Origin of the sequence: Agrobacterium sp. V1 (assembly GCF_030518355.1) — a bacterium.
Taxonomy (GTDB): Bacteria; Pseudomonadota; Alphaproteobacteria; order Rhizobiales; family Rhizobiaceae; genus Agrobacterium; species Agrobacterium cucumeris.
The window spans coordinates 56743-518115 of record NZ_JAULSF010000001.1 but is presented as its reverse complement, the minus strand read 5'-3'; the positions used below and the strand labels follow the sequence as shown (position 1 = coordinate 518115).

Genomic DNA, 461373 nt, shown 5'->3' with positions numbered 1-461373 from the left:
AGGCACGCTCGTTACGCTTTTAATTCGGACATGACTTTTGTGAAATCCAGGGTGATTTTAAGGGTCATGCATCAGCCGCAGGAGAAATTGGTCGATGTTGCAGGACGGACAGCTCTATATCGGGACCAGCCGCAATCCGGATGACAGCCTGAACAAGGGCGAATATCTGGAACTGAAATTCGGCAACCGCCATGGCCTCATCACCGGCGCGACGGGAACGGGCAAGACCGTGACGTTGCAGGTTCTCGCCGAAGGCTATTCCAAGGCCGGCGTTCCGGTGTTCTGTGCCGATATCAAGGGTGACCTTTCCGGCATCGCGGCCGAGGGCGAGGCGAAAGACTGGGTGCAGAAACGCGCCGAGCAGATCGGCTTTACCGATTTCTCCTATGGCAAGTCGCCGGTCATCTTCTGGGATCTCTACGGTGAAAAAGGCCATCGCGTACGCGCCACCATCGCCGAGATGGGACCGCTGCTGCTTGCCCGGCTGATGGACGCATCGGAAGCGCAGGAAGGCGTGCTTAACATCGCCTTCAAGATCGCCGATCAGGGTGGGCTGCCGCTGCTCGATCTGAAAGACCTGCAATCGCTCTTGAACTATATGGGCGAAAACGCATCGGCGCTTTCCAGCCAGTTCGGCCTGATTTCCAAGGCCTCGGTCGGCTCGCTGCAACGCGGGCTGCTGGTTCTCGAACAGCAGGGTGCCGCCAATTTCTTCGGTGAGCCGGCGCTGAAGATTGCCGACATCATGCGCGTCGGCGCGGATGGACGCGGCACGGTTTCGGTTCTTGCTGCTGACCGGCTGATGATGAACCCGCGCCTTTACGCCACCTTCCTGCTCTGGATGCTTTCGGAACTGTTTGAAGAACTGCCTGAAGTGGGCGATCCGGAAAAGCCGCGCCTGGTGTTCTTCTTCGATGAAGCACATCTGCTGTTCAACGATGCGCCGAAGGTGCTGGTCGAGCGCGTGGAACAGGTGGTGCGCCTCATCCGCTCCAAAGGCGTGGGCGTTTATTTCGTGACGCAGAACCCGCTCGACGTGCCGGAAACCGTTCTTGCCCAGCTCGGCAACCGCGTGCAGCATGCGCTGCGCGCCTATACGCCGCGCGAGCAGAAGGCTGTGCGCACCGCCGCCGACACCTTCCGCCAGAACCCGGCCTTCAACACCGCCGACACCATCACCACGCTCGGCACGGGTGAAGCGTTGATTTCCACCCTGCATGACAAGGGCGCGCCTTCCATCGTCGAACGCACCCTCGTGCGGCCGCCCTCCGGCCGCGTCGGGCCGCTCACCGATGCGGAGCGGAAGTCGCTGATTGATCTCAGCCCCGTCGCCGGCCAATATGACAAGGATATCGACCGGGAATCCGCCTTCGAAATCCTCGCCGCCCGCGCCCAGAAGGCGGCGGAAGCCGAAGCCGCCAAGCGCGCGGAAGAGGAAAATGCCGCCAACCAGTCCGACAACGCTTCCGGACGCTGGCGCCTGCCCGGCTTCGGCGACGAGGAGCCCGCACCGGCCTCCACCGGCTCGCGAAATGGCGGCACGCGCAAGACCGGCTATCAGCGCGAAACGGTGATCGAGGCGGCGATGAAAAGTGCCGCCCGCTCGGTGGCGACCTCGGTGGGACGGGCGATCGTGCGCGGGATTTTGGGTAGTTTGAAGCGGTAAATATGGGTTGAAGCACCTATGGGGCCGGGCGCGTGCTGCTTGTTTCTTCTCCCCGCCGGGGAGAAGTCCCGCGGCAGCGGGATGAGGGGGCAAACTCTCCGCATATCGCTAGCGTAGCCCCCTCATCCGACCCTTCGGGCCACCTTCTCCCCGGCGGGGAGAAGAAATATGCCGCACCGTGGCGCCATCCTGTAACGGCCGCACCTGCGCAAAACCCATTGCCTCCCGTCACCAGCGCTGCTAATCATCAAACCGTTCAACTCGTATCAAGAAAGGAGGCTTCGCATGGATATTTCCTGCTTCTGGCGTTACCGCCAGATCCGCCACCTTTCTGCCCTGCAGATGCGTTTGCAGGGCTGACCGGAACTTCCAAGACTCTGGTTTGCCCAAAAGGCCGCGCGGAACGCAGCTCGTCTGCCATTACGCATGTTTTCATGACGGATCATCGCGACCGAACAACCCTGCCCGCATGTGGCAGCCAGCTTCGTCGTTGATCCGTTTCGCCAGAGATACATCATGACCCTTATCACGCTTCGAAACCTCGGAATCATTCTGGGCAAGCCGCTCTTTTCCGGTCTCAGCCTCACCATCCATGCGGGAGACCGCATCGGCATCGTCGCTGCGAATGGCTGCGGCAAATCCACCCTGCTCAATTGCCTTGCCGGCGAACTGGATGCCAGCAGCGGCGATATCACCCGGTTGCGCGGGTTGACGCAGTCCATCGTCCACCAGCATCTGCCCCCGGCCCTTCTCAAACAGACAATGCGGGATGCGGTATTATCCGCCCTGCCGGCGGATGTGATCGACAGCGACAGCTGGCGGGCCGACATCATCCTCGACGAGATGGCCGTGCCGGAAAGTTATCGCCATCGGCAGCTGCAGGCGCTGAGCGGTGGCTGGCAGCGGCTTACCATGCTGGCGCGGGCGTGGATCACCGAGCCGGACCTGTTGCTGCTCGATGAGCCGACCAACCATCTCGACCTTGAAAAAATCAAGGTGCTGGAGGGTTTTCTTCAACAATTGCCACGCGATACCGCGGTGGTCATCGTCAGCCACGACCGCGCCTTTCTCGATAATGTCACCAAAACCACGCTGTTCCTGCGGCCGGAAAATTCCTCGCTCTTCCGGTTGCCCTATGGCCATGCGCGAAGGGCGCTGGACGAGGAGGATGCCGCCGATGAACGGCGTTTCGAGCGTGACATGAAGACCGTGCAGCAGTTGCGCCGGCAGGCGGCGAAGCTCAACAATATCGGCATCAACTCGGGCAGCGATCTTCTAACCATCAAGACCAAGCAATTGCGCGAGCGCGCCGAGAAGCTGGAGGAAAAAGCCCGGCCCGCCCATCAGGATCGATCTGCCGGAAAGATCCAGCTTGCCAATCGCGGCACACACGCCAAGGTACTGGTGACGCTGGAGGATATTCCTGTCTCGACACCGGATGGCACCCTGCTGTTCCGCACCGGCCAGCAATTCATCCGCCAGGGCGACCGCATCGTCATTCTCGGCCATAATGGCGTCGGCAAGACGCGGCTGGTTTCACTTCTAAAGACGGCAATAAGGGCTGACGAGCCGGTGGCGGAGGGCATCAAGGCCACCCCCTCGCTGGTGGCTGGATATGTCGACCAGTCGCTCGCCGAAATCGATGATGCCAGCACGCCGCTGACACTCATCACACACCGGTTCGACATAGGTGACCAGCGCGCGCACGGGTTGCTGGCCGGTGCAGGCATCGACATGGAAATGCAGAAACGTCGCATCGCGACGCTTTCCGGCGGGCAGAAGGCACGGCTTGCCATGCTGGCGCTGCGCCTGACCGAGCCGAATTTCTATCTGCTGGACGAGCCGACCAACCATCTCGACATTGAGGGACAGGAAGCGCTGGAGGCGGAAATCACCGGCCGTCAGGCCAGTTGCGTGCTGGTCTCGCACGACCGGAGTTTCGTGCGGGCGGTTGGAACACGGTTCTGGATGATCGACAAACGCCGGCTGGTGGAAGTCGACGATGCGGAAGCATTTTTCGCCTCGGCATGACTGTTCTCAAAACGAAGGCCCCTCCCGCCAATGCAGCGGCGGGAGGGGCATGCATCATTATTTCTTCTGCGACAGAAGTGAGAAGAAAGCGCCCTGCGGGTCCTCACAATTGACGATCCAGCTTTCGCCGGGAACCTCCATCGGACCGTTGACGACCTTGCCGCCGCCGGTGCTAACACGGGTGATGGCATCATCAATGCCGTCGACATTGAAGTAATAACCCCAATAACAGCCGGGCGCCTGCGGCATACGCTTCATCATGCCGCCGATGGCCTTGCCGTGCTCAGCGAAGATGCGATACGGCCCCATTTCGCCCATGTCGAAATCATGGTCCTTGGTCCAGCCGAAGACCTCGCCATAAAAGGCGGTCGCGCCATCCACATCGCCCGTCATCAGCTCATGCCAGCCGACATGGCCGGGCAGGCTTTGCGCGTCTTCGGGAAAACCGCCGCTTTCCATCGGCAGTGGCGTCATGATGCATAGAACCGCACCATAGGGGTCTGTCACCACCGCAAACCGACCGATTTCAGGAATATCCTGCGGCTGACGCATGACGGAGCCGCCCTTTTCCTCGAACTGCCTGGCCGAGGCATCAACATCGTCAACGGCGACATAAGCGGTCCAGTTCGGCGGAATGCCCTGCCCCTTGAGTTCCTCGGTCAGTTCCATGACGCCGCCCATGCCTTTGCCATTGGCTTCCAGTACCAGATAGGGCATTTCCGGCGAACCGAAATCCTTGGTCTGCCAGCCAACGACATGGCCATAAAAGCGGGCGGCCGCCTCCATGTCAGGCGTCATCAGTTCAACCCAGATGAATTTTCCATGTGTATCGGACATCTTCGTCTCCTCAGGAGGTTTGGGCGTCTATATTTGGGATCGCCCGCCGCAGGACGCGGCGGCGCTTGTCGTTGCGGCAAGTTCCGGCAGGGCCTTACCCCTTGCGGCGGAACTCCGATGTCATGAAGGTCTTGAACGTGCCATCCGGCTGGCGGACGCTGCCGGAAAAGCTGCGATGATTGTCGTCATGCAGCACCAGCACATCGTGATAGGTATCGATGCGGCCGGAACCGTCAAAGGCGGGGCCTTCGGCTTCCAGCGTCAGGGTTTTGCCGTCATCTTCCAGCCAGCCCTTGTAGACCCAGAGATGGGTCATCATCGAGCCTACCCAGGTGCCGACGAAATTGCCCTTTGCCGGGTCAAAACCGACCGTTATCACTGCTGTCATCTGGTCGCCGTCGGGCATCCTGCCGGTGCCCTCGCCGATGATCCACAGTCCGCCGATGGAGCGCACGGTTTCGGTGAAACGCTGGTTCGGATCATCAGGATCATATCCCTCATGGCCGGCAACCATCACCCAGTCGCCGACCAACCTCGACAGGAATTCATGTTCCTTCTGCGGCTTTACGCTTTCCATTTCCATTGTTGTCTCCTCCTCGTCTGTCCGTTTCAGTGGCAGCAGGCTGCCGCTTTCGGCGCGTCCTCATACTGATCGTGCCGGCGCACCCAATCCATTACGCCGTCTTCATTACGGCCTTTTGGCACCAGATCGAGCAGCATCAGCGTGCCGAGCGCCTGCTCCATGCCGCGGGCATAGGCCGAGTAGGTGTGATAAATCTTGCCATCTTCGCCCTTGGCGAAAATGCTGACGCCGTGCAGATCCTTCAGATCGCCCATCGGTTCGATTTCACGGTAATTATAGGTGATGGCCCCGCCCTTGATATCCTCATCACGGAAGGAAGCCTGATAATCATAGTTGAAATCGCTGTCCGCTGCGGAGACCCACGGGAACTTCCAGCCCATGCGGTTTCTATAGGCTTCGATCTTTTCAAGCGGCGCGCGGGAAACCGCGACGAAACCCGCATCGCCATGTTTCAGATGGATCATCGCGCCATCGACATGGTCGGCGAAAAAGGAACAGCCGGTGCAGCCCTCCTCCCAGTCTGGTGCCAGCATGAAGTGATAAACGATGAGCTGGCTGCAATCGCCGAACAATTCCTTCAGCGATTTCGGGCCGGAAGGCGCATCGAAAATATAGTCTTTCGTCACCTCTTCCCAGGGCAATGCGCGCCGCGCCTCGTTCAGCCGATCACGGGCGCGGGTCAGTTCCTTTTCCTTCACCAGCAGATCGCGGCGGGCCGCAAGCCACTCTTCATTCGAAACAACAGGATGAGACATGATCTTTCCTCCTTGGATCCGTCTTTCACCACGGCACCACTCCGCTCCTCCGGAGGGCGCCGCCTATTTCTGCATTGAAAGTCATTTAAACCATCAGCGGAGCATCAAGTTCCGCTTGACTAATTAGGTTGATATCAACATATTTATCGCATGTCAAACGCCAGCGTGATTCCTTTTTCGACAACTCTTTTCGTGCGGGACGCCTGTCTCTGCCTGCATGCGCAACGCGCTGCACGGGCTTTGGCACGGCTGTTCGACAATGCGCTGAAGCCTGTTGGCATCAATAACGGCCAGTTCTCCCTGCTGATGTCGCTCAACCGGCCGGAGCCGCCGCCGATGGGGCCGGTCGCCCATCTTCTGGCCATGGACCGCACGACGCTGACGGCGGCGCTGAAGCCGCTGGAGCGGCGCGGGCTGGTCAGCATCGAACAGGACCCGAAAGACAGGCGCGGCAAACGGCTGCGACTGACGACGGATGGCATGGCAGTGCTGGCGGCAGCCTTTCCCATCTGGGAACAGACCCATGCGGAAATCGAAGCGAGGATTGGCAGCGGTGACCCCGACCGGCTGCGCCGCGATCTTATCGATCTAGGCTGACCGCACGACGGCATGACGCCACTTTTATCGGCCAGAATGTCATCGCGCCGTCGTGCTGGAAAACCAGACTAAGGACCCGACGACCCGGAAAATACAATCGAGGAGGAAAGATCATGCGTGCAATCGTTTTTGTAAAAGCCACCAAGAGCAGCGAAGATGGCGTCATGCCCACGACTGAACTCATGGAGGCAATGGGAAAATTCAACGAGGAACTGGTCAATGCCGGCATCATGCAATCCGGTGACGGGCTGCACCCCTCCTCCAAGGGCAAGAGGGTTGTGTTTGATGGCGACAGCCGCACCGTGGTTGATGGCCCCTTCCCGCACACCAACGAGCTGGTTGCCGGCTTCTGGCTGTGGAATGTCAAGGACATGGATGAGGCGGTCGCCTGGGTGAAGCGCTGCCCCAACCCGATGCTGGAGCGCAGCGAAATCGAAATCCGTCCGCTGTTCGAAATGGAAGACTTTGGCGATGTCGTAACGCCGGAAATCGCTGCGCATGTGGAAGAGCTGCGCGCCCGTGTGGGCAAGCAGTAGCGGGGCTCAGGCTTACCGCTGGGCCTGAACGCTGCCGCTTGTTTCTTCTCCCCGCCGGGGAGAAGTCCGCGGCAGCGGGATGAGGGGGCAAGCTCTCCGTAAATCTCTACCGTTGCCCCCTCATCCGGCCCTTCGGGCCACCTTCTCCCCGCCTAGGAGAGGAAAACGGAGCGCCACCTCAGCCCAGCAGGCCGGCCAGACGCGGGTCATTGGCAAAATCCGACGCCAAAAACCCCGTGCGGCGCATCGGGAATTCGCACAGGGCCTGCACCCCGGTTTTAGACAGGTGAATGCGCCAGCTCATCCGCTCTACCGGCGTTTTGGCCGCAAAGGCCTTTGGCGACAAAATTGCGATGTTGAGGCCACCTGCGGGATCGCGCACCGAGCGATAAAGGATGGCTTCAACCTCTGCCTCGCGCGCCTGCTCTGCCAATGCCTGGCACGGCTCGTAATTCGTGAGATCGGTCCACAGCGCCTCGTTACGGCTCAGCTCCGGTTTCGTCAGATCAAGTGCGGCATCGGTGGCGACGCTGGCGGCGAAGGCGGAATATTCGGCGGGATTGGCGGGCAGCGGTGTGCCCGGCGATTCGGCATAAAACAGCAGCCGGTAAAAGGCCATTTCGGCAAGCGCCGTCTCCACCCTGGCGGCGGCGTAATAAACACCCTCGGTGAAACCCGCCCGGCGAAAACGCGAGCCATAGGGATAAGCGGCGCCATAACGGAAAGGCGTGGCGAGAAGATAATCAAGACCGGCGCATTCGGGCGGAAACGGCCGCTTGCTCGTCTCGAGAATATCTTCCAGCAGCGATTGCTCCTCCACCGTATCCACCAGCTTCATGGTGGAAACCTGATGCTGTGCTTCCACCAGCCGCCAGTACTTTCCCGATGTGGCGCGTTTTTCAGACAGGAGCGCGTCGGGCGTCCAGATAGGAGAGGACATCGATCAATCCGGTAATGGTGGTCAGCTTTTCAGCAGGTACGGCGTTCAGCGCAACATTGTGATTGCGCAGCCAGTTTTTCGCAACGGCCTCATCACCGCCGGCAATCGCGTCCAGTGAGCGGAAAACCCGGATCAGCAGCACCGCCAGCTCGAACGATTTGGCGCCCGGCTCCAGCAGGAAATCCAGTCTTTTCATGCGCGAGACGGTGGGGGCGGAAACGCCGAGAATATCCGCCATGCGGGCGGCATTCAGGCCCAGCCGCTCGGCAGCGGCGATAACGGCCTTGGTGACGACCCTGCCCTGCGCTGCAGGATCCATGGCAGTCTTGGCGTGAATATTCATGGCACACATCCTTTCCTTGGAAAGAATATAGCATATTTATTTCTACAAACAAGAAGGCCGGGAATGAACCCCGGCCCTGCTTTTCATGACTGCAATATCAGGCCACAGAAACCGGTACTTCCGTGGAGGTGCGCATGGCGTGGCTATAAGGGCAAACAATATGAGCGGCAGCAACCAGTTCCTCTGCCTTTTCGCGCTCCAGGCCGGGAATGTTGACCTTCAGCGACACTTCGATGCCAAAGCCCGTGCCATCTTCGCGCGGGCCGATGCCGACGGTTGCCGTCACAGTGGTGTCTTCAGGGATCTTTACCTTCTGCTTGCCGGCGACCGCCTTCAGCGCGCCGAGGAAGCAGGCGGAATAACCGGCGGCGAAAAGCTGCTCCGGGTTGGTGCCGCGGGCACCGTCACCGCCCAGTTCCTTCGGAACGGTCAGCGTGACGTCGAGAACGCCGTCTTCCGACTTGGCGTTACCTGCACGGCCACCGGTGGCGGATGCTTTGGTCGTGTAGAGAATAGGCATGGCATTTACTCCCTTCGGGTTGGTGTTGAGTGGTTTATAGCGAACAATTAAATTGTGCGCAATATGATTTTGCACGTTGAATGAAATTTTGTTTTTTGCGATAGTTTTCACGAAATTTCGCCGCACATCCATGTGGCAGGAACCGAAAGCGGGGGCCGATTGTTCCCTCCCCGGTTTTATTTTGGAGCAGGACTATGGGCGCAGAGGGCAACGACACGAAGATGGAAAGCCTGTTGAGGCTGGACCAGCAGATATGCTTTGCCCTTTATGGCGCAGCGCACGCTTTCACACGTGCCTATAAACCGCTGCTTGACCCGATCGGACTGACCTATCCGCAATATCTGGTCATGATGGCGCTGTGGGAAAAACAGACCTCCACGGTCAAGGCGCTTGGCGAAATGCTGGGGCTGGATTCCGGCACGCTGTCACCGCTGCTGAAAAGGCTCGAACATGCGGGCCTGATCACCCGCAAGCGCGGCACGGTGGATGAGCGGCAGGTGCTGGTGGCCTTAACGCCAAAAGGCGCCGACCTCAAAAAAGAGGGCGTGAAGATCATGGCGGCCATCGGCGGCGCCACCGGCTGCGGGCTGGAGGAGCTGGCACAGCTGCGGGATCGGGTGAACGCGTTGAAGGACGGTCTTTCGAAGTCTTAATACCCCTCAAAATCTGGGGTGTCGAAAGTATTTATTTACCAATTCCCGATAAAGTTGTATTTATATTTTATGCAGCTAAAATGACTTTTAGCAGCGTTTCCAGCCTCAAAAGCCGGTGAAGGCCTTTTGCGGCAGATTTCAAAAGGCATAGCTATGACTTTGATCTCTGCAAATTCAATGGCGCTGACCATTCTCAATCAAACTTTTTCGGTCCCCCAAATATCAGGCAACGACGCCGCGACCCCGATCCTCGGAATGGTAGCCGGAGGTCAGCAAAAAACTGCGCAAGCCATCGAAACGATTTTGACGCTCGCTTCGCAGGCTACCAAAGCAAAGCTGGAAACCGCCGCAAAAAAAGAGACCGTCTCCGCCGCCATTCCGCAAGCGACGATGAGCGCCATGAACGCCGCGGCCACGAATATGATGTCGTCCTATTACGTCAATCCGATCGAGCGCACCGCGGAAAACGCGGAGTTCATCGTAACCAACCTGATCACAAGAGCTGCGCGGGCAAGCCCCCGTTATGTACCTGAAATTATTGTGCCGCCGCGTGACGAATATAATGCGCAGTATGCTGAATGGGGCGCAAAACGCATCGCGAATGGTGAAGACGAAGCTCTGGTTAACAAGCAAGTCGAATATTTCACCAGCGATCGCGCCTATCAGGCCCGGCTGGATTTAGCTGCCCTGAGAACAGCGAACAACGGCTATTACAGCGAAGCATCACGCAGCGATATGTATTATAGCGAGAAAGCTCTAAAAGAATTTTTCGGCTCTGCCATAGCCCTCAAATTTGGGGAAAACGGACAAGTATCCGTAACTCCAGGTATTATTTACTATAATAACGGGCAGAAAATGGTTGATTATAAAGAAAACGGTGAGCTGGAAATATTTGATGAAAATGGAATTATGACAAAAAATTATAGAAAATCAGAACTTCAACCTTACTAGCGTGCTTGCTGCAACAAGTGTGAGCTGTATGTTCTCAGTCTACATGTTCGACGTTTATTCCAAACACAAAACCGATGCTACTTCTGCAGCATTTGATAAAAATTCAGTCAGGCTCCGCCGCCGGTGACGGAGGAGCCTGGTAGTTTATGCGTACACGCCAAACTCGAACATCGAATTGTTCAACGAGGCTGATGAAACCCCGTTCAAAATAACTTCGACATCGGCGACAGTTATACTCGCATATCCGGCAGAGTTATCGATAATCGTCAAGTCGCTGAAGTCATCGGCGATTGCGTTATGAAAACGTAACTTGTCGATCCCGACTTCAAAGTCTTCAACCAAAGTCACGGCAGCTTGCGTCACAAATTGGAAAGTGTCCGCGCCCACACCGCCCCAAAGAATGTCTCTACCCGCTCCCCCATCAAGAAGATCATCATTATCTCCACCAAATAGCTCATCGTTTCCAGACCCACCGCGCACCTGGTCATTTCCGGCTTCACCAAACAACTTGTCTGAGCCGTCTCCGCCGTTAAGCTGGTCGCTTCCGGGTCCGCCGTAAAGATTGTCATCGCCCGCATCACCGGACAGATTGTCGTTACCGCCCTGACCATCCAGATAGTCATTGCCGGTGCCGCCGAACAGCCAGTCATTGCCAGCGGCATTCAATTGCGCCGGCCAAGGATTTACCTCCGTGGTATCGCCGTACAACACGTCGTCTCCGGCGTTGCCAAAAAGCAAGTCATCACCGCCATCGCCTTCAACTCGTTCCGCAAGCTGACTCCCGACGAATATATTGGTGTTCTCACGGCCATAGATCGTCACGCCGGGCGAAATGTATGTCACGCTCGAAAAATCCGCCATTCCAGCGAAATAAACTGGTTTTACCGGCCAGTAATTAGAGGCGTTAAAGTCGATGCGCTCGACACTATCCAAACCGTTGTGGTCAATCATCACAGCAGTCCAAGAATAGTAGTACTTCGGAGCGACGTAAATCGTGTCCTCACCCGCTCCACCGATAAACTTTTCCCAACCATTTCGAATGCCGCCCAGAGTGCCGGTCTCGCTGCCGCCAAGCTGAAATACGTCGTTTCTCGCTACGCCATAGCGATCACCGTAAAAGATTTCGTAGGGACGTGTACCTACCTGCCAACTATTTGAGAGATAAAGAGTCATGCCATTCACTCCCCGATTAACGACAGAGATATTAGAATGATTGCAATACAGGAAATTCATTTCCGTAAATAATCATGAACAACCCGTGTTTATTATAATAAAAAACCAACAAGAGTCACGTTATTTATAAATATACTATAGAACTGATTATCAACACTAAAAACAATATTGATATATTAGAAATAAATAATGGCCACAACACGCTTCGTGTTGCAGCCATTATTCGTCAATTCATTTACCGGATGCCTTATTAAAGCGTCCAGTTAGACCTACTGCCAAACCACCACACGTGCCTTCTGCGGCACGCGGTCGTAGAGGTCTATGACGTCCTGGTTCATCAAGCGCACACAGCCGGAAGAGACGGCCTTGCCGATGGAGTTCCATTCCGGCGAGCCGTGCAGGCGGTAGAGCGTGTCCTTGCCGTTCTGGAAGATATAAAGAGCGCGAGCGCCGAGCGGGTTCTTCAGGCCCGGCGGCATGCCGCCATTCTTGGACGAATATTTGGTGAGTTCCGGCTGGCGGGCGACCATTTCGTCCGGTGGGGTCCATTTCGGCCATTTCTGACGCCACTGGATGACGCCTTCGCCCGACCAGGCGAAACCATCGCGGCCGATGCCGACGCCGTAACGCATGGCGCTGCCGCCCTGCTCCACAACATAGAGGAAGCGCGAGCGCGTATCGACAACGACGGTGCCGGGGCGTTCGCCGGTCGGGTCGACGACCCGCTGGCGGTAATAACGCCGGTCGATTTTCTGATAGGGTACGGCGGGAATGACGTAACCGCCATCTTCAACCGAGCCGTACATGACGGCCAGTTCCGCATCGCTGACGCCGGGCGAGAACATCTGGCGGAAATCGCTGCCGATGGCGCTCGCCTGCTGGCGGATGGCGTCTCCCGTGCCGGATGAAGCGCAGCCCGCCAGAAGCGAAGCGGAGGAGATGCCGATAAGGGAAAGAAAGGTGCGTCTGGAAAGATCTGTGTCGGTGCTTGTCATAAGGCCGGTTTGTCCCACATTTCGAACGGCTATATCGCCGTTGTACGTCATTTGTTCCGTATCATGCGTATTGCGAAAATAGTTAACCGACCGCTAAAAGCCAGTCACAAGGCGCCGGTGGATTGGAGCCCGCATCTCTTTCTTTTAGAACGTGGTCAGATAACCACAATCTGCGCCCCTTTGGGCACACGCTCGTAAAGATCAATGACATCCTGATTGAGCATGCGCACGCAGCCGGAGGACGTCGCCTTGCCGACGGACTGCCAGTCCGGCGTGCCGTGCACGCGGTAAAGCGTGTCCTTGCCGTCCTTGAAAATATAAAGCGCACGCGCGCCGAGCGGATTGTTGAGACCCGGGGTCATGCCGCCATTGGCCGCCGAGATGGAGGTAAGCTCCGGCTGGCGCTTGACCATTTCGTCCGGCGGCGTCCAGCGCGGCCATTTCGCCTTCCACTGGATCTTGCCGCGGCCCGACCACGCATAACCATCGCGCCCGAGGCCGACGCCGTAACGGATCGCCTTGCCGCCCGGCTGCACCAGATAAAGGAAATGCTGCTTGGTATCGACGATGATGGTGCCGGGCGCTTCCGCCGTCTGATAGCTTACTTCCTGCCGCAGATAACGCGGGTCTATGCGACCATAGGGAATAGCCGGCAGCGAACGGTCCTCGTCGCGGATCGGGCCATACATGACCCGATGCAGCGGATTAGAAACCGGCAGGCCATAGGTCACCATGCGATCCGGGGCGAGCGGTGCGGCCTGACCCTGCACCTGCGGCGCGCTCAGGCCCTGCCCGCGCACCGGCGGGCCGTATTCCTGATGGAAGCGGGTTCTGAACAGATCCGGCGGACGCGTTGAAAGCTGGCCCGGCTGCGGCGGCAGTTCCGGCTGGCGGTTCGAGCTGACGGAATTGAAGTTGAAGACCGGCGCCGTTTCCCGCACGAAGACATCCGGATCCATCCGGGTGGTATCCGTCACGAAAAGGCAGCCGCTGAGGAGCGGCAGAGCCACAAGACCCGCCAGAGAGGCCGCCCGGCGGCAGTGTTTCATAAAGAGTGCTGTCATCTGAACCGCTTCATGGAATCCAATATGGCTGCATGATGAACCGCGCGGCTGGCGCGAAGCTGGTGTGCGCTTTTCAAAAAAAATCGGAAAATCGCATTTTTGCCCTTGAACCTCTAGTTGCTAGAGGTGCCAGATTGGCTGTCGACTGGAATTCAGGAGCGAAAACCATGAATATTTCGACACGCGGCAATCTGAACGGGGAATCGGGAGACCTGACCTTCACGGTCGGCGGCATGGATTGCGGCAGCTGTGCGGCGAAGATCGAAACCGCGCTCTCCCGCCTGCCCGGCGTTGCCGACGTCAAGGTGTCCGTTGCACGCGAAAGGTTGAACCTGTCGCTGGCGGAAGACAAGACATCGGTCGCAAAGATCGAGGATACGCTGCGCAAGCTCGGTTTCAAGCCCGCTTTGCTGCCGCAGGAGAAGGCTCCGCGCGAAAAGATCGCAGCGGAACCTCACGACCATGAACATGACCACGACCATTCATCGTGCGGAGGTCACCACCCTGCGGAAGCCGCCCCCAGCGTTGAGCAGAACAATGCCCTGACCTTTTCGGTCGGCGGCATGGATTGCGGCAGCTGCGCTGCGAAGATCGAAACCGCGCTCTCCCGCCTGCCCGGCGTGGCCGACGTCAAGGTATCGGTTGCGCGAGAAAAACTGAACCTTTCGCTTGTCGAAAACACGACCCCGACCGCAAAAATCGAGGATACGCTGCGCAAGCTCGGCTTCAAACCCGCCTTGCTGGCGCAAGACAAATCGGCGCGGGGCAAGGTGGAAAATGACGGGCACGACCACGGGTCCTGCAACGGGGATCATGATCATTCAGGCCACGATCACTCTGGCCATGACCACTCGGGCCATGACCATTCCGGGCACGATCATGCGGACCATGACCACGCCAATTGCGGCGGCCACGACCATGATCACGCCGGGCATTCGCATGCAAAGGCACAGCCCGCGACAGTCACGCCAAGCGCCGAGGTGGGACACGCCCATGGTGCGGATGAAAAGGGTGCATGGTGGCGCACGGCCAAGGCCCGAAACACCTTCACCGGCACCATTCTGGTCGCGGCCGCCTATGCGGCGGAAGTCACCTTTCCTGCCTGGGGCGGTTATGCCTTCATCATCGCCACGCTGGTGACGCTGTTTCCGATTGCGCGCAATGCCTTCAACGCCGCCCGTTTCGGCGCGGTCTTCACCATCGAGATGCTGATGACCATTGCCGCCATCGGCGCGATCTTCATCGGTGAAGCGGAAGAAGCCGCCATCGTCGTGCTGCTCTTCTCGATCGGCGAACTGCTTGAAGGCTTTGCGGCCGCACGCGCCCGTTCCGGCATCAAGGCGCTTGGTTCATTGCTGCCGAAAACGGCGCTGGTCGAGGAAAACGGTGCGCTCCGTCAGGTCGCTGCCGATCAGGTCCGCATCGGCCAGGTGGTCGTGGCCCGTCCCGGTGACCGCATCGCCGCTGATGGCATAGTAATGGAGGGAGAATCGAGCGTCGATGAATCGCCGATGACCGGCGAGAGCATCCCGGTTGCCAAGGAAAAAGGCGCCCGCGTCTTTGCCGGTTCGATCAACCATGACGGTTCGCTGCGCATCCGTGTTGACCGCGCGCCGGAAGACAACACCATTGCCCGTATCATCACGCTTGTCGAGGAAGCCCAGGATGCGCGCGCGCCGACGGAGCGCTTCATCCAGAATTTCTCGCGTTATTACATGCCGCTGATCGTGGCGATTTCGGCTCTGACCATCGTCGTGCCGCCGCTTGCCGGTCTCGGTGACTGGGATACCTGGATTTACCGTGGTCTCGCTTTGCTGCTGATCGGTTGCCCCTGCGCGCTGGTCATCTCCGTTCCCGCGGCAATAGCCTCCAGCCTTTCGGCTGCGGCCCGCCACGGCATGCTGGTGAAGGGCGGCGCCGTCATCGAAATGCTGGCGCGCACCGAAACCGTCGCCTTCGACAAAACGGGCACGCTGACGCTCGGCGAACCTGTGGTGACCGACGTGGTGGCGCTTGACGGCAACGAGGCAGGGCTGATCGCCGAAGCCGCCACCATCGAGCATGAATCGAGCCATCCGCTTGCCAGAGCCATCGTCAACCACGCCGAAAAGGCCGGTGTGAAGCCGCTGCCCGGTTCCGACATCAAGGCGATTTCCGGTCGCGGCATGCAGGGCACCGTTGGCGGAAAACGCCTGTTCATCGGCGCACCGCGCTTTGCAACCGAAGTCGGCACCCTCTCGAAGGAGCTGGCCGACCGCATCACGGCACTTGAAAGCGAAGGCAAGACGGTGGCCGTGGTCATGGCCGGCGGTGCGGCGAGCGGTCTCTTCGCCATGCGCGACGAACCGCGCAAGGATGCGGCCGAAGGCATCAAGGCGCTGAAGGAGATGGGCATTTCCTCTCTGATGCTGTCGGGCGACAATGCCCGCACGGCGCGTGCCATCGGCAACAAGCTGGGTCTTGAAGCACGCGGCGAACTGCTGCCGCAGAACAAGGTCGAGGAAATCCGCAAACTCGCCGCAAAGAAGACCGTGGTGATGGTGGGTGACGGCATCAACGATGCACCGGCGCTTGCCGCCGCCAGCGTCGGCGTCGCCATCGGCTCCGGCACGGACGTGGCAATGGAAGCGGCGGATGCGGCGCTGATGCGCAACAATGTCGGCGATGCCGCCCGCCTCATCGGCCTCTCACGCGCCACCATGAGCAACATCCGCCAGAACGTGGCGATCTCGCTTGGCCTGAAGGCTGTGTTTCTGGTCACGACCGTCACCGGCCTTTCCGGCCTGTGGCTCGCCGTCTTTGCCGATACAGGTGCCACGGTGCTGGTGACCGCCAATGCCATGCGGCTGCTCGGTTATTTCAATCGCAGCAAAGCCTGACCACAGCCAAGTTCAAACCGGCCGAGCCTCCTCATTCGGGCTCGGCCGGTCCAACTTTCAGCATATTGACAAACTAATTGCGTACAATAAATACGGCGTACCGCCGTTCCCACGCGCGTGATAGTCGATTCCACACGCAGGAGCGCTGAACTTGTCAAAGCATGGCTATAACCGCATTGCTTATCGTGCGATCAAGATCGGCGGAAATATCGTCAAGGTTATCTTTTCCATCGATTTGTTTCTCCGGCCGGGCAGAAGAAAAACACTTCCCGATCATCGGCCTGCGCGACGCCAGCCAAAATCGGAAAAAGCCATTCCGCGCATCATCTGGCAGACGAATTACTCCAACCGCGTCACAACGCCGATCTATGCGAATTTCCTGTTCAATCGCTTGCTGACCCCGGAATTCGAATATCGTTACCATGATGACGAGGCGTGCCAGGCCTATATCGACCGCCACTTTCCCGGACGTTACGCCGATGCCTTCCGCCGGTTGCAAGTCGGCGCCGCAAAGGCGGATTTCTGGCGTATTCTGGTCCTTTTGCAGGACGGCGGCATCTATCTTGATATCGATTCCAATTTCGCGGCGCGCCCGGAAGATGCGATCAGCTCAGACGAAGAAGCCGTTTTCATCGCCATGAAAGACGGCGAAGTGACGAATTACTTCATGGCCTCCAGACCGGGTCATCCTGTGCTTAGACTAATTGCCGATCGTATTGCCCAGAATATCGAAGAAGGCACCCTCGTCAGCGTCTATGACATGACCGGCCCGACGGTGGTGCATGCCGTGGTCAAGGAACTCGGAGTGCCTGTTCGCAATTACCGGGAAATGTGTACCCAAGGGCAATTCACCAACAAGCGTGCCCAATATGCCGATAAAAAAGATGGCGCATGGTGGAAAGAGCAGGCCAAGACGTCGATCGTCAAAAATCAGGGCGCACTGCCCCCGGCGGCAGAATAACGCGTTTTAGGCGAAGCCGTTAAAAAAGCGGATGCTTTCCACCACTGCGCCCGGAACCACGCCATTGTGGGTGCCGGGCAGCAGTTTTTTGTCCACCTTGAACCCGGACATCAGGGCACGATCCACGAACAGCTGGTGATCGGCATCGAAAGGCCGCTCCTCTTCGCCGCGCAGCAACAGGGCCGGACATTTGAGGCTGGGGCCGAAACAGACCGAGGAGCGCATGATGAATTCACGCTCGTCGGTTTCGTCGAAACAGATCTCGTCCGAATACCGGTTGAAATATCGCCATGAATTGACGCCCGCCGACATGGGGGCCGCCGCACGGAATTTGCGGCTCATGGCGGCGAGCAATGTCAACGTGCCGCCATTGGAATGGCCGGCGATGAAAAAGCGCTTTTTGTCTATGCCGGGCAGGTTTTCCAGATAGGTGGCTGCCGCCAGCGCATCCGCCGTTTCGTTGTAAAAACCGGAATAATTGCCACTCTGGCCGTTCTCGCCGCGGAAAGACGGCAGCAGCACGACAAAACCAGCCTCCCAATAGGGCTTCATCAGTGCCCAGTGGCCGTCTCCCGTGGCATTGCCGCCGTGCAGGAAAAGCACTGCCGGCTTTGGTGTTTTGGACGGCTGATAGTGGGAGAGCCAGGCGACAAGCTCGATGGAACCATCCGGCCCGCCGGGATAGGTGACGCGTTCCGCGCCGGGCGGCGTGCCAAGCGCCGAGGATTTTTCCGGCGCGGCCATCTTTCGCAGCAAGCGAGTGTGAAAATGTTGACGGGCCTCCGCGTAATCCTGCCGTTCCAGCGGCAGAACCTCGGGGGCGACAATGCCGGCTTTCGCACCCTGCGGCAGAAGCGCTGCCACCGACAGGCCCATGGCGCCGGCAAGCAGGCCGCGCCGCGTCAGGCCCTGGCATATCACGCCGCTCTCTTCCTGTCCGAAGGCTGAGGAAAGAAAGCGTTTATCGGCCATGGGTGCACTCTGAGGACGGGGATGGAGGTACTAGCAGTTCAGCACTGCGGCGGGAGACTGTCCAATCACGGATTCGCGAATGACAACAATGTATTCGCAGCCATCGTGGCAATTTCTGGACGGTGCAATGTTTCCTGCCTGATAACCGGCTCCCTCTCCGTCATACCGGCCTCGAGCCGGTATCCACCCAGCCCAAGTCCTTGGGCGTAAAAACCCCTCTCGCCGCGCCGACCCGCGGCTGCTGGCAACTGTATTAATGCATGTTGTTTTAAGCTGCTTCGAATGTGGTTTTATCCCTGAGAATGGCATTTGCAATGACGAGCAGTTTGCGGGCGATGGCGATGATCATGACCTTGAACGGTTTGCCTTTGGCCTGCATGGCTTGAACCATGCGGGCGAAGGGCGACTTTAGCCGGTAGGCCACCAGCGCCGCCATATAGAGGGCATCGCGCACGCGCTTTCGTCCGGCGCGGATATGGCGCTGGCCGCGATGAATGCCGCTATCGGCATTGAAGGGGGCAAGGCCTGCAAGCGCCGCCATGCTGCCTGGCGAACTATCGCCCAGTTCCGGCATGTGGGCCATCAGGGTGAACGCCGTGATCTGGCCGATGCCGGGGATCGAGCGAAGTCTGGTGCTTTGCTCGTTCAGCGTCACATTTGTCCGTACAAGCAACTGGCACTGTTGTTCGATCGCGGCGATTTCCGTATCGAGCCAGCCGAGGTGGCGCGCGATGCTGTCGCGCTCCGACGGATCGGCCGTATGAAGGCGCGCACGTTCCTGCTGGCGCATGGCAACAAGCTGATCACGCCTTGTATGCAGGCTTTCCAGCTGCTGACGGACCGGGTCGGGTGGTGTCGTAACGGGTGGTGAAAGTGTTTCGCCCATGCGCGCCAAAAGTCGCGCATCGATGGTATCGGTTTTGGCAAGCTGGCCGGTGGCTCTTGCAAAGTCGCGGGCCCTGGCCGGATTGACCCGACAATAGGGCCGCCGCCACCTTTCGAGCGCCGAGCACAACAGCCGGTCATAACGTCCGGTCGCCTCCAGAACGACCTGCGCCTCGCGTCCATCAAGGGTGGCAAGCCATTCATCGATGGCGGTGCCGGTATTGGCGATGCGGACGGCTTTTTGTGTTGCGGCATCGAAAAGATCCAGATGTGCCTTTGAGACGTCGCATCCGATGTAAACAGGGTGTACCATGGCAAGCCTCATCCTGTGCTACGAGGTCCGCGCTCACGGCCTCCATCAACTGTTCAGGTTGGGATTATCAGAGCGGGCGGAGGTCCAAAAGCCAGCAGGCGGTCTCTAACGACCAGGATTCCGACGGCCTTCCGCCCGCACTCTACATAGCACAAATCCAATACACAGGATTCCGGCTCGGGGCCGGAATGACGGAACTAGAGGCAGGGCGAGCTACAGTAAATGTCGAGACTGGCGCGGACCATCACACCGATCCCTCGACACCGTCAATCATCGCCACCAGCGTCGAAAGCCGGTCCGCCTCGGCCGGCAGCTTGTCGGCTCTCAGCCGCGCAATGCGCGGAAATCGCATGGCGACGCCGGATTTGTGGCGGGTGGAGCGATTGATGCCCTCGAAGGCCACTTCCAGCACGAAGCCGAAATCCGGCGTGGCCCGCACCGCCCGCACCGGGCCGAAGCGCTCGACGGTATTGTCGCGCACGAATTTATCCAGCACTTCGAGTTCCGCATCGGTGAAACCGAAATAGGCCTTGCCCACGGGGACAAGCTGTTCACCACCCTCGCCTTCCGCCCACACACCAAAAGTGAAATCGGAATAATAGCTCGACCTTTTGCCGTGGCCGCGCTGCGCATACATCATGACGGCATCGATATTATAGGGATCGCGCTTCCATTTGAACCATGGCCCTTTGGCGCGGCCGGCCTGATAGGCGCTGTCGCGGCGCTTGATCATCACGCCTTCGATCACCGGATCGGGCGGCGCGGCGCGCAGCGTGTCGAGTTCCGGCCATGTGGAGAAGCCGATCAGCGGCGACAGGTCGAAACGGTCATGCGGGGCGTGCTCGATGATATCGGACAACCGCCCCCGACGTTCCAGATAGGTTTTTGCACGGATGTCGTTCTCGCCATCGAACAGCAGGTCGTAAGCGCGTATGAAGGCGGGGTAGTCGTCCATCATCTTTGCCGTCACCGTCTTGCGGTTCAGCCGCTGCTGCAGGTCGGAAAAAGTGCGCGTGAGATTGTTGGAGCGCACTGTCCCGCCGATCAGCAATTCACCATCCATCACGCCTTCGAAATCAAGCGCATCGAGCACATCGGGGAATGCCCCGGAAATATCGTCGCCGGAGCGCGAGTAAAGCTTTCGCGTCTCCCCGGCGCGGGATAGTTGCACGCGAATACCGTCCCATTTCCATTCGGCGGCATAATCGGCCGGGTCCAGCCCATCGAGGTCGCCTTCGGCCACCGGCGTCGCCAGCATGACCGAATGGAAGATGGCGGGCGTGGCCAGTACCGGCCGGTCGGACTTGCCCTCCAGCCATGCAAAAAGTGTGGTGTAGGGCGGCGTCAGACCGTGCCAGAGGGTTTCGATTTCGGTGATGTCCTTGCCCGCAAAATCCGCCAGCGCCTGCCGCGCCAGCCGGGCCGAAACGCCGATGCGCAGGCTGCCGGTGGCGAGTTTGAGGAAGGCGAAACGCGAGGAGGTATCGAGCCGGTCCAGCAGATCGCGCACCGCGCCGCGCACTTCGGTGCGCCCAAGCGAATTCATCAGCGTCACGACGTCGCCGAGACGCGGGTCCTGCGCCTCGGAATCATCAGCACCGCCGATATTGCCCCAGACCAGCGAAATGGTCTCGGCGAGATCGCCGACATAATCATAGGAATAACGAAACAGCACCTCGTCCATGCGCTCCAGCACCAGCTCGCGCAGCATGGCGGGCTTGACGCTTTTGAGGTCCAGCGTGCCGGCAATCGCCGCCAGACCGTAACCCCGGTCGGGATCGGGCGTATCGCGGAAATAATCGGTGAGAAGCTTCAGCTTGCCGTTGCGCGACGGAGTGAGGACGAGGCGGTCGAGAAGGGTGGCGAAGGCTTTCATCTCAATCCCCCTCGTCTTCGTAACCGACAAGATGCAGCGGCTTTGCGGCAATGCCCTGCAATTGACACCAGCGCACCAGCGCCTCTTCGCGGCCATGGGTGACCCAGACGGCCTGCGGGCCGATTTCCTTGATCGTCTCCAGCAGTTCCGGCCAGTCGCAATGGTCTGATATGACCAGAGGCAGTTCCACGCCGCCCTGCTTGGCGCGTTGCCGCACCATCATCCAGCCGGAGGCGAAGGCGATCAGCGGCTCGTTGAAGCGCCGCGCCCAGCGTTCCTGAAAGGCCGAGGGCGGGCCGACGACGATCGCGCCCTTGAAGGCGGCTGGATTGCTTTTTTCCAGCGTCGCGGGCCTGAGATCGCCGAGATCGATGCCCTGCGAGACGTAATAATCGCAAAGCCGCGCCAGCGCGCCGTGGATGTAGATCGGCTCGGCATAACCATTATCGCGCAATAGCCGGATGACACGTTGCGCCTTGCCGAGCGAATAGGCGCCGACCAGATGGGTGCGTTCGGGAAATTGTTTGATGGAGGTGAGCAGCTTGCCGATTTCCACGCGCGGCAGCGGATGGTGAAACACCGGCAGACCGAAGGTGGCCTCGGTGATGAAGACATCGCAGGGCACCGTCTCGAACGGCGCGCAGGTGGGATCGATGCCGCGCTTGTAATCCCCCGATGCAACGATGCGCATGCCGTTCATCTCGACGGAGATTTGCGCCGAGCCCAGCACATGGCCAGCCGGATGGAACCCGACGGTGACGCCGTTCACCTCCACCCTCTCGCCGAATGCCACCGCCTGCTCGCTGCCACAGAAATCCTCGCCATAACGAATGCGCATGATATCGAGCGTCTGGCGCGTGGCCAGCACCGCGCCATGGCCGGCACGGGCGTGATCCGAATGGCCATGCGTGATGAGCGCCCGCGCCACGGGACGCACGGGATCGATATAAAAATCGCCCGCCGGGCAATAAAGGCCCTTGGGCGTGGAGTTCAGGAGCTGTTCCGGCTTCATATTCATTGAGATAGGGCCGCCCGCGCGAATGTAAAGTGCTGCGAGCATAACGCGGAACGGGCGTTAAATTTCCCGCAGGGGTGTTTTTGTTTTGTAAGCATCTCCCGTCATTCCGGCCTTGAGCCGGAATCCAGCAGCCGCGCGTCTGCGCGGCGGGAAGAGCTCTCTCAGCCCAAGGACTTGGGCTGACTGGATACCGGCACAAGGCCGGTATGACGGAGGAGAGGTTTCAGCACAAAACCAGCGTTCACAACTGCCTGCCGACCTGCCTACTCCCCCGCTGCTTCAGCCGGCTTCGCCTCAACCGCGGCTGGCAGGCGCACCGGTTTCAACATCAGCGCCGCCGCAAGGCCGATGGCAGCGGTTGCGGCGGCCGCGAAGAATAGCGGCGTAAAGGCGTCCGAGTAAAGCGAGGCGACTGCGGCCTGTGAGGCCGCGGGCAGTTCGGCGAGCATTTTCGGCGTCAGTTCCTCTATTCTGCCGACGCCGGGAATATCCACCGCCACGCCCTTGAGGCTGGAGGTGACAATCGCGCCATAGACCGAGATGGCGATGGCGGCGCCGCCCATGCGGGTCAGCGTCACCGCGCCACTCGCCGCACCGATATCCGCCTTAGGCGCGGAGTTCTGCACACCGATGATCGGCGCCTGCTGGCCGAGACCGACTGCAAAGCCTTGTGCCAACATAAGGACCGCAATCACCCAAAGCGGCGTTCCGGCATGCATCTGCGTGAACAGCAGCATGGCGATGACGTTGATGGTGAGCCCCGCCACCGAGAACGGCTTGTAGACGCCGGTAATCGAAATCAGCCGGCCGGCCGATAGCGAGCCCATGACGATGCCGCCGGTGACGGCGATGAAGAACAGGCCGGCATGGGAGGGGGAAAGGCCGGTCGTGGTCTGCAGGAACAGGGCGTAATAATTGACCATGCCGATGCCGATGCCACCGCTGGTCAGCGACACGATCATCAAGAGCGGAAAGGTCGAATCCTTGAACAGCCTGAGCGGTACGACGGGTTCCGGCGCACGGCGCTCCACCTGCACCCAGAGGAAGGCGGCGATGACGGCGAAGGCGATGATGCCGAGGCTCGGGGCGGCGATCAGCGAGCCGAACAATTCGCTGCTATCGGCCCAGAACACCACGCTGGCAATGGTGGCCGCCAGCAGAACCGCGCCGAGATAGTCGATCTTCGGCTGGCGCGCCGGACGACGATAAGGCAACATCAGCGCCAGGCCCGCAATGACAATGATGCCGAGCGGCAGGTTGATGAGGAAGATCGACCGCCAGCCGAACAGGTCGCTCATCGTGCCGCCGAGGATCGGGCCTACACTGCCCGACGCCATGATGGTGAGGCTGGAATAGCTCTGGTAACGGGCGCGTTCGCGCGGTTCGAACAGATCCGCATTGACGGAGAAGATCGACACCATGATGCCGCCGCCGCCAAGCCCCTGCAACACACGGGCAGCAATCAGGCTATCCATCGACCAGGCCAGACCGCAGGCGAGCGAGCCCAGCGTGAAGATGACCACCGCCGCGATCATCACATATTTGCGCCCGAACAGATCGCCGAGCTTGCCATAAACAGGCATGACCGCGCTGGTTGCCAGAAGATAGGCCGAACCGATCCAGCCGAAGCGTTCCAGCGCGCCGAACTCACCGACGATGGTGGGCAGTGCTGTCGATACGATCTGGTTGTCGAGGGTGGCCATGAACATGGCCAGCATCAGAAACAGGAAAACGATGAGCCTGCGCCGATGATCCGACACAAGCGGCGCCACGGGGGCTGCGGACATATCCATGAAAAATCTCGTTGAGTTCCGGCATATTTGCTGCGACAATTTGTGTGCTATCAGCATATATATGTCAATGGCAAGTTTTTGACATCCATGCTATTCGCGCTAAATGTGATCGCGAACGCGCAAGAAAAGGAACGACCGAGAGTGGCGAGCGAGGAAAACTGGAACGAGGATCTGCCCGAGGACATCAAGCGGATAGGCAATACGATGACGCGCATGCGCATCATGATCGGTCGCCGCATCATCGGCCGCATGGCGCTTGCCAAGCTCGCTCCGGGTCTCGAACTCTCGCATATCGACGTCCTGGATATTCTGCGGCGCGCCGAAGGTGATGTCACCGTGGGTGCGATTGCCGAGGGCATGCGCATTGATCCCTCACGCGGTAGCCGCGTGGTGGCGGACATGGTGGGGCGCGGCCTGCTGAAACGCGGCGTCTCGCAGGAAGACGGCCGCCGCAGCATCGTCGAGATCACGCCGCTCGGCACCAGCCTGCTGCAGGAAATGCGCCGCACCAAGATGAGCGTCATCGAAGATGTGATGGATGGCTGGCCGGCCGACGATGTGGAGACTTTCGCCCGCCTGTTCGAGCGGTTCATCGACCGTTTCGAATACCGGCTATCGCCGGATACGGACTTCCTGACGGATCAGAAAAAATCATAGTTGCCCCTGATATCTGCAACTTCACTTTAAAGCGGCGAGACCGTAACGTGCCGCCATCGAACAGGTTCAAGGGTTAATTTCGATGTTGACGATTTACGGTGTCTACCGGTCCCGCGCCACGCGCACGCTGTGGCTTGCGGGTGAACTGGGCATAGAATTCAAGCACGTGCCCGTGATACAGGCCCGCCGTCTTGCCGATCCGCTCGCCACTGACGCGCCGCTCAACACGCTGTCTCCAGCATTTCTCGCCGTCAACCCGATGGGCACCATTCCCTGCATCGAGGATGATGGCATGGTGCTTTATGAATCCATGGCCATCAATCTCTATCTGGTGCGCAAATATGGCGGGCCGCTCGCCCCGGTCGATCTGAAGGAAGATGCGGCGATGCTGCAATGGTCTTTCTTTGCCGCAACCGAAATCGAAACCAATTCGCTGAAAATTTCCTCCGCCATCGCCGAAGGCCTGTCGGAGAGCGACAGCGGCAAAGCGGTGATCGATGTTGCCGCACGGCTGCTGAAGCGCCCGTTCCGGGTGCTGGAGCAGCATCTTGTCCAACATGACTATCTGGTGGGGGATCGTTTCACCGTCGCCGATCTCAATGCGGCGGAAATCGTTCGTTATGCGCAGGGTCACCAGCCGCTATTTGATGCCCATCCGGCGGTGAAAGCCTGGCTCACCCGCTGCCAGGCGCGCACGGCCTTCAAGACCATGTGGGATACGCGCGCGGCCGAGGCGGCTTGAGCGCGTAAGCGCTGATTGGATGACCACTCCCACTTTCGTCATACCGGCCTTGAGCCGGTATCCAGCCGGCGCGCGAGCGCGCGTCGGATAGAGTCCTTTCAGCCCAAGGACTTGGGCTGGCTGGATTCCGGCTCAAGGCCGGAATGACGGGAGGCGCGATCTGCTCAACCCCTCTCGCTCGCCAGCGCCCGCTGCACCGCCGGGCGGTCGTTCATGCGGCGGAAGTGGTCGTGCACTTTCGGGAAACGGGCAATATCCACACCATCGCTTTCCAGCCAGCCGGACATGACGAAAAGATAGGGATCAGCCACCGAATAGGCCGTGCCCAGGACCCAGGGGCCATGCAAGAGGCCGTGCTCGATCAGTTCGAAGCACTCGCCCATGGTCTGCGGCACCTTCGCCTTCATATCCGCCAGCGAACTATCGTCGCTCGCCCAGCGGCTGCCGCGCCGGCCATGGGCGTGGGCGACATGCACGGTGGAGGAAATGAAAGCGTTGAAGGACTGCATGACGGCGAATTCGAAGGGATCGTCAAGCGGTGCGAGCTTCTTTTCCGGCGCCATCTGGGCAATGAAGGCGAGGATGGCGGGCGTCTCGGTCAGCACGCCGCTTGCGGTGGCGAGCGCCGGCACGCGGCCTTTCGGATTGATCTTCAGAAATGTCTCGGAGCGCTGTTCGCCCTCTGCGAAATTGACGCGGTGGGCCGTGTAAGGCAGGCCGGATTCCTCAAGCACGATATGGCTGGCGCGGGAGCAGGAACCGGGGGAGAAAAACAGGGTAAACATGGATATGCGACCTCCAGGACAATGAAGGCGCCCACTTCCTCTTGCTGCGGACGCCGGGCCTTGCCGGCGGCCGGGGTTCGGCCGTCACGCGCAGGGCAAGCCATCATCGTGCCGGCAACCGGCGGCGTCAAAGGTTTTATCGTGTTTTTTTAACGCCGGATTTTACAGCCCGACGACTCTGATATCACCGACATGGATGCCGTTCCAGTTGCGCATCTGCCGGTTGGCCATGCCTGTCAGAGCCTGCTGCTCGGCGCTGCCCTCATCAAAATAGCGGGCTAGCAATGCCGAGACCATGGCTTCGGCCGCGCGCGTCGTGCCGTCCTCGCATTTCACCGCCATGGCAATGCCCTTTTCCGGCAGGGCCGCCACGAAGACACCTTCTGCGCCGGTCTTGGCGAAAATCTTGCCCGGTGCGATCTGCATCAGCCTGGTGCAGGCGCGGCCGCTGCCTGCCACGTAAAAGGGTTCCGCCATGCAGGCCTCGATGAGACGACGCGAGGCTTTGGCGCGGCCCTCTTCCAGCCCCCTGCCCGTCGCCATCCTGGCGAAACCATGCGCCAGCCCCGTAAGCGGCACCGCATAGGTGGGGATGGAGCAACCATCGACGCCGCAATTATCATGGCCGAGCGCCGCGCCCGTCAGGCTTGCCATCGTGGCGCGGATTTGCCTCTGCAGTGGGTGATCATAACCGACATAGCCCTTGGGATCGGTATCCGTGTGGCAGCAGGCGCAGATGAAGCCGGAGTGTTTGCCGGAGCAATTATTGTGTAGCGCCGTCGGTTTTTCCAGCGTGCGGGCCTGATGGATGATGGTTTTCTGGTCGGATGACCAGTGCGCACCGCATTCCAGCGTATCGACATCCCTGCCGGCCTTCGCAAGCATGGCGGCGGCAAGTTCCACATGCGCGTCCTCGCCGGAATGGGAGGAGCAGGCAAGCGCCAGTTCACGATCGCCGAAACCATAGGCATCCGCAGCCCCGCTTTCCACCAGCGGCAGCGCCTGCATGGCCTTGCAGGCGGAACGCGGGAAGATGCCGCGCTCTACATCACCTGCGGAAAACACAACGCCGCCATCGCCATCCACCACCACGACAAGACCCTGATGGCGGCTTTCGACAAGGCTGCCCCTGGTGACTTCGACGGTAACGGAATTGTTCATGTTCGCAGCCTCAAAAAGTTCTGATTTTATGCCGTTGATACCGCAATTGATTTTTCGATGCACGGGGCTATCAGTGAAATTTGCAAAACGTCTGCTGCTGGCGATTGCCATTATCTATCTGCTTCCCGCTCTGGCATCCGCCGGGCTGTGGGCCATGCGGGAACATCCGCAGGGCTGGCGCGATGCCCGCTGGTCCTCCTCCGGCACGCTTCCGCAAGCCGCAGCCGACAAGCAGGCTGCGGTTTACGTGTTTTCCGCCATGACCGGCGGCTTCAAGGGTTCCGTCGCCAGCCATGCCTGGATCGTGCTGAAAAAGCCGGGTGCGACGGCCTATGATCGCTACGACAAGGTAGGTTGGGGAACACCCATTCGCCGCAATGGCTATGCGGCCGATGCCTATTGGTATTCCAACACGCCGCGCCAGGTGGTGGCCATTCACGGCGCGGCAGCGGAAAAGCTGATCCCCAGGATCGAACAGGCGATTGCCGATTACCCTTATGCCAAGCCGGGCGGCTACCGCATCTATCCCGGCCCGAACTCCAACACCTTCGTTGCCCATGTGCTGCGCAGCGTGCCGGAACTCGGCGTCGTTCTGCCACCCGATGCGGTGGGGCGTGACTACCTGCCGAACGGCGCGTTCTATCACATTGCCGACGACTGGAAGGATGCGAGCGTGTCACTCGGTGGGTTGTTTGGCGTTTCGGCGGGTGCGCGCAGCGGTTTCGAGATCAATTTTCTGGGTCTGGTCGCCGGGGTCGATTTCAGCAGGCCGGGGGTGAAGATACCGGGGTTGGGTTACTTTGGGGTGGCGGGGCCGGAGGCCTGAAATAGCGGGCTTTACGGCACCTCTGCCGAGTTTGAAATTGACTCCACCTCATAACTGAGACATCCTTCGCATCGCAATTGCAACGCATGGAGATGCGACATGAAAACGGCAACATTGCCTTCGCTGCGCGTAACGGCGGATTTTCGCGAGGCGGCGGAAAGCGTGCTGAAGGACGGCGAGACGCTCTCCTCCTTCGTTGAAGATTCCGTACGCAGGCAGGTGGAGATCCGCAAATCACAGGCGGAGTTTATCGCACGCGGTTTGGCATCGCTCGAAGAATCCAAACGCACGGGGATCTTTTATTCCGCCGAAGAGGTCCATGCGGAACTGCGGGCAATGCTCGCAGCCAAGAAAGCTGAGCGTGGCCAGTGAGTTTCAATCTCCGGTATACGATTGCAGCCAGAGCAGACATAACCCGGCTATATAATTTTCTACTGGAAATGGATTTTTCAACGGCAGAAAAAGCCGTGGACCGAATTATTTCGACGATTGAGGGACTGAGCGAGTTTCCTTTCGCAACGCGCAAGGCGCCTGGGGAAAACGCACTCTTACGGGAACTGATCGTTCCGTTCGGATCCTCCGGGTACATCGTCCTCATTCAAATCGAAGATGCGGAAACGGTGTCCATCCTCGCGATCCGCCACCAGCGCGAGGACGATTACCATTGATCCTCACCGGTCGCTGACGGCCGCACGCGGGTTCGCCCACGGTTCCTGATTGGAACGCGGCAACGGGGTTTTGCCGAGAATATGATCGGCGGCCTTTTCGCCGGTCATGATCGACGGGCCGTTAAGGTTGCCATAGGTCACATGCGGGAAGATCGAACTGTCGGCGACACGCAGGCCCTCCACGCCGATGACCCGGCATTCGGGATCAACGACAGCCATCGCATCGTCCCTGTCGCCCATCCGGCAGGTGCCGCAGGGGTGATAGGCGCTTTCCAGATGCTCCCGCAAAAAGGCGTCGATCTCATCGTCGCTCGCCACTTTTTCACCCGGCTGGATTTCCGGTCCGCGAAAATCGTCGAAAGCTTTCTGGCTGAAGATTTCGCGGGTCAGACGCACGCAATGGCGGAATTTTTCCCAGTCTTCCGGGTGGCTCATATAGTTGAAACGAATGACCGGATCATCCTTCGGATCGGCTGAGCGCAGCGTGACATTGCCGCGTGATTTCGACAGGTTGTAGCCGACATGCACCTGAAAACCATGGCTTTTCGCCGCCGCCTTCCCGTCATAGGAAATGGCGACTGGCAGGAAATGATACTGGATATCAGGCTGCTTCAGGCCCGGTGCGGAGCGCAGGAAGGCGCAGGCCTCGAACTGGTTGGAGGCGCCAAGCCCACCTTTCGACAAAAGCCATTGCGCGCCGGCCACGCCCTGCCAGAACCATGGCAGCCAGGAATATAGCGAGACCGGTTTGGTGGAGACCTGCTGGAAATAGAACTCCATATGATCCTGGAGGTTTGCGCCGACACCCGGACGATCCGCCTTCACCTCGATGCCCATGTCCTTCAGATGCGCAGCGGGGCCGATGCCCGACAGCATCAGCAGTTTCGGCGAATTGAATGAGGATGCGGACACGATGACTTCGCGATTGGCCTTGATGGTTTCGACCACGCCCTTGCGCTCGATCTCCACACCTACGGCGCGGCCATTGTCGATGACGATCTTGCGGGCGAAACCGCCAACCAGCGTAACATTGCCGCGCTTCAGCGCCGGCCGAAGATAGGCATTGGCGGCGGACCAGCGACGGCCGTTGTGGATGGTCTGCTCCATCAGGCCGAAACCTTCCTGCTTGGAGCCGTTATAGTCGTCGGTCAGCTCGAAGCCGGCCTGCGCGCCGGCCTGAATGAAGGCGTGGAACAGCGGATTATTCACCGGGCCGCGCTGCACATGCAGCGGCCCATCCGTGCCGCGCCAGCCTTCTTCGCCGCCATGGCTGTGTTCCATGCGCTTGAAGTAAGGCAGCACATCCGCATAGGCCCATCCCTGCGCGCCGAGTTCTTCCCAGCGGTTGAAATCCTCGGCATGGCCGCGCACGTAGACGAGACCGTTGATGGAGGACGAGCCGCCGATGACCTTGCCGCGGGGTGCGGTGATGCGGCGGTTGTTGAGATTGGGTTCGGGTTCGGAGTGGTAACCCCAATTGTAGCGTTTCATGCTCATCGGCCAGGCGAGTGCGGCCGGCATCTGGATGAAGGGGCCGAAATCCGACCCCCCGGCCTCGATGACGATGACGGAATAACGACCGTCCTCCGACAGGCGGTAGGCGATGGCGGAACCTGCGGAGCCGGAGCCGACGATGATGTAATCTGCTTGCATTACCGTTTCTTTCCCAAGGGTTCCGGTTTTGGGTGGGGCTTACCCCCCTCTGCCCTGCCGGGCATCTCCTCCACAAGGAGGGAGATCGGCAAGACGCGCGTTTGTCACTTCAATCTCAAACGTGGAGATGGGCGGGACCTCGCCGCAGATCGATCTCCCCCCTTGTGGAGGAGATGCCCGGAAGGGCAGAGGGGGTAAGCCCCACCCGCCAACCGTCAATAAGGCGCGTCCACCTTCCCCGTGCTCACATAAACCGTCTTCAACTCGCTATAATGCTCGAGTGCAGCCGCTGAATTCTCCCGCCCGAAGCCGGATTGTTTCGAGCCGCCGAAGGGGATTTCCACCGGGCAAAGATTATAGGTGTTGATCCAAAGCGTGCCCGCCTCGAGCGCATCGACCACGCGATGGGCGCGGGCGAGATCGGCGGTGAAGACGCCGCCGGCCAGCCCGAATTCGGTGGCGTTGGCCCGGGTGAGAACCTCATCCTCGTTATCGAAATCCAGCACACACATGACCGGCCCGAAGATTTCCTCGCGGGCGATGGTCATGTTGTCGGTCACGTCGGCAAAAACGGTCGGCTGCACATAGGCACCCTCGCCCGAGACATTGTTGGGAATGCCGCCGCCGGTCACCAGCGTCGCGCCTTCCGCCTTGCCCTTTTCGATATAGGCGAGAACCTTCTCCTGCTGGGCCTTGGAAACCAGCGGGCCGAGATGGGTGGCATAATCGAGCGGATCACCGAGGATCATTGCCTCGGTGCGGCGCTTCAGATTTTCGAGGAAACGGTCCTTGGCCTTTTTCTGCACGAAGACGCGCGTGCCGTTGGAGCAGACCTGGCCGGAGGAATAAAAATTGCCGAGCATGGCCCCGCCGACAGCGCTTTCGATATCGGCGTCGTCAAAGACGATCAGCGGTGACTTGCCGCCGAGTTCCATGGTCACGTGCTTGAGGTGCCCGGCGGCGGCGGCGGCCACCTTGCGGCCGGTCGGCACCGAGCCGGTGAGCGAGACCTTGGCGACATCGGGGTGATTGACCAATAGCGGACCGGTATCACGATCGCCCTGAATGACGTTGAACAGGCCCTTGGGCAGACCGGCCTCGATCAGGATTTCGGCGATCTTCAATGCGCCGAGCGGGGTGTTTTCCGAAGGCTTGAAGACCATGGCGTTGCCGGCGACCAGCGCGGGCGCCGCCTTCCAGCAGGCGATCTGCTGCGGATAGTTCCATGCGCCGATGCCGACGCAGACGCCGAGCGGCACGCGCTTGGTATAGGCGAAATCGCCGCCGAGCGGGATGTAATCGCCGTTCAGCGCGGAAGGCGCGATGCCGCCGAAAAATTCGAAGGCATCCGCGCCGGACGTCGGGTCGGCGACAATGGTTTCCTGGATCGGCTTGCCGGTATCGAGTGTCTCCAGCGTCGAAAGCGCATCGTTGCGTTCACGCATGATATCGGCGGCACGCTTGAGGATACGGCCACGGGCCATGGGGCTCATTGCCGCCCATTCCTTCTGGGCGCGTTTGGCGGACGCAATGGCGCGCTCGACAATCGCCGGGGTTGCCGCATGCAGCCTTGCGATAACCTCGCCGGTGGCCGGAAAGATGCTCTCGATCACTGTGCCGGCAGTGTCTTCGACATAGGCGCCGTCGATGAAATGCGAGGCTTTGGGCTGCGCCTTGAGCGGCGTCGCGATGGTCATGTCGAAGTCTCCTTAAAGAACGCGGATGGACGGCTTGGGGCGCTGTCCATCTGGATAGGGTTTGAGCTGCATGTCGAAATAATCCTCGACAAGCGCTGGCGCGGAGGCGATGCCAAGCGGGGCCGAACGCAGGCTGTGCCTGATATAAAGCCCGTCGATCAGGGCCGCTGCCCCCTCGGCGATCCGCGCCGCGTCATCGGGCGGGCAAAGCCGGGAGAGGCTTGCCATGAGGTTGGAGCGCAGGCGGCGGGAATAAATCACCAGCAGCCGCCGGGTTTCCTCCGAACGCTGTGCCTCGACATAAAAGGCAAGCCATGCCGCCACCGTTTCCGGCGTGAACTGGTCGCTCTGGAAGGAGACGTGGACGATGGCGCTCAGCCTCTCGCGCGGGCCGGAAGCGCGGGTCAGGGCCGCCACGGCATCGCGCCTGAGGTCGCGCAGCAGGCTGCGGATGGTTTCCAGAAGAAGAAGCTGCTTGCTGCCGAAATAATGATGCGCAAGGGCCGCCGACACGCCCGCTTCCCGGGCAATGTCAGACATCGTCACATTCAGCGAACCATGGTGGCCGATGGTGCGCAATGCCGCATCCACAAGCGCCTTGCGGCGCAGAGGCTCCATTCCGATCTTGGGCATAGTCGTCTCCTTGACGGATGGCAAATTATTCTTGATTGATCGATCAATCAATAAAAAATGCGCCATTTTATGTCGCGGATTTGCGATGGATCATATTTTCCGCCGCCTTGTTCCGATAATCTCATAAATACCGAGCAACCTGATGAACCTTGCGCTGCGGCGCGGCTCGCTTTCCCTCCTCACAGGGGAAAAACTAAACCGTGATATACTGCGAATTGGGAATGAAACGCGTTTCGTGCTAATATGGGAAGTGATACAAATTTCGCTGGAAGCGGCGCCAGACGAAAAACGATAAAAACGCCCGCCATAGACCACGACGGTACCCGGTCCGCAAATTGGACATCAAGGGCTCGATCGCAGCGTTTAAAGAAGGGAGTGATATCATGCCAATGGTAACAGTATCGATTTCCCCGGAACAGGCAGCAAGAATGCGTGAAGCCGTGAATTGCGGCGCTTACGCATCCGGCAGCGAGGTCGTCAGGGCCGCGCTGCGGCTATGGGCGGCCTCTGCCCAACACAATAACGAAACAAGGCCTTCCGCCCCGGTTGAAGCGGACCGGGAACGCATGAATGTTGCGGAACTTTACGCCGCTCATACCGGGCATGCACGCCGGGCCTGAGGCCTTGCCCGGCAACCCCTTATATTGAGGGGGTCGTGACAAAACGTTCATCAAAGCTTCACAGTCGTGAAAGCTTTTGTTGACCTGTCATCTGCAATTGTTCGCCGTAAAAGAAACGGCCCCGTGTGGCGGATTTTCACGCCATGCAATAACCGGGGGCCGGCCAATTGCGGAGAACGAAATGCAGGCCGTCACGATGGAGAATGATGTCATAAGGCGATTTGCCTCCGGGCATATGTTTCCCATGGCAAAGCTTGTGCTCGAAACCGCGTTTCAGCCGATTGTCGAGGCGACGACGGGCACGATCTTCGGTTATGAATCGCTGATGCGCGGCCATGACCGGCTTGGCTTTTCCAATCCGCTGGCGCTACTCGACCAGGCTGCTGCCGATGGCGAACTGAAGGCTTTCGAGCAGATGCTGGCAAGCCGGGCGCTGGCAAAGTTCTCCACCCTGCCCGACTTTTCCTCCACCACGCTGTTCCTCAATCTCGATGTGCGGCTGATCCCGCATGGCGATGCCATTCTCGACAAGCTGGTCGGCCATCTGGCGCGGGCAGGCATTCCGGCCTCCTCCATCTGTTTTGAGCTCTCCGAACGTTTCGACAATACCAGCGTGCCGGAATTTACGGCGCTGATTGCCCGCATGCGCAAGGAAGGCTTCAAGCTGGCGATCGATGATTTCGGCGCCGGTCACGGCGAGATGAAGCTTTTATGCGACTATCCGCTGGACTACCTGAAGATCGACCGGCACTTCATCAGTGGCGTCGATCATCTTCCGCGCAAGCAGCACCTCGTGCGCAACATCGTCAACATCGCCCATGTTCTCGGTGTGCGGGTGATTGCCGAAGGCATAGAAACGGAAGCAGAGTTCCTGACCTGCCGCGAATTCGGCGTCGATCTGGTGCAGGGCTGGCTGATCGCCAGGCCGACGGTCTTCACCAGTGAGTTGCCGGAGAGCTTTCCGCACCTCAACCGCATGGGTGTGGCGCGGCGCAGCAGCCAGTCGCTGGACGAAATATTGATCCGCCGGGAAATCGAGCGTCTTCCCACCGTCTATGAGCATGACAGCGTCGACAATGTCTTCGAGCTGTTTCGGAGAAACCCGCAGCAGGCATTTTTCCCGGTTCTCAACGCCAATGGCGAACCGCGCGGCGTCATCAACGAATATCACCTGAAGGAATATATCTACCGGCCTTTCGGCCGTGACCTGCTCAAGAACAAGATCTATGAGCGCACGATTTCCCATTTCGTCGATCCCGCGCCGATCGTCGGCCTTGATGCGGATGCCGACCAGTTGATGAACATGTTCGCCAGCATGGGCGGCAGCGCCTGCATCATCCTGACCGAGAACATGCGTTATGCCGGCATCGTCTCGGCGGCCTCGCTCATCAAGGTCATCAATGAAAAACAGCTGAAGATGGCGCAGGATCAGAACCCGCTGACCGCGCTGCCCGGCAACCGCGCCATTGGTGGCTTCATTGCCGACAGCTGCGGCGACGGCGACGAGACGCGGTTCTTCTGCTATTGCGACTTCGACAATTTCAAACCCTTCAACGATAAATACGGCTTCAACGCCGGCGATCACGCCATCACCCTGTTTTCAGCACTGATGCGCCGCTACTTTTTCGCCGGCGACTGCTTTCTCGGCCATATTGGCGGCGACGATTTCTTCGTTGGCGTGCGTGACTGGACGGTGGAAGAGCTGACGGAAATCCTCGAACGTCTGCTCAGCGATTTTCACGACGACGTGGCGGAACTCTATTCGCCCGAGGACCGCGAGGCCGGCCACATGGTCGGGCTCGACCGTCGCGGCAATGAGCGGGATTTCGCCCTGCTGCGCTGCTCGATCGGGGTCCTCACCCTGCCGAAAGGGTTGATCATCGCCAATCCCGAGCGTATCGGCAGCGAAATCGCCAGCGTGAAAACCGCCGCCAAGGAAAGCGAAGGCGGGCTGGTTATCCGGGTGTTCGGCGAGACAAATTGAGAAATAGACACTGGGCGTGGGATGCGTTCGCCTCTGTGCGCGCCGCTCCCCCCCCTCTGTCCTGCCGGACATCTCCCCCTCAAGGGGGGAGATCGACAAGCGGCAAGGCCTCGGCCATCTCAACGTTTGAGAATGAAGTGACGTTAGTGCTTCCTGCTGATCTCCCCCCTTGAGGGGGAGATGTCCGGCAGGACAGAGGGGGGTGGCGGCACACTCCAAGCCCGTATACTCCGAAAACGTGCAGCACGTCCCAGCGTCAAAGAGCCGCCTTCCCTAAAGAACGCATCCGGCCTACATTTTACGGTAACGCCAATCCTCAGGGAGTTGCCCTCGCCCATGTCCGATCCCACGACCCTGCCCGAAACAATGCGCTTCATCGACCTTCCCTCCCATGGCGGCCCGGAGGTTATGCGGCTTTCGCAGATGGCTTTGCCGAAACCGGCCAAAGGCGAAATTCTGGTCAAGGTCGAGGCGGCGGGCGTCAACCGCCCCGATGTCGCGCAGAGACAGGGCATCTATCCGCCGCCCAAAGATGCAAGCCCGATCCTTGGCCTGGAAATTGCCGGAGAAGTGGTTGCGCTCGGCGAAGGTGTGACCGAATTCAAGCCGGGCGATAAAATCTGCGCGCTCGCCAATGGCGGCGGCTATGCGGAATATTGCACCGTGCCGGCCGGGCAGGCCCTGCCCTTTCCCAAGGGATACGATGCCATCAAAGCCGCGGCACTGCCGGAAACATTCTTTACGGTCTGGGCCAATCTCTTCCAGATGGCGGGCCTCACCGAAGGCGAAAGCGTGCTGATCCACGGCGGCACCAGCGGCATCGGCACAACGGCCATCCAGCTTGCCAAAGCCTTTGGTGCTGAGGTCTATGCGACGGCCGGATCCGCGGAAAAATGCGACGCCTGCGTCAAGCTTGGCGCCAGACGGGCGATCAATTACCGCGAAGAGGATTTCGCCGCCGTCATCAAGGCCGAGACCGGCGGCAAGGGTGTGGATGTGGTTCTCGACATGATCGGTGCGGCCTATTTCGAAAAGAACATCGCCGCACTCGCCAGGGACGGCTGCCTCTCCATCATCGCCTTTCTGGGTGGCACGACGGCCGAGAAAGTCGATTTGCGCCCCATCATGGTCAAACGCCTCACCGTCACCGGCTCCACCATGCGGCCACGCACCGCCGACGAAAAACGCGCGATCCGCGACGACCTCACCGAACTTGTCTGGCCGCTCGTCGAAAGCGGCAAGGTCGCGCCGGTCATCAACCGGGTCTTTGCGCTGGATGAGGTCGTGGAAGCGCACCGGCTGATGGAAAGCAGCAATCATATGGGCAAGATCGTGATGCGAGTGTCTTGAACCACATGTGTTGTTTTCATTGACAACAAGCCTTCATGTTGTCATGAATAACAACATGAAGGCTGTTTTGCTCCAAAAGACGCGTAAAGTGATCGATGAAACGGCCTTCTTTGAGGTTGTCCTGTGGCATTTGCCTGAGCCTGTTCCCGGAAGTCTCCATCCGTTCAAATATCGGCTCGCGCTGGTGATCAAAGGGAAATGTGTTTTGCGTTATGACAATGAACGCGGCAAAGGCGATCATCGTCATATGGATGGACGTGAAGACGTAATCACATTCACCTCGCTTGAAGCCCTGTTCGACGCTTTTGAAGCGGATATGGAAAGGATCTTGTCATGACAGCGCTTACTGTCCGTCTCAGCACGATCAAGGACATAAAGAGCCGCTTTGTTACCGCCGGAAATCTGGCGATGTCTGGAAAGCCGATGGAGGCGAAACCATCAGTCGAATTTTCCAGTTACGAGGATTTGCACCGCATTCTCGCGCCATTGCGCCTTGCCATCGTTAAGGCTCTCGCCGGACAGGGACCGCTTTCCATCCGGGAGGTTGCCCGTCGGGTCGGGCGGGACGTGCAGGCCGTTCATCGCGATGTGACGTCGCTCCTCCATGCCGGCATTATCGACCGGAACGAGACCGGCGTGGAGTTTCCCTATGACAGCATCCACTTCGAATTCGACGTGAAGGCTGCAGATGCGGCATAACTGTCCGGCGGCAGATTAAAGCAACACCTCTTGCATTACTCACGAATCGTACTACCTTCTAGTTATGTTCAACGTATCGGAAGGAGGTGATCCAATGTCTAGTGAGATTTCGGTCTCTGGTGCAGGCAATGGAAAGGGTGTGTTTTCGACGGGGCAACCCTCGTTGTAAACCTCTTCTGCCTTCGGAACGTTGAGAAACAGTCCCGGGTCTGTAAACAGGACCAAACTCATGGAAGGGTCGCTTAGGCGGCCCTTTTCCGTTTCTGCATTTGTGGGGCCGGTACGTGTGCCTGGCTCACCTCCGTGTAGCTTCTCCCCCCTATCTGTGTGCATCCCCTCCCTCATCTCTGTGCTTGTCACAGAGATCCAGCCAGACCAAGTCTTTGGGCTGGAGGAGTCTTTTTCGTCGCGCAGACGCGCGTCGGCTGGATTCCTGTGACAAGCACAGGAATGAGGGTGTGGGTAATTTGGCGCTATAAATTCGGCGTCTTGTGTTGCTGGTTACATCTTTCCCGTCATGCCGGTCCCCGGACCAAGCCCGAAGATGACCCGGCATCCAGCTGGCGCGCATCTGCGCGGCGGGGAGATCCCTTTCAGCCCAAGGACTTGGGCTGGCTGGATACCGGCTCGAGGCCGGTATGACGGGGAACTGAGGGCGACTGCAGAACCAACGCCGCCAATCGAGCCGCTTCTGCCTACTTCTTCCCAAAAACCTTCCACCGCGTCGGACGGAAGCGCAGTTCCGCGCCAACGGCAACGGCGGCGTTGAGCGGCACCTCGATTTCGAGGTGATAGGGCTCGTGGCCGTTATTGGCGATGTCGATTTCGGCGATACGGGTGCCGGCAAGGCGGCGACAGGTGGTGACCTTGCCGTAAAGCGCGTCCTTCTCATCCGTCAACACCACATCTTCCGGCCGGAAGAACAGCTCGCCCTCGCCCGTGCCGCTCTCATCGATGCCGATGCTTTCGCCCTGGAACAGCACATGGCCATCGCGGATCGTCACCGGCAGGCTGGAGGATTCGCCGATGAAGGAGAAGACGAAGGGGGAGTTGGGTGTATCATAGACATCATCGGCCGTGCCGACCTGTTCGATCTTACCCTGGCTCATGACGACGACGCGGTCGGCCAGTTCCAGTGCTTCTTCCTGATCGTGGGTGACGAAAACGGTGGTGTGGCCGGTGCGATCGTGGAATTCGCGCAGCCAGCGGCGCAGCTCCTTGCGCACCTTGGCATCGAGCGCGCCGAAGGGTTCATCGAGAAGCAGGACCTTCGGCTCGATGGCGACAGCGCGGGCGAGCGCCACGCGCTGGCGTTGGCCGCCGGAAAGCTGGGTTGGATAGCGCTTTTCAAGACCGGAGAGATGCACCATGTCGAGAAGTTCGGATACGCGTTTGCGGATCTCGGCTTTCGGCGGGCGGTTGGCGGAGGGGCGCACCTTGAGGCCGAAGGCGATATTGTCGGCCACCGTCATATGGCGGAACAGCGCATAGTGCTGGAACACGAAACCGACATTGCGCTCCTGCACCGTGCGGTGCGACGCATCCTCATCACCGAAGAAGATTTGACCCTGCGTCGGCTGTTCGAGGCCGGCGATCAGACGCAGCAACGTCGTCTTGCCGGAACCGGAAGGACCGAGCAGCGCGATCAGCTCACCGGAACGAATGTCGAGCGACACGTCGTTCAGCGCCGGAAACCGATCGAACTGCTTGGTGATGCCGGAAACTTTCACTTCCATGAAGATGCCTTTCAATGCTTGCCGGCTGCGTTGCCCGCGCCAAAGCGTATTTCGAGAATGGTTTTGAGAACGAGCGTCACCAGTGCCAGACCGGCAAGCAGCGTCGCCACAGCGAAGGCCGCGCCGATATTGTACTCATTATAGAGTATCTCCACGTGCAGCGGCATGGTGTTGGTCTCACCGCGAATATGGCCTGACACGACGGAAACGGCGCCGAACTCGCCCATGGCGCGGGCGTTGCAGAGCAGCACGCCGTAAAGCAGGCCCCATTTGATATTCGGCAGCGTGACATACCAGAAGGTCTGCCAGCCGGAAGCGCCAAGCGAAATCGCCGCCTCCTCATCGCCGTTGCCCTGATCCTGCATCAGCGGGATCAACTCACGCGCGACGAAGGGAAAGGTGACGAAGATGGTGGCGAGCACGATGCCCGGCACCGCAAACAGGATTTCGATGCCGTAACTCTTGAGCCATGGGCCAAGCACGCTGTGGGCGGAAAACAGGATGACATAGACCAGACCTGAAATAACCGGAGAGATCGAAAATGGCAGGTCGATCAGCGTGATCAGGAACGCCTTGCCCTTGAATTCGAACTTGGCGATCGCCCAGGCGGCGGCAACCCCGAAGACCACGTTGAGCGGCACCGAAATGGCGGCGACAAGCAGTGTGAGGCGAATGGCCGACAGCGCATCAGGCTCGACGATGGCTTCCCAGAAGGCGTCCCCACCTTTGCGGAAGGCTTCGAAGAACACCGAGACAAGCGGCAGCACGAGGAAGGCCGCAAGGAACAGGAAGGCCACGGCCATCAGCGCCAGCCGGGCCGGAAGGCTTTCGCTGGCGGGATCACGGAACGGCCGGGGCGAGGTGCGGGAAGCGGTCTCAGACATAACCGTACCTCTTGCGGCTCCAGGCCTGAATGAGATTGATGAGGAACAGCATGGCAAACGAGATGATCAGCATGATGGTGGCGATGCCGGTCGCGGCCGCATAGTTGAACTCCTCCAGCCTGATGACGATGAGGAGCGGGGCGATTTCCGAGACGTAAGGAATATTGCCGGCGATGAAGATGACCGAGCCATATTCGCCGACGCCGCGCGCGAAGGCGAGCGCAAAACCGGTGAGGATGGCGGGCGTGAGGCTTGGCAGCAGAACGCGGGTGATGGTCTGGAAACGGTTGGCGCCGAGCGTTGCCGCCACCTCCTCCACCTGCCGGTCGATCTCTTCCATGACCGGCTGCACCGTGCGCACCACAAAGGGCAGGCCGATGAAGATCAGCGCGATGACGATGCCGGTCGGCGTGAACGCGATCTTGATACCGAAGGGTTCGAACAGCGAGCCGACCCAGCCGCGATTGGCATAAAGCGTGGTGAGCGCAATACCGGCCACCGCCGTCGGAAGGGCAAAGGGCAGATCGACGATGGCATCCACGAAGCGGCGACCGGGGAAACGATACCGTGTCAGCACCCAGGCGACGATGACGCCGAAAACAGCGTTGACCAGCGCGGCGATGAAGGCGGTGCCGAAGCTGACGCGCAGCGCATTCAGCGTGCGGCTATCGGTGGCAATCGCGATAAAATCTGCAAAACCAAGTTTCGCCGTGGACCAGACAAGGCCGCCGAGCGGAATAAGAATGATGAGAAACAGATAGGTGACGGTGTAACCAAACGTCAGACCGAAGCCGGGTATGACGCTCGACTGCCGCCATTTCCACCTGTTTCCGGATGTATTATTGCTCATCAAGGCTCCGGATAATCTTTGTTTTTGTACATTTCCAGGAGAGGAAACCGGGGTCCACTTTTCCTGGAAATGCCCTCTGGGAGCCGGCGTTCCCCGGCGTTTATTATAAAGTATCGACCGGCACGGCGTCCGGTCGATCAGGCTCTTATTGTCTTGTCCCTGCGGACGGGTGATCGCGTTTCACCCCATCATCCGCTTACTTTGCGGGCTTGTAAATCTGGTCGAAGATGCCGCCATCGCCGAAATGTTCCGGCTGCGCCTTGGCCCAACCACCGAAGATCGGATCATCGATGGTGACGAGCTTGATGTCAGGCAGCTGCTTCAGCAGGTCCTTGGAGACCACGGCGGGGTTGGACGGACGGTAGAAGTGCTTGGCCGCAATATTCTGTCCTTCGTCGGAATAGAGATATTGCAGATAGGCTTCCGCCGCCTTGCGGGTGCCCTTGGCGTCGACATTGGCGTCAACCACGGCAACCGGCGGTTCGGCAAGGATCGAGATCGGCGGCACGACGATATCGAAGGCATCAGCGCCGAATTCCTGACCGGCGAGATAGGCCTCGTTTTCCCAGGCCAGCAGCACGTCGCCGATCTGGCGCTGCGCAAAGGTTACCGTGGAGCCGCGGGCGCCGGTATCGAGAACCGGAGCGCGCTTGTAGAGATCGCCGACATAGGCCTTGATCTTCTCCTGATCGCCCTTGAATTCTTCATTGGCCCAGGCCCAGGCAGCAAGATAATTCCAGCGTGCGCCGCCCGAAGTCTTGGGGTTCGGCGTGACGATCTGGATATCGCCCTTCACCAGATCACCCCAATTATGGATGCCCTTGGGGTTACCCTTGCGCACCAGGAAAACGATGGTCGAGGTGTAAGGCGAGGAATTATGCGGCAGGCGGGTGCGCCAGTCCTTGTTGATCTTGCCGGAATTTTGGACAATGGCGTCGATGTCGCTCTGCAGCGCCAGCGTCACCACATCCGCCTCCAGACCGTCGATGACCGAGCGCGCCTGCTTGCCGGAGCCGCCATGCGACTGCTGGATGGTGACATCCTCACCGGTATCGGCCTTCCACTTCTTGGCGAAGGCCTCGTTGAAATCCTTGTAGAGCTCACGGGTCGGATCGTAGGACACGTTGAGCAGCTTGGTCTGCGCGGCGGCCGAGCCAGCGCCGCCAAGTGCCAGTGAAAGGCCAAGCGCGACAACGCTCAAACCGGACAGAAGCTTGGACATCGGTATTCCCTCCTGATTGCGATGGCTTAACTCTACCGGTTGAGTAGAGTTGGTCAATGAGGCCGAATACGATCGAAAAAGTGTTTCCCGAGAGCGTTTTCCCGGGCAACAAATACAGCGCAGCATAAGCGAAAGGCGCAACAAGCGTCGTGTAAAACTTTGCTGAATGCAAAACCGTTTCACATTTTTGCCGATTTTTTGCCGCGATGGCGAAAAATATTATGGGGTTTTAGACGATTTTTTCGTTTGGGGGACGCAGGAGGGCGACAGCTAAGGGCTCTGCCGCCTGTTTCGTTGTTTGAGCATCCACCACTGCGAAACTCGTGTCACAAGTTGCAGGACCATGTGCCGACAGGCTGGTATCCCTCTCCCCCGGTCATCCTCGGGCTTGACCCGAGGATCCACAACCCAGCCTGACCATGGATCCTCGGGTCAAGCCAGAGGATGACGGTGGAGTTCGTGGGTGGAGGTCGCGGATGGTGTGGTGCTAGGCCGTCAAAAGCTCGGGCACGTCCACCCCCGCCACCGCATCGGCGATGGTGGTGTTGAAAAGGATGTTGCGCGTCGCGTCGGCCACGCGGGCAAAGACGTGGCGGATTTCGCACTGCTTTTCGCCATCGCAATCCTCGCAGCGGCGATAGGCGGTCTGCGACAGGCAAGGCAAGGGGGCAAGCGGCCCGTCGATGAGGCGCAGCACCTCGCCGAAGGTGATGTCTGCGGCCGGGCGCGCCAGAAGATAACCGCCCTGTTTGCCACGCCGGCTTTCGACGAGACGTTCCTTCTTCATTTCGAGAAGGATCTGTTCCAGAAACTTTTTCGGGATGGCCTGTTCACGGGCAATGTCGGAAATCTGCACAGGACAGGCGCCGTCGGCCTTAGCCAGCGAAAGGAGCGCCCTCAGCGCATATTTTGCCTTCTGCGAAATCATTGTAAAACCAGTAGACCACAAGCCCGGAAACCCGGCAATTCCGGCTTAGCGTAGAAGTTGTCACAATTCAAATCCAAGCTGCGAAGAAGGTGAACGGGTATCTTTTGCTCATACCCTGCACACGTGAGGCATTTTTGCTCTGAAGTGCAGCGCACAAAGACTGTCATTTCTGTTCGCAGGGCCGAATTTCCACAATAATCGGCCATGGAAATCCCGGACGTGACAATGACGATCAATTCAGCAAATGCCTTAGCCGATACCGCCTCCCTCGATGTCACGCTTGCCGGGCTCGATCTTGCGGGTCGGCTTTCGTTTATCGCCGGTCTTGGCGGGCGCGCCGTCTTCACCACCAGCCTCGGCATCGAGGATCAGGTCATCACGGCTGCCATCGGCATACATCGCCTGCCGATCGATGTCGTGACGCTGGAGACCGGCCGGCTGTTCAAGGAAACCGTCGATCTCATCGATGAAACCGAAGAGCGTTTCGGCATCGAAATCCGCCGCTTCCGCCCGGAGCAGGACGATATCGACGCCTATGCCGAAAAATACGGCCTGAACGGTTTTTACGAAAGCGTCGAAGCCCGCCACGCCTGCTGTCATGTCAGAAAGCTGATCCCGCTCGGCAAGGCGCTTGATGGCGCCGCCTTCTGGATCACGGGTCTTCGTCGCGGCCAGTCCGGCAATCGCGCCACGACGCCGTTCGCCGAATTTGATGCAGATCGCAATCTCATCAAGATCAATCCTTTGGCGGACTGGGATATCGACCTTATCCGGGCGCATGTCGCCAAGGAAAACATCCCCGTAAACCCGTTGCATCAGCGCGGTTATCCCTCCATCGGCTGTGAGCCGTGTACGCGCGCCATCAAGCCCGGCGAGCCTGAGCGCGCCGGACGATGGTGGTGGGAAAACGACGAGAAGCGCGAATGCGGTCTTCACGTCGCCGGTGCGGAGCAGACATCCGCCATTTCCGCCATCCCGCAACGATAATCATTCAGTACATCTCCCGGAGTTCACAATGTCCAACGCAGTCCACGAGACGGACAGCAAGAATACTGTCGCATCCAAGCCGCCGCTCGATCCCCATCTGAAGGCGCTTGAAAACGAAGCTATTCATATTTTCCGCGAAGTCGCCGCCGAATTCGATAACCCTGTGATGCTCTATTCCATCGGCAAGGATTCGTCCGTGCTGCTGCATCTCGCGCGCAAGGCGTTTTTCCCGGGTCGCATTCCCTTCCCGCTGCTGCACGTCAATACCGGCTGGAAGTTCAAGGAAATGATCGAATTCCGCGACAATATCGTCAAGGAATATGATCTTGACCTGATCTCCCACACCAATCCGCGCGGTGCGGCGGAGAACGTCACGCCTTTCTCGCATGGATCGGCGCTTTACACCGACATCATGAAGACCGAAGCGCTGCGTCAGGCGCTGGATGCCGGCCAGTTCGATGCCGCCTTCGGCGGCGCACGGCGCGACGAAGAGGCGAGCCGCGCCAAGGAGCGCATCTACTCCTTCCGCACGCCCGATCATAAATGGGACCCGCGCAACCAGCGCCCGGAACTGTGGAACATCTATAACGGCATGGTTCGCAAGGGCGAAAGCGTGCGTGCCTTCCCGCTGTCCAACTGGACCGAAGTCGATATCTGGCGTTACATCGAGGCGGAAAACATTCCGCTGGTGCCGCTCTATTACGCCGCCGAGCGCCCCTATATCGAGCGTGACGGCATGATGATCCTTGCCGAAGACGAGCGGCTGGAACTGCTGCCCGGCGAAGAGATCAAGCACGGCTCGATCCGCTTCCGCACGCTCGGCTGCTTCCCGCTGACCGGCGCCATCCGTTCCGAGGCGGCGACGCTTCAGGACGTGATCGCCGAGCTGGAAATCGCCACCGTTTCCGAACGGCAGGGCCGCGCGATTGACCGCGACCAGTCCGGCTCGATGGAGAAAAAGAAGCGCGAGGGGTATTTCTGATGAGTGCCGCCGCCATCAATCCCCCCTCTTCCGCCACCATTCTGCCGTTTGCCGAACATTCGAAGGCAACACGCGATACGCGTCCGCTGCGCCTCATCACCTGCGGCAGCGTGGATGACGGCAAATCGACCCTGATCGGCCGTCTTCTCTGGGACACCAAGGCCGTCAAGGAAGACCAGGCCGCCACCCTGCACCGCGACAGCGGCAAGCAGAACGATCTCGGCCTGCCCGATTTCGCACTGCTGCTGGATGGTTTGCAGGCCGAGCGCGAACAGGGCATCACCATCGATGTTGCCTATCGTTATTTCGCCACCGACCGCCGCGCCTTCATCGTCGCCGACACCCCCGGCCATGAGCAATATACCCGCAATATGGCGACCGGCGCTTCGACAGCCGATCTCGCCGTGCTGCTCGTCGACGCACGCACCGGCATTCTCGAACAGACCCGCCGTCACGCCACCATCGCGGCGCTGATGGGCATCCGGCAATTCGTGCTGGCGATCAACAAGATCGACCTGACGAATTACGACAAGGCCGGTTTCGAACTGATCGCCCACGAATTCCGCGAATTCGCCTCCAATCTCGGCATCAAGCAGATCACCGCCATTCCGATGTCGGCGCTGAAGGGCGAAAATGTCGTGCTATCAGGCAAGGCCTCCATGCCATGGTATGAAGGCCCGACGCTGGTGGAAACGCTGGAGCTTGCCACCGTGCGCTCCGCGCAGTCCGGCGGCTTCCGCCTGCCCGTACAGCGCGTCTCGCGGCCGGGCGAGAGCTTCCGCGGTTATCAGGGTACGGTTGCCGGCGGTTCGGTGAAACCGGGCGACAGCGTCGTGGTTTTGCCCTCTGGCATGGTCGCCAATGTCAAGCAGATCGTCACTTTCGATCTGGTACGCAACGCTGCCGTCGCCGGTGATGCCGTCACCCTCGTGCTTGACCGTCAGGTGGACGTATCGCGCGGCGACATGATCGTTTCCATCGAGGCGCAGCCGCAGACGGGCCTTGCCTTCGATGCGCAGATCGTGGCCTTGCAGCCCGGCGGCATCGAGGCCGGCAAGCGCTACTGGCTGAAAAGCGGCAGCCGCCGCCAGCGCGTCAGCGTGCAGCCAATCAGCCAGCTGAACCTGAAGGAAGGCGAATGGCAGGCGCATGAGACCTCGCTGCCGATGAACGCCATCGGCAAGGTGCGGCTCTCCTTCGACGAGACGGCGATTTTCGATGCCTATGAACAGAACCGGGCGACCGGCTCCTTCATCCTGATCGACCCCGACACCAACAACACGGTTGCAGGCGGCATGATCGCCGGTAAACGCAGCGTTGGTGCGACGGAAGAAAAGGGCGACCGGGTCATTCTCTCGCTGCCCGCCGATCTTGCGGAAAAGCTGCTGGCAAGCGAATTGCTGGCCAGACACCGTGACGAGATCGACATTCGCCGCACCGATGTGGCCGCGGCCTCAAGGCTGATCAGCGATCTGGACTGAGAAAGTTTCCGATGCAAACAAAAAAGGCGACCGCAGTGCGGTCGCCTTTTTCGTTGCGTGCCGTTGGTGTGAGGCGCCGCTTAAAACACGAACATATAAAGCAGAATGATCACGAAGATCGGAACGCCCATAGCCCACAATGCAATACCCTTCAGCATATTATCCTCCATCGTTGTTGTGAATGGATAACGGCTGAAGTGCTTTTGCGTTCCCTTCGGCTGAGCCGACATTGGCTTCCTCGCAGTTGATAACGTCAAAAGCATCAGGTTTGCGAAGGCGGGAAAAATCGAGAAGATGGCTCGCCATGGTACCCCGCCAAATCGGCGCTGGAGCCTGCGCCGTCACCCATCGCGTAGCGACAACCCTATCCTCAGGAAATCCCGTGGAACCGCGTTCAGGCCCGGTTAATGGCCGACACGTCACTCTCTCAACCATGGAACTACGTACTCCAGCACGCGTTGGGGTCCGTTATTGGGAGATGAAGATCATGAAAATTTTGACTGCAGCGATCTGTCTGGTTTCGGTTGGCATCCTGAGCGGCTGTGTTGACGACAGAGGATACCGGAGCGGCGGATATTATACGACTGGCGTGTATTACCGCACCTATGACCGCGATCGCCACTACCGCGACTATGATCGTCGCGACTGGCGCGACCGGAGGGATTGGCGTGATCGTCGCGAATGGCGTGGTGACCACCGCTACCGCTAATGGTCGACTGGATTAGTCCTACTGCCTCTTACCGGCGTCCGGCCGTTGTTTACCTTTCTCATCCTCGCAATGACGAGAATGAGAAACGCTCGTGCAATTGCTAATTGAGGGCACAAGCGGGCGTCGGTACCGAGCAGTCGGCGACTGAACATCAAACGGCCGGGGTCTCAAGCGTCGGTCCGACACGAGACTTTGCATCAGGGATTTTCAGGAAATATCGGGATCGAACCCCCGACCTCCACGTCCGGAACGATGAAGGCTTTGGGAAAACCCAAGATTTCTGGGGTAGGCGCACTCTATTTGTTCTCGCCTGTTCCGCTTCTATCCAAGCGGTCCGCAAATCAGAGATCGAGCAAAGATTGAAATGCTCGTCATACGAGGCTAAGGCTATGAAGCTGCTGTTCGGAAGCTTTGAGGGGGAAGATGTTTGACGGGCGAAAACAATAAGAACAAGGCGATCCGCGCGCTCGTTGAGAGCTGTCTGCGGCGCGTCCCATTCGCTCGATCCGCGTATTCTCGGCTGGATTTGATGCGGGATGAGATCGAGGGTCTTAAAAACTCGGTAGACGATGCCTTCAGGCAAGGCGCAGCCTCAGTGGCGTTACCGCCCGTCCAACCAAGCATGCTTGATGACCAGCGCCGCTTGGTGCCGACGCCGTCCATCATCCTCGATGTTGGCGCTCACCACGGGCATTCTACGATCGAATATCTCGATGCTTTCCCATCTGCCCGCATTTTTGCTTTTGAACCAGACGAAGCCAACAATCGTCAGGCGGCAGAACTATTGCGCCCTTATGGCGATCGTGTCCGCTTGTCACGCTTGGGGCTAGCCGAGCATGCCGGCAAAGCCTCGCTTCACATTAACTCGCATGACGGCACGCATTCTCTACTGCCGATTGGCGACCTGTCGTATTGGCATGGTCAAGCGAGTGAAGTTGAGCAAGTTGACATCGAAACCGCCACTCTGGACAGCCTGGCGGCAAGCAAGGGGTGGGATCGTATTGACATTCTCAAGATGGACATTCAGGGGGCTGAATTGGCCGCCCTGAAAGGTGGGGCAGCCTTGCTGGCTGCCGGAGCTATCGATTTGCTCTGCCTTGAGGTCGAGTTCGAGCACCTTTATGAAGGCCAACCGCTCTTCTGGGACATCGCGACCTACCTCAACTCACTCGGCTATCGCCTGTACCGCGTCTATGATTGGCAATACGGATTGAAGCGATCGAACGAACTGTGCTGGGCCGATGCGATCTTTATCAGCCCTCGCTTGCTGCGCGTTTCGAATGGCGTAGACGGCTGAACTAGTGGGCGACCTGCTGCGTCGATTTCTCGGCCTGCGTCCTGAATAGCGTCTGATCTGAACACCTCGCAGCCAGGTACCGACCGGAGCGCGGAAGTCGTTCGTCTGAAGCGACGATTGACTATATCGTTATCGTCTATGCCGAGGAGAGCGCCCAGAAAACGGCCCGGACGAAAGAGACATGGCCATGCTTGGGCGTGTGAATGAACTCTTTAGGAAATGACAGTCATAGTCCATAACGAGCGCAAGACACCGTTTAATGTCCCGCCTCGCCTTCTCCGCTTCCTGCGCTACTGGCACACCGCCGATACGGCGAAGGACTAGGAAGGGCGCGAAGTCACTCTCCACTATGTCGTGAACTATGCCGCATAGAAGATCGTCAAGCCGCATAAAGCTTTCTGGACGATTCGCGCTGAGGTTTGGACGACATGACGCCGCATGTGTTGCGCCATACGGGGCAACCTGGCTTGCTCAAGCAGGTGTTGAAATCGAACAGGCAACCGCATCTTTGGGGATGACTTCAGAAGAGTTCGATTGGATCTATTCGCACGCCAGCCCTGATTTTCAGACTCAAGCAGCGAACGCTTTCTAAGCGGTCCGTTAGGATGAGATAGAAATTCCTAAACTTTCGGGAAATTTTGAAAAAATTTCGGGATCTTTGTTTAAGCTGGTCGGAGTGAGAGGATTCGAACCTCCGACCCCCACGTCCCGAACGTGGTGCGCTACCAGACTGCGCTACACTCCGTGACCAGCGGCGCTTCTATAGACCAGCCTCCGGCATTCGACAAGCGGCTTATTGCATTTTTTATGACAAGTTTCCTCCCCGCAGTGAGGCAGCCTCGCCAACCGCTTGCGACAAGGGGCGCAGGGCTGAAAAACGTTACAAAAAAGCAATTGTGGCAGGAAATTTTCGTCAAGCCGCTTACCTCCCCTGCCCGCCGCCGCCAAATCTGCTAGGGGAACGGAATGACCGGCGGGATGCCGGACACGGCACAAAGGACATTTCACCATGCTATTTCGCAGCGTAACGCTCGCAGGGCTCGCCATTGCGCTCTCCGCCTGCACGACATCGGAAGGCTCCGTGCCTTCCTTCACCCAGAAGAGCCCCGTGGAAACACGCTGGGTCGGTCAGTCGGCAGGCATTTTCTTCGCAAAATTTGGCCCGCCGCTGAGCGACACGGAATCGGGCAGCTCCACCGTCTATAACTGGCGCGGCGGTTACAAGAAGGCCACAATTCCGGCGAAGTTCGAAGAAGGCAAGGACGGCAAGAAGGGTCGCCAGATTTCGCCCGCCCGCACCGCCTCGCTCTCCTGCACGGTGCAGCTGGTCGTTTCCAGCAATTATACGATCACCTCGGTGCGCACGGTCTCCGACCGCCCCGGCGTCAACGGCCCCAGCTACTGCGCGGAATTCCTCGCCGCAAACTAAGATTTCGGCCCGAAACCGAACGAACGAGGCCCGCCCGCAACGGCGGGCCTTTTCACTTTTTCGGGATTATTGTCATTTTCCTGAAAAAACTTTTGCCTAAAATCACGTGGCTCGTTCCATTGCGCCCCACAGGCACTGGATTGTGGGCCGTTTCGCGATATTTGGCCCAGAGACCGCTTTCAACCGTTTGAAAGACCTGTCTGATCTTCGCATCCATAAAACTGACAATCCGCAAGACCGTAAAAAATGCCGTTGCGACCATATGTCCCGACCAGCCACCTGCAAAAGTGCTTGAACTGGAGTGAAAGAGTCCGGGTTGTGCCGCTTTGCGCTTTGCTATAACGGGGCGGTCGGGAGGAATGTTTTTAACACAAAACAAGAATCAGGTATGGCCGTGACTCCCATCAATCAAGACAAATCCCAGCTCACTGATCTCTCCCAGGACACTTCCCTTTCCCACGCTTTTCCAATGAACCGTCGACAGGTTCTGGGTGGCGCGCTTGCCGGGATTGCCGCAGCCGCACTGCCCTCCTCTCCGCTTCTCGCCAACACGACCGCCAAGAAGGTCGATGTGCTGTTGATCGGCGGCGGCATCATGAGCGCGACGCTCGGTGTGTGGCTGCGCGAACTGGAGCCCACCTGGTCGATGCAGATGCTGGAGCGGCTGGATGGCGTGGCTCTTGAAAGTTCAAACGGCTGGAACAATGCCGGCACCGGCCATTCCGCACTGGCGGAACTCAACTACACGCCGGAAGACGACAACGGCAACATCAAGATCACCCAGGCGATCAACATCAACGAGTCCTTCCAGATCTCCCGGCAGTTCTGGGCCTGGCAGGTGCGCAACGGCGTCTTGAAGAACCCGCGCTCCTTCATCAACCACACGCCGCATATGAGCTTCGTCTGGGGCGATGAGAACATCGCCTATCTGGAAAAGCGCTATCAGGCGCTCAAGGCCAGCCCGCTGTTCGCCGGTATGGAATATTCCAGCGACCCCGAGCAGATCAAGAAGTGGGTGCCGCTGATGATGGAAGGCCGCGATCCCTCCCAGAAGATCGGCGCGACCTGGTCGCCGCTCGGCACCGACATGGAATTCGGCGAAATCACCCGCCAGTTCGTGTCGCATCTGCAGGGTGACCAGAATTTCGACCTGCAGGTCAATAGCGAAGTCTCCGATATTCAGCGCAATGCCGATGGCAGCTGGCGCGTGACCTATGCCAACACCAAGACCGATGCCGAACAGGTGGTGGATGCGAAATTCGTGTTCATCGGCGCCGGCGGCGGCGCGCTGCATCTGCTGCAGATGTCCGGCATTCCGGAAGCCGATGATTATGCCGGCTTCCCGGTGGGCGGCTCGTTCCTCATCAATGAAAACCCCGATGTGACGATGCAGCATCTGGCCAAGGCCTATGGCAAGGCCTCGGTCGGCTCGCCGCCCATGTCGGTGCCGCATCTCGACACCCGCGTGCTGGGTGGCAAGCGCGTCATCCTGTTCGGACCTTTCGCCACCTTCTCTACCAAGTTCCTGAAGGAAGGCTCCTATTTCGATCTCGTCTCCTCCGTCACGACCAGCAACGCCTGGCCGATGGTGCGGGTGGGCATCGATGAATATCCGCTGGTGGAATATCTCGCCGGCCAGCTGATGATGTCGGATGACGACCGTTTTGCCGCGCTGAAGGAATACTTCCCGAATGCCAAGCAGGGCGAATGGCGCCTGTGGCAGGCGGGCCAGCGCGTGCAGATCATCAAGCGCGACGAAGAAAAGGGCGGCGTGCTGCGGCTCGGCACCGAAGTCGTCTCCGCACAGGACGGCAGCATCGCCGGCCTGCTCGGCGCTTCGCCGGGTGCATCGACCGCAGCGCCGATCATGCTCAGCGTCCTGGAAAAGGTGTTCAAGGACAAGGTGGCAACGCCGGAATGGCAGGCCAAGATCCGCCAGATCGTGCCGAGCTACGGCACCAAGCTCAATGACGATCCGGAAAAGGTATGTGAGGAATGGGCTTACACCGCCGAGCACCTGCAACTGCCGGCCCCACCGCAGATCGACCTTGATGCGCTGAAGGGCGCCGGCGCGGCGCCTGCGGGTGAGCCGGTGAAGAAGGTGCCGGATATCGCGCTGTAAGGCATCGTCGCGAGATTTAAGATTGGACGCCGCGTGTCTCTGGATGCGCGGCGTTTTTTGTTGAAAGACAACTATCTCCACACACGAAGTCATCCTCGGGCCTGACCCGAGGATGACGGAGGATAGGATTTCAGGCTCCCCGGCATCTAGTACCATCGAGCGAGTCGATACTGAAATATCTGGTGCCCAAAGCAATTTGGTAGTAATAATTCCTACCAGATCAACGGAGATGACGCATGGCCAACGTTGAAAAGATCAGTGTCTCGATGACACCCCAGCACGTCGAAATCTTGCGTGATGCCGTGGAAAGCGGCGCTTATGCCAGCAGCAGCGAAGTCATACGTGAAGCGATGCGAGACTGGTCTGCAAAATGGCTCCAACGACGCGACGACATCGCCAAGCTGCGCGCGTTGTGGGCTGAGGGCAAAGCCAGCGGCAGTTCAACCGAAGTGGATTTTGACGAGGCGCTGAATGAAGCGCGTGCAGAACTGGCTTCGCTGAAAAATCGTGACCATTAAGCTTGTCTGGACACCCCGCGCACGCAGCGATGTGAAGAAAATCTATCTCGATATTGGCAAATCACAGCCTCTTGCCGCAGAACGATACTTCGCTCGGTTTCGCGCCAAGGCGGAGAGTCTGGTCGACCATCCCCATCTTGGCGAACGCCATCCGGAAATTTTTCCGTCTGCCCGTATGCTCGTCGAAGCACCTTATGTCATTCTCTACGAAACCGTGCCGGATACCGATGACGGCGAAATATATTTTGTGGAAATCATTCGCGTGATCGATGGTCGCCGGGACCTGCGAACATTCTTCTGACTTTGGAATGGATGGCTGGGGCGCCAGGATTCGAACCTGGGAATGCCGGTACCAAAAACCGGTGCCTTACCGCTTGGCGACGCCCCAACAGGGCAGCGAAAGAAAAACGCCGCTGCCTGAACCGCGCCTGATTAGCAAAGCCGGACCGGCGCGGCAATGACCCGGCGACCAATTTTTTCACAAAATCCAAGCTTTTTGGATGCCGTGCCGCAGACGGCATGATAGGGCTTGGCGATTGTGCGGCGGGCGCCGTCTGCACTGGCGGCATGGCATTCATTCAGGAGGTCTTGATGGCGGACCCGGCATTCGATCTCGATTTCAAGCCGGCCTATGGCGAGGCGGTTCCTGTCGCCCCGCTGGTCCAGCGCCTCACCGTCAACAATCCTTCCGCCTTCACCTTCCATGGCACCAATTCCTATATCGTCGGCAACCGCTCCGTCGCCGTCATCGATCCCGGCCCGGAGGATGAGGCGCATTTTCAGGCGCTGATGACGGCGCTTGACGGCCGTGAGGTGACCCATATCTTCGTCAGCCACACCCATCGCGATCACTCACCGCTTGCCCGGGGGCTGAAGCAGGTGACCGGCGCGCTGACGGTGGCGGAAGGTCCGCACCGCGCCGCCCGGCCGCTCTATGCGGGTGAAACCAACCCATTTGCCGAAAGCTCCGATACGGCTTTCGTGCCCGATATCGCGCTTGGCGACGGGCAGAGCCTTTCCGGCGATGGCTGGACATTGACCGCGCTGCATACGCCGGGCCACACCGCCAATCACGCCGCCTTTGCGCTTGATGGCAGCGGCATCGTCTTTTCCGCCGATCATGTGATGGCCTGGGCCACCACCATCGTTGCACCGCCGGATGGGGCGATGAGCGATTACATGACCTCGCTGGAGCGGCTGCTTACCCGCGACGACCGGCTGTTCCTGCCCGGCCATGGCGGGCCGGTCACCGACCCCGCCGCCTTCATGCGGGGCTTACGCGCCCACCGCCGCATGCGGGAAAAGGCGGTTCTGAAGCGTATCCGGGACGGGGACAGGCTGATCGCCGACATGGTGAAGGTGATCTATGCCAGCACCGACAAGCGCCTGCACGGGGCAGCCGCACTTTCCGTGCTGGCGCATATCGAAGACCTGATCGAAAAGGGCGAGGTGCGGACGGATGGTACGCCTTCGCTCTTGGGTGAGTATTTTCCGGCCTGACGGGGGGGCTTTCGAGGATCGTTTAGCCTCATCTCTTGCCGCGTCTTTCGCCGTGGGCGAGCGGGTACTGCTTGTTTCTTCTCCCCGAGGGGGAGAAGGTCGCGGCAGCGGGATGAGGGGGCGAGGGTAGAGGGATTCGGCAACGTTGCCCCCTCATCCGACCCTTCGGGCCACCTTCTCCCCGGCGGGGAGAAGAAAGAGGTGGCGACCTCTCGTCCTCCATCAAGACGACGCGTAGCGTCAACTACACCTCAATTGTCGTTCAACCCCTGCATTTCCGCATCCAGCGCATCAAGATAGGCCTCGGCGATAGCAGCCCCCATGCCGAGATCATGCGGGGCATAACGCGAGGCGACGCGGATATCGACGATGGTGGTTTCCGCCTCTTCCCTGAGGCGGATGAGGATATCAAAACGCAGGCCCCAGATGCGGGTGCGCGTTTCGCCCTGCATCAACACCACGCCGCTGCCATTAAAGAAGGTGGGCTGCGGCGCCTCGGCCGGCCGGGCCGTGGGCACCGGCACGATGGAGGGCAGGTCTTCCACCGGGCCTTCTTCAGCCGGGGGCGTCTTGTCCTGTTCTGGAATGCCGGTGGAGGGCGCTTCTTCCGCGCCGATGACGCCTCTTGTGTGGCTGATGCGGATATTCTGGGCAGCGGCCATCTTCTTGGCGGCGGCATAGATGCGGTCGATCGCGCCTTCATAACGGCGGCCGGCGAGGCTGGCATAGGCAATCGCCTGCGCGTCCCGGTCTTCCTTTGCCACCATGGCGGGCCTTGCCAGCCATTGCTGGTTCGCCACCGGCGTCACCAGCCATTCCGGCACGTCGGTCAGGTCGGTCGAGATGTCGTAAATCTTCGGCTGCTGCCAATAAAGATATGCGCCGTAACCGACCACACCGAGCGGCAGGGCCGACAGGAGAAGAGCGGCAAGCGCCGAAAGTCCGCCGCGCGCGCCCTTTGTCCACAGTCGCTCAAGGCCGATCAGCGCCAGAAGCACCGCCGCCAACGCGATGCCGGCGGCAATTATCAGCAACCCCACGAGGTCAGGCGTCGTCAGTGGTCCAAACCGGTGGACACAGGCGGCAATCAGAAATAGCGCCAGCGCCGCCAGACCGAGATAGCGGGAAAGATAGGCTGCAACCGAAAAAGGCCGGACGAAACGCACAGTCATGGAAGCGGATATCCGTAAGATCGCATTGGCGTAAAAGCGTTGCACCCGAAATCTGGCAAGGGAATCACCTGCATATGATGTCATAGACCGGATTTGCGGCGAGGAAAACAAAGGAGGGAGCCGATCTGCGGGTAAAGCGTGCTCACAACCTCCGAAGACCTCTCTTCCATCATGCCGGACATGATCCACTGCTGTCGGGTTAAATTTCCGGGCAGGTCGCTGTCGCCTTAAAGTCGATGATGAAGGGTGAACATTCACTCGACGTCATCCTCGGCCTTGTGCCGAGGGTCTAACCACGTTGAATAAAATCAATACGTTGGCAGATCCTCGGGACAGGCCCGAGGATGACGTCGGCGCAATTGGCATGACTTTCCTTCCCATCGGACGACGCTGCTCTTCTTTGGTGTCCGGTTAAGGCAAAAATCCGGAAAGCCTATTCGAATGAGAGTCTTGTGCCTCATCCAGAAACTTAAACCGGACAGCAGTGGACGTGGCCCGGGTGCGCAACGCTCCTGCCGAATGCAGACGCTCCCCCGGCCTCCGGCATCGCTCCGGTAGACTAAGCGGCCACAGCAACAGGAAACGGGAATATTTTTCCGCATTGTCGCCGCTTAAGAGAATAATTCCCCGACAATGCAACAAATACGCAAGCTCATCCCTTAATTGCTGAGGAAATCGGCGTATCCTCAGCGACCTCCCTCGAGAATGCGTGTAAAAAGTGCAACATTCTCGTTTTCTTGCACAATAAAGAGACATGTCATGTCACAGGCAACGACGTCCGCCGGCCCCTCCGGGCCTAAACCCTTTTATCGCAATTTCGGCTTTCAGGTTCTGATCGCCATGGTCATCGGCCTGCTGCTCGGGCTCGTTGCGCGCAACATCGGTCCCGATGCCGCCGGCAGCCCGAACGGGCTTTCCGTGACGCTGCAGACCATCGGCAGCATTTTCGTGCAGCTCCTGCGCGCTTTGGTACCGCCGCTGATCTTCACGGCCATCGTCGCCTCCATCGCCAATCTCAAGAACCTTTCCAATGCGGCAAAGCTCGTCTGGCAGACGCTTTTGTGGTTCGCCATCACGGCGCTCATCGCCGTGGTCATCGGCATCGTGCTCGGCCTTGTTATTCAGCCGGGTGTCAACACGGCGATTGCCAATACGGCAGCGGCAGCCCCCTCCTCCACCGGCTCCTGGCTGGACTTCCTCAAGGGTCTCGTTCCCGCCAACGTCTTCGGCCTTGAAGCGTCTACCAAAATCAATAACGGTTCCGGCAGCACCTCGCTGAACTTCAACGTTCTGCAGCTGCTGGTAGTGTCGATTGCCTTTGGTGTTGCAGCGCTGAAAGCCGGCAAGGCGGCAGAGCCGTTCCTTGCCTTCAACCAGTCGCTGCTTGCCATCGTGCGTAAGATCCTCTGGTGGGTCATCCGCCTCACCCCCATCGGCACCATCGGCCTGCTCGGCCGTGCGGTTGACCAATACGGCTGGACGACGCTTTCGCAGCTCGGCTGGTATGCGGCGGCCGTCTATATTGGTCTCGCGCTGGTGCTCTTCGTGGTCTATCCGGCGCTGCTGATCGCCCATGGCCTGAAGCCGTCACGTTTCTTTGCAGGCGCATGGCCGGCCATCCAGCTCGCTTTCGTTTCGCGCTCGTCCATCGGCACGCTGCCCGTCACCGAAACCGTGACGGAAAAGAGCCTCGGCGTGCCGCGCGAATATGCCGCCTTCTCCGTGCCGCTCGGCGCCACCACCAAGATGGACGGCTGCGCCGCCATCTATCCGGCGATTTCGGCGATCTTCATCGCGCAGTTCTTCCAGGTGCCGCTCGGCATTCAGGAATATGTGCTGATCGTCTTCGTTTCGGTGCTGGGTTCGGCTGCAACAGCGGGTCTCACAGGCGCGGTGGTGATGCTGACGCTGACGCTCTCCACGCTTGGGCTGCCACTCGAAGGCGTGGGCCTGCTGCTCGCCATCGACCCGATCCTCGACATGGGCCGCACGGCGGTCAACGTTGCCGGTCAGGCGCTGGTGCCGACCATCGTCGCCAAGCGCGAAGGCATTCTCGATGAGGCCGTCTATAACAATGCCAAGGATATCGACGCACTCGACGACCGGGAAGTGGCGCCGGCCTGATCACGATAATCGTGGGGCGTTTCCGGTGAAAAGGAAACGCCCCACGTGTGCCACTTCCGTTGCTCCATAAGAGTTTGGGATTGACGGCGATGGTTTCGTCGATAGCAATATCGGCACAGACAACAATGCATCTTTCGGCGGGACCTGTGCATGGCGAAACGCAACTGGATTTATGTCGCCCTGCTCGCCTTCCTCTCCCTCGGCCTCTTGATCGACGCCGCCATCTGGCCCGCCGGACCTCCAAGTTCCTTTACCGCAAACGATCTCGTCCAGATGATCGGCATCATCACGCTGTTTGCCTGGTGGCAGATAGAAGATGCCGAAAAGCGGGACATCCGGCGCAGTTCTGCCGCCAAAGTCGCAACCATTCTGCTCGCGCCTGTTGGCCTTGCCATCTATCTTTATCAGACCCGCCGGTGGACACGCGCCACGCTTGGCCTCATCGCCTTCATGGGTGGCATCTTTCTCGCCGCCATCCTCACGCTGTTATTGAGTGACTGGCTCATTCTGCAGGGCTTTTTCCCTCCCTCTTTTCTTCGCGGCCTTTAAACGAAACCAGAGCATTTTGTTTTGCGATCGACGGAGGCGACCAGATCCGCATCTTCTGCCCGCCGTACCTCATTTTCCACCGAGACGGGGTTTTCCCGGCGCAAAAACGGACTTATCAATGGTGGTGACAACAGTCCGCACCGCGCCGGTAAAATCTGCTAAATTCGGCTGGACTGGAACACGCTTTGAGAATGCTTCGAATGTCTGGCAGTTCCGGCAAACATGACCCAGCTCTTACCATTCGCCGCATTCTCAAGGTCAATCACGCCGGTGAATTTGGCGCCATTCGCATCTACGGAGCGCAGATATGGATAGCTCGCTGGTTGTTTCCGGACATCGTGCCCGCTCTGCAGGAAATGCGGGAGGACGAGATTGATCATTGCCGCCTGTTCCGGGAGGCCATGCCAGACAGAAACGCAAAACCTTGTCGCATAATGTCGTTCTGGAGCCTTGGAGGTCTCGTTCTCGGCTTTCTCACCGCACTCGGCGGACGCAACATGGTCTGGATTTGCACCGAAGCCGTTGAGAGCACCGTTCACCGCCATCTGGAAGATCAATTGGCCTTCCTGCAAGCAAGAGATCCCGCGCTTCACCGGCTTATCGCTTCAATTCAGGAACAGGAATTGGCCCATCTGCAGGAAGCCGAGAAAAACCAGACGACACGCGGTTTGGGCCACAAGCTTCTGCTGCCGATTATCGGCTTTCTCACCGATCTGATGATCTGGCTCTCGACATGGGGGGACTCAAGCTGGATGCGCGCGGAAATGGCGAGGTCCGAACACTCTGGACGCTGAGCGCGGTCTGGATGCCGGCCAGGGGCCGGCATGACAGTGCAGAGGGTTCTCGTTGCAAACGCAACTTTCCGCACCAATGCGGCTTTTCCCCATATGAAAACAGGCGTATCAATCGCGGCAATAAGTGCCGTACGGCTGTCATGTTCAAGGGAGAAACAAGATGCGTGTTTCCATCGTCCTCGGTTCGCTTGCCACTATTCTGGCGCTTACCGCCTGCCAGACGCTGACGCCGGAAGAGCGGCGGGCGCGGGACGAGGCGACTTGCCGGGGTTATGGTTTCCGCCCCGGCACCGACCCGATGGCGGGTTGCCTTCTCGATCTGGAAATGGATCGCCGCGCCGATAACCGTGCATGGCAGGCGCAGATGAACCGCGACATGTTCTACAGGCCGGTCGTGGTCGAGCGTCAGATCATCGTCCGACAGAACCCCTGACGGGAATGAAGGCGACATTGCTTGCCACCTGCCCCTCCTTCGCCCGCGCAGCAAGCGTTGCCTGCGCGGCGGCAAGGCGGGCAATCGGCACGCGGAAGGGCGAGCAGGACACGTAATCGAGATCAGCATCCTCGCAGAAATGGATCGAGGCCGGATCGCCGCCATGTTCGCCGCAAATGCCGAGCTTCAGTTCCGGTCGTGTCTGGCGGCCGCGTTCGGCGGCGATGCGGATCAACTCCCCCACACCATCAAAATCGAGCGAGATGAACGGGTCACGCTCGATGATGCCCTTGCGCTGATAGGTGTTGATGAAGCGCGCCGCGTCATCGCGGGAAATGCCGAAGGTCGTCTGCGTCAAATCGTTGGTGCCGAAGGAGAAAAATTCCGCGGCTTCGGCGATGACATGGGCGCGCAGTGCAGCGCGCGGCAGTTCGATCATGGTGCCGGTCAGATATTCGATCTCCATGCCGGTTTCCTGCGCCACCGCGGCGGCGACACGATCGATGACCTCGGTGACATAATCCAGCTCAGAGCGCAGGCCGACCAGCGGCACCATGATCTCAGGCACAACGGGCGCGCCGGTGATGCGCGCTGCCTCAACGGCGGCTTCGAAAATGGCGCGGGCCTGCATTTCGGCGATCTCGGGGTAAGAAATGGCGAGACGGCAGCCGCGATGGCCGAGCATGGGGTTAAATTCATGCAGCGCATCCAGCCGCTGGCGGAACACGGTCTGCGGCATGCCCATGGCGGCCGCCACCTCGACGATTTCGCCATCGGTCTTCGGCAGGAATTCGTGCAGCGGCGGATCGAGCAGGCGGATCGTCACCGGCAGGCCATGCATGATCTGGAACAGTTCGGTGAAATCCGAACGCTGCATCGGCAGAAGCTCGTCAAGCGCTGCCCGCCTGCCCCTTTCGCTTTCGGCGAGGATCATTTCGCGCATCACATGGATACGGTCGCCCTCAAAGAACATGTGTTCGGTGCGGCAGAGGCCAATACCTTCGGCACCGAAGGCACGGGCGGCGCGGGCGTCGGCCGGGGTGTCGGCATTGGTCCGCACCGTCATGCGGCGCAGATTGTCGGCCCAGATCATCAGCTTGCCGAAATCGCCAGACAGTTCCGGCTGCGTCATCGGCACTTCGCCCTTCAGCACCCGGCCGGAAGAGCCATCGATCGTGATGATATCGCCGCGCTTGAGCATACAGCCGACGCCGATCAGTACCTTGTTGCGCATATCGACGCGCATGGAACCGGCACCGGTGACGCAGGGGATGCCCATGCCGCGCGCCACCACGGCGGCGTGGCTGGTCATGCCACCACGCGTCGTCAGAATGCCTTCGGCGGCGTGCATGCCGTGAATATCTTCCGGGCTGGTTTCGATGCGCACCAGAATGACCCGGCGGCCTTCGGCTTCCGCTGCAACCGCCTCTTCCGAGGTGAAGACGATCTCACCCGTAGCAGCTCCCGGAGAGGCCGGCAGGCCGGAGCCGATGACGGGGCGGGAAATGCCCGGATCAATCGTCGGGTGCAACAGCTGGTCGAGCGATGAGGGCTCGATGCGGCAGACCGCCTCCTCCTGCGAAATCGTGCCTGCTTCCACCATATCGACGGCAATCTTCATGGCGGCGCGGGTGGTGCGTTTGCCGGAACGGGTCTGCAACATCCAGAGCTTGCCGCGCTCGATGGTGAATTCCAGATCCTGCATGTCGCGATAATGGTTTTCCAGCCGCTTGCAGATGGCCAGGAACTCACTGAACGCCTCCGGCATCAGCTTTTCCATGGACGGCTTGTCGGAACCCGATGCCAGCCGCGCGGCCTCGGTGATCGACTGCGGCGTGCGGATGCCCGCCACCACGTCTTCCCCCTGCGCATTGACGAGGAATTCGCCGTAAAGCTCCGCTTCGCCGGTGGAAGGATTGCGGGTGAAGGCGACGCCGGTTGCTGAAGACGAACCGAGATTGCCGAAGACCATGGCCTGAACGTTGACCGCCGTACCCCAGTCACCCGGAATATTGTGCAGATGCCGGTAGGTCACGGCGCGGTGGTTGGTCCAGCTGGCGAAAACAGCACCGATGGCGCCCCAGAGCTGCACGTGACAGTCCTGTGGGAAGGCTTCGCCCAGCTCGTCCTCGATCAGCTTCTTGTAAAGCGAAACGACGTGCTGCCATTCGACCGCCGACATGTCGGTATCGTATTCATGGCCGAGCCGGCCCTTTTCATCCTCGAGAATTTCCTCGAACAGTTCGTGATCGAGGCCCATGACGACATCGGCATACATCTGGATGAAGCGGCGGTAGCTGTCCCAGGCAAAACGGGCGTCGCCGGCATCGTGGCCCAGCGCCTCGACGGTGCGATCATTGAGACCGAGATTAAGCACGGTGTCCATCATGCCCGGCATGGAGGCGCGCGCGCCGGAGCGGACGGAAAGAAGCAGCGGCGACTGGCTGCCGCCGAAGGTCTTGCCGGTCACGGTTTCCATGCCGTGCAGGCCGGCCATGACCTGCAGCTTCAATTCCTCGGGAAGATCGCGGCCGTTCTTGTGATAAAGGGCGCAGGCATCGGTAATGATGGTAAGGCCAGGGGGAACGGGTAGGCCGAGACTTGCCATTTCGGCAAGGTTCGCGCCCTTGCCGCCCAATATTGCAACGTCACCTGCCCTGCCTTCGGCAGCACCATTGCCGAAGGTATAAACCCATTTTTTCATTCCACGCTCTCCACCCAGAAGCGTTGTCATTTTTCTATCATCTACAGCATTGCCAGCATGTTGGGAACGCCGCAACGTGCAGTTTACATCGCAGTGCAGCATAATTGCGGCAAATTGCGCGCCAGAATTGCCGCAAACACAAAATAACAGCAGGACTGACGCATTCGTGTAGTGCGCAGAAACGGAGTGTTCCCTAAGCCATTATCATCGCCGACAAAGAGATTATTCATGCAATTTACTCGCCGCCACACGTTGAAATTTGCCGGAATTTCTTGCGCCGCCACGGCGCTGGCCGGTGCGCTCAAGGCCGAGGGCAGCCCGCCCGCCGTAAATGCCGCCACCGCCCTGCCCTTTGCCCTAACGACACCCATACATATCGGCCAGGCCGCACTTCGGGTGCGCGATCTTGATCCGATGATCGATTATTACCGTTCGGTGCTTGGCATGAACGAGGTGGGACGCACGGCAAGAGGCGTGACGCTCGGCGTCGGAAGTGTGCCGCTGCTCGATCTCGTCCACAAACCGGCGGCAGATTTCGAAAGCCCCACTTCCGCCGGCCTGTTCCACATCGCCTATCTGATGCCCACCCGCGATGATCTCGCCCGCTGGCTGGTGCATGCGGCGCTCCGGCAGGTGCCGCTATCGGGTTTCGCCGATCATAATGTCAGCGAAGCGGTCTATCTCAACGATCCCGAAGGCAACGGCATCGAGGTTTACAGCGACCGCCCGAAAGACGCATGGGTCTGGAGCGGCCGGGTGGTGAAAATGGGCACCGAACCGCTGGATGTCGATAATCTCGTGGCGCTGACCGACACCAAAACCGACCATTACGAGGTTGCCCCGGCCGGAATGCGCATCGGCCATATTCACCTGCGGGTCGGAGAAATCGCCGCCGCCCGTGGCTTTTATGAGCAGGCCGTCGGCCTGCAACCGACGCAGGATGCGCGTTCGGACGCATCGTTCCTCTCCTCCGGCGGGTATCATCATCATCTGGCGGTGAATACGTGGAACAGCCGTGGCGCGAAGGAACGCAACGCCACCGAAACCGGCCTCGACTGGTTTTCCCTCACCGTCAGAAATCCCGACGATCTTGAGGCGCAGAAGACCCGGCTGCGGGCCGCCGCTTATGTGCTGGTGGAGATGGAGAACAATGTCGTGGAGGCAATCGACCCATGGGGCACGCGGCTGCGGCTGGTGCCGGGGTGAGTGGTCGTGGGTCTCCGTATCATGCGCGGAGCACACTGCGCGATTGAAGGTTACGGCGGGTTAAGCGTTTAGAGGGCTTCGCAGCATCATCTCCTTCCGACATTCCGGCCTTGAAACGCTACTGTCCGGTTTAAATCTCGAGCATTGGGACAGGAATGACGTATGGCCGTCGTCCTATAAATGGCAAACCTCGCCAAACACTCCGACGTCATCCTCGGGCCTGTCCCGAGGAGCTGCAACGGATTGATTTTTTTGACGTGTTTGGATCCTTGGGACAAGCCCAAGGATGACGTCGAGAAAATGCGCAACGTTCACCGCTAGCTTCCAAGCCATATAAGGTATCCATAAATTTAAACGGGACGGCAGTAGCCTTGCGCAGGAATCCAGCCGACGCGGGTCTGCGCGTCGGGAAGGACTCTTTTCAGCCCAAGGACTTGGGCTGGCTGGATACCGGCTGAAGGCCTGAATGACGGAGGAGGTTTGCGCCCCGGAAACGATTACCAGCCATGCAGCCACATCGCCCTCTGAACCCGGAAAAGAAAGCCTTGCGAGGCCACGGCAGCGGCCTCGCAAGGCATTCCATCCGGTACAGGAAACCGGATGGTGGGGTCTGGTGAGAGCCCTTGGTTGTTTCGAAAACATAGCAAAATGTCGCGTGATGTCGCTCACCCGAATGGGTGATACGGCCAGATAAATTCACATTGAGCAAAAGTCCGGGCTGATCCCGAACAAGCCGCCTCAGACGGCTTCGCGCAGCTGTTCGGCGGTCTGCAAATCCACCGATACAAGCTGCGACACACCCTGTTCGGCCATGGTGACACCGAACAGGCGGTTCATGCGCGCCATGGTGATGGGATTGTGGGTGATGATGACGAAGCGGGTCTCCGTAGAGGCCACCATCTCGTCCATCAGGTTGCAGTAGCGCTCGACATTGTGGTCGTCGAGCGGGGCATCCACCTCGTCCAGCACGCAGATCGGCGCGGGATTGGTGAGGAAGACGGCAAAGATCAGCGCCATGGCTGTCAGCGCCTGCTCGCCGCCGGAAAGCAATGTCATGGTCTGTGGTTTCTTGCCCGGCGGACGGGCGAGAATTTCCAGTCCCGCCTCCAGCGGATCGTCGGATTCGATCAGCTGCAGCTCGGCCGTGCCACCGCCGAACAGATGGGTAAACAGTCGCTGGAACTGCGAATTGACCACATCAAAGGCGGCGATCAGCCGCTCACGGCCCTCGCGGTTGAGGTTCTGGATGCCGGCCCGCAGCTTGCGCACGGCATCGATGATATCGTCGCGCTCCTTGATGAGCGCCTCGAGCTTGGCGGAAAGCTCGGCCTGCTCTTCCTCGGCACGCAGATTGACCGCGCCAAGCCTTTCGCGTTCGATCTTCAGCCGGTCGAGATCACGCTCGACGTCGCGAATATCGGGCTTCGGCTGGTCCGGGCCAAGGCCGGTCAGGCGCAGGGCCATATGCGGCTCGGTATTCAGTGTTTCGCGGATGCGATGTTCCGCCTCCTGCCGCTTTTCGCGGGCGGAAACCAGACGTTCTTCGGCACGGCCGCGTTTTTCGCGGGCTTCGGCCAGTTCGGAAAGCGCCGTTGCGGCCACCCGGTCTGCGGCACGCTGCAGGTTTTCCGCCTCGGCCAGCCGGTCTGCGGCCTCGCGGCGGGCGTCCTCGGTCTTCTGCAATTCATTGAGGAGGTTGCGGCGTTTCTCGTCGAACTCCTCCGGCGCTATGTCAAGCTCGGCGATTTCCTCGCGCGCCTCTTCCTCACGTTCGCGCAGCGTGGCGATGTGATCGGCCGCACTTGCCGCCCGTGACTGCCAGGTGGAACGCTCCTGCCCGATTGCCTGTATTCTGCGCTGGCGGCTTTCCGCCTCGCGGCTCACGCCCTCGTGGCGGGCGCGGGCTTCCGCCAGAAGGCCGCGGTCAGTCGCGACTTCGAGCTGGCTTTCGCGCAGCTTGAGATCGAGCACGGAAAGATCCGGCGCGTCTTCCATTTCGATGCGGGCGTTTTCCTCCTGAACGGCGATCTCGTCGATCTGCGCGCCGATCTGGTTCAGCGCTTCGGAAACGATATCCCGGCGGCGCAAAAGATCGCCCGAGGCCCGTTCGGCTGATGTCAGCGCCTCGCGTGCCTCGGCAAGCTGACGGGTCGCGAGCCGGCTCCGGTCGCGCACGTCCGAAAGCTGCAATTCGCTGCTTCTGATGGCCTCGGTTTTCACGGCAAGCTGGTCTTCGGCCTCTTCCAGAATGGAGCGGGCCTCATCCAGTTCGGTTTCGATTTCGGCGAGGCGATTCTTCTGCGACAGGCGAAGTGCTGCAGCACCCGGGGCATCGGCGCTGGCGATGTGGCCGTCCCAGCGGAACAGGGCGCCCTCGCGCGTTACCAGCCGCTGGCCGGCTTTGAGCGAAGGCAACAGGCGCCGGGCTTCCGATACGTCTGCAACGACGCCGATTTGTGCAAGGGCACGTCTAAGCGCATCAGGCGCCTTGGCGTAATCCAGAAGCGGTTTTGCACCCTGCGGCAGGGCGGGATCACCAGCACCGTCGCCATTGCCACCCCAATATGCAGGTGCTGCGGCATCGAGCGGGCTTTCGAGGTCATCGCCAAGCGCCGCACCAAGGGCGGCCTCATAACCGCGTTCCACCGTCATTTCTTCCGCCACCGGCGTGAAACTGCCATTGGCAGCGGCACTGGAGGCGAGGATTTTGGTGATGGTGCGCGCTTCGGTATCCAGCGCGTTCAGCCGATTCTTCGCCGTTTCCAGCGGCCCGCGCGCCAGCGCTTCGGCCGAACGTGCCTCGGCAACGGCGGCCTCGGCCTCCTCCGCCACGATCAACGCGTCTTCGACTGCGATCTCAGCTGCCTCGACCGCTTCACGCCGTTCTGCGGGGTCGGGAAGGCCGGAGAGTTTTTCGTCGATGGCCTCGATCTCGGCCGTTGCTTCCTGCGATTGCCGTTCGAGCCTTAGCTTGCGGTCTGAAAGATCGCGGATCGCCCGCTCCAGCTGCTGACGGCCGGCAGCGGCCTCGGCGCGCTCGGCGGTGATGGCGGTGAAGATGGCTTCGCTTTCCGCCAGCTTGACGGCGGCGGCTTCGAAGGCTTCGCGCATTTCGTCGGCATGGCGCCCGGAATCGGACAGGATTTCGAGGAGTTCGGCCTCTTCCTCATCCAGCCGCGCGAGTATCTGGGCATTGTCGGATACAAGCCGTTCCTCGCGGACAATATCCTCGCCAAGCTGCGACAGACGGCGCGCCAGCTCGTCGCGGCGGCGCAGCAGGCGGTTCGCCTCATCATCCAGCTGGGTGCGGGCGATTTGCAGGCGTTGCAGGGCGGCGGCAACGCGGGCCTCGTCCTCGCGCAGTTCCGGCAGTTTCAGGCTGGCGATGCCCTGCTGCTTGGCCGCTTCCATCTGCCCCTGCGCCTTTTCGGCGACGATGTTGGTCGCCTGATTGAGCGCGCTTTCCGCCTCGCCTTCGGCTTCCTTCGCCTCCACCCAACGGATGTGCAGAAGGGTCGCCTCGCGGGCGCGGATATCGGCGGACAGCATCTTGAAACGGTTCGCCTGCCGCGCCTGGCGTTTCAGGCTTTCGATCTGGCTTTCCAGCTGGGCGGTCACATCTTCCAGCCGCTCCAGATTGGTCTCGGCGGCGCGCAGACGAAGCTCGGCCTCATGGCGGCGGGAATGCAGGCCGGAAATGCCGGCCGCCTCTTCCAGCAGCTGGCGGCGGGCTTGCGGCTTGGCGTTGATGAGTTCGCCGATACGGCCCTGCCCCACCATGGAGGGCGAGCGCGCGCCGGTGGAGGCGTCGGCAAATAGCAGCTGCACATCCTTGGCGCGGGCTTCCTTGCCGTTGATGCGGTAGACCGAGCCGTTTTCGCGCTCGATACGCCGCGTCACCTGAATTTCATCGGCATCGTTGAAGGCGGCGGGCGCGGTGCGGTCGGAATTGTCGAGATAGAGGCCAACTTCGGCGGTGTTGCGCGCCGGGCGATTGCCGGAACCGGAGAAGATCACGTCATCCATGCCGGAGGCGCGCATGTTCTTGTAGGAGTTTTCGCCCATCACCCAGCGAAGCGCTTCCACCAGATTGGACTTGCCGCAGCCATTCGGGCCGACGACACCGGTGAGCCCCGGCTCGATGATGAATTCGGAAGGTTCAACGAAGGATTTGAAACCGACAACGCGCAGCTTGTTGAACTTCATGCCGTCATGCTCCGGCCGCAAGACAGGCAATAAAAAACGGGCGAACGGAAGTATCCGCCGCCCGTTTCTTTCAGGGTTCGGCGATCAGAGCAGCTTGTCGATGACAGCCGACATGTTTTCAACCGACATGTCTCCCGCGTATTTCTTGCCGTTGATGATGAAAGTCGGCGTGGAGTTGATGCCGAATTCCGTCGCACCGCGTTGCATGGTTGCGTTCACATCATCCAGAAGTTTCTGGTTCGTCAAGCAGGCCTCGAAAGACTCCTGTGAGAAACCGGCCATTTTCGACAATTGCAGCAGGGCGGCGCGCGCATCCTGGGCTACAGCCCAGCTCTGCTGTTGCTTGAACAGCATGGAAACGAAGGGGAAATACTGGCCTTCAGGGGCGCAGCGCGCCAGCATGAAGGCGGCAGCAGCGCGCGGATCGAACGGGAATTCGCGCAGCACGAAATAGACCTTGCCGGTATCAATGTATTTTTTCTTGATCTCTTCGAAGGTCTTGTTGTGGAAGTTGGCGCAGTGCGGGCAGGTCATCGACATGTATTCGACGATCTTGACGGGTGCGTTGGCATCACCGAGCGCTGCTTCCGGCAGCGGGCCGGGCTTCATCACCGCAGCCATATCCACGTCGCCGGTGGATTCAGGCAATTCCTGCGCCTCGGCAATACCGGGCGTGAAGGCAAACGGCAGGGCCGCAGCAACGGCAGCAAGGGCAACACCGCCGAGAAGGCCGCGACGGGAAATGGTCAGTTCGGGAAAATGCATGAAAGCACCTGTTGGTAATAGACTCTATTGTCTGTTGATTCCGATATAGCGACGGCCTGTTCATCACAAGCGGGGTTTTGAACTCTTCTTGTCAAAGAATTGTGACCAGTCAAGGACAGCGCCTTTCATCAAATCGTCCTGCGCGGCGGCTTTTTCTGCAACACCGCCGTGCCAAGCCGCTCCACCGCCTTGCGCAGCGCCTCGCTCTCGATGCCTTGCATCATGTCATCGAGACGTTTTGCCGCATCGCCACGCAGCGGCGGCGGTTTTCTTTTGCGGGCAATGGTTTGCGAAACCGGCTTCTGCACGATCCGGATCTGGCGCACCGCCGGAAAGCCGAAAAAACCGTTGATGCGGGCGATGAGTTCGCCCTGTGCATGGGTAAGGAACAAGGCGCGCGCGCCTTCGCAGGCGATGGTCAGCACGCCGGGCTGGTAACCGCCGCGATCCGGCCCCTCGTCGCGGCGCGGCCAAGTGATTTTTTCCGGCCGGGTGCAATCGGCAAAGTCGTCGCCGGCGATCTCGTCCCAGGAGCCGAGCAACGCCGTGTTGATGCCCGCCCGCTTCGACAGCACGGGATCCATGATGCCGTTGGCGACTTCGGCGATCTGTACGACGCCCTTGCGGAACGAATCTGCAGGTTTCTTCATGCTCTCCTCGACAGAGGCAAACGACCTCAAGCGGTCGCGCCGTCGTCACCTTCTTCGCCGCGCAACAGCGCACGGAATCGTCGCCAGTCCCGGCGGGCGCCCAAGCGTATCATTCCCGCCACCCAACATCCAAAGAGGAAATAGCCCGCAGCCAAAATCTTCAGATGAAGGATGCCCGGCTTATCCGAGATAAAAGCAATCACCAACATGCAGGCCAGAACGACGAACAGATATATCCACAGGCCATGGCAAAAAATCGCCCAGAAACCCGATTCAAAAATCCGAAAGCGGCGTGACGGTTTTTCCCGCGTCATTTCCAGCTCACGAATGTGCCGGATTACCCGCGCCGTTACCAGGGCGACCCCGTTCTGCGTGCCAAAGCACAGCCGACCGATGCGGTTCAGCAGGCTGATGATCAGGCACAATGCGAGAAGAGCTCCGACAATATGAAGGAGCGGTTGAGGTATGTTTTCCAGCAGCGCGTTCGGCATGGGTTGGTCCTCCTGAAACAGATGGTGGGTCTCGATGTCATGGCGTTCACCGCCGGATGCGGTTTTCCGCCTCGCCACGACAGGCTGCTGTTGCAGATTGCCGCGCCGTCTCTATGTTCAGCGGCGATGAACACATATGCGCGACAACAAATATCACATCCGACGGCGGAACAACTTCTGGCATGGTACGACCGGCACCATCGCGAGCTGCCGTGGCGCACGTCTCCGGCCATGGCGGCACAGGGAAAACGCGCCGATCCCTATCACGTCTGGCTGTCGGAGGTGATGCTGCAGCAGACGACGGTGCAGGCGGTAAAGCCTTATTTCCTGAAGTTTCTCGCCGCCTGGCCAACCGTCAGCGATCTGGCGGCAGCACCGGTCGAAGATGTCATGGCGGCCTGGGCGGGGCTTGGTTATTACGCCCGCGCCCGCAACCTCAAGAAATGCGCGGAAGCCGTGGCGCGCGACCATGGCGGGGTTTTTCCGGACAGCGAGGCGGGCCTGAAAGAGCTGCCCGGCATCGGCGATTATACTGCCGCCGCCGTGGCGGCCATCGCGTTCAACCGGCAGGCGGCAGTGATGGACGGCAATGTGGAGCGCGTCATTTCCCGGCTCTTTGTCATAGACGCTCCCCTGCCCGGTTCCAAACCGGCCATGAAAGCGAAGGTGGCCGAGCTGACGCCCGTTGATCGGCCCGGTGATTTCGCCCAGGCGATGATGGATCTCGGCGCGACGATCTGCACGCCGAAACGGCCGGCCTGCGCACTCTGTCCGTTCAATGGCGCCTGTCTGGCGCTTGCGCGTGACGAGCCGGAGCGTTTTCCGGTGAAGGCGGCGAAGAAGGCCAAACCCGTGCGGCTCGGCGCGGCCTTCGTGGCGGTGAATCCGAGCGGCGAAATCCTGCTGCGGCGGCGCATCGAAAGCGGGCTTCTCGGCGGCATGACCGAGGTGCCGACAACGGCATGGACCGCCCGTGTGGATGGCGGCACGGAGGCGAGCCACGCGCCCTTTGCCGCCGGCTGGCAGGCGGCGGGCGTCATCGTGCATGTCTTCACCCATTTCGAACTGCGGCTCACCGTCTATCGCGCGCAGGTGCCGGATAGCTTCAAAACCGGCCCGGATGACGGATGGTGGGAGCCGGTTACAAATCTTGACGTGCAGGCGCTGCCAACGGTGATGAAAAAAGTCATCATCCAAGCTATTCCATCCGCGTATCGGCCCGAAAATCGAAATTGATTTTCGACAGGGACGATGCAACTCAAAGATTTAGAGCGTTTGAAAGACGCGCTGATGTTCGATGAAAGCAGGAAGTTTCGATGACCAAGATTGAGCATATCGTATTCGACATCGGCAAGGTGCTGATCCATTACGATCCGCATATTCCCTATAGTCGCCTCATTCCCGATGCCGACGAGCGCAAATGGTTCTTCGAGAATGTCTGCACCCATGACTGGAACCTCGAACAGGATCGCGGTCGCCGCTGGGAGGATGCCGAAGCGCTGTTGCTGGAGCAATTTCCCGAGCGGGAAGAGCATATTCGCGCCTTCCGCAAGTTCTGGCACGAAATGGTCTCGCATTCCTATGACGAGAGCGTCGCGATCATGGTTGGCCTGATCGACAGCGGCCACGACGTCACGATGCTGACCAACTTCGCTTCCGACACCTTTCGTGAAGCGCAGAAGATGTTCCCCTTCCTCACCCTGCCGCGCGGCGTGACGGTCTCCGGCGATGTGAAGCTCCTGAAGCCTGACGTGGCGATCTACGATCTGCACGCAAAGGAATTCGGCCTCAACCCCGCGGCCAGCATCTTCATCGACGATACGCTGGCGAATGTGGAGGGCGCAAAGCAGGCCGGCTGGCAGGCGGTGCACTTCACCGGCGCGGAAAAGCTGCGGCAGGATCTGCGGGATTATGGGGTGGATGTCTGAAAATGACAGAACGGGCAGCTCCGATGGAGTTGCCCGTTCCTTGAGATTTCACCGGAAAACCGGGGTTCAGCCCTGTGCGAAGGGCACGGCGACATAGGTCTGCGAATCGCCGCGCTGGATGAGCAGCAGAACGGATTTGCGACCCGCCTTGCCCGCCTGCGCAATGGCCGCCTTGGCATCACCCGCCGATTTCACCGCCGTCTGATTGACTGAAACGATCACGTCGCCTGCCTGCAAACCAGCCTCGGCGGCGGGTTTGGAGGGTGTCACGCTTTCGACGATCGTGCCCTTTTCATTCTGCGGGAGATTGAGGGCTTCACGGATCGCCGGGGTGATATCCGCCAGTCCGATACCGATCATTGGCAGGGCTTGCGATGAGGCATCGCCCTTCTGCTGGCCATTGTCAGGGGATGCCTGTGCGCTCTGGCCATCATTGCCACCCACGGTGAGAAGCAGGTCGCGGGTCTCGCCCTGACGCCAGACCGTGACGTGTTCCTTCTGGCCCGGCGACAGATCTGCGACCATGCGCGACAGATCGCGCGGGGACTTGATCGTCTGTCCGCCGAGCGCGGTAATCACGTCGCCGGTCCTGATGCCGGCGCGGCCTGCGGGTGTGCTCGTTTCCACCTTGGCGACCAGCGCGCCTTCCGGCGTGGCAAGGCCGATGGCGTTGGCCACGTCAGGGGTCACCGGCTGTATCTGAACGCCAATGAAGCCGTGGTGGATCGACCCATCCTTCATGAGGCGGACGACGACATTCTGCGCCTGATCGGAGGGGATGGCGAAACCGACACCGACGCTGCCGCCATTCGGCGAATAGATCGCCGTGTTGATGCCGACGACCTTGCCTTCGACATCGACCAGCGGACCACCGGAATTGCCGTGATTGATCGGCGCGTCGATCTGGATGAAATCGTCATAGGGTCCGCTGTGCAGGTCACGCCCGCGGGCCGAGACGATACCGGCCGTGACCGTGGTACCGATGCCGAACGGATTGCCGATCGCCAATATCTGATCGCCGGCCTTCAGCCTGTCGGAATCTCCCCAGGAAATCACTGCCAGAGGCTTGGAAGCGGTGATCTTGAGGACGGCCAGATCCGATTTCGGATCGGCGCCGACAAGCGTGGCGGGAAGCTCCGTGCCGTCATCCAGCGTCACCTTGATGGAAGTGGCATTGTCGATGACGTGATTATTGGTGACGATATAGCCGTCCGGCGAGATGATGAAGCCGGAACCCAGTGCTTCCGCGGTCTGGGATTGGCGCTGCTGCGGCTGCTGTTGCGGCAGGGGAATGCCCTGCTCGCCGAAGAACTGCCGAAACTGCTGGTCAAACGGCGTGGTGTCATCGGTCGCCTGTTCCTGCGTTTTCATTTCGGTGGTGACGGTCACCACCGCCGGCTTGTCGGCGGCAACGATCCCGGCGAAGGAACCGCCCGACGTCACCGGGCCGGGAACGGCCGATAATCCGGCCTGGGCAAAAGCGGGTGTGTTATGCAGAAAGACGGGCAGCACAAGCGGTGCGGCGACAAAGGCTGCGCCAAGCAAAGCTGCGATACGATATCTGCGAAGAATGCCGGACATGACGTTTCTCCTTTGTGAGGACATGCGCAGCCGAAACCGCGCCGTCGCTATACGATGCCCTTTCGGCAACCAGATTCCGGCTGCGCATAAGATGGGCTATGCCAAATCCTCGTGCATCCCGATGGGGACGCACGGTGCCTTGTGTTACATGTCTCTAGAAAATCGGCAGGTTTTCCCTACCGGGCCCTGGAGTGAGGGAGGGCGGGTCTCACCGGCGCGCCCTCCTGATGCTTTGCTTTCCGAGGGGAAGCCCGATCCTCGGAAACGAGGATCGAAACGTCCCGGTCAGCTCATGCGCACGATATTCCGATCAAGTTGCCGGACTTCACCTTGAAGCGTGGCGAATGTCTTGAAAGGGATGCCGCCGCGATGCATGTCGGCTGCTCTCAAGGCCTGCGTGCTGATGCCCGCGGCCTCTTTTTCCAGCCTGTTGAAAGAGCTGGCCGTCAGCTTGCCCTGCTGACGTTCGAGATCGATCCGGTGATCGGCGACGCGCACTTCATTCAGAACGCGGGCCAGATGATGTGGTCCCTGATAGCTGTAGCTCATCGGAGGGGCATTATAATAGCCGGTGGCAAGGTCACTCCAGTCGACATAGTTGTCGGACTTGAAGAAACCCCGATCACGGTCACCAGGGAAACCGCCACCCCGGTCGCCGTCATGGAAACCGTGGCCCCCGTCACTGTGCTCCCCACCATGACCGCCACCGTGACCACCGTGCTCGGCCGCGAACGCGCCGCCCGAGGCAACCGCCAGAATGAAGGATGCTATTGTGACTGTTTTTAAAAGCGAGCGCATGGCACGCCTCCTTGTTCATCGCAGGCAATGGCCCGCGAATCCGGCTGTCTCGCATCGTCGCGTCGCGATCGTTTTTGGTCGCCGGCGACACTCAGCCTGGAAGAATATGTACTCCCCGCCATGTGTAGCGTCACGTTAATCTTCCGTAACGCGCCGGACATCTATTGTTAAGACTTGGTCACCAGAGCACATCCTGACTAAACGGAATCAAGGGCGTGCTTTATTGCCCTGTTCTCATGATTTTTTTGACGTAGAGCCGTTACTTGGGGGCGCCGGAAAGCCTGGGGAACCCCAAAAAGAAAATTGGCGCAGGCGGAAATGGCGGTCTCCGGCCTGCGCCAGTCCTGCCGCAAGCGGCATGGGACAGCAGTGTTTTCGTGATCTGTCCGAACCGGATTTCCACAACCACTGCTTTGACCCAGACAGTATGGGCCGTCTCTTGCGCGAAACTTGTCTGGCTAAAGTTTTATATTCGAAAATACCAACGCCCGACACCAGGGTGCCGGGCGTTGGTCGTTCTCCATCCGGGACTGAAGGTACTAAACCGGACAGAGACGTATTCTGACAAGGGCGGGCGGTGGATCGTCCGTCTTCAGCCTTTCGGGCTTTCGACTATTCGGCCTTTGCCATTTCACTGCGAATGATGGTTCTGAGATCATCGATCGGCTTCAGTTCGTCGCCGTCCTCGAAATGCCAGAACGTCCATCCGTTGCATGCGTCGAGACCCTGCACCTTCGCGCCGAGGCGGTGAATGGAGCCGGCAGTCCCGCCGGATGCCAGGGTACCATCCGCACGAATAATGGCGCTATAACGGCGTCTTGCATCCGTCAGAACCTGGCCGGGGCGGACGAGGCCGCTTTCGACCAGCGTGTTGAAGGCAACGCGCGGTTCGGCTTTCTTGCCCGTCATGACGGTCAGTTCCGCCTTGCCGAGCGGCTCGACGGCGGCGATGCGGGCGGATGCCGCGTCGATATAATCCTGTTCGCGCTCGATGCCGACGAAGTGGCGGCCGAGACGTTTTGCGACAGCACCTGTGGTACCGGAGCCGAAGAACGGGTCGAGCACGATGTCACCCGGCTTGGTGGACGCCATGATGATGCGCGCCAGCAGGGCTTCCGGCTTCTGGGTGGGATGTACCTTCTTGCCGTCCTCGCCCTTCAGCCGCTCATGGCCGCTGCAGATCGGGAACAGCCAGTCGGAGCGCATCTGCACATCGTCGTTGGAGGCCTTCAGGGCATCGTAATTGAAGGTGTAGCTTTTGGCTTTCGGATCACGGCTTGCCCAGATCATGGTCTCATGGGCGTTCTGGAAACGGCGGCCCTTGAAATTGGGCATGGGGTTGGTCTTGCGCCAGACGATATCGTTGAGGATCCAGAAATCGAGGTTCTGGAGCATGGCGCCGACGCGGAAGATATTGTGGTAGGAGCCGATGACCCAGATGGTGCCGTTCGGTTTCAGCACGCGGCGGCAGGCGAGCAGCCAGGCGCGGGTGAAGGCGTCATAGGCATCGAAGGAGGCGAACTGGTCCCATTCGTCATCGACGGCATCAACCAGCGACTGATCGGGCCGGTGAAGCGTGCCGCCAAGCTGGAGATTATAGGGCGGGTCGGCGAAAATCGCATCCACCGACTGGCTCGGGAGGGCATCCAAGGCAGCGACACAATCACCTTTGATGATGCTGTCTTTCCAGGCGTCACTCTCGCCCGCACGATCAAAACCGGCACGCCGAAAATCGGCCAGCGGAAAAACTGCTGCCATTGGTACTCGCTCCATACGCTTACTCTCTACTGATGCTTATGGTTACCGAAGATGGTTATCAAAGCCTGAACAAGTCACGGAAAACGCAAAATAAATGGCTGTAGCGGCCGCGATGTGGGATTTGCGGCGACCGGCGGGGAACCCGAAGCGGCACAAAAACGTTGTGCACAACGGGTTAGTCTGTCGCGCAGATCGACGCGACAGGAAGACGGCAATGGCAAGGGGTGATCCGCAATGGGGTCGATGATGAAAATGGCTTCTTTTTCCGTAAATGTCGCATGTGCTGCGCTTGTCGTTGCGGCGCTGCCGTCACCATTGCGGGCGCAGGCGCCCTCGGCGCAATTTAACGTGGTGACGGATGCGGTGCTGTTTGATGGCGGTCCCTCGCTTGGCAACAGCAACAAGGTGCGTTGGGATTTCTACAAGACCGACCGGGCTGGAGCGCGAACCGATGAGAATGCCGGCGGCTCCTATGACGCCACCTTCGAGGCAAAACTGCCGGCCGGCAAATATGTCGGTGTCGCAGCGCTGGGCAATGTGACCCGCGAAATTGCCTTCGAGGTGAAGGATGGCAGCGTCGCAAGGCCGAAGGTGAATTTCGATGCGGCGGAACTGACTGTCGTGCCGAAACGCAGCCCGGATGGCGATGTAGAAACTCAGGCGAAAACCGAAATCACCAAGGGCGATTTCAAGGACAGCGTCTATGGCCAGAATGCCGTCTTCGTGCCGGCTGGCGAGATTGTTCTCACCGGCAGCATCGGTCCGGCGCGGGTGCAGGAAACACTTGCCGTCAAGGCGGGCGAAACGATCAGCCACGACCTTGTCATCCCGAGCGGCGTGGTGATTGCCAAGGCGGTTTATGCCCAAGGCGGCAAGGCGGTTGAAACCGACGACATTCGTTTCGAGGCGATGTCAGCCAAGGAAACCCTTGATGGCACGCGCCAGACCATCAACGGCATTTACGGCACGGGCAAGATGATGGAAATGCCGGCAGGCGATTTCGTCATGCGGGCGCGTCTGGGCAAGGTGACAGTGGAACAACCTTTCACGGTGACCGCCGGAAAACGCTCGGAAATCACCCTTGATCTCGATGCCGGCGTTCTTGCCATCACCGCCCCCGGTGCGGAACGGATCGATATCGTCGAGACAACCAAGGATCTGCAGGGCACGCAGAAGGAAATTTCCGGTCGCTACGGCACACAGCATCAGGAAACGCTGCATCCCGGCGATTATTCGGTGAAGGTGAGCTACGACAAGAAGTCCGGGCGCGACCCGAAGGAGATCAAGGCAACGGTGAAGGCGGCAGAGCGGACCGAGACGAATGTGCCGGAGTAGCCCTCTCACCTCCCCGCCCCCTCACTCCTGTGCCTGTCACAGGAATAAGGAAAGAGAAGGCGTCACAATTTCCGGCCATCCGACCCATATTTGGGACTGAGCATCGGATGCTTCGAGAAACGCGCCGCATCCTTCGGCACTGTCTGCAACGGCTCCCCTATCTTCACCCCGGCAAAGCCTGATGCTGCGATACGGTCGCAAAGCCTTATCCACTGGCAACCACGACAGGCCTGCCGGATGTCTCCGGCGGCGAAGGCGAGACGCATTCTTGCAAGAAAGTCCGGCGTTGCCCGCAGCCGTTTTCCCGGGGCAAGCGTCTCGTTCAAGAGCGTCGACACTGAAGCCCGGGCCGTCTCGTCCCGCTGCACCACGCCTTCGTTAAAACAGTGCGCATGGCTTTCGCAGAGGAGGCCGGTGCAGATATCATCCGGTCCATCCACCAGCTCGATATCCTCTTCGCCCGCATTCAGCCGGGCGGCGACACGGTCGTAATTTTCGACGAAGCCGGAAGTGTAGCCCTTGCCGACATAGGTCAGCATACACAGAAGATGGTGGGGGCGGAGCCGGACAGCCAAGCGCCGCCGCCTATCCGACAATCGCGAAGGCGTCGCGCACCGAGCCGGACGAGGTGCGGATCGCCTTGCGGCCGATCCATTGCACATGTCCGTCGAGAATGCGTACCGCCTCTTCCGCGCGGCCGCCGCGCAGCGCGTCGATGATTGCGCGGTGGTCAGTATCGGTGCGGCGCTCCCAGCCGGCCCGCCAGGCGGAAAACAGGAAACGGGCGCTTGCGGCATGCAGGCCGTCGATCGCCTCCATCAGGCGCGGCATGTTGCAGGGTGCCGTGATGAGGCGATGGAAGCGGCGATTGGCCTCTTCCCAGTGCTGCACGTCAACGGCGCTGTCACCTTCCAGCGTCGCCGCCTCGGCCTGATCGAGAATGGCTGACGTCATGTTGGGAATGGCGTGGCGCAGCGCCAGAACCTCAAGGGCGGCGCGCATTTCCGCCACTTCGCGCACATCGTCAAGGCCGAAATCCGCCACCCGGACACCCCGGCGCGGAATGCTGGCGGCCAGCCCCTGCGCTTCCAGCCGGCGAAACGCTTCGCGAACCGGCACGTGCGACGCGCCGAATTCGGCGGCGATGTGATCCTGCCGCAGCCGTTCGCCCGGCGACAGTTCACCGCGGACGATGCGGTCGGCGAGCGTCCGGCTGATGCGTGCGGCAATGGTGTCTTCAGGTGCGGTTTTTACTGGCTTGGGCATAATATCCCATAACGCATATGCCGCGCGACTGTGTAGCGGTTTTTGCAGGCGGGAAAAAGCAATGGCGAATATTCTAGATCCCTTAGCCGCTTATGCGTTCCCCGTGTCCGGCACAGGCAAGCTATGAGCCCGGCGGGACCGACCCTTGCGGGTGAGCCGGTTGAGCTTGACGCGGACATGGTCTAAAAGCCCGGCATCACTTTTTCCAGGCACATTCGATACAGGGAGCGCCCATGAGCGGCTTCGACCTCATTATTTTCGACTGCGACGGCGTTCTGGTCGATTCCGAAATCATCGCGGCGCAGGTGGAATCCCGCCTTCTGACCGAGGCCGGTTATCCGATCTCCGTCGAAGAAATGGGCGAGCGCTTTGCCGGCATGACCTGGAAGAACATTCTTCTGCAGGTGGAAAGCGAAGCCAGCATTCCGCTCTCCGCGTCGCTGCTCGACAAGTCGGAAAAGCTGCTCGACATGCGGCTGGAACGCGACGTGAAGATCATCGAGGGTGTTAAATTCGCGCTGTCGCGCCTGACGACACCGCGCTGCATCTGCTCGAACTCTTCCAGCCACCGCCTCGACATGATGCTGACGAAAGTCGGCCTGAAGCCCTATTTCGCGCCGCATATCTATTCTGCCAAGGACCTCGGCGCCGACCGCGTGAAGCCGAAGCCCGACATCTTCCTGCATGGTGCCACCCAGTTCGGCGTCTCGCCCGATCGCGCGGTCGTCATCGAGGATTCCGTACACGGCATCCATGGCGCGAAGGCCGCAGGCATGCGCGTCATCGGCTTTACCGGCGCATCCCACACCTATCCGAGCCACGCCGACCGGCTGACCGATGCGGGCGCCGAAACGGTGATTTCGCGCATGCAGGATCTACCGGCCGTGATTGCGGCAATGGCGGAGTGGGAAGGCGCCTTTTGAGTTTGGAGGAGAGCCCCCACCTTCAAGTCATCCTCGCCCTTGAGGCGAAGATCCAAAAACCGCGCGAAGGTGGAGCCTCGGGACAGGCCCGAGGATGACGTTGCGAATGTTGGGCGGTCTGTAAGCAATAAAAAACCGGAGCCTGCAAAAGCAGCCTCCGGTTTTTTTCATCCAGCTCGTCAAATCACCGGCGCCTGGTCTTTGCCTTGGCGCTCTCGCCGCCGAAGCCGATATAGACGTTGACCGACTTCGGTGCGCCGCCCGGTCCATTGGGAATGGCGACGTGGTCATTGTTGAAGATGAACTGCGTGCCGGCGGCGCCTGCCGGGACATCGATGGCGAAATTGGTTGTTTCGCCGTAGATTTCGCCGTCACCGTCCTTCACCGTCACGCGGATCGGAACTGTGACGCGGCCGGGCTTGGCCAAGGGGCCGGGAACGAGACGGCCCTGGGCCAGCACGTTCACGGTCAGCGTCGTTTCGTTTGCGGTGCAGGAGCGCGTCGTATCTGACAGCGAGACCTGATAGGCAAGCTTCTGCGGATCATCCTTGGCGCCGCCGGCATAAACGCGGTGGACGGCGCTGGCGTCGAGAACCGTGACCGTCGGGCAGTTGGCCTGCACCACGGGGGCAACGGCATTGGCCTGCGCCGCCGGAGGGTTGACGGCAAGCGAGTCCGCTGGATTGGAGGAATTGCACCCTGCAACGACGGCCAGAAGCGACATCGCGGCGGACAAACGCAAGAAATTCCCTGACACTCTTCTAATTCCCTCTCCATTGTCCCGGAACCGAACCGGAGACGCTGTTTATTGACCTTTCACGCAGGTTGGCGATGGTCTATAGCAGCGACGCCGGAAAAAATCGATTGGCATGTTCGGTTTTGCTTGAATTTTCAAAAAAGCCCTTCATTACCTCGCCAATCGCCTCATTTCCGTGAGACGCTGCTGGAAAAGATGCCGAAGATCGGCGACGGACATACCGGTTAAGGACAAGGCCGGTTAAGGACAGGGGACTATCTCGTGAAATATGTATCGACCCGGGGTGCGGCCCCTTCGCTTGGTTTCTGCGACGCGCTTCTGGCGGGCCTTGGCCGTGACGGCGGGCTTTACGTGCCGCGTGAGTGGCCTTCCATGACAAAGAAGGAAATCCGCAACCTGCGCGGTAAATCCTATCAGGACGTCGCATTCGAGGTTCTCTATCGCTTCACCGGCGGCGAAATTCCGGCCGACAAGTTCAGGGCGATGATCGACGACGCCTATTCGACGTTCCGCCATCCGGCCGTCGTGCCGCTGACGCAGACCGGCCCGAACACTTTCGTGCTGGAGCTTTTCCACGGCACCACGCTCGCCTTCAAGGACGTGGCGATGCAGCTTCTCGCCCGCCTGATGGACTATACGCTGACTGAGCGCGGCGAACGCGCCACCATCGTCGGCGCAACCTCGGGCGATACCGGAGGTGCTGCTATCGACGCCTTTGCCGGGCGCGAGCGCACCGACATCTTCATCCTTTTCCCGAACGGCAAGGTGTCCCCGGTGCAGCAGCGCCAGATGACGACCTCCACCGCTTCCAACGTGCATGCGCTGGCGATCAACGGCAATTTCGACGATTGCCAGACGCTGGTCAAAGAAATGTTCAACGACGTGAAGTTCCGCGACGGCGTGAAGCTTTCCGGCGTCAACTCCATCAACTGGGCGCGCATCATGGCGCAGGTGGTCTATTATTTCACCGCGTCGCTGTCGCTCGGCGGCCCTGACCGGAAGGTGTCGTTCACCGTTCCGACCGGCAATTTCGGCGATATCTTTGCGGGTTACGTCGCCAAGAAGATGGGCCTGCCGATCGACAAGCTGGTCATCGCCACCAATGACAACGACATTCTGGCGCGCACCCTGAAGACCGGCCGTTACGAGATGCGCGGCGTCAAGCCCACCACCTCGCCTTCGATGGACATCCAGATCTCGTCCAACTTCGAACGCCTGCTGTTTGAAGCCTATGACCGCGATTCCGCGGCGGTGAAGGCATCGATGGACGGTCTGAAGCAGTCCGGCGCGTTTGAAATTCCGCCGAAGGCACTGAAATTCATCAAGAAGGACTTCCGCGCCGGCCGCGCCACCGAAAAGCAGGTGGCGGCAACCATCCGCGAGACGCTTGAGAAAACCGGATACCTGATCGACCCGCATACGGCGACCGGTGTTTTCGTGGCGGAAAAGCACGAAAAAGCAGGAAGCCCGATGGTGGTTCTGTCTACCGCCCACCCGGCTAAATTCCCGGCCGCTGTAAAATCCGCTTGCGCAATCGACCCGGCGCTTCCAGTATGGCTAGCTGACATTATGAACCGGGAGGAGCGTTTCGACATTCTGGACGCAGAGCTGAAAGCCGTGGAAACCTTCATCGGCCAACATGCACGCGCCGGCAAATAGAGACGCGGAAAGACGTTGAGTATGAGAGTTAATGTGACCCGGCTTTCGTCCGGGTTGACCGTTGTGACGGAAAGAATGCCGCATCTCGAAAGCGTTGCTCTTGGGGTGTGGATCAAATCCGGGTCCCGCAACGAGACGACTGCCGAACACGGCATCGCCCATCTACTCGAGCATATGGCGTTCAAGGGCACGGCGCGGCGCACCGCCCGGCAGATCGCCGAAGAGATCGAAAATGTCGGCGGCGAAGTCAACGCCGCGACATCGACGGAAACCACCTCCTACTACGCCCGCGTCCTCAAGGACCATGTTCCGCTCGCCGTCGATATCCTTGCCGACATCCTGACGGAATCGCTCTTCGACGAAGAGGAACTGGAGCGGGAGAAAAACGTCATCCTCCAGGAGATCGGCGCTGCGACCGATACGCCCGACGACGTGATCTTCGACAATTTCTCCGGTGTCGCCTATCGCGACCAGACGATCGGTCGGCCGATCCTCGGCACGCCGGACACCGTGCAATCCTTCACGACAGGCCAGATCAGGCATTATCTCGCCCGCAATTACACGACGGATCGCATCTTCGTCGTCGCGGCCGGTGCTGTCGATCATGAGAGCTTCGTCAAGCAGGTGGAAGAACGTTTCGCCTCACTGCCGCAGCTGCCCATTGCCACGCCGGTTATGGAAAAAGCGATCTATACCGGTGGCGAAATCCGCGAAACCCGCGACCTCATGGACGCGCAGGTACTGCTGGGCTTCGAGGGCAAGGCCTATCACGCCCGCGATTTTTATTGCTCGCAGATCCTTGCCAATATTCTCGGCGGCGGCATGTCCTCCCGCCTGTTCCAGGAAGTGCGCGAATATCGCGGCCTCTGCTATTCCGTCTATGCGTTCCATTGGGGCTTTTCCGATACTGGCATCTTCGGCGTGCATGCGGCGACAGGCGCCAACGACCTGCCGGAACTGGTGCCCGTCATACTCGATGAGCTGCGCAAATCGTCGCAGACCATCCATCAGGAAGAAATTGACCGTGCCCGGGCGCAGATCCGTGCGCAATTGCTGATGGGTCAGGAAAGCCCGGCCGCCCGTGCCGGCCAGATGGCCCGGCAGATGATGCTTTACGGCCGTCCCATTCCCAATGAGGAGATGATGGAGCGCCTCGGCGACATCACGCGTGAGCGCCTGACCGATCTTGCGGGACGGCTGTTTTTCGATACAGTTCCAACATTGTCCGCAATTGGCCCGCTTGAACATCTGCCGCCTCTTTCAGACATCACTGCCGCGCTTTCTGCGCAGCAGCCTGCAAGGATAAAGGCGAACGGCTGAGACATGGCGGTTTCTTCCGCACAGGGATGGTGAATGCTGCGTTTTCTTTCCCGACATAACGACACGCCTGAACTGCGCAGCGCCGACCATCTTCTCAGACTGCCGCGCTACAGCGATTTCAAGCAATGGCATGTGCTGCGCTCCGAAAGCCGGCAGTTTCTTCAGCCCTGGGAACCCACCTGGCGCCCTGATGAACTGACCGAAGGCTCGTTTCGGATGCGCGTGGTACGCAACGGACAGGAGTTTTCCTCCGGCACCGCCGTCTCTTTCTTGCTGTTCGAAAAAGAGACCCTGCTCGTCGGCGGCATCACCATTGGTTATATCCGCCGGGGTGCCGCGCAGAGCTGCATGATCGGCTATTGGACGGGCGAACGGCACGCGGCACGAGGCCATATGTCTGCCGCATTAAAATTGGTAATACCATACATCTTCAACGGACTTCAGTTGCACCGTATCGAGGCAGCCTGTATTCCGGAAAACTTCAAAAGCATCCGGCTTCTCGAAAATGCCGGTTTCCAGCGGGAAGGCCTCTTGCGGGAATATCTGAAAATCAATGGCCAATGGCGGGATCATATGATGTTTTCCCTTCTTGCCGACAAGCAAAGCTCCGGCGGAACGAAGTACGATACATGACCTACATTCACCATGAGCCATGCCTCACGAAACGTCTGGCGGCAATCGCGCTGGCCGTGCCGTTTTTCCTGCTGTTTCTGCTTTTCTCCTCCTATTCCTACGCCTTCGAGCCGGTGAAAATTTCCCGTGACGACACGGCGCTTGATCTGACTGCCACAACCGATATCTATGCCAATCAGGGCGAAGCCTTTCAGGTCTCGACCGCGCCCGGCCCCGACGGCATCCGCCGCCGTATCGAGGTGCGCGCCAGTTCCACCGACCACCAGGGCGACTGGGCGGTTTTCGCACTCGCCAACGTGTCAGAAGAGCAGCTGGAGCGCGTCATCGTCGCCCCGCATTTCCGCCTCGTGAATTCCAAGCTGTTCTGGCCCGATCTAGGCTCACAGCGCATCATGGCGATCACGCCGAGTGAGGGCTTTGCGCTTGACCGGCAGCCGAGTCCTGACGCCGACGTGTTCCGCATCACACTCAATCCCGGCTCCGTCATCACCTTCGTTGCCGAGCTTTCCACGCCGCAGCTGCCGCAGCTTTACCTCTGGGAACCGGAAGCCTACAAGGACACGATCAACGCCTTTACGCTCTATCGCGGCATCGTGCTTGGCATTGCTGGCCTGCTCGCCGTGCTGCTCACCATCCTGTTCGTGGTCAAGGGAACCTCCGTTCTGCCGGCCTCGGCCGCGCTCGCATGGGCGGTGCTCGCCTATATATGCGTCGATTTCGGCTTCCTCGAAAAGCTCATCACCGTCACCTCAAGCGATCAGCGAATATGGAGGGCGGGCGCGGAAGTGGCGCTCGCCTCCAGCTTCGTGGTCTTCCTCTTCACCTATCTCAATCTCAACCGATGGCATGCGCATCTGGGTTATGCGACCTTTGCCTGGGTGGTGGGTCTGGCGCTGCTGTTTGGCGTTGCCATTTACGATCCCTCGGTCGCATCAGGCATTGCCCGCGTATCTTTCGCGCTGACGGCGACCGCCGGCATCGCGCTCATCATCTATCTCGGTTTCAACAAATATGACCGGGCCATCTTGCTGGTTCCCTCCTGGGCGCTGATCCTCGTCTGGCTGTTCGGCAGCTGGCTGACGGTGACGGGACAGCTGGACAACGACATCGTGCAGCCGGCGCTCGGCGGCGGGCTGGTGCTGATCGTGCTTCTGATCGGCTTTACCGTCATCCAGCACGCCTTTGCCGGCAGCGCCTATCAACAAGGTCTGTTTTCCGATCTCGAACGGCAATCGCTGGCGCTGACGGGTAGCGGCGACACCGTGTGGGACTGGGATGTGACGCGCGACCGCATCGTCACCACGCCTGACATTTCCAACCGGTTGGGGCTGGAGCCCGGCACCATGCATGGTGCCGCGCGCAACTGGTTGCCGCGCCTGCATCCTGATGACCGCGACCGGTTCAAGGCGACGCTCGACGTGCTGCTCGACCATCGCAAGGGCCGCCTCAACCACGAATTCCGCATTCGTGCCGAAGACGGGCATTTCCACTGGCTGCAAATCCGCGCCCGCCCGGTTCTCGGCTCCAACGGCGAAATCATCCGCTGCGTCGGCACCATCACCGATATTACCGAGCAGAAAAATTCGGTCGAGCGGCTGTTGCAGGATGCGATGAACGACAATCTGACCGGGCTTCCGAACCGGCAGGTCTTCCTTGACCGCCTGCAATCGATCCTCAATCTCTCGCCCGATAGCGAGGGCGTACGCCCGACGGTGATGGCGATCGATATCGACCGTTACAAGCTGGTCAACGATACGCTGGGCATCGCCGCCGGCGACAATATTCTCATCGCGCTGACGCGGCGTCTGCGCCGGCTGCTGAAACCGCAGGATACGCTGGCGCGTCTTGGTGGTGATGAATTCGGCCTTATCCTGACCTCGGAGCGCGATCCGCAGCGTGTCGCCGATTTCGCCGATGCGGTGAACAAGGCGATCATGGTGCCGATCAATTTCGCCAACCGCGAAATCATCCTCACCGCCTCCATCGGTCTCGTCTCTTGGATCGACCAGCAGGAAAGTGCGGCCGGTCTGCTCAGCGATGCGGAGCTGGCCATGTACCGCGCCAAGCGCGCCGGCGGCAACCGCGTCGAGCCTTTCCGCCCCGCCTTCCGCACGTCAGGCACCGACCGGTTGCAGATGGAAAGCGACCTTCGCCGCGCCATCGAGCGCAAGGAGCTGTCGCTCGCCTATCAGCCGATCGTCAAGCTTGATGACGGTGAGCTGGCCGGCTTTGAAGCCCTGATGCGCTGGGAACACCCCAAGCGCGGCAATATTCCGCCAAGCGAATTCATCCCCATCGCGGAAGCCTCCGGCCTGATCGAGCCGCTCGGCATGTTTGCGCTGGAACGGGCGGCGACCGACCTGATGGACTGGCAACATGCCATCGAGAAGATGCCGATCTTCATCTCCGTCAATATTTCCAGCGCGCAATTGCTGAACAACGAATTGTATAACGACGTGCGCGGCATGCTGACCCGCACGCGCTGCAATCCGCAGCAGCTGAAGCTGGAACTGACGGAATCCGTCGTCATGGAAAACCCGGAACAGGCGCGGCTTGTGCTTTCCAAGCTGAAGGAAACTGGCCTGAGCCTCGCCATGGACGATTTCGGCACGGGTTATTCGTCACTCGCCTATCTGACCCGTTTCCCCTTCGACACGATCAAGCTCGACAAGGCGTTGGTTGCCAATACCAGCGACAAACGCAATGTGCTCCTGCGCTCCGTCATCGCCATGGCTCGGGCGCTCGACATGCAGGTGGTTGCGGAAGGCATCGAAACGCCAGAAGATGCGGCCGAGCTTTCCCGCATGAACTGCCACTTCGGCCAGAGTTTCCTGTTCGGCACCCCGGTCTCGGGCGATGCGGCGCTGAAGCTGCTGCGGGAGCGGTTCCAGCCGACGAAGCGGGCTTCGTAAGGGGCCGACCTGAGGTAATGAAGGCTGATGCCCCGCCACCTCCGTCATTCCGGCCTTGAGCCGGAATCCAGCCAGCGGGCGTCTGTCCGGCGGGAAGGACTCTTTTCAGCCCAAGGACTTGGGCTGGCTGGATACCGGCTCAAGGCCGGTATGACGGGAGAAGGAAACGATGCTTCCCCTGACCAGGACTCTCCGCCTCCAGGCATTCACTGCACTGCCGAATTCTGCCCTGCCATCGGCGCTCCATCCGCCGCCACCTTCCCATGCAGCAGGTCGTGAATGAACTCCATTTTCGCCACCACCGGCGGTGTCAGCACGAAGGGGTAGAGGTCGGCCTCCCCCATGCTGCGCTGGATGGAATTGATGGCGACACTGAGGGGGATCCATGCCTTGACCAGCTGTGCGGCGCTGCGGGCGTTGTAAGGATCAAACGTCACCTCGGCCGCCATTTCCTCATGTCCATCAGGATCGATTGCGACGCCGAAGGCGCGGGCGGTCTCGAGCGTATCGACGATATGCAGGTAATGGGCGAAACATTCGGCAAAATCTTCCCAGGGGTGGACTGAGGCGTAAGAGCTTATGAAGCTTTCCTGCCAGTCGGGACGCGGTCCCCCATCGTAATTGCGTTGCAGCGCCGCGCCATAATCCTCGCGGTCATCGCCGAACACTGCGCGGCAGGCCTCCAGCCGGTTTGCATCACGCACCAGCTTGTTCCAGATGAAATGCCCGACCTCGTGGCGGAAATGGCCAAGCAGGGTGCGATACGGCTCATTCATGTTGGCGCGCACCTGCTCGCGCGTCACATCGTCGGCTTCCGCCGCGCGGATTGCGATCAGGCCTTCATCATGCCCGGTCATCGCCGGAATAACCGAACCATCGGGCGCCACCTCATCGACCAGAAAGTCGAAGACAAGTCCGCCGGCCGGATCAACATCACGGTTGGGATGTGGCAGGCCGAGCCGCAGGATCGAATAAAACAGGTGCCGCTGCGCCTGGCTGATGCGGCGCCATTGTTCGATCCCCTGCTCCGTCGCAATGTCGGGCACCAGACGATTATGGCTGCAGGCTGGGCAGAAGGCGCTGTCGCTTTCCGCCGGTACCGACCAGTTGCAGATGTCATTCACTTCATTGGCGCAGAAACGTACCTGTTTTTGCGGCTCCGCGACGATCTGCCAGTTCGGTTCGCCGGCCGGCGCCAGCGCTTCCATGGAAAGGCGCTCCGGCACGAAGGCAAGGCGATGGCCGCAGGAAACGCAGAAACGATTGTCGAAATGGACCGGCTGGCCGCAGGATGCGCAGGAGAAAAGTCTCATTGATGAAACCCTTGCGATGGATCAGTTGAACGAAGGAAAACATACGATGTCAGCATGAACGGCGTAACAAACCCGTCGTTCCCGCGCCCCATACGACAAGAGCGCATGTGCGGTAACACATGCGCTCCAAGCGCCGCTTCGTCTGAGAGGCGGAAGATCGTCAGGCGGTATTACATCCGGTCAACTGCGCCCTTGACGGCATCCTTGGCCTTGCCGACGCTCTTCTGTACCTTGCCCTTGGTTTCCTGGGCGGCACCCTTGGCGCGCAGCTCGTTATTGCCGGTGGCTTCGCCGACGCTCTTCTTGACCTTGCCAGCAACTTCGTTTGCCGTACCGGAAATCTTGTCTGATGTGCTACCCATCTTACTGCTCCCTAGTTGAGCCGTACTGTCTGTCCGGCTTTCCGGGTGAGTAACGTGAGGGGGCAGGATTTGGTTCCCACCTATAATGATAAGTGGGCGGCAGAAAATATACGCTCGCCAAATTCCGGCGTTCCTGGTTTACGCGTGGCCGGCATCGGTGGAGAGCATGCGGGCATCAACGCCCATCAGGGCCAGCGCCCGCTCATATTTATTGTCCAGCCCGCGGTCGAAAATCAGATCTTCCGCCGCCGGGCAGTTCAGCCAGCCATTATTGGCGATCTCGTTTTCCAGCTGCCCTGGCCCCCAGCCGGCGTAACCGAGCAGCATGGTGGCCTTTTGCGGGCCGCGGCCGTTGGATATGGCACGGACGATATCCAGCGTCGCCGTCAGCGAAATATCGTCGCTGACCGGAATACTGGATTCGCTCAAATAATCATCGGAATGCAGCACGAAACCGCGGCCGGATTCGACCGGACCGCCGCACTGGATCGGAAATTCGCGGGTACGGTTGGGCAGCATGATGGCGTCGTTGCTGTCCACCAGTTTCAGATGCAGCAGAATGTCCGTAAACGTGATCTGCTGCGGCCGGTTGATGATGAAGCCCATGGCGCCGGCATCCGAATGGGCACAGATATAGATCACCGCACGGGCAAAATTACCGTCGTCCAGCCCCGGCATCGCCATGAGGAACTGACCGTCGAGAAAGCCACGTTCGCGTTTGTCCATCAGGGTTGAAAAGCTCACCGGCGCCTCCAGCAGACCGAATTCCGTGATTGAACGGAAAACGGCGTTCGCACTTCGACAAGGGACAGGATGCGGCATAGCGTGCCATCAATCAACCGAAAATGATGAACCCCACGAATTCGTAACTGGTCGGCCGGGCAATGTTGGGTTAGACGGGAAGCATGAGCGCCAGGACATTCTTCCGATTTTCACATCTTCGTTTCGCGGCCCTGTTTGCCGCTCTCCTCGGCGGCGCGCAAGCCGCCCGGGCCGAAATTACCGATTGGGCCAGGAGCGAAGGCGGCCAGATGCGCGTGGCAAGCCTTGCCATGGATGCGGACGGCGTGGTGCGAGGCGTTTTGCAGATCGAGCCGAAGGACGGCTGGATAACCTATTGGCGCGAGCCGGGCGAAGCCGGCATACCGCCGCAAATCACGCTTGATCCGGCAAGCGGTGTTACGCTCACCACCATGGCCTATCCCGTTCCCAAGCTCATCGAAAATGGCGACATTACCGATATCGGCTACGACCATGCCGTCAGCCTGCCTTTTCAGCTGAAAGCCACCGACCCGGCGGCCAGCGGAAAGATCGACCTCACCGCCTTTATCGGCGTGTGCCAGAATATCTGCATTCCCTTCGAGGCGACATTCTCGATCGACCGCGGTAATGCGGGTGACGACGACGGCGAGGAACGGCGTCTGCTGGAGGAAGCCCGCGAAACGCTGCCCGAAGCCGCCTCCGACGATTTCAAGGTCATCGATTTCCACATCACGCCCGACAAGACCATGCTCGGCGTGCAGCTGCAATTGCCGGAAAACGCGCCGAAGGAGACGGAAATCTTCATCGCCGGCCCCTCTGGCTTTGCCTATTACGAGCCGCAGAACATGGTGCGCGACAAGCGCAAGCTGTCCTTCTACATGAATATAAAGGGCCTGCCGAAAACCTATCAGGTGCCCGGCAACAGCTGGCCCATTCTGGTCAAATCCGGCGATCGGGCGATGGAGACGATGCTGAATTTTCCGAAACCCTGAGCGCTTCTTGTGTTGTCCCCGAACCGGTGGCTCAACTCTGGAATTTACCTCGAAAACCGCATGACAGATTTCATTTTCGTGCTCTGGAGCACGTCTGAACGGAGTTGTCCGGACGTGCTCTATTTCTTTGTTTTATTGCATTATCCGGACGTAAAACCGCTACGCACTTTTACTGGAAATGCTCTATAGTCGCGCCAACCGAACGACCACAGGAGCATGGACATGACCATCAAGATCGGCGAAAAACTGCCTTCCGCAACCTTCAAGGAAAAGACGGCCGACGGCCCGGTGGAAACCACGACGGACGCGCTTTTCAGCGGCAAGAAGGTCGTTCTTTTCGCCGTACCCGGCGCTTTCACCCCCACCTGCTCGCTGAACCACCTGCCGGGCTACCTCGAAAACCGCGACGCCATTCTCGCCAAGGGCGTGGATGACATTGCCGTGATCGCCGTCAATGACTGGCACGTCATGGGCGCATGGGCGCAATCCTCCGGCGGCCAGGGCAAGATCCACTTCCTCGCCGACTGGGACGCGGCCTTCACCAAGGCGCTCGGCCTCGATGCCGACCTTTCCGGCGGCGGGCTCGGCGTGCGCTCCAAGCGTTATTCGATGCTGGTTGAAGACGGCGTGGTGAAGTCGCTCAACGTGGAAGAAAATCCCGGTCAGGCGACGGTTTCCGCTGCTGCGGCGATGATCGAGCAGCTTTGACGTTAAGAAGATGGCCTCTTGGCCCAAGATAAGGCGTCATCCTCGGGCTTGACCCGAGGATCCACCAGCTCAACAGGGGGTTATGGATCCTCGGGTCAAGCCCGAGGATGACGTCGCGAGTGGAGCGACCAGACATTGAAGAGCGGCCCCGCCGCCCTCTCAAACATTCATATCAAACACCAGAAGACCGGCCAGACCGCCATCGGTGAGCGACACCAGGCGCTCGCCCACTTCCACATGCTGCGGATGGGCGAGATAGTCGTCGCGGGCCTCGGGGCTTTCCAGCGTCACGATGAAGCCGTCGACAAAACCGCCGTTCAGGCCTTCGGGCGAGACATTCTGGCCGTATTTCACATCGATGATGCCGGGTATCACGTCTTTCAGGGCAGCAATCGCCTCGAATATCGCGTGTTTTTCAGAGGATGCCGTCGCAGCCTTGAAGCGTAGAAATACACAATGCAGGATCATCCGGATTCCTCTCCTCCGCTGGACGCAATGCAGGCGCCCTTGACGACAAGATAAGTCGGGTTTCGGTTTTCACAACCCCGATAAATGCGGCCCGGGTCAAATCGCCCCTGACCCAGCCAAGCGGCAATAAAGCAGGCTTGCATTACCGGCGTTTGAAGGGCTCCATGCCCTTGCGCGCCAATTCGTCGGCGCGCTCGTTTTCGGGGTGGCCGGCATGGCCCTTCACCCAGTGCAGGGTAACCTTGTGACGCTCCTGTGCCGCCTCAAGCGCCTGCCATAGCTCGACATTCTTGACCGGCTTGTTATCGGCTGTTTTCCAGCCCTTCTTTTTCCAGCCGAAAATCCACTTGGTAATACCGTCTTTGACATAGGCGCTGTCGGTATAAAGGTCGACCTCGCAGGGGCTTTTCAGCGCGTTGAGTGCCGAAATCGCCGCCAGCAGTTCCATCCGGTTATTGGTGGTCTCGGCCTCGCCGCCGGACAGTTCCTTCTCCACCTCGCCATAACGCAGCACGGCGCCCCAGCCACCCGGACCGGGATTACCGGAGCAGGCGCCATCGGTGAAAATATCGACATGTTTCATTCGCCGGCCAGCCCATATTCGGCGACATTGGCGATCGAGCGGTGGAACCGCAGCTTGCGCAGATATTCCAGCGGGTCTTTCTTCACCACCAGCGCGCCTTCCGGCGTCGTCAGCCAGTCGTAAAGCCGTGTCAGGAAGAAGCGCAGCGCCGAACCGCGCGCCAGCAGCGGCAGCGCTTCCAGTTCCGCCTCGCTCATCGGCCGCACCGACTGGTAACCTTCCAACAGCGCCTTGCCCTTGGTGACGTTATAGGCGCCATCCTTTTCGAAGCACCAGGCATTGAGGCAGATCGACACGTCATAGGCGAGCAGGTCGTTGCAGGCGAAATAGAAGTCAATCAGGCCGGACAGTTCGTCGCCAAGGAAAAACACATTGTCCTGAAACAGATCCGCATGGATGACGCCGGCCGGCAGGTCCTTCGGCCAATGGGCGGCGAGATAATCGAGCTCAGGGCGAATCTCGTCCCTCAAACCCTTCTCCACCTCATCGGCGCGGTCTTCCGACTTGTCCCACAGCACCTTCCAGCCTTCAACGGACAGTGCGTTGGGGCGCGTGATTTCGAACCCCTCACCCGCCAGATGCATAGCCGCCAGCGCCTTTCCGACTTCGCGGCAATGTCTGGCCTCCGGCTTTCGCAGCCACATGCCCTCTAGGAAGGAAATCAGCGCCGCCGGTCGGCCCGACAATTCCCCCAGCAATTCGCCATCCCTGCGCGGCAGGGGCAAGGGGCAGGACAGGCCCTTGGCGGCCAGATGCTGCATGAGGCCGAGGAAAAACGGCAGATCGTTTTTTTCCACCCGCTTCTCATAAAGCGTCAGGATCAGCGGTTCCTTGGTGGTGTGCAGCAGGAAATTGGAGTTTTCGACGCCTTCTGCAATGCCCTTGTAAGACGTGAGGCTGCCGGTGTCGTACTGCGTGAGGAAATTCCTCAGATCATCTTCGGTGATATCAGTATAAACTGCCAATTTAAAATCTCTTGATGAAGGATGGAATGAGAATCCCGGGGTGTGGAAATAACGGATGCAAGGTGAGAAGCGCTCACCTCGCCATCACCCTGTTCTAGGCACCGGCGGCGGTCTTCGGCGGCAGCGCATTGCTGGCATTACCGTTGACGAACGCCATGTCATCCGTCGTCAGCTCGATGCTGCGCAGCTCGCGGTTGACGAGGAAATGTTCCGTTTCCTCAACCGTCACGGCAAGATCGAGCGTGGTGTCGAACCGTGCCTTGAAGGCCTCGATGATTTCATCGACGATAACTTCAGGCGCGGATGCGCCAGCCGAAAGACCAACGGTGCGGATATCGCCGATTGCATCCCAGTCGATTTCCGCCGCCCGCTGCACCAGCACGGAGTGCTTTGCCCCGGCCCGCAGCGCCACTTCCACCAGTCGCTTGGAATTGGAGGAATTGGGTGCGCCGACAACGATGAACAGGTCGCAGCCGGGTGCTGCCTGTTTCACCGCATCCTGGCGGTTGGTGGTTGCGTAACAGATGCTGTCGGCGGCAGGCGCCTGAATGGCGGGGAACCGTTCCTGCAGACGGGCAATGACGCCGGCGGTATCATCGACCGACAGCGTCGTCTGGGTGACGAAACCGAGATTTTCACGGTCCACCGGTTCATATGTGCCAGCGTCTTCCACCGTTTCGACCAGTGAGACGGTTCCTTCGGGAAGCTGGCCCATGGTGCCGATGACTTCAGGGTGACCGGCATGGCCGATCAGCACCACATGGCGGCCAAGGCGCTGATGGCGCATGGCCTGCTTGTGAACCTTGGAGACCAGCGGGCATGTGGCATCGAGATAAAACAGGTTGCGCGCCTGCGCATCCTCAGGCACGGATTTCGGCACGCCATGGGCGGAAAAAACCACCGGCTGCTCGCGATGTTCGGCAGGGATTTCATGCAGTTCCTCGACGAAAACCGCGCCCTTGGCTTCCAGCCCTTCCACCACATAGCGATTGTGCACGATTTCGTGGCGGACATAGACCGGCGCACCATAGGCCTTCAGCGCCAGCACGACGATCTGGATCGCCCTGTCCACGCCCGCGCAAAAGCCGCGCGGTCCGCACAGCCTTATCGTCAAAGGGGGTTTGGAAACGGCGATGTTCATTCGTGCTCCTTGGCCTGCTTCTTGGCGTGCTCCATGCCTTGCCCGATAGCCTGCCCCTTGCCGGGCGGGGCGCACATTATTCGTCGCGCGCCTTATGGTTCCGGAAATAGGCAAAACCAACGACGATGACAAGGGCCAGCGCCAAGCCATACCACGTTATCGCATATTGCAGGTGATTATTGGGCAAATCTATCAGCGTCACGCCGCCCTGCGGCCAGCCGCCGGGATTTTGCGCATTGTCGGCATCCACGAAGAGGTGGACCAGCCGGTTGGAGGGAATATCGACGCTCGAGGCCATCACCGCCAGATCCTTCCAGTAGAAGATATTCTTGGCGATATCGTTATTCGGCAGCAGGGAGGAGGGTTTTGCGACCAGGGGCGCGCGTGCCAGTCCTGTTATTACCACCTCGCCGGTTACCTGTCCTTCCGCCCGTTTGGCCTGTTCCTTCATCTCGAAGGGCACGAAGCCGCGATTGACGAAAAGGATGCGGCCATCGGCAAGCGTCAGCGGCGTATAGATGTAATAACCTGTCCGGCCCTGATGGGTGGCGAAGAAATGGCGCTCGCGGCCGTGATCGAACGTGCCTGAGAGCCTGACCTTGCGATATTCGATATCGCCGCCGCTTTTCGCCATTGCCTCGATATCGGCAAGCGGAACCGGGCTCGCGCTCAGCCGCTCCTCGATATCGGCCATAAGCGCTTCTTTCCAGTAAAGCCGTTTCACCTGCCACGTACCGAGCCCGAGAAGGATGGCAAGCGCCAGCAGCACCAGCGGCGCGGCGAACCAGACCCGTCTGTCCGCCGCCTTCATGTGGGAAACCTCATTCACGATCAAGCCTGCCTTCGCTTGCATTGTTGCGGTATTGCAGCGCAATCATGATGCCCTTGAGCTTGCGCAGCAGCACGAGCGAAACAATCACCGTAAACGGCAACCAGAGCATGACATGCACCCAGACGGGTGGCGCAAAACGCTGGTCGAACCACAGCGCCAGCCCGACAACCAGAAAACCGACGATCAACATGACGAAGACCGCCGGACCATCACCCGCGTCAGCGAAACCATAATCCAGCCCGCAGGCGCTGCAGGCCGGTTTCGGCGTCAGGAAACCGTCGAACAGCCGGCCGTTACCACAACGCGGGCAGCAGCCTTTCAAGCCCACCTTGATGGGATCAACAGGCGCAAAATTACCGTTTGATGGTTCAGACATGATGACCTCCCGCGAAGTTGCCTAACCCCTCGCCCGTCCGCCTCGGGCTTGACCCGAGGACCCACAATTTCAGCGGGCTATGGATCCTCGGGTCAAGCCCGAGAATGACGTCCAATCTCCTGGAAGCTTGCCTCAGAACCCGGGCACTTGTTTGTTGCGAGCCGGCGCCGCGACTTTCTTCTCCCCGCCGGGGAGAAGGTGGCCCGAAGGGTCGGATGAGGGGGCGAGCTATCGGTCTATCTTCACCCTTGCCCCCTCATCCCGTTGCCGCGGACTTCTCCCCGGCGGGGAGAAGAGATGTGCGGTACCCGCTCGATTCAGAAGCAACGTGGTAGACGATCCGACGTCGTTTAACCGTGGACCGGCGCGCCCCAGCCACCCCAGATGTAGATGGCGAAGAACAGGAACAGCCAGACGACGTCAACGAAGTGCCAGTACCAGGCAGCCGCTTCGAAGCCGAAGTGCTGCTTGGGCGTGAAACCGCCGGCAATGGCGCGGAACAGGCAGACCAGAAGGAAGATCGTGCCGACGAAGACGTGGAAACCGTGGAAACCGGTGGCCATGAAGAAGGTCGCGCCATAGATCGAATTCTTGAAATCGAACGGGGCGTGAATGTATTCGTAAACCTGCACGGTGGAGAACAACACGCCGAGCGCCACGGTGAGCGCGAGGCCGCTGATCAGGCCCTTGCGGTCATTGTGCAGCAGCGCATGGTGCGCCCAGGTGACGCAGGTGCCCGACAGAAGCAGAATGACGGTGTTGTAGAGCGGCAGGTGCCAGGGATCGATGACTTCGATGCCCTTGGGCGGCCATTGACCGCCGGTATATTCAAGACGGGACGCCTGAATGGCCTCATGCGGGAAGAGGCTGGCATCAAAATAGGCCCAGAACCACGCCACGAAGAACATCACTTCCGAAGCGATGAACATGATCATGCCGTAACGCAGATGCAGCGACACGACGCGGGTATGGCTGCCCTCATTGGCTTCCTTGATCGTATCCGCCCACCACGCATACATGGTGTAAAGCACGATGACGAGACCGATATAGAAAAGCCAGGGGTTGGCGAGTTCCGCACCGAACAGCTTGAACGAGCCGCCCGACAGGTAACGCATGTAACAGACGCCGCCGAAGGTCAGGATGAAAGCGCCGATCGAGGCCAGAAGCGGCCAGGGGCTTGGGTCTATGATGTGGTAGTCGTGGTTCTTCTGATGCGTGTCTGCCATTGCGACAATCCCCTGGTATCTCTTCCCTGATCCGGCCTCAAGAAGGCCAGATCTCCTCTCACAATTTGCTTTCGCCAGATTCAGTCTTTACCGGCAAGGACGCAACCGGTTTTTCGGTTTTGGCCGGATAAAACGTATAGGACAGCGTCAAAGTATGAATGCTCTTGGTTTCGCGCGCCGTGGCGATGTCGGGATCGACAAAGAAAACCACCGGCATTTCCAGTGTTTCGCCCGGCTGCAGCGTCGTTTCGGTAAAGCAGAAACACTCCACCTTGTTGAAATAGGCGCCCGCCTCCATCGGCGTGACGTTGAAGACCGCCGTTCCCGTGGTCGCCACGGGCGAGCGGTTGGTGGCCTTGAAGGTGACCTGCACCGTTTCGCCGATCTTCGGCTTGACCATCCTGTCGACCGGCTGGAAATCCCAGTTGAGGCCGTTCGACGTGTTGGCATCAAAGGTGACGTTGATGGTCTTGTCGAGGATGACGTCCGAATATTGCTCGACGCGCTGGGTCGTGCCGTTATAACCGGTGACGCGGCAAAACAGGGTGTAGAGCGGCACGGCAGCATAGGCCATGCCGATCATGGCGCAGAAAAATACGAGACAGAGCACCAGGATGGAGCGATTGCTCACCCGTTGCCTGCCGGTTCCCACCGTCTGCGTTTCCATATTCGCCATGTCCTCCTCCTCTCCCCTCGATCAGCCCTTAATGCGAGCCGATCTTGATGATGGTGATGATGTAGAACAGCACCACCAGACCGGCGAGCAGGACGCCGAGCGCGATGTTGCGTCCACGCCTCGACTTTTTCTGCGCCGCGCTCAGTTCCACCGTTTCCATCACAGAACTCCCGAAATCACGGCCTTCAGGGCCGGAGCGAAATGATCGGCCAGAAGGCCCGAAAAGATGGCGAAGAGGTAAAGCACCGAATAGGCGAACATCTTCTTGGCGGGCAGCATCTTCTCGTCACCCTCGGGCATGCGCCGGACATCGAGCGAACAATAAACGAAGATAGCGCTCAGCACCGCGGCGAAAATGCCGTAACCGGCGCTTGCCAGACCCGTGAAATACGGCGCGACGGCAGCGGCCGCTGTCAGCACGGCGTAAACGATCATCTGGTTCTTGGTGGAGCGCTCGCCCGCCACATTCGGCATCATCGGAATGCCGACGGAGCCGTAATCACGCATCTTGAACAGCGCCAGCGCCCAGAAATGCGCAGGCGTCCACAAAAAGATGATGAGGAACAGGATGACGCTATCAAGCGAAACGCCGCCGGTGACGCAGGCCCAGCCGAGCATGGGCGGGAAAGCGCCGGCAGCACCACCTATGACGATATTCTGCGGCGTCGAGCGCTTCAGCCACATCGTATAAACGACGGCGTAAAAGAAGATGGTGAAGGCAAGCAGGCCGGCGGAGAACCAGTTGACTGCAAGGCCGAGGATGACCACCGAAAAGGCTGACAGCGTCAGCCCGAAGGCCAGGGCCTCACGCGGCGCGATGCGGCCCGAAGGGATCGGCCGTTTTGCGGTGCGGCTCATCACGGCATCGATATCGGCATCGTACCACATGTTCAGCGCGCCGGATGCGCCGGCGCCGACGGCGATACAGAGAATGGCGATCAGCCCAAGCACCGGGTTGATTTCACCCGGCGCCAGCACGAGGCCCGCAAAGGCCGTGAAGACGACCAGCGACATGACACGCGGTTTCAGCAATTCGAAATAATCGCGCGCGCCGGCTTCCGAGAGTTCGGAGCTTTCAACACCCAGCATGTCGCGATTGTCGATAACGGTCATTTCTTGTCCTGTTTTCCTTCAGATGCCACTTGCCGCGACATCCCTTGCACCCGCCCGAAAACGAAGGTGATTTCCGGCATGCGCGATGCGTCAATTCATTGGGTCCGAACGTTTCGGCATGGGCGGCATCGGCCAAAACCGGTACCATTCGCCCGGCCTGTCGCCGCGCCCACCCCGCCATTCGTCTGCGCCTGCTCATTCATAAAGGCCAAACTTGGCATTTATCACATCCGGGCATGTATCATGTCGGACGTCAGGCTTCGCTTGGACAAAATGTCACGCGGCAGTGGACCCACCCGCCTTTGGAAACGGCACGGACGCAACCACGCCGTCCCCTTTTTCAGCAACCGGAATGCGCGAGCAGCGCCCGCGCCTTCCGGTCCGGCATTCAGCGAATGCGCGGAAGCTGTTCCCACTGGTGGTAAGGCGGCGGCGAAGACAGCTGCCATTCGAGTGTCGTTGCACCCTCACCCCATGGATTGTTGCCGGCGATCCGCTTCTTGGCGAAGGCTTCCCAGACGCCGAAGAGGAAGATGCCCACGGCAACGGCCGAGATATAGGAACCGTAAGACGACACCAGATTCCAGCCGGCATAGGCATCGGGATAATCGATGTAGCGGCGTGGCATGCCGGCGAGACCGAGGAAGTGCTGCGGGAAGAAGATCAGGTTCACGCCGACGAACATGACCCAGAAATGCAGCTTGCCGATGAACTCGCTATACATGTAGCCGGTGATCTTCGGGAACCAGTAATACCAGCCGGCGAAGATCGCGAAGACCGCGCCGAGCGACAGAACGTAGTGGAAGTGGGCCACGACGTAATAGGTGTCATGCAGCGAGCGGTCGAGACCGGCATTGGCGAGCTGCACACCGGTGACGCCACCGACCGTGAAGAGGAAGATGAAGCCGATCGCCCAGATCATCGGGGTCGAGAAGGTCAACGAACCGCCCCACATGGTCGCGATCCACGAGAAGATCTTGATACCTGTCGGCACCGCGATGACCATGGTTGCGAACACGAAATAACGCTGCGCTTCGAGCGACAGGCCGACCGTATACATATGGTGCGCCCAGACGATGAAGCCGACCGCGCCAATGGCGACCATGGCATAGGCCATGCCGAGATAACCGAAGACCGGCTTCTTGGAGAAGGTGGAAATGATGTGGCTGATGATGCCGAAACCGGGCAGGATCAGGATGTACACTTCCGGATGGCCGAAGAACCAGAACAGGTGCTGGTAGAGGATCGGATCACCGCCGCCTTCCGGCGAGAAGAATGCCGTGCCGAAGTTACGGTCGGTCAGAAGCATGGTGATGCCACCCGCCAGAACCGGCAACGACAGCAGCAGCAGGAATGCGGTGACGAGAACCGACCAGGCAAACAGCGGCATCTTGTGCAGCGTCATGCCCGGGGCGCGCATGTTGAGAATGGTGGTGATGAAGTTGATGGCGCCAAGGATCGAAGACGCGCCGGCAACGTGCAGCGAGAAGATCGCCAGATCCACCGCCGGTCCCGGCATGCCGCTGGTCGATAGCGGCGGATACATGGTCCAACCGCCGCCCACACCATAAGCACCCGCCGGGCCCTCAACGAAGAGCGACAGGAGCAGCAGGATGAAGGCCGGAACGATCAGCCAGAAGGAAATATTGTTGAGGCGCGGGAAAGCCATGTCAGGAGCGCCGATCATGATCGGGATCATCCAGTTGGCAAAACCGCCGATCATCGCCGGCATGACCATGAAGAAGATCATGATGAGCGCGTGCGCCGTGGTGAACACGTTGAACATGTGCTTGCCGCCGTCGATGGCGGCATCGCCCTCGAAGCCGTAAACCATGGACGCCAGACCGTGGAAGATCTGGATGCCAGGCTCCTGCAGCTCCATGCGCATGACAACCGAAAGGCCGCCGCCGATGATGCCCGCCATGATGGCGAAGATCAGATACAGCGTGCCAATGTCCTTGTGGTTGGTGGACAGGAACCAGCGGGCGAAAAAGCCCGGCTTATGGGAATGATCATGCGAATGATCGTCATGCGCATGCGCATCGTGTTCGGATTGACCATGCGAGTGATGATCGTCGTGTGCGGAAGGTCCAGCCATTGTCGTCACTCCAGTCGTCAGTTGGTTTCGTTGGTGGCAACGTCAACCGTGCGCGGAGCGCCGTCGACAGAGGCCATCAGCGCCCGGTTCGCGCCGTTCAGATCTGAAGCGGCGGCGGCGTGCCAGGCATTGTACTGCTGTTCGGAAACCACCCGAATGGCGATGGGCATGAAGGCGTGGTCCTTGCCGCAAAGCTCGGAACACTGACCGTAATAAAGGCCTTCCTTCTCCGGCTTGAACCATGTTTCGTTGAGACGACCCGGAACGGCATCGATCTTGACGCCGAAAGCGGGCATGGCGAAGGCGTGGATGACATCGGTCGGAGCCGCCGTCACCAGAAGGCGAACGGTCTTTCCGACCGGAACGACCATTTCATTGTCTACCGCAAGAAGACGCGGATAGCGGGCCTTGTCCTCCTTGCCCGCAGCAGCGCGATCCTGCTCTTTCAGCAGATAGCTGTCGAAGGAGAGCGGCTCTGCACCCTCAGCGGCGGCATATTCATAGCTCCACAGCCATTGCGTGGCGGTCGCCTTCAGCGTCAGATCCGGGTTTTCCGGCTGGGTCAGCTGCGCGTTCAGAAGATTGAACGAAGGGAAAGCAAGGAACAGGAGAATGAGCACCGGCGCCAGCGTCCAGACAACCTCGATCGCCGTATTATGGCTGGTCTTGGAAGCCACCGGATTTTTCGCGGCGCGGAATTTCAGGGCAACGATGATGAGCAGCACAAGAACGAAAAGCGTAACCGGAACAATGAACCAAAGCGTATATTGTTCGAACCAGCGTATTTCGTGCATGATCGGCGTGGCGGCCTCCTGCATGCCCATTTGCCAATGCACCGGCTGATCGGCGTGGGCGCCGACAGCCGTGAGCAGACAGGTCATCCCCGCCAATGCTGCGTAAATCCTATTCCTCACGGTACCCTCTCCCTCACGCGTCTGATCTAGATCAATCACAGACGCAGAATCCATGCTAATGGTACTAACTTCAAACCACAGTTTGTCCTCTGCCGCAATATGCGTCGGGACACGGATGTCAGCCAATTTTGCCATTGGTCAATTGGCGGTCGACTTTCCCGCACTCCGCACCACGATGGATAGGCCGCGACCGCTTTCAAACAGTCAGAATGCGGCACAGGCCCTTCTTTCAGAGGGTTTTGCAGCCTGCCAGCCCAGGCCGGAGGTGGGGTGGCGGGCGGAGAAATTACGCACATGAACAAAGCGGAAAGGTCCTATTTCCGCCCAACTCCGCTGGAATTGAGGTTCCAAGGCTTTTTTTTCCGGATTATGGCGTCAAAATAGCCGCACTGATTCGAATCCCAGAGGTATCCATGCGTCTTTCCCCGCTCGCGCGCACTTTTCTTGCCGCCGCCGGTCTTGCCATCATCGCCCCCGCCGCTGCGGCGCTGGCGCAACAGCAGCCGCCCGGCACGCCGAAGTCGACGCATGGCGCATGGTCTGTCATCTGCGACAAGCCGGCCGGCGCGTCGGAAGAGCAATGCGCCCTGATGCAGAACGTCATTGCCGACGACCGCCCGGAAGTGGGGCTTTCGGTGGTGGTGCTGAAGACCGCCGACCGCAAGTCGCGCATCCTGCGTATCCTCGCGCCGCTTGGCGTTCTGCTGAAGGATGGCATGGAGCTCTATATCGACAATAATAATATCGGCCGCGCCTATTTCACCCGCTGCTTCTCCGAAGGCTGCTATGTGGAAGTGGATATTGACGACGAGTTGCTGAAGGTTCTGCGCGCTGGCAAGGCCGCCGTTTTTGCGCTGCGTGAATCCGTCGATCAGGACCGTGTCGGCATTCCGATCGAGCTGACCGGCTTTGCCGAAGGCTACGACGCACTGCCGTAACGTCTCGTCGTCAACGGGCAGCCTTGCGTCTGCCCGCTCCAGTGCCTAAATCGGTCATTGAACGATAATGACTGGAGCCTCCCATGACCGACGATCTTGTAAAACTCTTCGATTGCGATGAAACGCAATTGCGCAAGCTCGTCGCAGAGGCGCTCGTCGGCGCTGACGATGGCGAGCTGTTCATCGAACATGCCCAGGCCGAATCATTGACCTTCGACAATGGCCGGCTCAAGGGCGGCTCCTTCAACACCGATCAGGGTTTTGGCCTGCGCGCCGTTGCCGGCGAGACGGTGGGTTACGCCCATGCCGGCGAGCTTTCCGAAAGCGCGCTGAAGCGCGCTTCGGATGCGGTGGGCGCCGTCACCCGCGGTTATTCCGGCTCCTATGCCGCCGCACCCCAGCGCACCAACAAGAAGCTCTATGGCGACGAAAACCCGATCGGCAGCCCGAGCTTTGAGGAAAAGGTGAAGCTCCTCACCGATATCGATGCCTATCTGCGTGATAAGGACGAAAACGTCCGGCAGGTGACGGCGACGATTTCCGCAAGCTGGCAGGTGGTGGATATTCTGCGCGCCGATGGGCATCGCGTCAGCGATATCCGCCCGATGACCCGCATTAATATTTCCGTCGTTGCCGGCGAAGGCGACCGGCAGGAAAGCGGCTCCTATGGCATTGGCGGTCGCGTTGGCTTCGGCGACTTCATTACAACGGAAAGCTGGCAGCGTGGCGCGGATGAAGCGCTGCGCCAGGCGCTCGTCAACCTCACCGCCATCGATGCACCGGCCGGCACCATGGATGTGGTGCTCGGCTCCGGCTGGCCGGGCGTGATGCTGCATGAGGCCGTCGGTCACGGTCTGGAAGGCGATTTCAACCGCAAGAAGACCTCGGCCTTTGCCGGCCTGATGGGCGAGATGGTGGCCGCCCCCGGCGTCACCGTCGTGGATGACGGCACCATCGACAGCCGTCGCGGTTCGCTCACCATCGACGACGAAGGCACGCCATCCGCTTATAATGTGCTGATCGAGAATGGCCGGCTGGTGGGCTATATGCAGGACCGCCAGAATGCCCGGCTGATGGGCGCAAAGGCCACCGGCAACGGCCGCCGACAGGGTTATTCGCATGTGCCGATGCCGCGCATGACCAATACCTACATGTTATCAGGCGACAAGACGCCGGAAGAAATCATCGCCTCGGTCAAGAAGGGCATCTATGCCGTTTCCTTCGGTGGCGGACAGGTGGATATTACATCGGGCAAATTCGTGTTCGGCTGCACCGAGGCTTACCTCATCGAGAACGGCAGGATCGGCGCGCCGGTGAAGGGCGCCATGCTGATCGGTAACGGACCTGATGCGATGAAGCGCGTCTCGATGATCGGCAATGATTCCAAACTCGATACGGGCATCGGCAATTGCGGCAAGGCCGGGCAGTGGGTGCCGGTCGGCGTTGGCCAACCGCATCTGCGCATGGACCAGATCACCGTTGGCGGTACGAAGGCGTAAGGAATTCGGAGTTTGGATCGCTGCGGTCTGTCCCAAATTCCGTCATACCGGCCCTGAGCCGGTATCCAGCCGACGCGCGTCTGCGCGGCGAGAAGAGTCTTGTCCGCCCCAGGACTTGGGCTGGCCGGATGCCGGATTCAGTCCGGCATGACGGCAGAGAGAGTTGCGGTCACGCGAAATGTTGAGCCTGCCGCAGCAATCCCAGCCCATAACCTTGCACATGGCTGCCATGATGAGGTTTCCTCTGGCACCTCACCGAGAAGACGATAAGATCACCCTCACGGCAGGCCCTCCTCCCACCGCCGGGCCTGCGCGGCACAAGGAGACCATGACCATCATACGCAATGCCCTCGTCCCGGAACTTGCCGTCACCGACTGGCTGAAAAGCCGCGCCTTTTATTGCGACCTGATCGGTTTTCATGTGGTTTATGAGCGGCCCGAAGAGGGCTTCGCCTATCTTGCGCTCGATGAGGCACAGGTGATGATCGACCAGATCGGTGCGACCCGGACCTTCGTGGCTGATAATGCCGGGCTGGAATTTCCGTTGGGCCGCGGCATGAACCTGCAGCTCGCCGTTCCTTCCCTGCAACCCATTCTGACGCGACTGGAGCGGTCTTCGATCGACCTCGTCCTGGCACCGGAAGAGAAGTGGTACAGGCGCGGCACGGTCGAGGTCGGCAATCGGCAATTCATCGTCGCCGATCCGGACGGTTATCTCATCCGCCCGTTCGAGAGCCTGGGCGAACGCCCCTTCCGGTTCGGTTGAGCCCATGTTGCCCTTTCGCCCGCATGCGGTTGTTTTCGACATGGACGGATTGCTGATTGAAAGCGAGGTGCTTTATCGCGATTCATTTCTGGCGGCTTCGGAGGAAGGCGGCCATGGAATGCAGGTCGAGACCTATCAGAAGGTCTGTGGCAGTCCCTGGGATGTCATCACCGGCACCATCTTTGCCGACTACGGCGCGGATTTTCCCATGGATGCTTTTCGCGACGCGTGGCTGCGGCATCTCGGTGTGATGATGGCGGAGGGTGTGGCGCTGAAACCCGGCGTCGCCGAAATCCTCGATCTTCTCGACCGGCTGGATATCCGCCGCGCCATCGCGACATCTTCGCAGCACACATCGGTTACACGCCATCTCGGCCCTTACGATCTTCTCAGGCGCTTCGACACCATCGTGGCACGCGGCGATTATACCGAACCGAAACCCGCACCCATGCCCTATCTCACCGCCGCAAAGCGCCTCGGCCTCGAGCCGGGCCGCTGCCTTGCGCTGGAAGATTCCTATTCCGGCGTCCGCTCCGCCTCTTCGGCCGGCATGATGACAATCATGGTGCCGGACGTGGCGCCGCCGACCGAGGAAATGCGAGAAAAGTGCGTTGCCGTCATGGGCGATCTCCATGCGGTGGCAGACATGCTGCGAGACGCACGGCTTTTACGGATCTGAAAAGTGGGCCATGGTGTGAATGCGCGTCACACGCCTTTCGCCATTTAGACTTATAGCGGAGGTCGTAACGGCCGGAACGCCGATATTGGTCAGGCGCCTCCGTCGGCGCATCCCTAACCGGAGTGGTCATGCTGCTTGTCGCCGTGTCGCTCGCGACGCTTATATTGCTCGCTCTCTCCGCGTTTCAGATCACCCTCGCCGCCGGTGCGCCTTTCGGCCGTTTAGCCTGGGGCGGCGCAAGCCGTGTGCTGCCGGTCAGGCAAAGAATTGCAAGTGTCGCTTCTCTTGCGATCTATGGCCTTATGGCGTCTTTTCCGCTGCAAAAGGCAGGCTTCGCAACGATCTGGCCGGCAAGCTGGATCGAACCCGGTATCTGGATCATCGCCTGCTATCTTGCGGTGAGCATTGGATTGAACGCAATGTCGAAGAGCCGCGCAGAACGGCTGGTCATGACCCCGGTAGCCGCCGTTCTTGCGATCCTGTTCTTTATCGTCTCGCTGTCATAAAAACACCAGACCAAAGGCACGATGCCGCAACGATCGGGCCTTCTCAGCGGATCGTCAGCTCCCGGGCCTGAAACGCCATTTTCGCTCGATCGCTCCTTCAATATCGAGACCGTTATAATGGGCCAGCAACAGCACATGGCCGAGGAGATCAGCGGTTTCGTCGGCCAGATCCCGCTTCATCTCCTCTTTGCTCCTGCCCTTGATGCGCCCGCGCCCCGTCAGCCGGTTCCAGGCCTGCGTGACTTCGCCAACCTCTTCCTGAAGCTTCAGCATGTACCAGTCCGGATCGCGGAATATTCCGTTTTCGGCGGCATATTTTTGCGAGGCCTCTTCAAACCGACGCATCGTGTCAGCAAACATTTGTTCATCCTTTGTTCGTGAGTTACAACTCTAACCACGATTCTCCGGCCGCGTCGATCCGAAAGGATGTTTCGCGACCCTGAACGGAAATCTCCGCGACAGATGCCCGCCGTCGCGATAGGAACAGTCATTCGAAACAGTGCCGTCACCCATGCCTTATCTCGATTTTTTCTCGTCCCTCATCACCGCCCATAGCCCGTCGCTGCTGGCCATGTTTGCGGGTGCGGCATTTCTCGCCGGTCTCGCCCGCGGCTTTTCCGGCTTCGGCGCAGCACTCATCTTCATTCCGCTGGCAAGCGCGATCGTCGGACCGCGCATCGCGTCAGCGGTTCTGCTAGTGGTGGACGGCGTGTTGACGCTTGGCATGATACCGCCAGCGTTTCGCATGGCGGACCGGCGTGAGGTTTTCACCATGGCGGCAGGCGCACTTGTTGGCGTGCCGCTTGGAACCCTGCTGCTTTCCCATGGCGATCCGTTGACCCTGCGCTGGATCATTTCCACCGTGGTCGTTGTGCTTCTGTTATTTCTGCTGTCCGGCTGGCGGTATAGCGGGCGGCCGAAGACGCCTCTGACACTCTTTACCGGGTTTCTGGCCGGGCTGTTTTCGGGTGCGGCGCAACTGGGTGGGCCGCCCGTGGTTGCCTATTGGCTTGGCGGGGCGCTCAAAAGCGCCTTCGTGCGCGCCAATGTCATTCTTTATTTCGCGGTTTCGACCGTGATTTCCACGGCAAGCTATTTTTTCGGTGGTCTTTTCACCGCCGATGTCTTCGTTTTTTTCCTGCTGGCCCTGCCGTTTTACGGGGCGGGTCTTTATGCCGGCGCGCGCCTGCACGGATTTGCCGATGAGGCCGCATTCAGACGCATCTGCTACGGCCTGATCGCCATTTCCGCCGTCATCGGCCTGCCGCTGTTCGATTCGCTGTTGAAATAGGCAGGCCGCACCGGCCTGCCCCCGCCGCCGTCAAGGATACATACGAACCTTAGACCACGGCGCATCCGGCGTCTCGCGGCGGAATTCGACGCGGTCATGCAGGCGGAATTTGCGGTCGTGCCAGAATTCGATGCTGACCGGGCGAATGCGAAAACCGGACCAGTGGGCCGGGCGCGGAATATCGCCGATGGCATATTTGGCGGTATATTCGGCCACCGCCTTTTCCAGCGCGAAACGGCCTTCCAGCGGTCGCGACTGCTTGGACGCCCAGGCGCCGATGCGGCTGCCGCGCGGGCGGGAAGCGTAATAGGCATCCGCCTCCGCATCCGTGACGATCTCCACCTCGCCGCGCAGACGCACCTGTCGTCTCAGGCTTTTCCAGTGGAAACACATGGCCGCTTTTTTCTGGCCAAGGATCTCGCGGCCCTTCTGGCTTTCGAAGTTCGTATAGAAAACGAAGCCGCGATCATCGACGTCTTTCAACAGCACCATGCGCACATTCGGCAGGCCATTTTCATCGACGGTTGCGAGCGCTACCGCGTTCGGATCGTTGATTTCGGAAGCCGTCGCATCCTTCAGCCATTCGGCAAAAAGGGTGAAAGGTTCATTTTCTTCCGTGAAGTCACTGGATGTTAACCCCGTTTCCGACATATTGACTAAAATGCTCCCGAGCTGATTTGGACCCCAGAGATGATTTCTGGCGAAAGATGGTGACCGTCATAGCAAAGTCGAACAGTCGAACAAAGGGCCTCCTTTCGTCGATCGCGGAAGTTTCCGCCGTCGTGTCCATGCTCGTGGTGCTGAGCGGTTGTGTCAGCCTCGATCTGTTCGGCGGCGACAAGGTCGACCGCTCGCTCTCCACGGCCTCCGTTCCCAACCAGCAAAATAATGGCCAGCAGACCGATGATGCGACCATCCGCAACGCGGTGACATCGGCCGATCTTGCCAAACTTGCCGACCAGCCGCTGCCCTGGGCCAATGCCTCAACCGGCAGCGCCGGCGTCGTGACCGCCATTCACGAAGACAAATCCAGCGGTTTCGTCTGCCGCGATTTCAGGACGACGCGCCACTCCTTCGAAGGTGTGGCCGCTTATTCCGGACAGGCCTGCCTGTCGGAAACCGGCGAGTGGTTGATGACCCGCTTCGAGCAGAAATAATCTATTTACCTTGGCGCATGGAATAAGCCCGGCCACCCCGCGCCGCGCTTCCTGCGTAAAGGAGTGATTAGCAACTTATTGCAACAGTCGACGTTGATTAAACCGAGGGCGTGTACGTGAATGATCGCGGCATCCCTTTTCGGAGGGGTTAGTTTCAGGATTGCGCCATGAACGGCGGCAGACTGAGCCAACGTAACTGGTGTTTCGCATGCGCGATCCATATTCGATCCTCGGCGTGAAACGTGACGCCCGCCATGAGGAAATCAAGGCTGCCTGGCGCACGAAGGCGAAAACCGTCCATCCGGACGCCAATCGCGACGATCCCGATGCTTCGGCGCGATTCGCCGAAGTCGGGCAGGCTTATGACCTTTTAAAAGACCCCAAGAAGCGCGATCTTTACGATCAGGCCCGCCAGGCGGCCGAGAAGAAGAAGCGCGGCGAAACCATCATGCAGCAGCGTGAAGCGGCGCGCGAGGCTGCCGAACGCGCCAAGGCGGCTGAGAAGCTGATGGAGGAACTGGCCCGCGCCGATGTCCGCAACCGGGCGCAAACCGGCCAGAAAACCGACGGGAAACCTGAGACGGCCGAGGATATCGTCGAGCGTATTTTCGGGGCCGATGCACAGAACGACCCCAAGGTGCAACAGGCGGCGGAAGCGGCCAAGGCTGCGGCCAGCGGCACAAAAAGCGACATTCCGGGGACGGGTGAAACGGCACAACCGGCCGCTGCTGACGACAAATCCACGCCCGCCTCGCTTGCCGGCAATCTCTTCAGCGCCCTCGTGCGCCGGTTCCGCACGCCGCAGCCGGTTGCGGAAAAGGCACCTGATATTACGGCCGAAGCCACCATCACGGTTGCCGATCTTCTGGAGCGCAAATGGGTTACCATCGGGCTTGCCGAAGAGCGGGAAGCCCGCTTCCAGCTGGAACCCGGCATGACCGACGGCCATGTGGTGAGGTTAAAGGGACAGGGGCTGAAACTTCCCGGCATGGCGCGCGGCGATCTTGCCGTGACGTTGCTTGCCGCACGCGACGACGCCTTTTCCATTCGCGGATTCGATATTCACACGACTTTGCCGATCTCGCTCGGTGATGCGGTTCTGGGCTGCGAAACGAAAGTCCGCACTCCGCTTGGCGAAGAAAATATCAGCATTCCGGCCTGGTCCGGCTCGGACCGCGTGCTGCGGCTTGCCGGCAAGGGCCTTGCCGATGGCAAGGGTGAATATGGCGATCTCGTCATCGAATTGCGCATTGTCCTGCTCGAAAAGCCGGATGAAAAGGTGACCGACCTCATGCGCCACATGCGCGAAGGCCTCTATTTGTGAAAGTTTTGCGAATAGCCGGGACAACGCACCCTTTGTTACGTTCCCTAACAGTTGATGATCTTTGGCAATCTTGAACCGGATTGCAGCCTATGCCATAGGCAGGATCAATCGAAAGTATCAGGGAGCATAAAATGGCTCAGGCATCCGGCCTCATGGCTGGCAAACGCGGCCTCATCATGGGCGTCGCCAATAATCGTTCAATCGCTTGGGGCATTGCAAAGGCCTGCGCGGATGCAGGTGCGGAACTCGCACTCACATGGCAGGGTGACGCGCTGAAGAAGCGTGTCGAGCCGCTCGCACAGGAACTTGGCGCCTTCATGGCTGGCCACTGTGACGTGACGGACCTCGGGACGATCGATGACGTTTTTGCGTCTCTGGAAAAGCACTGGGGCAAGATCGACTTCGTCGTGCACGCCATTGCGTTTTCCGACAAGGACGAGCTGACGGGTCGTTACCTCGACACCAGCCGCGACAATTTCAACCGCACCATGGATATTTCCGTGTTTTCGCTGGCCGCTGTCGCCAAGCGTGCGGAGCCCATCATGAATGATGGCGGCTCGATCATCACGCTCACCTATTACGGTGCCGAGAAGGTGATGCCGAACTACAACGTCATGGGCGTGGCCAAGGCCGCTCTTGAGGCCAGCGTGCGTTATCTAGCCGTTGACCTCGGCAATCGCGGCATCCGCGTCAACGCCGTTTCCGCCGGCCCGATCAAGACGCTTGCCGCTTCCGGCATCGGCGACTTCCGTTATATTCTCAAGTGGAACGAATATAATGCGCCGTTGAAGCGCACCGTTTCCATCGAGGAAGTCGGCAAATCGGCGCTCTACCTGCTGTCCGATCTTTCGACCGCCGTGACCGGTGAAATCCACCATGTCGATTCCGGTTATCACACCATCGGCATGAAGGCGGTGGATGCGCCTGACATTTCGGTGGTGAAGGACTAACCATCAGGAATGCTTGAAACAGGGGTATCGCCTTGCTCGTCTATGTGATCCGGCACGGACAAACGGACTGGAATGCGATACGCCGGCTTCAGGGCCAGAAAGACATTCCGCTCAATGATTTCGGCCGCCAGCAGGCGGTCGGCAATGGCAGGCTGCTCGCCCATTTGCTCGGCGAGCAGGCCACGGATTTCGACTATGTGGCAAGCCCGCTTGGGCGCACGCGCGAAACCATGGAACTGATGCGCGGCGCGATGGGTCTCGATCCCCTTGCCTACCGCACCGACGACCGCCTGATCGAAGTTTCCTTCGGCGACTGGGAGGGGCAGACCCTGCCGGAACTCAAAAAAGAGTTTCCTGACCGGGTGAAGGCGCGCAAGGCCAACAAGTGGGATTTCATTCCCCCCGGCCAGGACGCCGAAAGCTACGAAATCCTCTCCTGGCGCATCGGCGCATGGCTCTCCTCCGTGGACAGGCCGACAGTCTGCGTCTGCCACGGCGGCGTCATCCGCTCAATCTTCCGGCTGGTGTCCGGCATGGACAAGGATGAGGCGTCACGCACGCAAATCCCGCAGGACCGGATTTTGAAGGTCGAGATCGACGGGAACAGTGCGGAGTGGGTGTCGTGAGGGAGCACCGGGAATAGCCCTCGGCGGCGTCTTTGAGACGCTTGTATATTCGCAGGACGGTGCCGCATATTTCTTCTCCCCGCCGGGGAGAAGATGGCCCGAAGGGTCAGATGAGAGAGCTTGCCCCCTCATCCCGCTGCCGCGGACTTCTCCCCGGCGGGGAGAAGAAACAAGGTGCAAACGCTCATTTCACAACGGCGGTTTTAGGATGATGATGCGTAAACCCGGGCCGCCTTACTCAACGACCTGAAGATCGTCGACCACGCGTTTCCCATCCACTTCCGTGTAGAAAACCACGACCTTCACGCCCGCCTTCAAACCTTCGAAGTTGAACTCTTCCGGCACGCGGTAGGTCTTGCCGTCGTTGAGCGTAATGCTCAGCCCGTTCGCATCGATCTTGCTGATCGTGCCTTCCACGTCAACGCTCTGGGCGAAGCTGTTGATCGGCATCAGCAGGTTGGCGGTGGCCAGAAGGGCGGCAATCATCATACGCATCGATCTAGCTTTCGTGGATTTGCGTGAAAACCTTACATGCATGAAGAATTGCCTTTCGAATGTGGCGGAAATTGCCCGCAACCATGACATTTTCGGCCCAATTGATGAACGGATTTGGGATCGTGTTCAAGCCGTTAGTGATTTTTACACCGCATTTCGCGGCAATATTGGAAAACTGCGGATAAACGTGGAAAACGGCGGCGCATTTACATTTCCGTCATCTCGAAAAACCGCGCTCGCCGGCCCGAATCGCCACCCACTCTCAAACCGGCGCCTGTCGGCGGGAGGGGGAAGACGCCTGTCGATGTCGTGTTCGGCACTTATCCTGCCGCAGCGAAAGAAAGGCTTTTGCCTTGTCGGGATTTACACTAAGACAAATCCGCTTGTTTTAAACGGCGCTACCCGCAGGCGCCCTGTTTTCCGGTTTTGAGAACTATGTCGCATAACAGCTTCGGTCATCTTTTTCGCGTTACCACCTGGGGAGAAAGCCATGGGCCGGCACTTGGCTGCGTGGTGGATGGCTGCCCGCCCGGCCTGCGCTTTACCCTTGCCGAAGTGCAGCACTGGATGGACAAGCGCAAACCCGGCCAGAGCCGTTTCGTCACCCAGCGGCGCGAGGACGACATCGTCAAGGTTCTCTCCGGCGTGATGCTGGATGAGGACGGTGAGACGATGATAACGACGGGCACGCCGATTTCCATGCTGATCGAAAACACCGATCAGCGTTCGAAGGATTATGGCGAGATCGCCAAACGGTTCCGCCCGGGCCATGCGGATTTCACCTATGACCTGAAATACGGTATTCGTGATTATCGCGGCGGCGGGCGTTCTTCCGCGCGCGAGACGGCGGCGCGTGTCGCCGCCGGTGCGATCGCCCGCAAGGTGGTGCCAAGCCTCAATGTGCGCGGCGCGCTGGTGCAGATCGGCAAGCACAAGATCAACCGCGATAACTGGGATTGGAATCAGGTCGACCAGAACCCGTTCTTCTGCCCGGACGCTGCGATGGTGCCTGTCTGGGAAGAGTATCTGGACAGCATTCGCAAGGCAGGCTCCTCGATTGGCGCGGTCGTGGAAGTGGTGGCGGAAGGGGTTCCGGCCGGCATCGGCGCGCCCATTTATGCCAAGCTCGATCAGGATATCACCTCCAGCCTGATGTCGATCAACGCCGTCAAGGGCGTGGAGATCGGCGAAGGTTTCGCCTCGGCCGAGCTTTCCGGTGAAGAAAACGCCGACCAGATGCGCATGGGCAATGACGGCAAGCCGATTTTCCTGTCCAACCATGCCGGCGGTATTCTGGGCGGTATTGCGACCGGTGAGCCTGTCATCGCCCGCTTCGCCATCAAGCCGACCTCCTCCATTCTGACGGAGCGCCTGTCGATCGATACCGACGGCAACAATGTCGATGTGCGCACCAAGGGCCGCCACGACCCCTGCGTCGGCATTCGCGCCGTGCCGATTGGTGAGGCGATGGTGGCCTGCACCGTTGCCGACCATTATCTGAGGGACCGCGGCCAGACCGGCCGGCTTTAGCGGACCGAAAAGTGTGAAGCGGTTTTCGGACAATCCGCTAAAGAAACAAAAAGAGCAACGAACCGTTGCTCTGAAGTGAGGGGATATCGCCATGGCCTATGACCAGAAACGCGTTGTCGACGCCATCCGCGCTTTCGAAGCCGGTGAAATCGTCGTTGTGACCGACGATGACGACCGCGAGAACGAAGGCGATCTGATCATTTCGGCGGTTCACTGCACACCGGAAAAAATGGCGCTGATCGTGCGCCACACGTCAGGTATCGTCTGCGCGCCCATGCCACGCGAGGAGGCCAAGCGGCTGAACCTCAACGCCATGGTGGCGGAAAATGACAGCGCCCATACGACGGCCTTCACCGTCAGCGTTGATTTCAAACACGGCACAACGACGGGCATTTCCGCCGATGACCGCACGCTGACGGTGCGCAATCTCGCCAATCCCAATGTCGGCGCATCCGATTTCACCCGGCCGGGCCATATCTTCCCGCTGATTTCCCGTGAGGGCGGCGTGTTGATGCGCTCCGGCCATACCGAAGCGGCGGTCGATCTCTGCCGTCTCGCCGGCCTGCCGCCCATCGGCGTCATCAGCGAACTGGTGAATGACGATGGCAGCGTGATGCGCGGTCCGCAGGTGCTGGATTTCGCCGACAAACACGGCATGAAACACGTTTCGGTCGCCGATCTCATCGCCTATCGCCAGCGCAAGGAAACGCTGGTGGAAATGGAATCCTCCTTCACCATCGAGACGCCCTTCGGGCCGGCCAAGGCGCAGACCTATTCCCTGCCCTGGGATCCGATGCAGCACATGGCGGTGATTTTCGGCGATATCCGCGATGGCATTGACATTCCCGTTCGCCTGCACCCCGAAAACGTCGCCGACGACGTGTTCGGGGACCGCCAGCCGGTGCGGCATTATATGCAGAAGATCGCCGAGGAAGGACGCGGCGTCATCGTCTATCTGCGCGAAGGCTCCGTCGGTGTCGGCCAGGTGGCCGGACGCCGCAAGGCGCGTGACCCGGACGAAGCGCATGCCCAGGCCCGTTCGCGCGAAAACGAATGGCTGGAAATCGGTCTCGGCGCGCAGATTCTCAAGGATCTCGGCATCAGCTCCATCAAGCTGCTGACCACCCGCGAACGTCATTATGTCGGGCTTGAAGGCTTCGGCATCCAGATTTCGGCGACGGATATCTGCTGATTTTGGGGTTTGCCTTGGTTTTCCAGGGCAATTGTGAAGCGAGTGGGTGCCCCTTGTTTCTTCTCCCCGAGGGGGGGAGAAGTCCGCGGCAGCGGGATGAGGGGGCGCCCTTGCCGGATTTCGGAGAGCTTGCCCCCTCATCCGACCCTTCGGGCCACCTTCTCCCCGGCGGGGAGAAGAAACACGCGGCGACGCCGGGCTACCTCAGCTGCGAAGATGGCGTCGCGTGGTGGGATGTCACTCTCACAGTGTCCAGAGCGAAAAACTTCAGCTTTCCTCCCGCCAGCCCTCCAGATAATTCACGCTCTCCACCCCCGTAAATTTCGCGAGCCGCGCCAGTTCGGCGTCGAGCTTCTCCAGCCTACCCGCCGAGGCACGCACGCCCGTTTCCAGCCACAGGCGCCGAACATCCAGCGTGCTGCGCTTGCGATCCGCCTTCATGTCGATGCGACCGATCACGCGGTCGCCCTCCAGAAGCGGGAAGACATAATAGCCATATTGCCTTTTCGGCTCCGGCACGAAGACCTCGATGCGATAATAGAAGCCGAACAGCCGCTCCGTGCGGTTGCGATCACGCAACAGCGGATCGAACGGACTGAGGACGCGGACGCGGGATGAGGGTTCCGGCACGTCGGTCAGGTCGGCGGTGAAACCTGCAAAGGCATAGGACGGGCGGGCAGTGTCGCCGTCACTTGCAAGAAGCGAGACCTCGCAGAGTTCATCGCGATGGCTTTTGACCCAGTCCCTCGCCTCCTGCGGGGTGACGAGATCGAAAAAGGCGGCGATTTCGCCGTGGGTGGCGAAACCCAGCCGTTTCAGCGCTTCGCGGCAGGCCCAGTCGACAAATTCGACGTGTTCCACCTCGGTTTCGTGATGCTCGCCGGGAATGACCCGTTCGGCGAGGTCATAGACCTTCTGGAAATTCACCCGGCCGGCAATCGCCAGCTTGCCGGTGTGCCAGAGATATTCGAGCGCGGTCTTGGACGGATGCCAGTTCCACCAGCCGCCGGACTGGTGCCCCTCTTCCTTCAACTCCCGCGCCAGAACCGGGCCGGTTGCCGCAATGCGCTCCAGCGTTTCGCCGAAAGCGGCGTCGAAACCCTCGCCGTGCCATTTGCGCCAGCGCTCCTGGATGATCGGCTCGCGGCGGCGGAAACGATGCTTCCAATAGGGATAAAATTCCGTCGGCACGATGGAAGCGTCATGTGTCCAGTGCTCGAACAGCGCCCGGTCCTTTTCCAAAAGCGTGGTCAGATGATCACGCCTGTAGGTCTGGTTGCGGGAGAAGATAATCTGATGGTGGGCGCGCTCCACCGTGCCGATGCTGTCCACCTGCACAAAACCGATATCGGTTATCAGCTGCAGCAGGTCGCTCTTGGAAAGCGCCTTGCCGGGCGGCGAGGAAAGCCCTTGCCGCGCCAGAAAAATTCGTCTTGCCGCTTCGTTTGAAACCTTGATCACCATGGAGCAGAAGGTATGACGGCTTTTTCAGGATTGCAATGTTCTTTTTTTGTTCCTTGTTTCACTTCTGTTGATGACGGGGTATAGAACCGGAAAACGAGCGCGAGGATGTAAGCTTGGAAATCCGTTTCGACGCCGCCGGTGTCGCTTTCGAGGGCCGGCAGGCCCTGCAGCCGCTGTCTCTGACATTGACGGAGCGGCGTATCGGCGTGATCGGCCTTAATGGTTCCGGCAAGACCACCTTTGCGCGGCTGATCAACGGGCTGAACAAGCCGAGCGAGGGCAAGGTTGCGGTAAACGGTCTCGACACCGTGACGGACGCCAAGGCGGTGCTGCAGACGGTTGGCTTCATCTTCCAGAATCCGCAGAACCAGATCATCCTGCCGATCGTGCGCGACGATGTCGCCTTCGGGCTGAAACGGCTCGGTCTCGGCAAGGCGGAAACCGAAGCCCGGATGAAGGCCGTGCTTGCCCGGCTTGGCATTTCCCATCTTGAGGAGAGACGCGCGCATGAGCTTTCCGGCGGGGAGCTGCAGCTTGCGGCGCTGGCCGCGCTTCTGGTTACCGAACCGCACATCCTTATTCTCGATGAACCGACCAACCAGCTTGATCTCAAAAACCGGGCTGTCGTGGAAAAGACCATGGCGACGCTGTCGCAATCGCTCATCGTCATTACCCATGATCTGCCGCTGCTTGAAGGCTTCGACCGTGTGCTGGTTTTCCACGGCGGCGCGCTGATTGCGGACGCCGCGCCTGAAGAGGCAAGGGCGCAATATCTCGCGGCGGTGGCGCAATGAAATCGCTGCACGTTGAAGGCACGGGCTGGCTCTACCGCGTCTCGCCGCGCCTCAAGCTCCTGACGCTGATGGGCTTCAGCATCGCACTGTTCCTTACCCGCGATCTGTTGTTGCTGGGATGCGCCGTGGTTCTCGCCGCCGCTATCCTGCGCGAGACGCGGCTGCCCTTGCGGGAGATCGGCCTGCGGCTGCGGCCGGTGATGCTGACCATTTTCCTCGTCGCGGCCTTCAGCTATCTTTTGCTCCCGGCCCATGATGCGACAGTCAATCTTTTGCGGCTGACGGCGCTGGCGCTGCTTGCCACCGCCGTCACAATCACCGTCAGCATCTCGCAGTTCATGGATGAGATCACGCTTGCCGCCGCCCCTCTCGAAAGGCTCGGGCTGGTCAAGGCTGCCGATATCGGGCTTGCGGTCGGGCTCGTCGTGCGTTTCGTGCCTGAGATCGTCAACCGGTATCATGCGGTGCGTGACGCACACCGGGCGCGCGGTCTGCCCGTGCGCATGGCCACCATCATCGTGCCACTCGTCATTATGACGTTGAAGGATGCCGATGCCATTGCCGACGCCATTGACGCGCGCGGTTTCAGAGGCCAAAGCTTGGCGCCAGATAACCATCCGGAGTTTTGAGCGCCATGACGACCCGCGACCTTGTGCTGATTTCGCTGTTTTCCGCCATCATCATCGCACTTGGGCTTCTGCCGCCGATCACGCTCGGTTTCGTTCCCGTGCCGATCACCGCGCAGTCGCTCGGCGTCATGCTGGCCGGCGTCGTGCTGGGCGCGAAGCGCGGCACGCTCGCGGTTCTGCTGACGATCCTGATTGCCGCCATCGGCCTGCCGGTCCTGTCGGGCGGACGCGGAGGTCTTTCCATCTTCACCACGCCGACGACGGGCTTCCTGATCGGCTGGATCGCAGCTGTCTTCATCACCGGCACGCTCTCGGAAAAACTCGTCAATCGCAGCCAGTCCGCTCTGGCGCAGGGCATCGGTTTCTTCGTCGCCAGCCTCATCGGCGGCGTGGTGGTGCTTTATGCTTTCGGCATCACCTATCTGGCGCTGGTCGTCGGGCTTGGTTTCGAAAAGGCCTTCATGGGTTCGCTCGCCTTCATTCCCGGCGATGCGCTGAAGGCCGTTCTTGCCGCACTGGCCGGCCGTGCCGTGATGGCCGGTTATCCGCTTCTGCCGCAGCGCGCCTGAACAGACTTTCTTCGGGAGGAAAAGCATGGCGACGCGTTTATACGAACACCCGATCTTCCTGGAGCACATCACGCCTCCCGGCCACCCCGAGCGGCCAGACCGCCTGCGGTCGCTGAACATCGCGCTCGAACATCCGAATTTCGAGCGGCTGGAACGGAAGGAAGCGCCGCAGGCCAATGAGGATGCGGTGCTGCTGGCGCATCCGGAAGAGCATCTGCTTGCCGTCATGCGGCAGATCCCGCAAGAGGATGGCGAGATCAACCGCATCGAGGCGGATACCTATGCCTCGCCGAAAAGCCTGCAGGCGGCGCTGACCGGCATCGGTGCGGCGATGGCTGCGGTGGATGACGTGTTTACCGGCGCTGCCGACAATGTCTTCGTCGCCGCCCGCCCGCCCGGCCACCATGCGGAAACCGCCAAGGCAATGGGTTTCTGTCTTTTCAACAATGTGGCCATCGCTGCCCGCCATGCTCAGAAAAAACATGGGGCAGAGCGTGTCGCCATCATCGACTGGGACGTGCATCACGGCAACGGCACGCAGGATATCTTCTGGAACGACACATCAGTGCTGTTCTGTTCCACCCACCAGATGCCGCTTTACCCGTGGAGCGGCGATAAAAACGAAACCGGCGCGAAGAACAATATCGTCAACGCGCCGCTTTCGCCCAACACCGGCAGCGACCATTTTCGCGAGGCGTTCAAATCCCGCGTGCTGCCGGCGATTGCCGATTTTTCGCCTGATCTCATCCTCATCTCCGCCGGTTTCGACGCGCATCACCGCGATCCGCTGGCACAGATCAATCTGGTGGGAGAGGATTTCGACTGGGCCACGGGCCGGCTTCTGGAGATGGCCGACAAATACGCCTCGAACCGGGTCGTCAGCCTGCTTGAAGGTGGTTATGATCTGGAAGGGCTGGCGGAATCGGCAGCCATGCATATTTTGAGAATGATGAAGGGTTGAACATGACGGAAAATGCCAACACAGCCGATGTCAGCGGTTATTCCTTCGAAAAGGCCGTCGCCGAGCTGGAAAGCATTGTCGCACGCCTGGAACGCGGAGACGTGGCGCTGGACGAATCAATCGCCATCTATGAGCGCGGCGAAGCCCTGAAGAAACACTGCGAGACGCTGTTGAACGCTGCCGAAAAACGAATCGAAAAAATCCGTCTCGATCGTGCGGGCAAGCCGCAGGGTGTGGAACCGCTCGATGGGGAATGACTGCGTTTAGCGGGAGCGTTTGGACGTGATTCGATAAGGTAGCCACCTCCCGATTCAAACACTCGACGTCATCCTCGGGCTGGTCCCGAGGATCGGCAATGCATTGATTTTCTTGACGTGTTTAGATCCTCGGGACAAGCCCGAGGATGACGGAGGAGAGGTTTGAAAACTTTCCCCGGCCGTAAGGTGTTCTCACAATGTCGTGTTAACTAGGATCGTTGACGCTGCGTTCGATATCGCGATGCTCCCCTCCCGCTCGGTTGTGCTAAACTCCCGCCAGACGATACGAGGAGCTTGCGATGTCCTTCTTTCCCGGCAACGATCCCGTCGCGGGTGATGCTTTTGCCTGCGATGCCATCGAGAACCTGATCATTCCCCGCACCAGCGATATTGGCGGCTTTGCCGTGCGCCGCGCCCTGCCGACCCGGCAACGGCGGCTTGTGGGGCCGTTCATCTTTTTCGATCGCATGGGCCCGGCGATCCTGAAGGCGGGCGAGGCGCTCGACGTCAAGCCGCATCCGCATATTGGGCTCTCCACCGTTACCTATCTGTTCGACGGCGAAATCAAGCACCGGGACAGTCTCGGCACCGAACTCGTCATTCGCCCCGGCGACATCAACCTGATGACGGCCGGGCGTGGCATCGTGCATTCGGAACGCACGCCGGAAAACCTGCGGGGCCATCCGCTTTCCATGTCCGGCCTGCAGACCTGGCTTGCCCTGCCAGACAACATGGAAGAAATCGCCCCCGCCTTTGCCCACACGGCGAAGGAAGACATGCCGTTGATCGACCTCAAGGGCGCGACCGGCCGGGTGGTAATCGGCGAATTCGAAGGCCTCACCTCCCCGGTTTCGGCCTTTACAGATACGCTTTATGTCGATCTTTCGCTGGAGCCGGGGGTAAAATTCCCCTTCTCCGCCGATCATGAGGAGCGGGCGATCTATATTCTGTCCGGTTCGCTGGATGTTGCCGGTGATATCTTCGCCGCCGACCAGCTGCTCGTCTTCCGGCCCGGCGACGACATCACGCTGCAGGCCGGCAGCAATGGCTGTCACATCATGATCTTTGGCGGGGCGGCGCTGAATGAGCGCCGTTACATCTGGTGGAACTTCGTTTCGTCATCAAAAGAACGCATAGAGCAGGCCAAACAGGAGTGGAGAACCGGACGCTTCGACATCGTTCCCGGCGACGAAGAAGAGTTTGTCCCTTTGCCGGAAGGTTGAAATTCTATAGAAGTGTACGACATGCAGGGCTGCACCGTCGGCTTTCGACATGAAAGACGCTCTGGCACGCCCTGCTGACGACAAGAAAAGGCCGAACGATTGACCGGAATGCCACAGACACCATTGCTCGACCGGGTGAATTTTCCCTCCGATCTCAAGGAGATCGATGATCGCGACCTGCCGGAACTGGCACGGGAACTGCGCGACGAGATGATTGACGCCGTGTCGAAGACCGGTGGCCATCTGGGTGCCGGCCTCGGCGTGGTGGAACTGACGATTGCCATCCACAAGGTGTTCAACACGCCCGAGGACCGGCTGATCTTCGATGTCGGCCATCAATGTTATCCGCACAAGATCCTGACCGGCCGGCGTGATCGCATCCGCACGCTGCGACAGGAAGACGGGCTTTCCGGTTTCACCCGCCGGGCCGAAAGCGAATATGATGATTTCGGCGCCGGCCATTCTTCCACCTCCATTTCCGCCGGTCTCGGCATGGCGGTGGCGGCGGGGCTTGATGGCAGCGACCGCAAGGTCGTAGCCATCATCGGCGACGGCTCGATGTCGGCGGGCATGGCGTTTGAGGCACTGAACAATGCCGGCGCGCTCGATGCGCGGCTGATCGTCATCCTCAACGACAACGATATGTCGATTGCGCCGCCGACGGGCGCGATGAGCGCTTATCTGGCACGTCTCGCCTCCGGCCGCACCTATATGGGCTTCCGCGATTTCGGCAAGAAACTGACGGCCTATCTCGGCAAGACCATCGACCGCGCCATTACCCGCGCCGTGACCCATGCGCGCGGTTATGTGACCGGCGGCACGCTGTTCGAAGAGCTAGGTTTCTATCACATCGGCCCGATCGACGGTCATTCCTTCGATCACCTCCTGCCGGTGCTGCGCAATGTGCGCGACAACCAGAAAGGCCCCGTCCTCATCCATGTGGTGACGCAGAAGGGCAAGGGTTACGCGCCAGCGGAAGCCGCAGCCGACAAATATCACGGCGTCAACAAGTTCGACGTCATCACCGGCGCGCAGGCGAAAGCCAAGCCGAATGCGCCGAGCTATACCAGCGTCTTTGCCGAAGCCCTGATCCAGGAAGCGACGCTCGACGAAAAGATCATCGGCGTCACCGCCGCCATGCCCAACGGCACGGGCCTCGACAAGATGGCCGAGCTTTTCCCGTCCCGCACCTTCGATGTCGGCATTGCCGAGCAGCATGCCGTTACCTTTGCGGCGGGGCTTGCGGCTGATGGTTACAAGCCGTTCTGCGCGCTTTATTCCACCTTCCTGCAACGCGGTTACGACCAGCTGGTGCATGATGTGGCCATCCAGAGCCTGCCGGTGCGTTTCCCCATCGACCGCGCCGGTTTCGTCGGTGCTGACGGGCCGACCCATGCCGGTTCGTTCGACACGACTTTCCTCGCCACCCTGCCCGGCATGGTGGTGATGGCGGCCTCGGATGAGGCGGAGCTGAAACATATGGTGCGCACGGCGGCAGCCTATGATGAAGGCCCGATTTCCTTCCGTTACCCGCGCGGTGAAGGCGTGGGTGTCGAGATGCCCGCACGTGGTGAGATTCTCCAGATAGGCAAGGGTCGTATCATCAAGGAAGGCACCAAGGTTGCGCTGCTTTCCTTCGGCACGCGGCTGGCGGAATGCCTGGCGGCGGCCGAAGACCTTGAAGCGGCTGGCCTTTCCACCACGGTTGCCGATGCGCGCTTTGCCAAGCCGCTCGATCTCGACCTTATCCGCCAGCTGGCCAGCCATCACGAGGTTCTGGTGACGATCGAAGAAGGCTCCGTCGGCGGTTTCGGCGCGCATGTGCTGCATTTCATGGCCAGCGCCGGCCTGCTCGACCATGGCCCGAAAGTCCGGACGCTGACCCTGCCCGACCAGTGGGTGGAGCAGGCCAAGCCCGAAACCATGTATGCCAATGCCGGCCTTGACCGGGCCGGCATCGTTTCCACGGTGTTTAATGCACTCGGCCAGCGTCAGGCCGGCGTCGGTTTCGCCGGCTGACGAGATTGCCGGGACAGGAGGCCGGACCATCCCGCCTCTTTCTCAGGATGCCGCGCCATCGAGAAAACCGACGACATTTTCGATCCGTCCCTCGGCATTCAGGCTGACGACATCGGTTCCGCCAGCGACATCATCCCCATCAGGCGAAATGAGACGCCATGAGAAACGGGTGAAGTTGCCGTGTCCGTCAGGGGTGCCGGCAAGAACGAAACGATATCCCGGAAATTTCTGCCGCGCCGCCTCGATCATCGCGGCAATCCCCTGCTGGCCTTCGCCCTGCATCAGCGGATCGACGTAGCGCGTATTTTCTGCCCATGCCTGCACGACGAGATGCCTGCGGCGTTCATTGTCCTCTTCGTTCCACGCTGCGAGATAGGTCTGGGCGATTGTGAGATGTTGCGTCATGATTGCGCTCCTTCTGGTTGACGGCCCAAACATGCCGGCGGTCGGGAAGCGGAACAATTACCTCGGAGGTAATCGCATTGCCGATATGTTCTGCTAGGCTGCGAGGCATGACACATCATCGAGAACATGTCGGCCAGGTGCTGAAGGAATGGCGTGCCCGCCGCAGGTTGAGCCAGCTCGATCTGGCGATAGAGGCGGACATATCCGCGCGGCATCTGAGCTTTGTGGAAAGCGGGCGTTCATCCCCCAGCCGCGAGATACTCGCGAAACTGGCGGAGCAGCTTTCCATGCCCGCCCGCGCCGCCAACCGGCTGATGCTGGCGGCGGGTTATGCGCCTGTTCATTCCGAACGCTCGCTGGATGCGCCCGACATGGCGGCGGCCCGGCAGGCCGTCGAAACCGTGGTCCAGGGCCATATGCCCTTCCCCGCCCTTGCCGTCGACCGGCACTGGAACGTCGTTCTCGCCAATGAGGCGATCACGTCGCTTCTGGCCGGTGTTTCCGAAGAACTGCTTCGCCCGCCGCTCAACGCCCTGAGGCTTAGCCTGCACCCGCAGGGTTTGAGTTCGCGCATCGTCAACCTCGCCGAATGGCGGCATCACCTGCTGGAGCGCCTGCGCCGTCAGGTCGAGGAAACGGGAGACGAGATGCTTTGCCACTTGCATGCGGAGCTTTCGGCCTATCCCGCGCCGAAGGCCTCACCCCATGCCGCCGGGGCCGATCCACTGGCCATACCGCTGCAACTGCGCGATCCGGTCTCGGGCGCCGTTTTGAGCTTCATCTCCACCACCACGGTTTTCGGAACCGCAACCGATGTCACGCTGTCCGAACTGGTGCTGGAATGTTTCTACCCCGCCGATGCGGCAACCCGCGCCGCCCTGATGCCAGGCGCAAAGGAGTAAGACCCGTGCACACCACCTATCTCATCGGCTTCCAGGTCCGCGACGGCCAGCGCGAGCGCTTTCTTGAATTGCTGAATGCGCTTCTCGACGCCATGCGGCACGAAAAGACCTTCGTGAATGCCACCCTGCATCGAGACGGTGAAAACGACAACCGCTTCCTGCTGCATGAGACCTGGAGCGACCATCAGGACGTCATCGATGTCCAGATTCATCGCCCCTATCGTCAGGCGTGGCATGATGCCCTGCCCGAGCTTCTGGAAGCCCCACGGGATATTTCCGTCTGGCATCCCATGCGGGCCGATCACGCTGCATAAAGAGGGGAACAGACAGGCCCCGCACAGACGGCGCGGGGTCAGAAGTCCGGTTAAGACCTCCTTATGGTCCCAATCCATCGCAGCGAGCGTTTATTTCCGGAACGCCTGAGTTTTCAAGACAATATCCGCGGTTCGCTCAATTTGAACCACGCCTTGGCAATCTTTCCGTTTTCAACTTCATAGATGCAGACAACGTCGATCTCTCCCCTGCCTTCGGGGAAGTTCCGCGTAACCGTTTCGTGGTCGATGACGACATTCCCGACGGTAATGCGTGTCAGCAATTTTCCATGCAGATCAGGCTCCTTGAAGCGCTCGATGTGGCGCACCCTGATCTCTGCAGCACTTCCTGCCAGAAGCGTCGCCGGAAAGGCGTAATACTGACAATCATCCGCCCACCAGCCCATGAATGCATCAATGTCGCGGGCGTTATAGGCCTCGAGCTGCTTTTGCACCGGCAGTTCAATTTCACTCTTCAAAACGTACCTCTTCAGAAAATCATTGTGGCGACATGGATTTTTAAATGAGCGAATGTCCCGCATCCGCCAGCAGACCGCGTGTTTTTTCGAGATCGTGCGATTTCACTAGCAGGTGGTCTCCATCAAACGTCGAAACCACAAATATTCCAATACCGTTGGTCGACAAAGGCGCGATGACGGACAGGACGATGCCCGTCTCATCAAATGCAAATGGCCCCTGAAACTTGAAACACGACCAGCCCGCATCGACCCGCACATCCTGCGGTATGCGATCTTCCCGGCAAACGATGGAAAGTTCGTCATCGGTTCGGCTGATGCTGACAAACCCACCGCCGTCGGCCCACGCCGGAATGGGATCAGACGCCTGAAGCCGCGCCACCCCGTATGAGCCATCCAAAACCTGCAATTTAACGCGCGGTGCCATGTGGATATTACCTTTCCTGAAAATCGCTCAAAGCCTGATGGCCGTTTCCTCTTTCGCCGTCTTGATGACGACCATGGTGAAGAAGCGTGCAACATTGTGCTGGTCCCGGAACAGCCTGTCGCACAGGGCATCGAATTCCTCCATGTCGCGCAGGCGCAGCATCAGCACGACATCGCTTGCGCCTGTCACGGCATAGGCATGCGACACGGCCTCCTCGGCAATGGCAATATCCAGAAAGCGGCGCATATGCTGCTCGCCGTGCAGTTTCAGCTCCACCGTCACCAGCGCCTTGATCACGCGCCCGGCCTTTGCGGGGTTGAGGATCGCGACGATACGGTCGATCACCCCCGATTTGCGCAGCCGTTGCAGGCGGCGCAGACAGCTGGAAGGAGACAGCCCCACCTCATCGGCCATATCCACATTGGTACGCGATGCATCGCCCTGCAAAAGGTTCAGAAGTTTCCGGTCGATCCGATCCATGCCATCAGCATATCTCTTGCGGATGGATTTGCAATAAAATTGCATGAAGTTGCAATCTTTGACCACAAATGCGAATGGGTTCGGCCTAGAGGATGAGGACAACCTTCGAGGAGCCTCACATGCCCATTTTCGTCACCATCTGGCAGAAAACCCGGGAAACGCTTGATATCTACTGGGTGCTGGTGCGGATCACCGTTCCGATTGCCATCCTCACCGAGCTGTTGTCGAGGATGGGTGCGATCGAGGCGGTGGCGCCGGCCTTCGCGCCTGTCATGAACCTCGTCGGGCTGCCGCCGGAGCTTGGTCTCGCCTGGCTGACAGCGATGCTGGTCGGCATCTGGGGCGCCGTGCCGCTTATCTTCACACTCGTTCCCGCCTCCTCGCTCAGTGGCGCGGATATCACGGTCTTTTCGGCGCTTATCCTCTTCGCGCACGGCCTGCCCATCGAGCAGAAGATCATTGAAAAAGCAGGACCCGGCATGCTCGTCACAACGGCGCTGCGCATCGGCGGCGGATTGATTTATGCCCTTCTCCTGCATCAGGTTCTGGAAGCAACGGGGTGGTTGTCTGGGCCGGTGAACCCTGCCTGGATTGCCATGAGCGCCACGCCGGAATGGGCGGTCTATCTCCTGGGTCTCGGTAAAACCATGATCTGGATGTTCGTCATCCTTCTCGTGCTGTCCCTCGGCCTCGAAATCCTCAGGCTGACCGGGCTTCTGGCACTGATGATGAAGGCGCTTTCGCCCCTTTTGCGGCTTGCCGGCATTCGCGGCGAGGCCGAACATCTCACCGCCATCGGCTTGTTTCTGGGAATTTCCTACGGCGCGGGTTTCCTGATCCGCGAGGCGCAATCGGGAGCGATCTCGCCACGTCAGGTGTTTCTGTCCTGCGTGTTCATGGGTTTTGCCCATAGCGTGATCGAAGACACCCTTGTGGTAATGTCGCTGGGGGCCGATGTTTATGGCGTTCTGGTCGGACGGCTGATTTTCGCCATTGCCGCAACTGCCGTCATCGCCGCACTGCTTCACCGCCTGTCGGATGAAATGTTTTTTGCGCGGATGTTCCGGCTTCGGAGCACGTGAGCGGCGCTACCCATCTGAAAAAGCTGATGCAAAAAGGGGGCCTCGCGGCCCCCGATTTTTTTGCATCCAATCCGGAAAATCCGGTTCAGAACTCGGTCCAGTCCTGATCTTTCGCAGCCGGTGCTTCCGCAGCACCACCGAAGGCGCGGGCGAGGCTCTGGCCAAGCGCCCGGGCCGGCGAAGCCACCGGTCTTGCGGTTGCGGAGGCCGATTTTACCGGAGCCTTGCGGACCGGTGCGGCAGGTGCCGGCTGGAAGGCGGGCTTGGCCGAAGACTGGCGCGGTGCAGAATATCCACCGGCACTCGCAACGGCAGCACGTGCGCCGCCCACCCGGAACTGGCCAAGCAGGCTGTTCAGCGCTTCCGCTTCGCGGGCAAGCGAATGGCTGGCGGCGGTCTGCTGCTCCACCATGGCGGCATTCTGCTGCGTGCCCTGATCCATGGTGTTTACGGCCGTGTTGATTTCCTGCAGGCCGGTCGCCTGTTCGCGTGACGCGACGACGATGGCACTGACATGGGCGTTGATCTCTTCGACTTCCGAAACGATGAGTTCCAGCGCCTTGCCGGTCTCGTCGACGAGGCTCACGCCATTTTCCACCTGCCGGCTGGAAGCGCTGATCAGCGTCTTGATTTCCTTGGCGGCGTTGGCGGAACGCTGGGCGAGTTCGCGGACTTCCTGCGCGACAACCGCAAATCCCTTGCCGGCATCACCGGCGCGAGCGGCCTCCACGCCGGCATTCAGCGCCAGCAGGTTGGTCTGGAAGGCTATATCGTCGATGACACCGATGATGTTGCCGATTTCACCCGAGGACTTTTCGATCTCGCGCATGGCGGCAACCGCCTTGCGGACCACGGTGCCTGATTTTTCCGCACCGGTGCGCGCACGCTGGACCAGATTGCCGGCATCTTCCGCGCCGCGGGCACTGTCACGCACCGTGGTGGTGACTTCTTCCAGTGCAGCGGCGGTTTCTTCGATGGAGGCAGCCTGCTGTTCGGTGCGGCGCGACAGGTCGTCGGCGGCTGACAGCATTTCCGAAGCGCCGGCATTGATTGCGGCAGCGTTCTCGCCAACCGTGCGCAGGGCCTGCTGGAGTTTTTCGACGGCGCTGTTGAAATTCACACGAACCGGATCAATGGCGGGCGCAAAAGGCGTTTCAATGCGATAGGAAAGATCGCCATCCGCGAGAGCGGCAAGGCCCTTGCCAAGCTCGGCGCTGGCAAAAGCGCTGGCGGCCTCGTCCTTCGCCCGTTCTTCCTCGTTGCGGCGGCGTTCAGTCTCCGTCGCGGAACGCATGCGATCGGTCTCACCGGCGAGGCGGGATTTTTCCAGCCCGGCTTCCTTGAAGACCAGAACGGCCTTCGCCATCTTGCCGACTTCGTCTCCACGATCCGTGGCCGGAACTTCCGTGTCCAGATTGCCATCGGCAAGCCGGCTCATTGCCGCAGTCATGCCGACGATCGGCGTGACGATCGAGCGTGACAGCGCCCAGATGAGGGCAACGGCCAGAAGACCGGCAACGGCACCGCCACCCAGAAGCGCATATTTCAGGTTCAGCGCCGCTGCCTGCTGTTCAGCGGCATAGGCCGTGGACAGGCCGTTCAGCTGTTCCTTGATCTTGGCGGCGGCGGCGCGGAAGCCGTCGAGCTGGCCCTTGGCCTGATTGCGGCCGATCTCGATGATTTCGGAAATCGGCGCTTCCGTCGTCTTGCGGGCAGCGATCTGCGGTTCCGCCAGTTCCTTGAAGAAGACGGTGGCGGATTTTTGCATGTCGTCGATGGAGTTGAGGATATCCGGCTGGCCGGCGGCAAGCGCGCGGGCTTCGTCAAGCTTCTTCAGCATCAGGTCGCGCTGGGCGAAAACATCATTATAGGTGCTGTCGCTGCGAAACAGCAGGAAGCCGCGCTGGTTGACGGCCTGCTCCAGCATGGCGGCCGTCGCGCCGTCCACCGCCTGGATGATATCCTTGGTCCGGTTGTTGTCGATTGTGACACGCTCGCTCCCCAGCGTCTGCCAGAATACGACCGCGGAGGCGAGCAGGCACACGCTCATCAAGGCACAGAAGGTGGCTATGAGCTTCAGGTTGATAGGGAGATTTTTCAGCGACATCGCAAACTCTCTCGGCGACCCGATGCCTCGGAGCAAGCGTCTGCGCTGCAACGGTCGCAATTTTGTGGATAGGAGGAGATGCCGTCATGGCAGGTTCCGGTGGCCGCACGGGCCTTGGGCACAAAGTGCAATACAAGCCTTTATATTGGATTAATCGAACATTCTGACTTTGCGGTGCAACACAAACATGGCCGGGGGCAGCGGCATTCGGGGCCGTTTCCGTGATAAATCGCTTGCATCGGCGGGGTTTGGCGGTCATTGAACGGGACCATGTCCAAAACATCTGAAAATGAACGGCTTGACCAGCTTCTTGTGTCGCTCGGCCACTTTGCCAGCCGCTCGCGTGCGCGCGACGCGGTTTCGCGCGGCACCGTGAGCGTGAACGGCAAAATCGTCACCAAACCGAGCCAGACCGTCGCTGCAAACGTCAAGATCACGATTACCGATCCGGCGCAGGCTTACGTCTCCCGCGCTGCCCTCAAACTTGCGGCCGCGCTCGATCATTTCAAGCTCGATCCGAAGGGCCTTGAGTGTCTCGATGTCGGCGCATCCACCGGCGGTTTCACCGAGGTTCTGCTTCATCGCGGCGCGAAACATGTCGTCGCCATCGATGTCGGCCACGGGCAGATCCATCCAAGGATCGAGAACGATCCGCGCGTCACCAGTCTGGAAGGGCTGAATGCGCGGTTCCTCACCACTGATGATATCGATGACCGGCCCATCGGCTTCATCGTTTCCGACGTCTCCTTCATTTCGCTGAAGCTTGCGCTTGCCCCGGCACTTGAGCTTGCGGAGCCGGGTGCTCTGGCTATCCTGCTGGTCAAGCCACAATTCGAAGCGGGGCGTGATGCCATCAGCAAGGCCGGGCTTCTGAAGGAGCCGGAAACCGCGCCCGCAGTTGCTGCCGAGCTGGAGCGCTGGCTCGTCGAAGACATGGGCTGGAAAAGCCTCGGGCTTATTCCTTCGCCGATTTCCGGCGGCGACGGCAATATCGAATTTCTTCTCGGAGGCGAAAAGCCATGAGCACCCAGACCGTGACCATCAAGAGCCTTGGTGCACAGGGCGACGGTATCGCGCACTGTCCCGACGGCCCGGTCTATGTGCCCTTCGCCCTGCCCGGCGAGACGGTGGCCATCGCCAAGGTGAAGGACCACGGCACGGTCATGTCGATTGCGGAAGCTTCGGCGGACCGCCGTGAACCCGTCTGTCGTCACTTCGGCCCTGAAGGCGTCAACGGCACCTGCGGCGGCTGTTCGCTGCAACATCTGGCCGACCAGCCCTACCACGCCTTCAAGCGGGAGCTGGTGGTTTCGGCACTGAAATCGAAGGGCCTGACACCTGATGTGGATGATCTCGTCATCTGTCGCCCCGGTGAGCGCCGCCGCGCGGTGTTTGCCGCCCGCAGGACGGAGAAGGGTCTGCTGCTGGGTTTCAGCCAGGCGAGCAGCCACCACATCGTCGCCATCGAGGAATGTCCCGTCACCTCGCCCGGCATCGTCTCACGCCTCGATGCCATCCGCGCCATCGGGCTTTCGATGACGGCGAATGCCGAGCCGTTCCGCATGACCGTTCTTGAAACGCTTTCCGGTCTGGATATTTCCGTCGAGGGTATCAAGTCTGTCAACGACAAGCAGCGGCGGACGCTGACGGAAACGGTGCTTGCCATGCGCGGCATCGCGCGTGTCTCGCTGTCGGGTGAAATCCTGATCGAACCGCAAAAGCCGATCATCGAGTTCGGCGGCGTGCCGGTCTCACCGCCCGCCGGCGGTTTCACGCAGGCGACGAAACAGGCCGAAGACGCCATGGCGGAACTGGTGCTTGCCCATATCGGCAAATCCAAGCGTATTGCCGATCTCTTCTGCGGTTCCGGTACATTTGCGCTCAGACTGGCGCGCATCGGCAAGGTGCATGCGGTGGAAGCCGAAGACAAGGCGCTGAAGGCATTGGATTTCGCCGCCCGCAACACGCAGGGCCTGAAACCGATCAGCGTCGAAAAACGCGATCTTTTCCGCCGGCCATTGATGACCAGCGAATTGAAGAACTACGACGCGGTCGTGTTCGATCCGCCACGCGCCGGGGCGGAAGTCCAGTGCAAGGAACTGGCCCGCAGCACGGTGAAGAAAATCGTTGCTGTCAGCTGCAATCCACTGACGCTGGCGCGCGATCTGGCGCTACTGGTCGAGGGCGGCTATCGCGTTACCCGCGTCACACCTGTTGACCAGTTCCTCTGGTCGCCGCATGTGGAAGCGGTGGCGGTGCTGGAGAAATAATCAGGAATAATCACCAGGCGGTATCGACGGTGCCGTTGCCGACCACGCCCGAGCAGCGGCAGGCACCGCCAACCCGACCCTGCTCGATCGGGCAGATATACGGGCGGCGGCGATTGGCGCTTTCCGGCGGGGTGATGACGCAGACGAAGCGCGCGCGGCGCTGGTGACTGCGGCTGTTGCTGGAATTGTAGTCCGGGCTGTCGTCATCGCTTGACTGCGCCAGAATGATGTTGCTGCCCGAAACCGGCAAGCGTGTGATCGCTGCTGCCTCTGCAACGGTTGCGGCGGAAAGAAAGACGGACAGGGCGAAAACCAGGTGGCGCATGCGGGTGCCTTCGGACGGAGAGTTGGTGCGATCCGTTTTCCGGACCGATTTGATGGACCATACATAATCCGCATTCACAAGCACAGCGGCTTCCAGCGCCTAACGATGCCGCTCGTGTTTCTTCTCCCCGCCGGGGAGAAGGTGGCCCGAAGGGTCGGATGAGGGCGAAACGTTGCCGGATTTCGGGGAGCTTGCCCCCTCATCCCGCTGCTGTGGACTTCTCCCCGGCGGGGAGAAGAAACAAGTGGCGCGCTCCCAGACGGTGAGCAACCGTCCCTAGTCCCCCGAAACGACTAGCGGCGCATGAATGCCTCGAAGGCGGCGCGGGCTTCGGCACTCTGCAGCTGCGCGATGAAATGGCGGCCTTCCTCTTCGATGCGGGCGAGAATATCGGCCGGGTTGCCGCGAACCAGATCGCGGGCGATCTTCAGCGCCTGCTGCGGTTTGGCCGCAAGCCGGGTGGCAAGCGCCAGCGTTTCGCTCTCCACATGCTCGGGGGCGACGACTTTCCAGATCAGGCCAGCCTGCACTGCCTGCTCAGCCGAGAATCCCTCACCCATGGCAAGCAGTGCAAAGGCGCGCTGATGACCGACAAGCTTCGGCACGAGCAGGCTGGAGGCCGCTTCCGGCACCAGTGCCAGATCCACGAACGGGGTCTTGAACAGGCTGCGTGTGGAGGCGACCGTCAGGTCGCAATGCAGGTTCAGTGTCGTGCCGATGCCGATGGCAAGCCCGTCCACACCGGATACCAGCGGTTTGTCGAAGGCGACGAGTGCTTTGAGAAGCTCGAGTGCGGCGAGCTTGCCTTTCCCGCCCGACATGGCGAAGGCAAGGAAATCGGCCATGTCGTTGCCGGCGGAGAAGCAGCCTTCCGTGCCGAGAAAGGCAACGACGCGAATCTCCGGGTCGTCATTGGCGGCCTGCAGCGCCTGTGCCATACGCAGATACATCGCATCGGTGATGGCGTTTTTCTTTTCCGGCCGGTTGAAGCGGATGGTCAGAACGTCAGGCGCATGACCGACCCGCTCGACAAGAATATGATCGTCCGACATCTGAACCTCCTCAGGCCAATACGGTGCGGGCTGCGGCAAGGCTTGCCGCGCCTGATATAACGCGATCCTTCAGCGCAGCCGTTTCCGCCAGCAGGTTTTCCGCCGCAAAACGGCAAAGTGCGGCGCGATGTGCGCCCCTGCCATCATCGACGGAGGCCAATGCGCCCTTGGCGAGATAGGCGCCTGTCAGCGCCAGACCGAAGAGACGTTGATAGGGTGTCGCGCCGGCGAGTGCGGTTTCGGTTTCCCCGGCCTTGATGCGATCCAGCAGCCAGTCGGTTGTCGTTTCCAGATCGTTGAGGCTGGCGTCGAGATAACCGGCGGTCTCGCCCAGATCATCACGGTTCGAAGCGGTAGTCCGGGCAGCGATCTCGCGCAATTCGCCGATGAAACCGCGCACCTGCGCGCCATCGGAAAGCGGCAGCTTGCGCAGCACCAGATCGATGGCCTGTATGCCGTTGGTGCCTTCGTAGATCGGAGCGATGCGGGCATCCCGCAGGTAACGTGCCGCGCCCGTCTCTTCGATGAAGCCCATGCCGCCATGTACCTGAATGCCCATGGAGGCAACATCCACACCGGCATCGGTGGAGAAGGACTTGGCGATCGGCGTCAAAAGGGCAGCGCGCTCCTGCCAGTGAGAGCGCTGCCGGGCGTCTTCGCTGGCATGCGCCATGTCGATGGCATGGGCGCAGCTGAAGGAAATCGCCCGCGACCCTTGCGTCAGCGCCTTCATCGTCAAAAGCGTTCTGGCGATATCAGGGTGTTCGATGATCGGGCTCATGCCGGAGCCCTGCCAGCCGGGCGCCTTGCCCTGCGTGCGTTCTTTTGCGTATTCGATAGCCTTCTGGGTCGCCGCTTCGCAGATCGCCACGCCCTGCATGCCGACGGCGAGGCGGGCGTTGTTCATCATGGTGAACATGCAGGCGAGGCCCTTGTTCTCCTCGCCGATCAGCCAACCCAGAGCGCCTTTTTCTTCACCAAACCTGCCGTCGCCGAAGATCATCGTGCAGGTGGGCGAGCCGTGAATGCCGAGCTTGTGTTCCAGCGAATGGCAGAAAAGGTCGTTGCGGCTGCCCGGCGCGCCGTTTTCATCGGGCAGGAATTTCGGGACGAGGAATAGCGAAATGCCACGCGTTCCGGCCGGCGCATCCGGCAGGCGAGCAAGAACGAGGTGGATGATATTATCAGCCGCGTCGTGTTCACCCCAGGTGATGAAAATCTTCTGCCCGAAGATGCGGTAGGTGCCGTCCCCATTGCGCTCCGCCCGGCTCTTCAACACGCCAAGGTCCGATCCCGCATGCGGTTCGGTCAGGTTCATCGTGCCGGTCCATTCGCCGGAAACGAGCTTGGGAAGATAGGTGCGTTTCAGATCATTGCTGCCGTGGGTGACGATGGCTTCCACCGCGCCCATGGTCAGCGTTGGCGCCAGTGCGAACGCCATGGAGCCGGAGTTCCACATTTCGAGGGCTGCAACATTCAGCATATGCGGCAGGTTCTGACCGCCGAATTCCTCAGGCGCCGTCAGGCTGTTCCAGCCGGCTTCCGCCCAGCGGCGGTAAAGATCGGCCCAGCCATCCGGCGTCGTGACCTTGCCGTCGGCAAGCTTCGCGCCCTGGCGGTCGCCAATATCGGCGAGCGGGGCGACCTGTTCCGTGGCGAAACGGCCGGCTTCCTGCAGAATGGCATCCACCAGATCTTCACCGAGATCACCCAGCACACCCTTTGCCAGCGCGTCTTCAAGACCCGCTACATGTTTGAGTGTGAAGGCGATATCATCCACCGGCGCGCTATACATGCTGCCTCCTCCCGAAGCTTTTGTATCCTGCTACTGCCTTCGGGCTAAATGATTTTTACGTAAACGTCAATTTGAAAATTCCCGCCATTTCAGCGGGATTGTTATAAAACTGTCATATGAATTTGCTCAGCATGCGCTGAAAGGCGCCGTGCCACCACTGCCGCTCCCGCACCAGAACGACAGACGCCTTCCCTCCTCCCATCCAGCCGGTCAGGACTGCCACGATGGATCTCATAACGCCCAATATTCCCGGCCTCGTCTGGGCCTATCAGTTCCACCCCGGCACAGCCCCGTGCCGGCGGCTGGCGGCCGATGCGCGCTTTCACGAGGTGGCCGAGTGCGAAGGTTTCTTCTGGCTGCATCTCAATCTCGCCGACCAGCGCGTAGCGGCTTTTCTCGAAACCATCGACGGTCTCGACCCGGCGGCGCGGGCAAGCCTCACCACCCATGAGACGCACCCTTCCATCGTGGTCGACGAAAAATCGCTCTATGGCACGCTGGTCGATTTCCAGCGGGAATTCGACAAGGAAACACGGGATTTCGGCTGGCTGCATTTTGCGGTGAGCGACCGTTTCATCATCACCACGCGCCTGCAGCCGCTGCATTCGGTGGACCGGCTAAAAGCGGCGGTCGACAAGAATTCCAACCGCTATCTCACGCCATCGCATGTGTTCGAGGGGCTGGTGGCGGAATTCCAGCGCTCGCTCATCAATCTGGTGATGGAGACGACGGAAGAACTGAACGCCATCGAAGATCTGGTCTATGACAGCGAAAACCGTGACGAGCGGCGGCGGCTTGCGCCACTGCGCCGCACGGTGGTTCGCCTGCACCGGCATCTGCGCACCGTTCTCACCCTGATGCGACGCGCTTCGGCCGTTGATGAGGACGAGATGCCTGACGGTTTCGAAGATGTCGCCTCACGCCTGATGGGTCGCCTCGAAGCGGTGGATCACGACGTCTATGCCCTGCAGGAACGCGCAAGGCTGCTGCACGAAGAAATCGATTCCAAACTTTCGTCGGAAACCAACCGGCACCTTTACATATTGTCGCTGATGACAGCCTTCCTGCTGCCGCCATCGCTGGTGACAGGCTTTTTCGGCATGAATACTGATGAGCTGCCGTTCACAGTCGGCACCGGCGGCACGTTGTCGGCCGGCGTCTTTATCGTGATTTCGGTCGTGCTTGCCTGGTTCGTGCTCAAACGGGCACGGATCTTGTAATAAAAAAGCCGCCCGGTGATGACCGGACGGCTCTGTCAATTTCAGCCTGGCATTCTATCAGCTGTAAGGCGAATAGCAGGGCTGGCGCGGGCCATGGTAAGGCTGGAACGTGTTGCTATAGGCATCGTAGGAACGATAACGGCCATAGCACCAGTTTACGTGCGCCTGGCTCATGCCGCCACGGCGGACCGGGCGATATTCGCGATAGACCGGGCGCGGACGATATTCCGGCACCGGACGGTAGACTTCACGCGGCTGCGACAGGGCGCCGCCGATGATTGCACCCGTCGCAAAGGCTGCGAGCGGGAACCAGTAACCGTCATGGTGACGATAGCCCGGGCGATAATCGCGATAACCGCGATGGCCGCCATACCAGCCGCGACGTTCGCCGCCCCAGCCACGACCGTCACGATCGCGCCAATATTGGACATTGACGATATTGCCGGCGTCGTTGCCTGCCTCGACACTTTTCGGTGCCATCGGCAACGGCATTGCCGCTTCTGCGGGAACCATCGCTCCTGCAATCACGATCGCAGAAAGACCGACAGCCAAGATATTCTTCATATAGTTTCTCATCTGACTTCCTCCATTCACGACGGTCAACAGGCCGCTCTACGTGAATAATAGCAGTTTTTTCTTCTCACTCGGCCAGTTTTCAGTCTGGCTTAAACATTTCAGGTTGCAGGCTAGGCGGTTTCGCCTGAACCCAGCATTAACGACCCAATCACGCTTCGTTTACCCAATCCGGCGGCCCGGAAAACAAAAGCCCGGATGAAAATCCGGGCTTTCGAAAATCCTGTCAGCGGCTGTAAGGCGATACGCATATGCGGCGCGGACCGCTGTTCGGCTGATAGGTGTTGTCGTAAGCGCGATACGAACGCCAGCGGTTCTGGCACCAGGAGACATGGCTGCCGCCATAGGCCGGGCGCGGCTGCTGCACGGCACCGCCAATGATCGCACCGGCCGCAAAGGCTGCCAGCGGGAACCAGTAGCCATTATGGTATCGGTAGCCCGGACGGCGATCACGATAACCGCGGTGACCGTTATAATAACCGTCGCGCGGCGGGCGCGGGCGATACATACGGTCGCCGTGCCTGCGGTCATAACGACGGTCATACCTGCGGTCCCATTCACGATACTGAACCGGCACGACATTGTCAGTCGAAACCACCGGCTTCGGCATCGGAACAGGCACCTGGAACGCCTGCGACGGCGTAAAGCTTGTGAGGAACACGATCATCGCCGTTGCGACGCTCGTTGTCCGGAAATTCATCATGATCTTCCTCCGTTTGCTTCAGCGCGTTGGACCGCGCCTCTTCACCCACGCGCTCTTGTCGGAGATAAGGGTAAGCCCCCGTTTCTACACCCGAAAAGAATTCGATGACGTGCAAACGAGTTTAGGGAGATTTGGTTCCATGACAACCATCCGGAGAAGATGGCAAGGACGACGCGTCCGCCAGATCGCCCTGGCTTTTCCGCGACGCGCCAGAACGACCTAGCTATTTGTTTTACGAAGGCCTTTTTCCCCGGAACCAACGGCACTTCCGGGGAACGCCTTCGTCAGGCTTCCACCTTCACATCGGTCAACGGCCGCGAACAGCAGGCGAGAATATAACCCTCCTCAATCTCGTCATCGAGAATGCCGCCATTGTGGTTCATCTCCACCTCGCCGGACAGCTTCAGCACCCGGCAGGTGCCGCAGATACCCGATTCGCATGCGGCCCCGATGCGCACACCGGCAGCACGCGCCGTCATCAGTACCGTCTGGCCGGGCTGGCAGGCCATCTCTTTTCCGGACAGCGTAAAGCCCACCATCGACAGCGCTTCGCCATCCACATCGGTGAGAACGCTCTCGCCGACCGTGACCGGGGCGGCGGGCGAAAAGCTTTCCTGATGGTAACGGCTCATGTCGAAGCCGGACGCATCGAGCATGGAGCGGACGGCGGCCATGAACGGCTCCGGCCCGCAGCAGAAGACGGTGCGCTCCATGAAGTCATGCGCGAGCAGCGCGATCTTGGCCTTGTCGACCATGCCTTTGAGCCCCGACCACAGATCGGTGCGACCGCATTTCTCGACAATAAAGCCGAGAGACAGGTTTGGCATGAAGCGGGCGAGATATTCCAGCTCGTGGCGGAAGACGATATCGGACGGCGAGCGCGAGCAGTTGATGAAGGCGATATCGCTTTGCGGCGCACGGTCGCTCATGTCGCGCACCATCGACATCATCGGCGTGACGCCGGATCCTGCCGAGATGAACAGATATTTGTCACCGGGGTGCCGCACATAGGAGAAATCGCCGAGCGGTCCGAGCGCCCGGATTTTCATGCCGGGCTTCAGATTGTCGAACATCCAGCGCGTGCCGATGCTGTTGGCCTGCGCCTTTACCGTGACCGAAAGCGCATAGGGCCGTGACGGGCTGGAGGACAGTGTATAGGTGCGATAGAGCGGCTCCTTGCCCACCGGCAGTTCCAGCGTGACGAACTGGCCCGGCAGATACCGGAACCAGTTCTGGTCTTCGGAGCGGAACAGGAACGTCATCACATCCTGCGTTTCGGGTGTCACCGAAATGCACTCCAGCAGCTGGAGCTTGTCGCTCCACGGCTTCATCTCGTCTATGTGCTTGTAGGTCACAACCATATTCATCTTCGCATCACGCTACTGCCGAAAGCCGGGCCTTGTCGCCGGAAAGCCGGTCGATCATGAAATCGGAATACCAGTTGACGAACTGCATCACACCGCCCTCGTCTTCCATGGAATAGGGGCCGGGCTGGTACGCAGGCGACCGGATGCCGAAGGCGTTTTCCTCGACGATGCGGCGGTCCTGATCGTTGGTTTCGTTCCAGACGTGGGTCAGGTCTTCCAGATCGTAATCCACGCCTTCCACTGCATCCTTGTGCACCAGCCATTTGGTGGTGACCATGGTCTCATTGGCATTGAGCGGCAGCACCCGGAAGGAAATGGCGTGGTCGCCAAGGAAGTGGTTCCAGGTCGTCGGATAATGGAACAGCAGCAAAGCGCCGATATGGCTGATGCTGACATCTTCGGACAGCGGCCGGCGCACGGCGCGCTTGCCCGACATGGTGTAGCTTTCCGCTTCGCCGATCAGCGGCATGCGGGCGACGCGGAACTGGCCCTGCGGATCGATCTTGAAACGGCTTGGCAGGCCGGCGGCCTCGCAGCGCGCCCAGTGGCCGCCGATGTCGGGGTCGCTGGCACCGCCATCCGTTCCCGTCACGCTCGGGTTTTCAGGATAGGTGCGGCAGAGTTCCGGGTGGTTGGCGGCGCAGTGGTAGCACTCGCGGTTGTTTTCCCAGACGAGTTTCCAGTTGCCCTTTTCGATGATGGTGCTTTCATGCGCGACCTTGGCTTCCCAGATGCGGTGCGGGGCCATATAGCTCTCGACTTCGGCCCGCATGGGCGCAAAATCCGCCGGCTGGTCGGCAAGGCAGATGAAGACGTAACCGGCAACGGTCTCGCAGGCGACCGGCTTCAGGCCGAATTCCGCCTTGTCGAACTCCTCGCCCATATGACGCGCGAACAAAAGCTTGCCGTCGAGATCGTAGGTCCACTGGTGATAGGGACAGACGAGACGAGCGGACTGGCCCTTGTGGGCAGAGCAGACGCGGGAGCCGCGATGGCGACAGGAATTGTGAAGGGCGCGGATCTCGCCGTCGCGTCCACGGACGATGACGACGGAATAGGAGCCGACCTGCACGGTGAAATAATTGCCGGATTTGGGCACTTCGCAATCATGGCCGACAAACAGCCAGTCGCGATACCAGATGGTTTCCATATCCAGCTTGAAATAATCCTGGTCCGTGTAGAAGGGCTGTTCCAGGCTGAAGCCTTCGCGGCGGTTCTTCAGCTGGCGCAATACGGTATCACGCAATTCCATGGCCAAATCCTCGATCAAACCGCCCTGCCCGGCACCATTTACCGGGCTGCGGAAGCATGATCACATCTAAACACCGGCGGTCATTTGCAGCAGCACAGACAGCGACATCGGCTTCCGCATTGGCGACAAATTGCGACATCCGCAAATGCCTGTCACAGCCCATTCCGCTGCGAAATCCGGCAGCTACTCGGTGAGAAAAACCACGTCGCAATATGACGCATGATACAGCGCGATTGCCTGTCCACCCGTCAGAAAACAGGGGGTGCGACGCAACGGAGTATTAACGCGAACTAAATTATCTTGCCGCATCGACAGCAACGAGGGCGTTCCTGGTGGAGAAGGCGACACGCATACGTTATTTCGATGCGGCCAGACATTCGATCATGCCGATACGGTCGAAGACCGCGCATTCGGATTTCCTGCGCACCGGCCGGATCAGCCGTTATGAAGAACGCTGGTTGCCGAGGGAGCGTGTCTATTACAGCCACGAGGAGGTGGCGGCGATGACCGGGCGCAAGCTGGAAGCCGCCGCCGATGCCACCCATAACCGCCTCAACACCTTTCACCAGTCCATCCGTTTTCCCAAGATGGTCTCCCACCATCTGCTCAACGACCGGCCACATCTCGGCTATTGTCATGTCACGGCAGCGAAAACCAGCTTCGACGCGGAACGCCACGTGCTCTGGTCCTTCTATTTCGCGAATTTTTTCGCCGAGCTGAGCGGTGCCGAAAACTTCTTCGAAAATATCGATGCGCGTTATTCGCGGATGTATTTTGCCGTCGCCATCAATGCGCTTCCCGATAAGGAATTCGCCGTCGATACCTCCTTCCATCGCGGTGGCCTGCTGTTCCAGACCCATGATCCACGCGTGGCGCTGAAAAATGTGCTGCTGCTCGGCGCGCGCTCGGAAGAGATGCGCAGGATCATCAAGGCGATATAAACGATAGCGCTTTCCATCCCGGCCAGAAATACGCTATTGAGCGCGCTGAAAGGCAGCATCATGGCGCGTCATATCAACATCGAAAACGAGCGGGAAACCGCGTTGCAGGCAGCCGTGGCGGAGCTTGCGGACGGCCAGCCCATCGCCCTGCCGACGGAAACCGTCTATGGCCTTGCCGCCGACGCCACCAATCCGGCGGCCATCACCCGCATTTACCAGACGAAAGGCCGGCCGCAGTTCAATCCGTTGATCTGCCATATGGCCGACATTGCCATGGCGGAGCGTTATGCGGTCTTCGACCCCATTTCGCTGAAGCTTGCGCAGGCCTTCTGGCCCGGCCCGCTGACGCTGGTTCTGCCGCTGAAACCGGACAGCGGCATTCATTCGCTGGCGACGGCCGGGCTTGATACGGTCGGCATCCGGGTGCCGCAGGGTTTTGCCGGCGACCTGATCCGCCGGTTCGACAGGCCGCTGGCCGCCCCCAGCGCCAATAGTTCCGGCAAGATCAGCCCGACAAGTGCCGCCCATGTGGAGGCCGATCTCGGCCAGAAGATCAATCTCATTCTTGATGGCGGGGCCGCCTCGGTCGGCGTCGAATCCACCATCGTCAAGGTGGAAGAGGATGGCCGCGTGCGGCTGCTTCGCCCCGGCGGCATCGTTACCGAGAACATCGAGCATGTTACCGGCCTGCGGCTGGAGCGGCCCGAAAAGGCCTCCGCTGCCATTGAAGCACCCGGAATGCTGGCGTCGCATTATGCGCCCGGTGCATCCGTGCGCCTCGACGCCACATCTGTTTTACCGGGCGAGGCGCTGATCCGTTTCGGCAGCGTCGCTACTAAAGGTGAGGAAGCGGCCCGCGCCGTTTTCGATCTCAGCCCCGCCGGCGATCTTGCCGAGGCCGCCGCCAATCTGTTCGATTATCTGAAAGCCGCCGATGCGACCGGCGCAAAGACCATCGCCATCACCGCCATTCCCACGCATGGTCTCGGAGAGGCGATCAACGACCGCCTTTCCCGCGCCGCCGCGCCGAGAGGCTGACGCCACTTAAACCCCTTTCGCCCATGTTTCAAACGACAGCGAGACGCCGCCCATGACGACCACCGCCATTCCCTCCTCCGACATCCTCGACCGCTTCACCGCCATTGTCGGTGATAAAAATGCGGTGCGCGACCCGGCGGAAATGGCGCTTCGTCTGGTGGAAAATCGCGGGCTTTATCGCGGCGCCTCGCCGCTGCTCATCAAGCCCGGTTCGGTCGAAGAGGTTGCCGCCATCCTGAAGCTCGCCAGCGAGACCGGCACCCCCATCGTGCCGCAGACCGGCAATACCGGGCTTGTCGGCGGCCAGACGCCCCGGGCGGAAGGCACCGACATCATCCTGTCGCTGGAGCGCATGAACCGCATCCGCGATATTGATCCGGTCGCCAATGTCATCGTCGCCGATGCCGGCTGCATTCTCGATGACATCCATAAGGCAGCGGAGACGGTGGAACGGATGTTCCCGCTGTCGCTCGGCTCACAAGGTTCCTGCCGCATCGGCGGCAATCTCGCCACCAATGCCGGCGGCACGGCGGTGCTTGCCTATGGCAATATGCGTCAGCTCTGCCTCGGGCTTGAAGTCGTCCTGCCGACCGGTGAGATCTGGAACGGGCTGCGCCGGCTGAAAAAAGACAATACGGGTTACGACCTGCGCGACCTCTTCATCGGTTCGGAAGGCACGCTCGGCATCATCACCGGCGCGGTGCTGAAGCTGTTCCCGAAGCCGCTCGGTCATCAGGTGGCGTTTGCCGGGCTCGGTTCCACCGAAGACGCATTGAAGCTGTTCGAAATGGCCTCGAACCTCTGCGGCACGGCGCTGACCGGCTTCGAACTGATGCCGCGCATCGGCGTCGAATTCACCACCAGACATATTCCCGGCGTGCGCGACCCGCTGCAGACGCCGCATGACTGGTACGCGCTCATCGACATCTCCACCTCCGATTCGGCGGAGACAGCCGAGACGATGATGCAATCGCTGCTGGAGCGCGGTTTTGAGGCCGGGCTGGTTGCGGATGCGGTGATTGCCGCGTCAGAAGCCCAGCGGCAGGCGCTGTGGCACATGCGCGAAAGCATGTCGGATGCGCAGAAGCCGGAAGGTGGCTCGATCAAGCATGATGTTTCCGTGCCGGTGTCGAAAATACCGGAATTCATGGCGACGGCGGAAAAGGCCGTGATTGCCGCTATTCCCGGCGCCCGCGTCTGCGCCTTCGGCCATCTTGGCGATGGCAACATCCATTACAATATTTCCCAGCCGGTGGGTGCCGACAAAGCCGAATTCCTCGGCCGCTGGCGGGACATGAACGAGATCGTCCACAGTATCGTTCTGTCGCGCGGCGGCTCCATTTCCGCCGAACATGGCATTGGCCAGCTGAAACGCGACGAGTTGGCCGCCATTCGGCCCGGTATCGAAATGGACCTGATGCGCCGTATCAAGCACGCATTCGACCCCGCCGGCATCATGAACCCCGGCAAGGTGCTTGCCGCCGGCTAAACGGGAGCGAGCATCATTCTCGAGCTTAGTTCGAAGGTCGCGTGGTCCAGGCGGGAACCAGTTCCGCATTCAGGCGGCGCGGCTTTTGCGCATGGACGAACTGCGTCAGGCCCATGCCGGATTTCGCAATCGCCACCGCATGTTTCTTCGGCATCAGATAGCCATGTTCCAGTGGCGGCGGACGACGCATGATTCGGCTGAAGAATGGACGCTTGTGGTAACGGGAGGGCGAAAACCGCGCCGGCTCCGCACATACCGTCACATATTCCAGTATTTCCTCAATCCAGCCGCTTTGCGGCCGCGCACCCGGCTCCACCAGCAATATCCACTGTCCACGCGCAGAACGCATGACATCTTCAATGTCCCATTGCCCATAAAAGCGGCAGCCGGCGGCATCGGCGACACGCGACGATCCATCGCGCGAGCCGTGATCAAGGATCACCACATCGCTTACAAGCCCTTCCACGGCACCGGTTACAAGCGCAGACAAGGTATGCGCCAGCTCCGGTTCCTGATCCCGGCATTCCATCATGACTGTCAACATATGCATAGCTCTAACGCATCGCACAATAAATTGCCACTATTCCCATCGTGGTAAAATCCGCCATTCCCGGTGCGAATCGGCACCCCCGCCCCGCGACGAAATCACTCCCCCAACCTTTCCCTGCCGGGATGTGGACAAATATCGGTTCTGCATTTTTGTTCTTGTATTGTTCTCATTTTTGCGTTAGGAATTTAATCATCGAAGAGGGGAAGAAAGCCTGTTCGAACGGAAACGGTTTAGGGTGTTTGGCGGGCCTTCAGGCGCGCGGCGCCCGGGAGCATCCAGATGAGAAACCATACGCTTTCGGGGCAGGCTGCCTTCCAGCCGAGCCATATGCCAGATATTGCCAATGCGCTGGCCGATTCATCGGGCCTGCGGATCGAGATCGACCGTCGTCGTGGCCGTGGCGCCGGGATCAATCCGGATGGCCGCTTCGAGGCCCTGCAGCGCGAGGTTTTCGACGATGGCTGGCAGACACTCGAAGACATGCCGGAATTCCGCACCGAGGTGCAGGTGGAAAAGCCGCGCAGCATCATCACCCGTAACGAATCGCCCGATATCCCGTTCGACCGCTCCATCAACCCCTATCGCGGCTGCGAACATGGCTGCATCTATTGTTTCGCAAGGCCTACGCACAGCTATATGGGTCTTTCGGCCGGGCTGGATTTCGAATCGAAACTGTTTGCCAAGCCGGATGCGGCAAAGCTTCTGGAAAGAGAACTGGCAAAACCGGGTTACAAGCCGCGGGTGATCGCCATCGGCACCAACACCGATCCTTATCAGCCAATCGAGCGTGAATGGCGCATCATGCGGCAGATACTGGAAGTGCTGGCCAAGGCCGACCATCCCGTCGCCATCGTCACCAAATCGGCGCTGATCAAGCGGGATATCGACATTCTGGCCCCCATGGCCAAAAAGGGTCTCGCCAAGGTCGGCATTTCCGTGACGACGCTGGACCGCAAGCTCTCGCGCAACATGGAGCCACGCGCCGCCACCCCGGAAAAGCGGCTGGAAGCGGTCAAGGCGCTGACGGAAGCGGGCATTCCGGTTGCCGTGATGATGGCACCTGTCATTCCGGCACTCAACGATCATGAGATCGAACGGATTCTGGAAGCCGGCAAGGCCGCCGGTGCGAGCGAAGCATCTTACGTGTTGCTGCGCCTGCCGCTGGAGGTGAGCCCGCTCTTCCGCGACTGGCTGCTGCGCAACTATCCGGACCGCTATCGTCACGTCATGTCGCTGGTGCGCTCCATGCGCGACGGCAAGGATTATGATGCGGAGTTCGGGAAACGCATGAAGGGCGCCGGCCCTTACGCCTGGCAGATCGGCAGGCGTTTCGAAATGGCAACGAAACGGCTTGGCCTCATCCGCCGCGGCATTCATCTGCGCGATGATCTCTTCGTGCCGCCGGGCGGCGCAGGGGTGCAATTGTCGCTGCTTTAAAAAACCGACGCTGAAAACATCCTGCCTGATCGAAGCGCCACACAGCGGGTGCGACGATATCAGGCAGAACACGACAAGGAGCGCTGGCCTCTTCCCTTCGGGCGGCCACGCTCCCCAAGAAATGCCCGGCGGGTTTTCCCTGGCCAGCCGGACATTGCCCCCCGGAACCGCCGCCTCGCGTGCGATCGTTTTTCCTCCGCCGCCCCGTTGGAGGATCAAAGGTCATGATGACCTGAAGGGCATAGTGAGCCACGCCCCCTCGACCCGGCTCACCCTGCCTGTCATCGCCCGCCTCCGGGGGCTTGCAGGAGATCGGGTGTGTGTGCAAGTTTCGCCGCATGAAACGCCGCGCACCACCCGATTCTCCTGTCCTCTTCGATCTCGCCGATACCGGCCCGGATTTTTCCTTCGAACTTGAAGCAAAAAAGAAGGGGCTCTGGCCCGTGGCGGGTACGGATGAGGCAGGCCGCGGGCCGCTCGCCGGCCCGGTGGTCGCGGCAGCCGTTATTCTCGATCCGGACAATATTCCTGAGGGTATGGACGATTCCAAGAAGCTGACGAAGCTGAAACGGGAAAGCCTCTTCATCCAGATCATGGAAACATCGATCGTATCGGTCGCCTCCTCCGGCCCCGGCCTGATCGACAGCATGAATATCCTGCGCGCCAGCCTCGACGCCATGCGCCGCGCCGTACTCGGCCTCGAAACCTCCCCCGCCCTCGTGCTGGCCGACGGCCGCGACAGGCCGCCGGGCATTGCCTGCGAGGCCAAAGCCGTCATCAAGGGTGATTCCCGCTCCCTCTCCATCGCCGCCGCCTCAATCATCGCCAAGGTGACCCGCGACCGGATGATGGAGCGCGCCGGTCTGGTGCATTCGTCCTATGGCTTTGAGGGCCATGCCGGCTACGGCACACCGGCCCATCTGCGCGCTATCGAAAGCCATGGCCCCTGCCCGCTGCACAGGATGAGTTTCAGGCCGCTAAAGCGGGATTGATCGTGGCGCGACGGACGCAACTCGTGATTCAGATAAATTTGTTCGATCAGCACCTTCGCAATGCAAAATACATCGACACGGATAAAATCTGGAAGCGGGTGCAAGTCAGGACGCCACTTTGTCTGAAACAGAGAGCGGCCAGTCTTTTCAGCATGGCGTGCTGGCGTCAGCCTCAGAACAGACGATCGGAAAATCGATCGATCTCCCACTTGGTGAGAAAATTAACCTGCCTCGGAATCCATTCGACAGAGTTGCTTCCCCATTCGTGGGTTCGGCTTGCGTGTTCACCCATAAGCCATAGGTGACGAACCGTCACAAACCTCAGCGCCGCTTCGAAGTCGTCAGGCGATATCGGCCGAATTGCCCGATACCCGTCCACGAAGGCGTGCCAGACGGTAATCTGTTCCCGGCCAAAGGAGATTTGAGCCCAGAGGAAGACAGCGAGATCATAAGCGAGATACCCCGGACCTCCATCATCAAAGTCGAAGAATACAGCTTCACCAGCCTCATTGATACGCGAATTGAAACCGTGACAATCTCCATGACAATATGTCCAAGTCAGATCACCGGCCGCCTCGATCGCCGTTGCTGCGCGCTTGGCGATGTCTTGAAGATCAACGAGAACCTGCGCATCATCCACAATTCCGCTGTCGCGTATTCGTGCGAGAGGCCGATGCAACAAATGTTCGAGATCAAGCCGATATAACGTTTCGCCAATGGAAAATGTCTCTGCGGCGTTGTGCACAAGAGCAAGGGTCTTTCCATTAGCCCGGGCATCGCCAGCATCAGCGGCATGCACTTCACGCCCACCAAGCGCGTCAAAAAGCACGCCCTCGCGCGCACCTTCCAGCGCCTGGCCTCGGACGAAGAAAGCGCCGTCACGTGTCGGAACTGGCCCGGCAACTGGAACTCCTGATTTCGAGAGATGGGACAGAAATGCAGTTTCGCTTTTGACGTCGGCTGCGCCACGGGAACGACGGTGGGAAAGCCGAAACACATAACGCTCGCTGTCGTTCACGGTGACGAGATAAACGTCGTTAAATCCACGCTGAAGCAGCTTACAGGATACAGGTTGCTTTAGTTCGTAGTGCCGATTGATAAAATCTTCGATCGCTTCACTCTGTGGGGTAGAATACAGCGGATAAAAGTCGATCATTTGGCTATGTCCTGCGGAGCTTCATGAGGCTGTCTCAGCATCGCGACCTAGTCGCTTGCTCCGTAGAATAGGGAAATCTGCTGCTGCGGCAATAATCGTTGCCGGTGAACGCGGACGCGCCATCGAATATTTAGGGTCCAGAAAGCCAAACCCCAAAGTTTGCCAATACCCGTCCCTTTAACCTGCCCCCTGCAAGCTGACCGTTTGTATGGGTGGCCTACTAAAGGAACAGCATTTCGACAGGCCTGCCGGTGCCATATTTCTAACCAATCCCTGGGGCCCAGACGAAAAAACCCCTCACGGCTCGCGCCGGAGGGGTTTTGAACAATACCGAGATAAATCTCAGTTCAGCTTCGACTTCACTTCGCCGATCGTGGCGGTGAAAAGCTTGGCCTTTGCGGCAGCCGTGGTCTTTTCGGCCAGCAGCTTCTCGGAAGCGGCAATGGCGATGTCAACGGCAGCGGCGCGGACGGCGCCGATGGCGTCTTCTTCGGCCTGCTTGATCTTCTGTTCCGACAGAGCCGTGCGGCGGGCGACGAATTCTTCCGTCTTCTGCTTGGCTTCTTCCGTCAGGGCAGCGGCTTCGCGTTCAGCGGCGGCAACGATGCCGGCGGCTTCTGCTTCGGCTTCCTTGCGCTTGCGCTGATATTCGGCCAGCAGGTGCTGGGCCTCTTCACGCAGGCGCTTGGCTTCGGCCAGCTCGTCCTGAATGTTCTGGGCGCGTTCGTCCAGAGACTTGGAGAGCATGCCCGGAACCTTGAGATAGGCGATCAGGACAAAGAAAAGGACGAGACCGACAAGAGCGAAAAATGATGCATCAAATGCCATGTCAGGCTCCCTTCACGCTAGAAGCGGCGGCGATGGCGGCCTTGACGTCGGCGTCCTTGACCTTGGCGCCAACCAGCTGGTCGACGATCGCGGTCACGGTTTCCTCGGCAATGGCGCCGACATCGGCGAAAGCCTGGTCCCGGATGCCCGCAATGCGCTTTTCGGCGGCGGCGAGCTTTTCAGCAAGTCCTGCCTCGATGGCGGCGCGGTCGGCGTCAGCCTTGGCCTTGGCGGCGTCACGTGCCGCAGAGCCGATCGAGCTTGCCTTGGCGCGGGCTGCCGCGAGTTCTTTTTCATAGGTTTCGACGGCTGCGTCAGCTTCGGTTTTCAGCCGTGCCGCTTCGTCGAGATCCTGTGCGATGCGTCCGTGACGGTTTTCGAGAATGCCGCCGACGCGCGGAACGATGACCTTCTGCATCAGCAGATAGAAAAGGCCGAACGTGATCGCCAGCCAAAGGACCTGCGATGCATAAGTAGACTGGTCGAACGGCGGGAAAACGCCGGAAGCACCGTGTTCGGCACCATGCGCTACACCGGTTTCCGTGTGCGTGGCTTCCGGTTGCGGCTGGCCAACGGCCGGAGTTTCCGTATGCGTTTCACCTACGGTCGGTGCTGACTGGGCATAAGCCTCGGTCACGAACATGCTCACCTCCAGGGGGACTGCAAATGCGAAGGATCACGGCACGCCATTCGCGGGCCGTGATCCAGACCTGATGCCGTTATCAGACAGCGAACAGGAGAAGGAGAGCAACGAGCAGCGAGAAGATGCCCAGAGCTTCCGTAACGGCGAAGCCGAATACCAGACGGCCGAACTGGCTGTCGGCAGCAGAGGGGTTGCGCAGTGCGCCGGACAGGTAATCACCGAAGATACGGCCGAGTGCGAGGGACGTACCAGCCATGCCGAGGCATGCGAGACCTGCGCCGATGTACTTTGCTGCTTCCGCTTCCATGTGAGACTCCTTGAGATATTGGTTGTTGCGGCTATTCTTGACGCCCGTTTCCGGGGCCAGCGACTTTACTTCTCAGTGACCACCATGCACGGCGTCGTTCAGGTACATGCAAGTCAGTACCGCGAACACATAAGCCTGCAGGAAGGCAACGAGAAATTCGAGAGCGGTCATTGCGACCGTCATGATGAGAGGCAGAACGGCGCCACCGATGCCGAGCGCGCCGAGCGCACCCATGGAGGCGACGAAGCCTGCGAAAACCTTGAGCGTGATGTGGCCGGCCAGCATGTTCGCAAAGAGACGAACGGAAAGGCTGATCGGACGCGACAGGAACGAGATCATTTCAATCGACGCCACAAGCGGCAAAAGCGCCTTGGGCACGCCCGAGGGGGCAAAGATGCCGAAGAAATGCAGACCGTGCTTGTAGAAACCGTAAACGACGACCGTGCCGATGACGAGGCAGGCAAGCGCGAAGGTGACGATGATCTGGCTGGTGACCGTGAAGAAATACGGGAACATGCCGAGAAGGTTTGCCGTCAGCACGAACATGAACAGCGAAAAGACGAAGGGGAAGAATACCATGCCTTTTTTGCCGGCGCCTTCGCGCAGCATGGAGGCGATGAACTCATAGGACATTTCAGCAACGGACTGCATGCGGGTCGGGATCAGACCGCGGTTCGACGTTGCGAAATAAAGGAAACCGGAAGCGGCGGCCACGGTCGCAACCATGAAAAGCGACGCATTGGTGAAGGAAAAATCGACGCCGCCAATTTCGATCGGAATGATCGGCTGCACCAAGAACTGATGGGTCGGATCGTTTGCCACCGGCTGCCCTCTTTACCTGTCGCCGCGCTTGGCGGCATCTCAACTGCAAGAAAAAACAGCTTAAACGCCGTCTTTTCCACCCTCGTCTCGCCTGCCCGCCTTCTCCAGCAACGGCGGCTTGGCCACCGCACCCGTCGAGCGCAACACATTCAATACGCCTGCGCAGAAACCAAGAAGGAGAAGAACGATCATCCCCCACGGCGTCGTGCCGGCAAAATAGTCCAGAAGATAACCCAGCATAGCGCCGACCACGATGGCCGAAATGAACTCCGATGAGAGCTTGACCGCCATCGCAAAACCTTTCCGGTTTTCCGCAGCGTTGGTCTCCGCCCTCACTTCCGCCTCATCCTCCGCTTTCACCTTTGCCAACTCATCAGCAAGGCGTTTGCGACGCTCGTCCAGACTATCGTCACGGTTGCCAGTCATCTTAAAATCCCACCCATTTTCTCCGTTCCAGCCATGCCAGAACCCTTTGGAGTTGTAAACGGTGACGGATTAAGCCTGTTCCAGCCCGCTCTGAAGTCGCGCGCAACATAGTTTTAGGGGCTTCTCTAGTCAAGGCACTGAGGCAGCTTGTTTCAGCACAAATTAATCATTGAAAAACAATAGCTTGATGCCAAATCACCGTTTGGCGGCGATGTTTCGCGAGGGAATCGGCATTTTTGACACGCAAAATGCGACGAATTGGCGGTGGTATCAGCTCCAGCCGCCACCATAGGTACGGTAAAACACGTGCAGACCGATGCGGCCAACCTTCTTCATGGACTTGCCCCAGGCGGGGCGAACATAAACGGCGTGATAATGCGTAGCGGAACCCACCTCGTTCAGCCAGATCTTGCCGGCGGTGGTGGCCATGGCCACTTCGCGCGCCATTTTCCAATGGCGTTCGGAATTCACGCGGTCCTTGATATTGTCGCAGGCAAAGGAAAACTGGCAGCGGTTGCGCCAGTCCTTATTCTGATAGACCACGCCGCAGATGGTTTTCGGATAGGCCGGGTTACGCACGCGGTTGAGGATGACCTGCGCCACCGCTGCCTGTCCCTTGACCGATTCTCCGCGCGCTTCGAAATAGATGCCGGATGCCAGGCACTGCTGTTCGGCTGCGGAAAAAACCTCGGCCGGCAGCGGGGTCGCCGCCCAGGCATGGTCTTCCGGGCTGATCTGCGGCACAAAGCGGCCAGCTTCCGGTTTTTTGAGAATGGCGTCGAAGGGCGATTCGCGGGCAAAGTCAGGCGCGGCCGGCGCGTAGGCCGTGGCGAGAATATCCGGGGTACGGTTGGTGATGAGTTCCGCCAACATCGGCGACACACTCTTGTCCACCTTCTTTTCATCGCGGCGGAAATAGAAGGAGGCGAGTTCAACATCCTTGCCGCGCTTCGGCTTCACGAAAGCCGTGCGGTCCTTGCGCTTCAGCGGCTCTATATCCAGCATGCTGGTGCGTTGAAGGACGGAGCCGGCGGTGAAAGCCTTTGGCGGCTGCATGATTTCGGTGGCGACGATGCGGCCCTTCTTGGCGGCGCGATTGACACGCTCGCTGTCCGGCGTCGTGGCCTCGCCCTTCTTGTTGGTGACGAAGGCGACCTTGCTGCCATTCGGCAGGGTCATGCCGCTGCCATGCAGCGCCGCCTCGCCTGCCGCATCATTAAAAGTGAGCGAGGCATTGTGCACCGACCCCGCCGGAGAGGCCGTCAGCACCATGCGCCATTGTTCGCCGCCATTGTCCAACCCGGCCAAGAGCGAGGCCAGATCCGCACGCGCGGCGAGAGAAGGAAAGACGAGCCAGGCGGCAAGGCCGAAGACGACGGGTGAGGCCCATCTGGAGGTCCATGCCTGAAGGGACGCGGAGGACCGACGACGCATTACACTTTTCGAACGCAAAACCAGCACTCCGAACACCGACAACCATATTTGCTACAGGTGTTGAAGAATCTCTTATTAACCTTGATGCTTGGTTAACGCGGCGAGCGGACGTGGCTTCACGTTAATGTGTGCGCGCCTTCTAATGCGCATGGCGTGGAGTCGAGTTCGCATGTGCCGATCATAAATGTCCCGCAGGCCATCTCCACATCCGTCGTTCCGGCCTCGAGCCGGAATCCGGCCGAAGCGCGCCGGCGCGGTGTAAAGACCCCTTTTCAGCCCAAGGAGTTGGGCTGGCTGGATACCGGCTCAAGGCCGGTATGACGGAAAGAAGGAGGCCGCTCAGCTAACTGAAGGCATGCCCGCGTCATCACACGACGACGTGAGAACCCAGTTCCACCACACGGTTGGCCGGAAGGCGAAAATAATCCGACGGGTCGGCGGCAGTTTCGGCAAGGGCGATGAACAGGCGGTTCTGCCAGCCCGGCATGCCGGACTTCGGATCCGGCACCAGCTTGCGGCGGCCAAGGTAAAATGAGGTCGACATGATGTCGAACTTGTAGCCGGTGCGTCTCAGATAACCCAGCGCCTGGGTGACGTTCTGGGTTTCCATGAAGCCGAAATGCAGTTCCACCACCGCGAAACGATCACTGAGTTTCGTCAGCGTGTACCTGTTCTCCGGTCGAACGCGGGGCTGGTCTTCAGTGCGGATCGTCAGGATGACGTTCTTGTCATGCAGGACGTGGTTATGCTTGAGATTGTGCAGCAATGCCGCCGGGGCGGCTTCCGGATCGCCGGTCAGGAAAATCGCGGTGCCGGGCACGCGCACCGGCGCATGGGCGCTTTCCTTTTCCACCGAGGCGACGAAAGCCTTCAGCGGCACGTCGCTGCGGCGGGTCTTGGCAAAGAGAATCTTCGAACCGCGCTGCCAGGTGGTCATGATAATGGTGAAGGCGATCGCCAGCATCACCGGCACGTAGCCGCCATCATGAATCTTGAGCAGGTTCGCGCCGAGGAACACCAGTTCCAGCAGCAGCAGCGGTGCCAGCACGGCAAGGGCCAGCCAGACCGACCATTGCCAGCGCTTGCGCACGAATTCGAAGAACATCAGGCTGGTGACGACCATCGCGCCGGTGACGGAAATACCATAGGCGGTGGCCAGCGCATCGGAACTCTTGAAGGTGAGCACCAGCGCGACGACGCCGAACAGCAGGATGGTGTTGACGGCCGGCAGATAGATCTGCCCGGTATTGGTTTCAGACGTGAAGAGGATCTCCATGCGCGGCAGGTAGCCGAGATGGATGGCCTGACGCACCAGCGAAAACGCGCCTGTGATGACCGCCTGACTGGCGATAATGGTGGCGGCGGTGGCCAGAATGACGGCCGGCAGGATCGCCCATTGCGGGAACATAAGATAAAACGGATTGGACATCGCCGCCGGGTCTTTGAGCACCAGCGCCCCCTGGCCTAGATAATTCAACGTCAAAGCCGGGAAAACCAGACAAAACCATGCCCACTGGATGGGGCGGCGGCCGAAATGGCCAAGATCGGCATAAAGCGCTTCGGCACCGGTGATCGTCAGGAAGACCGCGCCGAGCACGACGATGCCGTAAAAGCCTTCATTGGCCAGAAACTCCACCGCATGCCACGGGTTGAAAGCAAAAAGAATGCCGAAATCATCGGCGATATGAATGAGGCCGGCGAGACCCATGACGAGGAACCAGACCGCCGTGATCGGCCCGAAGAATTTCGCCACCGTTCCCGTGCCGTGCGACTGGATGGCGAAGAGGCCGATAAGAATGCAGACGGAAATCGGAATAATAAAGTCATCCATGGCCGGCGTGACGAGCTTCAGACCTTCCACCGCTGAGAGCACCGACAGCGCCGGCGTGATCATCGCATCGCCCAGGAACAGGGCGGCACCGATGAGGCCGAGCACGATGAGAACGCCGCGATGGGTGCCTGCCGTCTTCATCAGCAGCGCCAGCAGCGACAGCGTGCCACCTTCGCCGTCATTGTCGGCGCGCAGCAGCAGCGTGATATATTTGAACGTCACGATGATCGTCAGGGCCCAGATCATCAGCGAGGTCAGGCCGATGACCTCTTCCCGCGTCACGCCATCATAGGCGATCGGCCGCAGGGCTTCGCGGAAGGCGTAAAGCGGGCTGGTGCCGATATCGCCATAAACGACACCGATCGAACCAAGGATCGCGGCGTAAAGCCCCTTGTTCTGATGTTTGTCATCCGCGTCCGGTTTCTCGGCAACGTCCTTATCGACGATTTGAGACATGATGATCCTGGCTCCTTAGAGCCAGCCCTTCCAACGAAAAAAGAGAAACGGAATGATTGCGGACATCAGCATGATGACGAGCGCGAGTGGATAACCAAATGTCCAGTTCAACTCCGGCATGAGCTGAAAGTTCATTCCATAAACCGAGGCCACCAGCGTTGGCGGCAGGAACACCACCGAAGCGATGGAGAAAATCTTGATGATGCCGTTCTGCTCGATATTGATGATGCCGAGAGAGGCATCCAGCAGAAACGTCAGATTGCCGGAAACGAAGGCGGCATGTTCGTTCAGCGACTGGATATCGCGGCCGATCGACTTGCCCTGTTCCCGCGCTTCCTTATCCCCGCGCGCCTGATCGCTGGTGGAGAGGAAGGTCTGCAGCCGCGCCAGCGATGCGAGGCTGACGCGGACCTTGGAGATCAGCCGGTGATAGGCGGCGATGTTGGTAAGACGGTCTTCGAGATAACGCGGCGCCTTGCGTTTGGAACGTGCCTGGCTGCCGAGTATGTCGGCGGCGAGATTGTCGATGCCGGTGACCGAATTTTCGAGAATTTCCGCCGTGCGGTCGACGATGGTTTCCAAGAGCTTCAGAAGCAGGGCCGTGCCGCTGCGCATTTCGTGCGGCACGCGGGTGATGGCGGCGATGAAGAGGTGGAAGGATTTCGGCTCGGCATAACGGATCGTCACGAGACGTTTGCCGGCAAGAATGAAAGCGACATCCGTGAGGCGCGGATCGTCCGAATCCGCCTTCCACACCAGAGAGGCGGTCATGAAGACATTGCCGTCTTCCATATACAGGCGGCTGGAGGGTTCGATATCCTTCAGATCCTCACGGGTGGGCAGATCGAGCCCCAGCAGTTTTTCCACATGCTGCTCTTCCGCCCTGTCGGGATTGACAATGTCGATCCAGACGATGTCGTCGGGAATCTGTCCGGAGCCGTCGTCTGGCGACAGGCTGATCGCCTCGCAATTGGCGCGGTAGGCTTTTATCAATCCGCTTCTCCGGTCCACATCGCAAGCTTCAGCCGCAATGCTGCTTAACATATCCTGTTTGCGGTCGGCAAACCTTTGGACAACACTTCAGGGCACGCCGGAACGAGCGGGATTTTATATCTCGCCAGCCCGATGGACCAAGAGCCAAACGGCGCAGGCGTATGCGCCCAAAGCGAGATGCAATCAAGCAATATTTTTTCTCGACAGCATTGCAGGCGAAGCATTTCTCGGTGTTCACATCCAGAAAACTTGCCTGATACTGACGATTAATCTTCTGTTTTAAAAAGACTATTCAATACCGAGAAACGCTTTTTCGGTTTATGCCGAAAGCCGTTGCGTTATTCGAAAACGATCTTCGGCGCGGCTTTTCTCTCACCCGCACCGATGCGCGCCCAGACTTTTTCGGCGATATCGCGATAGATCGCGGCCTGCGGACCATCCGGCTCGGCGACGACAACAGGCGTGCCGGCATCCGACATTTCACGGATGGAGATGGTGAGCGGCACTTCGCCGAGGAACGGCACGCCGATCCGCTCGGCTTCGGCCTTCGCGCCGCCATGGCCGAAAATATCGTAGCGCGCGCCGGTATCCGGGGCGATGAAGTAGCTCATGTTCTCGATGACGCCGAGCAGCGGCACTTCCACCTTGCGGAACATGGTGATGCCCTTGCGCGCATCGATCAGCGCCAGATCCTGCGGCGTGGAGACGATGACGGCGCCGGCAAGCGGCACCTGCTGGGCGATGGTCAGCTGTGCGTCGCCCGTGCCGGGCGGCATGTCCAGCACCAGCACGTCGAGTTCGCCCCAGGCAACTTCGCGCAGCATCTGCATCAGGGCGGACTGCACCATCGGTCCACGCCAGATCATCGCCGCTTCCTCATCCACCAGGAAGCCCATGGACATGACCTTCAGCCCGTAATTTTCCATGGGAAGGATGATGCGGTCTTCCTGCTGCTGCGGGCGGCCGGAAATCTTCAGGAGTTTGGGAATAGAAGGACCGTAAATATCGGCATCGAGCATACCGACCTTGAGGCCAAGCGCCTGCAGACCAAGCGCCAGATTGACTGATGTCGTGGACTTGCCGACCCCGCCCTTGCCAGAGGCGACGGCGATGATGGCGCCGACACCCGGCACGCCCACCTTGGAGGAGCGCGGCTGCGCAGCCGGGCGGCCGGTTGCAGCGGCGGGGCGCGGCGGCTGTTGCTGCTGGCCGGGCTTGCGATCCGCCGTCAGCGCGACCACGGCGCCGACAATGCCCGGAACGCCCCTCGCCGCCTTTTCAGCGGCAAGCCGCAACGGCTCCATCTCCTGCGCCTTGTCGGAGGGAACGGTAATCGAAAAATAGGCTTTCGCATCGGCGATGAAGATTTCCGAGACCATGCCGAGCGCCACGATGCTTTTGCCGCTGCCGGGATAGATGACGGCTTCCAGAGCCTTTTCCACCTGGTTCTTGCTGACGTCTGCCATTGTCTTACTCCGTATACGTGGTCCGGCTGGATATGGGCACTCTTCCGCGCCATCCATAGACAAGCGGGAGCGCTTCGCCAATGCCAAAGCGCAAACAGGAGAGATTAGCGACGATTAACCGCTGCCATTTCAGATTTCGTCGTCCATATCGAGCGTTTCAGGATCAAAGACCCGGCCGTCGAAAAAACAGTCCGGGCCGAGGACGAGGCCCGTGCGCGACGCGCCGACATGCACCTGCTCCCTGAGCGTGCCTTCGAGTTTCAGGTTGGCGCCCGGCACCGGCACGAAAAGCGGCTTCATCGCCTTGCGGAAAATATCCGGCCGATAGGCGTTGCGCGCGGCCTCCACCACGGCCGCGTCGAACCGACATTCTGCGGGAACCTCGCCCCAACGCAACATCTGGCTGAAGAACCACAACGCCTGGCTCTGCCACGGAAAATTTGCGGCTTTGGCGCTGGTCACGAAAAACTCCTGAAAACGCCGCATGTCCCTCTGCGAAGTGGAAATATAGCCCGTCAGCGCCGGCAGCAGGAACTCGCCGTTCTCGTCCATATAATGAGGGGCGGCGAGGATACCCGTCAGTTCCTCGATATTGGCGGAATTGGCGCACCATTCGCCGGCGCGGTAGAGCGCTCGCAGCAGCCCTTCCAGCAGGGTGGCGTTTTCCTCAGTCCACTGCCGCTTCCCGGCCAGTATCTTTTCCGGCGCATTTTGCCAGATCAGCGCCCCGGTCGTAACAATCCGCCCGGCGCCGCCCAGCACCACGGCGCTGCCCGCCGGTTCGGCGGTACAGAGCGCATCGACCTTGCCGTTTTCCAGCAGGCCGGGCATGGCTTTCGGCAGGGCTTCGACGATTTCCATGTCCCGGCCGAGCAGCACACCGCAGCTTCCAAGCAGATAACGCAACATATAAAACGGTGTGGACACGATATCCTCGACCGCAAAGACCGGCGGGTTTTTACCTGCAGCACGGCGTGCCGCGCAGACGCGGGCCATGGCCCGCCCGAAGGCCGCAGGGTCCGGAAGCTTCAAACCTTCACGGTAAAGCTCGTCGTAAAATTCGTGCGAAACGGTGGTTGCCGATCCGCCGAGGGAAAGTGTGAAAACGCCGATAATATCGGCCGGCAGCTCATCAAGGCCGACTGCGGAACCGACCGGCACCGGAGCGGGCAGATGGGCTATGTGAACCTCATCCTCGGCAAGCGCGGTCAAGACACCGCGTGCGGATTGTTTTCGGACGAGTTGCAGTTCTATGCCTTCATCGGCAGCAAAGCCTTTTTCGGCAGCGACTATCAGCACGGCGCAATCGACAGTCGGAGAAAATCCCGCTTTTACCTTATGCCGCTCCGGCAAACGATTTCTCCTTTCCGGTGATTCGAAAGAAGGATCGCCCAGGAAAGGGTTTATCACAATGATAAAATTACGATTTCGCTATTTTATCAAACCAACCCGCAGCGCCTTGGCGACGGCCTGGGTGCGGTTGACCGTATCGAGTTTTTTCGTCGCGCGGTTGAGGTAATGATTGATCGTATGTTCCGACAACATCATGATTTCAGCGATTTCGGCGCTGGTTTTTCCGGCCGCCGTCCAGTTCAGACAGTCGATCTCGCGCTCGCTCAATGTTTCGGGAACCCTGAGATCAAGACGACGGATTTCCGATAGCCGGGCAAAGACATGGCTGGAAATGTAAAACAGTTCCGCCAGCCGGCTTGCCGGCAAGATCGTCTTGTTGCCGGAGAAAGACACCGCGCCCCGGGTTGTGGTGATATCGTGAACGGGAAACCATACGGAGTTGATCATCTCAAACCGCTCGAACAGGCCGATCACGTTCTTTTTGGCGATCGGTTCGTTACCTCCATCCAGAAAATCCATGGCAACGGAAAAGGGTACCGTCGATTTTTTAAGCTGTGCCATCACCTTGCTGTTCTGAAGCATGCCCTCTTCGTCGTAACGCTGCAGAAGCTCGGCCGGCCAGCTGGTGATGATGGTATATTGCGACAGCTCGCTCGCCAGTTCGGATGACAGGTCAAGCACCATGAAGGCCCTGAACTCCCAGGCCTCCGTCAACCGTTTCAAGAACCGGAATATGTCGAATTGCGTGTTCAGGCCGGCGATCTCGCGAACGCAATCAACACCAATCGCCTGAACGGCGGCCGTCTCTGTTTTCTGCATGAAAGCTGTTCTTCGAGAATGAGAAATACCGCCGCAAAGGCCACCTTTGCCCGGAAATTGCCGGGGATGTTACTCACCAAAATGATTCATGCAAACAAAAGTTGAAAACTTAATTCAGAATAGTCGAAAATAAGATTTAACTCGCGCAATTTGACGCCAGACCCGTCTACCAGGTCGCGAAATTCGACGCAGCAGCGCCCGCTTTTTTCCTCAACCATCGGCAACCGGCGATAACCGGCAGGCAAGCTCCGCTGAAATTTTATCAGCGGTTTCGCGCACCAGCGGCGCCCATTTGTAAAGCTGTTCCACATTCACGCGATAGGCGGGACCGGTGACGGAAATCGCCGCGAGGAAATTGCGTCCCGGCGCATGGACCGGCGCGGCGGCGCAATGAATGCCGATCTCGTGTTCCTGAAGGTCGAAACCGTAACCTTGCACGCGGATGGCCGACACATCCGTTATGAGCGCCTCCGGCGCTACGATCGTGTTTTCCGTGAAGCGGTGGAACTCCAGCCCGGCGGCGAGGTTTGCCAGCGCATCAGCAGACAGCAGGGACAGCGCCGCCTTGCCAACGCCCGTGCAATAGGCCGGCGAGGTCTTGCCGACCTGCGAATGCATGCGCAGGGTATGTCTGCCCTCGATCTTGTCGAGATAGGTGACCTGCCCGCCATTCAGAACGGCGAGATGCACGGATTCCTGCGTCACCTCCTGCAACGCCGCCAGATGCGGCGCGGCGACGCTGCGCAGATCATTGCCGCTCCAGGCTTTGGCCGCAAATTGCAACAATCTCAGGCCGACAGCATAGGTCTGGTCGTTGGCATGGTCGATCAGGCCTTCGGCGAGAAGATGGGCGAGCTGGCGGTGGACCGTGCCGCGCGGCTGGCCACTTGCCTCTACCACATCGGTAAAACGCATCGGTTTTTCCGCAAAGGCGATAAGCTCCAGAAGCGAGACGGCCTTTCCAAGTGTGCCGGTCTCGCTTTCCGTTTTTCGGGCGTGACCGGGAACGGGCTCATGCTGTTGAGCATTGGGGGCTTTATTATCGGGCATGGCAACATCCACCGTCATCTGCCTTGACATAAGTGTGACGCCAAGAGAATAATTCCATTTAGTAAAATCTAGTTCCATATATTGGAACAATCAAGCCCTCATGGATGAGACGATGTCGATGACGCAAGCCCAATTTCCCGACCTCAAGGATGCGGGCGTGCTCATTACCGGCGGCGGCTCCGGCATTGGGGCATCGCTGGTGGAAGCCTTCGCGATGCAGGGGGCGAAGGTCGCCTTCATCGACATCGCCGAGGAGCCCAGCGCCGCACTTGTCCAGCGGCTCGCAGGGGTGGCTCCCCATCCGGTGCATTTTTTCAAGACCGACTTGAGCGACATTCCCGCAATCGGGCGGACGGTGGATGCGGCAGCCTCCGCTACCGGCGGCATCAAGGTGCTGGTCAACAATGCCGCCTGGGATGACCGCCACGACATCGACACGGTGACGGAAGCCTATTGGGATGCCAATCAGGCCGTCAATCTCAAACAGATGTTCTTCACCGTTCAGGCCGCGCTGCCCTATCTCAGACAGGCGAAGAACGCATCCATCGTCAATTTTTCATCCATCTCATTTCTGCTGAACATGGGTGAACTACCCTCCTATGCGGCGGCCAAGGCAGGCATTATCGGACTGACGAAGAGCCTTGCCGGCAGGCTGGGGCCTGACAATATCCGCGTCAACACGCTCCTGCCCGGCATGATCGTCACGGAGCGGCAGAAAGACCTGTGGCTGACCGACGACGGCATCGCCGCAACCACGGCGCGGCAATGTCTCAAGCGCACGCTCGTCGCCGCCGATCTGGTCGGGCCGAGCCTGTTTCTCGCATCCTCAGCATCAAGCGCCATCACGGCGCAATCCATCATCGTAGACGGAGGCCTTCTATAATGTCCGAACCCGCTTTTATCGCCGTCGACTGGGGCACGACCAGTTTCCGGCTCTGGCTTCTGAGCCGTTCTGGCGCTGTTCTGGCTGAGCGCAGAAGCGCGGAAGGCATGACGACCGCCATGCGTACCGGCTTTGCCGAGGTGCTGCAATCGCATCTCGATGCCATCGGCGCACCTGACAATCTACCGGTTCTGGTCTGCGGCATGGCGGGGGCTCGGCAAGGCTGGGTCGAGGCCGGTTACATCGACGTGCCGGCGTCGCTTTCAGCGGTTCTTGACGGCGCGGTCCGCGTGCCGGGTCAGGCGCGGGATGTCCGCATTCTGCCGGGGTTGGCGCAGCGGGATAAAAATGCACCCGACGTGATGCGTGGTGAAGAAACGCAGTTGCTCGGCGCACTCGCCTCCACTGATGCCGGTGAAAAGCTGGTCTGCATGCCGGGCACCCATTCCAAATGGGTGACGGTCAAAGGCGGCGACGTGACCGGCTTTGCCACCTTCATGACCGGCGAACTGTTCGAAGTCATCTCCAGGCAGACGATCCTTTCGCATGCGGTGGCCGAAGCTGATGCCTTCACCGGTGAACACGAGACCTTCAGGGCTGCCGTGCGCGACATCTACGCCAATCCGCAGCTCGCCACCAACCGGCTGTTTACCCTGCGCTCCGGGCAATTGCTGCATGGCCTCACCGCGACCGATGCCAAGGCCAAGCTTTCCGGCATCATGATCGGGCTGGAAATTGCCGGCGCGCATTCCAATGCGCGGCGGGACACGCCTGTCGTGCTGATCGGCTCCGGCGCGCTCGGTGCGCTTTACGAAGGCGCCTTCACGGCCCTCGATATCCAATATACGGTCATCGATGCAGACGAGGCCGTGCGGCGCGGATTGCTGGCCGCCGCCAATACCATCTGGTCATAAAAGAAAGACCCACCATGCGTATCCCCTTCCCTGCCATGAAATATCCGCTAGTCGCCATCCTGCGCGGTCTGAAACCCGAGGAAACCGAGGGCGTCGTCGGCGCACTGATCGAGACCGGCTTCCGCGCCATCGAAATTCCGCTCAATTCGCCCGATCCGTTCCGCTCGATCGAAATCGCCGCGAAGATGGCGCCTGCCGATTGCCTGATCGGCGCCGGCACGGTGCTGAGCGTAGAAGACGTGGAGGCACTGGATGCCGCCGGCGGCAAGCTGATGGTCAGCCCCAATGCCGATGCCGAAGTGATCATCGCCGCACGCGTCAAGGGCATGGTGACGATGCCCGGCGTTCTCACGCCCACCGAAGCGCTGGTTGCCGCAAAGGCCGGTGCGACGGGGCTGAAATTCTTTCCCGCCAGCATCATCGGACCGGCCGGCATCAATGCTATCAGGACGATCCTGCCGAAGGACCTCATCATTGCCGCCGTCGGTGGCGTCTCGGACAGGAATTTCGCCGAATATACTTCGGCCGGCATTACCGCTTTCGGGCTTGGGACCAGCCTCTACAAGCCGGGCATGACGGCGGCCGAGGTGCGCGAGCGCGCTACCGTCACGCTATCGGCCTATGACGCAGCCATCGGAGGATAAGAGCTTGGCAACTGTTTTTCCCTTTGCCGGACATGTGCTTGACGAAACGCCGATGATGCTTGGCGAAGGCCCGACCTTCGACCCTGCGACAGGCACCGCCTGGTGGTTCAACATCGTCGAGCGCGAGTTGCACGAGCTGCATTTCGCTTCCGGCCGCAAGACGGTGTACGCTCTGCCCTTCATGGGCAGCGCGCTGGCCAAGGTCAGCGAACATAAACAGTTGATCGCCTCCGATGACGGGCTTTTCCTGCGCGATACGGCAACCGGCGTGCTGACATTGCATGCGGAACTGGAAAAGGACCTGCCCGGCAACCGTTCCAATGACGGGCGCATGCACCCCTGCGGCGCGCTCTGGATCGGCACCATGGGCCGGAAGGCGGAGACAGGCGCCGGCAGCATCTATCACGTCGCCCGGGGAACCGTGACTAAGCTGTTTGCCGAAGTCAGCATCCCCAACTCGATCTGCTTTTCACCCGATGGCGCGACGGGATATTACGTCGATACCAAGGTGAACAGGCTGATGCGGGTGCCGCTCGACGCTGAGACCGGCCTTCCCACTGGCAGGGCCGAGGTGTTCATCGATTCCGCCGGCGTCGAAGGTGGTATTGACGGGTCGGTCTGCGATGCCGAAGGGCATATCTGGAATGCTCGCTGGGGCATCGGGGCGGTCGATCGCTACGATACGGACGGCAATCACCTCGCCCGATATGAAGTACCTGCGGGCCAGACGACCTGCCCGGCCTTCATCGGCCCCGACGCATCGCGCCTTCTCGTCACCTCCGCACGGGAAAATCTGGACGCGGACGCCCTTGCCGCCAATCCGCAGCATGGCCTGACCTTCGATCTCGGTATCGACGTCAAGGGCAGGTTCGAGCCGCTTTACCGGTTGTGAAGCGAGGTACATGCCGCTCTCTCCTCATTCCTGTGCCTGTCACAGGAATGAGGGTTGTGGGGAAACGTCACCGCCAGACCGCATCGCTTCAGGGAATATCCGACAGGATTTCGCGATAATTTTCGTGCAGATATCGCTGGGTCGCGGCGGCATCGGCGGGGCGGCCGTAGAAATAACCCTGCCCCATGGCGCAGCCAAGCGCGCGCAGCTTTTCCTCTTCCACCTGCTCCTCGATGCCTTCGGCCACCACTTCAAGATCAAGTCCGTCACACATGGCGACGATGGCCTTGATGATGTGTTCCGAAGGGCGGTCGCTGCTGATGCGCGAGACGAAGGCGCGGTCGATCTTGACCTTGTCGAAGGTGAAATCGCGCAGGCGGCCGAGGCTCGACTGCCCGGTGCCGAAATCATCGAGCGAAATGCGAACACCGGCACTCTGCAATTCGCTGATGATGCGCTGCGCGGTATCGGCGGACGTCATGACGGCCGTTTCGGTGATTTCAAGCTCCAGCCGGTGCGGGTCGAGGCCGACACGGGCCAGAATGGAGAGAATATTGTCCGCCGTACTCGGGTCCATCAATTGCGCGGAAGACAGGTTGAAGGACAAAAACAGCTCACGCGGCCAGAACAGGGCGGCTTCCGCCGCCTTTCGCAGCAGGGCTTCCGACAGCGCGTCGATGAAACCCCGTTCTTCGGCGAGCGGCACGAAGACGGCCGGCGAAACAAAGCCGAGATCGGGATCGTTCCAGCGGGCCAGCGCCTCGAAGCCGATGACCTTCGCCTCTTCCAGCCGGACGATGGGCTGGAAATGCACATCGATCGCATCGGTGATGATGGCGTTTCGCAAGGCCTGCTCCAGCTGGGTGGCGCGCTTCATTTCCTGCGCGATCTCGCGCGAATAGACCGTTATCTGACCACGTCCGCGCCGCTTGGAGCGATAAAGCGCCGTCTCGGCGCTTTTCAGCAGATCCTCGAAGTCATCGCCGGCAAAGGGATAGATGGCAAAACCGAAAGAGGAGGAAAGCCGGACGTTACGATCGCCGAGATCGTAAGGGGCCGAGAGCACGTCCTTGATCATGTTGCCGATGCGCTCCGCACCGGTGCGCTCAAACACCAGCGGCAGCACGAAGGCGAATTCGTCGCCATCATGGCGCGTCACGACCGCGCCATCGGGAATGCAGGCCTTCAGCCGGTGCGCCACCTGACACAGGATTTCATCGCCCGCCTGAACACCGAAAAGATCGTTGATGGGTTTGAAACCGTCTATATTGGCGATGCCGACGGTGAACGGCGCGGGGTCGCTGGAGCGTTCGCTTGCCAGCATACGGATCTTGTCCCGCAGACGGTAACGGTTGCCGAGCCCCGTCAGAGGGTCGCTGTAAGCCATGGCCTGCAGCTCGTTCTGGCTGACCTGCAACGATTGCGGTTCTGCCCGTTTCATTCCTGCATCTCGTTAATCCTGTGTGAACGCGCTCACAATGCAGGGCAAGTATTAAAAAAACCATAGAGCCGCGAACCAAAAATGCGGCGGCATTTTCGGAAAGTCTACCGCTCGGGAAAAACGGCCCATTTGTTGGGCTTTCAGGCCTGCAGCCGCACCGCATCCGTGCCAAAAAGACGCAGGAAAACTGCCTCGACCATGTCAGGGCTGACGGGTTTCAGCAGCATGTCGTTCATTCCGGACGCCATGCATTTGTCGAGATCGCCCTCGAAGGCGTGGGTAATGACCCCGACGATGGGAATGTTCTCGTCCCCGGCCAGTTCCCGCATGCGGCGGGCAACCTCGAAACCGTCGATATCGGCGAGTGTCGTGTCGAGCAGGACGACGGAGGGCGCCTGCTGCGCAAAAAGCTGCAAGGCTTCCTCACCCGAGGTGGCAAGCCGCCACGAAAGCCCAAGGCCTTCGAGTATCTGCGAAAAGACGATCTGGTTGACCCGGTTGTCCTCAACGAGAAGTATCTCGCCGACGCCGCCCGTCTTGAGGACCCTGGGCAGGTCCTCGGTCATGATTTCCCAGTCTTCCTCCGTCGATTTCTCGCCAGGAGACGATCTGAGACCAACGGCGACGTAATGCAGCAGCGATGCATCGATTTCCTCTTCCTCGATGGTGACGACCGGCAGGTCATGCGCAGCAGCGATATCGAGACATGCGACGCTCATCTGGGAATCGACGACGACGACATCGATTCCAACGCCGGCGGAGATGGCGATATCGATGAATGCCTGCTGCTCTTCCTCGCTCGTCACCGCCGCATGATCCATGCCGCCCGCGGTCAACCGGCGGCCGGCGGCTTCGGCGAAACGCACGCTTTCGGAGACGACCAGCACCGCCTTGCTTTTCAGCAGGTCTTTGGCCGGCGCGTCATCCTCGTCCTTTCCATAGGTGGAGGCGACGAAGGCGACATGTTCGAGCGAGGGGATAATGGGCCTGCCGCTTGCATCGACGGTGGCAAGTGCGGTGACATCCTCCATCGTCGTCACCAGAAAATGCCGGCCCGGGCGGCCCACACGCTGTTTGCGGGTAATCGTCAGCACTTCCTCGCCGTTTATGCGTCTCACTCTTTCGGGAATGAGGCTCGGCGTGCCGCTGTCCATTACCGCCCGGTCAGCCGCATCGATCTGCGCTGCGACCTTGCGTGAATGCAGATCGAAAACCGTCTTGCCGAGAATGCTCTCCGCACTGGTTTCAACCATGGTGCAGGCGGATTTGTTCACGGCCGCATAGGCCATGTTGCGGTCCTTGACCAAAACGGGGAATGGCAGATTGTCGAGGATGTCCTCGATCAGCTGCACCCGTTCAAGGTCGATGCGCCACTGTTCTTCCCTTTTCTTCTGTTCGGAAATATCGGCGACGACGCTGATGCCAAGCCCGGAAGGCAGGCGGTTCATGACGAAACGCAGAAAGCGCTCCCCCTTCAGCCGTTCGGTCTTTTCCGACCTTTCCTTCCAGTGCAGCGCCAGCCGCTCGCCGATCCATTCGTCCCGCCCGAGCTGGCGCGCATTGGCGGCGAGGTTTTCCGTCTCCAGCAGATAACAATCGTAAAGCGCGCTCAGATAGTCGCGCAGCCGCGCACCGGGACCGACAACGGCCTCTTCCAGCGGGAAAAAATTCAAGAGTTTCCGGCTTGCGAAAATAATGTGATCGTTACGGTCGTAAACGACGATCGCCGCGCCAAGCGCGTCGCAAAGGGCATCAAGCATCACCGTATGAACGCCCGCGCCAGAGGACGCCAAATCACTCAACTGCAAACTCCCGCCTGTTAATGGGTCAGGCTTATGTTTCTATTGGAATCGTTCTGGGCAGATGCCGGGATGAAACGACAAATTCCGATAAAGAGACATCAGGGTTCGCCACTTGAAGCAGTCTTGAGGAGAAGATGACGTTCACCCAAAGTCGACGTCACACACCACCCGGAAAGGGGGGCCTCTTGCCTGCGGTCATTTCAAGCCGCCCCACCATAATCAAGGCCGATTAAAAGCGGATTAACGCTTACCCAGATGTTGACGGAAATGATCAAATGCGCGGAAGTCCACAAAACATGTGCAAATTGCCGCAATTGGCGTTTTTTGCTTTCGAAGCCATGGCGAATCCGCGAAAATGACGATCATGGCCATCAAGCAGCTTTCAGAAACCCTCATCAACCAGATCGCCGCCGGCGAGGTCATCGAAAGACCGTCCAGCGCCACGAAGGAACTGGTGGAAAATGCAATCGATGCCGGCGCGACCCGGATCGAGATCGCCACGGCGGGCGGTGGCAAGGGGCTGGTGCGCATTACCGATAACGGCTCCGGCATGTCACCCACCGATCTGGAGCTTGCGGTGAGGCGCCATTGCACCTCGAAAATATCCACGACGCTGGATGATATTCGCACGCTTGGATTCCGCGGCGAGGCGCTGCCCTCCATCGGCTCGGTCGCCAAGCTTTCGATCACCAGCCGTCAACAGGGCGCGGAACAGGGTTCGGTGATTTCGGTTACCGGCGGCAAAGTTTCGGAGGTGCGGCCCGCCGCCTCGAATGCCGGCACTATCGTCGAGGTGCGCGACCTGTTCTTTGCCACACCCGCGCGGCTGAAATTCCTGAAGACGGAACGGGCGGAGGCGGCCGCCATTACCGAGGTCGTCAAGCGGATGGCGATCGCCTTTCCGTATATCCGCTTCGTATTATCAGGCACCGACCGCTCGACGCTCGAAATCCCCTCGACCGGCGATGACCATCTCGCCCGCATGGCGCAGATTCTCGGTGCAGACTTCAAGGACAACGCCATCGAGATCGATGCCGGACGCGAGGATGTGACGCTGACCGGTTTCGCTGGGGTGCCGACCTTCAACCGCGGCAACTCGGCGCATCAATATGTCTTCGTCAACGGCCGCCCGGTGCAGGACAAGCTGCTTTTATCCGCCATTCGCGGTGCCTATGCCGAAACCGTGCCGCATGGGCGATATCCGGTTGCGGTGCTGTCCATCACGCTCGACCCCGCTTTTGTCGATGTGAATGTGCATCCGGCGAAATCCGACGTACGTTTCCGCGATCCCGGCCTCATTCGCGGGCTGATCGTCGGCGCGATCCGCCAGGCGCTGACGCGTGACGGTGACAGGGCAGCGACGACGGGCGCGAGCCAGATGATGAACGCCTTTCGTCCCGGCTACAGCCCGTCCGGCCTGCGGCCCTCGCCTTCCATGCCGGCTTCCGCGCCATGGTCTGCCGCCACATCCCCGTCGAGGCCGCTCGCCGTTTCCGGAAACATGCAATTTGCAGAAGCGGTGCAATCGCGCTTTTCCGACATCACCATGCCGACGGCGCGGTCCGAACCGCGTGAGACCTATGAGCCTTCCGCAAGCCCTACACCGGAGCCGGTACTGTATCCGCTTGGAGCGGCACGGGCGCAGCTGCACGAGAACTACATCATCGCGCAGACGGAAAATGGCCTCGTCATTGTCGACCAACATGCCGCACATGAACGGCTGGTATTCGAGGAAATGCGCAATGCCCTGCATTCCCGGCGTCCGCCGTCGCAGGTGCTGCTAATCCCTGAAATCATCGATCTGCCCGAGGAAGACTGCGACCGGCTGATGGATCATGCGGCCGGGTTCGACGCGCTGGGGCTTGTCATCGAGCGGTTCGGGCCGGGCGCTGTTGCGGTTCGGGAAACGCCGGCCATGCTGGGCGAGGTCAATGTGCAGGGGCTGGTGCGCCAGCTTGCAGACGAGATTGCCGAATGGGACGCCGCCTCCACGCTTGCCAACAAGCTGGAATATGTCGCGGCCACCATGGCCTGCCACGGTTCCGTGCGCTCCGGCCGGCGCATGCGGCCGGAGGAAATGAACGCGCTTCTGCGGCAGATGGAAAACACTCCGGGTTCGGGACAGTGCAATCACGGCCGCCCGACCTATATCGAACTGAAACTTTCCGATATAGAACGGCTCTTCGGCCGAAGCTGACGTGTTCACCCAGCCGCAAGCGGCCGGGGCTGGCCTTGTGCCGCGCCGAACGATATAAATCTAGGACATTGGAGCATCCGGATTGTTCAGGAAAACGCTACGCCGTTTCGGACTGGGTGCGCTGACAGGACAGAGCAGGAGACGAAAACGGATGAACAGATTTGAAGGAGGCGGCAACCGTCTCGCCGTCATCGAATATCTCGACGGAGACTTCCGGATCGTGCAAACCGGCTCACATGTCGTCTGTGCCATCACCGCCCAGACCATTCCGCTCGACGAATTGCGCTACTGGAGCGTGGCGCGGCAGGAGGCCTATGTGGACGCGGCCGCTTCGCTCGCGGCTGAGCAGAAGGCTGGCAATCTGCCGGCATGAGCCGGAAACGGCGTACTGACGCGTTTCCATGTTAAGCGGCTTTCTCAGCAGCAGTTGCAGAGACGACTGACACCCTCACTCGACGTCATCCTCGGCCTTGTGCCGAGGATCTGCTAATGTCTCATAAGTCGATAGGTTGCAGATGCTCGGGACAGGCCCGAGCATGACGGAGGAGAGGTTTCCGGACCTTGCCGACAACCTCTAAAATGACGACCGCGCATTTTCCCGCAGCAGGCGGGCGCGGCAATGCTGGATCGCGGCATCGATGATCGTTGAGGCCGCATTGGGGTCGTCGAACACCATGTCGATCTCGATAACCTGGCTGTTCCACAGCAGTTCCTCTGCCCGACCGTGATGCCCATTGAGACGCACGGCATCCTTGGCCGTCGTCACCAGCTGCAAATTCTCCTTGCCCGCATCCTGCAGGAGATCCGCCACCTCGTCGTCGCTGAAATGATGATGGTCCGGGAAGGAGCGCTGCTGCACGATGTCGCCGCCAAGCGCCTCGACGGTGCGATAAAACTTGGCCGGATCGGCGATGCCGGCATAGGCCAGCACGCGCTTTCCCCTGAAATCCTGCGGCTCCTGCGGCGTAATCGCCGCAACGAAGACGGGTTTGGCAGCCTTTGCCGCCTGCCTTATCAGTGGATCGGCCGCATGGCCGTTGCCCACCTTTAAAAGGCCGGTCATCTGCCGCATCTGTTCGACAAGCGGCGCACGCACCGGGCCGCCTGGCACAAGATGGCCATTGCCGATGCCACGCATCGTATCAATGACAACAAGCGCATAGTCCAGCGTCAGGCGGGCGCTCTGGAAACCATCATCCATGATGATGAGATCGACACCCTCTTTCACCAGCCGGTGAGCCCCTTCCACGCGTCGGCGCGAAATCACCGTCACCGCCTCGCGCGCCAGAAGCAGCGGCTCATCGCCGACATCGGCGGAGCGATGGTGCTGCGGATCAACAAGGGTGGTGACATCAAGCGTGCCGCCATAACCGCGGCTGAGGAAACCGGGTTTGAGGCCTTTAGCGGTAGCAGCCCGGGCGATTGCCATCGCTGTCGGTGTCTTGCCCGCTCCGCCTACAGTGAAATTGCCGATGCAGATCACTGGAACGGACACGCTTGCCCGCTTTGCCGTCCGCATCCGCCGTCCGGCGATCTTGCCGTAGAGAAGCGAGAAAGGCGACAGGAGCCATGCCTGCCAGCCCGCTTTCTGCCACCAGAATGGCGGCGCTTCAGAAACCATCTATGCCCGCTCCCGGCCGCGTCGCCCACGGCATTCGTTCGGATGTTATACGTCAGGGGTTGTTTGCCAGAAAAAACCGTAAATTGCAAAAAAGCTCTCCGTCATTCCGGCCTCAAGCCGGAATCCATCCGGCGCGCGTCTGCGCGGCGGGAAGAGTCTTTTTTCAGCCCAAGGACTTGGGCTGTCTGGATTCCCGCTCGAGGCCGGAATGACGGAAGAGATGGGGGGCCTTCTTAAACAACCCGTTCCGGCAGCAGCGCCTCAAGCCCGGTAATGTCATCAAAGCAATAATGCGCATCCGCACCGAGGCTTTCGCGTGAACCGGTTCCCGTCAGAACGGCGATGCGCAGGCCCGCCCCCGCATTTTTCGCCATATGCAGATCGTGGTTATTGTCGCCGACAACAGCCACACGTTCCGGCGGAAATCCGATCGCCTCGCAGAAACCGAGAACCATGCCGGGCTGCGGCTTGGTGCCGTAACCGCTGTCATAACCCGCGACGAAATCGACATCGCTCTCGAAACCGAAGCGGATGGCCGTCTGGCGGATGGAATTTTCATTGTCGCTGGAGGCGATGCCGAGCTTGTAGCCGCGTGCCTTCAGCCTTGCGAAAAACGCCTTGAGATCGGTGACGGGCACGGATTTATCGGCGGCCTCGGTGAAAAGCCGGTCGAGGCGCTGCGTCAGTTCGACAACATCGCAGGGCGAGCCGGCGGCGACCAGACCGGCGGCGATTTCCGCCGTGTTGCCGGCGGCGAGCAGGCTGTCCGGCACCACGTGGCCGGTGATCGGGTCCATGCCGCAAGCGATGAGAAGCCGGTCGGCAAGTGCCGCGTCGCCCTTGGCAGCGATCGCCGCAAGTTCGCGGTTCACCGGTCCCCAGCTGGCGTCATAACCTAAAAGGGTTCCGTCCTTGTCGAAAAGCACAGCGGCGATCGACGGCGTCGCATCAACTTCGATATCCGCTACCATGAACCGATGGCACTCCGCGGTTGCAGCTTGGCCGAAACGGTAAGCGGGTTGATATAGGGTTCCAGCGCCTTGACGGTGGAGGACAGCGCGCCGCGCATATCCTGAATGACCCGGTTGCCGGCATCGATCATCTTGTAACGCTCATTGTCGTTGACCAGCAGATAATGCACCGCCTTGGCCAGCATCTCCACATCACGGATGATACGACCGCCGCCGGCGCGGATGAGCTTCTGATAGGCCTCGCGGAAATTCTGCACATGCGCGCCCGACAATACGGCGCAGCCGAGCATGGCCGGCTCCAGCGGGTTTTGCCCGCCTTCCGCCGTGAGCGACCGGCCGACAAAGGCAAGCTCGGTCAGCCGCAGGTAAAGCCCCATTTCGCCGATGGAATCGCCAAGGAAAATATCGGTTTCCGGCGTGATCACGTCGTTGCGGCTACGGCGCGCCACCGTCAGTCCCATGCCCTTCAGCATGGCTTCCACATCATCGCCACGCTCGGGATGGCGCGGCACGATGATGGTCAACTGGCCGTTACGCGACTTGATCGCCGCATGCACGGTGGCGGCGGCCTTTTCTTCGCCGTCGAAGGTGGAGATCGCCGCCCAGGTCTTGCGATTGCCGACCTGCTTGCGATAGGTCTCCAGCAGCGCCTCGTCACAGGGCGGCGGGTCGGTATCACCCTTGAGATTACCCGATATCACCACCGGCCAGGAGCCGAGATCGCGGAAGCGTTCGGCATCCAGATCAGATTGCGCAACCACCAGCGCCAGCTTGGAAAACAGCGATTCCGCAATATCGTGACGGTTTTTCCAGCGGTCGAAGGAACGGTCGGACAGACGGGCATTGACCCGGATCTGCGGAATATGCCGGCGCTCAAGCTCCATCATCGTCACCGGCCAGATTTCCGATTCGGCTGTTATGGCAGCATCCGGCGCCCAATACGTGAGGAAGCGGTTGACCGCGATCTTGATGTCGAGCGGCACATATTGGTGGATCACATCGTCGCCAAGCCGCGTACGGGTCAGTTCGGCCGAGGTAACGGTGCCGGTGGTCAGCAGCACGAAAATATCGCGTTTGCGGATTTCGCGGATCAGCGGAATGAGGGCAAGTGTTTCGCCCACGCTTGCGGCATGGAACCAGACGAGCGGCCCACGCGGGCGCTCGGCGCTGGCATAACCGAAACGTTCGAAGCGGCGGCGCTTGTCTTCCTTGCCCTTCGCAGCCCGATAGGAAAGATAGGGTCGGGCAAAAGGATAGGCGGCGATACCGGCAATCCGGTAACCCGAAAGAGCGAAACGTGCGATACGGCTGCTCATGACATTCTGCCCTTGATCATTCCGCGCAAAGCCTGCCCCTGTTCTTGTTGTTGTCGCCGCCTACTTCTTCTTAAATTGCGTCATTTTTTATCATCGGAAACGAAAGCGCGATCACATTTTCTCGTGCCGGAGCTACCGGCCTGCGTTGAACGGCAGGAATCACGGAAAAGCTCGCCTTCACCCAATAGTATTACAACGCAAGGGCAAAAGGACTCAATTTTTGTCGTCGGGATTGAGAAGACGGTGCATATGCACGATAAAATAACGCATATGGGCATTATCGACCGTCATCTGCGCCTTGGACTTCCATGCCGTAAGGGCAGAAGCATAGTCCGGGTAGATGCCGACGATATCGAGCGCATTCAAATCCCGGAACTGAACATCCTGAAGGTTTTCAAGTTCGCCGCCGAAGACGAGGTGCAGCAGCTGTTTCGGTTTGCCGGATTCCGTCATGTCTTTATCTCTTTCTTAAACGCTGAGAGAGGCCCTCATCTGCGGGATTTCCGGGCAAACGTCAACCGTCGGAAACGTGTGAAAACGCTTTCAAAAGTGCGGGCAGCGCATAATCTGCTGCGGCGCACAATGCGGGGTGGTTCACCTCCCGGCGATTATACATCAGAGGTTTTCCATCGAGGCCGACAAGCTGCCCGCCTGCCCTTTCCAGAATGAGGTCGGCAGCCGCCAGATCCCACTCGTGGGAATTGGCCTTGACCAGCGTCCCGTCGATACGGCCATCCGCCACCATGGCCAGCCGGTAGGCGAGCGAAGGCACATGCGGAATGCGCTTGACGCCGGCGCGCACCTCCTCCGGCAGATAAGCGATCACATCTTCGGGCGCCGCCAGATGGAAGATGCCGGCATTTCCGCGCGCGACGGAAATGGCCTGGCCGTTCTTCAGCGCCTCGCCGCCTTCAATCGCCGTGAATTCCTCGGCAAGCGCCGGGGCAACAAGGACCGCAACGACCGGCCGCCCCTCATGCACCACCGCAACACTGACACACCAGGTATCCCGGCCGCCAATGAAGGCGCGTGTCCCGTCGATCGGATCAACGACGAAAACGGTGGAGCGGGACAGCCTGTCGGCATCGTCATCCGTCTCTTCCGAAAGCCAGCCATAATCCGGCCGGGCGGAACGCAGGATGGTTTCGAGAATTTCGTTGGCGGCGTAATCGGCCGCGCTGACCGGCGAAAGCCCGCCATTCTTCCACCAGACCTCGGGGTCCTTGCGGAAGAAACCGAGAGCCGTCTCGCCCGCCTTGCGCGCGGCTTCAAGCACCAGCCGCAAATCGGAGGCCCAGCGGGCCTCAGCCATATCGTTCATTTTGCCGTCTTTTCCGCGCGCCTCAAACGGCGCGCCTGTTTTTCTCTTCGCACTTGCACATAAAGTGCCGGCGAAAACAACCCGCAGGCTGGGTTACTTGCCTGCGATCGTCATGCCTTCTATCGCCAGCGTCGATGCGGCGACGCCATATTTGCGGTCGATATCATTGGCCGGCGTGACCCGCATGAACATGTCCTTCAGGTTCGAGGCGATCGTCACCTCGGAAACCGCAAAGGTCTTTTCGCCGTTCTCGATCCAGAAACCGCTCGCGCCGCAGCTATATTCGCCCGTTATCATGTTGGCGCCGTGGCCAATCAGTTCGGTGACGTAAAAGCCTGACCCGACCTGTTTCAGCAAATCCTCCGGCGAAATATCGCCCGGTTCCAGCGCCAGATTGGTGGAGGCCGGCGAGACAGAGGTGCCGCCGCGCACGCCGCGGCCGTTGGTTTCAAGGCCAAGTTCCCGCGCCGCCGAGGTGGACAGGAACCAGTGTTTCAGCACGCCGTCCTCGATCATCGTCATCTTCTCGCCCCTCACTCCTTCGCCATCGAAGGGACGCGAGGATGGGCCGCGAACGATCTGCGGATCGTCGGTCAGATAAAGACCCTTTTTCAGAACCTGCTGGCCCATCTTGTCGCGCAGGAAGCTGGTCTTGCGGGCAACCGAGGCGCCGTTGATCGCACCGGCGATGGCGCCGACGAAACCGCGGGCGATGCGGGGATCGAACACCACCGTGATGTTGCTGCCGGTATCGACCTGACGCGGGCCGACGCGCCGCACGACTTTTTCACCGGCACGACGGCCGATTTCTTCGGCTGCATCCAGATCGGCATAATAAAGGCGGCTGTCGAAATCGTAGTCGCGCTCCATCTTCGTGCCTTCGCCGGCGATGACGCTGACGGAGCGGCTGAAACGGCTGCCCATATAGCTGCCGGAAAAACCGTGCGATGTGGCGAGCACGAGGCCGCCCATGCCGCTTGATGCGCCAGCGCCGGAGGAATTGCTGACACCCTTGACGGCAAGTGCTGCCTCTTCCGAAGCAAGAGCCGCCTCGCGCAGCTGATCGGACGACACCTCGGTGGCGTCAAAAAGTTCGAGATCGTCATAGGAGGTCGCCAGCCGTTCCTTGTCCGCAAGGCAGGCAAAGGGGTCTTCCGGCGAGACCTTGGCCATCGCCACCGCCCGCTCGGCCAGCGTCTTCAGATCAAAGCCCGGATTGGCCGAAACGCTCGCCACGCGGCGGCCGACAAAGACGCGCAGGGAAAAATCGTCGCTTTCGGACGATTCGGTGCTTTCCACCTTGCCAAGCCGCACACCGACCGATTGCGAGCGGGAGCGCACGACAACAGCATCCGCCTCATCCGCGCCGGCGGCACGGGCAAGATCGACAAGTTCGCTGGCGCGATCGAGAAGTTTGGAAGAATCTATTTCTGAGGACATGAGTTGGCCTTTCATTCCTGTTCCATTTATTGTGCCAGCAACCCCGCATCAAGGGCGAAACGCCGCTTTCTCCATCGGCAAGGCTCTGTCGCCACCATATTCGAAAGTCCGCCCGCATGACCGAGCACGACGCTCTCTTTTCCGAACCCTTGCTGCTTCTGGCCGGAGCGGTCATCGCGGCCTCGATTTTCCGCAAACTCGGGCTTGGCACCGTGCTCGGTTATCTGGTGGCCGGCATCGTCATCGGGCCGTTCCTGCATCTGGTCACGGATGCGAAGGACATCTTCAATGTCTCGGAACTGGGCGTGGTTTTCCTGCTGTTCATCATCGGTCTGGAACTGAAGCCATCGCGTATCTGGCAGATGCGCCGCGATATTTTAGGCCTCGGGCTGGCGCAGGTGCTGGTGACGGGCAGCGTGCTGGCGGCGATTGCCTGGTGGGCGGGGCTGATCGATGCGCGCGGCAGCCTTGTCGCCGGTTTCGGCCTTGCGCTTTCCTCCACCGCTTTTGCGCTGCAAATCCTCGAAGACGACGGCGACATGAACACGCGGCACGGCAACCGCTCGTTTTCGATCCTGCTGTTTCAGGATCTCGCCATCGTGCCGCTTCTTGCCCTCGTCACCATTCTTTCCAACCGGCCGGATGTCGCGTCGGATTCGATGGTTTACGATCTCGTCGCCTCGGTCGTTGCGGTGGCCGGAATGGTGCTGGCGGGGCGCTTCCTGCTGACCCCGATGTTCCAGATCATCGCCCGCACGGGTGCGCGCGAAGTGATGATCGCGGCGGCCCTTTTCGTCGTCATCGGCGCTGCCGCCATCATGGAGGCTGTCGGGCTTTCCATGGGCATGGGGGCGCTGCTGGCGGGACTGATGCTGTCGGAATCCTCCTACCGGCATGAGCTGGAAGCCGATATCGAGCCGTTTCGCGGGCTGTTGCTGGCGCTGTTCTTCATGGCTGTCGGCATGTCGCTGCATGTCAACATCGTCTATGAGCATATTGTTCTCATCCTGATCGCCGTACCGGCAATGATGGCGGTCAAGGCGGCGGTGATCTACAGCCTTTGCCGCATTGCCGGCTCTTCGTGTTATGCATCGAGCCGCATCGCACTGCTTTTAGCGCAGGGCGGCGAATTCGGTTTCGTGCTCTTCACCACGGCCGCCGCTTCCGGACTGTTTCCACAGGCGACTGCCTCGATCCTTGTCGCCGTCGTCACGCTTTCCATGGCGCTGACGCCGCTTCTGGCGGTGATATCGCGCCGATTGACGGCGGAGGATGCCGCCGAAGACACGCTGGACGAAGATTTCGACGGGGCTGGCGCGGATGTGCTGATGATCGGCTTTTCACGCTTCGGCCAGATCGCCTCGCAGATCCTTCTCGCCGGCGGGCGTGACGTGACGGTCATCGACAGTTCCGCCGATCGCGTGCGTCAGGCCGCACGTTTCGGTTTCCGCATCTTTTTCGGCGACGGCACCCGCAAGGATGTGCTGATCGCCGCCGGCATCGAACGGGCCGATCTGGTGGCGGTCTGCACCCACAAGAAGGAAGTGACCGACCGCATCATCGACATGATCCAGTCGGAATTTCCAAGCGTGCGCATCTATGCCCGCTCGTATGATCGCGTGCACTCCCTCGATCTCCGAAAAAAGGGCGTGGAATATGAACTGCGCGAGACGCTGGAATCCGGCCTGCTATTCGGGCGGCGTATTCTGGAGGGGCTGGACATGGACGGCGAGCGGGCGCTGGCGATCTCCGACGATATTCGCGAACGTGACGAGGAGCGGCTGCAGCTTCAAGCCGTTGAAGGCCTCGCTGCCGGCCGGCAGATGCTGCACAACAAGCCGGTGCGCGAGGTGAAACCGGAGCCGCTGATGAAGCCGAAAAACAAGGCGGAGAAACGCGAGGAGGAAGAAGAGGATATGGAGGACAGCGAGACGGAAGTGTCGTTGTGATTTCCGCTTCAAGCCAGTGACGGGGAGCGCGCCGCTTGTTTCTTCTCCCGCCGGGGAGAAGTCCGCGGCAGCGGGATGAGGGGGCAAGGATCGAGCTATCCGGAGAGCTGGCCCCCTCATCCGACTCTTCGGGCCACCTTCTCCCCGGCGGGGAGAAGAAATACGTGGCACCCGCTCGCTCCCGAAAACTCAGGGGGTAGCGCTCAGGCCTCCACGCCCTGCCCGCGATGAAACAGCTCCACCTGCATTTCAATCTGCCGTTTCAGATCGTCCTTGATGCTGGCGGAGGCGTTCAGCACCTCCTCGGACTTCAGGAAATCCAGCACGCCGAAGCGGTGCACCGGCGGACGCAGGAAGATATGGGGCGGGCGTAATCTGAGTTTCAGGGCAATCGCTGCCTGCATCATCAGCTGGCTGGCGCCGAACAGGCTGTCCAGACGGTTCGGCATGGTGGTGCCGTCTCCTTCCGGGCCGCCAACCACATCGACGCCGATGACGATATCGGCCTTATCCAGCAGATGTTCGTAAGGAACGGGATTAAAAATACCGCCATCGATCATGATGCGGCCATCGATACGCACCGGCATGAACAGCGCCGGAATGGCAGCGGACGCCGCCAGCGCCTGGATGATCTCGCCGCTTTCCACCACCACTTCGGTCTGGGCGTAATAATCCGTCGTGATCACCTTCAATGGTATGGCAAGTTCCGAAAAATCCTTCGGCAGGGCCTGCGGCATCAGGGCGTGCAGGATAAGTTCGAGATTGAACTGCCCGAGGCGAAAACCATCAACCGCATGGCGCATCGATGCGGGCCCAAGGCTCCAGAGCCGGTTTGCCACCGAGCCCTTCCGCCCCATGAGTTCCAGCGTGTATTCGCGGATTTCCCGGCCGCTCATGCCGGCCGCCATGCCCGCGCCGATGATGGAGCCGATGGAGGAGCCGGACAACGCCACCGGCCGGATGCCGAGTTCGTCGAAGGCCTCGACGACATTGATGTGGCAGATGCCACGCGCGCCACCACCGCCAAGCGCCAGTCCGAATGTCGGCTCATGGCCACCCGCGCCGTCGCCTTCGAGGACATCCTCCCCGGCACGCAAGATCGTGACACTCTCGTTTACACCCTGGTCCATGCGAATACCCAAATTCTTTTCGCAGAAAAAATCCTGCCTATTGCGCAAACAAGACAAGACCGTGGCGTGACGGGAAGGCCTTCCCGTCAGGGTTCGTAGCGGTAGAAATGCATTTTCGTGTCGCCGAAGATACGGCTTTCGAGCAATTTGAACGCCGCATCGACGGTTACTGCAACATCGCCGCGCTCTTCCAGAATGGCGAGCGCGCCGGGTGTCAGCCAGCCGCCGGCGTGGGCTGCGGCAAAAGCCTTTTCGCCATGGCCCTGCCCATAGGGCGGATCGGCGAAGAGCAGATCGAAGGGCTCGATATTGTTGACGCCGCCCAGCTTGGTGGCGTCACGCCGCAGGATGCGGGCGCGGCCGTGCAGTCCCAGCGCATCGATGTTCTCCCAGAGCAGCCCCCTGCCCTCGACGCCATTTTCGACGAAAAGCGCCACACGACAGCCGCGCGACAGGGCTTCCAGCCCAACCGCCCCGGTTCCAGCGAAAACATCCAGAACGCGCGTACCGTCAAGACTTTCCGGATAGGCATGGCTCAGAATGTTGAAGAGGCTTTCCCGCGTCCTGTCGATGGTCGGACGAATGGAATTTGTTTTCGGCGCGGCCAGATTCCGGCCGCGGAACTCACCGCCTACGATCCGCATTACGTGTCATTCCCCTGCCACCAGAAGGTTTGCCACCCGGGCCTTTGCCACCCGGCTTGCCGCCGCCGGGGCCGTTACCACCGGGGCCTTTACCTTTACCCGAAAAACCCGAACGTTCGCCACGCTCGCCCGATTTGCCAAAGGACGGCTTGCCCGATGCGGGCCTGCCGCCCGGCTTTCCGCCACGCGGCTTGTCGCCGAAAGGCCGCTCGCCGCGTGGACGATCGCTGCCGGAACGATCCCCCTCTTCGCGCGGCTTGTCACGGAACGGACGTTCACTGAATGGCTTTTCACCACGCGCAGTACGATCGCCAAAACTCTTCTCGCCACGCGGACGGTCGCTGCGTGGGCGATCACCATCTTCGCGGGGCCGGTCGCGGAACGGACGGTCACCGAAGGGCTTGTCGCCGCGCGCGGGACGATCACCGAAGCTCTTTGCGCCGCTGCGGGCAGGACGCTCGCCACGCGGGCGGTCGCCATCTTCGCGGGGACGATCCCGGAAAGGCCGGTCGCCGGATGGTTTACCACCAAAGGGTTTGCCGCCGCGTCCACCGCGATCGCCAAAGCTCTTTTCACCGCGTGCCGGGCGTTCGCCGCGGCCGTGGCCACGATCATCCTCGCGGGTGGGTTCGGAGCGGATCCATTCACCCTCGTCATCGGCATGGCGCACGACGCTGCGGCGCGCCTCTTCCTGGGCGGACGGCTTCTTGAACAGGTTCTCGGCTTCGGCACGGGCGGACGACTTGCGCTCCTTGCCGTCACGCGTTGGCCTTGCGCCGGGCGCCATCCAGACATTGGCCGTCCGGTTCGTGCCCGCCGGCTGGCGGGGGCTGCGGCGTTCTTCGCCATCATCCTCGTTGCGGCCCTTGCCACCGAATTTCCCGGCAGGTTTTGCGCCGAACTTGCCCGCAGGCTTGTCGCCACGCTTGGTGTCCAGACGTCCGAGCGCCTTTTCGCGGCGGTCTTCCGGCTTTCCGGCTGCCTTGTCGAAACGCGGCCTGCCTTCCGGCACATCGCTCTTTGCCCATTCGGACTTGGCGCGTTTGGCCGGAGCTTCGTCCTCGTCATCGACGGATGTATTGTAGATCGGCGCGTCGAAATTGGCGCCGGCCTCTTCGATCAGGCGCGGGCCGAGCTGATCGCGCAGCATGCGGCCGCGCACTTCCAGCACCTTGCCCTCGGGCAGATCGCCAAGCTGGAACGGACCATAGGAGATACGGATCAGGCGGTTGACCTCGAGACCAAGCGCGCCGAGCACGTTCTTGATTTCGCGGTTCTTGCCTTCGCGCAGACCCATGGTGATCCAGACATTGTGGCCCTGGGTACGGTCGAGCGTCGCGTCGATCGCGCCATAAAGCACACCGTCGACGGCGATGCCGTCCTTCAGCTTGTCGAGTGCGGCCTGATCGACCTCACCATGGGCGCGCACGCGGTAACGGCGCAGCCAGCCGGTGGTCGGCAACTCCAGCACCCGGGAAAGGCCGCCGTCATTGGTCAGCAGCAACAGGCCTTCGGTGTTGATATCGAGACGGCCAATGGAGAGCACGCGCGGCAATTCACCCGGCAGATTGTCGAAAACGGTCGGGCGACCTTCCGGGTCGGAGTTGGTCGTCACCAGGCCGGCGGGCTTGTGGTAAAGCCACAGGCGCGTGCGCTCGGCACCGCGAATCGGCATGCCGTCCACTTCGATCTTGTCCGAAAGCGTGGCGTTGACCACGGGGCTATCCAGCTTGACGCCGTTCAGCGACACGCGGCCTTCCATGATCATGCGCTCGACATCGCGGCGCGAAGCGACGCCAGCGCGCGCCATGATCTTGGAAATACGCTCGGGCTTGGTGCCGAGGACGGCTTCCTGCGCCGGCGCAGCCTTGGCTTCCACCGGTTTCTTTTCGCGCTCTGCAGCGGGTTTGCCGGGGCCTTTCGGCTTGTTGTCGCGGCTAAATGTCTTGCCGCCGTCACGCTTCGGCTTGTCTTTAAAAGTCATTTGCTGTTTGCCTGTTGTTTGGGCTGTCCTATCAGGTCCAAGCACAAGGGTTAAGAGGAAATTGAAACGCAATGGCCGAAAGGACGCATTTCATGGAACTGGCGCTTTCGGAAGCCCGTGCCGCGGCTGAGCGGCAGGAGGTTCCGATCGGCGCCGTGCTGGTTCTGGACGGCCGGGTCATTGCCAGTTCCGGCAATCGCACCCGTGAATTGAACGATGTGACGGCGCACGCCGAAATCGCCGTGATCCGCATGGCATGCGAGGCGCTGGGACAGGAACGCCTGCCCGGTGCCGATCTCTACGTAACGCTGGAGCCCTGCACCATGTGCGCGGCGGCGATCTCATTTGCTCGCATTCGCCGTCTCTATTACGGCGCGCAGGACCCGAAGGGCGGCGCGGTGGAGAGTGGCGTGCGCTTCTTCAGCCAGCCGACATGCCACCATGCGCCGGATGTTTATTCGGGACTGGCGGAAAGCGAAAGCGCTGACATTCTGCGGCAGTTCTTTCGCGACAAACGCCTTGAGGATTGAGCGCGAGCGGGAAAGACAAAACTCCCCGCCAGCCATCAGCCGTTCTTTACTGGCCAGTTTTTACTGGCCAGCTCTTACTGGAAAGGGTTCCACCAGCTCTTGCCGGTGTTTGCCACGGCCGCTTCTTTCTTGCGGCGCTTTTCCTTCTTCTGTTCCGGCTCGCCAAGATCGGTCAGCTGATCCTGCGGAACACTGCGATATTCAGCCGGCGGATCGGTGAGGAACCGGCGCTGGGCGTTGACGACAGAGCCGCCCTGGGCATCGGCCTTGGCCTTGCGGAAGGCTTCCCACTTCTGGCTTTCGGTCATCTGACCGGCCGTGCCGTTGCCGGCAAGCAGTGGCGAGCGGTAATGCGGGTTGTTCTTGTTGGCATCCGCTTCGTCGCGCAGGCGTTCGCGGGTTTCTTCCGGCGATTCGACCCATTGCGGATTGGATTCGCGGTTGGCCATGTTCTGCTGCGGCGAGGCCAGCTGTTCGGCACGGGACTGGGCCGGAACGACGAGGCCGGGGCGCGGGCTGTATTTAAGGTTGCGCTTTTCCTGGTCGTTGCCGGTGATCGAGGTCGCGTTGCCGAGATCGTCGACAAGCTGTTCCGCCGCCGTCTTGCCTGTACCGTAGGTCGGGCTGGTGCAGGCGCCGAGCAACACGCCTATAGCGATGATGCCAACAACCGTGCGAAACATGCCCAAACCCTGCGCATTACCCTGCATCATATTCATTGAACCCTTCCAGCCGTCCGTCCCACTTTGCCAGACATCGTCTTTCGGCAGGCAGCAGCCCGCATTGCCGTGCAAATCCGGCCATTTTCAGGCAGGTGTACCGGATGAAGAGGCAAAGCGCAATTCATCCGGTTATTTTCCTCGCACACCGGCCCGAAACCGAAATCGGTTTCGAAAGAACGATGCGCAGCTTGAAATCATGCCAGGGCGGCAAGCTCGCGCAGCGCCGCCGCATCGCGGGCCGATACGTCAGGATATTGCGGATCGGAGCCGACATCGGTGGTGATGCGCCAGGAGCGGGCGCATTTTGCACCTTCCGCCAGCTTCTGTTCGACCACGACCTTCGCCACTTCCGGCAAACGGAAGCCATCGGCCGGGCCTTCATCGCCCACCACCGAGATGGCCGAGGTGATGCAGATTTCGGCGAAATCCTGCCCCTTCAGCGCCGCCAGAAGATCGGCATCGGCGATGTGCACGACGGGAGCAGCCTCGAGCGAGGAACCGATGCGCTTTTCACGGCGCTCGACTTCCAGGGCGCCGGTCACAACCGTGCGAACCTTACGGATCTTGTCCCACTTGGCTTCAAGAGCATCGTTCTTCCATTCCGCCGGGATTGCCGGGAACTGGACGAGATGCACCGATTCCGCATCCGGATAGCGCGACAGCCACGCTTCTTCCGTCGTGAAAGGCAGCATGGGTGCCAGCCAGGACACAAGGCAGTCGAACAGCTTGGCGATGACGGACAGCGAGGCCCGGCGCTTCAGCGACGACGGCGCGTCGCAATAAAGCGTGTCCTTGCGGATGTCGAAATAGAAGGCCGAAAGCTCGACATTCGAGAAATCGACCAATGCGCGGGCGATCTTCTTGAATTCGAAACCGTCATAACCTTCGCGCACGACCTTATCCAGATCGGACAGGCGGTGCAGCACCAGCTTTTCCAACTCCGGCAGATTGTCATAGGCGACCTCCTCGCCCTCATAATGGGCGAGCGTGCCGAGCATCCAGCGGATGGTGTTGCGCAGCTTGCGGTAGGCATCGACATTGGTCTGGATGATGGCCTTGCCGAGGCGCTGATCATCCCAGTAGTCCGTTGTCATGACCCACAGGCGCAGGATATCGGCGCCGGCGTCCTTCATGACTTCCTGCGGCGAGACCACGTTGCCCTTGGACTTCGACATCTTCTCGCCCTTCTCATCCATGGTGAAACCATGGGTGACAACGGCGTTGTAAGGCGCACGGCCGCGTGTCGCGCAGCTTTCCAGCAGCGACGAATGGAACCAGCCGCGATGCTGGTCGGAGCCTTCGAGATAGACGTCCGCCGGCCACTTCATGTCCGGGCGGTCTTCCAGCGTGAAGGTGTGGGTGCAGCCGCTATCGAACCACACGTCGAGGATATCCATGACCTGCAGCCACTTGTCGTGGTCGTGGTCATTACCGAGGAACCGTTGCTTGGCGCCTTCAGCGAACCAGGCGTCAGCGCCCTCGGCCTCGAAGGCCTCGAGGATGCGGGCGTTGACGGCTTCATCGACCAGAACTTCACCCTTTTCGTCGGCGAAAACGGCGATCGGCACGCCCCAGCTGCGCTGGCGCGACAGAACCCAGTCGGGACGACCTTCGATCATGGCGCGCAGGCGGTTCTGACCGGAGGCCGGAACGAAACGCGTCTGGTCGATGGCGTCAAGCGAACGCGAACGCAGCGTCGTGCCGTCGCCCAGTTCCTTGTCCATATAAACGAACCATTGCGGCGTGTTGCGGAAGATGACCGGCTTCTTGGAGCGCCAGCTATGCGGATAGCTGTGCTTCAGGCGGCCACGGGCAAACAGGTTATTGGCAGCGATCAGCGCCTTGATGACACGATCGTTGGCATCGCCCTTCTTGCCGTTATCATCCATGACGCGGGCAGCACCGCCCTCGGCGGACGGGCCGAAACCGGGAGCGTCTTCGGTGTAGAAACCGTCATCGCCAACCGGGAACGGGATGGCCGACGAAACGCCACGCGCTTCCAGCTCGCGCTGATGCGCGGTCCAGACATCAAAGTCCTCACGGCCATGGCTTGGCGCGGTGTGAACGAAGCCCGTACCGGCATCATCGGTGACGTGATCGCCATCGAGAAGCGGAACCGGGAAATCGTAGCCGAGCGACGCCAAAGGATGGGCACAGGTGATGGCGGCCAGTTCTTCGGTTTTGACATCGCGAACAAGCTTGAAGGTCAGCTTCGCCTTGGCCGCTGCCTCATCGGCAAGCTTCTTGGCGAAGATCAGCTTTTCACCCGGCTGCGGGCCAAAATCGTTCTGCGCGCTTTCGACTTCGAACAGGCCGTATTCGACCCGCGAAGAAAACGCGATGGCGCGGTTGCCGGGGATGGTCCACGGCGTCGTTGTCCAGATGACGACGGAGACGTCGGAAAGACCGGGAACCGCATCCTTGACCGGGAATTTCACCCAGATCATGTCGCTCTCGACATCCGCATATTCGACTTCGGCTTCCGCCAGCGCCGTGCGTTCGACCACCGACCACATGATCGGCTTCGAGCCACGATAGAGCTGGCCGGTGCGGGCGATTTTCAGCAACTCGCCGGCGATGCGCGCTTCGGCGTGGAAGTTCATCGTCGTATAGGGGTTTTCGAAGTCGCCCTCGATGCCGAGACGCTTGAACTCTTCCGACTGAACCTTGATCCAGCCGGCCGCAAACTCACGGCACTCCTTGCGGAATTCGTTGACCGGAACCTCGTCCTTGTTCTTGCCCTTGGCGCGATAGGCTTCCTCGATCTTCCATTCGATCGGCAGGCCGTGGCAATCCCAGCCCGGCACGTAATTGGCGTCGTAACCGCGCATCTGGAACGAGCGGGTGATGACGTCTTTCAGGATCTTGTTCAGCGCGTGGCCGATGTGGATGTTGCCGTTGGCATAGGGCGGGCCGTCATGCAGCACGAATTTTTCGCGGCCGGCGGCGGAGGCGCGCAGGCGCTTGTAAAGGCCCATCTCCTGCCAGCGCTTCACCGTTTCCGGTTCTTTTTGCGGCAGGCCGGCGCGCATCGGAAAATCCGTCTGCGGCAGATAGAGGGTGGCGGAATAGTCGAGTTTTTCTGCGGTGTCGCTCATAATCGTACCGTTGTTGCGCGCCGTGTCGGTCGCGCCGTCTCAATTCAAAACAGGGCAAATACGGAAAGCGCCATGACAAATGTCATGACAAGCGCCAAAATCCCGGACCTTCCGGCTCGTCAGAGCGGGCGGAAAGCCGGGCCAATAATTCGGCCAATCTGAGTTTTAAACATCAACCGGTATTGGGACATGGCGGATTGTTTATGCGGTTTTCCAGTAAAAAGGAAGAGAAAAGCGACAGCAATCGGGGCCGGAATTAAGGGTCCGTCGACCCTTTCAGCTCAAAAGGCGATCTTGGCGTCCAGTTCGCTCAACGGCCGCACGCCTGACAGCATTGCCCTTGCCTCTTCCTCGTCGCGCCTGATCTGCGCCACCAGCGGTTCGAGACCGTCAAATTTCAGCTCGTCGCGCAGATGGCCGAAGAAGGATACCGAACAGACTTCGCGGTAGAGATCTCCCGAAAAATCGAAGACGAATGTTTCAAGCAGGGCGGCGCCGTTTTCCGTGACGGTCGGGCGGTAACCGAAGCTTGCGACGCCATCACGGATCGAACCATCGGGACGGCGGAACCGCACGGCATAGATGCCCGCCTTCAGTTCCGTCTCCGGTGCCAGCGCCATGTTGGCGGTGGGATAACCCAGCGTGCGGCCGAGCTTCTTGCCGTCTATCACTTCACTTTCAACGGTGAAACGATAGCCGAGCAGCCCGGCAGCGCCCGCCACATCGCCCTCGCACAGAAGCGAGCGGATACGGCTGGAGGAGACGACATCGGCACCTTCGTCGCGGAAGGCGTCCACCAGCGTCACGTCGAAATCGTGGCGCTTGCCGGCGGCCATCAGGAATGCCGGACCACCTTCGCGGCCCTTGCCGAAATGGAAATCGAAACCGGTGACGACGGCGCTGGCGCCCAGCCAGTCGACCAGAATGGATTGAACGAATTCTTCTGCCGAACGCTGCGAAAATTCCCGGTCGAACGGATATTCGATGACGGAGCGGAAGCCGATGGCCTCGAGAATGCGCGCCTTCAAAGGCGCGGGCGTGAGGCGGAAGACGGGCGTATCAGGACGGAAGACGGAACGGGGATGCGGTTCAAAGGTCAGAACCAGCGCGGGCACGCCACGGGCTTCTGCAAGTTCCAGTGCCCGGTCCAGCACGGCGCGATGACCACGATGCACGCCGTCGAAATTGCCGATCGCGATGACGCCGCCGCGAAGATTGTCCGGCAGCGGCTCCTTTTTTTCATTGCGATGAAAGACGGTCATGGCATTCGATCCATTGTTTTCGCCAGCTTAGGCCAGATGTTTCTCAGGCAAGGCGGGGCATCCACCACCCGGGAGCGGCGCCCTGCCCCTTGAGATAGGCATTCAGCAGCGCCTCGTCCGTCTGGCCGTTCAGCGTATATTCGGCGGCGTGAATTCCGCCGCTGATATAAAGAAGGTTGAGACCGCTCGCAATCGCGCCCTTCACATCTGTCGGCATGCCGTCACCGATAGCGAGCACGCGATCCTTGGCGAAGGTGCCGCGAACTTCCCTGGCCGCCGCAAGGCAGGCTTCATAGATCGGCGTGTGCGGCTTGCCGGCAATGCGGACTTCGCCGCCGAGCTGTTCATAATAGGCGGCCATGGCGCCGGCGCAGGGAATGATGCGCTCGCCGCGCTCCACCACCAGATCGGGATTGGCGCAGATCATCGGGGCTTTACGGGCGATGAAGCCCTTCAGCATTTCGGTATAATCCTCGGGCGTTTCCGTCTCGTCATCGAAGAAACCGGTGCAGACAACGGATTGCGCCTCCGCCTCACCCACCCGTTCGACATCGAGGCCTTCCAGCAAGGGCATGTCCCGCTCCGGGCCAAGCAGGAAGACTTTTTTCGGGCCTTCCGCAATCAGCCCGCGGGTGACATCGCCTGAGGTGATGATGCGGTCATAGGCTTCATCCGGCACGCCGAGCACGCGCAGCTGGGCGATAACGCCGGGAGCCGGGCGCGGGGAATTGGTGATGAGAACCACCGTCTTTCCGGCCTTGCGCGCGTCCTGAAGCGCAACTGCGGCATCCGGGAACGCGTTGACGCCATTGTGCAGCACGCCCCATACATCCGAGAGAATAACGTCGAACCCATCAGTGATTTCGCCGAGGGTGAGAATGCGATGGGCCATGAGAATGCTTTCCGGATGCGAGAAAAGGGTGTGCGTGACATGGCAAAGCAGGACGCCGATGGCAAGGAAAAAAGCGGTGTCGAGCCTGCCTGCAATCCACCCGCCACCGTGCGGACATAAAACCCAGCTAGGCCCGAAACAATGAGGCGTTGCCAAAAGGGTTGGTTTTCACCCGCCGGTCAGCGCCTGGGAAATTTCTGTCATGGAACGCTGATAACCATAAGCCATGAAATTTTTCCGACGGGCCGTTCTTGACTCAGGCAGAAGGCCTCCTTATCTCGGCTTCGCTGGCACTCAAACAAGAAGAGTGCTAACACCCATCACGCGAGCCTCTGAAGGTTCGTGAAGTCATTTGATCGAGGGATTAGGCAATGACAAGCACCAATTTCCGCCCGCTTCACGATCGCGTCGTCGTTCGTCGCGTTGAATCCGAAGCCAAGACCAAGGGCGGCATCATCATTCCCGATACCGCCAAGGAAAAGCCGCAGGAAGGCGAAATCGTCGCCGTCGGTTCCGGCGCACGCGATGAGTCCGGCAAGGTCGTCGCTCTCGACGTCAAGGCTGGCGACCGCGTTCTGTTCGGCAAGTGGTCGGGCACCGAAGTCAAGCTCAACGGCGAAGACCTTCTGATCATGAAGGAAGCCGACATCATGGGCATCATCGGCTGATCTGGCCGAACCCGTCCTTCCTTAAATTTCAAGCCGGACCCGTTCCGGCCATTCGAAACCAGGAGTTTTGAACATGGCAGCCAAAGAAGTAAAATTCGGCCGCACAGCGCGCGAAAAGATGCTCAAGGGCGTCGACGTTCTTGCTGATGCAGTGAAGGTAACCCTCGGCCCGAAGGGTCGTAACGTCGTTATCGACAAGTCCTTCGGCGCTCCGCGCATCACCAAGGACGGCGTTTCCGTCGCCAAGGAAATCGAACTGGAAGACAAGTTCGAGAACATGGGCGCACAGCTCGTTCGCGAAGTCGCTTCCAAGACCAACGACATCGCCGGTGACGGCACCACCACCGCAACCGTTCTGGCCCAGGCCATCGTTCGCGAAGGTGCAAAGGCAGTTGCTGCCGGCATGAACCCGATGGACCTGAAGCGCGGCATCGATCTCGCCGTTGCTGAAGTCGTCAAGGACCTTCAGGCCAAGGCCAAGAAGATCAACACCTCGGAAGAAGTTGCACAGGTCGGCACGATCTCTGCAAACGGCGAACGTCAGATCGGTCTCGACATTGCTGAAGCAATGCAGAAGGTTGGCAACGAAGGCGTCATCACCGTCGAAGAAGCCAAGACCGCTGAAACCGAACTCGAAGTCGTCGAAGGCATGCAGTTCGACCGCGGCTACCTGTCGCCCTACTTCGTGACCAACCCGGAAAAGATGGTTGCGGACCTCGAAGACGCCTACATCCTCCTGCACGAAAAGAAGCTCTCGAACCTTCAGGCCATGCTGCCGGTTCTCGAAGCTGTCGTTCAGACCGGCAAGCCGCTCGTCATCATCGCTGAAGACGTCGAAGGCGAAGCTCTTGCAACGCTCGTCGTCAACAAGCTGCGTGGCGGCCTCAAGATCGCTGCCGTCAAGGCTCCGGGCTTCGGCGACCGCCGCAAGGCCATGCTGGAAGACATCGCCATCCTGACCGGTGGTACCGTCATTTCCGAAGACCTCGGCATCAAGCTCGAAAACGTTACCCTCGACATGCTCGGCAAGTCGAAGAAGGTTTCGATCTCCAAGGAAAACACCACGATCGTTGACGGCGCCGGCCAGAAGTCCGACATCGAAGGTCGTGTTGCCCAGATCAAGGCCCAGATCGAAGAAACCACTTCCGACTACGACCGCGAGAAGCTGCAGGAACGTCTTGCCAAGCTCGCTGGCGGCGTTGCCGTTATCCGCGTTGGCGGTTCGACGGAAGTCGAAGTCAAGGAAAAGAAGGACCGCATCGACGACGCTCTCAACGCGACGCGCGCTGCCGTTCAGGAAGGCATCGTACCGGGCGGCGGCGTTGCCCTGCTGCGTTCTTCCACGAAGATCTCCGCCAAGGGCGAGAACGACGACCAGGAAGCCGGCATCAACATCGTGCGCAAGGCTCTGCAGGCTCTGGTTCGCCAGATCGCAGAAAACGCAGGTGACGAAGCTTCCATCGTTGTTGGCAAGATCCTTGACAAGAACGAAGACAACTACGGCTACAACGCCCAGACCGGCGAATATGGCGACCTGATCCAGCTCGGCATTGTCGACCCGGTCAAGGTTGTTCGCACGGCTCTGCAGAACGCAGCTTCGGTTGCTTCCCTGCTGATCACCACCGAAGCCATGATCGCTGAACTTCCGAAGAAGGAAGCTGCGATGCCGGCAATGCCGGGCGGCGGCATGGGCGGCATGGACTTCTAATCAGTCCTGTCACTGAAATTAAGAAAGGGCGGTCTTCGGATCGCCCTTTTTCGTTGCCGCCAATGCCTTTTAGAAAGCCCGGCGTCGCGAGCGCACCGGACGGGCGGCATGGACTTCTAATCAGTCCTGTCACTGGAATGAGGAAAGGGCGGTCTTCGGATCGCCCTTTTTCGTTGCCGCCCATGCTTTTAGAAAGCCCGGTGTCGAAAGCGCACCGGCCGGGCGGCATGGACTTCCAATCAGTCCTGTCACTGGAATGAGGAAAGGGCGGTCTTCGGATCGCCCTTTTTCGTTGCCGCCCATGCTTTTAGAAAGCCCGGTGTCGAAAGCGCACCGGCCGGGCGGCATGGACTTCCAATCAGTCCTGTCACCGGAATGAGGAAAGGGCGGCCTTCGGATCGCTCTCTTCCCTTAAAATTTCATAGGAAAGACTGTCATGCGGGATGGTATATATTCTCGCGCGGGATGTCCGGCACTGGCTAAAAATATTGTCTCTTTTTGAGACAGCGGCTAATTTAGCCGAATTATTTTCCATGGCCCATGCAATAATCGGACATCAAGAAAGGCGAATCACCATCGCCGACAGGCGGAATTTCCGCTTCATCAAGCCTATAAGTGCGACGATTAGTTGTCTTTTTTCATATATTTCGCGATTACGATGAAGGAATACATAATATTTTTGATTTTCTCACTAAGCGGTTGTTGTAGGTGGAAGAAAATAAACTATAAGTCACCCCCCATAAGGGTGCCGCGACTGGATGCAAGCATTGAAGGGGTTTCAATGCCTGGCAAAACGTCCGACTGCGGATGGCGGTGAAAATTCGACCTGGCGGCGAAGCTTGGAAACAGCGGCGCCGGCACGATGTTCATGCGGGGGCGCGATTTGTTCGAAATATCAAGACGCAACGATGCTCTGCCTATGGCCGCGGCGACCATGCCCGATCCGCGAACCCTGTCGCATTTCTTCATTTCAGAAGAATGGAACAGTGATCTTTCGAGCGGCGTCCTCCGGCTTGGTGAACACGCGTCTTTCATGCACGGCCTGCCGCCGGGCGAATGCGGTCTGCTCAGTCTGATCCGCTGTTATGATCGCGGCGACCATGCCCGTGTGCTGGAGCTTTTCGAGCAGGCTTCCACCGCAGCCTCACGTTTCTGTTTTTCGACCGGCGTCTCCATCCTGCCCACAATGCGGCAGCCGGTCATCTGCATGGGCGAATCCTCCGGTTTCGAAGAGGGTCAGCAGGGCCGGATTTCCGGGCTGTTCCTGTTTCCGCGTTTCGAAGATATTCGCTTCGCCGCCTAAACAGTAACATCACGCGACCGAGCTTCGTTCACAAAATGAAGACAATTTGTCTCCTATTGTTCATCTTTATGGGCGGATGAATTTCGGCCATTGATATTTCCAGACATTGCCTTGCAGCTCACCGGCGAAACGCCGATCATCTACCGGAGATATCCATGACCAGCAGCCAGAACGTTCTCGTTCTCATCGCCCGCATTCTGCTTTCCTTCATCTTCATCTATTCCGGCTTCGGCAAACTCACCGACGCCTCCAGCACCGCCGGCATGATTGCCGGTGCAGGCCTGCCCGCCGCCGCAATACTAGCCTATCTCGCAGGTCTCTTCGAACTCCTGGCCGGCCTTGCCATCCTCGCCGGCTTCCAGACGAAGATCGCCGCCTGGGCGCTTGCCGCCTTCTGCGTCTTCACCGGCCTGGTGTTCCACAGCGGCACCGTTGCCGTTCCCGGCTGGCCTGACCCGGCTCTCGGCTGGATCAATGCACTGAACGGCATCATGCTGATGAAGAACATCACCCTTGCCGGTGCTTACATCCTGCTCGCCGCCTTCGGCCCGGGCGCCTATTCCGTCGACGCCAAGCGCGGCGCGGCTTTGGCCCACGCCTGAGCCAATTAAAACAACCAACAAAAAAGCCGCCGGAGCGATCCGGCGGCTTTTTTTATTTTCAATCTCAAAGTGCCGCTTTTATGCGCGAGGCAATCTCGTGAACCGCCGCATCATTCTCATGCTCCGGTTTACGGGCGCGGACGAAACAGGCTTCCGAGCGAACGATGATGCCGTCCGAGAGGATTTTCAGGTGGTTGGCCTTGAGCGTCGAGCCGGTGGAGGTGATATCGACAATGATATCCGCCTGGCCTGCAGCCGGGGCGCCTTCGGTGGCGCCAAGACTTTCGACGATGCGGTAAAGCTGGATGCCATGCTGGCGCGAAAAGAACTGCTGCGTCAGCCGCCAGTATTTGGTGGCGATCGCCAGTCTCCGGCCATGCCGGGCGCGGAACTCAGACGCCACATCGCCAAGATCGGCCATGCTGTCCACATCCAGCCAGATTTCCGGCACCGCGACCACGACGTCGGCATGGCCGAAACCGAGGCGGGCACAGAATTCCACCTGCGCATCGGCGTTGGTCAGCCCCTCGCGCACAAGGTCCTCACCTGTGACACCGAAATCCACCGTGCCGGCGCCGATTTCGCGGGCGATTTCCGAGGCCGACAGGTAGGCGATCTCGATATCATCGCGTCCTTCGATGCGGCCGCGATAGGAGCGGTCATTGCCGACAGGCGCGACTTTCAGCCCGGCGCGTTCCAGAACGGCAGAGGCATTTTCTTTCATCCGGCCCTTGGAGGGTAATGCGATGGTGATCATGGCTTATCGCTCCCGCGCACCGCTTCGATGCGATCCAGCCAGAGCGAAAAGCCCACGGCCGGGATTTTTTCCTGCGCGCCCAGCAGGGTCAGCAACCGGTCGAAACGGCCACCACCGGCCAGCACGCTGTCGCCGCCCGCTTCCACCACCTCGAAGACAAGACCGGTGTAATAATCGAGTGGACGACCGAAGGCCGCGCCATAGGTGACGGTTTGGAGATCAACGCCGGCATTGGCGAGCGCCGCGACACGTTTGTCGAAAGCGGAGAGCGCGCCGTCGAGCTTCAGCTTCGCCTTTGCGGCAAAATCGCCAAGGACCTTCGAGGCCTGCGGCAAGGGTGCCTGCAGGGCCAGAAACTGTTTTAGCAGCTCGAAACTCTCATCCGGCAGGCGCGTGGCCGCGAGCGCCAGCTTCTCCCGCAGACGGCGGGCGATTTCCTGCGGCGAGCGGCTGGCATTGGTGGAATAACCCGTCTCCTGCATCACGGTATCGAGATAATCGACCAGCACGGCCTCGTCACCCGTCGCCAGCAGGCCGGCGACGCGGGCGTCAAGCCCCGTCATGGGCTTTGGATGCACGAGGCTTTCCAGCAGCGCGTCCAGCTGCGCCATGTCGCCAAAGGCCTGCACCAGCCGCTTCTGCCAGCCGAGCGGCAGACCGAGGGCAGCAACCACCGCCTCGAATACCTGCTGGTCGCCCAGCGTGACGGCGAGCGAGCGGCCCGGCAGAAGGCGCTGCAGAATGCCTGTCGCATCGATTACGGCACGGGCATCGGCGGCGGCGATATCGGTATCGCCGAGATCCTCGATACCGGCCTGATAAAATTCGTTGGCGCTCTCACGACGCTGGCGGAAGACTTCACCGAGATAGGAGTAACGCTTCGGCGTGCCGGTCGCCGTCTCGATATGGCGAAGGCAGACCGGAATGGTGAATTCGGGGCGCAGGCACAGGCTTGTCCCCGTTTCGCTCTCCGTCATGAAGATACGGCGGCGCAGATCCTCGCCGGCCATATCCAGAAACGGTTCGGCGGGCTGGATGACCGGCGTGTTCACACGGCTTGTGCGGCGCGCGGCGAATTCTTCCAGTAGCTCTCCGGAAAATTCCGGCATGTCGATCAGGGGCATGGGACATTTCCTGTCGAAACCGTGGGACACCCCCCTCTGCCCTGCCGGGCATCTCCCCCACAAGGAGGGAGATCGGCAAGGGGCGATACCACCACTTCAATTACAGACACCGAGATGGGCGAGACCCTGCCGCGCATCGATCTCCCCCCTTGTGGGGGAGATGCCCGGCAGGGCAGAGGGGGGTAAGCGGCTGGCTCCACGTTACTTGCCTTGCGCCCGCAGCACATCCTCAGCCTGCGCGGCCAGAATCTCGCGGACCTTCGCCACCAGTTCGGCCTCCGGCACGCTGACCTGCGCCACACGCGCCTCGCGCCAGCTGGCATTGTCCTCGATCTCGCCGGACAGACGCTTGCCTTCGATCAAATCCTTGATCTGCACCACGCCTTCGGCGCGCTCGTCACCGCCCTGGATGATGGCGATGGGGGAGCCGAGGCGATCGGCATATTTCAGCTGGTTGCCGAATTTCTTCCAGTTGCCCTGGTACATTTCGGCGCGGATGCCTTCAGCGCGCAACGCCTGGGTGAAGCGCTGGTAACGGCCCATGCTTTCTACATCGCCATCCATGACGGTGATGAGAACCGGAGCAAGCGGCTTGACCTGACCGAGCTTGCCAAGGTTCTTGAGCGCCGTCATCAGGCGCGAGACGCCGATGGAGAAGCCGGTCGCCGGAACCGGCTGGCCCATGAAGCGCGAAACGAGGCCATCATAACGACCGCCGCCGCCGACCGAGCCGAACATGACCTTTTCGCCCTTTTCATTGGTGACATCGAAGGTCAGTTCGGCCTCATAGACCGGGCCGGTGTAATATTCGAGACCACGCACGACGGAGGGGTCGATCTTGATGCGCGTCGCATCGTAACCGGCACTGGTGACCAGGGCGCCAATGATGTTCAGCTCATCAACGCCTTCCTCGCCTTTCGAGGTGCCCGCGACCAGTTTCGCCAGATCATCGGCGCTTGCCGTATAATCCTTGATGCCGACGAAAAACAGCACCTTTTCGATCTGCTCGTCGCCAAGACCCGCACCCTTGGTAAAATCGCCGGACTCGTCCTTGCGGCCAGGGCCGAGCAGCAGCTTCACGCCCTCAGGGCCGAACTTGTCGAGCTTGTCGATGGCGCGCAGCACGTTGAGGCGACGGCCGGCATTGTCTTCGCCGCCGAGACCGATGGCTTCCATGACGCCATCGAGCACCTTGCGGTTGTTGACGCGAATGACATAGTCACCACGCGCAATGCCCAGTGCTTCCAGCGTATCGGACATCATCATGCACATTTCGGCATCCGCCTGCACGCCGGCGGCGCCCACCGTATCGGCATCGAACTGCATGAACTGCCGGAAGCGGCCGGGGCCGGGCTTTTCATTGCGGAAGACGTAACCGGCGCGATAGGTGCGGTATGGCAGCTGGATTTCGTTGAAGTTTTCCGCGACATGACGGGCGAGCGGCGCGGTCAGATCGTAGCGCAGGCTCATCCACTGGTCGTCATCATCCTGCAGGGAAAACACGCCTTCATTCGGACGGTCGCTGTCCGGCAGGAACTTGCCGAGCGCATCGGTATATTCGAACTGCGGGGTTTCGATCGGATCGAACCCGTAAAGCTCGTATACCCTGCGGATCTTGTCGATCATTTCATTGGTGGCATGGATATCGGCAGCCGAGCGGTCCACGAAGCCACGCGGCAGGCGGGCTTTCAGTTTCTGAGGCTTTTTTGCTTTTTCGCTCATGATGCCGATCCGATATTTTCCTGAAATTATGCCGGTGTATTAGAGGATGAAGCCCGGTGCGGCAAGCCGCAAAGGCTTTGGTTTTACTGGCAGCGCAGGGTAAGCGATGCTATATGGGATGCATGTATCCCATTTTGGTCGAAAAGGACGCAAGCAATGAGCAAACAGACGGCCATTCGCCTCCCCGATGAGACCTATGAGCGGCTGAAAGCGCTTTCGGAGCGCACCGGCCGCACCTCCGCCTATTATATCCGCGAGGCGATCGAGAAGCATATCGAGGATATGGAAGATCTTTATCTCGCCGAAGAGGCGACGCGGCGCATCCAGCGCGGTGAATCAAAGGTAATAAGCGCCGAGGAATTCTGGCGTGATCTGGACAATTGAATACGATGTTCTTGTCCAAAAAGAGATGCGGAAAATCGATCCGCAGACCCGTCAGCGTATCCGCGCTTTCCTTCAAGAGAGAGTAGCGGCGCTTGACAATCCCCGGCAGACAGGTGCTGCCCTGCAAGGCTCCGAACTCGGCAATTATTGGCGTTACCGGGTAGGCGATTATCGCATCATCTGCGATATACAGGACCACAAGCTCGTCGTGCTGGTGGTCGAAATCGGTCATCGCCGTGAAATCTACCGTTAGGCATCCATGATCCTCGAAGCCCTGCAATATGCCGCCACCCGCGCGGTTACGCCGAAAGAATTCCGGCCGCATATCCGCTACTCCGTCAATCTGTGGGCACGCGCCAACCGCTGCGCGAGGGCATGGGCGGAGCATGAGGACAACAGCCGGCAATTCGTGCTGCAATCCGCCCGAAAGCTGCGGCAAAAGCGGACGGCAGTGGTGCTGGGATCCGGCCTGCTGCGCGATGTGCCCTATGGCGCGCTGGTGGCGATGTTCGATACCGTCGTTCTGATTGATCTAGTGCATCTCGCCAGCGTGCAGGCAAAACTGCGCCTCAATGCCAAAAAGAACGTCCGTATCGCCAACCGCGATCTTTCCGGTTTTGACGACGTTCTCGCTGGCCGACAGGCGGAACCTCTCGATTTCCTGCGGCGGGTGCCCTATCTCGATCTCGTCGTTTCAGCCAATCTCCTGTCGCAGATCGGCACCGGCGCGCACCACCGGCTGGAGCGGGAGAAGATCACGAATGCGCGGGATGATCTGCTGGCGAAACTCATTCAGACGCATCTCGATGCGCTGGCCGGGCTGCCCTGCAAGGCCTGCCTGGTAACGGACACATCCTTCGATGTCATCGGCAGGGATGGCAGCCTGCGGCAGCACGAGGATTTGCTGCATGGCATCGAGATTCCCTCACCCGCCGCCGCGTGGGAATGGCCGCTTGCCCCGTTCGGCGAGGAAAGCAGGGACTACCGCATCATGCATCACGTCATCGCGCGTGAACTCACCTGACCGTCATGCTTATTCCACAATTTTCGCGGTAAATTCGCACCATGCGCCTGATGATCCGCACTTTGATGTTCCTTGCCTGCCTGCTTTACGGTGCAATGCCGGCGCAGATGGCGATGAGTATGCCGGTGGGCGCGGGCATGGCCGTTTCGTCGCAACCCGCGATGAGCGATGACAATGGCCATTCAAACCATGCCGGAAATCAGGACATCAATGCCGAGACCCATGGGCAGGACATATCCAAAGCCCATAAATCCAGCATGGGCGATTGCTGCCCACATGGCGATGACGCTACGCATCCCGGATCCTGCGCTGCCTGCCTGATCGTGGTTCCGCAAACCATCTTCGCCGATGCCGGCCGGATGATCTTCGACTACCCCAAGCCGCAGCGTGGCATTCTCTTTAATGGCAAGGCTTTCGCGCCACTGCTGCCGCCTCCCCGCACCTGACACCAGATTTTTCCAGTCAATCCATCGAAAAAGCCGTCAGACACAGGAAGGATAATCCATGTCTATCAAGACCATCTCCCTCGCCGCCGGTTTCGCGGTCGTCTTCGCCATGCCCGTTTTCGCACAGGAAGCGGGCGGCCATGCCGGGCACAGCATGTCCAAGGCTGCCGCAAGCGAAACCGATTCCACCAAGGCTTTCATGGAAGCCAGCAAGAAGATGCATGGCGATATGGCCATCGATTACAGCGGCGATGCCGATGTCGATTTCGTGCGCGGCATGATCCCGCATCATCAGGGCGCGATCGATATGGCCAAGGTCCAGCTCGAATATGGCAAGGACCCGGAAATCCGCAAGCTGGCCGAAGAGGTGATCAAGGCGCAGGAAGGCGAAATCGCCATGATGAAGGCCTGGTTGAAATCCAAGGGCAAGTGATTGCTGCAATCGAACGGAGCGCCAGCTGCGGCGCTCCGCTTTTTCTTCTCCCCGGCGGGGAGAAGGTGGCCCGAAGGGTCGGATGAGGGGGCAACGTTGCCGAATAAATCTACCCTTGCCCCCTCACCCCGCTGCCTCGGACTTCTCCCCGGCGGGGAGAAGAAACAAGCGGCAGCCTTCCTATCCAACGACTACGTGTGAACGCCGCCCGGCCCGGCTGCGACACTCCATTACAACCCCGCAAGACCGGCCTTGTAGTCCTCCGATGCCGCCCGGCTGAGGCGCTCCAGCTCCATGGCCGCCCGGCTGGTGTGGCGTTCCTTGTGGCGCAAAAGGGCAAAGTTGCGGGCGGGCAGATCGATGCCCGAACGGACCAGCAAACCCTGCCGCAAAAACAGTGACGCGACCGAGGCGGAAACTGCCGTCGCGGCCCCGCCGGAGCGCGCCGCCATCACCACCGCCTCGTTGGACGGCAGTTCCAGCATGACGGAAAGCTCGCCGGGATCGACGCCCATCTGCCGCACCGCCGCCTCAAAGGCGGAGCGGGTGCCGGAGCCCTGCTCACGCAACACCCATGAGGTTCCGTAAAGCATATCGAGTGCCGTGAGATAACGGCCATCAGCAAAGGGATGGGCCGAACCGGTGACGACCAGCAGCTTGTCGGACACGACGGGCTGCACCATCAATGCCGGCTCGTCGATCCTGCCTTCGATGAAACCGACCTCTGCCAGACCATCCAGCACCGCCTGCGTGACCGTCTTGGTATTGCCGATATCGAGCCGAACGGTCACGCCGGGATAGAGCTTCTTGAATTGCATCAGGATCGGCGGCAGCCAGTAGCTTGCAATGGTCTGGCTGGCGCAGACGGTGATTTCGCCACGCGTCAGGCCGCCCATTTCGGAGAGAATCAATTCCGCATTGCGCACACGCGCCAGCGTCGCCTTTGCTTCGCCCAGAAACACCCGGCCGCTTTCGGTCAGTTCGATGTTGCGGCCAACGCGATGAAACAGCTCGACATTATAAAAGGCCTCGAGATTCTTGATGGCGGAACTGACGGCGGAAGCTGTCAGGCCGATGGCTTCGGCGGCCCTTGTCAGATGTTCGCGTTCGGCGACGGCGATAAAGATGCGGAGTTGTTCGAAGGTCATGGCTTTTCATTCGATTTTATCGAATAATATATGCCATATTATTTGATAGAATAAAACAGGCGGCTACGGCATTGTCTGGCCATGGCACAGCATCGCACCCTCACCCATCCCTTTCAGTTTTCCCTACGTTGGTTCACCCCGCTTCTGCCGGGCATCCTGCTCTGCGCCGCCGTCAGCTGCGCCGCCATTCTGGCCGAGCGTTTTCAGGTGCGGCTGGCCGGCCATGCATGGCTTGGCGATCTGGTGCTGGCCATTCTGATCGGGACGCTTCTGCGGTCGCTGGTGTCGCTGCCGGCGGTCGCTTCTGCCGGCATCAAATTCAGTGCCAAGACCCTGCTCGAAATCGCCGTGGCGCTTCTCGGTGCATCCCTCAGCCTTGCCATCCTCAAGGGTGCCGGCGGGCTACTGATCGGCGGCATCGCGCTGATCGTCGCGCTGTCGCTGATCGTCAGCTATGCCGCCGGGCGAATGCTGGGCCTGCCGCCCAAACTCGCAACGCTGATCGCCTGCGGTAATTCCATCTGCGGCAATTCCGCCATCGCTGCCGCCGCGCCTGCCATTGGTGCGAAGCCGGAAGATGTCGCCGCGTCGATTGCCTTCACTGCGGTTCTCGGCGTCGCCGCCGTGCTTTTGATGCCGTTCCTGCCGCAGCTCCTCGGCCTCGATGCCACCCAATATGGCATCTTCGCTGGTCTTACTGTTTATGCCGTGCCGCAGGTTCTGGCCGCCACCGCACCGCTTGGAGCCGTGGCCGTACAAACCGGCACCATCGTCAAGCTCATCCGCGTGCTGATGCTGGGGCCTGTCATCGCCACGCTTTCCGTCATCCATGGCCAGTCCGGCAAGGGACGCCTGCAGCTGCAGCAGATGGTTCCGTGGTTCATCATCGGCTTTGTGCTGATGATCATGGCCCGCTCATTCGGTCTCATCCCCGAAGTTCTGCTTTCCCCCGTCGCCTCGCTCTCCAACATCCTCACCATCATGTCGATGGCGGCGCTGGGTCTTTCGGTCGATATTCGCAGCCTTCGCCATGCCGGTGGCAAGGTCATTCTCGCCGCCAGCCTGTCGCTGGTGCTGCTGGGTGTTCTGAGTTTCGGCCTGATCGTGCTGACACAGGCGGCCTGAGGGTGCGCCGTTATGTCCCGGTGCTGACAGTCAACGTGTAATGCGCACCGAGGCCACGGCGCGGCGATCCCAGAATAAGGGTCGGGCGGATCAACCATTCGGTATCCGCCTTCGGCGTCAGCGTCGCGATCTTGCCGCCGGAATCGCTGAAGAAGATCGCATCCTCCTCCGGCGTCGAAAAATCGAAGACCGCCATCAGGACGAATTCACTGGAAGCGGCAAGCTCGATCTTCACCGTCTGCCCGGCCTTCACTTTCAGGCGATAGACATCGCCACGCCCACGCCGGGTCCAGCCATCCAGCGTCAGCGGTCCGGCCGGCGGCAGGGCGACTTCTTTCAGCCTTTCACCGTCATCGAGCCAGATGCCATCGACATTGCGGCTTTCCGCAAAAGACGGATGCGGCACGGCGGCCACAGTCATGGTGAAAGCCAGAAGAAGGGACGTTGCCTTCATGGACGTATGAACTCCCGCCGCAGGGCCTCGATCGGCTGGCGGCAATGGCAGCCTTCGATATGGTCGTTGACCATACCCATGGCCTGCATGAATGCATAGACGGTCGTCGGGCCGACGAAGGTCCAGCCCCGCTTCTTCAAATCCCTGGAAAGGCGGATAGAGGCGGCGCTGGTGGGGTTGGCCCTTAACGTCGCATAGTCCAGCCTTTGCGGCCTTTCTGCGGCGGCGGGTTCGAAACCCCAGAAATATCGGGCAAGCGAGCCGAATTCGTCCCGCAATTCCAGAGCGCGGCGGGCATTGTTGATAGTGGAAACGATCTTGCCGCGATGGCGGATGATGGCCTTGTCCGCAACGCAGCGCTCAATATCGGTTTCGCCGAACTCCGCCACTGTTTCGAATTCGAAATTGGCGAAGGCAAGCCGGAAAGCTTCCCGCTTGCGCAGAACCGTCAGCCAGGAAAGCCCGGACTGGAAACCTTCCAGACAGATTTTCTCGAACAGCCGGCGATCGTCAGTGACGGGATAACCCCATTCCTCATCGTGATATCGGCTGTAATCCTCCAGCCCCTGCTGCCAGAAACACCGCACCCGGCCATCCGGGCCGGTTTCAAGTCCCGCTTCGCTCATTCCGCAACAACCCTTTTCCGCTCCCGCCCGTGACCGTTGGAAGCTGCGCACTTACCACTCATTCACCACGTTTCAAAACCGGGCGCTAACCTTAAATCCAGCTTTCCCTAATCAAGGGCTTTTTAATGAACAGCCATTTACGATTCGCTGGCGTCGAGGTGCGAACGTGTCCGGCAATGCGGGACAATATTCCCCGCCATTTCCATTGTTGCGGCATACCGCAGAGAGAGTCCACCCGATGACGATGAAGTCCGTTTTTCTGGCGCTGAGCCTCGTTTCCACCCTCGCCGTGCCGGCCGCCATGGCCAATGAGCGTTACCGCGAGCGCCCGCCGATCGTCGTCAGCCCGGACCTTTCCGCACCATGGGTCACGCAGCTGGGTGGCCGCGGCAATGTGCGGCCGGTGGTTTATCCACGCGCGCCTGCCGCACGCCAGCCATTCTTCCAGCAGCGCCAGGTCGCCATGCCGCAGCGCCCCAGCTCCGGCGTCACATCGCAGCGCCCGGCGCGGGTGCAGAATGCCGCCGTGCGACCCAATGCACCGGTGCGTACGCAGATCGCGCCGCAGTTCCTGCCGCAGATCGTCGCCTACCAGACCAATGAAAAACCCGGTACCATCGTCATCGATACACCGAACCGCTTCCTCTATCTCGTGCTCGCCGACGGCAAGGCGCGGCGTTATGGCGTCGGCGTTGGCAAACCCGGCTTCGAATGGGCCGGAACCCACAAGGTGACCCGCAAGGCAGAATGGCCGAGCTGGACCCCGCCGAAGGAAATGATCACCCGCGAGGCGGCGAAGGGACATTACCTGCCAGCCTTCATGGAAGGTGGCCCGGCCAACCCGATGGGCGCACGCGCCATGTATCTCGGCTCCACGCTTTACCGCATTCACGGCACCAACCAGCCCTGGACGATCGGAAGCAACAACTCCTCCGGCTGCATCCGCATGCGCAATGAGGATGTCACCGATCTTTATGAGCGCGTAAACGTCGGAACGCGGGTCATTGTGATATGACGGCAACGGTTGTGCCATTCCGGTCGCTCCATGGCCGGCGTGGCCGCCTATCCGCTTGAATTGCCGCCTTTGCGCGGTACAATCCGGCACAATTCAATCGAACGAAGCATTCGACGAGACTTGGCGGGGGACGCCAGGCGCCGGACCTCTCTAAGGGGATGATGGAACGGCCTTAAAACGGGTGGTCAACTGACCGCCCGTTTTTCGTTTCTGTCATTCAAATGTTATCAAAAAACGGTTTGGTGGATTTCTGATATCAATCTGGATTCTCTCCATGCCGCGCCACACTTCTTTTGTCTGCGCCCTGCTCCTCAGCGGCGTTTCCTTCTCTGCCGCACTCGCAGGCGAATTCGAAATTTCCGGTTATGGCGGCTGGCAAAGCGCCCCGCACAGCGATGTGACGGTTTCCGACGGACCGGATTTCCGGGCCGGATGGGAAGGCAAGTCGTTTTCCAGCCCGCCCTATTGGGGCGTGCGCGGCACCTACTGGTTCGAAGAGGGCCGGCTCAACAACTTCGGTATCTCGCTCGATTTCACCCATGACAAGGTTTATGCCGACGACCAGGCGCTTGCCCGCTCCGGCTGGTCGCATTTCGAATTCACCGACGGCCTGAACCTTTTGACGCTCAACGCGCTCTATCGCTTTCCGCTGGAATCCCTGCCGATCACCCCTTATGTGGGCGCCGGCGTCGGCATCAACGTGCCGCATGTGGAAGTGAACCGTCCGTCGGGCAAGACCTTCGAATACCAGTTTGGCGGCGCCACCCTGCAGGCGCAGGCCGGCCTCAGCTACCGCATCACCGACAACTGGTCGACCTTCGTGGAATATAAGGGCACCTATTCCTTTATCGACGTCGATATCGACAATGGCGCGTCGCTGAAGACCGATATCATCACCAATGCGGTGAATTTCGGCGTGGCGTATAAGTTCTAGCTCTCTTCCCTCATTCCTGTGCTTGTCACAGGAATCCAGCCGACGCGCGTCTGCGCAGCGGGAAAGCCTTTTCAGCCCAAGGACTTGGGCCGGCTGGATCCCTGTGACAAGCACAGGGATGAGGGAGAACAAAGAAAACTCACGATCCAATCTTTGCGGCACACGTTATGGCGCTCTGGATCACTGCCCTATGAGCGCACCACGTTCTAAACCGAAAGCCGCGCCGGCTTCGGCCCGCCATAGGCCCAGTCCAGCAGCTCAACCGTGTGCAGGATCGGCATATCAGTGCCGGTTCCGATCTGCGTGATGCAGCCAATATTGCCGGTGGCGATGACATCCGCGCGGGTGGCCTCGATATTCTTCACCTTGCGCGCCTTGAGCTTGGCGGAAATTTCCGGCTGCAGGATATTGTAGGTTCCGGCCGAGCCGCAGCAGAGGTGCCCCTCCGCCGGATCGCGAACGGTAAAACCCGCCGCCTTCAGCAGCTGTTTCGGCGCAAGCGTGATCTTCTGGCCATGCTGCATGGAGCAGGCGGAATGATAGGCAACCGTCAGGCCCTGGCTTTGCCGTTGTGGCAGGTCGAGGGTGGCGAGATATTCAGTGATGTCCTTTGCAAGCGCCGAGACCCGCGCGGCTTTGTCCGCATAGGCCGGATCGAGCCGCAGCATATGGCCGTAATCCTTGATGGTGGTGCCGCAGCCGGAAGCCGTGATGATGACGGCGTCGAGGCCGCCGCTCTCCATCTCCCGCGTCCAGGCATCGACATTACGCCGGGCTGAAGCGAGTGCTTCTTCCTCCCGGCCCATGTGATGCACCAGCGAACCGCAGCAGCCCTCGCCCCTCGGCACCACGACCTCGATGCCGAGCCGCGCAAGCAGGCGCAGCGTCGCCTCGTTGATGCCAGGGTCGAGCACCGGCTGGGCGCAGCCGGTGAGAATGGCGACACGCCCGCGCTTTTCGCCTTCGGCCGGCCGTTCACCCGGACGGGCGGCAGCGGAGGCGGAAGGCACGGCGGCAGGCGCGAGAGCCAGCATGGATTGCAGCGGTTTCAGCGCCGGAACCCTGGCAAGCAGGCCTGAGAAGGGCCGCGCCAGCCGGGCCAGATGCAGGGCCAGCCGGAAACGCGTGGGATGGGGCAGGACCGCAACCAGAAGATTGCGGAACAGCCGATCCATGAAGGGGCGCTTATAGGTCTGTTCGATATGGGCGCGGGCATGATCGACCAGATGCATGTAATCCACGCCGGAGGGACAGGTGGTGGTGCAGGCAAGACAGGAGAGGCAGCGGTCGATATGGGTGACGACCTCGCGGTCGGCCGGACGGCTGTTTTCCAGCATGTCCTTGATGAGGTAGATGCGGCCGCGCGGGCTGTCCAGCTCATTGCCAAGCGTGACATAGGTGGGACAGGTGGCGGTGCAGAAACCGCAATGCACACATTTGCGCAGGATTTTTTCGGATTCCGCCACATGCGGATCGGCCAGCTGTTGCGGCGTGAAGGATGTTTGCATGGTTCAGACCGCCCTTATATCGCTCCGGCCATCTTGCCGGGATTGAAGATACCCGCCGGATCGAGCTTTTCCCTGATCCGTGCCGACAGGATGGCTTCTGCCGCCGGGCGCGGCTCGAATGCCGCGACCGTGGCGCGCACGGCATCGCTCGCCCTTACCAGCGTTGCATGACCGCCGCCGAGCGCCCGGATGGCGCCGCGCAGCAAATCCGCCTCGGGGTCGGCCTCCATCTGCATCCAGACAAGGCCGCCCTGCCAGTCGTAAAAGGCATCGATGCCCGCTTCCATGCGCAGCGCCGCGACAAGCCGATGGCCCGCGGCGGGTGGGACGGAGACTTTCCAGAGCGGCTTAGCGCCCTGCCCGGCATAGGGCGCGACATCACGCACCTGTCGCCATAAAAGGCAGCTCTCTTCTTTCTCCAGCAGTGCCCATGGCCCGACCCGGTCCATGACCGACAAAAGCTTGCGGACGCGCGCTTCCACTGATGCCGCAAGCCCCTCCAGCCGCAGGATGGTTGCGGGACCATCCGGCAATCCGCCATCGATAAAACGGGAGCGAACACTTTCCGGCAGATGCGCCGCACCTGATACCTCGACGCTCATTGCCATCGCCGCCGCCATGATGCGTGTCGCCGCCTCGTCATCGAGACCGGACACGACCACGGTTTTTTCAGCCGGCGGTTTCGGCAACACGCGGAAGGTCACCTCGGTTAGGAAACCGAGCGTGCCGAAAGACCCGGCCAGAAACTTGGAGAGGTCGAGCCCGGTGACATTCTTCATCACCCGGCCGCCTGCCTTGATGATCTCTCCGCCGCCATTGACGAAACGGATGCCGAGCAGGCTGTCGCGGGCCGCACCCGCCACATAACGGCGGGGGCCGGAAACATTGGCGGCAAAAACGCCACCGATGGTCGGCTCGCCCGCAGTTCCCATGATCGGCCGATGGTCCATCGGCTCGAAGGCCATCATCTGGCGGTTTTCAGCAAGCGCGGCTTCGACGGTGGCAAGCGGGGTGCCGGCCTTTACGGTCATGACCATTTCGGCGGGAACGTAAGAGACGATGCCGTTCATGGCGCGGGAAGAGAGCGCATCACTTGCCGCGACTGCGTTGCCGAAACCGGAACGGGTGTTGCCGCCGATGATTTTCAGCGGGGTTTTTCGGGTTGCGTGGTCGCGGATGATATCGGCGGCCTGTGTTTCTGAGTATGGGGTCAGCATAGAGTCGAGGCCTTTGAGCAAGAGATACCCCCCTCTGCCCTGCCGGGCATCTCCCCCTCAAGGGGGGAGATCGGCAAGCGGCCACCTCTCGATCAATTCTCGAACGCTGCGATTGGAACGATCCGCAAGCGTCTTGCCGATCTCCCCCCTTGAGGGGGAGATGCCCGGCAGGGCAGAGGGGGGTGAGCCACACCCGCAAACATCACAAAATCCACACCCATCATCCCCTCCCCTCCAGCGGAAACACCTTCGACGGGTTCATCAACCACCCCTCGTCAAAAGCCGCCCTCACCGCCATCTGTTGGGCAAGATCGGCCTCACCATACTGGTGGCGCATCAAATCGCGTTTTTCGATGCCCACACCATGCTCGCCGGTCAAACAGCCGCCGGCATCGACGCAGAGCTTCAATATCTCATTGCCCGCCTCCTCGGCGCGGGCGGCATCATCAGGGTCGTTGGCGTTGAACAGGATCAGCGGGTGCATGTTGCCATCGCCGGCATGGAAGACATTGGCGACGCGCAGGCCGAGCCGGTCGGTAATCTCGCTCGTCTTTTTCAGCACGTGGGAAAGTTGAGAAAGCGGCACCGTGCCATCCATGCAGATATAATCCGCGATACGGCCCGTCGCGCCGAAGGCGGATTTGCGGCCTTTCCAGATCGCCGCCGCCTCCATGGCCGACTGGCACTCCTTCACGGTCTTTACGCCGTGTTTTCTGGCGATGGTGACGATATCGGCCAGCATGGCGTCCATTTCCGCCTCGGAGCCCTCGACCTCGACAATCAAAAGCGCACCAACATCCAGCGGATACCCCGCCTTGGCAAAGGCCTCGCAGATCTCGATGGCCGGCTTGTCCATGAATTCGATGGCGACTGGAATGATCCCCGCACCGATGATATCGGCAACGCAGGAGCCGGCCTCCTCAGATGTCTCGAAGCCGAACAGCACCGGTCGCGCGCCTTCCGGCTTGGCGATCAACCGCACCGTTGCTTCCGTCACAATACCAAGCTGGCCCTCCGAGCCACAGACGAGGGCGAGCAGATCGTAACCGGCGGCGTCGAGGTGCTTGCCGCCCAGTTCCAGCACCGTGCCATCCACCAGCACCATTTTCACGCCGAGCAGATTGTTGGTGGTGACGCCGTATTTCAGGCAATGCGCGCCGCCGGAATTCATGCCGATATTGCCGCCGATGGTGCAGGCAAGCTGCGAGCTTGGGTCCGGCGCATAAAAGAAACCTTCCACGCCGGCCGCATCCGAGATGGAAAGATTGGTGACGCCCGCCTGCACCCGGGCGGTGCGATTGTAAAAATCGAGATCGAGGATCGAGGCCATTTTCGAAAGACCGATCACCACCGCATCCTCCTGCGGGATAGCGCCGCCAGACAGCGAGGTGCCGGCGCCGCGCGGCACGACCGGAATGCCGTAGCGGTGACAATATTTCATCACTGCCGCTACCTGCTCCGTCGTCTTCGGCAGTGCGACCGCGAGCGGCAGACGGCGGTAGGAAACGAAGGCATCGGTTTCGAAAGGCACGAGTTCGCGAGGCTCGTGCACAAGGCAGTCTTCCGGCAAGACATCCTTCAGGTCGGATATGATGCGGTCACGGTTTGCGACGACCTTCGCACGCGGCTCCAGAAACTTGATCGGCTGCGTCACCGCCCTCTCCTCCATGCATGTCCTGCCAACTGGTATTCTTTCTTTACCACTTTGAAACGGCGCAATCAAATGTTATGGATTTTTTCCATTCTGGAAACAATTGAGGGCAACTGTGACAAATCTGGGTGATCTGGAAGTCTTCGCAAGCGTTGTCGCCTCCGGCAGCATGTCGCTTGCCGCCAAGGAGCTTGGCTATTCGCCGGCCGTCATTTCCAAGCGCATCAAGCGACTGGAAGAGAAGCTCGGCGCGCGGCTTTTCCAGCGCACCACGCGGCAAATTTCGCTGACCGAGGCCGGACAGGGATTTTACGAGCGGGTACTTGCGGTGCTGGAAGGGCTTGAAGAGGCCGAGGATTTCGTGTCCGGCCGGGCCAACACCGTCAACGGCACGCTGAAAATCTCCGCCCCGACCTCCTTCGGGCGCATGCATATCGCGCCGCATCTGAAGACGTTCATGCAGCGGCATCCGGACCTCTCGGTCAATCTGGTGCTCAGCGACGAATTTATCGACATCATCGAGGGTGGCTACGACCTGGCGATCCGTATCGCCGACCTCAATTCGTCGAGCCTCGTGGCGCGCAGGCTGGCGCCGGTGCGCCGGGTGCTCTGCGCCTCGGCAGATTATGTGGCCGCGCACGGCATGCCTGCAACAATCGAGGATTTGAAGAAGCACCGCTGCCTGCCGGCACATAATAATGATGTATGGCGACTGGAAGGACCGGGCGGCGCGCTCAGTATTCGCCCGGAAGGCATGCTGGTCACCAATTCCAGCGAAGTGATCCGCGAGGCGGTGATTTCAGGACTTGGCATTGCACTGCGTTCCACCTGGGATATCGGCCATGAATTGCGCGCCGGCAAACTGGTACAGGTTCTCCCTGGCTATGAAGGGTCGCGCAACGTCACGCTTTCGGCGGTTTATCCAAGCCGGCAGTTTCTGCCAGCGAAGGTACGGTTGTTCATCGATTATCTGGCCGGGCTTTATGGGCCTTCACCCTATTGGGAGCAGGCTGAAGCGCCGAAGCTGATTTAAACAGGCGGGCACCGCGATGCCGCTGGCGCGGACAAGGCCGGCTCGCTCGGAACTGGACAGAATATTTGACCAGTGCAATGCTTGGCTGATAATTTGCCCAATATCAAAATCAGGGGCGGGATTTCGCCGGAGACTTCTGCGATGGATGAAACGCTTTTTGCGCGCATCGAGCACAGCCGCACATCGCAGGAGGTGATCCTACGCTTCGAGGAACTGATCCTCGACGGCATATTGCGGGATGGCGACCGCCTGCCCGGCGAGCGTGAACTGGCGCAAAAGCTGGACGTCTCGCGGCCGATCCTTCGGGAAGCACTGAAGGAGCTTGAAACCCGTGGCCTTCTCGTCAGCAGACATGGCGGCGGCACGTTCGTCGCGGATATTGTCGGCCCGGTGTTTTCCGACCCCCTGAGTGCGCTGATCACCCGCCACAGCCGGGCAACGCGGGATTTTCTCGAATATCGCCGTTATATCGAAGGCATGACCGCCGAACTTGCTGCGCAACGGGCGACAGAGCCGGACAGGCGCAACCTGACGGCTATCGTCGACAGGATGCGGGAAGCCCATGAGGCCGGCCGCTTCGACGACGAGCTTTCCGGCGATGTGGAATTTCACAACGCCATTGGCGAGGCGGCGCATAATATCGTGCTGATGCACACGTTGCGGTCATGTTACCGGCTTTTGAGCGATGACATCTTTTATAATCGCCATCTCATCTTCACCGTCGCGGGCGCCCATGACGAGGTGCTGAGACAGCATATCGCCATCCATGACGCCATCGCGAGCGGCGATCCGGCGGCGGCAAGGGCTGCGGCAGAAGCTCATATCGACTTCATCGTGGAGACGACATCCAGGGCGCATCAGGCGCGTGAATGGGACCGGATTTCCCGTTTGAGGCAGCAGCAGCGCAGCGTCTGAAAACGCTATCCGGCGAAATACAGCACCTATTTTATTCAGGTTTTTATGGAACCTTTTGTGCTCTTTGGTCTTTTTATCGGGTTAATTGGAAAAATTTACCAAGATGGGACCCATGACAACCACGAGCGAAACTGAACGCTATCCGCGGATAGCTCTCATATCGACGCATGGCTATGTCGCCGCGCACCCGCCACTGGGCGCTGCCGACACCGGTGGACAGGTGGTTTATGTGCTTGAGCTTGCACGCAAACTCGGCCAGCTCGGTTATACTGTCGATCTTTATACCCGCCGCTTCGAAGACCAGCCGGAATTCGACGAGGTTGACGAGCGTGTCCGCGTGGTGCGCATTCCCTGTGGCGGGCGCGATTTCATTCCCAAGGAATATCTGCATCGCCACCTGATGGAATGGTGCGAAAACGCACTGCGTTTCATCAAGAAAAACGACCTCAATTACTCCTTCATCAACAGCCATTACTGGGATGCGGGCGTGGCCGGGCAGCGACTGTCCGAAGCGCTGAAAATTCCGCATCTTCACACACCGCATTCGCTCGGCATCTGGAAAAAACGCCAGATGGAGACCGACTATCCGGAAAAGGCCGATACGTTCGAACTGGAATTCAATTTCAAGGAACGTATCCAGCACGAGCTGATCATCTATCGCAGCTGCGACATGGTGATCGCCACGACGCCGGTGCAGCTTGACGTGCTGATTGAAGATTACGGGCAAAAGCGCAAACACATCCACATGATCCCGCCGGGTTATGACGACAACCGCTTCTTCCCGGTTTCGGATGCGACGCGGCAGATGATCCGCCAGCGTTTCGGTTTCGAGGGCAAGGTGGTGCTGGCGCTGGGGCGGCTGGCCACCAACAAGGGTTACGACCTCTTGATCGACGGCTTTTCCGTCCTTGCCGAGCGCGAACCGGAAGCCCGCCTGCATCTGGCCGTCGGCGGCGAGAACATGGACGAACAGGAAACCACCATACTTAACCAGCTGAAGGACCGCGTTAAAGCGCTTGGACTGGAAGACAAGGTGGCGTTTTCCGGATACGTCGCGGATGAGGACCTGCCGGATATCTACCGCGCCGCCGATCTTTTCGTGCTTTCCAGCCGTTACGAACCTTTCGGCATGACGGCGATCGAAGCGATGGCCAGCGGCACGCCGACCGTCGTTACCATCCATGGCGGGCTGTTCCGGGCTGTGAGCTATGGCCGCCATGCGTTGTTTGCCGATCCTTTCGACAAGGAAGACCTCGGCATAACCATGATGAAACCCTTCAAGCACGAGCGTCTCTACGGGCGACTTTCGCGCATGGGCGCGCACAAGGCGCGCAGCCTGTTCACCTGGACGGGCATTGCCCAGCAATTGCTGGCGCTTGTTGAAGGCAGGATGATGCCGGTTCTCGAAGAGGCGGACTGGGCCGAACCGTGGAATGACGGCGATTGAGACCGCTTCGCCTTTTTTCCACCGATCTCGACGGAACCGTTGTCGGCAACAACGATGCCACGCGCCGGTTCCGCGATTTCTGGCAATCATTGCCGGACGAGCATCGTCCGGTTCTGGTCTTTAACAGCGGCAGGCTGGTCGATGACCAGCTTGCGCTGTTGGAAGAGGTGCCGCTGCCGCGGCCCGATTATATCATCGGCGGTGTTGGAACCATGCTGCATGCCAAGGAGCGCAGCGAACTGGAAAGCGCCTACAGGCACTCACTCGGCACCGGCTTCGATCCGAAGCGGATTGCCGATGTCATGGGCCGCATATCCGATGTGACGATGCAGGAAGAGCAATATCAGCATGGCCTCAAATCCAGCTGGTTCCTGCATGATGCCGATGAGAAGGCGCTTGCTGATATTGAAAACGCGCTGCTGGCAGCGGATATCGATGCCCGCATCGTTTATTCCAGCGGTCGCGACCTCGACATATTGCCAAAGGCCGCCGACAAGGGTGCCGCACTGGCGTGGTTATGTGGACAACTGCATATCGGTCTCGACGAATCGGTCGTTGCGGGCGATACTGGCAATGATCGAGCGATGTTCGATTTAAATGACGTTCGCGGTGTGATCGTTGGCAATGCCTTGCCGGAACTTGTTTCCCTGGCAAACCGCAATAGCCGGTTTTACCTCTCGGGCGCGACTGAAGCGGATGGTGTGATGGAAGGTCTCCGACATTGGGGACTGGATGCGGGCCAGCGCAATTCCGGCCGTAACCGTTGAGCGGTTTGCGTTCCGAATGACCTGAAGCAGACAGATACGGAATTCCGCAATCGGCTGTTGAACCGGCAACCCCGGCAAGCTTCCGTTCGCCTCCATCTGTGCCCCTTAATCTTCATCAGCATGAAGACAATAGTGGGTTATGGATGAAGGGGGATTGGCGGAACATACAGTGTATCTATATTAGCAATTATCACTACCCGGCAAACAAGGATTTATACGGATTGAAGATTTTGAATCGATTGGCGACAGACGTTGGCTTGATGTTGCGCAGACCGCCGCGACAGCAATATGCGGCGCTGTGCTATCGATTGTCCAAAAAACATCCGGAGCCGGAAGTTCTGCTGTTGACCAGCAGGGATACCGGACGATGGGTCATTCCCAAAGGCTGGCCGATGGGCGGCAAGAAGGCCCACGCGGTGGCCGAACAGGAAGCCTATGAGGAAGCCGGTGTCAAAGGCACGGTGGAGAAGGCCCCCTTCGGCTTTTATGAATATGAGAAAAAACTGAACAGCGGCGTCAACGTGCCGTGCAGGGTTCAGGTGCATCTGCTCGAAGTCTCGGAAATGCAGGAGAGCTTTCCCGAAAGAGACTCCAGAAAGCTGGAATGGGTCACTCCGCAGGAAGCGAACAGGCGGGTTAATGAGCCGGAACTGAAGGCGCTGATGCTCGCTTTCGACAAGCGGATGGCGCATTCGAAATAGCGCCGACGCCCGAAGCGTGGCAATGTGCAGTTTGTTTTTCCAACATGGCTTTTATCGTCTTTCATTTTGGAAAGATGTGCGAGATGTAACAGTCTTTCTGTAAAATTGCCTTCAACCTGCGACATTGCCGGACGAGAGGGAATGTTGGCAAACGAGGTCTGAATTGGCAATAAAGCCACCATCGAACATGAAACCGACGCTCGACAAGGATCTCGACAAGATCACCCGTGTCGAAGAGGCGACGCTGCACGTCACGCAGCAGCTTGCCGGCCTTGGCGCGGGGTTCATGTTCGTTGTCCTGGCGGCGATATTTGCCGGTGCCTTCGTCACAGGCACCGACGGCTCTGTCATCATCATCGCCGCCGTCGCCATTGGCGCCTATATGGCGATCAATATCGGCGCGAACGACGTAACGAACAATGTCGGCCCGGCGGTTGGCGCCAAGGCCCTGCCGCTTGCCGCAGCACTCATCATTGCCGCCATCTGCGAGATCGCCGGTGCCCTCATCACCGGCGGCAATGTGGTTGAAACCATTTCCAGCGGGATCATCAACGTCCAGACCATTCCCGACAGGACCGCATTTTCCTGGGCGATGCTGTCGGCACTTCTCGCCGCCGGCCTTCTCGTCAATCTCTCCACCTGGACCAAAGCGCCGATTTCCACCACCCATACGGTGGTTGGCGGCGTTGCGGGTGCGGGCATGGCCGCCTATGGCATTGGTGCAGTCGACTGGCTGTCGCTCGGCAGCATTGCCTTCGCATGGGTGCTGGCACCCTTCATCAGTGCCGCCATCGCCATCCTCATCCTTGCCTTCATCAAGGAATGCATCATCTACCGCGAGGACAAGATCGAAGCCGCGCGGCTGTGGGTGCCTGTTCTTATCGGCCTGATGGCCGGGGTTTTTGCCGCCTATCTCATCTGGGTGGGGCTGCGGCAGCTCATGCATGTGTCATTGGGCCATGCCAGCCTCATCGGGCTCGTGACCGGCCTCGTTGCCTGGCGTCTCTGCGTGCCGATCATCCGCAAACAATCGCAAGGGCTGGAGAACCGCAACCAGTCGCTGCGAACGCTGTTCCAATGGCCGCTCGTGCTCGCCGCCGGATTGATGTCCTTCGCGCACGGGGCAAACGACGTGTCCAACGCCATCGGCCCGGTGGTGGCCATCGTTCGGGCATTGCACAACGAAGCGGTAGAGACGTCCGCCCGCGCACCGCTCTGGGTGATGCTGGTCGGCGCATTTGGCCTTTCTTTCGGTATTCTGCTTTATGGCCCGCGCCTCATCCGCTTGGTCGGTGAGCAGATCACCAAGCTTAACCCCATGCGCGCCTTTTGTGTTTCCGTGGCCACCGCGCTCACCGTTCTTGTCGCCTCACGCTTCGGCCTGCCGGTCAGCACCACCCATACGGCAATCGGCGCGGTATTCGGCGTCGGTTTCTTCCGTGAATGGTACACACAGTCATCGCGCCGGCGGCAGGAACTCGTCAATGCGGGCACCGGGGATATCCGCCGGACCGCACGGTTTGCCGACAATCCTTCCGAGGTGCGCCGCCGCTACCTTGTCCGTCGTTCCCACTTCATGACGATCATCGCTGCCTGGCTGGTCACCGTTCCCGCAAGCGCCACCCTTGCGGCGCTGCTCTACTGGCTGATGTCTTTCCTCTTTCTGTGAAACCGAAACCAAATCCCATGCGCGCAAATTTCCGGATGCAACGTCTGTTTATCGAAGCCCCGCTTGCTGCGGACGTGGCACTGGAGGCGACAGGCGAACAGTTCAATTATCTCGCCAATGTGCTGCGCATGACGGATAGCGCGGAAATTCTGCTGTTCAACGGTCGCGACGGCGAGTGGAAGGCGAAGCTGTCCTTTCCAAGCCGCAAGAAGATCGTTCTCGTCCCCCTGGAACAGACGCGGCCACAGCCGGACGCGTCGGATCTGCATTATCTCTTTGCGCCGCTGAAGGTCGGGCGCATGGATTATCTGGTGCAGAAGGCTGTTGAGATGGGTGCCGGCCTGTTGCAGCCGGTGATGACGCAGCATGTTCAGGGGAAAATCCACAACACCGAGAAACTGCGCGCCAACGCTGTCGAGGCCGCCGAACAATGCGGCATTCTGTCTCTGCCTGATGTCGCCGAGCCGGTGAAGCTGAAGGACATGCTGGAGAACTGGCCGCAGGACCGGCGCATCATCTATTGCGACGAAGGCGATGCGGGGCAAAACCCGCTACCGGTTCTGCAATCCATCAAGGAACGTAAAATTGCCCTGCTGGTTGGCCCGGAAGGCGGGTTTTCCGAGGAAGAACGGGAACTTCTGCGCAGTCTTGCCTTCGTTACCCCCATTCCGCTCGGGCCGCGTATCCTGAGGGCCGATACGGCCGCCGTCGCAGCATTGGCGGTCATTCAGGCGACCATCGGCGACTGGAACTGAGGTGGAATATTACGCTTGATGCATCTTTAAAAGAAATTCATTTGCCTCCGGATGCGATCCGGCTCTATCTGCCAATCATATGCCTCGCCGCAACAGAGACGTCATAACAAGGTAAGCCATGGCACGCGACACGACCGACCAGACCCCCCTCTCCTCCATCACGGAGCTTACAGACTATCTGGCGGGCGGTAACAAAGCCGAAACCGATTTCCGCATCGGCACCGAGCACGAGAAATTTGCATTCTTCCGTGAGGACAACAGCCCCGTTCCCTATTTCGGTGAGGCCAGCATTTCCGCCCTTCTGAAGGGCATGCAGGCCAAGCTCGGCTGGGAGCCGATCATGGATGGTGAGAACATCATCGGGCTTGGCGAACAGCACGGCATGGGGGCCATCTCCATCGAGCCGGGCGGCCAGTTCGAACTATCGGGCGCACCTCTCGAAAACCTGCACCAGACCTGCAAGGAATCCAACCAGCATCTGGCGACCCTTCGCGAAGTGGCCGAGCCGATGGGCATCCGTTTCCTCGGCATCGGCGGCAGCCCGCTGTGGAGCTATGACGAAACACCGCATATGCCCAAATCACGCTATGCGATCATGACGCGTTATATGCCGAAGGTCGGGACCAAGGGTCTCGACATGATGTATCGCACCTGTACGATCCAGGTGAACCTCGACTTTTCCTCCGAAGCGGATATGCGCCAGAAGATGCGCGTTTCCATGAAGCTGCAATCGCTGGCAACCGCACTGTTTGCCTCCTCGCCCTTTACCGAAGGCAAGCCGAACGGCCTTCTCTCTTGGCGCGGCGATATCTGGCGCGACACCGACAATCAGCGTTCCGGCGTGCTGCCCTTTACCTTCAACGACGATTTCGGCTTCAAGGACTATGTCGAATGGGCGCTTGATGTGCCGATGTATTTCATCGTGCGCGACAGCAAATATCATGATTGCACCCATGTTACCTTCCGTCAGTTCATGAACGGTGCGCTGAAGGGCGAAATCGCCGATTGGCAGCCGACCATGGGTGACTGGACAAACCATCTCTCCACCCTCTTCCCGGATGTGCGCCTGAAGCGTTTCCTCGAAATGCGCGGCGCCGATGGCGGCCCTTGGAGGCGCATCTGCGCCCTGCCGGCTTTCTGGGTTGGCCTTCTTTATAATCAGGAAGCGCTTGACGCTGCCGATGCGCTGACCGCCGGCTGGAGCTTCGACGAGGTGATTGCACTTCGCGACGCCGTGCCGGTCAAGGGCCTTTCCGCCGAGATCGCCGGCAAGCCGCTGCTGGGTATCGCCCGCGAGGTTGTCGATATTTCCCGCACCGGCCTTAAAAACCGTAACAGGCTGAATGGCGAAGGCCAGGACGAGACCGTGTTCCTTTCGTCGCTGGACGAGGTGCTGGCCAAGAAGACCACGCTCGCCGAAGACCTGCTGGCGCTCTATAACGGACGCTGGGGCGGCTCCGTGCTGCCGGTGTTCGAGGAATATCAGTATTAAGATATCCCGGCGAACCCCATTGTGGGGTCAGGGAGCCGCGTAAAAGCAGGCAAAGCGCAGCCACAAAAAAGCCCGGCGCGGCCTAGGGGCCTGACACCGGGCAAAGGCAGGGCTATTGGCAAATCACCCTGCGGGGAAAACTCTTCGGTTCGAAGCAGTTCTAGCCGCTGGAGGCCCGCTGGAACTGCGCAAACTTGGTTTACGGCGTCTTGAACCGTGTCACTGCCCGCTTGCGTGCGGCGCGGGTCAGATGAGCGGTCGGATCTTCGAACAGGCCGGTATTAAGCGCGTCCCGCACGTCCGAATGCGCCAGACCGATATCGGCGAGAAGGCGGTCGTCAAGCTCGGTCAGCCCATTGGCGACGATACGATTGTAAATGCGCTGCAAAAACGTTTTCACGGCCGAAGCACCACCGAAGACGATGCGACGCAGGGTGTCGCTCTGCCTTGTGGTTGCAAATTCCAGTTCCATTCTCCGTTCTGCCGTGCGCATGACACTTATCCTTCCGTAACGGCACGATGCGGCACCGCCCCCGACGCACCACGCGCGAGAAGCTGCCTTGGGTTGGGGCCTGACGTTTCGCCGGCCCGTGGTTGAGATTGATTTGCTTGAAGTCAAAATGTCGCAAGACTATTGATCAGTCCAACGAATGTTTCTAATGTAAGACATCAATCATTCTGATGGATGACCATCCATGTCCGCACCTCTCGATATAGATCAGCTGCACACCTTCATCGCCATCGTCGATACGGGCAGCTTCACCAAAGCCGCCGACCGCGTTTTCAAGACACAATCCGCCGTCTCCATGCAGATGCGGCGGCTTGAGGAGCGGATCGGCAAACAGCTTTTCGCCAAGGACGGGCGTGGCAACCGCCTGACGGCGGAAGGCGAAAAATTGATGAATTACGCCCGTCGTATCATCCGCCTCAACAACGAGGCGATCGCCGCCTTTGACGACAACCGGCTCGAAGGTACATTGCGCATCGGCACGCCTGATGACTATGCCGACCGTTATATGCCCGAAATCATCGGCCGTTTCGCCAAGACCCATCCGAATGTCGAGCTTTACATCGTCTGCGAACCTTCGGTCAGCCTTGCCGAAAAAATGGCGCGCGGCGAGCTGGATATTGCGCTGGTCACCCACAATCCCCGCGCCCGCTCTTCGGATGTGGTGCGCACCGAACCGCTCTGCTGGGTCGCTTCCGCCAACCATCCGCTGAAGGATGACGCGCCGGTGCCGCTTGCCGTCGGCCGGCGCGACTGCCACTGGCGGCAGCTTGCCTGTTCGGCGCTTGATGCCGACGGGCGGGATTATCAGGTTCTGTTCACCAGCTGGTCTTCCACGGTGGTGGCCGCCGCCGTGCTGGCCGGCATGGCCGTCTCGGTGCTGCCGGAATCGGCGTTGCGCACCGGCATGAAGGTTCTGACCGCCGCCGACGGTTTCCCACCGCTACCGCCGGTGCAGATCGGCCTGATGAAACGGCCGGGCCTCTCCCCCTCGCTGGTGAATGCGATTACCGACCACATCACCGCCTGCCTCGACAATATCTCGCCGATGAACGTCGCCGACGAGATGGACAGTGACGTGAAGACCTATCCGAAGATGCCGCGCCTGCGCGCCGGGCACATGCTGCCGGGGTGGTGAACGCATAATACAAATACGAAGGCCGGGGTAAGTTCCGGCCTTTCTGTTGCGCGTTTGCGTGATCCCCTTACCGCGCCCGCAGGGACGCGACCGCCAGCAGCGTTTCGCCGCTGATACCCGCCGAGCCGCTGCCATTAAACAGCATCATGATCGGATCCATGGTATTCTGTGCGTTATCGTACATGATGGTGAAACGGGCGACGAGTTTCTTGACCTTTTCCGGGTCCTGAAAATCCTCGATGTCGAAATATTTCTTCATCATCGACACCTGCGTATCGACCGGGGCGTTGCCGAGTTCATCGGGAATACCAAAGGTGGTGTTGATGAAATTCTGGATCGCAGTGTCGGCGAGGATGGAGTAATAGGACGTCGTTCCCGCCGCCATGCGCTTGAAATAGAGCGCCAGGCGCACGCCGGCATTCTCTTCACCCGCCTGCGTTTCCAGCGTCTGGGTCAGGTAATTGTCCAGCGTCTCGTAAAGGCCACGCCGCGTCTGGATCAAGCTGCGGTCTTCGCGAAGGATATTACCGTCCGTATCGAAGTTGAAGGCGGTGACGAGACGGCGGAAGACCGGATCCATCTCCTTGTTGACGTAGCTTTCGCTGTCATCCAGCTTGGACGAGAATATCTTTCCCAACTGCTCCTTCGTCACGGTTTTCGGATCGATGCCCAGTGATTCCATCGCAAATTTCGTCAGGCGATCATTGGCCAGAAAGTCCTTCAGCGTCTTGACCTTCTGCATCTCGGCGGTGAAATATGCCGCCTCTTTCTTGGCCGCTTCCTTGTCCTTCTCCGTGCCGAAAGCCGACTTCTTCTTGATATAGTCAGCCGACATGGTCTGCATTTCGATTTCCGACTGGGCCAGAACGGGAGACCCCAAACTTCCGTCGGACTTGAAGTTGAAAAGCTCCGCCAGCTTGACGTAGCGCTCGTCCTTCAGCGTATAGACGTAGCTCTTCTTGTCCTGCAGGTCGCTGGTAAGGACCTTGCGGATATCGGAAACATTCACCTTGGCCGGATCGAGACCGACCGACTTCAGCGCGTAGTTATAGACCGCGCTGCTGTCGAGAAAGTCCTTGACGGATGTGACGCTTTTTATGTCGCTCTTGAACAGTTTGAGCGCATTCGCGTCGGCCGCGTCATCCTTGTCGTTATAATGGGTCATATAGCCGTTGGTGGTGGTCGCGGTCTGCAACGTCGTCTGGGGCGTCGTGCCGGCGGCAAGCGTTCCGTCCGCCTGGAAGTTGAACGCATTTCTCATGGCGATGTAGCGTTTGTCGTTCTTGCCGAAGGTCGCGATGTAGTTGTTCGGGTCGCTCAGATCGCTGGTCAGAATATTCTCGATCGTCGCCTTGACGATGGTCACATCGTTCAGATCGAAAGCAACCTTTATATAGTTGAGAAGGCGTGCATCCGAGGTCAGTTCGGCCACCGTCTTGATAGAGCCGATCTTCGATTCGAAATAATCCCTGTGCAGGGTGGCGACCGTCGGCGTCACGCGCGGCGCGCTAGCGATATAGGCATCCGTCATCACTTTGACGTTGTCGGCCTTCTGCGCTCCGCCGGCGGCCACGGTGCCGTCGTTCTTGAACTCGAAGGCGGCCGCAAGCTGCGCCATCTTGTTATATTGCGTGACGGTGTTCGACAGCTTCGTCTGCTCCGCCGTGATTGCGGCGAGTTTCGCTTGCCACTCGCTCTTCGGTGGCAACACGGCTTCAAGCTGCGTCAGCTGATCCTGCCTCGTCACCTTTTCCGCCTCGAGCGCCGTGCGCTGCTCGGTGGTCAGATCTGTCCCCGCAAGCGAGGTGTCGATGGCGGTGATGCGGGCCGTGACCTGCCCGTGCAGTTCGATATTGCCTTTCATCGCCAGCTTTTCGACCGCGTCATTATAGGCGGCACCGAATTTCTGGTTGAGATAGCTATCGGGATCGGCGATGTCACTCGTCATCAATCCGCGGATATGGGCATAGGTAAAGGTCTTCTCGTCGATGCTGAAGACCTGGAAAATATAGGCGCGGGCCCTGTCATTCTGCAGCAGCTGATCCACATTGGTGACAGAGCCGATGATCGCCTTGTAATAACGCGTTTCTTCCGAAAGGCTGTTATCGAGATCAGATATCGACGTACCGTAAAGCCCGATCATCTTGTCGAGCTGGGCCTCCGTCTGGACGGTCTTCGTCGACGCCGTGAAGTTGAAGGCTGCGGCGAATTCGCGGTAGCGCTCATCGGTCAGCTTGTTGGCAAAGCTGTTCTGGTCGTTCAGGTCGCTTTCCAGAACCTTCTTCATGAAGGCCTTGGCGTAGGTCATCTCACCGAGACCGAAGGCATCCATGGCGTAGGAATAGAGCTGATAATTATTCAGGAACTCGTCAACGCTTTTCACATTGCCGATGTTTTCCTTGTAATATTTCGTCTGCCGCTCGATGAGACCCTGCTGCGCCACGCGCGAGATGCTCGTCTTCATATCGCGGTTGATGAGGTCGTAGCTGAGATACGTCGATACCATCTGAATGTCCTCTGGAACATCGCGCATCCCTTCGGGAGCATCGAGGTTCCGGTTTTTAAATCCACCCATCACGCCCCATCCGGACGCACGGCAAGCCTTGGCAGGACTATGCATGACGCTGCTTGCCCGGAGCTTGAAAGAGCACATTTTCAGGGATGATAAAAACCGCATTGTCTCAATCGGCTTTACGCAAACGAAACCATGCCACAGTGGGTTTTGCTAACCATTTGGGAATGCAAAGTTTTCTTAACCGCGATTTTTAAGCAGTCTCGAACATGCGGCGGATAATCTCCTGACATCAGAGGACGAAAAGTCCCGATGAGAAGACCGGAAACCGGCTCTCAGGTAAAACAAGGGTAGATTAAACATGACCAAGACCGTTCTGAAGCCCGACTGGGCCGTTGCCACACTCAGACTCGACCCGGCACGTTTTCCGCAACAGGTCACCTATGGAAAAGGTAACGGCACGACCGACGTCGCCGTGACGCTCGATGAACGGGGCGCCGTTCTGAGAAAGGTTCTGTCCTCTTCCGGCCTGCCTTTGTCTTTCGCCCTGCCAGCCCGCGCCTTCAAGGGCGTTGCCGCCCGCGCCATCGACCATGGCGACGGCCAGGTAACCGTGACGCTGGAACTTCACCATGATGATCCGGATCTCTGCGTTCCGCTGCTGGTCGCCCATGATCTCTGCGATATCGCCGCCGACTGGCGCAGCTGGTCTGAAGCCTACCGCATTCCCATGCTGATGGTGGAAGCCGATGGCGTTGCCCGCCCGCTGGAAGAACATCTCGGCAAGGTGCGCACCCAGAATACCCGCCCGCGCCGCCGCCATTCCTATTTCGCCGATCGCCGCCCGCGCTTCCTCGTTCGTCGCTCCACCGGCTCGCTCGGCATGAGCATGAAGATCGAGGGCAAGGAAATCATCGCCCGCAGCTGATAACCTTCAGCAAGACAATCAAAAGCCCGGCGCGCAACAATGCGGCCGGGCTTTTTTCGTATCTTTATTCCGGTGGTTCACACCAGCAGAAGCGGCAGGATGAGGCCGGCAAAAATCATCACGCCGACACGGTTGTTGGATTTGAACAATACGAGGCATTGCTCGACGTCGTCGATATCCAGCACCCAGACCTGGCGGAACAACATGATGGCCGCAGCGGCAAGGCCGCTATAGGCAATGACGTTAACGCCCGCGCCCCAGAAGGACAGGGCGATCATGGCAAGGGCTGTGCCATAAAGAAAAACCAGCCAGCGATGTGTGTTTTCTCCAAACAGCAGGGCGGTCGAACCGATGCCGACTGCCGTGTCGTCTTCCTTGTCCTGATGGGCGTAGATTGTATCATAACCGATCGTCCAGGCGATGGAGCCGACATAAAGCAGGACAGCCGGCCAGGCGATCGATCCGAACTGCCCGGCCCAGCCCATCAGCGCGCCCCACGAAAAGGCAAGGCCGAGGAAAAATTGCGGCCAGTTGGTGAAGCGCTTGGCAAAAGGATAGATCGCCACGAAGATCAGCGAGAAGATGCCTGTCGCGATTGCAAAGCTGTTGAACTGCAAGAGCACCAGAAATCCGGCAAGCGCCTGCAACACGATGAAGACCTTGGCCTGCAGCCGGGTCACGCGGCCCGATGGCAGCGGCCGGGAACGGGTGCGCGCCACGGCCATGTCGATCTTGTGGTCGGCCAGATCATTATAGGTGCAACCGGCACCGCGCATCGCCACCGATCCGATGAAAAACAGCACCAGGTGCCAGATCAGCGTGCCCCAGGAAAAGCCGCCGCTCACCGTCGCAGCATTGGCCGCAAGGGCGGCGGACCAGAAACACGGCCACATCAGCAATTGCCAGCCGATGGGGCGATCCCATCTTGCGAGCTGCGCATAGGGCCAGAGGGACCTCGGCAAAATCCGATAGACCCAGTTATTGGATGGCGCGTCGGAAACGCGGCCTGATAAATCGCTGTGGTGAACCATGGGATGGTTCTACAGCATTGGCGGGAAAATCGGAACGGTTTTCAAAGTGCAAAGATGCGCGGTTTTTGGTGATTTGCCCTCGGGCGACCGGCAAAGCGCCTCACCTCTCCACTGTCATCCTCGGGCTTGACCCGAGGATCCACCACCCGTTGAAATCAATGGATCCTCGGGTCACGCCCGAGGATGACACCGATTATTTGGATAGAAAAAACCCGCAGCAGAATGCTGCGGGTTTTCAATCTCCAAACAACGCGTTCATCTACCTCAGGGCAGCGAGAAATTGAATTTATAGCTTGCCTGAACGCCGATGATGAACTGGTTTTTCGAACCGCGCTCGCGCACCAGCGAGCTGTCGGCGGCGTCGCCCGTCAGGCGGCGATATTCCCCAAACGAACCGACTTCGGCGTTCTCGGTAACCTTCCAGGTGATGGCGGCGCCGATGCCGGCGGAATGAAGGCCACCGCCCGGGCTATAGGGCGAAGGCGCGCCGGCAGCTGTCTGCGCCGCGCTGACGCCGTAATAGCGCTCGTTATATTTGCTACTCACCCATGTGGCGCGCGGGCCGGCGGAAATCTGGATGCCAGGGGCGATATCGGTGAAGGCATCAACGGCAACATCACCGACCACGCCGCTGTGGCTGCGGATGCCCTGACGGACTTCACCACGAACGCGCAGCCAGTCGGTCGGATAGGCTTCGGCGAAACCGCCAAGCTCGCCACCGCGCTTGATGCGGGTCATGCCTTTCAGATCGGAAGAGTCGCCTTCGTCACGCGGAGAAACCAGCTTGCCGGCAAGACCCATGCTGATCGGACCATTGTCCAGAAGCGAGATCGAGGCGCTGTCGTTGCGGGAGGTGAAGCGCGCGCCCTGCCCCTGACGTCCGAGTGAAATGATCGGCGAGAAGCCGAATTCATTCTTGTTATCGCCCTGATATTTCGGCGCAGTGAAACCCGCACCGCCGAGCTTCAGATACCAGTCGCCGGAAAACCAGCCTTCGGCATGGGCGTTGCCCACAGCAAAAAGCGACAGGACACAGGCGGCGACTGCCGCTGATGGCTTGAACATGAAAAGAACCCCAGAAACGCAATACAGACAGGTGCCCGTAGAATTAGAGGGATTGTCTTTCCATTCCATTAACCAGCGCAGGAAGAAAACTGGCGACTACCTCTTCCGTTATTCCGACCCTGAGCCGGAATCCAGCCGACACGCGTCGGCGCGGCGGGAAGACACTTTTCAGCCCAAGGACTTCCCCTAGCTGGATGCCGGATCGGGTCCGGCATGACGGTGGAGAATGCCCAAGCCCTAGAACGTTACCTTCTCCAACGGTGGACGGGTCTTTTCAAACTCCAGCAGCTTCGCCTCATTGCGGGCGATGTAATCGCGATTATGCGGCACGGCATCGCGATCCTTGGCGAGCTGGATCTGGAAAATATGGAAATTTTCATGGGTGAAGGCCATTTCCGACCCCGCAAGATAAAATTCCCACATGCGGAAGAAGCGCTCGTCGTAAAGTGCGATCGCCTCGGCCTTGCGCGCCACGAAACGTTCTCGCCAGTGCCGCAGAGTATGGGCATAATGCATGGGCAGAATTTCGATATCCTTCACCAGCAGCCCCGACTTCTGGATCGCCGGCAGCACCTCGGCAAGCGAAGGTATATAGCCGCCGGGGAAAATATATTTTTCGATGAAGGGGTTGGTCGCCAGTGCCGGATAGGGCTGACCTATGGAGTGCAGTACCATCACGCCCTTGTCATCGAGCACCTCCGCCACCTTGTCGAAATAATCGCGATAATGCGTCGGCCCGACATGTTCGAACATGCCGACGGAGACGATGCGATCATATTTCTTCGAGGCGGGCAGATAACGGTAATCCTGCAATTCGAAGCGGACATTGCCGGCGATACCGCGTTTTGCCGCCCGGTCGCGGGAAACACGCAGCTGCTCTTCGCTGAGCGTGATGCCCGTCACATCGGCACCGGCGCTTTCGGCGACATACATCGCCATGCCGCCCCAGCCGGAACCGATCTCCAGCACGCTCTGGCCCGGTTCGGTCATCAGCTTGGCAGCGATATGCCGTTTTTTGGCAACCTGCGCCTCATAGAGGCTGATACCGGGCGGGTTGAAATAAGCGCAGGAATATTGCCAGTCCTCATCAAGGAAGAGGTCAAACAGCTTGGCGCTGAGATCATAATGATGGGCGACGTTGCTCTTGTTGTGATTGACCGGCAGATGCATCTTGATGCGGGCGGCGATGATGCGCGCCATGCCGCGCCAGACCATGCCGAAGGACAAGGCTTCGCTCAGCGTATTGCCTTTGACCAGCGCCAGAAAGTCGTAAATATCGCCCTCGGCGATGGTCATACGGCCTTCCATATAAATTTCGGCGAGTTTCAATGCAGGATCGGCAGCGATCTCCTGCATGGCGGCTTCGTCGGTGAAATTCAGAACCACCCGTTTTCCAGTGCCGTCGCCAAATGTGCGGCTACCCTGCGGGCTGTGGACGGCAAGATCACCGATCTTGATTATCTTTTCGAGAAGAACATGCAGAGACGACGCCATGGCACCCCCAATTGCTAAGTCTCACTTATCAATTTTGCTGACCGTATTCCTTTCGGCACAAGTTTCAAGATAGTCTTATTTCAAAAAAATTGAACGATTTCATCAAATAAAAAGCCCCACCGGGGTATCCGGCAGGGCTTTTCGGTAAAAAATCATTTCAACCCTAGGTCAGCGTCGCTTCATTGCCTCAGCCAGGGCGGCGGCAAGAGCACCACCGGATTGCGACCCCTCGTTGCGATCTTTCGGCTTGGATGTCGCGTGGCGCATGGCGCTGGCATTGCCCTTCTCACGCATCGGCTGAGGCGCTGCCTCACCGCCATCCTTGCGCATGGTGAGACCGATGCGCTTGCGTTTCACATCCACTTCAACGACTCGGACCTTAACGACATCGCCCGCCTTGACGACCTCATGCGGGTCTTTCACGAAACGGTCGGCAAGCTGCGAGACATGCACCAGCCCATCCTGATGCACGCCGATATCCACGAACGCACCGAACGCAGCAACGTTGGTGACGGTGCCTTCCAGCAACATGCCCGGCTTCAGATCGGTGATCTCGTCCACACCGTCTGCAAAGGTCGCGGTCTTGAAGCTCGGGCGCGGGTCGCGGCCGGGTTTTTCCAGCTCGGCGATGATGTCCTTGACGGTCGGCAGGCCGAACTGTTCATCGATGAAGCGCTTCGGGTCGAGACCCTTCAGCGTGGCGCTGTCGCCCATCAACGTGCGCAGATCGCGGCCGCAGGCGGCAACGATCTTCTTCGCCACACCATAGGCTTCCGGGTGAACCGAAGACGCATCCAGCGGCTCCTTGCCGTTCGGAATACGCAGGAAGCCGGCGCATTGTTCGAAAGTGCGCTGGCCAAGCCGCGGTACCTTCAGCAAATCCTTGCGGCTTGAAAAGGGGCCTGTCTGATCGCGATGGGCGACGATGGCGTCGGCAATCGAACTGCCAAGACCGGACACACGCGCCAGAAGCGGCGACGAGGCCGTATTGAGATCAACGCCGACGGCGTTCACCGCATCTTCCACGACGGCATCAAGCGAGCGGCTGAGGCGGCCCTGATCGACATCGTGCTGATATTGGCCAACACCGATGGATTTCGGCTCGATCTTCACCAGTTCCGCCAGCGGATCCTGAAGGCGGCGCGCAATGGAGACGGCCCCGCGGATGGAAACATCAAGATTGGGGAATTCCGCCGCCGCCCGTTCCGAAGCGGAATAGACCGATGCACCCGCTTCCGAAACGATGACCTTGGTGGGTTTTGTGCCGGAAGCCGAAGCGGGCATCTGCGCCAGAAGATCCGCCACCAGCTTTTCCGTCTCGCGGCTGCCGGTGCCATTGCCGATGGCAATCAGCTCGACATTGTGCTTGCGGATGAGCATAGCGAGTTCCGCCTGCGTGCCGCGCACATCGTTCTTCGGCGGGAAAGGATAGACCGTCGTGGTCTCCAGGAGCTTGCCGGTGCCATCCACCACGGCCACCTTGACGCCGGTGCGGATGCCGGGATCGAGACCCATGGTGGCGCGGGAACCCGCCGGTGCAGCCAGCAGCAGGTCTTTCAGATTGCGGGCGAAAACATTGATCGCCTCTTCTTCGGCCCGCTCACGCACTTCACGCATGAGATCGAGCGACAGCGACATGGAGAGCTTCACGCGCCAGGTCCAGCCCGCCACTTCCATCAGCCACTGATCGGCAGGGCCGGCATTGCGGATATCGAAGGCGGCAGCGACGGTGCGCTGAGCCGGCTTGACCGGCGACGGATCATCAGCATCGACATCGATCGTCAGTGTCAGCACTTCCTCGTTCCAGCCGCGCAGCATGGCGAGCGCACGGTGGCCCGGCACGGTTGCCCAGCGTTCGAAATGATCGAAATAGTCGGAGAACTTCTCGCCGGTCGCCTGCTTGCCATCCACCACCTTGGCGCGGAAAATGGCGTTCTGGCGCATATAGTCGCGCAGCCGACCGAGGAGATCGGCGTTTTCCGTCATGGTTTCCGCGACGATGTCGCGCGCGCCTTCAAGCGCTGCCTTCACATCGGCTACCTCGCCCTTGATATAGGCCTCCGCAAGCTTTGCCGGGTCGCTGGCGCGGTTATCCCAGATGGCTTGCGCCAGCGGACCGAGACCCCGTTCGCGAGCGATTTCTGCGCGGGTGCGGCGCTTCGGCTTATAGGGCAGATAAAGGTCTTCCAGTTCCGCCTTGGTGCCCGCCTGCATGATCTTGACCATCAGCGCGTCGGTCATCTTGCCCTGACCGTTGATGGTCTCGACGATGGAGGCGCGGCGCGCATTCAGTTCGCGCAGATAGACAAGGCGTTCCGCCAGCGTTCGAAGCTGGGTGTCATCAAGGCCGCCGGTCACCTCCTTGCGGTAACGGGCGATGAAGGGAACGGTCGCGCCCTCGTCCAGCAGGCCCACCGCCGCCTTCACCTGATCGGGGCGGGCGTTGATTTCGGAGGCTATGAGCGTGGCGAGGCGGGCATTATCTGCGGTCATGAGGTTCTCTGATGTGGCGTCTGGAGCGGCGAACATAATGTCTGATTGTGGCGTGACAACAAGAGGCATCTACGATTCCACAGGAAAGGCTGGCTTCAGGGGAAAGACAGGCGATTCTTCGTAGTGACTGCGGCGTCTCGAAAAGCGATTTCTGCGGCAGAACGGCACCATCCGCACACCGTCACCCCGGACTTGACCCGGGGTCCAGTGCGACCAAGTCGTTGATCGCAAAAGACTCCCTTCACGGCGCAGACGCGCCGTGGCTGGATACCGGATCAAGTCCGGCATGACGCAGGAGGGATTTGCAGCCTCTATTCGCAGGCTCAATGCGCGACAATCGCCATATATTCGTCTTGACCTTTCGCCCCCCTGCCCTTAACGCCCCTGACACAAGGTTACTGGCGAATTTGCAGGGGTGTTGACCATGAAAGTTCTGTTGATCGGTTCCGGCGGACGCGAACATGCGCTGGCGTGGAAAATCGCCCAGTCTCCCCTGCTCGATGCGCTTTATGCCGCCCCCGGCAATCCCGGCATTGCCGACCACGCGACGCTGGTGGCGCTGAACGTAGAAGACCACGCCGCCGTCATCGCCTTTGCAAAGGAAAAGGCGATCGACTTCGTCGTTATCGGCCCGGAAGCACCGCTGGTGGCGGGTCTCGCGGATGACCTGCGTGCCGCCGGCATCGCCACTTTCGGACCTTCGAAGGCCGCTGCCCAGCTTGAGGGCTCGAAGGGCTTCACCAAGGATCTCTGCGCCCGTTACGATATTCCGACCGGCGCTTACCAGCGTTTCAAATCCGCCGAACCGGCCAGGAACTATGTTCGTGAACAGGGTGCGCCGATCGTCATCAAGGCGGACGGGCTTGCCGCCGGCAAGGGCGTGACCGTGGCGATGACGGAAGCGGAAGCGCTTGCCGCCATCGACGAATGTTTCGATGGCGCTTTCGGCACGGCCGGCGCCGAAGTGGTGGTGGAAGCCTTCCTCGATGGTGAGGAAGCGAGCTTCTTCTGCCTTTCGGACGGCAAGACGGCGCTGGCGCTTGCAACCGCGCAGGATCACAAACGCGTCGGCGATGGCGATACCGGCCCGAATACCGGCGGCATGGGCGCCTATTCCCCCGCCCCCGTCATGACGCCTGCCATGGTGGAGCGCACCATGAAGGAGATCATCGAGCCGACGATTTCAGGCATGGCCAAGGACGGCAATCCCTTCTCGGGCGTGTTCTTCGCCGGCCTGATGATCACCGCCAAAGGCCCGGAACTGATCGAATATAATGTGCGCTTCGGCGATCCCGAATGCCAGGTGCTGATGATGCGCCTCAAGAGCGACCTTCTGCCGATCCTCTACGCCACCGCCACCGGCACATTGGACAAGGTGCAGGCGGAATGGCGCGATGATGCGGCGCTGACTGTCGTTCTGGCTTCCAAAGGTTATCCCGGCGCTTACGACAAGAACACGCCGATTGCCCATGTTCCCGAGGCCAGCGCGGAGGCGAAGGTCTTCCATGCCGGAACGGCACTGAAGGACGGCAAACTCGTCGCAACCGGCGGACGTGTGCTGAACGTCACCGCTTTTGGAAAAGACGTGACGGAGGCGCAGGCACGCGCCTATGCACTCACGGACAGGGTCGAATGGGAAAACGGCTTCTGCCGCCGCGATATCGGCTGGCAGGCCGTGGCCCGGGAAAAGGCCTGATACTTGCAGCAAACGGTGATGGAGCGAATATTTCGTTCAATTTTTACCAAGTTTGCTGACCCGATGGAAACGAAAGACCAGTAATATTTGCCCGAATATTGAATGACGCGCCGTGCCTGAGCCACGGGTTTTGCGGTTATTTCGGGGGTTTTTCGATGCGTCGTCTTCTTTTGACAGCCATTATCGCGCTGACCAGCGGGTCGGCCATGGCGTCTTCCATCGAATATATCAATGGCGTGCATACCAGCAATGGCAGCTTCATTCGCCGTGACTGCACGGACTGTGAACCGGTTAAAGACAAGACCACAGCGCAGGGTTATGCCATTCCTTCGATCGAGCCGGGCACGCAACACACCGAAATGCGCGAAGTCGATGGCAAACGCACACTCATCCGCACCGAGGCATGGCTCGGCGGTGCGCCGGTCACCTTCGTCAGCACCAATCCCGCATGGATGCCGGAAACCTCCAGCTCCGCAATCGCAACCTATGACGATGCCGAACCCGTGGCGCATCCTCAAGAAACGGTTTCGACACCTGCCGGTATCGACGTGACGACGACGACCGCCGGCGTCAAGGAAATCTCTACCGATAATGCCGCAGCTCCAGCCAGCGCTTCGGTGGTCGCCGCACCCGAATTCCCGGATTTCAAATTGCGTGGCAACTGACGGCAGCACTAGGCGCACCTTCCTGACAAACGTCAAATAATCGCGTCATTGCTGTATTTATCGTAAGTCTCGGCAACCATTCGGGGAATAATATATTTTCCGGCCGTTATTCTGTCAGCCAAGCTGATAAAGCTTTCGCTAATTAAATATTTATTCAAATTTTTGGTCGCTAAGTGACTTCATGGTGCAATGCAGCACAATATGAGGCCTGGGGCGGACGCTCGCTTTTCAGGTCCATCACCGCGCATCAGGCGCCCTTTCCATTTCCGAAACTTCGGCAGCTCGCGGCCTTTCAAGGCCGCGACGCAAAACGTTTGTGAGCGCCCATGAAGAATCTCTCCATCTCCCGTCAACTGATCGTGCTCGTGGTGGCCCTTATGGCCGCTTTCTCCGTAGCGACCTTTTACCAGCTGAAATCCGCCACCGATGCGATCTATGAGGAACGCTACGGCATGCTGCGGACGCAGGTGCAATCGGCCATTTCCATTCTGCAATCCTTCCATGACAAGGAAACGGCCGGAACGCTGTCGCGGGAAGAAGCCATGAAACAGGCTTACGCCACCGTCAGCGCCATGCGGTTCACCCCTGATGGCTATCTGTTCGGTTACGACTATGACGTGACGATGAAGTTTCATCCCGATGCCAAGCGGGTTGGCGAAAACTACAAGGGCAAACCAGACAGCAAGGGCTTCGCTTATCGTGACGAGCTGGTGCGGCTTGGCCGCAACGGCGGCGGCCAGACGAGTTTTTATGGCCCGAAGCCCGGCATGGAAGGCAATGACTACGCCAAAAGTTCCTATGCGCTTGCATTCGAACCCTGGCAGGTGGTGGTCGCGACCGGCGTCTATATCGATGATCTGAATGCGCAGGTTCGCGGCGAGGTGATGAAGGCGCTGTCCATCGGTGCCGCCATCTTCGTGCTGGCGCTTGCCGCCGCCTTCTATGTCATCCGTGGCATTTCGAAACCGCTCGGCGATATTCACCGTGCGCTTGGTGAAGTGGCCAATGAAAACGTCTCGCTCACCATTCCTCACACCGGTCTCACCAACGAAGTGGGCATGATGGCCAAGGCCACCGCTTCGCTGCAGGACAAGGTGCGCGAGCGCCACGCCATGCAGCGCCGGCAGGAAGAACAGCAGAACCAGCTCGACACCGAGCGCCAGAACAATCTCGACATGCAGCGCGACGAAGCCGCATTGCAGGCCCGCGTCGTCACCACCATCGGCGAGGCGCTAGAGAAGCTGGCGGGCGGCGATCTGACCGTGCGTTGCGGCGATCTCGGCAACCGTTATGCGGCGCTGCGCGACAATTTCAACGAGGCCCTGACCCATCTCGACGCCGCCATGGCCAAGGTGAACTCCAAGAGCATCGATATTGGCGGTTCCAAGGAGGAAATCCGCAAGGCCTCCAACGAGCTTTCGCAGCGCACCGAACGGCAGGCCGCGAACCTCGAAGAAACCTCCGCGGCGCTGGACGAATTGACCGTTGCAGTGCGCCAGACGGCCGAAGGCGCTGCCGACGCCGCCAAACGCGTCACCACGGTCAGCTCGGAGACCATGCGCAGCGACCGGGTGGTGGAAGAGGCGATATCAGCGATGAGCGGCATCGAACAATCTTCCGACCAGATTTCGAACATCATCGGCGTGATCGACGACATTGCTTTCCAGACCAACCTTCTGGCGCTGAATGCCGGCGTGGAGGCAGCACGTGCCGGTGAGGCTGGCAAGGGCTTTGCCGTGGTGGCGCAGGAAGTGCGCGAACTGGCGCAGAAATCCGCCGCCGCTGCCAAGGAAATCAAGGACCAGATCGCCCGTTCTTCTGCCCAGGTGGAAAACGGCGTGCGTCTTGTCGGAGAGGCCGGCGATGCGCTGAAACGCATTTCGGACCAGATCAAATCCGCAAACGAGATCGTCAGCAAGATCGCCCATTCGGCCGCCGAACAGGACACGACATTGCGCTCGATCTCCTCATCCCTCAACCAGCTCGACGTCGCCACCCAGCACAATGCCGCCATGGCGGAAGAAACCACGGCTTCGGCCGAAGCGCTGGCCGTGGACACCGAAGAACTGCTGAACCTCATCCGCGGCTTCCGCGTCTCCTCCGGCCACCAGCTTCACGGCATGGCAGAGCAGATGCGTATGGCAGGGTGACCCCGAACGGTCTCATGCGATTGAAACAAAAATGCCGGGCACAGACCCGGCATTTTTATATGCTCTCCAAAACGTTCCCTACATATTCGGCGTCATCCCCGGGCTCGACCCGAGGACCCATGGCCAGATTGCATTGTGGATCCTTGCCTAAAGGTCGAGGATGACGGCAGAGAGTATTTGCGACGTCGGGAAGCAGGCGATGCCGTAGTTGCAGCGACTCATTTCAGCGGGTCAGGGCATCGAGGCGATCGATATCAGCAGGTGAAAATACGGCAATACCGGCTTTTTCGAGCAGCGCCGCCGTCACGCCGTTGCCCGGATGTTTGAGGCCGGAAAACGAACCGTCGTAGATCGCAAGCGATCCGCAGGACGGGCTGCCGTCGATCAAAAGCGCGTGGGTGCAGCCATTGGCCTTGGCGAAGGCCAGCGCCTTTTCCGCGCCGGCGATAAATTGCGCCGTGACATCGCCGCCGGTGACTTCCAGCACGCGGGCGCGGCCTTCCAGCACATCGAGACCGGACGCACCCCTCTCGATTTCTGCCGGTGGACGCGGCACGGACATGCCACCCGCCATTTCCGGACAGATCGTCACCAGCCTGCCCTCACTTCGCCAGCGCTCTATTGCGGGGTGGGACAGGGGTTTGCCCTGGCCGTCATAGCGGACGGGCTGGCCGAGGAGGCAGGCACTGATGAGGATTTTGGGAGGCGTTTGGGTCAATCGAATATCATCCTGCACGAGCGGAGGCCTAAGTTACCCCCCTCTGCCCTGCCGGGCATCTCCCCCACAAGGGGGGAGATCGAATCGTGGCAACCTCTCGACCACTTGCAACGTCGCGAATTTTATGGGGAGAGCTCTTCTTGCCGATCTCCCCCCTTGTGGGGGAGATGTCCGGCAGGACAGAGGGGGGTAAACCGCAGACGCTAACTCAGCAGCCACCCCGAAATCCCCTCACCCCGTGATCTTCGAGAAATCCGCAACCGTACCGGTTGCCTCGCGGATGGCCTTCAGCAGCGCCAGACGGTTGGCGCGGATGGCCGCATCCTCGTCATTGACGAGCACATCTTCGAAGAACTTGTCGACCGGCGCACGAAGCGTCGAAAGCGCCTGCATGGCCGAGCGGAAATCCTCACCTTCGACAGCCTTCGCGGCATCGGCAGAGGCAGACTTGATCGCCGCGTAAAGCGCCTTTTCGGCGTCGAGCTTCAGCAGCTCTTCAGAGACGCCATCGGCAACCACGGTGCCCTTCTTTTCCTCGGCGGCCAGAAGCTGGGTGGCGCGCTTGGCGCCCGCCAGCAGGTTACGGCCATCCTCGCCGGTGATGAAGGCGGTAAGCGCCTCGACACGGCGGGCGATCAACAGGAGATCATCGGATGCCGGCGTCAGGACGGCGTCGATCAGATCGTAACGGGCACCGAGGTCGCGGAGATAGACTTTCAGGCGATCATGGAAGAAGGCCAGAAGATCAGCCTCCACTTCGAACATGACGTCATCCGGATTTTTCGCGAAAGTCACGTTTTCCGTAACGTGCTTTAGCCATGGTTCGAAAATGTCCGCTATTGGCAGCCGAACATTCCGCTCCAGAATAATCCGCACCACGCCCAAAGCCGCACGGCGCAGAGCGAAGGGGTCCTTGGAACCGGTGGGCTTTTCATCGATGGCCCAGAAACCCACGAGGGTATCGAGTTTGTCGGCCAGCGCGACCGTGATCGCCACCTTGTCGGCCGGCAGGCGATCCGAAGGGCCTTGCGGCTTGTAGTGGTCTTCGATGGCCGCGGCTACACTTTCGTTTTCGCCTTGCAGCGCCGCATATTTGCGGCCCATCAGGCCCTGAAGCTCAGGGAATTCGCCGACGGCTTCGGTGCGCAGGTCAGCCTTGGCCAGCACGACGGCGCGGTCCACCAGCGCTTCATCGGCACCAACGACGGGGGCCAGCGCCTTCGCCAGTTCACGGATGCGAGTAACGCGTTCGCCCTGAGAACCGAGCTTGGCATGGAACGTCACGTTCAGCGCATCGAGCTTCGCCATACGCTGGTCGAGCGGCTTCTTAAGATCGAGGCCGAATTTCGCGGCCGAATCCTTCAAGGTGTCGAGATCGGGCAGATCGCCCTGGTCACGGTTCCAGAAATGGCGGGCGTCCGACAGGCGGGCGCGCACGACCTTGCCATTGCCGTGGATGATTTCCTTGCCGCCATCGCTCGCCTCGATATTCGAGATCAGGATGAAGCGGTTGGAAAGGCCTTCTTCCGCACCCTGATTGCGGGTGACGAAACACTTCTGGTTGGTCTTGATGGTGAGGCGGATGATTTCCGCCGGGATCTGCAGGTAATCCTCTTCGAAAGTGCCCATCAGCACCTGCGGCCATTCGACAAGGCCGGAGACTTCTTCCAGCAGGCCCTCGTCTTCCACCAGATCGAGACCATTGGCGAAAGCCAGATCCTTGGCGTCATGCAGGATGATATCCTTACGGCGCTCGGCGTCGAGAATGACCTTCGCCTTTTCAAGGCTCGAGACATAGTCCTCGAAACGGCGCACGGTGATCGGGCCAGGCGCATGGAAACGATGGCCATAGGTGACGTTGCCGGCGACGATGCCGTCAATCACGAAAGGAATGACCTGCGTCTCGTCATGCTCGGGGCCGAACAGGCAGACGATGGATTGCAGCGGGCGCACCCAGCGAAGGCTTTCGGAGCCCTTGCCTTCGATGCCGGCATAGCTGGAACCCTTCGGCATGGAGGCCGGGCCGGAGCGCATGGATTTCGGCCAGGGGAAGGAGCGGATGATGCCGGGCATCACCTCGGCAATGATCTCTTCTGCCGGGCGGCCGGGCTTGTTGATGATGGCGACGTAGAAATCGCCCTTCTTCGGGTCGGAAACGACCTGGGCTTCCGAGATATCATTGAGGCCGGCGCCGCGCAAAAAGCCTTCGATGGCCTTTTCATTGGCGTCGGTGCGCGGGCCCTTCTTTTCTTCGCGCACATCGGCGGAGCGGGCGTTGAGACCGCGAATATCCAGCGTCAGGCGGCGCGGCGTCCAATATTCGCGCGCGCCCTCATAGGTCAGCCCTCTCTCCACCAAGGCATCGGTGACGAGTTTCTTCAGATCGCCCGCCGCCTTGCGCTGCATGCGGGCGGGGATTTCCTCGGAGCGAAGTTCAAGCAGAAGATCGGGCATGGGATAAGGACTTTAATCTGTTGCAAAAGAGTGTCGCGGACTTAGCAAGACCAGCGGCAAAAGTCACCAGCTATCGGTTAAATTACCGCCAGCGCGCATCACCAGCCGCCGCCACCACCGCCGCCGCCGCCGGAGCCCGAAAAACCGCCGCCGCCGCCACCGCCCGAAAAGCTGGAATTGGACGAACTGACGGGTTGTGGGATGGTGGAGGCGATGGTGCTTGCCATGGAGGTGGAAAAGCCGCCGATCCTGTCGCCGAAGCTGCCGTAATTGCTGCCCAAATACCAGCCGGGTGCATAACTTGCCACTGCGGCACCGGCGGCGGCTGTCGCGAGCCAGGTCTCGAAGGTGCGGCTCCAGGGCTTTTCGACGCCCAGCGCCACGGCATAGGGCAGCAGCGTCTCGAAATGTTGCGGCGACATGGCGGGAGCGCTCGCCATGTTCATCCGGTCTTTTTCCGCCAGCGTGAGATAGGTTCTAAGCCCTTCGATGCCGTCCATCAACTTGCGGCCGAGCGGCGTCGGCGCGCCCATCAGAAACAGGAACAGCGCATTGGTGAGCACGATGCCACCAATCGCCGCCAGCGCCAGCGACTTGGTATCATGCGTGACATCCAGCAGGATTTGCGTGGCAATACCGCCAATGGCTGAAAAGGCGACGAAACCGGCAAAGGCCAGCATGACGATGCCGCCGATGCGCTTGCGCAGTGGCGCGCCACGCGAAAACTGCCGGCCGATACCGATCGACAGGATGCTGAAGAAGAAAGAGAAAAAGCCGAACACCAGTATGGCGGCAATGGCGCTTTCATCAAGATCGCCAAACACCAGCGTCGCGATGATGATGGCGATGCTGAGGAAGATACCGAAAACGATATAACCGGCATTGCTGCGGTAATATTTGCCGCGATGTTCCTTTTCTATCGCCGCACGGAACTGCGTGCCGACCTTCTCGACTTCCGCCCCATGGGCCTTGTCGATGGTCAACACCTTGCCCGCACCGCCGATGGCGGAGAGCAGCGTCTTCTGCCCGGTCGGCAGATCCGCGGCGGTTGCCTTTTCCGTGCGGCGGATGACGATGGAATTCTTCAGATCTTCCAGAACGACATAGCCTTTGACCGCGAGATCAAGAGCCGAGGCGGAGAGCGCCGTCCAGCCCGCGCCGGAAAAACCGCGGTTATCGACATAATTGACCAAAGCGGGGGAAAGCCCCTCCGGTGCATCCCAGCGCGGCACCACCACGCCCTTTGCGGGATCACGGCCCACCGCGAACCACGCCCGCAGATAATAAAGCAGCACGACAAAAAGCCCGCCGCCCGAAAGCAGGATGGCCAGATTATCACGTAGCCACCAGCCCGCCTCCTGCGAGGTATCGGGTGCTGCAATTGCGCCCTTCGGCAGCTTGACGGCAATCGTCATGCCCTCGCCCACCGTAAACGGGCGGGTGGAGGCGAAGAACACCTCGTTGCCTTCGCTGAGGATGCGGGCGTCCTTGCCTTTTGCACCGAGTGGTCCGGTAAAGACGTTGGTGTCTGTCGCCTTAACGCCCTCAGGCAAAACCACGGTCGCGGAAATCTCGCCCATCGGGAACTGCCAGCCATTGCCGGTGACGTTCCAGGTCAGCTCGTCATAATCGCTGAAATAACGGATTTGCCGGGCGGTTGTGTAGGTGATCTGGAAGATATGCTCGCCGGTCGGCAGAAAACGGTCGGCGCTGCCGGTATAGATGCGGATGCCGCCATCGATAGTTTCGGTGCGCCAGTTTTCCGGCGCCCCATCGCGCTCCACAGAAACGACGTTGAAATCCACCTTGGTGCGGCGGTTATTCGCATCCAGCGCATAAAGCGGGAAATCGCGGAAGATGCCGCGCTTGATGTTCTGCCCTTCGGCGCGCGCGGTGATGGTTTCCGTCACCGCCAGCTTGCCATCCGCCGCCACCTCGACGACGGAATGGTAGGAGCGGATGAATTCTTCCGCTAGGGCCGGAAAGGCCGCGCCCAGGAAGACGAACAGCGCGAGAAGTCTTGCGGCGATGGTCTTCACGGGGCGGTCCTTCCTCAATACATTCAGTGCTGCGGTTCGGCAGCGCTTTCCTTTTCCGTGTACTCGACGCCGAGCGAGGCGAGCTCTTTCCAGTAAGCCGGATAGGTCTTGCCCACGCAGGCAGGGTTCTGGATGGCGATGCCGCCGATCTTCAGCGCCGCCAGCGCAAAACTCATGGCGATGCGGTGATCGGCGAAAGTATCGATGGAGGCATTCACCGTCTGGCCCGCCAGCGCCGGATCGGAATGCACGATCAGGTCGTCGCCTTCCTCATGCGCCAGACCGTTACGGATTTCGTTGAGCCCGAGCGAGACGGCGCGGATGCGGTCGCATTCCTTGACGCGCAGGTTGGCGATGCCGACGAAGCGCACCGGTGTTTCGTTGAAGGCAGCGAGGACCGCGATGGTCGGAATGGCGTCCTGCATCTGCGAGCCGTCGATTTCGGCGGGCAGGTGCGGAAACTTGGCCATGACGTCGTAGGCTTTGGCATCCGGCTGAGTGAATTTATCGGCGGGCGTGCCGATGTCGATCGCGCCGCCGGTCAACAGTTCCGCACCCCAGAGATAGGTGGCGGCGGAAGCATCCGGCTCGATGTGGAAATCGGTTGCCATGTAACCCGTCGGATGCACGCGCCAGATGGCGTTGCTGACCCGCTCCACCTTGGCGCCGAAGGCTTCCATGGCCGAGGTGGTGAGATCGATATAGCCCTTCGCGCCGATTTCCTCACCCTTGAGGATGATATCGACCGGCTTGTCGCCGCAGGCGGCGGCCATCAGAAGCGCTGACACATATTGGCTGGAGAGGTTGGCATCGATGGTGACGCTGCCTTTCGGGAACCCCGTGCCCTTGCCGCAGACAGTGACGGGCGGGCAGCCGGTCGGCGCTTCCGCTTCGACACCGAGGGAGCGCAGCGCCTCCACCAGCGGCATGATCGGACGTTTGCGCATGTGCTCGTCACCATCGATGATGACGGCACCATCCACAAGTGCGGCAGCGGCGGTGAGGAAGCGCGTGGCGGTACCGGCATTGCCAAGGAAAAGCGGCTTTTCCGGCTGTTGCAAAACGCCCGTGCCTTCGACCACGAAGGTGGTGGCATCAGGCTCGGTTACCTTGACGCCCATCTCACGCAGGGCTTCGGCCATATAAAGCGTGTCGTCGCTTTTCAGTGCGCCGGTCAACCGACTTTTGCCCTTGGCAAGACCAGCCAGGAGAAGCGCACGATTGGTGATGGACTTGGAGCCGGGCGGCTCGACCTTGCCGGAAAGCGGGTGGTCGGGCGGGGTAATGGTCAGTTCGATCATGATCGTCGTCTTGTCAAAGAATGCGGCACGGAGCCGGATTATCGGAATTTGAGCGGGAGGTTTTTAAACCGTCAGAGGAACGGCGTCCTCAGAATTTCACCGTCGGCACGGCGCGGTCGGCTGGATTGTCGATCTCGAAATAAGGTGCCTTGGAAAACCCGAACTGGCCGGCGACCAGATTGGACGGGAAGCTCTCCACCTTGACGTTGAGATCGCGCGCCGCACCATTGTAATAACGGCGCGACATCTGGAGCTCGCCTTCGATGGTTTCAAGCGAGCGCTGCAATTCCAGAAAATTCGTATTGGCCTTGAGGTCGGGATAGGCTTCGGCGAGTGCAAAGAGTTTACCGAGCGCCTGCGACAGCAGCCCTTCCGCCTGTGCACGACCCTCGACATCGCCCGCCGGCACGGCCTGCGCGCGGTTGCGCATGGCGATCACCTCCTCGAAGGTGGTTTTTTCATGCGCGGCATAACCTTTTACGGTCTCGATGAGGTTGGGAATGAGATCGGCGCGGCGTTTCAGCTGCACGTCGATGCCCGACCACGCCTCTTCCTTCATCTGCCGCGCCTTGACGAGGCCGTTATAGATGAAGACGACATAAAGCGCGATTGCCGCGATGATTGCCAGCGTGATGAACATTCCCGACCCCTCCTCAAGAGGCGCGGACGCCATGAGCGGCGTCCGCACGTTAGACTGTTGTCCGCCTTAGATAGATCGTCAGGCGGCCCTGTTCCAGTTCAGCCCGCCCGCATCCGTCAGCAGGAAGGCTTCGCCACAAGCTTTCGCCAGCGTGCGTACGCGCAGAATATAGCTCTGGCGTTCGGTAACCGAGATCACGCCACGCGCATCTAGAAGGTTGAAGACGTGGCTTGCCTTGATGCACTGGTCATAGGCCGGGAAAACGCATTTGTGCAGGCGCTGGTTGTCGTTGTCACCGGGCGCACCGGCGGCGAGAAGCGCCTGGCATTCCTTTTCGGCGTCGATGAAATGGCGATGCAGCATGGCCGTATCGGCAAATTCGAAGTTGTGGCGGGAATATTCCTGCTCGGCCTGCAGGAAGACGTCGCCATAAGAAATCTTCTCTTCGCCCTCGCGGCCGTTGAAATTCAGGTCGTAGACATTGTCGACGCCCTGAACATACATGGCCAGACGCTCCAGACCGTAGGTCAGTTCGCCGGCGACCGGCGAGCATTCAATGCCGCAAACCTGCTGGAAGTAAGTGAACTGCGACACTTCCATGCCGTCGCACCAGCATTCCCAGCCAAGACCCCAGGCGCCGAGCGTCGGGCTTTCCCAGTCGTCCTCAACGAAGCGCACATCGTGCAGCAAGGGATCGAGGCCGATCGCCTTCAGCGAACCGAGATAGAGTTCCTGCAGGTTCGAAGGGTTGGGCTTCAGAATGACCTGATACTGGTAATAATGCTGCAAACGGTTGGGGTTTTCACCGTAACGGCCGTCGGAAGGACGACGTGATGGCTGCACATAAGCGGCCTTCCACGGCTTCGGGCCGAGTGCGCGCAGCGTCGTTGCCGGATGAAACGTACCCGCGCCCACTTCCATATCGTAAGGCTGCAACACCGCGCAGCCCTTGTCGGCCCAGTAATTATGCAGCGTCAGGATCAGCGCCTGAAAGGAACGCTTCGGGTTCATATGGTCTGGAATATCGGTCATTGCAGTCATCGCGGCGTTAGGAGGACAAGTAAGCACTGACTTACTTCGGATGCGGACTGGTGCCACGGCATGGCCTGAGGGTCAAGGTTTTATGCGAAACGGCGACCCGCAGCAGTGGGGGATCAGCCCGCCGCCGCCGCCCGTGAACTTGCGATGCCGCGATCTGCGAACTTTCTGAAAAGCCTGATGACCGGCTTTTCAAACAGAATATGCGCCGCAATAGACACAGCCAGCGCAACAACAACGATCACGATGCTCGCCGCAAAACCCGGTGCTATGACCTTCAGGACGATCGAAATAACCAGCCCGTGCAGGAGATAAAGCGCATAGGAGGCGTCGCCGACAATTTCGAAAGGCTTCAGCCACGCTTCAGGCCAGCCACCGGCTCTTTCGATCCAGACACAACCCGCGACGAGCAGGAAGGCAGGCAAGCCCCAGCTCACGATACGCAAAAGTCCAAATTGCTCACCGATACCCGCCGCGAAAGCAAACCCGACTAAAGACAGGGCGAGAGCAGCGATGCCACTGCGCATGCTCGCAAAGGCAATCCGAGACAGGATAAGCCCCGCGAGGAATTCCAGCAGCAGGGGCGATGCCCAAATCTGCATGAATGGCGATTGCCAGTCCGCCAGCTGCCCCACGGCCACCATTGCCGACAGGATGACGACGGTTACGGCGATCGGCGCGCGCAATGCAAGACCCAGCGCGAATACAAGATAGAAGAATATCTCCATATTCAGCGTCCAGCCCACCAGCACCAGCGGCGTCACCTGGCCCGCAGCGTTGACATAGGGGACGAAGAGCAGTGATTTCCAGAGATGTTCCATCGTGAAAGTGAAGGTGGAAAACACCCCGGCCAGTGCGCCAAGGCACATGACGAATGTGATGGCCCAGTAAAGTGGCACGATACGGAAGAGACGATGGCGCAGGAACTTGCCGGGTGGCGACTTGTCAGCGACCAGCCCCATGACAAATCCGGATATGACGAAGAAAACATCCACTCCGGCTGCGCCGATCGTGAAAGGCGTGCCGGCAATGTGGAAAAACATGACTGCCAGCGCTGCGACTGCTCGCAAAAACTGAATGGAATGAACTTTCTGCAAAAAATACCCCGTCCAGCAAGCTCGTGCGCGGCTTCAGCCAGCTTTGGGCGAAGCGCTGCAGATCGATCTCAAATATCGGGGACCAGTAGTTGCATAAATCCGGCAAAAATACTTGCAGAAATTGGGGTATATCTGAACAAGCTGCTTTTTGGGTTAACTTGTGACTTAAGCCCCGATGCCGGCGAAACGCCTCGCTTCGCGCCCGCGGTTACGCATCATCCTCGCGCTTGACGCGATATTCGCCCGTCTCGGGGTCCTTGATCAGCGTGCCGATGGCGCCGGTCTCGCGTTCCTTTTCGCGCTGTTTCGATTTTGCGGACAGCTTTTGCGCGTCGCGCACAAAGCGGCGGTAAAGGATGATGGATCCCACCACCAGAAGGATGATTGTAATCAGCTGCGCCATAAGGCCCTATTCCCGCGATATCAAAGACCGAAACGCGACCACAATGCCTTTTCTTCGGCAACCTCCGCAAGTCCCGAGACTGCGCCTGCCGCGAGCCTTTCGCCATTCAGGCCGAGTGCCGCATTCACGCCCGGCACCTTTTTGCCGAACAGGGTGCGCCCGCCGCTGATGAGCTGAAGCTTGATCTTTTCGCCGTAACGGCGGCGCAACACCTCACGCATGTCGCCCAGCCCGTCGATCAGGCCGATATCGAGGCCACGCATGCCGGTCCAGAACAGGCCGGAGAAGATCGTCTCATCGTCGATCAGTTTCGCGCCGCGGCGCATCTTCACCATATCGATGAAAACATTGTGGATTTCGACCTGAAGCGACTTCAGGTAGTCGATATCTCCTTCCTTTTCCGGCTGGAAGGGATCGAGGATGACCTTGTTTTCGCCGGCCGTGTAGACGCGACGCTCCACGCCGATCTTCCGCAGCATTTCCGGAAAACCAAAACCGCCGGAGACGACGCCGATCGAGCCGACGATGGAGGTGGGGTCGGCAATGATCTCATCACCGGCAAGCGCGATCATGTAGCCACCGGAGGCCGCCACATCCTCCACGAAGATCAGGACTTTCTTGTCGTTTTCCTCGGCCAGCTGGCGGATGCGATTATAGATCATCCGCGCCTGCACCGGCGAGCCGCCGGGAGAGTTGAGTGAAATGGCGACGGCCGGCGCGTCCTTGATGGCGAAGGCCTTTTCAAGCAGTGGCGCATAGGAGGCTAGATTAAGTGCGGGACGAAACTGGCTGCCGCCCGCCATGATCGCGCCATGCATGCGCACGACAGGGATGACGAGTTCTTTTTTGCGAAAGCGTTTCGGTATCAGATACTTCAAAAAACCCACAACTCAATCCTCGCAGCATTTGCCTGTTCGTCAGGCATGTATGTATCGCCCGGGAAAACACAATGGTGCGGCCGGCGGAACGACGATATTTATAAGCCGGCTCTGATTGCCTTTACATTACGGCGATAGGCGATGCGGCCATTGTTCAGGTCGTCCACGAAGGGGGTAAAGGCGTGGCTGTCGGCCTCGTGCATGATGAGCGGCGAGCGGAATGACAGCCTCGCCCGCGAGCCTTTGATGGCCGTAACCAGCATGCGCACCGCGTCCTCGCCAGGACGTGGATGGATGAGGGTAATCTCCATGCCGCCGAAGCGGCTGCCGCAGGCGGCAATGATGTCCGCCACCGATTGCGGCCGTGCAATCAGCGACAGCTGCCCGCCCGAAACCATGATCGCCCCTGCGGTTCTGATCCAGTCCTCGAACAGGCCCTCCGTCATGGCATGGGCTTCGGCCTTCAGAGCATCCGGCGTGCGACGGTCACCCGCATCATTATAGGGCGGGTTCATGATGACGTGGTGAAAATAGTCATCGGGCAATCCTGCCTCGACGCGCGCTTTCGCCCGCAGGGTCACGTCGGCCTCGCGCACGCTTACCCGAGCGGAAAAAGCAGCGTTTTCCGGTAGCAACAGGCTGCGGCGGGCAAAATCCGCCATTTCCGGCGAGCGTTCGTAAAGCGTTACCTCGGCCGTCTCCAGCCGGGCGGCAACCGCAAAACCCGCCGCACCTGCACCCGCACCGAGATCGGCTATCCGGCAGGGGCGGTCATCCGCCACCAGCGAAGCCAGAAGCATGGCGTCCATGCCGGCGCGGTGCCCCCTGCCCTTCGGCTGAAGGATGTGAAACCGGCCCCGGTGAAAGGCGTCAATCGTTTCGGAAATATCGTCGCCCACGTCGCCTTAAGCCTCTTCGCCCCGTAACTCGTCCCCCAGCCCGGCATCGATGAGGATGCGTCGGCCCTCATCGGCACGATCCTCTTCCACAAGGAACCTTCGGGGCAAAAGACCGAGCGAACCTTCCAGAATGCTCATCGCCTGATCGGCAACAAGGCAGTGGATGCCGGCGTCCTTCATCAGGCTTTCAGCGAAGGAGAGCAGCACGGCATCGTTGGTACGGATCAGTTCACGCATGGATAAGCCCTAAATTCCCATCTTTTTGAATGGCTAGCGGCAATTCGCCCCTTGCCGCGCAAGGCGCCAGTTTTTATTGTCGAATTCAAATTCGAACAGGAGTCCTGTCCCTTGGGCGTCGTCATACCGCTTGAAGAAAGCAAAAACAAACTCGCATCCGTCAAGCCGCTTGTCGACCTGACCCGCCCCGACATGGAACGGGTGAACCAGCTTATCCTCTCCAAGGCGGGTTCCGATGTCCAGATGATACCCGAGGTGGCCAACCATCTGATCTCGTCCGGCGGCAAGCGCCTGCGGCCGATGCTGACGCTCGCTTCGGCCTCGATGTTCGGTTACGAGGGCGACCACCACATCAAGCTCGCCACCAGCGTGGAATTCATGCACACGGCGACGCTTTTGCATGACGATGTGGTGGATGAAAGCGATCTGCGCCGCGGCAAATCCACCGCCCGCACCATCTGGGGCAACCAGGCAAGCGTTCTCGTCGGCGACTTCCTGCTCGGCCAGGCCTTCCGCATGATGGTGGATGTCGGCTCGCTCGATGCCCTTGATGTGCTGTCCACGGCCGCTTCGGTCATCGCCGAGGGCGAGGTGCTGCAGCTTTCGGTCGCCAAGAACATGGAAACCACCGAAGACGATTATCTGCAGGTGATTCGCGCCAAGACGGCGGCCCTGTTTGCGGCTGCGGCGGAAGTCGGCCCGATTGTCGCCAAGACCGACAAGGCAACCCGCAGCGCGCTCAAATCCTACGGCATGAATCTCGGCCTCGCCTTCCAGCTCGTCGATGACGTCCTCGATTATGGCGGCAAGTCCGCCGATCTCGGCAAGAATACCGGCGACGATTTCCGCGAAGGCAAGATTACGCTGCCGGTCGTCCTTTCCTATCGTCGCGGCACGCAGGACGAGCGCGCCTTCTGGCGAAACGCCATCGAAAAGGGCGAAAGCAGCGATGAAAACCTCGAAAAGGCGCTGGGCCTGATCACCAAATATAATGGTCTTGGCGACACGATCGGACGCGCCACACATTACGGCACCATTGCCCGCGATGCGCTGGCGCCGCTGCCACAGAGCCCGTGGAAAAATGCGCTTCTGGAAGTGATCGACTTCTGCATCGAGCGTCTGAACTGAGGCTAAAGGCCCACGCAAACGGCGGATGGACAGGACCGTCCGCCCGATGTTTCGGGTCGGATTTTTCGCAAGGCGCGATTGTGGCCGGGCCATAATTTCTTGCGGGGTTGCTTCAAAAAAGCCATTCTATCGTGACCAAACAATGGAAACTGATTTTTCCGTGCATTCGCACAAAGGCAAAGGTTCCCTCATGCGGCGTAAACCAGCACTCCGTCTTCTCTGCAGCGCGGCTCTTGCCGCTGCTCTCGCAATCGGCGCGGGCGCAAGCCCCGGCCTTGCGGAGACAAAGGCGAAAACGGAAGAGAAGGCCGTTACGTTCGATCCGGCCAAGGTGAACACCTTCTCCGGCGCTTTCCTTGCCGGGCGCAATGCCGATGTCGATCAGGACTATCCCACCGCGATTTCGCTCTACAAGAAGGCCCTGGAATTCGATCCGGCCAATTCGGAAATCCGCCAGCGGCTGATGATCGCCGAACTTCTGAGCGGCAACTTCGAGGCTGGCGCCAAGATCGCCGATTCGATGAAGGACGATACGTCCGTCGAGCGGGTGACGACCATCGTGCGTGGCCTTGACGCCATCAAGGACAAGGAATTCACCAAGGCCGAGAAAATCCTGAAATATACCGGCCCGAACGATCTTGACCGCATGGTCAACACGCTTTTGACCGCATGGGCGCGTGCCGGTTCCGGCAAGCCGAAGGAAGCTTTGGCGCTTGTCAACAACATGAAGGGCCCGGGCTGGATTTCGATCTTCCAGAAATACAATGCGGCGGCCATCGCCCTTGTCAGCGGCAATATCGATGCGGCCCGGAAAAGCCTCAACGAAGCGGTGACCGATCGCGAAGGCGGCGCAACGGCGTCCGATACCTATATGCGCGCGGTGATGGCGCTGGCACGCCTCGAGGCTTCCGCCGGCAACAGGCAGAAGGCGCTGGACGCGATTGCGGTCGGCGACACTTTCGCGCCGAATTACGCGCCGCTGAAAGCGCTTCGCGAAGCAATCGAAAAGGGTGAGAAGCCGGAACAGCAGATCACCAATGCGGTGGAAGGCGCCGCCAGCGTCATGTTCTCGATTGCCGGGGCATTGAACCGTGAAGGCGCCGAGGAAATCGTCACGCTTTATCTGCAGACGTCACGCGCGCTCGATCAGAAAAGCCCCGATACGCTTATTCTTCTCGGCGGGCTTGCTGAAGCCATGAAGCAGCCTGAACGCGCCATCGTGTTTTACCGCGATGTGCCGAAGGATTCGCCGATGTATCGCATCTCCGAGCTGCAGCTCGGACTAACGCTGGCGCAGACCGGCAAGGTGGATGAGGCGCGCCAGCACCTCAAATCCCTGCTCGAATCCGACCCGAAGGACGTTCGCTCCTACCTCGCTTATGGCAGCGTGCTTTCGGACGCCAAGGACTACAAGGCCATGGCCGAAAACTACGACAAGGCCATCGAGGTGATCGGCGCCGTGCCGCAGAAATCCGACTGGTCGGTGTTCTTCCAGCGCGGTATCGCCTATGAGCGCCTGAAGGAATGGGACAAGGCCGAACCGAATTTCAAGCGGGCGCTGGAGTTGAACCCGGAACAGCCGCAGGTGCTGAACTATCTCGGTTATTCCTGGGTGGATAAGGGCATCAATCTCGACGAAGGCATGAAGATGATCAGCCGCGCCGTCGAGCTTCGCCCGAATGACGGTTATATCGTCGATTCGCTTGGCTGGGCGCATTATCGTCTCGGCGCTTTTGATGACGCGGTGACCGAACTGGAGCGGGCAATCGAACTCAAGGCCGGCGATCCGACCATCAACGACCATCTTGGCGACGCCTATTGGCGCGTGGGCCGCAAGATCGAAGCGGTCTACCAGTGGAACCGTGCGTTGATCGGCGACAGCGATGACGTGGACAAGGCCAAGGTGAAGGAAAAGATCGCCAACGGCCTGCCGCCTCTCGAAAAGGATGCCGAAAATACCGCCAAGAAGGACGTCGCGCCGCAACCACCGGCTCCTCCGGCACCGGCTCCTGTGCCTGCCCCGGACAAGAAATCCTGATGCCGCATGCGTGTGCATGAGGTTTCCGGGGCGGCCGAGACCATCGAGGCGGCCCCGGCAAAAATCAATCTGGCACTGCATGTGACCGGCCAGCGGGCGGATGGTTATCATCTGCTCGAAACGCTGGTGACATTTACCCAGGCCGGCGACACCATTCTCATTCGTGACGCCGATACCGACACCCTCTCGATCTCCGGCCCTTTTGGCGATCTCCTGCGCACGGACGATCGCGGCGACAATCTCGTCACCCGCGCCCGGGACAGGCTGCGTGATGCGCTTGCGGCCACGGGTCAGCCAGGCCGTCCGGTTGCCATTCACCTCGAGAAGAACCTTCCGGTCGCCTCCGGCATCGGCGGCGGTTCGGCGGATGCGGCGGCGACGTTGCGGGCGTTGTTGCGACACTGGCAGGTTACGATTGAGCCGGAAAGGCTGGCATCGCTCGCGCTCACACTCGGCGCGGATGTTCCCATGTGCCTTGAAAGCCAGCCCCTCATCGCACGCGGCATTGGCGAGGAGATCGAACCGGTCTCCGATCTGCCCTGCCTGTTTCTGGTTCTCGCCAATCCGCTGAAAGCCGTCGCGACACCGGATATATTCCGACGCCTGCAAAACAAAACCAATCCCCGCCTGCCGGCACATGCGACAATTGGCTGGGTGGATTTTCTGGCGCAAAGCCGCAACGATCTGCAACCGCCCGCGCAGACATTGCTGCCGGAGATCGGCGAGATCATCGGCATGCTGTCACAGGAAGGTGCCGCGCTTGTCCGCATGTCCGGTTCGGGTGCGACCTGCTTTGGGATTTTCCATTCCTTCGATGCCGCCCGCAAGGCGGAAACATCGCTTAGGAAGAAACGCCCCGGCTGGTATTTTCAGGCGACTCGAACCATTTGAGGATTAGGTCATGGCAGGCGAAAGACCCTTCATTCCCCTTGGCATTGCGGTTTTGACCGTGTCGGATAGCCGCACGCTGGAAAATGACAAATCCGGCGACACGCTCGTTGCAAGGCTTGAGGAAGCGGGACACCGCCTCGCCGCCCGCGCCATCGTGCCGGATGACCGGCAAGCCATTTTCAACACGGTGCGGGACTGGACGCTTGCCACCGGCGTAGACGTGGTGATCACCACCGGCGGCACCGGCTTTACCGGCCGCGACGTGACGCCCGAGGCGCTGGAACCGCTGTTCGAAAAGCGCATGGACGGTTTTTCCGCGCTTTTCCATCGCATTTCCTATGACAAGATCGGCACCGCCACCATCCAGTCACGCGCGACCGGCGGCGTGGCGAACGCCACCTTTATTTTCGTGCTGCCCGGCTCGCCGGGTGCCTGCAAGGATGCCTGGGACGGCATTCTGAAAGCCCAGCTCGATTATCGCCACCTGCCCTGCAATTTCGTGGAAATCATGCCGAGGCTGGATGAACATTTGAAGCGTGGGGGTGGTGGGGTTTAGAGCATCCCCTGAGATTGGACCAAAGGTGCGTGGGGCTTCACTCCCCCTCTGCCCTGCCGGGCATCTCCCCCTCAAGGGGGGAGATCGACTCGCGGCTAGGTCTAGACAATCTCAACGTTGAGAGTGAAGTGGCGGTAGCCCCTCCTGCCGATCTCCCCCCTTGAGGGGGAGATGCCCGGCAGGGCAGAGGGGGGTAAAGCCCCACGCGCCCTTGACGATGACCAACATCCTGCGCCTTCAAACCGGCGCCGCCAAAAACCAATCACGCCAGATATTTCTTGAAAAATTCCACCGTCCGCCCCCAGGCGAGGTCAGCCGCCGCCTTATCATATCGCGCCGAGGACGTATCGTTGTTGAAGGCATGGTTGACGCCGTCATAGACGAAAATCTCAAAGGTCTTGCCGTTTTCCTCCAGTGCCTTCTTATAGGCATCGATGCCGGCATTGATACGTTCATCGAGACCCGCATATTGCAAAAGCAAGGGCGCCTTGATGGCTGGCACGTCGGCCGCCGGGGCCTGCTGGCCGTAATAGGCGACGCCGGCATTGAGGCCGGCCGATTTGGTGGCGAGACGGTTGACCAGCCCGCCGCCCCAGCAGAAGCCGACCGCGCCGACCTTGCCGTTGGCCCCCTGCCTTGCCGCAAGCCAGACCCGGCCCGCTTCGGCATTGGCGACGGTCGCGTCCATATCCAGGCCGCTGAACATCTGCCGCGCCTTCTCCTCATCCGAGGGCGTGCCGCCCTGCGGCGAGAGGAAATCGACGGCCAGCGCCCGGAAACCGGCAAGCGCTACACGCCTTGCTACATCGCGGATATGGTCGTTGAGGCCCCGGTTCTCGTGGATGACGATGACGGAGCCGATCGGCCCCGATACCGATTTCGGCGTGACGAGATAACCCTTCATCTCACCACCGGGAGCGGGATAGGTCACGTCCTCCGCGACGATCCCCGCATCGTCAGGCGCGACGATGGCGGCGTGGGCGCTGTTGGCTGAAAGGAGCGGTGCTATGGCCGCCGCAGCCGCGCCCGAGCCGGCGAGCAAGGTGAGCTTTTCCATGAATTTGCGGCGGTCGAGGCTGAGATGGGTGTATTCATCGTAAGCGTCGATCATGGCCTGCGTAATCTTGGGCTTGTCCATCGCCTGTCCTCCTTGAACGCGGATGTGACGGGCAGGATAACGCAGATCGTCCTGCGGGGAACGCAGCGGGCGGCGGCGGCGCCACACTTTTGCGTGAGCGCCGCAGGCCCTGTCATTTGCCTCAGGCGGCGAGGTCCACGACGATACGGCCGTCGATCTTGCCCTCTTCCATGCGATGGAAGATATCGTTGATATTTTCCAGCTTGTCCCAGGAGAAGTGGGCGGCCACCTTGCCTTCACCGGCGAAGGTCAGCGCCTCCTCCAGATCCTGGCGTGTGCCGACGATGGAGCCACGCACCGTGATGCGCTTCAGCACCGTGTCAAACACCGGAATGGAGATGAAGCCCGGCGGCAGGCCGACAAGCGCCATGGTGCCCTTGGAGCGCAGGAAGCCATAAGCCTGCTCCATGGCCTTCGGCGAAACCGCCGTCACCAGCGCGCCATGGACACCACCGGTTGCCTTCTGCACCTGCTCCACCGCGTCAGGCGCACGGCCGTTGACGGTGACATCGGCTCCGAGTTTTTTCGCAAGCGCCAGCTTGTCATCGAAAATATCAGCGGCAACGACATGCATGCCCATTGCCTTGGCATATTGCACGGCCATGTGACCAAGGCCGCCAATGCCTGAAATGACCACCCATTCACCGGGCCTGACTTCGGTTTCCTTCAGACCCTTATAGACAGTGACGCCGGCGCAAAGCACGGGTGCGGCCGGGCCAAAATCGAGATTATCCGGCAGGCGGCCGACAAATTTCGGATCGGCAAGGCCATATTCGGCAAAGCTGCCATTGACGGAATAACCGGAATTCTTCTGGCTCGGGCACAAGGTTTCCCAGCCGGTGCGGCAGGGGATGCAGCAGCCGCAGGCGGTGTAGAGCCAGGGCGTGCCAGCGCGGTCACCTTCCTTGATGCCGGTGACGCCAGCGCCGATTTTTGCGACATAACCGGCACCCTCATGGCCGGGAATGAAGGGCGGGTTGGGTTTGACCGGCCAATCACCCGTTGCGGCGTGCAGATCGGTGTGGCAAACGCCCGTCGCCTTGTAGTTGATGAGAATCTCACCGGGGCCGGGATCCGGTATCGCCACTTCCTCGATGGTCAGCGGTTTCCCAAACGCGCGGACGACGGCTGCCTTCATTGTTTTTGCCATGACATACTCCTCAATCTCTGCTCGCCTGAAATCCTCGACGGCGGGCAGAGATTAGCGGGGATGGGGCGTCATGGAATTGACCCATCGCAAATCGGCTTATTTTGGAGGCGTCGACTGTCTCACTTATGGAGCAACCTGACGATGCTGTTTCACTCCAGAGCCAACCAGATGGCGAGCCAGCCCCACAGGCAGACCACAAGCGCAAAGCCGATGCCGAACAATGCGCCGCGCTGACGCAGGCGGTTGCTGGTGACATGAACATAGGAATGGGCGTAACGCGAAAGCACGAACAGCCAGGCCAGCACGATGGTGACGATATTGTCCGCATCGGTGATGTAAAGCAGCAGGCAGGCGATGTGGAACAGGACAGGCAGTTCGAACTGGTTGGCGATGTTGCGGTTCACCAGATAGCTCTCGCGCGCCTCTTCGCCCCGGTCGCGCAGCTTGATCGCCGATTCGCGATCCTTGAAGGTGTATTTGTTGCGCCGAACGATCAGCAGTCCGTAGAGCCAGAAAACGAGAAAGACATGGGCGATCATCGGCCAGAACATTGCGGTCGTTGGTGACATGCTTTCTCTCCCAATCGTGAAAACGCTCCCCGATCCGGCTGGAATCGGGGAGCGCCAAATACTCAGTCTATCTTTTTACGGATTCGGTTCGAAAGATCAAACCGCGCCGGGATAGTTCGGGCTTTCGCGGGTGATCGTCACGTCATGGGCGTGGCTTTCACGTAAGCCGGCGCTGGAGATACGCACGAAGGTGGCGCGCTCCTGGAATTCCTTGATGTTGCTGCCGCCGACATAACCCATGGCGGCCTTCAGGCCACCGGCCAGCTGGTGCAGAACGCCGGAGACCGGCCCCTTGTAGGGCACCTGACCTTCGATGCCTTCAGGCACGAGCTTCAGCGTATCGCGCACTTCCGCCTGGAAATAACGGTCAGCCGAACCGCGGGCCATGGCGCCAACGGAGCCCATGCCGCGATAGGCCTTGAAGGAACGGCCCTGATAGAGGAACACTTCGCCCGGGCTTTCATCCGTGCCGGCGAGCAGCGAGCCGATCATGACGGCGGACGCGCCGGCGGCGATGGCCTTGGCCAGATCGCCCGAGAACTTGATGCCGCCATCGGCGATGACGGGAATATCAGCGGCATTGGCCGCTTCAACCGAAGCCATGACGGCCGCCAGCTGCGGCACGCCGACACCGGCGACGATGCGCGTCGTGCAGATAGAACCGGGGCCGATACCGACCTTGACGGCGTCCGCGCCGGCATCGATCAGCGCCTTGGTGCCATCGGCGGTCGCGACATTACCGGCGATGATGCGAACCGAGTTCGACATCTTCTTGACCTGCGAGACGGCATCCAGCACGCGCTGCGAATGGCCATGTGCTGTGTCAACGACCAGAAGGTCGACACCGGCATCGATGAGGCGCTCGGCGCGCTCGATGGCATCGGCACCAACGCTGATGGCGGCGGCGGCGCGAAGGCGGCCCTGCGCATCCTTGGTGGCGTTGGGGTTCAGCTGCGACTTCTCGATATCCTTGACGGTGATGAGGCCGACGCAATTGCCCTTGGGGTCTACAACCAGCAGCTTTTCGATGCGGTGCTTGTGCAGGAGCCGGCGCGCTTCCTGCTGGTCGACGCTGCTTTCCTTGACCGTGACCAGATTTTCGCGGGTCATCAGCTCATAGATTTTCTGCTGCGGATCAGAGGCAAACCGCACGTCGCGGTTGGTCAGAATGCCGACGAGGCGGCCGTTCTTGTGGCCGCCGGCACCGCCGTTTTCAACCACCGGAATGCCGGAAATGCCGTGCGCCTTCATCAAGGCCTGTGCTTCGGCAAGCGTCGCATCCGGGCCGATCGTGACCGGGTTGACGACCATGCCGCTTTCGAACTTCTTCACCTGCCGGACTTCTTCGGCCTGTTCAATGGGGGTCAGGTTGCGATGGATGACGCCGATGCCGCCGGCCTGCGCCATGGCGATGGCGAGACGGCCTTCGGTGACCGTATCCATGGCGGAAGACAGGATCGGCAGGTTGAGATCGATATCACGGGCGATGCGGGTGGCGATATTCGTCTGCCCCGGCATGACTTCGGAATGCCCGGGCTGCAGCAACACATCGTCAAATGTGAGAGCGTCCAAACCAGTGGGTGTTTGAATGATGCGTGCCATGACCAAATTCCTTCATACTGAAAATGCGTGGCCGTTCCGGAACGAAAAGTTCACCCCGGCGCCCTGCAAGGATTGCTTGGAAGTTGGCGAGGGCTGGTAACACGTTCATGACAGGAAGGGAATAGAAAAAACCCGGAATGGACTTCCGGGCTTTCTCTGTTGCTGCATTGCAGCAGATATTAAAGCGCGTCTTGTGGATCCCTGCTCCACAAGACGCGATTTAACTGCTTGTTTTTATGCATGTCGTTATCGCAAAACCGCTTAACACTTTTGCGCGACATGCATTAGATGTCGAACTGGTAGGATTTCGGCACGAAACGATAACCCGTATCCAGCTTTTCCGCATAACCGACGGACGGGAAAGGCATGTGATAGCCGAGGAAAGGCAACCGGTCAGTGGCGATCATGTCATAGACCTTCTTGCGGGTTGCGGCGGCCGCTGCCTTGTCCATGTCGAACTTCACCTCCCAGTCCGGCCTTTGCAGCGACAGGACGAAGTGGTTGGCGGTATCGGCCGTCAGGATCAGCGGCCTGCCTTCCGATTCGATACGGAAGATCATGTGCCCCGGCGAATGGCCGAAGGCCGCAATGCCGGTGATGCCGGACACCACATTGTCGCCGTCACCGATGAAGGTTGTTTTTTCCGCCAGCGGCTTGACGTTGGCGATAACGCCCTTGTGCCCACCCTCGGCAGGTGTTCCGACCCGCTTCTCATCCGTCCAGAAATCATATTCCGCCTGGCCGACCACGTAACGCGCCTTTGAAAAGGCCGGTGCGCCCTTTTCCATCAGCCCGCCGATGTGGTCGCCATGCATGTGGGTCAGCACCACCACGGTCACATCTTCAGGCGTGTAACCGGCCGCCGCCATGCCTTCGATCAGGCGGCCATTGCCGGCGCCACGGCCGGCCTCGCCGAAGCCGGTGTCGAACAACACAAGGTCTGAGCCGGTATTGACGAGAACCGGCGAGAAGGAATTGACGAATTGTTCCTTCGGCAGAAAATTGTCTTCCAGCAATTTGCCGACCGTCTCCGCCGACTGGTCGGTGCCGAAGGTCTCTCCCGGATTGGGTGCGGCGCGCGCGCCGTCCTTCACGACGAGCACCTCGAAATTGCCGAGCTTGAAGCGGTTGGTTTCCGGCGGCATGGCGTGTTTTATCTCCATGGAGGTCTGTGGCTGGTTGGTCTGGGCCGTTGCGGTGCGCGCCATCAACAGCGGCGCGCCGAGGACGGTTGCGCCGGCCGCACCGATGAGGCCGCGTCTGCTCATGCTCAAGGATTGGGTCATCATCTTGTCTCCGATTTCGCCAACTGGCCGTTATCACCAACTGAACTCACCCAACGGACAATAGAGCGAGAAAGTTTCAAGAAAACCGGCCTCACGCAGGTTTGATCGGAGCGTTAGAAATAGACAATTAACATGTTGGCAAGCGGCCCCATCAGGCGTAGGAGGAACAAGCGACACCTTTGTCGCAGCGGAAAGCCGCAGGCAGCCCCATGAACCGCATCATCCCCCTCATCCTGGCAGTCGCTCTCTTTATGGAGCAGATGGACTCCACCGTCATCGCCACCTCGCTTCCGGCGATTGCGAAAGATCTCAATGTCGGACCGATCACGCTCAAGCTGGCGCTGACGGCCTATATGGTGGCGCTGGCGATCTTCATTCCCATCAGCGGCTGGATGGCCGACAAATACGGCGCGAAGAAAATCTTCCGTTTCGCCATCGGCGTTTTTGTCGTCGGGTCAATCTGTTGCGCGGTTTCGTCTTCGGTGTTCGAATTCGTCGTCTCGCGGTTCCTGCAGGGCATGGGCGGGGCGATGATGACGCCTGTCGGGCGCCTCGTGCTGCTGCGCACGACCAAGCGTAGTGAACTCGTTTCCGCCATGGCATTGCTGACGATACCGGGGCTTGTCGGGCCGCTCACCGGCCCACCGATTGGCGGCTTCATCACCACCTATTTTTCATGGCACTGGATTTTCCTGATCAACGTCCCGATCGGCATTATCGGCATCTGGCTCTCGACCATCTTCCTGCCGGAAATCGAGACCACCAACCCGCCGCCGATGGACGGCAAGGGGTTCGTGCTGTCAGGCATCGCCGCTTCGGGCGTGGTGTTCGGCGTGTCGGTGGTCAGCCTTCCGGCCCTGCCGCCGAGCATCGGTATCGCCTCGACGATAATCGGTTTCATCTGCGGATTTCTTTACATGCGCCACGCCGCGCGCCATCCCGCCCCAATTCTGGATTTCCGCATTTTTCAGAATGCGACGTTCCGGGCGGCTTCCGTCGGCGGCACAATCTTCCGTATTTCAACGGGCGCCATTCCCTTCCTGATGCCGCTGATGTTGCAGATCGGCTTCGGACTCAATCCGTTCCAGTCGGGCATGATCACCTTTGCCGGCGCGATTGGCGCGATCACCACGAAATTCATGGCCAAGCGGGTGTTTGCGGCAACCGGGTTCAAGTCAACGCTGATCGGGGCCGGCATTGTCGGCGCCTGCACGACGCTTGCCAACAGCTTCTTCACGCCTGATACGCCCTACCCGCTGATCATGATCTTTCTGGTCACCGCAGGATTTGCCCGGTCGTTCTTCTTCACCGGATCGAACGCGCTCAGCTATTCCGATATCGAGGACAGTCAGGCCAGCCAGGCAACCTCGATGGCCTCGGTGCTGCAACAGATCAGCCTGGCGCTGGGCGTGGCTTTCGCCGCCTCCATTCTGGAAGTCAGCAGCATGATGTCCGGCACGCATCTGCAACTTGCCGATTTCCACATCGCCTTCACCATCGTGGCGCTGGTATCGCTGTTCGCCGTCGTGCCGATCATCCGCATGGACGCACAGGCAGGCGCGGCCGTCTCCGGCCACCGCGGCAAGGTTTCGCAACCGGCGGAGTGATCAGTCTTCGGCAGCCTCTTGCGCGTCCGCATCGACAGCGGGCTCGTTCTTGCGGCCCTTGAAGTGCTTGGCAAGCAGGAACATCTCGACCGATTCCGAGCGTGACGACGCCGGCTTGATGTGCAGGACCTGCTTGAAGTTCTTCTTCAGCATATCCAGCAGCGCCTTTTCGGTGCCGCCCTGGAAGGTCTTGGCCAGGAAATGGCCGCCTTCCGCCAACACCTGAACAGCAAAATCGGCTGCGACTTCGCACAGATGCATGGTGCGGATGTGGTCGGTCTTCTGGTGGCCCGTGGTTGGCGCCGCCATATCCGACAGGACAAGATCGGGCGTGCCGCCGACGGCTTCCATCAGCTGGTCCGGTGCGGTCGGGTCGAGGAAGTCGAGCTGCAGTATCTTGACGCCGGGGATCGGATCGATTTCGAGGAAATCGATGGCGGCGACGCGAATATCGTCCTCAGTCGAATCCGTCACCTTGGAGGCGATCTGCGACCAGCTTCCGGGTGCGGCGCCAAGGTCGATGATGCGGGTCGCACCTTTCAGAATCTGATGCTTGTCGTTGATTTCCAAAAGCTTGAAGGCGGCGCGGGCGCGATAACCTTCCAGCTTCGCACGCTGCACATAGGGGTCATTGATATGACGCTCCAGCCAGCGGCGCGACGAGGCCTTGAGCTTGGTCTTCTTGACCTTCTGGCCGATCTTCCGGCCGGTACGATTGGTGCTTGTCGGCGCCTTGCTCATGTCAAACCTTCCGTTCTGTCCTGCCGTACCATCTGCATGCGCCTTATGCGGTTACGCCGCCATGCGCCGTCATCCGCCATCATATCCGTCAAAAGCCCTTCGCGCAGGCCACGATCTGCCACCCGCATGCGGCGTGACGGCCAGCGGCGGCGAATGGCCTCAAGAATGGCGCAACCCGCCAGAACCAGATCGGCCCTGTCAGGACCGATGCAGGCATTGGCGGCGCGGCCGGCGAAATCCCATGCGAGCAACTTATCCTGCATTGCGGTCACCTCGGCGTCGGACAGCCAGAGGCCATCCACCTTGCGGCGATCATAGCGCGGCAGATCGAGATGGACACCCGCAAGCGTCGTCACCGTGCCGGATGTTCCGATCAGGTGGAAATCCTCGTGATGCAAATGCGGCGCCAGTGGCGGGCAATGGAACGCGTCCAGCAGCCCTTCAACTTCCCGCACCATGGCGGCAAAGACATCGGGCGTCACATCCCGGCCACCGTGGCGTTCCGAGAGCGTGACTACGCCGACCGGCAGCGAGGTCCAGTGGGTGATGTGGTTGGCAAGCCGGTTCGAGCGGTTTTCACCGACCTTGATGACGGCGATTTCCGAAGATCCGCCGCCGATATCGAACAGCACAACGGAGCGTGCTTCCCGCCCGACAAGCGATGCGCAGCCAGAAACCGCAAGCCGGGCTTCCGTCTCGCGGCTGATGATTTCAAGTTTCAGCCCCGTTTCCCGCGTAACACGCGCCAAAAACTCCTCGCCATTGGCGGCGGCACGGCAGGCTTCGGTGGCGATCAGCCGCATGCGCCTTATCGGGCGGCCGGAGAGTTTCGCCGAGCAGACCTTCAGAGCCTCGACGGCGCGATCCATCGCGTCGTCTGAAAGCCGGCCGCTGGACACCAGCCCCTCGCCCAGCCGGACGATACGCGAAAAGGCATCAACGACCCGGAACTGGCCGGGACGTGTGGGCTGCGCGATAAGCAGGCGGCAATTATTGGTGCCGAGATCGAGCGCCGCATACATATCCGCCGGCGTGTCCTGGCCGTGCTCGTGCTGGCGACCCGCCTGACGTGCGGAATCCAGTTGCTGGCGGTGCGGCTCCTGTGAAGCCCCGTTAACGCGACCGTTCTGCTTGCCGACATGTCGCGGTGCCTGGGAAGGAACCAGCGGGCGGCCCTGCGGATCACGACCACGCGGATCGCGATGAGCCCGCTTGCGGTTGCGCGATTTGCGAACACCGCCGGGCGGTGCTGAGGATGGATTTGTGGCGTCCGTTACAATTGGAGCCTGCGCCTGCTCACCAGATGCAGGCACACTCTGCTGGGAGGACGTGCCTTTGCCGCGAGAACGCCGCCGGCGCTTTCTCTTGCGCGGTTCGGCATCCGGCTCGAGAGCCGACACGTAGGGAGAACCGGCCGGAACATCCGCGGCAACATCATGCGACAGCACAGCGGCGTCACGGGGCTTCCCGTCACGCTTGTGTTTCTTGCCACGACGGGATCGCTTCGCTTTCCCTTTGTTCGCCACCGATGCCCCTTGGTCCGACGGCTTTGGGCCGTTTCCGGGGTCGATCACTGTCTTGTCCATTTCGCCGCGCACAAGCGAAGACGCTATGCTGCTGGCTTTCATAAGGTTTCGTTGGGCAGACAATACCAGCGCAAGAGATTTTAGCCAAATGGTTTTTCCCGAACCGAAAACGGCAAGGGTTCACATGCGACAAAAAAGGCGGGCGCGACGGCCACAATCGCTGTGATTATTTTCGGCTACTTTTAAAACCGGGATATCAGACTGGGAGAAAAATTACTCCCATCTCCCGGTAAGTCCTTGTAGCATTTGAACTTATCGGGAGAAGGGAATGGTACGGTTGAGTGGGGTCGAACCACCGACCTCAGGTGCCACAAACCTGCGCTCTAACCAACTGAGCTACAACCGCACATGAAACGCCGAAGCGGCGTCACGGGGGGTGACATAAAAGGTGTTTCCCCCATTTGCAAGTGCCTCAGTGAATTTTGCGAAAAAAGGCATCGAAAGGCAAGCGCTTTCATTGCACCGAGACTGATAACGGGCGAAGGCGAGGCCTGTTCATGTTAACTCTGTTTGGCGATTCATCCGCCGGATGGTGGACCCCGCCGGCCTGTGAAGTTATTTAAAATTCTGTTAACGTGGTGCCATAGCGGGTTTACCTTTCAGCTTCATGAGGAGGCTGAAAAGCCCGTAAGGTCCGGTAGTGCCAGAATAGGTTTCGACATGCCCGCCGTCCAGTATCCCTTTATCGATATAGCAGTGCATGAACGGGTGCGTGAAGGTTTCGGGCGCGGCGAGGCGATGGCTTTGTTTTCGCTCGACCTTCAGAGCGCCCTTTGGGCCAACGGCCGGGGTGCGGCTTTGTTCGGCACGCCGATGGTTTACGATTTTCTGGAACAGGGCCCGAAGCGGCAGGATGTGACCTTCCGGCAGCTGGCGGCAACGGCGGCGCGGCTTTCCCGGGCGGGCGACAGCCTGCCGTTTACCATTCGCATCAATGCCGGTTTCCGCAGCATTGCGGTGACCGCCAGGGCGGAAATCATTGAAGCAGAACCGGGCCAGCCCGCAATACTGTTTTCCGCCCTTACCGATCAGACTGCACCTGACACGGCGGAATGCGCCCGGCGCATGATCGAAGGTTTTGACGACCCCGATATTCATATGGCGGTTCTGAATGGCGAAAACGAGATTATCGCTGCTTCGCCGCGCTTCTCGTCACTGGGTATTACGCCGCATACGGCAAGGACGCTGGTGCGCATGGCCGCGGGCCAGTCCGGCCATCTCGTCAAACGTCCCGTGCCAACAGGCAAGGGTTATCTGCCGGCGGCTACCGGCCAGATCACGGCGTCGCCCGAACTCAACCTGATGTTCGTGGTCGAGACCGCGCTCGGTACGCTCGATCCTGTCAATGGCTTTGCTGAAGACAAGCCGCAGGAAACCCCGGCTGCCGTTCAGCCCGATTTGCCAGTTGCGGAGGCCGCACCTGTTGTCGCAGCAGCAGCCTCCTTTGATTCCGTGCTGGATGCCGTTGCCGGTATCGAGGATGTGGAGGAGGTGCCGGAACTGCCTGCCGATGGCGAAGACGAGATTGTGGCGGAACAGGAACTGGACGCCCTTCCCTTGCCGGTAGAAGAGCAGGCCGAGGCCCCGCTGGAAATCCCTGTCGAAGACGCCGATGCCGCCGCGCATGAGGCCATGACCGACGATATTGCCGATCTCTTCGAACTCGATGCGGATGAGGCAGAGGCGCAGGTAATCGACCGTGCCGCCGGTCACGACCATGCTGAAGAGACATTGGCAGACGCTGAAAGCGTACCAGCGGAAGAGATCACCGAAACCATGACTGCGCAGGACGCTGCGCCGGCGGCAGAGGAGATTCCGGCGGAAACGGACGCCGTAGAAGCAGCACCGGCTTTTGTGTTTAATGCCGGCGCGCGCGCCTCCCGTTTCGTCTGGAAAATCGATGCGGAAGGACGCTTCAGCTCGATTTCGCATGAATTCGCAGAAGCTGTCGGCGCCAAGGCGGCGGCTGTCGAAGGCATGGGCTTTGCCGATGTGGCCGCACTTTTTAACCTTGATCCGGATGGCAAGATTCGCGAACTACTCGGTCGTCGCGACACATGGTCGGGCAAGACGATCTATTGGCCGGTGGAAGGCACCTCCCTGATGGTGCCGATCGACCTCGCCGCCCTGCCCACCTATACGCGCTCGCGCGAATTCGACGGTTTCCGTGGTTTCGGCATCGTGCGGCTTGCCGACGCCGCGCAAGATCCACATGCCACCGGCCTGACCTTCCTGGAAGGGGAAGAGGTTTTTCCGACCGAGACTTCGCCACAACCGGATGCCGAGGATGAAAGCCACGAATTGCTGGCGTTTATCGATGAGGATGACGTTGCCGAAGACGAAGCCGTTTCCGCCGGTGACGATGAGACCCCGGTCGAATCTGACGACACCACTGGCGAGGTGACGAACGAAGATCAGCGTCACGATGACAGCCCGGCGGAATTCGAAGCGCCGGCGCCGGCACCCGCTTCGGACACGGAGCCTTCCTATTCCGACAAGGTCGTTCATCTGGAAGAGCGCCGCTCACGCTCCCGCGAGGGTCTGACCGCAGGCGAACAGGCCGCCTTCCGGGAAATCGGCCGGACACTTGCGCCCATCGACTCGCTTGCGGACGAGAGCCGCAAAGCGGACGAAGAGGTGCATTCCGCCGAGCCGGTTCCACAGGATAGCCGCGAAGATATCACGCCGGAAATCCCGGTGGACGAAACGCAGAACCTTCAAGAGGCTGCCAAGGCAACCGAAATGGCGGAAGAGGACGACCTTTTCGCTGACTATGTTCGCGGTGAGCGGCCGGCTGCTGCCCCCACGCCGGCGACTGAAATAGACACCGGCGAAAAGGAAGACACCGCAACTGACCTGCAGCCGACGGCGGATATTGCCGCTGCGATGGTCAGCCCTCCCCCTCGCCCCGCCGGCGTACTGACGGCCGAGACGCTGGATCAGATGCCGGTGGCGCTTCTTGTCCATGCCGGCGACAGGCTGATCCACGCCAACCCGGATTTCCTGCGGCTGACGGGCTACACCTCGCTTGAGGAGCTTCAGGACGTGGGCGGACTGGAAGCGCTGCTGCAGCGGCAGGAGCTGGACGAGATGCCTGACAATGAGGGTGGCATGGTCGTGGTCAGTGCCGAAAACGACATCATTCCGGTCAAGGCGCGGTTACAGTCCATCCGCTGGGAAGAAACCAAGGCACTGATGCTGTCGCTGGTTCCGCTGGAGGAAAAACAGACGCCTGTTGCAGCGGCCAACGAAAATACGGCAGCGACAGCGGGTGCAGAAGCCGGCAGCGTTTCCGTGCTGCAGGGCGAGGTCGAGGAACTGCATTCCATTCTGGAAACCGCTACCGACGGCGTGGTGTTGCTGGGAGACAGCGGTGAAATCCGCTCGCTCAACCGTTCCGCCAGCGCGCTGTTCAACTATGACAATGGCGAAATCGCCGGAAAACCCTTCGTCACCCTGTTTGCGCATGAGAGCCAGCGCGCCGTGCTGGATTATCTCTCCGGCCTCGCCAATAACGGTGTGGCCAGCGTGTTGAATGATGGCCGCGAGGTGATCGGCCGCGAAGCATCCGGCGGGTTCCTGCCGCTGTTCATGACCATCGGGCGGCTTAAATCCTCGCATGGCTATTGCGCCGTCATTCGCGACATCACCCAGTGGAAGCGCACGGAAGAGGAACTCCGCAACGCCAAGCGCGCGGCGGAAACCGCCAATGCCCACAAAACCGATTTTCTGGCCCGCGTCAGCCATGAAATACGCACACCGCTCAACGCCATTATCGGTTTTGCCGACATGATGGCGACCGAACGGTTCGGGCCGATCGGCCATCCGCGTTATGCGGAATATTCCAATGATATCGGCCGTTCCGGCCGGCATGTGCTCGATATCGTCAATGATCTGCTCGACATTTCCAAGATCGAAGCCGGGCAGATGGATGTGGATTTCATCGCCGTGCCGCTGAACGAGACGGTGGCCGAAGCGGTCTCGCTGGTGCAGCCGCAGGCCAACAATCAGCGTGTCATCATCCGCACCGCACTGTCGCAATCCGTGCCGCAGATCGTTGCCGACCTGCGCTCGATCAAGCAGATCGTGCTGAACATCCTGTCCAACGCCATCCGCTTCACGCCCTCCGGCGGCCAGATCGTGGTGTCTACGGCCTATGAGGCGAATGGCAGCGTCTCGCTGCGCATCCGCGACACCGGCATCGGCATGACGCGGGCGGAGCTGGAACAGGCCATGAAGCCATTCCGGCAGGTGGCATCATCCAGCAAGCGCGTGCGTGGCGACGGCACCGGGCTTGGCCTGCCACTGACGAAGGCGATGGTGGATGCTAACCGCGCAAATTTCTCCATCACCTCGACGCCGAATGAAGGCACGCTGGTGGAAATCACCTTTCCGTCGCAACGGGTTCTTGCCAACTGAGGTCATGCGGGCGTAGCAATGCGAAAGCCACCGGCGTAATGATCGCCGATCAAGGCTTTCGCAAGACAGGCCCGCATGCCCATGACGGTTTCCCTTCCAGCCACAAGACGTGTTTCGATACTGCCTGTCGCGGCGGTCATCGTCGCGGCCATTGCCGCCATGCCCATTCTGGCGATCTTCTGGCTGGCGCTCACCGGCAGCACGGAAGGATGGCAGCATCTTCTCGCCAATGTTCTGCCGCGTGCGGGGTTTCGCACGTTCATGTTGCTGGGGATGACGGCCGCGACGACGGCGTTTTTCGGCATTGCCTGCGCCTGGCTCGTCACGACATTCGAATTTCCGCTGCGGCGTCTGTTGTCTGCAGCACTCGTGCTGCCGCTCGCCATTCCCTCCTATCTTGCCGCCTATGCCTTCGGCGAGTTCCTCGATTTCACCGGCCCGGTGCAGAGCGCAATTCGCGCCGCCTTCGACTATCACAGCATCCGCGATTACTGGTTTCCTGACATACGCTCGCTTGGCGGCGCGGTGATCGTCCTGAGTTCGGTGCTTTACCCCTATGTCTATCTTTCGGCCCGCGCCGCCTTTTCCATGCAAGGCCGGTTTGCGGCGGAAGCGGCCCGCACGCTTGGCGCAAAGCCGCTCAGCGTGTTCTTTTCCGTGCAGTTGCCGATGGCGCGACCGGCGATTGCCATCGGGCTTTCGCTCGTCTTGATGGAGACGCTGAACGATATCGGTGCAGTCGAATATCTCGGTGTCCAGACGCTGACCTTCACCATTTACGAGACCTGGCTCAATCGCGGCAATCTTGCCAATGCGACGCAGATCGCCGCAGTCATCCTCATCATCGTTGGCGCGCTGATCTTCATCGAACGCAATGCGCGTGAGAAACAGCGTTTCGGTGCACCGAAAGCGACGAGCATGGCGCAGCGCCACCGGCTGAAGATGTTGACCGGCTGGCGGCGCTGGTGTGCGAGCCTGTTCTGTTTCCTGCCGGTGGCAAGCGGGTTTTTCATTCCCGTCATCGTGCTCGGCGGTTACGCGGCCAAGCGGCTGGATGCGCTGTTTGCGCCGAAACTTCTGAAAGCGCTGGGCCACAGTCTCGAGGTCTCCCTCTCCGCCGCTTTCGTCACCCTGATCGCGGCTTTCATCTTTTCCTACGCCATTCGAACCGAGCGCTCGCGCACCTCGAAAGTCGTCGCCCGCCTCGGTTCCATGGGATATGGCGTGCCGGGAACGGTGCTTGCCATCGGCGTGCTTATTCCGCTCGCCGGCCTCGACAATGGCGTCGACGGGTTCATTCGGTCGCATTTCGGGTTTTCAAGCGGGTTGCTGCTTTCCGGCACCGCCTTCGCCATCATCTATGCCCATAGCGTGCGCTTCATGACCATGGCGGAAGGCACGCTCGATGCCGGTTTCCAGAAGCTCTCGCCGCATATCGACATGGCCTCGCGAACGCTTGGGCGCAATCGTTTACAAACGCTGTTCAAGGTGCTGCTGCCGAACATGCGGCCGGCGGCTCTGACTGCTTTTCTGCTCGTGCTGATCGAATCCATGAAGGAACTGCCGGCGACCATCCTGCTCAGGCCTTTCGGTTTCAACACGCTTGCCACACTAGTCTATGAGGATGCATCCCGCTCCAGGGTGCAGGATGCCGCCGTGCCGGCGATCATCATCATCATCGCCGGGCTTATTCCCGTGCTTCTCGTCTCGAAATCCATGAATCATCCGGAAAACAGCTGAGCCGCGCCTGGTATCTCGGCAAAAAGAAAGGCGGCCTTTCGGCCGCCTGTATTAGTTGTGCTTTTTTTAACGAGAGAAAGGGGGACAACCTCGCCATATGGAAATTATCAATCCCGGCCGTCAGAAATTTGACAGCCCTGCGTTAGGTTTACTTTCCGCCAACTCCTATTAACAAGCGGTTAAAACCAAAATCGAGCAATTACCGACGATAATTCCTATTTTGAGACCGTAAAGTCCCAAAACTAAATTATAGGTTTCTAATTTTATTGCGATTTCAACAGTAACGTGAGGAAATCGAAGCAGAGCCGATAATCAGTTGCGGGCGGCAGCGTGCTCGTCCCGCATCCGCTGCAGTTCGGTGCGTTTGGACGTGATGGAGGTGACGATGACGCCGATCGTCACAAGGCCGATGAGGATCGTGCAGATGGCATTGATTTCCGGCGTCACACCGAGACGCACCTGCGAGTAAATCTTGATCGGCAGCGTGGTTGCGCCGGGGCCTGTGGCGAAGCTGGCGATCACCAGATCGTCGAGCGACAGCGTGAACGCCAGCATCCAGCCGGCGATGACGGCGGGGAAGATCAACGGCAGGGTGATGCGGAAGAAAGTCTTCACCGGCGGGCAGCCAAGATCAAGTGCGGCTTCCTCAAGACTGCGGTCGAAGGTGAGCAGGCGTGACTGCACGACGATTGCCACATAACACATGGTGAAGGTGGTGTGGGCGATGACCACCGTCCAGAAACCACGATCCACCCCGACAGCCACGAACAAAAGCAGCAGCGACAGGCCGGTAATGACTTCAGGCATGACGAGCGGCGCGTAGATCATGCCGGAAAACAGCACGCGCCCCGGGAAGCGGGCAAAACGGGTAAGCGACAGGGCCGCCAGTGTTCCGAGGATGGTGCCGATGGTGGCGCTTAAGATACCGACACGCAGCGTCACCCAGGCGGCATCCATCAGCCCCTGGTTCGACCACATGGACCTGTACCATTGCAGCGAGAAGCCGCCCCAGACCGTCACCAGTTTGGAGGCGTTGAAGGAATAAACGATCAGGATGATGATCGGGATATAAAGAAAGGCAAAACCGAGGGTGAGGACGGTGATGTCGAATTTTCCGCGCTTCATGGCCTCACCCCACCTTCTTCTGCTGGTTCTGGAAGATGGCAATCGGCACCACCAGCAACAGCAGGAGCAACACGGCCACCGCCGATGCCAAGGGCCAGTCGCGGTTGCCGAAGAATTCCGTCCACAACGTCTTGCCGATCATCAATGTCTGCGCGCCGCCGAGCAGATCGGGAATGACGAATTCGCCTGTTATCGGGATGAAGCAGATCATCGACCCGGCAACCACGCCCGGCAGCGACAGCGGGAAAGTGATCTTCCAGAAGGCCTTCCATGGCGGGCAGCCAAGATCGGCCGCCGCTTCAAGAAGCGTGTTGTCCAGTTTTTCCAGCGCCGAATAAAGCGGCAGCACCATGAAGGGCAGATAGGAATAAACGATGCCGATGAAGATCGCCGTCTCGGTGCGGAAGATGTTGACCTGCTGGTCAGGCCCCAGAAGACCGATCGACTGGAACAGTACCGTCAGCAGGCCCTCCGGCTTCAGAATGCCGATCCAGGCGTAAACGCGGATCAGGAACGAGGTCCAGAACGGCAGGATTACCAGCATCACCAGTGTCGGCCGCACGGCTGAAGGCGCGCGCGCCATGGCCAGCGCCATGGGATAACCGATCAACAGCAGAAGGCAGGTGGAGATGAAGGCGATGCGCAGCGACGACAGATAGGCGTCGATGTAGAGCGGGTCTTCCGTCAGGAACAGGTAATTTTCGAAATCAAGCTGCGAGAAGAACGCGCCGAGCTTCGAAAAGCCTTCGAAGACCGGCGTGTAGGGCGGCATGGATATGGCCGTATCCGACAGCGAAATCTTGAAGATGATGAAAAACGGCGCTGCGAAGAACAGCAGCAGCCAGAAATAGGGAACCGCAACGACCAGCCAGCGCCAGGGGCTTTGCCGGTTCTCGGGAGTGGTGATCGCCATGAAAGCCTCCCTCAGCGCGTCAGGACAAGACCTGAATCCGATTTCCAGTTCAACCACACCATGTCGCCGAAGGTGATCGGGCGATCAACGAGACGGGACACATTCGCCTGCGCCGCACGGAGGACACGGCCATCGGCGAGCTTGACGATGAAGACCGAAAAGTCACCGAGATAACCAATATCCCAGACCTCGCCATAGGCGGAATTGACGGAGCTGTCGGCCGGCTCATCCAGCGAGATGCGAACCTTTTCCGGGCGGATGGCATAAGCCACCTGACTGCCGGTTGCCGCCGCGCATTCCTGCTCCACCGCCACTTTCAGCCCGTCGCAATCGAGCGTCACCAGACCCGGTTTGCCGATATCGGAGGCATTGGCAACGACATTGGCGTCGAAAATATTGATGTCGCCGATGAAGTCAGCCACGTAACGGCTGTTCGGCGCCTCGTAAATCTCGGCAGGCGTCGCCACCTGCACGACGATGCCCTTGTCCATGACGGCGATGCGGTCCGACACCGTCATCGCCTCTTCCTGATCGTGGGTAACGATCAGGAAGGTGAGGCCGAGATTGGTCTGGATGTCCATCAGCTCGAATTGGGTTTCCTCGCGCAGCTTCTTGTCGAGCGCGCCGAGCGGTTCATCGAGCAACAGCACCTTCGGGCGCTTGGCGAGCGAACGGGCGAGCGCCACGCGCTGCCGCTGGCCACCGGAAAGCTGGCTCGGCTTGCGTTTGGCGAATTCCGTGAGTTTGACGAGCCGCAGCATTTCCTCGACGCGGGAAGAGATTTCCGCTTTCGGCAAGCCGTCCTGTTCGAGACCGAAGGCGATGTTCTTTTCCACCGACATATGCGGGAAAAGCGCATAGGACTGGAACATCATATTGGTGGGACGCTTATAGGGCGGGACGCCGGAAATATCCTTGCCCTGCAACAGGATGCGGCCCTCGGTCGGCTCTTCGAAACCGGCCAGCATGCGCATCAGTGTGGTCTTGCCGCAGCCAGAGGGACCAAGCAGTGAGAAGAACTCGCGCTCGTAAATGTCGAGCGTCAGGTTATTGACGGCGACAAAATCGCCGAAACGCTTGGTGACATTTTCAAAACGGATGAAGGGAACCGCATCGGGGTTGTCCCACGGGCTGAATTTGCGTTTGACCGGCCCCAGAGTTTTCGCCATTCACCCTACCCTCAAATCCCGTTGGTCTTTCGATCGATGCTTCGGGGCGGGCAGCGCCGGCAGGTAAGGTGACCTGCCGGCAAAGCTATCAGAGAAACAGGCCCGCCGGCCGTTCCTCAACCAGCGGACGGAAATGTCAGCTGCCGGTCTTTATCTGCGTCCAGACGCGGTTCAGCACACGCTGTTCCTTCGGTCCGTAAGGCGAGATGGTGAAGAGCTTCTTCATCGTCTCGGCATCGGGATAGACCGCAGGATTTTTCGAAACCGACTCATCCATCAGCGCCTGCGAGGCGAGATTGCCATTGGCGTATTGAACGTAGTTCGACGCCTTGGCGATGACTTCCGGCCGCATCAGATAGTTGATGAAGGCATGCGCTTCCTCGACATTCTTGGCATCCGCCGGGATGGCAAGGTTGTCGAACCACATATAGGTGCCTTCCTTCGGGATGACGTAATTCACCTCAACGCCGTTCTTGGCTTCTTCCGCGCGGCTTTTCGCCTGCAGGATATCGCCCGACCAGCCGATGGTGATGCAGCTGTCGCCATTCGCGAGTTCATCGATATAGGCGGAGGAATTAAACGTCTTCACATAGGGGCGGATCTTCGAGTAGACCTCGCCGCCCGCTTCCAGATCGGCCGTTTCCTTGCTGTCCGGGTTCTTGCCGAGATAATTCATGGCAATGGCGAAGGTTTCATCCGACGCATCGAGAATATTGATGCCGCAGGATTTCAGCTTTTCGGCATTTTCCGGCTTGAAGAGAACATCCCAGCTATCAACAGGCACATCGCCGAGAGCAGCCTTCACCTTGGCGACGTTATAACCGATGCCGGTGGTGCCCCACATGTAGTTCACGGCATATTCGTTGCCGGGGTCGTATTTCGCCAGGCGCTCGGAGACCTCAGGCCACATGTTCTTCAGATTCGGCAACTTGGACTTGTCGAGCTTCTGGAACACGCCGGCATTGATCTGACGGGCGAGGAAGGGGCCGGTTGGCACCACGACGTCATAACCGGAGCTGCCGGCCAGAAGCTTGGTTTCCACAAGCTCGTTGCTGTCGAACACGTCATAGACAACCTTGATACCGGTTTCCTTGGTGAAATCGGCAAGCACTGATTCGTCGATATAATCCGACCAGTTATAGACGTGGACGACCTTCTCCTGGGCCATTGCCGAGCCTGCTGCAACGAGCGCGGTGGTGAGAGCCAAGGTCAGGCGGAGAGAACGGTTTTTCATGATGTCTCCTGTTAACGCATCCTCACGGTGGGAGCGTGATCCCCTTTTTTTGGAGAGACTAGAAAGGAAAACAAAAGGGAGCAAGCGGGAAATGTGCAGCACAGCATTTTCAACCGAATGTTTTCCAGTCACAAAAAAGCGAATGGAAACACCTACTGGAAGTCGAAAACACTGAGACCGGTGACCATTTCATCCAGCCCCAGGGGCCGCGTCAGCGGCGCTTCGGCCCGCGACAGACAACCCTGCCTTTCGCACAGCCGGCAGGAGGGACCGACGGCGACAGGCGCAGCACCCGAGGCGGCGGGACCATAGACCGTCTCTCCCGCCTGAGCGAGATCGCAGCCGACCAGCACGGCCGTGCGCCTTACCCTTTCGCCAAAACCCGCCTGCGGGCCTTCGAGTGTGCGCGAAACAGTGAGAAAGGCGTCACCATCAGGCATTTCCACCGCTTCCACCAGCACCTGCCCCGGCTGGGCGAAGGCTGCATGGATATTGAGCCGTGGACAGAGCCCACCGAAACGCGCCCTTGGAAAACCGCCGGCGCCTGCGAGGCGGAACCTGTTGCCGGCATTGTCTATCTCCATCAGGAAAAACGGAATTGCCGCAGCCGTCGGTCGTTGCAGGCTGACGAGGCGGTTGGCAGCCTGTTCAAACGACACATTGAAGCGCGATCGCAAAACCTCAAGGTCATATTTTGCGCGCTGGGCGGCGGCAAGGAATGCACCATAGGGCATCATCAGCGCATGGGCGGCATAACGCGCCAGTTCAAAACGGGCGATGCGCCGCGCTTCCTCGCCCTTCAGGCCAAGCGCCTCCAATTCCGCACCGATCTCTTCGCGAAGCGCCAGAAGACAGGTCTCCATAGCCATTTCCCTCAGCTGATCCGGCTGCGACAGGCGCTCGGATAAAAACAGCCGCATGGAATGGCGATCATAACGCCGCCGCAGATTGGGCATGGCATGGACCGGCAGGGTTCTGACGACGATGCCGTGGTTTTTCTGGAGCCACGCGCGCAGACCGGAGGCGAGATCATCGCCTGATGACAATTGTTTATGGAGTTCTTCCGCCGACGCATCGATGGTGTGGAAATAGGCCGGCCGGTTTTCAAAGACGTGCCGTACTTCATCGATCGGCAGGCGGGTGGAGGAAAGCGCCGTCTCATGCCCCTCGCGCGCTAGGAGATCGGAGAGGTCGGAAAGGCGTTGCGCCTGCTCCCGATAGGCCCGGTAGAGCTTGAGGACACCGCTTGCCGCATTGGGCGCGGCATCGGCGACTTCGATCAGTTCCTGCGGCGACGGCACCTCGCCCGCAAGCAGCGGATCGGCAAAGACCTCGCGCAGCTGTCCAGCGGAACCGGCGCTTTCGCCTTGCAGGTCATCCAGATCGACCTTGTAGACCGAGGCGAGCTTCAGCAGCAGTTGCACCGTTAGCGGCCGCTGGTTGCGCTCGATGAGATTGAGATAGGAGGGCGAGATCGCCAGCGCCTCGGCCATGGCCGTCTGCGTCAGCGCGAGACCGTTGCGAATGCGGCGCACGCGCGGGCCCGCAAAAATCTTGTTTTCCGACACAGCGTCGCCCCTCCATCCACGTCAACTCATACAAGCCTGTTACAAAATCGTCGACTTAAGGTCTTTTACAAAATTTACAATTTTACAGCTCTTCCCTGTCATGCATCCTACAGGATAACCTCTTTCAAGTCACTGTTTTTATGTTTGTTCTGGCGCTCAAATCTCGAAAAATGTAAATGTAGTCACATCGAACGGCGCTTCATGAAATCGAAAGAGAGCCGTTTCCGAAACTGCATTTGTCATGGGAGAGAGAAGTATGACGGATTTTTACAAGCTTGTTCCGGGTGCACCGCAGGGGCGTTTTGACGGCATTGAGCGCACCTACACCGCCGCCGACGTGGAGCGGCTGCGCGGCTCCGTCGAAATCCGCCATTCGCTGGCCGAAATGGGCGCGAACCGGCTGTGGAAGCTGATCAACGAGGAGAATTTCGTCAACGCGCTCGGCGCGCTCTCCGGCAACCAGGCCATGCAGATGGTTCGTGCCGGGCTGAAGGCGATCTACCTCTCCGGCTGGCAGGTTGCGGCGGATGCCAACACGGCGTCGGCCATGTATCCGGACCAGTCGCTTTATCCCGCCAATGCCGCACCGGAGCTTGCAAAGCGCATCAACCGCACTTTGCAGCGCGCCGACCAGATCGAGACGGCGGAAGGCAAGGGCCTTTCGGTCGATACCTGGTTTGCGCCGATCGTTGCCGATGCGGAGGCCGGTTTCGGTGGCCCGCTCAACGCCTTCGAGATCATGAAGGCCTTTATTGAAGCGGGTGCGGCGGGTGTTCATTATGAAGACCAGCTGGCATCGGAAAAGAAATGCGGCCATCTCGGTGGCAAGGTTCTGATCCCGACGGCGGCGCATATTCGCAACCTGACGGCGGCGCGGCTTGCGGCTGACGTCATGGGCGTACCGACGCTGGTCATCGCCCGCACGGATGCGGAAGCCGCCAAACTTCTGACCTCCGATATCGACGAGCGCGATCAGCCCTTCGTGGATTACGATGCCGGCCGCACTGTTGAGGGCTTCTATCAGGTCAAGAACGGTCTTGAACCCTGCATCGCCCGTGCGGTGGCCTATGCGCCCTATTGCGACCTGATCTGGTGCGAGACATCCAAGCCGGATCTCGAGCAGGCGCGCAGGTTTGCGGAAGGCGTGCACAAGGTGCATCCCGGCAAGAAGCTCGCTTACAATTGCTCGCCGTCGTTCAACTGGAAAAAGAACCTCGACGACGCGACGATTGCCAAGTTCCAGCGGGAACTGGGAGCGATGGGCTACAAGTTCCAGTTCATCACCCTTGCCGGTTTCCACCAGCTGAATTTCGGCATGTTCGAACTGGCGCGCGGTTACAAGGACCGGCAGATGGCGGCCTATTCCGAGCTTCAGGAAGCGGAATTCGCAGCCGAGGCCAATGGTTACACCGCCACCAAACATCAGCGTGAAGTCGGCACCGGCTATTTCGACGCCGTGTCGCTGGCCATTTCCGGCGGCACGTCTTCGACCACCGCCATGAAGGAATCCACCGAGCACGACCAGTTCCGCCCGGCGGCCGAATAAACAGGCAAAACGGCCCTTTCCGATTTCGGGAAGGGCTTGCAAACCGGATCAAGAACCCCGACCAATAAAGAGAGGAGAAATGCCATGAATGCCCACAACCCCATCAAGACCCACGTCAAGGAACGCGCCGAGGAGCAGTCCTCCGCCATGACGCAGGATCAGCAGGCCGCCATCCGCATGCTGGCCAATGATCTGCACCGCCTTAACCAGGCTGTCATGAAAGCCGTTGAGGCCGGTGTTTCCGTCGAGCTGGTCCGCTCGGCCCGCCACCATGGCGGCGGCGGCAACTGGGGCGATCTGCTGATCCCGGTCATCGTCGCGCAGGGCGCTGCGGCCTGAAACGGCCCCAACCCTTTACGCCGGACGGCTCTTGCGCCCGGCATATAAATCGGAATGCCCCTTGATCAGACGGGTCATCCGGTCCGCCACCGTCCGTATATCGCGGCGGTGGCGATCGTCATTGTTCATGACGATCCACTGATTATGGCGGAGAGGTTCGATCTCGCCGCCCTCGCGTGTGAGCCGTGCATCCGCATCGCCCACGAAACAGGGGAGAACGGCGACGCCTGCCCCTGATAGCACCAGATCAAGAAGCGCGGTTGGCCGGTTCACCGTTACCACGATATCACCACTACGGTTTTCGTGCGGCCAGCGCAGATAGGCGGAAATGGCATTTTCGTCCGTCACTGCCAATAAGCGGTCGGCAACCGATGCAGTTGCGTTGCGCAATCTGTAGGGCGCATAGGCCACCTCCCCCGTCTTGATGGCGGCAAGGTTCTTTTCCTGCGGCTCGAAAGCGCGGATACCGATGTCGTTTTCGCGATGGGCTAGGGACGCCCTCTGTTCCGCAATGAAGAGATCGATGCGAAAATCATCGCGATCTGTACAGATGGCGGAGAAGTTCCCGGTCAGCAGCCAGGCGTTCCAGGTGCCGACGGCAATACGCACGACGGAAGAGGCCGATGACGCCTTCTGCCATCCCTCAATATCCTTCGCTGCATGCTCCATCGCCTGAAGCCGGTCGAACAATGCGCGACCATCCGCCGTCAGGGCATATCCCGTCTGGCTGCGCTGGAACAGGGCCTTGCCAATGCGCTCCTCCAGCTCGACCATGCGCCGCCCGACGGTTGCCGGGCTCAAACCCGTCAGCGCAGCGGCGCCCGTCAGACCGCCGCTGCGTGACACATCAAGGAAAAGCTGATAGGAATCCCAGGTGACGTTTTTCATTGGTGAAAAACGTAGCGCATTTTCTTGCGCAGATAAATCAAAAAACGGCGCGCATCATGGCCCTCCGCATTACGAGGAGAGTGACATGCACGCGATTTTTGCAGCCCGGGCCATCATCGAAAACCAGCAGCCGCGCACGCGGCGCGAGGCCATTCAGCAGGAAGAGAAATTTTATGTCGATATGGCGCACGCATCGCGCCCATCGCGGCTTGTCAGCGCGCTTATCGGCTTGATGAAGGCGAAGGGCCGCAGATCAGTAAAAGAGGGCAATCAGGGTCGCGATAGCGCCGGCGGCGATGACGGTCAGTCGAAGAGCCAGCTGCCGGCTCTCGCTTTCGGCGCGGGCGATGGCAATTGCGCGAGGGCGGCGATGTGCGGATCTGTTCATGCGCGGGCTCCTGACGAAAAACTCAACCGACCCATGCCCTGTTAAGAGCCTCCAGCATGACTTCATGTGCAGCGGGATCATCGAGCGATCCGCTTTGCTGGCATTTGGTCAGGATGACTCCGCGCCCGTTAACAGATTATTAAAAGAGCGAGGAAGGGCCACAACTTTACGAACTGAAATTGAGTTGGCGAACAGGTCACATCCGCACTCCGTCACCCCGGACGAGTTCCGGGGTCCAGCGCGATCAAGTCCTTGATCGCGAAAGACTCTTCACGTCGCAGACGCGCCGTGGCTGGATGCCGGATCAAGTCCGGCATGGCGAAGGAGAGAGGTCCGAATTTTTCCACGGCCAGAGACGATCACGCGAATTCGCCTGCCGCCTGCCCGGATGCCCAGGCCCACTGGAAATTATAACCGCCGAGCCAGCCGGTCACATCAACACATTCGCCGATGAAATAGAGGCCGGCGACCGATTTCGCTGCCATGCTGCGGGAATCGAGGCCGGTCGTGTCCACACCGCCGAGCGTGACTTCCGCCGTGCGATAACCTTCCGAACCGGCAGGCTTGATCTGCCAGTCCTGCACCTGTGCGGCCAGCTTTGTAAGAGCCTTTTCGGACATATCGGCGAGATTGCCGGTCAGGCCGGATTGTTCGACCACGTGCTGGGCGAGCCGCTTCGGCAGGATTTCTGCAAGAGCAGTTTGCGCGGACTGACGGCCGTTCTTCTGTTTAGCCTCTTTCAGCAACGCAACAATATCGCGCCCCGGCTCCAGTTTCAGACGGATGACATCACCCTCCCGCCAATAGGAGGAAATCTGCAGGATCGAGGGACCACTCAAACCGCGATGGGTGAACAGCAGTGCTTCGTTGAAAACCGTCTTGCCGTGCGAAATTTCAGCTGGAACGGCGACACCGGCAAGCGGGCTCAGCCTTTCAAGCGCTGCGGGATCGAGCGTCAGCGGCACCAGGCCGGGACGCGTTTCGATGAGTTTGAGGCCGAATTGTTCGGCGATCTGATAGGCAAAACCCGTCGCGCCCATTTTCGGGATAGACTTGCCGCCTGTCGCCACGACAAGGCTTTCGGCCTCAATGACGCCGCCAGACGTGGTCACACGGAAACGCCCGCCATCATGGGCGACGGTCGAGACGGCAGTTTCGAGCCGCAGCTTCGCATTCACCGCCTGCATTTCGCCAAGCAGCATGCGGATGATGTCCTTGGCGCTATCGTCGCAAAACAGCTGGCCGAGCGTCTTTTCATGCCAGGCGATGCGGTGTTTTTCCACCAGCGCAATGAAATCGCGCGGCGTATAACGGGCGAGCGCGGATTTGGCGAAATGCGGGTTGGCGGAGAGATAATTCTTCGGCCCGGCATGGATATTGGTGAAATTGCAGCGACCGCCGCCGGAGATGCGGATTTTCTCCCCCGGCGCCCTGGCATGGTCAATAATGATGACGGAACGGCCGCGCTGGCCGGCGCGGATGGCGCACATCATGCCAGCGGCGCCCGCCCCCAAAATCAGCACGTCACATTTCTCTGTCATCATTCCATCCGATCCGTTTCCTTTCCTCTTTTCGAAGTGCCGCCCATTGTCAATGGCGCTTTCCCCCTCGCCAATTGCCAAACTACGGTTATGATGGCGCCAGTCGAAACACAGACCCGGTGATACATGCCCCCGAAGAAAACCATGCTCCGCCCGAAGAAACAGGCAACCATGGCAAAGACACCTCCCCTCGACCTTTCCTCAACCCGTGGCGTTTCCTCCTGGCGCGAAGCCGCGCAATGGCTGCGGGCGCGCGGTATCGAGGATATCGAATGCATCACGCCCGATCTTGCCGGCGTTGCACGCGGCAAGATGATGCCGACGGCGAAATTCACGGGTGACACATCGCTCGCCCTGCCATCCGCGCTCTATCGCCATACGATATCAGGCGAATACCCTGACGAGACGGCGAATTTCCGTTACGAGCCGCGCGACAGCGACCTGAAGCTGGTGCCTGATCTTTCCACCCTGTCCGTCGTGCCGTGGGAAAGCGACCCGACCGCGCAGGTGATCTGCGATGTGGTGGATGCCGAGGGCAATTTCGTTCCCTACACGCCGCGCAACGTTTTGAAGAACGTGCTTTCGCTCTATACCGAAAAAGGCTGGAAGCCGGTCGTTGCGCCGGAAATCGAATTTTATCTCGTCGCCATGAACGACGACCCGGACTATCCGCTGCATCCGCCGAAGGGGCGCTCCGGCCGGTCGATTGTCGGCGGGCAGAGCTATTCGATTGCCGGCATCAACGAGTTCGACGAACTGATCGACGACATCTATCACTTCTCGGAAAAACAGGGTCTCGAGATCGACACGCTGATCCATGAGGAAGGCCCGGCGCAGCTGGAAATCAACCTGCGCCATGGCGACCCGATCCAGCTCGCCGACCAGGTGTTTCTGTTCAAGCGCACCATCCGCGAGGCGGCACTGAAACACGGCATCTACGCCACCTTCATGGCCAAGCCGATGCAGGGCCAGCCCGGTTCGGCCATGCATATCCACCAGTCGGTCGTGGAGATCGACAGCGGCCGCAATATTTTCTCGAACAAGGATGGCGGCCCCTCCAAGGAGTTCTTCTCCTTCGTGGGCGGCATGCAGCGTTATGTGCCGAATGCACTGGTTATGCTCGCGCCCTACGTGAATTCCTATCGTCGCCTGACGCCAGACATGGCCTGCCCGGTCAACAATGCCTGGGGTTACGACAACCGCACGACCGCCTTCCGGGTGCCGATTTCCAGCCCGCAGGCGCGCCGTGTCGAAAACCGACTGCCGAGTTCCGACGCCAATCCTTATCTCGCGCTTGCCGCGTCACTCGGCTGCGGCTGGCTTGGCATCGTCAACAATATCGAGCCGACCGAACCGACCGCCGAGACGGCCAATGAAGGCTCCATCGACCTGCCGCGTGGCCTGCTTGAAGCCGTGGCGCTGCTGGAAGGCGAAGAGCAGTTCGACCGGGTGTTCGGCCATGAATTTGTCGGCCTCTATGCCGGCCTGAAACGCGGGGAATTCGAGACCTTCATGCAGGTCATCAGCCCCTGGGAGCGGGAATTCCTGCTTCTCAACGTGTGAGGGGTTGTTAAAGCATGACATGGCAAAGCCCGATTGCGCCCGGAATTTCCTGGTATCAGGCAACCGTCGGTGAGCGGCCGGACTATCCCGCTCTCGACGGATCGAAAGAAGTGGACGTCGCGATTATCGGCGGCGGCTACACCGGTCTTCAGGCCGCCTGTAACCTCGCCGAAAATGGCGTCTCCGTCGCCCTCATCGAAGCGCATCGGTTCGGCGATGGCGCGTCCGGCCGCAATGGCGGCCAGTTCGGCACCGGCCAGCGCTCGTTTCCCGACGAGATGGAACATGAGATCGGCTTTGAGCAATCCAAGCTGCTGTTCGATATTGCCGAGGATGCCAAGAACTACGTGCGCAGCTTCGCCGTCAATCGCGGCATCGACATGGAATATCTGCCGGGGCAGCTTTATGTGGCGCACAAGGCCGCTTACGAGGACGACTATCGCAAAAGCGTCGATGCGATGAACAATCGCTACGGCTATCCGCATATTTCCTACATGGAACGGGGCGAAGCGCGCAAACGTGTCGGCTCCACCCATTATTTCGGCGGCACGCGCGATACCGGCACCGGCCATATCCATCCGTTGAAGCTACTGGTCGGGCTGGCAAGGGCGGCGAAAGCTGCGGGTGCCGCCATCCATGAAATGACGCCGGCGAAATCCATCCGCCAGTCCGGCGGCAAGACGATCATCGAAACGCCCTTCGGCAATCTGACGGCGACAAAGGTGCTGATCGCGACCAATGCCTATATCGGCAATCTGGAGCCGGTAACGGCCGCCCATATCATGCCGATCCGCTCCTTCATTGGCGCGACGGCACCGCTCGATGCGTTTCCCGACATCATCCCAGGCCGGGAAGCCGTGGCGGATTCGCGTTTCGTGGTGCGCTATTTCCGCAAGACGGCCGACAACCGTCTGCTGTTCGGCGGACGTGAGGCCTATACGGCCGATACGCCGCGCGACATTTCCACTCATATTCGCCGGCAAATAGCGGAAATCTATCCCGCGCTGAAGAATATCGACATCACCCATTCCTGGGGCGGCTCCGTCGGCATCACCCTGCCGCGACAGGTGTTCGTGCGCGAAGTCATGCCCGGCGTCACCTCCATCGGCGGTTATTCCGGCCATGGGGTGATGCTGTCGAATTATTGCGGCAAACTCTATGCCGATCTCGTACTCGGCAGACAGGACATGCTGGCACCCTTTGCACGCCTGAAGGTGCCCTCCTTCCCCGGCGGAGCGTCACTGCGCGCGCCGCTGCTTTTCCTGGCGCTTTCCTGGTATGCGTTGCGAGACAGGTTTTAGGATAATGTTTACAGCCGTTTACCGAAACAGGACGGGCGAAAAAAGCCAAAATTCATAATTTCACATAACTGAGTCTGGCATTTTTAAATCGATTAGATTATTGATGCCCCAACCCTTGAAGATCGAGAGAATCGATATGAGCAGTCAGATCATTCCTGTTGAACCTTTTGATTGTGTCGTTTTCGGCGGCACGGGCGATCTTGCCGAGCGCAAGCTTCTGCCGGCCCTTTATCACCGGCAGGTCGAAGGCCAGTTCACGGAGCCGACCCGCATCATCGGTGCGTCGCGTTCGGTCATGAGCCATGAGGAATATCGCAAATTCGCGCAGGACGCGCTGAAGGAGCACCTGAAGGCCGGCGAATATGACGACGCGCAGGTCACGCTGTTCCTCAACCGGCTTTTCTACGTGCCTGTTGATGCCAAGGGCAGCAATGGCTGGGACGTGCTGAAGAAGCTGCTCGATGAGGGCAAGGATCGCATACGCGCCTTTTATCTGGCCGTCGCGCCGGGTATTTTCGGCGACATTGCCGACAAGATCCGCGAGCACAAGCTGATCACCCGCTCGACCCGCATCGTCGTTGAAAAGCCGATCGGCCGCGATCTCGCTTCCGCGCAGGAACTGAACGACACCATCGGCCACGTCTTCAAGGAAGAGCAGATCTTCCGCATCGACCACTATCTCGGCAAGGAGACGGTGCAGAACCTGATGGCGTTGCGTTTCGCCAATGCGCTTTACGAGCCGCTGTGGAACTCCGCCCATATCGACCACGTGCAGATCACCGTTGCCGAAGCCGTCGGCCTTGAAGGCCGCGCCGGTTATTACGACAAGGCTGGCGCGCTGCGCGATATGGTGCAGAACCATATCCTCCAGCTGCTTTGCCTCGTGGCCATGGAGCCGCCCGCATCCATGAATGCGGAAGCCGTGCGTGACGAAAAGCTCAAGGTTCTGCGCTCCCTGAAGCCAATCAACACCAGCAATGTCGAAAAGCAGACGGTTCGCGGCCAGTACCGTGCCGGTGCTTCCGCCGGTGGCCCGGTGAAGGGCTATCTGGAAGAGCTGGAAGGCGGCGTTTCCAACACCGAAACCTTCGTCGCCATCAAGGCCGAAATCGCCAACTGGCGCTGGGCCGGTGTTCCTTTCTACATCCGCACCGGCAAGCGCCTTGCGACCCGCGTTTCGGAAATCGTCGTCACCTTCAAGCAGATCCCGCATTCGATCTTCGACGATGCGGCCGGCAAGATCGAGGCCAACAAGCTGGTCATCCGCCTGCAGCCGGATGAAGGCGTCAAGCAGTCGCTCCTGATCAAGGACCCTGGCCCGGGCGGCATGCGCCTGCGCCAGGTGTCGCTGGACATGAGCTTTGCCGAAGCCTTCAACGTGCGCAGCCCCGATGCCTATGAGCGGCTGTTGATGGACACCATCCGCTCCAACCAGACGCTGTTCATGCGCCGCGACGAAGTCGAGGCCGCGTGGGACTGGATCGACCCCATTCTCAAGAGCTGGGAAGAACTGGCGCAGGGCGTGCAGGGTTATACGGCCGGCACCTGGGGTCCGAGCGGTTCGATTGCGCTTATCGAGCGTGACGGTCGCACCTGGCACGATGGAGATTGAGGATGACGGAGATGAGTGAGACATTGCATGTCTTCGACAGCGCCGCTGACCTCGCCTCTGCACTGGCAACAGAAGTTGCCAGCCGCCTTTCGGCCGCAACGCAGGAGCGCGGCACAGCGAGCATCGCCGTTTCCGGTGGCTCGACGCCGAAACTGTTCTTCCAGGCGCTTTCCAAACACGATCTCGACTGGCCCAATATCAGCGTGACGCTGGTGGACGAACGTTTCGTGCCGCCGGAAAGCGACCGTTCGAACCATCGCCTCGTCGCCGAGAACCTGTTGCAGGACAAGGCGAAGGCGGCCTATTTCGTGCCGCTTTTCCAGTCGGCGGCCTCGCCGGAGGATGCGGCGACGCTCGCAACCGTCAAGACCGAAGCGATCTGCGATCCTTTCGATGTGGTCATTCTGGGTATGGGAACGGATGGCCATACGGCATCGTTCTTCCCCGGTGGAGACAATCTCTACGAAGCGCTGGACCTTGATGAGCCACGCGGCGTCTTGACCATGGCGGCGGAGAATGCGGGAGAGGAGCGGTTGACCTTCAATTTCTCCAGCCTGCATGATGCCGATTTTCTGGTGCTGCACATTGAAGGTGCGGCCAAGAAGGCGACGCTTGAAAAAGCTCAGTCAGGTGAGGATGAGGACGAAATGCCTGTTCGTGCCGTGCTGAACCGGGCAGAAACGCTCGTGGATATATACTGGGCGCCGTAAGCCGAAAGTACCGCCGCACACGCGGCCCGGCGACAAGCGCCCCGAAGACATGAAGACAGAAACACGACAACCGGCCGTTCACCTCCCGGAACGCCGGTTGCCGACCAACGAACAGGATGAACGCCCATGTCCGCCGATTCCCGCATTCAGGCCATCACCGCCCGTATCGTCGAACGTTCCAAGCCTTACCGCGAGACCTATCTCGAGCGGTTGCGGCTGCAGGTCTCAAAAGGCGTTCATCGTTCCGTGCTTTCCTGCGGCAACCTTGCGCACGGGTTTGCGGTCTGTTCCCCCGCCGACAAGGACATCCTTGCCGGCGACCGGGTTCCAAACCTCGGCATCATCACCGCCTATAACGACATGCTGTCGGCGCACCAGCCCTATGAGACCTTCCCGGCGATCATTCGCGATGCGGCCAAGGAGGCCGGTGGCATCGCCCAGGTTGCGGGCGCGGTTCCGGCCATGTGTGATGGCGTGACGCAAGGGCAGCCCGGCATGGAGCTTTCGCTGTTTTCCCGCGATGCCATCGCCATGGCTGCCGGCATCGGCCTGTCGCACAACATGTTCGACGCCGCCGTCTATCTCGGCGTCTGCGACAAGATCGTGCCCGGCCTCGTGATCGCGGCACTGGCCTTCGGCCATCTGCCGGCCGTCTTCGTTCCCGCCGGGCCCATGACATCAGGCCTGCCGAATGACGAGAAGTCACGCATCCGCCAGCTTTATGCCGAAGGCAAGGTCGGCCGCGCCGAGCTTCTGGAGGCGGAATCGAAATCCTATCACGGTCCCGGCACCTGCACCTTCTACGGCACGGCGAACTCCAACCAGATGCTGATGGAAATCATGGGCTTCCATATGCCCGGTTCCTCCTTCATCAATCCCGGCACACCGCTGCGCGATGCGCTGACGCGTGAAGCTGCCAAGCGCGCTTTGGCAATCACTGCGCAGGGCAATGAATTCACACCGGCGGGCGAGATGATCGATGAACGGTCGGTCGTCAACGGCGTTGTCGGCCTGCATGCAACGGGTGGTTCCACCAACCACACCATGCATCTGATCGCCATGGCGCGCGCCGCCGGCATCATCCTCACCTGGCAGGATATTTCCGATCTTTCCGACATCGTGCCGCTGCTCGCCCGCGTTTATCCCAACGGGCTTGCCGATGTGAACCATTTCCACGCCGCCGGCGGCATGGGTTTCCTCATCAAGCAGCTCCTGAAGCAGGGCTTTGTGCATGACGATGTGCGCACCGTCTTCGGACAGGGTCTTGCAGCCTATACAGTGGATGCCAAACTCGATGAAAAGGGCGCGGTAACCCGTGAGCCCTCCCCCGAGCAGAGCCATGATCCGAAGGTGCTTTCCAGTATCGAAACGCCGTTCCAGCCGACTGGCGGCCTGAAGATGCTGACGGGCAATCTCGGCAAATCGGTCATCAAGATTTCCGCCGTCAAGCCGGAACGCCACATCATCGAAGCGCCCGCTATCGTTTTCGACGACCAGCAGGCACTTCAGGATGCCTTCAAGGACGGCAAGCTCAACCGCGACTTCATCGCCGTCGTCCGCTTCCAGGGGCCGAAGGCCAATGGCATGCCGGAACTGCACCGCCTGACGCCGCCGCTCGGCGTGTTGCAGGATCGCGGCTTCAAGGTGGCGCTGGTGACGGATGGGCGCATGTCCGGTGCATCCGGCAAGGTGCCGGCCGCCATTCACGTCACGCCGGAAGCTTCCGATTGTGGCCCGATCTCGCTCATCCGCGATGGCGACATCATCCGTCTCGATGCCATTTCCGGAACGCTGGAAGTGCTGGTGTCCGCCGCTGAACTAGCGAAACGCGAACCGGCACGCGCCGATCTTTCCGGCAATGAATGGGGCATGGGCCGCGAACTTTTCGCCCCCTTCCGCCGCAATGCCGGCCCGGCCGATCAGGGCGCGAGCGTGCTCTTCCATTGATCTTTTGAAAGGCGAAGGTCGATACGGCTTTCGCCTTTCAACCCTGCTTTGCGGTATCGTTCGACTGTACTTTCTCGCACCTGATAATCCGGCGCAGAAACAGCTTTATTTCCCAATTCGTAAAAGTCACACTTGTCATGCGGCTGTGATGATCGCCCTATAGGGCCTTCTCCAGCAACCGTGGGACGACGGTGCAGTTTCGGATGATGGGGCCAGGACATGACGATTTTCTCAAGCAAACGCCGCGATGTGCTGAAGCTTATGGCTGGCACAGCCGTGCTGCCGTTGATTGCGTTAGCCACGCCAGCGATGGCGCAGGATGTCGCGCTGCGTGCGATCGTGATCTCCGACCTGCATTCGGCTTATGAACGCATCGGCCAGCTTCTCGCGGCCATAGAAACGCGCGTCGTTGCCGACAAGACGCCGCATATCATTCTGCTGAATGGCGACCTGTTCGAACTCGGCAATGCGGTGGCCACACGTTCGGCCGGCGAAATCGAGTGGACGTTCCTCGCTGCACTCGCCAAGCTCGCCCCCACCGTCATCAATATCGGCAATCATGAGCCCGATATCGACAATGATCTTGCCAATTTCGTCAGTCGCGCCCAGGCGCTCGGCATCACCGTTCTGTCCAACATTATCGATAAGCGCAACGGAAAGCCCTATGCGCCTGATAGCGCCGAGGTGAGCGTCGGCGGGCGGCAGATCATCGTCACGGGTCTTGCCACCAATGCAATCAACACCTATCCGAAGGCGACGCGCGAGATGCTCGACATCCCGCAGCCCGTCGAATGGGCGAAGGCCAATCTGCCCGGCATCGTTAAGTCGGGCGCTATCAACATCGTCTTGAGCCATGCCGGCGTCGTTGCCGACCGCGACATCCTGCCCCTGCTGCCGGATGGCACGCTGCTGGTCGGCGGTCACGATCACCTGAACTTCGTGCACGAGCAGGGTGCCACGCGTTATCTCCATACCGGTTCATGGTGCACCTCCATGACGGTGGCAACGATCTCCGCCCCCGGCAAGGCTCCGGCCATTGAAACGATCGCGATCGATAGCGACGCCCCCGCCTCCCCGGCCCTCAAGAGCCTGATCGAGCAGACGCTCGAAAAGCACCTGACGGCAGAAGAACGGGCGGTTATCGGTAAATCCGCCAAGGCCATGACTGTCGATGAGGCCGGACGCCATGTGGCGCAGCTTATCGCCGCGAAAACCGGCGCGGATGTCGGTTTCATCGGCCACACGTCACTCGGCGCCGGTCTGCCGCAGGGCGATATTCGCCGCTATGATTTCAACGCCTCGCTGCGTTTCGACGGCAAGCTGATGGTGACGGAAGTGGATGGCGAAGCGCTTGCTGAAATCCTTGAACGATGCAACCAGGACGGCGACATTCCGCTTGCTGCGCGCACCGGCGATTATCTCTACGCCATGCCGGAAAAACTGGAAACGAAACAACGTTACAAGCTGGTCTGCAACGACTGGTCGGCCACCAACCAGAAATCCTATTTCGGCCGCAGCGATCTTGCCTTCACGGAGGTGCCTGAAGTGAAGCTGAAGCAGACGGTTGTGGACGGGCTTTCTTAAGTCCCTTCGGCAGATTTGGATATTTCAGAAAGACCGGATATCGAGCTTCCGGTCCCTGTGTGCCGGGTGCGTGCTGAACACGAAGATGCGGTCCAGTTCCTTCTGCGTCAACATGCGCAGGAAGCGGACGTGGATGGTGTTGTTGGCGTTGACGCGCAACATCACGCAGCCGATCTTGGTGATGCGGGCGTCGGGAATATCGAGATAGAACTGGTTGGGCAGGTTATATTTCGTCAGCAGTGCCAGCACCGCTTCGGTCTGGGAGATGCGGATGACGTCACAGCGCCGCGCCGCCATGTGCATGACGGCCTTTTCGGTATATTCGATGCGTGCCGCATTCATGGTATCTTCCATGCGAAACCGGCTTTCGCGGTCATACATGAAGGATTCTTCCTTGCTCAGGTAATGGTTCCTGATGACACCCGCACTGCTCTGCACGCCCGGACTCCCATGCTTTCTTAACAGATCGAGACTAGGCCATAGTCTTTAACAATTCATATCAGACTTGCCTCAAACAGACCGGAAGCGGGACATTTCCGATGTTTTTCCACAGGGGCAAAAACGCACGAAAAGCCCCGGAACGGTAAAGGTTCCGGGGCGTGTTTTACGATATTGCCGGCGATTATGGACGGTAGGTCTTGCCGTCAGCATCGAAGAGATGGAGCTTTTCCTGCGGTGCTGCAAACCGCAGGGTTTCGCCCCTGGAGACGGAAAGGATGCCCGGGATCTTGACGATGATCGGCTCCTGCCCCTTCGGAGCCTCGAGATAAAGCAGCGTCACTTCGCCCAGAGCCTCGACGATCGAGACTTTGCCTTCGAAAAGATAGTCGTCGCCGGTGACGACGCTGAGGTCTTCCGGCCTCACACCAAAGCTCGCAGCCTTGCCCTGCTCGGTGGCCGGGGTCGGAACATTGACGGCCAATGTTTTGCCGCTGGCCAGTTCGATCGACGTCCGTTCGCCGGTTCCGGCGATCTTCGCCGAGATGATGTTCATGGCGGGCGAGCCGATGAACTTCGCCACGAAAAGATTGGCCGGCCTTTCGTAAAGTTCGAGCGGCGGGCCGACCTGCTCCACACGACCCGCATTCAACACGACGATGCGGTCTGCCAGCGTCATCGCCTCCACCTGATCGTGGGTGACATAGATCATCGTCGTATCGGCCATCTGCTCGTTGAGCTTGGCGATCTCAATACGGGTGGCGACACGCAGGGCAGCGTCAAGGTTCGACAGCGGTTCATCGAACAGGAAGACCTTGGGATTGCGGCAGATGGCACGACCGATGGCGACGCGCTGGCGCTGGCCGCCGGAGAGCGCCTTGGGCAGACGCTCCAGATATTGCGTCAGCTGCAGGATTTCGGCAGCGGCACGAACGCGCCGGTCGATCTCCTGCTTGTTTTCCTTCGCGATCTTCATGCCAAAGGCCATGTTGTCATAGACGGTCATATGCGGATAAAGCGCATAGGACTGGAACACCATGGCGATGCCCCGGCGCGAGGGCGGGATTTCATTGACGAGCTGGCCATCAATGAACATCTCGCCGCCGGTGATCTCCTCCAGACCGGCGATCATCCGCAGAAGCGTCGATTTTCCGCAGCCGGACGGGCCGACGAAAACGATGAATTCGCCCTGCTCGATCTGCAGATCGATGCCGTGCAGGACCTTCACCTGCCCGTATGATTTGCGGATATCCTTGAGAACGAGACTTGTCATGGGTGGTCCTCCCTATTCTGTCAGGCGTAACGGGCGAAGAATGCGCCCCATGCCGGAAGTTCTACGCTTCTGCCTTCAAGGCCGCTTGCAAAGCCATGACCTTCGAGAACCTCCCAGTTCCCTTCCGGCAGCGTGGCTTTTGCCGGCGTTGCGGACAAGTTGAAGAGGCAAAGCACGGTTTCGTTGCCCAGCTTGCGGGTATAGCTCAGCACCTCACCCTGCACCGGCTGGAATTCGATACCACCCTTTGCGAAGGCCGGGTGCTGCCTGCGGAAAGCGAGGAAGCGGCGGTAATGTTCCAGCACCGAAGCTTCATTGCCCTGCTGGGCGCTGACGGCGCGCTGCTTGTGCTCGGCCGGAATGGGCAGCCATGTCTTGTCGGCTGTCGAGAAACCGGCCTGTGCGTGGCCGGCATCCCACACCATCGGCGTGCGGCAACCGTCGCGGCCCTTGAATTCCGGCCAGAACTGGATGCCGTATGGATCCTGCAAATCCTCGAAGGCGATATCGGCCTCGGTGAGGCCGAGTTCTTCGCCCTCATAGATGCAGACGGAGCCGCGCTGCGTCATCAGCAGCGCCGAAAGAACCTTGGCGAAAGCGTCCTTATCCTCGACATGCTCGCCCCAGCGGCTGACATGGCGCACGACATCGTGGTTGGAGAAAGCCCAGCAGGCCCAGCCTTCCGGTGCGGCTCTCGCAAAATCCGCCTGCACATCGGCGACGCGCTGCGGGGTCAGCGCATCGGGTGCGAGGAATTCGAAGGCGTAACACATCTGCATCTTGTCATCGCCGGAAGTATATTCACCGACGATTTCGAGGCCGCGCTGACTGTCGCCCACTTCGCCAACGGCGGCGATGTCTGGAAACTCGTCCAGCACGGCGCGGAAGCGCTTCAGGAAGGCGATGTTTTCTGGGCGGTTCTTGTCGTAGAGATGTTCCTGGAAGTTATAGGGATTGACCGCAGGTGCCGTGGAGGCATTGCGGCGCTCCGGCGCCAGCGCCGGGTTATCGCGCAGCTCAAGGTCGTGGAAATAGAAATTTATGGTGTCGAGGCGGAAACCGTCGACGCCGCGCTTCAGCCAGAAACGGGTGATGTTTAACAGCTCTTCCTGCACTTCAGGGTTATGCAGGTTGAGGTCCGGCTGCGAGGTCAGGAAGTTGTGCATGTAATATTGCATGCGCGTCGGGTCCCACTGCCAGCCCGGACCGCCGAAGATCGACAGCCAATTGTTGGGCGGCGTGCCATCCGGCTTGCCATCCGACCAGACATACCAATCGGATTTCGCATTGTTGCGGCTGGCGCGGCTTTCCACGAACCATGGGTGCTGGTCAGACGTGTGCGACATGACGAGATCGATCATGACGCGGATGCCAAGCCGGTGGGCTTCGGCAATCAGCCCGTCGAAATCGGCAAGCGTGCCGAACATCGGATCGACATCGACATAATTCGAGACGTCGTAACCGAAATCCTTCATCGGCGAGGTGAAGAAGGGCGAAATCCAGATCGCATCGGCACCGAGGCCGGCAATATGCGCCAGCCGGTCGGTTATGCCCTTGAGGTCGCCGATGCCGTCGCCATTGGAGTCCTGATAGGAGCGCGGATAGATCTGATAGATAACAGCGCCGCGCCACCAGTCCTTGTTGGGCGTCAAAGCGGAAGTCACCGAAGCGGTCATGGAAGTGTCCTGTCTGGTATGGGCGTTCATGGAATGTCAGCCTCCCTTGACGGAGCCTGCAAGCAGGCCACGCACGAGATAACGTTGAAGAGCAAAGAAGACGCAAAGCGGCACGATGATGGTGACAAAGGCCGAGGCGGTGAGGATTTCCCAGTTGCCGCCGCGCGAGCCGAGCAACGCGTTGAGCGCACCGGTCAATACCAGTTCGTCCTTCTGCGTGCCAAGGAACACCATGGCGACGAGCAGGTCGTTCCAGGTCCACAGGAACTGGAAGATGGCGAAGGAGGCAAGCGCCGGGAAGGAGAGCGGCAGGATGATCTTGACGAAGATTTCAAAATCGCTGGCACCATCCACGCGGGCGCTTTCGATGATCTCTTTCGGCAGGCCGGAAATATAGTTGCGCAGCAGATAGATGGCGAGCGGCAGGCCGAAGGCAGTGTGCGCCAGCCAGATGCCGGCATAGGTCTTGGACGGCACGCCAAAGATGGTGCCGATTTCATTATAGAGCCGCAGCAGCGGGATCAGCGACATCTGCAACGGCACGACGATGAGGCCCACCACCATGGCAATCAGCAGATTGCGGCCGGAAAAGCTCATCCATGACAGCGCATAGGCGGCGAAGGCCGCAATGAGGATGGGGATGACGGTTGCCGGCACGGCGACGGTGAGTGAGTTGACGAAGGACTGGCCGATGCCTTCCGAGGTCAGAACCGTGCGGTAATTGTCGAGCGTGAAGACGGGCGGCGTCGCGACGGAAATATAGACGCGCTTGCCGCGCGCGCCCTCGAAGCTCGAAGCCTTGCTATATTCGTAAGTGCCGTCCGTATTGACGAGCAGGGTTTCGCCATCGCCGATATCGGCCGGTTCGCCGGCGTTGAATGCTCTCGGCTCCTGAACGCGCACGCCGAAGGCGGAGACTTTTCCGCCCGCGCCGTTTTCGAAGACATTGCCTGATATCACATAGCGGCTGCCGTCCTGCTTCTGCACGGAAGCATCGGCGAGGCGCACTGCCGAGGTCTGTTCGGAGCTGGAGAAGGCCGTCCACCAGCCTGACACGGTAATCTGGTCCTTGTCGCGCAGCGAGCTGACGAGAATGCCGAGCGTGGGTAAGAGCCAGAGAAGCACGACGACGAGAACACTGGCATGGACGATGAGGCGCGGCAGGCCGACGCGGCGCAGGCGTTTGACGATATTCATCTCAGCGGCCCTCCATCTCGCGGTTTGCCTGGCGGATGTTCCAGACCATGATCGGGGTGACGGCCGCCATGATGATGAGCGCGATAACAGCACTTCGGCCGCTGTCGCCGCCACCGCGGAACATCCAGTCAAACATGAGGTTGGCGAGAACCATGGTATTCCACTGGCCATTGGTCATGGTCAGCACGATATCGAAGACCTTGAGCACGAGAATAGTGATCGTCGTCCAGACGACGGCGATGGTGCCCCAGATTTGCGGCACCATGATCTTCCAGAAAATCTGCCAGCCATTGGCGCCGTCTATGACAGCCGCCTCGATGGTTTCTTCCGGAATGCCGCGCAAAGCCGCCGACAGGATGACCATGGCGAAACCGGTCTGGATCCAGATGAGGATGACCATCAGGAAGAAATTGTTCCAGAAGGGCATGGAAATCCAAACCTCCGGGCTACCGCCGAAAAACTCGACGATGGCGTTCAAGAGGCCGATCTGCACCTGACCTTCGGCGCGATACTCATAGATGAACTTCCAAATGACCGATGCGCCGACGAAGGAGATCGCCATCGGCATGAAGACGATGGATTTGGCGATGTTGCCCCACCAGATGCGGTCGGTCATGACGGCAATGACGAGGCCGAAGAAGGTGCAGGCGGCCGGCACGACGGCAAGCCAGAGGATATTGTTGAAGATCGACTGGCGGAAACCGGCATCGAAAAACGCCCAGCGATAATTGGCGAGGCCGACGAATTCGCTGCCTGTGCGATCATAAAAGGACAGGATCAGCGTGGCGATGACGGGATAGACCAGGTAGACCAGCAGCAGGATCAGCGCCGGGCCGATGAACAGCCAGGGCCGGACGGCGGCGCGGCGGTTTAGATTGCGGGATGCGTGAATGACATCTCCCGAGCGGACGGGAAAAATCACCTGCAGCGCCTTGTCGGATAGCCAGTAATAGGCAGCGCAGGCAAAAACGCCCGCTACCATGACGCCGATGGCAGACACGAGTTGTTGAGCCATGTTCCCTCCCTGATCCTCTCCGCGCCGCGCTGATTTATACGGTCGTCTGGGCAGTTCTACTTGGTAAAGGCCCGGCAGCGTGCCGCCGGGCCTGATCCGATTGTTACTTCAGGCCGTCCCAGGCCTTCTGGATATCGGCGGCGACCTGATCGGCGGACTTGCCACCGACGAAATCGATCATGCCGGTCCAGAACGCGCCGGCACCGATCTTGCCGGGCATCAGGTCGGAACCATCGAAGCCGAAGCTTGTCGCGGTCGTGAGGATTTCCCCCTGGCGCTTCATCTGCTCATTGGCATAGGTGTCGACATTCACACCCTTATACGGCGTCAGGAAGCTGGACTGCGCCATCCATACTTCGTGGGCGATCGGGGTCTTCAGGAATTCGACGAATGCCTTGGCCGCCGGTGCTTCCTTGGTGACCGTGACGAGCGTGCCGGCGCCGAGAACCGGCTTGCCGAGGTCAGGTTTGGACGCGTAAGTCGGCATGTAGAAGAAATCCGCATCCGTTCCGACCTTGGTGCCTTCAGGGAAGAAGGACGGAATGAACGACGCCTGATGGTGCAGGTAGCATTTCGGCGGAATGTCGAAGAGACCCTTGGGGCTGTCGCGGAAGTCGGTGGAGGCCACGGCCGCAACGCCGCCGCTGACATATTTTTCGTTCTTGGCGAATTTGCCGAACTCGTTGATCGCCTCGACCACCGCCGGATCGGTGAACTTCACCTCGTTGGTCGTCCACTTCTGGTAAACGTCGAGCGGCTGCGTGCGCAGCATCAGGTCTTCCACCCAGTCGGTTGCCGGCCAGCCGGTCGCACCGCCAGAGCCGAGGCCGATGCACCAGGGCGTGCCGCCATCGGCTACGATCTGGTCCGTCAGCTTGAACAGGTCTTCCATGCTCTCGGGCACTTTATAACCCGCTTCCTCGAAGTTCTCAGGCACATACCAGACGAGCGACTTCACATCGGCCTTGAAGGGGAACGCAAAGTAAGCCTTGTTGCCGTCCTTGCCTTTGTAGCTGCCGAGATCGACCCAGGACTGGCCTGCGCCGTAATTTTCCTTGACCCAATTGGCGGTCTCGTCACCGAGCGGCACCAGAAAACCCTTGGCCGCGAGATCGGCCAGAAGGCCGGGCTGCGGCAGGATGGCGATATTGGGCGGCGAACCCGCCTGCGTATCGATGACGATCTGCTGCTCGTAATTTTCCGACGAGGAATAACGGACGTTCACGCCGGTCGCGTCAGCGAAATAGGCAAGCACCGACTGAAACAGCGCCTCGTCCTCACCGCGCCAGGGCCCGAAAATCGTCAGCGTCTGGCCTTTCAGGTCGGCATGGGCCGCCTTAAAGTCCTCGTAGCTTTTCCAGTTGAACTTGGCATCCTGGCCGGGCGCGAATTTCAGGTCAGCGGCAAAGGCCGCACCCGACAGCAGCACCATTGAGGCCGCCGTCGCCAAAAGAGTCTTCCGCATGTGATTTACCTCCCATCACATAAAAGGCTCAAAGCGTCCTCTCTCAATCAAAGCGCTTTGGCTGCCTATTCATCTCATTGTCATCAAGATGGAGTCAAGAGGCTGTTTCCGAGGAAACGTTGCCGCACCGCGTGAATAGTCATATTTATTTAGGAAGGCGGCTATCGTTTTCGATTGAGAAAAGCAGAGGAGGCTGGTAAAAATCTAAAGCGCTTTGGGAATATGAGGAGAGGCTTTGCCGGTTCCTGAAGCGCGTGCATGGAGGAAATTCAAGACATGAACCTGAAACAGTTGTCGCAACTGCTGGGCATTTCGCAGACCACCATCAGCAGGGCGCTCAACGGCTACCCGGAGGTGAGCGCGGAGACGCGCCGCCGCGTCATGGAGGCCGCCGAGAAGACGGGATATCGCCCGAACGCGGCGGCGCAGCGGCTGGCAACCGGCAAGGTCGGCTCCATCGGGCTCGTCATGCCGATTGGCGAGCACCACCGTTCCGATGTGCATTTCGGCGAATTCTTAAGTGGTCTCGGCGAAGAAGCCTCACGCAGCGGTTTTCACCTCGTCATCATGCCGACGGAACCGGAGAAAGAACGTGAAGCCCTGCGTGGGCTCGCCGCAAGCGGCAGCGTTGATGGCATCTATCTCGCCTATATGAAAAAGAACGATGCGCGCATTGCCATGATGCAGTCGCTCTCCCTGCCCTTCCTCGTGCATGGCAGATCTGTCGGCGTGGAGGAGACTTATCCCTATCTCGATGTGGACAATGAGGGCGCGTTTCGTGATGCGACCCAGCTTCTCCTCCAGCTCGGCCATAAACGCATCGGGCTTTTGAACGGCCCGGAGGGCTACGACTTTACCTATCGGCGCTGTCTCGGGGTGGAGACGGCACTGGATGCAAGCGGCCTCGCCCTGCACCCGGCCAATAAACGGCACAGCAGCATGACGGACGAGGAGGGTTATCTCGGCATGGAGGCGCTGCTGTCTCAACCGGAAAAGCCGACCGCCATTCTCTGCGCCAGTACCGCGCTTGCGCTGGGCGCGATCCGCTCGATGAACCAGCGGGGGTTAAAACCCGGCAAGGACATTTCGCTGATCGCCCATGACGACGTGCTGCCGCTGCTGAAGCCGGACAATTTTTCCGTGCCGCTGACGACCACACGCTCATCGCTGCGGGCCGCTGGCGTGCGCGTCGGCCAACGCCTGATCAACCGGATCAAGTTCGAGCAGATGGAGCCCCATCAGGAGCTCTGGAAGGCGGAGCTTGTGGTACGCGCTTCGACGGGACCGGCTCCAAAGGAGTGAACCACGCAAACAGCGAACGACAAGACAGACTCAACATTCGCTGCGTCCTTGAGGCCCACCATTTCCCGTCATATCGGCCCTGAGCCGGTATCCAGCCAGCCCAAGTCCTTGGACTGAAACAACTCTCTCCGCCGTGCAGAGGCGCGTCGACTGGATTCCGACTTAAGGCCGGAATGACGGAAGTGAGGGTACGGCGGCTCAAATTCTGCGCCGCGTAACACGAAGCCTAACTGCGCGCGAGAGGCCGTCAGAACGTCGGCGCGGTCTTGCCCAGCGAACGATAGGCGGCGATGACGGTATTCGCCATCAGCATGGCAATCGTCATCGGGCCGACACCGCCGGGCACCGGCGAGATGGCAGCGGCCACGGCGCTTGCCTCGTCAAAGGCGACATCACCGACCAGCTTCGACTTGCCTTCGCCCTTTTCGGGAGCAGGAATACGGTTGATGCCGACATCGATGACGGTTGCGCCCGGCTTCACCCAGTCGCCCTTCACCATCGCCGCGCGGCCAACGGCCGCCACGAGAATATCGGCCGTCTTGCAGACGGTGGCGAGATCCTTGGTGCGCGAATGCGCCATGGTCACCGTGGCATTGGCATTCAGCAGAAGCTGGCCCATCGGCTTGCCGAACAGGTTGGAACGGCCAATGACCACGGCATTGAGGCCGGAAAGGTCGTCGCCGTGAATGCTGCGCACCAGAAGCATGGCGCCGGCAGGCGTGCAGGAAATAAGCCCGGTGGCGAGATCGCCCGTCGCCAGCTTGCCGGCGTTCAACACGCTGAGGCCATCCACATCCTTCTCGGGCAGAATAGACTGGATGATCTCATCGGAATTGAAATGCTTCGGCAGCGGAAGCTGCACCAGAATGCCGTGAATGGAGGCGTCGGCGTTCAGTTCGCCAACCAGCTTCAGAAGCTCACCTTGCGTCGTCTCTTCCGGCAGCGTGTGCTGAATGGAGTTGAAGCCGCATTGCTTGGCCATCTTGCTCTTGGAGTTCACGTAGGCATGGCTGGCCGGATCATTACCGACGATGACGACTGCGAGACCGGGCTTCACGCCCCGTTCCGCCTCGAGCGCTTCTGCCGATATGCGGACCGCCTCCGTTACCGAAGCCGCCTTCGCCTTCCCGTCAATCACAACTGCCATGCGTCTTGCTCCTGCTGGATTACGTTGGCCCCGTATGGTGCCCCCTTTGCAGGAATGCAAGCAAAAATACAGCCTCGTCAGGCAGTTTTACGGTAGTCGTCCTGATGATCGGCGTAATCGGCGAGACGCTCCTTCAGATGCGCCAGCTCGCGTCTCAATTCCGCCAATTCCTCGGCTTCGGCCTGTTCATGATCGAAGTGCCCTGCAAGGGCCTCACTGAGCAATGGCGGAAGTTCAGGCGACATTTGAGTGGCGCTTCTGACCGTTCGGTTACCCATCAGCACCTGCCGCACGCGCTCGTCCAGCGGCATATCATCGGCATCATTTGCAGCCTCGCCATAATAGTCAGCGAAGGCGTCTTCAGGCTGGACATGATCTTCCGCAGCAAGGTCTTCAAGATCGTCGAAAACCGCCGGCTCGATTTGCTCGAATTCGGAAAATTGCAGCGATTGCTCCGGCCCGTCCATGGAAACGGGAAGTTGCGCTTCATTTTCGACGACCAGCGCGTCCTCCTGCTCCTCGTCATGGCGCCGATAGCTCAGGAGATAAAGGCCGCCCAGCAGACCAATCAGTCCGCCGCCACCTGCCATCATCGCCGCCTGCGTCAGATCACGCGACAGTTCGCCCGGTCCGGCCTTCTTTGCAAGGCGGGTCTCGATGGCGGGCGTAGTGGAGGAGGACAGATCGCGGCGCTCGCTCGCTTCCAGATAGGCATTTCTCGCCGTCTCAAGCTCAGCCTGCAATCGCGAAAGCTCACCGGGGGCGACGCCCAGAGCCTCTAAGCGGTCAAGGTGGTTCTTACGCTCGCCATTCGCGGTCGCAATCTCCTGGGCGATGCGCTTTTCATCCACCCGCAAACCTTCAACCAGTTGGCGCAATGCGGGAGCTGCCAGCGCCTGTACGGCATCCACCGCATTCTGGGCGGCGATGCGGCGCGGGTGTTTCGGGCCATAATCAACCGAGACACTGGCAAGCGCCATGCTGGCGGTCGCGTGTTTCTGCCTGATATCCTCAAGCGCTGCGAAAGCCACGCCGGACGGCAAGGGCTTCGACAAAATGTCATTCGGCTTGAGGGCGGAGGCCACAGCCAAATCCGCCTGAAGCGACTGCTGGTGCTGCGTGCTGCCCGCAAGGCTGTCGTTTACGTCACGCAACTGCTGCTCGAGATCGTGCACATCAGAGAGAACGGCATCGCCATGGCGCATCTGGAAACCGTTCAATGCCGCTTCCGCTTCGTCCAGTCTTTTGCGCGCTCGCTCCGTCTCACGCATGGCGGGCGTCATGGTGCCGGCCTTGCCATCCGCCATGACCCGCATCGAGAGATAATCGGTCAGCCGCATCGCGCTTTCCGGCGTCGCGGCCTTTGCGGTCACGATCAGCGTATTTTCATCCGGCGTCAGTTCCAGCCGGATCGCCTCACCCACTGCGCCATTCAATGCTTCTCGCGGTGAAAGCGGACGTGTGTCCGCGCCTGTCAAAAGATCAACGAGCAGGCCAAGCTCACCCTGATTACGAACGCCCACCATATCGGAGGGTTTCAGCTTCAGATCGCCGCTGACCCGGTCAAGCCCGGCGGGAGATAACAGGGTACGTCGTGCCATCGCCAGAAAACGGGCGGCATCGGGCGCGTCATAGGACGTCTGGGTGATCTCGATCCGGGCCTGCGACACATATCCGCGAAAACCGGAATCGATCAGCAGCAACGGAAGAGCCGCGCCGGTAACGGTGGCGGCAGCGACGCAACCAGCCGTCAGAAGCCGCAGACAATGCCTGCGCCATTGCGACGGGGGCACGGCAAAATCGTCCTCGTCGGGACGGGTCGCCATCATGTCCGGACTGTTATCAACCATCTGAAGCCGTCTGCCACCCTCGGTGCCGCCCGCAACGGGCGACTGTCAAAACCTTACGAGAGGTTAAAGGATCGTGGCAAACAAATGGTTAACGCGGGCTCCGCGAACCCGTCTCAGCTTTGCCGAGTGCAATGTGCCAGGGTTCGGCGCAGAGGCTGTAAAGCCAGCTCATATGCAGCTTGCGGAAGATTTCAGGCATGCCCGCCACTTCGGACGACAAGACCTTGAACAATGAACCGACCGCGATTGCGACGCGCACATCCTGACGGCTGACGGTTCGGTGCAACCATTTTTCCTGATTTTCACCGCTCATGCCGGCAAGCAGAACATCGACCTTAACCCCCGAGGCATCCCGACCCAGCATCACGAAATCATGCCACGGCGCGTGGGCACGCAGCTTTGCCAGCACTTCACTGAGCTGCGCCGCATCATCGCCGGCAACACCGATCCGTTTCGGCACCGCCATATAGGTCAGAAGCGCCATGACGAAAGCGACGTCGTCGATCGCAGCGGACAGAGGTTTGCCATTTTCCACACGGGCGGCGGCATTCATCGCCTTGCCCTGTGGCAGAAGCAGGCAACTTTCCAGAATCTCGCGGTAAGCGATATCCTTGAGAGACAGCTTGGCTTTATCTATGGTGAGGAAGGAGAGCATCGTGTGCCCTTCGCAAGCCGAAGCCCGGCCGCTGACCAGTTCCAGCGCCCCATTCCAATCGAGATCACAGACACGCAGCCCGTGGATATTCCGTTGCGATCCCGGCCGCGCAAAACCTGCCGCGAAATTCATTGCCAACCCCCGAATGCCAAATCCATCTCCACCGATCCGGCGCATGGTGGCGGGACGGCGGCTCATGGATTTGTTTATACAGGTGCAGGTTGAAGTTATGCTGAAAGCAATCGCTCGAATATTCGGGCGCGTGACAAGGAACGGTTAACCAGACCAGAAAACCGCCCGTCGGCGGACGCGTGAGCCGCGCCCTGCGACGTCAGTGGCTGGGCGCGGCAGCCGCTTCTTTTCCAGCCTCGGCCTTCTCGCCCTCGACGATCTTGACCGAACGGGGCGTGCCATTGCCATTCTGCTCGCGAATATCTGCCTTCGACAGATAATCCAGCTGCTCGATCAGCACATCCTCGACCACCTCGTCATCGAGCCTCTTGTTCAGCCCCTCGCGGATGCGCTGCTTGAAAGCCTCGGGATCGAAGGTGGAAATATTGGCGATGTTGACCATGGAGGAGCCCGCCAGAAGCGTGAACAATTCGTCGGTCATCAGCTGCGTGGCCGGCAATTCGATCTTCGCCATCTTGTCCTTGTCGACACGCAGCGAAATACGGCTGAGGAAATAGCCGTTCACCCCGCCATCATTGATGACGGGAATGGTGATGCTTTCACCCTTGACCAATTGCAGATTGGTCTTTTTCTCGCCCGCCTCATCTCCCGGCGCCGTCGCCATCTGGACGGAGAAATACACCGCGCCGAGCGTGACGGCGCAAACCCAGACGCCGGTGAGAAGAAGCTTCAACATCAGGAGGCGGCACCGTACATGAACTGTTCCTGCGAATAGGTGCCGTCCGTATCGGCTTCCTGGATGGCGTTCTTGAGCAGGTCCGCAACAGCGCGAACCGCGTTCAGATGCGCCTCGACGCGGCTGGCATTGGTCGCGAGCTTGGACTTGATGCCCTTCACCTGCTCCAGATAACCACCGGCGATGTCTTCGCGCGGTGTATCGCGAAACAGCATGGTGAGTTCATACAGGCAACGGCTTTTATGGGCGTTGGAAACCTTGAAGTCGAATTGCGGATCCTTACCGATATTATCGTTCTCATTGTCGATGATCATCTCAAGGCGGCCGAGAACGGATTGGATACGGTGGTCGTTCGACATAAGGTCCATGCTTGTCTCCTCGTTAAGGTTTTTCATTCTCAAGCCTCGTCCGTTTTATCATTGGAAACGCCGAGGACCTGCCGCTCGAACTCCGCCACCATCCGAATTGCAGCATTATGGTCTTTTTCATTCATCGATACGTCGGTGATGCCTTTGCTTTCGGCTTTTCTCAACGCATCCTTGTAGGCCTGTTCGGCAATGCCGACGCCGCCATTTCTGGAGATCGTGTCGGCAAACTGTTCCGCCATCATGCTCTTCCAGATTTCGCCGGCATTACCCTTGCCATACACTTCCTCGCTGTCTTTCGGCAGCATGTTGGCAACGAAGGTCTGGAGAACCGAGGCTTCATATTTCCGGTAAGTCTCAGGAATCTCCGTGCGCGCGGAGCGAATATTGGTGTCGCCAAGGCCCGCCTTCGAAGAGGCGCCATCCAGCATATCAACGGCGGCGCCAAAGCCCTTGCCCGCATCTGCAAGGCTGGTTGCGGCAAAAGCCGCCTTGTTCGCTTTGAGTTTTTCCTGGGCGATCTGTACTTCCTGGGGGTCCGCAGCGCGCACCACATCCATCACCAGATCACTTATAACCGATATCGCCACGTCCCGATCTCCCGAGCTGACGAACGTGCGGTATGAAAACCGACGCGTCCGTTCAATCAAGAAACATCGCCGGAGACGTCTTTCGAACGCCCGCGATGCAACAATGGAACGGACTATGGATCGCCAACCTTGCTGGAGGCTGGTGTCCGGGATGCGTTTGTCATTTCAAGCAGATCATAGATTGCATTGTCGTCGGCTTCGCGGTCCTCGAGATCGCGGGCAATGTGCATTCTGTCCTCAAGCCGGTCTGCCTTGGTCTTTTCCTTCAGCACCTTGTTTTCCTGCAATTGCTGCACGCCGGCAAGCTGGCGGTCCTTGACGACAAGGCGGCCGTAACGATCCGAATAATGTCTGGAAAATGTCTGATGTACCGGCTCCATGGAACTCATGGCCTCCAGCACGTTATCCATGGATTGCGCCACTTCGGTACGCACGCGGGTGGTATCGGCAAGCTCCACCTCGGCCATTTTTTCCATGTGGCGCTGGACCGTTACCAGACGCTTGAGTTTTGCCGAGCGCTTGTCCGAAGCCATGGCTTTCTCCAGATCAAAAACCGATGAAGACCGGGCCGAAACCGTCCACGAACTGACGGATGAGGGCCGCGACCGACAAATAAAGCATGAAAAGACCGCCCGCCAGAACGAAAGGCGTCGAGATGAAGTAAACCGGAATCTGTGGCGCCAGCTTGTTGATGAGACCGACCGCAACGTTGAACATCAGGCCGTAGATCACGAAAGGGCTGGCAAGCCGCAGCATGATGGAGAACGATGCCCTGAGCGTATCGGTGAGCGTGATCAGCATCTTCTGGCCGCTGATAAGCGCCCCGACCGGCGTGGCGGTATAGGAATCAACCAGCGCTTTCAGGACGATATGGTGGAAATCCAGCATGAACAGCACCAGCAGGCCGCCGAAGGTGATGAAGTTGGATATCTGGTTTTCCTGCACCTCTTCGATGACATCCGCACCGCCTGGGGCGCTGAGACCGATGGAGGCGCCGATGAGCGCACCCGTGAACTGGAAACCGAGCGTATAAAACCGCGCGATCAGGCCATACATCGCACCGATGACGACCTCGGTGAAGATGAGGCCGACGACCGTGGCCTGGCTTGCGCCGGAGACTTTCGGATAGATCGTATCCCACAGCACCGGCAGAAGCGCCATGGACACCGCAACGCACAGCAGCATGCGGATTTGTGGTGATATGCGGGAGCTGGAAAAGCCCGGCATGGTCATGAAACAGGCGCCGATACGGCAAATGGCAAGGAACAATGCGATAATTGTCCCTTGCGGGTCGGTTATCATGAAATGGCGCCCAGGATCTTGATCTCCAGCCCCTTGGCCAGTTCCACATGTGAAAGAACCGGCAGGGTCGCAAAGAGTCGCTCGATAATCATGCGCACATAGGACCGCGTTTCCGGCGAGGTTACAAGGACAAAGGGCAGTCCGCGATCCATGAATTCACGGATAACTTTCGAAGCCTGCTCCGAAAACTCCTCAAGATGGCGCGGATCGATATCGAATTCGACGATTTCGCCCTTCTGGTCGCGCTTCAGCGCCTGATGGAAGACCATGTCCCACTTGTTGCCGAGGCGCAGAACACGCAGCACGCCATTGTCGGCGAGATCGCCGCAGAGCTGCTGCGACATACGCACCCGCACATGTTCGACGATCTGTTCCGTCTTGCGCACATGTGGTGCAAGTTCGGCAACGGCTTCCAGAATGAGATGCAGGTTGCGGATCGACACGCGTTCGGCGAGCAGCAGTTTCAGAACCGCCTGCAGACCGGAATAGGACATATGCGACGAGCAGATTTCGTCGGCCAGCTTCTTGTATTCCGGATCGAGCCTGTCGATCAGGATCTTGACGTCCTTGTAGGACAGAAGCTGCGGCAGGTTGTTGCGGATGACTTCGCTCAGATGCGTCAGCACGACAGAGACATTGTCGATCGGATGGAAACCTTCGCGTTTCAAATCTTCGGTAAAGGTCTCGAGGATCGAGACAGCCGGCATGCCGAAGGCGGGTTCACGGATTTCGTCGCCGGGAATGCTCGGCTTGCGTCCTGCCCCGGTCACCACGAGAACATCGCCGACACGCAGATTGCTCGACGCGATGGTCGTGCCGTGGACGCGGATCTGGTAAGCCTTTTCCGGGATCATGATGTCGTCGGAGACCTTGATCTCCGGCACGACAAAACCGTATTGGGTCGCAAATTTCTTGCGCATCTTGCCGACGCGGAAGGCCAGTTCCTGATGCGCGCCGAGAAGGCGGGTGGAAACCTGCTTGCCGAGCGCCAGTTCGATCTCGGCGGTTTTCAGCACCTGCTTGACCGAATCCTTTTCCGCTTCGGTGGTCTGGAGGACCTTGTTCGCCTCCTCCTGACGGCGGAGCGCGTTTTCTGCTTCGGCCTGGCGCGGAATATACCAGCTGCCGAAGGCCATGATGCCGCCGAGGAAGATGAAGGGCAGGAAGGGAAGACCCGGGATAATCGCCAGCAGTCCCATCAGCATGGCCGAGACCATCAAAGCGCGGGGATAGCCGCTGAGCTGATTGACGACGGCCTGATCCGTGGAGCCGGCGGTACCGCCGCGCGACACCAGAAGGCCGGCCGCCAGCGAGACGATAAGGGCCGGGATCTGCGAGACGATACCATCACCGACCGAAAGCTTGACGAAAACATCCGCCGCTTCGCCGATCGGCATGCCGTGGCGGAAGTAACCGATGATGATGCCGCCGAAAATATTGATCGCGGTGATGATGAGGCCGGCGATCGCATCGCCGCGGACGAATTTCGAGGCACCGTCCATCGAGCCGAAGAAGGAGCTTTCCTCTTCCAGTTCGCGGCGACGGCGCTGCGCTTCCTTTTCATCGATGATGCCGGCGGACAAATCCGCGTCGATCGACATCTGCTTGCCGGGAATGGCATCCAGCGTGAAGCGGGCGCCAACTTCGGCGATACGCGTCGCGCCCTTGGTGATGACGATGAAGTTGACGGTGATCAGGATCAGAAAGACGATCAGACCAATGACGAAGTCGCCCGACATGACAAGGCTGGAAAAGCCGGCAATCACGCCACCCGCCGCCGTCGGCCCCTCGTTACCATGCGAAAGAATGACACGCGTCGTCGCAATGTTCAGCGACAGGCGGATCATGGTCGCGATCAGCAACACGGTTGGGAAAGACGAGAAATCCAGCGGCCGCTGAATCCACAGTGCCACCATCAGGATGAGGACGGAGAGCGCAATGGAAAAGGCCAGCCCGATATCCACCAGCATGACCGGAATGGGCAGGAACAGAACGCAAAGGATCGCAATGATGCCCAATGCGAAACCGATATCCCGCATGCTCGGACTTACCTTGGGCAAGGAGATGACTGGTGGTTGCGCCATAAAATCGTCCTGTCTCTTCATGAGAAGGGCGACGGAAAAGCCGCCGCACGGTTCGCGGCACCGGCTTTTCGAAATTGCGCGCGCAATTCGGTCCGATGCTTCAGCCTATCACTAGTCGCTGAAGCTTGCGCGAGGGTGGCATCCGCAGCGCGCGGATATCAGAAGCCGGACTGGACGCGCGAAAAGACGAGATTGGAAAAAAGGGCGATCTGCGCACCCACAAAGGGGGCGGCAATGCCAAGCACGAGCATGATCGTGACGATTTTGGGAACAAATGTCAGCGTCATTTCCTGAACCTGGGTCAGGGCCTGTATGAAGGCAATGGCGACACCGACGATCATGGCGGCCAGAACGGCCGGACCGGCCGCGACGAGAACAGTCCAGACTGCTGCCTGCATGATATCAAGCGCATCGGCCTCGTTCATCGTCGCATCCTTTATTCAGAAGGGCGGCATCATACCGCCCCTACATTATCACGAATCGGCAGGCTTATCCGAATCGGTACCACCTTCAGGTTTAGTCTCGATCGGGCCGTTCGAGAAGCTCACACCGGCCTGCAGCAGCACTTTGTCACCAGCTTCGGTAATGGCGACAACGCCGTCCGAATAGACCTCGACTTCCTTCACCACACCGGTGACCTTGTCGTCGGCGCTCTTGACCGTCTTGCCGACCAGATCGGAAGCGCGCGTTAGGGCTTCGGCCTGCAGCATGCTCTTCAGATGGGTGTTGGTCTTGATCGTCTGTTCAACCTGCGAGAAGCTTGCCAGCTGCGACATCTGCTGACCGGCATCCATCGGGCTGGTCGGATCCTGGTTCTTCATCTGGGCGATGAGGAGCTTCAGAAAGCTGTCGTAGTTCAGCGAAGCTGCGTTCTTGTCATTGCTGCTCGCCCCGGCATTGGCCCAGGGGTTAGAGGCTGCCGAGTTGACTGCATCTACCGCCATGGTGCGATCTCCTTGCGAATCTGTTCGATCGTTGCGGGGGTCATTTCCTGATTGTTGAGGATTTTTTCCTCGGTCGGATAAAGACCGCGAATGGCCTTCAGCGCCTCAAAAGCCTTGCCCGAGGCAACCAGCCCGTCGATCCGCTTGAGTTCCGCCAATATCTCATCATGCTGGAAGCAGTTCAGCAGCATGCTCACGGACTTGCGGAACATGTTCGTAGACTGTTCACGCCCTTCCGGGTTGATGAGGATCATCTGCGCGATGAAATAAAGCTGCCTCAGCGGCGTTGTCGCCTGCTCCGGCTGCAGCACGTGGTTTTCAAGCAGGAACGTGACATCGTTCAGGAATTCGAGCGCCACTTTGCGATCCACCCGCAAGACCGCGCCGTTGATGAAAATCTTTTCGCCTGATTTCAGCGAGATTCGAAGTGTACTTTTCATTTCAGTCCATCCCTGATGATGGTTGTCACGTCAATTATGCCCTGGAAATTCGTCGACTGACGTTTCCGGATCAGTTCGCACTCTTTCAAAATCCAGATCGCGATCGAGATCAGATTGGCCCTCAGCTCCATAGCCAGTTGGTTGTCCGGCTGCTTGAGGTCCTCAATGAAGCGGATCCAGACCCGCCGAGTGTAAAAAAGTGCTTCGATCGTATGGCGCTGGGAAGACGAATCCTTCGCTTCCACAAGCAGTTCGATCGATTTTGTCAACGCCTGTCGCTCGCGATCCTTCGCGTCTGCGACACCATCCTCCATGATTTCGGCGTAGGAAAACTGGTACATTCATGTATCCTTTATCTGCCGCCACCCCTGTTCATCAGAGGTAGTTCACCAGACTCATTTTTTGCAGACGCGACGTCAGGCTGTAGGCGATTTCGATCTGCTGCTGCAGCAGGTCGAGACGGGTCTTCGCTTCGTAGGTATCGATACCTTCGATATCCAGCAGATGCGTCTCGATGATCTTCTTCTGCGCCGCCAAAGAGTCGTTCGACTTCTTGACGCGTTCCTGAGAGAGACCGAGACCGCTGGCCTGCTGGTTCAAACCGTCGATTGCGGTACCGATTGTCGTAACCGCGCGGGTGGCGACAGCTTCACGGACATCGCTCGGAACCTTGTCATCGAGGAAGGTCATCGCCGTCATTGCCGTCATCGCGAAATAACGCATGCCCTGCGAATTGCTGTTGGTCGATGTCTCGATCACTTCGTTCTGGCTGATCCGGCTCGTCATGTTGGTGTCGCTGGCCTTGGAGCCGAACGTCGTCCAGAAATCAACGTTCTGACCGGTGGCAAGACTGCTATGCGGCGGATTGGTGACCGTCGTGGTGCCGTTGAATACGCCTTCCATATGGGTCATGAAGGCATTGACCTGATCCTTGGACAGGTTGGCGATGCTTCCGACCGGCGGCGTCTGCGTCGCCATGAAATGGTTCAGCTCATCATTATAAGCGGTCTTCAGCGTCGAACCATCGGCGAAATAGTCATCGACCGGCTTCACATCCGTATTCGTACCGGAAAACAGATATTCGCCATCAACGGCAGTGTTCGCGAAGCTGGTGAAATTGTTGAGCGCATTGGTGATTTTCTGGTTGACGGTGGCAAGCGTGGGCTGCGCGCTGCTGGTATTCGGCACCAGAACGCCGAGGATCTCCTGGGCGGCCTTTGCCATGCCGTCCAATGCGGTCTGCGACGATTCAAGACGTTGCGTCGCAAAGGAATTGACCGTGACAAGCGACGAAATTCGCTCCACATCCCGATTGAGATCGAGGCTGCGGGCCGTGTTGGCGCCGAGCGTGACGCCGAGATCCGCATGCTTGCCCGTTGTCAGTTCGGTATTGAGCTTGGTCATCTCAAGCTGGGCCTTGAGGATGGTGCTGCGCATGCTGTTCTGCATCGCCAGCGATGAAATGAATGACGTTTTCATCTTTTACCTCACCATGTCCATCAAGGACTTGAGCATTTCATCGACGGTGGTCACCAGCTTGGTGGCTGCCTTGTAAGACTGCTCGATATCCATGAGCAGCGACAGCTCCTCATCCAGGCTCACCGCCGTGTTGTTCGAATAGGAGGCGGCGGAGCGCTCATAGAGCGCGCTTTTCGCTTCGTTCGCCGAAGTCGCACCGGATCGTTCCTGTTCGAGCCAACCCATCGAGTTGGTGCCGTATTTCAAGATGCTGGTATTCGTATCGATACGTGTCGACGCGGCAAAATTCATGGGCGCGTCGAATGCGGTCACATAGCTGTCGATCAGGGCGGAAAAGCCAGTGCCGCCCGTAGCTGTGGTATTGACAATATAAGCGGTACCGTTGATGCCGCCGTCGCGCAACAATTCCGGGTTTCCACCTTTCGAAATAATTAACGCGGAGTTGACGTTGATGCTGGCAGCAAGTCCCGGAACGATAACGCCAGCGGGAGGAATTTCGCTTGTGGCCGTTGCTCCCGCCCATGTGAAGAGGCCAGGTTTCGCCGTCAGGGGCGTCGCGGGCGGTGCCGGCTGCGTGATCGGCTTTTCCGCAAACATGGAGATCAGGCCACGGGCGATTTCGTCGAGCTGGCTTTGCATGGTCGGCGCCAGATCGTCGCGGACCTGCATCAGACCCTGCAGTGATCCTTCTGCTGTCGTGTTGCTGCCATTGCCGGCCTTGAGCGCCACGCCGTCCACATAGATCGCATTGCCAGTGGTCGTCGCATCGTAGCCCGGCTGCGCCTTGAAGGTGACCTTGCGCGGCACCACCTCGAAGAGGGTCGCGCCTTCCGTCGTGTAAAGCGCCACATCGTTGTTTGGACGATTGACGACATTGATGCCGATGATGGACGAAATGTCCTTCAACAGGGTCTCGCGCTGATCAAGGGCGTCGCTCGGATCACCGCCGATCGCCGTCTGCGCCTTGACCTCGTTATTGGCTTCCTCGAATTTTGCGAGCAGGCCGTTCAGCTTGTCGACCTGAAGGGAGATTTCCTTGTCGGCACGCAGACGCATCGCCTGCAATTCGGAAGACGCCTTGTTCAGGGAACTGGCGACATCCGCAGCCGAGGTCACAGCCGTTGCCGCAAGGGCAGCATTGCTCGGCTTGGCGGCGTAACCGCTCAGGCTCTTCAGCAATTCCTTCATGTAGGTGGACGGCGAACTTTCATAATTGTTGCCGCCGAAAATGCTCTTCATCTCCTCAAGGCCGGTCAGAACGGTGTTCTGACCGGTGGCCAGCGAGGCGCTGGAGATCGTCTGCCTGAGAAGACTTTCATTCTGGGCACGGCCATTGGAGACGATACTCGCTCCGGCCATGGTCGTGCCGAGAATGGCGGTTCGCTTGACGTAATTCGCATTGCCGACATTGGCAATATTTTTCGAAGTAACGTCTGTCTGCTTACCTGTATTATTGAAAATCGACTGCGCAGTATTCATTGCTGACGTGAGCGACATTCATCTGTCCTCGTAGGAATTACTATCTCTTCAGATTGATCAGGACATCCATCAAATCCGATCCAGTCTGGAAGACCTTCGAATTCGCGGTATAGATACGCTGGGATTCAATCATGTCGGTGAGTTCACTGGCGATATCGACGTTTGAGCCTTCCAGTGCACCCTTCTGGATGTAACCGAAGCTGCCCGTCTGCGCGAAACCGATGGTAACGACGCCCGACTCGTTGCTGGGCAGATAGACGTTGCCGTTCTGCGGGCTGAGGTTGTCGACGCTCGGCACGGTTGCCAGCGCCAGCTGGTAGATGTTGCGGCGGCCACCATCCTGGTAAACCGCGGTCACCACACCGTCCTTGCCGATTTCGACATCCTTGATCTGGCTCGGACCATTACCGTTCAGGATCGCGGTGCCGGGCGTGAACTTCGAGGAGAACTGCGTCATTTCGGACAGATCGATCTTGATCGACTGCGCTACGCCGCTGACCTGGTCGTCGATGGTGATGGATGTCGGAGATGCAGGGGTTCCGGTTTTCAGCTTGTTGGTCGCCGGATCGAAGACCAGCGTTACCTTCTCCTGCACCAGATTTGCAGCCGGTGTTGCCGTATACGGGAAACCGCCATTCGTCGACTGATCCTGACGATAGACCGACACTTCCCATTGCGGATTGCCGGACGTGTCATTGTCGATGCGCGTATAATAGAAATCGTAAAGGACTTTGGCACCACCGCTGTCGAATGCCGTCAGCGATGTCTTTGCGCCGATCTTTGCGGTTGCGACGTTGTCACTGGGGCGCGAACCCGTCGGTACGATTGCTTCGTCACGATTAAGGTTGGCCGGGAAGCTACCCTGCGTCGAGGGCGACGCCGTCAGACCGAAGTTGTTGACGTTGATGGCCTCAAGACCGGTAAAGCCGTTAACGACGGCAGCCGGCGGGTTGGAGCCGTAGGGGTAACCCATCAGCTGGAAGCCCGCTGCGTTTTCCAGATAACCTTCGGCATTCTTCACGAAGGAACCGGCGCGTGTGAGGTAAGGCGTGCCTGCACCATCCTGAACCACGAAGAACCCGTTGCCCTGGATGGCAAGATCGGTGCTCGAGGTGGTGTAGGAGAGGTTGCCCTGCTCCGAAATGCTATAGCGTACGTTGGACTGCACGCCGCCGGAGGCATAGCTGCCCGACGAAGAGGGCAGAACGAGCGAGGAGAACGACGTCGATGCGCGCTTGTAGCCGGTGGTGCTTGCGTTGGCGATGTTGTCGCCCACGGTGCCCAGCTTGTTCGCCTGCGCATTCATGCCGGACACACCGGTTCGCATAGTGCCGAAAATACTCATTCAAAAACCCTCGTGGTCATCTTTCAGGGAGAAGGTAAAGCGTTTGGCTTGCGTGAAGCTGTCTGAAATACCGCGTTTGAAAAAGACCACGCGGGTCAATGAAGATCATTGCCAATCAATGCTGTAGCCGAGGAACCGCTTGGAATCGACCGGGTCGTAGCCGAGCTTCTTGCGCAGTTTCTTGCGCAGCTTGCTGATGTGGCTTTCGACGACATTCTCTTCGACGTCGTCATCGAAGATGCCGTAGATGGCATTGAAAATCTGCGTCTTGGAGACGCGGCGTCCGCGATTGGCGATCAAATATTCCAGGATGCGGCGCTCGCGGCGCGGCAAGGGAAATACTTCACCACCGACTTCCGGATCACGGCCATCGGAGAAAACCCGGATAGGTCCGGCATCGGTGAAGTTGGAGATGACCTGCAGCCGGCGACGGATCGCCGCCGCACGCGCCAGGATTTCACGGGGGTGAACCGGTTTGCGCACGACATCGTCGACGCCGCTGTCGAACAGTGCCAGCGTCGATTCCAGCGAGGGCTGGTCGCTGACCGCGATAACCGGCGCCGTCGTGCGATCCCTGATCGCCTTCGGCAAAGAGAAGCTCCGGTCGCCCTGGCCGATCAAAAAGGCCTCCACGGCCGCAAGATCGCTTTCCGCCGCCGTCGAGACCCATTCCCCGAATTCAACCGGATCGAACCCGGTTGAGGGGATGCCCTCACGCCCAAATAGAGATGTATAGCCGTCTTTAACGAGCTCGCGCTCATCAACCACTACGATCATTCGTCCGCCTCCGAATCAGTGTGGTGTTTTCCAATGAGGCATTGATAAGAATCGGGGGATTCAGCGACAACTGTAGGAAATCATCGATAGTTATTAATAATTGATTAACTATTTTGTGCCGATTTGATCTATATATAGTGGTTGTTAACCATATATGGCACAAAATTTTTGTGTAAAAATTTTAAAAATCCGAAAAAACCGCTTGCAACGCCTTTTTTTGATCAATCTATCGCCACATTTCAAATTACGAGTCCTACGACCCTTAAAGACAATTTCAGGTTGTTATCCGTCGCAGAAATTTTTCGCGTTGGCAGTCCATTTTCCGTAACCGGTCGCCACCAGATTGGCGATGACCCGACAGACATATTTCTTCTGCGCGGGGTCATTGTTCGGACCGGCATGGTAACGGGCAACCGCCATGGTCCAGGTTTCATGCCTGTTATGGAGGTTGCGCAGGAACATGGCGGCATATTCGACATTGCGGCGCGGATCGAACATTTCGCGCGCGGACGTGAAGTTTTCGCCGTGAAAATAGTGGTTTATCTGCATACATCCGAGGTCGATCAGCTTGGCGCCATTGCGCTTCGCCGTCTCGAAAGTGGTCAATGCCTCCTCCGTGGATGCGGCAAATACCGGTTTTCCTTCAATATTCATGGCATTGGGGTCAAGCCGCCCCTTACGGCCCGTCTCGGTCAGGCCAACGGAATAGAGAATTCCCTCCGGCACGCCATATTTGCGGGCGGCGGACTGGATTTCCCTTTCACAGACACCTGATGTTGCCGAAGCCGAGGCTTTTTCAGAGGTAGACGCCATTGTCAGCAGAAGAACGGCCAGAGCCGAGAGCGCCATCCATGCCTTCATTATGCACCCCCAAATTATCACCATTGCCTTGCCGGCCATCGCGTGCGCCGGACTCGTCACGGTTGCGGCCCGCAGCTGCCTGCTGGCCCTGCTGCTGCGCCTGCTGATTTTGCTGATTATTGCCTTGTGTGCCCGTTTGGTCACTCTTGTCGGAAGAAGAGATGCTGATGGTGATGTTATCGACCGTCAGACCCTGCGCTTTCAGGCCATCAAGAATGCTCTTGCTGTCTTCCTGAAGCTTTTTATAGGCCGCAACGCTCTCCACCGTCATGTGAACGGCGAGCTCGTCACCGGCCAGACGCAGTGACATCGTCACCGATCCAAGCTCGATCGGCGTCATATGCAGCTTCAGCGTATGGACAACCTTGCCTGTGCTGCTCTGGGCAGCGGCGTTGGAAAACGACGAGCCGGGCTGCATGGCGCTGACCCATTCCGGATCATTGGCGATGAGACCGGTCAGTGCCGATGCGTTGGTCGATGGCGCCAGGCCGATAAACCGCCGTGAATCGAGCACCGTTATGGTATCGGCCGCCTTGCCGGTGCTCTCCCGGGCATCAAATTCAACGCGGCCTTCACGCTGAACCGTGCTCATATCGAGTGCACGGGACGTCCCGGAGCGCGCGGAGGCGAAGCGGAATGCCGAAGCACCGTTTTCACTATCCGAGCCGGATTCGGCCTCATTGCCAGCAAGCTCGGCTCGTGTCGGCATGTCCTTGGGCGAAGGCTCCGTCTTGCCACGGACAGTCTCGGTCCTGTCGGACTTGACCGGATCGGCCTTGCCGGCGATCGCCTGCGCGATTTCCTCAAGCGGTGTCTTGGCTGTTGCGATATCGCCGACACTGGTCGCGATCTTATTCAAATCCGCCAGTTTCGGATCAATGGCATCCGCCGTCGTTTCCGTATCCTTGTCGGCGTCGTCCTTGAGCTTCTTGCCGGTCTTGCCGTTTTCGACCGATGTGCGCGCCGGTTTCCCCGCGTTCTGAAGTTCGCCTGCCATCTCATGGCTGCGGCCTTCTGCGGAATGGTCGTTGCCGATTACATTCAGGAAGGTCGCAGGCCGCTTGACCGGCGTCTTTGTTTCCTCTTCGCCACCTTCTGGCTGCGCGTGCTGCTCCTCAGCCGAACCTGCTTCCTGCTGATGGCGGGAATGCGGTGCCTGCGTTGGGCGCTCATCGCGAACGGTGGACAGCACCTCGCCGAAACTTCCGCCCTTGGCATCGTCCCTGACAGCGGCGCTGCCGGCACGCGGATCATTATACGGCGCATTCACTATCGCGTTGATGGTTCCGTCGATCATGGTGCCCCCTCGCCTTTCTTCAACAGGCTGTCGATTTCATCAAGCTTGCTGCGGCCGCTCGTTACGAGTTGCCGCACATCCTCGCCCTCATCGTCAGCCTTGTGGGTTTCAACCCGCCATATGCTCTTTTCGCCAGTGCCAGCTGCCCCATTCGAGGATGGGTTCTGTCTGGCATCCTGCTGGGTAATCGCAGCGCCGACCTCGGCGCCGGGCTGCCCCGGCTGCAACGAGGGTGGGCGAACCACTTGCTCGGCGATCGCCCTTGCTGCATCCCGCAGCGCCCTGTCGCGATCCGAAAGCTGCCCTTCGGGGATCTGCACGATTGTCTCAATCGCACTCACCACATCGGGCGTGCCGATGTTGGAAAGGCTTTCATAAAGATTTGCCTGCGCTTCCGGCTGGTCCGGCAGGGCGGGAGACAGAGCTTTCGCCTTCAGCGCCGCCATGCGTGCCAGCCCGTCCTTGCCGCTGATTGCCGCCACACGGGAGAGACGCAGATAGGCTTCCTTCTGCCTCTCCGTGTCCATCATGGCGAATGTTTCCTGTATCGCTTCCTCGCTGATGGAATCCGCCCGCTTGACCACCAGCGAGACCAGAAGATCTGCAAACTGGCTGGCATAGGGGGAATGCAGGAAGCGCCGCGCGTAACGCTGCGCATAATCAACACCGCGCGCCGCATCACCGTCTTCAACCGCAATCGCCAGAGAGCGGCGAAGAGCGGCCTCCTCGACGATGGTGCCTGGCGCTTCGAGCCGGGCTATGTCGTAAAAACCGAGGGCCGCCAGCGGATCACGCGGGATCGTCACATTACCGCCGATCAGTGCCAAATAGGCGCCGATCCGGGTGCCGCGATATTCGGGCACCATGGCTGCAATGCTCTGCGCCACCAGCGTTCCCTTGCCCGAGAGGTATTTGCGCAGGATATCGGCGACGCGACTGTCGAAATTGCCGTCCACATCGCGCGCGACCAGCAATTCCAGCGTCGCCGGATTACCGCCGCTCATGGCATAGACAAGCGCCGCATCGACATTACGCGGGTCCTTGAAGATCGCCGACGGTGCACTTTTAAGCCGCTCATCGATCGTCTGGAGCAGGAAGCGCTGCATTTCCGTTGCCGAATGGTCGCCCATGGCAACCGAATCCTGCACGAATTGCAGGGAGCGCAACATGGCATAGGGCATGAGGCTGTCTTGCGATTGCGAGAATGCCTTGATCGGCTCGGCACCAAGGCCGCAAAGCGTCGCCGCGAGAAAAAGCCAGCGTTTCGAGGAATTCGTCACACTCACCCCCGATCAGCCTCAAGCAGGATTTCGATACGGCGGTTGGCATCCGCCAGAGGGTCTGCCGGCACCTGCAATCTGCGATCCGCAAAGCCCGAAACCTGCTTCACCCGCTCTTCCGACAGGCCGCCACGCACCAGCATGTAATAGGCGCTGTGCGCGCGATCCATGGAGAGCCGCCAGTTGTCATTGGCTTCACCCTTGAACTGCCGTCCGTCGGTGTGGCCGCGGATCACCACGCTGCCGCCACGCTCCTGAAGCAACTTGCCGATCTTTTCCATGGCCAGAACCATTTCACCCCGGGGTACGGCCGACCCGACGTTGAACATCGGCGTCTCCGACTGGTCGGAAATGGTCAGCAGCAACCCGCCTTCGGCCGGCGTCACCACCAGGCCTTCAGAGAGCCTGCCGGTAATGCCTGAAATCTGCTTTTCAATTTCTTCGCGCAGCGTGTCGGCCTTTTGCCATTCGGCGTCAGTGGGTTGCTTCTCATCCGCGGCTTGCTTCTCATCCGGCTGAGATTTTACGAGCGCGGCCTGCTCGGTAGCGTCCGGGCGCTGCTGCGGCACAACGGCGGCAATTTCCATCGGCTTGCCGTCTTGCGAATGATCAGCGGGCTTTTGAGACGCTGCAGCTGACACCGCTTCGGCATCCTTGTCCGCATCCTGCTGCTTCTCCGCCGTCTGCTGCGGCTCCGTCGGGTTCTGCTGCTGGTCGGCGCGGGTGATCTTCACCTGCTGGGTCCAGAAATCGGGATCGAAGGGATCACGATAGGCTTCACCACCGCTTGCGCCCGTCGCCGGGCCGGAATCGGCAGCACCGCCTTCGCCCTTGGCGCTGACATTGGCCTGCTGCCCAACCTGCTGGGCGATTTCCGCCAATACCGAATAAGGGTTCTCGAAGAAGTCGGCTTCCGAGAAATTCGACTGTTCGCCAGTCTGGGACGTCAGGTCCTCACCCGTCGCCGCGGCAGAGCCCTGGGTTACCTTTTCCGCCTTGATATTCGACTGGTCCTTTTTCTGGACACCCTCTTCCTTGTCCACGGGCTTTTCCAGCCCCTTGGACGAGGGTTTTTCATCGGACAGTTTGATCGGATTGAAATAGCTGGCGACCGAGGCCTTGGTCTCCTCATTGGCGGCATTGACCAGCCACATGACGAGGAAGAACGCCATCATCGCCGTCATGAAGTCGGCATAGGCGATTTTCCACGCGCCGCCATGGGCGCCATCGTGGCCACCCTTGTGGCGTTTGACGATGATGATCTCGTTTTTGCCGTGGTGGTGATTTTCGCCTTCACTCATTTCATCACCTTGCGAAGACTGGACGCCCAGGCCGACATGCGGGTCACGAACACGCTTTCACCCAGTTCGACGGAAAGGTCGATGTCCGTGGTCTCGGTAAATTTCATCGTTTCTTCTTCGAAGCCCGGTTGGGCCTTCAAATGTTCGAACAAATCTCTGGGACCTTTGACAACAATCGTGACAGCCTCGCCATCCGGCATGGAAGCGCGCACCACATCCGCCAGCGCCGAAACCGCCTTGAGCGACAGCTCTTCCGTCAAAACGGAGGCAAGAATACCGGCCGTCTGTTCGCTGAGATTGGAAGCGATCGCATCGATGCCCTCACGCAGACCACGGGACAGGAAAACCGCGATCTCCTCGAGATAGACGGAACGCAGGGCCTCCAGTTCGGCCGCATGGGAAGCCACTAAAGCATCCCGCTCGGCCTGCATCTTCTCAGTGATTTCGCGGGTCGCCTCGTCGCGGCCACGGGCATAGGCAGCCTGTTTTTCGCTTTCGACATCGACGGTCTCGAATTCATCGAAACCGGCCGCGACATCGCCGAAACCGGACATGCCCTCGGCATCCGCCAGTGGATCGCCAAACGCCAGCCCGGCGGGCTGGCTGTCACCGAAATCCTTGAGATATCTTGCAATGGAGGCGCTCATGTACGCCCCCGGCAAAACTGGCCAGAGAGGCGAGACATGTTTCCTTGCCTGCGATTTAAGCCGTTTGGCGGCACCACCGTCATCCTTGCTACCCTGTCCGTCTCTTCCATTACTCCGGCCGGATCACGCCATGCGATCCAGCCGATATTGCCCCGACGTTAGGTGTTCAAACTTGTGCGAGGATGAAGGCGGCCTGTTCCGGAAGCCCGCGCCTTGTCTCCGCACCTGCCCACGCCGGGCCAAACCCGTTACTTGAAGAGCTGGAGGATATTTTCCGCGTTGGCATTGGCGATCGAAAGCGACTGGATACCGAGCTGCTGCTGCGTCTGCAGCGCCTTCAGCCTAGTCGATTCCTCGTTCATATCCGCATCGACGAGGCGCCCAATACCCTTGTCGATCACGTCCATCAGGCTCGAAACGAAGTTTTCCTGCATATCGATGCGGCTCTGCAGCGAACCAAGGCTGGATGCCGCGCTGGTCATCGCTTCAAGCTGTCCGTCGACAAAGGACATCATCGCGTCCAGCACATCGGCTTCGGTATATTGCTCTCCGGTCATCGTTCCCATTTTCTGGGCGAGGTCGGTCAGCTTGTTGATGTCGAGCGTCGATACCGAGATGCCGAGTTTACGGGTGTCGGGATCGACTGCCGAGGAAATGTCGTAGTACCAGTTGGTGTTCGGCGATGTCGTCGTTGCGACCGGAGTGGTGCTGTCGGTGGTTGGCGCAGCGGCACTTGCCGGATCCGTAGAGGTAAGTTTTACCCAGACGTCGTCACCGATCTTCAAATATCCCTGGGTACTGCCAGCATTCGTATAAATGCCCGTTGACTTGAGACTGAAGCCGGCCAAAGCAGCGACTTCGCTATCCTTCAACGTAGCAACCACATAATTCTTGTCGGTCACTGTAGGAAGTGCGGGTAACGCGGGTGTGTCCGTCGTGCGCATCGTCACCGACGTTTCGTTCTTGCGGAGGAAGCGGGCCTCGGTGTCGAGAATGCCGAATTTTCCGCCGCTCAGATCGAACAACACCGTGCTCGAATCAAGCGAATAATCGACCGTCGTTACGCCCACCGCGCCAGCAGCGGTGCGGGTAAACGAGGCAACGATCTTCTTGATGGTCGGCTCTTCGGCCGCCGGCGTCTTGCCATCGCCGATTTTCGCCTGGAGCCAGTTTTCACCGGAGAACGACGCCGATTCGGAAATGCTTTTCAGCTGATCCTGAAGCTGCTTGATTTCTTCCTGGATCTTCGTTCGGTTGCTGCCCACACCATAGGCGGCGACGAGCTTCGCCTTCAGCGACTTGACCGTTTCGATGGCGCTTTCAACGGCCTCGAAGGCGGTATCGACCTTGGCGGCTCCCAGACCCAGCGCATCCTGAACGGCCGAAAGCGCCGTGTTGTCCGAGCGCATGGTCGTGGAGATAGACCAATAGGCCGCGTTATCCGCCGCAGTCTCGACACGGTAACCGGAAGAGACACGCGCCTGCGTTGTCTCGAGGCTCTTGTCGATCATGCGCAAGGTTTGCAGCGCGGCCATTGCCGCCGCATTGGTCATAATGCTGGTCATGGGTTCCACCCAATTCAAAATGTCAGAAGAAATCCGGCGCAGCGCCGAAAACGAGCAGGAGCATCATGCGCATCGGCGATGGTTGAAATGAGCCACCGCGACCTGCCGTTCGTTAACAAATCGTTAATTCGATAGGTACCAAACAACAACGCTGATTTGCAAGGCGTTCCTCGCTTCCCCAGTCGGTTTTGCGCAAAGCGGCAGGCTTCAGGCAAGGTCGGGCGAAAAAGCGATCAAACAAAACCTTTGCGACCGCCATTTCGGCAGTCGCAAAGGATAATCATCCGGTGGTGATATTCAGGCCGCTTCGCCCTGGCGGGTCGCAACGAATCGGGCCGCCATCAGGCTTCTGCGCAGGAACTCGGTATTCTCATCCGGGTTTTCCGACGGGTTCTGAAACGAAACATGATTGATCTCGACCGCCGCATGTTCATTGGCGAGGATCAATTGTGCGTAGACCGTGGCACCCTTCGGTTTGATTTCGAGATCGAGAACGATCTCGGGGGCGCCTTCCCATTCGAGCTTGTATTCGCCGCCCGCACCAAAATTGATCGTGCCGGGATGATAATAAAGCTCAGCGGCGGAAGAGACGAGGTCGGCGATGCTGCCATAGCACTCGAATCGGAGCAGCGAAATCAGGTCTGCCGGGTCTAGCAATCGTAATTCGGTAGCGATCGGGTTGATCGCCTCTGCGACGATCATTTCCCGCTGTTCAGAATAGGCGGATTTTTTCATTGGTTTTATTGAACCCGTATTTTCGATGACTTCATGGCGTAAACCCGATGAACGAGCTCAGCCACAGCCTTATAAAAGGCTGGTGGAATCACACTATCGATCGAGACTTGCGCAAACATGGAGCGTGCGAGCGGTGGGTCTTCAAAAACTGGGATATTGTTTGCTTCCGCAATCTCGCGGATTTTCAATGCGATAAGGTCCTGGCCCTTGGCAACAACGACAGGTGCATCACCTTCTTCGCGCACGTAACGCAGCGCCACCGCAAAGTGTGTCGGATTGGCGATGACGAGTGTTGCGCGCGGCACATTGTTGATCATGCGGCGGCGGGCGCGATCGCGGGCGATCGAACGCTGGCGGGATTTGACCACGGGGTCACCCTGCGATTGCTTGTATTCTTCCTTTACCTCGTGCTTCGTCATCTTCAGCTGGCTGAACCAGTGGTGGCGCGTCCACAAGAGATCGACGGCGGCAAGCAGTGCGGTCGAAAGCAAGATCACGATCATCATTTTTTTGACGATCTCGACGACCCTGACGAAAATCACCTGCGGATCGGAAAACATCAGGTCGATGAGACTGTAGAAATCGCCGCGCAGCGACATGAACATGATGATCGAGACGATCAATATCTTGAACAGCGACTTGCCGAATTCGACGAAGCCCTGCTTGCTGTAAATGCGCGTGAACCCCTTTGCCGGCGAGATGCGCGACCATTGCGGACGCACCCTCTCAAGCACTGGCGATGGCAGGTTCTGGAGAAACGACGAGGCAAGGCCGAAGACGATGAACATGATCATGGCCGGCATGAGCAGATAGGCCATGGACGTGCCGAGGAAATAAAGCAGCGACAGGGCATCAGGCCGGGTGCTCAAGTCCCATTGTTCGGGCTGACCGAACAGGTCTTTCAGCGTGACGCCAAGCCGGCCGGCGCCATCGGGCAAAAAGAAGACCAGATAACAGTAAAAGGCGAGCGACGAGGCAAAGATCGGCACTTCCCGAGAGAAGGGAAGATTGCCCTTCTCAGCCGCATCGCGGAGCTTTTTCTCCGTCGGGGCTTCTGTTTTACTGTCCTTGTCCTCATCGTCTGCCAAGGCACGTTCCCGGGGTCAAAAAAAGGCCCGCCGATCCCGGCAGGCCGTCATCCCGAAACTAACGCCCGAGACCGGCCATCGCAATGGCCGGTTCTGTCCAAAGCGCGGGTTATCAACCGGCTTCCGCTCAAGCGGCGGCCGATTGTTCTTCCGCGCCGGCTTCCTTCAGCTGGATCTGGCCGGAATTGGCCAGACGGATCGCCTCCTGGGCGACCGCGCGGCGGGCAATCGCCACTTCGCGGGTGTTGACCGAGGCCTGCGGTACGGCGAGATCCGATTCGATCATGCGGCGCTGGCGCGGGCTGATGCTGGACAGCACACATTCCTTGATTTCCATCGTGGCGCCACGCAGCGCCATGGTCAGAACGTCGGCCGAAACATCGTTGAGCAGCATGACGCGGCTGCGCTGCGGCATGAACATGAGGTCGTCGAAGAGGAAGATCTTCGGCTTGACCTTGTTTGCGGCTTCCTTGCTGAGCGTCTCGAGCGAGCTGAGCAGCGTATCGACCTGCGGCTTTTCCAGCTCGTTCATCAGATCGGCAACCTTCGTGGAGCCGCCCGCATTGCGTTCCGCCTCGATCTCATTGATCAGATTGATCACACGCTTCTCGATGATCTGGGCAGCCGTCGGGCTCACTTCCTTCATGTTCACCGTGCGGTTCATGATATCGGCGCGCTGCTCTTCGGGAATGGTCAGGAGAACCTTGGCACCGAAGGACGAGGGCAGCATGGAGAGGATATAGGCGATGGTCTGGGGATGCTCGCGCAGCAGGAACTTGCCGACGAATTCCGGCTCCGCTTCCTGCAGGCGATCCCAGATCGAGGCTTCATAGGCCTGGAAGGCGGCACGGCGGCCAAGCAGGCTGTCCACCTCTTCAGGGGTCAGTCCTTCTTCGAGAATGCTTTCAATTGCCTTGGCATTGTCCATGAGACCCGTTCCTTCGGTGAACAGGTCTTCGAACTCCGCCACGATCTGCGCGAGTTCATCCGGAGGAATGACGCGCAGGGTCTGGGCCGAGGAAATGATCATCTGCAATTCGTGCTGCGTGAAAAACTTCAGCAGCTTGCCGGCGACGCCCTTGCCCATGGCAAGCAGCACCGCGGCCGCCTTGTCGGCCTGAGACAACGGCTTGCCCGCAAGGGGGTTACCGAAATCCTCGAAGTCCATCATGGTCTTTCCTCTCCGTCCCCACAGGGATCAGGCTTTTCTGGTACTCATTACTTCAATCAATTTTACGCCGAAGCGCGTATCGTCGTCTTCAAGTACCGTTATCTCACCGCGCGCAATACGGCGGCCATTCACCATGATCTCGACCGGCTCGCCAATCTTGCGGTCAAGCGCAATCGTCGCACCCTCTTCAAGGCTCATCAGCCCCGAAACCAGCATACGGCTGGTGCCGAGAACGATCTGGACATCGATCGGGATGTCCATGATCAGTTCCATGTTTTCGGACAATCCGCTGCCAAGCGGCGCCTTCACACCCGCGACCTGCGGGGCGGCAGCAAAATCATCCATTCCAAAATCGGCCGCTCCGCCACCGAAGGCGGAAAGGTCGGTGTCCGTGGAAGCATCATCCGTGCTTCCGAAATCGCCGAAGTCGCCAAAATCGGACAGCGAACCTTCTGCATCCGTCTTGAGGACGCCACGCAGATCGCCGATAGCCTGGTCGAGGTCGCCGGCATCTTCCAGCGACTGCAGCTCCGCATCATCGGTCACAGGTGTTTTCTTCGTAGCCATGCGCTGATTATTCCCTTTGAAACTTGCGTCAGCCTGCCCAGAGCCCCCGAAAGGGCGGGCAGGATTTAACCCATCAGATGTCGCAAAATCTCGTCGTCCGTGCTGACATTGTTCTTCACCCGAACCATGTAGCGCTCACCGGACTTGCCGAATTCGCAATTATAGAGCTTGGAGCCGTTGGCGCTGACCTCGACGCCGATATCGTCCTGCTTCAGGTCCTGAAACGGAATGACATCGCCGGCCACCAGTTTGGAAATCGTCCGCAAGGTCAGCGTTTCGAGCTTGATGCGCGCCTCGAGCGTTACCTGCGATCTCTTCACCTGCTGCGAGATCATCTCCATCCATTCCTCCTGCTTCTTCAGCGCCTGGGCCGAAGCCTTGGGTGCGACGATGGAGGTCTTGAGCAGTGGCCGCTGCGGCACGATGAGAGAAAACTCCGACGAAACCTTGCCGATATCGATCTTCATGCGGATGGTGACGCCGTAAAGGCCGGCAATCATCTCGTCGAAGGCGCTTTTTCCATTGGCACTGAACGGCGGGTCGATTGTCGCCTCGAAACCGCCCGGCGCGTTCACGCCCGAACGCAGTACGCCCGCGATGCGGCCGAGAACCATGGCCGCAAGGTCAAGCTCGATATGCGACAGGTTGCGCTCGTCAGGTTCGCCGATGGTGTCGGGTGCCGCACCCAGCATGCGTTCCATGAGCGCGATGACAAAGCCGTTGCCGACCGCCATCATGAAATTGGGGCACCAGTTGCGCAGCGAACAATCGGCAACAGAGACATTCTGCCCGACATTGGCGATGAGATCCGTCATCAGCCCCGATTCGGAACCGATATATTCGACGTCGATCGCGATGCCGGTCTCGCTGTGAAAGATATCGGGCAGGAATTCGCTGTAGAGATGACCGATATCGGAGCCGATCCTGGCGATCGTCTTGCGGTCGGAAAGTCCTCCCGTCAGCTTCGCAAGCAGGGCGGTGTCGATGGCGGGGGCTCTTTGCGCTGCAGCTTTTGCCATGGTCATGCCGCCTTGTTTTCGCCGCCGGGATTCATCATCTCCTGCTCGACGGCGTCGATGGACGGCCGCTCGTAGTTGGAGATGGTCTTGCGGCCATATTCAAGCGCGACCTGCGGCACCGAGCCGTTCATGTAGGCGATCAGCGTCTGCTTGACGATGATATAGAGGCGGTGCTGCTTGGAGCGGACGATCTTGACCTGCGATGCGAGCGGGTTGCAGATCGAATAGGACAGGATGATGCCGAGCATGGTGCCGACGAGTGCGGCGCCGATGAGGCCACCCAGCACTTCGGGCGATTCGTTGATCTTGCCCATGGCCTTGATGACGCCGAGAACCGCCGCGACGATACCGATGGCGGGGAAAGAATCGCCCATCGTGGTGATCGCGTGGTATGGCTTCAGCTTGTCGTAGAGGATGGTTTCGATTTCTTCATCCATCAACGCCTCGATTTCGTGGCTGCGGGCATTGCCGATGATGATGAGACGAACGTAGTCGCAGATGAACGAGGTCAGTTCCTTGTTCTTCAGAACCGAGGGCGCCGACTGGAAGATCGAGGATTCTTCCGGATTGTCGATATGCGCTTCGATCTCGTTGCGCGATTTCGTGCGCAGGTCGCGCATCAGCGAATAAAGCACGCCCAGCACGTCGAGATAGTTGCGCTCCTTCGGGACCGAGTGTTTGAAGGCCTCGCCGAGCGCCTTGCCCGAATCTTTCACGACCTTCATCGGGTTCGCCATGATGAAGCCGCCAAGCCCCGCTCCGCCGATAATCAACAGTTCGAACGGCTGAATGAGGACGTCCAGATGGCCGCCCATCGCCATGTAGCCGCCGATGATGCAGCCGAAGGTGATTATAAGTCCAATTACAATATTCATTGATCGACCACGCCCGAACAGTGTTCCATGCCGCCATCTCTAGAAAATGTGGCTTGCGTGAACCTGTCCGCTACGCCTCTTTCATGCTCCTCCGGCAACCAGTTTCGCACAAGCAAGCTACGGCAATATGCCGGCAAAGGCGGACGTGCGCCTTGAGATCGGGATCAAACGAGAGCGGCGGTTCAGTGACTTCCACCTACACCAGCTACAGACTGATCAGTCAGGACATCGGCAAGTCGCTTGAGCGCGTGTCGAAGCAGCCTGACGTGGCGCGCGAAACCGAATATTACCGGGCAAAAATCGGCGATGTGAAATCCATCGACGACTTCATGGCCGATACACGCCTTTATAATTACGCGCTGAAAGCCCACGGCCTTGAGGACATGGCCTATGCGAAAGCCTTCATCCGCAAGGTGCTGACGGAAGGCACCTCGGACAAGAATGCCTTCGCCAACAAGCTTTCCGACAATCGTTATGCGGATCTGGCGAAATCGCTGAATTTTGCCGAGCTGGGAAAAGCTGCGACCACGACCGAGGCGGCACAATCGGGCACCATCGAGAAATATGCCCGCCAGACGCTGGAGCAGACAGCCGGCGATGACAATAACGGCGTCCGGCTTGCCCTTTATTTCGAGCGCAAGGCGCCGACGATCAAATCAGGCATGGATTTCCTCGCCGATGACGCGCTCGCGCAGGTGTTCCGCACAGCCTTCAACCTGCCTGACGAATTTGCCGCTGCAAGTGTCGAGAAACAGGCCGCTCTCATCGAAAAATCCATCAAGATCAAGGATCTGCAGGATCCTGAAAAGGTCGGCAAGCTGCTGGAGCGTTTCACCATCATGTGGGAAATGCAAAACCCCTCAACGACCTACGACCCCCTGGCCGTCTTCGGCTCCTCCAGCGGCTACGGCATTTCCCCGGACCTGCTGATTTCCATCAACTCCCTGAAACTCGGAGGCAAATGATATGCAATCCGGACTATATGTCGCCCTGTCCTCGCAGATCGCGCTGGAGCGCCGTCTCACCACCATTTCCGATAATATGGCGAATGTGAACACGGTCGGCTTCCGCGGCTCCGAAGTGAAATTCGACGAAATGGTCGCCAAGAACCACAATGACATGAATGCCAAGGTGGCCTTCGTTTCACAGGGCAACGACTATCTCTCCACCCGCCAGGGCGCTTTCGAGCAGACCGGCAATTCCTTCGACTTCGCCATCAAGGGCGATGCCTGGTTCTCGATGGAAACGCCTGATGGCCAGATTCTCAGCCGCGACGGCCGTTTCACCATGCGCCCGGACGGCGCGCTGATCTCGTCGAACGGTTATCCCGTCCTTGACGCCGGCGGCGGTCCCATCCAGCTCAACCCGAATGGCGGACCGATCACCGTAGGCCTCGACGGTGCCATCAGACAGAACGAGAATATCGTCGCCACGCTCGGCATCTTCAGGGCGGATTTCTCGCAAGGTTTCCTGCGGCATCCCAATAGCGGCGTGAAGCCCGTGGCCCAGCCGACACCGGTCGTCAACGATCACGAGGTCGGCGTCGTTCAGGGCTATCTCGAACAGTCGAACGTCAACGGCATTTCCCAGATGACGCAGCTCATTCAGGTCAACCGGGCCTTTGAGAGCATTTCCTCGCTGATGCGCGATACCGAATCCACCTTCGGCGAAGGCATCAAGACGCTTGGCGGCGCGCGTTAAGGAACTGAGCAATGACAATGCCGGAAACCATGCTCTCGGCTGAGGCTATTTCACCGAAGCTTGCCCAGCTGGCGAGCCTCGCCGGGCACTATGCCGATCCGGAGTTTTCGGTGGCGCCGGGCGGCCATGTCCGCACCATCGCCGCCGGACACTATACGGTTTCCGGTCTGTCGCGGCATGTGAGGCTCGGCGAGTTCGTCGCCCATCGCAGCACGACCGGCATCCATCTCGGCGAAGTCGTGCGCGTGGAGCCGGATATCTGCTATGTCTGCCCCATCGAACCCGGTGAACCGATCGGCATCCACGACACCGTCATCCGCAAGGGCGCTTTCCGCGTCGCGCCTGACGACAGCTGGTGCGGGCGCACCATCAATGCACTTGGCGAACCTATCGACGGTCAGGGGCCGCTTTCCTCCGGTACAGAGCGCCGGTCGATCTCCAACAACGCGCCACCATCCATGACGCGCAAGCGTGTGGAGACGCCTTTCAAGACCGGCGTGCGGGCAATCGATATTTTCTCTCCCTTGTGCCTCGGCCAGCGCCTCGGCATTTTCGCCGGTTCGGGCGTCGGCAAATCCACGCTGCTGTCGATGCTCGCCAAGGCCGACGCTTTCGACAAGGTAGTGATTGCGCTGGTCGGCGAACGCGGACGCGAAGTGCGCGAATTCATCGAAGACACGATGGGCGAGAATATGAGCAAGTCCATCGCTGTGGTTGCGACGAGCGATGAAAGCCCGATGCTGCGCAAGATGGCGCCGCTTTCCGCCGTCACCATTGCCGAGCACTTCCGCGACAAGGGCGACAACGTCCTTCTCATCATCGACAGCGTCACCCGTTTTGCCCATGCGATCCGCGAAGTGGCGGTTGCCTCCGGCGAGCCGCCGGTGGCGCGCGGTTATCCGGCCTCTGTCTTTACCGAACTGCCGCGCCTTCTGGAACGGGCGGGACCGGGTGCCGAAGGCACCGGCACCATCACCGCCATCGTCTCCATTCTGGTCGATGGCGACAACCACAACGATCCGATCGCCGATTCGACCCGCGGTATTCTCGACGGCCATATCGTGCTGGATCGTAGCCTTGCCGAAGAAGGCCGTTATCCGCCGATCAATCCGCTCGCCTCGATCTCGCGTCTTGCCAAGAAGGCATGGACGCCGGATCAGGAAAAACTGGTCTCGCGCCTGAAGGCGCTGGTGCATCGCTTCGAGGAAACGCGGGATCTGCGGCTCATCGGCGGTTACCGGCCCGGCACCGATCCCGATCTCGACATGGCGGTAAAGCAGGTGCCGATCATCTACGAAACGCTGAAACAGCTTCCGAACGAACCGGCGGCGCAGGACGCCTATGCTGATCTCGCGACGGCGCTGCGGGGCGGAGTGCAGAACAATCAGCCGCAGGTAAACCCAAGAATGAGAGGCTGACGCCGTGAAAAAGAAAAAGATCGACAATGGCGACGTCGAGGATGCACGGCCGCAGCCGCCTTTCTTCACGCTCGACCGCATTCTGGCCTGGACGGGAATTGGGCTTGCCGCAGCGGCCGCCTTTTTCCCTTGGTATGTGTTCTTCAATGAAGACAAGTTTGGGATAAAGGTGGCGGGCGGTGACCGCACACGCGACCTGCCCCACACCGGCCCCCGCGAAGTCTTCAGCGTTTCGCCGATGGCCATGACCAACCGCAACAAGGAAGACATGCCGCCACCGGCCGAACTGCCTGACATGCTGACGACGGCGACAGTCAACGCCAGCGGCAAGGAAAAGCAGAACGATCTCGCCGCCCGAGTGGAAGATCAGCCCTTCCCCGGCCAGACGTCGTTCCGCCTGCTGCATGTTTCCAACGGTCGGGCGCTGATCGAGGATGGATCGGGCATGTATATGGTGCGGGTCGGCTCGACATTGCCCGACAATGCGCTTCTGACCAAGATCGAGCAACGCGGCGGCGAATGGCAGATCGAAACATCCGCGGGTAAAACATATCGTCCTGAAAAATAGACGAATTTTCTTTCCTGAAAAAAGGCGCGCCGCCTCTGCGGACGCGCCTTTTTTGTTTCACGGATGACCGTTCTGCCGCCGTTCGACGCCTTCGCCCCTCCCCGCAAGTCTGACGCAAGATTAGCCCCTTAGGTTCGGGCCATACGAGATGGAGAAGTCTATGCAACCGATTCAACTGTTCGATCTGGCATCCCGCCAAGCGGAATGGCTGAGCGTGAGGCAGGAAGTCGTGGCGACCAACATCGCTAACGCCAACACCCCCAAGTTCCACGCCAAGGATGTCAGCCCTTTCGAAGCGGTCATGCAGGCCACCAGCCAGCAGGTCGGCATGGCAAAGACCCATCCCGCCCATTTTGGCGCGAGCAACCTCAGCGAAAATATCGCCGTGCGTGACAACCCGGTCAATAACGAGATCGGCATGCAGGAATCCGGCAATTCGGTCGCGCTTGCGGAAGAAATGACCAAGACCGGCGAGATCAAGCGGCAGTACGACCTGAACGCCAATCTCGTCAAATCCTTCCATCGCATGATGCTGATGACGGTTAAGAGGTAAACCATGGATCCCTTGAGTGCGGCGAGCAAGATCGCGGGCAGCGGCCTGGAAGTGCAGTCCACCCGACTGCGCGTCGTGTCCGAAAACATCGCCAACGCCAGATCGACCGGCGACACCCCCGGCGCCGACCCATATCGCCGCAAGACCGTTACCTTCGGTTCCGAGCTCGACCGCGTCAGCGGCGTGGAGCGCGTGACGGTGAAGAAGCTCGGCGTCGACCGTGGTGACTTCGTCAACGAATACGATCCCGGCAACCCGGCCGCCGACACCAACGGCATGGTGAAGATGCCGAACGTCAACATCCTGATTGAAATGGCCGACATGCGCGAAGCAAACCGCAGCTATGACGCCAACCTTCAGGTCATCCGCCAGACACGCGACCTCGTCGCCTCCACCATCGACCTTCTGAAGGCATCGCAATGATCGACGGCATCAAGCAACTCAGTTCCCTTTCGCTCACGCGCGGCGCAAGCGACATCTCCTCGCTGACGGAAAGCGTTTTCGGCAGCCAGCAGACGACGCCCGCCCAGCAGACGGGCGCAAGCTTCGCGAGCGTTCTCGGCAACGTATCGCTGGATGCGATGAACAACCTGAAGAAGGCGGAAGTCGCTTCCTTCGAAGGCATTCAGGGCAAGGCGAACACGCGTGAAGTGGTCGATGCCGTGCTTTCGGCCGAGCAATCGCTGCAGACCGCCATCGCGCTGCGCGACAAGATCGTGTCGGCCTATCTCGACATTACCAAGATGCAGATCTAGCCCAGCGGGAATATTGATATGAGAGCTCTTGCAATCGCCGCCACCGGTATGGACGCCCAGCAGACCAATCTGGAAGTCATCGCCAACAACATCGCCAACATCAACACCACCGGCTACAAGCGCGCGCGTGCGGAGTTCACCGATCTGCTCTACCAGACCGAGCGCATGCAGGGCGTGCCGAACCGCGCCAACCAGGCGATCGTGCCGGAAGGTGCCAATATCGGTCTCGGCGTACAGACGTCCGCCGTCCGCAACATTCACACCCAGGGCAACCTGATCGAGACCGGCAACAAACTCGACGTGGCGATCATCGGCCAGGGCTGGTTCCAGATCGAAGCGGCTGACGGTTCGACGCTCTACAGCCGCGCCGGCGCCTTCAACAAGAACGCCGACGGCAATCTGGTGACGGTCGATGGTTATAATGTCATTCCCAACATCAACATCCCGACCGACGCGCAGGACATCACCGTTACCCGCACGGGTCAGGTGACGGCCCGTATCGGCAATGCCGCTGACTTCACCGAACTTGGCCAGCTGACCATCGCCAACTTCGCCAACGAAGCCGGCCTGAAGCCGCTCGGCGACAACCTTTTTGCCCAGACACCGGCTTCCGGCGACGCGGTCATCGGCGTGCCTGACGATCCGAGCTACGGCTACATCAAGCAATCCTATCTTGAAGGCTCGAACGTCGACGCCGTCAAGGAAATCACCGACCTGATCACGGCGCAGCGCGCCTATGAGATGAATTCCAAGGTCATCACCACCGCTGACGAAATGGCATCGATTGTCAGCAAGAACCTGAAGTAAGAACGGAAAGGCAGGCGGACATGAGGTTTGGCCGAAAAAATAACAGCTGCAGAACGGCGCTCGTCCGTATGTGCCTGGCGTCTGCCTTTTCACTGGTTGCCATGGCGCCGGCTTTCGCCCAGGCGCCGATGGCGTTGGTTCCCACCCGCACCATCTATCCGGGCGAGGCGATTACGCCCGAGCAGGTGAAACCGGTGGAAGTGACCAATCCCAACATTTCCTCAGGTTACGCGACCGATATCAGCGAAGTGGAGGGCATGATCTCCAAGCAGACCTTGCTTCCCGGCCGCACCATTCCGGTTGCGGCATTGCGCGAACCATCGCTGGTGGTGCGCGGCACCAGCGTCAAGCTCGTTTTCACCATCGGCAACATGACGCTGATGGCGTCGGGAACGCCGATGACCGACGGCTCACTGGGTGAAGTGGTGCGGGTGCGCAACATCGATTCCGGCGTGATGGTCAGCGGCACGGTCATGAAGGACGGAACCATTCAGGTGATGGCGAAATGAGATTGCTTCGTATCCTGGCCGCGGCCATTCTGTTTTCGGCCCAGCCGTTCCTTCCCGTACCCGCAGCCCATGCCGATACATCCCGCATCAAGGATATCGCATCGCTGCAGGCCGGACGCGACAACCAGCTGATCGGATACGGTCTCGTCGTCGGCGTGCAGGGCACGGGCGACAGCCTGCGCTCCTCGCCATTCACCGAACAATCCATGCGCGCGATGCTGCAGAACCTCGGCATCACCACGCAGGGCGGCCAGTCGAATGCCAAGAACATCGCCGCGGTGATGGTGACGGCCAATCTGCCGCCGTTTGCCAGCCCCGGCAGCCGTGTCGACGTAACGGTCAGCTCGCTCGGCGACGCCTCTTCGCTGCGCGGCGGCACGCTGATCATGACCTCGCTTTCCGGCGCGGACGGGCAGATCTATGCGGTTGCCCAGGGCGCGCTGATCGTCAACGGCTTTTCGGCGCAGGGCGATGCCGCGACGCTGACGCAGGGCGTGACCACATCCGCACGCGTGCCAAACGGCGCGATCATCGAGCGTGAATTGCCGTCCAAATTCAAGGATTCGGTCAATCTGGTCCTTCAGCTGCGCAATCCCGATTTTTCGACTGCGGTGCGTGTTGCGGACGTTGTCAACGCCTTTGCCCGCGCCCGTTACGGCGATGGTATCGCCGAGCCGCGCGATTCGCAGGAAATCGCAGTGCAGAAACCCCGCACCGCTGACCTCACCCGGCTGATGGCGGAAATCGAGAACCTGACCGTGGAGACGGATACGCCCGCCAAGGTCGTGATCAACGAACGCACCGGCACGATCGTCATCGGCGCGGATGTGCGCATCTCCCGCGTTGCCGTCAGTTATGGAACTCTGACCGTGCAGGTGACGGAATCACCGCAGGTCATCCAGCCGGCGCCCTTCTCGCGTGGCCAGACCGCCGTGCAGCCGCAGACGGACATCATGGCGCTGCAGGAAGGCAGCAAGGTCGCCATCGTCGAAGGTCCCGACCTTCGCACGCTGGTTGCCGGTCTCAACAGCATCGGGCTCAAGGCGGATGGCATCATATCCATCCTGCAAGGCATCAAATCCGCCGGTGCCCTTCAGGCGGAGCTTGTGCTGCAATGATGGAACTTCTTAAAAACCAAGCCCTGCCGAATGGTCTTGTCCGGTTCGCAGCCGTTGCCTCCCTGCTTTTCCTGCTGCCGGCCGCCGGCGCCGAAAGCCAGCAGAATGTGGTGTCGGAACTGAGCACGCAGGATGAAATCCAGAAATTCTGCACCAACATTGCCGATGCGGCCCGCGACCAGCGTTACCTGATGCAGAAGCAGGAGCTTGAAAAGCTCCAGGCCGACGTCAACGAGCGCATCTCGGTGCTGGAAGACCGCAAGGCGGAATATGAGGACTGGCTGGCGCGCCGCGAACATTTCCTCGCCCAGGCGAAAGCCAATCTCGTCGATGTCTACAAGACGATGAAGCCCGATGCCGCCGCACCCCAGCTCGAAAAGATGCATGTGGAGATTGCGGCCGCCATCATCATGCAGCTGCCGCCGCGCCAGTCCGGCCTCATCCTCAGCGAGATGGATGCGCAGAAAGCCGCCACTGTCGCCGGCATCATGTCGCAGGCAACCGACAAAAACACTTCGAAGGATCCTTCATGAGCACGCGTCGTCTTCCGGCCCTCCTCCTGCCGCTCGCTCTCCTGGCAGGCTGCCAGAACAACCAGACCCTGAAGGAAATCGGCAACGCACCCGCGATGAGCCCGATCGGCAGCGGTCTGCAATTCAGCCAGACGCCGCAGATGGGCATGTATCCCAAGCAGCCGAAACATATGGCGAGCGGCTATTCGCTGTGGAGCGACAGCCAGGGCGCCTTGTTCAAGGATCTGCGCGCGTTGAATATCGGCGACATCCTGACCGTCAACATCCAGATCAACGACAAGGCCGATTTCGACAACGAAACCGAGCGCAACCGCACCAATTCCAGCGGTCTGAACTGGAAGGCCAAGGCGGAAATCTTCGGCTGGACGCCGGAGGCGGACTCCAACATCAAATACGGATCGGACACCGACACCCAGGCCAAGGGCAAGACCAAGCGTTCCGAAAAGCTGACGCTGATGGTGGCCGCCGTGGTGACCGGCATTCTGGAAAACGGCAACCTCATTATCAGCGGTTCGCAGGAAGTGCGCGTCAACCATGAAATCCGCATCCTCAATGTCGGCGGTATCGTCAGGCCGCAGGATGTCGATGCGCAGAACATGATTTCCTATGAGCGTATCGCCGAGGCCCGCATCTCCTACGGCGGTCGTGGCCGCCTGACGGAAGTGCAGCAGCCCCCGGTCGGTCAGCAGGTCGTCGACCTGTTCTCGCCGCTCTGACGCCGGTTTGCGGGAACGGGACTGACCATGGAAAACGAACAGGCTGAGAGCAAGAAAAAGTCCTCCCCGGTGGTCATGACCATCGCCGGGGTTGTGATCCTGACGCTGCTCGGTGCGGGCGGTGGCTGGCTGGTGGGCGGCATGATCGCCCCGAAAATCGCCGGCGCGGAAGCCGCAGCGCACGCACCGGCCGCTTCGGGTGAAAAGGGCAAGGCCGCCGAGGGCATCGAGAAAATCTCGGCCGAAGCGAACGGCATCGTCCAGCTCGAACCCATCACCACCAACCTCGCCTACCCTTCGACCAACTGGGTGCGGCTGGAAGTGGCGCTGATGTTCAAGGGGCCGGTGGAAGTTGGGCTGGCGGAGGATATCCACCAGGATATCATGGCCTATGTGCGCACCGTTTCCCTTCAGCAGCTGGAAGGGCCGCGCGGCTTTCAATATCTTAAGGATGACATTCAGGAACGAGTTGACCTGCGCTCGCAAGGGCGCGTATCCAAGGTCATGTTCCGGACCTTTGTCATCGAATGATTCGATTTCTTGTAACCATCGCCGTCCTCCTCGCCTTGCCGGGCCTTGCCAACGCCCAGCAATTTCCGTCCGATCTGTTCAATACACAGATAGACGGATCCGTTGCGGCATGGATCATCCGCACCTTCGGCCTTCTGACGGTTCTCTCCGTCGCGCCGGGCATCCTGATCATGGTCACGAGCTTTCCGCGCTTCGTGATCGCCTTTTCGATCCTGCGCTCCGGCATGGGACTGGCCTCTACCCCGTCCAACATGATCCTTCTGTCGATGGCGATGTTCATGACCTTCTACGTCATGTCGCCCACCTTCGACAAAGCCTGGACGGACGGCGTGCAGCCGCTTTTGCAGAACCAGATCAACGAGCAGCAGGCCATAGGACGCATCGCCGAGCCCTTCCGCACCTTCATGAACGCCAATACGCGTGACAAGGACCTGAAGCTGTTCGTGGATATCGCCCGCGAGCGCGGACAGGAAGTGATGACCGACAATGTCGTCGATTACCGCGTGCTCGTTCCGGCCTTCATGCTGTCGGAAATCCGCCGCGGTTTCGAGATCGGTTTCCTGATCATCCTGCCGTTTCTGGTCATCGATCTCATCGTCGCCACCATCACCATGGCCATGGGCATGATGATGCTGCCGCCCACCTCCATTTCCCTGCCGTTCAAGATCCTGTTTTTCGTGCTGATCGACGGCTGGAACCTGCTTGTCGGCAGCCTCGTCAGATCGTTCAACTGACGGTATTTGTGCCGAAATAAACTTCATTAATCCTGTTTGTTAACCCCGCAGCCCCAAGGCAGCGGGGTTTTCGCGTTTTAAGGCTTTGGTTACCAAATTTGCTAGGGGTAGGATAACTATAATCATCAGGCAATGGGTAACCATTTTGAATAACTCCTGAATAACCATAATTAATTCATCACAAAAGCAACCGCCAAAATTAAGAATTGTGCAATTTTTCGCTGGGAAACTCCAATCCACACGCAGCGGGTTTGGTTTCCAGAACATAGTAATTCTGAACCGAGTGGCATGAAGCCGAAACGTTGTGGCCGGTAATACCAAGTCCGGAATGTCCCCACTCCAGTATCTCGTAAAAACAAGGGACACATTTATTATGGCAAGCATTCTTACCAACGCTTCTTCTATGGCCGCTCTCCAGACGTTGCGCACGATCAGCAACAACATGGAATCGACGCAGAACCGCATCTCGACTGGCCAACGCGTTAGCACGGCTTCCGACAACGCCGCTTACTGGTCGATCGCGACCACGATGCGCTCCGACAATGCAGCCCTCGGCTCGGTTTCCGACGCTCTGGGTCTCGGCGCCGCAAAGATCGACACTGCCTATGCCGGTATGGAATCTGCGATCAAGGTCGTTGACCAGATCAAGCAGAAGCTCGTCACCGCCAAGGAATCCACCGCCGACAAGGCAAAGATCCAGGCTGAAATCACCCAGCTCCAGGATCAGCTGACGTCCATCACCTCTTCCGCATCGTTCTCCGGTGAAAACTGGCTGAAGGGCTCGATCGGCAAGGCCGGTGCTGCTGCTGCCGATCTGGCAGTCGGCGTATCGATCGACAAGCAGATCGTTGGCTCGTTCACCCGTGACGCATCTGGCAATGTCCAGACGCAGGCTGTTGATATCAAGCTTGACGGCACGAACGTACTGGTCGACTCCAGCGGCAAAAACCAGGGCCTTCTGGACAAGAACGCTACGAAGGCAACCGTTGCTCAGTGGACGGACGGCAAGTACTACACCGCAACGACGACCCCGCCCGCTGCTGCGACCGCTTCCAAGGTATCGGACAGCGTCTGGACGGACGGTGCCGCTACTCCGAAGTTCTTCAAGGAAGTTGAACCGAACAAGTTCCTGGAAGTAACGGACGCAACCGGTACTGCGCTCGCTGGCACACCGACCGCTCTGACCACGACGGCTGCCGTGTTCGTAACGGACACTTCCGTCTCCAAGGTCGACATCACCAAGCTAAGCACGATCAAGACCGGCCTCGGCCTTGCCGCCACGGCAACGGACGAAGACGTACTGGACAGCCTGATCTCGCATGTCGATGGTCAGCTGGAAGGCATGAACTCCGCAGCTGCAAAGCTTGGTGCTCTTTCCTCGCGTATCTCCCTGCAGGAAGACTTCGTCTCCAAGCTGTCGGATACGATGGAAAAGGGTATCGGCCGCCTGGTTGACGCCGACATGAACGAAGAGTCCACCCGCCTCAAGGCTCTGCAGACGCAGCAGCAGCTGGCAATTCAGGCCCTCTCGATCGCCAACAGCGACTCGCAGAACATCCTGTCGCTCTTCCGTTAATCGGACCCAAACGACAAAAACGAGCCGCGCCCGAAAGGGCGCGGTTTTGCTTTATGGAGCGGCCCGCAAACCGCAATATTTCGTTTACCATCCCTGCTTTCAAAGCATTTACCACGATTTGAACGAGGGGCCGTATACCCTCTGAAATTAGGAAATTGGCAAGTACCGGCTGTCAGATTTTACGCATGGACAAGCGGATAGCCGCTGTCCGGAATGACATGAAACACAGGATCGCAAGCGGTGGCTGACCGTCTTGCAATCAGGTGAAAAAGCAAACGCGACGGAGGCTGACCCGAGCGTATTGTTCCTCTACCAAAGCCGCATCCGGAAACGGGTGCGGCTTTATGGTTTTTTAAGCATTTCCGGTTACACGCGCACGCGCGCAAAGGTTGCGAACCAAATAGTCAGAATGCACTTTTTTAGCGAGTTATTAGATGTTAATTAACTATATGAAGGTTAGCTAAGCCATCGAAACGGTGAGCTAACCATTAAAAATCAGCCGGTTAGCAGGCATGACGCTGCGCGCTGTTCCCGGTGAAACCGGAATGTCCCTTTTCTAATCAGCCATTCAAGGGGCAAATTCATCATGACAAGCATTCTTACCAACGTCGCAGCCATGTCTGCGCTCCAGACCCTGCGCTCTATCGGCCAGAACATGGAAACGACGCAGGACCGCGTCTCTTCCGGCCAGCGCGTCGGCGAAGCTTCCGACAACGCCGCATACTGGTCGATCGCGACCACCATGCGTTCCGACAACGGCGCTCTGTCCGCCGTACAGGACGCTCTCGGCCTCGGCGCTGCCAAGGTTGATACCGCCTATTCCGGCATGGAATCGTCCATCGACGTCGTCAAGGAAATCAAGAACAAGCTGGTTGCCGCCCGCGAACCCGGCGTCGACAAGTCCAAGATCCAGGAAGAAATTTCCCAGCTGCAGGATCAGCTGAAGTCGATCTCCAGCTCTTCGTCCTTCTCCGGTGAAAACTGGCTGCAGGCGAAGATCAGCGATGGCGCCGGTAACCTGACCGACGTCACCAAGCAGGTCGTCGGCTCGTTCATCCGCGACGCTGGCGGCAATGTTTCCGTCAAGACGATCAATGTCGCGCTGACAGCCGACACCGTGCTGTTCGATACATCTTCGGGCACCGCCGCGAACAAGGCCGGTATCCTTGATACCTTCGCTTATTATTCCAAGTCCGGCACCTATGATCTCTTCAAACTGACTGCCGGCGCTACCGCCGCAACAGCAACGACCAAGGTCGTAGCTGCCGAGACCTATACCGAAGCGCAGCTCAAGGCGAGCGCCCTTGGAAATGGCGCTGCGGTTGCCGACTATGAAGTGATGGCAAACGGCCTGGCGGTCATCAAAAACGCAGCGGCGGGTTCCCCGATTGCCGCAACCGGCACATACCTTAAAGTCGGCGATGACAAGTATGTAAAAATCATCTCGGCAGCTGCCGGCGCCCCCGCCGCCTCCGACGGCCCGACGGCCCCGGTCGTAAACACCTCGATTGGCTCTGTCGGCGGCGTCGCTGTATATCTCGATCAGGGCGCTGCAAGCACTGCAGACAAGCTTGCTTACTCCCTGACATCGCTCGACATCACCAAGGATCTCGTCGGCCCGACCGGTGTGACCCAGACCGCCGAGCAGGCACTCGACACCATGATCTCCTTCGTCGACAAGCAGCTCCAGAGCATGACGTCCGCCGCCGCTGACCTCGGCTCGGTCAAGATGCGCATCGAACTGCAGGAAAACTTCGTCAACAAGCTGACCGACTCGCTCGACAAGGGCATCGGCCGCCTCGTAGACGCTGAAATGAACGAAGAATCCACGCGCCTTAAGGCTCTCCAGACCCAGCAGCAGCTGGCTGTTCAGGCCCTGTCGATCGCCAACAACGACTCGCAGAGCATTCTCTCGCTCTTCCGTTAATCGCAAGCAACATCATTCAAATCGGAAAGCCGCGCTTCGAGCGCGGCTTTTTTCATTCTGATATTTTCAGACTATTCGCATATTAAGATTTTATCGTGAGACGTGAGAATCCTTAGGTCTTCATTAACTATAAGGCGGTTAGCTAGAGCCATCGAAACGGCGAGCTAACCATTAAAAATCAGCCGGTTAGCAGGCATGACGCTGCGCGCTGTTCCCGGTGAAACCGGAATGTCCCTTTTCTAATCAGCCATTCAAGGGGCAAATCTACCATGACAAGCATTCTTACCAACGTCGCAGCTATGTCTGCGCTCCAGACCCTGCGCTCTATCGGCCAGAACATGGAAACGACGCAGGATCGCGTCTCCTCCGGCCAGCGCGTCGGTGAAGCTTCCGACAACGCCGCCTACTGGTCGATCGCAACCACCATGCGTTCCGATAACGGCGCTCTTTCTGCTGTACAGGACGCTCTCGGCCTCGGCGCTGCCAAGGTTGATACCGCCTATTCCGGCATGGAATCGTCGATCGACGTCGTCAAGGAAATCAAGAACAAGCTGGTTGCCGCCCGCGAACCCGGCGTCGACAAGTCCAAGATCCAGGAAGAAATTTCCCAGCTGCAGGATCAGCTGAAGTCGATCTCCAGTTCTTCGTCCTTCTCCGGTGAAAACTGGCTGCAGGCGAAAGTCAGCGACGGCACAGGCAAGCTGACCGACGTCACCAAGCAGGTCGTCGGTTCGTTCATCCGTGATTCCGGTGGCAACGTTTCCGTCAAGACGATCAACGTTGCCCTTAGCAACGACACCGTCCTGTTCGACACGTCTTCCGGCGCTGCAAAGGACAAGCAGGGCATCCTCGATTCCTTCGCTTCCTACTCCTCGACCGGCGCTTACAAGAACTTCGAAATTACGACTGGTGTTGGCGCTGCCAAGGCCACCACAGTCAAGGCTGCAATGGTATTCACCGAAGCACAGCTTAAGGGTCTGACGCCCGCTGCTGCTGCTACTCCGGTTACTGCCGTCGCGGATGCGACAACCGGCCTGGTCGTCGTGGCCAACGCTTCGGCAGCCGAGAACGGCGCTTATCTGAAAATCGGTGACGACCAGTTCGTCAAGGTTATGGGTGACGGCACCACCGGCAACGCCACCACTGTTGACACGGCACAGGTTACGGCTGGCACCGTGGCAATCGGCACGACGAAGGATGGCAAGAACGTCTATCTTGAAACCGGCGCCAACAACCAGCTCGCCAAAGCCCTGAACTACTCGCTGACGTCGCTCGACATCACCAAGGATCTCGTCGGCCCGACCGGCGTGACCCTGACCGCCGAGCAGTCCCTCGACGCCATGGTTTCCTTCGTCGACAAGCAGCTCCAGAGCATGACGTCCGCCGCCGCCGACCTCGGCTCGGTCAAGATGCGCATCGAACTGCAGGAAAACTTCGTCAACAAGCTGACCGACTCGCTCGACAAGGGTATCGGCCGTCTCGTGGACGCTGAAATGAACGAGGAATCCACGCGCCTCAAGGCTCTCCAGACCCAGCAGCAGCTGGCTGTTCAGGCCCTGTCGATCGCCAACAACGACTCGCAGAGCATTCTCTCGCTCTTCCGTTAATCGCAAGCGTATCACCCAGAATGGAAAGCCGCGCCTCGAGCGCGGCTTTTTTTCGTTTATCGCCCCCTCGAAGGGAATTGAAATTTACCTGGCATTCCGTTTTTCCGCGGACGGCAAAATTGAGTTCACCTCGAGATTATCCAGTAAAAAGCGGGCGAAGCACCAGCCATGGCGTATTGCCATTTGGAACGCCGCATCCGGAGACAGGTGCGGTTATATTATTTTTAACTTTTTTAGATGATTTACACGTAAAAATTTCACCATCACATTTTTACTACTTTAAGTATTTATTAACCATGAAGCGGTTAGCTAGAGCCATCGAAACGGCGAGCTAACCATTAAAAATCAGCCGGTTAGCAGGCATGACGCTGCGCGCTGTTCCCGGTGAAACCGGAATGTCCCTTTTCTAATCAGCCATTCAAGGGGCAATTTATTATGACCAGCATTTTGACAAACGTTGCAGCCATGTCTGCACTCCAGACCCTGCGTTCCATCGGCCAGAACATGGAAGCCACACAGGACCGCGTCTCTTCCGGTCAGCGTGTCGGCGAAGCTTCCGACAACGCCGCCTATTGGTCGATCGCGACAACCATGCGTTCCGACAACGGCGCTCTGTCCGCTGTCCAGGACGCTCTCGGCCTCGGCGCTGCCAAGGTTGATACCGCCTATTCCGGCATGGAATCGTCGATCGACGTCGTCAAGGAAATCAAGAACAAGCTGGTTGCCGCCCGCGAACCCGGCGTCGACAAATCAAAGATCCAGGAAGAAATTGCCCAGCTGCAGGATCAGTTGAAGTCGATCTCCAGCTCCTCGTCCTTCTCCGGCGAGAACTGGCTGCAGGCGAAGATCAGCGATGGCACGGGTAAACTGGCCGACATCACCAAGGAAGTTGTCGGCTCCTTTATCCGCGACAACAGCGGCAACGTTTCGGTAAAGACCATCAATGTCGCGCTCGGCAATGACACCGTCCTGTTCGATACGTCTTCCGGCGCTGCGAAGGACAAGCAGGGCATTCTCGACTCTTTCGCCGTCTATTCCTCGACGGGGTCGTACAAGAACTTCGAAATCACGACGGGCGTCGGCGCTGCAAAGGCGACTACGGTCAAGGCAGCAGTAGTGTTCAATGAAGCGCAGCTGAAGGCTCTGACGCCTGCAACGGCGGGAACGCCGGTCGCTGTTACCCCTGACGCTACCACCGGCCTCTATGTTGTCACTTTGGGTTCGACGGCAACGGAGAACGGCGCTTACCTGAAGATCGGCGACGATCAATATGTCAAAGTCATGGGTGATGGCACGGCAGCCACCGCTTCAACGGGTACTGCCGCCATCGACACGGCTCAGAAAGCGCTCGGCACTGTCGCGATCGGCACGTCCAAGGATGGTCAGAACGTTTATCTTCAAACAGGAACCGGTAACCAGCTGGCGAAAGCGCTTTCCTACTCTCTGACGTCTCTGAACATCACCAAGGATCTCGTCGGAACGTTGACGAATGCGGACGGTTCCGCACTTTCTGCGAACCAGTATCTCGACGCGATGATCGTATTCGTCGACAAGCAGCTCCAGAGTATGATCTCCGCCTCCGCCGACCTTGGTTCAGTCAAGATGCGTGTCGAACTGCAGGAAAACTTCGTCAACAAGCTGACCGACTCGCTCGACAAGGGTATCGGCCGCCTCGTGGACGCTGAAATGAACGAGGAATCCACGCGCCTCAAGGCTCTTCAGACCCAGCAGCAGCTGGCTGTTCAGGCCCTGTCGATCGCCAACAACGACTCGCAGAGCATTCTCTCGCTCTTCCGTTAATCGCAAGCGACATCACTCAAAATGGAAAGCCGCGCCTCGAGCGCGGCTTTTTCATTATGGTTAAGAGAAATTATTATTTCCTAATTTTTATTAATAGCGATTTAGGCTTTGTTAACCATTCGCCGCCTAAAACCTAGTCATCGAAACGATTGGTTAACCAAGACGAAAAAGAGGTTAACAGGCATCAAGCCGCTCGATCGTTCCCGGCGGCAATCCGGAATGTCCCTTTTCATTTCAGCCAATCAAGGGGCAAATAATTATGACCAGCATTTTGACGAACGTCGCGGCAATGGCCGCCCTGCAGACCCTTCGCGCCATCGGCAGCAGCATGGAAGAAACGCAGTCGCGCGTCTCCTCCGGCCTGCGCGTCAAGACCGCATCCGACAACGCCGCCTACTGGTCGATCGCGACCACCATGCGTTCCGATAATGGCGCTCTGTCCGCCGTGCAGGACGCGCTCGGCCTCGGCGCCGCCAAGGTCGATACCGCCTATTCCGCCATGGAAACCACCGTCGATGTCGTCAAGGAAATCAGCAAGAAGCTGGTTGCCGCCCGCGAAGCAGGTGTCGACAAGGCCAAGATCCAGGAAGAAATCCGCCAGCTTCAGGACCAGCTGAAGAGCATCGGCGAATCCGCCTCCTTCTCCGGCGAAAACTGGCTGAAAGGCAAGATCAGCGACGCCTCCGGTAACCTGACACCCATCACCAAACAGGTCGTCGGCTCCTTCATCCGCGATGGCGCAGGTAATGTCGCCGTCAAGACCATCAACATTCAGGTCGATAACAAGACGGCGCTTTTCGATACGTCCACCGGCGCGACGAAAAACGGCATTCTCGACAGCTCTGCCTATTACTCCGACACCGGCGTTCTGCGCGATTTCGAGATCACGACGACGACGCCTGCAGGTGTCGCAACAACCACGCCTTCCACTGCAAAAGTATTTACCCAATCTCAGCTTCTGGGCTTCCCCTCGGGCACGACAACCACGGTTTCCGCTGCAGACGCAACAACCGGCCTCGTAACCGTTGCCGCCGCCACCACTGCACGAAACAACGGCACCTATTTCAAGATCGGTGAAAACGCAGCTGGCGAAGCACTTTATGTGAAGGCCAACAATACGGCACCGACGCCTGCTGGCACCATGGTGACGGCAATTGGCACCGGTGGCTCTTCCAACAACAACATCTATCTCGAAACCGCTGCGGCAACGTCGCAGATGGCACAGAAACTTGATTATTCGCTGATCGATCTGGACATCACCAAGGACCTCAGCGGCCTGACGGATGCCAAGGGCCAGCCGCTGACAGAGAATGACGGTCTCGACAACATGATCCAGTTCGTCAACACGCAGCTGGAATCGCTCATCAGCGCAAGTGCCGATCTTGGTTCGATCAAGATGCGTCTCGATCTGCAGGAAGACTTCGTCTCGAAGCTGACCGACTCCATCGACAAGGGCATCGGCCGCCTCGTTGACGCCGACATGAACGAAGAATCCACCCGACTGAAGGCTCTCCAGACGCAGCAGCAGCTGGCGATCCAGTCGCTCTCCATCGCCAATACCAGCTCCGAAAATATCCTGTCGCTATTCCGCCAGTAAGCGGCGCCCGTTGGCTACGGGCGGTTTCGTCCCGCTCTGGCAGCAACAGAATATTCGGATATGGAAACCGCGCTTCGCAAGAGGCGCGGTTTTCCGTTCGTCTGGATCTCTGTTCTCCAGGGCTTGTGGGGAGCGCTCGGGGAAGTGCGCAAGCAGTGCGCAGCAGGCCAATGCCGCGGCTCTGGAACGTGCGTAATTTCTTGAATTTATGGAAGAAATGGTGCTGCTAGAGAGATTTGAACTCTCGGCCTCTCCCTTACCAAGGGAGTGCTCTACCCCTGAGCTATAGCAGCATCCGGTGCCGAAGCGTGTGCTTCAGCATCAAGCGTGGCGGCCTATTGCCATAGGTTTTTGATGAGCGCAAGTCGCAAAACGATATTCTTCATCAAGCGGGCCAAAAAAGCGTTCCCCCTGTTGAAAAATGCATTTTTCGGATATTGCTGAATTTATGAACGAACATCATGACAAACAGGCGAAGGCGGGGGTTTCCGTGGAGGCTTCCGCAGAGCCGTCCGCCTTGACGGCGAACGGCAATGTGCAGGCTGGCCCTGGCGAGAAGGCGCGGCAGCGCGAAGCGGAGCGCAAGGCGCGGGCGGCCAAGAAGCTTCGTGAAAACCTTCTGAAGCGTAAACAGCAGGTTCGTGCGCGCCGCGCCGGCGATGCGGACGATACAATCGGTCTGCCTGCCGCAAAAACGGACGAATCATCCTCATAGAGAATTCATCAGCATAAATTGAAACGCCGCGGAAATTCGTCTAAGGACGCGCCTTTCCGCAAGGCATGATAAGAAAGGCGGGCACAGGCCCGTAGGGACGCATGGATCGCATCAGAATTACGGGTGGCAACAAGCTTAACGGCATCATCCCCATCTCCGGCGCAAAAAACGCTGCCTTGCCGTTGATGATCGCATCGCTTCTGACCAGCGACACGCTGACGCTCGAAAACGTGCCGCATCTGGCCGATGTTGAACAGCTCATCCGTATTCTCGGCAATCACGGCGTCGATATTTCCGTCAATGGCCGCCGCGAAAGCCAGGGCGAAGCCTATTCCCGCACCGTCCATTTCACCTGCCGCACCGTGGTCGATACGACGGCCCCCTATGAGCTGGTTTCCAAGATGCGCGCCAGCTTCTGGGTCATCGGCCCGCTTCTGGCCCGTGAAGGCCGCGCCCGCGTTTCCCTGCCCGGCGGCTGCGCCATCGGCACGCGCCCGGTTGATCTGTTTATCGAGGGCCTCGAGGCGCTCGGCGCGACGATGGAAATCGACGGCGGCTACATCAACGCCACAGCCCCCAAGGGTGGCCTGATCGGCGCGGTTTACACCTTCCCGAAAGTCTCCGTCGGCGCAACGCATGTGATGCTGATGGCCGCAAGCCTTGCTCGCGGCACCACCGTCATTCACAACGCGGCCCGCGAGCCGGAAGTGGTCGATCTGGCGCAGTGCCTCACCGCCATGGGCGCGAAGATCGAAGGTGCGGGCACCTCGACCATCACCATCGAGGGCGTCACCTCGCTTTCCGGCGCGCGCCACCGGGTTCTGCCTGATCGTATCGAGACCGGCACCTATGCCATGGCGGTTGCCATGGCCGGCGGTGACGTGGTGCTGGAAGGCACGCGCGCTTCGCTGCTCGACAATGCGCTCGATACGCTGCGGCTTGCGGGTGTGACGATCAGCGAGACCGAGACCGGCCTTCGCGTGGTGCGCAACGGCAATGGCATCCAGCCGGTCGATGTTGTCACCGAGCCCTTCCCCGGCTTCCCCACCGATCTGCAGGCGCAGTTCATGGCGCTGATGACCCGCTCGCAGGGCGTTTCCCACATTACCGAAACCATCTTCGAAAACCGCTTCATGCATGTGCAGGAACTGGCCCGCCTCGGCGCGAAGATTTCACTTTCCGGCCAGATGGCCCGCATCGAGGGCGTCTCCCGCCTGAAGGGTGCGCCTGTCATGGCGACCGATCTGCGCGCCTCGGTCTCGCTGGTCATTGCCGGTCTGGTGGCGGAAGGCGAGACCATGGTTTCGCGCGTCTACCATCTCGATCGCGGTTTCGAACGCCTCGAAGAAAAGCTTACCCGCTGCGGCGCACTGGTCGAACGCGTCAGCGATTGATCCTTTCATTGCCGCTCATCCGGTTCCTACCCGTTGCAGAGCGGGCCTCGACTGCCTATTTCCAGTACAAGAAATAGACATTGCGGCCCGTGGCCCGCGGAAAAGGAAAAAATGATGAGCGGCCTGAAATTGCTCGCGCTGGATACTGAAGATCTCTCCGTCATCTCGACGCATATGCAGGACAGCGTCTTCAAACTGAAAGACGTTGCCTTCGAGCCGAAACACGGCCAGTTCACGCTTTCCGCCAATCGTTTCGTATGGGAAAGCGCCGACAAGAAGAACCTGCCGCCGGAACGCTGCCGCAGCGTGGTTTTCCTCAAGCGGGTTTCCGCCGTGCGCTCCTATGGCATCAACCGCACCGACAAGGAGCAGGTCCTGTCGCTTCTCGCCATACGCTTCGTGCAGAATGGCGAAGGGCCAGATGGAGCCGTTGAGCTGACGCTTTCGGGCGGCGGCGCCATTGCGCTCGATGTCGAATGCATCGAGGCGCAGCTGACCGATGTGAGCGGCGCATGGGAAACCGCCGCCAAACCGCATCATCCCGATAGCGAATAAACACTCCATACCGTCGCAACGGTTGCCTTTCGTGACCGTTTCGATTTATGCCACATACCAGAGCCGCGATTATTGCGCGGCGAGTTCGTGAACCTTGCGGCATCGTCCGCGGGGACAATGAAAGGGTAATGGCGTGGCAATCTGGCTGGAGCAGGCATCGGCTGATTTCGAACAGAAATTCGCAGCCTTCCTGACAACCAAGAGGGAAGTTTCCGAAGACGTCAATGCGACGGTTCGCGACATCATCAACGATGTCCGTCAGCGCGGCGATGCGGCCCTTGCCCATTATTCCCAGAAATTCGACGGCCTCGATTTTACCAAGGTGTCGATGCGGGTAACGGCGGATGAAATCGATGCCGCCTATTCAGCGGTCGACAAAAACATCATCGAAGCCCTCGAACTCGCGGCCCGGCGCATTGAAAAACACCACGCGCGGCAGATGCCGAAGGACGACATCTACGAAGACGATATTGGTGTGGGTCTCGGCTCGCGCTGGACGGCCATCGAGGCTGTCGGCCTTTATGTGCCTGGTGGTACCGCCAGCTATCCCAGCTCTGTCCTGATGAATGCCGTACCGGCAAAGGTCGCCGGCGTGGAGCGCATCGTCATGGTCGTGCCGGCCAATGGCGGCGTGATAAACCCCGCGGTTCTTGCTGCGGCGCGTATTGCCGGTGTTGAGGAAATCTATCGCATCGGTGGCGCGCAGGCCGTCGCAGCCCTTGCCTATGGCACGGAAACCATCGCGCCGGTCGCCAAGATCGTCGGCCCCGGCAATGCCTATGTGGCCGCAGCAAAGCGGCAAGTCTTCGGCACCGTTGGTATCGACATGATCGCCGGACCTTCCGAAGTGCTCGTCATTGCCGACAGGGACAATGATCCGGACTGGCTGGCCGCCGATCTTCTGGCGCAGGCGGAGCATGATCGTGGGGCGCAATCCATCCTCATCACCGACAATGCCGAACTGGGCAAGGCGGTGGAAGCAGCCGTCGAACGGCAGTTGAAGCGCCTCTCGCGCGCCGAGACGGCGGCGGCGAGCTGGGCCGATTTCGGCGCGGTCATTCTGGTTGAGAAGCTCACCGACGCCATTCCGCTGGCCAACCGCATCGCCGCCGAACATCTGGAACTTGCGGTCGATGATCCGGATGCGCTGATGGCCCACATCCGCAATGCCGGTGCCATCTTCGTTGGGCGTCATACGCCTGAGGTGATCGGCGATTATGTCGGCGGCTCCAACCATGTTCTGCCGACGGCGCGCTCGGCGCGCTTCTCCTCCGGGCTTTCGGTGCTGGATTTCGTCAAGCGCACCTCGATCCTGCGCCTTGGACCAGAGCAGTTGCGCCAGCTTGCACCGGCAGCAATCACCCTTGCGCGTTCGGAAGGGCTGGATGCGCACGCGCGCTCGGTCTCCATTCGCCTCAATCCGGAAAGTTAAGCGATGGCTTCAGGCAATTTCCGGCTCTGCGATGTGGTTCTGGACGATAGCATCGGCCGGTCCACGCCTGACGTGGAGCATGAACGCGCCGTCGCCATTTTCGACCTGATCGAAGAAAACACCTTTGAGCCGGCGGGCCACGATGGCGGGCCATATCGGCTGCATATTTCGCTTGTTGATGCCAAGCTGGTTTTCGCCATCAAAACCGAAGACGAAAAAGACGTCTCGACCCATATTCTGTCGCTGACGCCGTTCCGCCGCATCATCAAGGATTATTTCCTGATCTGCGAAAGCTATTATGAGGCGATCCGCTCCTCCACGCCCAGTCAGATCGAGGCAATCGACATGGGCCGGCGCGGCATTCACAATGACGGCTCGCAGACCCTGATGGACCGGCTGTCCGGCAAGATCACGGTGGATTTCGATACGGCGCGCCGCCTCTTCACCCTTGTCTGCGTGCTCTATTGGCGGGGTTAGAGATGAGCGATCCTGCCGCAGCGCCAAACGAGGGACGAGCGCCCAAATCGGTCCTCTTCATGTGCGGCATGAACTCCATCCGTTCCCCCATGGCGGAAGTCATCGCCAAACGGCTGGTAGCGCCCGGCATTTACATCCAGTCGGCTGGCGTGCGGGCCGGAGAGCGCGACCCCTTCGTGGATGCAGTGCTGGAAGAGCAGGGATTTTCGCTCGGCAAACACAAACCGCGCACGCTGGACGAGATCGAGGATGATTTTTTCGATCTGATCATTACATTAACGCCGGAAGCCCATCACGCCGCGCTTGAATTGACGCGCTCGAATTCGCTCGATGTGGTCTATTGGCCGACAATGGATCCGACGGTCATCACAGGCACACGCGAACAGATTCTCGACGCCTATCGCGAAGTGCGGGACCATCTGTCGAAACTTATTTCGGAACGCCTGCCGGGGCGGCAGCAGCCGGTGGCGGATACGCTTTCAAAAGAGTGAAAATGGCCGCTGCCTCATGAAAATCATTACTGATTTTCATGCCGATGCTTTAGAGGTTCACAAATGTGCCGGGATTGTGTAGTTTCCGCGCAATTTTCCCGGACAGGGCATGTCCGGCACTATCAACAGGAAGAAAACCCTTACATGACAAAAGAAGAAGTCCTTGAATTCCCGGGCATCGTAACCGAATTGCTGCCGAACGCAACATTCCGCGTGAAGCTTGAGAACGAACACGAAATCATCGCCCACACCGCGGGCCGCATGCGCAAGAACCGTATCCGCGTTCTGGCCGGCGACAAGGTACTGGTTGAAATGACGCCTTACGACCTGACCAAGGGCCGCATCACCTATCGCTTCAAGTAATCCGTTTTAGGCATCGGACGCCCGGGCAGCGCAATGACAAACTCAAAACAAAAGCTCGTTCTGGCATCCGGCTCACCGCGGCGTCTGGAACTGTTGCATCAGATCGGCATCGAGCCGGCACGCCTGATGCCGATGGATATCGACGAGACGCCTGCGAAGCTTGAGCATCCGCGCACGCTGTGTCGTCGTCTGTCGCTGCAGAAGGCCGAAGCGGCGCATGCGGCGCTGAAGAGCGAGCAGACGTGGAAAGACGCCTATGTTCTCGGCTCCGACACCGTCGTGGCCGTAGGCCGTCGCATCGTCGGCAAGGCGGAATATACCGAAGACGCCTCGGCAGCGCTGCATCTTCTCTCGGGACGTAGCCATTGGGTCTATACCGGCATCTGCCTTGTGATACCCGGCGGCAAAATCCGTCAGAAGGTGGTGGAAACCAAGGTGCGCTTCAAACGCCTCTCGACGCGCGAAATCGACGCCTACATCGCCTCCGGGCAATGGCGCGGTAAAGCAGGCGCCTATGGCATTCAGGGCATTGCCGGCGCATTCGTGCAGAAATTGACCGGTTCCTACACCAACGTCGTCGGCCTGCCGCTTTACGAGACCATGTCGCTTTTGTCCGGTGAAGGATTTGAGGTGACGTCGGGCTGGCTCGAGGGATAGACCATGGCAAAACCCTCCACGGAAGGCGCCGGTAACGTCACGCCGCTCCGTAAATCCCAGCCGTGCCCGGAATGCGGGCGGCCCTCGACACGCGACGATTATCCGTTCTGTTCGGATCGCTGCCGCTCGCTCGATCTTGCCCGCTGGCTGAATGGCTCCTACGCCATTCCGGTCGCAGACGATGAAAGCAGCGCCGGCGGGCAGGACACGGGTAAAAATACATCCGAATAACACCACACACCGCCGGAGATTCCGGCGGTGGATTGCATGATATATTTTTTTGAGCTTCCACTTACATCCATATTCACAGGGCAAAAAACGGCCCGAAAATCCATATCAAGAAAGGCTGCCGCCCTGCCCCGGTAGCCATAGGGTCCTGCGATGGACGCAAGCCTGCAAAAAAGAGTAAGCCATGGCGCGTTGCTGTTTGCGGTGCTGGCCGTTTGCCTCGCCATATTGGCGACGGTACTGCTTGCCAACGATAAGAAGCACCTCAGGAGCCTGCTGACCTATTTCAATCTGGCGCCTGCCATCTATTCCGCCGAGCCGCCGCCCAAAGTGAAACCCGTCAAGCGGCAAAAGCTCGCGGCCAGAAAGATCTATCTGCCGCCTCATCTATTGAAATTCGAGAAAACCGGCGACAGGGCATCTTTCGCACGCGATTTCGTGCTTTCCGGCAAGGACCTCTGTGACCGTTTCGCCGCCGAGGGTTTTTCCAACCGACAAGGCTGGCACGCAAGCCCGGTGAATATCCGCAACTTCGAATGCATGGCCGACCTTGGCGAGGGGAATGCGGCAACGCCCGTCGAACGGGCATCGCTGTTCCTTGAGATCAGGGGAGAGCCGTCCGGCGAAATCAGATCCATCCGAATGAAGGCCGTGGCGCCTGAGACGCCTGACGGTGCCGCCATTAAAGCAAAGCTTGACGATGCGCTGGCCCTGATTATCGGGCAAACCCGCTGGAGCGACCTTGCCGCCATGCTTGAACCGGCACGCGGAATGCAGCCCTATCAGGCACAGCATTTCGGCATTTCGGTCTCCGTCAAGCCGGAGTCGACCGCACCGCATCGCATGAACGTGATTTTGCTCGCGAATGAACAGTCGCCAGGGCTGAAGCTGACGCGCCGTTTTTTCGACAGGGGGCGATGGCTTCCCACCGCCAGCACTTCGGATCGGCCGGTCGCCTATCCTTCCGTCAAGAACAACGCTATCCGCTGATGCGGAACCTGCTCAGCCTATCGCTGCCAGCTTGCGCCGGACCGGGGGAATTCTGTCGCTTTGCTGCGCCTGGCGCTTGGCTTCCCACTGAAGAGCGGTGCGAACGATGATCGCCAGATCGTTGAAACGCGGACGCCAACCCAGCTCCGACTGAATACGGGTGGAATCCGCTACCATGGCCGCAATATCACCCGGCCGGCGCGGACAATGGATAACCGGGAAATCCTGCTCCGATTCCTGCCGCACCGCGTGCAGCACATCCAGCACCGAATAACCGACACCATAACCACAATTCAAGGTTCGGGTGCCGCCACCGGCGCGCAGATGCGCCATGGCCAGCATATGCGCATCGATGAGATCGCTAACATGGATATAGTCGCGAACGCCCGTGCCGTCAGCGGTCGGATAGTCCGTTCCATAGACCTCAACCCGAGCCCGACGGCCGGTTGCGGCCTCGCAGGCGACCTTGATGAGGTTTGGCACGCCCGTTGGAGAAGGACCAGCACGACCCTGCGGATCGGCTCCGGCGACATTGAAATAACGCAGCGCCACATAATTGAAATCATGCGCCTGCACGACGTCGCGCAGCATGATTTCAGAGGCGAGTTTCGACAGGCCATAGGGATTTTCAGGGCTCAGGATCGCCGTTTCCGGCACCGGGCCATCAAAGGGCTGGTTGCCATAGACGGCGGCTGTCGACGAAAAGATGAAATTGCGAATGCCATGGGCGACGGCTGCAGCGACAAGGGCGCGGGTCGTACCGGTATTGTTTTCGTAATATTCGAGCGGCCGGCTGATCGATTCAGGAACGCTGAGGGAACCGGCAAAGTGGAAAATTGTCTCGATCTGGTTTTCTTCGAAAATCTGGTCGAGCAAGGTGCGATCGGCCGCATCCCCCAGATAGAAACGCGCAGCCGGTGCAACAGCCCAGCGAGACCCCGTGGAAAGCCGGTCGACAACAACAACCTCTTCCCCGGCATCGAGCAGAGCCCACACCATATGGCTTCCTATGTAACCTGCTCCACCCGTGACCAGAACAGCCATGACTTTACTTCCCTGTTTGCTTTTCTTGAGCCCATCAAAGCCAATAATTCTTCATCATTGATTACTTGCACAGCAAATACGCGACCCAGCCCTCAGCCCTCTGAAAAGGTGGCTTACGATTGGTTAGCGCAATGAAGTGCTTTTTATTTATTAGATGAAAATGTTCTCATAAAAGGAACAGAAAGCGCATAGCACAGAAAAGCCCGCACGTCGATGGTTACGCCGTGGGGTTGTAGTTTTGGAGCTTCACTGTGATTTTTTGAGCAAATGCACCTGTCGCGGGGATGTACCAACGCGACAGGCAAACATTGCAGGGAAGACCGAGACCTACCTGCCGAGGATGTAAGACGCCAGCCGATCGGCTGCATCTTCTATCTGCCTGGGGTTGCGCAGGAAACAGGCGCGCAGAAACAGCTCTCCACCCGGGCCGAATGCCGTGCCGGGTGCAAGGCCTACGCCGGTTTTATCAACGATATCCAGCGCCGTGGCGCGGCTGTCCGTGACACCGTCTATCTTGAGGAAGGCGTAAAGAGCGCCATCCGGCTTCAGCGTTTCAACCCGGTTCGTTGCGATCAGCGCATCGCAGAGAATATCGCGGGACGCCAGGGCACGTTCGTAGTTTTCGCGGATGAAGCCGTCACCCTGATCGAGGGCTGCGACTGCGCCACGCTGCATGAACTGCGCGACGCCCGACGTGGAATATTGAATGAGGTTTTCGATGACCTGGCCAATCGCCGGCGGTGCTGCAAGCCAGCCGACACGCCAGCCGGTCATCGACCAGTTCTTCGAGAAGGAATTGGCGAAGATGATCTTGTCGTCCGGCTCCATGATGTCGAGGAATGAAGGCGCGCGGGTGCCGGCATAGTGATAGAGCGCGTAAATCTCGTCCGCGACGATCCAGAGATCGTGTTTGCGGGCAAGCGCCAGAACATCGCGAAGATTGTCGCGCGTCGCGGTCCAACCGGTCGGGTTGGAAGGCGTGTTGATGAAAAGCGCCCTGGTCTTGCCGGTGATGGCGCTTTCCAGCTTGCCAATATCGAGGTCCCAGCGACCGTCACGGAAATCGATACCGACCGGAACCGCCTTTGCGCCCGCCACGCCGATGGCGGCGACGATATTGGGCCAGGTGGGTGAAAGATACACCATCTCGTCGCCCGGCGAAGTCAGCGCCTGCACGGCAAGCACAATCGCCTGCATGCCGGAACCGGTGACGTAAAAATGCTCCGGCGGCAGCGATGCCGCAAAATGCCGTTCGTAATAGCGGCTGAGTGCCTGGCGCAGTTCGGGAATGCCGCGCTGCCAGGTGTAGAAGGTTTCGCCATTCTTTAGCCCATCAATCGCAGCCTGATTGATGAAGTCCGGGCTCGGCAGATCGCCTTCGCCGACCCAGAGCGGCAGCAGATTATCCCGCCCCCGGGCATAATTCACAACCTCGACGATGCCGCTCTCGGGAGCCGCCAGAGAGCGCGCACTCAGACTGTTCAAAATGGACATTAAAGACACTCCGTTTGGTGCCTTCTTATCGCATCGAACCGGCCATATGCATGATATTCCGTGAGGCGAACATGGATTTTCTTTATGGATCGATCCCCGGCGCAAGTGAGCCGTCCGCGCAGGTCAGCAAAACCAGGCCGGGGATAATGTCGGTCTCAGCGCGTCTTGAGCAGATCGCGGATTTCGGTGAGAAGCTTGACATCTTCCGGCGGCGGCGCCGCTTCCGTCTTTTCTTCGGCCTTCTTGGTTTCCACCGAGGCACGAAGCCTGTTGACGCCCTTGACCATCAGGAAAATGATCCAGGCGAGGATGAGGAAGTTGATGAGAACGGTCAGAAAGTTGCCATAAGCAAAGACGGCACCCTGATCACGGGCAGCGGCAAGCGAGGGGGCGGTGACGCCGGAACTCAGCGGCAGGAAGTAGTTCGAGAAATCGAAGCCGCCAAAAATTGCGCCGACGATCGGCATGATGAGATCGTTGACGACGGAATCGACGATCTTGCTGAAAGCCGCACCGATGATGACACCGACGGCCAGATCCATGACATTGCCGCGGGCAATGAAGGTTTTAAATTCGTTTAGCATCCAGATTGTCCCTCTCTCCTGCTTCGAAAGCTGAAGCTATGTGACTGTCCCTACACGCTCAACCATATAGGTTCCCCTTCGCATTTGGAATTCGTCAAGATTGCATTTGTTAGCTTTTTTGCACGCTCGTCTTGAACTTTATGATCAGACCGCGCTCATTCTCAACGGCATGGAATTCGCCTATGCTCATATCAGGGAATTCTTGCATGGGGAGGATGCGTGCTTCCTGGGTGGATCATATTCGGTTCGGCCTTCGCTTATGTCCTGCTGCTGTTTGCGGTTGCAAGCTTCGGGGATAGAAACAGCCGGGAAAGAAACGCCCCTAAGAAGGGGCGGCCGTTCGTTTATGCGCTGAGCCTGGCGATCTATTGCACCTCCTGGACCTATTTCGGCGGCGTCGGGCTTGCCGCGGACAAGGGGCTGGAGTTCCTCGGCATTTATACCGGGCCGATCCTTGCCTTCACGATCGGCATGCCGATCATTCGCCGAATCGTCGAGCTGGCCAAAACGGAAAAGCTGACATCGGTTGCGGATTTCATCGCCGCCCGTTACGGCAAGAACTCCACCGTGGCGATGATCGTCGCCGTCATCGCGCTTGTCGGCGCCATTCCCTATATTGCCCTGCAGTTGAAAGCCGTTTCCAATTCGGTGGCGACGATGGTCGATCCCGGTGACTACGGCATCGGCAGCGGCAATCTCTATTTCCTCGATCTGCCGCTGGTCGTCACCATCGTCATGGCCGGTTTCGCCGTCATGTTCGGCACCCGCCACACCGATGCGACAGAACATCAGGACGGGCTCATCCTGGCGATTTCGATGGAATCGCTGGTCAAGCTGGTCGCAATGTGTACCGTCGGCTTCTACGTGCTGTTTGTCCTTTTCGACGGGCCTGTGCATCTGTGGCGGCTCGCCACGGAGAATGAACAGGCCATGCGGGCCATATCCTATCACACGCCCGTCAGCCGCTGGATCGTCATGACCCTGCTGTCCGGCTTCGCCATCATCCTTCTGCCGCGCCAGTTCCACGTCACGGTGGTGGAAAACCGCACGCCGGAAGAATTGCGCATGGCGGGTTTCCTGCTGCCGCTCTATCTCATCGCCATCAACATCTTCGTGCTGCCGATCGCGCTCGCCGGTATTCTGACGCTCGGCGCAAACGGCAGCGCCGATCTCTACGTCCTGCAACTGCCGCTTACGCATCAGATGCCGGTCGTATCTCTCATTACCTTCATCGGCGGGTTTTCGGCGGCGACCGCAATGGTTATCGTCGCCTCGGTGGCGCTGTCGATCATGATTTCCAACGACATCGTCATGCCGATCTTTCTGCGGCAGAAGCTGTTGAATCGCTCGCCGCACCGGGACAATTTCGCCAAAACACTGCTCAACATCCGCAGAACGGCGATCTTCGCGGTGATGCTGCTGGGTTACTTCTATTATCGCGCCGCCGACAGCGCGACAGGGCTTGCCTCCATCGGCTTCCTGGCATTCGCCGCCATCGCCCAGATGGCCCCTGCCCTTTTCGGCGGCCTGTTCTGGCGGCGGGCCAATGCGCGCGGCGCAATTGCCGGCCTCAGTTCAGGCTTTTTCGTCTGGGCCTATCTGCTGTTTCTGCCGAGCTTCGGCGGGCCTGACAATTCCGAAGTGGCCGCGAATATTCTCGGCTTCCTGTTTTCCGGCAGCACCGTCTTCAACGGACCGGAAGCCGATCCGTTCGTGAATGCCGTCATCCTCAGCCTGCTCGTCAACAGCATGGCCTTCGTGCTCGGCTCGTTGTCGCGCAACCCGCGGCCGGTGGAGCGCATCCAGTCCGGCATTTTCGTCAAGCGCCACTCGAAATCGCAATTCGCCACACGCGGCTGGAAAACCCGGGTCAGTGTCGGCGACCTCAAAAGCGCGATTGCCCGTTATCTCGGCGAAGAGCGCATGCTGCGTTCACTCGCGACCTATGAGAAGACGGCGGGCCGGAAGCTCAATGACGACCAGCCAGCGGATATGGCGCTGATCCATTTTTCCGAACAATTGCTGGGCAGCGCCATCGGCTCCTCCTCAGCCCGCCTTGTGCTTTCCATCATTCTCCAGAAGGCGGAAGATACCAGCGCAGACACGGCCTGGCTGCTCGATCAGGCGAGTGAAGCCCTGCAATATAATCAGGACATGCTGCAAACGGCGCTGGCGCAGATGGACCAGGGCATCGCTGTTTTCGACAGCTCGCAGCAGCTGACCATCTGGAACCGGCGCTTCCGCACCCTGCTGGATCTGCCGGAACAATTCGGCCAGGTGGGCGTGCCGCTGACGGATATCGTCTCGATGCTGCAGGAGCGTGGCGACATGCCGGCAGGCGATACGGACGAGCTGATCACCAGTTTCCTGACCATGGACCTGCCCTTCTCGCTGGTGCTGGCCGGCGGCGAGCGCATCATCGAAGTGCGCTCCAACACCATGCCGGACAAAGGCATCGTCGCCACCTTCACGGACATTACGCAGCGAGTGGCGAGCGATCAGGCGCTGAAACAGGCCAACGAGACGCTGGAGCAGCGGGTGGCGGAACGAACCGTCGAACTTACCCGCGTCAACCGCGAACTGGCGGAGGCACGGGCATCGGCCGACGAGGCGAATATCGGCAAGACGCGGTTCTTCGCCGCCGCCGGTCACGACATTCTCCAGCCGCTCAATGCAGCACGCCTCTATTCCTCCTCACTTGTCGAACGGCTTGGCGCCTCGGGAGAAAGTGACCTCGTCCACAATATCGATTCAGCGCTGGAATCGGTCGAAACCATTCTCGGCGCTGTTCTCGACATTTCCCGTCTCGACACCGGCTCGATGAAAGCGCGCATGACATCGGTGCCGCTGAATGAACTGCTGAAACGCATCGAAACCGATTTCGCACCCATGGCGCAGGAAAAGAACCTCGACCTCGTAGTCATGCCCACTTCGCTCACGGTCCGTTCCGACCCCAATCTCCTGCGGCGGCTCGTGCAGAATCTGGTCTCGAACGCCATCAAATATACGCTGAAAGGCAAGGTCGTTGTCGGTGCCCGCCGCCGGGGCGGCGAAGTCGTCATTCAGGTGACGGATTCCGGCATCGGTATTCCCGCATCCAAATTCCGCACCGTCTTCAAGGAATTCGCCCGGCTGGACGAAGGCGCAAAAACGGCATCCGGCCTCGGGCTCGGCCTTTCCATTGTCGACCGGCTGTCGCGTATGCTGCACCATCCCGTGCAGCTGATATCGACGCCCGGCAAGGGTACGACCTTCCGCATTCATCTGCCGCGTGAATCAGACCGCGTTGCGCCGTCCAAATCGGGTGGCGCGGTCAGCAATGCGGCGGCGAGCGACCGCCTTCAGGGGGTGCGGGTCCTGTGCATCGATAATGAGCCGAAAATCCTCGAGGGCATGACATTGTTGCTGACGGGATGGGGCTGTGAGGTTCTGCCGGCAGGTTCGGTGGCGACGCTGGAGGAACCCTTCCTGAAACTGACGGCAGCGCCTGATGTCATCATCGCCGATTACCATCTCGATGATGGTGACGGCATCAGCGCCATCCGCCTCATCCGGACTTTCTACGGCAAGACGATCCCTGCCCTGCTGGTGACGGCGGATCGCAGCCCGGAGGTGCGCAGCGATGCCGAAAAATACGGGATTTCCGTTCAGCACAAGCCGGTCAAACCGGCGGCGCTGCGCGCCTATATCAACCAGATATCCAGCACGGCACGGGCAGCGGCGGAATAAAAAACTCCCGGACCTTGCGATCCGGGAGTTTTTGATTTTGCGAATTGGGGATATCAGGCGGCCCGGTTCAATCGATCCCTGCCTGCCGCCGAACCCTGCTCCATCTGGAAACGCTGGACGAGATCAAGCAAGGCCTCCACCTCGCCGGACAGCACCCGGCTTGCCGCACTGGATTGTTCGGCAAGGGCCGCATTCTGCTGCGTCATCTGGTCCATCTGGTTGACGGAACCGTTGACGTTGTGAAGCGCGGATGACTGGTCCTGCGTCGCCGTTGCGATGGTTTCGACGTGCTGGCTGACGGTGACGATCTGCTGGCTGATGGCGGAAAGAACCGTGCCCGCCTCCTGCACCAGCTTCGATCCGGTGCTGACTTCGTGCGTCGACTGGTTGATGAGCTGCTTGATTTCGCGGGCTGCATCGGCGGAACGTTGCGCCAGTTCACGCACTTCCTGCGCCACTACGGCAAAACCCTTACCCGCCTCACCCGCACGCGCCGCCTCGATGCCGGCATTGAGCGCAAGGAGATTGGTCTGGAAGGCGATATCGTCGATGACCTCGATGATCTGCTCGATCTTACGGGAAGCGCCTTCGATGCGGCCCATGGCATCAACGGCATTGCTGACGACCGAGCCGGAACTATCGGCGCTCTGCTTGGTAATGCGAACGGCCTCATTGGCCTCCCGTGCCCGCTCGGCCGACGATCTGACCGTCGCGGTGATTTCCTCGACGGCGGCGGCGGTCTCTTCCAGAGAGGCTGCCTGATTTTCGGTGCGCTTCGACAGGTCAACCGACGACTGCTCGATTTCAAAGCCGCTATGCTGGATGATCAGCGTGCGCTCACGGATCTGCCCCAGCGCATCGCGAAGGTTGAGCAGGGAACCGTTGAAATCCGTGCGCAGCCGGTCTAGACGGCCGGTGAAAGGTGTCTCGATCGTACGGCTGAGATCGCCACGCGAAAGCCTGCCGAGACCGGACGCGATCTCACTCACCGCAAATTCGATCTGGCTATCCAGCTCCTGCTTTTCAGCGTCGTTGCGGTGGCGTTCGGATTCCGCCACGGAGCGTTCATCGGCGCTTCGTCCTTCGATGGCCAGTTTCTCAAGCGCGTTCTCGCGGAAGATCGCCAGCGCACGGGCGATGTTGCCGAATTCGTTGGTGTTGGTGGCATAGGGGATTGGCGTGTCGAGATTACCGTCTGAAAGAGACTTTACCGCATCGGTCAGCTTGCCCAGCGGCTTCAGAGTGCGCCTGATGACGAAATAGGCGAGCAGCCCGACGCCAACCATGGCCAGCGCGCCGCAGATTAGCATCAGGTCGCGCAGGCCGAATATCTGGGCTTCGTAGACGGCCATGGGAACGCCGACGAAGAGAATACCGACGGTGGCGCCGGACTTGTTGGTAACCGGCATGTAACCGGTCATGTAGTTGGTGCCGAAAAGCGTGGCAGGGCCGAAATAGGCTTCACCCTTGCTGACTTTTTCGAAAGCAGGATGATCGGTGGCAAGCTTGGTGCCCGCCGCGCGCTCGCCCTTTTCATTTTTCAGATTGGTGGTCATGCGGACATATTCACCGGCCTTGGTTTCAAAAACCGTGGCGATACCGCCGTTGCCAGCTGCCGTGCGGTCGACGAGGTCGTTGTCGCGCAATGTCCCGATGCTGGCGCGGCCGACACTCTTCAGCTCTCCATCGCCCATGTCGAGGGTGACGCCACCAACCTTCATCTCGTAAAGGATAGCCATGCTACGCATCGCGCTGTTGGTATCGCGCAGCGCCGTGGTGATGATATTGTCTTTCAGGCGCATGAAGGTGGAAAAACCAACTGCGGCCACACTGAGCATGATCAAGCCGATTGTCAGCGCGACGACCTTGCTCGCAACGGTCTTAAAGAGCCGGTTGTGCATGAAACAGTTCCCCAAAGCCAAACTTATAAAAGTTCTAGTTGGCAACTGTTAAAAAAGCGCGAAGTGCCGATGGCACCTTTTAGGGGTGCAATTGCAAGGGCTGAGCCAGCGTGGCTTGACGGGACGGGAAAGCCCCGTCCGCGATCAATGGATATAGCCGAGCCGGATGGCCTTGGCGATCGCCTGAATACGGTTGACGGAATCAAGCTTGATCGTCGCGGAACCGAGATAGGCATTGACCGTGTGCACGGAAAGCCCGAGCTTGACAGCGATCTCTTCACTGATCCGGCCGTCACCCGCCAGTTGCAGGCAGGCGATTTCCCTCTCGCTCAGTGCTTCCGAGGGAGCCGCCTTGCGCTCGTCGAGCGCCAGCATGTCCACCATGATCTCGCAGCATTTGATGTGCTGTTCGATGACGACCTCGTTGTCGAGAACAAGATTGGTGCCGCAGAAAACGATGTAACCATTACCGATGGTGCCGAGCCGCACCGGCATGGCCAGCCCGGCATAGGGCAATGTGTCGTTTTCAATCCGGCGCAGCAACGCCGGAACATCGGGAAGATCGGCAAAGCCGCCGGCATTCTTGTTGCGCCAGATGACCGGCAACAGCGACGTCTCGATATGATCAAGAAGAATATCGCCGACGGCGCGGATGAACTGCGTGCTCTGTTCTGCGGCATTCATGCCCCAGTTTTCCAGCTCGCAGGTCAGTTTCTTCTTGTTGGGAAAACCGGAAGCGGCAGCCTTCGTCACCACGAAATTTCGTGCGCCGACCAGCTTCTGCATGGCGACGAGCTTCGGAAACAGATCCGACCGGCTCGTTGCGACAGGGCTGCGGTAAAACATGCCCGTCTGACCTGTACCCTCATTGTCTTTCGTCTGTACCATCCGTCCGACCATTATACGAGGTTGTTGCGCACGGCGTAGGCAATTGCCTCCGAGCGGGTTTTCGTCGCGGTTTTACGCATCACGCTTGTAATGTAATTATTGATCGTATTGCGCGAAATGCCAAGGATCATCGCAATTTCGTCGCTTGTCTTGCCCTCTGCAATCCAGAACAGGCATTCGAGCTCGCGCTCGGTAAGATCGATATCACGCACGGCCTTTGCTTCGCTGGCGATGCCGAAGCTGACGCAATAACCCGTCAACAGCGCGATTTCGCGCAGACGTTCCGGTGAAGGAACAGCATGTTCGGGAAACAGCAGAAGAAGGGAAAGGCGGATGCGGCCCACGCAGAAAGACAGTGCGGAATATTGCCGGTCGATACCGTAGGGAACAGAAACATCGTCGGGAAGAAACAATAATCGCGGCCGCAGAAGCGAAAGGCATTTCTCCATTTCGCTCGATCTGTTCTGGCTGTTCGTCAGCTCAATGCCGAGCCTGCGTACCAGATCGAACGGCCAGTCGGATGTGACGATGAATTTCAGACCGGTTTCTTCGAGAAGATCATCCCGCGCCAGCAGATAATGCGAGGCGCCGGCGTAGGTTACGAGCAAATCCAGTGCGCCTGCAACGTTGCCGGCAGCGGCCGTGGCTGCGACGTTCTTGGCAAGCTGATCGCGCGGCAAGGGCTTACCCATGCCCTCCATAGGCTTGGCAGACAGCCTGCGGATATCAACATCGACTTTCAATCGCCTACGCCCTCTTGCTCCCAGCGGGAGATTATACATCGGGATGGAATCATTCCATTCAAGAAGCTTACCAAAATGGAATGGCACGCCCCCGGAGACCGAATCACTTCATTTTATGGAACCGACCGGAATTTGCCATTACCTGACAACAGCCTTTCCACGTATTTCCTCATTCGTCTATTGCTAAAAAAACATACTGAAAAGCTGGCCAATTCATAAACGGCATTCTCAGCCTATTCCCAGCAAACTGTATCGTTGATGAATTTTTTGTAAACACTGTCCTGAAACGAGAATGCCACGGCCCGACGACCAAGGATAGTAAAAAGCCCGAAAATGCGAAAAAGGCCGGGGTAAAACCGGCCTTTTCAAAATCACGCTGCCTTTTCCACTGCCCATTTGCGCAGGATCTTGGCTGCTCTTTCCTCGCTGATTTCCACCATGCGGGAGAGCCTGCGTTCCGGTCCTTCGCGAACCCGGCGGTTGAAGGTGCCTTCGCTGTCGCCACCCGCCAGAAGATCGTCGGTGCTGTCGAAGCCGAAATCCGCTCCGAAACCTTCCATGAGACCACCAGCACCTGCATCCATGCCGGGAGAGAAATCCGGCAGTTCGAGACCGGCGGTCTCCTGGCTGAGCTGACCCGCGGCCGCACCATTGCCGGCCACCGTGCGGACCAGGGGACGCACACCAAGCCAGATGACGAGGAAGGCGACAGCGACGAAGGCGAGCGAGTTGATGATGCCAGCCGAATTGCGGCTCAACACTTCCATGACGCCCGGACCGCTGGCGGCCTCGTCGAGCAATTGCGTTTCGAGGAAGTCCATTGCCGTCAGCGTGACGATATCACCGCGATCGGAAGAGATGCCCGCCGCCGACGTCACGATCTTTTGCATTTCGGCAAGATAGGCGTCGATCTTGGCCTGATCGACGGGTTCGCCGACCATCTTGGCAATGCGACCCTTGTTGACGACCACGGCGACCGAAATCTTCTCGACAGTGTAGCCGTTCTTGACGGTAGCGACCGTTTTCGAGTTGATCTCGTAATTGGTCTGCTCTTCCTTCTTGGCCGACTGGTCGGAGGACTGCGGGCCACCGCCGCCACCCTGCGGGGCGGCCTGCGGTACGTTCTGTTCCACGGTCGCTGCGGTATCCGGCTGCGTTTCCTGGGACTTCTGGTCTTCCTTTACCGTGCGGACAGAGCGTTCGACGCGCGATTCCGGATCATAAACGGTCTCCTGGATCTGGCGGCTGTCGGTGTTCAGCTGCGCGGTCACGCTCGAGCGGAAATTGTCCATGCCGAGGAAAGGCGCCAGCGCCTTGTCGATATTGGTGGTGATTTCCTGCTGGACATTCTGCGCCAGTGTCAGCGAGCGGTTCATTGCGGCGTTGGTGACATCGTCGCCGGAAGCCAGAAGCTGGCCGGTGGAATCGAGCAGGGTGACGTCATCGACTTCGAGGCCGGGAACGGCCGAGGCGACGAGGTGACGGATGGAGGCGGACGCCTTGCGACCTGCGGTGGCGCTGGCGCGGATCATGACCGATGCGGTGGGCTTCTGTTCGCCACGGCGGAAATTGCCGACGTCAGGCATGACGATATGGACGCGTGCGGCGGCAATCCCGTCGATCTGCTGGATGGAGCGGCTGATCTCACCCTCGAGGGCGCGGACGCGCGTCACTTCCTGCATGAAAGAGGTCAGGCCGAGAGAACCGACATTGTCGAAAAGCTCGTAACCGGCATTGGCGCTATCAGGCAGACCGCGCTCGGCCAGAAGCAGCCTTGCCTTGCTGGTCAGTCCAACGGGAACCTGAAGGCTCGAACCGTCGGTTCCGACCTGAAAGTCCAGCCCCGATTCGGCAAGCGCAATGCTGATTTTGTTGAGGTCGCTTTTTTCAAGCCCTACATAAAGGGTCTCGTAAGCGGGACGGTTCACGTAGAGCGCTGCTGCAAGGATAACGGCCATGGACACAACGCCCACGCCGCCCAGCATCAGCAGCCGTGTCTGACCCAGCGCCGCGATATTCTTCAGGACCTGAGGGATTTGATTTAACAGATTCATTCTGTTCCGCACCGTCATTCATAGAATCCGAGACCTTTTGGCCCCGTAATGACAATAGGGTGCGAAGCTTGCGCGAGCGTTGCCTTTCTCCGCATTCAGCGAGGAAAGGAACGTCGGCGGGAATATGGTCTAGAACAGGTCGAAGTCGCCGGAAGCCTTGTCCAGCGGCTGGGAATGGCCGTGGCGGAAGGCAGCGCCCAGCGCCTTCTGCATTTCGGCAAGCTTGACGAGGCTGAGCGCCGTGGAGACATCCACGATCCATTCACCGGGAATGGAACCGGTGATGGTGTCGATGAATTCGGCAAGACCGCGGGTCTTCTGAACGGCGAGATCAATGCCCTGCAGCAGCTTGATGCCATCGCCCGACAATTGACCGCTGGTCACTTCCAGCAACTGCGGCTCGATGCGCTCTATGAGATAGGCGACATCATGCAACTCCGACACCACGCGCATGAGAACATCCGGCAGTGCTTCTTCGAACGGAGCGGTGCCGGCGTGGTCTGCAATCTGCATTGGAAACTCCGTGACTAGAAAAATTCGATGTCGTTGGCGACGGGCTTGGGTGCCGGCACCGGACGCGTTTCCATGGCGACCGTCTTCTGGGTTTCCGCGCCGCTGAGCGGATGCTGACGCGCGCGACCCGAGACCGGCCAGAACTCGATCTTGCGGCCATGCTCTCCGCCCGTGGAGGAGCTTATGACCGGAATGCCTTCATCCTTCAGAAACTGCATGGCGAAGATGGCATTCTGCTCACCGACATTCGAGAAGCTGGCGATCGTCTTCGCGCCGCCGAAAACCTTGGCCTCCAGCCGGTCGCGGCGGGCGCCCTTCTTCAGAAGGCCGTTGATCAGAAGTTCCATGAGATGCACGCCGTAACGCGTTGCATCTCCGCCGGTCACATTGCCCGTTCCCGGCAGCAGGAAGTGGTTCATGCCTCCAATGCCGGCAACGGGATCTCTCAGACAGGCGGCCACGCACGAACCGAGTATCGTCGTCATGACCACGTCGGGATCGTTGACAACCTTATACTCGCCCTGAATGATATGTACGCGCTTGGCCGCAGCTTCAATCATTTCAGCGATCCGAAAACCGCCTCGATGGCTGCGCGCATCTTGTCGATGGTGAAAGGCTTGGCCAGCACGTTGTTCGCGCCGAGCTGCGCCGCCTTCTGCACCAGCGCGCGGTCGCCCTGCGCGGTGAGGATGATGAAGGCCGCCTTTTTAAGGGCCGGGTTGGCCCGCACGGCGTGCAGGAAACCAAGACCGTCCATCTTCGGCATGTTGAAGTCGGAGATGACGAGATGATGGGGCTGCTGCTCCATGATCTTCAATCCCTGCTCGCCATCGCCGGCGGCAGTGATCTGCTTGAAGCCCAGCTGTGTCAGCGCATCGCTGAGGAGCAACCGGCTGGTCACCTGATCGTCAACGATCAGAACTTTGATCTTTTCTGCGAGAGACATTAGTCAGCACCTTCTTTGCGGGCAGTGGTTAGTTTCAGGATTTCTTCGCCGATGGAGGCCAGCGGCAATTGCTGTTCGACAGCACCGAGCTCATAGGCCACGCGGGGCATGCCGTAGACGACACATGTTTTTTCATTCTGGCCGACGGTGCGCGCACCGGCATGGCGCATTTTCAGCAGTCCGGCCGCGCCATCGCGGCCCATGCCGGTGAGAATGACGCCGACGGCATTGCGACCGGCAAGCTCGGCCACCGAATCAAACAGCACATCGACGGAGGGACGATGGCCGTTCACCGGATCGCGCTCGATGAGCCGGCAGCAGGGTGCTGCCCGGTTGGCGATCTGCAGATGGCGTTCACCGCCCGGCGCAAGATAGATCTTGCCAGTCTGCAGGCGTGCGCCATCGGTGGCTTCTTCCACGACGGGCGCGCAAATCCGGTTCAGCCGTTCGGCGAAGCTCCGGGTGAAGGTCGGCGGCATGTGCTGGGTGATGACGGTCGGCGGGCAATTGGCCGGAAATTTCTGCAGCACGGCGATCAGCGCCTCGACACCACCCGTGGACGAACCGATAGCCACGACTTTGCGGCCCGCGCGATAATCGCTGACCGGCGTAGGCTGCACAGCCGCGGCGCTTTCCGGACGAGCCGTGCGATAGGCGGCGTGTTGGGAGCGGGCAGCGGCCTTCACCTTGTCGGCAAGATCGCCAAAGGGACGCGCATCGCCCGGAGCCGGCTTGCCGACGCAATCGAAGGCACCGATTTCGAGTGCCGCAAGCGAAGCGTCCGCGCCGCGATGGGTCAGCGACGAGACCATGATCACCGGCATGGGCCGCAGACGCATGATCTTTTCGAGAAATTCGAGGCCGTTCATTTCCGGCATCTCGATATCGAGCGTCACGACATCGGGGTTGAGCTGCTTGATGGCGGCGCGTGCTTCCATGGCGTTGCCGGCCTGTCCGACCACCTCGACTTCCGGATCAGCTTTGAGGACAGCCGAAATCAGGCCGCGCATCGTTGGACTATCATCGACGACGAGTACCCGTGCGAGCGCGCTCATGCCTTCCTCCCGGATGCGTGTCCAATGTAGCGGTAGGTGGTGATGCCGGTATTATCGAACAGGTTCTTGGCATCACCCGAGACGCGTTCGGAATGGCCGATATAGAGATGACCACCTTCCGGCAGCAGGCCGGCGAAACGCGACCAGATGCGCGTCTGTGTCGGCTCGTCGAAATAAATGACGACGTTACGGCAGAAGATCACGTCGAAATTGCCCTTGAAGGGCCATTGCGTCATCAGGTTCAATTCGTTGAAGGTGATGAGGCGCTTGACCTTGTCGTCGATGCGGAATTTGCGGCGACCGCCGGCATCGACCTCCGTGAACCATTGCTTGCGCATGGCGGGGGAGACGGTTTCGAGCGCATTGTCATCATAGACGCCAGCGCGGGCCTGCGCCAAAATCTTGGGATCGATGTCCGTCGCCAGAATCTTGAAATCGTAATCCGCCGCATTCGGGAACATGGCGAGCACGGTAAGCGCGATCGAATAGGGTTCCTGCCCGTCGGAACAGGCCGCCGACCAGATGCGGACGCGTCCACCGCTCTTGGCCCTTGCGATAAGGCCCGGCAGGACCTCGTCGCGCAGATGTTCGAAATGGTGGTTCTCGCGGAAGAAGCGCGTGAAATTCGTCGTCAGATGCGACAGCATTTCGCGCCGCGCCGGCGCGCCCTCAGTTGAGGAGACCAGCGCGCAATATTCGCGGAAACCGGAAAGGCCGAGATTGCGGATATGCTTCGACAGACGGGAATAGACCAGCGACGCCTTGGTGTCGTTGAGATAGATGCCCGCATCCGCATAGATCATCGCAGCGATCTCCGACAGATCGCGTCTCGTCAGCGGATATTCACCGCTGGCAAGAACGTCGTCCGGAGACTGGCGCTGGTCGCTGAGATTAAGTGCTGCCATGAACGATCCGCTTTCAACCTGTCGCCGCAAGCGACATTTCCTGCTTCAGGGGCTGTCCGCGCGAAGCGCTGACGATGGCATCGACATCCAGAATGAGCGCAACGCGCCCGTCACCGAGAATGGTGGCGGCGGCAATGCCCGGAACATGGGTATAGTTGGCTTCCAACGACTTGATGACGACTTGACGCTGTCCCTGGATCGCATCGACCATCAGGGCGCGCTGGCCACCGCCTTCCGATTCCACCAGAAGCGCCACGCCTTCGACCGGATCGGCCTGGGTCGGGCGGAAGTTCAGAACACGTCCGACATCGACCAGCGGGCAGAAGGAATTGCGGATGGAGATCAGCCGCTGGTTGGAACCGAAGGAGTGGATATTCTTCGCTTCCGGCTGCAGGGTTTCGACGATCGCAGTCAAGGGCACGACGAGCGTCTGTCCGGCCACCGTCACCACCATGCCGTCGAGGACGGCGAGCGTCAGCGGCAGGCTCATGGTGAAGGTCGAACCGTGACCGGGGCGCGAGGAGATGCTGATGCGGCCACCAAGCGCCTGAATGGAACGCTTGACCACATCCATGCCAACGCCGCGGCCGGAAATGTCGGAAATCTTGTCCGCCGTGGAGAAGCCCGGCGCGAAGATCAGATTGTCGATCTCTTCGTCGGTCAGGTTCGCATCAGCGGCAATGAGATCATTGTCGATCGCTTTCTGTCGAACGCGCTCGCGGTTGATGCCGGCGCCGTCGTCCTGCAGTTCGATGAGGATACGGCCCGAGCGGTGCTTTGCCGAAAGCTTGATGGTGCCTTCCGGGTTCTTGCCCGCCGCTTCGCGTTTTTCCGGCGTTTCGATGCCGTGGTCGACGGCATTGCGGATCATGTGGGTCAGAGGCTCGGCCAGCTTGTCGATAACCGTCTTATCGACTTCGGTGTTTTCACCTTCGGTGACGAGGCGGATCTGCTTGCCGATCATGTCTGCGACTTCACGGACGATACGCGACATGCGCTGGAAGACCGGCTTTACCGGCTGCGCACGGATGGCCATCACGCTGTCCTGGATTTCGCGCGTCAGCTGCTGCAGCTCGTCCAGACCCATATTGACGGCGGACGTGCCGCTCGCATCGTTCTCAATGACGCTCTGCGACAGCATCGCCTGATTGATGACGAGTTCGCCAACGAGGTTGATGAGGCGGTCGACGCGATCGAGATCGACGCGGATGGTCTGGCCGGCGCTTGCATTGGCGGCCGCATTGGCATTCGCCTGCGCTGCGGCGGGCGCTGCCGCCGCCTCACGCTTTTCGATGGCGGCATTGACGCTCTGGGCGATCTGCGTCGTGGCGACGGCCGCTTCAACGGCTGCGGCAACAAAAGGCTCTTCCACCATAGCTGCTTCAACGGCAGTGTCCGCTTCCGGTCCGCCATCAAGCGCCGAGAGATCGAACGGAACCGGGATCATCGGAAGTTCTTCCTCTTCCGCAGCGGCATCCGAAAGAACCGGCGTGATTTCGAGATCGCAATCCCATTCGGCGAATTCGAAGACGCTGCGGATACCCTCTTCACCCTTGTCGGTGGTGATCGAAACCGTCCAGGAGAGATAAGATGCTTCAGGATCGAGCTTGTCGAGCGTGGGCAGTTCCGACAGGTCGCAATTGATGCTCATCTCGCCGATACGCGAGAGATCGCGCAGGAGAAGCGCTGCCTCGTTGCCCTTTGAATAAAGCGATGCATGCGGCTTGAAGGTGATCTGGAACGTCGGCGTTTCCATCAGCGGTGTCGTGTCGTCGGCGAAGTCCGAGAAAGAGAACAGCACCGGCTGGAAACCGCTCTCATCCGTCGGCTTGGGCGCAGCAGCTGCCGGCGCCTTGATGGCCGCTGGTGCCGCCGCCGGCGCAGAGGCCTGCACGGTTTCGCCGTTTGCCAGCGCTTCCAGTTCCTTGACGAGGCCACGGGTGCGGCTTTCATCGACGCTGCCGCCGTCTCTCGCCGCATTGGTCAGGTCCGCCAGCACGTCGGCGGAGCGCAGCATGACTTTCAGAACATCCTGTGTGGGCTCCAGCTTGTTGGAGCGAACGCAGTCGAGGGTCGTTTCAAAAACGTGGGCGAAGGCCACGAGATCATCGAGACCGAAGGCACCCGCCCCGCCCTTGATGGAATGAACGGCACGGAAAACGGCGTTGACGGTTTCCGGATCACGGTCGCCGTCATTCAATTTAAGAAGCCCCGATTCCAGTTCAGCGAGCTGCTCCTCGCATTCCTGGAAAAAGATTTCCTTGATTTCGTTCATATCCATCGTGAAATGTCCCGTATCAGGCGGTTACGCGTTCAATGGCATCGATGAGTTTTGCAGGGTCGAACGGCTTGACGATCCAGCCGGTCGCACCGGCCTGGCGGGCGCGGTTCTTCTTTTCTGCATCGCTTTCGGTCGTCAGAACGAGGATCGGGATAGCCCGGTATTTCTCGTTGCGGCGCACGCCCTCGATAAAGCCGAAACCATCAAGACGGGGCATGTTGATGTCAGTCACGATGACATCGGGGTTGCTCTGTTCCAGCACCTCGAGGCCTTCAACGCCATCTTCGGCCTGAATGGTCTCGAAACCGGCATTGTTGAGCGTGACCAGGAGCATGTTCCTGATCGTCCGGGAATCATCCACGGTGAGAACTTTTTTCTTCACTTTTGCATCTCCTTGGGGAGCAAATGGTCAATATCGACGCCTATCAGTTTCATGGTCTTGTCGAATGCATCGGACACCCTGGCAAAACCGAAGGGCTTGCCGTCCTCTTCCCAGGATTTCGCGCCGGCCATCAGGACCTGGACACAAAGCGCGCCAATGCGCTCCACCTCGGACGCATCGACCGACAACGGTGCTCCTCTCAGCGTCATCAGCTTGCCGTGCAGCGCCGATGCTTCGTTGAGATCCAGCACCGGTGACAGTTTCAGCGTCGCCTCAGCTGCTTTTCTGGCTGCCATTACATGACTCCCTGGCGTCTGAATTGTTGGTAATCCTGGCCGTAATCCGTGCGGTTATCCGCACGGGCCATAAATGATGTGTCCTGACGGTCTGCCACGGCCATTGCCGCCGCCTGGCCCTGACGGGCGATGCGGAACTCGCGAATGGTGCGACCGAGTTGCAGAATGACAGTGTGAAGCGCATCAGCTTCGGAGGAGCTTTCGCCGATCTCGTTTGCGATCCGGCCGGCCTGCCGCTGCTGTTCGCTGATATCGGCGGCAACCGTTTTCAGGTCATCGGCCTGTGCAGACGTATGCCGGGAGACTTCGGCGATCATGTCGTTGATACCGGACACCTGCCGGACGACGCCGCCGATTGCTTCCTGCGTGCGGTTCACCATGCGAACACCGCCCTCGACCTGCGTCTTGGTGGTGCCGACAAGGCTCTTGATTTCCCTTGCGGCGTCGGCGGAACGCTGGGCGAGCGCCCGGACTTCCTGTGCGACGACGGCGAAACCGCGGCCGCTTTCACCCGCGCGCGCCGCCTCGATGCCGGCATTGAGGGCGAGAAGGTTGGTCTGGAAAGCAATCTCGTCGATCGTGCCGATGATCCTGCCGATGTGTTCGGCGGACTGCTCAATGTCAGACATGGCGTCGATCGCCTCGCCAATGGCCTTGCCGCTTTCGACAGCCGCGTCGCGGGCGCGGGAAACCGCCGTTTCCGTCGCCGATATGCGGGCGCCGTTTTCCGCCAGGTTCCCGATCATCGCCTGAAGCGCACGGGAGGTCTCGGCAAGGGCTTCGGCCTGCTGGCCGGAACGTTCTGCGATGGAGCGACCGATATCGGCGAAACGGGCGCTGAGTGTCTCGGCGTCACCGATACCCTGCTGCGCGGATGTCAGCGATGCGCCGATCGTTTCAAGTGCCGCGTTAAACGAGGCGGCAACATCGCGATAGGCTTCCGGCAGATCGCCGCCGATCCGCGCCTTAAGATCGCCGGCGGCAAAGGCCGTCAGGGCCGCACCCAGCAGTGTCGCTGCTTGCGAACGGTCATTGTCGCGCTGTTCCGCCAGTTCACGGCCGTGGCGCAGGCGCAATTCGTTGAAACGCAGCGAGACGGCAATCTCGGTATCGACCATCACCAGACGGACGATGTTCTTCACGGCCTCGGCCAGTTCACGGTTCTTCTTGCGGCTGCCGGGCAGGATGGAGCGCGGCGCGTGTTCGGCCACCAGCCCACCAAGCAGATGCTCCAGAACGATGGCATGGCTGGCGATCTGCCAGCGGGGATCGAGCCCCATGCGGCCGGCATTGTCGGAAAGAACCTTCACCCGCTCGGCATAAAGCGCATCGAAACGCGCATCCGTCAGCACACTCCAGTGCGAGGATTGCAGGTCGTGCAGGCGATCAAGCTGGTTTTCGCTTTCGAAGGACGGTGAACAGTCGGGCATCGACTGGAAACGGTTCATCACGTCGCGCAGGCCGGCCTTGACGTAAGGCTCGAGCATACCGCGATAATTGCGCAGGAAATCGGATTGCGTCTCGTCGAGGCCGGCAAAGCGAAGCCGTCCCGCCAGGCTTGCACCTGCCGATCTGCGCGCTTGATCTGATGGCAAGTCCTGCCCCAACCGACGTCCCCAACAACATGACGGCCGGTAAAACCCGGCCAATTGGCCAAGGTTCAGAACGCCAGTACCCTAAAGGGGATTTTTGAACGAACATACCCATCGCGGACGATGCGGCATCGACGCCTGCCTGACCTTCTTGAACCAAGAAACGAAATACCGGATCGGCACCGGTACGGCAGTGCGGCGTCATGCCTGGAAGGGGAGAGAACCCCATTCCGCCGTGGAAATACCATCAATCTTTATGGTTAATTCCTTGCTTGAAAGTTAAGAAACATCAGCTCCAGCGTCAAACGGTAAAATTTGTAAAAGCTTTTAGCCATTGCTGCCCTCACTTTGCCGCAAACGGGCAAAAACGAAAAGGAATCGGCCATCGCGGGCGGTTTTTCCGGCCTGTGCGCTGGACAAGCGCGTGCAGCTTCCCCTAAAACAAATCAACGGGATATTCGCTGAGCGGTGATGCTTTAAAGAGACCTTTACGATCAAGGAGATGCCAACTTGTTATGGATGGAGAAATGCCGCCGTTCAAGGCGCCATCCGCAAGTGTTGATCGGCATCATGGTCGCAAGCCTGCTCGTCATGATCGGCTTTCAGGCACCATCCGGCATCAAGACCCTTTCCAAGACCAGCCGCCTGGAGAGATTGCAGACCGTCGATCTCAGCCGTTCCCTCACTCTTCGCGATAGGGATTGCGATAGCGGCTGCAAGGCCGGGGATGCCAGCTCGGGTCTTCGCCCCGGCAACTTCCCCACTCCCGCTTTGCGGATCAGCGTTGATGCCGGGCCGGCCGTTGCATCTGTTGCCATCGCGCCACAAGCTTTCCGAGACTTTGCGAGCGTGGTTCCAAGAGCGCCCCCGCATATTATCTATTAGTCATTCCGGCGGTCCTCATCATTCGGTTCTCGTGAGCCTTGAGGGATCGGAGTCGTCGGAAACCCGCCGTAGACTCCAATTCCAGAGAAAAACCGCCGCTGCATATGACATTTGCAACCCTTCTTCCATTTATCGTCGCATTGCCCTTCGTCGGCGCCATTCTAACGGCTTTCATGCCGCGTGATGGCGCAGCCGCCGGCCCCGCCTCCGTTGCGGGCGGTGTCGCCCTTTTCGGTCTCGTCAGCAGCATCTTTCTTTATTCCACCGTCAGCGGCGGCGGTGTGCTGAAATATGATGTGGAATGGCTGCCGCAGCTCGGGCTGAATTTCACCCTGCGGCTGGACGGATTTGCATGGATCTTCGCGATCCTCATTACCGGCATCGGCCTGCTCGTGGTGCTGTACGCCCGTTATTACATGTCGGCCAAGGATCCGATCCCGCGGTTTTTTGCCTTCTTCCTCGCCTTCATGGGCTCGATGCTCGGCGTGGTACTGTCCGGCAACGTCATCCTGCTGTCGATCTTCTGGGAAATGACCAGCATCTTCTCGTTCCTGCTGATTGGCTACTGGCACCAGAACGCCGGTGCGCGTGATGGTGCGCGCATGGCGCTGACCGTGACCGGCATTGGCGGCTTCAGCCTGCTGGCCGGACTTCTGATCCTCGGCCACATGGCGGGAAGCTACGATCTCGACAAGATCATCGAGGCCGGTGCGGCGATCCGCGCCCATTCCCTCTATCTGCCGGCGCTTATTCTCATTCTTGGCGGCGCGCTGACCAAGAGCGCGCAGTTTCCGTTTCACTTCTGGCTGCCCAACGCCATGGCGGCACCCACACCGGTTTCCGCCTATCTGCATTCGGCGACCATGGTGAAGGCGGGGGTTTTCCTGCTTGCGCGTTTCTGGCCGGTGCTGGCCGGCACGCCGGAATGGTTCTGGCTGGTGGGCGTGGCCGGCATCATCACCCTGCTGCTCGGCGCTTATTTCGCCATGTTCCAGCAGGACCTGAAGGGCCTGCTCGCCTATTCCACCATCAGCCATCTCGGGCTCATCACCACGCTGCTCAGCCTCGGCAGCCCGCTTGCGGCGGTTGCGGCCATCTTCCACATGGTCAACCACGCAACCTTCAAGGCCTCGCTGTTCATGGCGGCCGGTATCATCGACCATGAAACCGGCACACGCGACATGCGGCGCTTGAGCGGGCTCTACACCTATCTGCCGGCGACAGCGACGCTTGCCATGGCGGCCAGTGCGGCAATGGCCGGCGTGCCGTTGTTCAACGGCTTCCTCTCCAAGGAAATGTTCTTTGCCGAGGCCGTCGAGACCCATGCCGATTCACTGCTGGACCGGGCGCTGCCCTATGTCGCGACGCTTTCAGGCGCATTTGCCGTCGCCTATTCTCTGCGCTTCATCCACACCGTCTTCTTCGGCCCCAAGCCCGTCGATCTGCCGAACCCACATCCGCACGAGCCGCCGCGCTGGATGCGTTTCCCGATCGAGTTCCTGGTTTTCGCCTGCCTGATCGTCGGCATCGTTCCGAGCCTGTCGATCGGCCCGTTCCTGCATTCGGCCGTGCTGTCCGTACTCGGCGACCAGACGCCCGTCTACAGCCTGTCGATCTGGCACGGTTTCAACCTGCCGCTGATCATGAGTATCGCGGCACTGATCGGCGGCGTGACGATCTATGCGCTGCTTGGCGGCTATTTCTCACGCTGCGATGACGGTCCGCCCGTCTTCCGGCATCTGCGGGGCCAGCGCATCTTCGAGCGCATTCTCGTCACCGTGTCCTGGAAGTGGGCGCGGTGGCTGGAAAGCACGCTCGGCACGCGGCGTCTGCAGCCGCAGCTGAGACTTCTCATCCTCGTGGCGCTTCTCGCCGGTTTCTCACCCCTGTTCCTTTCGGAATTTTCCCTGTCACTGCCGCGCGTGACGACCTTCGATCCGATCTTCGCCATCCTTTGGCTGATCGGCATGATTGCCGCGCTGGGTGCCGCCTGGCAGGCGAAATATCATCGGCTTGCCGCCCTCGTCATGCTTGGTGTTTCCGGGCTCGTCACCTGCCTCACTTTCATCTGGCTGTCCGCGCCGGATCTGGCCATCACCCAGCTGCTGGTCGAAATCGTGACCACGGTTCTCATCCTGCTTGGTCTCCGGTGGCTGCCGAAACGTTTCGAGAAGGTTGATAGCAGCGACGAGCTGCCGGCGCAGCTTCGCCGTGCCCGCGACTTTCTGCTGGCAGCGGCCAGCGGCATCGGCATGTCCGTCATCGCCTATGCCGTCATGACCCTGCCGGTGCCGAACGCGATTGCCACCTATTTCCTCGAGCGCGCCTATACGGAAGGTGGCGGCACCAATGTCGTCAACGTCATCCTCGTCGATTTCCGTGGTTTCGATACCTTTGGTGAAATCGCGGTGCTGGCCATCGTGGCGCTCACCGTCTTCGCGCTGCTTCGCCGTTTCCGTCCCGCGCATGAAAGCATCGGGCTGCCGGAACAGCAGCAGATGCAGAATGCCTTCGATGCCGAGCGTCCGGACCGCACCAAGGGCGATACCGTCCGCGACTACCTCTACGTGCCATCGATCGTGATGCAGTGGATGTTCCCGGTCATCATCACCTTCTCGATCTTCCTGTTCATGCGTGGCCACGATCTGCCCGGTGGCGGCTTTGCGGCCGGCATCACCATGGCTATCGCCTTCCTGCTGCAATATCTCGCCGGCGGCGCGCGCTGGGCGGAGGACCGCATCCGCATCCTGCCGCTGCGCTGGATGGGCTTTGGCCTGTTGATGGCGACGGCGACGGGCATCGGCTCCTGGTATTTCGGCTACCCGTTCCTGACCTCGTATTTCCAGTATACGGAGATACCCTATATCGGCAAAATGCCCACGGCATCCGCCCTGCTGTTCGATCTCGGCGTCTTTGCGACGGTCGTCGGCTCCACCGTTCTTATTCTCATAGCACTGGCACACCAATCGTTGCGTAACTACCGCGTTCGCACGCCTGAAGCCGCAAAAGCGGAGGACGTGTAATGGAACTCATTCTTGCAATCGGCATCGGCATCATGACCGGCTCCGGCGTCTGGCTCGTCCTGCGCCCACGCACCTATCAGGTCATCGTCGGACTTTCGCTTTTGTCTTACGCCGTCAACCTGTTCATCTTCGGCGTCGGCGGCATCAAGACCAATGCGCCGCCGGTGCTGGTGAACGGTGTGGACAGCTCTTCGCTTGCCGATCCCGTGCCGCAGGCGCTGGTATTGACAGCGATTGTCATCGGCTTTGCCACCACGGCGCTGTTCCTCGTGGTGCTGCTTGCCGCCCGCGGCCTAACCGGCACCGACCATGTGGACGGGAGGGAGACGAAATGATGTCATTCCCCTTCCACATCGTCATTGCGCCGATCCTGCTGCCGCTCATCACCGCCGCCCTGCTGTTGTTCTTCGACGAGCGCCAGCGTGTTGCAAAGGCCGCCATCAGCTTCACCTCCACCGTGCTGTTGCTGGTGGTTGCGATCCTGCTGTTCCGCGAGGTGAACTCGACCGTTAATACCGAGATCGCCGCCGTGGTCTCAAGCGGTGTCTATCTGCTTGGCAACTGGCCCGCACCTTTTGGCATCGTGCTGGTGGCCGACCGGCTTTCCGGCCTGATGGTGCTGCTGACGGCGCTGCTTGCCATACCCTCGCTGATCTATTCGATGGCGAAATGGCACAAGGCCGGGGCGCATTTCCATTCGCTGTTCCAGATGATGCTGATGGGCGTCAACGGCGCGTTCCTGACCGGAGACCTGTTCAATCTCTTCGTGTTCTTCGAGGTGATGCTGGCTGCCTCCTACGGTCTGTTGCTGCACGGTTCCGGCCAGCAGCGCGTCAAGGCGGGCCTGCATTACATCGCCATCAACCTCGTCGCTGCGCTGTTCTTCCTGATCGGTGTCAGCCTCATCTATGGCGTCACTGGCACGCTGAACATGGGTGATCTTGCCCATCGCATCGAGGGGCTGAACCCGGACCAGCGCATGCTCTTGGAAACCGGGGCTGCGGTGCTTGGCATTGCGTTCCTGGTCAAGGCCGGCATGTGGCCGCTGAACTTCTGGCTGCCTTCCGCCTATGGCTCGGCCTCTGCCCCGGTGGGCGGCCTGTTTGCCATCATGAGCAAGGTCGGCATTTATGTCATTGCCCGCCTGTCCTTCCTGCTCTTTGGGCAGACGGCCGGTGAATCCGCCGGTTTCGGCCATGATGCCCTGCTCGTCGGCGGCATCGCCACCATCATCTTCGGGGCCATCGGGGTTCTGGCGTCTCAGGCGCTCGGGCGACTTGCCGGCTTTTCGGTTCTGGTATCGTCGGGGACGCTTCTCGCCGCCATGGGCACCGGCAACCCGACGGTGGCGGCCGGGGCGCTTTATTATCTCGTCAGCTCCACCCTCACCATCAGCGCCTTTTTCATGCTGATCGAGCTCGTTGAACGCGGGCAGGATGCGGGCGCGAACGTTCTGGCCGTGACCATGGAAGCTTATGGCGAGGGCGACGAGGAAGAAGAAGAGGAGGAAGTCGGCGTCACCATGCCCGCCACCATGGCGGTGCTCGGCGCCTGTTTTGCCGCCTGCGGCATTCTTCTGGCTGGCCTGCCGCCGCTTTCAGGCTTCATCGCCAAGTTCTCGATGCTGACCGCCATTCTCAACCCTTCCGGGCTTGGCGCCAATGACAGCATTTCCATGCTTTCCTGGTGGCTGGTTTTCCTGATCGTCTTTGCCGGTTTCGCATCGCTGATCTCGATGACGCGTGCCGGTATCCGCACCTTCTGGGCCTCCATCGAAGGAACGGTGCCACGTGTTCTCGTCATCGAAATCGCACCTGTGATGCTTCTGCTCGGCCTGACACTTGCCATGACAGTGCAGGCGGGTCCGGTGATGCGCTACATGCAGGAAACCGCGCGTATCCTCGATCTGCCGGCAAGCTATATTCAGGGCGTCATTTCCGCACCGCGAGCGGGCAGCAACCCGGAGGCGGAACCATGATGAGCCGTCTCCTCCCTTATCCGCTGCTGACGGTTTCGTTGATCTTCTTCTGGATGACGATCAACAGCTTTTCGCCCGGGCATCTGCTGCTCGGCACTGGCGTCGCACTCATCGCCTCCTGGGCGATGGCGTCGCTCAGGCCAGCCAAGCCGCGCATCCGCAACTGGCACCGGCTCGCGCAACTGATCCTGATCGTGCTTTACGATATCATCAGGTCCAATATCTCGGTCGTGAAGATCATTCTGTTCAAGCGCGAAAGAGACCGCAAATCCGGCTTCCTGGCGGTGCCGCTCGATATTCGCGATCCCATGGCGCTCGCCATTCTGGCGACGATCCTGACCTCGACGCCGGGCAGCGCCTGGCTTGAATATAATTCCAGCCAGGGCACGCTCCTCCTCCACGTTCTCGACGACGTGGATGAGGCGGCGTGGATAAGCCTCATCAAGAACCGATATGAAAAACTGCTGATGGAGATATTCGAATGAGTTCGATTATCCTTTTCTGGTCCTTTTCGCTGGCGCAGCTGATGCTGGCCATTGCCATGACGATATCAGTCTATCGCATCGCCATCGGCCCGCGCGCCCAGGACCGGGTGCTGGGTATGGATACGCTTTATGTCAACGCCATGCTGCTTCTCCTCACTTTCGGCCTGCGCACCGGCAACGACATCTATTTCGAGGCCTCGCTGCTGATCGCCATCCTCGGCTTCGTCTCCACCGTTGCCCTTTCAAAATTCATGATGCGCGGCGAGGTGATCGAATGAACAACGCTGCAGAATTTCCGCTCTGGGCCGCCATCCTCGTGGCTTTCTTCGTGCTGCTGGGCGCTTCGCTGACGCTGATCGGCACCATCGGCTTTGCCAAGCTGAACAGCTTTTATGAACGCCTGCACGCGCCCACACTCGGCACCAGCTGGGGCACCGGCGGCATCGTCATGGCCTCGATCATCTATTTCTCCGTCTCCGGCGACCGCTTCGCCTTCCACGAAATTTTCATCGGCATTTTCATGACAGTGACGACGCCGGTTTCCCTGATGCTGTTGGGACGGGCAGCACTTTATCGCGACCGGGCGGAGCAGAATACGGATAATCGGGAGCATCTTTAGGCTAAAGCTCTTTTCGGCGACGAAGTTCTGCGCGCACCCGCCGCCATTTGCCTTGTTCGAAATTTTGAGAATATCGCCAAGCGCGATCTTCCTCGATGACCACGAATTCCTCGGCAGCATTCCCATATGTCTTGCTTAAGACATCGGCGATGCGCGTTATCTCGGCGCGCGGGACAAGCATGGGCCGCACAGCTTGCTGCCAAATGACATACATAAAAGCGGAAAATCCACACGCTCCAATCACCACGATTGAAAACCAGCTCGATACGGATAGTTCCATGACTGCACTCCATGGCTATTCCGTAAGACGTTATCCCATAATGGGATAATTCCAAATCAGGATTAATCCGTGAGCTCCTAAAATTTCAGGGTTCTGGAGCTCGTGACGAAGTCTACACATACACCCGAGTACCAGCTTCTTGTTGAGATACTGACCGATACGCGGCGAAAAGCGGGCCTGACACAACAGCAGGTCGCGGATCGGTTGGGCAAGCCACAGTCCTATGTCGCAAAGGCCGAAGGCTCTGAAAGACGAATAGACGTCGTTGAATTTGCAAAATTGTCGGCCGCAATGGGCGAAGACCCGACCGCGCTTCTTCAGCTGTTGCTCACAAGAATGGAGGAACGAGGCGTTCCTCTCTGATCAAGACTGTTTCGAAGCAATAACCTTGCGAAAAGTGAGGGAAATTCGCCTGTCTCGGGCTGTCCTAACTCCGTTGACGATATCCGATTTGCGAGCCGGAATTTCATGGGTCCAGCCGTAGCGGCCGGCATCTCTCAGCAAGACGCCGGAGCGAGGTTGAAGCAAGACGCCGCATGTGGCTGGTCCGCGCAAATCACGAAAAACCATCTCGCAGGCAGATAGAAAGCTTATCGATACGATCCCATCGTCGAAACAGGGCACACAATCGACATGCGCACTAATGCCCTGCCCCGGAATATATTCGTTAGCGATAACCTGATCGGGCGAATCCCGGCAATATCCTGCGGCAACCAGCCGCTCCGCGACCACGCTGAGCCAGAGCGGCAATGGCCCGAGATACGCATCTTCGGTAACAGCGCGCGCCTTATAGTCGTAGCGATAACCGAAATGCTGCACACGACGTTTCAACTCCGTACTCCACACACCCGTATCCAGCCTGTGAGCGACGGCGGCCTCCTCTTCTGGAGAGAGAAAGCCGTCAAAATAGACAATGCCGGGCGGTAAAAGAGGTGGGCTTGTGACACGATCCATTCGCGGGCTGCTCTCCAACTGCCTGCAACAAACAGGGTTGAACCATGGCTACACCGGGCCTGTCAAAAGCATATGATGGCGGTAGCTACTCACCGAAACTTGCCCGCAAATGGACAAGTCGCCACGCACAAAATTCGTCACCAATGAGATTGAGAAGAATGGTGCCCGGAGGCGGATTTGAACCACCGACACGCGGATTTTCAATCCGCTGCTCTACCAACTGAGCTATCCGGGCACTTCAGGTCCTTGAAGAACCTCCGCTTTTGGCGGGCGGGGCTGTTTGGTGCCCCGAAAGTGAGCGGGGTTATAACATCTTGTTCGGACATGGCAAGCGCCATCGCGAAGTTTTTTGACAGTTTTTTCACGAGGGCTGTGGATGGCTGGAATGTCTGCCCGGCGCAGGCCGGATTGCGGCGGAAAACCCGTTATCGGGCATCTGCCGCGCCTTGCGGCATCGGGCCGCTACCCGGGTTCGGCAGCAGCCAATCCTGCCCGGCATAACGGCATGGAAAGCGGCAGCTAGGCCGTTTCGTCGCGGCGGGCGGCAAGGCCAAGCGCGAAGGGCACCACGGCCACCAGCGCCGCCATGACGGGCGAGGAAGCGAAGATGCGGCTGGCAAGCGAGGTAACGGCAACCGAGCGCACCACCGTCATCAGGCGGGAATTCTCGCGGTCTCTTTCATGATGCGTCTGTGCAGGCCTGTGGCGTGAATGCCGGGCCGCCTCCAGCCGTTTGACATCACGGCGGATCTTGTCGACCTCTCTGCGAAGCTCTTCCAGTTCGGCGCGCAGTGACGGATCAACGGTATTTGCAGCACGCGTCCTCTTCGTCGTGGTTTTTTCCGTCTTTGCTTCCGCGGCTGTCGCCTCAGCCTCTTCGTCCAGCTCTGCCAGGTGGTCGTCGAGGTCCGTGGGCTTGTCAAAACCGTGGGATCGCAGTGGTGCTTTCATCGCTGTCTCCTGAGGCGTGCTGAATTGCGGCGGCGGGCGTCTTTGCCCGGTCTCGCCTTTTCAACGCCCCAGCCGGGCAAAGGATGCACATAAAGCGATCAGCGCTGTATATTCGGCTCAAAAAAACAGGCCCCGAAGGGCCTGTTTATTGTTCTGCCTTGAAGCTTCAGGCCGCCTTGGCGGCGCTGGCATAGGGATCGAAGCGACCGTAGAAGGTTTCGCCCTTGGCGGCCATGTCCTTCAGGAGCGGTGTCGGCTTGAAGCGTGGGCCATAGGTCTCGCTGAGTTTCTCGGCGAGTGCCACGAAGTTCTTAACGCCCATGCCGTCAATGTAAGACAACGCGCCGCCGGTATAGGGCGCGAAACCGAAACCGAGGATGGAGCCGACATCGGCCTCACGCGGGTCGGTGACGATGCCTTCTTCCACCGTGCGGGCGGCTTCCAGCGCCACGGTAACGAGGAAGCGCTGTTTCAGCACCTCCATGTCCACGTCTTCAGGCTTCTGCTGCGGATAGAGGTCCTTCAGGCCGGGCCAGAGAGACTTCTTGGCGGGCTTTTCCGGATAATCGTAAAAGCCCTTGGCGTTCTTGCGGCCAAAACGGCCCTCGCCTTCCACCAGCTTCTTCACCAGCTCCATATGGCGCGGATCGACGGCCTTTTCGCCGAGATCGGCGACGGTGGCCTTCAGGATCTTGTAGGAAAGATCGATCGCCACCTCATCGTTCAGCGCCAGCGGGCCGACCGGCATGCCGGCGAATTTCGCGGCATTTTCGATCATCGCGGCGGGCACGCCTTCGATCAGCATGTCGTAGCTTTCCGCCATGTAGCGCAGCACGCAGCGATTGACGAAGAAGCCGCGCGTGTCATTAACGACGATCGGCGTCTTCCTGATCTTCGCGACGTAATCCAGCGCGACGGCGAGCGCCTTGTCGCCGGTTTCCTTGCCGAGGATGACTTCCGTCAGCATCATCTTCTCGACCGGTGAGAAGAAATGGATGCCGATGAAATCCGCCGGGCGCTTCGAGTTCTTCGCAAGGCCCGTGATCGGCAAGGTGGACGTGTTGGAGGCGAAAATCGCGCCCTCGGGAAGCACCGCTTCCACGGCCTCGATGACGGCCTTCTTCACATCGCGGTCTTCGAAGACGGCTTCAATGACGAGATTGGCATCCGCGAGTGCGGCGTAATCGGATGTCGGGGTGACGAGGTCGAGCAGGGCCTTGCCCTCCTCCTGCGTCAGCCTGCCCTTGCCGATGGCGGCCTTGACGCTTTCTTCGCAATGGCCCTTGCCCTTGTCGGCGGCTTCCTGGTCACGATCCACCAGCGTGACCGGAATGCCGGCGGCAGCGGTGACATAAGCGACGGCGGCACCCATGAAGCCCGCGCCGACGACGCCCACCTTCTTGAACTCCGTCTTCGACTGGCCGGCCGGGCGACGCGCGCCCTTGCCCAGTTCCTGCATGGAAATGAACAGCGAGCGGATCATGCCGAAGGCTTCCTTCGAACGAAGGATTTCGGTGAAATAACGCTGCTCCACCTTCAGCGCCGTATCGAAGGGCAATTGCAGGCCCTCATAAACGCATTTGAGGATGGCGAGGGCGGCCGGATAGTTGCCGGCGCTTTCGCGGCGCAGGATGGCCGGTGCGGCAGGCCACAGCTGGGCAGCCGCCGGCGTCCAGATGCCGCCACCGGGGGCCTTGAAGCCCTTTTCATCCCAGGGTGCGACGGGCTTCAGGCCGTCCTTGATCATCTGCTTCGCGGTTGCGACCAGCTGATCCGGCTCGACCACCTGATGAACCAGCCCCATGGCCTTGGCGCGCGCGCCGGTCAGCGACTGGCCCGTCGTCATCATCTGCAGTGCGGATTGCGCGTCCGTCAGGCGCGGCACGCGCTGGGTGCCGCCGGCACCGGGGAAGATGCCGACCTTGACTTCCGGCAGGGCGATCTTGAGGCTCTTGGCATTGGATGCCACACGGCCGTGGCAGGCGAGCGACAGCTCGAACGCGCCACCCATGCAGGTGCCATTGATGGCCGAGACCCACGGTTTGCCGTTGGTTTCCAGCTTGCGGAACAGGCCGGTCATGCGGCCCACGAGTTCGAACAGCTTTGCCGCCGCCTCATCCGGGTTCTTCGCCTTCTCGTCATTGTAGAAGGAGAACATCGACTTGATCATCGAAAGATCGGCGCCGCCGGAAAAGGTGCTTTTGCCTGACGTGAAGACGACGCCCTTGACGGCGCCATCTGCGACAGTCGCGTCAAGAATGGCGTTCAGCTCGTCCATCACCTCAGAGGTGAAGACGTTCATGGATTTTTCCGGCATGTCCCAGGTGACGAGGGCAATGCCGTCTGCGTCCGTCTCGATGGTGAAATTGGTGTAAGTGCTCATTTGGGATTCCTCTTCCCTGAATTTCGCGACGCGGCTAACTCTGCCTTTCCGTCATGGTCGGGCTTGACCCGACCATCCAGCACCTCTGGCATGGATCCTCGGGTCAAGCCCGAGGATGACGGAAGCGCGTGTTGCCTCTGCCTTAAACGCGCTCGATAACCGTCGCCGTGCCCATGCCCGCGCCGATGCAAAGCGTCACGAGCGCGGTGTTCAGATCGCGCCGCTCCAGCTCATCCAGCACCGTGCCGAGGATCATCGCGCCGGTTGCGCCCAGCGGATGACCCATCGCGATGGCGCCACCATTGACGTTCATCCGGTCGTGGCTGATATCGAAAGCCTGCATGTAACGCAGCACCACGGCGGCGAAGGCCTCGTTGAGTTCGAAAAGATCGATATCGGCAAGCGACATTCCGGTCTTTTTCAAAAGCTTTTCGGTCACATCCACCGGGCCGGTCAGCATCAGCGCCGGATCGGAGCCGATATTGGCGAAAGCCTTGATACGGGCACGCGGTTTCACGCCCATCGCCTCGCCGCCCGCCTTCGAACCAACCAGCACGGCGGCAGCGCCATCGACGATGCCGGACGAATTGCCGGCGTGGTGGACGTAGTTGATGCGCTCCACTTCCGGGTGAGCCATGATGCCGACGGCTTCGAAGCCGCCCATTTCGCCGGGCATCTGGAAGGAAGGGTTGAGCGAGGCAAGCGCCTGCATGTCCGTACCGGGGCGCATATGCTCGTCACGGTCGAGGATCGTCAGGCCGTTTGAATCCTTCACCGGAATGACCGACTTGTTGAAATAACCCTTTTCCCAGGCATGCGCCGCGCGCTTCTGGCTCTCGACTGCATAGGCATCGACATCGTCACGGGAAAAACCATATTTCGTCGCAATGAGATCGGCCGACACGCCTTGCGGCATGAAGAAGGCCGGGAAGTTGACCGAAGGGTCCATATACCAGGCGCCGCCCGACATGCCCATGCCGACGCGCGACATGCTTTCGACGCCACCGGCAATGACGATATCGTCCGAACCGGCCTTGACCTTGCCGGCTGCGAAATTGATGGCATCCAGACCCGAGGCGCAGAAGCGCGAGATCTGCATCCCCGGCGCCTTGTTGGAGTACCCCGCCTCGAAGGCGGCAGCCTTCGGGATCACCGCGCCGGCATCCATGACAGGATCGACGCAGCCCATGATGATGTCATCGACAGCGGACGTATCGAGCCCGTTGCGGTCGCGGATGGCTTCGAGCGTCTTGGCGGCCAGGCGAACGGAAGGCACCTCATGCAGGCTGCCATCCTTCTTGCCGCGTCCGCGCGGGGTGCGGACATGGTCGTAAATGTAAACGTCGGTCATAAACTCTCTCCCTGCGGCGTGTTTACCGCCAACCTTCTCAGAATGCTTCCGCAGCCAGTTCCATCATGGTGTCCGCGCCGGTTTCGATGCGGGCCTTGCGCAGCGCCGTTTCCGGCATGATGCGCTCCATATAAAACTTCGCCGTGACAAGCTTGGTCTTGAGGTAATCCTCGTCCGAAGCGCTGCCTGCCGCAAGCGCTTCGCTGGCGGCTTTCGCCATGCGCGCCTGCATGTAGCCCAGCACCACGATGCCGAAGAGATGCATGTAGTCGGTCGAACCGGCACCGGCATTGTCGGGCTTGGCCATGGCGTTCTGCATAAACCACATGGTTGCGGCCTGCAGGTCGTTCAAGCCCTTCTTCAGGCCCTTGGTGTAAAGGGCGAGCTTTTCATCGGCGCGGTTTTCCTCGCAGAAATCGCCGATTTCCTTGAACAGCGCCATGACGGCGCGGCCGCCATTCATGCCAAGCTTGCGGCCGACCAGATCGAGCGCCTGAATGCCGTTGGCACCTTCGTAGATCATGGTGATACGCGCATCGCGGACATATTGGCTCATGCCATGTTCTTCGATGTAGCCATGACCGCCGAAGACCTGCTGCGCCATCACGGCGTGGTCGAAGCCCTTGTCGGTCAGCACGCCTTTCAGGATCGGGGTCACGAGGCCGAGCAGATCGTCCGCCACTTGGCGCTGCTTTTCGTCGGCGGCGCGGTGGGCAATGTCGGATTGCAGCGCGGTCCACAGAAGGAAGGCACGGCCTGCCTCATTATAGGCCTTGATGGTCATCAGCGTACGGCGGATATCCGGGTGCACGATGATCGGATCGGCCTTCTTGTCCGGGAATTTCGCGCCGGAAAGCGAGCGGCCCTGAATGCGCTCACGGGCATATTCGACAGCGTTCTGATAGGCGATCTCGCCGACCGAAAGCCCCTGCAGGCCGACACCGAGGCGAGCCTCGTTCATCATCACGAACATGGCCGAAAGGCCCTTGTTCTCCGCGCCGAGCAGATAACCCGTCGCCTCGTCATAGTTCATGACGCAGGTGGCATTGCCGTGAATGCCCATCTTGTGCTCGATGGCACCACAGGTGACGCCGTTGCGCTCGCCCAGCGTGCCGTCTTCCTTCACCAGGAACTTCGGCACGATGAACAGCGAAATGCCCTTGGTGCCTTCCGGTGCGCCTTCGATGCGGGCGATCACCAGATGCACGATATTGTCAGTCATGGAATGTTCGCCGGCGGAGATGAAGATCTTCTGGCCGGAAATCTTGTAAGTGCCGTCGCCCTGCGGCACCGCCTTGGTGCGCAGCAGGCCGAGATCGGTGCCGCAATGGGGTTCGGTGAGGTTCATGGTGCCGGACCATGTGCCTTCCACCATCTTCGGCAGATAGGTTTCCTTCTGCTCCTGCGTACCATGCACGAGGACTGCTGCAATCGCGCCCTGTGTCAGGCCGGGATACATCATCAGCGACAGGTTGGCAGACGACATATATTCGCCGATCGCCGCATGCAGCGTGTAGGGCAGGCCCTGCCCGCCAAATTCCTGGGGAACGGCAAGACCGATCCAGCCGCCTTCGCAATAGGCGTCATAAGCTGCCTTGAAACCGTCCGGCACGGAAACCGAACCGTCATCGGCGCGCCTGCAACCCTGTTGGTCGCCGGAAAGGTTGAGCGGGAAAAGCCGCTCTTCGGCCAGCTTCGCCGCCTCGCCGGTAATGGCTTCGATCATGTCAGGGGTTGCATCTTCAAAGCCGGGCAGGTTGTTATACCGCTCGAGGCCGAGAACGTCGTTCAGGATAAAAAGCGTGTCTTTGACTGGGGCCTTGTAAACAGGCATTACCGATGTTCCTCCGCATCGTGGTGCCGGAGACATCCGGCGGATATGGGATGACAATATTTGACGTGCGCGTAAACGTCAAATAAATTTCAGCGGAATGTCGCTGATCCTTTCTCCCAAATGGCTGCTCAGCCCGGTGCAGTCTGCCCCCGCGCCACAAAAGTTAAAAAATTCCAACCATAGTTAACCACTTCTTTACCACGTTTCGTGAATTCTCCGACAAGAGGTAACTGCTTCGTTCATCGGCGCATTTTCCTCCAAGGGGGCGAATACCGGCTCTGGAATTGCTGCATGTTGCAGCGACGGCATGCACAGGCAGGCAACGTCGCGACAACAACCGGGCATAGCGGGCGGAAGCGAAGCGAGCGAGAAGATGAACGGATTGCGATCGAATAACCAACAGCCAAGCGACAGGTCGTCTCTTGATGCTCTCAATCGCACCATTGAAGGCCTTGAAGCCCGTATCGAGGGGCTGATGAGCCAGAAGTTTCCGCGCGAGCCGCGCCCGAGCCCCGCGCCCGAGCCGAAAGGCGAGGCTTACGCCGCGCCGCGCGAGCCACGCACCACGGTCACCCCGCCGCAACTTGACCCCGTCAACGAAATCCGCCAACGCCAGCGCCTTCTCGAGGCGAGCTTCCAGCGCCCGCAGGAACCCGTTGCGCGCCCGGAACGGACAATTACCCGCCCGCTTGCACCGGAATATCGGCCCAACGTTCAGAACACGGCGGCCAACCCCGCTCCGCGCGCACGGTCCATTCCGCCCTATCAGGAACCGCAGCGCAATGACGCCGCCCTGCAGGAGATCGCGCAGGCGCTCGTCAATCTTCGCCATGAGCTGAAGCACGATATTTCCGAGGGCGTGGCCCGCGAAGCGCAGGGCCTGCGTGCAGAAATCCGCAATATCCGTGCGGTGGCGGAAGACCAGCAGTTCATCGGCGACCTGCGCGATGACATCGCAAGGCTTGCCGGCAGCATCGACCAGCTCGGCAACCTTGCATCTCCTGACGCCTACGGGCTGCGCAACGAGTTCGAAGACCTGCGCCTCACCATTGACCAGTTGGCGCGCGAAGACAGCGTGCACCGGATCGAAAGCCGCTGGAATAATGTGGAAGACACGTTACGCGGTTTCGATGCGACCTCATTGCAGGATGAGATCGTGGCGCTCGCCTATCGTCTTGATGACATCAAGACCCAGCTTGGCGGCATGAGCAACAATCCGGCCGTGCGCGTGCTCGAGGAAAAGCTGATTGCGATTGCCAGCGCCGTGGAGCAGCTCGGCAAGCATATGCAGCCCAATGAGGCCGCCTTTACCGAACAGTTTTCCGGTCTCGACCAGCGGCTGGACGAAATCAGCCGCGCCATTGCCGCGACCAATACCCGCTCCAACACGCAGGCCACGGATAATGCGCTGGCGCAGCGGCTGGAAACCCGTCTGAACGGCCTTGCCGAACAGCTCGGCGATATCAACCGCCTTGCCGCCGCCAAGCCCGAGCCGGCGATGGACCTGACTGCCCGCCTTGAAGCGCTGTCCGGCAAGATCGACGAACTCAGCACCGCCCGCGACGCCGCCCAGCTGCATGATCGGCTGGACCAGCTTTCGCTGCTTCTGGAGCGGTCGCAGCGCCCCTCGCAGCAGGCGGAACTGACATCCTTCCTCAGCGATATCTCCCGCAAGATCGACGCGCTGGATCATGGCGCCGTCAATGACGGTCTGGCAGAACGGCTCGATACGCTATCGCGCCGCATTGAAGACCTCGATTATCGCTACAGCCAGCCGCAGCCGGCATCGGGCCTCAGCGAAAGCGCCTTTTCGCGCCTGGAAGAGCGGCTCGGCAATATCGCGGCGCGTCTCGACGAGACCGCCCATGCGGCCCCCGCCGATAGCGGCGCGCTCACGAGCCTCGAAAACCAGATCGCCCATCTTTCGACACTGATCAGCCAGCCGGTGCAGATGCAGGCAGCAGGCATGTCGCCGGAACTCGATGCCCGCATGGCGGCGATCGAGGATTATATGGCGTCCAACGATGAATATATCATCGAAGCTGCACGGCAGGCCGCCGAAGCGGTTCTGGACGCCTATACCCGCAACAATCTCTCGGCCGGCGCAAACCTTGCCGACATGACGATGCTGACCGATCTCGCAACCGATCTGCGCAGCCTCGAAGCCTTGAGCCGCAATACCGAAGAGCGCACGCACCGCACGTTTGAGGCGCTGCATGAAACGCTGGTGCAGATTGCCGGCCGTCTCGACAGCCTGGACAACGCTCCCGCCTACCGCGAAGAGGCCGCGCCCCGCAAGGTTGCGCAGCATATGGTCACGCCCGCCCGCGAAGAAGTGGCGATGCCAGCCGCCATCTTCCCGGAAGAAGGTTATATCGCTGAAGAACAGGCCATTCTCGACGCCGACGAAAACGAAGCGGATGCGCTGGCCGTTGTGCCGCCTGCCGCTGCAAAACCCGCCAAGGCGGAAAAGAAGAGCCTGCTTGCCGGCCTGACGAAACGGTTCAAGACCAGCACGGCAAAAACCGTCAAAGCTGCTGAAGAGCCGGTCCCGGCCTCTTCTACCCGCACGCAGGTGGAACCCGCCCCGTCGCTCGACCCGATCGACGTGCTGCCGGCAGGCCAGGAGAACGAACTTCTGGAACCGGGTTCGGGCGCACCTGACATCAAGAAGATACTGGAACGCGTACGCGCCAGCCAGGTGGCTGCCAGCGGCAAGGCCGTAGATGCCGAAGGACGCACGGATTTCATTGCCGCCGCCCGCCGCGCAGCACAGGCTGCGGCCATGGAAACATCGCCGGAAAAGCTCGAAACCGGCAAGAAGAGCCGCAAGGCCGACGCTTCGGCGCTGTCGCGCTATCGTCGCCCGCTACTGCTTGGTATCGGCGCCATTCTTCTCGCCATGATGGCCATGCCACTCGTCAAGACGCTGATCGGCGGCGCGGAAGCCCCGGCACCTGTTATCGAGCAGAAGATGGACAATGCACCGGTCTCGGCACTTCCCGAAACCGGCGACAAGGCCGTGACCATTCCCTCCGATCTCGCCATCGATCCCGAGCAGGCGGCATCGGCCGACAGCATCGAGAATAATGCGCCGGCGCAGAACAGCATTGATGCCCGCACCATTGGCGGCGCACCGCTCGCAGACGAGCCGCCGGTTGCGGATGCGCCGGTCGTAGACCCGGCAACGCCAGACACGGTCGCAAAGAGCGAACCGCAGGCTCCGACGCAAACTGTCACCACCGTTGTTCCACCACAGGACGCCATCGCAGTTCCCGCCGGCATCGAACCCGCATCTCTGGCCGAAGCGGCCGCCAAGGGCGAAACGCAGGCGCTGTTTGAGATCGCCGCACGCTACACCGAAGGTCGTGGCGTTACCGCCGATCGTGCGGAAGCGGCGAAATGGTACAAGCTTGCGGCGGATCGTGGCCTGGCGCCTGCGCAATACCGTCTCGCCAATCTTTACGAGAAGGCGAACGGTGTGGAGCGCAACCTTTCCGAGGCCAAGCGCTATTACACGCTGGCCGCTGAACAGGGCAATGCCGGCGCGATGCACAATCTCGCGGTCCTGCTCGCATCCGACGCGGCCGGCCAGCCGGATTTCACCGCTGCAGCGCAATGGTTCATCAAGGCTTCGGAACTTGGCGTGCGCGACAGCCAGTTCAACCTCGCCATTCTCTATGCCCGCGGCAGCGGCGTTAAGCAGGATATCGAGGAATCCTACAAATGGTTCGCGATTGCCGCCAAGGATGGCGATGCGGACGCCGCCCAGAAGCGTGACGAAGTTGCCGGCGCCATGAACCCGCAGCAGCTTCAGAGCGCCAAGGCCAAGGTGGACGCATGGAAGGTCAAACCGCTTTCGGAAGACACCAACAGCGTCAACCCGCCTGAAGAATGGGCTGGCAAGGAAGGTGTGAAGACCGCCTCCGTGGACATGGAAAAAGCGATCCGCAACATTCAGGCGATCCTGAACAAGAACGGCTTCGATGCCGGCCAGCCGGATGGCAAGCTCGGCAAGAACACTGTTACCGCCATCAAGGATTTCCAGAAATCCGTCGGTCAGGCGCCCGACGGGCGCATCACCAACGAACTGGTGACTGCGCTGCTTGCCCGCAACAAGTAAGCCTTCCCGAACCGGTAAAGCGGCCGCCTTGGCCGCCTTGGCCGCTTTCGCACCACTCGGCGCAGGAATGTGGCTGCCCATCGACACACAGCCGCTATCTTTCCAAATTATCAACGTATTTACCGTTGAATGTTGACAGGTCAGGCCCTCGCGGGCATGACGAATGAAGGCTGGGCATGCCCGGTCTTTTCAGACAGAAAGTGTAAATCGCGGCGCGGCCCCCTCACCCGGACAAGCCCTGCCGCCCGGAACCATTTGCCCGAGGTCCGAGCCGTGACTGTCTATCTGCCGATCGCAGAACTGTCGGTGAACATTTTCATCATTCTCGGCATGGGCGCGGCCGTCGGTTTTCTTTCCGGAATGTTCGGCGTGGGCGGTGGCTTTTTGATCACCCCGCTGTTGATTTTCTACAATATCCCGCCAGTAGTGGCCGTGGCGACGGGTGCCAACCAGGTGGTTGCCTCTTCGGTCTCCGGCTCGATCACGCATTTCCGGCGCGGCACGCTGGATATCAAGCTCGGCAGTGTGCTGCTTGTCGGCGGCCTGGTCGGGGCGACGGTCGGCGTGTGGATATTCTCTTTCCTGCGCAGTATCGGCCAGCTCGATCTCATCGTTTCGCTGCTCTATGTCATCCTGCTCGGCACCGTCGGTGGTTTGATGCTGAAGGAGAGCATTTCAGCGCTGCGCCGCGCCGCCCGCAACGAAACCGTAACGCTGCGCCGGCCGGGCCATCACAACTGGGTGCACCGCCTGCCGCTGAAGATGCGGTTCAAGAAATCGAAGATCTATCTCAGCATCATTCCGATCGTCACCCTTGGTTTCGGCATCGGCATCCTCACCTCGATCATGGGTGTCGGCGGCGGTTTCATCATGGTGCCGGCGATGATCTATCTTTTGCGCATCCCGACCAATGTCGTCGTCGGCACATCGCTGTTCCAGATCATTTTCGTGACCGCCTATACGACCATCGTTCAGGCGGCAACCAACTATTCCGTCGATGTGGTGCTGGCCTTCATCCTGATGGTGGCGGGCGTCATCGGCGCGCAATATGGCGTGCGCGTTGGACAGAAATTGCGCGGCGAACAGTTGCGCGCACTTCTTGCCCTTCTTGTCCTCGCGGTTGCCCTTCGTCTTGCAGTCTCGCTGGTGGTGCGCCCGGAAGACCTGTTTTCGGTTGCCGTGGGAGGGCTGGGCTATTGACCTCTCGCCTGCTCATCGCCGCCCTTCTGCTCTTGCCGTGCCTTGCTTTTGGCAGCATGGCCTCCGCCCAGACACCGCCGCTTGCCCTGCCTCCCGGCACGCAGCAGCGGTCATTGCTGGAAAATATCGAAATCGGCGCATCAACGACGGAAATTCCCATCGCCTCCGATTTTCGCGGTGCGGATTTCACTCTCTTCGGCGCACTGAACAATACCGACCAGCTGCTGCTGGCGATCGGCCAATATGACATTGTCGTCACGCTCGAAGGGCCGACCGACTATATGACCGTGCGCAAGAAGGAGCGCGTGGCGGGCATCTGGATCAACACCAGTGCGATCACCTTCACACCGCTGCCGGAATCCTATTCCATGGCCAGCACGCGTGACATCACGGATATCGCCTCGCCCGGCACCTTGCGGGCCATGGGACTGGGCGTCGATCATCTGTCGCTCAAAAGCGCGGTGTTTTCCGGTGTACCGGACAATGTCTTCGATTTTCAGGAGGCATACCGGCGCCTGAAGCTTTCCAGCGGCATCTACCGCAATGACACGACCGGGGTGAGACTTGAGCGCACCGGCCTGTTCTGGGCGACGCTTCGCCTGCCCGCCAACGTGCCGAACGGTGTGCACACCGCGCGCGCCTATCTGTTCAAGAGCGGAAAATTCATCGCCCAGCGCGAGCTGAAACTGCGTGTCGTCAAGACGGGCATGGAACAGGCCATCACCGATGCGGCGCATCAGACGCCGCTTGCCTATGGCGCGCTCTGCGTTCTGCTGGCCGTCGTGACCGGCTGGGGCGCCAGCATCATCTTCCGCAAGGACTGACCGCTTTTTCATCGCGAAAAAGAGAGCGTTTGCCACCCGCAGCGGCAAAGATAGCATTCGCTTCCTTTAACGGTTTGCGGTAAAATTCAAGGCGTTACAACCACGCACCCAGACAGTGGCGGCCAGCGCGGTTGTGACCGGGATGAAAAGGAGAAATGTCATGTTCAAGCACATTCTCATTCCCACCGATGGCTCGCCGCTGGCGCAGATCGCAATCGACCAAGGGTTCGCTCTCGCCAGGGAGGCAGGCGCAAAGGTGACCGTCGTGACGGTATCGGAACCCTTTCACGTGATTGCGAGCGACGTCGAAGACATTGCCGCCATTGCCGAAGAGGAATTCCACCGTTGCGAGGAGGCGGAGCATCTGCTGCGCGATACGCAGGCGCATGCCGCCGCCATGGGGCTGGATTGCGAGGCGCTGCTGGCGCGAGCGGGACGGCCGGACGAGGCGATCATCGAAATCGCCGACAGGACCGGCTGCGACCTCATCGCCATGGCTTCGCACCGGCGCAGGAGCTTCATCGAGATGCTGCTCGGCAGCGTCACGGCAAAGGTGCTGAAGAATTCGAAGATACCGGTGCTGGTTTACCGGCAATAGAGCATTTCCGTCAAAAGTGCGTAGCGGTTTTACGTCCGGAGGATGCGTAAAAGCGAAGACATAACGGCGATGATACGCTCAACCGAGCAGATTTGAGAACCGCACCGAATAGATGCGGTCCCGTCCCATCAGATGCGCGACCAGCGCCGCATGATCGAACAGGCCACGCATGGCCTTGTGGCGCAAATCCAGCCCGCCGCTCATCACCCCGAATGCCGGCATCAGCAGACGCGACCCATCCGTGGCGAAACAGGGCCGCCGCACCGTCTTCTCGCGGCGGCGGACTGTGGCGGAGGGATGCAGGTGCCCGGCGATTTCCCCGGTGGCATCGCCCAGCTTCGGTTCATGGCGGAAGGTGAGATTGCCGTAAAACATCTCGTCCACCGAAGATCCCGGCAGATCGACGGTACCGTCAGGATCGTGATTGCCGTTGATCCATATCCATTCGCGGCCACGCGCCATGTCGCGGATGAGTTCGCGCAGCATCAGCGGCAGGTGCTGCGAACCAACGCGATCGTGGAAATTGTCGCCGAGGCTGACGACGATCTTCGGATCATAGCGGCTGACAAGGGATGACAGGATCTTGAGCGTCGCAATGGTGTCATAGGGCGGCAGCATGCGACCGCGCCGGGCGAAGGCCGCACCCTTTTCCAGATGCAGGTCGGAGACGACGAGCAGCGACAGGTCCGGCAGGTAAAGTCCGCCGAGCGGATCGCACCAGGCGGCGACGCCATTGATGGCGGTTTCGCTGCCAAGACATTCGAAGCCGTTCGAAAATCGGTCGCTCAGTGTCAGCCGGCTCAGCACTTATCGTTGTTCCTCTATTCAGTCCGATGTTTCAGGACATGGCCTCGGCGATCAATTCGTCGGCGGCCTCGGCCAGCACATCGTCCATCGCCTCGCCCGCCACCGTCTCGCGACCAATTTCCAGCATGACCGGAACGGCAAGCGGCGAAACATGTTCCAGCGCGCGGTGGGTGGTGTGGCCCTTGATTCGCTTCAGCATATCGCCAAGACGGCCAATGTCCAAAAGCCCCGCCGCCGCATCGCGCCGTGTCGCTTCCAGCAGGATATGATCCGGCTCATGGCTGCGAAGAACGTCATAAATAAGATCGGCGGAGACCGTGACCTGCCGGCCGGTCTTTTCCTTGCCCGGATGGCGGCGCTCGATAAGGCCGGAAATCACGGCGCAGTTGCGGAAGGTGCGCTTCAGCATGAAGGATTCATCCAGCCATGCCTCGAGATCGTCACCCAGCATGTCCTCATCGAGAAGATCTGCCAGCGACAGGCGGCGGGATTTCAGCCGCCTGCCGACATCCTCCATGGCCCAGATGGCGAGCGAATAATCGGTGGCGACAAAACCCATGGGTTTTGCGCCCGCCCGCTCCAGCCGCCGGGTCAGCAGCATGCCCAGCGTCTGGTGCGCCAGCCGCCCCTCGAAGGGATACATGACCATGAAGAAGCGCTTGCGGAAGGGGAAGGTCTCAACCAGCAACTCGTCGCGCTTCGGAATGATCGATTTTTCCTTCTGGATCGCCAGCCAGTCGCGCACCTGATCCGGCAGCGCATGCCAGCGGGCAGGATCGGCGAGCATGGAGCGCACCTGATCCGCGAGGTAGGTGGAAAGCGGAAACTTGCCGCCGGCATAGGAGGGGATTTTTGGATCCATGGAGAAGGCCTGCGACACCAGACATTCATTCTCCCTGATGCCTTCAAACCGCAGCACCTTCCCAGCAAAAAGGAACGTATCTCCCTGTACCAGCTGCTCGAGGAAATGTTCTTCCACCTTGCCGAGCGACATGCCGCCGCGCCCGACCGTGCCCTTGGCATTGCGCTTTACCATGCGGACATTCAGTTCCGCCGCCTCGACGATGGTGCCAAGATTGAGGCGATATTGCTGCGCGACCGCCGGATTGGAGACACGCCAGCGGCCATCCTTCATCTGGCGAATACGGGCGTAACGCTCATAGGTACGCAGCGCATAACCGCCTGTCGCGGTGAAATCCACCACCCGGTCGAAGGTGGCGCGCGGCAGGTCGGCATAGGGCGAAGCGCTTGTTACTTCACGATAGAGCTCGTCGGCATCGAAAGGTTCAGCGCAGGCCATGCCGAGTACATGCTGGGCGAGGACATCCAGCGCGCCTTCAGCAATCGGCGGCGTATCCTGCGCACCGATGTAATTGGCATCGAGCGCTGCCCGGCACTCCATCACCTCGAAACGGTTGGCGGGCACAAGGATCGCCTTTGACGGCTCGTCCATGCGGTGATTGGCACGGCCGATGCGCTGGGCAAGGCGGCTTGCGCCCTTCGGCGCGCCGACATGCACAACGAGATCAACATCGCCCCAGTCTATGCCGAGATCGAGCGTGGATGTGGCAACGACGGCGCGCAATTTGTTCTCCGCCATGGCCGCTTCCACCCTGCGGCGCTGGCCGGCATCCAGCGAGCCGTGATGCAGCGCGATGGGCAGATTGTCGTCATTGATGGTCCAGAGTTCCTGGAAAATCCTCTCCGCCTGCGAGCGGGTGTTGACGAAGATCAGCGTTGTCTGGTGCTCTTTCAGCGCCGGATACAAATCCTTCATGGCATAGCTTGCCGAATGGCCCGACCATGGGATGCGTTCTTCCGTCTGCAGAATGGCGATATCCGGTTTTGCGCCGCCTTCGACCGTGATGAGACCGGCCGGCGGTTCGCCCTGTCCCTGCGGTGCGAGGTAACGGCGCAGATCCATTGGCTCCGCCACCGTGGCGGAAAGGCCGATGAAGCGCACATCTGGCGCATGTCGGCGCACCCGAGCGAGTGCCAGCGACAGCAAATGGCCGCGCTTGGAGGTGACGAGTGAATGCAGCTCGTCCAGCACCACATATTTCAGGTCACGGAAAAACCGTTCAGCCTCCTTGTTGGCAAGCAGCAGCGATACCTGCTCGGGCGTGGTCAGCAGAATATCGGGCGGCTTGACCTTCTGGCGCTGGCGTTTGGCCTGCGGCGTGTCACCCGTGCGCGTTTCGATGGAAATCGGCAGGCCCATTTCGAAGACGGGCTTCGTGAGGTTGCGCTCGATATCCACGGCAAGCGCCTTCAGCGGCGAAATATAGAGCGTGTGCACACCGACGAAACCGGCGCCCGCCGGCACCTTGCCACGTTCCGCCAGATCCGTGAGCGAGGCCATGAAGCCGCCGAGCGTCTTGCCGGCACCTGTCGGCGCGATCAGCAGCATGTTTTCACCACCCCGCGCCCGCGCCATCAGCTCCAATTGATGCGCGCGCGGAGACCACCCTTTTTCTGCAAACCATTTCTGGAATGGAAGGGGCAAGGTGCCGACATGCGTGCCGGAAGTGGGAGACTCGGTGTGTTTCACACCTTCAAGGTAGTGAAAAAGCAGCAAAAAAGAAGGGCGGAACATAGCCGCTTGACAGGAAACCATAATCATGGATAAATAATATCCACGATACTGAAGCAACAGGATATGGGAAAGACCGATGAAACTCGGCGATGGCGTGGAACAGGCCATTCACAGCGTGGGCATGCTGGCGGGACTTTCCGAAGGCGGCGTGCTGTCCGCAGCGGCGCTCGCGGAATTCCACGGCGTTTCCACGAGCTACCTCCTGAAGCACCTGCAATCACTGTCGAGCGCGGGAATTGTCGCCACCGTGCCGGGGCCGAAGGGCGGTTATCGTCTGGCCCGGGCAACCGACAAGATCACGCTGCTCGATATCGTGCTGGCGGTCGAGGGGCCGCAGCCAGCCTTCCGCTGCGCCGAACTCCGCCAGCGCGGGCCGAACCCCTTGCCGGGACGATATTTTACCAAGCCTTGCGGCATCAATGCCGCGATGCTGAAAGCGGAGAAGGTCTACCGGGCGGAACTTGCCAAGACCAGCATCGCCGACATTCTGGGTGATCTTGCTGCCAATGACGATGGCGGGATTGCCGCGCGCGGCTGCGCCTTTCTGGAGTTGAACGAGCGCAAGACGATGACGCGCTGAAACCCGAAAAGACAGAACCACCGACAAACCTGCCAAGCCAATACCGGTGAGCCCGACAGCTTTCCGGACAGATACTGCATACCCTCAAATAGACCCCAACCACTGGAGAGACCGATGAAAACCCGTATCAACTATGCCAAAGCATCCCCCGAAGCTTTCAAGGCCGTGATGGCGCTGGAAAACTACGTCCAGAGCAGCGGCCTTGAGCGCCGCTTCGTTCACCTCATCAAGCTGCGTGCCTCGATCATCAACGGCTGCGCCTTCTGTGTGGACATGCATGTCAAGGAAAGCCGCCATGACGGTCTTGCCGAACAATGGATCAACCTGATGAGCGTCTGGCGGGAATCCACCGTTTATACCGAACAGGAGCGGGCGCTGCTCGGCTGGGTGGATGCGGTGACCAAGATTGCCGAAACCGGCGCGCCGGATGATGCCTTCGAAACCCTAAAGGCGCATTTCTCGGACGAAGATATCGTAAAGATCACGGTTGCCATCGGCGCCATCAATACATGGAACCGCATCGCCGTGGGCTTCCGCTCGCAGCACCCGGTGGATGCGGCTGCGAAAGCAGCCTGACCCTTCGATCTAAAAAGAACGACCGCTACATGGCGATGTAGCGGTCGTTTCTGTGATTGACGGCAAGGGTAAGGTTCATGACCAGCGCGCCGAGGATGGAGCAGAGGATGACGAAAGGCGTCGCGACGAAAAACGAGCAGGCCAGCACCATGCCATCAAAAGCGAGCTGCACGAGGCCGGCACGCCAGCCGAAACGATCCTGCAGATAAAGTGCCAATATGCCGAAACCGCCGAGGCTGGTGCGGTGGCGAAACAGAGCCAGCATGCCGGCGGCAACCGTCAATCCGCCGAAGAGTGCAGCTGCAATCGGATTGATGCTCTCAAAAGCGAAAAAGCCCGGCATGTATTCGGACAGCAGCGCCGTCATGGCGATGGCGCAGAAGGTCTTGATGGTAAAGGCAAGGCCGAGGCGGCGGAAGGCGAGATAATAAAACGGCAGGTTGGCGAGAAAAAACAGCGCGCCGAAGCTGAAGCCGCTGGCGTAATGCGCCAGAAATGCGAGACCCACCACACCGCCGGTGAGGAGACCCGCAGCGGAAAACAGCGTGACGCCGAGTGAAATCAGCATGCTGCCCGCCAGGATGGCCTGCGCATCTTCCAGCAGCGAATGGCGATCGGGCGCCGACGTCCAAAGGTTCAATCGCCTGCGCGCGCTGGTATCGTCCATGCATTTTCCCCTGACTTGCCAGATATGGCCCGATCTGGCCCCACCTTGCCCAGCTATTGCGCCGAAGCCCGACGAATTTCAAGCGTTCTGCTTAACGCACGACGATGTATCTGTCCGAGCGGTGGTTGATGGCGAGGAATATGTTGAGAACGAAAGCGCCGACGATCGAATAGACCACGGTGGCCGAATCGATGACGAGAAAAGCGCAAAGCATGACAAAGGCATCGAAAACCAGCTGGATGAGGCCGGCGCGGATGCCGAAGCGGTCCTGAATATAGATGGCGAGAATGCCGATGCCGCCGAGGCTGGCGCGATGGCGATAAAGCGCCAGCAGCCCATAGCCCAGAAGCAGACCGCCAAGCAGCGCCGCCCAGAGCGGATTGATGCTGTCGATGACCATCCAGCGCGCCTCCACCTCCGTCAGCACAGAAACAAGGCCGATGGCGATGAAAGTCTTGAACGAAAAAGCGAGACCGAGACGGCGGAAAGACAGGTAATAAAAGGGCAGGTTGACGAGGAAGAACAGGAGGCCAAAACTGACGCCGAAGGCATAATGAATGAGAAAGGCGACGCCAGCGGTGCCGCCGGTCAAAAGGCCGACCTTGTTCAGGAGATAAAAGCCGAGCGCCGAGACAATGGCACCGGTAACGATGCCCTGCACGTCTTCCACCGGCGCATGTCTGGCCGGATCGGAACTCCACATGCTGTAAACGCTTCTCGTTCTGCTCACGCTTTTCCCTCAGGTTTCCGGCATATTTTGCACTGCAAAAAATACCGGATCAAGATGGATATGTAAGCAAGGCTGACCTATCGCGAAAAAGGCAAGAAACGGAATGTTCAGGCTCTGGCGCGTGCAAGAAAAAGAATGCCGGAAAGGGGTTTTCCGGCATCCTTGCGAATGGTGGTTTTGCGGATTTCGATGAGTGAAAAGCCCGCCCGCTCCAGAAGGTCGGTCACGTAGCTTTTGGAATGGGCGTAACGAAGGGATTCCCGCAGGATGAACCCTTCTTCATCTCCCGCATCCTCCACCGAGAAGGCGAAAAAGCCCGATGGCTTGAGCAGGGCGGAAACGAGCGGCATGACGGTTTCGAGGCTGCCGAGATACATCATGACGTCGGCGGCGGCGACGAGATCGGCGCGGTGGCGCGCAAGTGCCGGGGTGAACAGTCCGGAGGTCTCTTCATCCAATGAAAGATCGGCCTGGTCGAGATGATCGTAGAGATCCTTTTCCTCGGCCTTGGCCAGCATGTTCTGCGAAATATCGAACCCCTCCAACCGTTTTGCGAGGGAGCGGATCTCGACACCAAGAAGACCAGTACCGCAGCCGATATCGACAATGGTGTCGAAGACGCCGCCTTTCGCCTGCCTGTCGATCAGTTCCGCCAGTTTTTGCGGCACGCTGTAATCCAGCTTCTCAACAAGCGAGGTTTCGAAGCGGTCGGCATAATCGTCAAACAGCCCTTCCACGTAACGGCTCGGCGGCTGCTCGGGTGTTTCCGCGGCGCCGAGAACCGCAAGTTTCAGTTCGGCTGCAAACAGCCCTTCCCTATCCAGCTCGGCGACTTTCTCGTAAGCTGCCACCGCTTTTGCGGTGTCGCCCGCCTTTTCGTGATATTCCCCGAAGCGAAACCATCCCGCCGTCCACCGTGGCGCCAGTTCAAGCGCCTGTTCCATAAGTTCGGCGGCGGCGGGATAATCACCGCCTTCCGCCAACATGCGGGCATAGTCGGCCCGGCGGTCGGCAATGACGTCACCGGAAGAAAACTGGTTTGGGGCCATCAATGATTCCTGAGAAGATGCCGGCTGTCATTTATCAAGCCATAAAAAAACTCAAGTCCTATTTCATGGCACCCGCGTGGAATTGACTGATATGGCGCGATATAATGCGCGAAAACTTGCATCGAAGCGGTCCGTTTCATATGTCAGGATAAAACAGGAGACTTGCTGATGGCCGGTGAGGTCAACAAAATGCTGGGTGATACGGTGGCCCGCACCGTGGTGAAGCTGCTGGTGGTTTCGCTGCTCGTCGGTTTTCTGATGGCGATCTTCGGATTGACGCCGTGGAACATCATCTATAGCGCGCGTGATTTCGTCGTCGACCTGTGGCGAAGCGGTTTCCATGCGCTGGGCGCAATCGGCGACTATCTGATCCTCGGGGCCACGATCGTCATTCCCGTTTTCATCATCCTGCGCCTGCTGAGCTATCGCCGCTGACATGACCAATACATCATCACTTCAGACGCTTTCCCGGCGCGGCTTCGTGCTGATTTCCGCCGGCTCCGTTCTTTCCGCCTGCGTTTCCATGCCCACCAACAAGGGAATGCCATCAGGCACCCGCGATGAGACGGCGGCGGCGCTGCCGATGGTCAACGACCTGCGCCGCTCGAAGGGGCTTTCACCGCTTTCGATCAATGGCGCGGCAAGCGGTGCAGCCGCCTATCAGGCCGGCCGCATGGTCAAGGCGCAGAAGATGGCGCATCTGATTGGCCTCACCGACAGTTTCCTCATCCGCATGAAGGATGGCAAGGTGCCGCTTCCAGCAGCGGAAAACGTGGCCGCCGGACAGGACAGCGTCGAGCGTGTCGTCAAGGCCTGGATCGGCTCGCAGCACCATCTTGAAAACATGCTCGGGCCTTATAATGGCCTTGGCGTCGCGGTTGCCTATGATGCCGCCAGCCGCAACCGGCCCTATTGGGCAATGGTGCTCTGCGCCTGATCAGATGACGGAAGCGGGGTTCACGGGCAGCCAAGTCGCCGCGCCCCTACCCCGCTCCGGAATCAGCCGAGCTTGCGGTCGGCCCAGCGGTCTACGGTGCTGTCGCGCAGGTCACGAATAGACTGCACACCCTCACGGGCGACCAGTTTCGACAGGCCTTTGACGATGGCAGATGGCAGGCCCGGGCCTTCATAGACCATGCAGGAATAGAGCTGCACCAGATCGGCCCCTGCCCTCACCTTTTCCAGCGCGGTTTCCGCAGATGAGACACCGCCGACACCGATGATCGGCAGATTGTCGCCGACGCGACGGCGCATCTTGGCGAGAACCGTGGTCGAGAGCTCGAACAACGGCTTGCCGGACAAGCCGCCGGTCTCGCCTTTGTGCGGACCGGGCCGCAGGCCTTCGCGGGAGAGCGTGGTGTTGGAGATGATCAAACCATCGAGATCATGGGCGAGCGCTTCTTCGGCGACGTCATCCATTCCCTCTTCAGTCAGATCGGGTGCGATCTTGAGAAAGACCGGAATGCGTTTGCCAAAGCGCTCAGCCTGCGCCTTGCGACGGTCCAGCACCGCAACGAGAAGTGCGGCAAGGCTTTCACGCGCCTGCAGGTCGCGCAGGCCGGGCGTATTGGGCGAAGAAATATTGACGGTGAAATAGGATGCGACCGAATAAAACGCCTCGATGCCCTGCACGTAATCGGCAATACGGTCTTCGCTATCCTTGTTGGCGCCGATATTGACGCCGACGATGCCCCGCAGGCTCGCCTGCTTCAGGCGCTCCAGCGCTGCGGCATGGCCTTCATTGTTGAAACCGAGGCGATTAATGACGCCTTCATCCTCAACCAGACGGAAGATGCGGGGTTTCGGATTGCCGGATTGCGCTTTCGGCGTGACGGTGCCGATTTCCGTGAAGCCGAAACCGAGCCGCAGAAGCGGTCCCGGCACTTCGGCGTTCTTGTCATAACCTGCCGCCATGCCGAGCGGATTGGGAAAGACGAGACCGGCAACGGTCTGTTGCAGACGCGGATCATGTGGCACCATGCACGTGGGCAGAAAGCCGCTTTTCAGCGCGGCGATGGACAGTCCATGCGCCTTTTCCGGATCGACCAGAAACAGGCCCTTGCGGCCAACAGAGGAAAATAATCCGCTCATCATAAAATCTCCGGAAACTGGTGCTGGCCATCATGATCGAGTGAGAGCGGCGTTTCCCAAAGCACGGCGCTCAAGGGAAGCGGGGCATAGAGGTGGGGGAAAAGATCGCCGCCTCTGGAGGGCTCATAGACCAGCCTGTCGCCCAGCGCTGCGCCGTCGACTGCAATCAGAAGCAGATCGACCTGGCCGGAAAAATGCCGCGCGGCGGTCTCGGCCACCTGTTTCGCCGTCGAAAAATGAATAAAGCCGTCGGTCAGGTCGATGGCCGCACCTTCGAACACGCCTTTTGCCCTGGCTGCACTCCACAACGTCTCCGGCACGATTTTATAGATGATCGCGGGCGTTTCCTGCATAGGGCTCTCCAAGGCTTTCCACTCAGCGGGATTTGCCGCAAAGCTCGAAGATTGTCCACAGTTTCCACGGCATTTTTATTGCGGAGAGCTTCAAAGGCCACCTCCCCACAAGCTTTTTCTTGTAATGCGCAAGCGATTGGCGCAACCTTGAGCGGAGGAGCCGGGCGCGTTTCGACCGCCGGCAAGGGAGTGCACCAGTACCCGCGAAAGAACCGCATAACGCCCTTGGGAGGGGGCCAGAATGTCGGAACTTGTCATTATTATTGCAGATGATCACCCGCTTTTTCGCGGTGCCCTCAAACAGGCCGTATCCGGTCTTGATGGGCAGCAGACCATTGTGGAAGCGGGAGATTTCGAAGCCGCCCGAAGCGCTGCAACGGCACGCCACGACGCCGATCTGATGCTTCTCGATCTCGCCATGCCGGGGGTTAGCGGATTTTCCGGCCTGATGGCGCTCAGGGCGGAATTTTCCAGCCTGCCGATCGTCATCGTTTCGGCAACGGACGACGCAACCACCATCCGCCGATCCATCGAGCTCGGCGCTTCCGGTTTCATTTCCAAATCTTCCGGTATCGATGATATCCGCGATGGCATCCGCGCGGTGCTGGAAGGCGATGTCTGGATACCGGCGGGTCATCAAGGTGAAAAGGAACAGGATTCGGACGTCGCCGATCTCATCGCCCGGCTCAGAACGCTGACGCCGCAGCAGAGCCGGGTTCTCGGCATGCTGGCTGAAGGGTTACTGAACAAGCAGATCGCCTATGAGCTGAATGTTTCGGAAGCCACCATCAAGGCGCATGTCTCGGCAATCCTCCTGAAGCTCAAGGTCGACAGCCGCACGCAGGCCGTCATCCAGCTCGCCAAGATAAATACATCGGCCATGGTGGCGTGAACCAAGGATTTTATTCCTTTCCTTTCTTTACTCCAGGCTGGATATAGTCTAGATTCCGGTGGGTAAACGACAGGAGCTTTTCCGCCACCGGCTCCATCTGCGGGCTTTCTATCATGCTTTCACACGAGACGATCTGGAACGCCATCGATACGCTAGCCAAGCGTCATGAGCTGACACCATCAGCACTGGCAAAACGTGCCGGTCTCGATCCCACCTCGTTCAACAAGTCGAAGCGTTTCGGCCCGGACGGGCGCAAGCGCTGGCCCTCGACGGAATCCGTATCAAAGGTGCTGGAGGCCACGGGGGCAAGTGTCGATCAGTTTTTCGGCTACGCTTTCGGCAAGGCGCAGACCATGCAGCCTTCCGGTGCCGACAATGCCATTCCGCTTCTCGGCTTTGCGCAGGCCGGTTCCGGCGGTTTTTTCGACGATGGCGGTTTTCCAGCGGGTCAAGGTTGGGATGTGGTGGAATTCCCCTCGTCCCCCGAACGCAAACAGGGCGTCTATGCACTGGAAGTGCAGGGCGAAAGCATGATGCCGCTTTACCGCGACGGCGATATCCTCATCGTGGAACCGGGCGCGCAGGTGCGGCGCGGTGACCGTGTGGTGCTGAAAAGTCGCGACGGTGAGGTGATGGCCAAGGTGCTGGCGCGGCAAAGCCCCAAGAACATCGAGCTTCTTTCACTCAATCCCGAACACCCGAACCGCAGCTTCGACATGGCCGATGTGGAATGGATCGCCCGCATCATCTGGGCCAGCCAGTAAGCGCGCGGACAACGAACAGCTGACGCCATACCGCGGACAATACCTATTCAGAGACCGAGCGCATTTGCGGCGGCATCCACCGTCATGACTTTCGCCCCTCCGGACATCGCCCGGCGCACAAGACTCCGAAGCCTCTCTTCCGGGCAACCGTAAAAACTCGGCGTGGTCGAAACATCATGGGTGAAAATGATGAGCCAGCCGCCATTTTGCAGAGCGTCCTGCAGCCAGTGGTCAGCGGCATCGAGATAATTTTGATCCGACCGCAATTCGACGGCGGCAAGATTATGCGGATCGACGCTGCCGCGATTGATGCCGGGCATGATGCCGCGGGCGGTTCTGAACCGGCGCCGCAACAGGGGCTGCATGATTGGCGAGGCCATGCCGAAAGGAACGGAGAAATTCTGCCTGTGCCGTTTTTTGTCGTATGATCCGAGCACGCGGTCATTGCGGTCGAAATCTTCTTCAAGCCCGCGCCGTGAAAAACTCGACAGTTTGCGGTGGGAATAGGTGTGGCAGGCAAGCTCATGGCCGGCGGCTGCAAGCTCGGAACAGCCCTTTGCGGAAATCATCTCCTGCTGTTCATAATGTCCGTCGATAAAAACGCCCGCGATGTAAAATGTCCCGCGAACACCCTCATCCTCCAGAATGCGGGCGCCGCTCGTCCAGGCACTCGCCGGAACATCGTCAAATGTGAAGGAGACGATCGGCTGCGATGTTTCGATCCGCACCGCCGGTCGCGAAAAATACCGCACGAGCCGGTTATTGACCCGGTCTGCAATCGTTCCGATTTTTTGCGTCATACCCAGCCCCCCGGCCTGTCAACGAATTACTGCCCCTGTTCAAGTATGTCGTAAGCCTGATGCCTCAGACAATAAATTGCGATCAGAAGAGACGACCAGATAGGCCCGGTTCCGGTAAAGAAATTACTCTCAAGACACGAAGAAAGTAAGGCATACACCCAGATTCGTCCAAAAAGCCGCGTCAAAGCCGGGTCCGTACCGCGGTCCACCGCCGTGCGAAAATCATTTGCGGGAATGATGACGAGCCATATGACTGTCAGGATGAAAGCCGGCAGGCCGCCATTCAGCAGACTTTCGACATAACCATTATGGGCGTGAAAGGCCGTGACCGCCCAGGTGCCGGCAATATCGGCCTGCGATAAAAGCCGGTCGCTCGTCCAGAATGCCTGGAAACCCTGGCCGAAGATCGGCGATTGCGCAAAGGTGTCGAAGGACAGGCGCCATATGTCCGTTCGTCCGGTGAAGGTGGAATCGATGCCTAGGCTTTCGACCAGATTCTGTATGCTTGGAAAATAGGTGGAGCCGACCGCGACGATGTTGAGAAATGTGAGGAGGCCGCCGATCATCAGCAATGTCCGGCCGGCATGTCTTTCCATGATCCAGATCAGCGCGATGGTGACGGGCAGCAGCATCGCGGCGGTTTTCCCGTTGGTTTTCCAGAGGAAGAACCCTGCCAGCAGCGTGATCGCAATGCCGCCGACCGTTGACCAAGCGTTGCGCAGATAAAGCCCGACCATGAAAAGAATGATCATGGCGGGCGCGGCGGCGTTCTTGTGGTTGAAGATGCCTCGCCAGTCGCCAGCAAGCGCTTTTTCCTCAAGATCATAAGGCTGGTGGACCGCGCGCGCGCGCAGGAAGATCACCCCGAAATAGCAGAGCGCAAGCAGAATGATGGCGAAGACGGCCATCATCCGGTCAAACTGCCGCCGGTCCCTTGGCATGACCACAAGGACACTGGTGATGAAGCACAAAAGCGCCGTGAAGATCAGGCGTTGCAGCGAGGTGCCAGGCCCCGCCCCAAGCACCGAGCAGATCACCAGCCAGGCAAACAGCAACAGGATGGGCAGACGCGGCCGCAGCAAAAGCCCCGTCAGCCGGTGGCGCAGGGCAAACACCCCTAAAATCAGCGCGATCACCAGTCCAGTCAGCTGGTTTGCAGCGGCGTGCGGCACAGGCGGAGCGGCAAGGTTCTCAAAAGGCGCTACCGAAATCCATATATAGAGCATCGTGACGACGAAAAAAATCGCGTCGCGACGGCCGCCCGAAAGGGACATGGCGCTGCTTTCCGCAGAAATGGACTGCGTATCAGCAAAACGCGGCATGGTCGCCTGCATCGGGAGCGGAAAATCGGATCATTGGCCTGCCTTGTGACGAACAACAAAACCCTTGTGAAACCGGGCCATGTCCAAATAACCATAAACGGTCATTATCATCATTATTGTGCAATTGCTTTAACCCTCTCTTACCTCAAGAAGGCTAAGACAGGAGAAACTGCCATTCATTCGGGTTATTGGCATTCAGATTACTGGCCGATCACCGGCTTTTTCAGTTCGCGAAATATTGCAAGGCAGGGCGGTCATTGTTGAACTTGCCCGGCAATGTCGAAAAAACATGGAGAATGAGGTGTCGTTGAATACGCCGCGGTTCGGCCATCTAGTCAGACTGGGATTGACCTACATGGCATCCGGCGGGGCATTGCTGATGTCCAGCGCCGCCCAGCTTTTGACGTTTGCCCTGCTCGCCCGCCATCTCGGTGTCGAACAATTCGCGCTTTACGCCTCGATTACCGCCGTGACCAATCTGGGTGTGCAGATCTGCGGCATTGGCTCGCAGGAATCGCTCATTCGCCGCGTGGCGCAGGATCGCAGCATGTTTCCCGTCATGCTTGGCCACAGTTACCTTTTGAGTGCGGCGACCGGTGTGGTCCTGACCATTATCGGCATGGTAACGATCCCGGTGTTTTTTCCGACCTCGGAAACATTACTGCACACGCTTATCACCACCTTCCTCATCCTCATCACCAACCTCGTTCTTTTGAAGGTCATTTCGCTTTCCACACAGAGCTTCATCGCCCATTCCGACTTCGCCTCGGCCAACAAGCTGGAGGTGATGTTCGCCGTGGCGCGCACGATTGCCGCCGTGGTCGCCTGTCTCGTTTTCAAGGTGGAAACGGTGGAGGCCTGGGCCTTGTGGAACCTCGCCGCCCACACCATTGCGGCGGTGATTTCCGTGAAGGCGATCAGCAGGCTCGGCAGGCCGGTATTCCGGATCGTGCGCGATGAAATCCGCATCGGCATTCTGTTTTCCACGCAGTTCCTGTTCAAGGCCGTGCGCGGCAATGCCGACATTCTGGTTCTCGGCGCTATTGCCAGCGCCGAGGTTCTGGGCAGCTATTCCATTGCCAGGCGAATTCTCGACAGTTCCTACCTCTCCGTTGAGGCGCTTAACCGCCTGATCTATCCGGGTTCGGCCTCTGCCGCCCTGCAGGGTATCAGCAAGACGATAGAACGTGCCTATAATGTGTTGAAGGCTGCCCTTGTCATTGCGGCCGGCAGCGCATTGGCGATCTTCATCATCGCACCATTCCTGCCCCTCTTGTTCGGCGACGAATATGTTTCGCTGCCCATCATCACCCGGGTTCTCTGCTGGGCGGTGATACCCATGGCTGTTGCGGCAACGGCGCTTGAAGCGCTCGGCGCATCCGGGCGGCAGGATATTCGCGCCAAGATATGGAACAGCGGTAACCTCATCGGTTCCGTCGTCGTCGCGCTTGCCACCTGGTCTTTCAGCATTTCAGGAACGATTGGCAGCTATTTCATGGTGGAGACCGCCATTGCCGCTGCGGTGTGGATCGCGCTTTTGCGACTGCGCCGCAATGACGAGGCGTTTGCCCCCGCGAAATAGGATGTAACGCCACAGGCGATCTGAACCGGATCGACAAAGAAACTATCGCCATCCGCAAAGCGTTAAGCCGCTACACTGTTTTCCCGAATGCTCTAATAAAGCCCATAGGGGAAATAACGGCGGTAGATTTCTTCCAGCCGGCCGTTGCGGGAAAGTGCGGCAAGCGCCTGATCGAAGGCCGGCACAAATACATTATCCGGATCGACGGCCATGATGGAAAGGCCTTCGCCAAGCAACCTGTCCGACATATAAGGGCCGCCAAAGAGCGCGCAGCAGCCTTCGGCGGCGCTTCCCGAAATCCAGAAAGGCAGGCGCAGGCCGTCAGCAAAGATGGCGTCCACCTTGCCCGTCTTCAGGGCTTCATACATGGGTTCATAACCCTCGAAACCTTCAGGGGCGGCTTTGGGAAAAAATGCCTTGAGCATTTGTTCATGCCGCGAACCGGCGACGACCCCCACCTTTTTTCCCGACAGGGCGTCAGCACCGGACCCGGAAAACTTCGCGGCCTTGTTGACCGCAAGACGGGCGGGCAACAGCAGATAGGGGCGCGAGAAGGTAAAACTCTTGCGCAGGTCAGCGGTGGTGGCGATGCCGGAAATAACCGCTTCGCCTTCCCCCATTTCCAGGGCCGCCTCCAGCTCGTCAAACGGCAATGCCTGCACCTGGCATTTGCTTTCCACCTTCAGCTGGGCGCAGATTTCACGCACCAGATCCACATGGAAACCCGCGAGCCGGCCCTCCTGATCGGTAAAATTGAACGGCGGAAAATCAACCGACATCAAAAACCTGATCCGCGGCACGGACGAAAGATCGCCGCCCGGAAATCGCTCCTGCGCATCAAACAGCACGGGCATACGGTTTCCGTCCGAGAGACCTTCGGCACGAGCTTCGCCAATAACACCAAAAAATTGTAAAGCGAAAGCTAAAGTAAAACCAATACCTATATTTCGCGTTACATTCGTCATTCTCATCTATACTGTCCGTGGCAGGATGTGGGGCATTACCATGACGGCGGCGGCGATGCATGGATCAATCTAGCCATTATACACGAGAATCGTTTCGCACGACGCCAATGGAACGGAAAATTGCATTTTCATTCACCGGCGATGATCGGCAATGGAGCGCAGCCGAACAGGCTGAACCCGGGCAAGCCGAACCCGGACAGGCGCAGTTCCTCGCTTCACTGGGCTTCGGCAAACCCTATATCGACGCATTCGAGCAGCGGGCTCTTAAAAACGGCGCGAAGGTGGAAGATGAGTTGCTGGCAAGCGGCCTTGTCCAGCCGGACGCTTATTTCGGTGCTTTTGCCAGATTTCTGCGGCTGCCGTTTTTCCCGGAAATCGATCCGGAACGGGTCGAGGATATCAAAACCCTCGATACGCAACTCGCTGAACCACAGTTACTCCGGTTGAAGCCACTGAACGGCAGGCCGCTCCTTCTGATCGTGCCGGAACTGGGACGGTTTGAATTGCTGAAGACCATGCTTGATCGGCATCCGCATCTTTTTGACGAACTTGCCGTTACCACGCCGCAGGCCATGCGCAGCGCAATCTGGAAGGCAGGTGAAACGCGCCGCAGCCAGGAGGCGCAACAGCGGCTTTTCAACGCGGCACCGGGCCATTCCGCCAGGATTACATTACAGGGCCAGCAGGGTTTCTACACCGGCATTCTGGTTACGCTGCTGACGCTGTCGTTACTTTTTTATACGGAAGCGGCTCTGGCTTACATCCACGTCAGCCTGACGATGCTCTATTTCTTCACACTGCTTTTCAGGCTGTTTGCGCTTGTTAATGCTCCGCACGCTCCGACGGAAAACGAAAAACAAACCCTCCCCGCTCTCCAAAACGACAGCGACCTGCCGGTCTACACCGTTCTCGTGGCGCTCTATCGCGAGGAGGCCGTCGTCGAGCAGCTCATCGGCGCGCTGGAGCGTCTGGATTGGCCCAGGTCCCGACTGGATATCAAACTCATCTGCGAAGCGGATGATGACGCGACGATCACCGCCATCAGGCGCGTCAATCCCGGCCCGCATATTGAGCTCATAAAAGTGCCGCCATCCCTGCCGCGCACCAAACCCAAGGCGCTGACCTATGCACTCGCCGGGGCACGGGGCGCCTTCGTTGTCGTTTACGATGCGGAAGACCGCCCCCATCCGCAACAATTGCGCGAAGCCCATGCCACCTTTCGCCGCCAGCCGGACGAAGTGGCCTGCCTGCAGGCGCCGCTTATTATCAGCAATGGACGCTCCTCCTGGCTCAGCGCCTGTTTCGCGCTGGAATATTCCGGCCTCTTTCGCTGCATGTTGCCCGTTCTTGCCGCGCACAGGCTGCCGCTGCCACTTGGCGGCACTTCAAACCATTTTCGCACCGCGATATTGCGCCGCGTTGGTGCGTGGGACCCTTATAATGTGACCGAGGACGCCGATATGGGCCTGAGGCTGCACAGGCTCGGTTATCGCTGCGGTGTCATCCGACGACAGACGCTGGAAGACGCGCCAACCTCGCTCTCCGTGTGGCTGAGCCAGCGGGCGCGCTGGTACAAGGGCTGGCTGCAAAGCTGGCTGGTGATGACCCGTGCGCCCCTTACAACTGCACGCCAGATGGGATGGATCGACTATATCGTCTTTCAACTGTTGATCGGCGGCATGCTTTTATCGTCGCTGACCCACCCTCTGCTATTTCTTTCCTTCGCCGTTATGGCCATGGCGATCCTGGAAAGCGGCACAGATATGCTGTTTTCCTGGCAGGGCATTCTGTTCTTCATCGATACGCTGAATATTCTCGGGAGCTACACCATCTTCGTGCTGATGGGCCGAAACAGAATGATAGCCTATGAAAAGCAACAGGTCGGACAATATTGGCTGGCGATACCGGTTTACTGGCTGATGTTGTCTTTTGCGGCATGGCGCGCGGTTGTGGAACTGAAAACCAGACCCTTCGTCTGGAACAAGACGCCACATATGCCGGCCGTCAAGAATTCGGCCTGACGCGGCATCCGTAATATCGGTGAATGCAGTTCTTACACGCCTTTCCGGCAACCGCAGAACAAGTCTCACCATTGCAGACGTGCTACTGCATCTCGCAAAAATCCGGTTTCAGCAGCGTTGCCGTTATCGATACGGAATACACCAGAAGCCTTGCCGAATGAGACTTCTCCTCCGGCAAGCTCTGTCACGCCACCACGCGGGTGACCAACTGCCCTATTTGGCGACGAGTTTGTTCTTGATCAGACCGACAATGATCTGAACGATCAGACCACCGACACCGCCGCCAACCAGCTGACCCGCAAGAGCGCCGATATCCACACCACCGGCCGCCGCATTTCCCGCCGCTCCAAGCAGTGAGCCAAGTACGGTTCCACCGCCAATGCCGCCAATGGCGCCTGCAATCAGGTTGCCAAGCGAGCCGAGATCGGAATCCTTGACTATCTTCCCGCCAGCCGTGCCGCCAACCGCACCACCGATCACCTGGGCCAATATCGAAGCAAGATCCATGTCATCCTCCTCAATGGTTTCCCCGACCATTCGGGAAAACAAACTTCCCATTCATGTCTGCGCGGGCAAGAAGGAGCTGGCCTTGGACCTTACTCTTCTTTCTCGCCGAAAAGTTTCCAGACCACAGCACCGATGGCACCGCCGAGGATCGGAGCAAGCCAGAATAGCCACAGCTGCTGCAGCGCCCATCCACCGACGAACAATGCCTGTCCCGTCGAGCGGGCCGGATTGACCGAGGTATTGGTGACCGGAATGGAAATCAGATGGATAAGGGTAAGGGCAAGACCGATGGCAATTGGCGCAAAACCGGCAGGAGCCCTGCCATGCGTCGATCCCAGAATGACGATCAGGAAAAATGCGGTCAGGATCACTTCGATCAGCAGCGCTGATACGAGCGAATACCCCCCCGGTGAATGTTCGCCATAACCATTGGCAGCAAAACCACCAAGTTCGGCACCCGCCTTGCCAGTGACGATGACATAAAGCGCAGCTGCCGCAACAATCGCGCCCAGAACTTGCGCCACAATATAAGGAACGAGGTTCGATACCGGAAACTTGCCGGCCACCGTCAGACCAACGGAAACCGCCGGATTAAAATGACCGCCGGAAATGCCTCCGACCGCATAGGCCATGGTCAGCACCGTCAGGCCGAAAGCAAAAGCAACGCCGAGGAAACCAATGCCAAGCTCTGGAAACCCGGCAGCGAAAACCGCACTGCCACAGCCACCGAAGACAAGCCAGAATGTTCCCAGAAATTCCGAAAGAAGTTTGCGACTCATAACACTTCCCCATAATGTTACGACTGCGTCAACTATTACGTGCAATTTAATCGTAGTCAAGCTAAATTGTAGAGATGTACTTGCCGCCTTGCGGCGGCCACGCACGACCTGCCCGCGGGCCAGAAAAGATTTCAGCTATATTGGAAAAATGGAGCGGGTGAAGGGAATCGAACCCTCGTATTCAGCTTGGGAAGCTGCTGCTCTACCATTGAGCTACACCCGCACCGTAAGACAAGACATCGGACAGTTCGCAACGGGTGTCAAGCACCCGGTACGCTCATTATTCCGCCCGGAAATGTTTGGAGAGTTTCAGGCCCTGGGCCTGATAATTGGAGCCGAGGCCTGTGCCGTAGAGGCCTTCCGGTTTTTGCAGCATGTGCTCGTAAACCAGCCGGCCAACGATCTGGCCGTGTTCGAGGATGAAGGGCACCTCGTGGCTGCGCACTTCCAGCACGGCACGGCTGCCGGTGCCGCCGGCCTGTGCGTGGCCGAAGCCGGGATCGAAGAAGCCGGCATAGTGCACACGGAACTCGCCCACCAGGGGGTCGAAAGGAGTCATTTCAGCGGCGTAAAGCGGCGGCACGTGCACTGCTTCGCGTGAAACGAGAATATAGAACTCATCGGGATCAAGGATCATTTCGGCGCGGCCGCGGGCAAAAAGCGGCTCCCAGAAATCGAGAACGTCGTGCTGGGCTTTCTTGTCGACATCCACCACTGCCGTGTGATGCTTACCGCGATAACCGATCAGCCCGTTATCGCCGAAACCCTTCAGGTCGATAGAGAGCGCGATGCCGCCGCCCGTCACGTTGGGGGTTTCACTGGCGACCAGCGTTTCCGTTTCGTGCAGCTTTAGAAGCTCACTTTCGTTGAGCAGCGAATGGCCGATGCGGAAACGGATCTGCGACAAGCGCGAGCCGCGGCGCACCACCACGGGGAAGGTGCGCGGGCTGATTTCCAGATAAAGCGGGCCGGCATATCCCGCCGGAATCTTGTCGAATTCCTGCGCACTGTCGGTCATCACGCGGGTGAAGATATCAAGGCGGCCGGTCGAGCTTTTGGGATTGGCTGAAGCCGACATCTCCCCCGGCAGCTCCAGGCTTTCCATCAGCGGAACGATATAAACGCAACCGGTTTCCAGCACGGCGCCCTCAGAGAGATCGACTTCGTGCAGGCTGAAGCGATTGAGCTTGTCGATGACGCGGGTTCCGGGGCCGGGCATGAAGCTGGCACGAACGCGATAGGCTTTGGAGCCCAGCCGCAAATCGAGGCTGGCGGGCTGCACCTGGTCAACATCGAGCTTGGCCTCGCTTTTCAGCTTGCCGCCCGCAAACAGCGCCCGGATAGCGCCATCCGCCAAAATGCCCGTGGTTCTCGTCATGGTCATCATTCCTTTTTACGGCGACAAAACCAAAAGGAAAGCATTGACGCAAGCCGATAACGGCAGTATGGCAAGCTTATCCCGTGGTGATTTGGCCGGTCGGCTTGCAGCCACGTTAAACAAGTGGCTAAAAAGACCGGGTGCTTGGAACCGGTCTGCTTTTGCGGCCGGTTTTTTTGTTTTGAAGGTGATCACATGAGCAATAAATGGCGCCCGGCAACCCAGCTCGTTCACGGCGGTACGCTACGCTCCCCCTATGGTGAGACGTCTGAAGCGATCTATCTGACCCAGGGTTTCGTCTACGAAAACTCCGAAGCCGCCGAAGCGCGCTTCAAGGGCGAAACGGACGGGTTCATCTACGCCCGTTATGCCAGCCCGACCAATGACATGTTCGAAAAGCGCATGTGCCTGCTGGAAGGTGCTGAAGACGCCCGGGCGCTTGCCTCCGGCATGGCCGCCGTCACCGCCGCCATCATGTGCCAGCTGCGCGCCGGCGACCATATCGTTGCCGCACGCGCCCTTTTCGGCTCCTGCCGCTGGGTGGTTGAGACACTTGCTCCGAAATACGGCATCGAGTGCACGCTGATCGACGGGCGCGATCTCGGTAACTGGGAAAAGGCGATCCAGCCGAATACCAAGCTGTTCTTCCTTGAAAGCCCGACCAATCCGACACTTGAAGTGGTGGATATTGCCGGTGTGGCAAAGCTTGCCAACCAGATCAGCGCGAAGGTCGTGGTCGACAATGTATTTGCGACACCACTCTTCCAGAAGCCGCTCGAACTCGGCGCTCATATCGTGGTTTATTCGGCGACCAAACATATTGATGGTCAGGGCCGTTGCCTCGGCGGCGTGATCCTTTCCGACAAGAAGTGGATCGAGGAAGAGCTGCAGGATTATTTCCGCCACACCGGTCCGGCCATGTCGCCGTTCAACGCGTGGACGCTGCTGAAGGGCATTGAGACCTTGCCGCTGCGCGTCAAGCAGCAGACGGAAAATGCCGGCAAGATCGCCGATTTCCTCGCCGATAGCGGCAAGGTCGCCAAGGTCATCTATCCCGGCCGCGCCGATCACCCGCAGGCCGATATTATCGCGCGGCAGATGTCGGGCGGCTCGACGCTGGTGGCTTTCGAACTGAAGGGCGGCAAGGATGCGGCTTTCGCGCTGCAGAACGCGCTGGAGATCGTGAAGATTTCCAACAATCTGGGCGATGCCAAGAGCCTGATCACCCATCCCGGCACCACAACGCACAAGAACCTTTCCGATGAGGCGCGCGCCGAGCTGGGCATTTCCGGCGGAACTCTGCGTCTTTCCTGCGGTATCGAAGATACGGACGACCTGCTGGAAGATCTGGCGAAGGGGCTGGCAGCCGTTTCCGCCTGAGAATTCAATCCGTAAGCACCATGGCCCTACCCTGCGTCGGGCCATGGCGCGGCCGGCTCCGCAACGGGCAAAATCCTGTGGCGGGCAACCAATATTTACCTTTATCGTTATCCCTAACGGTGGAAAACGGCGCAACAACAGGTGGCGCCCACCCGTCAAGCCGTTCATTTTCTTGACGATAGCCAGAGCCTATAGTGTAGGATAATGGCAACAGGCATAATATCGAGGTGTGGCGCGTATGTATCGTGCTCTGACAAGGGATATCGAGGTAACGGTCGATCCGTATTATCTCGAAGAACAATCCGACCCGGATGACGACCGTTACGTCTGGGGTTACAAAGTCGTGATCTCGAACAATTCTGATATGACGGTGACACTCGTCAACCGCTATTGGCATATCACCGATCAGAACGGCCAGGTGGATGAAGTATATGGGCCGGGCGTCGTGGGTGAGCAACCGCACCTGAACCCCGGCGACAGCTATGAGTACTCCTCCGGCTGCCCGCTGGACACGCCTTCGGGCCTGATGTTCGGCCATTATGAAATGGAAACCGAAAGTGGCGAGGTGTTCAATGTCACCATTCCCGCCTTTTCGCTGGATTCACCCGGGCTTTTACGGGTGTTGAACTGAGGTGCACGAGCAATTGAAAAGCCGCGCCTTTTAACAGCGCGGCTTTTTTACTCAGACGTTTTCAAACTCGCTGATGTCGTAGCGATAGGTGGTGGAGCAGAATTCGCACGTCACCGCAATTGCGCCGTCTTCCTCACTCGCCTTGATCTCTTCAGCGGTGAAGCCGGACAGAACGCCCTTGATCTTGTCACGCGAACAGCTGCAACGATCGAAGATGACCTGCGGATCATAGATGCGCACGCCGCTCTCATGAAACAGCCGATACAGGAGACGTTCGACCGGCACCTGCGGGTCGGTCAATTCGTCGGTATCGACCGTATTCAGCAGCGTTACCGCCTCGGTCCAGGCATCGTCTTCCATCGTTTCGTGACCGCCTTCATCGCCATCACCACCGTGGAGATCGCGCATGCGCAGACGCTCCGGCGCCTGCGGCAGGAACTGGGCGATGACGCCGCCGGCACGCCAGCCATGACGTGGCTTGCCTTCACCGTCACGGTCGAAGAACTCGGCAACGCCGAGGCGCACGCGAGTGGGAAGCTGTTCCGACTGCCGGAAATAAACCCCGGCGATTTCTTCCAGCGACGAGCCATCCAGCGGAACGATGCCCTGATAGGGCTGCATACCCATACCCTGATCTATAGTAAAAGCGAGAATGCCCGTGCCCAGCAATTGTTCGGGCGAGGTGGCGCCGGCAGCGATTGCCTCGGCCAGCCGCTCTTCGTCAAAACGGGCATAAGCGCGCATGCTCTCGGGCGCGGTGAAGTCCGCCACCAAAAGGTCCACCGGGCCATCACCCTTGGTCTGCACCGTAAGCTTGCCGGAAAACTTCAGGGATGTACCGATCAGCGCCGTCAGAACCGTCGCTTCCGCCAGCAGGCGGGCGACAACCGTGGGATAGTCGTGCCGTTCGAGGATGGCGTTCAGCAGCGGCCCAACCTGCACGGCGCGGCCGCGCACATCCAGACCTTCGACCTGAAAGGGCACAACCTTGTCGTCGCCAGCAAGAACGAGATCGTCGAGTTCAACCGTTACATCTGCCATATCATAACTCCCTGGCGCAGCCGTTGCGCCGCTACCGTCCAAAAGTCCGGCTCTTTGAATGTGCTTTTTCCGCTTGTCGCACAGAGATCCGGGAAGCGAAACCGCCTCCGGGGAAAATCGTGCAAATCTTGATGATGGCCCGCCAGCAAAAAACCGACGAGCCTCTTCGAAGTCCCACAGATGGTAATGTATGCGGCCAAGTTCAAGCACCTGGTCCGGCATCGATCAGAACCGGCAATGGTCGTCAGATGACGCCCATGCACCAGGCAATGACGGACTTCTGTGCGTGGAGCCGGTTTTCCGCCTCATCGAAGACCACCGATTGCGGCCCGTCGATAACGCCGTCCGTTACTTCCTCGCCGCGATGCGCCGGCAGGCAGTGCATGAACAGTGCGTCCTTATCGGCCTTGGCCATCAGCGCTTCATTCACCTGATACGGCTGGAAGATGTTGTGGCCGCGCGCCTTGTGCTCCTGGTTCATCGATACCCAGGTGTCGGTAACGATACAATCTGCCCCGGCAACCGCCTTGTCGGCATCATGATAAAGCGCGATCTCGCCGCCATTATTGCGCGCCCAGTTGAGGAACTTGTCGTGCGGTTCAGAGCCCATGGGCACCGCCATGTTCATGCGGTAACCGAAGCGGGCAGAGCCTTCAACGAAAGAGTGCAACACGTTATTGCCGTCACCCGTCCAGGCGATTGTCTTGCCTTTCACCGGGCCACGATGTTCCTCGAACGTCAATATATCCGCCATGATCTGGCAGGGATGGGTGTCGTCGGTCAGGCCATTGATAACAGGCACGGTTGCATGTTCGGCAAGCTCAAGCAGGCGCGAATGATCCGTGGTGCGGATCATGATGGCGTCAACATAACGCGACAGAACCTTGGCCGTATCACCGATCGTTTCCGCACGACCGAGCTGCATTTCCGTACCCGACAGGAACAGCGTCTCACCGCCGAGTTGGCGCATGCCGACATCGAAGGAAACGCGGGTTCGGGTGGACGGCTTTTCAAAGATCATCGCCAGCATCTTGCCGGCCAGCGGCTTTTCCGCCGTGCCGGCCTTGGTGGCAATCTTGCGCGCCCGCGCATCATCGAGAATCGTCCGCAAGTCCTCCGACCCAACGGCCGAAAGGTCTAGAAAATGTTTTGGTGAAGCCATTTCAAACTGTCCCATGCTCGCGAGCCTCCGGGAAGAGGCCCGCCCTTGATTGGTTTCAGGCGATTTTCGCCTGTTTCGCTGTCAGGGAAGCGGCAGCCGCTTCCACTCGCGCCAGCCCTTCGCGGGCCTCTTCCGCCGTGGTGACGAGTGGCGGCAGAAGACGGATGACGTTGTCACCTGCCGGCACGCCGAGCAGGTGCTCCGCGCGCATGGCCTGCAATAGATCACCCGAAGGAACCTTCGCCTTGATGCCCATCAGCAGGCCTTCGCCACGAATTTCCTCGATCACATCAGGATAACGATCCTTGAGCGAGGCCAGACCCTGGCGGAAGACCAGCGCGACATCACGAACCTTCTCCAGAAAGCCGTCGGCCAGAACGACGTCCAGCACGGCATTGCCAACCGCCATTGCCAGCGGATTGCCGCCATAGGTGGTGCCATGCACGCCGGCCGTCATGCCGGAGGCAGCATCCGCTGTCGCAAGGCAGGCACCAAGCGGGAAACCGCCGCCGATACCCTTGGCAACCGCCATGATATCAGGCGCAACGCCGGTCTGCTCATAGGCAAACAGCTTGCCCGTGCGGCCGACACCCGTCTGGACTTCATCGAAAATCAGGAGAAGGCCGTGCTCGTCGCACAATCCACGCAGGATTTGCAGGAATTCCTTGCTTGGCGCCCGAATACCGCCCTCGCCCTGAATAGGCTCGATCAAAAGTGCGGCCGTCTCGGTCGTGATGGCGGCCTTCAAGGCATCGACATCAGCGAAAGGAACCTGATCGAAACCTTCGACCTTGGGGCCGAAACCCTCGAGATATTTCTGCTGGCCGCCGGCAGCGATCGTCGCCAGCGTGCGGCCATGGAAGGCACCCTCGAACGTGACGATGCGGAACTTTTCCGGATGACCCTTTGAATAATGATAACGGCGCGCTGTCTTGATGGCGCATTCCAGCGCTTCAGCACCGGAATTGGTGAAGAACACCTTGTCTGCGAAGGTTGCTTCCGTCAGGCGCTTGGCGAGCTTTTCCTGTCCGGGCACTTCATAGAGGTTCGAGACGTGCCAGACCTTCTCGGCCTGCGTCTTGATTGCTTCCACAAGGTGCGGATGGGCGTGGCCCAGCGAGTTAACCGCAACACCGGCTGCAAAATCCAGATATCGTTCGCCGCTCTCCGTGAACAGCCAGACGCCTTCACCGCGCTCGAAGCGCAGCGGGGCTCTTGAAAACGTATCGAACAATGGCGCGGCGGCTTCGGCCATGGCTGTATCACTCCTTGCGCGGATGCGCTGTCATAAGGTTGTCAATAGGCTTGCGGGGTTATCCCTCGCCTGAAAATCAAAAATGCCGCCTCGCGGCGGCAGGGGCACTATTGTCACTTCGTTTGCCGATGTCAACAAAAGTCCGCGTTTCCCGGGCTTCTCAAGCACTAGTAGGCATTACCAAAAGAGGCCCAAGGTGTTGCCTTTCAGACTCAACTCGCCAGCAAGTTGGGGAAAACCGGAAAATCGATTCCAGATGATTCCCGCGACTCTTGCCACGGAGTCGGGCTGGCACTAGGTTAATCGCTAATTACTAGACTGCATTGCGGCGGAACTAGTCACCTAAAATCTGGCAGAAACCACGCTCGCGGCGCGCCCGTGAGGCGGAGACGGATTCTGCCGAAATATACGCGACAAGCGGAGAAGCGGCATGAACTGGACAGACGAGCGGGTCGAGAAACTCAAGAAATTGTGGGCCGAAGGACTGAGCGCCAGCCAGATAGCAGCGCAGCTGGGCGGTGTAAGCCGTAATGCCGTGATCGGCAAGGTCCACCGCCTCAATCTGCCGGGACGCGTCAAGGCTGGCGGACCGGTCACTTCGGCACGCTCCGCGCCCAAGCGCACTGCGGCCCCCGCTCCGCGCGCGACAAATTTCACGGCACGCGTCAACGCGGCACCGGCCCGCACCATGAGCCGTTCGAATGCAGCAACCGCTCTTCACGAAGAGATCGATATCGAAACCGCGCAGGTTCTCGATTACGTTCCTTCCAGAAATGTCGTCACGCCGATTTCCCGTCGCCTGACGCTGACGGAACTGACCGAACGCACCTGCAAGTGGCCGGTCGGCGATCCCTTGAAAGACGATTTCCACTTCTGCGGTTGCGAAGCGCTGGAATCCTCACCCTATTGCAAGTTCCATGCGAAGCTCGCCTACCAGCCGGTCAGTGAGCGCCGCAAGGCTTGAGTGTTGCGGCACGCAATCAGCACTCAAAAACTACGGGCCTTCGGGCCCATTTTTTTTATGACAAATTCAGACCGGCTGCGGAAACAATGCGCCGGCAGAATGTTCGGCCTTTCCCTCCATCGCCGAGGCGCCTAGCCCACAAACCGCGCACCAACAGACAGGCGATTGTCCATTCAAAAGGTCAAGACACCGTGTTTGGGGGGAGATTCAAAATCAAAAGGCCCGAAACCGCAATGGTGTCGAGCCTTTTGATGTTTGGACGGATGTTATGCTGACTGAAGCTGGCCAGTTGGCTTCGCTCAGGCTTCCATCGAATATCCGGCGCCGCGAACGGTGCGGATGACATCCTGCATGTGCGAAAAATTGAGCGCCTTGCGCAGACGTCCGACGTGGACGTCAACGGTGCGCTCATCCACGTAGATATCGTGACCCCAGACGCCGTCCAGCAACTGCGAGCGGGAGAACACCCGACCCGGAGATGTCATCAGGAATTCCAGCAGGCGGAATTCCGTCGGTCCGAGACGCACTTCGCGGCTCTTGCGGTGAACGCGGTGGGTTTCGCGGTCGAGTTCGATATCACCGCATTTCAGCACCGAAGACAGAACCTCGGGGCGGGCCCGGCGCAGCATAGCCTTGACGCGGGCCATGAGTTCCGGCGTCGAAAACGGCTTGACGACATAATCGTCGGCGCCGGTGGCAAGACCGCGTACACGCTCGCTTTCTTCACCGCGCGCTGTCAGCATGATGATGGGCAGGCGTTCGGTTTCGGGCCGCATTCTCAGGCGCCGGCACAGCTCGATGCCGGAAACACCGGGCAACATCCAGTCCAGGATGAGAAGATCTGGAATACGTTCCTGCAGCCTGATTTCCGCCTCGTCGCCACGGGGTATCGTGTCGACGTCGTATCCCTCAGCCTCGAGATTGTAACGAAGCAGGACGCTCAACGCTTCCTCGTCTTCCACAACTGCAATCTTGGGCACCATATACTAACTCCGCAAGCTTCTGCCTGTCTGTTATTCGGTCACCGAACCGAGTGTGTTGGAACTATCGTCCTTCGGACGCTCGCCCTCCGGCTGGCTGCCAGTGGCCATGTAATAAATTGTCTCAGCGATATTCGTCGCATGATCGCCGATACGCTCGATGTTCTTGGCGCAGAACAGAAGATGCGTGCAGGTGGTGATGTTGCGCGGATCTTCCATCATGTAGGTCAGAAGCTCACGGAAGAGCGACGTGTACATGGCGTCGATTTCTTCGTCACGCTCGCGGATGGCATTGGCCTTCTCGGCGGAACGGGTAGAATAGACGTCGAGCACTTCCTTGAGCTGCACCAGCGCCAGTTCCGACAGATGTTCGAGACCGCGGGCGAGCTTGCGCGGCACGCCGGTGCCGGCAACGGCGATAACGCGCTTGGCAGTGTTCTTGCCGAGATCGCCGACGCGCTCGAGATCGCCAGCAATACGCAGCGTGCCGATGATTTCGCGAAGATCGGCCGCGACGGGCTGCCGTCTGGCGATGGTGACGATGGCCTTGTCGCCGATCTCCCGCTCGGAATGGTCGAGGATCGCGTCGTCGGAAATGACCTTCTGCGCAAGCGCAGCATCGGAATTGACCAGCGCGCGCACGGCGTCGGCGCACATCTGCTCAGCCAGACCGCCCATTTCGGCGATGCGGCGCGTCAGGAACTTCAATTCATCGTCATAAGCGGACAGAATATGCGAATGGGTCGTTGTCTGTGTCATGGTCTAATCCTCCGGCTTGGCCTTCATGCACGTGCACACCAGCGGGGCACGGCAAAGGCACCAGTCTTGTTCGGTTTCGATAAAGCGCCGGCCGGAAATCAGCCGAAGCGGCCCATGATGTAATCCTGCGTACGCTGGTCGTCCGGATTGGTGAACATCTTGTCCGTTTCGTTTTCTTCGACAAGATGACCAAGATGGAACATGGCCGTACGCTGGGAAACACGCGCTGCCTGCTGCATGGAGTGCGTAACGATGACGATCGTAAAATTGGCGCGCAGCTCGTGGATCAGTTCCTCGACCTTGGCGGTTGCGATCGGATCGAGCGCCGAGCAGGGTTCATCCATCAGGATCACTTCCGGGCTGACGGCAACCGCGCGTGCAATGCACAGACGCTGCTGCTGACCACCGGAAAGGCCGGTGCCGGATTCGTGCAGGCGGTCCTTGACCTCGTTCCACAGGCCGGCCTTCTGCAGGCTCTGTTCAACGATCTGGTCCATATCCGCCTTGTTACGGGCCAGACCGTGGATGCGCGGACCGTAGGAGATGTTCTCGTAAATCGTCTTCGGGAACGGGTTCGGCTTCTGGAACACCATGCCGACACGGGCGCGCAATTCCACGACATCGATCGCCTGATCGTAGATATCGTCGGTGTCGAGCGTGATCTTGCCGGTGACCCGGCAGCCATCGATCGTGTCGTTCATACGGTTCAGGGTACGCAGGAATGTGGACTTGCCGCAGCCAGAGGGGCCGATCAGCGCGGTCACCGTATTTTCCCGAACGTTGAGGTTCACGTCGTAAAGCGCGCGCTTTTCGCCGTAATAAACCGAAACGTCCTTGCCGATCATCTTGTACGAAACTTCATTCATTTTCTTGTCCAGCGCCTTTTCAACTGCTGCTTCCGACAACATGTTCATTGCTCAATCTCCCTCTACCAGCGCCGTTCGAAGCGGCGACGCAACAGGATTGCGCCAACATTCATGACGATGAGGAACAAGAGCAGGATGATGATAGCGCCGGATGTCCGTTCGACAAAGGCACGTTCCGCTTCGTTCGCCCACATGTAAATCTGTACCGGCAGAGCCGTGGACGGATCCATTGGCGTTGTCGGATAATTTGCAACGAATGCCACCATGCCGATCAAGAGCAGCGGCGCCGTTTCACCCAGTGCATGGGCAAGGCCGATGATGGTGCCGGTGAGAATGCCGGGCATGGCAAGCGGCAGGACGTGATGGAAGATCGTCTGCATCTTCGAAGCGCCGAGACCAAGCGCTGCCGCACGGATCGACGGCGGCACGGCCTTCAATGCGGCGCGTGTGGCGATGATGATCGTCGGCAGTGTCATCAGCGTCAGGACCAGGCCGCCGACCAGAGAGGCCGAACGCGGAAAGCCCATGAAGTTGATGAAGACGGAAAGGCCGAGCAGACCGTAAACGATCGAGGGAACAGCCGCGAGATTGTTGATGTTCACCTCGATAAGGTCCGTCAGGCGGTTCTTCGGCGCGAATTCCTCGAGATAGATGGAGGCTGCAACACCGATCGGCAGCGACAGAACCAGCACGATCATCATCATATAGAAGGAACCGATCAGCGCGACACCGACACCCGCCGCTTCCGGACGGCTAGAATTGCCGTTGACGAAGATGCCGGTGTTGAAATGTTTGCCAAGCTGGCCACCTTCGGCGAGCTGGTTCATCCAGCCGAGCTGCTGGTTCGAAATGCGGCGGTTGGCCTCATCCACTGTCAGATCGACCTGGCCCTTGAAGGCGCTATCCACATCGCCCGATGCCAGAAGCGTGACGGTGCGTGTGGTGCCGATAACGGCAGGATCGGCGACGACGATGTCGCGCAGCTGGGTGCGGACGCTGTCGGAGATCATGACGTTGACGGCGCGAAGACCGGCGCGGTCCGTTGGCGCGACGCCGAGAACCTTGGCAACCGCATCGCGGGCGAGAACGGGATAATTGGCCGTCATCAGCTTTGCGGGATTTGCGGCCCGCTCATTCTTCGGATCGATGATCAGTTCGGAAAACTCGACCGGAACGGTGATCATCGTCTGCTGGAAGGCGGTGTAACCCTTGGATACGACCGACCAGAGCAGCAGGAAGAGGAAGATAAGGCCGAAGGAAATCGCTGCCATTCCATAGGCACGGAAGCGGCGTTCGGCGGCATAGCGACGCTTGATGCCGATATCACGGCGCGTGGCGTTGTTTCCGGCGGTAGCGCCGGCTGTGGGAGAAACGATGTCGGTCATTCATATTGCTCCCGGTATTTGCGCACGATGTAAAGCGCGTAGATATTCAGGCAAAGCGTGATGGCGAAAAGCGTGATGCCCAGCGCGAAGGCGACAAGCGTCTGCGGCGAGGTGAATTCAAGGTCGCCGGTCAGCTGGCTGACGATCTTGACCGTTACCGTGGTCATCGGTTCGAACGGGTTGATCTGCAGGCGGGCAGCAACACCGGCGGCGAGAACCACGATCATGGTTTCGCCGATCGCACGCGATGCCGTCATCAGCACGGCGCCGACGATGCCGGGAAGAGCGGCGGGAACGATGACCTTCTTGATGGTTTCAGAGCGCGTGGCACCAAGACCGAGAGAACCATCACGCAACGAACGCGGCACGGCGGTGATGATATCGTCCGACAGCGACGAGACATAGGGAATGAGCATGATGCCCATCACGAAGCCGGCGGTAATGACGCTCTGCGCCTGGATGAAATTGGCGTAGTTGCCGGTTGCGAGACCGTTGATCTGCGTGGAAATGTCTCGCAGGAACGGACCCACCGTCGTCAGCGCGAAGAAACCGTAGACGATCGTGGGAATACCGGCGAGCACCTCGAGCAGCGGCTTTGCCACTGAACGCAGGCGCGGCGAGGCGTATTCCGACATGTAGATCGCCGAAAACAGACCGACCGGGACCGCGACCAGCATGGCGACAAAGCCGATATAGAGCGTGCCGGCAAGCAGCGGGATGAGGCCGAACTGGCCGGACGAGTCCGTTGCACCGGCGGCCGCAAAACGCGGATCCCACACGGTTCCGAAAAAGAACTGGTGTGCCGGAACCATGGTGAAGAACTGGATGGCTTCCGTCAGCATCGACAGGACGATGCCGATGGTCGTCAAGATGGCGATGGACGAGGCGACAAGCAGGGACGCGAGAATGACCCTTTCGACCTTGTTGCGCGCCCGAAAGCGGGGAGCGATCGAACGCAGCGCATAAGCGGCGCCAGCGAACGCGGCCGCCAGCACGATGACAATCATCGCGATGCGGCTTGTCGAGGTCATCGTGTTCAGCGTCTGGGCCGCATCGACCATATAACGCTCGGGATCGCCGGCAATCGCAACGCCTTTTGATGCCAGAAGCGGCCTTACCGTGGCTGTATCCGCATCGGCCTGCGCGGTTTCTTCCGCCGTCAGGCGCTGAAGACCACGGGCGATGGAGCTCACCATGCCATATGTCAGGCTTTGCTGCGCCTCGGACTGGGCGCGCACGTCTTCGGGAAAATTACCACGCACGGCCGAAGTGATGACCAGCGGGCTGATAACAAGCCATATACAGAGAATGAACGCCGCGGGCAAAACCGCCCAGACGACCGCGTAGGAGCCGTGATAACCGGCACGGGAATGCATGCTGGCGGGGCGCCCGCCAGACAGAGCAATGGCGCGGCGACTGCCGAGCAGATAACTGCCGATGCCGATCAGCACCAGTATCAGCAAAAGAATCGATGTGTTCATTAGAATTCCCTCGGCGTGCCTCAAGAGCACGGTGCGATATCGGGCAAATCAAAAAGTCATCAAAACGAGACCGCTGGACCATCCAGAGATGCCTGCCTTTTGACTGTATGAAAGTCTGGCAAGCGTCAAGGTTGATACAACCTATCCATCTGTAATCCATAAACAATTATGTGGATGGCGATGGATCGGAACTGTCAACCGGAGACAATCGCCGAAGCGGAGAGGCACCGGGCGGAACAAGGGGCGCGGCAGGCCGCGCCCCTCATCTTTATTACATGGAAGCGCCGGCTGCGAACTTGGCGCGGATTTCTTCGCGCTCCTTGTCCGGAGCAGCAACCAGGCCGTAGTTGGCGAGCGGGGAATCCGGGCCGATCATGTCGTCAGAAACGAAGAATTCGACGTATTCCTTGAGGCCCGGGATAACGCCCAGGTGAGCCTTCTTCACGTAGAAGAACAGGGGGCGGGAAACCGGATACTTGCCGCTGGCAACGGTTTCGGTGGACGGAACAACGCCAGAAACAGTGGCAACCTTCAGACGGTCAGCATTGTTTTCATAGAAAGCGAGGCCGAAAACGCCGAGGCCGGTCTTGTTGGCGTCGATGCGGGCCAGCGTTTCGGTGTAGTCGCCGTCGATGTCGACTGCGGCGCCGTCCTTACGGACAGCGATGCACTTTGCAGCTGCCTGCTTGGCATCGGTAACGATCTTCTTGATCGCGTCGGTAGCGCCGGCTTCCTTGCAGCCGTCAGCCATGATCTTCTCTTCGAAGACTTCGCGCGTGCCGTGCTTGGAACCCGGGATGTAAGCGGCGATTGCTACATCAGGCAGTTCCTTGTTGACTTCCGACCACTTCTTGTTGGGGTTGGCAACGAGCTTGCCGTCCTTGACGATTTCAGCTGCGAGAGCAAGGTACAGATCCTTCGGCTCGAGCTTGATGTCCTTATTGGATGCGTCCATTGCGAAGACGATACCGTCGTAACCGATCTTCACTTCCTGAACGTCGGTAACGCCAGCAGCCTTACAGGCGGCCAGTTCGTCGCTCTTGATTGCGCGCGAAGCATTGGCGATGTCGATGGTGCCTTCACCAACGCCGGAGCAGAACGCCTTCAGACCACCGCCCGTGCCGCCGGACTCAACAACCGGAGCCTTGAAGTTCGGGAAGGTTTCGGCAAAGGTTTCAGCAACGATCTTGGCATAGGGCAGAACCGTGGAAGAACCGGCAACCTGGATCTGGTCGCGAGCAGCGGCGGCGCCAGCGAAGGCGACAGAAGCCACCAGAGCTGCTGCGGAAAATTTAAGGATGTTCATTTGTCTCTCCCGTCGTGGGCTTGTTTGTGGACGCGGCCGATAGCGGCACTCGCTCAAAGCATGCGCTCGGCGACCTTTTCTTAACCACCGTAGCCACATCCTTTTATGTCACTTCAGTGAAAGATTTGTGACAACCTAAATTATTGATTTAATTTATAAAATTTTACGACATTAAAAGCTGGCAGATATTTTATGTCAGAATCTGACCGTGAAGTCCGTACCGTTGCCCAATTCCGATTTAATGATGAGGCGGGCACGGTGGCGGGTGAGGATATGCTTGACAATGGCAAGCCCGAGACCCGTTCCCTTTTTGGAACGGCTGTCGGCGACACTGACGCGATAAAACCGCTCCGTCAGACGCGGCACATGTTCGGCGGGAATGCCTGGCCCCTTGTCGATGACGCTCACTTCCACCGGCTTGCCGGGTTCAGCGCGTAGCCAGACATCCACGACCTTGCCTTCCTGTCCATATTTGCAAGCATTTTCAACGAGGTTCTGGAACACCTGCACCAGTTCGTCGCGATCGCCCTGCACTTCCGCCGGCCGGTCGGGCAGATGCAGGGTGATCTCCACATCCAGCTCGTTGGCGAGCGGCAGCAGCGCGTCCCGCACATGACCGATGACGGGAACGAGGTCGACTTTCTGGTCAGGCGCGATATTTGCCCGTAGCTCCAGCCGTGAAAGCGACATCAGATCATCCACCAGCCTGCTCATGCGGGTTGCCTGATCGAGCATGATGGCGAGAAAACGTTCCTGTGCTTTCGGGTCGTTGCGAGCCGGACCCTGCATGGTTTCGATGAAGCCACGCAGCGAGGCGAGCGGCGTGCGCAATTCATGGCTGGCATTGGCGACGAAGTCGCTGCGCATCCGGTCGATGCGGCGAAGCTCCGACACATCGCGGAACGACAATATGTAAAATGGCGGGCCGGCCACCTCCCCCGCATCCGCACGGGCAATGCGAACGATGAAGACGCGCTCTGATGGAAAACGCTCCGAATGCTCGACCTGATTGGGTTGGCCGGTGGTTATGGTTTCGCGGATGACATCCAGCAGGCCCGGGGATCGCAGGCGGGCGGAAATATGCGCGCCGGGCGGAAGCTGGCCGAACGCCCGTTCCGCCGCACCGTTCTGAAACAGCACGCTGGCATTCTTGTCGAGGATGAAGACCGGCGTATCCAGCACCGCAAGGCCGGCCCTGACGCCGGAAATGACACTTTCCGCAGGCACCTCGGGTTCATCCGTTTCCGCAACCGCAGCTTCATCGGCTTTGGGCACCACTGACCGCTCCCGAACCGCCAGAATGGCGATGACGGCGCAGAGCCAAAGGGCGGCCGGCATATAGGGCGTGTGCAGTTCCGAAACGGCCACGATGGCCAGCATGCTGACGACGAGAACGGGCAACCAGTTTCGGCCAAGCTTTCGTCCCAAAAGCCTTAATCCACGATCGCCTTCCATGACTGCCATTTCAGCCTGCTTTCCACTTTCACCTGACAGCGCATCGAATTCTCATAGGCCAGCTTCATGACAGAGATTCATCACCGCGCATTTTTCACAACGTATATGCGCAAAATCTGTGCCGCAATCGTCCCCGGCGCCGCACCATGTCCCGCCACTCCTCTTTCACTTGAATTCTGCCGGTGGATATGAACTCATTGGCGGTGAGTTGCCTTTACACAACAATAGCCGGAGAACAAATATGGCCGAAGACACGAAGAAGCGAGCGGTGGAGCTTACCATTGGCGGCAAGCCGCGCAGCTTCGACATCGACGATCCGGTTCTTCCCGACTGGGTGGAGGACAAAAAACTCTCCGCAGGTGACTTTCCCTACGACAAGAAGATGAAACGGGAAGATTACGACGCCACGCTGGAGGCGCTTCAAGTGGAGCTCGTGAAGGTGCAGTTCTGGCTGCAGGCCACGGGCAAGCGGGTGATGGCGGTCTTCGAAGGCCGCGATGCGGCGGGCAAGGGTGGCGCGATCTTTGCGGCCCGGGCCTACCTCAACCCCCGCTACGCCCGCGTGGTGGCGCTGACCAAACCGACGGAAACCGAACGCGGCCAATGGTATTTCCAGCGTTATATCTCACATTTTCCGACTGCCGGTGAATTCGTTCTCTTCGACCGTTCCTGGTATAACCGCGCTGGTGTCGAGCCTGTCATGGGATTCTGCACCCCGGAAGAACACAAGCGCTTTCTCAAGGAAACACCGCGGCTGGAAAAGATGCTGGTGCATGAGGACATCCATCTTTTCAAGTTCTGGCTCGACATCGGCCGCGAGACGCAGATCGAACGCTTCCATGATCGCCGCCACAGCCCGCTGAAATGCTGGAAGCTTTCGGACATGGATATAGCAGCGCTGACGAAATGGGATGACTACACACAAAAGCGCGACGAGATGCTGGAAAAGACCCACACCGACGCCGCCCCCTGGACGGTGGTTCGCGCCAACGACAAGCGCCGCGCCCGCGTGAACCTTATCCGCCATATTCTCAATTCACTCGACTATGACGGCAAGGACAACAAGGTGATCGGCGAGATCGACGGCAAGATACTGGGGTCGGGTCCGGAGTTTCTTAAATAGGACAGGAAGATGATGGCAGGCGCCTCCTGAGGGCGGCGCCTGTCTTTCTTCCTGTCAGCCTTTCTTCCTGTCAGCCTTACTGGCCGGGCAGAATGCGCACCGAGTAAAGATTGACCGGACGGCTGTTGCCGTCGATGTCGCTGTTGATGAAGATTTTGCCGGGCGCGTTGGGCACAAGCGAGCGCTCGAAAGTCGCGTTCAGCAGCATGTCCGCCCGTTCAGCCGTGGCCGTAAAGCGGTGGCGTGAGCAATCGCCAAGCGTGGCGAAATCGCAGGCGACGGAAACCTGCGTCTGCCGGTCGCTGGATGATTGCAGCGTGATGGATATGGTCGAGGACTTGCCTGCCATGTCCCGCATGACTTCCACCGGAACCTCGACGCTGACCGCACCATCCTGCGAAACACTTCTCGACGTTACCTTTATCGCCTTGCCGGCAGGTGTGGCGATGTTTTCGACCGTAGCGCGCGGGCCTGCCGAAACTCCGGCGCTGCCGCGCTCGGCATTAAAGAGTTCCACCCAGTCATCGGAAAAACCACGGCCGGCGGAAAGGCTCGGTGCCGGCTCCGCACCGTTGAAATCTTCCGCCTGAACCTGGGCTGGCGGATTGGGCACGCTGGTATCGCGCTGCGCGGGCGACAGCAGCAGGCCGGACGAATAGACCCACCAGGCGCCGAAGCCAATAAAGGCGAGAAGCGTCACATATATGAAAAGCCTTGCAAAAAGCCCGCGGCGCTTGCGGCGGCCAACGGCACCCTCCGGGCGGAAAGCAAGCGAGGCATCGCCCGCGCTGGAGCCTCTCCTGGATGGCTTTGCATTGCGTCGACCAGCGCTTGGCGGCTCCGCAGCAACAGCGACGCCCGGCTGCGCGTCACGCGTTTCGCCACGCAGTTCCGGCTCGATGGCCATATCGCCATGGTGCTGCGGCTGCGAAACGGGATCGACCGAGGGTTCATCATGGGCGACACTCTCCGGCAGTGGTGGCCGCAATTGCTGCTCCACCCTGTTTAGAAGCCGGTCACGCTCTTCATTTTCAATGACATGGATGAGGCTTTCGAGCCGCTGGCGTTGCTGGGCGACGACCTGTGGTTCGTCTATGCCCTGCTTGCGCAGGCCGGCTTCCAGCGCCTGGCGGGATGATTGGTAAATCCGTGCACGAACTTCGGCGTTCGATCTGTCCGATTTTTCCAGAGCATTTCTGATTGCCGTTTCCAGTCCGCTCACGACCGATCCTTGTTCTGTTGCGCTGTGCAAAAATATGCGGCGCTGCGCCATTGGTTTACGATTCGGTAACGGCTATGCCGCGCCTCCGCAAGCATCGTTTGTTATAAAGACCGGATTGGCTTGGGGAAAATCGATCCATTGTGGCGCTGCGAACGCAGATTTGTGACGCCGATACGGCGTGGTTTTCGCTTTCAATCCGTCGCCGAACACGATATTAACTTACGTGCGCGTAAACGTAATTCATGGGAGGAAACATGCTGCCGTCCGTGCTGAAAGACAATCTGCGTCTTCCGGTCATAGCATCACCGCTATTCATTATTTCGCATCCGCAATTGACGCTGGCGCAATGCAAGGCCGGTGTCATCGGCGCTTTCCCGGCGCTGAACGCGCGGCCCGAAAGCCAGCTGGACGAATGGCTGGCGATGATTACCGAGGAGCTTGCCGCGCACAACAGCGCCCACCCGGATCGTCCGGCTGCCCCCTTCGCGGTCAACCAGATCGTGCACATGTCCAATCGCCGGCTGGAACATGATCTCGGCCTCTGCGTCAAATACAAGGTGCCGGTGGTGATCTCCTCGCTCGGCGCCGTGCCGGAAGTCAATGCGGCGGTCCATTCCTATGGCGGCATCGTGCTGCACGATGTCATCAATGATCGTCACGCCCGCTCGGCCATCCGCAAGGGCGCGGACGGGCTGATTGCGGTGGCAACCGGGGCCGGCGGACATGCAGGCACACTGTCACCCTTCGCCCTCGTTCAGGAAATCCGCGAATGGTTTGATGGCCCGCTGCTGCTGGCCGGCGCCATCGCCAATGGCGGCTCCATCCTCGCGGCACAGGCCATGGGCGCGGACATGGCCTATATCGGCTCGCCCTTCATCGCCACGCAGGAGGCACGCGCTTCCGACGGCTACAAGCAGGCGATCGTGGATGCCCAGGCAAAAGACATCGTCTATTCGAATTATTTCACCGGCGTTCATGGCAACTACCTGAAAAGCTCCATCGTTGCCTCCGGCATGGATCCCGACAACCTGCCCGAAGCGGACCCCTCCAAGATGGACTTCGAAACGGCAACCGGCGGGGCAAAAGCCTGGAAGGACATATGGGGCGCCGGCCAGGGCATTGGCGCGGTCAAGGCCGTGGAGCCGGTGGCAGACCTCGTTGATCGGCTGGCACGCGAATATGAAGCTGCGAAAAACCGCATCTGCACAACGGCCTGATGCCGCCCGTAAACAATAAGCAGGCAAAGCTTTTTGCGGAAATTTCAAAAGCCGCGTATTCAAGGCTTGAAATCCGTCAGCATTGCCTGTATCAGCCCGCCATGAAGCTGATCCGCCACAGACGGGTCATGTTCGGGCCGCTTTAGCTCAGTTGGTAGAGCACGTCATTCGTAATGACGGGGTCACGTGTTCGAGTCACGTAAGCGGCACCATTTATTTCCCATGATATCAGTACTGTTCGATCCGTAGCTTCGCTTACGCGTTGTTGATCTTTCACGCCATAGGTACTGCCCATGGTGAAACCAAACAGCCCGCCATACGTTGACCGGCAAGTCACTCTCAACCAGAAAGCCTGTTATCGTGGACGTCATTCGTATTCTTATCGCCATCCTTCTGCCGCCCGTCGGCGTGTTCCTTCAGGTCGGTCTTGGCCTGCATTTCTGGCTCAATATTCTTTTGACGCTGTGCGGCTATGTGCCCGGCATCATTCACGCCATCTGGGTGATCCTGCGGAAGTGAACTCACGGCCATTCGCAATGGGACGTCCGCAACATTTTAGTACGTGATTAAATTCTTATGATCTCTGGAACCTCGTCTTGTCCCTCACGTTAAGGTGATGACAAGCAGCCAAGGAGAAAAGCATGAACCAGATCATCTACATCGTCGGTCTCGTCGTTATTGTGCTGGCAATCCTGTCATTTTTCGGCTTCCGCTGATCCCCGTTGTCAATTCACCCGCTTGCGCATATTCTAAACAGCAGTGACACACGGCTGCGTTCATGGGTTGCTCCGCTGTCGGGTGTATTTCGGGATCGCGTTGCTCTGGGAGGTGCACGATGAAGAACGAGAGATGGACAGAACCGGTTGAGGTCAATCTTGAGGCGAACGGCAAGAGTGTCGTCGCCGGCCCCTTCGAAGCGCTGACGTTGCTCACGGAAGGCTGGCCGAAGATTGGCGGATTAAGCTTTGTGAGAGCCAGGAGCGCCTGCCGCGCCGCCCTTGACGGACGCAAATCGCCGGAGGAAGCGCGCAAATGCTTCACCGATGCGGTTTCCGAGATACAGAAAAACCCGCATTAAAGCAGATAAACGCAAACGGCTCCTTTTCAGGAGCCGTTTTCTTATGTGGCGTTCCGGGCGCAGAAATGCCCGGAACGTTTCTCATTCTTGAAGCTGGATCGTATAACCCTGTTAGACCTTACATCCAGTAGGGCGCAACGCCGTAATAGTCGTAGACCTTGCGGTCCTTGGCGTTCAGCAGATCGTTATCGTCGAGATTAGCGAAGTGCGGCGCGTTTTCGATCTCTTCCTTGGTGAGATCGATGCGGTAGCCATCAAGTTCTTCATCGTAGTGCAGCTTTTCCCAAGGCAGCGGGTAATAGTCGTCACCGATCCCGAGAAAGCCACCAAAGCTCAGCACGGCATAGGCAACGCGGCCACCGCGCTTTTCCAGGATAATGCGCTGGATCGAGCCGATATGTTTGCCATCAGCGCCATAAACGCGGGTGCCTTCCACCTTGTCGCTGGCGATCAGGCTCGGCGTATCCTTGACATAGGGGTCCTGTCCGGCGCGGGGTTCCTGATGCAACATGACGTCTTCCTCCTTGATTTTCCTCGTTGGTGTCACGTCTTGTAAACCCTGCGACGGAGAAATCGTTCCGCGGCGTTTCAAGCGCTACGGCCAGTATTTTTTTGAGGGAGGATGGAACAAAAAGGCGCTTATTGGCGGATTTTTTGCCAGACGGAGGGGGAAACGCCGACCATCTTGCGGAAGACGCGGGAGAAATGCGCCTGATCTGAAAACCCGCTGGCAATGGCAATGTCGGTCAGCGCCATGTCAGGCCTCATCATCAGTTCCTTGACGCGATCGATACGCGCCTGCATCTGCCATTGGTGCGGAGGCACGCCGGTGGAGGCCTTGAAGGCGTGGCTGAAATGGGATTGTGACAGGTTGGTAAGCTCCGCCAGTTCCTCCAGCCGGATAGAGCGCAGGCAATGTTCACGGATATAGTCGGTCGCCGCTCTTAACTGCCAGGCAGCGAGCTTGCTGCGTTTCTTGACCGGTTCCCGCTTTACCTTGAGGAAGTCCGTCAGCAGCGCCAGCACGAGGCTTTCGCCGTAAAGGTCATGCAAGGGGTCTGGATTATCACATTCGGCGGCGATCAGCCGGGCCAACACCAGCAGGCGCTCATCCTCGAACATCAGATGCGGATCGAGCAGGCCATGCGGGTCAAACCCCTGCACCAGCCGCGCGCCCAGCAAACCCGCATCAAAATGCAGATCGAGATGACGCACGAAGGAAACATTGCTGAGCTCCGCATGCACATCCAGATCGGCGGGCACGAAGGAAATGCGATTCGCCTTGGAGGAACCGTAATTGTCGCGGTGGGAGCGGTTCATCATGAACCGGCCGTCATCGCTCCCGTCCATATCGAGCAGAAAAACAAACCGCGGATCCTTGCCGACATAACGGCCGCCCGCTTTTGGCGCGCAACGCACATCCCAGAGATCGGCGACAATGCCGTTCCATACCCTGGAGCGCGGGCCGCCGATGACGGCAAAGCCCTCGATCTCATTTTCCATCCGCACGCGGAAAGCCATGGCCTCTTGATCCCGCAAGGCGCAAAGGCGCCTCTATAAACATGATAAATCTATTCATGTTTATAGAGGCAAACTATATTTCCCGCAACTGCTGGCCTGCGGCCAAGCCTTACCACTTCTTTGCGAGCTTGAAGGTGATGGTGCGGCTATCGCCCCAGCCGCACACCGAGACACCGGCGCAGCTCTTGACATATTCCTTGTCGAAGACATTCGCGACGTTGATGGATGCCGTCCAGTCGTTCTTCTCGTAACGGATCGCGGCATCGAAGACCGCCGCATCCGGAACGCGCAACGTGTTTGCCGCATCCGCCCAGGATTTACCCTGATAGCGCACCCCACCGCCGATGCTGAGGCCTTCAAACGTATCATCGGTGAAGGCGTAATCCACCCACAGGGACGCGGTGTTGGTGGGCACGATCCAGGGGGATTTGCCGATCAGGTTGGGATTGGCATCACGGGTAATCTCAAGATCGGTGTAGGAATAGGAAGCAAGGGCCTTCCAGTTATCGGAAAGATTGGCCTTGGCTTCCAGCTCGAAGCCGGTGGATTCCACCTGTCCGAACTGCCCGCTCGTGGTCACGCCGCCAGCCGTATAGGACACGATCGCATTGTCCTTGACCAGCTTGAAGACGGAGGCAGTGATGCTGCCATCAAAGAAGGTCGGCTCATATTTGACGCCAGCCTCGAACTGGTGCCCCTCCTCAGGTGCGGCAGGGGTGCCATCCGCAAGCGTATCGATCAGCGGATTGAAGAAGGTGGCTGCCGAGACGTAGGGTGTCAGGCCATTGTCGAATTCATAAGCGAGGCCGGCGCGGCCGCTCAGTGCATCGTCATTGGAGCGGAAGGACGCGCCTGTTGGCAGCCTGTTGTTCAGCTCCGTATCGACATAATCGTAACGGCCGTTGAGCGTCACCAGCCAGCCATCGCCGAAACGCAGCTGGTCCTGCGCGTAGATGCCGATCTGTTGCTGGGTCACGACATTGTCGGCATAAACGAAATTCGTTCCCTGCGTCGAGCCATAGACCGGCTTGAGCGCGCCGATCGCATTCGACCCGCAGCAGGCCTGCACCTGATCCAGCTTGTAATATTTATAGTCGAGACCAAAGAGCAGCGAATGGCTGACCGCTCCGGTTTCGAACTGTCCTTCAATGCGGTTGTCAACGCCGAAACTATCCGCCTTCGACAGGCCGTCATAACCGAAGCGGGTCAGCATATAGTCATTGGTGGTGGCATCGAGGATCGGCTGGCCATTGGCGTCGGCATTGGCCCAACCGCCCGGATAGGGTCCGGTCTCGTGCTTGTAGAGGTGGCCATAACGGGCGTTCTGGCTGATCTTCCAGCCATTATCGAATTCATGACTGACTTCATAACCGACCATAGACAGGTAGACACGGCCATTGTCGATATCCGGTTCGCCATAAAAGGCCTTGCGGTCGAGCTTGCCGAAGGGTGCGTCGACCACGGTGCCGACATAGGGCAGGAAGCCGTTGCCGACATGCACCTGATCGAGCGCCGAGAAATATCCGTAGAGTGTGGCGCTTGTCTGCGCATCCGGCTCGAAGGTGATCTGCGGCATGATGAAGCCGCGCAGATCCTCTGAGTAATCAGTGTAATTATCGCCGCCGGAAACCTTGCCGGTGACGCGGTATTTCCACACGCCCTCAGCATCCACCTTGTCGCCGAAATCGAAACCGAAAAAGGCATTGCCGAAATTGTTGATGCCGATTTCCGTTTCACGAACCGGCGTATCCTGAGTTTGCTTGCGGACCAGCTGCACGATACCGCCGGGATTGGCGCCGCCATACAGCACCGAGGCCGGCCCTTTGAGGACTTCCACCCGCTCCAGACCATAGGCATCCATCTGGAAACCGCCGAAACCATAGCTGAACAGGTTCAGCCCATCGAGGAACACGCCGGTCTGGGTGGCCTGAAAACCGCGAATGTAAAACCAGTCAGTATCCGGGTCGGTGCCGAAGGGCTCAGCCGTCACACCGGGCGTATAACGCAGCACCTCGTCGATTTTGGTCACGGCGCCGCGGTCATTCATTTCCTGGCGGCCAACAACGGATACGGATTGCGGAATGTCTTTCGTTTCCGTGTCGGTTTTCGAGCCGGTCGCGCTTTTCTTCGCGACATAGCCACGGACCGGGCCCGTAGCATTTTCCGCCCCCTGCCCTTCGACGGTGATTTCCCGCAGAACAGTCGTTTCCTGTGCGTGGCCCATCACCGGCGCCATCAAAACAACGGCAGCCGTTCCCAAAGCCAGGCGGCTCAAAAACATCCCATGCAAATTTTTCAAGATATGCCCCGAAACAGATCGCGGCCGACGATCATAGCCGTCAGGCCGCAGCACTTCAATTAAGCTGAGTATTTACATCAGGATTAAGGCGGGATGCTTGTCGTTTTCCGGGAGGATTTGAAGCTTATTGGCCTCTCGCACTGTTTTGTGCCCGTCATTTTATGCGGCGAGACCAGCCATCAACCTTTGCGTCGGCCGATCCTCGCAAGCAGCATGACGGGAAGGATGCCGATGACGACAATCGCCAGTGCGGCGATTGCCGCCTCCTCATAGGTGCCGCGGGCGGCTTCGCCATAAAGATGGGTCGCGAAGGTCTCGAAATTGAGCGGCCGCAATAACAGCGTGGCGGGGAGTTCCTTGACGCAGTCCACGAAGATCAGCAACGCCGCCGCCGCAAGCGATGCTTTCGAGAGCGGCAAATGGATCTGGCGGAATGTCTGGGTTGCGGATCGCCCGAGTGTTCGCGAGGCGTGATCAAAAGACTGCGGGATACGGCTCAAACCCGCATCGACGCCGCCAGCGGCAATGGTGAGGAAACGTGCCGAATAGGCGTAGATCAGGGCTGCACCGCTGCCGATGAAAATGAGGCCCGTGGATATGCCAAACCAGTTGCGCATGGTCTGGTCGACAAACCGGTCGAAACCACCGAGCGCAATCAGCACGCCGATGGCAATGACAGTGCCGGGGGCTGCATATCCCACCGTGGAAAGACGATAGGACCAAAGCGAGAGACGCCCCGGAGCAAGGCGCATTGCGTAAGCAACCGCAAGGCCGAGAATAAGGGTGATCACCGTCGCCACCCCGGCAAAGACGATGGTGTTCAACGCCTCCTCGGTGAAACGGGCAGACAGGCCGCTGAAGCGGAACCGTTTCCATGCCTCGATGACGAGATAGCTCGCTGGCGCCACAAAACCGATCAGGACCGGCAGGCTACCAAGCATGAAGGCCCCGCAGGCCTTGAGGCCGGTAAGGCGCACTGGCTCCAGTTCCCGGCTTTTCTGCGCGGAAACCGAATAACGCTGCTTGCGCCGCGCCCAGCGTTCAAACGCCACGAGGGCGACGACGATGAACAGCATGGAGAGCGCAATCTGCGCCGCACCCGGCAGATCGGATTTCGTGACCCAGGTCGTATAGACCGAAACGGTGAGGGTGCGGACGCCCAGAAATTCCGAGGCGCCGATATCGTTCAGCGCTTCCATAAGGGCAAGGCTGACGCCGACCGCGATCGCCGGCCGCGCCAGCGGCACCGCAACCTTCAAAAAAGCCTTCTGTCTGGAAACGCCAAGCGTGCGGGCTGCCTCCAGCAGATTGCCGGCCTGTGTGAGAAACATGGCGCGGACGGGAATATAGACATAGGGAAACAGCACGAAGCCAAGCAAAATGATGCAGCCCGTCATCGATCTTATATCCGGCAGACGGAATTCACGCGGGCTGGAATAACCGAGCAGAAAGCGGATTACACCCTGCACTGGCCCGATCGGATGCAGAATATCCAAATAGGCATAAGCAACAATATAGGTTGGCATGGCAAGCGGCAGCAGCAGCGCCCATTCCAATATCCGGCGACCGGGAAAATCATAAGCGGTAACCAGCCAGGCCGATGAGGTTCCAATGATACCGGCCAGCAAGCCGACACCGGCGAGAAGGATGACCGTATCCGGCAAGGCCGTCAAAAGAACGGTGGAGCCGAGATGCTCCCACAGGCCGGCAGAACCCTGTACCGCCTGAGAGACCAGCGCCAGAACCGGCACCATGGCGCCGCAGACCGCAACGAGCGATAGGCCCAGCCACCAGAAGGAGGATGAAAACCTTGGTCTTGCGCGGGACGTCAATGGCTGAACGGCGTCTGAATTCATGAGCTTCTTGAAAATACAGGGAAAGGCGCCCGCGGGTGCGAGCGCCTTCCACCTTGTTGCCAATTGGCCTTTACTTGTCGAAACCGACCTTGTCGACCAGTTCGCTCGCCTGCTTGCGATGCGACACGATCTCCGTCAGCGGCTTGTTGTCGATCTTCAGGTCGCCGAAGGAAGCGACGATCTCGTTGAGGCCCGCGCCCTGCTTGACCGGATATTCGTAGTTGGCTTCAGCATAGATCTTCTGGGCTTCGTCAGAAACGAGATATTCCAGAAGCTTGACGGCTTCAGCCTTGTTCGGCGCATTCTTGGCAACGGCCGCACCGGTGATGTTGACCTGCGTACCGCCATTCTTGAAGGTCGGCAGAACCACCTTGATGGCATCGCCCCACTTGACCTGCTCTTCGCCGCCCTTGCCCGAGCGCATCAGACCGACATAGTAGGAATTGGCGATACCGATATCGCAAATGCCGCCGAGGATGTCCTTGGCAACGTCACGGTCGCCGCCGCCAGCCTTGCGGGCCAGGTTTTCCTTCACGCCAGCAAGCCACTTTTCAGTGTCGGCTGCACCATAATGGGCGATGTAATCGGCAAACAGCGCCGTGTTGTAGGGGTGCTGGCCAGCGCGAATGCAGACCTTGCCCTTCCACTTGGCATCCGCCAGATCTTCATAGTTGAAGGAAGCAAGGTCGAGATCCTTCGCCGCATAAAGAACGCGGGCGCGCATGGAAAGCGCAAACCAGTGACCCTTGGCATCACGAAGTTCAGCCGGGACTGCCTTGGTCAGGGTTTCGGACTCAACCGCCTGGGTAACGCCCTTTTCGGCGAGATCAACGAGGTTGCCAGCATCCACGGTCATCAGGACGTCGGCCGGCGAGCTTGCGCCTTCGCTCAGAACGCGCTCGGCCAGGCCGTCCTTCAGGAATACGGTGTTGACCTTGACGCCGCTCGAAGCGGTGAAGGATTCCAGCAGGGGCTGGATCAGGCCCGGCTCTCTAGTGGTGTAGATATTGAGTTCTGCGGCGCTGGCTGATCCGGCTGCAAAAGCAACCGTGCTGGCGAGCAGGGCAAATCTGGTAAAGTTCGTCATGGTCGTCTCCCTCTTCGATGGCGGCAATATAGAGGCAGCAGACATCATACCTGATGGATCAAATCAAGTTTTATTTCGCTGTTTTTCGATGAGTTTGATCACCAAGAGTTGAAAATGATGCGGAAATTTACATGCAAATCCGCTCATTCAACTTCAAGTAAATATCAGAACACCCTTGGGGTCGATACCGAAACGCACCGCCTTGGTCTTGGCGGGTGTGCGTTGCATCGTCCGGACACGCAAATCTCCGGGCAACCCCGGCACGGCAATACCGAGCTGTTCGATCTCACCGAGGAAAACCCGGCTCAATATTTCGCCGGCGATCCCGTCCTTCGCTGAATTGTCCTCGATAATCGAAATCGCGTTGGGTCGAACATAGGCAACGGCTGCAAGGCCATCGGGCAGATCGGATGCATCACCCAGCAGCCCGAGCGGCGTTTCAACGCGCCCCTGTTTTACCCGGCCCTCGATCTTGTTGAAGGCGCAGAAAAAATCGGCGGCATAGCGGGTTTTGGGATTATCGTGAATTTCATATCCCGTGCCGCTCTGCACGATACGCCCGCGCTGCATCAGCACCACGCGGTCGCCTGCGGACAACGCCTCTTCCGGATCATGGGTGACCATGATTGCCGTGGTGCCCAATTGCCGCAGAAGACCAAGCGTCTCCTCACGGACATTGTCGCGCAAACCCCTGTCCAGATTGGAGAAAGGCTCATCCATCAGCAACAGGCCGGGCTGCGGGGCGAGCGCACGGGCGAGCGCCACACGCTGCTGTTCACCGCCCGAAAGCGTATGCGGATAGCGTTTGGCCAGATCCTGCAGATGCACGTGCTCGATCATCTCTTCCGCACGGCGGCGGGCTTCCGCCTTAGCCAGGGTTCTGAGACCGAACATGACATTCTGTTCGACTGTGAGATGCGGGAACAGCGCATAATCCTGAAAGACAAAACCGATATTGCGCTTTTCCGGCTCAACGAAAACCGCCGAATCGGCAACGGTCGAACCATTAAGGGAAACACTGCCGTGGTCCGGCGTCTCCACGCCCGCAACGATGCGCAGCAGGGTCGATTTTCCACAGCCCGACCGTCCAACCAGACAAATAATTTCGCCGCGTTCGACGGACAAGTCGATATCGGACAAGACATCCGTATCACCGAATCTTTTCCCAACCGATTTCAGTTCAAGCGCTGCGCTGCCTGCCATTTCCAATCCTGCCCTGCTTTGCGAATTATGTTGATCGCTCAAATCAGGATTAAAGTCAAAAAATCGCACATAACTCCGTTTCATTCACGAGGACGCGAGATGTGCGACAGCAATATTGACGTTTACGTTAGAGTTAAATAGGCTTTACCCATACGATGGACGTCAGGGGATTCCGCGTCTATCATTCGTCACCGGGGAGCGGGAGGAGCGGTCGATCCGGTGGCGCACATGTGGTTCCTTCTATCTCGCCGATATGCCGGCTGGTTGCGGGAGCTTCATGATCATCACGAAGCCTAAAGCGCCCTTGATGCATTCCACCGAATGCGCGGCGCGAAAAAGACTCTGGGAGGAGAAGCATGAGTGAATTGTCCCTGGGACAGCCGGAAAATGTCAGCGTAGAAAAGCGTTGGCTGTCGTCCTATCCGCCGGGCGTCCCTTCCGAAATCCCCGTATCGGCCAACGCCTCGCTTGTAGATCTTCTTGAAAAGAGCTGCGTGCAATTTGCCGACCGCAAAGCCTTTTCCAGCATGGGCAAGTCGCTGACCTACCGGCAGCTGGACGCTCAAACCCGCGCCGTGGCCGCGTGGCTGCAATCCAGAGGACTGGAAAAGGGTGACCGGGTGGCGGTGATGATGCCGAACATCCTGCAAAATCCCGTCGCGGTTTATGGGATCCTGCGGGCGGGCATGATCGTGGTCAACGTCAATCCGCTCTACACGCCGCGCGAACTGGAACACCAGCTGAAGGACTCCGGCGCAAAGGCGCTGTTCGTGCTGGAAAACTTCGCCCATGTGGCGCAGCAGGCGGTGCCGAAAACCGCCGTGCGGCATGTCGTCGTCGCAACCATGGGCGATCTCCTCGGCTTCAAGGGACATATCGTCAATCTTGTCGTTCGCAAGGTGAAGAAGCTTGTGCCCGCCTATGCGATCCCCGGCTCGATCAGCTTCAAGGCGGTGCTGAAGGAAGGCCAGGGATTTTCCCTGAAGTCCGTTGGCCTCACGGCTCAGGATATCGCCTTCCTGCAATATACCGGTGGCACGACAGGCGTCTCCAAAGGCGCGATCCTTACCCACGCCAATCTTCTGGCCAACAAGGCGCAGATCAGCCTGTGGCTGGACGCCGCCTTCAGCAGCCGCAAGGATCGTCCCGAGGTTCTCAACTTCATCTGCGCTCTGCCGCTCTGCCACATTTTTGCGCTGACGGTGAATTCGCTGATGGGCATTGCGCTCGGTGGCCACAATCTGCTGATCGCCAACCCGCGCGACATTCCCGGCTTCGTCAAGGAACTGTCGCATTATCAGCCGCATGTGTTCCCCGGCATCAATACGCTTTTCAACGCGCTGATGAACAATGAGGATTTCCGCAAGCTCGACCTTTCGTCGCTCATCCTCGTTCTTGGTGGCGGCATGGCCGTGCAAAGACCGGTCGCGGAACGCTGGCTTTCCGTGGTGGGCTGCCCGATTGCAGAAGGCTACGGTCTCTCTGAAACATCGCCGGTGGCGACGGTCAATCGCCTCGATTCCCAGGAATTCAGCGGCACCATCGGCCTGCCGCTGTCATCGACGGAGATCGACATTCGCAACGACGATGGCAACAGCTTGCCCATGGGTGAAGTTGGCGAGATTTGCATCCGCGGGCCGCAGGTCATGGCCGGTTATTGGCAACGGCCCGATGAAACCGCAAAAGCCATGACCGCCGATGGCTTCTTCCGCTCCGGCGACATGGGTTTCATGGACGAGCGCGGTTACACCAAGATCGTCGACCGAAAGAAGGACATGATCCTCGTCTCCGGTTTCAACGTCTATCCGAACGAGGTGGAAGAAGTGGCCGCCAGCCATCCCGGCGTCCTGGAATGCGCCGCAATCGGTGTTCCGGACGAACATTCCGGCGAAACGGTCAAACTTTTCGTCGTGAAGAAGGATCAGTCGCTGACGGAAGCGGAGCTCAAGGCCTTCTGCGCCAAAAACCTGACAAACTACAAACGGCCAAAGATCATCGAGTTCCGCACCGAGCTGCCGAAATCCAATGTCGGCAAGATTTTGCGGCGCGAATTGCGCAATCTGAACTGAGCGCTTGAAGCAAATGACGAGAGCCGGGCAACCGGCTCTTTTCTTTTATCCCGGCCCTTTTCTTTTATCAAAGTCGCCTTGATTTGGTCGCCTGAAAAAGAATAGTTTCCTCATCCTTCCACGGAAGCCGAGGAGCACATGATGCAGGCCACCATCGAAAAACTCAAAGCAACGGCAAGCAGCACAGCCGCAACCGATCTTCGCGCCGCCTTTGCGGCCGACGACAAGAGATTCAGCCGTTTCAGCGTAAAATTCGATGACCTGCTGATGGATTACTCCAAATGCGCCGTCAACGAGGAGATCGTGACGCTTCTCGAACAGCTGGCGCGCGAAGGTGGCGTCGAGGCCAAGCGCGAGGAGATGTTCTCCGGCAAGGCGATCAACTTCACCGAAGACCGCGCCGTGCTGCATACCGCGCTGCGCAATCGTTCAAACACCCCCGTTCTTGTGGACGGAAAGGATGTGATGCCTGACGTGAACGGCGTTCTCGCCGCCATGGGCAAATTTGCCGATGCGATCCGTTCCGGCTCCCTGAAAGGTGCGACCGGCAAGAAGATCACCGACGTCGTCAACATCGGCATTGGCGGCTCCGATCTCGGCCCCGTCATGGCGACGCTCGCACTCGCACCTTTCCATGATGGTCCGCGGGCGCATTTCGTTTCCAATATCGACGGCGCACATATTGCCGATACCCTGAAGCTTCTCGACCCGGAAACCTCGCTCTTCATCATCGCGTCGAAGACCTTCACCACCATCGAAACGATGACGAATGCCGCCACCGCGCGCCGCTTCATCGCCGAGAAGCTGGGTGAAGACGCCGTAAAGCATCACTTCGCCGCCGTTTCCACCGCATTGGACAAGGTCGCCGCCTTCGGCATCGAAAGCGACCGCATCTTCGGTTTCTGGGACTGGGTGGGTGGTCGTTATTCGATCTGGTCCGCCATCGGCCTGCCGCTGATGATCGCCATCGGGCCGGATAATTTCGGCAAATTCCTGGATGGCGCGTATGCGATGGACAGGCATTTCCGCGAGGCGCCAATCCGCGAAAACCTGCCGATGCTGCTCGGCCTCATCGGCTTTTATAACCGCAACGTGCTGAACTATCCGACGCGGGCAATCCTGCCCTATGACCAGCGGCTGTCGCGCTTCCCCGCCTATCTGCAGCAGCTCGACATGGAATCGAACGGCAAGGGCGTCACCATCGACGGCACGCCCGTCGAAGGACAGTCCGGTCCTGTTGTCTGGGGCGAACCCGGCACCAACGGCCAGCACGCCTTCTACCAGCTGATCCATCAGGGCACGAGCGTCATTCCGGCCGAATTCATGATCGCCGCCAACGGTTTTGAGCCCGAGCTGCGCCATCAGCACCAGCTCCTCATCGCCAATTGCCTGGCGCAATCGGAAGCGCTGATGAAGGGACGCACGCTGGCCGAGGCAAAAGCCCAGCTCACCTCCAAGGGCATGGAAGACAAGCTTGCGGATTTCATCGCACCGCACCGCGTCTTCACCGGCAACCGCCCATCGATCACCTTCGTCTACGACAAGCTGACACCATTTGCGCTTGGCCGCCTGATCGCGCTTTACGAGCACCGCGTCTTTGTGGAAGGCGTATTGTTCCGCATCAATTCCTTCGACCAGTGGGGCGTGGAGCTCGGCAAGGAACTGGCGACCGGCCTGCTGCCGGTCGTGGAGGGCAAGGAAAGCGCTGCCGGTCATGACAGCTCGACGCAGGGCCTGGTGAAGGCGCTGGCCGGCCTGGCGGGGTAAAATCTCCGCACCTCGATCTCAAGAAAGCCGGAAGAACGCTTCCGGCTTTTTTAATGCGGCGGCCTCAAATATAAAGCGCCGCCATCTTGCGCCAAGCACCTGCCCGATGGGCGCGGCCGTCCCAGACATGCATCTGATGGCCCACCTGCTTGTCGGAAAGAACCCGGCTCAGATGATGGTTGTTGTTGAGAAACGGGTCTGCATCGCCGATGGTGAAAACCATGTCGATGCGGCGCAGATGTTCGAGCCGCTGCGGGCAGTTAAGCCCCGGCAGGAAATGGCTTGGCATGTGGAAATAGATGTCATCATCGTAGTAGCCATCGAACAGATCGCCGAAGGATTCCACCTTCATTGTCAGGTCATAACGGCCGGAAAAGGCGACGAGTTTGCGAAACAGATGCGGGTGGCGAAAAACGAGGCTGGCGGCCTGAAACGCACCGAGGCTGCAGCCGTGAACGATGGTATCGGTATGGGAATTTTTCTCGGCCATCAGCGGCAGTACCTCGCTGAGAATATAGTTCTCGAAGGCTGAATGGCGGCGGATGCGGTCAGCCGGGTGATGATGGGCCGCATAAAAGGTCTCTGTCGCCAGCCCCTCAATGCAATAAAGCTGGAGATGACCTGCCTCCAGCTTATCGGCCAGACTGCCGACAAGCCCAAGTTCTTCATACTCGAAGAAGCGCCCGTCCCGGGTGGGAAACATCAGCACCTTGGCGCCGGCATGACCGAATATCAGGAGCTCCATGTCGCGATGGAGCCTGTGACTAAACCAACGGAGATATTCGCGTTTCATGGCACCTTGAAAAACCGTCTGACCTTGTCCTTATGGACCGCATCTTGCGATGCGCTGTCAGGGTAATCGAAATGCCCGGCGTCGAGGATGAAGATTTCATTAAATTTTGAGTGCGGCAGAGCATTGGCCACTGCGAACTGGCAGGGAGGCGCCACCGATGGATCGAAAAGCGCCGGCGCAACCAGCATCGGTACTTTTATGCGGGCGGCGGCACAGGCGGCATCGAAGAAACGCAGGGTCTCGAGTACATTCGGATGCGCCTTCTGGTATGACTGAACTGAATTCGCACTGCCAACGGTAGGCAATGTCAGCCAGAACGGCCTATGCCCGAATGTCGGCACCACCAGATGGCCGCGGTCAATGCGCTCATCAAACGGTATCGCCAGTGCTCCGATGCCACCGCCGAAACTGATGCCGCTATACCCCACCTGCCCTTCCAGCCAGGGGTAAAGGGTCACGAGCGTCGAAACGGCGACCCACAGATCATCCACGCAACCGCCGATGATGTAATCGTCTTTCCTGTCGATATTGTAGAGAACATGAAGCGCTGATTCCGAAGAAATCGGCGGGCAGGCGCTTAACGAGATACCGCGAAAACAGAGAAACAGGACTGCCGTTTCTTCCACCGGCACTTCGAAATCTGGCTCGGAGCGCCCACCATAACCATGGCCGACGACGAGGCCGCGGCGCACCTGGCCCTCGCGCGGAAGAAGCATCCATCCGCCAATGCGGAAGCCGCCGGTAGAGGTGTAGCTGATATCGAGGACATGCCAGCGCGGATGGCTGAGCCTGCTCTTGCGCAGCACCGGCCGCGGATCCGTGGCGAGCGCGCGGCGATAGCGCTTCTGCCAGAAATCATCAAAGCCGGGCGGCGCTTCGGGCGGGGTGATGGCCAGCAACTGTTCGCGCTTCATGCCGTAGCTTGGGTCGAAATCGAAAGGATGGATATTGGGAACACTCATGCGACGCTTGTTTCGCGAAAAACCGACGGACACAAGGTTTTTGATATTCGAATACCGGTTTTTTAGGGTCTTGACCGCGCGCGCGACGGCTGTGCCGAGAATGCCCCGCCTCAAACGGCGACATTCTGACCTTCGGGCAAGGTCCAAAGCTGTGGGTCCGCATTGATTGCGGCTACAACCTCCAATGCTCTTTCGCGGCATCCCGACGTTTCACCAAGGGCCATATGTTCAGCCTCGATTCCGACCAGGTAATCGGCAACTTCAGCGGCAGCAACGCCTCTGCGCAATTGGCCTGCGGCCGCAATCAGGTAGTTGTCGTATTCATCCGCAAAACACAGGTTATCGGGATCGTTCCAGTTTTCCCCCGCGGGCAACAGGCCGATGGGGTCCCACACGGACCAACCGATATCCCGCAACCGCGAAAGCCTGATCCTGGGTGGTGGGGTAAACGGAGCCATAATCTCATCCGTGGCGATGCAAATTGGGACGAGAATACGCCCCCGTCCTCAGAACCACAATATTCCAGACGCAGATCAAGCGTTAGACAGGGATGCTCAAAGCCCGATTTCATGTGCGAAAGGCGGATTTGCGCCAGCCCGCGAGACAGTGACCGCTGCGGCTTTCGCGCCGAGTGCCAAAGCCTTCCTGATCTGCTCTTCCGTGAGCGTAGCGACCTGCGCCTTGGTCAGAAGGCCCTGCATTTTCAGCGAGGCGAGAATGCCGGCGTCAAACGTGTCGCCCGCACCAACGGTGTCGACGACTTCGACCCGCTCGGAGGCCACTTCCACCTTGAGATTGGCGGTATAACCCACAGCGCCCTTGGCGCCGCGGGTGACGACCACCAGTTTCGCGCCATGATGCAGCCAGTGGCGGGCGAGCGTATCCTCATCGCCTTCCAGACCGAACCAGGCAAGGTCCTCATCCGAGAACTTGACGATATCCGACATGGCGGCCATGCGGCGGATGCGGGCCATGTGGGACTGCTTGTCCTTGATGAAACCGGGGCGGATATTCGGATCGAGCGAGATGACACGGCTTTGATGCTCGCGCGTCATCAACGCCTCATAGGTGCTGCCGCAGGGTTCGGGAATGAGGCTGATGGCACCGAAATGCAACGCTTCGCAATCGGCGCCCAGTGCTGGAAGCTCGGCCTCTGTGATCATCCGGCCAGCGGTGTTCTCGTCGTAAAAAGCGTAAGTCGCGTGGCCATCCACCAGCTTGACGAAGGCGATGGTCGTCGGCCGCGACAGCGTCGCGCAATAGCTGAAATCCACCTTGCTGGCGCGCAGTGTTTCCCGCAGGATATCACCCATCATGTCATCGGAAAGACCGGTGAAAAAGGCGGAGGGGACGCCGAGACGCCCCAGCGCAATTGCCGTGTTGAAGACCGCTCCGCCTGCATAGGGGGCAAAACCCGCCTCGCCCAGCGTCGTCTGCCGGGGCAGCATGTCAATCAGGGCTTCACCACAACACAGGATCATTACGGTCCTCCTCAAAACAGCAAATCAAATGAACTTAAATCGATTTAGACGAAGATCGATCGGAAGGCCAGCCACAAGCCGACTGGCCGCATCCGAAATTAAGATTGCGGCAATTCGCTGACGCCGCCATGCTTTGCAGACCAGGGCAGCGGGTTATCGAGGAAGGCTTCAACCCCCGACAGCGTCTTTTCATCGAACAGTTTTTCAGCCCGTGCGACCGCCAGAACATCGCGCCAGGTCGTCAGATAATGCAGCTTGACATTGCCATTGGCGAAGCGCGCTTCAGCCTCTTCGAAGATGCCGTAATAGAAGAGCGCGATGCCATGATCGACAATGCCACCCGCCGCACGGATGGCGTCGATGAAGGTGAACATCGAACCGCCGGCCGTCGTCAGATCCTCGATGACGAGAACGCGGGCACCTTCCGGCATATGGCCTTCGATCTGGGCATTGCGGCCATGGCCTTTTGGCTTCTTGCGGCAATAGATCATCGGCAGGCCAAGGCGCTCGGCAAGGAAAGCGGCAAAGGGAATGCCCGCCGTTTCACCACCGGCGACACAGTCGAACTTCTCGAAGCCGGCCTCGCGCATGACAGCCGCCGCCGCGAAATCCATGGCCGCCGAGCGAATGCGCGGGAAGGAGATGAGCTTGCGCATGTCGATATAGACAGGGCTCTTCATGCCCGAAGCGAAGGTATAAGGGCTTTCGGAGTTGAAATGGACCGCCTTGATTTCCCACAACATCTTCGCAACCAGTTCCGCGACGACGGTGCGGTCAGTGAATGTGAAATGGTTCATAGGCGTTCTCCTTTTCGGCCTTGGTTTATCGCTCCGAAAACCCGGGTCGGTTTGCGGAAAGCACAACGTCTTAGTTCAGTGTTGCAGGCATCCTCAGGCGGCACCGGATTTGAGGGTGGATACCTGAAGACCATAACAAAACCGCCGGCAGTGCCGGCGGTCATTAAAAAATCAGCTTACATCCCAGTGGAGCGGGAACATCGGGTCAAACACCGTCACCGGCCCGGCGCCGGTCTCGATCTTTTCGGGAAAGGAGACCGCTTCATCACGCTTGATCAGCGTGATCGTCTCTTCATTCGGTGCGAGACCATACCAGGCGGGACCATTCAGCGAAGCGAAGGCTTCCAGTTTATCGAGGGCATTTTCATCCTCGAAGACATGGGCAAGGCAGCTCATGGTGTTGATGGAGGTATAGATACCGGCGCAGCCGCAGGCGCATTCCTTGGCGGGATCAACATGCGGGGCGGAATCCGTGCCGAGGAAAAAGCGCGCATCACCCGAAGTCGCGGCCGCCCGCAGCGCCAGCCGGTGTTCCTCGCGCTTGGCGACGGGCAGGCAATAATAATGCGGCTTGATACCGCCGACCAGAATGGCATTGCGGTTGATGATGAGATGGTGGGTGGTGATGGAACCGGCCAGATTGGCCTTGGATGACTTGATGTGGTCCACGCCGTCGCGGGTGGTGATGTGCTCCATCGTCACCTTCAGTTCCGGCAGGCGCTGGCGCAGCGGTTCCAGAACCGTATCGATGAAAACCTTCTCGCGGTCGAAAATATCGACCTCTGGCGTCGTCACCTCGCCATGCACGCAGAGCGGCAGGCCAATCTTCGCCATGCGTTCCAGCACCGGCATCGCTCTGTTGAAATCGCGCACGCCGCCATGGGAATTGGTCGTCGCACCCGCAGGATAGAGCTTTACGGCGGTGATGAGGCCGCTTTTTTTGCCCTCTTCCACGTCGTCGGCAACAGTATCCTCAGTGAGGTATAGGGTCATCAGCGGCTCGAAGCGGTCACCCGCCGGGATCGCCTTGACGATGCGTTCGCGATAGGCGCGGGCATCGGCCGTGGTAACGACCGGCGGCACCAGATTAGGCATGATGATGGCGCGGGCGAAATGGCGGCTCGTATCCCCGATCACCCCTTCCAGCATGGCGCCATCACGAAGATGCAGGTGCCAGTCATCAGGGCGGCGCAGGGTGAGCGACTTCATCGGGATACCTCGGAGCATGATGGAATTGCGCCCGCTTAGCATCTTTTGTCGCGGGAAAACAGCCGCCGAAAGCTATCGGGCGGCTGTAAATGTCATTTTTTTGGAAAGCGCCTCAGATGTTGCCCGCTTCCGGACCCCAGACATCGGTCATGGCGAAACCATCCGCCAACGGGTCGAAAGGATCGAGACCCACCTGGTGCAGACCGAAGGTGAAGCCGCGCCCGGCAATGGTGGGAATGACGGCCAGACGACCCGCCACTTCGGTGACGGCGGAAAGGCCGACATCGAATTCCGAACCGATGATCGAGCGGGATTTATATTCGTCTCCCACCTTCACCTTGCCGCGCGCATAAAGCGTGGCAAGATTGGCGGAATTGCCGGTGCCACAGGGGGAGCGATCCGCCCGGCCCGGCCACATGGTGGTGCAGGTGCGGATGGAACCATCGGCATCCACATCGCGGAACATGACATAAGCGACGCCTGATATGGCGGGGATTTCCGGATGAACGACCGTCATTTCACGGTTGACGAGGTCTTTCAGGGTCATGCCGGCGGCAACGAGTTTCGCGGCATTGGCCTTCTCGATGGTGAGACCGATCTGGCGAACATCAACGAGTGCGTAAAAAATGCCGCCGTAGGAAATGTCCATCGTCACTTTGCCCCATTCGGGCGTGTCGATGCTGACATCCAGCTCATGCACGAAGGACGGAACCATGGTCAGCTTGACCTTTTCGCAGCGCCCGTCATGGCAGGTGGCCGTCGCTTTGACGAGGCCGGCGGCCGTTTCGAGGATGATGACGGTTTCCGGTTCCCGCATCTCCACCATGCCGCTTTCCAGCAATGCCGTGGTGGCACAGATGGAATTGGAGCCGGAGCTGGCATGCGCCTGATCCGGCTGGAGAATGACGAAAGCGGCGTGCGCATCCGGATGCTTCGGCGGCAGGAGAAGATTGACCGACCCCATCGGCGTACCGCGCGGTTCAAGCGTCAGGAAGCGGCGCAGCGCCTCCCCCTGCGGGTCCGTATTCATCCAGTGAAGCTGTTCAGCAACCGTGTTACCTGGGATTTTCGGCGCGCCGCCGGTGACGACACGGCCGATTTCGCCTTCGCAATGGACATCGAGAAGCTGGAGGGTGCGTTTCCAACGCATGGGGTCTTACTCCGGAAGTTGGGTTGTTGGCCCAACCATACAGATAAAAATACAAGCTGTATACAAATCTGCGGGGCGTAATGATAAAAACGCTTGGCGTTTTCGCCACCCCCACACGCATTGTAGTTTAGCGGTTACGGCATTCCGTCCGGTTTCGATTGGCGGCGGCATCGCAGTTCACCCTTGACGACTGCAGTGCCTGATCATCCACCACGGAACCGGCCGTATCGCCCACCGATCCGACCGTATTCTCCATGGAGCGCCCGAGGCGTTCCACCTGCCGGCCGTAATTTTCCCGCGTGCGCGGATCAAAGACTGCAATCGGTGCGCTGACCACCACGCTGGCCGCCGTTCCGACGGTTTGCGCAGCGCCGATGCTGACCGCGCCAAGCGCCTCACCCAGACCGACATCGGAATCCGTCACCGTCTGGCCGGCGATGAGGCGATCACCGATCAGGCGGACGACCTCGGGGCTTTCGGCAAATTTACCGTGGTTCAGGCGATCACCGGATTGCAGCTTGGTGAGATCGAGAACGGTGATGCCGGCCTTTTCCAGCTGGCTGCTATAAGGCTCGACGGATGGATCGATCTGGCCAAGGCGGTCGACATTGCCGGAGATGCGGCGCGACAGGCTGAGTGCGCGGTCATCCTGTGAAACGAAAAGGGTGAATTTCGGCGGCGTCTTGCCAAGACTTGCAAATTGCCGGCTGAAGACGTCCACATCGAGATCCGGCGCGGCAAGAATGACATTGCTGATCTTCGGATCGACCCGGCCGTTGCGAATGGCCATCTGGCGCAGCGCTTCCACCGCAAGCCAGGTGCCCATGGAATGCGCCATGACCGTGACCTCGCCGATGGACTTGTCTTTGGCCAGACGCGTCAGCATCTCTTCAAGGGCATCGCGGGAATAGTTGGTGCTTTCCTTGTCGTAATTATAGTCGAAAATGCTTGCCCGCGACGGCCAGGTGAAGACGACGGGCACAACATCCGTGCCTGAATCATGGACGATCTGGGCGAAGCGATAAACGGATTCTTCGTAGCGATTGTTGAAACCATGCACGAAGACCAGCACGCGGCGGTCCTTCGCGATATGTTTACCGATCCAGGTTCTGGTTTCGGCTTCAGAACGAATAGGCTCCACCGCCACCGTGGTGAAATCCTTCAGCGGGTTCGGCGGCAGTTTTTTCGGCCATTGCACCTGCCCAACCTTGCGGTTGGCGTTGGGTGGAATGGAAATGGTGACGGCGTCGACCTTCAAACCGGTTCCACGCTCACCGCCGAAAAGCACGGCGGTGTTTTCCGATGGCGCACGCGTGGTGGCGACCAGAAGATTGACCGGCGTCGTGCCCGCCACGGTCTGCCCCGTCGGCGTCATGACCCCGATGGGACGCCCACCGCAGCCTGCGAGCAGGGCGACAATCGCAATTACGGCCACGAAGCGAATGGGCATCACATCACTCTCCTACAACCCAGAGGCAGCCGGATAGCAGCCAGGGGGAGAGAATTTTCTACCGGAGGCGGAACTGCCGCGCCAGCAACCAAAGCGCAGCATCGGACAATTTCCCCACCGGTGTGTCCAAACAGACCCAATTGCCGGGAGATGGGGCCGGCAATTGGGTGGCCCGATAAAAACGCAGACCCTATCGCTGCGGTAACATCGTGCCTCTTTCACGCAGCGCATTGTGCCAGGACAGCGCCTCTTCGATGAGATGCGGCGTGTGCCCGCCCCGTGCCGCCGCCCGCTGATAATAATCCGTCAGCGCATCGCGATAGCTGGGATGCACGCAGTTTGCGATGATGACCGCCGCCCGCTCGCGGGGAGCGAGACCGCGCAAATCCGCCAGCCCGATTTCGGTGACGAGAATATCCACATCATGTTCGGTATGGTCGACATGGCTGACCATCGGAACGACGCTGGAGATGGCCCCGCCCTTGGCGATCGACTTGGTGACGAAGATCGACATATAGGCGTTACGGGCGAAGTCGCCCGAGCCGCCAATGCCGTTCATCATATGCGTTCCGCCGACATGGGTGGAATTGACGTTGCCGTAGATATCGAATTCCAGCGCCGTGTTGATGCCGATGATACCGAGGCGGCGGATGACTTCTGGATGATTGCTGACTTCCTGCGGGCGAAGGATCAGCCGGCTCTTGTAGTCTGCCAGCCGCGGCATGACCCGTTCATTCATGGCGGAGGAGAGCGTGATCGACGAACCGGAGGCGAAGGTGAGCTTACCTGCATCGAGGAGCTCGAAGGTCGAATCCTGCAGGACTTCCGAATACATTTTGAGATCATGAAACGGCGTATCGATGAAACCATGCATCACCGCATTGGCAATGGTGCCGATGCCGGCCTGGAGTGGCTGGAGTTCGTGGGTCATGCGGCCATGACGAACCTCGTTCAGCAGGAATTCGGTGAGATGGGCGGCAATCGCCTTGGTTTCGTCATCCGGCGGCAGCACCGTGGAAAAGCTGTCGCTCTTGTCGCTCAGCACGATGGCGGCGATCTTTTCCGGCGGAACCGGAATGAATGGCAGGCCGACACGGCTGTCCGTCGCCACCACGGGGATGGGCATGCGGGTCGGGCGTTTGGCGGGAATGAAGATGTCGTGCAGCCCCTCCAGCACTTCGGGCTGCGACAGGTTGATCTCAACGATGACCTTATCGGCCAGAATGGCGAAGCTTGCGGAGTTACCGACCGAGGTGGTGGGGACGATACCGCCTTCCGCCGTGATTGCCACGGCCTCGACAATGGCAACATCGACGCCGTGGATCTGACCGCCGCGCAACTGCTCCACCGTTTCCGAAAGATGCTGATCGATGAACATCACCTTGCCGTCGTTGATTGCCTTGCGCAAAGCAGGATCGGACTGGAACGGCATGCGCCGCGCCAGCATGCCGGCCTCGACCATGGTCTTGTCGAGATCGTTGCCAAGGGAAGCACCGGTCATCAGGGTGATCTTCATGGGATGCGACTTGGCGCGCTCGGCCAGCGCCAGCGGCACGGCCTTGGCTTCACCAGCGCGTGTGAAGCCGCTCATGCCGACAGTCATGCCATCCTGAATGAGACTGGCGGCCTCTTCAGCGCTGACGATCCGGTTCAAGAGGGACGCGTTGCGGATACGCTTTTCAAGCATGCACTTCTCCATGATCTGCACTCACGATGGCACGTCATCAAGCTGGCCACCTCTTGGGCGACTATGGCGTGCAGTTTCATCGATGAAACTGACATAGATCAAGGGTGCGGCCGGGACTATGGCCTTAGCCCATCAAATCTTGCGCGACAAACCGCAAGTGGTGCATCGGCGCTACAGGCTGCGGGGTCTCCGCGACATCGCAGCCTCGCCAACCGGCGAGCCTTCCGCAGCATCGTATCGGCGGCGAAACAGGATGAGGCAGGCGACCGCCCCGTCCTATCGCCAAAAATCACCCGCGATCAGGGGCCTTCGCAGATGGGGGCCTGACCAAACACAACCTGCCCCACTTCGGCATCATAAGCGCGCAGACCGAATGCACCCATTGTAATGACCCGGTAACAGGGGTTGCCACCCGTCCACAGCGGATCGAGAACATCGATATCGGTGATGAAACGATGCGCGCAGGCCTGACCGGAGCTGTAGGCTATGCCTTCGGCCGTCGTGCCGGCCATAGGCACATGGATATGGCCAAAAATGATATGACGCACACCGGCCGGGTGGGCCGCGAGGTGGCGCATGATGGCGCCATCATCATGCATGCCAATATGTTCGAAATGGCGGATGCCGCAATCCATCGGCGGGTGGTGAATGAACACCGTCACCGGTAGATCGCCCGCGCTTTCCAGCGCACTCTCCAGCCATGCCAGGCGATCCGCGCCATACCTGCCGCCGATGACATCGGCTTCGTGGCTGTCTAAAAACAGCAGTCGGCCGAAGTCCGTATCGATGAAAGACTGGATATAGCCATTATCGTCGCGCGGCTGCTCCGGGAAAGCTGCCACGAATTCCGGACGCCGGTCGTGGTTGCCAAGCATCAGCCGCACGGGCACAGAGACGGGCGCGAGAATATCGCGCAGCAGTTCGTAGGCTTCCGGCTCGCCGTAATTGCAGAGATCGCCTGTCATGACAAGAAGATCGGCGTCGGCATGTTTTTCGACAATATCGGCCACCGCCGCGCGCAGCTGCTTTTCCGGATCGACGCCGTTTACAGCGATGCCGGGGGGGACGAGATGGGTGTCGGTGATCTGGATGATCTTCATAACAGGTCTTTCTGCACAAAATGGCTGCGGGAACGGATTTCCCCGCAGCCTTCTCGATGGTTTTGCTTATTTCAGCAGGGCGTTGGTCTGCTCGACAACCTGCTTGAGACCGGCTTCCGGCGTCACTTCACCGCGCATGACGGTGCCGATGATGTCGCGCTGGGTGCGCCAGATGCGGACGGAATCACCACCCGGATAACCGGCCCATGGCAGCGAACGGTCAGCCTGAAGCGAAGCGGTCTTCACATTCGGGTTCTCGACATAATAAGGAGCGAGGAAGTCCGGGCCGGTTGCCAGCTTGTTGGTCGGCAGGTAGCCGGTGATGCGAACGATGGTGTTCTGCGCTTCCGGACCGGTGATCCACTTCAGATATTTCCAGGCAGCGTCCTGCTTGGCTTTTTCCTGCGTCAGGATAACGGCAGAGTTGCCGCCGGTCGGCACGCCGCCCTTTTCCTTGTTGTCGAGCGGGAAGGTTGCCGTCTTCAGCTTGAAGCGGTCGCCAACCAGGCCCTGGATCGTCTGAACGTGGGCCGGGGTCGAGAAGATGAAGCCGGTGAGGCCTGCACCGAACTGCTGGCGGGACTGATCCCAGTCGAGCAGGTTCTGACCACCTTCGGTAACGAACTGGCGAGCCATCTTCAGGGCGTTGAGGCCGATCTCATTGTCGAAGGCAACGGTCTTGGTCTTTTCGTCAACGAGCTTGCCACCCTGTTCGAACACCAGCGCCTGCCACAACCAGTCATCCGGCCAGCCGTTGATGTCGTAGCTCATGCCGGCAAACTTGGCATCGAGAGCCTTGATCTTCTTGGCGAGAGCGATAAGCTCCGGGAAGGTGGTCGGCATCTTGTCCGGGTCGCCGCCAGCCTTGGTGACGAGGTCGGCGTTGATGTAGATAATCGGCGAGGAAGCGTTGACCGGCAGGCCGTATTGCTTGCCGTCGATCTGGCCGAGAGCGGCCATCTTCGGGCTGTAGTTCTTGTCGAGGAACGCCTGACCGCCTTCAGCCTGGATGAACGGGCCGAGATCGGTGATCTGGTTGCGCGGTGCGAGCGTGTGAACCAGTTCCGCCGTCAGGTTGTAACCCGAGAAATAAACATCAGGCAGGTTGCCCGTGACGGCAGAGCGCAGAACTTGCTGCTGGCCTTCATTGTAGCCTGCGGCCGGGGCGAGGAAGTTGATCTTCACATCCGGGTTCTTCTTCATGAATTCATCGGCCAGCGGCTGATGGAACTTGGTGAAGCCCGGCAGGTTGTAGAGAACGTTCAGCGTGATTTCATTGGCCAGAGCCGGCTGTGCAAGGCCTGCAAAAGCCATGCCGAGGGCCAGACCGCTCACCAAAGCGCGTCGGTTGAGTTTCATATCAGTCTCCAGAGAGGTTGGGAGGAGGAGGAGTGTGAACGGCGTCACTTGACGCCGGTCATGGTAATACCGGCGATGAAATGGCGGCGTGCGAGGAGGAAGCACAGCACCATCGGCGCGGTAATCAGTGTGGCGCCCGCCATCAGCGCGCCGTAGTTCGCGCCGGATTCAACATCGGCGAAGAACATCATGCCAAGCGGCGGCGGGGCGAGATTGGTGTCGGAGACCACGATCATCGGCCAATAAAGGTCGTTCCAGTGGGCAACGAGCGAGAAGACCGAAAAAGCGGCGAGCGAAGGCAGCGAGCCACGCAGGACGAGCCCCCAGCAAATTTCCATTTCCGAAAAACCATCCATGCGTGCCGCCTCGATGATTTCATCCGGGTAGCTGCGGAAGGACTGGTTGAACAGGAAGATGGCGAAGACCGAGAGGAAGAACGGCATCATCATCGCGAAATAGGTGTTGAGGAGCTGCGTTTTCGCCAGCCCGACGAAAAGCGGCAGCGCCAGCGCCTGGATGGGAACGCAGAGTGCGGCGATGACGAGGCCCAGGAGCAGCTTGCGGCCCGGAAACCGGAGCTTCGCCAGCGCATAGGCCGCCGGAACCGAGGTCAGCACCTGAACAATAAGGATGCCGACGCAGACGATGACGCCATTCAGCATGAAGCGCGCCATCGGTACCTGCCCCGCCGCCCGGGCATAGTTTTCCACCGCGTCGAATTTTTCGGGAATCGGCCAGAGCGAGACGTTGAATATTTCCGCCGGTGAGCGGATCGACGTCAGCATCATCCAGTAGAACGGCAAGAGCATCACGAATGCGCCGAGCGCCAGCACCAGATGCGGGAAATATTTGCGGAGAGCGGCCATCAGTAATGCACCTTCCGGTCCATATGCAGCGTCTGGCCTATCGACAGGACCAGCACGATCGCGAGGAAGATAATGGTCAGCGCCGCCGCATAACCGGTGTTGGAATATTCGAAACCCTCAAGATAAAGATCAAACAGCAGGGTTTCCGAACCGAAGCGGCCCTTGGTCAGCACGGCGACCGTCTCGAATACCTTGAAGGCCGAGATGGAGGTGGTGACCACCACGAACATGGTCGTCGGCCCAAGCATCGGCCATGTCACCGTCAGGAACCGGTCTATGGGGTTCTTTGCACCGTCCAGCCGCGCTGCCTCATGCAGATCCTTCGAAATGGCGGTAAGGCCGGCAAGGAACAGCACCATGTTGAAGCCCAGAACCTGCCAGATGCCGATCAGCGCCATGGTGGGAATGAGAAGGACGGGATTGGAAAGGAAAGCGACCGGTTCGAAACCCAGCCATTTGATTGCGGCATTCACCGGGCCGAGCGAGGGGTGCAGCAGGAATTGCCACACGGTCGCCATGGCGACGAGCGTTGCAGTGACGGGCAGAAAATAGGCGACTTCCCAGAAGGCGCGGCTCCGCTTGCGATTATAAACGAGCAGGGCCACGCCAAGCGCCAGAAACACACCGAAGGGGATGACGATGACCGCGTAGATGGCCGTGTTTGCCAGCGCGCGCAGGAACACCGGATCCTGAAACGCCTTGGCGAAGTTGCCGAGGCCGACGAAACGCGTGGAGAGAGCGCCGAGCTGGTAATCCGTGACGGAAAAACCGGCGAGAACCAGCATCGGAACAATATAGATGGCCAGAAGCAGCAGGCTTGCCGGGGCGGCGAACATCAGGCCGCGCCAGATCATCCGCCGGTCCGCCTTCGAGAGGCGTGGACGGGATTTGGCACGCACAATCGTGGAAGCATCTACAACCGTCATGCCGGCACCCGCTCACGCACCGTCGTCTTGCGGCGCAGGCCATCGGCGGCAAAAAGATGAGCGCGTTCCGGAGCAAAACCGAGGTTCAGCACGCCATGCGCATCAGCCTCCAGTGCTTCGCCCGCACCCTGACGCAGGGTGATCGCAACCGTCTCGTCGCTGAGAAGACGGCAGCTGACGAAGCGATCCGCCCCGTGGGTTTCGCTGCGGACCACGCGCACGGCAAAACCTTCGGCGCCCGGACGCAGATCTTCGGCGCGCAGGCCGAGGGTGGCCGGACCGGCGTCGCGAGCTGCGGTGTCGATGCCCAGATCACGACCGAAAGCGCTGATCTTGCCGAGTGTATCGATTTCGACCGGCAGCAGGTTGATGGAAGGCGTGCCGATGAAGCGCGCGACGGTCAGCGTTGCAGGCTTTCGGTAAAGCTCATCCGGCGTACCGAGCTGCTCGATGCGGCCTTCCGACATCAACGCGATGCGGTCGGACATGGTCATGGCTTCGATCTGATCGTGGGTGACGTAGATGAAGGTTGCACCCAGCCGCCGATGCAGCCCGGCAAGCTCCTCGCGCATATGGGCGCGAAGCTTGGCATCGAGGTTGGAAAGCGGCTCGTCCATCAGGAATGCGGCAGGCGAGCGCACCAGCGCCCGGGCGAGCGCAACACGCTGGCGCTGGCCACCGGAAAGCTGCGCCGGCTTGCGGTCCAGCAGATGCGCGATCTGCAGGGTCTCGGCCGCCTGTTCGACGGCGGTGTCGATCTCGCGCAACGTTTCGGCCGGCGCCATCATGCGTCCGATCAGCGGCAGGCGGGCGGCAAACGGCAGACGCCGCATGCGCAGCGGCGTCGCGATGTTCTGGCGGACATTCATATGGGGGTAAAGCGCGTAGGACTGAAACACCATCGCCAGATTGCGGTCGCTCGGATCGATCTCCGTCACGTCCTGCCCGCCGATCGACACCGAACCGCGATCCGGCGTTTCCAGCCCGGCAATGATGCGCAGCAGCGTGGACTTGCCGCAGCCAGACATGCCGACGAGGGACAAAAACTCTCCGGGACGGATGGAGAGATCGATCTCTTTCAGAACATCGTCAGCCCCGAAGCCTTTGCCGATTCCTGAAAGCTCAAGTGATTGTGGCGTCATTCTGCGCTCCTTTTCTGAAGCGCATATGCTTATATTGTATGACAATATGACGAAGGTTTGCGGAAAGTTCGGTGACATCAAAAAGCCCGGCAAATCCGGCTCGCCGCCAAGCCTTGTAGTACAGGCTTTCACCAAAACCACTAATATTTAGGGGTTTATTCCCAAATACGCAAAGCTGGCATTTTTCGGCTTAAAACCGCCTCGGAGTGTGCAGTTCCTAAAGCTAGGGTGAGAATCACAAGCACCCGAATTTTGGCTGAAATCTCGTCGCTGCCATGCCGGGCCTCGATCGCAGAGGCGACGCAGTCGTATTTTATCGAGATCGAACCCGCAAACTGCGTTCGCTTCCCACAAGACTTTTACTCTGGGCCATTGGTGGGCCAAAGACTTCGCGAGTGATTCGGAATTTGTTGGGCTCACGGAGCCTCGTCGCCGATACAGGATGGGGAGCGCATGCGGGCCAAACTATGCGGATAAGGCCGCGCCACAGCAACGATTGGCTTATGTCTTGTCGACAGTTTTATGGGAAGAGAAATGGCGCACCCGAAGAGATTCGAACTCCTGACCCCCAGATTCGTAGTCTGGTGCTCTATCCAGCTGAGCTACGGGTGCGTGCCGTTCCGGTCGTTTCCGGTGGCGTGGCGATCCTCTAAAACGTCCTCATTCCGATTGCAAGCGATTTCGTTTCGAAATTGTCATTTTTCCGCAGCAATTCATTTATCCCATTGATTACAAACGAAATTCCATAGGGACCGTTTTTGCAGCGGCGCACACTGCCCTTTTTCCAGCTGGCGCGCCGATGGCTGAGGGTCGTTGACTGAGGAGATCTTCAGGCGGTTCTGGCCGCCTGCACAGTGGCAGCGCGGTCAGCGATCTCGATGCGGAACTGCGTGCCCGGGCCGGGCTTCTCGACAAGCGCTATGGTGCCGCCATGGGCAAGCACCAATTCGCGGGCAATGACGAGACCGAGGCCGGTGCCGCCGGAGCGGGCCGACCCACGGAAAGCGGAGAACAGGTTCTCTTTTGCTTTACGTGGCATTCCCGGTCCGTTGTCGTCGATGACGATGCTGACGACGCTGCCGGCCCTTTGAGCAGCAATGGACAGATGTCGCGGCGCGGCATTTGTCGCATCCGATTGCAGGGCCTGAACGGCGTTGCGACAGAGATTGTGGATCACCCGGAACAGTTGCTCGGCATCCGCGTCGACAGTCAGATCGGTGGGCACGCTGTCATGAAACTCGATGCCGCTCTCCGGCTCGAGCGCCAGAATATCGCGTACATCCCGAACCAGAAGGCTCAAATGAACCGTCTTGCGTTTCGGCGCACCCTCGGTTGCCTGCCCATAGGCCAGAACTTCACCCGTATAGGCCACGGCGCGATCAATGGTGCGCAGCAGTTTCGGAGCGAAACTGCGGACCATCGGGTCCTTGGCATCCACAAGACGGTCAGACATGAGCTGCGCGGATGAGAGGATATTGCGCATGTCGTGGTTGATCTTGGAAACAGCAAGGCCGAGATCGACCAGGTTCTTCTGTTGCCTGAGCGTTTTCTGCAGTTCCGTCTGCATGTCGGCGAGGTGACGGCCAGCAACCGACAGTTCGTCGGTGCCTTCTTCCGGCACGAAGATACGCTCCGGATTGCCCGGATCTTCGGAGAAATGCTGCATGCCGAGCGTCAGCCGGCGTATGGGCCGGATCATGATGCGGTTGATGGAGATAAAGATGAGGCCGGCGGTGACGAGTGACAGGACGATGGAGATCAGGAACACATTGCGGGCATAGGCGAGCATGGCGGCCCGCAGCTTGTATTCGCCGAGCACCAGCTCGATGATAGTGTCACTGTCGCCGACGACATCGAAAACGCGGATGACGCGGTTGCCGCCGAACAGCAATGTGGAAAACGCATCGCGAACCGCTGCCAGCTGCGAAACATCGGAAAGATCATATTGCTCGTCCACCCCGGGCGGCGTTTCCGCCACCGCCAGCAGGCGCGACGTGCCGTCCTTGCGCAGCGCAATCAGCTTTGCCCCGGTTGCCATCAGCGTGTCGTTCTGCACGCTTCGTGGCAATTCGGCCTGCAGGCCGTCGATCACAGCGCCGGCGGCAGCCGCCGTGTTCAGGCGGTCCCGCAGCCATGAAAGACGCATATTGGCGACGGAGGGCACAAAGATCAGCACTTCGGCGATCATCACGAAAATGACCGTGAGCAACAGCAGCCGCCCCGAAAGACCAGCGGTCAACCCCGGCATGCAGTGCACCGGATTGTCCTCCGTGCGGTCCAAGCTGTCTACGCCTTTAGATAACACCTGGCCCTGATCCTATGCGCGCCGCCGCTTCGGTTGAACGGCTCGGTTTATATGCACGCATGATAATAGGACCTAACTGACATTTTTCCAATGCACTGCAAAATAAACGTTTTCATCGTCGCAAAAAACAAACGCCGCCCGAAAGCGGCGTTCTAACTGTAGCGGGTCTTACGGGAAACCGCAGACCGGCGTTCTCAGAATTCCTGCCAGTCGCCATGCGCCGGAGCGGCGGCCGGCTGCGCATTGAGGGCGCGGCTGACGCTGTTCATCAATTTGCGGGCCGGAGAGGCTACAGCTGCCGCTCTGCCGGATACCGCCACAGGCCGCATCGGCTGCTCGATCCGGGTGCGGAGCGGAGCATCCTCAGCGCCGACCTTGAAGCGCGACACCAGGGTCACGAGATGTCCCGCTTCATTGCTGAGCTTGTGGGTTGCGGCCGAAGTTTCTTCCACCATGGCGGCATTGCGCTGCGTCACTTGGTCCATCTGGTTGATCGCCGTATTGACCTCGTGCAGGCCGGTGGACTGTTCCCGTGCCGCCGTGGCAATCGAATGGATGTGGTCATTGATCGCGAGAACACGGGTCTCGATCTCGTTCAAGGCGCTGCCGGTTTTCTGCACCAGCGATACACCGCGTCCCACTTCCTGGCCGGATTTGGTGATCAGCGCCTTGATGTCCTTTGCGGCGGTTGCAGAACGCTGCGCCAGTTCGCGCACTTCCTGGGCGACAACGGCGAAGCCCTTGCCCGCCTCGCCGGCGCGGGCGGCTTCGACGCCCGCATTCAGCGCCAGAAGGTTGGTCTGGAAAGCGATCTCGTCAATGACGTTGATGATCTGGCTGATTTCACGGGAAGCGTGCTCGATGCGATCCATGGCGGAGACGGCATCGCGCACGACATTGGCGGATTCTTCCGTCTTCTGCTTGGTCTCGGCCACCATGGTGCTGGCTTCCTGCGCACGATCGGTGGAATTGCGAACAACGGCAGTAATCTCGTCCAGAGCGGCGGAGGTCTCTTCCAGCGCTGCGGCCTGCTGTTCCGTCCGCTTCGACAGGTCGTCGGCCGCAGAGCGCAACTCGTTTGCGTTGCCGCTGATGCCTTCCGTGCTGCTACGCACCTCGTGCATCGTTTCGCGCAACTTGGATAGCGTCTCGTTGACGTTGGCCTGAAGTTCGGCAAACACGCCGCGGAACTCACCGTCCATCTTCTCCGTCAGGTCACCGCGCGCCAGACCTTCGATGACACGGCTGGTCTCGGAGACGCCATTGTCGACGCCGGTGAGCAGCGCGTTGATCGTTGCAGCGAAACGGTTGAGGTTTTCGTCGCCGTAATCCTTGTTGATGCGGCGGCTGAAATCGCCTCCCGCAGCCGCATCGACGACGATGGCCATGCCGGCCTGAAGATCGTCGCTCTTGGCGCGCATGGCAGTTTCCTGCGCGTTCATGCGGCGCATTTCGAGGCCGTTCTTCTTGAAGACTTCAACGGCTGCGGCCATTTCACCGATTTCATCGTTACGGCCAAGATAGGGCACATCCGCGTCCAGATTTCCGTCCGCCACGGCGTTCATCACTTCCGAAACACTGCGGATGGGCGCACTCAGCTGTCGCGTACCGATATAAAGACCGAAGGCCGCGCCGGCCAATATGCCGCTGCCGGTGACGATGATGACCAGCCAGAATGTCGTCGTTACAAAACCATCGATGCCGGCTTCGACGGCCTCAAGTTCGGCAATGTCATTCTGGACGACGGCATCGATATCCGCCTGATAGGCTTTCCGGTTGGCCCGGTTCGCATCGTTGTTGCCCTGCAGATTGGCCGCCTGTGGGCTGGCCTCGCGGGCAAGCCGCGCGGTTTCCAGGCGGAACGCCTTGAATTCCTTGAAGCGGCTGGAGAGGTTATCAAAGGCCGCCTTCTGTTCCGCCGGAACGAGAGGGGTCCATGTGCCGATCAGCTTTTCCATGGCGTCGAGGTTCTTGACGATGCCATCCGCGAAGGGTGCGGCCTTTGTTATATCGGGGGCGGCATATACGCCACGCGCCTCCATCACGACCGCGGTGACCAGCCGGTTGAGCGCCTCGCCCTTATAGGCGCGCTCCGCGGCCTTTTCATATGCGACCGTACGCACCCGGAATTCGCTGACCGCATAGATGGACAGTCCACCGATGGTACAGGCCACGAGGCTCATCAGCCCGACAAGAAGATTGATACGACCGCGAATTCTCAATTTCGTTCCCCCAACACAAGCCAGCCGCACGATGAAAAACAGGAAGCTGGCATAACTTTTCGCATCACAACATTTATCAATGCTGCGTTAAGAAAGAATTTCGGATTTTATCGATTGCGCGTTGGAATCAATCTGTATCGACAGTCGGCGAAGGAGATGGCGGTGCGTTTTCCGCAAAAGGTGAACCGCGAAAACCCCTTCGGCAATTGACTTTGTTCGGCCTATGCCCTTATAAGCCGCGCACGCTCGGCCATTGAAAGCTCGCCCAGGCGGGGTTAGCCGTGCAAAAAACGAAACGCTCTTGCAAATAATTGCAAATTCAAGAAGGGCCGCACACCGCGGTATTAAATAAATGTCGAAGCGTACCTACCAACCGTCCAAGCTTGTTCGCAAGCGTCGTCATGGTTTCCGTGCCCGCATGGCTACTGCTGGCGGCCGCAAGGTTCTCGCAGCCCGCCGTGCGCGCGGCCGCGCACGTCTGTCGGCTTAATTGCCGAGCGTGTGGCCCGATGAAAGTCGCGGGCACATGAGCGAGACTAAAAAACACCCCGGCCGGCTTAAAAACCGGTCGGAGTTTCTTGCCGTTCAGGCAGGGGAAAAACGACGGGGAGGCACCTTTCTTCTGGAAGTGCTTGATCGGAAGACCCCGGAAACCGAACCACGGGTCGGTTTTACCGTAACAAAAAAACAAGGCAACGCGGTCGAGCGAAATCGCATGCGCCGCCGTCTCAAGGAAGCCGTCAGGCTTTCTGCCGGGGTCGCAATGAAGCCCGGTCATGACTATGTGATTGTCGCCCGCAGGGACGTGCTTAGTACGGCCTTCCCGAAACTTCAGTCTCTCCTTACCGAGCGCATTGAAGGAACGGCGAAACCGAAACGGTCCCAGGAGACCCGCTCCAGGAAAGAATGATGGAAAAGAACCGCAATTACTTCATCGCGATAGCCCTTTCGGTTGTCATCGTCCTCGCCTGGCAATTCCTTTACATGAATCCGCGCATCGAGCAGCAGCGCCGCGCCGAAGAGGCCCGCCAGGCGCAGCAGCAGACGACGCAGCAACAGCCGGCACCCGGTGCCGCGCCCGGTGCAACCGTAGAAGGCGCGCCGCCCGCATCCTCCACGCAGGCCGCCGCCACGGCGACCCGGGAAGAAGCGATCGCCAAGACCCAACGCGTCGCCATCGATACCAACGCCATTGCCGGTTCGATCAACCTGACCGGCGCCCGCTTCGATGACATCCGGCTCAAGGGCTACCATGAGACCGTCGATGACTCGAGCCCGATCATCACGCTGTTTTCGCCCTCCGACACCAAGGACGGTTACTTCACCGAGCTTGGTTATGTTGGCGCTGCCGAAGTCGGCGGCGTTCCCGGCCCGACCACGGTCTGGACGCTTGCGAGCGGCGACAAGCTGACGGAAACCACACCCGTCACGCTCACCTATACCAACGAAAAGGGCGTCGTTTTCTCCCGTACGGTGTCGATCGACCCGCATTACATGATCTCGGTCGCAGACAAGGTCGAGAACCCCGGCCAGACGGCTATTTCCTTCGCCACCTACGGCCGCGTGACGCGCAACAACAAGCCGGCGATCCCGCCCGTCTTCGTTATCCATGAGGGCTTTCTCGGTGTCTCCGGCAAAGACGGCAGCCTGACGGAAGAGAAATACAAGGACGTTGAAGAGGCGCCGGTAACGGTTGCCAAGGCGACCGGCGGCTGGCTCGGCATCACCGACAAATACTGGGCTGCGGCCATCGTCCCGCCGCAGACAACGCCGTTTGAAACCCGCTATTCGCATATCACGGGCAATCAGCCGAGCTATCAGGCCGATTTCAAGAGCGACACGATAACGGTCGAACCCGGCCAGTCCATTGAGCTGAAGAGCCTCGTCTTCGCCGGCGCCAAGGAAGTGCCGCTGGTCGACCGTTATGAGACCGAATATTCCATTCCGAAGTTCGACCTGCTGATCGACTGGGGCTGGTTCTACTTCATCACCAAGCCGATGTTCAAAATGATGGATTTCTTCTTCCGTTATTTCGGCAATTTCGGCGTGGCGATTCTGCTCACCACCATCGTGGTCAAGGCGCTCTTCTTCCCGCTCGCCAGCAAGCAGTATGCTTCCATGGCGAACATGAAGCGCGTACAGCCGAAGATGGAAGAGTTGAAGGCCAAGCACGGCGATGACCGCATGGCCATGCAGCAGGCGATGATGCAGCTCTACAAGGAAGAGAAGATCAATCCGGTGGCCGGCTGCTGGCCGATGCTGCTGCAGATTCCCGTCTTCTTTGCGCTCTACAAGGTCATCTACGTCACCATCGAAATGCGGCATGCACCGTTCTTCGGCTGGATCCACGACCTTTCCGCGCCCGATCCGACGTCGCTGTTCAACCTGTTCGGCCTTCTGCCCTACGACGTGCCGCACTTCCTGATGATCGGCGTCTGGCCGTTGATCATGGGCATCACCATGTTCCTGCAGATGCGCATGAACCCGACACCGCCCGATCCGACACAGGCGATGATCTTCACCTGGATGCCGCTGATCTTCACCTTCATGCTGGCTTCCTTCCCGGCTGGTCTGGTCATCTACTGGGCGTGGAACAACACCCTGTCGATCTCGCAGCAGGCCCTCATCATGAAGCGTCACGGTGCCAAGATCGAACTGTTCGATAATCTCAAAGGGCTGTTCAAGCGAAAGCCGGTGCAATCGAAATGAGTGACACCGGCCCGGCAACCGAAAAGCCCCTTTTCGGGCGACCCTGGATATTCATTCGCGGCGTTCCCGCGATGAAATTCCTGCCGCCCGAAGGCCCGCCGGAGATTGCTTTTGCTGGACGTTCGAATGTCGGCAAGTCCTCGCTCATCAATGCGTTGGTGGGCCACAAGGGACTTGCCCGCACTTCCAACACGCCCGGCCGCACGCAGGAACTGAACTATTTCGTTCCGGAAGGTTATTCCGGCGAGCCGGGTGACCTGCCGCCGATGGCGCTGGTTGACATGCCCGGTTACGGTTATGCGCAGGCACCAAAGGACCATGTCGACGCCTGGACGAAGCTCGTCTTCGATTATCTGCGTGGCCGCGCGACACTGAAGCGCGTTTACGTGCTGATCGATTCCCGTCATGGCATTAAGAAGAACGATGAAGAGGTTCTGAGCCTGCTCGACAAGGCGGCTGTTTCCTATCAGGTCGTGCTGACGAAGACGGACAAGATCAAGGACGTCGGTGTTCCCCGACTGATCGGTGAAACGCTGGAGAAAATCCGCAAGCGTCCTGCGGCCTATCCGGAAGTTCTCGCCACCTCGTCGGAAAAATCCTTCGGGCTGAACAGCCTGCGCGCCGAGATCGTCAGAACTGTCTCGCTTTAAGAGGCGTGGCCCTTATCCTCAGGCGATGGTAAAAAGCAGAACGGCGGTCCACAGCATCGCCGTCAATGCCAGAAGCCGCCAGAAACGCACCGAATGCCAGACCTCCAGAAGCATGGCGGCGAACATGCTGCCATTGCGCAGAGGCTGACTTTTGAAAGGCAGGCCTGACCGGGTTGGATCCCTTTCAAGCAATGCAGCGACGGTCGCGTTTTCCCGATATTCGGTTTCAGCCAGATTATCCCGCCAGCGCCTGACCATGGCAGCAAACTGGCGGTCGCGTTTGACGCGTTTGGCAAGCTCCGCCATGCTTTCCGGCGGCAGGGCACCCAGCACATATTCGCCAGCGAGCACTTCGTCCCGCAAACCGCTTTGCTTGTCTCGATCCGGTGCCGTCATAGGTCTTCAAACTCCTCGGTCGTCCAGGCAGCATCGTTTCGCGATGCGCGACACATCCCTGTCGCCCTGCTGAATAACCCCTCCCCTGCCGCAAACAAGGCTGGTCCGATTGGTGCTTTATGTCAATCTTATTACGCGCTTTGCGCCGCCCAAAAGCGGAATTTTACCAGGCATCGACACAATAAGGCCCGGAGGTTATTTCATTCGTCAAAAGCAGACATCCGCCTGTCCCTGCAAACGTGCCGGCATGGCCGATCCATGCATCCTGCACTGCAAAAATCGATTCCGATTTCTGCACCGATGCTGTAGAGCGATGAAAGGCTCTTTTGGGCCGCAACCACAGACCGAGGTTTTTCCATGACTTCTTCCGAAAGCGAAACTCAGGCGCGGCTGCTTGCACAGGCTCTGCCCTTCATGCAGAAATATGAGAACAAGACCATCGTCGTAAAATATGGTGGTCACGCCATGGGGGATTCAACACTCGGCAAGGCTTTCGCGGAAGATATCGCCCTGTTGAAGCAGTCCGGCATCAACCCCATCGTCGTCCATGGCGGCGGCCCGCAGATCGGCGCAATGCTGACGAAGATGGGCATCGAATCGAAATTCGAGGGCGGCCTTCGTGTCACCGACGCCAAGACGGTCGAGATCGTCGAAATGGTTCTGGCCGGTTCGATCAACAAGGAAATCGTCGCACTCATCAACCAGACGGGCGAA

General features: G+C 59.5%; 430 protein-coding genes, 8 tRNA genes, 1 pseudogene and 1 riboswitch (1 of these 440 only partly in view). Of the genes and pseudogenes, 191 read left to right on the top strand and 248 right to left on the bottom strand.

The features are described 5' to 3' along the window. Positions 1-94: 94 nt before the first annotated feature. Together QSV77_RS02470 and QSV77_RS02465 are read left to right on the top strand one after the other, a co-directional pair. A complete protein-coding gene (locus QSV77_RS02470; RefSeq protein ID WP_269698502.1) occupies positions 95-1666 on the top strand; it encodes a helicase HerA-like C-terminal domain-containing protein in 1572 nt (523 codons plus the stop codon). A gap of 516 nt (positions 1667-2182) precedes the next feature. After that, positions 2183-3697, top strand: coding sequence for an ABC-F family ATP-binding cassette domain-containing protein (locus QSV77_RS02465; RefSeq protein WP_302732414.1), 1515 nt, complete (start codon positions 2183-2185; stop codon positions 3695-3697). Between the two features lie 57 nt (positions 3698-3754). Here the strand turns inward: QSV77_RS02465 and QSV77_RS02460 are convergent, their stop codons facing one another. The 3 genes from QSV77_RS02460 to QSV77_RS02450 form a co-directional block, all read right to left on the bottom strand. Further along, complete coding sequence (locus QSV77_RS02460) at positions 3755-4534, bottom strand: VOC family protein (RefSeq protein ID WP_271360838.1); 780 nt, start codon at positions 4532-4534, stop codon at positions 3755-3757. A gap of 94 nt (positions 4535-4628) precedes the next feature. Then, positions 4629-5117, bottom strand: a complete 489-nt coding sequence (locus tag QSV77_RS02455) for a DUF1579 domain-containing protein (RefSeq protein ID WP_142839316.1) — start codon at positions 5115-5117, stop codon at positions 4629-4631. A 26-nt stretch (positions 5118-5143) separates the two neighbouring features. Next, positions 5144-5872 (bottom strand): thioredoxin family protein, encoded by a 729-nt coding sequence (locus QSV77_RS02450; protein ID WP_302732413.1) that lies wholly within the window; start codon positions 5870-5872, stop codon positions 5144-5146. 150 nt (positions 5873-6022) lie between these two features. Between QSV77_RS02450 and QSV77_RS02445 the strand changes: the two genes are divergently transcribed. Together QSV77_RS02445 and QSV77_RS02440 are read left to right on the top strand one after the other, a co-directional pair. Then, the gene (locus tag QSV77_RS02445) at positions 6023-6469 is read left to right on the top strand and encodes a MarR family winged helix-turn-helix transcriptional regulator (protein WP_302732412.1); all 447 of its coding nucleotides are present in this window, start codon (positions 6023-6025) and stop codon (positions 6467-6469) included. A 113-nt stretch (positions 6470-6582) separates the two neighbouring features. After that, complete coding sequence (locus QSV77_RS02440; RefSeq protein WP_269698506.1) at positions 6583-7005, top strand: YciI family protein; 423 nt, start codon at positions 6583-6585, stop codon at positions 7003-7005. A gap of 178 nt (positions 7006-7183) precedes the next feature. On the opposite strand, the gene QSV77_RS02435 is transcribed toward QSV77_RS02440, so the two are convergent. From QSV77_RS02435 to QSV77_RS02425, 3 genes are all read right to left on the bottom strand, one after another. After that, the gene (locus QSV77_RS02435; protein WP_302732411.1) at positions 7184-7945 is read right to left on the bottom strand and encodes an RES family NAD+ phosphorylase; all 762 of its coding nucleotides are present in this window, start codon (positions 7943-7945) and stop codon (positions 7184-7186) included. Beyond that, complete coding sequence (locus tag QSV77_RS02430; RefSeq protein WP_269698508.1) at positions 7905-8288, bottom strand: MbcA/ParS/Xre antitoxin family protein; 384 nt, start codon at positions 8286-8288, stop codon at positions 7905-7907. Before QSV77_RS02430 ends, QSV77_RS02435 begins: the two co-directional genes overlap by 41 nt. 97 nt (positions 8289-8385) lie before the next feature. Beyond that, complete coding sequence (locus tag QSV77_RS02425) at positions 8386-8808, bottom strand: organic hydroperoxide resistance protein (RefSeq protein ID WP_003511906.1); 423 nt, start codon at positions 8806-8808, stop codon at positions 8386-8388. Between the two features lie 194 nt (positions 8809-9002). Here QSV77_RS02425 and QSV77_RS02420 point away from each other — a divergent pair, with 194 nt between their 5' ends. After that, positions 9003-9461, top strand: coding sequence for a MarR family winged helix-turn-helix transcriptional regulator (locus tag QSV77_RS02420; protein WP_142839311.1), 459 nt, complete (start codon positions 9003-9005; stop codon positions 9459-9461). Positions 9462-9638: 177 nt separating this feature from the next. Further along, complete coding sequence (locus tag QSV77_RS02415) at positions 9639-10412, top strand: hypothetical protein (RefSeq protein WP_302732410.1); 774 nt, start codon at positions 9639-9641, stop codon at positions 10410-10412. 144 nt (positions 10413-10556) lie between these two features. On the opposite strand, the gene QSV77_RS02410 is transcribed toward QSV77_RS02415, so the two are convergent. From QSV77_RS02410 to QSV77_RS02400, 3 genes are all read right to left on the bottom strand, one after another. Beyond that, positions 10557-11585 (bottom strand): calcium-binding protein, encoded by a 1029-nt coding sequence (locus tag QSV77_RS02410; protein WP_302732409.1) that lies wholly within the window; start codon positions 11583-11585, stop codon positions 10557-10559. A 269-nt stretch (positions 11586-11854) separates the two neighbouring features. Continuing rightward, complete coding sequence (locus tag QSV77_RS02405) at positions 11855-12580, bottom strand: L,D-transpeptidase (RefSeq protein WP_302732408.1); 726 nt, start codon at positions 12578-12580, stop codon at positions 11855-11857. 155 nt (positions 12581-12735) lie between these two features. Then, complete coding sequence (locus tag QSV77_RS02400; RefSeq protein WP_142839308.1) at positions 12736-13644, bottom strand: L,D-transpeptidase; 909 nt, start codon at positions 13642-13644, stop codon at positions 12736-12738. Positions 13645-13811: 167 nt separating this feature from the next. On the opposite strand from QSV77_RS02400, the gene QSV77_RS02395 reads away from it, so the two are divergent. Both QSV77_RS02395 and QSV77_RS02390 read left to right on the top strand, forming a co-directional pair. Then, positions 13812-16523, top strand: a complete 2712-nt coding sequence (locus tag QSV77_RS02395; protein WP_302732407.1) for a heavy metal translocating P-type ATPase — start codon at positions 13812-13814, stop codon at positions 16521-16523. Positions 16524-16674: 151 nt separating this feature from the next. Next, positions 16675-17484, top strand: a complete 810-nt coding sequence (locus QSV77_RS02390) for a glycosyltransferase family 32 protein (protein ID WP_302732406.1) — start codon at positions 16675-16677, stop codon at positions 17482-17484. Positions 17485-17490: 6 nt separating this feature from the next. On the opposite strand, the gene QSV77_RS02385 is transcribed toward QSV77_RS02390, so the two are convergent. The 5 genes from QSV77_RS02385 to QSV77_RS02365 form a co-directional block, all read right to left on the bottom strand. Then, entirely contained in the window at positions 17491-18456 is a 966-nt protein-coding gene (locus QSV77_RS02385; protein ID WP_302732405.1) for a S9 family peptidase, read from the bottom strand. A gap of 268 nt (positions 18457-18724) precedes the next feature. Further along, positions 18725-19654, bottom strand: coding sequence for an IS110 family transposase (locus tag QSV77_RS02380; protein WP_302732404.1), 930 nt, complete (start codon positions 19652-19654; stop codon positions 18725-18727). 244 nt (positions 19655-19898) lie between these two features. Then, positions 19899-21530 (bottom strand): cisplatin damage response ATP-dependent DNA ligase, encoded by a 1632-nt coding sequence (locus tag QSV77_RS02375; protein ID WP_302732403.1) that lies wholly within the window; start codon positions 21528-21530, stop codon positions 19899-19901. A gap of 1 nt (position 21531) precedes the next feature. After that, the gene (locus QSV77_RS02370) at positions 21532-22542 is read right to left on the bottom strand and encodes a ligase-associated DNA damage response exonuclease (protein WP_302733872.1); all 1011 of its coding nucleotides are present in this window, start codon (positions 22540-22542) and stop codon (positions 21532-21534) included. 269 nt (positions 22543-22811) lie between these two features. Next, complete coding sequence (locus QSV77_RS02365) at positions 22812-24341, bottom strand: MDR family MFS transporter (protein WP_302732402.1); 1530 nt, start codon at positions 24339-24341, stop codon at positions 22812-22814. 141 nt (positions 24342-24482) lie between these two features. Here QSV77_RS02365 and QSV77_RS02360 point away from each other — a divergent pair, with 141 nt between their 5' ends. Both QSV77_RS02360 and QSV77_RS02355 read left to right on the top strand, forming a co-directional pair. After that, the gene (locus tag QSV77_RS02360) at positions 24483-24998 is read left to right on the top strand and encodes a MarR family winged helix-turn-helix transcriptional regulator (RefSeq protein ID WP_142839304.1); all 516 of its coding nucleotides are present in this window, start codon (positions 24483-24485) and stop codon (positions 24996-24998) included. Positions 24999-25080: 82 nt separating this feature from the next. Beyond that, positions 25081-25740 (top strand): glutathione S-transferase family protein, encoded by a 660-nt coding sequence (locus QSV77_RS02355; protein ID WP_269698517.1) that lies wholly within the window; start codon positions 25081-25083, stop codon positions 25738-25740. 164 nt (positions 25741-25904) lie between these two features. Here the strand turns inward: QSV77_RS02355 and QSV77_RS02350 are convergent, their stop codons facing one another. Further along, positions 25905-26525 carry a glutathione S-transferase family protein gene (locus QSV77_RS02350; RefSeq protein WP_302732401.1) on the bottom strand — a complete coding sequence of 207 codons (621 nt, stop codon included), beginning with the start codon at positions 26523-26525 and terminating at the stop codon, positions 25905-25907. 162 nt (positions 26526-26687) lie between these two features. Beyond that, positions 26688-27686 carry an asparaginase gene (locus QSV77_RS02345; protein WP_302732400.1) on the bottom strand — a complete coding sequence of 333 codons (999 nt, stop codon included), beginning with the start codon at positions 27684-27686 and terminating at the stop codon, positions 26688-26690. A 73-nt stretch (positions 27687-27759) separates the two neighbouring features. Between QSV77_RS02345 and QSV77_RS02340 the strand changes: the two genes are divergently transcribed. From QSV77_RS02340 to QSV77_RS02330, 3 genes are all read left to right on the top strand, one after another. Continuing rightward, entirely contained in the window at positions 27760-28512 is a 753-nt protein-coding gene (locus tag QSV77_RS02340) for a DUF3750 domain-containing protein (RefSeq protein ID WP_302732399.1), read from the top strand. Between the two features lie 99 nt (positions 28513-28611). Next, the gene (locus QSV77_RS02335; protein ID WP_302732398.1) at positions 28612-28884 is read left to right on the top strand and encodes a YlcI/YnfO family protein; all 273 of its coding nucleotides are present in this window, start codon (positions 28612-28614) and stop codon (positions 28882-28884) included. Next, complete coding sequence (locus tag QSV77_RS02330) at positions 28881-29180, top strand: type II toxin-antitoxin system RelE/ParE family toxin (RefSeq protein WP_302732397.1); 300 nt, start codon at positions 28881-28883, stop codon at positions 29178-29180. The genes QSV77_RS02335 and QSV77_RS02330 overlap by 4 nt, the downstream gene beginning before the upstream one ends. 3 nt (positions 29181-29183) lie before the next feature. On the opposite strand, the gene betA is transcribed toward QSV77_RS02330, so the two are convergent. From betA to betI, 3 genes are all read right to left on the bottom strand, one after another. After that, the gene (gene betA, locus QSV77_RS02325) at positions 29184-30833 is read right to left on the bottom strand and encodes a choline dehydrogenase (RefSeq protein WP_302732396.1); all 1650 of its coding nucleotides are present in this window, start codon (positions 30831-30833) and stop codon (positions 29184-29186) included. A gap of 215 nt (positions 30834-31048) precedes the next feature. Then, complete coding sequence (gene betB / locus QSV77_RS02320; RefSeq protein ID WP_302732395.1) at positions 31049-32530, bottom strand: betaine-aldehyde dehydrogenase; 1482 nt, start codon at positions 32528-32530, stop codon at positions 31049-31051. A gap of 12 nt (positions 32531-32542) precedes the next feature. Then, positions 32543-33163, bottom strand: a complete 621-nt coding sequence (betI, locus tag QSV77_RS02315; RefSeq protein WP_302732394.1) for a transcriptional regulator BetI — start codon at positions 33161-33163, stop codon at positions 32543-32545. A gap of 383 nt (positions 33164-33546) precedes the next feature. Here betI and QSV77_RS02310 point away from each other — a divergent pair, with 383 nt between their 5' ends. The 5 genes from QSV77_RS02310 to QSV77_RS02290 all read left to right on the top strand — a co-directional run bounded on the left by QSV77_RS02310 (position 33547) and on the right by QSV77_RS02290 (position 37816). After that, positions 33547-33783 carry a type II toxin-antitoxin system ParD family antitoxin gene (locus QSV77_RS02310; RefSeq protein ID WP_269698520.1) on the top strand — a complete coding sequence of 79 codons (237 nt, stop codon included), beginning with the start codon at positions 33547-33549 and terminating at the stop codon, positions 33781-33783. Positions 33784-33964: 181 nt separating this feature from the next. After that, positions 33965-35767: a GGDEF domain-containing protein gene (locus tag QSV77_RS02305; RefSeq protein ID WP_142839294.1), complete on the top strand. Its 1803-nt coding sequence runs from the start codon at positions 33965-33967 to the stop codon at positions 35765-35767. Positions 35768-36103: 336 nt separating this feature from the next. Next, positions 36104-37117, top strand: coding sequence for an NAD(P)H-quinone oxidoreductase (locus tag QSV77_RS02300; protein ID WP_302732393.1), 1014 nt, complete (start codon positions 36104-36106; stop codon positions 37115-37117). Between the two features lie 55 nt (positions 37118-37172). Further along, complete coding sequence (locus tag QSV77_RS02295) at positions 37173-37454, top strand: DUF6516 family protein (RefSeq protein WP_271360816.1); 282 nt, start codon at positions 37173-37175, stop codon at positions 37452-37454. Then, complete coding sequence (locus QSV77_RS02290) at positions 37451-37816, top strand: helix-turn-helix domain-containing protein (protein WP_142839291.1); 366 nt, start codon at positions 37451-37453, stop codon at positions 37814-37816. The genes QSV77_RS02295 and QSV77_RS02290 overlap by 4 nt, the downstream gene beginning before the upstream one ends. A 695-nt stretch (positions 37817-38511) precedes the next feature. Here QSV77_RS02290 and QSV77_RS02285 read toward each other — a convergent pair. The 5 genes from QSV77_RS02285 to QSV77_RS02265 all read right to left on the bottom strand — a co-directional run bounded on the left by QSV77_RS02285 (position 38512) and on the right by QSV77_RS02265 (position 43436). Next, entirely contained in the window at positions 38512-39552 is a 1041-nt protein-coding gene (locus QSV77_RS02285; protein ID WP_302732392.1) for a sulfate/molybdate ABC transporter ATP-binding protein, read from the bottom strand. An 11-nt stretch (positions 39553-39563) separates the two neighbouring features. Further along, complete coding sequence (cysW, locus tag QSV77_RS02280; RefSeq protein WP_302732391.1) at positions 39564-40436, bottom strand: sulfate ABC transporter permease subunit CysW; 873 nt, start codon at positions 40434-40436, stop codon at positions 39564-39566. Beyond that, positions 40429-41286 (bottom strand): sulfate ABC transporter permease subunit CysT, encoded by an 858-nt coding sequence (cysT, locus tag QSV77_RS02275; protein WP_010971172.1) that lies wholly within the window; start codon positions 41284-41286, stop codon positions 40429-40431. Before cysT ends, cysW begins: the two co-directional genes overlap by 8 nt. Before the next feature lie 196 nt (positions 41287-41482). After that, the gene (locus QSV77_RS02270; protein WP_142839287.1) at positions 41483-42508 is read right to left on the bottom strand and encodes a sulfate ABC transporter substrate-binding protein; all 1026 of its coding nucleotides are present in this window, start codon (positions 42506-42508) and stop codon (positions 41483-41485) included. A gap of 487 nt (positions 42509-42995) precedes the next feature. After that, positions 42996-43436 (bottom strand): Rrf2 family transcriptional regulator, encoded by a 441-nt coding sequence (locus tag QSV77_RS02265; protein ID WP_003494308.1) that lies wholly within the window; start codon positions 43434-43436, stop codon positions 42996-42998. Positions 43437-43640: 204 nt separating this feature from the next. On the opposite strand from QSV77_RS02265, the gene QSV77_RS02260 reads away from it, so the two are divergent. From QSV77_RS02260 to cysN, 3 genes are read left to right on the top strand one after another with little or no spacing between them, the layout of a single operon-like run. Further along, the gene (locus QSV77_RS02260; RefSeq protein WP_302732390.1) at positions 43641-44423 is read left to right on the top strand and encodes a phosphoadenylyl-sulfate reductase; all 783 of its coding nucleotides are present in this window, start codon (positions 43641-43643) and stop codon (positions 44421-44423) included. A 28-nt stretch (positions 44424-44451) separates the two neighbouring features. Beyond that, positions 44452-45405, top strand: a complete 954-nt coding sequence (cysD, locus tag QSV77_RS02255) for a sulfate adenylyltransferase subunit CysD (protein WP_137037238.1) — start codon at positions 44452-44454, stop codon at positions 45403-45405. Beyond that, on the top strand, positions 45405-46886 hold the full coding sequence (cysN, locus tag QSV77_RS02250) for a sulfate adenylyltransferase subunit CysN (RefSeq protein ID WP_302732389.1): 1482 nt from the start codon (positions 45405-45407) through the stop codon (positions 46884-46886). Before cysD ends, cysN begins: the two co-directional genes overlap by 1 nt. Positions 46887-47045: 159 nt before the next feature. Here cysN and QSV77_RS02245 read toward each other — a convergent pair whose 3' ends face one another. Further along, positions 47046-47192 (bottom strand): hypothetical protein, encoded by a 147-nt coding sequence (locus tag QSV77_RS02245; RefSeq protein WP_302732388.1) that lies wholly within the window; start codon positions 47190-47192, stop codon positions 47046-47048. Positions 47193-47373: 181 nt separating this feature from the next. On the opposite strand from QSV77_RS02245, the gene QSV77_RS02240 reads away from it, so the two are divergent. Further along, the gene (locus QSV77_RS02240) at positions 47374-47595 is read left to right on the top strand and encodes a hypothetical protein (protein ID WP_302732387.1); all 222 of its coding nucleotides are present in this window, start codon (positions 47374-47376) and stop codon (positions 47593-47595) included. Between the two features lie 427 nt (positions 47596-48022). After that, positions 48023-48892, top strand: coding sequence for an FkbM family methyltransferase (locus QSV77_RS02235; protein WP_302732386.1), 870 nt, complete (start codon positions 48023-48025; stop codon positions 48890-48892). A 668-nt stretch (positions 48893-49560) separates the two neighbouring features. On the opposite strand, the gene QSV77_RS02230 is transcribed toward QSV77_RS02235, so the two are convergent. Beyond that, a tRNA-Pro gene (locus QSV77_RS02230) sits at positions 49561-49637 on the bottom strand. A gap of 264 nt (positions 49638-49901) precedes the next feature. On the opposite strand from QSV77_RS02230, the gene QSV77_RS02225 reads away from it, so the two are divergent. The 4 genes from QSV77_RS02225 to QSV77_RS02210 all read left to right on the top strand — a co-directional run bounded on the left by QSV77_RS02225 (position 49902) and on the right by QSV77_RS02210 (position 53262). Continuing rightward, a complete protein-coding gene (locus tag QSV77_RS02225; RefSeq protein ID WP_142839282.1) occupies positions 49902-50321 on the top strand; it encodes a hypothetical protein in 420 nt (139 codons plus the stop codon). A gap of 388 nt (positions 50322-50709) precedes the next feature. After that, a complete protein-coding gene (gene mqo, locus QSV77_RS02220) occupies positions 50710-52443 on the top strand; it encodes a malate dehydrogenase (quinone) (RefSeq protein ID WP_302732385.1) in 1734 nt (577 codons plus the stop codon). 236 nt (positions 52444-52679) lie between these two features. Then, positions 52680-52961 carry a type II toxin-antitoxin system ParD family antitoxin gene (locus QSV77_RS02215; RefSeq protein WP_302732384.1) on the top strand — a complete coding sequence of 94 codons (282 nt, stop codon included), beginning with the start codon at positions 52680-52682 and terminating at the stop codon, positions 52959-52961. Continuing rightward, positions 52951-53262, top strand: coding sequence for a type II toxin-antitoxin system RelE/ParE family toxin (locus tag QSV77_RS02210; RefSeq protein WP_302732383.1), 312 nt, complete (start codon positions 52951-52953; stop codon positions 53260-53262). Before QSV77_RS02215 ends, QSV77_RS02210 begins: the two co-directional genes overlap by 11 nt. A gap of 12 nt (positions 53263-53274) precedes the next feature. On the opposite strand, the gene QSV77_RS02205 is transcribed toward QSV77_RS02210, so the two are convergent. After that, positions 53275-53349, bottom strand: a tRNA-Gln gene (locus tag QSV77_RS02205). Between the two features lie 203 nt (positions 53350-53552). Between QSV77_RS02205 and QSV77_RS02200 the strand changes: the two genes are divergently transcribed. Further along, complete coding sequence (locus tag QSV77_RS02200) at positions 53553-54461, top strand: MBL fold metallo-hydrolase (protein WP_302732382.1); 909 nt, start codon at positions 53553-53555, stop codon at positions 54459-54461. A gap of 251 nt (positions 54462-54712) precedes the next feature. Here QSV77_RS02200 and QSV77_RS02195 read toward each other — a convergent pair whose 3' ends face one another. Beyond that, positions 54713-55633 carry a DUF1499 domain-containing protein gene (locus QSV77_RS02195; RefSeq protein ID WP_142839259.1) on the bottom strand — a complete coding sequence of 307 codons (921 nt, stop codon included), beginning with the start codon at positions 55631-55633 and terminating at the stop codon, positions 54713-54715. Positions 55634-56392: 759 nt separating this feature from the next. Here QSV77_RS02195 and QSV77_RS02190 point away from each other — a divergent pair. The 4 genes from QSV77_RS02190 to QSV77_RS02175 all read left to right on the top strand — a co-directional run bounded on the left by QSV77_RS02190 (position 56393) and on the right by QSV77_RS02175 (position 59533). Then, positions 56393-57757, top strand: a complete 1365-nt coding sequence (locus QSV77_RS02190) for a dicarboxylate/amino acid:cation symporter (protein ID WP_302732381.1) — start codon at positions 56393-56395, stop codon at positions 57755-57757. Between the two features lie 150 nt (positions 57758-57907). Further along, the gene (locus tag QSV77_RS02185; RefSeq protein WP_302732380.1) at positions 57908-58306 is read left to right on the top strand and encodes a hypothetical protein; all 399 of its coding nucleotides are present in this window, start codon (positions 57908-57910) and stop codon (positions 58304-58306) included. A gap of 191 nt (positions 58307-58497) precedes the next feature. Continuing rightward, on the top strand, positions 58498-59100 hold the full coding sequence (locus QSV77_RS02180) for a demethoxyubiquinone hydroxylase family protein (RefSeq protein ID WP_302732379.1): 603 nt from the start codon (positions 58498-58500) through the stop codon (positions 59098-59100). Between the two features lie 160 nt (positions 59101-59260). After that, on the top strand, positions 59261-59533 hold the full coding sequence (locus QSV77_RS02175; protein WP_302732378.1) for a hypothetical protein: 273 nt from the start codon (positions 59261-59263) through the stop codon (positions 59531-59533). Here the strand turns inward: QSV77_RS02175 and ppdK are convergent. Further along, entirely contained in the window at positions 59511-62237 is a 2727-nt protein-coding gene (gene ppdK, locus QSV77_RS02170) for a pyruvate, phosphate dikinase (protein WP_302732377.1), read from the bottom strand. The two genes, QSV77_RS02175 and ppdK, sit on opposite strands and share 23 nt — an antisense overlap. A 228-nt stretch (positions 62238-62465) precedes the next feature. On the opposite strand from ppdK, the gene QSV77_RS02165 reads away from it, so the two are divergent. Beyond that, entirely contained in the window at positions 62466-63443 is a 978-nt protein-coding gene (locus QSV77_RS02165; RefSeq protein WP_302732376.1) for a VOC family protein, read from the top strand. Between the two features lie 738 nt (positions 63444-64181). Here the strand turns inward: QSV77_RS02165 and QSV77_RS02160 are convergent. The 4 genes from QSV77_RS02160 to QSV77_RS02145 form a co-directional block, all read right to left on the bottom strand. Beyond that, positions 64182-67649 carry a chromosome segregation SMC family protein gene (locus tag QSV77_RS02160; protein ID WP_302732375.1) on the bottom strand — a complete coding sequence of 1156 codons (3468 nt, stop codon included), beginning with the start codon at positions 67647-67649 and terminating at the stop codon, positions 64182-64184. Positions 67650-67733: 84 nt separating this feature from the next. Next, positions 67734-68414, bottom strand: a complete 681-nt coding sequence (locus tag QSV77_RS02155) for a DsbA family protein (protein ID WP_142839252.1) — start codon at positions 68412-68414, stop codon at positions 67734-67736. Between the two features lie 128 nt (positions 68415-68542). Then, positions 68543-69064 carry a DUF721 domain-containing protein gene (locus QSV77_RS02150; RefSeq protein ID WP_142839251.1) on the bottom strand — a complete coding sequence of 174 codons (522 nt, stop codon included), beginning with the start codon at positions 69062-69064 and terminating at the stop codon, positions 68543-68545. 26 nt (positions 69065-69090) lie between these two features. After that, a complete protein-coding gene (locus QSV77_RS02145) occupies positions 69091-69555 on the bottom strand; it encodes a hypothetical protein (RefSeq protein ID WP_262516668.1) in 465 nt (154 codons plus the stop codon). Positions 69556-69681: 126 nt separating this feature from the next. Between QSV77_RS02145 and mutY the strand changes: the two genes are divergently transcribed. Together mutY and QSV77_RS02135 are read left to right on the top strand one after the other, a co-directional pair. Further along, entirely contained in the window at positions 69682-70791 is a 1110-nt protein-coding gene (gene mutY, locus QSV77_RS02140; RefSeq protein ID WP_302733871.1) for an A/G-specific adenine glycosylase, read from the top strand. Positions 70792-70871: 80 nt separating this feature from the next. Further along, a complete protein-coding gene (locus tag QSV77_RS02135; RefSeq protein ID WP_269698541.1) occupies positions 70872-71483 on the top strand; it encodes an HAD family phosphatase in 612 nt (203 codons plus the stop codon). 66 nt (positions 71484-71549) lie between these two features. Here QSV77_RS02135 and QSV77_RS02130 read toward each other — a convergent pair whose 3' ends face one another. The 3 genes from QSV77_RS02130 to QSV77_RS02120 all read right to left on the bottom strand — a co-directional run bounded on the left by QSV77_RS02130 (position 71550) and on the right by QSV77_RS02120 (position 75620). Beyond that, positions 71550-73064: a DegQ family serine endoprotease gene (locus tag QSV77_RS02130; protein WP_271360794.1), complete on the bottom strand. Its 1515-nt coding sequence runs from the start codon at positions 73062-73064 to the stop codon at positions 71550-71552. 285 nt (positions 73065-73349) lie between these two features. Further along, positions 73350-73862: a hypothetical protein gene (locus tag QSV77_RS02125; RefSeq protein ID WP_302732374.1), complete on the bottom strand. Its 513-nt coding sequence runs from the start codon at positions 73860-73862 to the stop codon at positions 73350-73352. Between the two features lie 612 nt (positions 73863-74474). Beyond that, entirely contained in the window at positions 74475-75620 is a 1146-nt protein-coding gene (locus tag QSV77_RS02120) for a site-specific DNA-methyltransferase (RefSeq protein ID WP_142839247.1), read from the bottom strand. A gap of 234 nt (positions 75621-75854) precedes the next feature. On the opposite strand from QSV77_RS02120, the gene QSV77_RS02115 reads away from it, so the two are divergent. Beyond that, complete coding sequence (locus QSV77_RS02115; RefSeq protein ID WP_302732373.1) at positions 75855-76955, top strand: hypothetical protein; 1101 nt, start codon at positions 75855-75857, stop codon at positions 76953-76955. A gap of 62 nt (positions 76956-77017) precedes the next feature. Here the strand turns inward: QSV77_RS02115 and QSV77_RS02110 are convergent, their stop codons facing one another. Together QSV77_RS02110 and QSV77_RS02105 are read right to left on the bottom strand one after the other, a co-directional pair. After that, complete coding sequence (locus QSV77_RS02110; protein WP_302733870.1) at positions 77018-77494, bottom strand: DUF1284 domain-containing protein; 477 nt, start codon at positions 77492-77494, stop codon at positions 77018-77020. Positions 77495-77540: 46 nt separating this feature from the next. Further along, entirely contained in the window at positions 77541-78221 is a 681-nt protein-coding gene (locus QSV77_RS02105) for a GntR family transcriptional regulator (RefSeq protein WP_269698546.1), read from the bottom strand. 233 nt (positions 78222-78454) lie between these two features. Here QSV77_RS02105 and QSV77_RS02100 point away from each other — a divergent pair, with 233 nt between their 5' ends. After that, positions 78455-79144, top strand: coding sequence for an HAD family hydrolase (locus QSV77_RS02100; protein ID WP_302732372.1), 690 nt, complete (start codon positions 78455-78457; stop codon positions 79142-79144). A gap of 184 nt (positions 79145-79328) precedes the next feature. On the opposite strand, the gene QSV77_RS02095 is transcribed toward QSV77_RS02100, so the two are convergent. Beyond that, positions 79329-79868: a PilZ domain-containing protein gene (locus tag QSV77_RS02095; RefSeq protein WP_269698851.1), complete on the bottom strand. Its 540-nt coding sequence runs from the start codon at positions 79866-79868 to the stop codon at positions 79329-79331. A 294-nt stretch (positions 79869-80162) separates the two neighbouring features. Between QSV77_RS02095 and thrC the strand changes: the two genes are divergently transcribed. From thrC to QSV77_RS02075, 4 genes are read left to right on the top strand one after another with little or no spacing between them, the layout of a single operon-like run. After that, complete coding sequence (gene thrC, locus QSV77_RS02090; protein ID WP_142839240.1) at positions 80163-81560, top strand: threonine synthase; 1398 nt, start codon at positions 80163-80165, stop codon at positions 81558-81560. Positions 81561-81581: 21 nt separating this feature from the next. After that, positions 81582-82880, top strand: a complete 1299-nt coding sequence (locus QSV77_RS02085) for a pitrilysin family protein (RefSeq protein ID WP_269698853.1) — start codon at positions 81582-81584, stop codon at positions 82878-82880. Between the two features lie 33 nt (positions 82881-82913). Next, positions 82914-83513, top strand: a complete 600-nt coding sequence (locus tag QSV77_RS02080; RefSeq protein ID WP_142839239.1) for a GNAT family N-acetyltransferase — start codon at positions 82914-82916, stop codon at positions 83511-83513. Continuing rightward, positions 83510-86425 carry a sensor domain-containing phosphodiesterase gene (locus QSV77_RS02075; protein WP_142839238.1) on the top strand — a complete coding sequence of 972 codons (2916 nt, stop codon included), beginning with the start codon at positions 83510-83512 and terminating at the stop codon, positions 86423-86425. Before QSV77_RS02080 ends, QSV77_RS02075 begins: the two co-directional genes overlap by 4 nt. 206 nt (positions 86426-86631) lie before the next feature. On the opposite strand, the gene QSV77_RS02070 is transcribed toward QSV77_RS02075, so the two are convergent. The 3 genes from QSV77_RS02070 to QSV77_RS02060 form a co-directional block, all read right to left on the bottom strand. After that, positions 86632-87738, bottom strand: a complete 1107-nt coding sequence (locus QSV77_RS02070; RefSeq protein ID WP_302732371.1) for a putative zinc-binding metallopeptidase — start codon at positions 87736-87738, stop codon at positions 86632-86634. 170 nt (positions 87739-87908) lie between these two features. Then, positions 87909-88100, bottom strand: coding sequence for a CsbD family protein (locus QSV77_RS02065; protein ID WP_046798516.1), 192 nt, complete (start codon positions 88098-88100; stop codon positions 87909-87911). Positions 88101-88238: 138 nt separating this feature from the next. Further along, a complete protein-coding gene (locus QSV77_RS02060; protein WP_269698549.1) occupies positions 88239-88844 on the bottom strand; it encodes a YqgE/AlgH family protein in 606 nt (201 codons plus the stop codon). A 161-nt stretch (positions 88845-89005) separates the two neighbouring features. On the opposite strand from QSV77_RS02060, the gene QSV77_RS02055 reads away from it, so the two are divergent. Further along, positions 89006-89854: a protein-disulfide reductase DsbD domain-containing protein gene (locus QSV77_RS02055; protein ID WP_142839234.1), complete on the top strand. Its 849-nt coding sequence runs from the start codon at positions 89006-89008 to the stop codon at positions 89852-89854. Positions 89855-90076: 222 nt separating this feature from the next. Next, entirely contained in the window at positions 90077-90562 is a 486-nt protein-coding gene (locus tag QSV77_RS02050) for a peroxiredoxin (protein WP_142839233.1), read from the top strand. 159 nt (positions 90563-90721) lie between these two features. Here QSV77_RS02050 and QSV77_RS02045 read toward each other — a convergent pair whose 3' ends face one another. From QSV77_RS02045 to coxB, 12 genes are all read right to left on the bottom strand, one after another. Continuing rightward, positions 90722-91030, bottom strand: coding sequence for a Dabb family protein (locus QSV77_RS02045; RefSeq protein WP_142839232.1), 309 nt, complete (start codon positions 91028-91030; stop codon positions 90722-90724). 142 nt (positions 91031-91172) lie between these two features. After that, a complete protein-coding gene (gene rnhA, locus QSV77_RS02040) occupies positions 91173-91613 on the bottom strand; it encodes a ribonuclease HI (RefSeq protein ID WP_003494262.1) in 441 nt (146 codons plus the stop codon). Beyond that, the gene (locus QSV77_RS02035; protein ID WP_302732370.1) at positions 91610-92578 is read right to left on the bottom strand and encodes a homoserine kinase; all 969 of its coding nucleotides are present in this window, start codon (positions 92576-92578) and stop codon (positions 91610-91612) included. The genes rnhA and QSV77_RS02035 overlap by 4 nt, the downstream gene beginning before the upstream one ends. Before the next feature lie 94 nt (positions 92579-92672). Continuing rightward, complete coding sequence (gene ispH / locus QSV77_RS02030; protein WP_137037217.1) at positions 92673-93719, bottom strand: 4-hydroxy-3-methylbut-2-enyl diphosphate reductase; 1047 nt, start codon at positions 93717-93719, stop codon at positions 92673-92675. Positions 93720-93795: 76 nt separating this feature from the next. Next, a complete protein-coding gene (locus QSV77_RS02025; protein ID WP_302733869.1) occupies positions 93796-94530 on the bottom strand; it encodes an SURF1 family protein in 735 nt (244 codons plus the stop codon). Positions 94531-94540: 10 nt separating this feature from the next. Beyond that, the gene (locus QSV77_RS02020; RefSeq protein WP_052817424.1) at positions 94541-94927 is read right to left on the bottom strand and encodes a DUF983 domain-containing protein; all 387 of its coding nucleotides are present in this window, start codon (positions 94925-94927) and stop codon (positions 94541-94543) included. Between the two features lie 350 nt (positions 94928-95277). Further along, positions 95278-96153 (bottom strand): cytochrome c oxidase subunit 3, encoded by an 876-nt coding sequence (locus tag QSV77_RS02015; protein WP_142839229.1) that lies wholly within the window; start codon positions 96151-96153, stop codon positions 95278-95280. Between the two features lie 58 nt (positions 96154-96211). Further along, positions 96212-96829 (bottom strand): cytochrome c oxidase assembly protein, encoded by a 618-nt coding sequence (locus QSV77_RS02010; RefSeq protein ID WP_142839228.1) that lies wholly within the window; start codon positions 96827-96829, stop codon positions 96212-96214. A 28-nt stretch (positions 96830-96857) separates the two neighbouring features. Then, a complete protein-coding gene (locus tag QSV77_RS02005; protein ID WP_003521105.1) occupies positions 96858-96989 on the bottom strand; it encodes a hypothetical protein in 132 nt (43 codons plus the stop codon). Beyond that, positions 96989-97942: a heme o synthase gene (locus QSV77_RS02000; protein WP_142839227.1), complete on the bottom strand. Its 954-nt coding sequence runs from the start codon at positions 97940-97942 to the stop codon at positions 96989-96991. The genes QSV77_RS02005 and QSV77_RS02000 overlap by 1 nt, the downstream gene beginning before the upstream one ends. Before the next feature lie 388 nt (positions 97943-98330). After that, a complete protein-coding gene (gene ctaD / locus QSV77_RS01995; protein ID WP_142839226.1) occupies positions 98331-100040 on the bottom strand; it encodes a cytochrome c oxidase subunit I in 1710 nt (569 codons plus the stop codon). A 17-nt stretch (positions 100041-100057) separates the two neighbouring features. Beyond that, complete coding sequence (coxB, locus tag QSV77_RS01990) at positions 100058-100954, bottom strand: cytochrome c oxidase subunit II (RefSeq protein WP_302732369.1); 897 nt, start codon at positions 100952-100954, stop codon at positions 100058-100060. Between the two features lie 413 nt (positions 100955-101367). On the opposite strand from coxB, the gene QSV77_RS01985 reads away from it, so the two are divergent. From QSV77_RS01985 to QSV77_RS01965, 5 genes are all read left to right on the top strand, one after another. Further along, the gene (locus QSV77_RS01985; RefSeq protein WP_003494243.1) at positions 101368-101892 is read left to right on the top strand and encodes an invasion associated locus B family protein; all 525 of its coding nucleotides are present in this window, start codon (positions 101368-101370) and stop codon (positions 101890-101892) included. Between the two features lie 83 nt (positions 101893-101975). Further along, positions 101976-103391, top strand: coding sequence for a metalloprotease TldD (gene tldD, locus QSV77_RS01980; RefSeq protein ID WP_302732368.1), 1416 nt, complete (start codon positions 101976-101978; stop codon positions 103389-103391). Between the two features lie 328 nt (positions 103392-103719). Continuing rightward, positions 103720-104157 (top strand): VOC family protein, encoded by a 438-nt coding sequence (locus QSV77_RS01975; RefSeq protein WP_110757604.1) that lies wholly within the window; start codon positions 103720-103722, stop codon positions 104155-104157. A gap of 4 nt (positions 104158-104161) precedes the next feature. Next, on the top strand, positions 104162-104836 hold the full coding sequence (locus tag QSV77_RS01970) for an HAD family phosphatase (protein WP_174030826.1): 675 nt from the start codon (positions 104162-104164) through the stop codon (positions 104834-104836). A 128-nt stretch (positions 104837-104964) separates the two neighbouring features. Beyond that, complete coding sequence (locus QSV77_RS01965) at positions 104965-105342, top strand: hypothetical protein (protein WP_302732367.1); 378 nt, start codon at positions 104965-104967, stop codon at positions 105340-105342. Between the two features lie 54 nt (positions 105343-105396). Here the strand turns inward: QSV77_RS01965 and QSV77_RS01960 are convergent, their stop codons facing one another. Beyond that, complete coding sequence (locus QSV77_RS01960; RefSeq protein ID WP_271360785.1) at positions 105397-105702, bottom strand: MazG nucleotide pyrophosphohydrolase domain-containing protein; 306 nt, start codon at positions 105700-105702, stop codon at positions 105397-105399. Between the two features lie 151 nt (positions 105703-105853). Here QSV77_RS01960 and QSV77_RS01955 point away from each other — a divergent pair, with 151 nt between their 5' ends. Beyond that, positions 105854-106633, top strand: coding sequence for a sulfite exporter TauE/SafE family protein (locus QSV77_RS01955; protein ID WP_302732366.1), 780 nt, complete (start codon positions 105854-105856; stop codon positions 106631-106633). Between the two features lie 30 nt (positions 106634-106663). Here QSV77_RS01955 and pdxH read toward each other — a convergent pair whose 3' ends face one another. Next, positions 106664-107284 carry a pyridoxamine 5'-phosphate oxidase gene (gene pdxH / locus QSV77_RS01950; RefSeq protein ID WP_142839221.1) on the bottom strand — a complete coding sequence of 207 codons (621 nt, stop codon included), beginning with the start codon at positions 107282-107284 and terminating at the stop codon, positions 106664-106666. Between the two features lie 56 nt (positions 107285-107340). Between pdxH and QSV77_RS01945 the strand changes: the two genes are divergently transcribed. The 4 genes from QSV77_RS01945 to QSV77_RS01930 all read left to right on the top strand — a co-directional run bounded on the left by QSV77_RS01945 (position 107341) and on the right by QSV77_RS01930 (position 110690). Further along, a complete protein-coding gene (locus QSV77_RS01945) occupies positions 107341-107790 on the top strand; it encodes an RT0821/Lpp0805 family surface protein (protein ID WP_142839910.1) in 450 nt (149 codons plus the stop codon). A 208-nt stretch (positions 107791-107998) separates the two neighbouring features. Continuing rightward, positions 107999-109114, top strand: coding sequence for a DnaJ C-terminal domain-containing protein (locus tag QSV77_RS01940; RefSeq protein ID WP_302732365.1), 1116 nt, complete (start codon positions 107999-108001; stop codon positions 109112-109114). A gap of 131 nt (positions 109115-109245) precedes the next feature. Continuing rightward, entirely contained in the window at positions 109246-110064 is an 819-nt protein-coding gene (gene fabI, locus QSV77_RS01935) for an enoyl-ACP reductase FabI (RefSeq protein WP_142839219.1), read from the top strand. Between the two features lie 32 nt (positions 110065-110096). Next, positions 110097-110690: a histidine phosphatase family protein gene (locus QSV77_RS01930; protein ID WP_110757313.1), complete on the top strand. Its 594-nt coding sequence runs from the start codon at positions 110097-110099 to the stop codon at positions 110688-110690. A gap of 234 nt (positions 110691-110924) precedes the next feature. Here QSV77_RS01930 and QSV77_RS01925 read toward each other — a convergent pair whose 3' ends face one another. Further along, positions 110925-111185, bottom strand: a complete 261-nt coding sequence (locus QSV77_RS01925) for a DUF1344 domain-containing protein (protein ID WP_006309807.1) — start codon at positions 111183-111185, stop codon at positions 110925-110927. Between the two features lie 40 nt (positions 111186-111225). On the opposite strand from QSV77_RS01925, the gene QSV77_RS01920 reads away from it, so the two are divergent. From QSV77_RS01920 to ribB, 3 genes are all read left to right on the top strand, one after another. Beyond that, positions 111226-111615, top strand: a complete 390-nt coding sequence (locus QSV77_RS01920) for a hypothetical protein (protein WP_302732364.1) — start codon at positions 111226-111228, stop codon at positions 111613-111615. A 5-nt stretch (positions 111616-111620) separates the two neighbouring features. Beyond that, a complete protein-coding gene (gene aroC, locus QSV77_RS01915; protein ID WP_302732363.1) occupies positions 111621-112715 on the top strand; it encodes a chorismate synthase in 1095 nt (364 codons plus the stop codon). Positions 112716-112806: 91 nt separating this feature from the next. Next, positions 112807-113907 (top strand): 3,4-dihydroxy-2-butanone-4-phosphate synthase, encoded by a 1101-nt coding sequence (ribB, locus tag QSV77_RS01910; RefSeq protein WP_065115034.1) that lies wholly within the window; start codon positions 112807-112809, stop codon positions 113905-113907. A 267-nt stretch (positions 113908-114174) separates the two neighbouring features. On the opposite strand, the gene QSV77_RS01905 is transcribed toward ribB, so the two are convergent. Then, entirely contained in the window at positions 114175-115371 is a 1197-nt protein-coding gene (locus QSV77_RS01905; RefSeq protein ID WP_302732362.1) for a winged helix-turn-helix domain-containing protein, read from the bottom strand. A gap of 113 nt (positions 115372-115484) precedes the next feature. On the opposite strand from QSV77_RS01905, the gene QSV77_RS01900 reads away from it, so the two are divergent. The 7 genes from QSV77_RS01900 (at position 115485) to dxs (ending at position 121823) form a co-directional block, all read left to right on the top strand. Then, a complete protein-coding gene (locus QSV77_RS01900; RefSeq protein WP_302732361.1) occupies positions 115485-116165 on the top strand; it encodes an energy-coupling factor ABC transporter ATP-binding protein in 681 nt (226 codons plus the stop codon). Next, positions 116162-116794, top strand: coding sequence for an energy-coupling factor transporter transmembrane protein EcfT (locus QSV77_RS01895; protein ID WP_302732360.1), 633 nt, complete (start codon positions 116162-116164; stop codon positions 116792-116794). Before QSV77_RS01900 ends, QSV77_RS01895 begins: the two co-directional genes overlap by 4 nt. 5 nt (positions 116795-116799) lie before the next feature. Next, positions 116800-117363, top strand: coding sequence for a biotin transporter BioY (locus QSV77_RS01890; protein ID WP_262516650.1), 564 nt, complete (start codon positions 116800-116802; stop codon positions 117361-117363). A 25-nt stretch (positions 117364-117388) separates the two neighbouring features. Continuing rightward, complete coding sequence (locus QSV77_RS01885; protein WP_302732359.1) at positions 117389-118324, top strand: histone deacetylase family protein; 936 nt, start codon at positions 117389-117391, stop codon at positions 118322-118324. A gap of 2 nt (positions 118325-118326) precedes the next feature. Next, positions 118327-118581, top strand: a complete 255-nt coding sequence (locus tag QSV77_RS01880; protein ID WP_003503059.1) for an exodeoxyribonuclease VII small subunit — start codon at positions 118327-118329, stop codon at positions 118579-118581. A 299-nt stretch (positions 118582-118880) separates the two neighbouring features. After that, a complete protein-coding gene (locus QSV77_RS01875; protein ID WP_271360776.1) occupies positions 118881-119804 on the top strand; it encodes a pirin family protein in 924 nt (307 codons plus the stop codon). Positions 119805-119903: 99 nt separating this feature from the next. Next, the gene (dxs, locus tag QSV77_RS01870; RefSeq protein WP_080817504.1) at positions 119904-121823 is read left to right on the top strand and encodes a 1-deoxy-D-xylulose-5-phosphate synthase; all 1920 of its coding nucleotides are present in this window, start codon (positions 119904-119906) and stop codon (positions 121821-121823) included. Between the two features lie 42 nt (positions 121824-121865). Here dxs and QSV77_RS01865 read toward each other — a convergent pair whose 3' ends face one another. After that, positions 121866-122228, bottom strand: a complete 363-nt coding sequence (locus QSV77_RS01865) for a nuclear transport factor 2 family protein (protein WP_302732358.1) — start codon at positions 122226-122228, stop codon at positions 121866-121868. A gap of 107 nt (positions 122229-122335) precedes the next feature. On the opposite strand from QSV77_RS01865, the gene QSV77_RS01860 reads away from it, so the two are divergent. Next, positions 122336-123130 carry a helix-turn-helix domain-containing protein gene (locus QSV77_RS01860; RefSeq protein WP_302732357.1) on the top strand — a complete coding sequence of 265 codons (795 nt, stop codon included), beginning with the start codon at positions 122336-122338 and terminating at the stop codon, positions 123128-123130. Between the two features lie 5 nt (positions 123131-123135). Further along, complete coding sequence (locus QSV77_RS01855) at positions 123136-123444, top strand: putative quinol monooxygenase (protein ID WP_137002988.1); 309 nt, start codon at positions 123136-123138, stop codon at positions 123442-123444. A gap of 113 nt (positions 123445-123557) precedes the next feature. Here QSV77_RS01855 and QSV77_RS01850 read toward each other — a convergent pair whose 3' ends face one another. Genes QSV77_RS01850 through QSV77_RS01840 form a run of 3 tightly spaced genes read right to left on the bottom strand, consistent with a single transcriptional unit; the run spans position 123558 to position 124824 of the window. Then, entirely contained in the window at positions 123558-123920 is a 363-nt protein-coding gene (locus QSV77_RS01850) for a nuclear transport factor 2 family protein (protein WP_302732356.1), read from the bottom strand. Positions 123921-123960: 40 nt separating this feature from the next. After that, complete coding sequence (locus QSV77_RS01845) at positions 123961-124344, bottom strand: ACT domain-containing protein (RefSeq protein ID WP_065115022.1); 384 nt, start codon at positions 124342-124344, stop codon at positions 123961-123963. Between the two features lie 27 nt (positions 124345-124371). Continuing rightward, positions 124372-124824 carry an Lrp/AsnC family transcriptional regulator gene (locus QSV77_RS01840; RefSeq protein WP_065115021.1) on the bottom strand — a complete coding sequence of 151 codons (453 nt, stop codon included), beginning with the start codon at positions 124822-124824 and terminating at the stop codon, positions 124372-124374. Between the two features lie 119 nt (positions 124825-124943). Between QSV77_RS01840 and QSV77_RS01835 the strand changes: the two genes are divergently transcribed. Next, on the top strand, positions 124944-125906 hold the full coding sequence (locus QSV77_RS01835) for a nucleoside recognition domain-containing protein (RefSeq protein WP_302732355.1): 963 nt from the start codon (positions 124944-124946) through the stop codon (positions 125904-125906). 85 nt (positions 125907-125991) lie between these two features. Here QSV77_RS01835 and QSV77_RS01830 read toward each other — a convergent pair whose 3' ends face one another. Next, positions 125992-128013, bottom strand: coding sequence for a methyl-accepting chemotaxis protein (locus QSV77_RS01830; RefSeq protein WP_302732354.1), 2022 nt, complete (start codon positions 128011-128013; stop codon positions 125992-125994). A gap of 270 nt (positions 128014-128283) precedes the next feature. On the opposite strand from QSV77_RS01830, the gene QSV77_RS01825 reads away from it, so the two are divergent. Both QSV77_RS01825 and QSV77_RS01820 read left to right on the top strand, forming a co-directional pair. Continuing rightward, on the top strand, positions 128284-129036 hold the full coding sequence (locus tag QSV77_RS01825) for a TlyA family RNA methyltransferase (RefSeq protein ID WP_302732353.1): 753 nt from the start codon (positions 128284-128286) through the stop codon (positions 129034-129036). Further along, a complete protein-coding gene (locus tag QSV77_RS01820; RefSeq protein WP_302732352.1) occupies positions 129033-130283 on the top strand; it encodes a class I SAM-dependent RNA methyltransferase in 1251 nt (416 codons plus the stop codon). The genes QSV77_RS01825 and QSV77_RS01820 overlap by 4 nt, the downstream gene beginning before the upstream one ends. Before the next feature lie 10 nt (positions 130284-130293). On the opposite strand, the gene QSV77_RS01815 is transcribed toward QSV77_RS01820, so the two are convergent. The 3 genes from QSV77_RS01815 to QSV77_RS01805 form a co-directional block, all read right to left on the bottom strand. Next, the gene (locus QSV77_RS01815) at positions 130294-130608 is read right to left on the bottom strand and encodes a hypothetical protein (RefSeq protein ID WP_302732351.1); all 315 of its coding nucleotides are present in this window, start codon (positions 130606-130608) and stop codon (positions 130294-130296) included. A gap of 293 nt (positions 130609-130901) precedes the next feature. Further along, positions 130902-131660, bottom strand: coding sequence for a crotonase/enoyl-CoA hydratase family protein (locus QSV77_RS01810; protein WP_302732350.1), 759 nt, complete (start codon positions 131658-131660; stop codon positions 130902-130904). 10 nt (positions 131661-131670) lie between these two features. Beyond that, positions 131671-133455 carry an acyl-CoA dehydrogenase gene (locus tag QSV77_RS01805; protein WP_302732349.1) on the bottom strand — a complete coding sequence of 595 codons (1785 nt, stop codon included), beginning with the start codon at positions 133453-133455 and terminating at the stop codon, positions 131671-131673. A 224-nt stretch (positions 133456-133679) separates the two neighbouring features. Between QSV77_RS01805 and QSV77_RS01800 the strand changes: the two genes are divergently transcribed. Continuing rightward, positions 133680-134675, top strand: a complete 996-nt coding sequence (locus QSV77_RS01800) for a transporter (RefSeq protein ID WP_142839203.1) — start codon at positions 133680-133682, stop codon at positions 134673-134675. Between the two features lie 57 nt (positions 134676-134732). On the opposite strand, the gene QSV77_RS01795 is transcribed toward QSV77_RS01800, so the two are convergent. From QSV77_RS01795 to QSV77_RS01780, 4 genes are all read right to left on the bottom strand, one after another. Then, positions 134733-135251 (bottom strand): BA14K family protein, encoded by a 519-nt coding sequence (locus QSV77_RS01795; RefSeq protein ID WP_302732348.1) that lies wholly within the window; start codon positions 135249-135251, stop codon positions 134733-134735. A gap of 223 nt (positions 135252-135474) precedes the next feature. Then, positions 135475-135951, bottom strand: a complete 477-nt coding sequence (locus QSV77_RS01790) for a BA14K family protein (RefSeq protein WP_142839201.1) — start codon at positions 135949-135951, stop codon at positions 135475-135477. 284 nt (positions 135952-136235) lie between these two features. Further along, a complete protein-coding gene (locus QSV77_RS01785; RefSeq protein ID WP_142839200.1) occupies positions 136236-137318 on the bottom strand; it encodes a hybrid-cluster NAD(P)-dependent oxidoreductase in 1083 nt (360 codons plus the stop codon). Positions 137319-137325: 7 nt separating this feature from the next. Further along, positions 137326-138570 (bottom strand): aromatic ring-hydroxylating dioxygenase subunit alpha, encoded by a 1245-nt coding sequence (locus QSV77_RS01780; RefSeq protein WP_302732347.1) that lies wholly within the window; start codon positions 138568-138570, stop codon positions 137326-137328. Between the two features lie 332 nt (positions 138571-138902). Here QSV77_RS01780 and QSV77_RS01775 point away from each other — a divergent pair, with 332 nt between their 5' ends. Genes QSV77_RS01775 through QSV77_RS01765 form a run of 3 tightly spaced genes read left to right on the top strand, consistent with a single transcriptional unit; the run spans position 138903 to position 142038 of the window. After that, the gene (locus QSV77_RS01775; RefSeq protein ID WP_161991141.1) at positions 138903-139511 is read left to right on the top strand and encodes a DUF6656 family protein; all 609 of its coding nucleotides are present in this window, start codon (positions 138903-138905) and stop codon (positions 139509-139511) included. Between the two features lie 60 nt (positions 139512-139571). Further along, positions 139572-140549: an L-threonylcarbamoyladenylate synthase gene (locus QSV77_RS01770; RefSeq protein ID WP_302733868.1), complete on the top strand. Its 978-nt coding sequence runs from the start codon at positions 139572-139574 to the stop codon at positions 140547-140549. Between the two features lie 52 nt (positions 140550-140601). Next, complete coding sequence (locus QSV77_RS01765; protein WP_302732346.1) at positions 140602-142038, top strand: FAD-binding oxidoreductase; 1437 nt, start codon at positions 140602-140604, stop codon at positions 142036-142038. A 25-nt stretch (positions 142039-142063) separates the two neighbouring features. Here the strand turns inward: QSV77_RS01765 and QSV77_RS01760 are convergent, their stop codons facing one another. Continuing rightward, the gene (locus QSV77_RS01760) at positions 142064-142582 is read right to left on the bottom strand and encodes a glycosyl transferase (RefSeq protein WP_271360761.1); all 519 of its coding nucleotides are present in this window, start codon (positions 142580-142582) and stop codon (positions 142064-142066) included. A gap of 285 nt (positions 142583-142867) precedes the next feature. Between QSV77_RS01760 and QSV77_RS01755 the strand changes: the two genes are divergently transcribed. Beyond that, positions 142868-144025 carry a PA0069 family radical SAM protein gene (locus tag QSV77_RS01755; RefSeq protein ID WP_302732345.1) on the top strand — a complete coding sequence of 386 codons (1158 nt, stop codon included), beginning with the start codon at positions 142868-142870 and terminating at the stop codon, positions 144023-144025. A gap of 338 nt (positions 144026-144363) precedes the next feature. After that, positions 144364-145017 carry a ribonuclease HII gene (locus tag QSV77_RS01750; RefSeq protein WP_302733867.1) on the top strand — a complete coding sequence of 218 codons (654 nt, stop codon included), beginning with the start codon at positions 144364-144366 and terminating at the stop codon, positions 145015-145017. Positions 145018-145189: 172 nt separating this feature from the next. Here the strand turns inward: QSV77_RS01750 and QSV77_RS01745 are convergent, their stop codons facing one another. The 13 genes from QSV77_RS01745 to QSV77_RS01685 form a co-directional block, all read right to left on the bottom strand. Then, positions 145190-146173: a phosphotransferase enzyme family protein gene (locus QSV77_RS01745; RefSeq protein WP_302732344.1), complete on the bottom strand. Its 984-nt coding sequence runs from the start codon at positions 146171-146173 to the stop codon at positions 145190-145192. A gap of 342 nt (positions 146174-146515) precedes the next feature. After that, entirely contained in the window at positions 146516-147001 is a 486-nt protein-coding gene (locus QSV77_RS01740) for a F0F1 ATP synthase subunit B (protein ID WP_004440269.1), read from the bottom strand. Between the two features lies 1 nt (position 147002). Continuing rightward, on the bottom strand, positions 147003-147644 hold the full coding sequence (locus tag QSV77_RS01735; RefSeq protein WP_302732343.1) for a F0F1 ATP synthase subunit B: 642 nt from the start codon (positions 147642-147644) through the stop codon (positions 147003-147005). A 79-nt stretch (positions 147645-147723) separates the two neighbouring features. After that, positions 147724-147951, bottom strand: a complete 228-nt coding sequence (locus QSV77_RS01730; RefSeq protein ID WP_003494147.1) for a F0F1 ATP synthase subunit C — start codon at positions 147949-147951, stop codon at positions 147724-147726. Between the two features lie 72 nt (positions 147952-148023). Next, entirely contained in the window at positions 148024-148773 is a 750-nt protein-coding gene (locus QSV77_RS01725; protein WP_003494138.1) for a F0F1 ATP synthase subunit A, read from the bottom strand. Between the two features lie 60 nt (positions 148774-148833). After that, entirely contained in the window at positions 148834-149199 is a 366-nt protein-coding gene (locus tag QSV77_RS01720; RefSeq protein WP_302732342.1) for an AtpZ/AtpI family protein, read from the bottom strand. Between the two features lie 270 nt (positions 149200-149469). Beyond that, positions 149470-150633, bottom strand: a complete 1164-nt coding sequence (locus tag QSV77_RS01715; protein ID WP_269698578.1) for a cell wall hydrolase — start codon at positions 150631-150633, stop codon at positions 149470-149472. A 367-nt stretch (positions 150634-151000) separates the two neighbouring features. Then, complete coding sequence (locus QSV77_RS01710; protein WP_302732341.1) at positions 151001-152920, bottom strand: potassium transporter Kup; 1920 nt, start codon at positions 152918-152920, stop codon at positions 151001-151003. Positions 152921-152935: 15 nt separating this feature from the next. Next, a complete protein-coding gene (locus QSV77_RS01705; protein ID WP_161991137.1) occupies positions 152936-153913 on the bottom strand; it encodes a magnesium transporter CorA family protein in 978 nt (325 codons plus the stop codon). 338 nt (positions 153914-154251) lie between these two features. Further along, positions 154252-155379, bottom strand: a complete 1128-nt coding sequence (locus QSV77_RS01700) for an Mrp/NBP35 family ATP-binding protein (RefSeq protein WP_269698579.1) — start codon at positions 155377-155379, stop codon at positions 154252-154254. Between the two features lie 129 nt (positions 155380-155508). After that, the gene (locus QSV77_RS01695) at positions 155509-156732 is read right to left on the bottom strand and encodes a CmpA/NrtA family ABC transporter substrate-binding protein (RefSeq protein ID WP_302732340.1); all 1224 of its coding nucleotides are present in this window, start codon (positions 156730-156732) and stop codon (positions 155509-155511) included. A gap of 78 nt (positions 156733-156810) precedes the next feature. Next, positions 156811-157551, bottom strand: a complete 741-nt coding sequence (locus tag QSV77_RS01690) for a LuxR family transcriptional regulator (RefSeq protein ID WP_269698581.1) — start codon at positions 157549-157551, stop codon at positions 156811-156813. A gap of 210 nt (positions 157552-157761) precedes the next feature. Then, the gene (locus QSV77_RS01685; protein WP_302732339.1) at positions 157762-158631 is read right to left on the bottom strand and encodes an IclR family transcriptional regulator; all 870 of its coding nucleotides are present in this window, start codon (positions 158629-158631) and stop codon (positions 157762-157764) included. Between the two features lie 70 nt (positions 158632-158701). On the opposite strand from QSV77_RS01685, the gene QSV77_RS01680 reads away from it, so the two are divergent. The 4 genes from QSV77_RS01680 to QSV77_RS01665 are packed head-to-tail and all read left to right on the top strand — an operon-like array spanning position 158702 to position 161934. Continuing rightward, positions 158702-159484 carry an SDR family NAD(P)-dependent oxidoreductase gene (locus QSV77_RS01680; protein WP_302732338.1) on the top strand — a complete coding sequence of 261 codons (783 nt, stop codon included), beginning with the start codon at positions 158702-158704 and terminating at the stop codon, positions 159482-159484. After that, the gene (locus QSV77_RS01675) at positions 159484-160398 is read left to right on the top strand and encodes a 2-dehydro-3-deoxygalactonokinase (protein ID WP_302732337.1); all 915 of its coding nucleotides are present in this window, start codon (positions 159484-159486) and stop codon (positions 160396-160398) included. The genes QSV77_RS01680 and QSV77_RS01675 overlap by 1 nt, the downstream gene beginning before the upstream one ends. A gap of 14 nt (positions 160399-160412) precedes the next feature. Further along, positions 160413-161042 (top strand): 2-dehydro-3-deoxy-6-phosphogalactonate aldolase, encoded by a 630-nt coding sequence (locus QSV77_RS01670; RefSeq protein ID WP_302732336.1) that lies wholly within the window; start codon positions 160413-160415, stop codon positions 161040-161042. Positions 161043-161046: 4 nt separating this feature from the next. Then, positions 161047-161934 carry an SMP-30/gluconolactonase/LRE family protein gene (locus tag QSV77_RS01665; protein WP_302732335.1) on the top strand — a complete coding sequence of 296 codons (888 nt, stop codon included), beginning with the start codon at positions 161047-161049 and terminating at the stop codon, positions 161932-161934. Between the two features lie 88 nt (positions 161935-162022). On the opposite strand, the gene QSV77_RS01660 is transcribed toward QSV77_RS01665, so the two are convergent. Then, a complete protein-coding gene (locus tag QSV77_RS01660; RefSeq protein WP_142839182.1) occupies positions 162023-163375 on the bottom strand; it encodes a bifunctional diguanylate cyclase/phosphodiesterase in 1353 nt (450 codons plus the stop codon). Between the two features lie 140 nt (positions 163376-163515). Next, positions 163516-165135, bottom strand: a complete 1620-nt coding sequence (locus QSV77_RS01655; RefSeq protein WP_368045857.1) for a response regulator — start codon at positions 165133-165135, stop codon at positions 163516-163518. Positions 165136-165541: 406 nt separating this feature from the next. On the opposite strand from QSV77_RS01655, the gene mutL reads away from it, so the two are divergent. Further along, a complete protein-coding gene (gene mutL, locus QSV77_RS01650) occupies positions 165542-167374 on the top strand; it encodes a DNA mismatch repair endonuclease MutL (RefSeq protein WP_302733866.1) in 1833 nt (610 codons plus the stop codon). A gap of 151 nt (positions 167375-167525) precedes the next feature. Then, positions 167526-167747, top strand: a complete 222-nt coding sequence (locus QSV77_RS01645) for a DUF2093 domain-containing protein (protein ID WP_142839180.1) — start codon at positions 167526-167528, stop codon at positions 167745-167747. Positions 167748-167948: 201 nt separating this feature from the next. On the opposite strand, the gene lpxK is transcribed toward QSV77_RS01645, so the two are convergent. The 6 genes from lpxK to QSV77_RS01615 form a co-directional block, all read right to left on the bottom strand. After that, positions 167949-168995 carry a tetraacyldisaccharide 4'-kinase gene (lpxK, locus tag QSV77_RS01640; protein ID WP_302732333.1) on the bottom strand — a complete coding sequence of 349 codons (1047 nt, stop codon included), beginning with the start codon at positions 168993-168995 and terminating at the stop codon, positions 167949-167951. Positions 168996-169228: 233 nt separating this feature from the next. Continuing rightward, positions 169229-169966, bottom strand: a complete 738-nt coding sequence (locus QSV77_RS01635) for an HAD family hydrolase (RefSeq protein WP_142839178.1) — start codon at positions 169964-169966, stop codon at positions 169229-169231. Further along, on the bottom strand, positions 169960-171282 hold the full coding sequence (waaA, locus tag QSV77_RS01630; protein ID WP_110757256.1) for a lipid IV(A) 3-deoxy-D-manno-octulosonic acid transferase: 1323 nt from the start codon (positions 171280-171282) through the stop codon (positions 169960-169962). Before waaA ends, QSV77_RS01635 begins: the two co-directional genes overlap by 7 nt. Positions 171283-171495: 213 nt before the next feature. Further along, a complete protein-coding gene (locus QSV77_RS01625) occupies positions 171496-171735 on the bottom strand; it encodes a DUF4170 domain-containing protein (protein ID WP_046800695.1) in 240 nt (79 codons plus the stop codon). 61 nt (positions 171736-171796) lie between these two features. Then, positions 171797-172603 carry a 3'(2'),5'-bisphosphate nucleotidase CysQ gene (locus QSV77_RS01620; RefSeq protein ID WP_302732332.1) on the bottom strand — a complete coding sequence of 269 codons (807 nt, stop codon included), beginning with the start codon at positions 172601-172603 and terminating at the stop codon, positions 171797-171799. A gap of 93 nt (positions 172604-172696) precedes the next feature. After that, positions 172697-174043, bottom strand: coding sequence for a TldD/PmbA family protein (locus QSV77_RS01615; RefSeq protein WP_269698590.1), 1347 nt, complete (start codon positions 174041-174043; stop codon positions 172697-172699). A gap of 116 nt (positions 174044-174159) precedes the next feature. Between QSV77_RS01615 and QSV77_RS01610 the strand changes: the two genes are divergently transcribed. Beyond that, a complete protein-coding gene (locus QSV77_RS01610; RefSeq protein ID WP_302732331.1) occupies positions 174160-175992 on the top strand; it encodes a monovalent cation:proton antiporter-2 (CPA2) family protein in 1833 nt (610 codons plus the stop codon). Positions 175993-176195: 203 nt separating this feature from the next. Here the strand turns inward: QSV77_RS01610 and QSV77_RS01605 are convergent, their stop codons facing one another. The 3 genes from QSV77_RS01605 to QSV77_RS01595 form a co-directional block, all read right to left on the bottom strand. Next, positions 176196-177122, bottom strand: a complete 927-nt coding sequence (locus QSV77_RS01605) for a patatin-like phospholipase family protein (RefSeq protein WP_302732330.1) — start codon at positions 177120-177122, stop codon at positions 176196-176198. Between the two features lie 86 nt (positions 177123-177208). Further along, entirely contained in the window at positions 177209-177766 is a 558-nt protein-coding gene (rsmD, locus tag QSV77_RS01600) for a 16S rRNA (guanine(966)-N(2))-methyltransferase RsmD (RefSeq protein WP_269698592.1), read from the bottom strand. Next, on the bottom strand, positions 177747-179750 hold the full coding sequence (locus tag QSV77_RS01595) for a pseudouridine synthase (protein ID WP_302732329.1): 2004 nt from the start codon (positions 179748-179750) through the stop codon (positions 177747-177749). Before QSV77_RS01595 ends, rsmD begins: the two co-directional genes overlap by 20 nt. A 71-nt stretch (positions 179751-179821) precedes the next feature. On the opposite strand from QSV77_RS01595, the gene QSV77_RS01590 reads away from it, so the two are divergent. Beyond that, positions 179822-180280 carry a nucleoside deaminase gene (locus tag QSV77_RS01590; RefSeq protein WP_052817339.1) on the top strand — a complete coding sequence of 153 codons (459 nt, stop codon included), beginning with the start codon at positions 179822-179824 and terminating at the stop codon, positions 180278-180280. A 74-nt stretch (positions 180281-180354) separates the two neighbouring features. Here QSV77_RS01590 and QSV77_RS01585 read toward each other — a convergent pair whose 3' ends face one another. The 4 genes from QSV77_RS01585 to QSV77_RS01570 form a co-directional block, all read right to left on the bottom strand. Further along, complete coding sequence (locus tag QSV77_RS01585; RefSeq protein ID WP_302732328.1) at positions 180355-180999, bottom strand: hypothetical protein; 645 nt, start codon at positions 180997-180999, stop codon at positions 180355-180357. 197 nt (positions 181000-181196) lie between these two features. Further along, positions 181197-184100: an isoleucine--tRNA ligase gene (ileS, locus tag QSV77_RS01580; RefSeq protein WP_302732327.1), complete on the bottom strand. Its 2904-nt coding sequence runs from the start codon at positions 184098-184100 to the stop codon at positions 181197-181199. A 281-nt stretch (positions 184101-184381) separates the two neighbouring features. Further along, a complete protein-coding gene (locus QSV77_RS01575; RefSeq protein ID WP_302732326.1) occupies positions 184382-185362 on the bottom strand; it encodes a bifunctional riboflavin kinase/FAD synthetase in 981 nt (326 codons plus the stop codon). A gap of 43 nt (positions 185363-185405) precedes the next feature. Continuing rightward, positions 185406-186254 (bottom strand): TIGR01459 family HAD-type hydrolase, encoded by an 849-nt coding sequence (locus QSV77_RS01570; RefSeq protein ID WP_302732325.1) that lies wholly within the window; start codon positions 186252-186254, stop codon positions 185406-185408. Between QSV77_RS01570 and QSV77_RS01565 the strand changes: the two genes are divergently transcribed. From QSV77_RS01565 to QSV77_RS01545, 5 genes are all read left to right on the top strand, one after another. Further along, entirely contained in the window at positions 186246-186374 is a 129-nt protein-coding gene (locus QSV77_RS01565) for a hypothetical protein (protein ID WP_269698595.1), read from the top strand. The two genes, QSV77_RS01570 and QSV77_RS01565, sit on opposite strands and share 9 nt — an antisense overlap. A gap of 251 nt (positions 186375-186625) precedes the next feature. Beyond that, positions 186626-186922: a co-chaperone GroES gene (groES, locus tag QSV77_RS01560; RefSeq protein WP_003522946.1), complete on the top strand. Its 297-nt coding sequence runs from the start codon at positions 186626-186628 to the stop codon at positions 186920-186922. Between the two features lie 73 nt (positions 186923-186995). After that, entirely contained in the window at positions 186996-188630 is a 1635-nt protein-coding gene (groL, locus tag QSV77_RS01555; RefSeq protein WP_046800686.1) for a chaperonin GroEL, read from the top strand. A gap of 868 nt (positions 188631-189498) precedes the next feature. Next, a complete protein-coding gene (locus QSV77_RS01550) occupies positions 189499-189933 on the top strand; it encodes a hypothetical protein (RefSeq protein WP_142839167.1) in 435 nt (144 codons plus the stop codon). Between the two features lie 155 nt (positions 189934-190088). Further along, positions 190089-190535, top strand: a complete 447-nt coding sequence (locus QSV77_RS01545) for a DoxX family protein (RefSeq protein WP_142839166.1) — start codon at positions 190089-190091, stop codon at positions 190533-190535. A gap of 64 nt (positions 190536-190599) precedes the next feature. Here the strand turns inward: QSV77_RS01545 and hisG are convergent, their stop codons facing one another. The 3 genes from hisG to hisS form a co-directional block, all read right to left on the bottom strand. Then, positions 190600-191292: an ATP phosphoribosyltransferase gene (gene hisG, locus QSV77_RS01540; RefSeq protein ID WP_302732324.1), complete on the bottom strand. Its 693-nt coding sequence runs from the start codon at positions 191290-191292 to the stop codon at positions 190600-190602. Beyond that, positions 191289-192416 carry an ATP phosphoribosyltransferase regulatory subunit gene (locus QSV77_RS01535; RefSeq protein WP_302732323.1) on the bottom strand — a complete coding sequence of 376 codons (1128 nt, stop codon included), beginning with the start codon at positions 192414-192416 and terminating at the stop codon, positions 191289-191291. The genes hisG and QSV77_RS01535 overlap by 4 nt, the downstream gene beginning before the upstream one ends. A gap of 201 nt (positions 192417-192617) precedes the next feature. Then, a complete protein-coding gene (gene hisS, locus QSV77_RS01530; protein WP_302732322.1) occupies positions 192618-194138 on the bottom strand; it encodes a histidine--tRNA ligase in 1521 nt (506 codons plus the stop codon). Between the two features lie 156 nt (positions 194139-194294). Between hisS and QSV77_RS01525 the strand changes: the two genes are divergently transcribed. Genes QSV77_RS01525 through QSV77_RS01505 form a run of 5 tightly spaced genes read left to right on the top strand, consistent with a single transcriptional unit; the run spans position 194295 to position 196425 of the window. Then, the gene (locus QSV77_RS01525; RefSeq protein WP_063947698.1) at positions 194295-194522 is read left to right on the top strand and encodes a DUF6290 family protein; all 228 of its coding nucleotides are present in this window, start codon (positions 194295-194297) and stop codon (positions 194520-194522) included. Beyond that, positions 194506-194775, top strand: a complete 270-nt coding sequence (locus tag QSV77_RS01520; RefSeq protein WP_149898654.1) for a type II toxin-antitoxin system RelE/ParE family toxin — start codon at positions 194506-194508, stop codon at positions 194773-194775. The genes QSV77_RS01525 and QSV77_RS01520 overlap by 17 nt, the downstream gene beginning before the upstream one ends. A 6-nt stretch (positions 194776-194781) precedes the next feature. Then, on the top strand, positions 194782-195546 hold the full coding sequence (locus QSV77_RS01515) for a hypothetical protein (RefSeq protein ID WP_302732321.1): 765 nt from the start codon (positions 194782-194784) through the stop codon (positions 195544-195546). 41 nt (positions 195547-195587) lie between these two features. Next, positions 195588-195992 carry a hypothetical protein gene (locus QSV77_RS01510; protein WP_302732320.1) on the top strand — a complete coding sequence of 135 codons (405 nt, stop codon included), beginning with the start codon at positions 195588-195590 and terminating at the stop codon, positions 195990-195992. A 58-nt stretch (positions 195993-196050) separates the two neighbouring features. Then, the gene (locus QSV77_RS01505) at positions 196051-196425 is read left to right on the top strand and encodes a DUF305 domain-containing protein (protein WP_302732319.1); all 375 of its coding nucleotides are present in this window, start codon (positions 196051-196053) and stop codon (positions 196423-196425) included. A 230-nt stretch (positions 196426-196655) separates the two neighbouring features. Here the strand turns inward: QSV77_RS01505 and QSV77_RS01500 are convergent, their stop codons facing one another. Then, on the bottom strand, positions 196656-197573 hold the full coding sequence (locus tag QSV77_RS01500; RefSeq protein WP_149898651.1) for a LysR substrate-binding domain-containing protein: 918 nt from the start codon (positions 197571-197573) through the stop codon (positions 196656-196658). 81 nt (positions 197574-197654) lie between these two features. Between QSV77_RS01500 and QSV77_RS01495 the strand changes: the two genes are divergently transcribed. Continuing rightward, the gene (locus QSV77_RS01495) at positions 197655-198698 is read left to right on the top strand and encodes a YeiH family protein (RefSeq protein WP_302732318.1); all 1044 of its coding nucleotides are present in this window, start codon (positions 197655-197657) and stop codon (positions 198696-198698) included. 10 nt (positions 198699-198708) lie between these two features. Here the strand turns inward: QSV77_RS01495 and QSV77_RS01490 are convergent, their stop codons facing one another. Both QSV77_RS01490 and QSV77_RS01485 read right to left on the bottom strand, forming a co-directional pair. Then, positions 198709-199152 (bottom strand): hypothetical protein, encoded by a 444-nt coding sequence (locus QSV77_RS01490; RefSeq protein WP_302732317.1) that lies wholly within the window; start codon positions 199150-199152, stop codon positions 198709-198711. Continuing rightward, positions 199149-199778 (bottom strand): DNA-3-methyladenine glycosylase I, encoded by a 630-nt coding sequence (locus QSV77_RS01485; protein WP_302732316.1) that lies wholly within the window; start codon positions 199776-199778, stop codon positions 199149-199151. The genes QSV77_RS01490 and QSV77_RS01485 overlap by 4 nt, the downstream gene beginning before the upstream one ends. 238 nt (positions 199779-200016) lie before the next feature. Between QSV77_RS01485 and QSV77_RS01480 the strand changes: the two genes are divergently transcribed. Beyond that, on the top strand, positions 200017-200793 hold the full coding sequence (locus tag QSV77_RS01480) for a L,D-transpeptidase (protein ID WP_142839154.1): 777 nt from the start codon (positions 200017-200019) through the stop codon (positions 200791-200793). Positions 200794-201067: 274 nt separating this feature from the next. Further along, a complete protein-coding gene (locus QSV77_RS01475) occupies positions 201068-201727 on the top strand; it encodes an outer membrane protein (RefSeq protein WP_302732315.1) in 660 nt (219 codons plus the stop codon). 206 nt (positions 201728-201933) lie between these two features. On the opposite strand, the gene glcF is transcribed toward QSV77_RS01475, so the two are convergent. From glcF to QSV77_RS01460, 3 genes are all read right to left on the bottom strand, one after another. Beyond that, positions 201934-203235, bottom strand: coding sequence for a glycolate oxidase subunit GlcF (gene glcF / locus QSV77_RS01470; protein WP_302732314.1), 1302 nt, complete (start codon positions 203233-203235; stop codon positions 201934-201936). 14 nt (positions 203236-203249) lie between these two features. Further along, on the bottom strand, positions 203250-204452 hold the full coding sequence (gene glcE, locus QSV77_RS01465; RefSeq protein ID WP_302732313.1) for a glycolate oxidase subunit GlcE: 1203 nt from the start codon (positions 204450-204452) through the stop codon (positions 203250-203252). A 220-nt stretch (positions 204453-204672) separates the two neighbouring features. Beyond that, positions 204673-206106, bottom strand: a complete 1434-nt coding sequence (locus QSV77_RS01460; RefSeq protein WP_302732312.1) for an FAD-linked oxidase C-terminal domain-containing protein — start codon at positions 206104-206106, stop codon at positions 204673-204675. 112 nt (positions 206107-206218) lie between these two features. Here QSV77_RS01460 and QSV77_RS01455 point away from each other — a divergent pair, with 112 nt between their 5' ends. From QSV77_RS01455 to QSV77_RS01420, 8 genes are all read left to right on the top strand, one after another. Then, entirely contained in the window at positions 206219-207136 is a 918-nt protein-coding gene (locus QSV77_RS01455; RefSeq protein WP_302732311.1) for a LysR family transcriptional regulator, read from the top strand. Between the two features lie 141 nt (positions 207137-207277). Further along, positions 207278-208051 (top strand): FadR/GntR family transcriptional regulator, encoded by a 774-nt coding sequence (locus QSV77_RS01450; protein ID WP_271360722.1) that lies wholly within the window; start codon positions 207278-207280, stop codon positions 208049-208051. 103 nt (positions 208052-208154) lie between these two features. Next, a complete protein-coding gene (locus QSV77_RS01445; protein WP_302732310.1) occupies positions 208155-209498 on the top strand; it encodes a glycosyltransferase family 1 protein in 1344 nt (447 codons plus the stop codon). Next, entirely contained in the window at positions 209495-210265 is a 771-nt protein-coding gene (locus QSV77_RS01440) for an HAD-IIB family hydrolase (RefSeq protein ID WP_302732309.1), read from the top strand. The genes QSV77_RS01445 and QSV77_RS01440 overlap by 4 nt, the downstream gene beginning before the upstream one ends. A gap of 260 nt (positions 210266-210525) precedes the next feature. Further along, positions 210526-210966, top strand: coding sequence for an NUDIX hydrolase (locus tag QSV77_RS01435; RefSeq protein ID WP_161991133.1), 441 nt, complete (start codon positions 210526-210528; stop codon positions 210964-210966). A 163-nt stretch (positions 210967-211129) separates the two neighbouring features. Next, on the top strand, positions 211130-212635 hold the full coding sequence (locus QSV77_RS01430; protein ID WP_271360720.1) for an inorganic phosphate transporter: 1506 nt from the start codon (positions 211130-211132) through the stop codon (positions 212633-212635). 17 nt (positions 212636-212652) lie between these two features. After that, positions 212653-213390 (top strand): 16S rRNA (uracil(1498)-N(3))-methyltransferase, encoded by a 738-nt coding sequence (locus QSV77_RS01425; protein WP_302732308.1) that lies wholly within the window; start codon positions 212653-212655, stop codon positions 213388-213390. A gap of 118 nt (positions 213391-213508) precedes the next feature. Next, positions 213509-214882, top strand: coding sequence for a glutamate--cysteine ligase (locus tag QSV77_RS01420; RefSeq protein ID WP_302732307.1), 1374 nt, complete (start codon positions 213509-213511; stop codon positions 214880-214882). Positions 214883-215081: 199 nt separating this feature from the next. On the opposite strand, the gene QSV77_RS01415 is transcribed toward QSV77_RS01420, so the two are convergent. After that, entirely contained in the window at positions 215082-215375 is a 294-nt protein-coding gene (locus QSV77_RS01415) for a DUF1127 domain-containing protein (protein ID WP_302732306.1), read from the bottom strand. Positions 215376-215577: 202 nt separating this feature from the next. Between QSV77_RS01415 and QSV77_RS01410 the strand changes: the two genes are divergently transcribed. Next, positions 215578-216528, top strand: coding sequence for a LysR substrate-binding domain-containing protein (locus QSV77_RS01410; RefSeq protein WP_142839139.1), 951 nt, complete (start codon positions 215578-215580; stop codon positions 216526-216528). Positions 216529-216595: 67 nt separating this feature from the next. Here QSV77_RS01410 and QSV77_RS01405 read toward each other — a convergent pair whose 3' ends face one another. Next, a complete protein-coding gene (locus QSV77_RS01405; RefSeq protein WP_142839138.1) occupies positions 216596-219034 on the bottom strand; it encodes a DUF1217 domain-containing protein in 2439 nt (812 codons plus the stop codon). 367 nt (positions 219035-219401) lie between these two features. On the opposite strand from QSV77_RS01405, the gene QSV77_RS01400 reads away from it, so the two are divergent. Then, a complete protein-coding gene (locus QSV77_RS01400; RefSeq protein WP_142839137.1) occupies positions 219402-219968 on the top strand; it encodes a DUF6101 family protein in 567 nt (188 codons plus the stop codon). Positions 219969-220045: 77 nt separating this feature from the next. On the opposite strand, the gene ubiA is transcribed toward QSV77_RS01400, so the two are convergent. The 4 genes from ubiA to QSV77_RS01380 form a co-directional block, all read right to left on the bottom strand. Continuing rightward, the gene (gene ubiA / locus QSV77_RS01395; RefSeq protein ID WP_302732305.1) at positions 220046-220999 is read right to left on the bottom strand and encodes a 4-hydroxybenzoate octaprenyltransferase; all 954 of its coding nucleotides are present in this window, start codon (positions 220997-220999) and stop codon (positions 220046-220048) included. A gap of 264 nt (positions 221000-221263) precedes the next feature. Next, positions 221264-222064, bottom strand: a complete 801-nt coding sequence (locus QSV77_RS01390; RefSeq protein ID WP_302732304.1) for a MipA/OmpV family protein — start codon at positions 222062-222064, stop codon at positions 221264-221266. 237 nt (positions 222065-222301) lie between these two features. Continuing rightward, the gene (locus tag QSV77_RS01385; protein ID WP_269698605.1) at positions 222302-223558 is read right to left on the bottom strand and encodes a cyclopropane-fatty-acyl-phospholipid synthase family protein; all 1257 of its coding nucleotides are present in this window, start codon (positions 223556-223558) and stop codon (positions 222302-222304) included. Between the two features lie 168 nt (positions 223559-223726). Further along, complete coding sequence (locus tag QSV77_RS01380) at positions 223727-226051, bottom strand: Tex family protein (RefSeq protein WP_302732303.1); 2325 nt, start codon at positions 226049-226051, stop codon at positions 223727-223729. A 424-nt stretch (positions 226052-226475) separates the two neighbouring features. On the opposite strand from QSV77_RS01380, the gene purD reads away from it, so the two are divergent. The 3 genes from purD to QSV77_RS01365 all read left to right on the top strand — a co-directional run bounded on the left by purD (position 226476) and on the right by QSV77_RS01365 (position 230562). Next, entirely contained in the window at positions 226476-227747 is a 1272-nt protein-coding gene (gene purD / locus QSV77_RS01375) for a phosphoribosylamine--glycine ligase (protein ID WP_302732302.1), read from the top strand. 155 nt (positions 227748-227902) lie between these two features. Further along, entirely contained in the window at positions 227903-228412 is a 510-nt protein-coding gene (locus QSV77_RS01370) for a plant virulence effector HPE1-like domain-containing protein (protein ID WP_302732301.1), read from the top strand. Between the two features lie 326 nt (positions 228413-228738). Continuing rightward, positions 228739-230562, top strand: coding sequence for a methyl-accepting chemotaxis protein (locus QSV77_RS01365; RefSeq protein ID WP_269698609.1), 1824 nt, complete (start codon positions 228739-228741; stop codon positions 230560-230562). Positions 230563-230785: 223 nt separating this feature from the next. Here QSV77_RS01365 and QSV77_RS01360 read toward each other — a convergent pair whose 3' ends face one another. The 11 genes from QSV77_RS01360 to QSV77_RS01310 all read right to left on the bottom strand — a co-directional run bounded on the left by QSV77_RS01360 (position 230786) and on the right by QSV77_RS01310 (position 242266). Further along, positions 230786-231280, bottom strand: a complete 495-nt coding sequence (locus QSV77_RS01360; RefSeq protein WP_302732300.1) for a DUF523 domain-containing protein — start codon at positions 231278-231280, stop codon at positions 230786-230788. A 231-nt stretch (positions 231281-231511) separates the two neighbouring features. Next, complete coding sequence (gene glyS / locus QSV77_RS01355; protein ID WP_302732299.1) at positions 231512-233734, bottom strand: glycine--tRNA ligase subunit beta; 2223 nt, start codon at positions 233732-233734, stop codon at positions 231512-231514. Positions 233735-233832: 98 nt separating this feature from the next. After that, on the bottom strand, positions 233833-235773 hold the full coding sequence (locus QSV77_RS01350; protein ID WP_302732298.1) for a DUF2207 domain-containing protein: 1941 nt from the start codon (positions 235771-235773) through the stop codon (positions 233833-233835). A gap of 23 nt (positions 235774-235796) precedes the next feature. Next, positions 235797-237074 carry a 3-phosphoshikimate 1-carboxyvinyltransferase gene (locus QSV77_RS01345; protein ID WP_302732297.1) on the bottom strand — a complete coding sequence of 426 codons (1278 nt, stop codon included), beginning with the start codon at positions 237072-237074 and terminating at the stop codon, positions 235797-235799. 88 nt (positions 237075-237162) lie between these two features. Continuing rightward, the gene (locus QSV77_RS01340; protein WP_269698614.1) at positions 237163-237714 is read right to left on the bottom strand and encodes a LemA family protein; all 552 of its coding nucleotides are present in this window, start codon (positions 237712-237714) and stop codon (positions 237163-237165) included. A gap of 78 nt (positions 237715-237792) precedes the next feature. Continuing rightward, positions 237793-238755 (bottom strand): glycine--tRNA ligase subunit alpha, encoded by a 963-nt coding sequence (locus QSV77_RS01335; protein ID WP_035218800.1) that lies wholly within the window; start codon positions 238753-238755, stop codon positions 237793-237795. A 113-nt stretch (positions 238756-238868) separates the two neighbouring features. Continuing rightward, complete coding sequence (locus QSV77_RS01330) at positions 238869-239849, bottom strand: acyltransferase (RefSeq protein ID WP_302732296.1); 981 nt, start codon at positions 239847-239849, stop codon at positions 238869-238871. A gap of 208 nt (positions 239850-240057) precedes the next feature. After that, entirely contained in the window at positions 240058-240252 is a 195-nt protein-coding gene (locus QSV77_RS01325; protein WP_046800646.1) for an NfeD family protein, read from the bottom strand. A gap of 20 nt (positions 240253-240272) precedes the next feature. Continuing rightward, positions 240273-241139: a S49 family peptidase gene (locus tag QSV77_RS01320; RefSeq protein WP_302732295.1), complete on the bottom strand. Its 867-nt coding sequence runs from the start codon at positions 241137-241139 to the stop codon at positions 240273-240275. 89 nt (positions 241140-241228) lie between these two features. Next, the gene (locus tag QSV77_RS01315; protein WP_302732294.1) at positions 241229-242029 is read right to left on the bottom strand and encodes a tRNA1(Val) (adenine(37)-N6)-methyltransferase; all 801 of its coding nucleotides are present in this window, start codon (positions 242027-242029) and stop codon (positions 241229-241231) included. 6 nt (positions 242030-242035) lie between these two features. After that, complete coding sequence (locus tag QSV77_RS01310; RefSeq protein WP_142841218.1) at positions 242036-242266, bottom strand: DUF2007 domain-containing protein; 231 nt, start codon at positions 242264-242266, stop codon at positions 242036-242038. Positions 242267-242377: 111 nt separating this feature from the next. Between QSV77_RS01310 and QSV77_RS01305 the strand changes: the two genes are divergently transcribed. From QSV77_RS01305 to moaB, 4 genes are all read left to right on the top strand, one after another. Further along, on the top strand, positions 242378-243394 hold the full coding sequence (locus QSV77_RS01305) for a polyprenyl synthetase family protein (RefSeq protein ID WP_302732293.1): 1017 nt from the start codon (positions 242378-242380) through the stop codon (positions 243392-243394). Between the two features lie 142 nt (positions 243395-243536). Then, positions 243537-245432 carry a tetratricopeptide repeat protein gene (locus QSV77_RS01300; protein WP_161991323.1) on the top strand — a complete coding sequence of 632 codons (1896 nt, stop codon included), beginning with the start codon at positions 243537-243539 and terminating at the stop codon, positions 245430-245432. Between the two features lie 6 nt (positions 245433-245438). Then, the gene (locus QSV77_RS01295) at positions 245439-246323 is read left to right on the top strand and encodes a 4-(cytidine 5'-diphospho)-2-C-methyl-D-erythritol kinase (protein ID WP_302732292.1); all 885 of its coding nucleotides are present in this window, start codon (positions 245439-245441) and stop codon (positions 246321-246323) included. Positions 246324-246333: 10 nt separating this feature from the next. After that, entirely contained in the window at positions 246334-246879 is a 546-nt protein-coding gene (moaB, locus tag QSV77_RS01290; RefSeq protein WP_142841212.1) for a molybdenum cofactor biosynthesis protein B, read from the top strand. A 262-nt stretch (positions 246880-247141) separates the two neighbouring features. On the opposite strand, the gene QSV77_RS01285 is transcribed toward moaB, so the two are convergent. The 5 genes from QSV77_RS01285 to QSV77_RS01265 form a co-directional block, all read right to left on the bottom strand. Beyond that, positions 247142-248017: a dienelactone hydrolase family protein gene (locus tag QSV77_RS01285; RefSeq protein WP_302732291.1), complete on the bottom strand. Its 876-nt coding sequence runs from the start codon at positions 248015-248017 to the stop codon at positions 247142-247144. A gap of 121 nt (positions 248018-248138) precedes the next feature. Further along, a complete protein-coding gene (adhP, locus tag QSV77_RS01280; protein WP_110755438.1) occupies positions 248139-249167 on the bottom strand; it encodes an alcohol dehydrogenase AdhP in 1029 nt (342 codons plus the stop codon). Between the two features lie 149 nt (positions 249168-249316). After that, a complete protein-coding gene (locus QSV77_RS01275) occupies positions 249317-249718 on the bottom strand; it encodes an MAPEG family protein (protein WP_161991334.1) in 402 nt (133 codons plus the stop codon). A gap of 114 nt (positions 249719-249832) precedes the next feature. Then, entirely contained in the window at positions 249833-251338 is a 1506-nt protein-coding gene (gene guaB, locus QSV77_RS01270; RefSeq protein WP_142841206.1) for an IMP dehydrogenase, read from the bottom strand. A gap of 284 nt (positions 251339-251622) precedes the next feature. Then, the gene (locus tag QSV77_RS01265) at positions 251623-252624 is read right to left on the bottom strand and encodes an MBL fold metallo-hydrolase (protein WP_302732290.1); all 1002 of its coding nucleotides are present in this window, start codon (positions 252622-252624) and stop codon (positions 251623-251625) included. Between the two features lie 209 nt (positions 252625-252833). Between QSV77_RS01265 and QSV77_RS01260 the strand changes: the two genes are divergently transcribed. Next, positions 252834-254231 (top strand): MDR family MFS transporter, encoded by a 1398-nt coding sequence (locus QSV77_RS01260; RefSeq protein WP_142841204.1) that lies wholly within the window; start codon positions 252834-252836, stop codon positions 254229-254231. Here the strand turns inward: QSV77_RS01260 and QSV77_RS01255 are convergent, their stop codons facing one another. The 3 genes from QSV77_RS01255 to QSV77_RS01245 form a co-directional block, all read right to left on the bottom strand. Further along, positions 254232-254972: an RlmE family RNA methyltransferase gene (locus QSV77_RS01255; protein ID WP_142841202.1), complete on the bottom strand. Its 741-nt coding sequence runs from the start codon at positions 254970-254972 to the stop codon at positions 254232-254234. Continuing rightward, positions 254969-256600, bottom strand: coding sequence for a Ppx/GppA phosphatase family protein (locus QSV77_RS01250; RefSeq protein ID WP_302732289.1), 1632 nt, complete (start codon positions 256598-256600; stop codon positions 254969-254971). The genes QSV77_RS01255 and QSV77_RS01250 overlap by 4 nt, the downstream gene beginning before the upstream one ends. Positions 256601-256827: 227 nt before the next feature. After that, a tRNA-His gene (locus QSV77_RS01245) sits at positions 256828-256904 on the bottom strand. A 314-nt stretch (positions 256905-257218) separates the two neighbouring features. On the opposite strand from QSV77_RS01245, the gene QSV77_RS01240 reads away from it, so the two are divergent. Together QSV77_RS01240 and QSV77_RS01235 are read left to right on the top strand one after the other, a co-directional pair. Further along, positions 257219-260977, top strand: a complete 3759-nt coding sequence (locus QSV77_RS01240; RefSeq protein ID WP_302732288.1) for an ATP-binding protein — start codon at positions 257219-257221, stop codon at positions 260975-260977. Positions 260978-261052: 75 nt separating this feature from the next. Then, a complete protein-coding gene (locus QSV77_RS01235; RefSeq protein ID WP_302732287.1) occupies positions 261053-262717 on the top strand; it encodes an iron ABC transporter permease in 1665 nt (554 codons plus the stop codon). A gap of 312 nt (positions 262718-263029) precedes the next feature. Here the strand turns inward: QSV77_RS01235 and QSV77_RS01230 are convergent, their stop codons facing one another. The 5 genes from QSV77_RS01230 to QSV77_RS01210 form a co-directional block, all read right to left on the bottom strand. Continuing rightward, the gene (locus QSV77_RS01230) at positions 263030-263842 is read right to left on the bottom strand and encodes an ABC transporter permease (protein WP_046800630.1); all 813 of its coding nucleotides are present in this window, start codon (positions 263840-263842) and stop codon (positions 263030-263032) included. Between the two features lie 4 nt (positions 263843-263846). Beyond that, complete coding sequence (locus QSV77_RS01225) at positions 263847-264755, bottom strand: ABC transporter permease subunit (protein ID WP_142841196.1); 909 nt, start codon at positions 264753-264755, stop codon at positions 263847-263849. Positions 264756-264766: 11 nt separating this feature from the next. Next, positions 264767-265924, bottom strand: coding sequence for an ABC transporter ATP-binding protein (locus QSV77_RS01220; protein ID WP_302732286.1), 1158 nt, complete (start codon positions 265922-265924; stop codon positions 264767-264769). A 136-nt stretch (positions 265925-266060) separates the two neighbouring features. Next, a complete protein-coding gene (locus tag QSV77_RS01215) occupies positions 266061-267158 on the bottom strand; it encodes a polyamine ABC transporter substrate-binding protein (protein ID WP_142841192.1) in 1098 nt (365 codons plus the stop codon). A gap of 152 nt (positions 267159-267310) precedes the next feature. Next, positions 267311-268726 (bottom strand): helix-turn-helix domain-containing protein, encoded by a 1416-nt coding sequence (locus QSV77_RS01210; RefSeq protein ID WP_302732285.1) that lies wholly within the window; start codon positions 268724-268726, stop codon positions 267311-267313. Between the two features lie 256 nt (positions 268727-268982). On the opposite strand from QSV77_RS01210, the gene aceA reads away from it, so the two are divergent. Beyond that, positions 268983-270272 carry an isocitrate lyase gene (gene aceA, locus QSV77_RS01205; protein ID WP_035227648.1) on the top strand — a complete coding sequence of 430 codons (1290 nt, stop codon included), beginning with the start codon at positions 268983-268985 and terminating at the stop codon, positions 270270-270272. A gap of 84 nt (positions 270273-270356) precedes the next feature. Continuing rightward, positions 270357-270611, top strand: coding sequence for a hypothetical protein (locus QSV77_RS01200; RefSeq protein ID WP_046800624.1), 255 nt, complete (start codon positions 270357-270359; stop codon positions 270609-270611). Between the two features lie 15 nt (positions 270612-270626). Here the strand turns inward: QSV77_RS01200 and QSV77_RS01195 are convergent, their stop codons facing one another. Continuing rightward, positions 270627-271499 (bottom strand): LysR family transcriptional regulator, encoded by an 873-nt coding sequence (locus QSV77_RS01195; protein WP_302732284.1) that lies wholly within the window; start codon positions 271497-271499, stop codon positions 270627-270629. 85 nt (positions 271500-271584) lie between these two features. Here QSV77_RS01195 and QSV77_RS01190 point away from each other — a divergent pair, with 85 nt between their 5' ends. Beyond that, positions 271585-271932 (top strand): hypothetical protein, encoded by a 348-nt coding sequence (locus QSV77_RS01190; protein ID WP_302732283.1) that lies wholly within the window; start codon positions 271585-271587, stop codon positions 271930-271932. A 314-nt stretch (positions 271933-272246) separates the two neighbouring features. On the opposite strand, the gene QSV77_RS01185 is transcribed toward QSV77_RS01190, so the two are convergent. Next, on the bottom strand, positions 272247-273431 hold the full coding sequence (locus tag QSV77_RS01185; RefSeq protein WP_302732282.1) for an NAD(P)/FAD-dependent oxidoreductase: 1185 nt from the start codon (positions 273429-273431) through the stop codon (positions 272247-272249). Positions 273432-273554: 123 nt separating this feature from the next. Here QSV77_RS01185 and QSV77_RS01180 point away from each other — a divergent pair, with 123 nt between their 5' ends. The 6 genes from QSV77_RS01180 to QSV77_RS01155 all read left to right on the top strand — a co-directional run bounded on the left by QSV77_RS01180 (position 273555) and on the right by QSV77_RS01155 (position 282145). Next, entirely contained in the window at positions 273555-274991 is a 1437-nt protein-coding gene (locus QSV77_RS01180) for a glutamine synthetase family protein (protein ID WP_046800620.1), read from the top strand. 14 nt (positions 274992-275005) lie between these two features. Then, positions 275006-276292 (top strand): FAD-binding oxidoreductase, encoded by a 1287-nt coding sequence (locus tag QSV77_RS01175; RefSeq protein WP_302732281.1) that lies wholly within the window; start codon positions 275006-275008, stop codon positions 276290-276292. A gap of 136 nt (positions 276293-276428) precedes the next feature. Further along, positions 276429-277904, top strand: a complete 1476-nt coding sequence (gene zwf / locus QSV77_RS01170; RefSeq protein WP_142841179.1) for a glucose-6-phosphate dehydrogenase — start codon at positions 276429-276431, stop codon at positions 277902-277904. Between the two features lie 11 nt (positions 277905-277915). Beyond that, on the top strand, positions 277916-278614 hold the full coding sequence (gene pgl / locus QSV77_RS01165) for a 6-phosphogluconolactonase (RefSeq protein WP_269698625.1): 699 nt from the start codon (positions 277916-277918) through the stop codon (positions 278612-278614). Between the two features lie 126 nt (positions 278615-278740). Next, positions 278741-280561, top strand: coding sequence for a phosphogluconate dehydratase (edd, locus tag QSV77_RS01160; RefSeq protein ID WP_269698626.1), 1821 nt, complete (start codon positions 278741-278743; stop codon positions 280559-280561). Positions 280562-280780: 219 nt separating this feature from the next. Further along, positions 280781-282145 carry a metallophosphoesterase gene (locus QSV77_RS01155; RefSeq protein ID WP_302732280.1) on the top strand — a complete coding sequence of 455 codons (1365 nt, stop codon included), beginning with the start codon at positions 280781-280783 and terminating at the stop codon, positions 282143-282145. A gap of 24 nt (positions 282146-282169) precedes the next feature. On the opposite strand, the gene QSV77_RS01150 is transcribed toward QSV77_RS01155, so the two are convergent. From QSV77_RS01150 to QSV77_RS01125, 6 genes are all read right to left on the bottom strand, one after another. Next, a complete protein-coding gene (locus QSV77_RS01150) occupies positions 282170-282526 on the bottom strand; it encodes a hypothetical protein (protein WP_035236048.1) in 357 nt (118 codons plus the stop codon). Positions 282527-282767: 241 nt separating this feature from the next. Continuing rightward, positions 282768-283856 carry an ABC transporter ATP-binding protein gene (locus QSV77_RS01145; protein WP_302732279.1) on the bottom strand — a complete coding sequence of 363 codons (1089 nt, stop codon included), beginning with the start codon at positions 283854-283856 and terminating at the stop codon, positions 282768-282770. 20 nt (positions 283857-283876) lie between these two features. Beyond that, on the bottom strand, positions 283877-285532 hold the full coding sequence (locus QSV77_RS01140; protein WP_302732278.1) for an alpha-glucosidase family protein: 1656 nt from the start codon (positions 285530-285532) through the stop codon (positions 283877-283879). A gap of 36 nt (positions 285533-285568) precedes the next feature. After that, positions 285569-286729: a carbohydrate ABC transporter permease gene (locus QSV77_RS01135; protein WP_080817815.1), complete on the bottom strand. Its 1161-nt coding sequence runs from the start codon at positions 286727-286729 to the stop codon at positions 285569-285571. A 1-nt stretch (position 286730) separates the two neighbouring features. Continuing rightward, complete coding sequence (locus QSV77_RS01130) at positions 286731-287744, bottom strand: carbohydrate ABC transporter permease (RefSeq protein WP_046800613.1); 1014 nt, start codon at positions 287742-287744, stop codon at positions 286731-286733. A gap of 103 nt (positions 287745-287847) precedes the next feature. Further along, a complete protein-coding gene (locus QSV77_RS01125; RefSeq protein WP_269698634.1) occupies positions 287848-289209 on the bottom strand; it encodes an ABC transporter substrate-binding protein in 1362 nt (453 codons plus the stop codon). Positions 289210-289485: 276 nt separating this feature from the next. On the opposite strand from QSV77_RS01125, the gene QSV77_RS01120 reads away from it, so the two are divergent. Beyond that, entirely contained in the window at positions 289486-290511 is a 1026-nt protein-coding gene (locus tag QSV77_RS01120) for a LacI family DNA-binding transcriptional regulator (RefSeq protein WP_302732277.1), read from the top strand. Positions 290512-290758: 247 nt separating this feature from the next. Here QSV77_RS01120 and folD read toward each other — a convergent pair whose 3' ends face one another. From folD to motA, 29 genes are all read right to left on the bottom strand, one after another. Beyond that, a complete protein-coding gene (gene folD / locus QSV77_RS01115) occupies positions 290759-291658 on the bottom strand; it encodes a bifunctional methylenetetrahydrofolate dehydrogenase/methenyltetrahydrofolate cyclohydrolase FolD (protein ID WP_302732276.1) in 900 nt (299 codons plus the stop codon). 77 nt (positions 291659-291735) lie between these two features. Next, positions 291736-293508, bottom strand: a complete 1773-nt coding sequence (locus QSV77_RS01110; protein WP_302732275.1) for a GumC family protein — start codon at positions 293506-293508, stop codon at positions 291736-291738. Positions 293509-293596: 88 nt separating this feature from the next. Further along, the gene (locus QSV77_RS01105) at positions 293597-294295 is read right to left on the bottom strand and encodes a WecB/TagA/CpsF family glycosyltransferase (RefSeq protein ID WP_142841159.1); all 699 of its coding nucleotides are present in this window, start codon (positions 294293-294295) and stop codon (positions 293597-293599) included. 199 nt (positions 294296-294494) lie between these two features. Beyond that, positions 294495-295031: a flagellar basal body-associated FliL family protein gene (locus QSV77_RS01100; protein WP_046800608.1), complete on the bottom strand. Its 537-nt coding sequence runs from the start codon at positions 295029-295031 to the stop codon at positions 294495-294497. Further along, positions 295031-295399 carry a hypothetical protein gene (locus QSV77_RS01095; RefSeq protein WP_046800735.1) on the bottom strand — a complete coding sequence of 123 codons (369 nt, stop codon included), beginning with the start codon at positions 295397-295399 and terminating at the stop codon, positions 295031-295033. The genes QSV77_RS01100 and QSV77_RS01095 overlap by 1 nt, the downstream gene beginning before the upstream one ends. 29 nt (positions 295400-295428) lie before the next feature. Beyond that, positions 295429-295986, bottom strand: coding sequence for a rod-binding protein (locus tag QSV77_RS01090; protein WP_046800607.1), 558 nt, complete (start codon positions 295984-295986; stop codon positions 295429-295431). 113 nt (positions 295987-296099) lie between these two features. Continuing rightward, positions 296100-296519, bottom strand: coding sequence for a hypothetical protein (locus tag QSV77_RS01085; RefSeq protein ID WP_142841158.1), 420 nt, complete (start codon positions 296517-296519; stop codon positions 296100-296102). Between the two features lie 13 nt (positions 296520-296532). Then, complete coding sequence (gene fliR, locus QSV77_RS01080) at positions 296533-297288, bottom strand: flagellar biosynthetic protein FliR (protein ID WP_142841156.1); 756 nt, start codon at positions 297286-297288, stop codon at positions 296533-296535. Further along, the gene (gene flhA / locus QSV77_RS01075) at positions 297285-299372 is read right to left on the bottom strand and encodes a flagellar biosynthesis protein FlhA (protein ID WP_142841154.1); all 2088 of its coding nucleotides are present in this window, start codon (positions 299370-299372) and stop codon (positions 297285-297287) included. Before flhA ends, fliR begins: the two co-directional genes overlap by 4 nt. Before the next feature lie 158 nt (positions 299373-299530). Beyond that, the gene (locus tag QSV77_RS01070) at positions 299531-299797 is read right to left on the bottom strand and encodes a flagellar biosynthetic protein FliQ (RefSeq protein ID WP_142841153.1); all 267 of its coding nucleotides are present in this window, start codon (positions 299795-299797) and stop codon (positions 299531-299533) included. Positions 299798-299845: 48 nt separating this feature from the next. Further along, entirely contained in the window at positions 299846-300316 is a 471-nt protein-coding gene (gene flgD / locus QSV77_RS01065; protein ID WP_142841151.1) for a flagellar hook assembly protein FlgD, read from the bottom strand. Next, positions 300307-300756 carry a flagellar biosynthesis repressor FlbT gene (gene flbT, locus QSV77_RS01060; RefSeq protein WP_046800601.1) on the bottom strand — a complete coding sequence of 150 codons (450 nt, stop codon included), beginning with the start codon at positions 300754-300756 and terminating at the stop codon, positions 300307-300309. Before flbT ends, flgD begins: the two co-directional genes overlap by 10 nt. Next, the gene (flaF, locus tag QSV77_RS01055; RefSeq protein ID WP_045021979.1) at positions 300753-301097 is read right to left on the bottom strand and encodes a flagellar biosynthesis regulator FlaF; all 345 of its coding nucleotides are present in this window, start codon (positions 301095-301097) and stop codon (positions 300753-300755) included. The genes flbT and flaF overlap by 4 nt, the downstream gene beginning before the upstream one ends. 34 nt (positions 301098-301131) lie before the next feature. Continuing rightward, positions 301132-302235 carry a flagellar hook-associated family protein gene (locus QSV77_RS01050; protein WP_142841149.1) on the bottom strand — a complete coding sequence of 368 codons (1104 nt, stop codon included), beginning with the start codon at positions 302233-302235 and terminating at the stop codon, positions 301132-301134. A gap of 3 nt (positions 302236-302238) precedes the next feature. Next, positions 302239-303732, bottom strand: coding sequence for a flagellar hook-associated protein FlgK (gene flgK / locus QSV77_RS01045; protein ID WP_142841147.1), 1494 nt, complete (start codon positions 303730-303732; stop codon positions 302239-302241). Positions 303733-303754: 22 nt separating this feature from the next. Then, positions 303755-305059, bottom strand: coding sequence for a flagellar hook protein FlgE (locus QSV77_RS01040; RefSeq protein ID WP_142841146.1), 1305 nt, complete (start codon positions 305057-305059; stop codon positions 303755-303757). A gap of 105 nt (positions 305060-305164) precedes the next feature. Further along, positions 305165-305836 (bottom strand): response regulator transcription factor, encoded by a 672-nt coding sequence (locus QSV77_RS01035; RefSeq protein WP_046800597.1) that lies wholly within the window; start codon positions 305834-305836, stop codon positions 305165-305167. A 282-nt stretch (positions 305837-306118) separates the two neighbouring features. After that, positions 306119-306685 (bottom strand): lytic transglycosylase domain-containing protein, encoded by a 567-nt coding sequence (locus QSV77_RS01030; RefSeq protein WP_271361436.1) that lies wholly within the window; start codon positions 306683-306685, stop codon positions 306119-306121. After that, positions 306633-307994 carry a flagellar hook-length control protein FliK gene (locus tag QSV77_RS01025; RefSeq protein WP_302732274.1) on the bottom strand — a complete coding sequence of 454 codons (1362 nt, stop codon included), beginning with the start codon at positions 307992-307994 and terminating at the stop codon, positions 306633-306635. Before QSV77_RS01025 ends, QSV77_RS01030 begins: the two co-directional genes overlap by 53 nt. Next, the gene (motC, locus tag QSV77_RS01020) at positions 307991-309280 is read right to left on the bottom strand and encodes a chemotaxis protein MotC (RefSeq protein ID WP_368045848.1); all 1290 of its coding nucleotides are present in this window, start codon (positions 309278-309280) and stop codon (positions 307991-307993) included. Before motC ends, QSV77_RS01025 begins: the two co-directional genes overlap by 4 nt. Continuing rightward, positions 309277-310575: a MotB family protein gene (locus tag QSV77_RS01015; protein WP_269698651.1), complete on the bottom strand. Its 1299-nt coding sequence runs from the start codon at positions 310573-310575 to the stop codon at positions 309277-309279. The genes motC and QSV77_RS01015 overlap by 4 nt, the downstream gene beginning before the upstream one ends. Then, positions 310572-311222: a hypothetical protein gene (locus QSV77_RS01010; RefSeq protein ID WP_302732272.1), complete on the bottom strand. Its 651-nt coding sequence runs from the start codon at positions 311220-311222 to the stop codon at positions 310572-310574. Before QSV77_RS01010 ends, QSV77_RS01015 begins: the two co-directional genes overlap by 4 nt. A 248-nt stretch (positions 311223-311470) precedes the next feature. Next, the gene (locus QSV77_RS01005; protein WP_302732271.1) at positions 311471-312787 is read right to left on the bottom strand and encodes a flagellin; all 1317 of its coding nucleotides are present in this window, start codon (positions 312785-312787) and stop codon (positions 311471-311473) included. Between the two features lie 297 nt (positions 312788-313084). Continuing rightward, positions 313085-313522 (bottom strand): hypothetical protein, encoded by a 438-nt coding sequence (locus tag QSV77_RS01000; protein ID WP_142841134.1) that lies wholly within the window; start codon positions 313520-313522, stop codon positions 313085-313087. A gap of 5 nt (positions 313523-313527) precedes the next feature. After that, positions 313528-314610, bottom strand: coding sequence for a flagellar biosynthesis protein FlhB (flhB, locus tag QSV77_RS00995; protein WP_271360674.1), 1083 nt, complete (start codon positions 314608-314610; stop codon positions 313528-313530). Between the two features lie 127 nt (positions 314611-314737). Then, the gene (gene fliG, locus QSV77_RS00990) at positions 314738-315781 is read right to left on the bottom strand and encodes a flagellar motor switch protein FliG (RefSeq protein WP_046800589.1); all 1044 of its coding nucleotides are present in this window, start codon (positions 315779-315781) and stop codon (positions 314738-314740) included. A gap of 27 nt (positions 315782-315808) precedes the next feature. Continuing rightward, entirely contained in the window at positions 315809-316348 is a 540-nt protein-coding gene (fliN, locus tag QSV77_RS00985) for a flagellar motor switch protein FliN (RefSeq protein ID WP_302732270.1), read from the bottom strand. Between the two features lie 65 nt (positions 316349-316413). Continuing rightward, complete coding sequence (locus QSV77_RS00980) at positions 316414-317373, bottom strand: FliM/FliN family flagellar motor switch protein (RefSeq protein ID WP_269698657.1); 960 nt, start codon at positions 317371-317373, stop codon at positions 316414-316416. Continuing rightward, positions 317370-318242 (bottom strand): flagellar motor stator protein MotA, encoded by an 873-nt coding sequence (gene motA, locus QSV77_RS00975; RefSeq protein ID WP_046800586.1) that lies wholly within the window; start codon positions 318240-318242, stop codon positions 317370-317372. Before motA ends, QSV77_RS00980 begins: the two co-directional genes overlap by 4 nt. A 185-nt stretch (positions 318243-318427) precedes the next feature. On the opposite strand from motA, the gene QSV77_RS00970 reads away from it, so the two are divergent. The 19 genes and pseudogenes from QSV77_RS00970 to QSV77_RS00880 all read left to right on the top strand — a co-directional run bounded on the left by QSV77_RS00970 (position 318428) and on the right by QSV77_RS00880 (position 336692). Further along, positions 318428-319207, top strand: coding sequence for a DUF1217 domain-containing protein (locus tag QSV77_RS00970; protein WP_271360671.1), 780 nt, complete (start codon positions 318428-318430; stop codon positions 319205-319207). Position 319208: 1 nt separating this feature from the next. Then, the gene (gene flgF, locus QSV77_RS00965; RefSeq protein WP_142841128.1) at positions 319209-319943 is read left to right on the top strand and encodes a flagellar basal-body rod protein FlgF; all 735 of its coding nucleotides are present in this window, start codon (positions 319209-319211) and stop codon (positions 319941-319943) included. A gap of 11 nt (positions 319944-319954) precedes the next feature. After that, on the top strand, positions 319955-321361 hold the full coding sequence (gene fliI, locus QSV77_RS00960) for a flagellar protein export ATPase FliI (RefSeq protein ID WP_142841126.1): 1407 nt from the start codon (positions 319955-319957) through the stop codon (positions 321359-321361). 4 nt (positions 321362-321365) lie between these two features. Further along, complete coding sequence (locus tag QSV77_RS00955) at positions 321366-321929, top strand: hypothetical protein (RefSeq protein WP_142841124.1); 564 nt, start codon at positions 321366-321368, stop codon at positions 321927-321929. 160 nt (positions 321930-322089) lie between these two features. Next, positions 322090-322482 carry a flagellar basal body rod protein FlgB gene (gene flgB, locus QSV77_RS00950; protein WP_046800582.1) on the top strand — a complete coding sequence of 131 codons (393 nt, stop codon included), beginning with the start codon at positions 322090-322092 and terminating at the stop codon, positions 322480-322482. A 3-nt stretch (positions 322483-322485) separates the two neighbouring features. Continuing rightward, complete coding sequence (gene flgC, locus QSV77_RS00945) at positions 322486-322905, top strand: flagellar basal body rod protein FlgC (RefSeq protein WP_046800581.1); 420 nt, start codon at positions 322486-322488, stop codon at positions 322903-322905. Next, positions 322902-323237, top strand: coding sequence for a flagellar hook-basal body complex protein FliE (locus QSV77_RS00940; protein WP_046800580.1), 336 nt, complete (start codon positions 322902-322904; stop codon positions 323235-323237). The genes flgC and QSV77_RS00940 overlap by 4 nt, the downstream gene beginning before the upstream one ends. Positions 323238-323255: 18 nt before the next feature. After that, the gene (gene flgG / locus QSV77_RS00935; protein WP_003503427.1) at positions 323256-324044 is read left to right on the top strand and encodes a flagellar basal-body rod protein FlgG; all 789 of its coding nucleotides are present in this window, start codon (positions 323256-323258) and stop codon (positions 324042-324044) included. Between the two features lie 20 nt (positions 324045-324064). Next, a complete protein-coding gene (gene flgA, locus QSV77_RS00930) occupies positions 324065-324553 on the top strand; it encodes a flagellar basal body P-ring formation chaperone FlgA (RefSeq protein ID WP_142841122.1) in 489 nt (162 codons plus the stop codon). Between the two features lie 77 nt (positions 324554-324630). Next, positions 324631-325671, top strand: a pseudogene (locus QSV77_RS00925) (flagellar basal body P-ring protein FlgI); the annotation flags it as partial. Continuing rightward, positions 325668-326204: a MotE family protein gene (locus QSV77_RS00920; protein WP_046800577.1), complete on the top strand. Its 537-nt coding sequence runs from the start codon at positions 325668-325670 to the stop codon at positions 326202-326204. The pseudogene QSV77_RS00925 and the gene QSV77_RS00920, both read left to right, overlap by 4 nt. Further along, positions 326201-326920, top strand: a complete 720-nt coding sequence (gene flgH, locus QSV77_RS00915) for a flagellar basal body L-ring protein FlgH (RefSeq protein ID WP_046800576.1) — start codon at positions 326201-326203, stop codon at positions 326918-326920. The genes QSV77_RS00920 and flgH overlap by 4 nt, the downstream gene beginning before the upstream one ends. Before the next feature lie 27 nt (positions 326921-326947). Beyond that, positions 326948-327451, top strand: a complete 504-nt coding sequence (locus QSV77_RS00910) for a flagellar basal body-associated FliL family protein (protein ID WP_302732269.1) — start codon at positions 326948-326950, stop codon at positions 327449-327451. Continuing rightward, positions 327448-328185 carry a flagellar type III secretion system pore protein FliP gene (fliP, locus tag QSV77_RS00905; protein ID WP_052817083.1) on the top strand — a complete coding sequence of 246 codons (738 nt, stop codon included), beginning with the start codon at positions 327448-327450 and terminating at the stop codon, positions 328183-328185. Before QSV77_RS00910 ends, fliP begins: the two co-directional genes overlap by 4 nt. A 373-nt stretch (positions 328186-328558) precedes the next feature. Next, on the top strand, positions 328559-329761 hold the full coding sequence (locus QSV77_RS00900) for a flagellin (RefSeq protein WP_142841117.1): 1203 nt from the start codon (positions 328559-328561) through the stop codon (positions 329759-329761). A 586-nt stretch (positions 329762-330347) separates the two neighbouring features. Next, a complete protein-coding gene (locus QSV77_RS00895; RefSeq protein ID WP_142841116.1) occupies positions 330348-331688 on the top strand; it encodes a flagellin in 1341 nt (446 codons plus the stop codon). A 269-nt stretch (positions 331689-331957) separates the two neighbouring features. After that, positions 331958-333295: a flagellin gene (locus QSV77_RS00890; RefSeq protein WP_142841114.1), complete on the top strand. Its 1338-nt coding sequence runs from the start codon at positions 331958-331960 to the stop codon at positions 333293-333295. A gap of 435 nt (positions 333296-333730) precedes the next feature. After that, positions 333731-335095 carry a flagellin gene (locus QSV77_RS00885; RefSeq protein ID WP_271360669.1) on the top strand — a complete coding sequence of 455 codons (1365 nt, stop codon included), beginning with the start codon at positions 333731-333733 and terminating at the stop codon, positions 335093-335095. Positions 335096-335354: 259 nt separating this feature from the next. Then, positions 335355-336692: a flagellin gene (locus QSV77_RS00880; protein ID WP_302732268.1), complete on the top strand. Its 1338-nt coding sequence runs from the start codon at positions 335355-335357 to the stop codon at positions 336690-336692. Positions 336693-336910: 218 nt separating this feature from the next. On the opposite strand, the gene QSV77_RS00875 is transcribed toward QSV77_RS00880, so the two are convergent. Next, a tRNA-Thr gene (locus QSV77_RS00875) sits at positions 336911-336985 on the bottom strand. Positions 336986-337227: 242 nt separating this feature from the next. Here QSV77_RS00875 and QSV77_RS00870 point away from each other — a divergent pair. From QSV77_RS00870 to QSV77_RS00825, 10 genes are all read left to right on the top strand, one after another. Further along, positions 337228-337407, top strand: a complete 180-nt coding sequence (locus tag QSV77_RS00870; protein WP_302733864.1) for a hypothetical protein — start codon at positions 337228-337230, stop codon at positions 337405-337407. A 101-nt stretch (positions 337408-337508) separates the two neighbouring features. Next, positions 337509-338801: a UDP-N-acetylglucosamine 1-carboxyvinyltransferase gene (gene murA / locus QSV77_RS00865; protein ID WP_269698675.1), complete on the top strand. Its 1293-nt coding sequence runs from the start codon at positions 337509-337511 to the stop codon at positions 338799-338801. Between the two features lie 114 nt (positions 338802-338915). After that, a complete protein-coding gene (locus QSV77_RS00860; protein ID WP_046800569.1) occupies positions 338916-339356 on the top strand; it encodes a DUF2948 family protein in 441 nt (146 codons plus the stop codon). Between the two features lie 133 nt (positions 339357-339489). Then, positions 339490-340788 (top strand): histidinol dehydrogenase, encoded by a 1299-nt coding sequence (gene hisD / locus QSV77_RS00855; RefSeq protein ID WP_302732267.1) that lies wholly within the window; start codon positions 339490-339492, stop codon positions 340786-340788. A 3-nt stretch (positions 340789-340791) separates the two neighbouring features. Then, positions 340792-341265: a UPF0262 family protein gene (locus QSV77_RS00850; protein ID WP_302732266.1), complete on the top strand. Its 474-nt coding sequence runs from the start codon at positions 340792-340794 to the stop codon at positions 341263-341265. Positions 341266-341267: 2 nt separating this feature from the next. Beyond that, a complete protein-coding gene (locus tag QSV77_RS00845) occupies positions 341268-341756 on the top strand; it encodes a low molecular weight phosphatase family protein (protein ID WP_302732265.1) in 489 nt (162 codons plus the stop codon). Positions 341757-341900: 144 nt separating this feature from the next. After that, the gene (gene infA, locus QSV77_RS00840; RefSeq protein WP_004432473.1) at positions 341901-342119 is read left to right on the top strand and encodes a translation initiation factor IF-1; all 219 of its coding nucleotides are present in this window, start codon (positions 341901-341903) and stop codon (positions 342117-342119) included. A gap of 33 nt (positions 342120-342152) precedes the next feature. After that, positions 342153-342776: a Maf-like protein gene (locus QSV77_RS00835; RefSeq protein WP_142841099.1), complete on the top strand. Its 624-nt coding sequence runs from the start codon at positions 342153-342155 to the stop codon at positions 342774-342776. A 3-nt stretch (positions 342777-342779) separates the two neighbouring features. After that, positions 342780-343007 carry a DNA gyrase inhibitor YacG gene (gene yacG, locus QSV77_RS00830; protein WP_153513162.1) on the top strand — a complete coding sequence of 76 codons (228 nt, stop codon included), beginning with the start codon at positions 342780-342782 and terminating at the stop codon, positions 343005-343007. A gap of 150 nt (positions 343008-343157) precedes the next feature. Next, a complete protein-coding gene (locus QSV77_RS00825; protein WP_302732264.1) occupies positions 343158-343994 on the top strand; it encodes a DUF6030 family protein in 837 nt (278 codons plus the stop codon). 12 nt (positions 343995-344006) lie between these two features. Here the strand turns inward: QSV77_RS00825 and galE are convergent, their stop codons facing one another. The 3 genes from galE to mscL all read right to left on the bottom strand — a co-directional run bounded on the left by galE (position 344007) and on the right by mscL (position 347116). Beyond that, complete coding sequence (gene galE, locus QSV77_RS00820; protein ID WP_269698692.1) at positions 344007-345038, bottom strand: UDP-glucose 4-epimerase GalE; 1032 nt, start codon at positions 345036-345038, stop codon at positions 344007-344009. 327 nt (positions 345039-345365) lie between these two features. Beyond that, complete coding sequence (locus tag QSV77_RS00815; RefSeq protein ID WP_302732263.1) at positions 345366-346532, bottom strand: pyridoxal phosphate-dependent aminotransferase; 1167 nt, start codon at positions 346530-346532, stop codon at positions 345366-345368. A 155-nt stretch (positions 346533-346687) separates the two neighbouring features. Beyond that, positions 346688-347116: a large conductance mechanosensitive channel protein MscL gene (mscL, locus tag QSV77_RS00810; RefSeq protein WP_142841089.1), complete on the bottom strand. Its 429-nt coding sequence runs from the start codon at positions 347114-347116 to the stop codon at positions 346688-346690. A 219-nt stretch (positions 347117-347335) separates the two neighbouring features. On the opposite strand from mscL, the gene QSV77_RS00805 reads away from it, so the two are divergent. Continuing rightward, positions 347336-350845, top strand: a complete 3510-nt coding sequence (locus tag QSV77_RS00805) for a hybrid sensor histidine kinase/response regulator (protein ID WP_142841087.1) — start codon at positions 347336-347338, stop codon at positions 350843-350845. A gap of 53 nt (positions 350846-350898) precedes the next feature. Here QSV77_RS00805 and QSV77_RS00800 read toward each other — a convergent pair whose 3' ends face one another. The 13 genes from QSV77_RS00800 to QSV77_RS00740 form a co-directional block, all read right to left on the bottom strand. Beyond that, a complete protein-coding gene (locus QSV77_RS00800; RefSeq protein ID WP_302732262.1) occupies positions 350899-352746 on the bottom strand; it encodes a methyl-accepting chemotaxis protein in 1848 nt (615 codons plus the stop codon). 144 nt (positions 352747-352890) lie between these two features. After that, positions 352891-353592, bottom strand: coding sequence for a helix-turn-helix transcriptional regulator (locus tag QSV77_RS00795; protein ID WP_046800731.1), 702 nt, complete (start codon positions 353590-353592; stop codon positions 352891-352893). A 53-nt stretch (positions 353593-353645) separates the two neighbouring features. Continuing rightward, the gene (locus QSV77_RS00790) at positions 353646-354377 is read right to left on the bottom strand and encodes a helix-turn-helix transcriptional regulator (protein ID WP_052760248.1); all 732 of its coding nucleotides are present in this window, start codon (positions 354375-354377) and stop codon (positions 353646-353648) included. A 371-nt stretch (positions 354378-354748) separates the two neighbouring features. Further along, positions 354749-356431 carry a flagellar basal-body MS-ring/collar protein FliF gene (fliF, locus tag QSV77_RS00785; RefSeq protein WP_302732261.1) on the bottom strand — a complete coding sequence of 561 codons (1683 nt, stop codon included), beginning with the start codon at positions 356429-356431 and terminating at the stop codon, positions 354749-354751. Between the two features lie 129 nt (positions 356432-356560). Then, on the bottom strand, positions 356561-356944 hold the full coding sequence (locus tag QSV77_RS00780; RefSeq protein WP_052816944.1) for a hypothetical protein: 384 nt from the start codon (positions 356942-356944) through the stop codon (positions 356561-356563). A gap of 14 nt (positions 356945-356958) precedes the next feature. Beyond that, positions 356959-357504 carry a chemoreceptor glutamine deamidase CheD gene (gene cheD, locus QSV77_RS00775; protein WP_003493784.1) on the bottom strand — a complete coding sequence of 182 codons (546 nt, stop codon included), beginning with the start codon at positions 357502-357504 and terminating at the stop codon, positions 356959-356961. Continuing rightward, the gene (cheY2, locus tag QSV77_RS00770; RefSeq protein ID WP_302732260.1) at positions 357501-357890 is read right to left on the bottom strand and encodes a chemotaxis response regulator CheY2; all 390 of its coding nucleotides are present in this window, start codon (positions 357888-357890) and stop codon (positions 357501-357503) included. Before cheY2 ends, cheD begins: the two co-directional genes overlap by 4 nt. Beyond that, positions 357890-358945, bottom strand: coding sequence for a protein-glutamate O-methylesterase CheB (gene cheB, locus QSV77_RS00765; RefSeq protein ID WP_142841081.1), 1056 nt, complete (start codon positions 358943-358945; stop codon positions 357890-357892). Before cheB ends, cheY2 begins: the two co-directional genes overlap by 1 nt. Next, entirely contained in the window at positions 358942-359850 is a 909-nt protein-coding gene (cheR, locus tag QSV77_RS00760; RefSeq protein WP_302732259.1) for a protein-glutamate O-methyltransferase CheR, read from the bottom strand. The genes cheB and cheR overlap by 4 nt, the downstream gene beginning before the upstream one ends. Before the next feature lie 13 nt (positions 359851-359863). After that, positions 359864-362131, bottom strand: coding sequence for a chemotaxis protein CheA (locus QSV77_RS00755; protein WP_302732258.1), 2268 nt, complete (start codon positions 362129-362131; stop codon positions 359864-359866). 16 nt (positions 362132-362147) lie between these two features. Next, positions 362148-362513: a chemotaxis response regulator CheY1 gene (gene cheY1, locus QSV77_RS00750; protein ID WP_004439870.1), complete on the bottom strand. Its 366-nt coding sequence runs from the start codon at positions 362511-362513 to the stop codon at positions 362148-362150. After that, positions 362510-362809, bottom strand: a complete 300-nt coding sequence (locus QSV77_RS00745; RefSeq protein ID WP_077985403.1) for an STAS domain-containing protein — start codon at positions 362807-362809, stop codon at positions 362510-362512. Before QSV77_RS00745 ends, cheY1 begins: the two co-directional genes overlap by 4 nt. After that, the gene (locus QSV77_RS00740) at positions 362809-364404 is read right to left on the bottom strand and encodes a globin-coupled sensor protein (RefSeq protein ID WP_302732257.1); all 1596 of its coding nucleotides are present in this window, start codon (positions 364402-364404) and stop codon (positions 362809-362811) included. The genes QSV77_RS00745 and QSV77_RS00740 overlap by 1 nt, the downstream gene beginning before the upstream one ends. Positions 364405-364920: 516 nt before the next feature. Here QSV77_RS00740 and QSV77_RS00735 point away from each other — a divergent pair. The 7 genes from QSV77_RS00735 to mnhG all read left to right on the top strand — a co-directional run bounded on the left by QSV77_RS00735 (position 364921) and on the right by mnhG (position 371391). Beyond that, positions 364921-365286 (top strand): hypothetical protein, encoded by a 366-nt coding sequence (locus QSV77_RS00735; RefSeq protein ID WP_142841318.1) that lies wholly within the window; start codon positions 364921-364923, stop codon positions 365284-365286. Between the two features lie 104 nt (positions 365287-365390). Further along, on the top strand, positions 365391-368309 hold the full coding sequence (locus QSV77_RS00730) for a monovalent cation/H+ antiporter subunit A (RefSeq protein WP_302732256.1): 2919 nt from the start codon (positions 365391-365393) through the stop codon (positions 368307-368309). Then, on the top strand, positions 368309-368644 hold the full coding sequence (locus QSV77_RS00725) for a Na+/H+ antiporter subunit C (RefSeq protein ID WP_065114810.1): 336 nt from the start codon (positions 368309-368311) through the stop codon (positions 368642-368644). Before QSV77_RS00730 ends, QSV77_RS00725 begins: the two co-directional genes overlap by 1 nt. Then, a complete protein-coding gene (locus QSV77_RS00720; protein ID WP_302732255.1) occupies positions 368641-370287 on the top strand; it encodes a monovalent cation/H+ antiporter subunit D in 1647 nt (548 codons plus the stop codon). Before QSV77_RS00725 ends, QSV77_RS00720 begins: the two co-directional genes overlap by 4 nt. After that, positions 370284-370772 (top strand): Na+/H+ antiporter subunit E, encoded by a 489-nt coding sequence (locus tag QSV77_RS00715; RefSeq protein ID WP_161991317.1) that lies wholly within the window; start codon positions 370284-370286, stop codon positions 370770-370772. Before QSV77_RS00720 ends, QSV77_RS00715 begins: the two co-directional genes overlap by 4 nt. Then, positions 370769-371050, top strand: a complete 282-nt coding sequence (locus tag QSV77_RS00710) for a K+/H+ antiporter subunit F (protein WP_006313274.1) — start codon at positions 370769-370771, stop codon at positions 371048-371050. Before QSV77_RS00715 ends, QSV77_RS00710 begins: the two co-directional genes overlap by 4 nt. Beyond that, a complete protein-coding gene (mnhG, locus tag QSV77_RS00705; RefSeq protein ID WP_110755544.1) occupies positions 371047-371391 on the top strand; it encodes a monovalent cation/H(+) antiporter subunit G in 345 nt (114 codons plus the stop codon). Before QSV77_RS00710 ends, mnhG begins: the two co-directional genes overlap by 4 nt. A 1-nt stretch (position 371392) precedes the next feature. Here mnhG and QSV77_RS00700 read toward each other — a convergent pair whose 3' ends face one another. Further along, positions 371393-371671 carry a hypothetical protein gene (locus tag QSV77_RS00700; protein ID WP_137396223.1) on the bottom strand — a complete coding sequence of 93 codons (279 nt, stop codon included), beginning with the start codon at positions 371669-371671 and terminating at the stop codon, positions 371393-371395. A gap of 102 nt (positions 371672-371773) precedes the next feature. Between QSV77_RS00700 and QSV77_RS00695 the strand changes: the two genes are divergently transcribed. Further along, a complete protein-coding gene (locus QSV77_RS00695) occupies positions 371774-372034 on the top strand; it encodes a helix-turn-helix domain-containing protein (RefSeq protein ID WP_142912707.1) in 261 nt (86 codons plus the stop codon). Here the strand turns inward: QSV77_RS00695 and QSV77_RS00690 are convergent, their stop codons facing one another. Then, a complete protein-coding gene (locus QSV77_RS00690) occupies positions 372035-372625 on the bottom strand; it encodes an alpha-ketoglutarate-dependent dioxygenase AlkB (RefSeq protein WP_302732254.1) in 591 nt (196 codons plus the stop codon). Positions 372626-372784: 159 nt separating this feature from the next. Beyond that, positions 372785-372860, bottom strand: a tRNA-Phe gene (locus QSV77_RS00685). 150 nt (positions 372861-373010) lie between these two features. Here QSV77_RS00685 and QSV77_RS00680 point away from each other — a divergent pair. After that, positions 373011-373148 (top strand): hypothetical protein, encoded by a 138-nt coding sequence (locus tag QSV77_RS00680; RefSeq protein ID WP_302732253.1) that lies wholly within the window; start codon positions 373011-373013, stop codon positions 373146-373148. Here QSV77_RS00680 and QSV77_RS00675 read toward each other — a convergent pair. The 4 genes from QSV77_RS00675 to QSV77_RS00660 all read right to left on the bottom strand — a co-directional run bounded on the left by QSV77_RS00675 (position 373145) and on the right by QSV77_RS00660 (position 379144). Beyond that, complete coding sequence (locus QSV77_RS00675; protein WP_142841069.1) at positions 373145-373576, bottom strand: hypothetical protein; 432 nt, start codon at positions 373574-373576, stop codon at positions 373145-373147. The genes QSV77_RS00680 and QSV77_RS00675 overlap by 4 nt on opposite strands. Positions 373577-373742: 166 nt before the next feature. Then, positions 373743-375959, bottom strand: coding sequence for a 3-hydroxyacyl-CoA dehydrogenase NAD-binding domain-containing protein (locus QSV77_RS00670; protein WP_302732252.1), 2217 nt, complete (start codon positions 375957-375959; stop codon positions 373743-373745). Positions 375960-376101: 142 nt separating this feature from the next. Next, positions 376102-377310, bottom strand: a complete 1209-nt coding sequence (locus QSV77_RS00665; RefSeq protein ID WP_302732251.1) for an acetyl-CoA C-acetyltransferase — start codon at positions 377308-377310, stop codon at positions 376102-376104. A gap of 37 nt (positions 377311-377347) precedes the next feature. Beyond that, the gene (locus QSV77_RS00660) at positions 377348-379144 is read right to left on the bottom strand and encodes an acyl-CoA dehydrogenase C-terminal domain-containing protein (RefSeq protein ID WP_302732250.1); all 1797 of its coding nucleotides are present in this window, start codon (positions 379142-379144) and stop codon (positions 377348-377350) included. A 373-nt stretch (positions 379145-379517) separates the two neighbouring features. On the opposite strand from QSV77_RS00660, the gene podJ reads away from it, so the two are divergent. From podJ to QSV77_RS00640, 4 genes are all read left to right on the top strand, one after another. Beyond that, positions 379518-383267, top strand: a complete 3750-nt coding sequence (gene podJ / locus QSV77_RS00655) for a cell division protein PodJ (protein WP_302732249.1) — start codon at positions 379518-379520, stop codon at positions 383265-383267. Positions 383268-383540: 273 nt separating this feature from the next. Beyond that, on the top strand, positions 383541-384467 hold the full coding sequence (locus tag QSV77_RS00650) for a sulfite exporter TauE/SafE family protein (protein ID WP_046800536.1): 927 nt from the start codon (positions 383541-383543) through the stop codon (positions 384465-384467). Beyond that, positions 384464-385291 (top strand): TIGR02186 family protein, encoded by an 828-nt coding sequence (locus tag QSV77_RS00645; RefSeq protein ID WP_142841060.1) that lies wholly within the window; start codon positions 384464-384466, stop codon positions 385289-385291. Before QSV77_RS00650 ends, QSV77_RS00645 begins: the two co-directional genes overlap by 4 nt. A 160-nt stretch (positions 385292-385451) precedes the next feature. Beyond that, positions 385452-385889, top strand: coding sequence for a universal stress protein (locus QSV77_RS00640; RefSeq protein ID WP_006313302.1), 438 nt, complete (start codon positions 385452-385454; stop codon positions 385887-385889). Between the two features lie 78 nt (positions 385890-385967). Here QSV77_RS00640 and pdeM read toward each other — a convergent pair whose 3' ends face one another. Next, the gene (gene pdeM, locus QSV77_RS00635; RefSeq protein WP_302732248.1) at positions 385968-386696 is read right to left on the bottom strand and encodes a ligase-associated DNA damage response endonuclease PdeM; all 729 of its coding nucleotides are present in this window, start codon (positions 386694-386696) and stop codon (positions 385968-385970) included. Between the two features lie 31 nt (positions 386697-386727). After that, the gene (locus QSV77_RS00630) at positions 386728-389319 is read right to left on the bottom strand and encodes a ligase-associated DNA damage response DEXH box helicase (protein WP_302732247.1); all 2592 of its coding nucleotides are present in this window, start codon (positions 389317-389319) and stop codon (positions 386728-386730) included. Positions 389320-389368: 49 nt separating this feature from the next. Between QSV77_RS00630 and QSV77_RS00625 the strand changes: the two genes are divergently transcribed. Both QSV77_RS00625 and QSV77_RS00620 read left to right on the top strand, forming a co-directional pair. Then, the gene (locus QSV77_RS00625) at positions 389369-389872 is read left to right on the top strand and encodes an Rrf2 family transcriptional regulator (protein WP_142841053.1); all 504 of its coding nucleotides are present in this window, start codon (positions 389369-389371) and stop codon (positions 389870-389872) included. Between the two features lie 114 nt (positions 389873-389986). Continuing rightward, complete coding sequence (locus QSV77_RS00620; RefSeq protein WP_142841052.1) at positions 389987-390448, top strand: carboxymuconolactone decarboxylase family protein; 462 nt, start codon at positions 389987-389989, stop codon at positions 390446-390448. A gap of 25 nt (positions 390449-390473) precedes the next feature. Here the strand turns inward: QSV77_RS00620 and QSV77_RS00615 are convergent, their stop codons facing one another. The 3 genes from QSV77_RS00615 to QSV77_RS00605 form a co-directional block, all read right to left on the bottom strand. Then, positions 390474-391115, bottom strand: a complete 642-nt coding sequence (locus tag QSV77_RS00615; protein ID WP_046800530.1) for a YitT family protein — start codon at positions 391113-391115, stop codon at positions 390474-390476. A gap of 91 nt (positions 391116-391206) precedes the next feature. Continuing rightward, positions 391207-391818, bottom strand: a complete 612-nt coding sequence (locus QSV77_RS00610) for a YitT family protein (protein WP_302733862.1) — start codon at positions 391816-391818, stop codon at positions 391207-391209. A 134-nt stretch (positions 391819-391952) separates the two neighbouring features. Then, a complete protein-coding gene (locus QSV77_RS00605; RefSeq protein WP_302732246.1) occupies positions 391953-392894 on the bottom strand; it encodes a class I SAM-dependent methyltransferase in 942 nt (313 codons plus the stop codon). 168 nt (positions 392895-393062) lie between these two features. On the opposite strand from QSV77_RS00605, the gene QSV77_RS00600 reads away from it, so the two are divergent. Next, a complete protein-coding gene (locus QSV77_RS00600; protein ID WP_046800527.1) occupies positions 393063-393329 on the top strand; it encodes a DUF6460 domain-containing protein in 267 nt (88 codons plus the stop codon). Between the two features lies 1 nt (position 393330). Beyond that, positions 393331-393831 carry a CAP domain-containing protein gene (locus QSV77_RS00595; protein ID WP_142841051.1) on the top strand — a complete coding sequence of 167 codons (501 nt, stop codon included), beginning with the start codon at positions 393331-393333 and terminating at the stop codon, positions 393829-393831. Positions 393832-393893: 62 nt separating this feature from the next. On the opposite strand, the gene QSV77_RS00590 is transcribed toward QSV77_RS00595, so the two are convergent. Beyond that, on the bottom strand, positions 393894-394985 hold the full coding sequence (locus QSV77_RS00590; RefSeq protein WP_302732245.1) for a quinone-dependent dihydroorotate dehydrogenase: 1092 nt from the start codon (positions 394983-394985) through the stop codon (positions 393894-393896). Then, positions 394985-395338: a DUF952 domain-containing protein gene (locus QSV77_RS00585; RefSeq protein WP_142841049.1), complete on the bottom strand. Its 354-nt coding sequence runs from the start codon at positions 395336-395338 to the stop codon at positions 394985-394987. The genes QSV77_RS00590 and QSV77_RS00585 overlap by 1 nt, the downstream gene beginning before the upstream one ends. 241 nt (positions 395339-395579) lie before the next feature. Here QSV77_RS00585 and QSV77_RS00580 point away from each other — a divergent pair, with 241 nt between their 5' ends. Both QSV77_RS00580 and QSV77_RS00575 read left to right on the top strand, forming a co-directional pair. Then, complete coding sequence (locus tag QSV77_RS00580; RefSeq protein ID WP_142841048.1) at positions 395580-396230, top strand: response regulator transcription factor; 651 nt, start codon at positions 395580-395582, stop codon at positions 396228-396230. 113 nt (positions 396231-396343) lie between these two features. Next, positions 396344-396994 carry a helix-turn-helix transcriptional regulator gene (locus QSV77_RS00575; protein ID WP_302732244.1) on the top strand — a complete coding sequence of 217 codons (651 nt, stop codon included), beginning with the start codon at positions 396344-396346 and terminating at the stop codon, positions 396992-396994. 47 nt (positions 396995-397041) lie between these two features. Here the strand turns inward: QSV77_RS00575 and QSV77_RS00570 are convergent, their stop codons facing one another. Then, positions 397042-397794 carry a polysaccharide deacetylase family protein gene (locus QSV77_RS00570; protein WP_302732243.1) on the bottom strand — a complete coding sequence of 251 codons (753 nt, stop codon included), beginning with the start codon at positions 397792-397794 and terminating at the stop codon, positions 397042-397044. A gap of 26 nt (positions 397795-397820) precedes the next feature. Beyond that, the gene (gene uppY / locus QSV77_RS00565; RefSeq protein ID WP_271360644.1) at positions 397821-399116 is read right to left on the bottom strand and encodes a Wzy-type polysaccharide biosynthesis protein UppY; all 1296 of its coding nucleotides are present in this window, start codon (positions 399114-399116) and stop codon (positions 397821-397823) included. Positions 399117-399405: 289 nt separating this feature from the next. On the opposite strand from uppY, the gene uppX reads away from it, so the two are divergent. Next, a complete protein-coding gene (gene uppX, locus QSV77_RS00560; RefSeq protein ID WP_302732242.1) occupies positions 399406-400698 on the top strand; it encodes a Wzx-type polysaccharide biosynthesis protein UppX in 1293 nt (430 codons plus the stop codon). A gap of 92 nt (positions 400699-400790) precedes the next feature. Here uppX and QSV77_RS00555 read toward each other — a convergent pair whose 3' ends face one another. Further along, on the bottom strand, positions 400791-401552 hold the full coding sequence (locus QSV77_RS00555) for a transporter substrate-binding domain-containing protein (RefSeq protein ID WP_302732241.1): 762 nt from the start codon (positions 401550-401552) through the stop codon (positions 400791-400793). Positions 401553-401722: 170 nt separating this feature from the next. Between QSV77_RS00555 and QSV77_RS00550 the strand changes: the two genes are divergently transcribed. Continuing rightward, positions 401723-403684, top strand: coding sequence for a glycosyltransferase family 2 protein (locus QSV77_RS00550; protein WP_302732240.1), 1962 nt, complete (start codon positions 401723-401725; stop codon positions 403682-403684). Positions 403685-403897: 213 nt separating this feature from the next. Here the strand turns inward: QSV77_RS00550 and QSV77_RS00545 are convergent, their stop codons facing one another. The 4 genes from QSV77_RS00545 to QSV77_RS00530 all read right to left on the bottom strand — a co-directional run bounded on the left by QSV77_RS00545 (position 403898) and on the right by QSV77_RS00530 (position 406348). After that, entirely contained in the window at positions 403898-404191 is a 294-nt protein-coding gene (locus QSV77_RS00545) for a hypothetical protein (RefSeq protein ID WP_046800726.1), read from the bottom strand. Positions 404192-404280: 89 nt separating this feature from the next. Next, the gene (gene aqpZ, locus QSV77_RS00540) at positions 404281-404970 is read right to left on the bottom strand and encodes an aquaporin Z (RefSeq protein WP_271360640.1); all 690 of its coding nucleotides are present in this window, start codon (positions 404968-404970) and stop codon (positions 404281-404283) included. 149 nt (positions 404971-405119) lie between these two features. Further along, positions 405120-405193: transfer RNA gene (locus QSV77_RS00535), tRNA-Gly, on the bottom strand. Between the two features lie 57 nt (positions 405194-405250). Beyond that, complete coding sequence (locus QSV77_RS00530) at positions 405251-406348, bottom strand: 2'-deoxycytidine 5'-triphosphate deaminase (RefSeq protein ID WP_302732239.1); 1098 nt, start codon at positions 406346-406348, stop codon at positions 405251-405253. 73 nt (positions 406349-406421) lie between these two features. Beyond that, a riboswitch (SAM riboswitch) is annotated at positions 406422-406500 on the top strand. 43 nt (positions 406501-406543) lie between these two features. Here QSV77_RS00530 and QSV77_RS00525 point away from each other — a divergent pair. Then, positions 406544-407728, top strand: coding sequence for an O-succinylhomoserine sulfhydrylase (locus QSV77_RS00525; protein ID WP_302732238.1), 1185 nt, complete (start codon positions 406544-406546; stop codon positions 407726-407728). Positions 407729-407966: 238 nt separating this feature from the next. After that, a complete protein-coding gene (apaG, locus tag QSV77_RS00520; protein WP_142840988.1) occupies positions 407967-408359 on the top strand; it encodes a Co2+/Mg2+ efflux protein ApaG in 393 nt (130 codons plus the stop codon). 51 nt (positions 408360-408410) lie between these two features. Here apaG and QSV77_RS00515 read toward each other — a convergent pair whose 3' ends face one another. The 3 genes from QSV77_RS00515 to QSV77_RS00505 all read right to left on the bottom strand — a co-directional run bounded on the left by QSV77_RS00515 (position 408411) and on the right by QSV77_RS00505 (position 411817). Beyond that, a complete protein-coding gene (locus QSV77_RS00515) occupies positions 408411-409400 on the bottom strand; it encodes an Hsp33 family molecular chaperone (protein ID WP_142840987.1) in 990 nt (329 codons plus the stop codon). 244 nt (positions 409401-409644) lie between these two features. Continuing rightward, positions 409645-410562 carry an ornithine carbamoyltransferase gene (argF, locus tag QSV77_RS00510; protein ID WP_046799462.1) on the bottom strand — a complete coding sequence of 306 codons (918 nt, stop codon included), beginning with the start codon at positions 410560-410562 and terminating at the stop codon, positions 409645-409647. A gap of 55 nt (positions 410563-410617) precedes the next feature. After that, the gene (locus QSV77_RS00505; RefSeq protein ID WP_302732237.1) at positions 410618-411817 is read right to left on the bottom strand and encodes an aspartate aminotransferase family protein; all 1200 of its coding nucleotides are present in this window, start codon (positions 411815-411817) and stop codon (positions 410618-410620) included. Positions 411818-412247: 430 nt separating this feature from the next. Here QSV77_RS00505 and QSV77_RS00500 point away from each other — a divergent pair, with 430 nt between their 5' ends. Then, positions 412248-412781, top strand: coding sequence for a GcrA family cell cycle regulator (locus QSV77_RS00500; RefSeq protein WP_269700093.1), 534 nt, complete (start codon positions 412248-412250; stop codon positions 412779-412781). Positions 412782-413080: 299 nt separating this feature from the next. Here QSV77_RS00500 and phoB read toward each other — a convergent pair whose 3' ends face one another. From phoB to phoR, 7 genes are all read right to left on the bottom strand, one after another. After that, on the bottom strand, positions 413081-413764 hold the full coding sequence (gene phoB / locus QSV77_RS00495) for a phosphate regulon transcriptional regulator PhoB (protein WP_003493692.1): 684 nt from the start codon (positions 413762-413764) through the stop codon (positions 413081-413083). Between the two features lie 30 nt (positions 413765-413794). Next, positions 413795-414520, bottom strand: a complete 726-nt coding sequence (gene phoU / locus QSV77_RS00490) for a phosphate signaling complex protein PhoU (protein WP_142840984.1) — start codon at positions 414518-414520, stop codon at positions 413795-413797. A gap of 98 nt (positions 414521-414618) precedes the next feature. After that, the gene (gene pstB, locus QSV77_RS00485) at positions 414619-415434 is read right to left on the bottom strand and encodes a phosphate ABC transporter ATP-binding protein PstB (protein ID WP_142840983.1); all 816 of its coding nucleotides are present in this window, start codon (positions 415432-415434) and stop codon (positions 414619-414621) included. Positions 415435-415448: 14 nt separating this feature from the next. Further along, complete coding sequence (pstA, locus tag QSV77_RS00480) at positions 415449-416771, bottom strand: phosphate ABC transporter permease PstA (protein WP_142840982.1); 1323 nt, start codon at positions 416769-416771, stop codon at positions 415449-415451. After that, positions 416768-418252, bottom strand: a complete 1485-nt coding sequence (gene pstC / locus QSV77_RS00475; protein ID WP_142840981.1) for a phosphate ABC transporter permease subunit PstC — start codon at positions 418250-418252, stop codon at positions 416768-416770. Before pstC ends, pstA begins: the two co-directional genes overlap by 4 nt. A gap of 271 nt (positions 418253-418523) precedes the next feature. After that, positions 418524-419558, bottom strand: coding sequence for a substrate-binding domain-containing protein (locus tag QSV77_RS00470; protein ID WP_142840980.1), 1035 nt, complete (start codon positions 419556-419558; stop codon positions 418524-418526). A gap of 195 nt (positions 419559-419753) precedes the next feature. Further along, positions 419754-421022: a phosphate regulon sensor histidine kinase PhoR gene (gene phoR / locus QSV77_RS00465; protein ID WP_302732192.1), complete on the bottom strand. Its 1269-nt coding sequence runs from the start codon at positions 421020-421022 to the stop codon at positions 419754-419756. 232 nt (positions 421023-421254) lie between these two features. On the opposite strand from phoR, the gene ppk2 reads away from it, so the two are divergent. Next, positions 421255-422136, top strand: a complete 882-nt coding sequence (gene ppk2, locus QSV77_RS00460) for a polyphosphate kinase 2 (protein ID WP_271360634.1) — start codon at positions 421255-421257, stop codon at positions 422134-422136. A 76-nt stretch (positions 422137-422212) separates the two neighbouring features. Here ppk2 and QSV77_RS00455 read toward each other — a convergent pair whose 3' ends face one another. Next, positions 422213-423358, bottom strand: a complete 1146-nt coding sequence (locus QSV77_RS00455) for a hypothetical protein (RefSeq protein ID WP_302732189.1) — start codon at positions 423356-423358, stop codon at positions 422213-422215. A gap of 254 nt (positions 423359-423612) precedes the next feature. On the opposite strand from QSV77_RS00455, the gene QSV77_RS00450 reads away from it, so the two are divergent. The 4 genes from QSV77_RS00450 to QSV77_RS00435 all read left to right on the top strand — a co-directional run bounded on the left by QSV77_RS00450 (position 423613) and on the right by QSV77_RS00435 (position 425653). Then, positions 423613-424575 (top strand): nitronate monooxygenase family protein, encoded by a 963-nt coding sequence (locus QSV77_RS00450; protein WP_302732187.1) that lies wholly within the window; start codon positions 423613-423615, stop codon positions 424573-424575. A 136-nt stretch (positions 424576-424711) separates the two neighbouring features. Then, positions 424712-424787 (top strand) — tRNA-Thr (locus tag QSV77_RS00445). A 148-nt stretch (positions 424788-424935) separates the two neighbouring features. Continuing rightward, a complete protein-coding gene (locus QSV77_RS00440) occupies positions 424936-425094 on the top strand; it encodes a YqaE/Pmp3 family membrane protein (RefSeq protein ID WP_046799460.1) in 159 nt (52 codons plus the stop codon). 316 nt (positions 425095-425410) lie between these two features. Beyond that, positions 425411-425653, top strand: coding sequence for a DUF982 domain-containing protein (locus QSV77_RS00435; RefSeq protein WP_142840975.1), 243 nt, complete (start codon positions 425411-425413; stop codon positions 425651-425653). A gap of 118 nt (positions 425654-425771) precedes the next feature. Here QSV77_RS00435 and QSV77_RS00430 read toward each other — a convergent pair whose 3' ends face one another. The 6 genes from QSV77_RS00430 to QSV77_RS00405 form a co-directional block, all read right to left on the bottom strand. Then, positions 425772-426164, bottom strand: coding sequence for a PRC-barrel domain-containing protein (locus QSV77_RS00430; protein ID WP_046799387.1), 393 nt, complete (start codon positions 426162-426164; stop codon positions 425772-425774). Between the two features lie 128 nt (positions 426165-426292). After that, positions 426293-427174 carry an AraC family transcriptional regulator gene (locus QSV77_RS00425; protein WP_161991306.1) on the bottom strand — a complete coding sequence of 294 codons (882 nt, stop codon included), beginning with the start codon at positions 427172-427174 and terminating at the stop codon, positions 426293-426295. 109 nt (positions 427175-427283) lie between these two features. Beyond that, positions 427284-429473 (bottom strand): TonB-dependent siderophore receptor, encoded by a 2190-nt coding sequence (locus tag QSV77_RS00420; protein WP_302732180.1) that lies wholly within the window; start codon positions 429471-429473, stop codon positions 427284-427286. A gap of 179 nt (positions 429474-429652) precedes the next feature. Beyond that, positions 429653-431227: an iron ABC transporter permease gene (locus tag QSV77_RS00415; RefSeq protein ID WP_269700624.1), complete on the bottom strand. Its 1575-nt coding sequence runs from the start codon at positions 431225-431227 to the stop codon at positions 429653-429655. Positions 431228-431399: 172 nt separating this feature from the next. After that, entirely contained in the window at positions 431400-432416 is a 1017-nt protein-coding gene (locus QSV77_RS00410; RefSeq protein WP_302732178.1) for an extracellular solute-binding protein, read from the bottom strand. Positions 432417-432569: 153 nt separating this feature from the next. Further along, the gene (locus tag QSV77_RS00405) at positions 432570-433619 is read right to left on the bottom strand and encodes an ABC transporter ATP-binding protein (protein WP_302732176.1); all 1050 of its coding nucleotides are present in this window, start codon (positions 433617-433619) and stop codon (positions 432570-432572) included. 356 nt (positions 433620-433975) lie between these two features. Between QSV77_RS00405 and QSV77_RS00400 the strand changes: the two genes are divergently transcribed. Together QSV77_RS00400 and pgi are read left to right on the top strand one after the other, a co-directional pair. Continuing rightward, complete coding sequence (locus QSV77_RS00400; protein ID WP_302732174.1) at positions 433976-435688, top strand: long-chain fatty acid--CoA ligase; 1713 nt, start codon at positions 433976-433978, stop codon at positions 435686-435688. A gap of 141 nt (positions 435689-435829) precedes the next feature. Continuing rightward, on the top strand, positions 435830-437455 hold the full coding sequence (pgi, locus tag QSV77_RS00395; protein WP_302732173.1) for a glucose-6-phosphate isomerase: 1626 nt from the start codon (positions 435830-435832) through the stop codon (positions 437453-437455). A 64-nt stretch (positions 437456-437519) separates the two neighbouring features. Here the strand turns inward: pgi and QSV77_RS00390 are convergent, their stop codons facing one another. From QSV77_RS00390 to QSV77_RS00310, 17 genes are all read right to left on the bottom strand, one after another. Then, a complete protein-coding gene (locus QSV77_RS00390; RefSeq protein WP_302732171.1) occupies positions 437520-438248 on the bottom strand; it encodes an esterase family protein in 729 nt (242 codons plus the stop codon). Further along, positions 438245-439210, bottom strand: coding sequence for an acetylxylan esterase (locus QSV77_RS00385; RefSeq protein WP_302732169.1), 966 nt, complete (start codon positions 439208-439210; stop codon positions 438245-438247). Before QSV77_RS00385 ends, QSV77_RS00390 begins: the two co-directional genes overlap by 4 nt. A 110-nt stretch (positions 439211-439320) precedes the next feature. Continuing rightward, positions 439321-439668 carry a hypothetical protein gene (locus tag QSV77_RS00380; RefSeq protein ID WP_302732167.1) on the bottom strand — a complete coding sequence of 116 codons (348 nt, stop codon included), beginning with the start codon at positions 439666-439668 and terminating at the stop codon, positions 439321-439323. A gap of 96 nt (positions 439669-439764) precedes the next feature. Next, positions 439765-440691 (bottom strand): carbohydrate kinase, encoded by a 927-nt coding sequence (locus QSV77_RS00375; protein WP_302732165.1) that lies wholly within the window; start codon positions 440689-440691, stop codon positions 439765-439767. 98 nt (positions 440692-440789) lie between these two features. Continuing rightward, a complete protein-coding gene (locus tag QSV77_RS00370) occupies positions 440790-441488 on the bottom strand; it encodes an orotate phosphoribosyltransferase (protein ID WP_006310650.1) in 699 nt (232 codons plus the stop codon). 171 nt (positions 441489-441659) lie between these two features. Then, on the bottom strand, positions 441660-442697 hold the full coding sequence (gene pyrC, locus QSV77_RS00365) for a dihydroorotase (protein ID WP_302732157.1): 1038 nt from the start codon (positions 442695-442697) through the stop codon (positions 441660-441662). A gap of 112 nt (positions 442698-442809) precedes the next feature. Then, on the bottom strand, positions 442810-443847 hold the full coding sequence (locus tag QSV77_RS00360) for a 4-hydroxyproline epimerase (protein WP_302732155.1): 1038 nt from the start codon (positions 443845-443847) through the stop codon (positions 442810-442812). Positions 443848-443974: 127 nt separating this feature from the next. Then, positions 443975-445297, bottom strand: coding sequence for an alpha/beta hydrolase (locus QSV77_RS00355; protein WP_302732153.1), 1323 nt, complete (start codon positions 445295-445297; stop codon positions 443975-443977). 190 nt (positions 445298-445487) lie between these two features. Continuing rightward, a complete protein-coding gene (locus tag QSV77_RS00350; protein ID WP_302732151.1) occupies positions 445488-446984 on the bottom strand; it encodes an acetyl-CoA hydrolase/transferase family protein in 1497 nt (498 codons plus the stop codon). A gap of 299 nt (positions 446985-447283) precedes the next feature. Further along, positions 447284-448084 carry a phosphodiesterase gene (locus tag QSV77_RS00345; RefSeq protein WP_271360625.1) on the bottom strand — a complete coding sequence of 267 codons (801 nt, stop codon included), beginning with the start codon at positions 448082-448084 and terminating at the stop codon, positions 447284-447286. A 66-nt stretch (positions 448085-448150) separates the two neighbouring features. Then, positions 448151-449443 carry an ABC transporter substrate-binding protein gene (locus QSV77_RS00340; RefSeq protein ID WP_302732149.1) on the bottom strand — a complete coding sequence of 431 codons (1293 nt, stop codon included), beginning with the start codon at positions 449441-449443 and terminating at the stop codon, positions 448151-448153. Between the two features lie 44 nt (positions 449444-449487). Next, a complete protein-coding gene (locus tag QSV77_RS00335) occupies positions 449488-450309 on the bottom strand; it encodes a carbohydrate ABC transporter permease (protein WP_142840961.1) in 822 nt (273 codons plus the stop codon). Next, the gene (locus tag QSV77_RS00330; protein ID WP_269700114.1) at positions 450309-451235 is read right to left on the bottom strand and encodes a carbohydrate ABC transporter permease; all 927 of its coding nucleotides are present in this window, start codon (positions 451233-451235) and stop codon (positions 450309-450311) included. Before QSV77_RS00330 ends, QSV77_RS00335 begins: the two co-directional genes overlap by 1 nt. Then, entirely contained in the window at positions 451232-452377 is a 1146-nt protein-coding gene (locus QSV77_RS00325) for an ABC transporter ATP-binding protein (RefSeq protein WP_302732144.1), read from the bottom strand. Before QSV77_RS00325 ends, QSV77_RS00330 begins: the two co-directional genes overlap by 4 nt. A 535-nt stretch (positions 452378-452912) precedes the next feature. Beyond that, positions 452913-452989: transfer RNA gene (locus QSV77_RS00320), tRNA-Arg, on the bottom strand. Positions 452990-453206: 217 nt separating this feature from the next. Then, positions 453207-454625: a HAMP domain-containing sensor histidine kinase gene (locus tag QSV77_RS00315; RefSeq protein ID WP_271361431.1), complete on the bottom strand. Its 1419-nt coding sequence runs from the start codon at positions 454623-454625 to the stop codon at positions 453207-453209. A 251-nt stretch (positions 454626-454876) separates the two neighbouring features. Next, entirely contained in the window at positions 454877-456904 is a 2028-nt protein-coding gene (locus QSV77_RS00310; protein ID WP_302732140.1) for a methyl-accepting chemotaxis protein, read from the bottom strand. A gap of 352 nt (positions 456905-457256) precedes the next feature. Between QSV77_RS00310 and rpmH the strand changes: the two genes are divergently transcribed. The 4 genes from rpmH to yihA are packed head-to-tail and all read left to right on the top strand — an operon-like array spanning position 457257 to position 460263. Beyond that, positions 457257-457394: a 50S ribosomal protein L34 gene (gene rpmH / locus QSV77_RS00305; protein ID WP_003493611.1), complete on the top strand. Its 138-nt coding sequence runs from the start codon at positions 457257-457259 to the stop codon at positions 457392-457394. 36 nt (positions 457395-457430) lie between these two features. Next, positions 457431-457814: a ribonuclease P protein component gene (gene rnpA, locus QSV77_RS00300; RefSeq protein ID WP_046799366.1), complete on the top strand. Its 384-nt coding sequence runs from the start codon at positions 457431-457433 to the stop codon at positions 457812-457814. Continuing rightward, positions 457814-459613: a membrane protein insertase YidC gene (gene yidC / locus QSV77_RS00295; RefSeq protein WP_142840947.1), complete on the top strand. Its 1800-nt coding sequence runs from the start codon at positions 457814-457816 to the stop codon at positions 459611-459613. The genes rnpA and yidC overlap by 1 nt, the downstream gene beginning before the upstream one ends. Further along, on the top strand, positions 459610-460263 hold the full coding sequence (yihA, locus tag QSV77_RS00290) for a ribosome biogenesis GTP-binding protein YihA/YsxC (RefSeq protein ID WP_302732078.1): 654 nt from the start codon (positions 459610-459612) through the stop codon (positions 460261-460263). Before yidC ends, yihA begins: the two co-directional genes overlap by 4 nt. 18 nt (positions 460264-460281) lie before the next feature. Here yihA and QSV77_RS00285 read toward each other — a convergent pair whose 3' ends face one another. Continuing rightward, positions 460282-460659 carry a hypothetical protein gene (locus tag QSV77_RS00285; RefSeq protein ID WP_271360618.1) on the bottom strand — a complete coding sequence of 126 codons (378 nt, stop codon included), beginning with the start codon at positions 460657-460659 and terminating at the stop codon, positions 460282-460284. A 357-nt stretch (positions 460660-461016) separates the two neighbouring features. Between QSV77_RS00285 and argB the strand changes: the two genes are divergently transcribed. Further along, positions 461017-461373, top strand: the 5' portion of a protein-coding gene (gene argB / locus QSV77_RS00280) for an acetylglutamate kinase (protein WP_052820274.1). It continues 528 nt past the right edge of the window; the window shows 357 of its 885 coding nt (coding positions 1-357); its start codon is at positions 461017-461019; its stop codon lies off the right edge, out of view.

Bases quoted from the DNA above. Each gene is read 5' to 3' on its own strand.
- QSV77_RS02470 (WP_269698502.1), top strand. From the start codon at position 95: ATGTTGCAGGACGGACAGCTCTATATCGGGACCAGCCGCAATCCGGAT.
- QSV77_RS02465 (WP_302732414.1), top strand. From the start codon at position 2,183: ATGACCCTTATCACGCTTCGAAACCTCGGAATCATTCTGGGCAAGCCG.
- QSV77_RS02460 (WP_271360838.1), bottom strand. From the start codon at position 4,534: ATGTCCGATACACATGGAAAATTCATCTGGGTTGAACTGATGACGCCT.
- QSV77_RS02455 (WP_142839316.1), bottom strand. From the start codon at position 5,117: ATGGAAATGGAAAGCGTAAAGCCGCAGAAGGAACATGAATTCCTGTCG.
- QSV77_RS02450 (WP_302732413.1), bottom strand. From the start codon at position 5,872: ATGTCTCATCCTGTTGTTTCGAATGAAGAGTGGCTTGCGGCCCGCCGC.
- QSV77_RS02445 (WP_302732412.1), top strand. From the start codon at position 6,023: ATGTCAAACGCCAGCGTGATTCCTTTTTCGACAACTCTTTTCGTGCGG.
- QSV77_RS02440 (WP_269698506.1), top strand. From the start codon at position 6,583: ATGCGTGCAATCGTTTTTGTAAAAGCCACCAAGAGCAGCGAAGATGGC.
- QSV77_RS02435 (WP_302732411.1), bottom strand. From the start codon at position 7,945: ATGTCCTCTCCTATCTGGACGCCCGACGCGCTCCTGTCTGAAAAACGC.
- QSV77_RS02430 (WP_269698508.1), bottom strand. From the start codon at position 8,288: ATGAATATTCACGCCAAGACTGCCATGGATCCTGCAGCGCAGGGCAGG.
- QSV77_RS02425 (WP_003511906.1), bottom strand. From the start codon at position 8,808: ATGCCTATTCTCTACACGACCAAAGCATCCGCCACCGGTGGCCGTGCA.
- QSV77_RS02420 (WP_142839311.1), top strand. From the start codon at position 9,003: ATGGGCGCAGAGGGCAACGACACGAAGATGGAAAGCCTGTTGAGGCTG.
- QSV77_RS02415 (WP_302732410.1), top strand. From the start codon at position 9,639: ATGGCGCTGACCATTCTCAATCAAACTTTTTCGGTCCCCCAAATATCA.
- QSV77_RS02410 (WP_302732409.1), bottom strand. From the start codon at position 11,585: ATGACTCTTTATCTCTCAAATAGTTGGCAGGTAGGTACACGTCCCTAC.
- QSV77_RS02405 (WP_302732408.1), bottom strand. From the start codon at position 12,580: ATGACAAGCACCGACACAGATCTTTCCAGACGCACCTTTCTTTCCCTT.
- QSV77_RS02400 (WP_142839308.1), bottom strand. From the start codon at position 13,644: ATGACAGCACTCTTTATGAAACACTGCCGCCGGGCGGCCTCTCTGGCG.
- QSV77_RS02395 (WP_302732407.1), top strand. From the start codon at position 13,812: ATGAATATTTCGACACGCGGCAATCTGAACGGGGAATCGGGAGACCTG.
- QSV77_RS02385 (WP_302732405.1), bottom strand. From the start codon at position 18,456: ATGGCCGATAAACGCTTTCTTTCCTCAGCCTTCGGACAGGAAGAGAGC.
- QSV77_RS02380 (WP_302732404.1), bottom strand. From the start codon at position 19,654: ATGGTACACCCTGTTTACATCGGATGCGACGTCTCAAAGGCACATCTG.
- QSV77_RS02375 (WP_302732403.1), bottom strand. From the start codon at position 21,530: ATGAAAGCCTTCGCCACCCTTCTCGACCGCCTCGTCCTCACTCCGTCG.
- QSV77_RS02370 (WP_302733872.1), bottom strand. From the start codon at position 22,542: ATGAAGCCGGAACAGCTCCTGAACTCCACGCCCAAGGGCCTTTATTGC.
- QSV77_RS02365 (WP_302732402.1), bottom strand. From the start codon at position 24,341: ATGGATATGTCCGCAGCCCCCGTGGCGCCGCTTGTGTCGGATCATCGG.
- QSV77_RS02355 (WP_269698517.1), top strand. From the start codon at position 25,081: ATGTTGACGATTTACGGTGTCTACCGGTCCCGCGCCACGCGCACGCTG.
- QSV77_RS02350 (WP_302732401.1), bottom strand. From the start codon at position 26,525: ATGTTTACCCTGTTTTTCTCCCCCGGTTCCTGCTCCCGCGCCAGCCAT.
- QSV77_RS02345 (WP_302732400.1), bottom strand. From the start codon at position 27,686: ATGAACAATTCCGTTACCGTCGAAGTCACCAGGGGCAGCCTTGTCGAA.
- QSV77_RS02335 (WP_302732398.1), top strand. From the start codon at position 28,612: ATGAAAACGGCAACATTGCCTTCGCTGCGCGTAACGGCGGATTTTCGC.
- betA (WP_302732396.1), bottom strand. From the start codon at position 30,833: ATGCAAGCAGATTACATCATCGTCGGCTCCGGCTCCGCAGGTTCCGCC.
- betB (WP_302732395.1), bottom strand. From the start codon at position 32,530: ATGACCATCGCGACGCCGCTCAAGGCGCAGCCCAAAGCCTCGCATTTC.
- betI (WP_302732394.1), bottom strand. From the start codon at position 33,163: ATGCCCAAGATCGGAATGGAGCCTCTGCGCCGCAAGGCGCTTGTGGAT.
- QSV77_RS02310 (WP_269698520.1), top strand. From the start codon at position 33,547: ATGCCAATGGTAACAGTATCGATTTCCCCGGAACAGGCAGCAAGAATG.
- QSV77_RS02305 (WP_142839294.1), top strand. From the start codon at position 33,965: ATGCAGGCCGTCACGATGGAGAATGATGTCATAAGGCGATTTGCCTCC.
- QSV77_RS02300 (WP_302732393.1), top strand. From the start codon at position 36,104: ATGTCCGATCCCACGACCCTGCCCGAAACAATGCGCTTCATCGACCTT.
- QSV77_RS02295 (WP_271360816.1), top strand. From the start codon at position 37,173: ATGAAGGCTGTTTTGCTCCAAAAGACGCGTAAAGTGATCGATGAAACG.
- QSV77_RS02290 (WP_142839291.1), top strand. From the start codon at position 37,451: ATGACAGCGCTTACTGTCCGTCTCAGCACGATCAAGGACATAAAGAGC.
- QSV77_RS02285 (WP_302732392.1), bottom strand. From the start codon at position 39,552: ATGGAAGTGAAAGTTTCCGGCATCACCAAGCAGTTCGATCGGTTTCCG.
- cysW (WP_302732391.1), bottom strand. From the start codon at position 40,436: ATGTCTGAGACCGCTTCCCGCACCTCGCCCCGGCCGTTCCGTGATCCC.
- cysT (WP_010971172.1), bottom strand. From the start codon at position 41,286: ATGAGCAATAATACATCCGGAAACAGGTGGAAATGGCGGCAGTCGAGC.
- QSV77_RS02270 (WP_142839287.1), bottom strand. From the start codon at position 42,508: ATGTCCAAGCTTCTGTCCGGTTTGAGCGTTGTCGCGCTTGGCCTTTCA.
- QSV77_RS02265 (WP_003494308.1), bottom strand. From the start codon at position 43,436: ATGATTTCGCAGAAGGCAAAATATGCGCTGAGGGCGCTCCTTTCGCTG.
- QSV77_RS02260 (WP_302732390.1), top strand. From the start codon at position 43,641: ATGGAAATCCCGGACGTGACAATGACGATCAATTCAGCAAATGCCTTA.
- cysD (WP_137037238.1), top strand. From the start codon at position 44,452: ATGTCCAACGCAGTCCACGAGACGGACAGCAAGAATACTGTCGCATCC.
- cysN (WP_302732389.1), top strand. From the start codon at position 45,405: ATGAGTGCCGCCGCCATCAATCCCCCCTCTTCCGCCACCATTCTGCCG.
- QSV77_RS02245 (WP_302732388.1), bottom strand. From the start codon at position 47,192: ATGGCGAGCCATCTTCTCGATTTTTCCCGCCTTCGCAAACCTGATGCT.
- QSV77_RS02240 (WP_302732387.1), top strand. From the start codon at position 47,374: ATGAAAATTTTGACTGCAGCGATCTGTCTGGTTTCGGTTGGCATCCTG.
- QSV77_RS02225 (WP_142839282.1), top strand. From the start codon at position 49,902: ATGCTATTTCGCAGCGTAACGCTCGCAGGGCTCGCCATTGCGCTCTCC.
- mqo (WP_302732385.1), top strand. From the start codon at position 50,710: ATGGCCGTGACTCCCATCAATCAAGACAAATCCCAGCTCACTGATCTC.
- QSV77_RS02215 (WP_302732384.1), top strand. From the start codon at position 52,680: ATGGCCAACGTTGAAAAGATCAGTGTCTCGATGACACCCCAGCACGTC.
- QSV77_RS02200 (WP_302732382.1), top strand. From the start codon at position 53,553: ATGGCGGACCCGGCATTCGATCTCGATTTCAAGCCGGCCTATGGCGAG.
- QSV77_RS02195 (WP_142839259.1), bottom strand. From the start codon at position 55,633: ATGACTGTGCGTTTCGTCCGGCCTTTTTCGGTTGCAGCCTATCTTTCC.
- QSV77_RS02190 (WP_302732381.1), top strand. From the start codon at position 56,393: ATGTCACAGGCAACGACGTCCGCCGGCCCCTCCGGGCCTAAACCCTTT.
- QSV77_RS02185 (WP_302732380.1), top strand. From the start codon at position 57,908: ATGGCGAAACGCAACTGGATTTATGTCGCCCTGCTCGCCTTCCTCTCC.
- QSV77_RS02180 (WP_302732379.1), top strand. From the start codon at position 58,498: ATGCTTCGAATGTCTGGCAGTTCCGGCAAACATGACCCAGCTCTTACC.
- QSV77_RS02175 (WP_302732378.1), top strand. From the start codon at position 59,261: ATGCGTGTTTCCATCGTCCTCGGTTCGCTTGCCACTATTCTGGCGCTT.
- ppdK (WP_302732377.1), bottom strand. From the start codon at position 62,237: ATGAAAAAATGGGTTTATACCTTCGGCAATGGTGCTGCCGAAGGCAGG.
- QSV77_RS02165 (WP_302732376.1), top strand. From the start codon at position 62,466: ATGCAATTTACTCGCCGCCACACGTTGAAATTTGCCGGAATTTCTTGC.
- QSV77_RS02160 (WP_302732375.1), bottom strand. From the start codon at position 67,649: ATGAAGTTCAACAAGCTGCGCGTTGTCGGTTTCAAATCCTTCGTTGAA.
- QSV77_RS02155 (WP_142839252.1), bottom strand. From the start codon at position 68,414: ATGCATTTTCCCGAACTGACCATTTCCCGTCGCGGCCTTCTCGGCGGT.
- QSV77_RS02150 (WP_142839251.1), bottom strand. From the start codon at position 69,064: ATGAAGAAACCTGCAGATTCGTTCCGCAAGGGCGTCGTACAGATCGCC.
- QSV77_RS02145 (WP_262516668.1), bottom strand. From the start codon at position 69,555: ATGCCGAACGCGCTGCTGGAAAACATACCTCAACCGCTCCTTCATATT.
- mutY (WP_302733871.1), top strand. From the start codon at position 69,682: ATGAACACATATGCGCGACAACAAATATCACATCCGACGGCGGAACAA.
- QSV77_RS02135 (WP_269698541.1), top strand. From the start codon at position 70,872: ATGACCAAGATTGAGCATATCGTATTCGACATCGGCAAGGTGCTGATC.
- QSV77_RS02130 (WP_271360794.1), bottom strand. From the start codon at position 73,064: ATGTCCGGCATTCTTCGCAGATATCGTATCGCAGCTTTGCTTGGCGCA.
- QSV77_RS02125 (WP_302732374.1), bottom strand. From the start codon at position 73,862: ATGCGCTCGCTTTTAAAAACAGTCACAATAGCATCCTTCATTCTGGCG.
- QSV77_RS02120 (WP_142839247.1), bottom strand. From the start codon at position 75,620: ATGGCAGCAGTTTTTCCGCTGGCCGATTTTCGGCGTGCCGGTTTTGAT.
- QSV77_RS02115 (WP_302732373.1), top strand. From the start codon at position 75,855: ATGGGGTCGATGATGAAAATGGCTTCTTTTTCCGTAAATGTCGCATGT.
- QSV77_RS02110 (WP_302733870.1), bottom strand. From the start codon at position 77,494: ATGCTGACCTATGTCGGCAAGGGCTACACTTCCGGCTTCGTCGAAAAT.
- QSV77_RS02105 (WP_269698546.1), bottom strand. From the start codon at position 78,221: ATGCCCAAGCCAGTAAAAACCGCACCTGAAGACACCATTGCCGCACGC.
- QSV77_RS02100 (WP_302732372.1), top strand. From the start codon at position 78,455: ATGAGCGGCTTCGACCTCATTATTTTCGACTGCGACGGCGTTCTGGTC.
- QSV77_RS02095 (WP_269698851.1), bottom strand. From the start codon at position 79,868: ATGTCGCTTCTGGCCGTCGTTGCAGGGTGCAATTCCTCCAATCCAGCG.
- QSV77_RS02085 (WP_269698853.1), top strand. From the start codon at position 81,582: ATGAGAGTTAATGTGACCCGGCTTTCGTCCGGGTTGACCGTTGTGACG.
- QSV77_RS02080 (WP_142839239.1), top strand. From the start codon at position 82,914: ATGCTGCGTTTTCTTTCCCGACATAACGACACGCCTGAACTGCGCAGC.
- QSV77_RS02075 (WP_142839238.1), top strand. From the start codon at position 83,510: ATGACCTACATTCACCATGAGCCATGCCTCACGAAACGTCTGGCGGCA.
- QSV77_RS02070 (WP_302732371.1), bottom strand. From the start codon at position 87,738: ATGAGACTTTTCTCCTGCGCATCCTGCGGCCAGCCGGTCCATTTCGAC.
- QSV77_RS02065 (WP_046798516.1), bottom strand. From the start codon at position 88,100: ATGGGTAGCACATCAGACAAGATTTCCGGTACGGCAAACGAAGTTGCT.
- QSV77_RS02055 (WP_142839234.1), top strand. From the start codon at position 89,006: ATGAGCGCCAGGACATTCTTCCGATTTTCACATCTTCGTTTCGCGGCC.
- QSV77_RS02050 (WP_142839233.1), top strand. From the start codon at position 90,077: ATGACCATCAAGATCGGCGAAAAACTGCCTTCCGCAACCTTCAAGGAA.
- QSV77_RS02045 (WP_142839232.1), bottom strand. From the start codon at position 91,030: ATGATCCTGCATTGTGTATTTCTACGCTTCAAGGCTGCGACGGCATCC.
- rnhA (WP_003494262.1), bottom strand. From the start codon at position 91,613: ATGAAACATGTCGATATTTTCACCGATGGCGCCTGCTCCGGTAATCCC.
- ispH (WP_137037217.1), bottom strand. From the start codon at position 93,719: ATGAACATCGCCGTTTCCAAACCCCCTTTGACGATAAGGCTGTGCGGA.
- QSV77_RS02025 (WP_302733869.1), bottom strand. From the start codon at position 94,530: ATGAAGGCGGCGGACAGACGGGTCTGGTTCGCCGCGCCGCTGGTGCTG.
- QSV77_RS02020 (WP_052817424.1), bottom strand. From the start codon at position 94,927: ATGTCTGAACCATCAAACGGTAATTTTGCGCCTGTTGATCCCATCAAG.
- QSV77_RS02015 (WP_142839229.1), bottom strand. From the start codon at position 96,153: ATGGCAGACACGCATCAGAAGAACCACGACTACCACATCATAGACCCA.
- QSV77_RS02010 (WP_142839228.1), bottom strand. From the start codon at position 96,829: ATGGCGAATATGGAAACGCAGACGGTGGGAACCGGCAGGCAACGGGTG.
- QSV77_RS02005 (WP_003521105.1), bottom strand. From the start codon at position 96,989: ATGGAAACGGTGGAACTGAGCGCGGCGCAGAAAAAGTCGAGGCGTGGA.
- QSV77_RS02000 (WP_142839227.1), bottom strand. From the start codon at position 97,942: ATGACCGTTATCGACAATCGCGACATGCTGGGTGTTGAAAGCTCCGAA.
- ctaD (WP_142839226.1), bottom strand. From the start codon at position 100,040: ATGGCTGGACCTTCCGCACACGACGATCATCACTCGCATGGTCAATCC.
- QSV77_RS01985 (WP_003494243.1), top strand. From the start codon at position 101,368: ATGCGTCTTTCCCCGCTCGCGCGCACTTTTCTTGCCGCCGCCGGTCTT.
- tldD (WP_302732368.1), top strand. From the start codon at position 101,976: ATGACCGACGATCTTGTAAAACTCTTCGATTGCGATGAAACGCAATTG.
- QSV77_RS01975 (WP_110757604.1), top strand. From the start codon at position 103,720: ATGACCATCATACGCAATGCCCTCGTCCCGGAACTTGCCGTCACCGAC.
- QSV77_RS01970 (WP_174030826.1), top strand. From the start codon at position 104,162: ATGTTGCCCTTTCGCCCGCATGCGGTTGTTTTCGACATGGACGGATTG.
- QSV77_RS01965 (WP_302732367.1), top strand. From the start codon at position 104,965: ATGCTGCTTGTCGCCGTGTCGCTCGCGACGCTTATATTGCTCGCTCTC.
- QSV77_RS01960 (WP_271360785.1), bottom strand. From the start codon at position 105,702: ATGTTTGCTGACACGATGCGTCGGTTTGAAGAGGCCTCGCAAAAATAT.
- QSV77_RS01955 (WP_302732366.1), top strand. From the start codon at position 105,854: ATGCCTTATCTCGATTTTTTCTCGTCCCTCATCACCGCCCATAGCCCG.
- pdxH (WP_142839221.1), bottom strand. From the start codon at position 107,284: ATGTCGGAAACGGGGTTAACATCCAGTGACTTCACGGAAGAAAATGAA.
- QSV77_RS01945 (WP_142839910.1), top strand. From the start codon at position 107,341: ATGGTGACCGTCATAGCAAAGTCGAACAGTCGAACAAAGGGCCTCCTT.
- QSV77_RS01940 (WP_302732365.1), top strand. From the start codon at position 107,999: ATGCGCGATCCATATTCGATCCTCGGCGTGAAACGTGACGCCCGCCAT.
- fabI (WP_142839219.1), top strand. From the start codon at position 109,246: ATGGCTCAGGCATCCGGCCTCATGGCTGGCAAACGCGGCCTCATCATG.
- QSV77_RS01925 (WP_006309807.1), bottom strand. From the start codon at position 111,185: ATGCGTATGATGATTGCCGCCCTTCTGGCCACCGCCAACCTGCTGATG.
- QSV77_RS01920 (WP_302732364.1), top strand. From the start codon at position 111,226: ATGAAGAATTGCCTTTCGAATGTGGCGGAAATTGCCCGCAACCATGAC.
- aroC (WP_302732363.1), top strand. From the start codon at position 111,621: ATGTCGCATAACAGCTTCGGTCATCTTTTTCGCGTTACCACCTGGGGA.
- ribB (WP_065115034.1), top strand. From the start codon at position 112,807: ATGGCCTATGACCAGAAACGCGTTGTCGACGCCATCCGCGCTTTCGAA.
- QSV77_RS01905 (WP_302732362.1), bottom strand. From the start codon at position 115,371: ATGGTGATCAAGGTTTCAAACGAAGCGGCAAGACGAATTTTTCTGGCG.
- QSV77_RS01895 (WP_302732360.1), top strand. From the start codon at position 116,162: ATGAAATCGCTGCACGTTGAAGGCACGGGCTGGCTCTACCGCGTCTCG.
- QSV77_RS01890 (WP_262516650.1), top strand. From the start codon at position 116,800: ATGACGACCCGCGACCTTGTGCTGATTTCGCTGTTTTCCGCCATCATC.
- QSV77_RS01885 (WP_302732359.1), top strand. From the start codon at position 117,389: ATGGCGACGCGTTTATACGAACACCCGATCTTCCTGGAGCACATCACG.
- QSV77_RS01880 (WP_003503059.1), top strand. From the start codon at position 118,327: ATGACGGAAAATGCCAACACAGCCGATGTCAGCGGTTATTCCTTCGAA.
- QSV77_RS01875 (WP_271360776.1), top strand. From the start codon at position 118,881: ATGTCCTTCTTTCCCGGCAACGATCCCGTCGCGGGTGATGCTTTTGCC.
- QSV77_RS01865 (WP_302732358.1), bottom strand. From the start codon at position 122,228: ATGACGCAACATCTCACAATCGCCCAGACCTATCTCGCAGCGTGGAAC.
- QSV77_RS01860 (WP_302732357.1), top strand. From the start codon at position 122,336: ATGACACATCATCGAGAACATGTCGGCCAGGTGCTGAAGGAATGGCGT.
- QSV77_RS01845 (WP_065115022.1), bottom strand. From the start codon at position 124,344: ATGGCACCGCGCGTTAAATTGCAGGTTTTGGATGGCTCATACGGGGTG.
- QSV77_RS01840 (WP_065115021.1), bottom strand. From the start codon at position 124,824: ATGGATCGGATCGACCGGAAACTTCTGAACCTTTTGCAGGGCGATGCA.
- QSV77_RS01835 (WP_302732355.1), top strand. From the start codon at position 124,944: ATGCCCATTTTCGTCACCATCTGGCAGAAAACCCGGGAAACGCTTGAT.
- QSV77_RS01830 (WP_302732354.1), bottom strand. From the start codon at position 128,013: ATGTCGCTGAAAAATCTCCCTATCAACCTGAAGCTCATAGCCACCTTC.
- QSV77_RS01825 (WP_302732353.1), top strand. From the start codon at position 128,284: ATGTCCAAAACATCTGAAAATGAACGGCTTGACCAGCTTCTTGTGTCG.
- QSV77_RS01820 (WP_302732352.1), top strand. From the start codon at position 129,033: ATGAGCACCCAGACCGTGACCATCAAGAGCCTTGGTGCACAGGGCGAC.
- QSV77_RS01815 (WP_302732351.1), bottom strand. From the start codon at position 130,608: ATGCGCCACCTGGTTTTCGCCCTGTCCGTCTTTCTTTCCGCCGCAACC.
- QSV77_RS01810 (WP_302732350.1), bottom strand. From the start codon at position 131,660: ATGTCGGACGATCATATTCTTGTCGAGCGGGTCGGTCATGCGCCTGAC.
- QSV77_RS01805 (WP_302732349.1), bottom strand. From the start codon at position 133,455: ATGTATAGCGCGCCGGTGGATGATATCGCCTTCACACTCAAACATGTA.
- QSV77_RS01800 (WP_142839203.1), top strand. From the start codon at position 133,680: ATGGATCTCATAACGCCCAATATTCCCGGCCTCGTCTGGGCCTATCAG.
- QSV77_RS01795 (WP_302732348.1), bottom strand. From the start codon at position 135,251: ATGAGAAACTATATGAAGAATATCTTGGCTGTCGGTCTTTCTGCGATC.
- QSV77_RS01790 (WP_142839201.1), bottom strand. From the start codon at position 135,951: ATGATGAATTTCCGGACAACGAGCGTCGCAACGGCGATGATCGTGTTC.
- QSV77_RS01785 (WP_142839200.1), bottom strand. From the start codon at position 137,318: ATGAATATGGTTGTGACCTACAAGCACATAGACGAGATGAAGCCGTGG.
- QSV77_RS01780 (WP_302732347.1), bottom strand. From the start codon at position 138,570: ATGGAATTGCGTGATACCGTATTGCGCCAGCTGAAGAACCGCCGCGAA.
- QSV77_RS01770 (WP_302733868.1), top strand. From the start codon at position 139,572: ATGGCGCGTCATATCAACATCGAAAACGAGCGGGAAACCGCGTTGCAG.
- QSV77_RS01765 (WP_302732346.1), top strand. From the start codon at position 140,602: ATGACGACCACCGCCATTCCCTCCTCCGACATCCTCGACCGCTTCACC.
- QSV77_RS01760 (WP_271360761.1), bottom strand. From the start codon at position 142,582: ATGTTGACAGTCATGATGGAATGCCGGGATCAGGAACCGGAGCTGGCG.
- QSV77_RS01755 (WP_302732345.1), top strand. From the start codon at position 142,868: ATGAGAAACCATACGCTTTCGGGGCAGGCTGCCTTCCAGCCGAGCCAT.
- QSV77_RS01750 (WP_302733867.1), top strand. From the start codon at position 144,364: ATGAAACGCCGCGCACCACCCGATTCTCCTGTCCTCTTCGATCTCGCC.
- QSV77_RS01745 (WP_302732344.1), bottom strand. From the start codon at position 146,173: ATGATCGACTTTTATCCGCTGTATTCTACCCCACAGAGTGAAGCGATC.
- QSV77_RS01740 (WP_004440269.1), bottom strand. From the start codon at position 147,001: ATGGCATTTGATGCATCATTTTTCGCTCTTGTCGGTCTCGTCCTTTTC.
- QSV77_RS01735 (WP_302732343.1), bottom strand. From the start codon at position 147,644: ATGTTCGTGACCGAGGCTTATGCCCAGTCAGCACCGACCGTAGGTGAA.
- QSV77_RS01730 (WP_003494147.1), bottom strand. From the start codon at position 147,951: ATGGAAGCGGAAGCAGCAAAGTACATCGGCGCAGGTCTCGCATGCCTC.
- QSV77_RS01720 (WP_302732342.1), bottom strand. From the start codon at position 149,199: ATGACTGGCAACCGTGACGATAGTCTGGACGAGCGTCGCAAACGCCTT.
- QSV77_RS01715 (WP_269698578.1), bottom strand. From the start codon at position 150,633: ATGCGTCGTCGGTCCTCCGCGTCCCTTCAGGCATGGACCTCCAGATGG.
- QSV77_RS01710 (WP_302732341.1), bottom strand. From the start codon at position 152,920: ATGTCTCAAATCGTCGATAAGGACGTTGCCGAGAAACCGGACGCGGAT.
- QSV77_RS01700 (WP_269698579.1), bottom strand. From the start codon at position 155,379: ATGGCAGACGTCAGCAAGAACCAGGTGGAAAAGGCTCTGGAAGCCGTC.
- QSV77_RS01690 (WP_269698581.1), bottom strand. From the start codon at position 157,551: ATGCAGAAAACAGAGACGGCCGCCGTTCAGGCGATTGGTGTTGATTGC.
- QSV77_RS01685 (WP_302732339.1), bottom strand. From the start codon at position 158,631: ATGTCAAGGCAGATGACGGTGGATGTTGCCATGCCCGATAATAAAGCC.
- QSV77_RS01680 (WP_302732338.1), top strand. From the start codon at position 158,702: ATGGATGAGACGATGTCGATGACGCAAGCCCAATTTCCCGACCTCAAG.
- QSV77_RS01675 (WP_302732337.1), top strand. From the start codon at position 159,484: ATGTCCGAACCCGCTTTTATCGCCGTCGACTGGGGCACGACCAGTTTC.
- QSV77_RS01670 (WP_302732336.1), top strand. From the start codon at position 160,413: ATGCGTATCCCCTTCCCTGCCATGAAATATCCGCTAGTCGCCATCCTG.
- QSV77_RS01660 (WP_142839182.1), bottom strand. From the start codon at position 163,375: ATGAAACGGGCAGAACCGCAATCGTTGCAGGTCAGCCAGAACGAGCTG.
- QSV77_RS01655 (WP_368045857.1), bottom strand. From the start codon at position 165,135: ATGCTTGATGCCCTTTGCGACGCGCTTGGCGCGGCGATCGTCGTTTAC.
- mutL (WP_302733866.1), top strand. From the start codon at position 165,542: ATGGCCATCAAGCAGCTTTCAGAAACCCTCATCAACCAGATCGCCGCC.
- QSV77_RS01645 (WP_142839180.1), top strand. From the start codon at position 167,526: ATGAACAGATTTGAAGGAGGCGGCAACCGTCTCGCCGTCATCGAATAT.
- lpxK (WP_302732333.1), bottom strand. From the start codon at position 168,995: ATGGTTTCTGAAGCGCCGCCATTCTGGTGGCAGAAAGCGGGCTGGCAG.
- QSV77_RS01635 (WP_142839178.1), bottom strand. From the start codon at position 169,966: ATGGTAGCGGATATCGAAGTTGATGCGACGCCGTCGATCGCCGCTGTG.
- waaA (WP_110757256.1), bottom strand. From the start codon at position 171,282: ATGAGCAGCCGTATCGCACGTTTCGCTCTTTCGGGTTACCGGATTGCC.
- QSV77_RS01625 (WP_046800695.1), bottom strand. From the start codon at position 171,735: ATGACGGAATCCGGCAAACCGAAACAGCTGCTGCACCTCGTCTTCGGC.
- QSV77_RS01620 (WP_302732332.1), bottom strand. From the start codon at position 172,603: ATGAACGATATGGCTGAGGCCCGCTGGGCCTCCGATTTGCGGCTGGTG.
- QSV77_RS01615 (WP_269698590.1), bottom strand. From the start codon at position 174,043: ATGTCCTCAGAAATAGATTCTTCCAAACTTCTCGATCGCGCCAGCGAA.
- QSV77_RS01610 (WP_302732331.1), top strand. From the start codon at position 174,160: ATGACCGAGCACGACGCTCTCTTTTCCGAACCCTTGCTGCTTCTGGCC.
- QSV77_RS01605 (WP_302732330.1), bottom strand. From the start codon at position 177,122: ATGGACCAGGGTGTAAACGAGAGTGTCACGATCTTGCGTGCCGGGGAG.
- rsmD (WP_269698592.1), bottom strand. From the start codon at position 177,766: ATGCGGATCGTAGGCGGTGAGTTCCGCGGCCGGAATCTGGCCGCGCCG.
- QSV77_RS01595 (WP_302732329.1), bottom strand. From the start codon at position 179,750: ATGACTTTTAAAGACAAGCCGAAGCGTGACGGCGGCAAGACATTTAGC.
- QSV77_RS01590 (WP_052817339.1), top strand. From the start codon at position 179,822: ATGGCCGAAAGGACGCATTTCATGGAACTGGCGCTTTCGGAAGCCCGT.
- QSV77_RS01585 (WP_302732328.1), bottom strand. From the start codon at position 180,999: ATGAATATGATGCAGGGTAATGCGCAGGGTTTGGGCATGTTTCGCACG.
- ileS (WP_302732327.1), bottom strand. From the start codon at position 184,100: ATGAGCGACACCGCAGAAAAACTCGACTATTCCGCCACCCTCTATCTG.
- QSV77_RS01575 (WP_302732326.1), bottom strand. From the start codon at position 185,362: ATGACCGTCTTTCATCGCAATGAAAAAAAGGAGCCGCTGCCGGACAAT.
- QSV77_RS01565 (WP_269698595.1), top strand. From the start codon at position 186,246: ATGGGCCATGAGAATGCTTTCCGGATGCGAGAAAAGGGTGTGCGTGAC.
- QSV77_RS01570 (WP_302732325.1), bottom strand. From the start codon at position 186,254: ATGGCCCATCGCATTCTCACCCTCGGCGAAATCACTGATGGGTTCGAC.
- groES (WP_003522946.1), top strand. From the start codon at position 186,626: ATGACAAGCACCAATTTCCGCCCGCTTCACGATCGCGTCGTCGTTCGT.
- groL (WP_046800686.1), top strand. From the start codon at position 186,996: ATGGCAGCCAAAGAAGTAAAATTCGGCCGCACAGCGCGCGAAAAGATG.
- QSV77_RS01550 (WP_142839167.1), top strand. From the start codon at position 189,499: ATGCGGGGGCGCGATTTGTTCGAAATATCAAGACGCAACGATGCTCTG.
- QSV77_RS01545 (WP_142839166.1), top strand. From the start codon at position 190,089: ATGACCAGCAGCCAGAACGTTCTCGTTCTCATCGCCCGCATTCTGCTT.
- hisG (WP_302732324.1), bottom strand. From the start codon at position 191,292: ATGATCACCATCGCATTACCCTCCAAGGGCCGGATGAAAGAAAATGCC.
- QSV77_RS01535 (WP_302732323.1), bottom strand. From the start codon at position 192,416: ATGCCCCTGATCGACATGCCGGAATTTTCCGGAGAGCTACTGGAAGAA.
- hisS (WP_302732322.1), bottom strand. From the start codon at position 194,138: ATGAGCGAAAAAGCAAAAAAGCCTCAGAAACTGAAAGCCCGCCTGCCG.
- QSV77_RS01525 (WP_063947698.1), top strand. From the start codon at position 194,295: ATGAGCAAACAGACGGCCATTCGCCTCCCCGATGAGACCTATGAGCGG.
- QSV77_RS01515 (WP_302732321.1), top strand. From the start codon at position 194,782: ATGATCCTCGAAGCCCTGCAATATGCCGCCACCCGCGCGGTTACGCCG.
- QSV77_RS01510 (WP_302732320.1), top strand. From the start codon at position 195,588: ATGCGCCTGATGATCCGCACTTTGATGTTCCTTGCCTGCCTGCTTTAC.
- QSV77_RS01505 (WP_302732319.1), top strand. From the start codon at position 196,051: ATGTCTATCAAGACCATCTCCCTCGCCGCCGGTTTCGCGGTCGTCTTC.
- QSV77_RS01500 (WP_149898651.1), bottom strand. From the start codon at position 197,573: ATGACCTTCGAACAACTCCGCATCTTTATCGCCGTCGCCGAACGCGAA.
- QSV77_RS01495 (WP_302732318.1), top strand. From the start codon at position 197,655: ATGGCACAGCATCGCACCCTCACCCATCCCTTTCAGTTTTCCCTACGT.
- QSV77_RS01490 (WP_302732317.1), bottom strand. From the start codon at position 199,152: ATGAAGGCAACGTCCCTTCTTCTGGCTTTCACCATGACTGTGGCCGCC.
- QSV77_RS01485 (WP_302732316.1), bottom strand. From the start codon at position 199,778: ATGAGCGAAGCGGGACTTGAAACCGGCCCGGATGGCCGGGTGCGGTGT.
- QSV77_RS01480 (WP_142839154.1), top strand. From the start codon at position 200,017: ATGACGATGAAGTCCGTTTTTCTGGCGCTGAGCCTCGTTTCCACCCTC.
- QSV77_RS01475 (WP_302732315.1), top strand. From the start codon at position 201,068: ATGCCGCGCCACACTTCTTTTGTCTGCGCCCTGCTCCTCAGCGGCGTT.
- glcF (WP_302732314.1), bottom strand. From the start codon at position 203,235: ATGCAAACATCCTTCACGCCGCAACAGCTGGCCGATCCGCATGTGGCG.
- glcE (WP_302732313.1), bottom strand. From the start codon at position 204,452: ATGCTGACCCCATACTCAGAAACACAGGCCGCCGATATCATCCGCGAC.
- QSV77_RS01450 (WP_271360722.1), top strand. From the start codon at position 207,278: ATGGATGAAACGCTTTTTGCGCGCATCGAGCACAGCCGCACATCGCAG.
- QSV77_RS01445 (WP_302732310.1), top strand. From the start codon at position 208,155: ATGGGACCCATGACAACCACGAGCGAAACTGAACGCTATCCGCGGATA.
- QSV77_RS01435 (WP_161991133.1), top strand. From the start codon at position 210,526: ATGTTGCGCAGACCGCCGCGACAGCAATATGCGGCGCTGTGCTATCGA.
- QSV77_RS01425 (WP_302732308.1), top strand. From the start codon at position 212,653: ATGCGCGCAAATTTCCGGATGCAACGTCTGTTTATCGAAGCCCCGCTT.
- QSV77_RS01420 (WP_302732307.1), top strand. From the start codon at position 213,509: ATGGCACGCGACACGACCGACCAGACCCCCCTCTCCTCCATCACGGAG.
- QSV77_RS01415 (WP_302732306.1), bottom strand. From the start codon at position 215,375: ATGCGCACGGCAGAACGGAGAATGGAACTGGAATTTGCAACCACAAGG.
- QSV77_RS01410 (WP_142839139.1), top strand. From the start codon at position 215,578: ATGTCCGCACCTCTCGATATAGATCAGCTGCACACCTTCATCGCCATC.
- QSV77_RS01405 (WP_142839138.1), bottom strand. From the start codon at position 219,034: ATGGTATCGACGTATCTCAGCTACGACCTCATCAACCGCGATATGAAG.
- QSV77_RS01400 (WP_142839137.1), top strand. From the start codon at position 219,402: ATGACCAAGACCGTTCTGAAGCCCGACTGGGCCGTTGCCACACTCAGA.
- ubiA (WP_302732305.1), bottom strand. From the start codon at position 220,999: ATGGTTCACCACAGCGATTTATCAGGCCGCGTTTCCGACGCGCCATCC.
- QSV77_RS01390 (WP_302732304.1), bottom strand. From the start codon at position 222,064: ATGTTCAAGCCATCAGCGGCAGTCGCCGCCTGTGTCCTGTCGCTTTTT.
- QSV77_RS01385 (WP_269698605.1), bottom strand. From the start codon at position 223,558: ATGGCGTCGTCTCTGCATGTTCTTCTCGAAAAGATAATCAAGATCGGT.
- QSV77_RS01380 (WP_302732303.1), bottom strand. From the start codon at position 226,051: ATGACCGCAGATAATGCCCGCCTCGCCACGCTCATAGCCTCCGAAATC.
- purD (WP_302732302.1), top strand. From the start codon at position 226,476: ATGAAAGTTCTGTTGATCGGTTCCGGCGGACGCGAACATGCGCTGGCG.
- QSV77_RS01370 (WP_302732301.1), top strand. From the start codon at position 227,903: ATGCGTCGTCTTCTTTTGACAGCCATTATCGCGCTGACCAGCGGGTCG.
- QSV77_RS01365 (WP_269698609.1), top strand. From the start codon at position 228,739: ATGAAGAATCTCTCCATCTCCCGTCAACTGATCGTGCTCGTGGTGGCC.
- glyS (WP_302732299.1), bottom strand. From the start codon at position 233,734: ATGCCCGATCTTCTGCTTGAACTTCGCTCCGAGGAAATCCCCGCCCGC.
- QSV77_RS01345 (WP_302732297.1), bottom strand. From the start codon at position 237,074: ATGATCGAACTGACCATTACCCCGCCCGACCACCCGCTTTCCGGCAAG.
- QSV77_RS01340 (WP_269698614.1), bottom strand. From the start codon at position 237,714: ATGTTCATCACGCTGGCAATCATCGCGGCAATCGCGCTTTATGTCGTC.
- QSV77_RS01335 (WP_035218800.1), bottom strand. From the start codon at position 238,755: ATGACTGCAATGACCGATATTCCAGACCATATGAACCCGAAGCGTTCC.
- QSV77_RS01325 (WP_046800646.1), bottom strand. From the start codon at position 240,252: ATGGCGCAGCTGATTACAATCATCCTTCTGGTGGTGGGATCCATCATC.
- QSV77_RS01310 (WP_142841218.1), bottom strand. From the start codon at position 242,266: ATGCGTGAACTGATCCGTACCAACGATGCCGTGCTGCTCTCCTTCGCT.
- QSV77_RS01300 (WP_161991323.1), top strand. From the start codon at position 243,537: ATGGAAACTGATTTTTCCGTGCATTCGCACAAAGGCAAAGGTTCCCTC.
- QSV77_RS01295 (WP_302732292.1), top strand. From the start codon at position 245,439: ATGCGTGTGCATGAGGTTTCCGGGGCGGCCGAGACCATCGAGGCGGCC.
- moaB (WP_142841212.1), top strand. From the start codon at position 246,334: ATGGCAGGCGAAAGACCCTTCATTCCCCTTGGCATTGCGGTTTTGACC.
- QSV77_RS01285 (WP_302732291.1), bottom strand. From the start codon at position 248,017: ATGGACAAGCCCAAGATTACGCAGGCCATGATCGACGCTTACGATGAA.
- adhP (WP_110755438.1), bottom strand. From the start codon at position 249,167: ATGGCAAAAACAATGAAGGCAGCCGTCGTCCGCGCGTTTGGGAAACCG.
- QSV77_RS01275 (WP_161991334.1), bottom strand. From the start codon at position 249,718: ATGTTCTGGCCGATGATCGCCCATGTCTTTCTCGTTTTCTGGCTCTAC.
- guaB (WP_142841206.1), bottom strand. From the start codon at position 251,338: ATGGCACGCATCATTCAAACACCCACTGGTTTGGACGCTCTCACATTT.
- QSV77_RS01265 (WP_302732290.1), bottom strand. From the start codon at position 252,624: ATGACCCAATCCTTGAGCATGAGCAGACGCGGCCTCATCGGTGCGGCC.
- QSV77_RS01260 (WP_142841204.1), top strand. From the start codon at position 252,834: ATGAACCGCATCATCCCCCTCATCCTGGCAGTCGCTCTCTTTATGGAG.
- QSV77_RS01255 (WP_142841202.1), bottom strand. From the start codon at position 254,972: ATGAGCAAGGCGCCGACAAGCACCAATCGTACCGGCCGGAAGATCGGC.
- QSV77_RS01250 (WP_302732289.1), bottom strand. From the start codon at position 256,600: ATGAAAGCCAGCAGCATAGCGTCTTCGCTTGTGCGCGGCGAAATGGAC.
- QSV77_RS01240 (WP_302732288.1), top strand. From the start codon at position 257,219: ATGCCCGCCGTCCAGTATCCCTTTATCGATATAGCAGTGCATGAACGG.
- QSV77_RS01235 (WP_302732287.1), top strand. From the start codon at position 261,053: ATGCCCATGACGGTTTCCCTTCCAGCCACAAGACGTGTTTCGATACTG.
- QSV77_RS01230 (WP_046800630.1), bottom strand. From the start codon at position 263,842: ATGAAGCGCGGAAAATTCGACATCACCGTCCTCACCCTCGGTTTTGCC.
- QSV77_RS01225 (WP_142841196.1), bottom strand. From the start codon at position 264,755: ATGGCGATCACCACTCCCGAGAACCGGCAAAGCCCCTGGCGCTGGCTG.
- QSV77_RS01220 (WP_302732286.1), bottom strand. From the start codon at position 265,924: ATGGCGAAAACTCTGGGGCCGGTCAAACGCAAATTCAGCCCGTGGGAC.
- QSV77_RS01215 (WP_142841192.1), bottom strand. From the start codon at position 267,158: ATGAAAAACCGTTCTCTCCGCCTGACCTTGGCTCTCACCACCGCGCTC.
- aceA (WP_035227648.1), top strand. From the start codon at position 268,983: ATGACGGATTTTTACAAGCTTGTTCCGGGTGCACCGCAGGGGCGTTTT.
- QSV77_RS01200 (WP_046800624.1), top strand. From the start codon at position 270,357: ATGAATGCCCACAACCCCATCAAGACCCACGTCAAGGAACGCGCCGAG.
- QSV77_RS01195 (WP_302732284.1), bottom strand. From the start codon at position 271,499: ATGAAAAACGTCACCTGGGATTCCTATCAGCTTTTCCTTGATGTGTCA.
- QSV77_RS01190 (WP_302732283.1), top strand. From the start codon at position 271,585: ATGCACGCGATTTTTGCAGCCCGGGCCATCATCGAAAACCAGCAGCCG.
- QSV77_RS01185 (WP_302732282.1), bottom strand. From the start codon at position 273,431: ATGATGACAGAGAAATGTGACGTGCTGATTTTGGGGGCGGGCGCCGCT.
- QSV77_RS01180 (WP_046800620.1), top strand. From the start codon at position 273,555: ATGCCCCCGAAGAAAACCATGCTCCGCCCGAAGAAACAGGCAACCATG.
- QSV77_RS01175 (WP_302732281.1), top strand. From the start codon at position 275,006: ATGACATGGCAAAGCCCGATTGCGCCCGGAATTTCCTGGTATCAGGCA.
- zwf (WP_142841179.1), top strand. From the start codon at position 276,429: ATGAGCAGTCAGATCATTCCTGTTGAACCTTTTGATTGTGTCGTTTTC.
- pgl (WP_269698625.1), top strand. From the start codon at position 277,916: ATGAGTGAGACATTGCATGTCTTCGACAGCGCCGCTGACCTCGCCTCT.
- edd (WP_269698626.1), top strand. From the start codon at position 278,741: ATGTCCGCCGATTCCCGCATTCAGGCCATCACCGCCCGTATCGTCGAA.
- QSV77_RS01155 (WP_302732280.1), top strand. From the start codon at position 280,781: ATGACGATTTTCTCAAGCAAACGCCGCGATGTGCTGAAGCTTATGGCT.
- QSV77_RS01150 (WP_035236048.1), bottom strand. From the start codon at position 282,526: ATGTATGACCGCGAAAGCCGGTTTCGCATGGAAGATACCATGAATGCG.
- QSV77_RS01145 (WP_302732279.1), bottom strand. From the start codon at position 283,856: ATGACAAGTCTCGTTCTCAAGGATATCCGCAAATCATACGGGCAGGTG.
- QSV77_RS01140 (WP_302732278.1), bottom strand. From the start codon at position 285,532: ATGACCGCTTCGGTGACTTCCGCTTTGACGCCCAACAAGGACTGGTGG.
- QSV77_RS01135 (WP_080817815.1), bottom strand. From the start codon at position 286,729: ATGAATATCGTCAAACGCCTGCGCCGCGTCGGCCTGCCGCGCCTCATC.
- QSV77_RS01130 (WP_046800613.1), bottom strand. From the start codon at position 287,744: ATGGCTCAACAACTCGTGTCTGCCATCGGCGTCATGGTAGCGGGCGTT.
- QSV77_RS01125 (WP_269698634.1), bottom strand. From the start codon at position 289,209: ATGCGGAAGACTCTTTTGGCGACGGCGGCCTCAATGGTGCTGCTGTCG.
- QSV77_RS01120 (WP_302732277.1), top strand. From the start codon at position 289,486: ATGAACCTGAAACAGTTGTCGCAACTGCTGGGCATTTCGCAGACCACC.
- folD (WP_302732276.1), bottom strand. From the start codon at position 291,658: ATGGCAGTTGTGATTGACGGGAAGGCGAAGGCGGCTTCGGTAACGGAG.
- QSV77_RS01110 (WP_302732275.1), bottom strand. From the start codon at position 293,508: ATGGTTGATAACAGTCCGGACATGATGGCGACCCGTCCCGACGAGGAC.
- QSV77_RS01105 (WP_142841159.1), bottom strand. From the start codon at position 294,295: ATGAATTTCGCGGCAGGTTTTGCGCGGCCGGGATCGCAACGGAATATC.
- QSV77_RS01100 (WP_046800608.1), bottom strand. From the start codon at position 295,031: ATGTTGAAGCTTCTTCTCACCGGCGTCTGGGTTTGCGCCGTCACGCTC.
- QSV77_RS01095 (WP_046800735.1), bottom strand. From the start codon at position 295,399: ATGGACCTTATGTCGAACGACCACCGTATCCAATCCGTTCTCGGCCGC.
- QSV77_RS01085 (WP_142841158.1), bottom strand. From the start codon at position 296,519: ATGGCTTCGGACAAGCGCTCGGCAAAACTCAAGCGTCTGGTAACGGTC.
- fliR (WP_142841156.1), bottom strand. From the start codon at position 297,288: ATGATAACCGACCCGCAAGGGACAATTATCGCATTGTTCCTTGCCATT.
- flhA (WP_142841154.1), bottom strand. From the start codon at position 299,372: ATGGCGCAACCACCAGTCATCTCCTTGCCCAAGGTAAGTCCGAGCATG.
- QSV77_RS01070 (WP_142841153.1), bottom strand. From the start codon at position 299,797: ATGAACGAGGCCGATGCGCTTGATATCATGCAGGCAGCAGTCTGGACT.
- flgD (WP_142841151.1), bottom strand. From the start codon at position 300,316: ATGGCGGTAGATGCAGTCAACTCGGCAGCCTCTAACCCCTGGGCCAAT.
- flbT (WP_046800601.1), bottom strand. From the start codon at position 300,756: ATGAAAAGTACACTTCGAATCTCGCTGAAATCAGGCGAAAAGATTTTC.
- flaF (WP_045021979.1), bottom strand. From the start codon at position 301,097: ATGTACCAGTTTTCCTACGCCGAAATCATGGAGGATGGTGTCGCAGAC.
- QSV77_RS01050 (WP_142841149.1), bottom strand. From the start codon at position 302,235: ATGAAAACGTCATTCATTTCATCGCTGGCGATGCAGAACAGCATGCGC.
- flgK (WP_142841147.1), bottom strand. From the start codon at position 303,732: ATGTCGCTCACGTCAGCAATGAATACTGCGCAGTCGATTTTCAATAAT.
- QSV77_RS01040 (WP_142841146.1), bottom strand. From the start codon at position 305,059: ATGAGTATTTTCGGCACTATGCGAACCGGTGTGTCCGGCATGAATGCG.
- QSV77_RS01035 (WP_046800597.1), bottom strand. From the start codon at position 305,836: ATGATCGTAGTGGTTGATGAGCGCGAGCTCGTTAAAGACGGCTATACA.
- QSV77_RS01030 (WP_271361436.1), bottom strand. From the start codon at position 306,685: ATGGCGCTCTCGGCTCTGGCCGTTCTTCTGCTGACAATGGCGTCTACC.
- QSV77_RS01025 (WP_302732274.1), bottom strand. From the start codon at position 307,994: ATGATCGACGGAACCATCAACGCGATAGTGAATGCGCCGTATAATGAT.
- QSV77_RS01015 (WP_269698651.1), bottom strand. From the start codon at position 310,575: ATGAGTGAAGGCGAAAATCACCACCACGGCAAAAACGAGATCATCATC.
- QSV77_RS01010 (WP_302732272.1), bottom strand. From the start codon at position 311,222: ATGAGCGCCTCCATTGCAAGATATCTCAAGGATTTCGGTGACAGCCAG.
- QSV77_RS01005 (WP_302732271.1), bottom strand. From the start codon at position 312,787: ATGACCAGCATTATGACCAATGCGGCGGCAATGGCCGCGCTGCAAACC.
- QSV77_RS01000 (WP_142841134.1), bottom strand. From the start codon at position 313,522: ATGAAAAAATCCGCCTATTCTGAACAGCGGGAAATGATCGTCGCAGAG.
- fliG (WP_046800589.1), bottom strand. From the start codon at position 315,781: ATGATGGACTTCGAGGATTTCGGTAACCCCCTTGCGGGCAAGCCGTTG.
- fliN (WP_302732270.1), bottom strand. From the start codon at position 316,348: ATGGCTACGAAGAAAACACCTGTGACCGATGATGCGGAGCTGCAGTCG.
- QSV77_RS00980 (WP_269698657.1), bottom strand. From the start codon at position 317,373: ATGACCATGGCAAAAGCTGCAGCGCAAAGAGCCCCCGCCATCGACACC.
- motA (WP_046800586.1), bottom strand. From the start codon at position 318,242: ATGAATATTGTAATTGGACTTATAATCACCTTCGGCTGCATCATCGGC.
- flgF (WP_142841128.1), top strand. From the start codon at position 319,209: ATGCAATCCGGACTATATGTCGCCCTGTCCTCGCAGATCGCGCTGGAG.
- fliI (WP_142841126.1), top strand. From the start codon at position 319,955: ATGACAATGCCGGAAACCATGCTCTCGGCTGAGGCTATTTCACCGAAG.
- flgB (WP_046800582.1), top strand. From the start codon at position 322,090: ATGCAACCGATTCAACTGTTCGATCTGGCATCCCGCCAAGCGGAATGG.
- flgC (WP_046800581.1), top strand. From the start codon at position 322,486: ATGGATCCCTTGAGTGCGGCGAGCAAGATCGCGGGCAGCGGCCTGGAA.
- QSV77_RS00940 (WP_046800580.1), top strand. From the start codon at position 322,902: ATGATCGACGGCATCAAGCAACTCAGTTCCCTTTCGCTCACGCGCGGC.
- flgG (WP_003503427.1), top strand. From the start codon at position 323,256: ATGAGAGCTCTTGCAATCGCCGCCACCGGTATGGACGCCCAGCAGACC.
- flgA (WP_142841122.1), top strand. From the start codon at position 324,065: ATGAGGTTTGGCCGAAAAAATAACAGCTGCAGAACGGCGCTCGTCCGT.
- QSV77_RS00920 (WP_046800577.1), top strand. From the start codon at position 325,668: ATGATGGAACTTCTTAAAAACCAAGCCCTGCCGAATGGTCTTGTCCGG.
- flgH (WP_046800576.1), top strand. From the start codon at position 326,201: ATGAGCACGCGTCGTCTTCCGGCCCTCCTCCTGCCGCTCGCTCTCCTG.
- QSV77_RS00910 (WP_302732269.1), top strand. From the start codon at position 326,948: ATGGAAAACGAACAGGCTGAGAGCAAGAAAAAGTCCTCCCCGGTGGTC.
- fliP (WP_052817083.1), top strand. From the start codon at position 327,448: ATGATTCGATTTCTTGTAACCATCGCCGTCCTCCTCGCCTTGCCGGGC.
- QSV77_RS00900 (WP_142841117.1), top strand. From the start codon at position 328,559: ATGGCAAGCATTCTTACCAACGCTTCTTCTATGGCCGCTCTCCAGACG.
- QSV77_RS00895 (WP_142841116.1), top strand. From the start codon at position 330,348: ATGACAAGCATTCTTACCAACGTCGCAGCCATGTCTGCGCTCCAGACC.
- QSV77_RS00890 (WP_142841114.1), top strand. From the start codon at position 331,958: ATGACAAGCATTCTTACCAACGTCGCAGCTATGTCTGCGCTCCAGACC.
- QSV77_RS00885 (WP_271360669.1), top strand. From the start codon at position 333,731: ATGACCAGCATTTTGACAAACGTTGCAGCCATGTCTGCACTCCAGACC.
- QSV77_RS00880 (WP_302732268.1), top strand. From the start codon at position 335,355: ATGACCAGCATTTTGACGAACGTCGCGGCAATGGCCGCCCTGCAGACC.
- murA (WP_269698675.1), top strand. From the start codon at position 337,509: ATGGATCGCATCAGAATTACGGGTGGCAACAAGCTTAACGGCATCATC.
- QSV77_RS00860 (WP_046800569.1), top strand. From the start codon at position 338,916: ATGAGCGGCCTGAAATTGCTCGCGCTGGATACTGAAGATCTCTCCGTC.
- QSV77_RS00850 (WP_302732266.1), top strand. From the start codon at position 340,792: ATGGCTTCAGGCAATTTCCGGCTCTGCGATGTGGTTCTGGACGATAGC.
- QSV77_RS00845 (WP_302732265.1), top strand. From the start codon at position 341,268: ATGAGCGATCCTGCCGCAGCGCCAAACGAGGGACGAGCGCCCAAATCG.
- infA (WP_004432473.1), top strand. From the start codon at position 341,901: ATGACAAAAGAAGAAGTCCTTGAATTCCCGGGCATCGTAACCGAATTG.
- QSV77_RS00835 (WP_142841099.1), top strand. From the start codon at position 342,153: ATGACAAACTCAAAACAAAAGCTCGTTCTGGCATCCGGCTCACCGCGG.
- yacG (WP_153513162.1), top strand. From the start codon at position 342,780: ATGGCAAAACCCTCCACGGAAGGCGCCGGTAACGTCACGCCGCTCCGT.
- QSV77_RS00825 (WP_302732264.1), top strand. From the start codon at position 343,158: ATGGACGCAAGCCTGCAAAAAAGAGTAAGCCATGGCGCGTTGCTGTTT.
- galE (WP_269698692.1), bottom strand. From the start codon at position 345,038: ATGGCTGTTCTGGTCACGGGTGGAGCAGGTTACATAGGAAGCCATATG.
- QSV77_RS00815 (WP_302732263.1), bottom strand. From the start codon at position 346,532: ATGTCCATTTTGAACAGTCTGAGTGCGCGCTCTCTGGCGGCTCCCGAG.
- mscL (WP_142841089.1), bottom strand. From the start codon at position 347,116: ATGCTAAACGAATTTAAAACCTTCATTGCCCGCGGCAATGTCATGGAT.
- QSV77_RS00800 (WP_302732262.1), bottom strand. From the start codon at position 352,746: ATGCACAACCGGCTCTTTAAGACCGTTGCGAGCAAGGTCGTCGCGCTG.
- QSV77_RS00795 (WP_046800731.1), bottom strand. From the start codon at position 353,592: ATGTTTTACCGCAGCCCTGTCGCAACGAGCCGGTCGGATCTGTTTCCG.
- fliF (WP_302732261.1), bottom strand. From the start codon at position 356,431: ATGAATCTGTTAAATCAAATCCCTCAGGTCCTGAAGAATATCGCGGCG.
- QSV77_RS00780 (WP_052816944.1), bottom strand. From the start codon at position 356,944: ATGCAGATTGCAGACCACGCCGGCACCGCTCCGTTCGAAGAAGCACTG.
- cheD (WP_003493784.1), bottom strand. From the start codon at position 357,504: ATGATTGAAGCTGCGGCCAAGCGCGTACATATCATTCAGGGCGAGTAT.
- cheY2 (WP_302732260.1), bottom strand. From the start codon at position 357,890: ATGTCTCTCGCAGAAAAGATCAAAGTTCTGATCGTTGACGATCAGGTG.
- cheB (WP_142841081.1), bottom strand. From the start codon at position 358,945: ATGAGCGCGCTCGCACGGGTACTCGTCGTCGATGATAGTCCAACGATG.
- cheR (WP_302732259.1), bottom strand. From the start codon at position 359,850: ATGGCAGCACTTAATCTCAGCGACCAGCGCCAGTCTCCGGACGACGTT.
- QSV77_RS00755 (WP_302732258.1), bottom strand. From the start codon at position 362,131: ATGGATATGAACGAAATCAAGGAAATCTTTTTCCAGGAATGCGAGGAG.
- QSV77_RS00745 (WP_077985403.1), bottom strand. From the start codon at position 362,809: ATGGCAGCCAGAAAAGCAGCTGAGGCGACGCTGAAACTGTCACCGGTG.
- QSV77_RS00735 (WP_142841318.1), top strand. From the start codon at position 364,921: ATGGAGAAATGCCGCCGTTCAAGGCGCCATCCGCAAGTGTTGATCGGC.
- QSV77_RS00730 (WP_302732256.1), top strand. From the start codon at position 365,391: ATGACATTTGCAACCCTTCTTCCATTTATCGTCGCATTGCCCTTCGTC.
- QSV77_RS00725 (WP_065114810.1), top strand. From the start codon at position 368,309: ATGGAACTCATTCTTGCAATCGGCATCGGCATCATGACCGGCTCCGGC.
- QSV77_RS00720 (WP_302732255.1), top strand. From the start codon at position 368,641: ATGATGTCATTCCCCTTCCACATCGTCATTGCGCCGATCCTGCTGCCG.
- QSV77_RS00715 (WP_161991317.1), top strand. From the start codon at position 370,284: ATGATGAGCCGTCTCCTCCCTTATCCGCTGCTGACGGTTTCGTTGATC.
- QSV77_RS00710 (WP_006313274.1), top strand. From the start codon at position 370,769: ATGAGTTCGATTATCCTTTTCTGGTCCTTTTCGCTGGCGCAGCTGATG.
- mnhG (WP_110755544.1), top strand. From the start codon at position 371,047: ATGAACAACGCTGCAGAATTTCCGCTCTGGGCCGCCATCCTCGTGGCT.
- QSV77_RS00700 (WP_137396223.1), bottom strand. From the start codon at position 371,671: ATGGAACTATCCGTATCGAGCTGGTTTTCAATCGTGGTGATTGGAGCG.
- QSV77_RS00690 (WP_302732254.1), bottom strand. From the start codon at position 372,625: ATGGATCGTGTCACAAGCCCACCTCTTTTACCGCCCGGCATTGTCTAT.
- QSV77_RS00680 (WP_302732253.1), top strand. From the start codon at position 373,011: ATGTCTGCCCGGCGCAGGCCGGATTGCGGCGGAAAACCCGTTATCGGG.
- QSV77_RS00675 (WP_142841069.1), bottom strand. From the start codon at position 373,576: ATGAAAGCACCACTGCGATCCCACGGTTTTGACAAGCCCACGGACCTC.
- QSV77_RS00670 (WP_302732252.1), bottom strand. From the start codon at position 375,959: ATGAGCACTTACACCAATTTCACCATCGAGACGGACGCAGACGGCATT.
- QSV77_RS00665 (WP_302732251.1), bottom strand. From the start codon at position 377,310: ATGACCGACGTTTACATTTACGACCATGTCCGCACCCCGCGCGGACGC.
- QSV77_RS00660 (WP_302732250.1), bottom strand. From the start codon at position 379,144: ATGCCTGTTTACAAGGCCCCAGTCAAAGACACGCTTTTTATCCTGAAC.
- podJ (WP_302732249.1), top strand. From the start codon at position 379,518: ATGAACGGATTGCGATCGAATAACCAACAGCCAAGCGACAGGTCGTCT.
- QSV77_RS00640 (WP_006313302.1), top strand. From the start codon at position 385,452: ATGTTCAAGCACATTCTCATTCCCACCGATGGCTCGCCGCTGGCGCAG.
- QSV77_RS00630 (WP_302732247.1), bottom strand. From the start codon at position 389,319: ATGATTATGGTTTCCTGTCAAGCGGCTATGTTCCGCCCTTCTTTTTTG.
- QSV77_RS00625 (WP_142841053.1), top strand. From the start codon at position 389,369: ATGAAACTCGGCGATGGCGTGGAACAGGCCATTCACAGCGTGGGCATG.
- QSV77_RS00620 (WP_142841052.1), top strand. From the start codon at position 389,987: ATGAAAACCCGTATCAACTATGCCAAAGCATCCCCCGAAGCTTTCAAG.
- QSV77_RS00615 (WP_046800530.1), bottom strand. From the start codon at position 391,115: ATGGACGATACCAGCGCGCGCAGGCGATTGAACCTTTGGACGTCGGCG.
- QSV77_RS00610 (WP_302733862.1), bottom strand. From the start codon at position 391,818: ATGTGGAGTTCCGATCCGGCCAGACATGCGCCGGTGGAAGACGTGCAG.
- QSV77_RS00605 (WP_302732246.1), bottom strand. From the start codon at position 392,894: ATGGCCCCAAACCAGTTTTCTTCCGGTGACGTCATTGCCGACCGCCGG.
- QSV77_RS00600 (WP_046800527.1), top strand. From the start codon at position 393,063: ATGGCCGGTGAGGTCAACAAAATGCTGGGTGATACGGTGGCCCGCACC.
- QSV77_RS00595 (WP_142841051.1), top strand. From the start codon at position 393,331: ATGACCAATACATCATCACTTCAGACGCTTTCCCGGCGCGGCTTCGTG.
- QSV77_RS00590 (WP_302732245.1), bottom strand. From the start codon at position 394,985: ATGAGCGGATTATTTTCCTCTGTTGGCCGCAAGGGCCTGTTTCTGGTC.
- QSV77_RS00585 (WP_142841049.1), bottom strand. From the start codon at position 395,338: ATGCAGGAAACGCCCGCGATCATCTATAAAATCGTGCCGGAGACGTTG.
- QSV77_RS00580 (WP_142841048.1), top strand. From the start codon at position 395,580: ATGTCGGAACTTGTCATTATTATTGCAGATGATCACCCGCTTTTTCGC.
- QSV77_RS00575 (WP_302732244.1), top strand. From the start codon at position 396,344: ATGCTTTCACACGAGACGATCTGGAACGCCATCGATACGCTAGCCAAG.
- QSV77_RS00570 (WP_302732243.1), bottom strand. From the start codon at position 397,794: ATGACGCAAAAAATCGGAACGATTGCAGACCGGGTCAATAACCGGCTC.
- uppY (WP_271360644.1), bottom strand. From the start codon at position 399,116: ATGCCGCGTTTTGCTGATACGCAGTCCATTTCTGCGGAAAGCAGCGCC.
- uppX (WP_302732242.1), top strand. From the start codon at position 399,406: ATGGAGAATGAGGTGTCGTTGAATACGCCGCGGTTCGGCCATCTAGTC.
- QSV77_RS00555 (WP_302732241.1), bottom strand. From the start codon at position 401,552: ATGCCCGTGCTGTTTGATGCGCAGGAGCGATTTCCGGGCGGCGATCTT.
- QSV77_RS00550 (WP_302732240.1), top strand. From the start codon at position 401,723: ATGGATCAATCTAGCCATTATACACGAGAATCGTTTCGCACGACGCCA.
- QSV77_RS00545 (WP_046800726.1), bottom strand. From the start codon at position 404,191: ATGGATCTTGCTTCGATATTGGCCCAGGTGATCGGTGGTGCGGTTGGC.
- aqpZ (WP_271360640.1), bottom strand. From the start codon at position 404,970: ATGAGTCGCAAACTTCTTTCGGAATTTCTGGGAACATTCTGGCTTGTC.
- QSV77_RS00530 (WP_302732239.1), bottom strand. From the start codon at position 406,348: ATGACGAGAACCACGGGCATTTTGGCGGATGGCGCTATCCGGGCGCTG.
- QSV77_RS00525 (WP_302732238.1), top strand. From the start codon at position 406,544: ATGAGCAATAAATGGCGCCCGGCAACCCAGCTCGTTCACGGCGGTACG.
- apaG (WP_142840988.1), top strand. From the start codon at position 407,967: ATGTATCGTGCTCTGACAAGGGATATCGAGGTAACGGTCGATCCGTAT.
- QSV77_RS00515 (WP_142840987.1), bottom strand. From the start codon at position 409,400: ATGGCAGATGTAACGGTTGAACTCGACGATCTCGTTCTTGCTGGCGAC.
- argF (WP_046799462.1), bottom strand. From the start codon at position 410,562: ATGGCTTCACCAAAACATTTTCTAGACCTTTCGGCCGTTGGGTCGGAG.
- QSV77_RS00505 (WP_302732237.1), bottom strand. From the start codon at position 411,817: ATGGCCGAAGCCGCCGCGCCATTGTTCGATACGTTTTCAAGAGCCCCG.
- QSV77_RS00500 (WP_269700093.1), top strand. From the start codon at position 412,248: ATGAACTGGACAGACGAGCGGGTCGAGAAACTCAAGAAATTGTGGGCC.
- phoB (WP_003493692.1), bottom strand. From the start codon at position 413,764: ATGGTGCCCAAGATTGCAGTTGTGGAAGACGAGGAAGCGTTGAGCGTC.
- phoU (WP_142840984.1), bottom strand. From the start codon at position 414,520: ATGACACAGACAACGACCCATTCGCATATTCTGTCCGCTTATGACGAT.
- pstB (WP_142840983.1), bottom strand. From the start codon at position 415,434: ATGAACATGTTGTCGGAAGCAGCAGTTGAAAAGGCGCTGGACAAGAAA.
- pstA (WP_142840982.1), bottom strand. From the start codon at position 416,771: ATGACCGACATCGTTTCTCCCACAGCCGGCGCTACCGCCGGAAACAAC.
- pstC (WP_142840981.1), bottom strand. From the start codon at position 418,252: ATGAACACATCGATTCTTTTGCTGATACTGGTGCTGATCGGCATCGGC.
- QSV77_RS00470 (WP_142840980.1), bottom strand. From the start codon at position 419,558: ATGAACATCCTTAAATTTTCCGCAGCAGCTCTGGTGGCTTCTGTCGCC.
- phoR (WP_302732192.1), bottom strand. From the start codon at position 421,022: ATGGCAGTCATGGAAGGCGATCGTGGATTAAGGCTTTTGGGACGAAAG.
- ppk2 (WP_271360634.1), top strand. From the start codon at position 421,255: ATGGCCGAAGACACGAAGAAGCGAGCGGTGGAGCTTACCATTGGCGGC.
- QSV77_RS00450 (WP_302732187.1), top strand. From the start codon at position 423,613: ATGCTGCCGTCCGTGCTGAAAGACAATCTGCGTCTTCCGGTCATAGCA.
- QSV77_RS00435 (WP_142840975.1), top strand. From the start codon at position 425,411: ATGAAGAACGAGAGATGGACAGAACCGGTTGAGGTCAATCTTGAGGCG.
- QSV77_RS00430 (WP_046799387.1), bottom strand. From the start codon at position 426,164: ATGTTGCATCAGGAACCCCGCGCCGGACAGGACCCCTATGTCAAGGAT.
- QSV77_RS00425 (WP_161991306.1), bottom strand. From the start codon at position 427,174: ATGGCTTTCCGCGTGCGGATGGAAAATGAGATCGAGGGCTTTGCCGTC.
- QSV77_RS00415 (WP_269700624.1), bottom strand. From the start codon at position 431,227: ATGGTGCCGGTTCTGGCGCTGGTCTCTCAGGCGGTACAGGGTTCTGCC.
- QSV77_RS00410 (WP_302732178.1), bottom strand. From the start codon at position 432,416: ATGACGAACTTTACCAGATTTGCCCTGCTCGCCAGCACGGTTGCTTTT.
- QSV77_RS00405 (WP_302732176.1), bottom strand. From the start codon at position 433,619: ATGGCAGGCAGCGCAGCGCTTGAACTGAAATCGGTTGGGAAAAGATTC.
- QSV77_RS00400 (WP_302732174.1), top strand. From the start codon at position 433,976: ATGAGTGAATTGTCCCTGGGACAGCCGGAAAATGTCAGCGTAGAAAAG.
- pgi (WP_302732173.1), top strand. From the start codon at position 435,830: ATGCAGGCCACCATCGAAAAACTCAAAGCAACGGCAAGCAGCACAGCC.
- QSV77_RS00390 (WP_302732171.1), bottom strand. From the start codon at position 438,248: ATGAAACGCGAATATCTCCGTTGGTTTAGTCACAGGCTCCATCGCGAC.
- QSV77_RS00385 (WP_302732169.1), bottom strand. From the start codon at position 439,210: ATGAGTGTTCCCAATATCCATCCTTTCGATTTCGACCCAAGCTACGGC.
- QSV77_RS00380 (WP_302732167.1), bottom strand. From the start codon at position 439,668: ATGGCTCCGTTTACCCCACCACCCAGGATCAGGCTTTCGCGGTTGCGG.
- QSV77_RS00375 (WP_302732165.1), bottom strand. From the start codon at position 440,691: ATGATCCTGTGTTGTGGTGAAGCCCTGATTGACATGCTGCCCCGGCAG.
- QSV77_RS00370 (WP_006310650.1), bottom strand. From the start codon at position 441,488: ATGAACCATTTCACATTCACTGACCGCACCGTCGTCGCGGAACTGGTT.
- pyrC (WP_302732157.1), bottom strand. From the start codon at position 442,697: ATGAAGTCGCTCACCCTGCGCCGCCCTGATGACTGGCACCTGCATCTT.
- QSV77_RS00360 (WP_302732155.1), bottom strand. From the start codon at position 443,847: ATGCGTTGGAAACGCACCCTCCAGCTTCTCGATGTCCATTGCGAAGGC.
- QSV77_RS00355 (WP_302732153.1), bottom strand. From the start codon at position 445,297: ATGCCCATTCGCTTCGTGGCCGTAATTGCGATTGTCGCCCTGCTCGCA.
- QSV77_RS00350 (WP_302732151.1), bottom strand. From the start codon at position 446,984: ATGCTTGAAAAGCGTATCCGCAACGCGTCCCTCTTGAACCGGATCGTC.
- QSV77_RS00345 (WP_271360625.1), bottom strand. From the start codon at position 448,084: ATGAAGATCATCCAGATCACCGACACCCATCTCGTCCCCCCCGGCATC.
- QSV77_RS00340 (WP_302732149.1), bottom strand. From the start codon at position 449,443: ATGAAACTCAACCGACGCGCTTTGGTGAGCGGTCTGGCCCTCGGCATG.
- QSV77_RS00335 (WP_142840961.1), bottom strand. From the start codon at position 450,309: ATGGCCGCTCTCCGCAAATATTTCCCGCATCTGGTGCTGGCGCTCGGC.
- QSV77_RS00330 (WP_269700114.1), bottom strand. From the start codon at position 451,235: ATGACGGTTGTAGATGCTTCCACGATTGTGCGTGCCAAATCCCGTCCA.
- QSV77_RS00325 (WP_302732144.1), bottom strand. From the start codon at position 452,377: ATGACGCCACAATCACTTGAGCTTTCAGGAATCGGCAAAGGCTTCGGG.
- QSV77_RS00315 (WP_271361431.1), bottom strand. From the start codon at position 454,625: ATGCCGGGGTTGACCGCTGGTCTTTCGGGGCGGCTGCTGTTGCTCACG.
- rpmH (WP_003493611.1), top strand. From the start codon at position 457,257: ATGTCGAAGCGTACCTACCAACCGTCCAAGCTTGTTCGCAAGCGTCGT.
- rnpA (WP_046799366.1), top strand. From the start codon at position 457,431: ATGAGCGAGACTAAAAAACACCCCGGCCGGCTTAAAAACCGGTCGGAG.
- yidC (WP_142840947.1), top strand. From the start codon at position 457,814: ATGGAAAAGAACCGCAATTACTTCATCGCGATAGCCCTTTCGGTTGTC.
- yihA (WP_302732078.1), top strand. From the start codon at position 459,610: ATGAGTGACACCGGCCCGGCAACCGAAAAGCCCCTTTTCGGGCGACCC.
- QSV77_RS00285 (WP_271360618.1), bottom strand. From the start codon at position 460,659: ATGACGGCACCGGATCGAGACAAGCAAAGCGGTTTGCGGGACGAAGTG.